The sequence below is a fragment of the Thalassobaculum litoreum DSM 18839 genome, from assembly GCF_900102465.1.
Lineage (GTDB): Bacteria > Pseudomonadota > Alphaproteobacteria > Thalassobaculales > Thalassobaculaceae > Thalassobaculum > Thalassobaculum litoreum.
This window is the reverse complement of the sequence record NZ_FNBW01000004.1, coordinates 1-343555: the sequence shown is the minus strand read 5'-3', so window position 1 is coordinate 343555 and position 343555 is coordinate 1. Positions and strand designations below refer to the sequence as shown.

The following is a 343555-nucleotide window of genomic DNA, read 5'->3' as shown; positions in this document are numbered from 1 at the left end:
AGCGACAACGGAACGGAGCTCACCTCGAACGCCATTCTGGCTTGGCAGGAGGAGCGGGGCGTCGAGTGGCATTACATCGCGCCCGGCAAGCCGATGCAGAACGGCCTGGTCGAGAGCTTCAACGGACGGCTCCGCGACGAGTGCCTGAACGAGCACCTGTTCACCAGCCTGCGCCATGCCCGCCAGTTGATCGGTGCTTGGCGTGACGACTACAACCACCACCGCCCCCACACGAGCCTCAGTGGGCTCACACCGTGGGAATACCGCAACCGGTCAACACAGGACCAGAACCGGAACAGAACTAACTTCTGAACGCGGACATCACGGGGAGCACGTCGCAGGCTGGGTGTTTAGAGATCTATGGACGTGCTGATGGCTGGGCGCAGGCTGCCGTTCAAGCCTTAGTCGCTGGGTCCAACGTGCCCTTCGGAGGATCCAAGGCCCATTGAAGGCAGTCCATATATGTACTATGGTATGTACGAATGCATATATGGAGCAAACTAATGGCATTGTCTCCACAACCCGCATCAGCCCGCAGCCGCAGGGAACTATCTGGCCCGGCGCTGCGGACGTTCTTCCGGATCGCCGACCTGTGGAAACTGTCGGTCGAGGAGCAGATGACGCTTCTTGGTGCCAGTGCGCGCTCGACCTTCTTCAAGTGGAAGCGGGATCCGAACACGACGCTGCCCAAAGACACCCTGGAACGCATCTCCTACATCGTTGGCATCTACAAGGCACTACAGATCCTGCTGCCGAACGAGCAGGCGGCCAATGAGTGGATCCGGCACCCCAACACAGCCACCCTGTTCGGTGGCGCGCCTGCGCTGTCCCGGATGCTCTCAGGCCAAGTCGCCGACCTGTTCGTCGTGCGTCAGTATCTCGATGCACAGCGAGGCGGCTGGGCGTGACCCTGCCGGTATCCCGCATCGAGTGGAAGCCATCCTGGCGCATCATCCCGAGCCGCTTCCCGCCCATCCAGCTGTTCGAACGCGTCACCGAACCTGATGACCTCGAGGCCATCTTCGAACTGGAGGCGATGACCAATCCGCGCCTGCGGGAGGAGGTGGGCAACATCAGCATGGTGCCTCCGGAAGACCGTATCAGTGGCCCGGGCACGAGCATCATCATGGCGGCCTTCACCCACCTGAACCCTGATGGGAGCAGGTTCACCGACGGCAGCTATGGCGTCTTTTATGCCGCGGGTGATCTCGACACCGCGATTGCCGAGACCCGATATCACCGAGAGCGCTTCATGCGGGCCACGGCACAGCTGCGCATGGAACTCGATATGCGGGTGTACTTGGTCGACCTGACGGGCGACCTGCATGACCTGAGGGGCCAGCAGGACGCCTATTCACTGGTCTACCACGCGACCAACTACGCGGCCGCCCAGCATCTATCCAGAGAGCTTAAGAAAAGCGGTTCCAACGGCATCGCCTATGACAGCGTGAGGCGGTCAGGTGGCGAATGTGTTGCGGTGTTCCGGCCGCCCTTGCTGTCGAACGCCAGGCAGGAACGACACCTCTGCTATGTGTGGGACGGCGACGCTATTTCGTCGGTCTATGAGAAGCGGGCGATCGGGTGATCGCGGGCAGAACTGCCGATCGTGCGAACCAGAAGCCCTGTGTCACGGAAGGAGGAATTGGTCCTGCGGTCGCGTCGAAATTGTCTAAAAGCAGGCCGTTGGGGCGTCAGAAAATCGAAACTAAGGGGTCATTCGCCCGCAGCCCGCGAATCTGCTCCGGCATTTGATTTTATTAGCTTATTCACGCTGCGAAGTCAGTAATCGTGGCAAACCGGTACAGCTAACTTGGCAAATGACCATGTTACGCGGCAACCGACAACAACAGTGATCCAAGCTTGAGCGAAGGTATAGCCGCTTTTATAAATCCTGTAAAGAGTTTTTTCTTATTACTGGTTTTTTCTTATCATCCGCAGCCAACAATACCCGGATCCGGTCATGGCCGCGGGCGACGATCTTGCGCAGCGTCACATGGCTGCGGCCGTCCATATCCTCCAGCCGGCGCCAGGAGATCCCCATGGCCCGGGCCCAGACCAGCCGTCGCGCCTCCTCGTCGCAGGCAAGCAACCAGCCAAGCGTGCGGTCCATCCGGTCGATCGCCTGGGGCGAGGGCGGCGACGGGCGGCGTGCGGCATCCTGCGACGACGCGAAGAGGGAGGCGCTGTCCCGCACCACCTCGGGCCAGCTCGACAGGCGCGGCCTGGCCAGCCCCCGAGGCAGCCGGCGCAACGTGTCGGCCGCCTCGCGCAGCAACAGGGGCGCCGGGTCTGGCGTCGCTTCCGACGCCGGTTTTCCGGGAATGGCGGATGCGGTCTGAGCCATAGGGAATCGCCTCCAGTCGCTATCATTTGCACACAATAGGAACAGATCAACCTATGGCATCACATTGAGGCATACAATAGGAAAATTATTCTATACACCTGCGTATAATCGGAATATGATCGAACTCATGAAACTCGATCCAACGCGACGCCGCGTCCTCGAGCTGATCGCGCACCGCGATCCGCCCACGGACCTGAAGAAGGCGTCGATCGCCTGTGGCAAGAACCACGCCTATCTGCACCAGTTCGTGCACCGGGGAACGCCCCGGAAGCTGCCGGAGGACGTGCGCCATCTGCTGGCAGGCCATCTCGGCGTGGACGAGAGCGAGCTGCGCGACGGCGCCCCGCCCAAGGTGGTGTCCTCCGGCGCGCGCCAGGCCACCGAGATGACCACCCGGCGGGCGGTCACCTATGCAAGGGCGCTGACGATCGACAACGATCCGGCCGTGGCCGCCGTGCCCGAGGTCCACATCATCGCCTCGGCCGGCGGCGGCTCGCTGATGGATCAGGAGCAGCGCGGCGAGAACTGGTACTTCCCGGTCTCCTGGCTGCACCACGAGTTGCATGCCGACGCCGACAACCTGCGCATCATCTCCATCGACGGCGACAGCATGGAGCCGATCCTGGAGGCGGGCGACAAGATCCTGGTCGATACCTCCCGCAAGGCCCCCTCTCCGCCCGGTATCTTCGTACTGTTCGACGGCATGGGGCTGGTCGCCAAGCAGCTCGAGCCGGTGCCCAATACCGAGCCGGCGCGGGTGCTGATCCGCTCGGCCAATGCCCGCTATCAGGACTACGAGCGCACGGTCGACGAGGTGTCGATCATCGGCCGCGTGGTCTGGTTCGCCCGCCGGGTGTGACCGCTCTCAAAATCCTCAACTCGACTCTTCCGGCCTCCGCCACAATTCGTTAGCATACGAACAAGTTTCTCGTAGGGAGGTCGATCGCGGTGAGCGGCAACGGCACACGCCCCATGGCGCGCATCGTCGGCGTCGATGTCGGCGGGACCTTCACGGATCTCGTCTATCTGGATGCCGCCCTGCCCGGCGGGCTGGCACTGGCTAAGGTGCCCACGAGCCTCGACAACCAGGCCGGCGGCGTCATGGCGGCGCTCGAAGCGGCCGGCGTCGACACCGCCACCCTCGACCAGATCGTCCACGGGACGACGACCACCACCAACGCCCTGCTGGAACGTAAGGTCGCCCGCACCGGACTGATCACCACCAAGGGCTTCCGCGACGTGCTGGAACTGGGGCGGCGCACCCGCCCGACCTCCTACGGCCTGACCGGCCATTTCGAGCCGCTGATCCCGCGCGAGCTGCGCCTGGAGGTGGCCGAGCGCATGGACGCCGACGGCGAGGTCCTGACCCCGCTGGACGAGGCCGGGGTCGCCGCCGCCGCCGACGCCCTGAAGGATGCCGGCTGCGAGGCGGTGGTGATCCACTTCCTGCACAGCTACGCCAATCCCGACCACGAGCGCCGGGCGGAGGAGATCGTGCGCGCCCGCTGGCCGCAGGCCGAGGTCACCGCCGGCTCCGCGATCCTGTCGGAGTTCCGGGAGTACGAGCGCGGCACCACCGCCGCCGTGAACGCCACGGTCCAGCCGGTCCTGCGCCGCTACCTGAAGCGCCTGACCGACCGGCTGAGCGACGGCGGCTACGCCCGCACCCTGCTGGTCATGCAGGGTAACGGCGGCACCATCTCCGCCGAGCGCGCCGCCGATCAGGCGGTGAACACGGTGATGTCCGGCCCCGCCTCCGGCGTGATGGCGGCGGCCTATACCGCCCGGGCCGCCGGTTTCGCCAACGTGCTGACCTACGACATGGGCGGCACCAGCTCCGATGTCGGGTTGATCATCGACGGCATCCCCAGCATCCACAGCGAGCTCGACCTGGAATACGGCATGCCGATCCACGTCCCGATGGTCGACGTGCACACGATCGGCGCCGGCGGCGGCTCCATCGCCTCGGTCGACGCGTCGGGCCTGCTCAAGGTCGGCCCGGAGAGTGCGGGGGCCGTGCCCGGGCCGATCTGCTACGCACGCGGCGGCACCCGGCCGACCATCACCGACGCCAATCTGGTGCTCGGCCGGCTCGACCCGGCGCGGCTGCTGTCGGTGGACAACCCGGTCTCGCTCGACGACGTCCGCGCCCGCATCGTGGAGGCCGTCGGTGCCCCGCTGGGTCTGTCGGCGGACGCGGCGGCGGCGGCGATCCTGCGGGTGGCGAACGACCGGATGGCCGGCGCGATCCGCATGGTGTCGCTGTCGAAGGGCCACGACCCGCGCGACTTCGTGCTGTTCGCCTTCGGCGGGGCCGGACCGCTGCACGCGACCGCCCTTGCCCGCGAGCTGGCGGTGCCCACTGTCGTCGTGCCCGCCCGCCCCGGCATCACCAACGCCATCGGCTGCGCCGTCGCCGACCTGCGCCACGACTTCGTCAACACGTTGAACACCCCGCTGGAGGCGCTCGACATCGCCGGCGTCCACGCGCTGTTCGCCGAGCAGGAAGCGGAGGGCCGCGCCCTTCTCGACGCCGAGGGTGTGGCGCTGGCCAGCGTGGAGATCCGCCGCAGCGTCGACATGCAGTTCCTCGGGCAGTCGCACATCCTTCAGGTGCCGCTCGATACAGCCACGCCCAGCCTGGACGACCTCGCCCGGCTGTTCGCCGCCGCCTATTGGGAGCGCTTCGCCGTCGACCTGCCGGAGATCCGCCCGGTGCTGGTGAATCTGCACACCGCCGTGCTCGGCCATCGCCCGGCCGTGCCGCTGGCCCAGCTCGCCGCCTCGAACGACCGCGCCGCCACGGTGGCGGATGCGCAGGAGACCACCCGCGATGTCTGGTTCGAGGACGGCGGCTGGCAGGTCACCCCGATCTACCGGCGCGAGCGCCTGCCCGAGGGTGCCGCCTTCGACGGCCCCGCCATCGTCGCCCAGTTCGACTCCACCACCGTCATCGAGCCCGGCCAGTCGGCGCGGCTCGACGATTTCGGCAATCTTCTGGTCTCCGTCGCGTTGTTGCAGTGACCATCTCCACCATGTGAGGCTGCCGTCATGACATCGCCCCTTCTCTCCCGATCCCTATCCTCCCGTGCCCGGGATCGGGTTTCGGTCCCCGACCGCTTCCCGACCCTGCTCGTCGCCGGCCTGGTCGGCTTCGCCCTGATCTGCATGGCCCTTGGCAGCGCCGGCGCCCGCGCCGCCGCCGAGACCCCGCAGGAAGAGGTCTACCTGAACTACCAGATCGGCCTGCAGGCCGTCGCCAAGTGCCGCGACGTCACGCTCAGCCACGAGCAGCAGCAGCGCATCGGCGAGCGGATCGACCGGCTGACCGGCACCGCCGTCGGCGCCGGCCGCCGCCTGTTCCTCATCGAGGAAGCCAAGGAGATCATCAACGCCAAGGGCTGCGACGATCCGGTGGTGACCTCCGGCCTGGCCGCCTACGACGCCAACCTCGCGTCGGCGGCCCAGTAACGACCATGGAGTGCCGATGACCGGACCAGCCGCCCTCTCCCGCGATCCGCATCCCGCGATCGACCCGATCACGCTGACGGTCATCCAGAACGGTCTCCAGCAGGTCTGCAACGAGATGGACCTGGCCTTCTCGCGCGCCGCCTTCTCGCCGGTGATCAGCGAGACCCACGACCGCTCCGACGGCATCTACCACCGCGACGACGGCGCCCTCATCGCTCAGGGAGAGGATGGGCTGCCGGTCTTCGTCGGGACCATGCAGGACTGCTGCGCCACGGTGATCGAGCGCGCCCGCAACCTGCAGCCCGGCGACGTCTACATCGTCAACGATCCGTATCTGGGCGGCACCCACCTGATGGACGTGAAGTTCGTCAAGCCGTTCTTCTATAAAGGCGAGCTGTTCTGCTGGCTGGCCAATACCGGCCACTGGCCGGATACCGGCGGGGCCGTGCCCGGCGGGTTTTCCGCCAGCGCCACCGAGGTCGAGCAGGAAGGCCTGCGCCTGCCGCCGGTGAAGCTCTACAAGGCCGGCGCGATCGACGAAGAGATCCTGTCGATCATCAACTCCAACATCCGCATCGCCGACCAGCGCATCGGCGACATCAAGGCCCAGGCCGCCGCCCTGACCGTGGGCGAGCGTCGGCTGACCCTGCTGCTCGACCGCTACGGTGCCGACACCGTCGATCGCGCCATCGCCGAGATGCGGGTCCGCGCCGCCCAGCAGATGCGCGCCAAGATCGCCGCCGTGCCCGACGGGGTCTACGAAAGCACCGCCATCGTCGACAGCGACGGGGTGGTGAACGAACCGCTGACCATCGCCCTCGCCCTGACGATCAGGGGGGAGGAGGCGCATTTCGACTTGTCCCGCTCCTCCCCGCCCTGCCAGGGGCCGATGAACAGCGTGATCGCCACCACGCGGTCCTCGGTCTACCTGGCGATGAAGCACATCTATCCCGACGTCGCGATCAACGCCGGCACCTTCGAGCCGCTGCGCATCGCCGACCCGGACGGGACCTTCCTCTACGCGAAGTATCCGCGCCCAGTCTCCGGCTGTGCGGCGGAGGTGAGCCAGCGCATCGCCGAGGCGGTGTTCGCAGCCATGACCAGGGCGGTCCCCGACCACCTCTTCGCCGCCCCGGCCGGCACCAGCGGCAACTTTTCGCTCGGCGGCACCGACCCGAAGACCGGCCGCGGCTATGTCTGCTACCTGATCTCCGGCGGCGGCTATGGCGGGCACGCGGGGGGCGACGGCATCTCCAACGGCTGCTCCACCATCGGCATCTCCAAGACCACGCCGATCGAGGTGGTCGAGCAGCGCTATCCGATCCTCTACGAGGAATACGCCCTGCGCGAAGGCTCCGGCGGCGCCGGGGAGCATCGCGGCGGCTTCGGCGTGCGCTACAAGGTGCGGTTGCGCCGGGGCAACGCGCGGGCCAGCTTCGTCATGGACCACGGCCGCGTCGGCCCCCAGGGCGCGCTCGGCGGGGCCGACGGCGCGCCGAACACGGTGCTGGTGGAGCGCGGCGGCGAGAGCTACACGCCGCTGCACCTGTCGAAGGAACAGGGGATTTCGATCACCGAGGGCGACGCCATCACCGTGCAGACCCCCGGCGGCGGCGGCTACGGCGACCCGGCGAAGCGGGATCCCGCCCTGATCGAGCGGGACCGGGTACGGGAGTACTACCCCTAGCTCGGACGCACGCCTTAGTCGGTGAAGGTGTACTCGCCGAGCTCGCACAGATCGAGGGCCAGGTCCTCGACCACATCGCCGTCCTGGAACACCCCGCGGATGTCGTAGATGCAGGTGCTCAGCCCATCGGCGATGACCACGGTGACCTCGTAGTTGCTGGCCAGGATGCTGCCCTCCAGCAGGTTCTCCTCCCAATGCTCTGAACTGGCCGCCGAGACGTAGAAGCCCGTCAGGGCGCTGCTGGAATTGTTGACGAGCAGAAACTCAAGGTCTTCCGCCACCACCGGGGTGGCAAACGCACAGATCAGAACGGCCGCGACGGCCAGATACTTGCGCATGGGCATTCCCTCTGAACGACACCGCCTGATGCGGGCCTCTCCGGCGCGACGGTATGCGAAGTTCGGGCAGCGCGGTAGCGGATTTCGCAGCCCGGATCGCGCGCTTCAGGCGTGGGATCGCGATATGACAGGGTGCCTTCGAATCTGCTGTACTACGGACCTCCCAGCCTCACCGAGCGGAGCGTGTCATGCAGAAACCCAGCCCTCCGCCCGCCGGCTCTCAGCCCGAGCGCCAGGTCACCCAGGAGACGCTGAACCGGCTGCTATCGCTGGTGATCCCGCACCTGACGCCGGGCGAACCGATCCTGGTCTACGTGCTGGCCCAGTGGCGGCGGTTCGGGCATCTGGTGATCGAGCCACAGATGCTCGCCACCCTCTACGGCGACACGTACCGCCGGATCGTGATCGTCACCGGCAATCTCGACATGCCAGGCTCCAACCGGGCGCTGACCGAATGCCTGGACGACCGCTTCGTGGTGGTGGAGACCGATTTCCGCGACGTGCTGTCGCTCGGCACCACCGATGGCGGGCTGATCGACATGAAGCACCTGCATTGGCTCGCCATGTCGGCGCGTACGCTGATCGTGGAATGCTGGCGCGCCATGTCGACGGGCACCGAACCGTTTCTCTACACCCTGCCCGACAACCTGCGGGAGCGCGGCGAGGCCCGACTGTCCGAACACGGGATCGATCCGGCCGCCCCCCTCGCCCTGTTTCATACCCGCACCATGGCCTATCTGCCGGAGGAGGTGCATCACGGCCACCGAACCGCCGCCATCGGCAGCTATGACGGCTCGATACGCCGTATCCTCAACGCGGGCTATCAGGTCGTGCGGATCGGCGAGCCCGGGCTGGAGATCTGGGACACCGCGCCCGAGGGCTATCTGAGCCTTCCCGACGCCTTTCCGGACGAGCGGTGGATCGATCTCTATGTCTGTGCCGCCTGCCGGTTCATGACGGCGCAGAATTCCGGGCCGATCTGGGTGGCGGCGGCCTTCGGCAACACCTCGCTGCGCACCAACACGCCGTTCGAGCACCTGAACCTGCCGTACAACGAGGACCTGTCCCTGTTCAAACGCTACCGGCGGATCGGCGAGGACCGGTTCCTCACCTACCGCGAGATCCTCGATGCCCGGCTGCCCGGCACCTTCCGGGACGTTGAGTTCGAGGCGATGGGCATCGAACTGGTGGAGAACACGCCCGAGGAGATCGACGCCGCCACGGCCGAGTTTCTCGACAAGCTCAACGGCAAGTGGGCGCCGGACATGGCGAAGCACGCGCGGTTCCGCGCCCTGGGGGCGGCCTACGAGGCGGCGATCAAGCAGGACCCCCGCTTCGTCGACGAGACCCTGGATTTCTACGGCTACGGCCACCCGTTCGGCTGGGTGGCACGCGGCACGCTGGAACTGCCGGAGTTCTTGGTGTGACGGGCGAGGCTCAGCCGGCAGGGAAACGCTAAGACGACCCCGTGCCCACCTTGGCCAGGTAGGCGGAGCGGCTGAGGACGTGCATCGCCGCGTTCCGGTCGATCGACGCGAGCGCCGAGCGCCGGATCGTCAGGTTGATCCGGATCGTCTCGTCCCGGCCGTCAGGCGCGCGCACCGGAACCGGCATGCCGTCGGAGAAGTCCGGATCGGCCATGACCGTGTCGATGGATGATACCCACGTAGTAGACCATCGTCGTCACCTCAACCTCAGGCCTGACTGCCTCTCGATACTCCGAAGCGTGCCGACCGGCAGATCGCGCTTCGGATGCGGGACGGTCACAAGGCCGGGCTTCGTCGGATGTTTGCAGTGGTGACGGCTACCGCTCACGCGGACCTGCCGCAATCCATCCGCTCCGACTGGGCCGCGCCGTGGTCGCCCCAAGCGAGATTACGCCCGCTTCAGCCGGTCCTCGACGAGTTGCGCCCAGAAGCTCGCGCCGTGGGGCAGGGCTTCGTCGTTGAAGTCGTAATCCGGGTGGTGCACGCCGGCGGTGTCGCCGTTTCCGGCCCAGATATACGCGCCGGGCCGCTGGTTCAGCATGTAGGAGAAGTCCTCCGCCCCCATCATCGGGGTCGGCGCGCGGTCCACCCGGTCGGCCCCGGCCACCCGGTCGGCGATCCCGGCGGCGACCTCCGCCTGCTCCGGGTCGTTGATCGTCGCCGGATAGCCCCGGATATAGTTCAGCTCGGCCGTGGCGCCGAAGGTGGCGCAGACCCCGTCCATGATCTTCGTGATCCGCTCCGGCAGGCTGTTCTGGACATCGGGATCGAACACCCGGCAGGTGCCGCGCAGCACCATGTCGTCCGGCACCACGTTGAAGGCATGGCCGGCGTGGAACTGGGTCACAGAGAGCACCAGCGCCTTCTGCGGGTCCAGGTTGCGCGAGGTGATCGACTGCAGCGCCATCACCATGTGGGCGCCGACCAGCACCGGGTCGACGCCGTGATGCGGCATCGCACCGTGGGAACCACGGCCCTTGATCGTGATCTCGAAATTGTCGCGCGCCGCCATCATCGGCCCCTCGGACACGGCGAAGCTGCCGACCGGGATGCCGGGGATGTTGTGCATGCCGAACACGGTCTCGCAGGGGAAGTGGTCGAACAGGCCCTCCTGGACCATCTTGTCGCCGCCGCCCTTGCCCTCTTCGGCCGGCTGGAAGATGAAGTGGACGGTGCCGTCGAAGTTCTTCGTCTCCGCCAGATACTTCGCCGCGCCCAGCAGCATGGTGGTGTGGCCGTCATGGCCGCAGGCATGCATCACGCCGGCATTGACCGAGCGGTGCGGGCGGTCGTCCTCGCCGCGCTCCAGGATCGGCAGGGCGTCCATGTCGGCACGCAGGCCGATGGTGCGCCCGGAGCTGCCGGATTTCAGCACCCCGACCAAGCCGGTGCCGGCGATGCCGCGATGCACCTCGATGCCGAAGGACTCGAGCTTGGCCGCGACCACGTCGCTGGTGCGGTGCTCCTCGAATCCGAGTTCCGGGTGGGTGTGGAGGTCGTGCCGCCACGCGGTCATCTCGTCGTGGAATTCGGCGATGCGGTTGACGATGGGCATGGGTTTTCCTCCGCTCAGGCCTTGGCGAGCCGCTGTTCGACCAGGGTCGACCAATAGCTGGCGCCGTGGGTGAGCGCCTCGTCGTTGAAATCGTATTCCGGATGATGGACCGAGGCGCCCGGCCCGTTGCCCATCAGGATGTAGGAGCCGGGGACCGCCACCATCATGGCGGCGAAGTCCTCCGAGCCCATCAGCGGGGTCATCTCGTCGCGGACCCGGCCGTCGCCGGCCACCGCGCGGGCGGCGCCGAGCGCGTGCTGGGTGGCGTCCTCGGCATTCACCGTCACCGGGAAGATCGCCTTGTAGTCGACCGTGGCCGACGCGCCGTGGGCGGCGCAGATGCCGTCGACCACCCGGCGGAACCGCTCTTCCAGAGTGCCGTGGATCTCCATGTTCAGGGTCCGGCAGGTGCCCCGCATAACGACCGTGTCCGGAATCACGTTGAACGCCTCGCCGGCATGGAACTCGGTCACCGAGACCACCAGGGCGTCCTGGGCGCTGACCGTGCGGCTGACGAGCGTCTGCAGGGCGATGATCAGGTTGGAGCCGACCACCACCGGATCGACGCCCTGATGCGGCATCGCGGCATGGGAGCCGCGGCCCTGGATGGTGATCTCGAACGTGTCGCCGGCCGCCATGATCGGGCCGGTGCGGATCGCGAACTCGCCGACCGGGATGTTCGGCATGTTGTGCATGCCGTAGACCCGCTCGCAGGGAAACCGCTCGAACAGCCCGTCGTCGAGCATCTCGAAGGCGCCGCCGAGGCCTTCCTCGGCCGGCTGGAAGATGAAGTGCACGGTGCCGTCGAAGTTCTTCGTCTCCGCCAGGTACTTCGCCGCGCCCAGCAGCATGGTGGTGTGGCCGTCATGGCCGCAGGCGTGCATCACGCCGTCGGTGCCCGACGCGTAGTCCTTGCCGGTGCGCTCGGTGATCGGCAGGGCGTCCATGTCGGCGCGCAGGCCGATGCGCCGGTCGCCGTTCCCGGCCCTGAGCACGCCCACCACGCCGGTCCTGCCGATTCCCTTGTGCACCTCGATGCCCCATTCGGCCAGCTTCGCGGCGACGATCTCGCTGGTCCTCTGTTCCTGGAAGCCGAGTTCGGGATTGGCGTGGAAGTCGCGGCGCCACTCGGTCATCTCGCCATGGAAATCCGCGATGCGGTTGATGATCGCCATTTCTGGAGGGTGCTCCGGTTGATCGGGAAAGGGTTCGCGAGTATCGAGCCCCATCCACAAGCATGCAAGAGAGGTCGCCCCGATGGCTGCCACCCCGGATCTGACGGCCGACGTGCCGGTCATCGAGACCGAGCGTCTGCGTCTGCGCGGCTTCACCCCCGAGGACAAGCCGGCCTATGCCGCCCTGCGCGCCGACCCGGACGTGGTGCGATATCTGGTCGGCGGCGAGGCCCTGATTCCTTTCGCCGAGCAGATCGCCGAAAGCCGGATCGCCACCTTCCGAGAGGCATGGGCCTCCGGTTTCGGAGTCTGGGCGGTGGAGGAAAGGGACAGCGGCCGCTTCCTCGGCCAGTCCGGCCTCGCCCAGCTGGACCGGTCGTCGGAGGTGGAGGTACTCTACGCCTTCGCCCGGCACGCCTGGGGCAAGGGCTATGCCCGCGAAGCCGCCCGCGCGGCCCTGGCCTATGCCTTCGAGACCGCCGGTCTTACGCGGGTCGTGGCCTTCGTCGTGCCGCAGAACACCGCCTCCGCCCGGGTGCTGGAGGCGGTGGGCCTCACCGCCCTGGGCGAAACCACCTACAACGACTTTCCCGTGCTGGGCTACGCCATCACCGCCGAAGAATGGAGCGCCGAAGAATGGGCGGCGCGGTCGGGCTGAGCGTCCGCCGACGGAGTCACCCGAGCAGATGTTTCATCTGATCGCGATTTGTCTCTAGTGGGTCAGCGCGAACTTGTCGGCATGGCCGAGCACGCCGGTGACCAGGATCTCCACCCCGATGGCGATCAGGAGCAGACCGAAGAGCCGCTCGATGACCAGGATGCCGCTCTTGCCCAGGAACCGGACCAGCAATCCGGCCCCACCAGGATCAGCCAACTCAGGCCTAGCACAATGGCCAGGATGGCAATGACGCTGATCTCGTGACTGAGATCCATGGTCTCATGGCCTTCGAGCAGCATCTTGGTGATCGCGCCGGCGCCGCCGAACATCGGAATACCCATCGGCGATATGCCGACCCGCACCGCCGAGCCGCCGGAATCCGTCTCGATGTCCTCCGTACTCGGAACGTGCTTGTCCGACATCATCGACAGGCCGGTCAGGGCGATGATCAGGCCACCGGCGATCTGAAAGGACGGCAGGGAGGTGCCCATGGTCTGCATGATCGCCTCGCCGAAGAAATACGCCAGGCTCAGCACGACAAAGGCCGTCAGACAGGCGACGGTGGCGCAGAGAACCCGGCCACGCGAGGTCATGCCAGTGGTAAGCGAGATGAAGATCGGCGCACCGACAATAGGCGCGATGAGAGCAAAGAGACTTACGCCGAACTGGATGTGCGACGGCCAATCAAATGCATTCATAGGAAAACGATCCCTTTTCAGGCACTACACGAGAGTTTCATCCATACAGCCTGGAAGGCCTTCGCCTTTTCCGCAACCTCGCTGGCCGTATCGCCGGGTTTGTACAGCGCCGATCCCAGACCGAATCCGGTGGCGCCGGCCTGCAGATAGCCTTCCATCGACTCCGGCATGATGCCACCGACCGGCAGCACGGGGACCTGCTTCGGCAGCACCGCGCGCATCGCCTTCAGCACCGGCGGCGGCGCCGCCTCGGCGGGGAACAGTTTCAGAGCATCGGCACCCGCCCGCAACATGGCGAAGGCCTCGCCCGGCGTGGCGAAACCCGGCACCGCCACCGCGCCGAGGCTCTTCGCCCGTTCAACCACGGCGGCATCGGCATGGGGCATGACGATCAGCCGGCCGCCGGCGGCGAGGACATCGTCGACGCTGTCCGGCTCGATCACGGTGCCGGCCCCCACCAGCAGCCGATCCCCGACCGCGGCGGCCAGACGGGCGATGCTGTCGAGCGGCCGCGGCGAGTTCAGCGGCACCTCGACGATAGCGAAACCCTGCTCCTCAAGCGCCAGCGCCACATCGACCACCTCGTCGGGCGTCACACCGCGCAGGATCGCCACCAGAGGGCAGCGCGCGAGATAGGATTCGAAACCGGTCATCGGCCGGCCTCGCGGGCGAGGCTGTCGGCGATCAGGAACAGCCCGCAAGCCGCGGCATGTGCCGCCACCGCCTCCCCCCTATGGCCGAGCGTCTCCAGGGCCCCGCGATACAGGCGGACCAGCTCCTCCTCGCCCACCAGATAGACGGTGCCGGTCGGTTCGGCCGCCCTTATCTCGTGACCGATGACGAGGCCGGACAGGAAGGCGCCCGCCGCTTCCGGCGCCAGATCCCCGAACAGGCCGGCGGCGCGCACCCCGAACAGGTGATGCAGCAACCCGCCGGCGGCTCCCGACCGGGCCACGCCCTTCCGAAACGCCGCGTCGTCCCAGGCCGCGTGCTCGATGCCGCGTCCCAGAATGCTGTGCCGGCGCAGCACATCGAAGACCTCGCCGGTCATGTGGGTCGAGAACGACGTCACCCGCCGGTTCTCCACGACGGCCCATTTCGAATGGGTGCCGGGCAGACAGACCGTGGCGGAGGTGGCGCCGAGCAGGTCGACGGCGCCGAGAATCTGTACCTCCTCGCCGCGCATCACGTCCGGGACCCCGTCGCCGGCGCGCACGGACAGACCCGGCGCCAGATGGATGACCCGGCCGCGTGCCAGGGTCAGCGGGACGAGCGCGCCGGAGATGTCGTCGACCGCCGCCGGACAGGAGAGATACGGCGTCTCCAGCCACCCCTGCCGGCTGCCGATCATCCCCGACAGCACCACCGGGACGGTCGGGACGGCGTCCAGCCAGTCGCCGATCAGTTCCTCGAACGCGTCCTCGAACTCCCCGGCATCGATCGCCAGGATTCCGGCCTGGGCCCGACGCCCTTCCAGCATCTCGCCCTCGGCACCGAAGCGGAAGGCGCGGAAGCTCGTCGTTCCCCAATCGACGCCGATGGCGACGGTTCCGGCGGTCATCATGCGTCCTTCGCGAACGGCTTCAGGCAGGCCCGGCGCCAGGCGAGATCCCGCGCCTCGTACCAGGCGGCCATGTCGGCGGGCAGTTCCGGCATCGCGCTGGGGTCGGCAAGCTCGATCCACAGCAGGTAGCCATAGACCACCGCATCGGCAAATCCCGGCTCGCGGCCGGAGAAGAACGGCGAGCGTTCGAGCTTGGCGGCGACCCGTCCAACCGAGAAGGCCAGGTCCAGCTCCGACGCCGACCGGTGGGCCACCAGCTCGGCGAAGGTCATGCCGTAACGCTCTTCCCGGCTGCGCCGATAGTAGTCCCGATCTTCCGGGCACAGCCGCTCGATGAACCACGGGGCGATCACCCGCCCGGCCCGCGCGCCGAGCTCTCGCTCGATCGCCGCCAGATCGAAATACCGGTCCTCGTCGCGATAGACCGGCCGTCCGGACTGCACCGCGTCGAGATAGCGTACGATGGCCTCGGAATTCGTGAGGCGGGAGGCCCCGTCGACCATGGCGGGGCATGTCCGTGCCCCGGTCTCCGCCTCCAGCCTGTCCACATCGGCGAACCGCATCGGCACCCGCGCGCAGTCCATGCCCTTGAGCGCCAGCGCGATCCGGACCCGGTAGCCGATCGGACTGGGACACAGGTTGTTCGCGCCGAGGCGCTCGTACAGCTTCATGGATCGGCCCCCACCCGTACCAGCGCCTTGCCCGTGTTCTGACCGTTGAGCAGGCGGATCAACGCGTCGGCCGCGTTGTCGAGGCCGATGGTCACGTCCTCACGGTACTTGAGATGCCCATCGCGATACCAGCCGGCGAGCCGCCCGACGATCTCGTTGAAGCGGTCGTAGTGGTCGAGGATAAGAAACCCCTCCATCCGCGCCCGCTTGACCAGCAACTGCCGGTTCGGCCGCGGGCCCATGGGCAGGGGGAAGGAGGGCATGCCGATGGTGCCGCAGATGGCAATCCGCGCGCCGACATTGATGCGGTCCAGCACCGCGTCGAACTGATCGGCGCCGACGCTGTCGAAGAAGCAGTCGATCCCGTCCGGCGCCGCCGCGTCCAGGCCGGGGCCAATATCGTCGGCCGCCTTGTAGTCGACCGCCGCGTCGAAGCCGAATTCCTCCAAACAGGCGCGGACCTTGTCGGGGCCGCCGGTGACGCCGACCGCCCGCGCGCCCATCACCTTGGCGATCTGGCCGACCACCGAGCCCACCGAGCCGGCCGCCGTGGTCACCACCACCGTGTCGCCTGCCTTCACCCGGCAGACATCGACCAGCCCGACATAGGCCGTCGCCCCGTTCATGCCCAGCACGTGCAGGGCGGTGGAGATCGGCGCCAGGGACGGGTCGACCACCCGGTCGATGTCGCTGCCGTCGGACACGGCGAAGCGGCGCCAGCCCTGGCGGCCCTGCACGATGGTTCCGACCGGATAGCCCGGGTGCCGGGAGTCGACCACCTCGCCCACGGTGAAGCCGGTCATCGGCGCGCCGATCGGCACCGGTTCGCTGTAGTTCGGGGCGTCGGCGATCCAGCCGCGCATGGCCGGCTCCAGCGACAGCCAGATCACCCGGATCAGCATCTGCCCGTCGGCGATCCGCGGCATGTCCGTCTCGACGGGCTCGAACAGATCGGCGCGTACCGACGGGTCCGGCCGGCCGCGCAGCACCACATGCTGATTCTCGTCACTCAACGCCGTTCCCCCCAGCTTGACACTCTCCGGACCGCTTGCGACGCTCGCGCTCCACAATTCGATCGCTGCCGGCTCGCAGGCCGAAGCCCTCGATTCAACCACATCGTGAACTCACGGGAAACACCAGGGGGAAACCACCATGAAGCTGCTGCGCTACGGCCCGAGCGGCCAGGAAAAGCCGGGCGTGCTCGATGCCGCCGGCGGCATCCGCGATCTGTCCGGGATCGTTGACGATCTGTCCTCGGCCACCCTCGCGGCGGGCGCCCTCGACAAGCTCAAGGGCACCGATATCGAGAGCCTGCCGACCGTCTCCGGCAACCCGCGCATCGGCGCCTGCGTCGGCGCGCCGGGCAAGGTCGTCTGCATCGGCCTCAACTATTCCGACCATGCCGCCGAAACCGGCGCCGAACCGCCGAAGGAGCCGATCGTCTTCATGAAGGCGACCAGCGCCGTGCAGGGCCCGAACGACACGGTCCGCATGCCGCGCAACTCCAAGAAGTCCGACTGGGAAGTCGAACTCGGCGTGATCATCGGCAAGCACGCCAAGTACGTCAGCGAGGCGGATGCCCTGTCCCACGTCGCCGGCTACTGCGTCGCCAACGACGTGTCCGAGCGCGAGTTCCAGGCGGAGCGCGGCGGCCAATGGACCAAGGGCAAGTCCTGCGACACCTTCGGCCCGATCGGCCCGTGGCTGGTCACCGCCGACGAGGTCGCCGACCCGCAGGATCTGGACATGTTCCTCGACGTGAACGGCAAGCGGTTCCAGACCGGCAACACCAAGACCATGATCTTCTCGGTGGCGCACATCATCCACTACTGCAGCCAGATGTTCTCGCTGATGCCGGGCGACGTGATCATGACCGGTACCCCGCCGGGCGTCGGCCTGGGCGTGAAGCCGAACCCGGTATTCCTGAAGGACGGCGACGAGATGTATCTGGGCATCGCCGGCCTCGGCGAGCAGCGCCAGAAAGTGGTGGCGGACTGACCATGCCGAACCTCGACCTCACGGTCGACGCCGTGCTGCCCCGGGACCGCGATGCCGCGGTCCTGGTCGGCCGCGTCTGGCGTCCCGATGTCGCCCATGGCGCGGGGGGACCGGCGCTGGTCGTCCTGCGCGGCGACAACGTCATCGACATCACCGCCACGGTTCCGACCTGCTCGGAGCTGATGAACAGCACCAACCCGCTCTCCATCGCCAAGACGACCGCCGGCGAGAAGGTCGGCACGGTCGGCGAGATCCTGGCCAACACGCCGGTCGACGGCCGCGACGCGGGCAAGCCCTGGTTCCTGAGCCCGATCGACCTGCAGGCGGTGAAGGCCTGCGGCGTCACCTTCGCCGAGAGCATGATCGAGCGGGTGATCGAGGAGAAGGCCAAGGGCGACGCCTCGGCCGCCGACACCATCCGCCAGGAGATCGCCGACAGTATCGGTAGCGATCTGTCCAAGATCACCCCGGGCTCAGACGAGGCCGAGGCGCTGAAGGCCGCGCTGATCGAGCGGGGCATGTGGTCCCAGTATCTCGAAGTCGGCATCGGCCCCTATGCCGAGGTCTTCACCAAGGCGCCGCCGATGTCCTCGGTCGGGGTCGGGGCCGATGTCGGCCTGCACCCGATCTCCACCTGGAACAACCCGGAGCCGGAGATCACCCTGGTGGTCAGCGCCGCCGGCACGATCGTCGGCGCCATGCTCGGCAACGACGTGAACCTGCGCGACGTCGAGGGCCGCAGCGCCCTGCTGCTCGGCAAGGCCAAGGACAATAACGGCTCGGCCGCGGTCGGCCCGTTCGTGCGGCTGTTCGACGATGCCTTCACCCTGGACGACGTCCGCGCCGCCGAGTTGGACCTGCGGGTCGAGGGGGAGGACCAGTTCGTCCTGAACGGCCATTCCTCCATGCGCAAGATCAGCCGCGACGTGGCCGACCTGGTGTCCCAGACCATCGGGGCGACCCACCAGTATCCCGACGGGGTGGTGCTGATGACCGGCACGCTGTTCGCCCCGACCCAGGACCGGGGCGCAAAGGGCCAGGGCTTCACCCATGCCGACGGCGACATCGTGACGATCTCCACGCCCAGGCTCGGCGCCCTGGTCAATCGCGTGGGGCGGTCGGACAAGATCGCGCCCTGGACCTTCGGGGCCGGCGCGCTGATGCGCAACCTCGCCAAGCGCGGACTGATCTGAGGAGGGCGTCCATGGTCAGCTACGACTTCACCGGCCAGAGCGCCATCGTCACCGGCGGCGCGCGGGGTATCGGCCTCGCCGTCGCCAAGCGGCTGTCCGATGCCGGCGCCTCGGTCAGCCTGTGGGACGCCGACGCCGCCAAGCTGGCGGAGGTGGCCGGGTTCTTTCCCGAGGACCGGATCCACACCGCCACCATCGACGTCACCGACGATGCCGCCATCGACCGGGCGGCGGCGGAGGTCGAGCGCGAGTTCGGGCGGATCGACGTCCTGGTCGCCTCGGCCGGGATCACCGGGCCGAACACGTCCACCTGGGAGTATCCGGTCAGCGACTGGCGTCGGGTGATCGACATCAACCTGACCGGCGTCTTCCTGTGCGACCGGGCGGTGGTGCCCTACATGCGGGCGAAGGACAGGGGGCGGATCATCAACATCGCCTCCATCGCCGGCAAGGAGGGCAATCCCAACGCCCCGGCCTATTCCGCGTCGAAGGCCGGCGTGATCGGCCTGACCAAGTCGCTGGGCAAGGAGCTGGCGGCCACGCCGATCACGGTGAACTGCATCACCCCGGCCGCGGTGAAGACCGACATCTTCGACCAGATGACCCCGGAATTCATCGAGTTCATGCTGTCGAAGATCCCCATGGGTCGCTTCGGTCTGGTCGAGGAGATCGCCAATCTGGTCGCCTGGCTGGCCAGCGAGGATGCGTCCTTCTCCACCGGCGCCGTGTTCGACTGCTCCGGTGGGCGCGCCACCTACTGACGACGCGGAGCGGCGATGCGCGAGACGATGTATGCCGACCTCGCCGGACGGACCGTGTTCGTCACCGGCGGGGCCTCGGGCATCGGCTCGGCCATCGTCACCCGGTTCTGCGCCCAGGGCGCCAATGTCGGCTTCATCGACATCGCCGAGCGCGAGGCCCAGGGTCTGATCGAGACGATCCGGGCCCAGGGTAACCCGCCGCCCGTCTTCGTCGAGGGCGACGTGCGCGACCTGGACGAGCTGAAGAAGGCGATCTCGCGGGTCCGCCGCAAATTCGGGATGATCAGCGTCCTGGTCAACAACGCCGCCAAGGACGACCGCCACACCCTGGAGCACGTGACCCCGGACTACTGGGACGACCGGTTCAGCCTGCTGGTCCGGCCGATGTTCTTCGCCGCCCAGGCGGTGGCTGCCGACATGCGCTCGCGGGCCGGGGGATCGATCGTCAATCTGGGGGCGGCCGACCGCCCTCTGAACAGCAGCCGCAGCGCCTACGACGCGGCCAAGGGCGCCGTGCATGGACTGACCAAGTCGCTCGCCCACGAGCTCGGCCGCGATGCGATCCGGGTGAACACCGTCTCGCCCGGCTGGGTGCTGACCGACCGCCAGCGCGAGCTGTGGCTGACCGAGAACGCGGCGGCGGAGCTGAAGACCCGCCAGTCGATGCGCCGGGACATCACCGCCATCGACGTCGCCAACGTGGTGGTGTTCCTCGCCTCCCTGGACGCAGAGATGATCACCGGCCAGGAGATCGTGGTCGACGGCGGGTACCGGTAGGGGACCCGATCTTCCACTCCCCGGAATGCGGGGAAAGAGGTTCCCCCCTTCCTCCCGATCGTCCTCCCGGCCTTGCGCCGGGATCGAGCGTGGTGCTCGCTGGAGCGGTTCAGATCGATGTCCGGCGCTCCAACAGGCCGACGGCTGGGTCCCGGCGCGAGGCCGGGAAGACGGGGGAGAGGCGGGGTGGCGCTTATCCTCACACTCCCCGGACTTGTTCCGGGCAAGACTCGGGTCGCCGGACCGTCACCGGTCGGGCTCCGTCACGCGGACCCCTTGCCCCGGAACAAGTCCGGGGAGTGTGTTAACGGTGGGAGCCCTACTCCGCCGGCTGCGTGAGCGGCTTGCGGCGCCCGAAGCCCAGGGTCCAGTCGACCTCGTTGCCGATATCCGGTGCCGACGGGACCAGCCGCGCCAGGACCAGGCTCACGCCCGCCATCGCCGCCCCTACCAGGAACACCGCCGCCGGCGAGACCAGCCAGAGCAGGCCGAAGGTCACCGGGATGAACACCGCGGCGATGTGGTTGATGGTGAACGACACCCCGGCGGTCGGCGCGATCTCCGCCGGATCGGCGATCTTCTGGAAATAGGTCTTCATGGCGATCGCGATGGCGAAGAACGCATGGTCGATCACGTACAGCGCCCCGGCCAGCCAGACATTGGTGACGAAGGCATAGGTCGTGAACACGCCGATCAGGCCGACATATTCGAAGGTCAGGGCGCGACGCTCGCCGAAGCGCACGATCAGCTGACCGATCTTCGGGGCGAGCGTCATGTTGATCGCACCGTTGATGAAGAACAGCGCCGCCACCTCGTGCACCTCGTAGCCGAAGCGCTCGACCATCAGGAAGCCGGCGAACACCGTGAAGATCTGCCGCCGCGCCCCGCCCATGAAGGTCAGCGCGTAGTACAGCCAGTAGCGCTTGCGCAGGATCAGATTCTTGTGCTGCGGCACGCCTTCGCGGAACGACGGGTAGGCCACGAACAGGAAGGCCAGAACCACCAGGGTCAGGCAGCCGGCGATCAGGAACACCGTGGTGAAGGACAGGTTGAAGCTGTCCCAGCCGATGAAGATCAGCCCATAGGCCACGAGCTGGGCGAAGGCGCCGACCGCGATGATCTTGCCCATGCTGGCCGCCGCCGTCGCCTTGGGCAGCCACTGCAGCGACAGGGACTGGGCCGCGGTCTCGTAGTAGTGGAAGCCGACCGACATCACGAAGGTGGTCAGGTAGAAGCCCCAGATCGTCGGGAAGTACCCGGTCGCCGCCACCCCGATGCCGAGGCACAGCAGCGACAGGTAGGCCAGCGTCTGCTCGCGCATGAACAGCAGGAAATACACCGCCAGGAACGACAGGAACCCCGGGATCTCGCGGATCGACTGCTGGATGCCGATCTCCCTGCCGGTGAAGTCGAGCTCATGAACCGCGAAGTTGTTCATCAGGTTCCACCAGGCCGCGAAGGACAGCTGCATGGCGGCGGCCATGATCATCAGCATCACGGCGGGCGAGCGCCATCCGGTGGCGGCCTTGGGGTCGGCGGTGGAGGACAGGTAAGACATCGCGGCACTCGGAACGGGTAAGGAAGGCGGTGGATTTCCTACTACTCCCGGGCGGGCCGTACGTGTTAGCGGTATATCGTCAATGAATGTGGACGACTCGCCAAATGATCCATCCCTCGGTCTATGCTTCCGCCGCCGCCCAGGACGACCACGCCGCCCCGGTCATCGCCTATGCGGCCGAAGCGGAAAAGCACACCCGGGGCGAGCCCCACAGCCATGCCCGCCACCAGCTGTTCCATCTGGTCTCCGGATCGGTGACGGTGGAGACGGCGCTGGGCAGCTTCGTGGTGCCGCCGGAGCGCGCCCTGTGGATGCCGTCGGGCATGGTCCACGCCACGACCTATCTGCAGCCTAGTTCCCTGCGCTTCCTTTACTTCCGTCCGGAGGCGGTGCGCGACGCGCCGGCCACGCCCTCGGTGATCCGCATCTCGCCGCTGCTGCGCGAGCTGATCCTGGCCTATATGGCCTTTCCGCGGGATCCGGTGGTGGCCGACGGTCCCGCCGGCCGAATCGCCGCCGTCATCATCGACCAGATCGCCACCGAGCCGGTCTCGCCGCTGCACCTGCCGATGCCCACCTCCGAGCGGCTGCGCCGGGCGGTGGCCGATCTCGCCGCCGATCCGGCCAGCGCGATCAGCCTGCAGGACGTGGCCCGGCGCGCCGCCCTCTCCCAGCGCTCCTTCGAGCGGCACTTCCGGGCGGAGACGGGGCTCAGCTACCGGGCGTGGCTGCGCCAGGCGCGGCTGATGAAGGCGGTGGAGTGGCTGTCCTTCGGCGAGGCGGTCGGCGACATCGCCCACCGGCTCGGCTACGAGGGGGCGAGCGCCTTCGTCGCCAGCTTCCGCAAGGCCTTCGGCGTGACCCCGGGCCGCTACTTCGCCGATGCCGCGTGATCACCGCGCCGGCATCTGGCATGGGCCGGCCCGCATGCTATAACCACAACCGGGAGGCGACCGGGTCCGAGCCGGTCAAAACGAGGGGACGGGAAGCGCGATGAGCCAGGAAGCCGCGGTGCTGTTCGCCAACGAGGCGTTCTATCTGGCCTTTTCCATGCGCGACCTGAAGAGCATGGAGGAGCTCTGGTCGCGCGACGCGCCGATTGCCTGCGTGCATCCCGGGTGGCGGCCGCTGATGGGCCGCGAGGAGGTGATGGAGAGCTGGGTGACGATCCTCGGCAATCCCGGTTCGCCCACCGTCGAGTTTCGCAGCGCCCGGGCCTTCCTCTACGGCGACGTCGCCTGCGTGCTCGGCTACGAGGTGCTGCAGGAGGGCGTGCTCGCCGCCACCAATACCTTCGTGAAGGAAGGTGTGGGCTGGAAGCTGGTGCATCACCATGCCTCGCCGGTCGCCGACAGCCCCGAGTTCCGCGAGACGCCGCCGTCGCGCGGCCCGCTGATGTAGCCGTCAGCTAAGGGCGGCCGCCAAAAGCAAAGAGGCGGACAGTTTCCCGTCCGCCTCCCTGATTTCACGATCGGCCGGATCGGCCGGACCGGAACCGCTTACTTGCGGATCTCGATCTTGACCCGGCGGTTCTTCGCTTCCTTCACGCCGTCCGGCGTGACGACCTTGTTGTTCTTCTCACCGAAGGCCTCGGTCATCATCGACGGCGCACCGGAACCGAGAAGGCTGCGCATCTCGTTGGCCACGGCATTCGCCCGGCGCTCCGACAGGGCCATGTTGTATTCCTCGGAACCCGAGCGGTCGGCATAGCCGGACACGGTGATCGAGGAGGCCCCCATCTCGTCGGAAGCGTCGGCGGCATCGATCAGCGTCGACAGGGTCTGCGGCGTGATCGTGCTGCTGTCGAAGTCGAAGTACACGGTGAAGTTCGCGAAGGTCACCGGCGGAGCGGCAGCGACCGGCTGCTCGCCGACGGCGGCTTCCATCGCTTCGATGGCGACCTTGAAGCGGTCACGGCACCAGGCGATATCGGCCGGCTGGAAATTCTCTTCGGCTTCCTGCATCCAGCAGTCGAACATGGCCTGGCCGCGGGCCGAAGCCTCCGGCACCTTGGTGGCGGCGCCGGCGGCGAGCGCGTCGGTCAGCCGGCGATGCGCCTCGGACAGCGCACCCTTGTGCTCGGCCGGGATGACCCGGGAGTCGAGCGCCTCGGGGTCCGTCGGCGTGCCGTTCGCGGCAGCGATGGCGGCGGACGCGAAAACGTCGGAGTCCTCGTAGTCGCCCTCGGCGAACTCCATCTCGGAGAGCGTGAGATACTCCTGGTACAGCGCCTTGCTGAAGGCGTCGCCAGTCGGGGTCAGGCCGCGCGCGTTGTCCAATTGGAAGCCCGCACAGGCCGCCAGGCTCATCATCGCCGCAGCGGCGAAGAACGGCTTGGCTCCCCCCAGAATTTTATGAAGCATATCCATCTCCTTATCGTGTTCCGTCGCCTCGTCTCAAGGCACTGTCGGTAGGGACGCCCCGCCCCCGGACCGCTGTGCAGACGCGCTTGTGGAACCGAGCTTTGCGGTTCCAACTGCTGGCATTTCAACACGTTCTGAGTGGAACGCAAGGAAAACCGGGTCGCAGGCCGGGGCCCGGGCAAGAGTCACACCGCTCGATCCGACAAACGCACATCAACGTCTATTGGGGTCGGCGCGCACCCTGCCCGGGTCTTATTTCGGTAACCTTCGGCGGTCAGGCGAAGCCCGTCGCCATGACGAACATGGACACGAAAATCGCCGCCGCGAAGGCAAAGCCGGCGATCGTCGGCCACAGCCCGAAGGCCTTGCTGTCGTCTTCAGTATCGGGAGCCATTTCACATTCTCCTTGTCGATGCCGCTCAGCTCAGCGCTTGCGGAAGCCAGAGGGCGATCTCGGGGAACACCATCACCAGGATCAGACCGATGATCTGCAGACCGATGAACGGGATGACGGCGGCGAAGATCTCCTGAAGCTCGATATCCGGCGGGGCCACCGACTTCAGCCAGAAGCAGGCCGGTCCGAAGGGCGGCGACAGGAAGTAGATCTGCATGTTCATGACGAACAGCACACCGAACCACACCGCGGCCCATTCCGGATCGAGTCCCAGTTCCGGCGCCATGTCGACGACCACCGGGGCGAAGATCGGCACCGTGATGAACACGATCGCGATCCACTCCATGAAGGTGCCGAGCACCACCAGGATCGCCATCATCACCAGGATGATGCCGATGGCCGGCAGGTCCAGCCCGGAGAACAGGCTGCGCATGAACTCGCCGCCGCCGACCAGGTTGTAGATGCCGACGAAGCTTACCGCGCCGAGGATCAGCCAGATGATCGTGCCCACGGTGGCCATCGTCTGGGTCAGGGCCTCCTGCAGCATCGACCAGTTGAAGCGCATGCGCACCGCGGCGACCACGATCGAGCCGAACACGCCGACGCCGGCGGCCTCGGTCACGCTGGCGATGCCGCCGTAGATCGACCCCATGACGCAGGCGATGAGCAGGATACACAGGCCGACCGCGACCGAGCGGTTGGACGACAGCTTATGCTCGACGTCGTCGCGCGCCGCCACTTCGGACGCGGTCGGGGCGAGGCTCGGATTCAGATAGCAGCGGACCAGCACGAAGATGATGTAGAACGAGGCCAGCAGCAGGCCCGGCAGGGCGCCGGCCATGAACAGGTCGCCGATCGAGACCTGGGCCGACAGGCCGTAGACGATCATGATGATCGACGGCGGGATCAGCGTGGCGAGCGAGCCGCCGGCGCAGATCGTGCCGATCGACAGCTTGCGGTCGTAGCCCAGGCGCAGCATCTGCGGCAGGGCCACCAGGCCCAGCATGACGATCTCGCCGCCCATGATGCCGGACATGGCCGCCATGATGACGGCCACCACCACGGTCTGTACCGCCACGCCGCCGCGCAGGTTGCCGGCGAAGATCGACATGGCGTCGAACAGGTCCTCGGCGATGCCCGCCTTCTCCAGAATCGAGGCCATCAGCACGAACAGCGGCACCGCGATCAGCGGATAGGATTCCAGCAGACCGAAGGCGTTGGTCGAGACCAGATACAGACCCTTCGGTCCGAAGAAGAGCAACGCACAGACGATGGAGATGATCAGGGTCACCACGCCGAGCGGCATGCCGGTCATCATCAGCAGCAGCAGCGTGATGACGATGCCGATGCTGACGGTGCCGATGTCATAGGCGCGGATGTTGATGAGCTGACGCAGGTCGAGGCCCTCGGCGACCGAGGCTGTCGCGGAATCGGCCCATTCCGCCAGAATGAAGCCTTCCCAATAGTGACCGATCAGCAGAAGGACCAGCCGGCCGATCAGGATCGTGGAGACGACCACGATCGCCAGCCGCGCGGCCGGACTGCTCACATGACGGTAGAAGTTCGCCAGCAGCTGCAGCAGATAGATCGTCGCGCCGAGGAACAGCGCGGTCTTGAGCATCAGCGGCTCAGGCGAGTTGAAGGCGGTACCGGCGCGCTCGACATTGCTGATCGCATCCAGGGCGCGCCCCATCGAGTCGTTGGTCAACAGGAACAGCGCGATCACGCCGACGATCAGCGCGAACAGATCCAGCCGCCATTTCGCCCGGTCACTGGCCATCAGATAGAAGACGGTGATGCCAATGTGCCGGTTCTTCAGCGTCACGTAGCCGGCCGAGAGCATCCAGGCGGTGGCGCAGAACACCATCACCATCTCGAACGCCCACTGGGTCGGCGCATGGAAGGCGTAGCGCGAGATCACTTCGTAGAGCGTGATCACCCCGCACAGGAAATACAGCTGCGCGACCGCAAGGCCGGTGAACTGGCTGAACTTATTGATGGCTGAATTCATCGAACCGCTTTCAGGGACACGCAGCACATGCGCATGAAAATATGCAGGCGAGCGCGCGCCGCCGCCTGAACGTGAAGCGATCCGGGAGCCGCGCGGACTCCCGGATCGTCAGCGTGTCGGATCAGTCGAGCAGACCGATCCGCTTCATGTAGGCCAGATGCGTATCCAGCGCCTCGCGGGCCAGATCCGACTTCGCGGCCGCGTTCTCCCACGCCTCGACGGCGATCTCACGGAACTTCTGCCGGTCTTCCTTCGACCAGTCGATGATCGTGATGTCGCCCTTCGCCTTGTGCTCGGCGACCAGGTCGCGGTCCTGCAGGTCGGCCTGACGCAGCATGGTGATGTAGGCGGCGTTGTACCAGACCTCGAGGATGGTCTGCTGGGCTTCGCTCAGCCCGTCCCAGACGTCCTTGTTCACGATGAACTGTAGGACGGCCATGGAGTGGATACCCGGATAGATCGGGAACTTGGCGACCTTGTGCATACCCGAGGCTTCGTTGTTCACGAAGGCCGAGGCGTCGGCGGCGTCGACGATGCCCTTATCCAGCGAGGTGTAGACCTCGGAGAACGGGATCGACACCGGCGAGGCGCCGGCCAGGCGGAACACGTCGGCGGCCAGGCCTTCCGGCGACCGGATCTTGATGCCCTTGAGGTCCTCGACACCCTTGATCGGCACGGTCGAGACCAGTGCTTCCTTGGTGTACGGGCCGCAGCCGATCACGTGGATCGCATCCGGCCAGTGGGTGTCATAGATCTTCTGCAGCATCTCCTTGCCACCGCCCTCGTGGCAGAAGTCGCGGACCTGGTGCGGCGTGTCGTAGCCGGCGATCAGGTCGCCGATGATGCCGAAGGCCGGGTCGCGGCCGGCGAAGTAGGAAACGGCGTTCATGTCGCCGTCCAGGATGCCGTTGGCCACGGCGTCCACGGTCTCGCGGTGCGGCACGACGGCCTTGGTCGCCAGGACCTCGACCTCGATCTCGCCGCCGGTCATGATTCCGACCTTCTGCTGCCAGCCTTCGGTCATGAAGCGGTGCGCCCAGTCACCCGGGCTCGAACTCGCCTGGAACTTCAGGGTGCGGGCGTCGACGTCGCCTGCGGCGAACGCACTGACAGTAAGCGCCGCGAGCGCGGCGACCAGTGATTTCCGCATCGTTTCCTCCCTATGCGGTATGAGATTTCCCTGTGTTCAGGGCTTGGTAGTCTTCTGATTGAGGCGCGAGTGTCACAACCCGGCGCCCGGAATGTCAACAATGCAAGATGCAGGCATCCGCTGCACAGGCCTTTATTTTTTCTCTTGAGTGGCCGATCTCGGCTGGATCTGACGCACCGCGAATCCGCCGCCCGGCGTCGGCACCAGCGCCTTGATCGCCTTGCCGCCGAAGGTCTGGTCGACCAGCTCGTTCAGCGCCGCGTCACCGCCGCCATAGGGGGCCACGAGGTCGATCAGCCAGGGGATGGAGCCGCCGTCCCATTCGTTCGGGCGCAGGCGGTTCTGACCCTGCAGCAGGCGCTTCTCCACCTCTTCGGTCACCATCGCCCAGGAGGCATAGACCATCGGCGCGACGCCGCGTTCGGTGCGGCGCCGCCAGATCCGTACCTGCCGCTTGGTCAGCGGCGGCAGGACCAGCCATTCCAAGTCGGAGATGAAGATGTGGCGGTGCGCCGGCGACTGTCCCATCAGCGAGACGATCTGGCCAAGCAGCCGGGTCATATCGTCGCGCGGCGCGTCCGCCGCCGGCGCCGCCGCGGTCGCCGGAGCCTCACGCTCGGGCCCCGGTTCCGCGCCGGAACCGTCGGTGCCGAATACCGTTTGGTCGCTCATCGTCCCCCCTTTGAGCCTAATTGGAGCCGGGCCTCCCCGGCCCGGCCCGTTTCCCCCGGTCAGTGCGCGAAAATCACCGGCATCGTCGCGTCGGCGATGATGTCGCTGGTCGCCCCGCCGAAGATCATCTGACGCAGCCGGCTCTGGGTGTAGGCCCCCTTCACCAGAAGGTCCACGCCTTCCGCCTCGGCGACTTCGAGCACGTCCATGCCCGGGCCGCGCATCGAGCGCTTGCCGGTCGCCACCTTGGCGTCGACGCCGTGCAGCTTTAGGTAGTCGGCCAGCGCCGCCCCGTCCGGGCCGGGCACCGACCAGCCTTCGATCTCGATGACGATGGCCTTGTCCGCCGACTTGATCGCCGGCAGCGCCTGGCCGATCAGCCGCGCGGTCTCGGTGCTGCGGTTCCAGGCGATGGCGACCGTGCGGCCGCATTCGCGGGTCCAGCCGACCGGCACCAGGGTCACGGTGCGCCCGCCTTCGAACAGCGCGGTCTCGAACACCGCGCGCCAGTCGGTCTCCTCGCTCTTGCCGACGACGGTGGTGTCGAACAGCCGAGCCGCTTCGCCGATGCCGAACCGGGCCCGCAGCGGCTCATCGCTCAGGTCGACGAGAGCGCCGTCGGGACCGAGCGCGTCGATTCGCGCGCGCATCGCGGCCAGCGCCTCCTCGGCCTCGCGGGCCAGATCCGGTCCCTTGTCGGCGTAGTCGATGATGCCGACGCCCATGGGATCGACCAGCGGACTCTCGACCGGGCGCGGATAGAACGTGGCCCGCACGCGGCCGCTCGACCGCTTGGCGAACAAGACGGCGGCCTCCAGCGGGGCACGATCGACCCCGTCGCGGCCGAACGGCAGAAAAAAGGACTTCATCTGCATTCTCCCTCGGTGTGGCCGAGCTTGTCGCCGGCGGTCCCGATGTCATGATAGCCGAAACCTTCCCGTCAAGGCACCGGATTGGATCAATGGCCGATATTCGCATCGACAACGCCCTTGTCGTGACCATGGACGGCGACCGGCGCGTGTTGGAGGGTGCCAGCGTCGCAATTTCCGGCACCCGCATCGCCGCCATCGGCCCGCGCGCGGAAATCGCCCGCGACCATCCGGCAGAGACGGTGATCGACGCCAGCCGCAAGGCCTTGATGCCCGGATTCGTCGACGTGCACGCCCATGCCGGCCACGGATTGATCAAGACCCTGGGCCTCGCCGGCGACGGCGAGTGGGAACGCACCTGCCACACCGCCTATACCGTGGCGTCCGATACCGCCTTCTGGGCCGCCGAGGCGGCGCTGTCCGCCGTGGAGCGGATCCGCTGCGGCACCACCACCGGGGTGTCCTATCTCGGCGGCGGCGACGACGTGATGCGCACCGACGAGACGATCTACGCCGACGCCCACTGCCGCGAGATCGAGCGGCTCGGCACCCGCTCGGTGGTCGCGGTCGGCATCAACCGGCCGCCCTTCCCCAAGACCTACGCCAATATCGAGGCAGGGTCGTATCGGGAGCGCGCCGTCTCCTTCGACACCCAGCTTTCGGTCTGCGAGGCGGTGGCGAAAGCCTGGGACGGGGCGGCCGGCGGGCGGGTGAAGATCGCCGTCAGCTTTCCGGTCCATCACCGCGGCTCCGAGCAGGACGCGATGCTCGACACCGTGCGCGACCAGGCCGCCGCCACCCGCGACCTGACCCGGCGCCTGGGCCTGATCTTCACCCAGGACGGCCACCGCCAGGGCAGCATCCGCCTCGCCCACGAGGTGTTCGGCCTGCTCGGTCCGGACGCGCTGATGAGCCACTCGGTCGATCTGGACGGCGAGGAGATCCGGCTGGTCGCCGAGACCGGCACGAAGATCGCCCACAACCCGTCGGCCAACCGTTCGATCACCGGCCGCTGCCCGGTGCCGGAGCTGATCGAGGCCGGGGCGGTGGTCGGCCTCGGCTCCGACGGGACCGCGCCGGATCGCGGCTACGACATGTTCCGCCACATGTTCCAGGCGATGCACTACCACCGCCGCCACTTCCGCGATCCGGCCGTCCTGCCACCGGGCAAGATGCTGGAGATGGCGACCATCGACGGGGCCACGGCGCTGGGCATGCAGGATCAGATCGGCTCGGTGGAAGTGGGCAAGCAGGCGGACCTGATCCTGGTCGACCTGTTCAAGCCGCACATGGTGCCGATGACCATGCCGCTCTACCGCCTGGCGTGCTTCGCCAACGGCGCCGACGTGGACACCACCATCGTCGCCGGACGCATCCTCATGCGCGAGCGCCGGCTGGTCGGGATCGACGAGGCGGGGGTCCTGGAGGCGGCCGACCGGCAGGCGGCCCTGATGGTCGAGAGGGCCGGTCTGAAGGACCTGGAGCGACTACCCGACCGGTTCTGGGGCGTGGCCCGGGGGTAGGCACCTCAAGAGTACTTGTGGCAAATGCCGATTCTGTTCGGGCAGCGGATAGTTAACGTTACCTTAGAACTCCGGCACTATGCTGGTTGGCGTTGCAGCATGGATTCTTCTCCCCTCGCCCAGCGAACACGCTATATGATGGCCGAGAGGGATATTCCGGAGACAATTGGGATGTTCGGGAAAGCAAAAGCGAAGCCGGGTTCAGCCGGTGGCAAGACGGCCGTCAGATCCGATGTGAAGCTCGGTTCCGCCATTTTCGGCGAGGAAGAGCTCGAGGTTCGCGAGCTGCATATCAAGGGCATCCGCATCCCGAACCCGGGCGAAGGCAACATCATCGCCGGCCAGAAGTTCCACTTCCTGCTCAAGCTGGGCGACGGGGAGTCCGCCCCGGTGATCAAGGTCGAGGCCCATGCGCTGGCAGCCTCGGACAAGGAAGTGATCGGCAAGTTCTCCGAGATGGGCGACGACGAGAAGCGGCTGATCGCCCTGCACATGAAGGCCCTGCGCCAGGCCGGCGCCATCGCCTGATTCTTCGGGCTCAGAAGTCCGTCTTCGTACCGCCTTCCGCGATCCGCCGGTCGACGAAAGCGTCCAGCGCCTCGCGGATAGCCGGGTCCATCGGCGGCTCCTCGTACTCCGCCAGCAGGCGTTTCACCAGGCCGTTGGCCCGGGTCAGGGCGTCGGGCGCCCCCGCCTCCTCCCAGGTCTCGAAATTCCGCCAGTCCGACACCATCGGCGCGAAGAACGCCGTGCGGTAGCGCTCCTGGGTATGGGCGGTGCCGAAGAAATGCCCGCCCGGTCCGACCTCCCGCACCGCGTCCAGGGCCAGCGAGGCATCGTCCACCGTCAGCGGGTCGAGGAAGCCGGCGACCATGGCGATCATGTCGGCATCCATCACCATCTTCTCGAAGGAGGCGGTCAGCCCGCCCTCCATCCAGCCGCAGCCGTGCATCAGCAGGTTCACCCCGCCGGTGAAGGTGCCCCACAGCGAGAAGGCGCTCTCCCAGGCCGCCTGGGCGTCGGGCACATTGGCCGCGTTCACGTTGGAGGACCGGTAGGGCAGGTCGTAGCGCCGGGCGAGCTGCCCGCCGGCGACCGCCGCCTGCATGTATTCAGGCGTGCCGAAGGCCGGCGCCCCAGACTTCATGTCGACATTGGAAGTGAAGCCGCCATAGACAACCGGCGCACCCGGCCGCACGACCTGGGAGAAGGCGATCCCGGCCAGCGCCTCGGCGTTCTGCTGGGCCAGCGCCCCGGCGATCGTCACCGGCGCCATGGCTCCCGCCAGGGTGAACGGGGTGATGACGGTCACCTGCCCGGATTCCGCCAGCGCGATCACCCCTTCCAGCATCGGCGTGTCGTAGCGCAGGGGCGAACTGGCGTTGATCACCGAGAACAGGCTCGGCTCCCGCTCCAGGGTCGCCCGGTCCACCCCGCGGCTCAGCCGTACGATCTCGATCCCGTCCTCGATCCGGTCTCGGCCGAGCGAATAGGCGTGCGGGATGCGGTCGGTCAGGGTGACCATGTCCCGCAGCCCTTCCAGGTGTCGCACCGAGGCATGGATATCCACCGGCTCCACCGGATAGCCGCCCAGGGCATGCATCGCGTTGAGCGACTGCGCCAGTTTCAGCAGGTTGCGGTAGTCCTCCCGGTTGCCGACCCGGCGGCCCCCGTCGAGATCGCTGACATTCGGCGCGCTGGCGACCGAACAGATGACGATCTCGTCGCCGCCGAACCGCACCGAGCGCTCGGGCGTGCGGGAATGCACGTCGAAGGCCGACGGCGCCTTGGCCACCAGGTCCATGACCAGGGTGCGGTCGAACCGGACCCGCTCGCCCTGCACCGTCGCCCCGGCCGCCGCCAGCCGGTCGCGCGCATCGGGCAGCAGGAAATCGATCCCGATCTCCTCCAGGATCGTCAGCGAGGCCTCGTGGATCGACTCCAGCGCGTCGTCCGACAGGATCCGGGCTGGCGGTCCCCGGTGGCGGAGCCGCCGCCAGGCCGGCTGGTCCAGCTTCGCCGGGGCCGACCGTCGCCCGCCGCCGCGTCCCCTGCGCCCGCGCTCCACCTCCGGCTCCGCTGCCGCACCTTCGCCTGTCGTCTCCGCCATGCGACCTCCACCGCCTATGGGCGAAACATTGCCCGCACCGATCGCTCCGGTCGAGGAGAAAGCGACGCGGCGATAGGCTCTTGACTTCCACCCCGGCGGACGCCCGAGTCAGGTGGCACGAACAGGAGCCTTCCATGCCGTCCAACGCCTCGAGTCCGTCCCCGGAGATCGCCGCCCTCGCCGCCGACCTGCAGGCCGCCGGTGTCCAGATCGACGCGGCCGGACTGGCCGAAACCCTGGCCCGGATCGCCGCCGGTCCCCGAACCTATCCGGCGCGCGCCTGGCAGGCGCTGATCGCCGCCGACCTGCCGCCGGAACTGGCCGACCGCCTGGACGCCGCTGCGGAGGCGCTGCGGCCGGCCGAGCCGACCGCCGACCCGTCGCGTCTGGACCGGCTGCGCGAGGCCCTGGCGACGGTCGGGGTGGACGGCTTCATCCTGCCGCGCGCCGACGAGCATATGGGCGAGTACATCCCGGCCCCGGCCGAGCGGCTGTCCTGGCTGACCGGCTTCACCGGGTCCGCCGGCGTGGTCCTGGTGCTCCCCGACGTGGCGGTGATCTTCGTCGACGGCCGCTACACCCTGCAGGTGGCGCAGCAGGTCGACACCGGCCGCTGGACCGTGGAGCACGTGGTCCGCACGCCGCCGGCGGAGTATGTGCGCACGCATCTCGTCGGCCGGCGCCTGGGCTTCGATCCCAGGCTGCATTCGATCAACGCCGCCAAGCGCCTGGCCGACGCGGCGGAAGAGGCAGGCGGATCGCTGGTGGCGCTGCAGGACAACCCGATCGACGCCCTGTGGGCCGACCGGCCCGCCGCCCCTCTGGGCCCGGTGGAGGTTCTGCCGACCTCTCTGACCGGCCTGGACGCGGCCGCCAAGCGCGCGCGGATCGCCGCCGAACTGGCCACCCGCGACATCGACGCCACGGTGCTGAACCAGCCGGAATCCATCGCCTGGTTGCTGAACCTGCGCGGCGCCGACGTACCCTACACGCCCCTGCCCTTGGCCTATGCCACGGTCGACCGGACCGGGCTGGTGGAGTTGTTTCTGGACGAGGAGAAGTGCACCGCGTCCGTGCGCGCGGCCCTGGGCAACGGCGTGACCCTGCGTCCGTTCGAGGCGGTCGGCGACGCCATGGACGCGCTGGGGGCGGCGGGCAGGTCGGTCGCCATCGATCCGGATGCCGCCACCGAATGGATGCGCGGCCGGCTCGATGCCGCCGGCGCCACGGTGACCCTGGCCGCCGATCCGTGCATCCTGCCGCGCGCCCGCAAGAACGCGGTCGAGCTGGCCGGCACCCGCGCCGCCCATACCCGCGATGCCGCCGCCATGGCCCGCTTCCTGAAATGGATCGACGACACCGGAACGCAGACCACCGAGCTGGGCGCCAGCGATGCGCTCGAAGGCTTCCGGGGCGCGGTCGCCGACTGGCGCGGCCCCAGCTTCCCGTCGATCTCCGGCGCCGGTTCGCATGGGGCGATCGTGCATTACCGGGTCACGCCCGAGACCGACCGTCCGCTGGAGGACGGCAGCCTCTACCTGATCGACAGCGGCGCCCAGTACCTCGACGGCACCACCGACATCACCCGCACGGTCGCCATCGGCCGGCCGTCCCAGGAGATGCGCGAACGCTTCACCCTGGTGCTGAAGGGCCATTTCGCCATCGCCACCGCCCGTTTCCCGGCCGGCACCACCGGCGGCCAGATCGACGCCCTGGCCCGGCAGTTCCTGTGGAAGGCCGGGCTCGACTTCGACCACGGCACCGGCCACGGGGTCGGCGTCTTCCTTGGCGTGCACGAGGGGCCGCAGCGGATCTCCAGCGCCAGCCGGGTGTCGATCGAGGCGGGCATGATCCTGTCCAACGAACCCGGCTACTACAAGCCGGACGCCTACGGCATCCGGATCGAGAACCTGCTGATCGCCGTCGAGGCGCCGGCGCAGGAGGATAACGGCCGGGCGATGCTCTGCTTCGAGACCATCACTTTCGCGCCGATCGACCGGCGCCTGGTCGAACCGTCGCTGATGACCGCCGAGGAGATTGCCTGGCTCGACGCCTATCACGCCGACGTCCGCAGCCGGGTCGCGTCGGCGCTCGGAGCTGACGACCGCGCCTGGCTGGAGGCGGCGACCGCACCCCTGGCCGGCGAGAACAGATCGTGCGGTGACGGGATCACTCCGTGATCGCGTCAACGTGCGTGAATATGCTCTATCTCATTGTTTTAGAGATAAATTCACCGACCATATTGAATCATGAAATGATTCAATATGGTCGGATTTGGCTCTAGGACAGACCGCGATCCGTTGAAGGCATAAGACCCCGCTCGGCGGCGCTCAGTCCCGGCGGCGGTTGGGCCGGCGGCCGATGGGCACGTCCTGACGGCGCCGGTCCGGTCCGACATAGGTCTGGTTCAAGATGAATTCCCGGCGCTCGTTCAGCACCACCTCGATGCGCCGGCGCAGGGCCTCCAGGGTGATCGGCTTGGCCATCAGCAGGTTCACACCGGCGTCGCGGGCGGCCCGCACGGCGGCCCGGTCGGCCTGAGCCGTCACCAGGATGATCGGGACATAGGGGTTTGACGACTGGGCGTCGGTGCGCACGCGGCGCACGAAGGTCACACCGTCCATCGGCTCCATCATCATGTCGCAGATGATCACATCGGCCGGGTAGGCGCGCAGCACCCGCAGCGCCGACTCGCCGTCCGCCGCCTCCTTGATCTGCCCGATGCCGAGCTGCTCGAGAAAGGCCGCCGTGAGCATCCGGCTCGCCCGGTCGTCCTCGACGATCAGCACCCGCAGCTCGCCGTATTCCTGCGCCAGGGACATACCCGTCTCCATTCTCAGTCTTTCTCCGCCGCGTCGAACTCGGCGATGACCTCCGGCAGCTGTTCGCGGGTCGCCGACACGGCGCGGCGCAGGTCCGCCATGTTTTCGGACAGCCTGGCCATCCCCTGGTCGTCCTCCTGGATCCGGCCGGCCGCGTGTTCCATCAGAACGGCCCCGAAATTCGCCGCCAACCCCTTCATCGAGTGCGCGAGCTGCCTGATCAGGTCGGTGTCGCCGGCCTCGAACGCCTTCTCCACCAGGGCGAGCTGGCGCGTCGCCTCCTGAGGCACCAGGGCGATCATCTCCACGGCCCGCGCCGGCGGCAGCGAGCCCACCGCGGCCCGTACCCGGGCCCGGTCAAACGCAGGCACTGCAAGCATCCCCTCCCCGGTCTCCATGCTGTTGCCGATCGCAACATGATCACGTCGCCGGCGCGAAGCCCAGAGGATCGTCCGGTTCAGCGCGTCCCAGTCCACAGGTTTGAGCAGGACGTCGTCCAGCCCCGCGGCGAGATAGGCGTTTCGGTGTTCCGGTATGGCGTCCGCCGTCAGGGCGACGATGGGCATGTCCGCCCGCTCGCCCCCCATGGCGCGGATCTCCATCGTCGCCTGCGGGCCGTCCATGACCGGCATCTGCATGTCCATGAGCACCAGGTCGTAAACCCGCCGGCGCACCGCCTGGACGGCCTGCGCGCCGTCTTCCGCCTCGTCGACCCGGTGACCGGCCCTGGCGAGCATGCGCGAGACCAGCATGCGGTTCACCTCATTGTCCTCCGCCAGCAGGATCCGGATCGGGTCGGCATCCTCGGACGGCACAGTCTCTTCCTCCGCCACCTCCGGCTTTTCCGTCGGCTGCATGAGCACGCCGAACGCGAAGGTCGACCCCTCGCCCGGCGTGCTGTCGAGCGAGATCCAACCGTCCATGCCCTCGACCAGACGCCGGCAGATCGACAGGCCGAGGCCGGTGCCGCCGAACCGGCGCGAGGTGTTGGCGGCCCCCTGCTCGAAAGCGGCGAAGAGCTGGCCCTGGATCTCCGGAGGAATGCCGATTCCGGTATCGATCACGGCGCCGAGAATCTCGACCCGCGCGCCCCGGGCCTTGCCGAGGGTCAGCGCCACCGTAACGGACCCTTCATTGGTGAACTTCAGCCCGTTGGACACCAGGTTGGAGAGAATCTGCTTCAGGCGCAGCGGATCTCCCAGCAGCCAGGGCGGGACCCGCTCGTCGATCCTGCTCTCGATCCGGATGCCCTTGGAACTCGCCGAAATCTGAAACAGGCGGACGACATCGTCGAGGATCTTGGACGGCGAGAACGGGATCTCCTCGAGCTGAACCTTGCCCGCCTCGAGCTTTGAGTAGTCGAGAATGTCGTTCAGCAGCGCCAGCAGGGTGTCGGCCGAGTTCCGCATGATGTCGATGAAGCCGGTCTGGTCGCTGTCGAGCCGGGTGCGCGACAGCAGCTCGATCATCCCCAACAGCCCGGTCATCGGCGTGCGCAGTTCGTGACTCATCATCGCCAGGAACCGGGATTTCGCCGCGTCCGCGTCCTCCGCCCGCCGCCGCGCCTCGTCGAGTTCGTTCGCCAGTTGCCGCAGCGAGCGGGTCTGCTCGGCCAGCGCGTCGCGCGCGGTGCGCAGCTCGGTCTCCGCCTCGATCCGGTCGGTGATGTCGGAGCGCATGCCGACGATCCCGCCCTCGCGGGTCTTGTTCTCGCTGACCAGGATGGTCCGACCGTCGGACAGCGGCTGCAGGAAGGTCGCCTTGGGCGGATCGAGGTGCTGGCGGAGACGTTCGGCCATCCATTCGTCCTCCCGGCCCCTGGCTTCCGGGTACTGGCCGCGGTCGAGGGTGTAGCGGACCAGCTGTTCGAAGGTCCAGGCCTCGTCGATGGCCTCCTGCGGCAGGTCGTAGAGATCCTTGTACTGCGCATTGGACAGCACCAGGCGATCGTCGCGGTCGAACAGCACGAAGCCTTCCGGCATGGTCTCGATCGCATCGAGCAGCCGCGCCTGGGTGGTGGTCGCCAGGGCCTGGGCGCGGCGTTCCAGCGTCACGTCCCGCCACATGGAGAGATAGCCGCCGTCCGGCATGGGCCGGCCGGAGACGTAATAGGTGTCGGCCCCCTCGCGCTGCCACTCGAACTCCACGGCGCTGCGCTTGCCGATCGCCCGGAACATACGCTTGATGCCGATCTCGGTGGAGGGCAGCCGGCGGATCGCGTCCTTGGCCACGCCGACCAGGGAGCGACCGACGGTCAACTCCTCGCTGGAGAGATGGACCAGCAACGCGAATGCCCGGTTCCAGGCGATCAGGTGGTTGTTCCGGTCGAAGGCCACCAGCGGGTTCGGCATGGTGTCGAGAATCACCTGGAGCACGGCCGAGGTCGCCGCCAGGGTCATCTCGGCCTGCTTGCGCCGCGTGATGTCCAGCCGGGTGGTGACGGTCAGGCCGTTCGGGCTGTAGTTCTCCTTGACCAGATACCAGGTCCCGTCGGGCACCTGGCGTTCCGGGATGGGCGACCGGTCACGCCGCGCATCGAGCCGGCGCTGGACATAGGCCTCGCGCTCGGCTTCGGTCATGGAGGGGTCGCGGGCCAGACTGAAACGCAGCAGGTCCTCGAAGTCGTGACCGACGATGTCGCCGCGATCCCGCAGGAACGGATACATCCCGAAGAAGCGCTCGTTGCCGAAGACGAAACGGTCGTCGCCGTCATAGATCGACAGCGCGTCGTCCATCGTGTTGAGGGCGTCGCGCATGACCTGCAGCTCTCGCCGTGTCTCCTCGGCCTCCCGTTCCGCCGGGGACGGGACGATCCAGTGGGCGCCGATCACCGTCCCCGCATCGTCGCGCGTCGGCAGGCAGTGCGCCCGCGTCCCTGAACTGTCGATGACGACCGTACCGTGCTCTCCGCGCAGGGCCGCCTCGAAGGCCGACCGGGCCGAAGCCCCGTCGGCGGCAAGACCGTCGACCAGCACCGGAACGCCGCCCGGCCGAGATGCGAGCCCCTCGAACAGTGTCTCGGCCGGCGGGTTCCAAGCGATCGCCGTTCCGGACCGGTCAAAAGCGACGACCGCCTGGTTCACCCCCCGGACAATGCCGGACAAATGTTCAGAAGCACCCACCATGTCTTAGCGCAAGATATCCCCTTACTTTTTGAATACGTATTGCCCCGTTCGGATAGTCTAGAGCATTTTTGATCGGCGCGGAGGCCCCAGCGCGGCATGGACCCGCAAGATCCGTCGCGTCATGCGGGGCCGGTGCTTGTGAAGCTCGGGAAACACCGCCGCGCTCCCTCGGAGACTACAGGCTCCAATAGCGCAGTCCCGGCGGCAGATCCGCCGGGATCAGCACCGATTTGATGTCGACCAGAAGCCCGCCCGGCCGCAGCCGCGCGCCGAGGCCGGACGCCCCGCTGTCCAGAAACGCCCGGTGCGGGCTGGCCAGGATCAGCACGTCGAGATCGGTCAGGGTCTCGGGCGTCACCAGCTCGATCCCGAGCACCCGGCGCGCCACCGCCGGACCCACCAGGGGATCGGCGACATACACCTGGGCGCCCAGGGCCGACAGCCCGGCCACGATCGGCGGCACCTGGCTGTTGCGCGCGTCGGAGACGTTCTCCTTGAACGCCACGCCCATGACCCCGACACGGGCGCCGGCGATGGCGGTCCCGCCGGTGCCGAGCAGCATGACGGTCTTCTCAACGATCCGCTCCGACATGGTGTCGTTCAGGCGGCGGGCCGAGCGGATCAGCTCCGGGTAGTAGCCGTGCGCCTCGGCCTTGGCGATCAGGTAGTAGGGATCGACGCCGATGCAGTGGCCGCCGACCAGACCGGGCGTGTAGGGCGCGAAATTCCACTTGGTGCGAGCGGCGGCCAACACGTCCTCGGTGCGCAGGCCGAGCCGGTCGTAGACCTGGGCCAGCTCGTTCATCAGGGCGATGTTCACGTCGCGCTGAATGTTCTCGGTGATCTTCGACGCCTCTGCCACCTTGATCGACGGGGCGGCGTGCAGGCCGGCGGGCACGACGGGTTCGTACAGCGCCACCACCCGGGCCAGGGTCTCGGCATCCTGGCCGGAGACCACCTTCACCACGTTGCCGAGACCGTGGGTGGTATCGCCCGGGTTGATGCGCTCCGGCGAATAGCCGAGCTTGAACGCCGTCCCGGCCGCCAGGCCCGAGACCTCGGCGACGATGTGCCCAACCACTTCCTCGGTAGCGCCCGGATGGACGGTGGATTCCACGATCACCAGCCCGCCCGGCCGGATCGCACCGCCGACCGCCCGCGCCGCCTCGGCCAGGGGTCCCAGATCCGGGCGCCGGGAGCTGTCGATCGGGGTCGGCACGGCGAGGATGAAGACCTCCGCCCCCGCCAGCTCCGCGGCCTCGGCGGTGAAGCGCAGCTCCGGCGGCACGGCGATGGCGCCGCCTTCCGGGTCGTTGCGATCGACGCCGCAGGCGAGCTCCGCCGTGCGGCCCGCATCGATGTCGTAGCCGATGACCGTGCGTCCGTTCTCGGCGAAGGCGAGCGCCAGGGGCAGGCCGACATAACCGAGGCCGAGGATGGCAACCGTCGCGTCGCCGCTCATCGGGTCTCCCCCTTGGCGAAATCCTTCAGCACTGCCGCCGTGCTGCGCGGAGCGAAGCCGAGGGCGGCGGCCGGACCGATATCGATGATGAAGGATGCTCTCGGGGCGGGCTCCTCCTCGATCGTCGCACTCAGCCCCGCCCCGTCGGCGAGGCAGGTCACCGCCTGGCGCACGGTGACGGGATCGCGGCTGGCGATCGGCACGGCGACGAAGCGGTCCGGCGGGGCGGTCAGCGCCTGGCCGACGAGGGCCGCGACGTCCTGCACCTCGACCACGTTGTTGAAGGCGGCGTCGCCGTTGAAGATGCGCACGGTCTCTCTGCGTCTCAGTCTCGCCAGCACCTGGACCGGCCAGTTCCGGGCCGCCCCCGGGCCGACCACCGCCGGCAGCCGGATCGCCAGGCCCGGTCCGGCCCGCTCGGCCAGCAATCGCTCGCCCAGCAGCTTCGACATACCATAGGCGTCGGGGTTCACCACCGCCGTGTCGGGCGTCACCACCGGATCGGCGATCGTGCCGTGCACCGACAGGCTGGAGAGGTAGACGAACACCCCAACATCCGCCGCCGCCAGCCGGGCGGTCGCCTGAGCGTTGTCGCGGATCAGCACCGACGCCGGCACCGTGCCGGCGGCGCCGGTCGAAGGCGAACTGGCCGCGGCGTGCACGATGGCATCCAGCCGCACGGGCAGGGGCGCGTCGCCGGCCAGGTCGGCCTGCCAGGTCTCGCCCTCGATCAGGTCGTCGGGCAGCGGCGACGTCCGCCAATGCGCGATCACCTCGTGACCCAAGGCGGCAAGCCATCTGGCGATCGCCCGGCCGGTAAAGCCGGCCGCCCCGGTGACCAGGACCCGCATCGGATCAGCCCCGCACGGTGGCGAGGATCCGCTCGACCGACAGGCCGTGGGCCGCCAGGATGTCCTCATGGCTGCCGTAGCAGTGCACGAATTCGTCTTTCAGGGTGAAGGTGTGCAGGTCGCACTCGGCCCGGATGTCCCAGGCGATCTGCTTGGTCTGCGGTGCCAGGCCGCCCTGAGGCGCGTGCTCCTCGACCACGATCACCCGCTTGTGCCGGCGCAGCAGATCGGCGATGCCGGCGGTGTCCAGCGGCTTCAGGGTGTGGCAGACCGCCAGCGAGACGGAGTTGCCGTCCGCGGTCAGCGCGTCGGCGACCTCGGCCGCCATCTTCGTGATGACGCCGTAGGACAGCACGGCCACGTCCTCGCCCCGGCGCAGATAGCGCAGCTTGCCGAATTCCCACCGGTCGCTGTCCGGGCCGGTGAGGGTCGGCTCGCCGGCCTTGCCGAAGCGGAAATAGACCGGCCCGCCGCCCTCGCGCGCGACCAGCCACCGGGTGGCCTCGGTCGCCTCCACCGGATCGCAGGGCGCGATGATCGACATGTTGGGGATGGCGCCGGCGACGGCAATGTCCTCCTGAGCATAGTGGGTGCCGCCCAGCGTGGAGTAGATCACCCCGCCGCCGATGCCGACCACCGTCACCGGCAGGTTCTGATAGCCGAGATCGTCGCGTACCATCTCGAACGGCCGGTACAGGGCGAACGTGGCGATGGTGTAGGCGAAGGGCCGCATCCCCTTCAGCGCCAGCCCGGCGCAGATGCCGATCATCGCCTGCTCGGCCACGCCCACATTGATGAAGCGCTCGGGGAACTCCTCGCGGAACTTGCCCATGGAGCCGGCCGGCGAGATGTCGGCGACCACTATGTGGATGCGCGGGTCGTCCTTGGCGAGCTCGTAGAGGACTTCGGCGAAGGTGTTCCTCACGACGCGATCTCCTTCAGCTCGGCCAGCGCCTGGGCATATTCCTCAGGGTTCGGGGAGCGATAATGCCAGATCGGCACGTTCTCCATGTAGGACACGCCCTTGCCCTTGGTGGTGCGGCCGATCAGACAGAACGGCTTGCCGCCCTTGCGCGCGGCGACGGCGTCGTAAACCGCCTTGGCGTCATGCCCGTTGACGATGGCGGTCTCCCAGCCGAAGGCCTCCAGCTTCTCGTCCAGCGGATAGAAGCTCGGATGGGTCTCCGAGGTGCGGCCGAGCGACTGGAAGTCGTTGTTGTCGATCAGCGCCACCAGGTTGGTCAGCCCCAGGGTGGAGGCCATCATGAAGGCCTCCCAGGTGGAGCCCTCCTGCACCTCGCCGTCGGACAGCACGCAGTAGATGGCGCCCGCGTCCGCCGACCCGCCGGCCTTGTTGCGCTCGGCGATCGCCATGCCGACCGCCATGGCCATGCCGTGGCCGAGCGAGCCGGTCGACGCCTCGATCCCCGGGTTGCCGTAATCCGGATGGGCGCCGAGGATGCCGTGGGCCGTGCAGTAATCGTCCAGGTGCTTGCGGTCGAGCACGCCCCGGTCCTCCAGGATCACGTACTGCGCCATGCAGCCATGGCCCTTGGACATCAGGAAGGTGTCCTGCCCGTCCGGCCGCATCAGCCCGTGGTAGCAGGTGTCCGTCAGTTCCATGCAGGAGAAGGCGCCGGCGGCGTGCAGGGCGCTGACATGCTGGGAGATGTCGAGGATCCGCCGGCGGTACTGCATGCAGCGCTTGCGCGAGGCGGCGGGGTCGAAACTGTTGTGTCCGGGCGTGGCGGTCATGGCGCCGTGTCTCCGACTGTCAGGGCCCGGTCGAGGAAGAGCATGCGCGCCATGGGTCAGCCTCCGGTAACGTGACGGTGGACCTTGGCCAGGCCCTCGGCCAGAGGGGTATAGCGGAAATCCGGGAAGGCATAAAACGTCGCCGACGGGTTGAACGACCGGTAGCCGTTATGCGGCATGCCGCCCACCCGCTCCGTTCCCTTGATCATGATCCGCATGCGGACGCGCGCGGCGATCATCTCCGCCACCTCGCGGAAGGAATGCACCTCGCCGGTGGCGGCGTTCAGCACACCGGCCGAGCGGTGCATGACCATGCGCCGGATCAGTTCGCCCACATCCTCGACCAGGATATGATCGCGCCGTTCCTCGCCGTCGCCGACCAGGGTGATGTCCTTGCCGTCCAGCGCCAGCCGGCGGAATCGGTTCGGGCCGTAGCCGTTATGCGGGTCCTTCGCGCCGTAGACCAGGGTCGGCCGCAGGATGCCGACCGGCAGGCCGCTCTCGTCCAGCAGCATGCGCTCGCGCGCCAGATGCATGACCCCCTGCAGCGATCCGGGTTCGGCACAGTCGGTCTCGGTCAGCGGCTCGGCCTTGTCCCTGTAGACCGCGTCCGACGACACGTAGATCACATGGGCCACAGGCTGGCGCTTCAGGGCGGCAACGACGGTGTTCATCATCGCGATGTTGCGGGCCAGCATCCGGCCGTCCTTGCACGGCGCCTCGGCGGAGGCCACGACCAGCACGTCGTCGGGGCGAAGCTGCTCGGCCAGGACATCGAAGGCGCCATCGGCCAGCAGGTCGACCTGGGCGCGGCCGATCCTCTCGACCCGGCCCCCGGCCGCCTCGATGGCGTCGGCGGCGGCGCCCCCGAGGAAACCGGCACCGAGCACGACGGTGCAGGGCGGCAGGGCAGGCTTGGCGAGACGATGGTCCAGCATGACGATCCTCCTAGCTCCTGCCCTTTTCCCGGCCGTCACCGAGATAGTCGAACCAGGTCTTGGTGGCCTGCGCAATGCTGTCCGGCGTCCACAGGGGCGCCTCGCGCCAGTAGTCGAGCTGGGCCAGCATCCGGCCGACCCCCTCCTCGAATGAGACCTCCTGCCTCCAGCCCAGATCGCGGGTGATCTTGGCGATGTCGGCGAAGGTGCAGTCCGGCTCGCCCGGCCGCTTGGGGATGTTGACGTGCGCGCTCTCCAGCAGCTCGACCAGGCGGTTCACCGGCTGCGGATCGCCGGCGCCCAGGTTCCAGATCTCGCCCACCTTGTCGGTCTCCGCCGCCGCCAGGAAGCCGCGGGCGACATCGGTGACGAACAGGAAGTCGCGGCTCTGGGTGCCGTCGCCGACGACCGTCAGCGGCTGACCGGCGATCTTCTGGCGCAGGAACACGCCGAACACCGCCCCGTAGGCGCCCGAGGTACGCGACCGGGTGCCGTAGGCGTTGAAGATCCGCACCGAATTGACCGGCAGGCCGTATACCTTGTGCCAATGGAGCGCCGCCTGCTCCCCCTGGTATTTCGACAGGGCATAGGGATGTTCCGGCGCGATCGGGTGGTCCTCGCTGGTCGGCACGTCGGCCAGTCCGTAACAGGAGGAGGACGCGGCGTAGACGAAGCGCTTCACCCCCGCCGTACGCGCCGCGTCAAGCACGCAGGCGGTGCCCTGGACGTTCACCGACATGTACTCCAGCGGCCGCTCGATCGACGGCACGATATCGCCGATGCCGGCGAAATGGATCACGACCGACGCCCCGGCGAAGGCCGCATCGTCCGGCTGGATCTCCCGGATATCGCGGAAGTCGCGGATCAGGTCCGGCGTCTCGCCGTGATGGGCGAGGTTGAGCGCGCGCCCGCCGGTCAGGTTGTCGATCGCCCGCACCCGGTAGCCCCGCTCGAGCAGCAGATCGACCATGTGGGAGCCGATGAAACCGGCGCCGCCGGTGACGATGGCATAGGGCTTGTCAGCCAGCGTGTCTGCCAAGGGGAATGTCCTTTCCGCGGGCGGCGAGATCGGCTCCGGCGTCGCTCAGGCGGCGGTCAGCTTCTGCATGGTCTTGACGTTGAAATACCGGTCGTCGGTCATCGAGTTCGGCAGCTTGCCGTCGCGGAACGCCTGGACCAGACCGCGCACCGCATCCTCCACCGAGAGCTGCGGCACGAAACCGAGGGCCTTGCGGATCTTGTCGGAATTGACGTGATACGAACGGATGTCGTCGGTCGGCGTGGTGACGATGTCGATCGGCGCCCGCTCCGGCATCTCCTCCTCGACCACCGTCTTCACGGCCTCGGCGATCTCCGAGATCGCCATGTTCTGGTAGCCGGCGTTGAAGGTCTCGCCGTTGATCTTGGCGGCGTCGTGGCTCAGCAGGTCCACATAGAGCCGGCACACGTCCTCGATATGGATGTTGGGGCGCAGCTGGCTGCCGCCGAACACGGTGATCTTGCCGTTGTTGACCGCGTGGTTGGTCAGGATGTTCACCGACAGGTCGAGGCGCATCCGCGGGGCGTAGCCGCAGACCGTCGCCGGGCGGATGGTGACGGCGACGAAGTCGTCGTCATTGTGCTTCCACAGCAGCGGCTCGCACATGCCCTTGAACTTGTTGTAGTCGGTCAGGGGCACCAGCGGATGATCCTCGGTGACGTCCGGCGCGTCGGACACGCCGTAGACCGAACTGGTGGACGCGTAGACGAAACGCTTCACGCCCGCCTGCTTGGCGGCGACGACCATCGGCTCGAAACAGTCGTAGTTGATCGACTTCGACAGGGTCGGGTCGAGCACGAAGGACGGGTCGTTGGAGATACAGGCGAGGTGGATCACCGCATCGCACCCGGCCACCGCCTTGGCGAAGGCCGCCGTGTCGCGCAGATCGCCCTTGATCGATGTGAGCTTCGCGTTGGAGAGCGGCAGCCTGTCGTCGCCGAAATACTGGATGTCGAAGACGACAACCTCGTAGCCCGCGTCGAGCAGTTTGGGGGTGAGCAAAGAGCCCACATAGCCGGCGCCGCCGGTCACGAGGACGCGCTTCAGGGGGTGGTCGTTCTGCACCGTAGACCCATCCTTTTGGATAGCCGCAGCCGCCCTTCGGCTGCTGTCACCCCATTTATCGCACAACCACTTAACAAACAGGAAATCAATATTATCAAGTCACAGCGGTCGGAATCGAACCACCCCCTCGAGCGGCCGGGCAGCCCGACTCAAGTAAACGTGTCGATCCCGTTGAGCGGCGGAAGACTCTCCCGGTCGATCTGCTGCGGCGCCAGGTCCAGGGCGTCGTTGAGGCGGTACAGGTCCTCCAGTTCGGCGACCCCCGCCTCGTCCTCCACCACCAGGGTTTCGAACACGCAGTGCATCTCCCCACCGGCGGCTAGCAGCATGTCGAAGATCTCCCGGCGCTTCTTCGGGTTCTGCGGCAGCATGAACAGGCTGCACAGGATGATCCCGTCCATCTGGTCGAGGTCGCGCAGCATGGCGTACAGCTGCACGAAGCATCCGTCGAAGTAGTACTCGCCGCGGGACAGGCGGAACGTTTTGTCCCGGTTGCGGGCGTACTCGCGCATCACGAGGTTCTGCACGTTCGCCGGGATCCGCAGGCCCTTGAAGCTCTGATGGGTCACATAGCCCTGGAGCAGGCCGGTCTTCGCTTGGGTCATGGTCCGATCACCCGTCGAAGCCGGTGGGCGCCTTAAAATTCATGCCAATCCGGCTCATGATCTTCACCGTGGCCGGCCAGTAGAAACGGCCGAGGCACTTCTCGTTGCTGGTGTAAGGGGTGAACAGGCCGGTGAGGCGGGTGTTCAGGGACCACCGGGTCTCCGGCACCTCGTTCATCACGTTGCCGTGCAGCAGCAGGGGCGAGAACACCAGGACCTGGCCGTAGGCCACCGACACCCAGCGGAACTTGTCCTCGTACATCTTGAACAGGTCGAGGGACTTGCCGCCATCGGGCAGGTCGCTCATCGCCGCGCGGACCGTGCGGTTATGCTCCGGCGGCAGGATGAACATGGCCTTGGTGTCGTAGACATCCACCAGCGGCAGCCATTCCACCACCTCGTAGGGCGTTTCGGCGGACCAAGGATCGGCATGCACGGGCAGAACCGACGTCACGTCGTTCGGCATCTGGATCGACACGTTGACCTTGTTCTGCATGGCCAGCTCGTTGCCCACGATGCGGTCCACCGCGGAACGCGCCAGGGACAGATAGCTCGGCCGCGCCCAGGCGGTCCGGTTCAGCTGCTCGAAGACGAACAGGCGCAGCGCGTTGACGTCGACGACCGCGACGCGCTCGTGGATGCTGTCGAGGAAAGCGGTCTCGTCCGCCGGCAGGTCGCAGTCCAGATGGCGGCAGACCAGCTTGACGATCTCGTGGCGATAGGCATCGAGGCGCGGCCGGTCGTCGACATCGATGATGACGTAGCCGTCGGCCATGAACGCCTCGGCAAGCTCGGCCTCCCGCGGGTCGTCGAAGCTCTCAATCAGGACCAAGACATTGCTCCCGTCCGCATGGGTCACGCATCAGGTGTCAACGACTGTAGCCGGGCGAAGCACGGACCGGACAGTCGCAACGAAAGGGCACATTATTTTATCCATGTTACCAGAGACTTGGCCCGATCCAAGGCCTTTCCAGCAAAAGCGTGCCAACCTCGTACGGCAGCGGCCTCGACCATTGACGGCGAAAACGGATCGTCTATTAATTTCCGTGTTCGAAATCCACCCCTGTTTCTGCGGGAAACCTGAGCCTGTCGGCCAAATGGCCGGAATGGCCAACATATAAAGCCGCCGGTCCCTTTTTGCAGGGATAAGGCTGCAGAACTCGGAATACAATGGATCATCCCCCACGCGACCTCCTATCGGCCATCGCGCGAGACGTTATCGCCGGATTTGATCCGAGAAAGAGCATCACACGGCACGGTTCTGACTTCCCCAACACCTCAAAATTGCTCGAAGAGCTGCGCGCCCATGTCGAGAGGGAAGCGACGCCCGAAGCGCGGCGAAAAATCGCAGAAAGCCTAGCAAAATCTTTCCCAAACACCTTTGTCGCACTCGATTTTTACTGTGAAACATTTAAGCGAGAATTGAAGAAATCCAGCCTGATCCGGTTACGGAGCCGTGCTGCCAGCCTGCAGCCAAAAAGCAAGATTGCCACGGTCCGTCTGGCGGAAGCGCTGGAATCGGACGGCCAAACGCTGGCTGCACTGGAGTTGATGCGCGCCGCGATCCGCAGTGGTCTCAGCGACGAAATTCTGAGCTTCAAGGCGGGATACTACGCGAATCTGAGCGGCGATCTTTCGCAGGCTCTGGAGTTCTACAAGAAGGCGTTGAAAGCAGAGGTGCACCACCGAACCCTGCTCAATATGGCATCCGCCGCCAGACATATTGGCGACTTTGAACTGAGCGAAGCGAGTTCCAAACGCGCGATCCTGCTCCGTCCTGACATCTGGGATGCCTATTACAACCGCGGCAATCTGCGGCGGGAAACCGGATACGTGCGGGACGCGGTGCGTCAGAGTGCACGCGCGGAAAAGCTCAAACCAGAGAGCGCCAGCGTCAAGTGGAACCTCTCTCACGCCCTGATGGCCAGCGGCGATTTTGCAAAGGGCTTCAAAGTCTACAGAGACAGATGGTTCTTCGACGGATTTCCCACGCGCATTCGATATCCGGGCATCACGAATGTAGACTCCGTGAAGGGCCTGACCGGTAGCCTCTTCGTCTACTGTGAACAGGGGGTGGGGGATAATCTGCTGTTCGCCCGCTTCATCCCGAAGCTGCTCGAACAGTTGCCCAAGGGCGTCACGGCGACCTTTGAGTGCTACCAGAGCGTTCTGGATCTCCTCCAGAACAGCTTCCCGCAAGCGAAAATTGTACCTTTTGACAAAACCTTACGAGAAGGGCACGACTTCTATCTGCCGTTGTTTGACGTCCCGGCCCTACTGGGAATCGCCGATATGAGCGGACAGGCCTTTCCGTATATCGTCCCCTCGCCACGGCCTGAACTCCCCACCATTTCCAGCAGCCGCCCAAAAGTCGGAATCGTGTGGGCCGGCAATCCGAAATTCACGCACGACCAGCAGCGCTCGGCAAAGATCGATGACATCGACGGCCTGTTCGAGGGCCTCAACGCGGATTTCTACTGCTTTCAAAAAGGCCGCGACGAGGGAGTGATTTCGGAACGCCACCCTGACGTGGTCGACTTGGCGCCGCATCTGACCGACTTCGAGGCAACTGCCGTTCTGATGCAGCAGATGGATGTCGTCGTATCCACCTGCACCTCGACGGCCAATCTCGCGGGCGCCCTCGGCAAGAAAGGCATTGTGCTTACCGGACCGGCGCGCGACTGGCGCTGGATGACGGGCCGTACCTCTGACTGGTTTCCATCACTGACAATCCTGCAGCGCTCGAGAACCCAAAGCTGGGAATCGTTCTTCGTCGACGCGCGACATGAGCTGGCCAGAATTCTGGAGCACATCTAATGCCTTGTATTTTCTTTATTCATCAGAATATGCCAGGTCAATTCAAGAATCTGTGCCAAAGTCTAGCAAAAAACAAAAAAAGCAGTATTTATTTCATCACAAAACGAGATGATATTGGAATTGAAAATGTAAAACGAGTCAAATACAGCCTAGCTCGCGAACCTAACCGTGACGGACATCATTACATAAAATTTCTTGATGAGCAGATCCTCTATGCACAAGCCGTGGTGCGTGTCCTTTTAACCCTAAAAGAACGCGGAGTTAACCCAGACATCATATTCGCCCACTCCGGCTGGGGCGAAGCGTTGTTTGTGAAAGAGGTATTCCCGAACGCAAAGCTCATCATTTTTTCCGAGTATTATTATACTTCTCGGGAATCAGACACGGCGTTCATCAATAAAGACAATGTGTCCATCGAAGAAGCGTGCCGACTTGTCAGCAAGAACCTGCACCTCACCCAATCGATGATGGGCGCAGATCTCATCATTACCCCCACCGTCTGGCAGAAATATCAGCACCCACCGATCATGTGGGACAAGATCTTCACCTATCACGAAGGCGTTTCGGTTCCCCAGATCCGAGAGGGACGCGCGTCCGAGGTCTTTCTTCCAAACGGCTGGCACCTGAAGAAGGGCGACAAGATCGTGACCTATGTGTCACGAAACCTGGAACCGTATCGTGGTTTCGATATCCTGTTCGAGGCCATCAAGATCCTGCGGCGGCGTGCTCCCGACATCCGTTTCGTCCTCATCGGCGGCGACGACATCAGCTACGGCAAGCGCGCACCAAACGGCATGTCCTGGCGCGAATATTTCCTGAACGAAGAACCCGAGGCCATCGAGAATGTCGCCTTTGTCGGGAAGTTGCCCTATTCGATGTTTCTGGACCTGTTCAACATCACCCAGGTTCACCTGTATCTGACCGTACCGTTCGTGTTGTCGTGGTCGATGTTGGAGGCGATGGCGCTAGAGGCCTGCGTCCTTGGATCGCGCGTGCATCCGGTCCAGGAGGTCGTTTCCGATCGGCAAAACGGACTACTATGCGACCTGACCCCGTCCGGCGTGGCCGACGGGATCGAACGCGCCTTCAGCTTATCTCAGGCGGAGCGCGACAGGCTGGGGCTTTTTGCTCGGTTGACGGTCGAACAGAACTACGATTTCGAGACCGTATCCCTGCCGACGATCCTTGCCGAGATCCGCCAGAGATTCGGCTTAGACGTGAGCGCTTGACCAGACGCGGCCGGCGAGACTATCGCCAGCGCTAAGTTGTCATGCGAACCGTCGGCTTCGATAAATTGGAAGCTTGGCTCTGCGCGGCAGATGGCGCCTCAAACTGGTTATTGGACGACGCAATTCACAAGGTCATTATCGGTTTTGATCCGAACGAAACGATCACGTTCCACGCTCTGAACCTTAGCATCCAGTCCCGCGCCTCCGCTCCAGTGGCAGTCATCCCGATCATGCTATCGCAACTCAATAGCGTGTTCAAATTGGAGTGCGCCCGAACCTGCCCCCAGCCGTGGCTAGAGTTTTGGAGCCTCTGTCAGCATCACAGGCTGGTTACGTGAGCTGATTTCATGAGCGCTACCGGGACCTTGTTCCCGATTGCGCTGTGTGGCCGCTGTTCGTTGTAGTCTCTACGCCAAGCCTCCAACTTTTCCGCCGCATCGGCAAGGCTCAGGAACCAGTGGGTGTTCAGGCGTTCCACCCGCAGACGGCCGTTGAACGCCTCGATAAACGCGTTCTCCGTGGGTTTGCCAGGGCGTGAGAAATCGAGTGTGATGCCTCGCCGGTCGGCCCATAGGTCCATGTCGCGGGAGATGAACTCCGAGCCCTGGTCGGCCCGGATCGTCTTCGGATAGCCGATCTGTCCGCAGACCCGCTCCAAGGTCGCCACCACGTTCTCGCCCTGCTTGATGATGAAAGCCTACTGCGCGTCCGTGAACTTCGATGCCTTCATCGTCTTCCGCTCTTCTCCCAGCCAAGGAATCAGACCCGGAAAACTCTAACCAAATTCGAGGGCGTTTAGCGGAGGCACATCACCATAGTCGAAGCTATTCGGATCATATCGGTCTTCAACGGCGGACTTCTCGACGCTTCGCCATCTAGAGCCGATCGCAGACAGCGAAATCTGCACGCACGTTCAAACTGGTCTTTATTGCCGCAGGCCCGTCAAAGCATCACTGATTCACGATCGTCACAATGAGGTGTGCTCCCCCCGTTACACAGAAAACTGGTAACACGTTACAGCAGTTGTGTAACACATTATGGTAATTTGGAATTCGGAATCGTGTAACACTTTTAAGCACTTGTGTAACACATTATGGCAGTTCGGAATCACCTTTCTGGCACTTGGGACTACGTTCTGGACCCTCTTTCGAAGCCCGCCCCGGATTGGTCCTGACCCCAAGTTTGGTCCAGCCGCTATGCGACTTTTCGGGCTGGTGGTCCTGACCCCAAGTTTGGTCCAGCCACTATGCGACTTTTCGGGCTGGTTTGATTTGGGCCGCAAAGGCGCTGGGGGTCAAGTTTCCCAGGCTGGAATGCGGCCGGTTCAGATTGTAATCCTCCCTCCAGGCTTCGATCCTGTCCCTGGCGTCGGGCAGGCTGAGGAACCATGAGGCGTTCAAGCATTCCTGTCTGAGCCGGCTGTTGAACGCCTCGATATGCGCGTTGTCAGTGGGATTTCCGGGCCGCGAGAAGTCCAACTCGACCTTGTTCAGATAGGCCCACTGATCGAGCATCCGTCCCGCAAACTCAGTTCCGTTGTCGACCCGGATCCGTTGCGGCTTGCCGCGGACCCGGCAGAGCCGATCCAGCTCCTCGACGACCTGGTAGGCCCGGAACCCGGTCCTCGCAGAACATGCGAGAGCCTCTCTCGTATGGCAGTCGATAATCGTCAGGATCCGGAACGGCCGCTCGTCGAACAGCCGATCGGACATAAAGTCCATCGCCCAGCAGTCGTTGACGCCGGCGGCGTCGGGGCGGCCGGTCCGGTATCGGCAGGACCGACGGCGCTTCGGGCTTCTGGTGCGGATAGACAGGCCCTCTTCGTTGTAGAGCCGGTAGATCCGCTTATCGTTCACCCGCCAGCCTTCGCGGCGCAGCAGGATGCTCAGACGACGGTAGCCATAGCGCACCCGGGATTCCGCCAAGTCCTTCAGCCGGATCCTTAGCTCGACCTGAGGGTCACGCCGCGACGTGTAACGGTGGGAGGCCCGTCCGAACCCGGCAGCGCCGCAGGCTTTCCTCTCGGAGATGCCATAGGCCACCTGGAGGTGTCGGACCAGCTCGCGACGACGAACGGGCCTCACCACTTTTTCCGCAGCACATCCTGCAACATGGTCTTATCCAAGCTCAGGTCAGCTACCAGCCGCTTCAGCTTCGCGTTCTCTTCCTCAAGCTGCTTCAGTCGCCGGATCTCCGCCACACCCATCCCGGCATAGGCCTTCCACCACCGGTAATAGGTCGCCTCGGTCACCCCCATCTTCCGGCAGATCTCTCCAACCGGCGTTCCCGCCTCCGCCTGCCGCAGGGCAAACGCGATCTGCTCATCCGTGTACCGCTTCTTCGGCATCTGGCACTCCTCTCTCGCTTCCGAGATCGTGCCCGATTTTTCGCACTCGGTTTGGACCAGGTTCTGGGGTCAGGACCAAACACCCCATTCGGAATCACGGTCGCGCCAGCTACTCAACACTTTCGAGACGGCTCTCAGGCCGAATAATTCACAATCCCGACCTGGGGTTTCCCTGGCCGCGCGCCGCGCCCTGCCGCGCATGGCAGCCCGAACCGGCAATGATATTGCGCCTTCGAGGGTCTCGAGGACGGAACCGCACACGAGTGCCGGGTCTTCGCAGCTGCCGCCGCAGACACACGGGTACCGCGGGGCCGGCCCTTCCGGTTGCCATCCCCGGCGGTTTCGGACCATGGTGTGCGGCGAAAGCCGGGCGGCCCAAGGCGGCCGATCCCTTCCTCAGCCCCAAGAGCGGTACCCCGTCTCAGAAAGAGGTGTTCCCACGATGAAGCGCGCACTCATCATCGGTGGCGGTTTCGCCGGCTGCGCGGCAGCCCATCAGCTCTCCCTGATCGGGGGATGGAACATCGACTTGGTGGAGCGCGCGCCGTTCCTGGGCGGCGGGGTGAAGACCCACTGGCGCGGCGGCCACCCCTTCACCTTCGGACCGCGCCATTTCCTGACGCCGTCCGACGCGCTGTTCGACTACCTGAACGCCATCGTGCCGATGCGGAAGCTCGACCACGAATTCATCACCTATGTGGAGAAGGACAGGAACTTCTATTCCTTCCCCATCCACGAGGACGACCTGCCGCGCATGCCGGAGCGCGACGACATCCACCGGGAGATCGCCGAGGCACAGGAGATCCGCGGCTGGAAGGACGCCCGCAACTTCGAGGAATACTGGCGCGCCTCGGTCGGCGACACGCTGTACCACAAGATGGTCGACGGCTATTCCTGCAAGATGTGGCAGGTCGACAGCAATGCCGAGCTCGACGATTTCGGCTGGTCGCCCAAGGGGGTGCCGATCAAGAGCGGCTCGCGGGAGGGCTGGGACACCGCGATCAGCGCCTATCCGCTGGCCGCTGACGGCTATGACCGCTACTTCCAGGTGGCGACCGCCGAGGTCAACGTGAAGACCGGCACCGAGATCGAGCGCTTCGACATCCCGAACAAGCGCGTGCAGATCGCCGGCGACTGGCACAGCTACGACCTGATCGTCAGCACCATCTCGCCGGATACGCTGATGAACAACGCGTTCGGCGAGCTACCGTTCGTCGGCCGGGATTTCATCACCATCGTCCTGCCGGTTGAGTTCGCCTTTCCCGACAAGACCTACTTTGTCTACTACGCCGGCGCGGAGCCCTATACCCGGATCGTCGAGTACAAGAAGTTCACCCAGCACAAGGCGCCGTCCACCCTGCTGGGCATCGAGATCCCCAGCTTCTCCAACCGGCTCTATCCGCTGCCGATCAAGAAGCACATCGCCCGCGCCTACCAGTATTTCGACGCCATGCCGGAGGGCGTGGTCTCGATGGGCCGGGCCGGCAGCTACAAGTATATCGACATCGACGACCTGATCTTGCAGGCCATGACCTTCGCCAAGGAGCTCGATGCCGGCGGTCTGTCGCATCCGGTGCCCGTCTACGGCGCCGACCAGTCGGCGCCGAGCCTCCTGACCAAGACCATGGTGGACGAAGGCGTCGTGCCGGACGGCCGATCCGACTGAGGCTTACTGCAACCTGCTGCCTGTCGGCTCAGCCAGTCCGGCCGAGCCTGTCCGAGATCGGCACGCGGCGCAGATCGACCCAGCCGCCGGTTTCCATGCTGGCGTACAGCGCGTGCATCAGCCGCAGGGACATCATCGCCGAGTCGACATCGACCGGCGGCGGGCCGCCCGCCTCGATCGCATCCAGTACGTCGCGCATCAGCGGCCCGTGCCCCAGGCCGTAGCTGCTCGGCACCTCCTGGCTGTGGCGGAGCTCGACGTCGGTCTCCAGCGGGTCCTGCTCGACGCAGAACCAGTCCTCCAACCGGTTCAGGGCGGAGCCACCGACCTTGACCCGGGCCTTCTCGCCGACGAGCTGGACCGAGGCCTCGAAGTCGCGGTCGCGGGCCGCCGTCGTGGCCACAATCGTGCCGACCGCGCCGGACTCGAACTCGACCACCGCGGCGGCGGTGTCCTCGGCCTCCAGCCGGTTCACCAGGGCCTTGCCGACGGCGCAGACCCGCGCGATCGGGCCGCCCAGCCATTGCAGCGCGTCCAGGTGATGGATCGCCTGCTGGGCCAGCACCCCGCCATCCATCCGCCAGGTGCCGTGCCAGCCGTCCTCGTAATAGTCCTGATAGCGGCACCAGTGGACCCGGACCTCGGCGGCGATCAGCCGGCCGAAGCTGCCGGACTCGACCTTCTGCCGCACGAAGCGCATGGCCGGATTGTAGCGGTTCTGCTTCACCACCGCCGCCGTGAGACCGGCCGCCGTGGCGGTATCGCGAATCCTTTCGGCGTCGTCGAGCCGGAGCGCCACCGGCTTTTCGATCAGCACATGGCAGCCGCGCTCCAGCAGGGCGAGCGCGTCGCGGGCGTGGTTGCCCGACTCGGTCAGGATGCAGACCAGATCGGGCCGGAGCGCGACGAGCGCCTCCAGATCGTCCACCGCCTCGCCGCCGGTGACCGCCACGAAGCCTTCGGCGCGATCGCGCAGCCGGTCGCAGGCGCCGACCACGTCGACGCGGTCGGCCAGTTCCTGCGACAGAACCTCGTGGTACCGGTTCGACACGCGGCCGCAGCCCAGCACCGCCAGCTTGAAACGCCTGCTCATGGATCTCGCCTCCCTTGCCCGTCGGTTGTCTCCCGGACCCCCGCAAGATTCGGTGATTCGGCCACGCTGTCGACGCCGCTGCTAGGGCGACAGGGACACCGCGCCGAACTTCGCCAGCCAGATCACCGTGCGTAGCAGTCGGGCGCGGTCGTTGGCCGGAACGGCCGCGGTCAGATCGGACAGCCTGGACGCCCCGGCGGCGATCCGGTCGTTCAGGGCGGCGCAGCCCTGGGCGTCCAGGACCAGGCCGGGAGTGAAATTGGTCATGCCGTTGGCCAGCAGCCGGCCGATCGCTTCGGGATCCCGGATGGCCGTCACCAGGGTGTCGCCGTCGAACCGCTGGGAGGCGAAGCCGGCGAAGACCGTCGTCGGGTCCTCCAGCACCGGGGCCGGCCCACTCGGAACCGGAGGCGCGTCTCCGGCGACCGCCCGGATCTCCGCCAGCTCCGTCCACAGCTCCTGGTACCGGGGCACCACCGCCGACCAGTCATAGACCGTGTGGGCGCGCGCCCGGCCGGCCGCGCCCATCCTCCGGCGCATGTCCGGGCTGGTGGCCAGGCGCCAGATCGCCTGCGCCGCGGCATCGACATCCACCTGGGTCATCAGACAGACCGTCCCGATGAACCGGTCGTAGGTCGTCGCCCCGTCCGCATAGCTCTTCGCCAGGCCGGCGCCGAAGCCGCCGGGGATCATGCGGGTGGGGACCCGGAAGCCGACCTCCCGGTCGGGCACCGTGTCCTTGTATCCGTCCCAGTCGCTGACCACGCAGGGCAGCCCGGCGGCCATCGCCTCGATCGGCGTGATGCCGAAGCTCTCCTGGATGTTGTCGGACAGGGACAGGAAGACATCGGCCGCCGCCCAGCTCGCCCAGGATTCCGGTCCCGGGGTACCGTCGAGAAAATGCACCGGCACATCCGGGCAGGCCTCGCGTGCGGAGTCTCGGAAGGTGGGACCCACATGCTTGTTTGCGAACTGGCCGGTCATCAGGAAGTGCAGCTGGCGGCCGTCCTGCTTCAGCCGCTCCTGGGCCCGCTGCATGGCCACGTACATCGGATAGGGATGGGCCTTGGCGTGGAAGGCGAGGCGGCCGAGGAACAGGACGAGAATATCGTCCTCCGCCACTCCCAGCCTGGACCGCAGGGTCGCCCTGGCCTCTGCATCGGCGCCGTGGCGGGCGTAGAACGCCGCGTCCAGGCCCAGCGGGATCGTTTCCAGGCGGGCCTGCTGCTTGGGCCGGGCGCCCTGCACGGCCGCCAGCCGCTCGGCATAGCGCTGGTGCAGACCCTCGACCACATCGCGCACCGCGCGCGACGTGCAGATCAGCGCATCCCAGGGCTGCAGCGGCATGGTGAGGTAGGAGGCCAGCCCGGCCTGTACTTCCTTGCTGGAGATCGTGTGGGTGATGCCGCACAGGGAATAGCTCCGGTGTCCGGCCTCCGACCGCCGCCGGGCGAAGCGCTCCAGCATGGGGTCGGCGCAGAACAGGGTGCCGATCTGACCGAGACGCGCATGATCGCCGGTCGGGATCACATCGGCCCGCGGCGCCGGACCGCCGGTCCGGCCGGCGCCATACTCCGTCACGGACGCGACGAACGGTTCTCGGAACGACAGATCGGGGACCGCTCCGATAATCTCCTCGCTGCCGCCATGGCGCACGTAGCCATCGAGGAAGCTGGCGCTGGCGACATGCCGCCCCTTCAGCTCGTTGCGCTTAATCTGAAAGGAGTCCGGATGGTACAGCAGCGCCGCGTTGGTCCTGGTCACGTCTAAGTCCTTATTGTTGTGCGGCGATATATGCGGCGGCGGCGTCGAAGGCGTCCATGATGTTGTCCAGCGTGTCGGGCTTCCATACGAACCGGCGGGCCGGCGTAGCCCCGGGGAAACTCTCGTAGGGAGCCACGCCCAGCAGCTCCGCCATCCGGTCCAGACCGCCCCCCTGCAGGGTCACCGCCTCGGGCAGCTTCTCCACCGGCAGGAAACAGACGGCGCTGCTCGCGGCCATGAAGTAGTTGATAAAGGCTGGCCCCCCGTTATCCGCCAGATTGACCAGACAGCGGCGGTAGAGCGCGGCGCGGAGTTCCAGATCGATCGCCCCCATCGGGTAGCACGGAATGTCGCCGAAGGCGCCGATATCCTGACCCGCCGTCACCAGCTCGGTATCCGGCAGGATGATCGGGTCGAAGCCTCGATCCCGGATCCGGGCGGCGGCTTCCAGCCAGGCCGGCATGTTCGAATTGCGTTGAGGCTCGATGGTCGAGCTCCGCAGGGTAAGGGAGACCGGGCGCCCCCGCGGCGCATGCCGGTCGAGCCAGGCCTGGGTCTTGCGCAACGCGGCCGCGTCGGGTGCGAAGACATCGAGCTCGTCCGGCGTGGGGTTCTGGGCAAACAGATCCACCAGCATGAACGGGATGCGCGGGTCGCTCTGGGTGTAGCCGGGGGGAAAGAGCTGGGTGGGATGGATCGCCCGCAGCATCTGCCCGAAATCCTCGCGCCGATCGTAGGTGGACACCCCGAGGCACCGTTTGGCGATATGGGCATGGGAGACCATGATATGGCGCAGGCGCCAGGTCTTCTCGGCCGGGTCCAGGCTCTTGTCCTTGGGCGTCAGGTCCCGGAACCGCCCACCCGGGCCGGCAACGAAGATCACGTTGTATCCGGCCGCCCCGGCCCGCATCGACCACATGTTGGCAAAGATGAAGAAGTTCATGACGTCGAAGGTCACCGGGCTGACCGCTAGGTCGTAGATCGCGAACAGCGCCGGCGTGAAGACGGCTGCCCCGCCCTTGCCCGGCTGGGCGGCGGTATCGGCCGGCGGTGCGCTCATCCCGGGTTCATCCAGTCGCTCTCGAACACGTCGTTGCGCTCCAGCATCGGCACGGCGAAGAAACGCAGGTAATCCGCCCGCGCCCGCTCGTACAGGTCGCCGGACACCGACCGCGCCCGCAGCGCGGACAGGGTGAACAGCTTGCGCAGGTACCGCCGCAGCGCCGGCTCCTGCGCCGGCCAGGGACCGGCCTCGGCCAGATGCTCCAGGCAGCTCACGGCGTAGTCCGCCATCCCGTTGCGCAAGGCGAAGACGGCGAGCTTCGTCAGACCGGCGACCGCCGCCTCGCCGCCCCAGGCGGCCACGGTGTCGGGCCGGCGCGCGAAGACGCCGTCGCACCCGGTCAGGATGCCGTAGCTGTCCTCGCCCACCAGATAGCTCACCGGCTGGCCGCGGCCGGCATAGTCGAACCGCATCAGCCGGAAGCGGTGACCGTCGATCAGGTGCTGCAGGATCTCCGACGCGGTCTGCCGCTCGAAGGACTCGTCGAACTGGATCTCCACACGCAGGGCCAGCACCCGGTCCAGGGTCCGTGCCGCGCCCTGCAGGACCGCCAGCTCCGCGCCCTCGACATCCACCTTCAGGAAGTCGGCCCGTCGGTCCTGATCGGCATACTCGCTGTCCAGCGTGGTGCTCGGCACCTCCACCGCGCCTTCGACCGAGCCCTCGTCGGGGCGGACCTGGCCGAACCAGACGCTGTCGGGGTTCGGCTTCTGCGCGCCGACATAGCCGCGATGGGCGGTGATCCAGAGGGTCGTCGTGGTGTCGGGCACCGCCCCCAGGGCGCAGGGCCGCACCGCGATCTCGTCCCGGGCGGCGTATTTGGCGGCCAGCCGGGCGGCCTCCTCCGGCTCGGGCTCGTACAGGGTATACGCCAGCGGCGCCTCGAACCCGCGCCAGGACGGATGGATGCCGTAGCGGCCGCCGGCATCGGCGACGACGGTGGTCCAGGGGTCGACCTGCTGCACGCCGCGCGCCGGGCTCACGACAGACGCTCGATCGTCGGGCGCCGGGGATCGACCGACCACAGCCGTCCCCGGTAGCCGTCGTCGGTCAGCTTCTCCACGATCGCGGCCTCGTGGTGGTAGGCGCCGATGAAGATGTCGTCGAGCCCCGCCAGCAGGGCCCGGTGGCGCGGCTGGATCTTGACCGGCCCGCCCCGTCCGTAGGCGTAGCGGCCGATATTGTCCGGATTGTCGTCGATGAAGGCGCGCGGGGCGCGCTCCGGCGGGAACAGGGCATAGAACGTCACCCCTTGAGAGGTCGCCGCATAGACCCCGGTGCGTTCGGGATCGAAGGGCAGCGCCTCCAGCCGGGCGCGATGGGTGTCCCGCCGCGCCGGCACCCGGTCGATGCGGGTATGGGACGCGCCGGCGCTCGGTCTCGGGCCGGCGGCGTCCGGGACGGCCAGCACACCGATATCGTGGCCGTCCATGATCCGGTGGGTGGCGACCACCGTCAGCCCGGCATCCGCCAGCAGCCGCTCCCGGGCGGCGGCGTCCAGGTAGTGCAGATGCTGGACATGGATATCCATATAGGCTCCGGCCTCCGCGATGTATTCCAGGGTCGGCACTTCCACATAGACGAAGCCGCCCGGCTTCACCGCCGCACCGAGGGCGCGCACGAAGGGCCGGATATCGGCGATATGCTCGACCACCTGGCGACAGATCACCCCGTCGAAGGTCTCGTCCAGGGTGTCCGGCCCGAAGAAGGCGTTGATCAGCCGGATCTCTCCCCCGGCGTCGGTCGGGACCTCGGCCAGGAGTTCGGGCAGGGCCTCGTTCGGCTCCACCACCGTCACGTCGCTGCCGAGCCCGGCCAGCAGCAGGGCCAGGGACCCGGTACCGCCGCCCACCTCGAGGATGCGCCGGCCGACCAGCCGCTCGCGGCCGAGCAGATCGACGAGCGTGTCGTAGCGCCTGGACATGGCGGCCGAAACCGGCCGGTTGGTCAGGGCCTGGCGGCGGTAGATCTCGGCGATGGTCGCCGCCGGCAGGTCGCTGTGGAACACGTGGCCGCAGTCCCGGCACTGGCGCAGGTCGATATCGGCGAACCGGTCCGCCATCGCCGGGTCGGCCACGACCCAGAACAGCTGCGCCTCGCAGGAATAGACCCGCGGCGCGCCTTCCGCCTCGCAAATCGGGCAAATATCCGCCATCCTGGCGCCTCTCCAACGGGACCCACGCGTCAATGCTGTAAGATTATCAGTGTGATCGAACAAGGACGCGATGACCAAGAAGATTGAAGCGGCACAGTTCGAAGGGGGCGTCGCCGTCACCGGCGCCGCGGGCTTTCTCGGCGGCGTGATCGTGCGTCTGCTGGCGGCCTCTGGCGTCCGCGTGCACAGCATCGCCCGCCACCCGGTTCCCGCCGCGGCCGGCGTCACCTCCCATGGCTGGGACCCCACCCGCGACACCGGCGCTCCCGTTCCGGGGCTGGAGATCGACGCGGTGATCGACTGTGCCGCCGCCCTGCCGTCGCGGGTGGCCGACCCGGTGGCTCTCAAGCAGATCAACGCCAGACTCGTCGGCGGGGCGCTCGACCTCGCCGGGCGGCGCGGCGGCCGGCTGATCTTCATGTCCTCCCAGTCGGTATACGGGCGACCGACGGGAGACCGGATCGGCACGGACACGCCGCTGGCGCCGATCATTCCCTATGGCGAGGCGAAGCGGGACGCCGAGGCGGCCGTGACCGAGGCCGTCGCCGCGGGCCGTCTTGCCGGCGCGGCCGTGCTGCGCCTGCCCGCGGTGGTCGGCCCGGGTGCCCATGACAACTTCCCCGCCGGCACCGCGGGCAAGCTGCAGCGCGGCGAGCCGGTCACCGTGTTCAATCCCGACAGCCCCTATAACGCGGTGGTCGCCGTCGAGGATCTGGCGCACTTCGCGGCGCATCTGGCCGGCACGGTGGAGGGCCTCGCCGTGGCGTCGCCGGCAAGCGATCCGCCGACCACAGTGCGCGCGGCGGTGGAGGCGATCGCCGCCGGCCTCGGCTGCGCGGCCTCCTTGAACTTCGAGGAGGCGCCCTACGGCTCCCCTCTGATCGATTCGGGTCCGGCCTTCGCCCTCGGCCTGGCCGCCCGATCGTCGGAAAGCGTGCTGTTCGGCTTCGGCCAATCCCTGTCCGATAGCCAGGCCCGCGCCAATAAGGCATGTCCCGGAGCAGGCAAAACCTCCATGCTTGCCGACAAAGAATAGCGTTAATCAGTGAGGAAGCGGCCATGACCGGCTCCAATCAGGGCGTCGACAACAAGTTCCCCGGCAAGGATCTCAGCCGGGACGACATCGAGAACAAGATCCCGCTGGTCGCCAAGAAGAGCCCGGATCACCGCACCCGGTTCACCGTCGGCGGTGTGGAGTTCGGCGGCGCGCTGGTGCCGGTGCTGGCCGGACCGAACACGGTGGAGAACGAGGAGCTGATCGTGAAGACCGCGATCGGCGTGAAGCAAGCGGGCGCACACATGCTGCGTGGCGGCGCGTTCAAGCCGCTGACCTTTCCCTACCGCTCGCCCAAATTCTTCGAGCCGCGCGAGGACGGGCTGCGCTGGCTGCAGATCGCCAAACAGGAGACCGGCCTGCCGATCGTCACCGAGGTCATGGAGATCTCCAAGATCGAGGTGGTCGCCGCCAATTGCGACATGCTGCAGATCGGCACCCGCAACATGCAGAACTATCCGCTGCTGACCGAGGTCGGGAAGACCGGCATGCCGGTGATGCTGAAGCGCGGCTACGGTTCCAGCCTGCGCGACTGGCTGATGGCGGCGGAGTATATCGCGCTGGAGCACGACCGGCTGGGCCAGGACGCCAAGATCGTGCTGTGCGAGCGCGGCGTGGTCGCCAACCACACCCACCGGGACACCTCGCGCTTCCTGCTCGACCTTCAGGTCATTCCGGCAGCGCAGGAGGTCACCCACCTGCCGATCATGAGCGACCCGTCCCACGCCACCTTCTGGCAGCCCTGGGTGAAGTCGATGATGCTCGCCTCCATCGCCGCCGGTGCCGACGCCCTGATGCTGGAGGTCCATCCCGACCCGAAGAACGCCGCCGTCGACCCGCTGCAATGCTCCAGCCTGGAGCAGTTCGACGACATCATGAAGGCCTGCCGCCCGGTGGCGCAGGCCATCGGCCGCACGGTCGACGCCTAGGATCCCGCCATGCGTTTCGCCGCCCCGATCGACAACCCGATCGAGATCACCACCGCGCAGTATGCCGCGATCCTCGGCGCCACGCCGTCGAAGGGCGCGCGCTCGCCCCTGCTGTGGAACGCGGCGTTCAAGGCGGCGGGGATCGACGCGGTGATGCATCCGATGGACACCCGGCCGGAAGCGCTGGGCGCCGTCGTCGCCGCGCTGAAGGCCGACCCGCGCTATGTCGGCGGGGCCGTCGCCGTGCCGCACAAGCAGGCGGTCGGCGCCTTCCTCGACCGGCAGGAGCCCGAGGCGGCGCGGATCGGCGCGGTCAACGCGATCTACCGCGACGGCGACGCCCTGGTGGGCGCCAATACCGACGGCGCCGGCGCCCTGTCGCAGATCGAGGCCCTGGTCGGTGGCGCGGATGCGCTGAGGACCAGGCGGGCGACGCTGATCGGCCTCGGCGGGGCCGGGCTTGCGGTCGCCGCCTATCTCGCCGGACGCACCGCCTCCCTCACCCTGGCCAACCGGACCCGGGCGACCGCCGACGCGGCGTCGCAGAAACTGGGCGCCATCGCCGTCGATTATCCGCTGTCGCCGGAGGTGCTGGAGGCGACCAACCTGCTGGTCAACGCCACCACGATCGGCCATCCCGACGGACCCGAAGGCGCGCCCGTGGCGGAGAACCTGCTGTCCACCCTGCCGGAGGATGCCGCCGTCTACGACGTGATCTACCAGCCGCGCCCGACGCCGCTGCTGGCGGCGGCGCAGGCCCTGGGCCTCGCCACCCTGGACGGCCTGGGAATGAACCTCGACCAGGCGGTCATCGCCTTCGACAAGGCCGTGCCCGGGGCCCTCTCCGCCGAGCGGATCCGCGAGGCCATGCGGGCGGTGTGAGCGGAACGGCCAAGATGACGCGGATCCTTCTCAATGCCGACGCGCCGGACCTGACGCTGGAGACGGTCGACGAGATCAGCGCCGAACCGATGGAGACCGTCGCCGCCCGCTACCACGCCGTCATTCCGGCCGACCATCCGGGACCGCTGCCGGTCCTGGCCGACGGGCTGCGGGTCGCTTTCCTGACCACCGACCTCGCCGGTTTCGAGCGGCTGCGGCGCCTCGCCCTACCCGGCGACCTGCTGTTCAGGCCGTCGGCGGTGGCACGGCTGGACCTGCTGCGCGCCGGCCGCAGGACCCTGGTCACCACCCGCGCGATCAGGGCCGGCGAGCGGCTGACCACGGCCGATGTCGCCGAGACGGTGGGCGGCGACGGCGTGGGTGCGGCGATGCTCGACCAGATGATCGGCCGCACCGCCCTCTACGACATGGCCGAAGGTGCCGCGGTGGATTTCGGCCATCTGTCCGAAGATGTCGGCGGCGCCGAACGCACGGGAGAAGTGCTGTGATCAGTGTCGTGCTGCGGGCCAAGAACGAACGCCATTGGATCGGCCGCTGCCTGACCGCGCTGCGACGCCAGCGGCTGCCGGATCTCGACGTCATCCTGGTGGACAACCAGTCGACCGACGGCACGGTGGAATGCGCGGAGGCCCATGGCTGCACCCTGCGGACCATCACAAGCGAGGAATTCTCTTACGGCCGCGCGCTGAACATCGGCATTGAGGCGGCGAAACACGAAACCGTCTGTCTGCTCTCCTCCCACTGCGTGCCGGTGGACGAGCTCTGGGCCGACTACGCCTATGCCCATCTCGGACCGGAGGGGAACCCGGATACCTGCGGAATCTACGGCCGCCAGGAGCCGCTGCCCGAGACCAGCGCCATCGACCGGCGCGACCTGTGGACCACCTTCCGCGACGAGCGGGTGATCCAGCGGGTCGACTACTTCTTCCACAACGCCAACTCGGCGATCCGCCGCTCGATCTGGACCGACGAACCGTTCGACGAGAAGATCCGAGGCGTCGAGGACAGGGAATGGGGCAAGCGGATGATCGCCGCCGGCCACGACATCGTCTACGAGCCGGGCATGCGCGCCTATCACCATCACGGCATCCACCAGGGACGCGACGAGGGCCGGGCGAAGCGGGTCGCCGAGGTCATCGAGGTGATCCGCACCGGGAAGCCGTTCCCATGAGCGCTGGCCCCATGAGCACCGGCCCCATGAGCGCCGTCCCCAAAGGCGGCCCGCTGGTCGTCATCCCGGTGCTGTCGGCCGCCAAGAGCACGCCGCGCCTGCTGACGCCGATCCATGGCCGCTCCAGCCTGTGGCGCACCCTGGACAGCGCGGTGGCCGACCTGCCGGACTCCGCCATCGTGGTCACCACCGACGACGCGGCTATCCGCCGCTCGGTCGAGGCCTATGGCGCGCCGGTGACCGCCCATGTCCGGACTGCGACCGGCTATACGGCCGCGGTGGCGGATGTCGCCCAGGCCCTTGGGGCGGAGATCGTCGTCATCCTGGAGCCGACCCATCCGTTCCGGCCGCGCGGCCTGATCCGGCGCACGGCCGACAACCTCGTCGCCCGCGACCACCTGGACAGCGTGGTCTGCGTGCGCCGCTTCACCGCCAACCTGTGGCGCCGCACCCCCGACGGGGAGATCCTGGCCCTGACCGACGGCCGGGACGGCCAGGACGCGGAGTATTTCCAGGAAATGGTCGGGCTGGCGTTGGCCACCCGCGCCAGGTTGATCCGTCGGGGCCGGCGCCTCGGCGACGCGGTGGGCTTCGAGGTGCTGGAGCATACCTGGGCCCTGGCCGACGTGCGCGACGACGTGAGCTTCGCCGCCGCCGAAGCCCTGGCCGACACCCTGATCCGGATGGAGGAGATTTCGGAATGACCACCGCCCAGGGGACGAACCAGGGGGCCGATGCGGGCACCCTGCCCGACGCGACCGGCGACAACGACCGGGTCATCGCCCTGATCCCGGCCCGCGGCGGATCCAAGGGCCTGCCGAGCAAGAACATCAAACCGCTCATCGGCAGGCCGCTGATCGCCCACTCGGTCCGGCATGCGATCGAGAGCGGGGTCTGCGACCGGGTCCTGGTGACCACGGACGACGAGGCGATCCGGGCCGCGGCCGAAGCGGCCGGAGCCTGGACGCCGTTTCTGCGCGACCCTTCCCTGGCCGAGGACCTGACGCCGACCGAGCCGGTGCTGACCGACGCCCTGACCCGGGCCGAGGCGCTGGACGGGCCGTTCGGCATCGTGGTGTTCCTGCAGCCGACCGACATCTTCCGCAAGCCGGAATGGATCGCCCGGGCGGTGGAGACCCTGAAGCGCAACCGGGCGCTGGATTCCTGCTTCGTCGCCAACAAGACCCACAAGAACTTCTGGACCCAGTCGCCGGAAGGGTCCTGGCAGCGGGTCTACGAGTGGATGGGGGTCTACGGTCCGCGCCAGACCCGCACGCCGCTGTACCGCGAGGACACCGGCCTCGCCTCGGCCCTGCGCGCGGCGCTGATCCGCGCCGGCCGGCGCACCGGCGACCACGCGGAGATCATCCCGATCGACAGCACCGCCGCCGGCATCGACATCCACGATTCGTTCGACTTCTACTTGGCGGAAAAAGCGCTGGAGTGGTTCGAGGCCCACGGTAGGGAGTGAGGCGTACCCGCCGGCCTCAGGCCTCGGCCTGCGCCAGCCCCTCCTCGGAGACCGCGTAGCCCAGCGACGCCATCATCCTGCCGGCCTTCAGCTCGGCAAGACGGACCTCCTCGTCCGTCAGCTCGTCGCGCCAGCCTTCGACCTCGCCGCGGCGGAAGTGGGAGGCCGCGTCCACCTCGCCCTGGCGGCGGCCGCCGGACAGGCGCTCGAAGCTGGCGGCGTCGGTCGCCGCAGCGACATCGGCCGGCGCATCGGACACCCCGATGAAGCGGAAGAGATCCGCCGCCCGTCCCAGCGTGTCCGCGTGCAGGTCCTCGTAGCGGATCTCCCGATAGGGCCGGCCCTGCGCCACCCCACGCACCGTCTGGAGGCGCGACGCCCAGTCCTTGGCATAAGCCTCCACGTATTGCGGCCGGGTCAGATCCTCGGGCAGACGCGCGCGAAACCTGGCGAAACCTGAGACCGCGCCGTCCCGGGGATCGCGGATAATGTGGATGATCCGCGCCTCGGGGAACACCCGCCAGACCCGCTCGGCGTGATACAGGTTGTCCGGGTTCTTCTCGCCGATCGCCCGCAGCCGGCTCAGATCCGTATCGCCGAGATTGGCCGCCGCCAGGGAAGCGAACGCCATCCGCAGGACCGGCAGCATGTGCTCTGTCTGAGGCCCGACCACGCCCGGTGCCCAGGTCCGCTCGGGATTCGAGCGCGACTTGGTGAATTTCCAGAGCACGTTGTACAGGCCCGGCACCATGTCGTTCACGAAATGCGACTCGCCGAGGCAGAGCAGTTCGGGATGGGCGTTCAGCATCTGCTGCAGCCAGGTCGTCCCGGAGCGCGGCAGCCCGGCCACGAAGAAGGTCGGAAGCCCGTAGAGGCGCTGAATGATTGCCTCGACCCCGTCAGCCATTCCTAAGGACCCCTGTCGCCCGAACCAGATCCTGTCCCTAGCACAGGGCCCGGAGCGCGCCTACTGCCCCGCTCCCTTGCCAGCGCCCCGGCATCGGGCCACAGTCAGTATCGGGGCGGAACACTGAGCCGGATGTAGGTTGGTGATGACCGTAAGAATCCTGCTGCTGCTCGCGGCCGTACTGGCGGTCGCGCCCGCGGGACCCGGGCCGGCCATCGCCCGGGATGGGCGGGTGACGGTGGCGCCCGACGCCCATCCCTGGGCGTCGATCGGCCGGCTGAACGTGGCCGGATACCGGATCCGTCGGCACTGCACCGCCACCCTGGTCTCGCCGGATCTGGTGCTGACCGCCCATCACTGCCTGGACCCGATCGGCCAGGGCGAATGGGCCGATCCCAGCAAGGTGCATTTCCTCGCCGGTTACGCCCGCGGCGCGTTCAAGGCGCATCGCACCGCCTCGGGCTACATCCCCCTGGGCCCGGACTCGGCCCTGGTGCGGCTGTCGGCACCGATCGACCTGCCGGCGATCCCGATCTATGACGGCCCGCTGCCGGCCTCCGGCGCCGCCCTGGCCCAGGCCGGATACAGCGGCGACCGGGGCCATGTGCTGACCGTCGATCCGGCCTGCTCCTTCCTCGGGACCCGCTCCGGCGGCCAGTGGCGGCACAACTGCGAGGCCGTATCCGGGGATTCCGGCTCGCCCCTGCTGATCGACCGGCCCGAGGGGCTCAGCATCGCCGCCATCCATGTCGGCCGGATCGACGGAACCGGCGACGCGGAGCCGGTCAGCGCCGCCCGGATCGCCGCCGCCCGATAGGGCACGATCGGGTCGGAGCGAAGCGATCTGAGCCGTCACCCGTCCTCTACGTCATAGACGGTAGAGCACGGCCGCGCGACCGGATGCCGCCCTGCGATCGTGGTTTTCTCGACCGCGCCGTCGGCCCGTCACCGATCGCGTCAGCCTCTTGATCTCGCCCGATCGCACGACCATGTTCATATGCAACCGATGCCGCAAGGATCGGTGCCCCTGGATCGCGCGACAGCGGGTCCAAGGGTTCCAGCCGGGCCTGTCGCCCGGACCGGATGTCTCGCTCGCTTGAGGGGATTGCCGATGGCACGCATATCCATGTTCAACTCTCCGCTCCTGCTCGGGTTCGATCATTTCGAGCGGGCGCTGGACCGGGTCCAGAAGGCCCAGTCGGACGGCTACCCACCGTACAACATCGAACAGACCTCGGAATCCGGCCTGCGCATCACGCTCGCGGTCGCCGGCTTCACGATGGACGACCTCGAGATCCATCTGGAGAACAACCAGCTCGTCGTCCGCGGCCGCCAGGCCGAGGAGGACGGCAAGGTGTACCTGCACCGCGGCATCGCCGCCAGGCAGTTCCAGCGCACCTTCGTTCTCGCCGAGGGGATTCTGGTCGACTCGGCCGAACTGGACAACGGCCTGCTGCATATCGACCTGCAGCGCCCGCTGCCCGAAACCACGGTGAAGACCATTCCGATCAAGGGAGCCCGCCGCAAAGCCGACACCATCGATGTCGAAGCGGAGCCGGCGGAGGCAGGAGAATAGGCATGTCAGACAGCAATCATCAGCCCGACCGCCAGCATCTGGCGGCGATGACGCCCCAGGCCCTGGGAGCGCTCGGCCTGAATCAGGTCGCCTTCATCAAGCCGGTGCAGGAGGAGGGTGCGGAACATTATGTGGTCCATGCCGCCGACGGCATGGCCGTGCGCCTGTTTCCGACCCGGGAGATGGCCGAGTTGGCGATCCGTCAGAGCGACCTGCAGGCGGTCAGCCTGCACTGATCCTTACTCAGTGATCCTTATCCACCGATCCCCACCGCCTGATGCCGCGTGACGGTCTCGGTCGTATCGAGCGTCAGGCGGCGTGGCTGGCGGCGGAGGCGCTGAACAGGGCGTAGATCGCGTCGGTGCTCTCGCAGCCCCGCAGCTTGGTGCACACGGTGCGGTCGCGCAGCAGGCGGGAGACGCGGGCGAGCGCCTTGAGATGGTCGGCGCCCGCCGCTTCCGGTGCCAGAAGCAGGACGACGAGATCCACCGGCTCGTCGTCGATCGAGTCGAAATCCACCGGCTTGTCGAGCCGGGCGAACACGGCATAGAGCCTGTCCAGCTTGGGCAGCTTGCCGTGGGGGATGGCGATACCGTGGCCGACCCCCGTCGTACCGAGCCGCTCGCGCTCCAACAGCACGTCGAAGATCTCCCGGGCCTCGACCCCGGTCAGCGTGGCCGCCTTGCGGGCCAGCTCCTGGAGGAGCTGTTTCTTGCTGGTGACCCGCAGGTTCGGAAGGATGCCGTCCGTCGAGATCAGGTCCGTGATATCCATGCTCGTGCTCGCTCTTTTGGCCGTCCAGCGTGTCAGGTGGACGAAGTCGGAATCGTGCTCGAATTGACCTGCTTCGGACGCGTCCGTCTGTAGGAACGCGTCTAGTCCGCGCCGGTTGCCCCGGCAGGATCCACCCACCCGACATTCCCGTCGGAGCGGCGGTAGATCATGTTGATACCCCCGTGCCCGCGATTGCGGAACATGAGCGCCGGTGCCCCGGACAGATCGAGACGCATCACCGCCTCACCCACCGTCAGGGTGTCCACCGCCGTTTCCATCTCCGCCACCACGACCGGATTCCAGCCGTCAGGCTCCTGGACCTCGTCCCCCTCGGACTCGGATTCCGCCGCCAGGATATACTGTTGCGCGGAAATTGCATCCTGCGCGTGCCCACGGTGGTGGTCGCGCAATCGACGCTTGTAGCGCCGCAGCCGCTTGCCCATGCGCTCTGCCGCCGCATCGAATGCCGCATGCGCGTCGGAGGCCTTGCCTTCGCTCTGGACCGTTATCCCCTTGCCCACATGGACGACGATATCGGCCACGAACTGGCTGGCCGCCTTCGTCATGGTCACCGTGGACTCAATCGGATCGGAAAAGTACTTGGTCGCGATCTCCGTGATCTCGGTCTCGATCCGCTCGCGCAGCGCGTCACCGACGTCGAGTTGCTTGCCCTGGACAGAAATCTGCATGGTCATATCCAATCTTGCGTCCGCCCTTCGCATCAGGTGGGTACGGACACTGGGTTTCGCACGAGCTAAAGCTGCTCCGCAGCGCGTTTTTCCCGCCGCGCCGGCGCCACCCAATCCGGTCCCATCTGAGCGAAGCGCCGGAACCTAAGTGTAGCGCGTTTCAAGGTCAACAATCGAGTCATGCCGCGTTTTACCCGGCTATCTGCGGCCCGCCATGACCGCCTGTCCCGCCTTCTCCCGGCGGCGTTGCACGCTTGAAGGAATGCGCATTGCCTCCCGATACTTAGCAACCGTTCTGCGGGCGATATCCACGCCGTCTGCCCGTAAAAGTTCGACGATCCGATCGTCGGACAGGATCGCGGTGGCCGGCTCCCCGTCGATCAGACCCTTGATCCGGTGCCGTACCGCTTCGGCCGAATGGGCCTCGCCGCCGGCCGCCGAGGCGATGGACGAGGTGAAGAAATACTTCAGCTCGAAGATGCCCCGAGGCGTTGCCGCGAACTTGTTGCTGGTCACCCGGCTGACCGTGCTCTCATGCATCCCGATGGCATCGGCGATGTCGCGCAGGACCAGCGGACGCAGATACTGGATGCCGTGCTCGAAGAACCCGTCCTGCTGCCGCACGATCTCGGTGGACACCTTGAGGATCGTCGTCGCCCGCTGGTGCAGCGAGCGGGTCAGCCAGTTGGCCGACTGCAGGCACTCCGACAGGTACTCCTTGGCCTTGCGATCCTTGGCCGCGACCTTGGACACCTCGGCGTAATAGGCGTTGTTCACCAGGACCCGGGGCAGGGTGTCGCTGTTCAGCTCGACCACCCATTTGCCGTCCGCCCCACGGCGGATCAGCACGTCGGGCACCACCGGCTGGTCCAGCGGCCGGTCGAACGCCTCGCCCGGCTTCGGGTTCAGCGCCCGGATCTCGCCGATCATGTCGGTGAGGTCCTCGTCGTCGACGCCGCAGACCTTCTTCAGGGCGGCGACCTCCCGGCGGGCCAGCATGTCGAGATTGTCGAGCAGCGCCTGCATGCAGGGATCGAGGCGATTCTTGTCGGCGAGCTGCAGCGCCAGGCATTCCTTCAGGTCGCGCGCCAGCACGCCGGCCGGATCGAGCCCCTGCACCCGCTTGAGTACCCGCTCCACCTCGTCCGCGTCGGTGCCGAGCTGCTGCGCCAGGGTATCGATATCGCCGGAGAGGTAGCCGGCGGCATCCACCATGTCGATCAGATGAGCGGCGATCAGCCGGTCGCGCGGCGCGTCGAACTCCATCGACATCTGGTCGAGCAGGTGGTCGCGCAGGGTCTTGGACTCCGCCACCATCTGCTCCAGGCCGAAATCGTCGTCGCCGACGATCCCGCCGCCGCCACCGCCGGCGGAACTCCAGCTCGACAGGTCGCCGGAGCCGATCGCCGCCACGCCCTCGGTCTCCTCGATCCCGGCGCTGCCCCAGTTGTTGTCGTAGTCGATGTCGTTGGGATCGTCGCCCGTGGCGGGGATGGCATCGGTGGTGGTGCGGTCGAGCGTGTCGCGACCGCCGTCGTCGATGGCGTCGCCGAACCCGTCGCCGTCCTGCTGCGGAGCCGCCGGGGCCTCGCCGTCATGGCGCAGCAGGTTGTCGCCCGCCACCGCTTCCAGCGCGGCCGGGCCCTCGCCGTCGTCGCGGTCCAGCAGCGGGTTCTGCGCCAGCTCGCCCTCGACATATTCCGCCAATTCCATGTTGTTCAGCTGCAGCAGCTTGATCGCCTGCTGGAGCTGGGGCGTCAGGACAAGAGATTGTCCCTGGCGGAGATCAAGGCGTTGCGACAGGGCCATGGTCGGACAGCGTCAGAGACTGAAACGTTCCCCGAGGTAGAAGCGCCGGACATCGCGGTTTCCGACGATGTCGTCCGGCGATCCTTCCATCAGGACCATGCCATCATGGAGAATATAGGCGCGATCGACGATCTCCAACGTCTCGCGGACGTTGTGGTCGGTGATCAGCACGCCCAGGCCGCGATCGGTCAGATGCGAGATCAGGTCGCGGATCTCGCCGACGGCGATCGGGTCGATGCCGGCCAGCGGCTCGTCCAGCAGGATGAACTGCGGACTGGAGGCCAGCGCCCGCGCGATCTCCACCCGTCGGCGCTCGCCGCCCGACAGGGCCAGCGCCGGCGTGCGGCGCAGATGGCTGATGGAGAACTCGGCCAGCAGATCCTCCAGCATCGCCTCGCGGCGGCTCGGATTGGACTCCACCACCTCGAGCACGGCGGCGATGTTCTGCTCGACGCTGAGACCGCGGAAAATGGAGGCTTCCTGCGGCAGGTAGCCGATGCCGAGGCGTGCGCGGCGGTACATCGGCAGGTCGGTGATGTCCTGGCCGTCCAGGGTCACGGTGCCGGCGTCGGTCGCGATCAGGCCGGTGATGATGTAGAAGCAGGTGGTCTTGCCGGCGCCGTTCGGACCCAACAGCCCGACCGCTTCGCCCGGCCGCACATTCACCGAGACATCCCGCAGAACCGGCCGCTTCTTGAACCGCTTGCCGACGTTGCGGGCGGCCAGCCCCCGGCGCGTGGTGTTCTCGTGCACGAGACGCGGCGAGGCCTCGTCAGTGCGTGTCGGTCGAACCCCGTCGATCGGTGCCATCCGTTCTCTCGTCCCCTGTCGGCACGGTTGGCCGACCTTCAGTTACGTCCCCACCGCGAAGTCTAGCACGGTGGCGGCACGAGCGGCGGTTTTCCGCACCGCGTCAGTTGTTCTCCCGCTCCGGCGTGAACAGGCCCTTCACCCGCCCGCCGGCTTTCGACCCGGGCAGCATACGGCTGACCCCGGTCTTCAGGTTCACGACCGCGCGTTCGCCGTTCAGCTGGTTCTCGCCGCGGGTCACCCGCACGTCGCCTTCTAGGGTGGCGACTTCGCGGAGCACATCGTAGACGCCTTCGTCGCCGTGCACGACCTCTTCGGGCGTGGTGATGACGACATTGCCCAGGGCGTCCACCTGCTCGATCCGGTTCTCGCCGTTCGGCCCCTCGCCGAAATGGGCGGTCAGGACATCGGCGTCGATCCGCTGGCCCTCGCGCCGGGCCGTGGCCTCGCCCCGGGCCACGGCCAGTTGCCGGGTCTCCCAGTATTCCAGGCTGTCGCGCGCGGTGATGGTGTCGATGCCGCTCTTGAAGCTCAGACCCTCGCCGGTCAGGACGATGACCTGCTGGTCGATGTCGTAGACCGCACGATCACCCACGGCCCGGTCCTCGGCGGAGACGATCACCACATTGCCCAGCGCCTCCAGCCGGTAGACCTCGCTGCCGCCGGTATCCTTCGCCCGATAGGCCGCCGTCAGGGTATCGGCGCTGACCGTCAGGGTGCCGCGCACCGCCTTGGCGTTGCCGCGCGCGATATACAGTTTGTCGTCGCGGACCCATTCGATGCCGTCATCGGCCTCGATGGTCACCGGGTCGTCGCCCTCCTGCTGCAGAAGCTGGGCACGGGCGGGGCTCGCGCCGCCGCCGAGGCCGAGGCCGAGAACCAGAATCGTCACGAGTATCGCGGCCAGGCGAGCCATCATCGGGGTACCATCATTCAACTGTCGTCACTCGCTGGCGCCGGTGCTGTACAGGACCGCCCGCGCCTTACCGGTGAAGATGATTCGCGCGCCGCGGTCCAGGCTCTGCATGCCCTCGCCCCGGATCGTGCCGCCCGGGCTCTGGCCCTGGGTCGGCACCTCGCTGAACACATTGCCGGGCCCCATGTCGATCATCGCCTCCTCGGTCACGAGCTGATGGCCCGCGTCGTGGAACAGCGCGACGCCGCCGGTCAGGTTGACTACGGAAGCGTCCTTGAACCACACCCCCTCCTCGGCGTTCAGGGAGACCCAGGTGCCGTCCTTGTTCACCATATCCGCCTGGGGATGGTCGAGTTCCACCGCCTGGCCGGTATCGCCGATTTGGGTGGCGGCGCGGGCGACGATCTCAAACGGCTGGTCGTTCTCGTCCTGGCCGACGAACCGCGGATTCGCCATGCGCAGGGTATCCACGTCCTCCAGTGTCACCGGCGCCTGATCGACCGGAATGTCGGCGGTGTTGCGGCTGATTTGCGGCCAGATCAGAACCAGGGCCACCAGCGTTATGGCCAGGGCCGGCAGCAGCATCTTCATCGCCGCGACCAGGCGGCTGGCGCGGACCACCGGACGGTGGCGCCCCCTCGCCGAAGACTGCTGTGGCGGAACGTGCTGGCTCAAGTGTTGAGTGACTGCCACTACTGGTCCTGTCCCGCGACTCTTCTTCTCTCAGGTTTATACCGCGCAGACGGAACGAGGCATAGGCAAAGGCACCGAAGACGAAGGTCCCGAAGACCAGGGCTCCGGGCGGCCGCGCTCGCAAACGCGTTCGGCAACGCTGCGGATCAGTGGGCGAAGATGTCCTCGTCGCCGTACCCGATGAGGTCGAGATAGGCACGGGTGGCCAGGAAGTCAAAGGCGGCCTGCGCCATCTCCGTGCGGCCCTCGCGCGCCAGCATCGCGTCGAGCCGGTCCTTCAGCTGGTGCAGATGCAGCACGTCGGAGGCGGCATAGGCCACCTGCTCCGGCGTCAGCTCGACTGCGCCCCAGTCGGAGGACTGCTGCTGCTTGGAGACCTCCACCCCGAGCAGCTCGCGGCAGAGATCCTTCAGGCCGTGCCGGTCGGTATAGGTGCGGACCAGCTTGGAGGCGATCTTGGTGCAGTAGACCGGGGTGGTCACCACGCCGAGATAGGCCTGCATCACCGCCACGTCGAACCGGGCGTAGTGGAACAGCTTGAGGACGGTGGGGTCGGTCAGCAGCCGGCACAGGTTCGGCGCGTGGTAGATGCCCTTGGCGAACTGCACCAGATGGGCGTCGCCGTCGCCGCTGGAGAGCTGGACGACGCAGAGCCGGTCGCGCTCCGGGCGCAGGCCCATGGTCTCGCTGTCGATGGCGACGACCTTGCCGAGATCCAGTCCGTCGGGGAGATCGCCCTGGTGCACGGTCGCGGTCATGATGTTGGTCCCGGATCGGCAGCTTGGACGAGAAGAGGTGGTGCCCAGGAGAAGACTCGAACTTCCACGACCTTACGGCCACTAGCACCTGAAGCTAGCGCGTCTACCAATTCCGCCACCTGGGCAAGGTGCGGACGGTCCCTTGCAGGACCGTTCGGAGGGCCGTGTTATAAGCGCCGCGCCGACAATGTCAAACGGGTTTTCGCACCCATTCTGCGATGGGCTGCGCGATCTGTCGCAGGGCATTCGTTCTCCCCTCCCGGAGCCTGCTGTACTATAAGAACCCGGTAATTCCCGAGTGCAGGAGTGGAACGGCCATGCAAGGCAAGCTCGTCACCGTTTTCGGCGCCTCCGGCTTCATCGGCCGCAACATCGTGCGCGAACTGGCCCAGCGCGGGGCGCGGGTCAACGCGGTCTGCCGCGATGTGGAGAAGGCGAAGTTCCTGAAGCCCATGGGCGTGGTCGGTCAGGTCACCCCGATGCGCGCGGACGTCACCGACGCCGCCGCCATCGCCCGGGCGGTCAACGGCGCCTCCATGGTCGTCAACCTGGTCGGCATTCTGCATCCGTCGGGCCGCAACACCTTCGACGCGGTCCAGGCCACGGCCCCGGGCGTGATCGCCAAGGCGGCGAAGGACGTCGGTGCGGAGGCCATGGTGCATGTCTCGGCCATCGGCGCCGATGCCGACTCCTCGTCGAAATACGCCCGCAGCAAGGCCGAGGGCGAGCAGGCCGTGCGCGCCGCCTTCCCCGAGGCGACGATCCTGCGCCCGTCGGTGGTGTTCGGCGCCAATGACAGCTTCTTCAACAAGTTCGCGTCGCTGGCGCTGCTCTCGCCGGTGCTGCCGCTGATCGGCGGCGGGACCACCAGGTTCCAGCCGGTCTATGTGGACAACGTGGCCGACGCGGTCATGGCCGCGCTGGAGACCCCGGCCGCCAAGGGGCAGACCTACGAGCTGGGCGGGCCGGAGATCTACAGCTTCCGGGAGCTGATGGAGATGGTCCTGAAGGAGACCAACCGGAAGGCCAAGCTGGTCAACCTGCCGTTCTGGGCCGCCTCGATCCAGGCGACCTTCCTGGAACTGCTGCCGAGCCCGATGCTGACCCGCGATCAGGTGGAGTTGCTGAAGTCGGACAACGTGGTGGCGGCGGACGCCAAGACCCTGGCCGATCTCGGCGTGAAGGCGACGCCGGTGGAAGTGATCGTGCCGACCTATCTCGACAAGTTCCGCCCCGGCGGCCGCTACAGCACGGGCCGCCAGCCGGCCTGAGGGTTTATTTGCTCCCCCTCGTCATCCCGAACTCGTTTCGGGATGACGCTGAAAGGTGAGTGGTAAGCTGGCAGCCGCTTACGCGACCACCAGTTCCCTCCAGTCCTCCGCCAGGGTGAGCGGCGGCTCGGTCATCGTCTGGAGCTGCTCCAGGGTCAGGCCCGGCACCATCTCGCGCACCACAAGGCCGCCCTCGGTCACGTCGATCACCGCGATGTCGGTGAAGATCCGCTTCACCACCCCCGGTGCCGTCAGCGGCAGGGAGCAGGCGTTCACGATCTTCGGTTCGCCCTTCTTAGTGACGTGATCGGTCAGCACCCAGATGCCCTTGGCCCCGGCGGCGAGGTCCATCGCTCCGCCCACGCCCGGCGGGAAGCGCCGGTCGCCGGTGGTCCAATTCGCCAGGTCGCCGTTGCCCGCCACCTGGAACGCGCCGAGCAGCGCCAGGTCGAGATGGCCGCCACGGATCATGGCGAAGGCGTCGCTGTGCACGAAGAACGAGCCGCCCGGCCGCAGGGTCACGTACTCCTTGGACGCGTTGATCAGGTCGCGGTCGCGATCCGCCTCGGCCGGGCCGGGACCGACGCCGAGGATGCCGTTCTCGCTGTGGAGCACGATCTCCTTGCCCTCGGGCATGACGTTGGCCGCCAGCGTCGGAATACCGATGCCGAGATTGACGAAACTGCCGTCGGGGATCATCTCCGCCGCGCGGCGGGCGATCTGCAGGCGGGTGAGCTTGGTGAAACCGGCGCCCGACTCCGTGGCGGTACCGGCGCTCGAAACGGCGCTGCTCATATGTCCCACTCCCGGTCGTTGTCGATATGGACCACCCGGTCGACGAAGATGCTGGGGGTGACGATGGCCTCGGGGTCCATCTCGCCCAGCGGCACGATCTCGCGCACCTGCACCACGGTCAGGTCCGCCGCCATGGCCATGACCGGACCGAAATTCCGCGCCGCCTTGCGGTAGATCAGGTTGCCCCAGCGGTCCGCCTTGTAGGCCTGAACCAGCGCCAGATCGGCGCGCAGCGGCAGCTCCAGCACATAATCGCGGCCGTCGAAGTTGCGCACCTCCTTGCCCTCGGCGAGGTCGGTGCCCACACCGGTCGGGGTGTAGAACCCGGCCACGCCGGCGCCGGCGGCGCGCATCCGCTCCGACAGGGTGCCCTGGGGCACCAGTTCCAGATCGATCTCACCGGCGGCATAGCGCGCGTCGAACAGGTCGGAGCCCTTGGAGCGCGGGTAGCTGCAGATGATCCGGGTCACCCGGCCGCTGCCGATCAGCGCCGCGAGGCCTTCGGTCCCGGTGCCGGCATTGTTGGAGATGACCGTGAGGTCCTTGGCGCCGCTGTCGAGCACGCCGTGGATCAGGTCGTTCGGCACGCCGGCGAAGCCGAAGCCGGAAATCATGATGGTGTCGCCGTCCTTCACGCCGGCCACGGCCGCGGCGACGTCAGGGACGATCTTGTCTATGGGCATGGGTCTGGGCGCTCCCCGGATCGGCTGATTCTTGTTCCGCAATAGGTAAGCCGAGGAGCCGGGCGGGTCCAGCCTCAACCGGGCCCAGGAACATCGCACCCATTCACCCTCGGTCGATGACCGGCACGGCGGGGGCGGCCTCGCCCTCCTCGCCGTCGAACAGGAACTCCGGCAACTGGAAACCGGTCAGGTTCTCCCAGTGATCCGCCACATCCTCGTGGAACAGGTCGCGGGCGATACCGGCGGCCATGCGCGGGACGGCGAACTTCATGGCGTTGATGGAGGCGCCCGACGGCCCGAAGCTCATGGTGGCGCCGAAGGTGAACAGGCGGATGTGCTTGAGCCACGGCGCCGCGCCCGGCTCGCGCTCCAGCAGTTCGTAGGCAGGGCCGAGATAGGGGTAGCGGCCGAGGCGCGGATTTTCCTCGCCCGCCGGCGGGACGTAGCGGTCGGACCAGCGCGCCACGTGCTCGGCCACCCCGTCCAACTCGGGCCGCAGGGCCATGTCCATGTCGAAGCCGGTGCCGACGATGAGGTAATCGGCCTCCAGCGCACCCGACGGCGTCGTGATCCGGACGGCATCGCCCGCCGGCTCGATCCGCTCCCAGGCCGCCTGGGTGCGCAACTGGAAGGTCCCGTGCCGGGCGACCCGTTGCCAGGTCTCGCGCGGGAAGGCCTCGCGCATGGACAGCAGGTAGTTCATGAAGCGCCAGCGCCAGGCATCGTCCAGCGTGTGGAAATGCCCCAGGAAGCCCGGGAAGCTGAGCCAGCGGAACGGCTGGACGCGCTGCAGCTCCGGCCGGCGCACGCAGAGCGTCACCGACGCCGCCCCCGCCTCCAGGGCGGTCGCCGCGTTGTCGAAGGCCGAGGCGCCGGCGCCGAGCACCGCCACCCGCCGTCCGGCCAGGGCGGCGAAGTCGATCTCCTCGCAGGTATGCGCCCAGAACCGCTTGTCCACCGGCTCCATGACCCGCGGGGTCCACCAGCGTCCCGAGGATTCGATGCCGGTCGCCAGCACGATCTTGCGGGCGGTGACCCGCTCCTCCGCGCCCGTGGCGAGGTTGCGGACGGTCGCCACCAGATAAGGGGCAGCCGGCTCGATACGCTCGACCCGCTTGCCGTTCTCCACATTCAGGTCCAGCACCCGGCGCAGCCAGAGCAGGTAGGCCACCCAGTCGCCCTTGTCGATCTTGTTCAGTTCCTCCCAGGCGGCCACGCCGTGCTGGGCCTCGAACCAGGCCTGGAAGGTCAGCGACGGGATATCGAGATCCGGGCCGGTCACCGCCTTGGGCGAGCGCAGGGTCGCCATGCGGGCATAGGTGTTCCACGGCCCTTCCAGGCCCGGTTCGGACTGGTCGACAATGCGGAAATTCACGATCCGCTGACGGGTCAGGGCATGGGCGATGGCGGTGCCGCCCTGGCCGCCGCCGACGATCAGCACGTCGAGGATGCGGGTTCCATCGGCGGTGTGGTGCGGGGGGACCCAGCGGCCGGAGGGATAGGCGATCTTCGGCAGATCCTCGGCCACCCGCTGTTCCAGCGCCTGCAGCCCCATACCGGCCGTGTCGGTAACAGTCATCCGCCGCCCTCCTCCGCCTGACTGCGGAATCTCACTCCGCCCGGTCGACCGCCGACGAGATGGCACGTCGCCGCATCCAGATCACCGCGATGACGGCCAGGGCGGCCACGCAGCCGAAGATCACCGGCGGCTCCAGGCCGACCACGTCGCCCGCCGCCCCCATGGCCAGCGCGCCGATGGCGGGGCCGCCGCGGAAGATGATGCCGTGCAGGCTGAGCACCCGACCGACCTTGTCCGACGGCACCGCAAGCTGGACGATGGTCTGCGTCCCGACGCCGGCGGCCACCATGGAGGCACCGTAGACCGCGAGCGCCGGCAGGGCGATCCACAGGCTGCCCGACAGCGCCACCGCGAGAACCGACAAGGCGACGACGATGGAGGCGACCAGCACGATCGGCACCAGACCGCCCTCCTGACGCCGTCCGGCCAGCATCCAGCCGCCGATGATCGCGCCCACGCCGGTCACCGACGTCATCATGGCCAGGGTGTCGGCGCCACCGCCGAAGACATGGTCGGCGAACCCCGGCAGTAGTTCGGTCACCGCGCGCACGGAGATCGCGGTCACCAGGTGCAGCAGCAGGATCGGTCCGAGACCAGGATCGCTGGCCCCGTAGCGCATGCCCTCGGCGATGTCGCCGATCAGCCCGCGCCTTGCCCTCGGCACGCCGCCCTCCCGGCCGATGGAGGGGTTTCGGGTGCGGATCACGACCAGGGACGCCAGCAGACAGAGATAGCTCAGGGCGTTGACGATGAAGGCCCAGCCGAGATCGGCCCAGACGATCACCAGCCCCGCCACCGCCGGGCCGATGAAGCGGGCGGTGTTGAACACCATGGAATTGATCGCCACCGCCGTGGTGATCCGCTCGCGCGGCACCAGCCGGGGGACCAGGGCGAGGCGGGAGGGCTGGTTGAACCCGATGACCATGCCGTTCAGGAAGGTCATCAGCACCACCACCTCCACCGAGATGTTGCCGGACAGGGTCAGGATGCCGAGCAGCACGGCCAGGGCCATGGACAGGGACTGACAGGCGAAGATCACCAGGGTGCGGTCGAGCCGGTCCGCCGCCACACCGCCGACCAGCCCGATCAGCACCGAGGGGAACAGGTCGGCGAAGGCCACCGCCCCGAGCCAGGTCGCCGAATGGGTCAGTTCCCAGGTCAGCCAGCCCAGCGCCACCCGCTGCACCCACATGCCGATCAGCGACACGCCGTTACCCAGCGTGTAGAGGCCGTACTCGCGATGCGCCAGGGTGCGCAGGATGGGGTGGTCGGTCATGACGAAGCCCGGTCTCGCCGCCCGAATGGGTGCGGCTTTGGCGTCGGAAGGGATGGCACGGGATCTTAGCGCAGATTGGAACCGCTCCAGCACCGGCGCGTTCGGTCGCAGGGTGCCGACCGTTATTGTGGAGTCTCACCCGCAGGTAGAGATCGCGTTTTATCTTACCGATTGAAACGTCAATCAGCATGATCTATATTATTATTGAAAGTGAAATCCGCCTTTTGATTACAGAGAAGGCAAATCGGGGATGGCCGCCGTGACGGACATGCTGATGGAAGATAAGGGACCTGCTCCGATCGTTCGCGTGCCAGCTGCCCGTAAGCCACAGCCGGTTGCGCAGCCTTCGCTCGGTCAGATCGTCGATGTTCCCTACACACTCTGGCTGGTGACCGTCGCGACCGCGCTTATGGCGGCGCTGTCGCTGATCCTGACCCTGACCATCTACATGCTGGACAACGTGCTGAGCCTGTCGGGGGGCGCGCCGATCTTCACGCCCGGCGACTACCGCAGCGTCCTCGAGCTGTCGGTGATCTTCGCCCTGCTGTCGATCGCAGCCCATTTCCTGCGCCTGCGCCTGGAGGCCTCGCGCAACGCGGCGGTCATCATTCCCCTGCCGTTCCGGATCGCCATCGAGCCGCCGATGGGCGACCTGACCTCCCGGTTCGAGGCGTCCTGCAACGTGGCGATCGCCTTCGACCGGGAAGAGCCGATCCGGGTGCTGACCAGCCAGCCGGACGTGCTGAAGCGGGCGCTGGAGAACGCCTTCATCATCGCCGTGACCGACCCGGTGATCCGCTTCTCCAAGCAGAAGATGGAGCAGACGCTGAAGATGGCGGCGGTCGGCGTGCTCGGTCAGGGCGTGGCTTTCCTCGACATGAGCGAAGTGCGCCAGCGGCGCCTGCCGCCACGCCCGCCCTCGGTCGATGCCACCGGCAAGGATACGGTGCGGCCGTCGCCGACCTGCTGATCCCCGCCTACCGAACCCCGGCCTGCTGATTTCCGGCCCGCTGATTTCCGTCAGGCGGCCGACCGGACGTGCCGGTCGAGCGCCGCGAACAGGGCGTCCACCTCCTCCAGCCGCGTGAACAGATACGGCGCCACCCGCACCCGACCGCTGCGCAGGCTCACATGGACATTCTCCGCCGCCAGGCGGTCCGCCAGGTCGGAAGCCGGCGGCTCGGGCAGGGTCAGGCCGATGAAATGCGGCGAGCGGTGAGCCTTCGGCGGCACGCCCCACCCCCGCGCGGCTGCCTGCTCGGCGATACGGTCGACCACCGGTCGGATACCGCCGGCGACAGCCTCGATGCCCCACTGCGCGATCTGCTCCATCGCCGCCACCGCCATCGGCATGTGAATCATGGAATCGGCCGCCCCCTGGTCGAACTTCCTGCCCCCGGGCTGGAAGGTCCGGCCGTAGCCGGGCGACAGGGTCATCGGCGCATCGCCGACCCGGGCGGCGTGGTTATGCTCCACCGGCTCGCCGTGCTGGCGGCGCGGCGCCACATAGAGATAGCCGCACTGGTCCGGCGACAGCAGCCACTTGTAGGCGGAGCAGGCGACGTAGTCCGGGTCGATCCGGGCGACATCCAGCGGCAGCACGCCGATGGACTGGGTCGCGTCGATGAAGATCGCCGCCCCCAGGGAATGGGCGACGTCGGCGATAGGCCCGAGATCGAGAGTGCCGCCATCCACCCAATGGACGTTCGGCAGCGCGACCAGGCCGGTCTCCGGTCCCAGACGGTCGAGCACGGCACTGGTCCAGTCGCCGTCCGACGGCCAGGGCACCACCGTCATCGTGGCGCCGCTGCGTTCGGCCAGAAGCTGCCAGGCGTAGAGGTTCGAGGGGAACTGGGACTCCAGGACGACCACGCTCTGCCCCGGCTCCAGGGTGATGGAGCGGGCGGCGACGGCGACGGCATAGCTGGTGGCGGTGCTCAGCGCGATATCCGCTCCCGAGGCACCGATGAACCCGGCGAAGAGGTCGCGGGCCCGGTCCATCTCCTGCGGCAGGGCGTTGCGCGCCGACTCCCACGGTCGGGCCTTGCGATCGACCGCAAGGCGTCCGGCCTCGGCCGCCGCCTTGGGGGCCGGGCCCTGGGCCGCACAGTTCATGTAGACGACGTCGTCGCCGAGGTCGAACAACGGGCGGATGGTCTCTGGGGTCACGGTGTCGCTCTCCTCGGGCAAGGAACAGCGACAGACTACGCCCGTCGGCACACCGCGTTAAGGGTGCACCGGCGCCAGGGCCGTCAAACGCTTCGGGATGGTGGCGCGCCTACTGGTCGGAGCGCAGTTTCTTCGGCGGCACGCCCTCTAGGCGCGCCTCGTCCAGCTTCACGCCGTCCAGCACCGCCCCGGTCAGATTGGCGCCGTTCAGGCGGGTCTCCTGCTTGCGGCCGACATTCTCGCCATGGCTCGACAGCAGCGGCGCCGCGGTCAGGATGGCGTCGGTCAGATCCGCCCGGGACAGGTTGGCGCCGGACAGAATCGCACCGGAAAGGTTGCAGCGGGCCAAAGACGCGAGCGACAGGTCGGCCCCCGACAGATCCGCCAGCACCAGCAGGGCGTCGGTCAGCAGGGCCCGGTGCATGATCACGCCGCGCAGGTCCGCGCCGGACAGGTTCAGGCCCCGCAGGTCGGCATCGGTCAGATCCACCCCGTCGAGCGAGGCGCGCGACCCGCGCTTGCCGTCGCTGCGCACCCAGCGGTCATGTTCCACCAGGGTGCGCTGGACTTCCGCCGCGACGATATCGGCCGGCGGCGCCAAGCGGGCGTTGGAGGTGTCGACCTTGCTCAGATCGACGTCGCGCAGACGGGCGCCGATCAGGTTGGCCCGGTCCATCGTCGCCCCGTCGAGCTGGGCGCCCGACAGGTCGGCACCGGTCGCCAGCGAGTCGCTGAGATCGGCGTCGCTCAGATCGGCCGAAACGAGGTTCGCGTTGCGCAGGATCACGCCGGACATGGAGGCGCGGCGCAGGTTCGCCCGTTCCAGGTTGGCGCCGGTCAGGTCGGTCTGCGCCATGCGGGCCTGATCGAGCTTGGCACCCTTGAGGTTGGCGCGGTGCATGCGCGCGCCGGCGAAGTTCACCGAGGTCCCGGCGAAGGCGGCCTGGCTGTCGTTCTTCGACGGCAGACCGCTGGCGCCGCGCAGGGAGACGCCACGCAGATCGGCGCCCTCGAACACCGTGCCGACGAGTTGGGTGCCCGTCAGATCCGCTTCCTCCAGAGTGGCGCCGCGGAACGAGGCGCCGCAGAGATCCGCCCCGGCGAAGATCGCCCGGGTCAGGTTGCAGCCGATGAAGCGCACCCCCTGCAGGTCGGCGCCGCCGAAATCGACTTCGCGCAGATCCTGGCCGGAGAAGTCCGATCCGAACAGATTCGTATGGGCAAAGGACGCGGGCTGCCCTTCGGCCGCCCCCTCCAACCAAAGCCGGTGGCTCGCGAGTTTGCGCTCAACGGCGTCGTGCGCTATGTGACCCTGGATGCTCATCCGCCCACAGTCGCAGTTTCGAACTTAATTCTTGGTTAATTCCCCAGCTTCCGCAGGGAAGAAAATTCGGCTTCTGCCTGTGATAACGACTTTTCCAGCCGGTCGGTTATTTCATCGAGTTCCCGGTCGCTGGTAACCAACGGCGGAGACACCATCACCCAGTCTCCGTCCCGGCCGGCGTTCGTCCCGCGGGTGTACAGTATCAAACCGTTCTGCATTGCGATACGGGAGACCGCTGCCGGCACTGCCGCCTCTATGGGGAACGGCCGCTTGGTCGCCGGATCCGCCACGAACTCCACCGCCATCAGCAGACCCTTGCCGCGCACGTCGCCGATGATCGGGTAGCGGTTCGCCATGTCCCACAGCCGCGTCTTCAGTTCGGCCCCGAGCACCGCGGAGCGCTCGACCAGCCCGCGCTCCAGGGTTTCCTCCAGCACCGCCAGCCCCACCGCGCAGGACAGCGGGTTGCCGAGCGCTGTGTGGCCGTGCAGGAAGCCGCCTCCGCTGGCCACCGTCTCCACCAGATCGCGCGGCGCCAGCACCAGACCGAGCGGCAGATAGCCGGCCCCGATGCCCTTGGCCATAACGATCAGGTCGGCCCGGCAGTCCGGCCAGTGATCGTGGGACAGGAAGGCGCCGGTCCGGCCGCCGCCGCTCATGACTTCGTCGTGAATCAGCAGGATGCCGTACTTGTCGCAGATCTCGCGCACCCGGGTCATGTAGGCCGCCGGGGTCACCAGCGCGCCGGTGGACACCCCGCCCACCGGCTCCTGGATGAAGGCCAGCACGCTTTCCGGCCCCTCGGCGACGACCCTGTCCTCCAGATCCTGGGCGCATTTCAACGCCCAGTTCTCCTCGTCCAGGCCGGCGGGGATGCGATAGGTCACCGGTGCGGGGACCTTCGGCATCTCCTGCAGCATCGGGCCGAACATGGCATGGGCCGACGGGTCGCCGGTGATGGCGAGCGCCCCCAGCGTGCCGCCGTGATAGGAGGGCTGGCGCGAGATCACCTTCCAGCGTGAAGCCTCGCCCCGGGACAGGGCGATCTGCCGGGCCAGTTTCAGCGCCGCCTCGTTCGCCTCCGAGCCGCCCGAGACGACGAACACCCGCTCGTAGCCGGGACCGGCCGCCTCGGCCAGCCGCTCGGCGAAGTCGCGGTTCGCCTTGCTTTCGAAATGGGAGACGTTGGCGAAGGCCGCCGCCTCCGCCTGGGAGGTCAGGGCGTCGAGCACCCGGCGGTTGCCATAGCCAAGGTTGCAGGCGACCGGACCCGAGCTGGCGTCCAGATAGCGGTTGCCGGCGGTATCCCACATCTCGATGCCCATGGCGCGGGCGATCTGCGGTTTGGCGGGCGTTCCCGGCGGTGCCGCGAAGACCTGGATCGGTTCGCCCCGCGCCAGGGTTCCGAGCGGCGGCAACACGTCGAGATCGTTTCGAAGCAAGCTGGACATGGACGCCCCCAGGGAGAAAGAGGGACCCATAGTGGCCCGCCGCCACCCGCGCGCCAAGACCTCACCGACCCCGTCGACACGCGGCCCCCTCTATCTTCCCCCCCCCCCCCCCCCCCTCCCCCCCCCCCCCCCCCCCCCCCCCCCCCCCCCCCCCCCCCCCCCCCCCCCCCCCCCCCCCACCCCCCCCCCCCCCCCCCCCCCCCCCCCCCCCCCCCCCCCCCCCCCCCCCCCCCCCCCCCCCCCCCCCCCCCCCCCCCCCCGCGTGTTCCCGGCCTCGCGCTGGGATCGCGACGTCGGCGTGTTGGAGCGTCTCGGCAAAGGCTCCATACCGCGGCCTCGCCGCCCCCCCGGCGCAAGGCCGGGCAAACCGCAAGGGTCAAGGAGACACAATCGACCCGATCCACACGGGAAAATCGAATATATATTGTGTTCTGAATGAAAATCTGACACTATATGTATCGAATCGAGACAGGCTTGCGCTGCGATCATTTCGAAGGAGCGGATCGCCCGGCGCGCAGAGTTCCATCGCTTCCCCGGCGATGGAAGCGGGAGAGGACAGGCCTCGTTTCGCCCTCTCCCACCACCCTGTGAAGCTCCTAAGGACGGTTCTCCGTCCAGCCTAGCGGGTGCGCCCGCCTGAGACTTGGCGCACCCGGCTTTTTTCCGACCGCCCGCGCTTCCCTGTCGCGCGGCCCGGCCTGCCGCGACCCGACCGGACCGGCCATCATCCCCTGGATCGTTCTCTGGCGTGAGGCGTCATGCCCGGCTAGGCTCCGTTGGCAACCAACTCAAGAATCCCTACGTCCAAGGAGAAGCAGCCATGGCTGGCACCATTGAGGCCCGTTTGGCCGAGCTCGGCATCGAGATCCCCACCCCGGCCACGCCCGCCGCCAATTACGTGCCGTTCGTGCGCAGCGGCAACCTGCTGTTCGTGTCCGGCCAGATCCCGATGGCCGACGGCAAGATCCAGGGCATCGGCGTGGTCGGCAAGGACCTGACCACCGACGACGCCCGCAAGATCGCCGAGATCTGCGCCAAGAACCTGATCGCCCAGGCCAAGGCCGCCTGCGACGGCGACCTGGACAAGGTTGCGCGCGTGGTGAAGCTCGGCGGCTTCGTGCGCTGCACCCCCGACTTCACCGAGCAGCCCGAGGTGGTCAACGGCGCCTCCGACCTGATGGTCGCGGTGTTCGGCGACAAGGGCCGGCATTCGCGCTTCGCGGTCGGCACCAACGCCCTGCCGCGCGGCGTCGCGGTCGAGGTCGAAGCGGTGTTCGAGCTCGCCTGACGCGCCTGCCCCTCAGGGGGCCCGACAGCCGATCCGGGGCGGCCTTGCTTCGCGGCAGGACCGCCCCACCTGGATTCCGTGGACGACCACAGCGGATCCCGCCCATGCCCGACGGCACCGATATCCAGATGGAACTCGCCGAAGAAGTCTCCGTCCTGCCCGCGATCTCCGCGGTTGCGGCGCAGGAATGGGATGCCTGCGCCGGCGCGGACAACCCGTTCCTGTCGCACGACTTCCTCAACGCGCTGGAGGAGAGCGGGTCGGTGCGGGCGCAGACCGGCTGGCTGCCGCGCCACCTCGCCGTCAACGACCGCGCCGGTCGGCTGGCCGCCGCCATGCCGCTCTACCTGAAGGGCCATTCCCAGGGCGAGTACATCTTCGACTGGGGCTGGGCCGACGCCTATGAGCGGGCGGGAGGGCGCTATTACCCCAAGCTGCTGTCGGCGGTTCCGTTCACCCCGGTGACCGGCCCGCGCATGCTGGTCCGCCCGGATATCGACCCGGCCCGGGCGCAGGAGATCCTGGCGGGCGGGGTCGTCGCGCTGATGAACCAGCTCAACGTCACCACCGCCCATGTGAACTTCGTGCCGAAGCCGGAATGGAACCGACTGGGCGAATTCGGATTCCTGCAGCGCATGGGCCTGCAGTACCACTGGCACAACGACGGCTATGCCAGCTTCGACGCCTTCCTCGAGGCGCTCTCCTCACGCAAGCGCAAGGCGATCCGCAAGGAGCGCCGCCAGGTCGCCGAGACCGACCTGGTGATCCGCCGGCTGGTGGGCAAGGACATCGAGGAACGGCACTGGGACGCGTTCTTCGCCTTCTACATGGACACCTCGGACCGCAAATGGGGCTCGCCCTACCTGAACCGCACCTTCTTCTCGCTGCTCGGCGAGCGCATGGCGGAAAGGGTGCTGCTGGTCGTCGCCGAGCGCGACGGAGAGCCGGTCGCCGGCGCGCTGAACCTGATCGGCAGTGACACCCTGTTCGGCCGCAACTGGGGCTGCACCGAGGAATACAGATTCCTGCATTTCGAGGCCTGCTACTACCAGGCCATCGACTTCGCCATCGAGCGCGGCATGGCCAAGGTCGAGGCCGGCGCCCAGGGCCAGCACAAGATCCAGCGCGGCTACCTGCCGGTGGAGACCTACAGCAACCACCTGATCCTGGACGACGGCTTCCGCGATGCCGTGGAGGACTTCCTGGCCCGCGAGCGCCGCCAGATGGTCCATGAGAAGGAGCTGCTGCTGGAGGAATCGCCGTTCCGCAAGGACGGTTAACCTTTTCTTCGTCATTTGTTGCTGCAATGCCACAGGGAACACCATTCGCAAGATTTTCGTCACGAAACCCTTGCGGGAGGGGCAGCCCGACATAAAGTGCATATCAACACCCTGTGAGGCGCTCCTGAGACATTGTCTCGAAGCATCGTCCTCACCGCGGGCTGATAATGACCCAATGACGAATATCACCATGGAGGTCGCACGATGCGCGATACCTACGTGCTCACGCCGCTTGAGGCCGCTGAGCAGACCGGCCTGGATCTCGACAAGATCCTGAGCCTGGCCGCCACCACCGATTCGGTCGCCGAGACCGACGGCGAGACCCTGCGGATCGACCCGTGGGCCCTGGCCGCTGCCGCCGGCGAGATGAAGCTGGCCGCCTGATCCTTTCGGATCATCTCAATCTTGATCGCAGGCCCCGCTTCGGCGGGGCTTTCGATTTTCCGGCACCGGCGATATCCGGACCGCATCCTGCCCCGGAACGCACCTTGAGACGGCCGGAAAGCCGCCTTCAAACGCGGCACCCCCACTTCCCCTTCCCTCCATCCCCCCGCCGCCTTACATTGCGCTCATCCGCGCAACCGGACGTGTCCCGCTGATGTCGCCGCTCAGAACTTTCATCCCGCGCCTTGCCGCGATCGCCCTGGTCGCCGCCCTCGCTGCGTGCAGCTCCACCGACGACGATCCGGAATACGTCGAGCGTCCGGTCGAGGAGTTGTACAACGACGCCTACAACGCCGCGCTGGCCGGCGAGTTCAAGGAAGCCGCCCCGCTGTTCGACGAGGTCGAACGCCAGCATCCCTATTCGGTCTGGGCGACCCAGGCCCAGCTGATGTCGGCCTATGCACTGTACCAGTCGAACGACTACGACGACGCGGTGGCCGCGCTCGACCGGTTCATCCAGCTGAACCCGGGCAATCCGAACGTCGACTACGCCTATTATCTGAAGGGCCTGTGCTACTACGAGCGGATCGTCGATGTCGGGCGCGACCAGAAGCTGACCCGCGAGGCGCTGTCGTCCTTCGAGGAAGTGGTGCAGCGCTTCCCCAATTCGAAATACGCCCGCGACGCCCGCCTGAAGATCGACCTCGCCCGCAACCACCTCGCCGGTAAGGAGATGAGCATCGGGCGCTGGTACATGCGCCAGGGCCAGTATCTCGCCGCCATCAACCGCTTCCAGCGCGTCACCACCGAATTCGACACCACCGAACAGGTGCCCGAGGCCCTGCTGCGGATGACGGAATGCTATGTCGCCCTCGGCCTCGACGAGGAGGCGAAGCGCACCGCCTCCGTGCTCGGCTACAACTACCCGGGCACCGACTGGTACGAGGACGCCTATTCGCTGGCGACCAAGGGCCGGGCGCGGACCACGGCGGAGTCCGGCGACGACGGGTGGTTCGGCTGGGGCGTCGGTCCGTTCTAAGCCCATGCTGGCGTCGCTCTCGATCCGGGACGTGGTGCTGATCGACCGCCTGGACCTCGCCTACGAGCCGGGCCTGTCGGTCCTGACCGGCGAGACCGGTGCCGGTAAGTCGATCCTGCTGGACGCCCTGGGCCTGGCCCTGGGAGAGCGCGCCGATTCCGGACTGGTGCGCCACGGCGCCGACCAGGCCACCGTCATCGCCGCCTTCGAACTGTCCGACCCGTCGGCCGTCGACGCCGTGCTGGGCGACGCCGACCTGGCCCCGTCCGATGGCGCGCTGATCCTGCGCCGCGTCGTCACCGCCGACGGCCGCTCGCGTGCCTATGTGAACGACCAGCCCACCAGCGTCGGCCTGATGCGCCGGCTGGGCGACGTGCTGGTCGAGATCCAGGGCCAGTTCGACCAGCGCGGCCTGATGGACCCGTCCACCCACCGCGACACCCTGGACGCCTTCGCCGGCCTGGGACGGCAGGCGGAGGCCGTTGCCACGGCCTGGAGCGCCTGGCGCACCGCCCTGGTGGCGCTGGAGACCGCCCGCGCCGACCTGGAGAAGGCCCGGTCCGACGAGGACTATCTGCGCCACGCCGTCGCCGAGCTCGACCAGCTCGCGCCGGAGGTCGGCGAGGAGGCCCGGCTGGCCGAGACCCGGTCGATGCTGATGAACGCCGAGGCCGTGGTCGAGGCGCTGAACACCGCCAGTGCGGCGATCGCCGAGGATGGTGGCGCCGACAACGCCGTCGCCCGGGCCCAGCGCGCGCTGGAACGGGTCGCGGACCGGGCCGGCGGGCGCCTGGACACCGCGCTTGCCGCCCTGGACCGGGCCGCCGCCGAACTGCAGGACGCCGGCGCCGAGATCGCTGCCGCCGCCGCCGATATCGAGGCCGATGGCGGCACGCTCACCGAGATCGACGACCGGCTGCACGCCCTGCGCGACCTCGCCCGCAAGCATGGGGTCGAGGTCGACCGCCTGCCGGAGGTGCATCGCCGCTTCGCCGACCATCTGGCGGCCCTCGACGGCAAGGGTGGGGAGATCGGCGCCCTGACCGCCGCCGAGGACAAGGCGCGGCGCGCCTATGCCGAGGCCGGCGAGATCCTGTCCAAGGCCCGCGCCGCCGCCGCCGCGAAGCTGGATTCGGCAATCTCCAAGGAGCTGCCGCCGCTGAAGCTGGACAAGGCCCGGTTCGAGACCATGGTGAGCCGCCAGGACGAGGGCCGCTGGGGGCCGGCCGGGCTCGACGCCGTCGCCTTCCAGGTCGCGACCAACCCGGGCATGCCGGCGGGGCCGCTGTCGAAGATCGCGTCCGGCGGCGAGCTGTCGCGCTTCCTGCTGGCCCTCAAGGTCGTGCTGGCCGAGGCGAGCCCGGTGCCGACCCTGGTGTTCGACGAGGTGGATTCCGGCGTCGGCGGAGCCGTGGCCGCCGCGGTCGGCGACCGGCTGGCGCGGCTGGCGACCCGGCTGCAGGTGCTGGTCGTCACCCACTCGCCCCAGGTCGCCGCCCAGGGCGCCCATCACTGGCACGTGGCCAAGCGGGTGCAGAACCAGATGACCGCCACGGACGTTGTCCGCCTGAGCACCGAGCAGCGCCGCGAGGAGATCGCCCGCATGCTGTCCGGCGCCGCCGTCACCAGCGAGGCCCGCGCGGCGGCCGACAGCCTGCTGTCCCAATCCCAGCGTTAAGTCCAGAGCACCGACCCGCATGAGCGACATCGAGACCAAGGCCGTCGAAGAGCTGAGCGAGGCCGAAGCCAAGGCCGAGCTGGCCCGCCTGTCCGACGCCATCGCCGAGGCGGACCGGCTCTACCATCAGGAGGACGCGCCGGACCTGACCGACGCGGAATACGACCAGCTCCGCCTGCGCAACCAGGCGATCGAGGAGCGCTTCCCCGACCTGAAGCGCGAGGACAGCCCGAGCGAGCGCGTCGCCCCCGGCCCGGCCGAGGGGTTCGCCAAGGTCCGCCACTCCCGGCCCATGCTGTCCCTGGCCAACGCCTTCGACGAGGAGGACGTGCGCGAGTTCGAGCGCCGGGTCCGCCGCTTTCTTAATCTCGGCGAGGATGAAACCGTCGCCCTGATGGCCGAGCCGAAGATCGACGGGCTGTCGGCCGCCCTGCGCTACGAGAAGGGCAAGCTGGTCCAGGGGGCCACCCGCGGCGACGGCACCGAGGGCGAGAACATCACCCGCAACCTGGAAACCGTCGACGACATCCCCAAGACCCTGCCGGACGGCGTGCCCGACGTGCTGGAGGTGCGCGGCGAGGTCTACATGACCAAGGACGATTTCGTCGCCCTGAACGAGCGGCAGGCCGAGGCCGGCGCGAAGATCTTCGCCAACCCGCGCAACGCCGCCGCCGGCTCCCTGCGCCAGCTCGACCCGGAGATCACCCGGTCCCGGCCGCTGCGGTTCTTCGCCTATTCCTGGGGCGAGATCAGCGAGGACTTCGCCGACAGCCACCACGAATTCCTGGAGAAGCTGGGGAGCTGGGGCTTCACCACCAACCCGCTCTCCGAGCTGTGCGAAACCGCCGACGCGGCGCTGGCGGTCTATGCCAGAATCGGCGACGGGCGCCACGACCTGACCTATGACATCGACGGCGTGGTCTACAAGGTCGATCGGCTGGACTGGCAGCAGCGGCTCGGCATGGTCAGCCGCTCGCCGCGCTGGGCCATCGCCCACAAGTTCAAGGCCGAACAGGCCGAAACGGTGCTGCGCGAGATCGACATCCAGGTCGGCCGCACCGGCGCGCTCACCCCCGTCGCCCGGCTGGAACCGGTGAAGGTCGGCGGCGTCACCGTCACCAACGCGACGCTGCACAACGAGGACGAGATCCGCCGCAAGGACATCCGGGTCGGCGACACGGTCGTGATCCAGCGCGCCGGAGACGTGATCCCGCAGGTCGTCCGCGTCATCACCGAGAAACGGCCGGCGGACTCAAAGGAGTACGTCTTCCCGGACCATTGCCCGCGTTGCGATTCCGAGGCGCCGCGCCCGGAAGGCGAAGCGGTACGCCGCTGCACCGGCGGTCTGATCTGTCCGGCTCAGGCCGTGGAGCGGCTGAAGCATTTCGTCAGCCGCGATGCCTTCGACATCGAAGGCCTCGGGGCGAAGCAGATCCAGGCCTATTATGAGGACGGGCTGATCGACAGCCCGGCCAGCATCTTCCGGCTGAAGGAGCACCGCCGCAAACTGATCGGCCGCGAGGGCACGAAGATCACCTCGACCAACAAGCTGCTGGCGGCGATCGAGGACCGGCGCACCATCGGCCTCGATCGGTTCGTCTACGCGCTCGGCATCCGCCAGGTGGGCCAGGCCACCGCCCGGCTGCTGGCGACCCATTACGGCACCCTGAACGCCCTGCGCCAGGCGATGACGGCCGCCGCCGATCCGGAGAGCGAGGCCTATGCCGACCTGATCAATATCGATCAGATCGGCAGTGCCGTGGCCAAGGATTTGATAGACTTCTTCTCCGAAGCCCATAACGGCGCGGTGTTGGACGACCTCGACGGCGAGCTGACCATCGAGGCGTTTGCCGCGCCGACCGCCGCCGACAGCCCGGTCGCCGGCAAGACGGTGGTGTTCACCGGCACCCTGCAGACCGTCGGCCGCAGCGAGGCCAAGGCCAGGGCGGAAGCTCTCGGGGCCAAGGTCGCGGGCTCGGTGTCGAAGAAGACCGACTATGTGGTCGTCGGCGCCGATGCCGGCTCCAAGGCGGCCAAGGCCGAAGCCCTGGGTGTGGCCACGCTCAGCGAAGAGGACTGGCTGAAACTGATCGGCGGGTGAACGGCGCGGCTCAGCCGCCGTGCTCGGCCAGCGATTTCAGCGTCTCCAGGTCCCGGCGCACCCAGTCCAGGTCGCGGGCGAAAATCTCGTCGCCCATGTCGGGATATTGGAACAGCGTCAGCGTGACCGTGCTGCCTGTGCCATTGGCGACGATGCGCATCGGGACATAGACCACCCGCCCATCGCCCAGATCGACCCAGTGATCCATCACACCGAAGGGATTGTGGTCGCAGAAGCGGATGGTGATCGGACCTTCCGGCCCGTCGGCCTTCCACCCGTCCTCGCCCGGTCGCAGTGCCGCCTGGCTCAGCCCCGAGGCCCAGGACGGGAACCGCTCCGGCCGCCAGAAGGCCTCGTACAGGGCGGCAGCATCCCGCTCCACCGCGACGGAGACAGTTTCTGATCGATACATGACGTCCCTGGATCCAAGTCGGCTCGCCGCAGCCGCCATCGTATCAGATTCGGTCCGATGCGCGCCGCCGCATGGCTGGCTGCCATTTCACGCATATCTGACCCCCATAGCCATGCGTCAAATGCAATGCTGCAGCGCAAAAATCCAAGTGGTGCCCGGAGCGATTCTGACCAGATTAGGGGCAGTAACAGCCGGGCAGCAGCCCGGTCTGATGTTCCAAGGAGAAACCCGATGTCCACCCAGAACGATATCCTGCGCGTGCCTTCGGCTCTGCCGGAGAACCCGTCCGCGCTGGTCGCTCGGGCACGGGCCATGCAGAGCGCCTACATTCGTGACCTGATCGGCCGTGCCTTCCGCAGCCTCAGCGCCCGCCTCGCCCATCGTCGCACGATGGCCGCGGTCGAGGACCTGAGCCCGCGCATGCTCGCCGATATCGGCCTCGACCTGTCCGCCCTGCGGGCCGGTGTCGTCCGCCGCGTCGACGTCGAAGTCGTCGGCACCCCGAGCGAGACCTACGCTTCCGCCACGGCGCCGAAGACCGCCAACCCGGTCGAGCCGCACCTGCGCGCCGCCGCCTTCGGCACGGCCGCGAACACCGACGTGCGTCACGCCGCCTGACCCCCTCCCCCTTATCGGGCGGTTTGATGCAAAACGGCCGGCACATCATGTGCCGGCCGTTGCTTTTTGTGCGGTGCGGTAAAGAGGCTCACCCCCGCGCGAAGACCAGCGCGCTCCAGCCGTCGCGCCGGTAGCGCCGGATCAGCCGCAGGCCCTGCGCCCGATGCACGGCGATCACCCAACGCTCCTGCTGGTTCAGCAGGCCCGACAGGATGGCGATGCCGCCCGGTGCCAATCCACGCTTCAGGGACGGCGCCATCTCGGCCAGCGGTCCCGCCAGAATATTCGCCACCACCAGATCGAACGGCGCCTTGGCCCGCACCACCGGCGAACGCCAGCCGTTGGAGACCTGGGTGTCGATCCGGCGGGCGACCCGGTTCATCCGCGCGTTCTCCCGTGCCGTCGCCACCGACACCGGATCGAGATCGACCGCCAGGGTGCACGCCGACGGCACCAGCTTGGCCAGCGCCATCGCCAGGATGCCCGAGCCGCAACCCAGGTCGAGCACGTTGCGCGGGGTACGCCGCTTCGCCAGGTCCTGGATCGCCCGCAGGCACAGGGCGGTCGTCGGATGGCTGCCGGAGCCGAAGGCGCGGGCGGCGTCGATCAGCAGCTCAATGCTGGAGGCCGGTGCCGCGTCCGCCACATGGGAGCCGCGGATCCACACCCGGCCCTCGCGGATCGGTGGGAAGGACTGCCGGTTCAGGGCGAGCCAGTCCACGTCCGGCAGCGGCTCGATCACCGTGTCCGGCGGCGGCGTGCCGACCGTGGCGGCGGCCAGCGCCAGCGCGGCGGTGATCGCCGGCCGTGCCGGTTCGTCCTCGGAAATCCCTTCGACCGTCCAGGTGCCGCCGGGGGAATCCTCCAGCGCGGTCACGGCGGACACGAAGGGCGACAGGGCGTCGGCCACGACTTCTGAAGCCTTGGCCGGCACGGTAAGGGCGATGCGCCAAAGAGAGCTCATGGCCGCCGGATTTACGGCTTGGAGACGAAGGTGTCGACCACGTTCTTGTGCCCGGCGTGGTCGAACTCGACTTCCAGCTTGTCACCATCGACCTTGGTCACGGTGCCCATGCCGAATTTCTGGTGGAACACCCGCTCGTCCACGGCGTATTTGGCCGGCTTGGAGCGGTTGACCGTATAGCCTTCGCCGTCGATCACCGGCGCGCGGGTGCGGATGGACCCGCCGCCGCGCCGCATGTAGCCGGGGCCGCGGCCCGCGACCTTACCGGCGGACCGTCCGGCGCTGTCCCAGGCCGGCAGCTTGGCCTCGTCGTCATCGTAGCTGACGCCGTCGCGCCGGCCATAACCGCCCCGGCCGCCACCATAGCTGCTACTGCCGTAGCCGCCGCTGCCCGACCCGTAGAGCCCGGCCTCGCTGATCATCTCCACATGCTCGCTCGGCAGCTCGGAGACGAAGCGCGAGGGGATCGCGCTCTGCCACAGGCCGTGGACCCGGCGATTGGCGGCGAAGACGATCTCGACCTTCTTGCGCGCCCGTGTCAGGCCGACATAGGCGAGCCGCCGCTCCTCCTCCAGGCCGGCGGCACCGTTCTCGTCCAGCGCGCGCTGGTTCGGGAACATGCCCTCCTCCCAGCCCGGCAGGAAAACCACGTCGAACTCCAGGCCCTTGGCGGCGTGCAGGGTCATCAGGCTGACCTGCTCGCCGTCGGCGGCCTCGGCGTTCTCCATGACCAGGGAGATGTGCTCCAGGAACCCGCCCAGGGATTCGAACTCCTCCAGGGCGGTGACCAGCTCCTTGAGGTTCTCCAGGCGGCCCGGCGCTTCCGGCGACTTGTCCTTCTGCAGGGCGGCGGTATAGCCGCTCTCGTCCAGTACCATGCGGGCGAGGTCGGAGGGATCCTCGCTCTGCGACGCCTCGCGCCAGCGCGCGAAATCGCCCATCAGGCTGCCGACCGCCCGGCGCGCCGCCGGCTTCAGCTCGTCGCTCTGCACCAACTGCTCGGCCGCCAGGGTCAATGGCACGTTGGACGACCGGGCATGCTGAAACAGCACCTGCTCGGTGGTCTTGCCGATGCCGCGGGCCGGGGTGTTGATGATCCGCTCGAAGGCGAGGTCGTCGTCCGGCTGGGCGATCACCCGCAGATAGGCGATGGCGTCGCGGATCTCCTTGCGCTCGTAGAACCGCGCACCGCCGACCACCCGATAGGGCACGCCGAGCGTGATCAGACGTTCCTCGAACTCGCGGGTCTGGAAGCCGGCGCGGACCAGCACCGCCATCTCGCGCAGCGGCACCTTGGCGCGCTGGTGGTCCTCGATCCGGTCGCCGACGACCCGGGCCTCCTCCTCGCCGTCCCACACGCCGCGCACGGTCAGGTGGTCGCCGTCCGCACCCTCGGTCCACAGGGTCTTGCCGAGCCGCCCCTCGTTATGGGCGATCAGGTCGGAGGCGGCGGCCAGGATGCGCGAGGTGGAGCGGTAGTTCTGCTCCAGCCGCACGACCTTGGCGCCGGGGAAGTCCTTCTCGAACTTCAGGATGTTGCCGATCTCCGCGCCGCGCCAGCCGTAGATCGACTGGTCGTCGTCACCGACGCAGCAGATGTTCTTGTGGCTCTGGGCCAGCAGCCGCAGCCAGAGATACTGGGCGACGTTGGTGTCCTGATACTCGTCCACCAGGATGTAGCGGAACTGGGTCTGGTACTGCTGCAGCACCTCGGGCCGGGTCTGGAACAGGGTCAGGCAGTGCAGCAGCAGGTCGCCGAAATCGGCCGCGTTCAGGGTGGTCAGCCGGTCCTGATACTGTTTGTAGATCGCCTGCAGCTTGCCGCCGGCCATGTCGCCGGCCTCGGCCACACCGATCTTGTCGGGGGTCAGGCCCCGGTCCTTCCAGCGCTGCAGCACGCCCATGACCACTCGGGCCGGCCAGCGCTTGTCGTCCACGTTCTCGGCCTGGAGTACCTGCTTCAACAGCCGGACCTGATCGTCGGCGTCGAGAATCGTGAAGTTCGACTTGAGACCGACCAGCTCCGCATGCCGGCGCAGGATGCGGGCGCAGAGCGCGTGGAAGGTACCGAGCCAGACCTGTTCGGCGGCCGGGCCGACGATCTTGGCCACACGCTCCTTCATCTCCCGCGCGGCCTTGTTGGTGAAAGTCACCGCCAGCACGTTCCAGGGCTTGGCCTTGCCCATCGCCATCAGGTGCGACAGCCGGGTGGTCAGCACCCGTGTCTTGCCGGTGCCGGCGCCGGCCAGCACCAGCACCGGGCCGTCCAACGCCTCCACCGCCGCCCGTTGGCCCTCGTTCAGGCCGTCGAGATACCCACCGCGCGCGCCGATCGCCGCCGGCGCATGTCCGGGGCCGGGATAGGCCGGCGCCGGGCCGGACGGACGCCGATACCCGGTCGGGTCGATCCCGCCCTTATCATCATTCGAGAACAGATCAGCCATGACCCGACCATATAACATCCCGCCGGAACATCGGCAGACCTAACTCGCCTGTCATGGGGGTCCGGGCCCGCCAATCCGGACATATCGATCCGCGGCCGGCTCGTGCCATTCATCATCGTTGAGAAATTAATAGAATTTAACGTTTTATTATAACGTTTATCTTAGAAGTCCGTTCTGAGATCCGCCTCGTAGGGAGAGGAAGCCCGGTCGGCGCCGTGCCGAAGGGCCGGACGCAAGGATCCCCCGGATCGCTCGGTGCAGTCTTGAGCCGGTCCCATGTGCCTGCGGTTCACGGGGAAACGGGGGGTGCTTCGGCACCCCCCGTACTTGCATCGCCCTCAAGCCATCAGATCGTTTCGCCGTGTTCCTCGGCCTGCTGGGTGATGAGCGCCTGGTTGTAGGCCCGCATCACGTCGCGCTCGTGCAGGCAGCCGATCAGGCGCATCCGCGCCGCCGAATCGACCACCGCCAGCAGCCCCTCCTCCGCCTCGGAGAAGCGCCGGATCGCCTTCTCCACGTCGTCGCCGAGTTCCAGGAAGGGCGGATGCTTGCGGGCCAGATCGATCGCCGTGTACTCGCGGTCGTGGGACAGGTCGAACGCCACCTCGCCCAGATCGGCCAGGGTGATGGTGCCGACCAGCTTCTCGTCCGAATCGATCACGAACAGCTCGTTCATCGGCGCCAGACGCAGCCGGTTGCGCAGGCTGTCGAGGCCGGCATCCATCTTCACGGAAACGTGATCCTGCTGCATCAGGTCGTGGACCTTCAGGTTGCGCAGGGCGGTGACGTCGTGGCCGCCATGGATATGCACCCCGCGTCGGCGGAGCTGGTCGGTGAAGAAGGACGGGCTGTGCCACACCCGGGTGATGACCGAGGCGATGACCACGGCGATCATCACGCCGACGGTCAGCTTGTAGTCGCCGGTCATCTCGAAAATCATCAGGATCGTGGAGATCGGCGCCCCCAGGGTCGCCGCCGCCACCGCCCCCATGGCGATCAGCGTGTAGGCGCCGTGCCCGGAGGCCAGATCCGGGAAGGGAATGGCGGCGACGATGCCATAGGCGCCGCCGATCATCGCCCCGATGAACAGCGAGGGCGAGAACACCCCGCCGCCGAACCCGGCGCCGAGGCACAGGGCGGTCATCAGGATCTTCAGCACCGCCAGGGTGAGCATCAGCTCAAGGCCGTAGCCCTCGGCCTCGTTCAGCGCCCCGTCCATCGCCTCGTAGCCGACGCCCAGGATCTCGGGAAACTCCAGCGCCACCACGCCGACCACCAGCCCGGCCAGGGCCGGGTGCAGCCAGCGCGGCAGCGGCAGGCGCTGTCCCTGCACCTCGACGAAGGCGGCGACCCGCATCAGCGCGATAGCCGCCACGGCACAGACGCCGCCGAGGATGACGAAGGCAGGGAACTCCAGGAACGAGGTGATCTGGTGACCCGGCACCTCGAAGGCGGGAAAGTCGCCGAACCAGATCCGCGACAGAATCGTCCCGAAGACCGAGGCGATGACGATCGGGGCGAAGGCCGACAGCGCGTAATGGCCGATCACCACCTCAAGGGCGAAGAACACCCCGGCGATCGGCGCGTTGAACGAGGCGGCCACCGCGCTCGCCACGCCGCAGCCGAGCAGGGTGCGGGCCTGGCTGCGGGTCAGGTTGAGCTGGCGGCCGAGGAAACTGGCGAGCGAGGCGCCGAGATGCACCGCCGGCCCCTCGCGGCCGACCGAGGCGCCGCAGCCGATCGAGGTGGCACTGATCACCGCCGCGCCGAGCCCCTGCCGCATGGACATCCGCCCGACCCGCAACGCGCTGGATTCAATGACGTTGGCGACGCCCTGGGGCCGGCCGCCGGGCATGACGTATTTGCAGAACAGCCCGACGAGCAGACCGCCGATCACCGGCGCCAGGATCAGCCGCCACCACTCCATCTCCGCCGCGAAGGTCGCCACCCGGTCGGAGCGGAAGCCCAGGAACAGCAGCTGCAGGAAGTCGATGGCCTCGCGGAACAGGATGGCGCCGCCGGCCGCGGCACCGCCGACCACCACCGCGACGGCGGCCATGACCACCTGGTCGTTGCCGACCAGCCGCTTCAAGTCCTGAATGTACCGGTTCGCCATGAATGCGGGGACCCGCCGGGAAACGTAACAGAGACGGCAGCTTAGCGACGATCGACGATCCGTCAAAGACCTGACGGCACGGAAAGGAAAGCGGTTGGCGTCCCAGGTGTTGCGGGAATAGCATCATCGCCATGGACATCACGATCAGACCCGCCCGGTTCCGGGCCCCCGAGGAGACCGGCGAGGACGACGCCGAAGCCGTCCGCCGTCTGGTGCGCGCCCTGGCCCAGGTGCAGGAGGCCGCCGACTACGTCACCGGCAGCGTCGACGACCTGCGCCGCGACGGCAGCGGCGAGCGCCCCTATTTCCGGGCGATGATCGCCGAGCGGGCCGACGGCACGGCGGTCGGCCTGGCGGTCTATTACTTCGTCTATTCGACCTGGGCCGGACGGCCGAAGCTCTACGTCGAGGACCTGTATGTCGACGGCGACCTGCGCGGCACCGGCCTCGGCCGTCGGCTGATGGCCTCGCTCGCCCGGGTCGCGATCGACCATGGCTGCGTCAAGCTCGACCTCTCGGTGAAGACCGACAACAAGGCCCGCGACTTCTATTCCCGCCTCGGCCTGACCCGCAGCGGCACCTGGCTGCCCTATACGGTGGGTGGCAGCGACCTCGAATCCCTGGCGTCCAGCGGCTGACCGCCGCAATGACAACCGCGCCGACCGCCTGATCCGCATTGCCCCGGCCCGCAGGCCGCGCTAACTGTTTCGCCATGACAGACAAGCTCATCATCACCCTGGCCCAGCTAAACCCGCGCGTCGGCGATATCGAGGGGAACTTCGCCAAGCTGCGACGCGTGCGCGCCCAGGCGGCGGCCGAGGGTGCCGATGTGATCCTGACGCCGGAACTCTACGCCTGCGGCTATCCGCCGGAGGATCTGGTGCTGAAGCCGATGTTCGTGTCCGAGGTGCGCGACGCGGTGGAAGCGCTGGCAGCCGAAACCGCCGATGGCGGGCCGGCGATCCTGCTCGGCGCCCCCTGGGCCGAGGACGACAAGCTGTACAACGCCCTGGTGCTGCTCGACGGCGGCAAGGTGCAGGGCGCCCGCTACAAGGTCGACCTGCCGAATTACGGCGTGTTCGACGAGAAACGGGTGTTCGATGTCGGCCCGATGCCGGGCCCGATGGACGTGCGCGGGGTGCGCATCGGCGTGCCGATCTGCGAGGACATCTGGACGCCGGACGTGGTCGAATGCGTGAGCGAGACCGGCGGCGAACTGCTGCTGGTTCCCAACGGCTCGCCCTTCGACAGCCAGAAGCTGGACAACCGCCTGCAGCACGCCACTTCCCGCGTGGTCGAGAGCGGGCTGCCGATGGTCTATCTGAACCAGGTCGGCGGCCAGGACGAGCTGGTGTTCGACGGCGCCTCCTTCGTGCTGAACGCCGACCGCACGGTCGCCGCCCATCTGCCGGCCTGGGAGGAGGCGGTGGTCACCACCACCTGGACCCGCGGCCCGGACGGCTGGTCCTGCGCGACGACCGAGACGGTGGAGCCGAAGACCGGGCTGGAGGCGACCTACCGCGCTATGGTCGTCGGCCTGCGCGACTACGTGACCAAGAACGGCTTTCCCGGCGTCATCCTCGGCATGTCCGGCGGCATCGACAGCGCGCTGTCGGCCGCCGTGGCGGTCGACGCGCTCGGCCCGGACAAGGTGCGCTGCGTGATGATGCCGTCGCCCTATACCAGCGACCACAGCCTGGAGGATGCGGCCGCCGCCGCGAAGCTGCTGGGGGTCGACTACACGACCGTGAACATCGGCCCGGCGATGCAGGCCTTCGAGACCATGCTGGCCGATCAGTTCGCCGGTACGGAGCCCGACATCACCGAGGAGAACGTCCAGGCCCGCTCGCGCGGCATCACCCTGATGGCCCTGTCCAACAAGTTCGGCCACATGGTGCTGTCGACCGGCAACAAGTCTGAGATGTCGGTCGGCTACGCCACGCTCTATGGCGACATGTGCGGCGGCTATTCGGTGCTGAAGGACGTCTACAAGACCACGGTGTTCGCGCTCTGCCACTGGCGGAACGCCACCAAACCGGCCGACTGCCTCGGCCCCGATGGGCCGGTGATGCCGGAGCGAATCATTACCAAGCCGCCCTCGGCCGAGCTGCGCCCGGATCAGAAGGACGAGGACAGCTTGCCGCCCTATCCGGTGCTGGACGGCATCCTGACCGAGCTGATCGAGAACGAGACGCCGGTGGCCGACATCGTCGCCAAGGGCTATGACAGCGAGACCGTGCTGAAGGTCTGGCGCCTGCTGGACCGGGCGGAATACAAGCGCCGCCAGGCCCCGCCGGGGGTGAAGCTGACCAGCCGCTCCTTCGGCAAGGAACGGCGTTACCCGATCACCAACGCGTTCGTCGGTGTCTATCGCCCGAAGAAGACGCAGCAGGCGGCCGAATAGCTCGGCAAACCGACCCAACGGGGACATCATGACCGTACGCGTCCGTTTCGCGCCGAGCCCGACGGGGCTTCTGCATGTGGGAAATACCCGCCAGGCGCTGATCAACTGGCTGTTCGCCCGCGCCCAGGGCGGCGAGTTCATGCTGCGCTCCGACGACACCGACACCGAGCGCAGCACCGCCGAGTTCGCCAAGAAAATCGAGCGCGACCTGAACTGGCTCGGCCTCGCCTGGGACCTGTTCGCCCGCCAGTCCGACCGGCTCGACCGCTACGCCGCCGAGGCCGAACGGCTGCGGGAGATGGGTCGGCTCTATCCCTGCTACGAGAGTGCCGAGGAGCTGGCGCTGAAACGCAAGCAGCAGCTCTCCGCCGGCAAGCCCCCCGTCTACGATCGCGCCGCCCTGTCCCTGAGCGACGCGGAGAAGGCCGCCAAGGAAGCATCCGGCATCCGGCCGCACTGGCGCTTCAAGCTCGACCATGAGGTGGTCGCCTGGGACGACCTGGTGCGCGGCGAGAGCCGGCAGGACATGGCGTCGCAGTCCGACCCGGTGCTGATCCGCGCGGACGGATCGCCGGTCTATTCGATGGCCTCGGTGGTCGACGATATCGAGTTCGGCGTCACCCACATCATCCGGGGCGAGGACCACGTCACCAACTCCGCCACCCAGATCCAACTGTTCCGCGCGCTGGGTGCGGAGCCGCCGGTGCTGGGCCACACCTCGCTGATCGTCGGCGCCGACGGCGCCGGCCTGTCCAAGCGCCTCGGCAGCCTGAGCCTGCAGGACCTGCGCGAGACCGACGGTCTGGAGGCGATGGCGATCAACTCCCTGCTCGCCGGGCTCGGCACCAATGAGGTGGTGGCCGCCACGGCGCTGGATCAGCTCGTCGACGGTTTCGACATCACCCGCTACGGCCGCGCCACCCCGCGTTTCGACCCGGCCGAGCTGGCGCAGATGAACGCCAAGATCCTGCACGAGACGGCCTATGGCGATGTCGCCAGCCGCCTCGCCGATCTCGGCGTGGAAGGTGGGGAGGCGTTCTGGACCGCGATCCGCGGCAACATCGCCAAGCTGGCCGAGGCCGGCGAGTGGTGGGTGGTCGTCGGCGCCCCGATCGTGCCGGTGATCGCCGAGGAGGACGCCGAGTTCTGCGCGACGGCCGCCGACCTGCTGCCGCAGGGCGAGCCGACCGCCGAGACCTGGGGGGCCTGGACCGGCACGCTGAAGGCGGAGACCGGCCGCAAGGGCAAGGGCCTGTTCATGCCGCTGCGCAAGGCGCTCACGGCACGAGAACGTGGACCGGAACTCGGCGATCTGTTACCTCTCATGGGCCGCGCGCGGATCGTCTCCAGGCTGCGCGGCGAAACCGCTTAACCGAGAGGAATCCATGTTCGCGCGCCGCCCGCTCACGTCGATCGGCACAGCGTTCTACACGACGGCCGAGGTCTGTCGCTGATCGCGCCTGCGCTTTCGCGCCCGCCGACAGCCTGAACCAGACCCACCGGAGTCCGAGACATGGATCTCAAGATCACCAACACGCTCCTGCGCGAGAAGCAGGTCTTCACCCCGATCGACCCGTCGAACGTGCGCGTCTATGTCTGCGGCCCGACGGTCTACGACTACGCCCATGTGGGCAACGCCCGCCCCGCCGTGGTGTTCGACGTGCTGATCCGCGTGCTGCGCGACCTCTACGGTGCCGAGCATGTGACCCACGTCGCCAACATCACCGATATCGACGACAAGATCATGACCCGTGCCAAGGAGCGCGGCGTGGCGATCGAGGCGCTGACGCACGAGACGACGGAGATCTACAACGCCGACATGGCCGCCATCGGCGTGAACAGGCCGGACGTGCAGCCCCGCGCCACCGGGCATGTGGGCCAGATGATCGCCCTGGCCGAGCGGCTGATCGAGCGCGGCCACGCCTATGCGGCGGACGGCCACGTGCTGTTCAACGTGCCGTCGATGACGGATTACGGTCAGCTCTCGCGCCGCGACCGGGACGAGATGATCGCCGGCGCCCGGGTCGACGTCGCCCCGTACAAGCGCGACCCGGCCGATTTTGTGCTGTGGAAGCCGAGCGCCGACGACCAGCCCGGATGGGACAGCCCCTGGGGCCGCGGCCGGCCGGGCTGGCACATCGAATGCTCGGCCATGGCGGCGGAGCATCTGGGCGAGGTGTTCGACATCCATGGCGGCGGGCTCGACCTGATCTTCCCGCACCATGAGAACGAGATCGCCCAGACCCGCTGCGCCTTCGGCCACGCGACCATGGCGAATTACTGGATGCATAACGGCTTCGTGACGGTCGAAGGCGAGAAGATGTCGAAGTCGCTGGGCAACTTCTACACCGTCCACGACATGCTCCAGGAATGGCCGGGCGAGGCGGTCCGGCTGCTGCTGCTCTCGGCCCATTACCGCCAGCCGCTGGACTTCTCCAAGGCCGGGTTGAAGGAAGCAAAGACCCAGCTCGACAAACTGTACGGCGCCCTGCACCGGGCGGCCAATGACGGGCACTATCCGGACTGGAACCTCGACCGCAACGACAACCCGGTGCTGGCCGCCCTGTGCGACGACCTGAACACGCCGCTGGCCATCGGCGCGCTGCACCAGGTGGCACGGGAGCTGAACATCGCGCTCGATCATCATCGCAGCCGGCAGATCCCGGAGCTGATGGGCAAGCTGCTGGTCTGGGGCGAGCTCCTCGGCCTGCTCCAGGGCGACACCGACGCCTGGTTCAAGGGCGAGGCCGGCGACGACGTGGAAGAGATAGAGGCCCTGATCGCCGCCCGCATCGAGGCCCGCAAGGACAAGAACTTCGCCGAGGCGGACCGCATCCGCGACGACCTGAAGGCCCGCGGCATCGAACTGGAAGACGGCGCCGGTGGAACCACGTGGAAGCGGGCCGGGTAGCAGTCGTTTGATCGGGATCTTCGGTCGCCGATCGCCGGCCCTTCGACACGTCCCCCGAACCTAAGTCCAAGGTGCTGCTCTAGAGACCTCACCCTGAGCAGCCCGGCGATGAGCCGGGGCGTGTCGAAGGACCGGACGACACAGTCTCTTTGGACAGATCATGTCTGACCGAATCGTCTTCCCGGCCTTGCGCCGGGATCCGGGAGCGGGGCGACTGGATCTCCCGGGAGGGTTCCGAAGCGTTCCGGCAAGCGTCACCCTGGGCCCCGGCACGAGGCCGGGGAGACGGGTTGAGTGGAGAGAAGCGGCGAGGTCCCCTACACCCCCAGCTCGGTCGCATCGGCCACCGTGTGGATCACCATCGCCTGATCCCGTCCCCGCACCTCGATCTCATGGGTCGGATAGCTGCCAAAGGCCACGCCCGACGCCCGCGCCAGCGCCGCCGACACGATGAGCTGGGCGCCGAAATCCTTGGTCAGGGCCTCCAGCCGGCTGGCCGTGTTCACCGTGTCGCCGACCGCCGTCACCCCACGCACCCGCCCGTAGCCCATCTCGCCGACAATGGCCGTGCCGAGATGCAGGCCGATGCCGATGCGCAGCGGCGTTTCCAGGTCTCCGGCCAGGGATTCGTTCAGATCGACCAGCCGCCGGGCCATGTCGCGCGCCGCCGCCACCGCCTGGCGCGCGCCCTCCTCCGGGTCGCCGTTCACCCCGAACAGCGCCATGATCCCGTCGCCGATGAACTTGTCGATCCGGCCGCCGGCGCCCTCGATCGCCGCCCCCATCTCGGCGAAGTACCGGTTCAGGATGAACACCACGTCATAGGGCAACCGCTCCTCCGACAGGGTGGTGAAGCCACGGATATCGGCGAACAGCACCGCGATCTCCAGCTCTCGGCCCTGCAGGTAGCTCGGCCCGCCCCTCGTCTCCGCCAGCCCCGTATTATGCGGCGGCAGCAGCGGCGTGATCTCCAGGTCGTCGACCACCCGGGCCTGGCAGGCGAGCCGCACATTCGGCGGGGCGGAGATCCGGTGCAGCACCTTCGCTTCCGCATCGTCGGGCGCCGGCATGTTCTCCAGCCCGCGCGAGATCCGCACCCGGCAGGTCGAGCAGCGCCCGCGCCCGCCGCAGACCGACGCATGCGGGATGCCGTGCATGCGGCTGACATCGAGCAGGGTCATGCCGCGAATCGCCTGCACCGACCGGCCGGCGCCGTAACCGACCCGCACCCCCTGGCTGCGCCGGTGCAGCGCCAGGCGCACCCAACGCGCGGCGAAGGCGAACATCACCACGCTCGCATAGCCCGCCTTGATCTGATCGAACCGCAGCAGCCAGGCGGCGATGGTCGCGTTGTCCGGCAGATTGGCGGAGCCGACGGCGAGCGGCAGCCAGCCCGGGGTCGCCGCCAGGTCCACCACCGTCATTCCGGCGGCGACGAATCCGGCCAGCGACAGGGCAGGCAGCAACACCGCCGCCGACAGCAGCCAGGACTTCGCCCGGTCGTACCAGGCGGCAAAGCGCAGCCAGAGATGCAGGCCGACGCAACCATGGGCCCAGGCGACCAGCACCGCCGCCGACTGGTTTACCGCCCCCACCGGATCGAAGACCCACAGGTTCAGCAGCACCCAGGTATGGTCGTCGCTGAGGCCGTAGAGCTCGTGCATCAGCCGGTTGCTCAGGACGTGGCGCAGCACCAGCAGCGGGATGGTCAGGCCGAGGGCGAGCTGCACCACCTCCGGCACCGCCATGGCCTTCAGCGAGTCGCGGTAGTAGATCGCCCGCAGCGCGATCAGCATGTGCAGCAGGACGCTGCCATAGAGCAGGATTGAGACGGCCTGGGTGCGGACGACGGACGCGATCAGCGCGAGCCCGGCATCCAGGGCGGCGAGCGACCACAATCCCGCCACATGATTCGCCAAGTGTGCGCTCACGTATGTGAACAGTACGAGGCCCGTGTAGAGCCGGATTCGGGAGATGATGGGGGACCAGGAAATGCGCCGCTCCGGACGACCGCTCCGCCGCTGCATGTCGATTGCCGTCATCCGTCTGCTCCCGCCACCCGGCGACAATAGCCTAATGTCTTGAATTTCGCTGTAATTTCGATAAATGACGGACCCAACCATCGGTTACGTCACGCACATCAGATGAGCGTCCCATGACGACAGCGTTGTCCGTGCGCGGACTGCATAAGAGCTTCGGCCCGGCGAATGCCCGCAAGACCGCGGTCGACGGCCTCAGTTTCGAGTTGGAGCAGGGCGAGGTCCTGGGCTTTCTCGGCCCCAACGGCGCCGGCAAGTCGACCACGATGAAGATGATCTGCGGCTTCCTGGCGCCCGATGCCGGCACCGCCATCGTCTGCGGCCACAACGTGCTGAGCCATCCGATCGCCGCGAAGAGCGCCATCGGCTACCTGCCGGAAGGCGCGCCGGCCTATCCCGACATGACGGTCCTGGCCTTCCTGGACTTCATCGGCGCCATCCGCGGCTTCGACGGGGCCGAGCGGGGGGAGCGGGTGGCCGACGCCATGGCCAAGACCCAGCTCAAGGAAGTGGCGCACCAGCCGATAGAGACCCTGTCCAAGGGCTTCAAGCGCCGGGTCGGCCTGGCCCAGGCGCTGCTGCACAATCCGCCGGTGCTGATTCTGGACGAGCCGACCGACGGCCTGGATCCGAACCAGAAGTTCGAGGTCCGCAAGCTGATCAAGGAGATGGCCGCGACCAAGGCGATCGTGATCTCCACCCACATCCTGGAGGAGGTCGACGCGGTCTGCACCCGCGCGGTGATCATCGCCCGCGGCCGGATCGTCGCCGACGGCACCCCGGCCGAGCTGCGCGGCCGCTCGACCAGCGGCAATCTGGACGACGTATTCCGGGAGGTGACGGCCAATGTCTAGGACCGGACGCAACGTCTGGCTGGTGACGGCGCGCGAGCTGAAGGCGTATTTCGCCACGCCGCTGGCCTATATCTTCATCGTCATCTTCCTGATCCTGGCCGGGGCGATGACGTTCTTCGTCGGCGGCTGGATGGACCGGGGGCAGGCCGACCTGCAGCCGTTCTTCACCTTCCATCCCTGGCTCTACCTGTTCCTAGTGCCGGCACTCTCCATGCGCCTGTGGGCGGAGGAGCGGCGGACCGGCACGATCGAGCTGTTCCTGACCCTGCCGGTGACCATGGTCGAGGCGGTGGTCGGCAAGTATCTGGCCGCCTGGATCTTCACCGGCATCGCGCTGGCGCTCACCTTCCCGCTGTGGATCACGGTGAACCAGCTCGGCAATCCGGATAACGGGGTGATCGCCGCCTCCTATATCGGCAGCCTGCTGATGGCCGGCGCCTTTCTGGCGGTCGGCTCGATGATCTCGGCCACCACCAAGAACCAGGTCATCGCCTTCGTGGTGACGACGGCGGTGCTGTTCGTGTTCACCCTGGCCGGCTCCAACGTGGTGCTCGACGCGATCCGGTCGTTCCTGCCGGCTACCGTGGTCGACATCGTGTCCGGCTTCGGCTTCCTGACCCACTTCCAGTCGATCGCCCGCGGCGTCATCGACCTGCGCGACGCGATCTTCTTCGCCTCCGTGATCGTGCTGGCGCTGGCCGCCAATGCGCTGATCGTCGACCTGAAGAAGGCGGAATGACCATGGCTACCGTCGACGCCCCCGCCGCCGGCACCAAGGCCAAGAAGGCCCGACCCGCACCGCAGAACCGGCTGACGGCGATCGCGCTGTTCCTGCTGGCCGCCCTGTTCGTGTCGATCAACGTGCTGGCCGCCTTCTCGCTGACCAGCTACCGGGTCGATCTGACGGAGGATCAGCTGTTCTCCCTGTCGCCCGCCACCGAGCGGGTGCTGAGCCAGCTCGAGGAGCCGATCACCCTGCAGTTCTATTACTCCAAGCGGCTGGGCAGCCAGTACCCGACCTACGGCGTTTACGCCGAGCGGGTGCGCGACATGCTGCAGGAATACGCCGACCGCTCGCGCGGCAAGATCGTGCTGGAGATCTACGACCCCGAGCCCTTCACCCCGGTGGAGGACCGCGCGGTCTCCTACGGCCTGCAGTCGGTCGCCCTGGAAGGGGTCGACGGCAACGTGTTCTTCGGCCTGGTCGGCACCAACACCACCGACGACGTGGAGCAGGTGGCGTTCTTCCAGCCGGACCGCGAAGCCTTCCTCGAATACGACATCACCAAGATGATCTACGCCCTGTCGACGGGCACGACCGGCAAGGTCGGCATCCTCGGCAACAAGAAGATCACCATGGACGTGCGCATGGGCCAGGGCGGCCGGCCGGAGCAGCTTCCGCCGGCCCTGGTGACCACCCGGATCGAGGAGGTCCTGGAGGTCGAGGAACTGGACGAGGAGGTCGAGGTCATCCCCGACGACATCTCGATCCTGATGGTGATCCATCCCAAGACCCTGCCCGAGCGCACCCGCTTCGCCATCGACCAGTACATCCTGGGCGGCGGCAAGGCGGTGATCTTCGTCGACCCCTATTCCGAGGCGGACGGCTGGCAGGCCGCGAACGGGCCGGTCAACGGCGCCGCCAGCTCGCTCGACGAGATGTTCGAGGCCTGGGGTCTGGAGATGCCGACCGACAAGGTCGTCGCCGACCGCTTCGCCGGCCGACGGGTCGGCAATGCGACCGGCACCGGCTACGTCACCTACGTGCCGTGGCTGCTGCTGCGCGGACCGAACCTCGACGGCGACTCGCCGATCACCGCCCAGGTGGACAGCGTGGCCGTGGCCAGTGCGGGCTACCTGAAGCTCAAGGAAGGCTCGCCGCTCACGCTGGAGCCGCTGCTGACCTCCAGCCCCGGCTCCACCCTGTTCGACGTGAAGCAGGTGGCGACCCAGCGCCCCAACCCGCAGGCGCTGCTCAACCAGTACCGGGCCGGGCCGGAGCGCTTCGTCATCGCCGGGACGCTGACCGGCGAGGTGCCGACGGCGTTTCCCGACGGCCAGCCGGAAGCGGTGGAGGGCGGCAATCCCGAGCTGCGCCACGATTTCGACGTGGTCCGCGAGGCGTCGGCCGGCCCGATCGACGTGATGGTGATCGCCGATACCGACCTGCTGGACGACCGGTTCTGGGTCAACTACCAGAACTTCCAGGGTCAGCGGGTCGCGGTCCCGGGGGCCGGCAACGGCGACTTCGTCGCCAACGCGCTGGACGCCATGACCGGCTCGTCGGCCCTGCTGGACCTGCGGGGCCAGGGCAGCACCTACCGTCCCTTCGAGGTGATGGAGACGCTCAAGCGCGACGCCGACCGCACCTACCAGGCGAAGGAGCAGGAGCTGCGCAACACCCTGGAGGAGACCCAGAAGAAGCTGCGCGGCCTGCGCGAGCGTGACGGGTCGACCGGCGGTCCGGTGGCGCTCAGCGAGGAGGAGCAGGCGACCATGCGCCAGCTCCAGGGCGACGTGCTGCGGATCCGCAGCGAGCTGCGGGGCGTCCAGGCTTCCCTGCGCTCCGACGTGGAGCGGCTGGAGCGCGAGCTGCAGTTCATCAACATCGCGCTGATGCCGATCCTGGTGGCGCTGTTCGCCCTTGCCCTGTCCGTGATCCGTGCAAGACGGCGCCGGCGGCGGATCGAAACCGCCGACGCCGGCGCGTGAGGAGGCTGCGATGATCACCCGACGCACCGTCACCCTGCTCGGATCCCTGACCCTGCTGACCGCGATCGGCGCGGCGGTGGCGATGGTCGACCGGCTGTCGGAGGTCCGCACCGAGGTCCAGGCGGAAACGCTGTATCCGGAGTTCGACCGCCGCGCGTCCGAGGTCCACCAGATCGAGGTGATCCGGGCCGAGGACAACGAGGACGGCACCATCTCCATCGTGCGCACCGGCGACGGCTGGATCCTGCAGCAGCGCGACGGTTACCCGGCCCGCACCGATACCATGCGCAAGCTGCTGTTCGATATCGGCCAGCTCGAGCTGATCGAGCGCAAGACCGCCGATCCGGGACGGTTCGACCGGCTCGAGCTGCGCGACGTCGCCCAGGAGGGCTCGAAGGCCTCGCGGCTGGTGATCACCACCGCCGACGGCGAGACCCTGGTGGACCTCCATGTGGGCAAACGCCGGGAAAGCCTCTCCGGCGGCGATCCCATGGTCTATGTGCGCCGCACCGACGAGACCCAGACCTACCTGGCCGAGGGCTCCCTGGAGATCAAGGGCAAGGCGCCGCTCTGGCTGTTCCGCGAGGTGGTCGACGTGCCTCAGGCCTCGATCCGCCGGGCGCTGCTGGTCACCGATACGGGCGTGCGCACCGAGCTGGAGCGGGTGTCGGCCGACGGCCGCGACTTCCGGATCGTCGACCTGCCCGACGGCCGGACGGTCGACTCCCAGTATGCTGTCAACAACGCCGCGACCGTCCTCGACAAGCTGATGTTCGACGACGTGCGCACCGCCGACGGGCTGACCTTCGATCCGGCCCTGGGGCATGCCGAGTTCACCACCCGGGACGGCATCCTCTACACCGCCGAGTTCGCCGAAGCCCCATCGGCGGACGGCGCCGAGGCGCCGACCCGCTGGATGCGGGTGCGCATCACGGTGCCGTCGGGTGCTCCGGAGGAGGCGCGCGCCCTGGCCGAGAAGCACCGCGAGCAGACCGAGACCTGGGCCTTCCGGATCTCCGACTGGGAGATGGAACGGCTGACCGCGACGGCGGAGAGCCTGACCAAGCCCGCCGAGGCGAGCTGAAGCGCATTCCCCTGGGCGATTGAGCCCAGGCCCCCCGCGCTCTACGATTGCCGGAACCGCGAGGGAGGATGCAACGTGCCACGCTATACGCCCGGTCCCTGGAAGATGCGCCCGAACGGCGAGCTCTGGTCCTATCGGCGGGGCGCCAACCCCTCGCAGATCGGCACCATGTCCTGGACCGGTGCGGCGGATGAACGCGACGGCAACGCCCGGATCATCGCCGGCTCGGTCGATCTCAGCGAAAGCATGGAGGAACTGATGCTGATCGTCTGCCAGCCGGAGGTCGTCGCCGCCATCCAGGGCTGCGACCGCATCTCGGCAAAATCGCGGATGATCATCGAGAACGCCCGCACCACCCTGGAGGAGGTCACCGGCCGCAAGCTGCCGGAATGGCCCAAGCGGGATCCGCACGACACCCGGCTCGAAACCACCTGACACCGACGGGCGCATCGGCGACATGCAGATCCGGGAACTCCTGGCGACGATCGCTTCCAGCAAGGTGGCCGACTGGCAGACCATCTTCCGGCCGACCCTGCGCCACCGCTTCACCGAGATCCTCGACGAGACCGGCAAGCGCGAGCAGCTTCTCGTCGACGAGCATCTGGTCTCATTCACCTATGCGCCGGACGTCGCCATCACCATGGCTTACGGACTGGTCGACCAGGCCGCCTTCGAGCTGCCGCCGGGCCACCCATTCGCCCGGGAGAACGCCCGGACGCTGTATCTGGATATCTTCTACGAAGGTCGGCTGGTACATCGCGAGACGATCGTCAGCGTCGACCGCCATCGCTGCCTGTTGCCGCTGCCGGTCTCCTGGGACCCGCCGATCAACGTGCCGACGGCGCAGTTCAGCCTGGTCCGGCTGATCCACGCCCTGGCCGGACCGCCGACGGACTACGATTCGTACTTTCAGGAAAGCGGGATGGTGCGCACCGACAAGGTCGCGTGGCCCTGAACGGGGCGGGGCTCAGAAGCCCTTGGAGAACAACGCCCCCGCCTTGTTGATCAGGAACAGCACGCCAAGGCCGCCGATGACGATGGCCACCAGCCAGCCGGTCGCCTTCAGCGCCACCGACACGTCCTGATTCTTCGGCTTCTTCTTCGCCCGCGGGGCGGCGGCTGCCGGGGCCGCGGCGGCCGCCTCTGCCGACTTGGCGGCGGCGGGCGGCGGCGGTGCCGACCGTTCCTTCGGGGCCTTGGAGGTGTCGAAGACGACCAGCTCCTTGCCCTGGCCGGTCTTGGGATCGAAGGTGTCCTTGATGACCTTGATGCCTTCGAAGCGCTTTTCGCCATGCAGCTGCTTGGCGACCTCGATCGAGGTGTCCTTGTCAGGGTACGTCGAATCGATGACCCACTGGCCACCCTTCAGCGTGTGTACCTCATACAGTGACTGCGCCATTGCTCCCCTCTCGGCAGGTCTTGCTGAGCACGCGGGATACTAAGCGATGGCCCCCGGGAAGTCAGCCGAATGCTGCCACCCTAACACGGCGGATCTTAACCAAAACCAAACGGCCCCGCCGAAATCGACGAGGCCGTTCATTCTTACCTGATCGCTCCGACCAGGCTACCTGGCCGGGCTGCGGCCGAGGCCGCCGCGAGGACTACTCGCGATTGCCGAACAGCTGCAGCAGGAACATGAACAGGTTGATGAAGTCGAGATACAGGGTCAGCGCGCCCATGATCGCCTTCTTGCCGGCGACGTCGGAGGCGTCGATCTCGTTGTACATCTCCTTGATCCGCTGGGTGTCGTAGGCGGTCAGGATCGAGAACACCAGCACACCGGCGACCGAGATGATGAACTGCAGCGCCGTGGACTGCAGGAAGATGTTCACGATGCTGGCGATCAGCACGCCGAACACGCCCATCACCGCGAAGGTGCCGAGACCCGACAGGTCTTTCTTCGTGGTGTAGCCGTAGAGGCTCAGACCGGCGAAGGCGGCGGCGGTGATGAAGAACACCCGTGCGATGCTCTCACCGGTGAAGACGAGGAACACCGACGAGAGCGACAGCCCCATCAGCGCGGCGAAGACATAGAACGAGATCCGGGCGGCGGAGAGCGACATGCTCGAGACCCGCGCGGAAATCAGGAAGACCATGCCGATCGGGGCCAGCATGACCACCCACTTCAGCGGCGACGCGTAGATCGCCTGCCCGAAGGAGGTCAGCATGCCGTCCTGAACGGCAAGCATCGTGGTGCCGAACGCGATCAGCCCTGTAAAGACCAGCGCGGCGACCATGTGATTGTAAACGCCGAGCATGTACTGGCGCAGACCGACGTCGTATTGGGCGACATCGGCTTGTGACCGCGACATCGTCTGACGATCGAAACTCATGAGGAACCTCTCCATCTGCCCCGGCCCAAGCCGGCATACCAGCATAAAGTAAGGACGACGGGGCCTTGCTTCAACTGCCATGACTCCGAATCTCTCGGTTTCTCATGCTTTTCCACAAGTACTTTTAACCAGTCCAAAACGGTTGTACCCGGACATCGGAATCTGTATCGCGAGGTCCCGATGCCCGCCACCGAGCACGAGAGAGCCAGATCATGGATGAGGAACGCCTGCTGGACGGCCTGATCAGCGGCCCCGACGACGCCGAATACCAACTGGATCTGGGCGGCCTCGACGTGCCCCATGCCACGGAATCCGTGCGCCAGATGCTGGAACGCAACCGCTTCCGGGCGCCGCGTACGATCCTGGTAACTCTGGGCGATCCGTTCCCCGGCGGCCCGCAGAACCTGTTCCAGCCGATCGGTCGCCAGCTTCTGGAGGCCCGGCGCGGCGGCATCGTCGACGCCATGAAGCCGATCACCACCGACTACGGCCCCGGCTACTGGATCCGGACGGTGGGCAAGGAAGACGCCGAAGTGGACTCCGCGGAGAGCTGACTTATTCCGCCGCCTCGGCCCGCAATTCGCGCCGGGTCTGCTTGCGGCTCTCGCTCTTGAGCTGGCCGCAGGCGGCGAGGATGTCGCGGCCGCGCGGCGTGCGCACCGGAGACGGATAGCCGGCCTTCAGCACCACCTGGGCAAAGCGCTCGATCTGCTCGTCGCTGGAGCAGACATAGTTCGAGCCGGGCCAGGGGTTGAACGGGATCAGGTTGATCTTCGCCGGAATGCCGCGGATCAGCGAGACCAGCCGCTTGGCGTCCTCGACGCTGTCGTTGATCCCCTCCAGCATCACGTATTCGAAGGTGATGCGCCGGGCGTTGTTCACGCCGGGATAGGTGCGGCAGGCGTCCAGCAGTTGCTGCAGCGGCCACTTCTTGTTGATCGGCACCAGGATGTCGCGGGTGTCGTCGGTGGTCGCGTGCAGGGAGATCGCCAGGTTGACGCCGATCTCATCGCCGCAGCGCTCCATCATCGGCACCACGCCGGACGTGGACAGGGTGATGCGCCGGCGCGACAGGGCCACGCCCTCGTTGTCCATGATCACGCGCAGGGCGGTGGCCACGTTCTCGAAATTGTACAGCGGCTCGCCCATGCCCATGAGCACGATGTTGGTCAGCCGGCGGTCGGTCCCGGCGGTCGGGAAGCCGTCCAGCTCGTCCAGCGCCAGCATCACCTGGCCGACGATCTCCCCCGCCGTCAGGTTGCGCACCAGACGCTGGGTGCCGGTATGGCAGAACGAGCAGGTCAGCGTGCAGCCGACCTGGGAGGAGATGCACAGCGTGCCGCGCTCCGTCTCCGGGATGAACACCATCTCCGCCTCGTTGCCGTCGGCGAAGCGCATCAGCCACTTGATGGTGCCGTCGACGCTGTCCTGGCGGGTCGCCACGGCCGGCCGCGAGATCCGGAACCGCTCGGCCAGCTGCTGGCGCAGCGGCTTGGCCAGGTTGGTCATGCCGTCGAAGCTGGTCGCGCCCTTGTGATAGATCCACTGCCAGACCTGGTTCGCGCGGAACTTCGGCAGGCCGGCCTCGGCGAACAGCGCGGTCAGGGCAGCGCGGTCCAGCCCGATCAGGTCGGCGCGCCCATCAGCCGGCATCGGCCCGCGCGCGGCGAAGGCGCGCAGGTCCGCGGCGGCCCGTTCGGCCGAGACGGTCGTGATGTCGGCTTGTGTCATGCGGCGCAAAATGGCGCCGAGACCGGCGCAACGCAAGTGTCCTGTGAGAAGCCTGCCCCGGCGAGCCTTACGGGCAGGCCTTGTCGATCAGCGCCTTGGTCGCGGTGAACCCGCTCAGCGAGTAGGTGTCGGTGGTCAGCGTGCCCCGCGAGGAGACGCCCTTCACCACCATGTCGACGCCCCGCACCATCGCCTGGACCAGCGGTCCGTCCTCTTCCGGCCCCTGGGTCCAGGCCCGGTCGCCGCTGGTGAACATCTCGAAGGTGGCGCCGCCGATCTGGACGGTGACCTCGCTGTCCTTGCGGTAGGTGTAGCCGGTCACGATGCTGACCTCGCCCCGGATGTCGGCGCCCGGATCGTTGGTGACGAGCGCGAAGACCTCGCCGCGTTGGCTGTAGTCGCCTTCGGCCTTGGTCGGCGAAGAGGCCATGTAACAGACCTTGCCGCCGCCCCGAGGCAGGGTGAAGGCGGTCCAGTCGCCGTTCCGTCCGATCCGCTCCGGCTCAGCGGCGGTCGCCGGCTGTGCCGCCAGCGCCCCGGTCACCAGCCCAATCATCACCAGGGCCATCTTCATCGCTCGGGTGTTCCAGCTCATTGCTCATTTCCCTCCGCGCCCGCTCCCGACCCGATCCGGCGCCTCTGGCGAAGCGGATCGGGCGCTGAGCCCGTCTTCGATGCCATCACAGCCCGACGATTTCAATTGCCGAGCACCTGACCGGATCCAAATCCATGGATGTGGCAGATAAATGGCGGCGATATATGACGACCTCTGCAGCCCAGGTGATCCGCATTCCGGACCGCCGCGTATATCGGACATGGAAGCACGATGCTGGTTCGAGGGCGAATCGACACAGGCGGGCGGGGGCGCCCCCGCCGCGGCGGTTGCGTTGCGCCGACGGCTCCCGTTACATGGATGTATGACGTCCGCCCCCGATATCGACGCAGATCCGGTGTCCTACGAAACCCTGATCGAGGCGGTCGCCACCCAGCGCAGCAAGGCGGCCTTCGGCGAGCTGTTCGAACACTTCGCGCCACGGCTGAAGTCCTATCTCATGCGGCTCGGCACCGAAAGCTCGGCCGCCGAGGAGGTGGTGCAGGAGGCCATGGTCATGGTCTGGCGCAAGGCGGAGAGCTTCGACCGCCGGCAGGCCAGCGCCAGCACTTGGATCTTCACAATCGCGCGCAACAAGCGCATCGACCGCCTGCGCCGCGAGCGCCGACCGGAACTGGATCCCAACGATCCGGCCCTGGTGCCCGACGCCGAACCCCAGGCGGACCGGTCGGTTGAGGCGCGCCAATCGCGGGTCCGCATCCTGACCGCGATAAAAAATCTTCCGGAGGAGCAGTCCGAACTGATCCGCATGGCGTATTTCGATGACAAGTCCCACGCGGAGATCGCCGTGGAGAAGGACTTGCCCTTAGGTACCGTGAAATCCCGCATTCGCCTGGCGCTCGGCCGTATGAGGCGAGAGGTTGAAGATCTTGGCTGACATCGGCCCCCTCCATCATCCCGAAGCGGAACTGCTGCTGGACTACGCGGCGGGAAAGGCTTCCCAGGCGGCGTCCGTGCTGGTCGCCACCCACCTCGCCCTGTGTCCGGAGTGCCGGCGCCAGGTCCGGGAATACGAGGCCATCGGCGGCGCGTTGATCGAGTCGACCCCGCCCGTGGCGCTGTCGCAGGATGCCCTTTCCTCGGTGATGGCCCAACTCGACGAGGCCTGGGAGGAGGCGCCGACGCCGGTGCCCGCGGTCGATGCGGAAACCATGCAGACCGTGCCCGAGCCCCTGCGCGGTTATCTCAGCGCCGGGATCGAGGGCCTACCCTGGAAGACCCGTGGCCTGGGCGTGCGCGAAGCCGTGCTCGATCTGGGCGACCATTCCGTGCGCAGCTCGCTGATCCGGATCGCGCCGGGCAAGCGGATCCTGTCCCACACCCATGGCGAGGTCGAGCGCACCATGGTGCTGAAGGGTGCCTATACCGACAGCACCGGCCGTTATGGGCGCGGCGATGTCGCGGTGGGAACGCCGGACCTTGACCACACGCCGGTGGCCGAGATGGGCGAGGAATGCCTCTGCCTGATCGTGGTCGAGGGCGGCCTGCAGTTCACCGGCCGGTTCTCCCGCCTTCTCAACCCGCTGATGCCGCGCTGACGCGCGGTTCAGCGTTCGCCCCGATCCGTTTTCGCGTCCTTCAGCATGGCTTCGGCCGCCTTGCGGTCGCGTCGGCGCTGCTTGCGCACCCAGAGCGGCGGGCCGAAGGCCGGCACCGGTGCCGGTTCGGTCGGTGCGCCCGGGCGGTGCGGCCGCGGCGCGAACAGGCCCAGACACAGCATCCGGTCGTACATCACGATGCCGCCGGCCAGGCTGACATTCACCGAGAACCGGGTCGGGATCTTGATCACGTGCTCGCAGCGCTCGACCAGCTCCGGGTCGAGATTCCCGCGCTCGGGTCCCATGATGTAGGCGGCGTTCTTCGGATGGTGAAAACTCGGCAGCTCGATCGCGTCGTCGGTGATCTCCACCCCGACCAGCGCGCAGCCCTGGGGCAGCAGCATCTCGTCTGGCGAGCCGAAGCGGTAATAGGGCAGGTTGCCGGTCGTCCCGGAGGTGTCGGCGTGCCGCAGCTCGCGGCTGTTGTAGGTCTCGCCCACGGTGAAGACGAAGCTGGCCCCGAAGGCATGGGCGGTGCGCATCAGCGCGCCCATGTTCTGCGCCTTGTTGATCCGGTCGGCACCGACGCCGAAATACCCTCGCATACCGATCCCCGGTCTGGTCACTCCTGACGGCGGCGGACCTTGCCCCAGGCCGGGTGTGGAGGCAAGCTGCGTCGCCCCGACCCCGAGGCAGTCACGCCGGAGACCTGAGATGAACGACGTCACCCCCATCGCCCTGTCGGACGACCGCATCCTGCGCGTCCATGCCGGCCATGCCGCCGCCCCGATCGTGGTCGAGGTCACCCGCGGGTCCATGGTCGAGAGCGTCCACCGGGTGATCGCCGCCGTCACCGACGCGTCCGGCGCGCCGGTGGTATCCTGGGGCGACATCGACCGACTGGTCTACGGCCGCTCGGCGATCAAACCGATCCAGGCCCTGCCGGTGCTGGAGAGCGGTGCCGCCGACGCCTTCGACCTGGGCGAGGACGAGGTGACCCTGTGCTGCGCCAGCCATTCCGGCGAGGCGATGCATGTGGACCGGGTCAACGCCTGGCTCGGCCGGCTGGGTCTTTCCGCCGAGGACCTGGAATGCGGCCCGCAGATCCCCGGCCACGAGCCGTCCGCCCATGCCATGCTGCGCGCCGGCGAGACGCCGACCCGCGCCCATAACAACTGCTCGGGCAAGCATTCCGGCATGCTGACCACCGCCGTCCATCTCGGCGAGCCGACCAAGGGCTATATCCGCGACGAGCATCCGGTGCAGAAACGCCTGCGCGCCACCATGCAGGAGATGAGCGGCTGCGACCTCTCCGGCGTGCCGACCGGCTACGACGGCTGCGGCATCCCCGTCTACGGCGTGCCGCTGAAGGGCATGGCGACGGCCATGGCGCAATTCGCCGACCCGTCGCGCCTGTCCCCCGCCCGCGCCGCCGCCGCCCGCCGGATCGTCGCCGCCTGCGCCAAGCATCCGCTGCTGATCGCCGGCACCGGCCGGTTCAACAGCGCCATCCTGTCGGAGACCGGCGAGACCTGCCTGCTGAAGAGCGGCGCCGAGGGCGTGTTCGCCGGTGCCGTTCCGGGCAAGGGCTACGGCATCTGCCTGAAGGCCGATGACGGCAACGGCCGTGCGGCCAGCACCGCCATGGGCGCGATCCTGCGCCATCTCGGCGTGATCGACGACGCCATGGCCCAGCGCCTCACCGACAAGCTTGTGCAACCGGTGCACAACTGGGAGGGCCGTCTGGTCGGCCATATCCGCCCGGCCCCCGACCTGGCGTTCTGAGGGCCGCGTGAGCGACACCGACGCCCGCGTGCATGCCCAGTACGAGGCCTACCCCTACCCGGCCCGCGATCCGCGCGACGAGGCGAAGCGGCTGATCACCGGCTCGCCCAGCCATCTGGACGAGATCCGGCACTACGTCTTCGCCGGCCGGCTCGACCTGTCGAAGCCGTTCCGCGCTCTGGTGGCCGGCGGCGGCACGGGGGACGCGGCGATCATGCTGGCCCAGCAGCTCGCCGACGCGGGTGCGGCCGACGCGGAGGTCGTGCATCTCGACATCTCCTCGGCCTCACACGGCATCGCCATGAAGCGGGCCGAGGCGCGGGGGCTCACCAACCTGCGCTTCGCCGACGGGCCGATCGAGCGGGTGGCCGAGATCGCCCCCGGCTCCTACGACTACATCGACTGCTGCGGCGTGCTGCACCACCTGGACAGTCCGGAGGCCGGGCTGAAGGCCCTGGCCGGCGTGCTGAAGCCCGAGGGCGGCATGGGCCTGATGGTCTACGGCACGCTGGGGCGCACCGGCGTCTATCCGGTGCAGGAGGCGCTGGCCCAGCTCAGTGACCATCTTGGGGAGAAGGAGCGGGTCGCGCTGGCCAAGCGGCTGGTCGCCGGCCTGTCCAAGACCCATTGGCTGAAGCGCAATCCCTTCGTCGGCGATCACCTGACCGGCGGCGATGCCGGGCTCTACGACCTGCTGCTGCATCCGCGCGACAGGGCCTACCGGGTCGATGAATTCGCAGGTTTCGTCGCCTCGGGCGGGTTGGCGATCCGGAGCTGGATCGAGCCGGCGCGCTACGACCCGGACACCTATCTGAGCGATCCCGGTTTGCGGAAGGCGGCGTCCGGCCTCGACCCGGTTGCCCGTGCCGCCCTGGCGGAACGGCTGTCCGGCGCGATGGCCAAGCATATCGTCTATGCCCTGCCCGCCGGTCGTGCCGATCTGCCCGTGCCCGACCCGGGAGCGGACGGGGCCGTTCTGGTGCTCCGCGATCTGGATCCGGTCGCGGTGGCCAAGGGTCTGTCCGGCGGCGTGCTGAAGGCGGATCTCGGCGGCGCGCCGTGGCAGGCACCGCTGCCGGCGATCGCCCCGGCAATCGTCGCGCGGCTCGACGGCCGGCGCATGGTGGCCGACATCCGCGACCAGTTGAAGCCCGGCGACCCGACCCGCTTCGCCGACCACGTCCGCGCCACCTTCGCGGCGTTCCACGCGATCAACCGGATGCTGGTGCGCGCCGTGCACTGACCGCAACCGTCATCCTGATGCAAATCAGGATCAACGCTCCAGCGCCGGTGCGCCACAGATCCTGAAGCGCGTTCAGGATGACGGCGGTGGTTTTGGGTGCGCGTGCCTAAACCGCCGCGAAGGACCGGCGGTTCGCCTCCCAGGCCGTCGTGTATTCCAGGATCCGCGCCGTCTCCGCCGCCGCCTCCGCGCCGCATTCCCGGGCGATCAGGTGCAGGGTCATGTCCATGCCCAGCGACACCCCGCCGCCGGTCAGCACGTCGCCCTCGTCGACCAGCCGGGCCTCCACCGTCTCCACGGCCCCGTGACGCTCGGCCAGCAGACCGAGCGGCCGGGCCTCGCCGGCGACGATCTCGCGCTTGGTCGTCGCCCGCCGGCCGTCGAGCAGGCCGGTCGCCGCCAGGATCATCCCGCCGGTGCAGACCGCCGCCACGGTACCGCCGCCGGCGTGGAACGCCCGGATATGGTCGAGCAGCGCCCGGTCCTCCGTCGCTTGGCTCCACCCCGGCCCGCCGAGCACCATCAGGATGTCGGCCGCCGGAGCTTCGTCGAACCCGTGATCGGCGATCAGCCGCAGCCCGTTGGCCATGACGATCTCGCCGCCTGCCCTCGACACCACATGGAACGACAGATCCGGCACGATCCGCTTCGCCATGGACAGCACGCCGTAGGTGGCGCCGATGTCGATCGGCTCGATACCGTCATAGGCCAGGATCGCGAACCGGGTCACGGTCAGTACAGCCCGCGTTCGGCCATGACCGCACCCTGGCGTTCGGATTCCGCCTCGGTCAGGCCCTCCACATGGTCGATCAGCATCTGCGAGTAGGAGGCGAGCTGCTTGCGGTCGATATGCTTGTCCGGGTTCCACAGGTCGGAGCGGACGAGCGCCTTGGAGCAGTGCACGAAGGCCTCCTCCACCGTGATCAGCACGCCGATCTTCGGCGCCCGATCGCGGATCGCGCAGGGCTCCAGCAGGCGCGGGTCGTCGGTGATCCGGGCGGTGCCGTTGATCCGCAGGGTCTCCCCCATCCCCGGCACCAGAACCAGCAGGGCGATGCGCGGGTTGGCGAGCAGGTTGGCGTAGTTGTCGAGCCGGTTGTTGCCGACCCGGTCGGGCAGCAGGATATGGCTGTCGTCCAGAACCCGCAGGAAGCCCGGCGGGTCGCCGCGCGGCGAGGCGTCCGCCCCGTTCGGCCCCTGGGTGGCGATCACGCAGAACGGTGCCAGCGCCAGGATGTCCCGGCAGTGCTTGTCCAGCCGGCGGATGACCTTGTCGCTGGAGCGGCTCATCATCTTGTGATGCATCGCCCGCAGCGCGGCCTCGTCGGTCACGTAGGAGATGTCGTCCGGCAGCATGGTCCCTCCCTTCGGGCGCTTGGTTATTTGGCCACTACGCATCCTCGCGGATCATCGCAGCCCCCTTCTCGGCGATCATGATGGTCGGCGCGTTGGTGTTGCCGGTGGTGATCTCCGGCATCACCGAGGCGTCGATCACCCGCAGCCCCTCCATCCCGTGCACCCGAAGACGGCTGTCCACCACCGCGCCCGGATCCTCGCCCATGCGGCAGGTGCCGACCGGGTGGTAGATCGTGGTGCCGTGGTTGCGGGCGAACTCGCGCACCGCATCGCGGTCCAGCGCGCCGCCGTCTCCCGGCACCTTCTCGCCCATGCTGATCTCCGCCAGCGACGGCGAGGCGTAGATCGCCCGGGTCTGGCGGATCCCGGCCTCGAGCACGCGCACGTCGTCGTCATCCTCCAGGTAGTTCGGCCGGATCGCCGGCTTGGCGAAGGGATCGGCCGAAGTCGCCAGGACCGTGCCGCGCGAGCGCGGGCGCACCGGACAGACGGCGACCGCCATACCGGGGTCCTTGTCGAGGAAGCCGACCTTGTCGACGGAATAGCTCGCCGGGGTGAACAGCAGTTGGATGTCGGGTGCTGCCAGCCCCTCGCGGCTGTGGCTGAACACCTGGGCGCTGGTGATGCCGAAGGTCAGCGCCCCGTCGCCGGCGGTGGCGTAGCGCAGCATCTCGCGGGCCAGCCGCCAGCCCCGGGCGAGCTGGTTGATCGAGGTCTCGTTGCGGATCCGGTGGGCGACGCGGACCACGTAGTGGTCGTGCAGGTTGCGCCCGACGCCGGCCAGCTCGTGGGCCACCTCGACGCCGATGGACTTCAGATGCTCCGGCGTACCGATGCCGGAGATCTGCAGGAGCTGGGGCGAGTTCACCGCCCCGCCGCAGACGATCACCTCGCGCCGGGCGGAGATCGCGCGATCGACCCCGCCCTGGCGGAACCGCACGCCGGTGCAGCGCTTGCCGTCGAGGATCAGGCCGGTGGCGGTGGCATCGGTCTCCACCCGCAGGTTCCTACGGTGCCGGGCTTCGGCCAGATAGGTCTGCGCGGTCGAGCCGCGCCGCCGGCCGATCCGGGTCATCTGGGAATAGCCGACCCCCTCCTGCTTGGCGCCGTTGAGGTCCGGACTGAACGGATGACCGGCCTCCTGGGCGGCCCTCACGAAGCGGTGGGTCAGCGGCAGCACGGTATCGTAGTCGCGGACCTGCAGCGGTCCGCCGGAGCCACGGTACTCGGGGTCGCCGCCGTTGGCGTAGGTCTCCGATCCCTTGAAATAGGGCAGCACCTCGGCGAACGACCAGCCGCGGCAGCCGCGCTGGGCCCAGCCGTCGAAATCGGCGGGCTGACCGCGCACGTACAGCATGCCGTTGATCGAGGATGTGCCGCCCAGCACCTTGCCGCGCGGCCAGTTGATCGGCCGCCCGGCGGTCCCGGTCTCGCCCTCGCTGGCGTAGCCCCAGTTCACCCAGCCGTTGCGCATGATGTAGAGCACGCCGGCCGGGATGTGGATGAACGGGTTCCAGTCCTTCGGTCCCGCCTCGAGCAGGACGACGCTGGCTCCGCTCTCACTCAGGCGCGCGGCGACGACGCATCCGGCCGACCCCGCGCCCACGACGACGTAGTCCGCCGCCGGGATGTTTTGTGTTTCCTCCATGCCCGCATTCGACAGCAGCCACCGGGGCCTGCCAAGAGGGAGAGTTCGGGGATCGCATGGTCCCCCCCTCTCCCTCACCGTCTTCCCGGCCCTGCGCCGGGACCCAGGGCGCCCTCATCCGGAAACGCTCCAGCGCGCGGATGTCTCGGTCCCGGCGCAGGGCCGGGAAGACGGTGAGAGGGGAGTGAATGAGGGGAGGTGGAAGGAAAAGAAGCGCCCCTTACCGCACCGTCACCGCGCGCAGGATCCAGCTTCTGAACGCCTGGAAGGACGGCTCGGTCTCGCGGCCCGGACGCACCAGCAGGTACCAGCTCTGGCCCTTGGGCACCGACTGCTTGAACGGCGCCACCAGCCGGCCGGCGGCGAGGTCGTCGTCGATATACGGCCGGATGCCCATCGCCACGCCGGACCCGTCCGCCGCCGCCTGCAGGGCCTGGCCGTAATAGGCAAGCGTCAGGCCGCTGGCCGGGGGGGCGGCGATCCCGACCGCCTGCAGCCAGCGCGACCAGTCCTCAGCGGCGTGGCCCACATGCAGCAGCCGCACGCCGGCCAGGTCGCGCGGATGCAGCAGGTTGCGGGCGAGCTGCGGGGCGCAGACCGGGGTCAGTTCCGCCCGGATCATCTCCTCGGCCTTCACATCCGGCCAGCGTCCGTTGCCCAGGGAAATGCCGCAGCTCCAGTCGGCCCCGAAGGACGCGGTCGCCCCACCGGTGGTCAGCCGCACCTCCACGTCGGGGGCGACGGCGGAGAAATCGGCCAGCCGGGGGATCAGCCAGCGGATCGCGAAGGTCGGACCGACGCCGACCGTCAGCACCTTGGGCCGGCCGGCCGCCGTCACCTGTTCGGTCGCCGTCGCGATCTGGTCGAGAGCCGGGGTCAGCCCCGCGCGGTAGCTCTGCCCGGCGCCGGTGAGGGTCAGTCGATTCGGGGTGCGCTCGAACAGCGCCACCCCAAGGCTCTCCTCCAGCAGACGGACAAGCCGGCTCACCGCCGCCGGCGTGACATTCAATTCTTCGGCGGCCTTGGCGAAACTCTCGAATCGTGCCGCCGATTCAAAGGCTTTTACGCCATTTAATGATGGCAATTGACGCAAATTAGCCTCAATAAATCTATCGCTAGCATAAGATAACCCAGTTTGCCCGTTTCGCGCAATGCGCGCAGATTGGCGGAACCATCCGGAGACCCCGCCCATGAGCCCCGTCCTGATTGCCGTCATCGCCCTCGTCATGGTCGGCACCTCGTTCCTGTCGGGGATTTTCGGCATGGCGGGCGGGATGGTTCTGGTCGGCGTGCTGCTGGCGATCCTGCCGGTGCCGACGGCCATGGCCCTGCACGCGATCACCCAGATGGCGTCGAACGGCTGGCGGGCGCTGATCTGGCGGGCGCATGTGCGCTGGCGGATCGTCGGTGCCTATGTGATCGGCTGCGCCCTCGCGGTGGGGGTGTGGAGCCTGTGGCTCTATGTGCCGAGCAAGGCGCTGGCGCTGATCGGCCTCGGCGCCCTGCCGCTGGCCACCCGATTCGTGCCGGCCCATCTGCGCGCCCGGCCGGAGCATTTCGGCCACGGGATCGGTCAGGGGGCGGTGTCGATGATGCTCATGCTGCTGACCGGCGTGGCGGGACCGCAACTCGACCAGTTCTTTCTCGGCGGGGCACTGGACCGCCGGCAGATCATCGCCACCAAGGGGATCTGCCAGCTCTTCGGCCATAGCTTCAAGCTGGTCTATTTCAGCGCCCTGATCGACAACGCGGCCAGCGTCGACCCGATGCTGGCCGCGGTCGCGGTCACCGCGTCGATGATCGGCACCGGCCTGTCGAAGAAGGTGCTGGAGGCGATGAGCGACGCCCAGTACCGGCGCTGGGCCGACCGCATCATCCTGGGTATTTCGGTGTATTATGTCGCCTACGGCGGCTACCTGCTGGCCGCACCCATGGTGCCCGCCGGCGCATGACGAAGGATCGTGCGATGTCGCAACAGACCGCCGAACAGACCGAGTTCACCGTCGAGCGTCTGCTGCTCGACCTGGTTGCCTGGATCGCCGAGCGTCCCCGGCCCTACACCGACGTGCTCGACGCCTGGCGCACCTCCTGCCCGCGCCTGCCGGTGTGGGAGGAGGCGGTGGACCGCGGCTATGTCCGCCGGATCACCGACGGCGCGCAAGGAGCGACGATCCATGCGACCACGGCGGGTTCCGACTTCCTCGCCCGGCACGGCCGCATGGTCCGTAAACGGGGGGCGGCCTGACAGACAACCGCGCAAAAAAGAAAACGGCCTGACTCGCGTCAGGCCGCTGACTTGCCACAGGCGCTTCGGGAGGGGGGAGCAGAAGCGGCCCGGGCAGGGAACGGAACCGGAGCCTGGGTGGGTTCTCCGGTCCCGGTTATGTCGGGTCGCCTCAGGCAGCCCAGAACGGCTTGTTCGCCTCGTGCGCGGCCTCGTCGCTGGTCACGCCGATATCGGCGAGCAGGCGCGGGTCCATGTCGGCGAGCGTCTCGCGGTCCTTCAGACGTGAGCTCCAAAGCGTCAGGGTGCCAAAGACGGAGGCGAAAACGCGATCCGCCATCGAGGTCTGGGCTCCGCGCGCAGCGGAGGCCCCGAACATCGGGCGAGCGGTCTGGGTCAGGGTCCGGCTCATAGGAACCTCCTTCACAAAGTGTTAATATTTCGGATCACGAACGAGAGTGGGTGGCCCTCTTAACTCGTTGTCTGGGAGTGTATTTACGGATTGAATCGACCGCTCACAAACGATACTTTCTCATCCAATCTATTAGATAATCTTATCTGTAAAGGGGCTGTTAATGCGTCGCCTTCCGCCGCTGAATGCCCTGCGCGCCTTCGAGGCCGCGGCACGGCATCTGAGTTTCACCAAGGCCGCGGGTGAGCTCAACGTCACCCAGGCGGCGATCAGCCACCAGATCCGCGCACTGGAGGACTGGCTCGGCATGCCGCTGTTCCGGCGGCAGAACCGCGCCCTGCTCCTGACCGATGCGGGACAGGCCTATCTGCCGGCCATGCGGGACGCCTTCGACCTCATGCATCAGGCGACGGCCAAGCTGCACCAGCGCGACCGCAGCGGGGCGCTGAACGTCTCCACCTTCACCAGCTTCGCCGCCAAATGGCTGATGCCGCGGCTCGGCCGCTTCACCTCCGCCAATCCGGCGATCGAGATCCGCCTGGGTATCAACGACACCCTGCTCGACTTCGGCAGCGACGAGGTCGATGTGGGCGTGCGCTACGGCCGCGGCGACTGGAAGGGCCTGCATATCGAGCTGCTGATGACCGAGGAGGTCTTCGTGGTCTGCAGCCCGAAGCTGCTGGAGGGCGAGCATCCGCTGCGCGAGCCGGCGGACCTGCGGCACCACACGCTGCTGCATGACGACCTGCCGGAGGACTGGAGCACCTGGCTGGACGCCGCCGGGGTGGACGACTCGGTCAAGGTCCGCGCCCGGGGCGACCTCGTGTTCAACCACTCGGAAATGGTGCTGCAGGGGGCGGCCGACGGGCTCGGCGTCGCGCTCGGCCGCAGTGCGCTGGTGGCCGACGACCTGGCGGCCGGACGGCTGGTGAAGCCCTTCGACCTGCAACTGCCGACCCAGTCGGCCTATTACGTGGTGCATTCGGAGAACGCCGGCGACCGGCCGAAGATCAAGGCCTTTACCGACTGGCTGCACGAGGAAGCCGCGCGCGACCACCGCACGCCCGCCAGCGAGCCGGCCCCACCGGTCTGATCCGGAGCGGGATCAGTCCTTCGGGGTGAGGCCCATGGGTTCGGCGCCGAACACCTTCCGGAAGGCCTCGTTCAGCTTCAGGATGTCGTCGCTGTTGAGCTGCACGCCTTTCTCGATGAAGTCCTCGCCTTGGCGCATGTTGCGGCCGCAGGCGTCGATATAAACGTCCATGAGTTCGCGGAAGGCCGTGAACGATTGGTTCCCGACGGTACTGGAGCGCACCTCGAACACAGAGACGATCGCCCCCATCCGGCGGACCATGCCGTCGAGCTCCTTCAAGCGCATCGCATCGAACATTACCGCATACTCCAACACCGAGGGGCATACGCCCCGTTGCTCTCCACCGTGAGATCTAGACGCAAACCGCTTCGTCTCAAAGGGGTTATCGATTCCGCGGCTCAGCCGCCGCCGGCATTCGGCGCCGGCTTTTCCGCCCGCCAGACCACCACCCGGTTCCGCCCCTCCTGCTTGGCGGTGTAGAGGGCCTTGTCCGCCCGCTCGACCAGTTCGGGGATCGGCCGACGGGGATTCAGCATGGTGAGGCCGAAGGAAACCGTGAGCTCGACCGTGCGGCCGTCATCGGCGCCGAACTCCTCCTTGGCGATCCGGGCGCGGACCCGGTCGAGCACCCGCCGCGCCTCCTCCGGTCCGGTATCCGGCAGGCAGATCAGAAACTCCTCCCCGCCATAGCGGTAGACGCTGTCATAGGGCCGCAGGTTGTCGATCAGCGCGGTGGAGACCGACGCCAGCACCCGATCGCCGACGCCGTGGCCGTAGGTGTCGTTGATCGCCTTGAAGTGATCGATATCGGCGAGCGCGATGCAGGCCGGTGAGCCGGAACGGCGGGCGCGGACGATCTCGCGCTTCAGGTCGCGCTGCATGACCTGGCGGGTCTGCGCCCCGGTCAGCGGATCGATGTCGCTGATCGCCGCCTGGAACGCCTTGGCCAGCCGCTGGGCGTGGTCGTGGAAGGCCGACACCTTCTCCAGCAGGGCGTCGTATTCCTCCACCGGTACCTTGTCGGACTTCCAGGCCCGCTCGGCCAGCAGCGCCAGGTGGTTCAGCAGCGCCTCGTGCAGCGCCACCAGGGTCTCGAAGGCCGGCTGGTCGAGCGGCGGGTTCCGGCGCCGCTCCTCGTACCAGGCCCCGAACTCCGAGGCGCCATGGGAGCCCATCTGCAGCAGGTCGCCGTCCGGCTTCACCTTGGACACGGCGGAGCGGTGGAACCGCTGCAGCCGGTCGTCCACTCCCCGCACGGCCTTCTCGATGGCGTTGACGATCGCCTCGTGACGGCTGCGGTGGGAGGCGGCGTCCGGGATGACCATCGCGCCGTGCGCCCCCTACTCCGCCAGCTCGGCGCGGTCGCGGTACTCGTCGAGCGCCTCGGGATTGGCCAGGGCCTCCACGTTTTTCACCGGCCGGCCATGGACCACGTTGCGGACCGCCAGTTCGACGATCTTGCCGGACTTGGTGCGCGGGATGTCGGAGACCGCCAGCACCTTGGCCGGGACGTGGCGCGGGGTGCAGCCGGTACGGATCTTGGTCTTGATCGCCTTGATCAGGTCGTCGTCCAGGCTGACGCCCTCGGCGAGCCGGACGAACAGGACCACGCGCACGTCGTTGTCCCAGTCCTGGCCGATGACCAGCGCCTCCATCACCTGCGGCATCTGCTCGACCTGGCGGTAGATCTCCGCCGTGCCGATGCGCACGCCGCCCGGGTTCAGCACCGCGTCGGAGCGGCCGTAGATGATCATGCCGCCATGCTCGGTCAGCTCGACATAGTCGCCGTGACACCACACGCCCGGCCAGGCCTCGAAATAGGCGGCCCTGAACTTTTCGCCTTCGGGATCGTTCCAGAAATAGATCGGCATGCAGGGGAACGGCTTGGTGCAGACCAGTTCGCCCTTCTCGCCGACCACCGGCTTGCCGTCGTCGTTCCAGACCTCCACCGCCATGCCCAGGCCGCGCTTCTGGATCTCGCCGCGCCACACCGGGCTGATCGGGCTGCCCAGCACGAAGCAGGACACGATGTCGGTGCCGCCGGAGATCGAGGCGAGTTGGATGTCCTGCTTGATCTCGGCATAGACGTAGTCGAAGCCCTCGGGCACCAGCGGCGAGCCGGTCGAGGTCATCGCCCGCACACTGTCCAGCTTGTGGGTGGTCTTCGGGCTGCGCTCGATCTTCTTCAGGTGATCGATGTACTTGGCCGAGGTGCCGAACAGGGTCATTCCCTCGGCATCGGCGTAGTCGAACAGGATGTCGGGGTGCGGATGGAACGGCGAGCCGTCATAGAGCAGCAGCGCCGCTTCGGCCGCCAGTCCGGAGACCAGCCAGTTCCACATCATCCAGCCGCAGGTGGTGAAGTAGAATACCCGGTCGCCCGGCCGCACGTCGCTCTGCAGCTTATGCTCCTTCAGGTGCTGCAGCAGCGTGCCGCCGATGCCGTGCACGATGCATTTCGGCACGCCGGTCGTGCCGGACGAGAACATGATGTAGAGCGGGTCGTTGAATGGCATCCGGGTGAAGGTCAGCTCGGGTGCTGCCCCCTCGCCGAGATAGGCGTCCCACAGCACCGCGTGCCGGATGCCGGAGAGATCCGGGTCGGCATCGGTATAGGGGACGACCAGCACGCGCTTGAGCGTCGGAAGCTGCTCGGCGACGGCGGCGACCTTGTCGCGGATGTCATGGGTCTTGGTGGCGTAGAAATACCCCTCCACCGCGACCAGCACCGTCGGCTCGATCTGGCCGAACCGGTCGAGCACGCCCTGCACGCCGAAATCGGGCGAGCAGGAGGACCAAACCGCCCCCAGCGAGGTGGCGGCCAGCATGGCGATGATCGTCTGCGGCATGTTCGGCATGAAGGCGGCGACCCGGTCGCCCGGCCCGACCCCCTCGGCCTTGAACGCCGCGGCCAGCCTGGCGACCTGCTCGCGGAGCTGGTCCCACGAATAGCGCAGCTTCACCTGGTCCTCGCCCCAGAACACCAGGGCGTCGCCGTCCCCGCTGCGCCGCAGCAGGTTCTCGGCGAAGTTAACCTTGCCCTGGGGGAAGAACTTCGCACCCGGCATGGCCGTCGGGTCGGAGAGGATGACCGCGCCCTTCTCGCCGACGACCCCGCCGAAATCCCACAGGGCGGACCAGAACACTTCCGGATTGTCGACCGACCACTGCCACAGGCTGTCGTAATCGCTGGCCCCGGCGCCGCTGTCGGCATTCACCTTCTGCATGAAGGCGGTGATCTGCGCCGCGGCGGCGCGGTCAGGCGAAGGTTCCCACAGCTTGGTGACCGCGTCGGTCATCGTTCCCTCCGGTAAGTGCCTCTCCCGGCCGTCCCCGCCGGAATGTCCGGTCCATTCGTATCGTCAGCACCGGACACGCGCAACGCTGCCATGTAGGCGAGCGCCTGTTATCGCAGTTGTTATCGCAGTGCAGCAGACTATTGTGACGGCAGCCATGCCAGACCCTGCCGACGCGCCGACATCCCGCCCCGATCCCACCCTGAAGCCGCCGGCGGAACCTGCGTGGCGCCGGGGATGGCTGGACTGGTGGCTCGCCCTGCCCGGCAACGTGCGCGGCGCGTTCTGGATCCTGGCCGCCTCCATCCTGTTCTCGATCATGTCGGCGGCGGTGAAGACGGTCGGCGCGCGGCTCGACATCTTCCAGATCGCGTTCTTCCGCTGCCTGGTCGGCCTGCTGGTGATCCTGCCCTTCATGGTCCGGGCCGGGCCGCATGTGTTCAGAACCCGGCGGCCGGTGCTGCATGTCGTGCGCTCGCTGACCGGGCTGGTGGCGATGTTCTGCGGCTTCTACGCGATCACCCACCTGCCGCTGGCCGACGCGACGGCGATCACCTTCGCCAAGCCGCTGTTCATGATCATCCTGGCGGTGCTGTTCCTGGGGGAGGTGGTGCGCTGGCGCCGCTGGTCGGCGACGATCATCGGCTTCCTCGGCGTGCTGATCATGATCAACCCGGGGGAGAACGGCCTGGACCCGGCCATGGCGGCGGCGCTGGCCGGCACGCTCTGCGTCGCGGTGGTGGTGGTTCTGGTGAAGCGGCTGTCGGCGACCGAGGCGCCGCTGACCATCCTGTTCACCTTCGGCATCGTCTCCACACTGGCTTCGACGGTGCCGGCGGCCCTGGTGTGGCAGGCTCCGACCTGGGCCGAGTTCGGACTCATGGTGCTGATCGGCTCGCTGGGCGCCTCGGGCCAGTTCTGCATGATCCGGGGCTTCCGGGTCGGCGAGGCGACGGCGGTGGTGCCGTTCGAATACTCCCAACTGCTGTTCGCCGGGATCTTCGGCTATGTGCTGTTCGGCAACATTCCGACGCTGAACACGCTCGCCAGCGCGGTGCTGATCGTCGCCAGCACGCTCTACATCGCCCTGCGCGAGGCGAAGCTGGGGAAGAAGCCGGCGGCCAAGGCCTCGGTCCAGGCGCCGGCACCGGTGGCGGTGGATACCGGCAATGGGCAGCCGCCGAGCGCGTGATCCGCGCGACGGCCGGAGCGCTGATCCTGATTTGCATCAGGATCAGCGCTCCCCTAACCACCGCGCCAAAAGGAAAAGGGGACCCGAAGGCCCCCTTCCCCTTCCTGAATCGGAGGACGGATTACTCCGCCGCCGCGGCCACCGTGCCGCCGACCGCGTCCAGTGCCTGGCCCAGATCGGCGAGGATGTCGTCGATATGCTCGATGCCGACCGACAGGCGCACATAGCCGTCGCTGACACCCGTGGCGATCTGGTCCTCCGGGCTGAGCTGGCTGTGGGTCGTGCTCGCCGGGTGGATCGCGAGCGAGCGGGCGTCGCCGATATTGGCCACGTGGTAGAACAGCTTCAGCTTGTCGATGAAGGCGCGGCCCGCCTCCTTGCCGCCCTTGATCTCGAAGCCGACCAGCCCGCCATAGCCGCCCTTCAGGTAGGTGTCGGCGCGCTTGCGCGCCTCGCCGTCCTGCTGGCTCGGATGGATCACCGTCTCCACCGCCGCGTGGCCCTTCAGGAAGTCGGCCACCTTGGCGGCATTCTCCGTATGGGCGCGGATGCGCAGCGGCAGGGTCTCCAGGCCCTGGATGATCTGGAAGGCGTTGAACGGGCTCAGGGCCGCTCCCAGGTCGCGCAGCAGGGTGGTGCGCGCCTTGATGATATAGGCGACCGGGCCGAGCGGGGCCGTCGCCTCGGTCCAAACCGCCCCGTGGTAGCTCGGGTCCGGCGTGTTCAGGGCCGGCTGGCGTTCGGCATGGTCGGCCCAGGGGAAGTTGCCGCCATCGACGATCAGGCCGCCGATGGAGGTGCCGTGGCCGCCGATATACTTGGTGGTCGAATACACGATGACCGCGGCGCCGTGATCGAACGGCCGGCACAGGATCGGGGCGGCGGTGTTGTCGATGATCAGCGGGATGCCGAAACCCCGGCCGATATCGGCGACCTCCTTGATCGGGAAGACCTGCAGCTTCGGGTTCGGCAGGGTCTCGGCGTAATAGGCGCGGGTGCGCTTGTCGGTGGCGCGGGCGAAGTTCTCCGGATCGGACGGATCGACGAAGCGGACCTCGATGCCCTGGTCCTTCAGGGTGTTGGCGAACAGGTTCCAGGTTCCGCCATACAGGTCGGTGGAGCTGACGATGTTGTCGCCGGCCTTGGCCAGGTTCTGCACCGCGAAGGCGCTGGCCGCCTGACCCGACGCAACCGCAAGGGCCGCCACACCGCCCTCCAGGGCCGCCACCCGCTGCTCCAGCACGTCGCAGGTCGGGTTCATGATCCGGGTGTAGATGTTGCCGAGTTCCTTCAGCGCGAACAGGTTCGCCGCATGCTCGGTGTCCCGGAACTGGTAGGAGGTGGTCTGGTAGATCGGCACGGCCACGGCCCCGGTGGTCGGGTCGGCGCGGTAGCCGGCATGCAGGGCCAGGGTCTGCGGATTGGTGGTGTTGAGTGACATCGGTCGTCTCCGTTTAGCAGTCGGCGAGCGAAAGCCCGCCTTGGTCAAAGGGACCAAATGCAGCCGGGACGGAGGTGCGGGACGGACCGGTTCGCTTGGGCGGAAAAAGAAAAAACCCGCCAAGCGAGCCAGCGGGTCCGTTACGACCGCCGCTTTAGCTGCATTTGTAACGCGCCCGCAAGCTGGAGGCTCAAATCGGCGCAGTGGGGATTCGGTACGCCGAAATCGGTAGGCTGTCAACGCGCCTGTAGAAGCGCCCGGGCGTTGCTCTCTGCGTTACCCCTGGGTAGACATGGAGTGCCCTCATGACGGATCAACTCGAAACCCTCCTGGCCACCATCCGCGCCTGCCGGTTGTGCGCGGAGCACCTGCCTCTCGGCCCCCGGCCCGTGCTGGTGGTCGAGCCGAGCGCTCGGATCCTCATCGTCGGCCAGGCGCCGGGGACCAGGGTGCACGAGACCGGCATTCCCTGGAACGACCGCTCCGGCGACACCCTGCGCGGCTGGATGGCGGTCGATAGGGAGACGTTCTACGACCCGACGCGGGTCGCCATCGTGCCCATGGGGTTCTGCTACCCGGGCGTGCTGCCCTCGAAGAACGGCAAGAGCGGCGGCGACGCCCCGCCGCGCCCGGAATGCGCGCCGACCTGGCACGCCCCGGTGCTGGAGCACCTGCCCAATGTCGAGCTGATCATTCTGGCCGGCCAGTACGCCCAGGCGCACTACCTGGAGGCCGCCCGGCACAGGACCCTGACCGAGACGGTGAAGCACTGGCGCGACTACGGCCCGCGGTTCTTCCCGGTGCCGCACCCGTCCTGGCGCTCGGGCAACATCATCCGCAAGAATCCGTGGTTCGAGGCCGAGCTCCTGCCCGACCTGCGGGCCCGGGTGGCGGCGCTGGTCTGAGCCCTACTCTTCCGGTTCGCCCTACTCTTCCGGCTCCGTGGTGAAGCGCAGCGGAAACCCCGCCTGGCGGGCCATGTCGTTGGCCCGGTCGGCCTTGGTCTCGGCGATGTCTCGGGCATAGACGGCGACGACGCAGACACCCTTGCGATGGGCCGTCAGCATCACTGCATAGGCCCGGTCCTCGCCCATGCCGAACTCGGCCTTCAACACCTTCACGACGAACTCGCGCGGGGTGTAGTCGTCGTTCAGCAGGATGACCTTGTACATCTTCGGCCGCTCGACCTTGGGCTTCACCCGGGTCTTGGAGCGGGTATCGGTGTCGCTCATCGCGGCGTCCTCGCCTGACGGTCCTGACCGGCTTTCCGCGCCCGACAGGGTATCACGTCCCGGCACAATCGCATCGCGGCGCGCGCTGCACCGCACCCAGGACGTCGACAGGCGCATACCGCCCGACTACTCTCATGTCTTCCGCCGACCCTGCATCGAAGCCCCTGCACCGAAGACCCTCGCTACAAGGAATATCCATGCCCGCCGTCCTTTTCCGCACCGACAACGACAATCCCGACCAGTGGCGCGAGGCGTTGGCCAAGCGCATTCCGGACCTCGACTTCCGGGTCTGGCCGGATGTCGGCAACAAGGAGGACATCGAGTTCGCCCTGGTCTGGAAGGTCCCGGCCGGCGCCTATGACGGCATGACCAACCTGAAGGCGATCTGCTCGCTGGGCCAGGGGGTGGACCACATCTTCGCCGAGCCGAACCTGCCCGAGGGCGCGCAGATCCTGCGCATCGTCGATCCCTGGATGGCCCAGGCCATGGCGGAGTGGGTGCTGCTGCAGGTCCTGCGCTTCCACCGCCAGGGCATGGAATACGAGCAGTTCCAGCGCGAGGGCCGCTGGGTGAAGCTGCCCGCGCCGGAGACCGCCACGAAGCGCGTCGGCATTCTCGGCATGGGCGCGCTCGGAGCGCAGGCGGCGACCACCATCGCCGCACTCGGCTTCGACGTGGCCGGCTGGTCGCGCACCCGCAAGGAGATCGCCGGCGTGACGAGCTTCGCGGGAGAGGCGGAGTTCGACGCGTTCCTGGCACGTACCGACATCCTGTGCTGCCTGCTGCCGCTGACCCCGGAGACCACGGACATCATCGACGCCGAGACTCTGGCCAAGCTGCCAAAGGGCGCCTTCGTGGTGAATTCCGGCCGCGGCGCCCAACTGGTCGAAGAGGATCTGCTGGCGGCACTGGACAGCGGCCATATCGCCGGCGCGTCCCTCGACGTGTTCCGCACCGAGCCGCTGCCCGAGGGTCATCCGTTCTGGACCCACCCGAAGGTGCAGGTCTGGCCGCATGTCTCGGCCCAGACCAATGCCGAGAGCGGCGCCGACCAGGTGGCCGAGAACATCCGCCGGATCTTCGCCGGCGAGACGCCGAACAACGTGGTCAGCCGCGAGCGCAAGTACTGATGACGGCCATCGTGAACCCCATCGTCGCCGTCCACAGCACCGGCGACGGCCCGTCCGCCTGGATCGCCGCACTGAAGGACGAGATGCCCGGCGTGGACGCCCGGCCGGCCCTGGACATCGCCGGCGACGACCTCGCCCGGGTCGACGTCTCGATCTCCTGGCGCCTGCCGCATGGGGTCATGGCGCGCTTCTCGAACCTGAAGCTGGCCCAGTCGATCGGCGCCGGCGTCGACCATATCCTGGAGGATCCGGAGCGCCCGCTGCACGTGCCCATCGCCCGGCTGATCGACCCGTTCATGGCCGGCTCGATGACCCATCACATCGTGCTGCAGATCCTGCGCTGGCACCGCAAGGCGGACAAGTTCGAGCGGTTCGCGGCCGAGCACGTCTGGCCGATGAGCGAGGCCTTCGACCACCGCAAGCTGCATGTCGCCATCCTCGGCCTCGGCACCCTGGGCGAGCATCTGAGCCGGTCGCTGACCGCCCTGGAGATCGCCAATACCGGCTGGACCCGCTCGCCGCGCTCGGCCGCCGGCGTGGCGTCGGTGTCGGGAGCGGCGGAACTGGACGCCCTGCTGGCCCGCTCCAACGTGGTGGTCTGCCTGCTGCCGCTGACGGAGCAGACCGAGGGCGTGCTCTGCGCCGAGCTGTTCGCCAAGCTGCCCAAGGGCGCGCTGCTGGTGAATGTCGGTCGCGGCGGCCATCTGGTCGAGGAGGACCTGATCCCGGCGCTGGATTCCGGCCAGCTCTCGGCGGCCGCCCTGGACGTGTTCCGCCAGGAACCGCTGCCGGCCGACCACCCGTTCTGGAGCGACGCGCGGATCTACATCACGCCGCACATCGCCGCCGAGGTGAACCCGCCGACCGCCTCGATCGCGTTCGCCAAGAACATCGCCCTGATCCGCGCCGGCGAGACGCCGACGGGGCTGGTCGACCTGGATCGGGGCTACTGACCCTGATATTTGTACAGATACTCGGTTTGCCCGTGTTCATCGTATAGTATCTCAACCAGTACGGCGAACGAGGCGTCCGCGTGAGTCACATCGTCCAGACCGCCTGGAGCAATCCCGGCGGCTTCTCCCGGCGGTTGGCGGAGCTGCCATCGGAGCCGCACGCCCTGGCAACGGCGCTGGAGAATATCCTGATCCATGTTGGCATCGCCCATGCGGAAGGCTCGGGCGTGCCGGAGCGGGCCAGGAACGACGCCAGCGCCCGCACCCTGTTCCGGCTGCTGGAGACCGCCGTGGCGCGCGACCCGCGGCCGTTGACCGAACGGCGTGCGTCCACCGATCTGCTCTACGGGACGTGTCGCGACTTCGCGCTGTTCGCCGCCGGCACCCTGCGGTCGGCCGGGGTGGAGGCGCGGATCCGCGTCGGCTTCGCCGACTATTTCTCGCCGGGATTCTGGGACGATCACTGGGTCTGCGAGTACCGGCGCGGCGGCGACTGGAAACTGTTCGATCCCGAACTCGGCCCCCGGATGCGCAACCGCTTCGGCGTGACCTTCAACATCGCCGACCTGCCCCGCCGCCGGTTCATGACCGGAGCCCGGGCCTGGCAGGCGGTTCGCGCCGGCACCCTCGACCCGTCGACCCTCGGGGTATCGGCGATCGGGATCTCCGGCGCCTGGTTCGCCGCCGGCAGCCTGCTGCGCGATGCCGCGGCCCTGGCCGGGATCGAGCTGCTGCCCTGGGATTCCTGGGGGCCGGCGGCCGAGGCGGTGCGCCGGCGCACCGTGGCCGAGACGGATCTCGCCTGGTTCGACAGCGTTGCCGGCGCCTTCGCCCATCCGCCCTCGACACGGGCGGCCGCCTACGCCCTGCTGTCCGGGTTCCCGGGCGCGCTGCCCGGCCGGACGGTGCTCAGCGTGGTCGACGACAAACTGGCCGAGCAGCCGGTGATTTAGCGGGCGTCGGCCGACCGGCTGCGCCAGACCTTCATCACCAGCGGCATGAACCAGACCGACAGGGTGATCACGCCGAGAACCGCGGCGATCGGTCGCTCGAAGAAGGCGAGCAGCTCGCCGTCGGCCTTGATCATCGCGGTCATGAAGTTGCCTTCCAGCATCGGCCCGAGCACCAGCCCGAGGATCGCCGGCGCGACCGGGAAGCCGTTCTCCTCCATGACGAAGGCGAGGATTCCCATGACCAGCATGATCACGACGCCGAACAGGCTGTTGTCGATGGCATAGGCGCCGACGGTGGAGAACAGCAGCACGATCGGCCAGATGATCCCGCGCGGAATGCGCAGGATGTGCCGGGCCAGACCGATGGCGGCGAAGCCGAACGGAATCAGCACGACATTGGCCAGGAAGAAGGTGATGAAGACGCCGTAGATCAGCTCCGGCGAATGGATGAACACGGTCGGCCCGGGGTTCATGCCTTTCACGTAGAGCACGCCGATCACAATGGCGGTGATCGAGTCGCCCGGGATGCCGAAGACCAGGGCCGGAACCCAGGCGCCGCTGAGCGCGGCGTTGTTGGCGGAGCCGGCGTCGACGATGCCCTCCACATGGCCGGTGCCGAACTTTTCCGGCTCCTTCGACAGCTTCTTGCTCAGCGCGTAGGCGACCCAGGCGGCGATGTCGCCGCCGGCGCCGGGCAGGATGCCCACGGCCGTGCCGAGCACGCTGCCCCGCACCACGCCCCTCCAGTAGCGCCGGAACACCCCGCCGAGACCGCTGAACAACTGCATCAGCCGGCTCAGCTTCGGTGGCGCCTCGCTGGGGGCGGCGACCATGTTGCGCAGGATCTCGGCGATCGCGAACATGCCGATCATCGCCGGGATGAAGGCGACCCCGCCCAGCAGGTCCGGGATGCCGAGGGTGTAGCGCGGATAGCCGGCGGTGATGTCGATGCCGACGGTGGCGATGAACAGGCCGATGATCAGCGAGATCGCGCCCTTCAGCGGGCTCGCCGTGGACACGAAGACGGCGCAGGTCAGGCCCAGGCAGGCGAGCCAGAAATACTCGAACTGGGTGAACTGCAGCGCCACCTCGGCGAGCTGCGGCGCGGACAGGACCAGCACCACCGTGCCGAACATGCCGCCGATGGCCGAGCCTACCAGGCTGGTGCCGAGCGCCCGTTCCGCCAGCCCCTTGCGGGTCATGGCGAAGGCCTCACTGGCGTAGGCGGCCGAGGCGGGCGTGCCGGGGACGCGCAGCAGCGCTCCGGGGATGTCGCCGGCGAAGATCGCCATGGCCGTGGCGGTCACCATCGAGGCGATGGCCGGCACCGGGTCCATGAAGAAGGTCAGCGGCACCAGCAGCGCCGTCGCCATGGTCGCCGTCAGGCCCGGGACCGAGCCGACGACCAGGCCGAAGATCGCGGCGATCGCCATGGTGCCGAGGACTTCGAGATTGAAGACCAGCGGCAGGGCTTGCAGGAAGGGGTCCATCGAAACCTCAGTAGACCACGGACTCGAGCACGCCCCAGGGCAGCGGCACGAGCAGCAGGCCGTAGAAGATCTGGTGAATTGCGAGGGTCACCGCCGCGGCGATCACGGCGGAGCTGATCCACCGGCCGCGCAACCGGAGCATCAGCGTGAACACCACCAGGAAGGCGGTGGGGATGAAGCCGAGCCAGTCGGAAACCAGGATGTAGAACAGGATGCCGCCGACCGCGAGCGCCAGGGTCAACAGGTGAGCCGGCGAGCGGGCCCAGTCGTCGGTGTCCAGCAGCGGCTGGGTCGCCCGGTTGCGCCAGCCCGACAGGATCAGCATCAGGCCGCCGATGGCGAACCCCGCGCACAGCAGCCGGGGGAAGAGTGCCGAGCCATAGTCCTGGCCCGGCACCCGTGGGAAATCCAGGGTGCCGGCCGCGGCAAGCGCCGCGAACCCGATCAGGACGATCCCGAGGATCGCGTCGTTGAACCGCATGTCGCCACCCGGATGAGGTGTTTGGAGAGGTGGGGTCCGGCCTTACTTGGCCAGACCGACCGCCTTCAGAACCTTGCCGTAATCGGCATCCGAGGTCTCATAGTGCTTGGCCAGATCGTCCGGGCCGCCCCAGATCATGCCGAAGCCGCGGTTCGCCATGAAGTCCTTGAACTCCTGGCTGTTGTAGACCTTCTCCACCGTGGCGGCGAGCTTCGCCTGGATGTCCGCCGGCAGGCCCTTGGGGCCGGCGACGGTACGCCACGCGGCGGTCGTCCAGTCCGGGCCGCCGGCCTCGGTCAGGGTCGGGATGTCCGGGAAGGCGTCCAGGCGCGTGTCGTTCATGACGGCGAGCACCTTGACCTTGCCGGCCTCCATCAGCGCACGGGCCTCGACCACCGAGGCGGTGACCGCGTCGATGCCGCCGGCGGCGAGATCGGCGAAGGCCGGCGCCGCGCCCTGGGAGGGCACCCAGCCGATGGCATTGGACTCCATGCCGGCCTCGACCAGCATGCCGGCCAGCGCCAGATGCCAGATGCCGCCCTGACCGGTGCCCGAGGCCTTCATGTCGCCCGGGTTGGCCTTGGCGTCAGCCAGCAGAGCGCCGACGTCGTTGTACTTGGAGTCGATGTTGACGGACACGCCGGCCGGATCGGCGTTGTACAGCGCGATCGGGGTGTAGTCCTTGTAGCTGAGCTCGGTCAGGCCGATCCAATGCATCATCGCGATCTCGACCGTGACGATGCCGATCGTGTAGCCGTCCGGCTTGGCCGAGGCGATGGCCTGGTGGCCGACAACGCCGCCGCCGCCCGTCCGGTTCACGACGTTCACCGGCACGCCGAGCTCGTCCTGCATGATCTTGGCGATCATCCGGCCGGTGGCGTCGGTGCCGCCGCCGGCGGACCAGGGCACGATCACCTGGATCGGGCGTTCGGGATACTCGGCGCGGGCGGGGCCGTTGACCAAGGCAACCGTGGCCATGGCAACGATTGCCCAGGCAACCATGAAGCTGCGTTTCATCTGCTGTTTCCTCCGGTATTGGGTTTTTTGATTAGTTTTTGGTCTTGGTTTCGCCAACGGTAGCACCGGCGGCATGCGCGTCTAGGGGGAAATTTGCCCAATCCCGCTTTCCGATCGCGCGCTTAGTCCGGACCGCCGGACGGCGCCAGATTCGCGCAGGCACGCGGTACGCTTGCCCCAGCGGATCGTCCAGCGGGACGAGACGGCGCGACAATCTGTCCTAGCATGCGCCGTGGGGGCGGCCAGTCGGGGGCGGCCAGTCGGGGCCGGTCAGTCGGGCCGGTCGAGCCCGACGGCGGCCAGGGCGGCGTCCTGGCGGGCGGTCAGGGTGTCCACGTCGAACTCGCCGATCAGGTCGTGGAACAGGCGGTACCAGTTCACCTCCGCCTTCAGGTGCATGAAGACCGAGCCGAGACCCAGGGCCGCGCGGTCCATCAGCACGAACTCGCGCGGCGGGCGCACACCGCTCAGCCGCTTCAGCTCGCCATGCACCTTCTCGGCGATCTCGCGGCCGTACAGGCCGCTGCCGCTCTCCTGGATCTTGCGGGTGCGGTCCTCCATCAGCGGCCCGTAGAGGAAGCGCGCCCAGACGTTCAGCACGTCGATGGTCTCGCGGTCGAGATCGGTGAAGCCCCAGCTCGCGTAGGCCTGGACGGCCAGCTCCTCGTCGTCGTCGCGGAGCGCCCGGTAGAGGTCGATCACCCCCTTCACGAAGGCTGGCGGGAAGACCCGGATGCAGCCGAAATCCAGCAGGTTGATCGAGCCGTCGTCGCGGATCGTGTAGTTGCCCAGATGCGGATCGCCGTGGATCACGCCGTAGAAATAGAACGGCACGTACCAGGTCCGGAACATGTTGTGGGCGACCCGGTTGCGGGTCTCGATATCGGGGTTCTCCTCCAGGAACTTCATGAACGGCGTGCCATCCAGCCAGGTCATAGTGATCAGCCGGTTGGTCGAAAGCTCGTCCACCACCTCCGGAATGTGCACCGCCGGCTCGTCGGCCAGCATGTGGCGGTACAGCGCCATGTGCCGGGCCTCGCGGCCGTAATCCAGCTCCTCGCGCAGCCGGGCCGAGAGCTCGGTGTGGATCAGCGACGGGTCAATCGCGGTGTCGTAGCGCCGATATAGCTTGAACACCCAGTCGAGCTGGCGCAGGTCGGCCTCCACGGCCGAGGACATGTCCGGATACTGCAGCTTGATCGCCACCTTGCGGCCGTCGTGCAGCACCCCGCGATGGACCTGCCCGAGGGAGGCGGCCGAGGCGGCCTCGCGCTCGAACTCGGCGAATTTCTTCTGCCAGCCGGGTCCGAGCTCGGTGGTCATGCGCCGCTTGACGAAGGGCCAGCCCATGGCCGGCGCGTTCGACTGCAGATGGCTCAGCTCGTCGACATACTCCTTGGGCAGCGCGTCCGGCACGGTGGACAGGATCTGCGCCACCTTCATCAGCGGGCCCTTCAGCCCGCCCAGCGCCGCCTTGAGGTCGGCCGCGTGCTCCGCCTTGTCGACGTTGAAGCCGAGATAGCGCTCGCCGGCCAGCCGGGCGGCAAGCCCGCCCACAGCGGTGCCGACCCGGGCATAGCGGCGCACGCGCCCACCCAACGAATTGCGTTCGGAATCGATGTCGCTCATGGAGGGATAGATAAGCTGTCGGCGGCGAAAGGAAAGGCGAATTCAGCGTGGTGGCGCTGCGTCAGGATGTCGGGGGAAGCGGCAAACCACGCCCACGACCGCTTCCGTCTTCCCGGCCTCGCGCCGGGATCCAGGATTCATCGTTCTGCGGCCTTCTAGCACCTGCCGCGCGCGCTCCTGCACGCGGCGCTCTCGGTCCCGGCGCCAGGCCGGGAAGACGCTTGGTGGAGCTAGCAAGTCGGAGGCGAGACCGCCCGTCACGCCCGCCAGGGCGAGGTCTCGCGATCGTAGTCGCGCGACACCTCGGCCACTCGGATGCGGTAGCGGGCGAACAGGCTGTCCCGGCCGGCCGACTGCGCGGCGTAATGGGCCGAGCGCTCGCGCCAGCGCCGGATCGCCGCCTCGTCCTCCCAGGTGGACAGGGACAGGATCTTGCCCGGCGTGACCAGGCTCTCGAACCGCTCGACCGAGATGAACCCTTCCACTGTCTCCAGCTCCGCGCGAAGGGCGGCGGCCATCTCGAAATAGCTGTCGCGGCAGCCGTCCTTCGGCTCGACCTCGAAGATCACCACATGCATGTCAGGCTCCCGGGTCAGGCGTCGTCGCGCAGCCAGGGGATGGTCCCGACCTCGATCCCCTCGTCGGCCAGCGCCTCGCGCTCCTGCGGAGTGGTGTCGCCGTAGATCCCGCGGGCGTCGCTGTCGCCGTAATGGATCTTGCGCGCCTCGTCGGCGAAGCGGTCGCCGACATTGTCGAAATTCTCCTCGATCTTGCGGCGCAGGCCGAGGAGCTGCTGCTTGAGGGCGAGCGCCTGGGTGGCGACCTGCTTCTGCTCCCCGCTCGGCGCGTCTGCCGGCGTCGGCACCATCTCCCGGCGGGTGCCCTGCAGCGCCGGCGCCATCAGGGCGCGCGAGACCTCGGACGAGCCGCAGTCCGGACAGGACAGAAGACCCGATTCGGCCTGTTTCTCGAAGGCCGAACTGTTCTGGAACCACGCCTCGAACTCATGCTCGGCGTTACAGCGCAGGCGGTAGTGGATCATCGGTCAACCAATCATGGACATGACTGTAATATAGCGGTCACGGCTGGCCGTTCCAGCATCGAAGGAACACCGCCACAGCAGACAGAGGCCCATGATGCCCGCGACCCCGTCCGATCTGGCACGCCTCGACCGCGACCACCACCTGCACCCGTTCACCGATCCCAAGGTGCTGCAGGAGGACGCGCCGATCGTCATGGCCGGCGGCAAGGACAGCACCCTGTGGGACGAGGATGGCAAGCTGTACCTCGACGCGCTGGCCGGCCTGTGGTGCGTCAATGTCGGCTACGGCCGCACCGAACTGGCCGAGGTCGCCGCCGCGCAGATGGAGCGGCTGGCCTATTACAACACCTTCTTCAAGACCACGACGGCGCCGACCGCGGCCCTGGCGGCGAAGCTGGCCGAGCTGATGCCGGACGGGCTGGACCATGTGGTCTTCGCCAATTCCGGGTCGGAGGCGCTGGACACCATCGTGCGGTTCTGCCGGCTGTTCTGGGAGCTGAAGGGACAGCCGGACAAGAAGGTCATGATCGGCCGCGAGGAGGGCTATCACGGCTCCACCCTGGCGACGATCAGCCTGGGCGGCACCCTCGCCATGCAGGCCCAGGGCGGGCTGCCGCTGGCCGGGTTCGCGCATGTGGACACCGCCTACCAGTTCCGCCACGGCGCGCCCGGCGAAAGCGCGGAGGCCTTCGCCGAGCGGGCGGCCGGCTGGATCGAGGAGAAGATCCTGGAGCTGGGTGCCGACACCGTCGCCGGCGTGGTGGTGGAGCCGGTGCAGGGGGCCGGCGGGGTGATCATCCCGCCGCCGGGCTATCTGGCGCGGGTGCAGGAGATCTGCCGGCGGCACGACGTGCTGTTCGCCCTGGACGAGGTGGTCAGCGCCTTCGGCCGTCTCGGCGCGTGGTCGGCGGCGGAGAGGTTCGGCCTCGCCCCCGATTTCATGGCTTTGGCGAAAGGTCTGTCCTCCGGCTATCAGCCGATCTCCGCCGTCATGATCGGCAGCCGGGTGGCCGAGACCCTGATCGAGAAGAGCGGCGGCCTCGCCCACGGCTTCACCTATGCCGGCCATCCGGTGGCCGCCGCCGTCGCCCTGGCCAACCTGCAGATCATCGAGCGCGAGAACCTGATCGGCCGCGTACGCGACGACCTGTCCGACCATTTCGCCGCGGCGCTGTCCCGGCTCGCCGACCAACCGATGGTGGGCGAGGTGCGCAGCCTCGGCCTGATCGGCGCGGTGGAGTTGGTGCAGCAGCGCGATCCGAAGATCCTGTACGACCCGGAGGGCCTGGTCGGCGCCGTGGTGCGCGACCAGATGCAGAGCCGCGGCGTGATCGTCCGCGCCGTGCGCGACGCCCTGGTGATCGCCCCGCCGCTGGTCGTCACCCATCGCGAGATCGACCGCATCGCCGACACATTGCGCCTCGTGCTCGACGACATCCTGGAGCAGATCGGCGTGGTCGGCGACGACCGGGCGCTGGCCGAGATCACCGCCGGCGGCAACGCGCTGAAGGGGCTGACCTGCCTCGTCACCGGCGCGTCGCGCGGCATCGGTGCGGCCGTCGCCGAGCGCTATGCGGCCGAGGGCGCCCGCGTCGTGCTCGCCGCCCGCTCCCAGGCCGATCTGGAAAAAGTCGCCGCGCGCATCCGCAAGGCCGGCGGGCAGGTGGCGACCCTGGCGCTCGACCTGTCCGAGCCGGCCGCCATAGAGGGACTGGCCAAGCGGATCGGCGAGAAGCTGGGCCGGCTCGACGTGGTGGTGGCCAACCACGGCGTGCTGGGCGAGATCGCCCCCCTGGCCGAGGTCTCCGACGCCGTGTTCGATCAGGCGATTTCGGTGAACCTCAACGCCACCTTCCGGCTGCTGCGCGAGCTCGACCCGCTGCTGCGCGCCTCCCCCAACGGACGGGCCCTGCTGGTGACCTCCGGGGCGGCCCAGGGTGCGATGCCGGACTGGGGCGCCTATGCAGCCTCCAAGGCCGGGCTGGAGGCGCTGGCGCGCGCATACGCGGCGGAGACGCGGTCGAGCCGGGTGCGGGTCAATCTGGTCGATCCGGGCGAGGTGCGCACCGGCATGCGCGCCGCCGCCTTTCCCGAGGAGGATCCGGACCGTCTGCCGACGCCGCAGGAGATCACCGGCGTCTTCGTGCGCCTCGCCAGCCCCGCCTGCGGCTTCTCGGGCGCGCGGGTTCCGGCCAGCGTGGAGGTCTAGCGATGACGGCCGATCCCGAACCGGGCCGCGAGACCGCCACCCAGGAACCCTCGGCCTGGGTCGCGCGCTTCGCCCCCATGATTCCCGAAGGCGGCACCGTTCTCGACGTGGCCTGTGGCAGCGGCCGCCACGCCCGCATGTTCCGCGACCGTGGCCACCCGGTCGTCGTCCTCGACCGCGACGTGGTCGGGGTCAGCGACATGGCGGTCGATCCGGAGGTGGAGATCGTCGCCCGCGATCTGGAGAGCGGCCGCCCCTGGCCGCTGGAGGGCCGGAGCTTCGCCGGGGTGGTGGTGGTCAACTATCTGCACCGGCCCCTGTTCCCGGCCCTGGTGCGTTCCGTGGCGCCGGGCGGGGTGCTGATCTACGAGACCTTCGCCGCCGGCAACGAGCGCTTCGGCAAGCCGAGCAACCCGAACTTCCTGCTGCACCGCGAGGAACTTCTCATCGCGGTGCGCCCGGAGCTGCAGGTGGTGGCGTATGAGGATCTGGAGGAGCAGGCGCCCCGCCACGCGGTGAAGCAGCGCGTGGTGGCGGTACGGCCGGAAAAGCCGCCCGCCTACTCGCCGGCCTGGCGCAGCTCGCTGCCGTAGACCACGGGATCGCCCAGGACCCGGTCGTGGGTCAGCGACGGCACCTTGCCGCGGGCCTCGGCGACACGGGCGAGGTCGATCTCCGCGGTGATGACGCCGACCTCCTCGCCGGCATCGGCCAGGACCTCGCCCCACGGCCCGACGATCACCGAATGGCCGTAGGTCTTGCGCCCTTCCGCATGCTCGCCGGTCTGGGCGGCGGAGACCACGTAGCAGCCGGTCTCGATCGCCCGGGCGCGCTGCAGCACGTGCCAGTGCGCCTCGCCGGTCACCTTGGTGAAGGCGGCTGGGGCGAAGATCACCTCGGCACCGGCCTGGGCCAGCTTGCGGTACAGGTAGGGGAAGCGGATGTCGTAGCAGATGGTCATGCCCATCTTGCCCCAGGGCGTGTCGGCGATCACCGCCTCGTCCCCGGCGCGATAGGTGTTGCTCTCCCGGTAGGTCTGGCCGTCGCCGACCTGCACGTCGAACATGTGGATCTTGGAATAGCGGGCGACGATCTGGCCGCGGTCGTCCAGCAGAAAGCTGCGGTTGGCCATCTTGTCGTCGGAGAGCTTGATCGAGATCGACCCGACCAGCAGCCACACGCCCAGCTCGGCGGCGAGACCGCGGAAGGCGGCGAGGACCTCGTGGGTCTCCTCCGGTTTCGCCTTGGCCAGCGCCTGATCGCGCTTGGGCTCCAGCATGCCGACAATTTCCGGCGTGGTGATGAGCTGCGCCCCGCGCTGCTTGGCTTCCCGGATCAGGGGGCTGACCCGCTCGATATTCTCGAGCGGATCGCGGGTGGTGTTGGTCTGCACGCAGGCGACGGTCAGTCGGGTCATCCAGGACCTCCGGGCGTCAAATTCGAGCGCTCGGACCGGGGAGGCGGGTGCCTCAGACCAGGGAAACGCCGAGCAGGTGATCCAGCTTACCGGTCCGCTCGAGTTCCGCAAGTTCGTCCGATCCGCCGATGCCTTCGCCGGCGATGAAGATCTGCGGCACGGTGTGCCGGCCGTCGGCCCGCTCGCTCATCTTGCTCCGGGCGTCGCTCGAGCCCCCGACGTCGTATTCGACGTAATCCACGCCCTTATTCGCCAGCAGCGACTTCGCGCGATAGCAATATGGACAGAACATGGTCGTGTAAATTTCAACCCTGGCCGCTTTGGCCATCTCGGTCCCCTCCTGTGAAGCACACGTCGCTGGGAAGTAGATAAGAAAAGTCCGGTCTTTTTGCAAAGCGCTCTCATCTGTGTGAGTTATGTCACCCGGGCCAGAGTCAGCACATCGACCGCCACTGCACCCGACCTTCTGAGCACGCGTGTACACGCGGAAACCGTGGCTCCCGTTGTAAAAACGTCGTCGACAAGCACTATCCGACGCCCCTCGATCACTTCCGCCGCCCCATCGCAGTTATTCCGTAGCGCGAATGCTCCACGCACGTTTAGCGTTCGTTGCGCGGCCGACTTTCGACCCTGACTGGGGGTTTGACGGGTGCGAAGCAGTAAACTGTCGACAACATTCACCCCGGTGGCACGCCCCAGGGCATGCGCAAGCACCGCCGCCTGGTTGTAGCGGCGCGACAATAACCGCCATCGGTGGAGCGGAACCGGAACGATCACGTCGGCCTGCTCCATCAGACCGGCGCCGGCCCGGACCATCCAGGCGGCGAAGAGCGGGGCCAGGGTAAGCCGGTCGCCGTGCTTGAAGGCGAGGACCAGGGACCGGGTCGCATCGTCGTAGACCACCGCCGCCCGCGCCCGGTCGAACACCGGCGGTTCCGCCAGACAGGCGCCGCAGACGGCACTGCCAAACGGTCTGATCTCGAAGGGAAGGCCGCAGACCTCGCAGAGCGGCTCGGTGACGAAGGTGACCGCGCTCCAGCAGGTCAGGCACAGGGTCGCGTCGGCCGGCACGTCCACGCCGCAGCGTCCGCAGCGCGGCGGCAGCAGAAGGTCCAGCAGACGCCGCGCCAGCGGCGCAACGGATGAGAGCGCGGCCATGGTTCCGCCATGGCAGGCCCAGGCCGGTTTTCCCTTTCCCTGCCCCCGCGCCTGCGCCATATGGCGGGCATGACCGATGCGATGCGCGTATTCGACCGCTCCCTCCTGCGCCGCCGCCGCGAGCGCGCCCGGGCCCGCTATGGGGAGTTCGCCTTCCTGGAGGAGGAGGTCGCCGACCGCCTGGCCGAGCGGCTGGAGGACATCCGGCGCCGCTTCCCGCTGGCGCTGGAGCTCGGTGCCCGGTCCGGCGCGCTGGGCCGCGCCCTGCGGGCCAGCGGCAAGGTCGACACCCTGATCCAGAGCGACCTCGCCCCGTCCTGGGCGGCCGAGCGGGCGGCGGACGGCCCCGCCCTGACCCTGGACGAGGAGTTCCTGCCGATCGCCGACGGCTCGCTCGACGCGGTGTTCGGGGCGCTGTCGCTGCATTGGGTGAACGACCTGCCGGGCGCCCTGTCGCAGATTCGCCGGGCCCTGAAGCCGGACGGGCTGCTGCTCGTGGCGCTTCTCGGCGGCGAGACCCTGGTGGAGCTGCGCGACGCCTTCGCCGAGGCCGAGGTGGCGGTGACCGGCGGACTCAGCCCCCGGGTGTCGCCCTTCGCCGATCTGCGCGACGCGGGCGGCCTGCTGCAGCGCGCCGGCTTCGCCCTGCCCGTGGTGGACGCCGACACGATCACCGTGACCTACGACACCGCCCTGCACCTGATGCGGGACCTGCGGGGCATGGGCGAGACCAACCTGGTGCTGGAGCGTCATCGCGCGCCGATGACCCGCGCCCTGCTGGGCGGGGTGGCCCAGGCGTATGCCGAGCGCTTCGCCGATGCGGACGGCCGGATCCCGGCCCGCTTCCAGATCCTCTACCTCACCGGCTGGGCTCCGGCGGCGAGCCAGCCCAAGCCGCTACGTCCCGGCTCGGCCACCAGCCGTCTGGCATCGGCCCTGGGCGGCACGGAGACCGGCACCGGCGAGACTCCGGGCTGAAATCAGTCTCCGTCCCGGTCGGAGGCCTGCCAGTCCTGCCAGGTCTCCTCGCCGATCTGTTCCAGGATGAACTCCCGGAAGGCGGCGATATGCGGCTCGTCGGCACGCGCCTTGTCGTACACGAACCAATAGCCCGCATCCTCGTCCAGATAGGCGTCGTGCAGCGGCAGGAGCAGGCCGGCGCTCATGGCCTCGCGCGCCAGGGCGAACCGTCCCAGCACCGCCCCGTGGCCGGCCAGGGCCAGATCGAGGATCGAGCCGGCGTCGTACAGTACGGCCCCTGAGGAGACGTCCGCCTCGGGCATGCCGTTATTCTCAAACCAGCGGCGCCACCACAGCCGCGTCTCCTCGTGGTGCAGCGGCAGCGACGCGATCGTCTCGACCGGCAGCGGCAGGTCCGCCGCCGACAGGCCGTACTTGGCCAGCAGGCCCGGCGAGGCGATCGGCCGGGCATGGCCGCTGATCAGCCAGTGCTGCTCCAACCCCTCCCAGCCGCCCCGCCCATAGCGCAGCCCGACATCGATCGCCCGCTCCCGCCGCAGATCGACCATCCTCGTGGAATGCTCGATGCGCACATCGATCTCGGGATGGCGCGCGCTGAAGGCCGGCAGACGCGGCACGATCCAGCGATAGGCCACCGAAGGGGCGGCGGTGATGGTCAGCATGCGCCGGCCGCCGGTGGCGCTGATATCCGCCAGCCGGGCGTCGATCGAGTCGAAGGCCTGGCCCAGCACCGGCAGCAGGTCGGCCCCCGCCTCGGTCAGGCGGATACGGCGGTGCTCGCGCCGGAACAGGGGCTGACCGATCCATTCCTCCAGCGCCTTCACCTGATGGCTGACCGCGGCATGGGTGACCGACAGCTCGTCCGCCGCCCGGCTCATGCTCTCCAGACGGGCGGCGGCCTCGAAGGCGCGCAGGGCGTTCAGCGGCGGCAGACGGCGCGCGGACATTGGATAGTTTTTCTAACACGTGAAGTGAGAAAGCATCGTTTGAGATAACCCGGGATCCGGCCCAATTTCAAGTCATCGAATGGGGCCGAAGTCCTCGGTGTCCTGAAAGGAGAGATAAAATGAACGGCAATCATCTTCTGCTGCTCGCCCATGCCGCCACCGGTGGTGCGGGAGACCAGATCGAGCGTCTGATCAGGCAGCATCACGACGTCAACCGGCGCCATCCGGAGCCGCAGACCCATCCGGCCGACGGTCGGCGCAACAGCCGCCGCCGCATCCTGGGCCTGTTCTGATCGCTTCCCACCCCAGAGGGAGAAGGATCAGCCGAGAATGTCCTGGATCATCGCCACCAACGGGGCGTCGGCCGGCGGCATCGGGTAGTCCCGAAGCCGCACCGGCCGCACCCAGGCGAGGTCGGCGTGCTCGTGCCGGGTCACCTCGCCCTTCCACCGCCGGCACACGTAGAGCGGCATCAGCAGGTGGAAATCGTCATAGGCATGGCTGGCGAAGGTGAGCGGGGCGAGGCAGCTCTCATGGGTGTCGATGCCCAGCTCCTCGCGCAGCTCGCGGATCAGCGCCGCCTCCGGCGTCTCGCCGGGATCGACCTTGCCGCCGGGGAACTCCCACAGTCCCGCCAGCTTCTTGCCTTCCGGCCGCTTGGCGATCAGCACGCGCCCGTCGGCATCGACCAGCGCCACCGCCACGACCAGAACGATCGGAAGGCTGTTCTTGGCCATGGGCGCGTCTAGCTGCGGTAGTCGGCGTTGATGTCGATATAGCCGTGGGTCAGGTCGCAGGTCCACACGGTCGCCCGGCCCCGGCCGACGCCGACATCGACCTCGATATCGATCTCCCGGCCCTTCATGTGGGCGGTAACGGGGGCCTCGTCGTAGCCTTCCACGCGCACGCCGTCGCGCGCCACCTCGACGCCGCCGATGGAGATCGCCAGCCGGTCCCGGTCCGCCTTCTGGCCCGACTTGCCGACCGCCATGACGATGCGACCCCAGTTGGCGTCCTCGCCGGCGATCGCCGTCTTCACCAGGGGCGAGTCGGCGATGACCATCGCGATCCTCTTGGCCGCCCGCTCCGAAGCCGCCCCGGTGACGGCGATGCGGACCAGCTTGCTCGCCCCCTCGCCGTCGCGCACCACCTGCATCGCCAGATCGTGCAGCAGGTCCTCGAGCTTGGTGCGGAAATCGCGCAGCGCCGGATCGCCCGGACCGTCCACCGTCACATGGGTCTCGCCCTTGCCGGTGGCGAACAGCAGGACCGTGTCGCTGGTCGACTGGTCGCTGTCGACGGTGACCGCGTTGAAGCTGCGGTTCACGCCCCGGGTCAGGAGCGCCTTCAGCACCGGTGCGGGCAGGGCCGCGTCGGTCACGACGAAGGACAGCATGGTCGCCATGTCGGGCGCGATCATGCCGGAGCCCTTGGCGATGCCGTTGATGGTCACCGGCACGCCGCGGATGTTCGCAGTGCGCGACGCCGTCTTGGCGAAGGTGTCGGTGGTCATGATGGTGGCCGCCGCGGTTTCCCAGGCGTCCTCCGTCAGCTCGGCCTTGGCCGCCGGCAGATGCTCGACGATCCGCTCGTAGCGCATCGGCTCGCCGATCACCCCGGTGGAGGCCAGCAGGATCTCCGACGGATCGCAGCCCAGCGCCGCCGCCGCCGCCTTCGCCGTCTCCGCACAGGCCATCGCCCCGTGGGCGCCGGTGAAGACGTTGGCGTTGCCGGCGTTCACCACCAGCCCGCGGGCGGTGCCGGCGGGCAGGTGCGCGCGGCACCAGTCGATCGGCGCGCCCGGCATCTGGTTGCGGGTCAGCACACCGGCGACCGTGGTCCCCGGGTCGAACGCCATCAGAAGAACGTCGCGGCGGCCCTTGTACCGCACCCCGGCCTCCCGTGCCGCCATGCGGCATCCGGCGATCGGCGGCAGGGTCTGTTTCCTGGTCGGCGCCAGGGGGGAAACCGGCAGCGGCTTCATGGTCGTTCTTCCGTCAGCTTAAGCGGGGTGCAGAGGCGGGATCAGCGGGTCACTCGGCCGGGACCAGCGGCTTGCCGGTCGGCCCGAAGCGCTCGATCTTGGTGTCGCCGCGCAGCTTCTCCAGGCGGGCCTGGATCAGCTCGCGGGTCATCTCGGCGGTCAACTGGTCGTGCATATCCTCGAAGCTCGGGGCATCGGCGGTGCGCTTCTCCTCCAGCAGGATGACGTGCCAGCCGAACTGGCTCTTCACCGGCTCCTTGGTATAGGTGCCCGGCTCCAGCGCGAAGGCGGCGGCGGAGAATTCCGGCACCATCTGGCCGGCCTGGAACCAGCCGAGATCACCGCCCTGGGCGGCCGACGGGCCGGTCGACTTCTCGGCGGCAAGCTTGGTGAACTCCGCACCGTCGTTCAGTTCGGCGATCACCGCCTGGGCATCCTCCTCGCTGTCCAGCAGGATATGGCGGGCCTTGGCCTCTTCCTCGCCCGTCTGGCCGGCGACGGCCTCCTCATAGCGCTTGCGCAGGGCGTCCTCGGTCACCTCCGAGGCGATCGTCTGGGTCAGATACGCCTCGGCGATGACCTGATCGGCCGCCTCCTCGATCTTCGCCTTCACCTCGTCCTGGTCGGCGATGCCGCTGGCGCGCGCCGCACGGGTGATCAGGATCTGATCGACCGCCCGGTTCAGCATCGGCTCGTAGATCGCCTCCAGCGGAACCTGCTGATACTGAGCCGGCAGCTGGCTGCGCATCACCATCAGTTCGCCCAGCGTCACTTCCTTGTCACCGACGCGGGCGACCACGGTGGACGGGTCGACGTCGGAGGCGGCTCCGGCGGGAGCCGGCGTCTGCGCGACCACCGGTCCGCAGAATACGAGGCTGAGCGCCACCGAAGCGGCGGCGGTCGCGTGGCGCAGGGAGAGCATGGAACGTCCTTTCGAAACTTTCTTTACGGGTCTGTGTGCCCGTCTCGGATCAGCCTGGCTCGGTACGACGGACCGAGGCCCGTCGTCGATGGCCGGCAGGCGTATCAGATCGCCCGGTGGGCCACAAGAAAGCGCTGGTACACCGCGAGCCATGACACAACGATGGGACGATTGCCGGCCGCGGCAACCTGTCCCCGCCGCCCATCACCCGCTCCAGGTCGGGTCGAAGGGGACATGCACGTCCAGGTCCATGACCCAGCCGCCGTCGCGCGCCGGGTCGAAATCGCTGCCTTCGGCCCGGATCAGCACGCAGACCCCCTCTGTATCCTTGCTGATACCGAAGCGCGGCAGGTCGCGGCGGGCCTTGTCGACGATGGCGTTGGCGGTGGTGGCCTGGCCTTCGGTCTCGCCGGAATCCACGAAGAACCCGGGGGTGGGATCCTGCACGGCGCCCGAGGCCCGGATGTCGAAGACCACGCCCTTGGTGCGGAAGGTGAAGGCCCGGCGGAAATGCACGCCGCCGACCTCGATGGCCAACCCGCCATGGCCGGCATCGACCGTGAGCCGCACATCCTCGAACGAGATGCCGACCGGCAGGCCTTCGTGATCGGCCGCATAGGTACGGTACTGGGCGATTGCGACGCGCACCCACTCCAGGGCTTCGGACGCGAAGGCATCCGCGAGGCCGGCGGTGCGCTCCGGCGGCACGCCCAGCAGGGTCTCCGCCATCTGGCGCAGCGCCTGACCGGCCCGGCGCAGGATCGCCTCAAGGTCGCCGCCGCCCAGGATCGCCGCCGCCCGGGACATGACCACCTCCGGCTGGCCGACCGCCGCGCCGGCGCCGCCATAGGCACGGTTGGCCCGGCGCATCGCCGCCCGGCTGGCGGCGGACGCCCGGCCGGTCCCGCCGTCGGTCGCGCCGCTGTCGGCGTTGTCGGCGGTGTCGGCGGTGTCGTCGCCGTCGTCATCGACCCGCCGGGACGGATCCTCCGGCCGCTCGCCTCGATGGCGCACGCGCACGCCTCCGGCCCCCGCTGCGTTTTGCACCGCAACGGGACGTGTGGGCGTCGTAGGGGTGATCGCGTCGACCATGATAGGTTAAGAATGGGTTAACCTTGACCTAAAGGCAATAAATCCGCCCGCTTCCGGCGAACTTTCCCCGGACCCCGCTTGCGTTGACAGGGCAGGTCTCGCCCCCTAAATCTGCTGCTCGAACCGCCGCGTCGGCTGGCGCGCGCACTTTTCGGGGACCATCCATGTTCGGCGGCATTGCCAGAGCCCTCTTCGGCTCGCAAAACGATCGTATTCTCAAAGGCTTGCGAAAGCACATCGAGACCATCAACGGTCTCGAGGGCGAAATGGCCGCGCTCTCCGACGAGGCGCTCCAGGCCAAAACCGCGGCCTTCCGGGAGCGTCTGGCCGCCGGAGAAACGGTCGACGACCTGATGGAGGAGGCCTTCGCGGTGGTCCGCGAGGCCGCCAAGCGGGTCCTCGGGCAGCGACATTTCGACGTACAGCTGCTCGGCGGCATCGTCCTGCACCAGGGCAAGATCTCCGAAATGAAGACCGGTGAAGGCAAGACCCTGGTCGCCACCCTGCCGGTCTATCTGAACGCCCTGCCCGCCAAGGGCGTGCATGTGGTCACCGTGAACGACTACCTGGCCCAGCGCGATGCCGCCTGGATGGGCCGGATCTACAGTTTCCTCGGCCTGACCGTGGGCTGCATCGTGCACGGCCTGGACGACAGCCAGCGCAAGGCGGCCTATGCCTGCGATGTGACCTACGGCACGAACAACGAGTTCGGTTTCGACTATCTGCGCGACAACATGAAGTTCCGGCTGGAGGACATGGCCCAGCGGGAATTCCATTACGCCATCGTCGACGAGGTGGACTCGATCCTGATCGACGAGGCGCGCACGCCACTGATCATCTCCGGCCCGGCGGACGACAGCTCCGATCTGTACCGCAAGATCGACGCGCTGATCCCGAGCCTGAAGGAAGAGCATTACGAGAAGGACGAGAAGCAGCGCACCGTCGCCCTCACCGACGAGGGCACCGAAGAGATCGAGCGTCTGCTGACCGAGGCCGGCATCCTGCAGACCGGCGCGCTCTACGACGTGAACAATGTCAGCCTGGTGCACCATGCCAACCAGGCCCTGCGCGCCCACAAGCTGTTCTCGCGCGACACCGACTACATGCTGAAAGACGACAAGGTCGTCATCATCGACGAGTTCACCGGCCGCGCGATGGAGGGCCGGCGCTATTCCGACGGCCTGCACCAGGCGCTGGAGGCCAAGGAGCGGGTCACCGTCCAGAACGAGAACCAGACGCTGGCCTCGATCACCTTCCAGAACTATTTCCGCCTTTATCCGAAGCTCGCCGGCATGACCGGCACGGCGCTGACCGAGGCGGCCGAGTTCCAGGAAATCTACGAGCTGGAAGTCGTCGAGATCCCGACCAACGTCCCGGTCGCCCGCCTGGACGAGGACGACGAGGTCTACCGCTCCGCGCGGGAGAAGTACGACGCGGTCGTCGAGATGATCGAGGAATGCCGCCTGCGCGGGCAGCCGGTCCTGGTCGGCACGGTTTCGATCGAGAAGTCGGAGGCCGTCGCCGAGGTCCTCAAGCAGCGAAAGATCCCGCACGAGGTCCTGAACGCCCGCTTCCACGAGCAGGAGGCCCGCATCATCGCCCAGGCCGGCCGGCCCGGCTCGGTGACCATCGCCACCAACATGGCGGGTCGCGGGACCGACATCCAGCTCGGCGGCAATATCGAGATGCGCCTCTCCCAGGCGCTCGACGGCGTCGAGGACGAGGCCAAGCGCGCGCAGATCACCGCCGAGATCACCGCCGACGTCGAGTCCGGCAAGAAGAAGGCGCTGGAAGAGGGCGGCCTGTGCGTGATCGCCACCGAGCGTCACGAGAGCCGGCGCATCGACAACCAGCTGCGCGGCCGTTCCGGCCGTCAGGGCGATCCGGGCCGCTCGAAGTTCTTCCTGTCCCTGGAAGACGATCTGATGCGCATCTTCGGGTCCGACCGCATGGACGGCATGCTGAAGAAGCTGGGCCTGCAGGACGGCGAGGCGATCGTACATCCCTGGATCAACAAGGCGCTGGAGAAGGCGCAGCAGAAGGTCGAGGCGCGCAACTTCGAGATCCGCAAGCAGCTCCTGAAGTTCGACGACGTCATGAACGACCAGCGCAAGGTCGTCTACGAGCAGCGCCGCGAGATCATGCGCCAGCCGGACGTCCACGAGATGGTCACCGACATGCGCCACGAGGTGATCGAGGACATCGTCGCCCGGGCGATCCCGGAAGGCACCTACTCCGAACAGTGGGACCTGGACGGGCTGCATGCCGAGGTGCTGCGCCTGCTCGGCCTCAACCTGCCGGTGCAGGACTGGGGCAAGGAAGAGGGCATCGCCGAGCGCGAGATCCTGGAGCGCATCCGCGACACCTCCAACCGGCGCATGGCGGAGAAGACCGTCAATTTCGGCCGCGACCTGATGCGCATGGCCGAGAAGCAGCTCCTGCTCCAACTGCTGGACCAGCAGTGGAAGGACCACCTGCTCTCGCTCGACCACCTGCGCCAGGGCATCAACCTGCGCGCCTATGCCCAGAAGGACCCGCTGAACGAGTACAAGCGCGAGGCCTTCTCCCTGTTCGAGGCGATGCTGGCCGATCTGCGCGGCCAGGTGACGTCCATGCTGTCGCATCTGGAGATCCGCACCCAGTCTCCGGAGGAGATCGAGGCGCGGATGGCCGCCGAGCGGCTGGCCCACGAGATGCACGAGACCCGGGCCGATCCGGCCCTGGCCAGCGACGTGATCGGCACCGTGGAGGACGATCAGGAGCTGCGGGCCACCGGCACCGACGGTGTGCCCCCGCCCCAGCGTTCCGCCTCCTCCCGGGTCAGCGCCGATCCGAAGGATCCCTCCACCTGGGGCAAGGTCCAGCGCAACGCGCCCTGCCCCTGCGGCTCCGGCAAGAAGTACAAGCACTGCCACGGCGCCCTGAACTGACCGGCCGCTGAGCCCCCCGTTTCCCGCCGACCGACTCCTACCGGCGGAGCCTGCGCCCGCTTCCCGTGCCACCACCGCTCCCCGCGTGGCCGGGTAGCGGACGCGGGCTTGTTCCCGCGCTCCGGCCGCCGCATGATCGCCGAAACAAACAAGATCATACCCGGAGGAAGCAGATGAACGTCGACGCGCCGTCGTCCGTTCCGGCCAAGGCCATTGCCGAGGCGATCAGCCAGATCAAGCAGGTTCTCGGCGACAAGGGGTGGCTCGAGGAGCCCACCGACACTCTGAAATACCGCACCGACTGGCGCGGCGGCACGGTCGGCGAGGCCCTGCTGGTCGCCCGCCCGGACAGCACCGAGCAGGTCTCCCGGGTCGTCCGCCTCTGCCACGGCGCCGGCATCGCCGTGACGGCCCAGGGCGGCAATACCGGCCTGGTCCTGGGCTCGATCCCGACCGAACCGCAGCCGTCGATCGTGGTCTCCCTCGACCGCATGATGAAGATCCGGGCGCTGGACGCCGACAATTTCGCGTTGGTGGCCGAGGCCGGCTGCGTGATCCAGACCCTGCAGCAGGCCGCCGCCGAGGTCGGGCGCCTGTATCCGCTGTCGCTCGCCTCCGAAGGTTCGTCCACCGTCGGCGGGACGCTCTCGACCAATGCCGGCGGCAACAACACGATCAAGTTCGGCAATGCCCGCGAGCAGGTGCTGGGGCTGGAAGTGGTGCTGCCCGACGGCACCGTATTCGAAGGGCTGAACACCCTGCGCAAGAACAACACCGGCTACGACCTCAAGCAGCTGTTCATCGGCGCCGAGGGCACGCTCGGCATCATCACCGCCGCCGCCATGCGGCTGATGCCGGCCCCGAAGCTGCGCGAGACGGCGATGCTGTCGGTGCCCACTCCGGAAGCCGCCCAGACCCTGCTGTCGCGCGCCCGCGAGCTGTCCGGCGACACCGTCATCGCCTTCGAGCTGATGCCCCGGCGCTGCATCGATCTGGCGATGAAGCACATCGAGGGCATCGTCGATCCCATCGACACGCCCTCACCCTGGTACGTGCTGATCGAGATGGCGACGTCGTCGGAGATCGACGACCTGCGCGGCAAGCTGGAGGCAATCTTCGGCGAGGCGATGGAGAACGGCCTGGTCACCGACGGCGTGATCGCCGAGAGCGAGACCCAGCGCGCCCAGATCTGGCGCATCCGCGAGGAACAGGCCGAGGCCGGCCGGCGCGAGGGCGGGTCGATCTCCTGCGACGTGTCGGTCCCGGTGAGCCGGGTGGCGGAATTCCTGGCCCAGGCCAGGGAGATGTGCGAGCGCGAGCTGGAGGGCGTGCAACTCAACACCTTCGGCCATATGGGCGACGGCAACATCCACTACGGCATCCGCAAGCCGGAGAGCATGAGCGACGCGGCCTGGGGCCAGCGCAAGGGCGATATGTCGGACCGGATCAGCGCGCTCTGCGCCGAGTTCGGCGGCAGTTTCTCCGCCGAGCACGGCATCGGCGGCCTCAAGCGCGAGGACTTCCGCCGCTACACCCCGCCGAGCCGGGTCGCCCTGATGCAGGCCATCAAGGCCGCCATCGACCCCGACGGCGTCATGAACCCGGGGAAGATCTTCTAGAACAAATCACGATCAGATGGAAACATCTGCTCGTGTGAGCTTGCTCTATCTTATTGTTTTAGAGGCAAATTCACTGACCATATTGAATCATGAAATGATTCAATATGGTCAGATTTGGCTCTAGGGGGACCAAACTACCCCCATCGTCTTCCCGGCCTTGAGCCGGGATCCAGGACAGGAGCGGCTGGAGCGTTCGAGGTCTTCCCTGAAACGCTCCAGCAAGCGTCGCCCTCGGTCCCGACGCAGGTCCGGGAAGACGGCAAACGGGTTGGTGCTTCCCCTCACTCCCCCGGCTGCGGCGCCGCGAGCGGGCGGGTGCGGGGCAGGAAGATCACCGCCACCGTGATCACCGCCGCGCACCCGGCGCAGATGAGAAACAGCGTCGAGAACCCAGCCCCGAAGGCGTGCAGCCCCGAGATCGCCGGCACCGCCGTCGCCGCGATGGCAAAGGACAGCACGTACTTGATCGCATAGACCCGCCCGCGCCAGTGCTCAGGCGTGTTGCGGGCGATCAGGGTGTCGGTGATCGGGATCTGACCGAAGACCAGCATCATCATCGCCAGCGACACCGCCAGCATCACCGAGCCGGTCGCCTGGGCCGCGACCAGGAACACCGCCACGTCGCCGAGCGCGAGCAGCAGGAACACCAGCTTGGTCGAATACCGGTCGATCAGATGGCCGACCGCGATCTGGGTGAAGGCCGCGACCGCGTAGACCAGGGCGATCAGCGAGCCGGCCTCCGTCCCGCTCACCGCCAGCGACGCCACCTGCTTGTCGTCGAACACCTTGGGCAGCGAGATCGTGGTCGCGTTGAAGATGAAGCCGCCGAACGCCGTGGCGACGAAGACCACCGCCAGCACCGTCTTCCAGTCGGCGGCGGGCTGCGCCCCCGTCTTGCGCGCCACGGTGCCCGCATGGGTCGCCGCCTGCCCCGCCGCCGAGCGGCAATGCAGCATCCACAGCACGCCGATCGCCACCGCGAGGCAGCCCGGCACGACGAAGGCGAAGCGCCAGCCCGCCAGATCGGCGAGCGCCCCGGCGACCAGGGCCGAGGCGGCCACACCCATGTTGCCCCAGACCCCGTTCACCCCGAGCCGCTTTCCGACCTTGCCGCCTGCCGCCGCGGCACCCTGGCTGACCATGGCGATGCCGACCGGATGATAGATCGCCGCGAACATGCCGATCAGGAACAGGCAGACCGCGATCTGCCAGCGCTCCTGGGCCAGGCCGGTCAACGCCGTGGTGGCGCCGATGCCGACGAAGAACACCGCCAGCATGGTCTCCCGGCTCCAGCGATCCGCCAGCCAACCCGCCGGCAGAGAGAACGCCCCGAACGCGATGAAGCCGCCGGTGGAGAGCACCAGGATCTCGGCGTAGCTCGCCCCCATCTCCGCCGCCATGATCACCGCCACGGCGGGGAACAGCAGCATCATCAGATGGTCGACCGCGTGGCCGATGTTGAGAAACAGGAACCGGGTGTCGAGACGCATGCAATCCTCCCGCGAGCGATGACGCCCCATCCTCCATCTTGTCCGCCTTGCCGTCCTTCGACAGACTGTCAATCGATGTTGCAAACAGGACAAGACAACCGGAACCGGGTCAGCCCCGGCGGCGGCAGCCCGGACGTCCGCGACCGCCAGCACTGGCCGAAGGCGATCGTCGGCTATGCGGTCGACTACGTGCCCGGCCATTCCACCGGCTGGCACCAGCACGATCGCGACCAGCTGGTCCATGGCGAGCGCGGGGTGATGACGGTGCGCACCGACGACGGCGCCTGGATCGTGCCGCCGGGCTACGCGGTCTGGGTGCCCGCCGGGGTGGTGCACGAAGTCCGCGCCGCCTCTGCCGTGGCCATGCGCACGCTCTACCTGCGCCGCGACGCCGGCGTGCCGATCGGGCCGCGCTGCCGGGTGGTGTCGGTCCCGACATTGGTGCGGGCGCTGATCTCCCGGGTGGTGGCGCTGCCCCGGGACTATCCGGAGACCGGCGCCGAGGCCCGGCTGGTGGCGGTGCTGGCCGACGAGCTGGCGGACCTGCCCTCGGCCCCGCTCGACTTGCCGCTGCCGCGCGACCGCCGGGCGCTGGCCGTGGCCGACGCGCTGATCGCCGATCCGGCGGACGGGCGCGACCTGGCCGACTGGGGCAAACGGGCGGGGGCCAGCACCCGCACCCTGGCCCGGCTGTTCCAGGGGGAGACGGGGATGTCCTTCGGCCGCTGGCGCCAGCGCCGCCGCCTGCTCGCCGCCCTGGAGCGGCTAGCCGCCGGCGAGCCGGTGACGGCCGTCGCCCTCGACCTCGGCTATGCCAGCCCGAGCGCCTTCATCGCCATGTTCCGCCGCACCCTCGGCGCCCCGCCGACGCGATACCTGAAGACCCCGCCCCACCGCCAAGGATCCGCCGGATGACCGAGACCCGCTTCCGCAACGCCCGCCTGCCCGATCGCGGGACCGTCGACATCACGATCCGCGACGGCCTATTCGCCGCCTTCGACGCGCACGGCGGGACCGACGACGAGGATCTGGGCGGCAAGCTGGTGCTGCCGGGGCTGATCGACGGGCATATCCACCTGGACAAGACCTTCCTCGGCCTGCCCTGGCGACCGCACCGGGCCGGGCCGACCGTGCCCCACCGGATCGCGGCGGAGAAGGACGGGCGGTCAGACCTCGCCCTGTCGGTGGAGCAGCGGGCGAGGAACTTCCTGGCCCGCGAGGCGGCGAACGGCACGGTCGCCCTGCGAAGCCACGTGGATATCGACCCCGAGAGCAAGCTGGACCACCTGCACCAGGTATTGGCGGCGCGCGAAGCCTTTGCCGGCATCGTCGACGTGCAGCTCGTCGCCTTCCCGCAGTCCGGCGTCCTGATCGCGCCCGGCGTCGCCGAGCTGCTGGACGCCGCCCTGTCGGAGGGGGCGGAGCTGATCGGCGGCATCGATCCGGTCGGGATCGAGGGCGACATGGAGGGGCATCTGGACGTGATCTTCGGCCTCGCCGAGAAGCACGGGGTCGGGGTGGACATCCACCTGCACGACCCGGGGCATCGCGGCGCGCTGGAGCTGCGCGCCGTCGCCGAGCGGACCGCGGCCCTGGGGATGCAGGGCAAGGTCACGGTCAGCCATGCCTTCGCGCTGGCCACCGTGGACGACCGCACGCTCGACCTCACCATCGCCGACCTGCGCGATGCCGACGTGGCGATCCTGACCAGCGCCCCCGGGACCGGATACCTGATCCCGGTGGTGAAGCTGCGCGAGGCGGGGGTGCGGGTCTTCGCCGGGTCGGACAACGTCCGCGACGCCTGGTCGCCCTTCGGCAACGGCGACATGCTGGAGCGGGCGATGCTGGTGGCCTATCGGGCGGGCCTGCGCACCGACGAGGGCATCGCGCTCGCCTTCGACCTGTGCGCCGGTGCGGCGGCCCAGGCGATCGGGTACGGACCCTACGGGCTGGAGATCGGCGCGCGGGCGGATTTCGTGGCGGTCGCGGCCGAGACCCTGGCCGAGGCGGTGGTCGACCGGCCGATGCGCGCACTCGTGGTCAAGGGCGGCCGGGTGACGGCGCGGGACGGGGCCGTGGTTTAAGACTTCCCGATCGTCATCCTGGGGCCGCCCGGACTTGATCCGGGAGGCGCCCGGGACCCAGGCCCCGTCACTCGAACCGGGTCCCGGCCGAGCTCCGGGTCAAGCCCGGAGCTCGGCCGGGATGACGATGAGGCGTAAAGCCGCTCAGCGCTTGTACGGATAGAAGCTCACGTCGTTGAACAGGCTGTTCTCCTGCTTCTCCAGGGCGCCCAGCTTGGCGCTCTCCTGGGTATAGGCGATCCAGTCCGGATCCTTCCACATGGCGGCGCGCTTGGCCTCACGGTCGCCCGCGCTCTCATAGGCCCAGATGTGGATGTAGCAGTTCGGGTCGCCGGTCTCGCATTTGGCGTAGAGCACCGGGTCGCCCAGATGCTTGGCCTGGGGTGCCTTGCCCAGGCGCTCGTAGAGCTCGAGATGTTTGCCGATGGTGCCGGGACGGCAGGTGTATTTGCGCACGTCGAACAGCATGATGATTTCCTCCTGGATCGCGTTCTTGGCGAGTGCCGCGGCGAGAGTAGCGCAGGCAGGCCGCCACGAAAGCCCCCCGGATTGCCCCGCTGATCGCCCCACTGATCGCCCCGCTGATTTCCCACCGAATACCCCGGCGATTGTGCAGTAGCGAAAAGCGGGTTGCGCCGCGCGGGCGCCATGCCGTCAACTGCGCCCACTGCAACCGGCCCCAGGATCGCCCATGACCTCCACCGCTTCCTCGCGTCAGCGTGTCGCCGTCATCGGCCTCGGGGGCATCGGCGGTGCGGCCGCCGGCGCGCTGACCCATGCCGGCCGGCACGACGTGATCGCCTGCGGCCGCCGCCCGCTGGAGCGGATGCGGGTCGACCTGCCCGACGAGAGCGTCGAGGTGGCGATGACCGTGCTGACCGATCCGGCGGACGCCTCCCCGGTCGACTGGGTGCTGCTGACCACCAAGGCCCAGGACACCGACGGCGCCGGCGCTTGGCTGCGCGCGCTGTGCGGACCGGATACCACCGTCGCCGTCATGCAGAACGGCATCGACCACGCCGAGCGGATCGCCTCCTATGCCGGCGGTGCGGAGGCCCTGCCGGTGATCGTCTACTACAACGGCGAGCGGATCGCCGACGACCATGTGCGCATGCGCCATATCAGCGACGCCGACATCGCCCTGCCGGACACCGACACCGCCCAGGCCTTCATCGACCTGCTCGAAGGCACGCCGATCCAGGCGGTGCGCGCGCCCGATTTCACCGCCCGGCAGTGGCAGAAGCTGCTGATCAACATCGTGGTCAACCCGGTCACCGCCCTGACCCGTCAGCGCCAGGGGGTGCTGCAGCGCGAGGACATCCAGACCCTCACCACGGCGCTGCTGGAGGAAGCGGCCGCCGTCGCCGAGGCGGAAGGAGCCGGCCTGCCGGCCAGTGTCGCCGCCGATACCCAGCGCCTGGTCCTCACCTTCCCGCACGATGCCGGCTCGTCGATGTATTTCGACGCGCTGGCCGGCCGCCGCCTGGAGGCCGAAGCGCTGACCGGCGCCGTGGTCCGCGCCGGCGCGCGGCACGGCATCCCCACCCCGATGAACGGCGCGATGCTGGCGCTGCTGCGGGCGCTGAGCGACGGGATGGGGACGTGACGGACCGGCGGTAATTGTACCCGTCGTCCCTACAAATCAGGACCTTGCCAAGCTCTGTCCACCCCTCTCCGTCGTCCTGACGAAAGTCAGGACCCTGCGCCGAAGGCCGGTCACAGGTACCAACGGGCGGCGGTCGGAGCAGGCTGCGACGTCAGGGGCTTGATCCTGATTTGCATCGGGATGGCGGCGCGGGAGCGGAAGCCTGATCCTGAATCGCACCAGGAGGACGGCTGATGTCGGGCGGGTGCCTCACATCAGCCCGATCGCCTTCGCCTCCGCCGCCAGCGAGTCCCGGAAATCCGGGTGCGCGATGGCGATCAGCGACCGGGCGCGCTCGCTCAGCGACCGGCCCTTCATATCCGCCATGCCGAATTCGGTGACGATGAACTGGGTGTCCACCCGCGGATCGGTGACGGTGGTGTTGGCGAGCTGCGGCACGATCCGACTGACCGAGCCGCCCTTGGCGGTCGAATGCAGGGCGATGAACGACTTGCCGTGGGGGGCCAGATAGGCGCCTCGCACGAAGTCGAGCTGGCCACCGGTGCCGCTGAACTGGTGGCCGTTCAGCGCCTCGGAATTCACCTGTCCGGTCAGGTCGACCTGCAGGGCGGCGTTCACCGAAATCATGTGGCGGTTCTTGCGGATCACCGCCGGGTTGTTCACCCAGGTCGCCGGATAGCCGACGATGGACGGGTTGTCGTCCATGAAGTCGTACATGTCGGCATCGCCCAGGGCCAAGGTGAAGACGTGCTTGTAGCGCATGATCGTCTTGGCCTCGCCGGTCAGGACCCCGCGGCGCATGAGCTCGATCATCGGCGGCGACAGCAGTTCGGAATGCAGGCCGAGCCGCTTGTGCCCGCGCAGCTCCGCCAGCACCGCCTCCGGCACCCCGCCGACCCCCATCTGCAGCGTCGCCTCGTTCGGGATCAGGGCGGCGATCGACTTGCCGATGAGAAGATCCTCCGCCCCCGGCGCGTGCGAGGGCAGCTCCATCAGCGGCGCGTCATGCTCGATCACCGCGTCGACCTGGCTGATATGCAGCAGGTTCTCGCCGAAGGTGCGCGGCATGTTGCGGTTGACCTCGACGATCACCCGCCGCGCCTTGCGCACCAGCTCCGCGGCATAGTCCGGGTTGGTGCCCAGGCTGAAATGCCCCGAGCGGTCCATCGGCGAGACGGTGGTCACGAAGGTGTCGGGCCGGATCTGCTCGGTCAACAGGCGGCCGACCTGGTGGAACATGGAGGGCACGAAATGCACCCAGACTTCGCCCCGCTTCAGTCCCTCCTCGGCGAAGGCCCGGTCGTGGCCGCTCATGAACAGGACGTTGAGCTTGAGCACGTCCATCAGCTCCGGCTTCAGGATCGTCTCGGTCGCCGCCCTGCTGCCGTGCATGTAGTAGAGGTTCAATCGGCTCAGCCCCCGGCGCTCCCGCGCCCGCTCGGCCAGGGCCGCCATGAACGCCGGCGGCATCGCCACGCCCATGCCCAGCACGAGGGTGCTGGCGTCGTCCAGACTGTCGGCGGCATCCGGTGCGCTGACGGTCTTGGCGGCAAGATCGGTATCGTAAGCCATCGTGCGCTCCCTCTGTTCCAACACCGGGGGCTCAGCCCACCACGTTGTAGCCGTTATCCACATAGACCACGTTGCCGGTCATCCCGGCCGCGGCCTCCGATGCGAGGAAGGCGGCAACGTCGCCGACCTGTTCGATGGTGACCAGCGCGTGGTTCGGCGCCCGGGCCGCCGCCTGGTCCATCAGCTCGTCGAACCGGTCGATCCCCGACGCCGCCCGGGTCTTCAGCGGGCCGGGCGACACCGCATAGACCCGGATGTTCTTGGGCCCCAGTTCCACCGCCAGGTAGCGCACGCTCGCCTCCAGCGCCGCCTTCACCGGTCCCATCAGGTTGTAGCGGTCGACGACCTTCTCGGCGCCGTAATAGCTCATGGTCATCAGCGCACCGCCGTCTTTCATCAGCGGCTCGGCGTGCCGGGCCATGCGGATGAAGGAATGGCAGGACACGTTCATCGCCATGTCGAACCCCTCGCGCGAGCAGTCGGTGACCCGTCCGTGCAGGTCCTCGCGCGGCGCGAAGGCGATGGAGTGCAGCAGGAATTCCAGCTTTCCCCAGCGCTCTGCCAGCGCCGCGAACAGCGCCTCCACCTGTCCCTCCTCGCGCACGTCGCAGGGCAGAAACAGCTCCGCCCCCAGGGCCGCGCTCAGCGGCTCCGTATAGGGCCGGGCCTTGTCGTTCAGATAGGTGACCGCCAGCTCGGCACCGGCCTCGCGAAAGGCCTGGGCGCAACCGAAGGCGATGGACCGGTCGTTGGCGATGCCGACGACGAGCCCCTTCTTACCATGGAGCGAGAGTTTCATGAGCTGGTCCCGTGTCTGTGAAGGGCGCGGCCGCGAACCGCCCCCGATTGACCCCTGTCATTGTGCAACGCAGCAGAGCTGCCGCAACCGTACAGTGATCCAGATCAACACGTCTCAGACTTCAAGAAAGCTTCACAATCGGCCCGGCGGCGTGTTCATTTATGCCCATGATCTCCATATCCCACGGCGAATGGCTCGAAACACCCAAGCCCGCCGCCTCAGACCACCTGATCTGCGCCATCGGCGACGTTCACGGGCGCGCCGATCTTCTCGAACCGCTGCTGGAAGCCCTATCGGAGGACGTGTCCGGCCCGGGGGTGGAGCGGGTGACCAACATCTTTCTCGGCGACCTGATCGACCGCGGCCCGTATGTGAAGGACACGCTGGGTCTCGCCGCCGGCGGGCTGGCCATGTTCTGCGACGAACGGGTGCCGGTGGAGGACGTCCTGCTGCTCGGCAACCACGACGTCTGGCTGAAGGCGGCGCTGGAGGAGACCCTCCACGTGGACGAGCTCCATGTCTGGCAGTCCAACGGGGCGGTGGAGACCTGGCACGATTTCGCCGTCGCCGCCTCAGACCGGCCGGACCGGATCGTCGACACCCTGCGCCGGAACATGCCGGAGATCGTCGCCGAGGCGGTGGCCCGCATGGTGCCGATGCACCGGATCGGCGACTGGGTCTTCGTCCATGCCGGGCTCGATCCGCGCCGGCCGCTGGAGGACCAGCCCGAGGAGATCGTCACCTGGATCCGCGACGCCTTCCTGGAACCGGAGGACGGTTGGCCGTTCGAGGTGGTGGTGGTGCACGGCCACACCCCGGAGGAGCCCTTCGAGGAGCCGACGATCCGGCGCCACCGCATCAACCTGGACACCGGCGCGGTGTTCACCGGCGTGCTGACCGCCATCCAGATCCGCAACGACCGCATGCGCTTCGTGCAGGCGAGCGGGTAGCGCGGCGGCAGTGGAGCACGATCGTCCCCCGTCCCAGTCTTCCTGATTTGCATCAGGATGACGGGAAGGGAGGAGAGGGCTACTCCCCCGAGCGCTGCTCCTTGGGGACGAGGTCGTGCAGGGCCAGGGCCAGTTCGGCGATCGGCTGGGTCTGAATGATCACCGTGCCGGGGCCGCTGATATGGGTGACGAACAGGCCCTCGCCGCCGAACACCAGGTTCTTGACGCCGCGCTGGAACGCGATGTCGTAGTCGCAGGTCGACGAGAAGCCGACCAGGCAGCCGGTATCCACCGTCAGGGTCTCTCCCGCCGCGAGCTGGCGCTCGATCAGGGTGCCGCCGGCGCCGAGAAAGGCCCAGCCGTCGCCCTCCAGCCTCTGCAGGATCAGCCCCTCGCCGCCGAACAGGCCGGAGGTCAGCCGCTTGGTCAGCGCAACGGTGATCTCGATGCCGCGCGCCGAGGCCAGATAGGCCCGGCGCTGGCAGTAGAAGGCGCCGCCCTGCTTGGCCAGATCCAGGGGCCGGATCTGCCCCGGCATCGGCGAGGCGAAGGACACCCGGCGGCGCTGACGGCCCTCGTTGGCGAAGAAGGTCATGAAGAAGGTCTCGCCGGAGACCTTGCGCAGGATGCTGCCGAAGAAGCCGCCGGGCATCTCGGTCGACATGGTGATGTCCGGCTCCATCATCACCATGGCGCCGGCCTCGGCCTGGACCGCCTCGCCCGGATCGAGCGTGATGGTCAGCATCGGCGAGAAGTCGCCCTCGATCTCGTAGTCGATTTCGTCGGCCATCGGCCCGGCTCCCTGCGGTCAGGTTGGGGGGAGCGGCAGGCTACACCACCAGCCGGATCAGGGCGACCGCGGCCAATGCGCCGAACAGCGCGAAGATCGCGGTGATCCCGGCCCGCAGAATCGCGACGGCTACGGCGATCGCGACCGCCGCCGCCCAGCCGCCGTCGATCACGATCGGCGCCAGGATCGAGACCACCAGCGCGCCCGGCAGGTGGTTGAGCGCGCGGCGCACGAAGCCACCCTCCGGCACCAGGCCCATGAGCCAGAAGCCGGAAATCCGAGTCACCCAGGTCGCCACCGCCATGGCCAGGATCGACAGCCAGACCAGCGCGTCCTCACTCACGGCTCAGCCCTCCGACCGCCGCCCCGACGAGACCGCCGGCGACCACGTGCCAGGTCCCGTGCGGCAGGAGCGCGTGGACCACGACCGCCACCGCCGCCGCGACGACCCAGGGATGCAGGTGGCGCACGCCCGGCCAGAGCGAGGGCAGGGTGAGGGCGAAAAAGGCCGGCACGATCATGTCCACGCCGAAGGTCTTGGGATCGGCGATCAGGTTGCCCGCCGCCTGCCCCACGCCGGTGCCGGACACCCAGCCGAGCCACATGACCAGGCCGCTACCGACCAGGATGGCGGCGTCCAGCTCGCCCTTGCGCCGGACCGCCATGGCCTGGGCCCAGTTGGCGTCGGTCATCATCAGCAGGGCGGCGTGGGAGCGCAGCAGCGGCAAGCCCCTCAGCCAGGGCCGCAGGGCGGCGCCCATCACCACGTGGCGGATGTTGATGGCGAAGGCGGCGATGGCGAGGCCGAGCACGGCCGGCGGGAAGGTCCAGACATCCATCGCCACCATCTGCGAGGCACCAGCGAAGACCAGCGCGCTCATGCCCATCGCCTGGGCGAGGCTGAGCCCGGTGTCGCCGGCCAGAATCCCGAAGCCGAGACCACCGAAGAACGACGCGAAGGCCAGCGGCATGCACATCCGCGCACCGCGCCTGACGCCGTCCCAGGTGAAGATCACGGATGGGGTGTCGGATTTCATGGACAACCCTCTAACCGGTTATATAGTCATAGGCAACATGAAGCTGATGAAGCGCTCCGACAATCCGCTGCTGGCCGGGTATTACACCGGCGGCGGGCTCCTGTGTCTGGATTTCGTCAACACGGTGGACTGGCGGACGTCTGCCAACCCGGCCGAGTTTCTGACCGGCGGCGAGGCGGTGGATGCTTGGCTCGCCCTGGCGCTCGACCGGCCGCCGATGCATCTGACCGACGCGGCCGTTGCCGTGCTGCGAGACCTGCGCGAGGCCCTGTACCGGCTGATCACCGGCAGTCCCCGCAGCGGCGATCTGGCGGTCCTGAACCGGGCGCTGGGCCAGGGCGGCGACCGCCGGAGCCTGACCGAAGGACCCGACGGCTATCGCTGGGCGCCGCCGGAGGAGGCGACCGGTCTCGCCGTGCTGAAGGCCGCGCTGGCCCGAGACACCGCCGACCTGCTGGTCGACCCTGAGCGACTGGCCAAAGTGAAGGAGTGCCAGGGCAAGGGCTGCGGCTGGCTGTTCCTGGACGAGAGCCGCGGCGGCAACCGGCGCTGGTGCTCGATGCAGAGTTGCGGCAACCGGGCCAAGGCCCGTGCCCACTACCACCGATCGAAGGCCCCCAGCCCCTGAGACCTTGTACGGTCCGGCGCACGCAATATATCAAGGCAGAACTTGTTTTAAGGAGACTGCCATGACCGTCCCCCGCAAGGCGCGCGCCGTCGGCTTCAATCACGTGGCCCTGGAGGTCGGCAATATCGACGAGGCCCTGGAATTCTACGGAAAAATCTTTGATTTCAAGCTCCGCAGCAAGAGCGAGACCTCCGCCTTCATCGATCTGGGCGACCAGTTCCTGGCGCTGCAGCAGGGCCGCCGGCAGTCGCCGGACGACGGCCGGCATTTCGGGCTGGTGGTCGACGACCGCGACGCGGTGCGCGAGGCCCTGACCCGCGAGGGCGTCCAGGTCCTGCCCGGACGCTTCCTCGATTTCCTCGACCCGTGGGGCAACCGGATCGAGATCGTGCCCTACGACAACATCCAGTTCTCCAAGACCGACGCCGTGCTGCGCGGCATGGGCATGACGGATCTGGAGAAGAACGAGAGCGCGAGGAAGGAACTCGCCGAGAAGGGCATGGGTCCCGCCTGAGGCGGCTTACGCCACCTTGCCGCCGAGCTCGTCCTCGATGAAAGCGCGGATGATGCTCTGCATGTCGGTGTCGCGCTTGAAGCCCATGGCCTCGGCCCGCTTGGTCTCCAGCCGGGCCGGCCATCCGTAGACGATCTTCTCGATCGCCGGATCCTTCTGCCATTTCACCCGCGCCGCGACATCGGGGCCGGCGACCTCCGCCAGCGCGTCGACCATGCCCTTCACCGTGGCGGTGAATCCGGGCAGCGGCACCGTGCGCCACGGCCCGAAGGCCGCACCGTCCAGGTCATGGGCGTGGCGCGTGTTGGCGACGATGGTGCGCGGGCTGGCCAGCCACATCTCGGTCTCCGGCGCGACCGGACAGATCGCCTCGTCGCCCTGCAACGGCTCGCGGATGATCGAGCTGGCGAAGGTGGAGGCCGCCTTGTTCGGCTTGCCCGGCCGCACCACCACCGTCGGGTAGCGCAGGCTGCGGCCGTCCACATAGCCCTTGCGCGCGTAGTCGTTGACCAGCAGCTCGCCGATCGCCTTCTGCACGCCGTAGGAGTTCTGCGGGGTGATCTGCTGGTTGTCGGTCACCACGTCCGGCAGGTCGCCGCCATACACCGCGCAGGAGCTGGAGAACACCATCCTCGGTTTGTTGCCGTGCTTGCGGGCCAGTTCCAGGATTGTGCGGGTGGCGTCCAGGTTCACCGCCATGCCCAGATCGAAATCCGCTTCCGCCCCGGCGCTGACGACGGCGGCGAGGTGGAACACGCTGTCGGTATCGCCGCGGATCGCGTCGGCCAGCAGGTCCGGGTCGGTGACGTCGCCGACCACCGAGCGCACGCGGCCGTCTTCGGTCAGCTCGTCCGGAGCGGCGACCATGTCGGCCAGCACCACCTCCTCGACCCCGAGTTCGTTGTCGTCGAGCAGGGCGCGGGCGAGCTTCTTGCCGAGGAATCCGGCGCCGCCGGTGATCGCGATCTTCATGGTATCCGTCCCCTCATCAGGTCTTTTTCTGTTTCGGCGGTCAGCGGGTCAGCGCCTTGAACCAGCCCAGGCCTTCCACCGTCCCCGCCTTGGGGCGGTACTCGCAGCCGACCCAGCCGTCATAGCCAAGCCTGTCCATGGTCTCGAACAGGTAGGGATAGTTGACCTCGCCGATATTCGGCTCGTGCCGGTCGGGCACGCCGGCAATCTGCACGTGGCGGATGATGTCCAGGTGCTTCTCGAAGGTCTTGGCGGTGTCGCCCTGCATGATCTGGCAGTGGTAGAAATCGAACTGCAGCCCGACATTCTCCGCCCCCACCGCCTCGATGATGGTGCGCGCCTGCTCCTGGTAGTTCAGGAAATAGCCCGGAATGTCGCGGGTGTTGATCGGCTCGATGATCAGGGTCTTACCCGCCGCCGCCGCCTTGGGTGCGGCGCGCTTCAGGTTCGACACCAGCGTGTCGGTGCAGGCTTCCGGCGTCATGCCGTCGGTCATGATGCCGCTCATCACGTGCAGCAACTCGTTGCCGATCACCTCGGCATAGGCGAGCGCGGTGTCGATGGCGGCGTCGAACTCCTCCTCGCGGCCCGGCATGGCGCCCAGCCCGCGCTCACCTTTGGTCCAGTCGCCCGGCGGCAGGTTGAACAGCGCCTGGGTCAGGCCGGCGGCCTCCAGCTTGGCGCGGATCTCCACCGCCTCGTGCTCGTAGGGGAACAGGAATTCCACCCCGTCGAAGCCGGCCATCTGGGCGGCGTCGAAGCGGTCGAGGAAATCCACCTCGTTGAACATCATCGACAGATTGGCGGCGAATTTCACCATGGCGTCCCGATCCCGTGTCCTTATGATTTGCGCCAACGATACGCGGGCGACCGGGCGCGGCCAAGGCCCCGGAGGCGTCCATCACAAAAGCGACGATCGGGAGGACCGAATGGCACCAATCCTGGGCTGCGTGGCCGACGACTTCACCGGGGCGACCGACCTTGCCAACAATCTGGTGCGCGGCGGCATGCGGACGGTGCAGCTCATCGGCGTGCCGGGGCCGGACACCGACGTGCCCGACGTGGACGCCATCGTCGTCGCGCTGAAATCCCGCACCAACCCGGCGGCCGAGGCGGTGCAGATGTCCGTCGCTGCGCTGGACTGGCTGAAGACCGCTGGATGCCAACGCTTCCTGTTCAAATACTGCTCGACCTTCGATTCGACCGACGAGGGCAATATCGGCCCGGTGGCCGACGCCCTGCTCGACCGGCTGGGCGCCGATTTCACCATCGCCTGCCCGGCCTTTCCGGAGACCGGGCGGACGATCTTCAAGGGCCATCTGTTCGTCGGCGACCAGCTCCTCTCCGACACCCATATGCGGCACCACCCGCTGACCCCGATGACCGACAGCAACCTGGTGCAGGTGCTCGGCCGCCAGACGGAGCGCAAGGTCGGCCTGATCCAGCACCAGGACATCCAGCGCGGGGTGGAGGCCATCCGCGCCAAGGCCGCGGATCTGCGACGGGACGACTACGGCTATGCCATCCTCGATTCGGTGGATGACGACCAGCTCCACACCGCCGGCGAGGCGCTGGCCGATCTCGACCTGATCACCGGCGGCTCCGGCATCGCCATCGGTCTGCCCGAGGCTTATCGCAAGCGTGGCCTGCTCAAGGCGTCCGCCGGCGCGAACGAGGTGCCCGCGATCGCCGGCAAGGCGGCGGTGGTCGCCGGGTCCTGCTCGGCGGCGACCCTCGGCCAGATCGCGGAGTGGGAGAAGGCCCACCCCGCCTTCAACATAGACCCGCTCATGCTCGCCGACGGCGCCGACGTGGTGGGAGAGGCCCTCGCCTTCGCCCGCGCGCGGGTCGCCGACGGGCCGGTGCTGATCTACGCCTCGGCCCCGCCGGAAACGGTGAAGGCGATCCAGGAACGGCTCGGCCGCGCGGAGGCCGGCGAGATGGTCGAGGGCGCGGTGGCGCAGATCGCCAAAGCCCTGGTGGACGAGGACGGGGTGCGCCGTCTCGTGGTCGCCGGCGGGGAGACGTCGGGCGCCGTGGTCTCGGCCCTGGGCGTCACCGGCCTGCATATCGGCGCGCAGATCGACCCTGGTGTGCCGGGGACGGTGACCCTGGGCACGGCCGAGCCGATCGCCCTGGCGCTCAAGTCCGGGAATTTCGGCGCGCCGGACTTCTTCGAGAAGGCACTTCGGGTGATGCCGTAGCGGATTACCCGTCATCCCGGCGAGGCTCGGGCTCGACCCGGGCGTCGGCCGGGACCCCGCGTTCCCGGCAAGGTCCCGGCCCGCCTCCGGATCAAGTCCGGAGTCGTCCGGGATGACGAAATGGAGCGAAGCTAGTCTACAAACTGCTTCCCTTGATCTTCCCGCGCTTGATGCCGCGCACCCGCTCGCGGTGGATGATGTAGAGGCCGGACGCGGCGATCAGCCCGGCGCCGACGAAGACGTTCCAGCCGGGGATCGTGCCGAAGACGAGGAAGCCGAAGGCCATGGCCCAGATCATCGCGGTGTAGTCGAACGGCGCCACCACCGAGGGCGGCGCAAGACGGAACGCCTCGGTCATGAAGATCTGCGCCACGCCGCCGAGCAGGCCGATGCCCATGAGGATGGCGAGATCCTCGGCGGTCGGCGTGACCCACTGACCCGGCATGGCGAGCAGACACAGGCTGACCACCCCGCTGCCGACCGTGAAATAGAAAACCGTCGCCGCCGACTTGTCGGTGGCTCCCAGCTTGCGCATGGAGATCATCGCCACGCCGTAGCCCAGCGCCGATCCGACCGCCAGCAGGGCGACCGGATCGAGCGTCCCCGTGAGCGGCCCCAGGGTGACGACCGCGCCGGCGAAGCCGACGGCGACGGCGCCGAGCCGCCACACGCCCACCCGCTCGCCCAGCAGCGGGATCGACAGCAGCGTGCCGAACAGCGGCGCGGTGAAGGAGATCGCCACGTAATCGGCCAGCGCCATCTGCGACAGCGCGTAGAAGCCGACGAACATGGAGACCAGCCCCGAGGCCGTCCGCACGAAGTGCCAGCCCGGACGCCGGGTCTTCAGCGCCGAAAACCCGCCCTGCATCGGCAGATAGAACAGCAGCGGGATCAGCGCCGGCCAGCAGCGGAACAGGATGACCTCGGAGGTCGGATAGCGGCCCTCCAGCAGCTTGATCATCATGCCCATCGCCGAGAACCCGGCGACGGCGACGATCTGCAGGACAATCCCTCGCACCGCGGCGGCATCGACCGTCACGGGGGGACCGGGAGGTGTATTGGAGGCGTCAGACGGCATCGGCTCGGTCCGGCAAGGCTGCCGCGACCGGGTGACGCGACTATTCCTGAAAGATGCGCCCGATCAGTCGGTTAGAAAAGCACCAATCATGGGACCGAGCCATGCGACGGGTGCGCAGCTGTCGCCGTCCGCCCCCGCCGCCCGGGTCGGCTCAGTCCATCTGCTCCAGCTCGTCGATCATTCCCTCGATCACCGTCAGCCCCTTGCTCCAGAAGGCCGGGTCGGAGGCGTCGAGGCCGAACGGGGCCAGCAGTTCCTTGTGCCGCATCGTGCCGCCGGCCTTCAGCATGTCGAGATACTTCTTGGCGAAGCCCTGCTCGGCGTCCTGGTAGACCGCGTAGAGCGAGTTCACCAGACAGTCGCCGAAGGCATAGGCGTAGACGTAGAACGGCGAATGGATGAAGTGCGGAATGTAGGACCAGAAGACCCGGTAGCTGTCCTCGAAGTTGAACGCCGGACCCAGGCTCTCGCGCTGCACCTCCATCCAGATGTCGCCAAGCTGGGTCGGGGTCAGTTCGCCCTCGGCCCGGGCGTCGTGCACCCGCTCCTCGAAGGTGTGGAAGGCGATCTGGCGGACCACCGTGTTCAGCATGTCCTCCACCTTGCCGGCCAGCATCACCTTGCGCTGGGCCGGGTCGGTGCGCTGGGCGAGCAGCGAGCGGAAGGTCAGCATCTCGCCGAACACGCTGGCGGTCTCGGCCAGGGTTAGCGGGGTGTCGGACATCAGGTGCCCCTGCGGGCCGGCCAGCACCTGATGCACGCCATGGCCCAGCTCGTGGGCCAGGGTCATCACGTCCCGGGTCTTGCCCTGGTAGTTCAGCAGCAGATACGGGTGGGCCGCCGGCACCGTGGGATGAGCGAAGGCGCCGGATGCCTTGCCCGGCCGGGCCGGCGCGTCGATCCACGGGTTGTCGAAGAACCTCCTGCCAACCGCCGCGAGATCCGGCGAGAAGGCCGCATAGGCGTCCAGCACCGTGTCGCGCGCCGTTTCCCAGGAAATGGACGCGTCGTCGTCGTTCGGCAGCGGCGCGTTGCGGTCCCAGTAGTCGAGCTTGTCGCGGCCGAACCACTTCGCCTTGATGGCGTAGTAGCGGTGCGACAGTTTCGGATAGGCGTCGCGCACGGCCTCGACCAGGGCGTCGACGACCTCGTCCTCGACCGCGTTGGACAGGTTGCGGCCGGAGATCGGGCGCTTGTAGTGGCGCCACTTGTCGTCGATCGCCTTGTCCTTGGCGAGCGTGTTGGTGATCAGCGCGAACAGGCCGACATTCTCGCCCAGCACCTGGGACAGGCTCTCGGCCGCCTTCTTGCGGACCGCGCCATCGCGGTGGCTCAGCTTGTCGAGGATTTCCGACGTGGTCAGGGTCTCGCCGTCGAACGGAAAGCGCAGGCGGGCCATAGTCTCGTCGAACAGCCGGGTCCAGGCGGCGCGGCCGGCGACGTACTTCTCGTGCAGCATCTGCTCCAGCTCGTCGGAGAGCTGGTGGTCGCGGAACGCCCGCACCTCGCGCAGCCACGGCGCGTAATGCGCCAGGGCGGGGTCGTCCATCTTGGCGGCCAGATCGGCCTCGGCGATGCGGTTGATCTCCAGGGTGAAGAACAGCAGCTCGGTGCTGATCGCGTTCACCTTCTCCTGCATCGACTGATAGAACTTGCCGATCTCCGGATCCGACATGTCGCCGGCATAGCGCAGATGGGCGTAGGACATGATCCGGCCCAGCACTTCCTCGATCGCCTCGTACTCGGCGATGGCGGCGGCGAGATCGGCGCCGCTCAGCCCGGCCACCTTGCCTTCCAACGAGGCGCGGAAGGATTTCGCCTTGTCGGCGGAGCGCTCAAGATCGCCGGCGAGTTCCGGCCCGTCCGGGCTCGGATAGAGGTCGGCGAGGTCCCATTGCGGCAGGGGACCGAGGGTCGAGGCGTCCGGCATCGGGCGAGTCCTTCGGGTGGTTTCCGAAACGTAAGGTCAACGGCGACTTGGCATCACCGCCCCTTAACGCGATATAGAGGTTCGGACCGGCGGCGCCAACCGTCGGGCCGAACAGGGATGTGCATTCTCGACCAAGAGCCGTGGCAAACGTCACAGAACGGCCGTTAAGTCTGCAAAGAATGCGGCAACGAAGGCCGAACGGGGGAAACCGCATGGATTACGCCGCCATCACCAACCTGCCGACGATGTTCTTCGGCCAGGCCGAGGCCCTCAGCGGGAAGCCGTTCCTGTGGGCCAAGATCGACGGGCAGTGGACCTCCTGGAGCTACGGCGAGACCCGCGACCAGGTGATCCGCCTCGCCCGGGGGCTGATCAAGATCGGCATCGAGCCCGGCGACCGGGTGGTCGTGGTGTCCGACAACCGGCCGGACTGGGCGGTGGTCGACCTGGCGGTGATGTCGATCGGCGCGATCACGGTCCCCGCCTATACGACCAATACCACCGACGACCACCTCTACATTCTCGACCATTCAGGGGCCAAGGCCGCGATCGTGAGCACCTCGCGTCTGGCCCGCCGGGTGATACCCGCCGCCCGCAGCTCCGAGAATTGCGGCATCGTGATCACCATCGAGGAACCGGCCGACACCACCGCCGGCGGCGTCGACCTGCATGGCTGGCACGAGGTGATGGCGCTCGGCGACGGAGACGGCACCGACATCCCGGCCCTGGCCGCCGGCCTCGCCAAGGACGACACCGCCTGCTTCATCTACACCTCGGGCACCGGCGGCCGGCCGAAGGGCGTGATGCTGACCCACCGCTCGCTCCTGGCGAACTGCGACGGCGCCTATCACCTGCTCAAGGAATACGACCTGGGCGACGAGATCTTCCTGTCGCTGCTGCCGCTGTCGCATTCCTACGAACACACCTGCGGCCTGTTCTTCCCGATCTCCATCGGCGCGCAGATCTACTACTGCGAGGGGCCGGACCAGCTCGCCGCCAACCTGCAGGAGGTGCGGCCGACCATCATGACCGCCGTGCCACGACTCTACGAGGTGCTGCACGACCGCATCCTGCGCGGCGTCGAGCGCCAGGGCGGCAAGTCGGCCAAGCTGTTCCACGAGGCCGTCCGCCTGGGCCGCAAGCGCTACGAGGATCCCGACAGCCTCTCCCTGTGGGAGCGGGTCTACGACTGGATCCTGTCCAAGCTGGTCCGCAAGAAGGTGTCCCAGCGCTTCGGCGGCCGGCTCAAGGCCTTCGTCTCCGGCGGCGGGCCGCTGAACCCCGATATCGGAAAGTTCTTTCTCGCCCTCAACGTGAACCTGCTGCAGGGCTACGGCCAGACCGAGGCGTCGCCCGTGGTCTCGGCCAACCCGCCGGGTCGGATCAAGATCCACACGGTGGGTCCGCCGCTGAAGGGCGTGCAGGTGAAGATCGCCGAGGACGGGGAGATCCTGGTCGCCGGCGACCTGCTGATGAAGGGCTACTGGCACGACCCGGACACCACCGCCGCCACCATAAAGGACGGCTGGCTGTACACCGGGGATGTCGGCCATATCGACGAGGACGGCTATATCGTCATCACCGACCGCAAGAAGGACATCATCGTCAATTCCGGCGGCGACAACATCTCGCCGGCCCGCATCGAGGGCAAGCTGACCCTGCAGCCGGAGATCCTTCAGGCCATGGTCTACGGCGACAAGCGCCCCTACCTGGTCGCCCTGGTGGTGCCGGAGGAAAGCTTCGTGGAGGAGTGGGCCTCGGCCAACGGCAAGACCGCCAACCTCTCGGTGCTGGCCGAGGACGAGGGATTCCGCAAGGCGCTGTCGGCGGCCATCGACCGGGTGAACACGGACCTCGCCCAGATCGAGAAGGTGCGGCGGTTCCAGGTGGCCACCGAACCGTTCACCACCGAGAACGGCATGATGACCCCGACCCTGAAGATCCGCCGCCACAAGATCCGCGAGAACTACTACGAGCGGCTCGACCGGCTGTACGGGAAGGGCTGACGGCGGGCTCCCGTCAGGGCGCGGCCATCAGGTGATTGTCGAAGGCGGCGACCTCGGGCGCGCGGGTCCAGCGCACCGCGACGCCGTTCGGACCCGCCGAGACATGGCCGATCCGGGCGATGCCGGTGGAGATCACGAAGCCGCCGGCCTCCCGGCCCTTGGCGATGGCGCAGCCGTCCGGCGCCTCCACGGAGCCCAGGAAGCGACCGTCCTCCGCCGCCCAGAAGGCGAAGAAGCCGCCGCGCGGCAGACCGGCGCCGACCACCGACCCTGAAGGGTCGAAGGCCACGTCGCCGGTATACTGGCGCGAGCGCAGGGCCAGGACCTCCGGCAGGTCGAGCAGGCGCGGCGCCGTGCCCTGCGTCGCGGTGCCCTGCGTCGTGGTGCCCTGCGTCGAGGTGAGCGCGATCAGCGGAACGATGTCGCCTTCCGGCCCCTCGTACTGCATGGCGACGGCCACCGACTCCCGGTGGGTGGCGACGTGGCGCATGCTCAGCTTATGCAGCTCCTCGGGCAGCACCAGAACCCGCTCGGCCGCGGTGCCGTCGGGCGCCACCCGGGCCAGGGTCGGCTGCATGGTCGGCAGGTTCAGCTTGATCCGGCCGCTGTCCGGATGCGTGAGGATGCCGCCATTGGCGACCCAGAGCGATCCGTCATCGGCGGCGCGGCGAACCTCGTGCGGGCCGATGCCGGCGCTGTCGATCTCTCCCACCCGGGCATAGCCGGCGGCGGCATCCCAGACGCCAAGCACGCCGCGGTCCTCATCGAAGGCGTTCTCGGTGGTGTAGAGCAGCCGGCCGTCGGCGGAATAGGCGGCATGGCCGTAATAGTGCCGGGTGTCCGGCAGGTCGAGTTCGGCCCGGACCGCCCCGGTGTCGCCGGCGACCACATAGCCGAAGCGGCCGGGGCGGCGGGCGACCACGGCGACGTCGTCGCCGCCGGGGCGCGGCACCACGCCGTGCCCCCGGTCGGGCAGCGGTTCGACGAAGCTCGCCTGCCCGTCGGCGTCGATGCCGACAATGCCGAAACCGCCGGCGGCCAGTTTCGCGGTGGTGACCACCACCGGCCGGGCAGCGGCGACCGCCGGAAAGGCGCCCAGAGCCGGCAGGCTGGCCAGGGCGGCCAGAATCCCGCGGCGCGACAGCAGAGCGTCGCCCATGGTCAGTCCCCGTCCATGGCGTTGAACCCGCCGGCGATGCCGATCGCCGGGCCGACCTTCTGGACGATCAGCGCCTTCAGGGCGGAGACCTGGGTGACCAGCTCGTCGAGGACCGGCTGCATTGCCGGGTCGACCACCGCCGCGCTGAGCGGCCGGTCGACCTTGTCCGCCGTCTCCCGGGTGATGCGGAACGCCTTGGTCATCAGGTCGGCAAGCTCGGTCTCACCGCTCCGGCGCAGGGCCGCGTCCAGCCCCCGGGACTCCTCCGGGGCCTCGGCGCCGCCGTGATAGAAATCGGCCACCGCGGCGAGGTCGGCGCGGACCAGATCCATGGAGAGCTCGCTGCGCCAGGCCTCGGCCCGGTTCGGCCGGGCATGGCCGCTCTCCTCGCCCAGCGGCCGCTTCAGGCGCAACCGCAGGATGCCCTCGAGCGAGGCCGTCGCACCGGTCATCAGCGCGGTCAGGGATTCCGAATAGGTGAAGTACACCCCGGCCCCGCTGCCCGGCGCCACGAGCGCCTTGCGGAACGGGCTGTCGCCCTCGGTCCATTCGGTCAGGATCTCGCCCGCCATGGTGTGCAGGTTCGCGGCGATCGGTCGGGCGATGAAACAGTCGTCCACCCCCTTGCCCTCGTAGATCAGCCGCTCCAGCGCGGGAAAGCCCTGGACCCCGACGGCGGCGGAGGCGATGTCCGGCGTGCCGCCCACGCTGCGCAGATCGATCAGCGCCCGCTCGATCCGGTTGCGGCTGTCCGGCCAGAACTGGATGCGGAACTGCCGATCGAAAAAGGTGACGGGTCCCTTCACCACGTGCCGCGCGCCGGCCCAGGCGAGCCAGGCCTCGGCGAAGGCCGCCTTGACCGCGTCGGTCGCCAGCGCACCGCCGGCGCAGGCGGTCGTCACCGCATCGGCCAGGGCGCCGGTCTTGGCCTCGAACGCGCGGTAGGCCGGGATCACGTTGCCGTCGACCAGATCCTCCACCAGCTCCTTCGGCACGTCGGCGCGCACGCCCTGCGCCGGCAGAAGCCAGAAGACGGTGAACAGAACGGCGAGGAACCGCATCGCGGCCTCCTAGAGCGAGTTGATATAGGCGATCAGGGCGTCCCGGTCGGCGGGGTCGAGGCCGACCACATGGTCCCGCGCCGCCTGTGCCTCGCCACCATGCCACAGGATCGCCTCCAGCACCGACCGCGCCCGGCCGTCGTGCAGGAAGTTGGTGTGCCCGTTGACGGTCTGCGTCAGGCCGATGCCCCAGAGCGGCGGCGTGCGCCACTCGGACTGCGTCGCATCGCCTTCCGGCAACCCGTCGGCCAGGTCCGGGCCCATGTCGTGCAGCAGCATGTCGGTGAAGGCGTAGATCGTGTGGCCCGCCAGCGCCGGGTCCGCCGCATCCGCCGCCGTGGTCAGGCTGGGGCGGTGGCAGCTTGCGCAGCCCGCCTCGGCGAAGACCGACTGGCCGCGGGCGACGGCGGGATCGGTGAGGTCGCGCCGGGCCGGCACCGCGAGGTGGCGGGAGTAGAAGACCACCAGCTTCAGCATGGTCTCGCTCACCTCCAGGCCGGTCGCCTGGCTGCCGCCGTCCGGCGCGTCGCGGCAGAGCGGCTGGCGATCGGTGCAGTCGCCATGGCCGAAGGGGAACGCCGTCGTCGACAGGCCCATATCGCCGAGGAAGGCCGCCTGGGTCTGCTGCCGCAGGGTCGGCTGCGAGGCCTTCCAGCCGAAGCGGCCGAGCATCAAGTCGCCGGTCTCCGCGTTGGTCACTTCGGCCGCGCGGCCGGAGATGCCGTCGCCGTCCGAATCCTCCGGATCGGCATAGGCGGCGATCTGCTCGGCCGGCACCGCCTCCAGCAGACCGAGGCCGATCATCGGCGGCGCCATGCGGACCGAAATCCGGGTCTCCGGGTCCATCGGGCCGTACCCGAAATCCGCGACGGTCCAGTCCGGACGGCGCAGGGACACCTCGGTGCCGTCGGCGAGGGCGACCAGTTCCTCGGTCCAGGCGACATGCGGGCGCCCCTCGATGGGGAGGCCGGCGACGGCGAAGTCCTGAAGCTGACCGCCATAGACCGGGTCCGGCCTGGTATCGCGCGGCCCGATCGGGATGCCGAGACGGATCAGCATCGAGACCGCGTTGTCCTCGGGGAAGTTGGCCGACGGCGGATGGCCGCGCCCGTCCTTCAGATGGCAGCGCTGGCAGGCCCGCGCGTTATAGAGCGGCCCCAACCCGTCGGAGGATTTGGTAGAGGCGGGGGCGGTGACCCAGAGCTTCTTGAAGATGCCGTTGCCGACCTTGAAGTCGAGCTCCTTCTCGAAGGGCAGCGTCGCCGAGGAGTGGGAAAACGCGTTTGCGTCGGGGGCATGCGCAGAGGTGGCGTCGCCCGCCGGCAGGCTGCCGGCCGGATCCGCGGTCGTCTCGCAGACGGTCGCCAGCAGCATCGAAGCGGCGAGGCCGGTGAGAAGTACGGCGGTGAACGCGCCCGTCACCTGAATGCGTCGCATGACCCTAAACACCTGGTCGGTTTCGGCGAAAAGGGGCGGTCCGTTGCCGGACCGCCCAAGTTGCCATGCTTCGACTAGAGAGTGATCGCGTCAATCCCGGTCACTGAAAAACAGCGGCGGGATTGTCCAAACTGTCCGATCCCTCGATCGAGAGATTGTCCAGCCCGAGCGCCGCGACCGCGCGCTCGATCTCACGTGTCTGAACCAGAAGGGCGGTGATGGCGGCATCGACCCGGGCGTTGCCGGCCTCGTTGCCTTCGCCGATCTGCTGGTCGTATGCCTCGCCCGCCTCGGCGGCATCGGCCATGTCGGTCATCTTCGCCATGGTGTCGTTCAGGGCAGCCGACAGAGCCTTATCCAGCTCCGCATCGGTCGCGGCCACCAGGTCGGAGACGCTCGGCCCCTCGACCACGCTGCCGTCGACACGCTCATAGCGGCCCTCGTAGACGTTCTTCACGCCCTGGGCATCGTAGTAATGCGACCAGTGGGTGTTGTCGGAGAAGCAGTCATGCTCTTCCTCCGGATCGTGCAGCAGCAGGCCGAGCTTCATGCGCTCGCCGGCCAGCTCGCCGTAGGACAGGCTGCCCATGCCGGTCAGGATCATGGCCAGACCGCCCTTGTCGCCTGCCTCCATGAGCTGGGCGCGGGCGGCACCGCCCTCGGCCCAGTTGGCCACCATCTCTTCCAGGTCGGCGATCAGCAGATCGGTCGCGACCTTCAGATAGTCGGCGCGACGCTCGCAGTTGCCGTGGGTGCAGTTCTGCGGGTCGAAATCGGTATAGGGCCGCGCGCCGGCGCCCGGGCCGGTGCCGTTGAGGTCCTGCCCCCAGAGCAGAAATTCGATGGCGTGGTAGCCGGTGGTGACGTTCGCCTCGACGGCATCCAGTTCATGCAGTTCCTGGATGACCGCCATGGTGATCTTCGGCGTCTCCAGGGTGCTGCCGCCGAGCTTCAACGAGGGATTGGCGATGACGTTGGCGGTGTAATACGGGTTGTCGTCGCTCGACGCGCCGTACTTGCCCGGATCGACATAGTCGATCAGCCCCTCGTCCAGCGGCCAGGCATTCACCTTGCCTTCCCACTCGTCGACGATCGGGTTGCCGAACCGATAGGCCTCGGTCTGCTGATACGGCACGCGCGCGGCCTTCCAGGCCTGCTTCGCGTCCGTGAGGGTCGCTTCGGAGGGCGAGGCGATCAGGGCGTCCACCGCGGTCTCCAGCCGCTTCGCCGTGATCAGCGAATCCTCGTAGGCGGCGTGGGCGATGTCGGAATAGGTCTTCAGAACCGCATCCGCCGATGGGGCCGCGGCCTGGGCCGAGATCGGTGCCAGGGCCAGAAGCCCCGCCATCATCCAGCGTCTCATTGAACTTTCCCCTCTGTCGGTCAGATCGCCGGCGGACGCGCCGCCGGTTCGTTGGCTTGCCTTGGACCTCCGTGGACGTCCCGGTAGTTTGTTATTGCAAGCCATTCGCAATTGCAATAACAAAATGCGAATGATTCGCATTAATCCGTACCGGACCAACAATTTGTAGGAGACCGATGGCCGAAGCAGCGAAAAACCCAACAGGTCAAACGGACGACACATCCATACATCAAGCACCCATCAGGCCCGCTCAGCGCGGCGTCTGCACCGGGGGGCGGGGCCGTCGGCTGCGCATCCATATCGGGGTGGAGTCCCAAATTGCAATGTTATAACATTGCTATTATAGAGACAGAGACACTGACCTAAAGTCAGAGTACATTTTGCCGTTGCAACTCATTTGCAACGGCGTCCGCAACCCGCGATCTGTTCGCATCAGTTTGTTGACCCTCTGGAGGGGGGAACCATGAACCAACCATTTGGCTTGGTACGGTGGCGGCCGGTCGGCATCGCCGCATCGGTGCTCGCAACATTTGCCCTGGCACCGTCCGCCGGCGCGGCGGAAAAGCTCTCCGTCGAGATCGGCGGCGAGTACACCCAGTATTTCGGCTATGTCGATAACGACACGAACAGCGGCGACTTCACCGGGTTCGACGTAAAGACCGACGGCACTATCGTCTTCGGCGGCGAGATCACCCTCGACAACGGCCTGTCCTTCGGCATGGAAGTCGGCCTCGACGCCATGTCCTCGGGCGGCGACCAGATCGACGGCTCGATTCTCTATGTCGAGAGCAGCGCCGGTCGGCTCGAGATCGGCCAGACCGACACGGTCGCGGCCCTGATGCACTATTCGGCCCCGGACGTGGGCTACGGCATCAACGACAGCGACATCTCCGACTGGGTGGTCAACCTGTCCGGCGGCGATGCGGATTCCGCCTTCCAGTCCACCTATCTGTATTTGGGCGAAGACCAGGCCTCTAAGATCAACTACTTCACGCCGCGCTTCTCCGGCTTCCAGTTCGGTGTGTCCTACATTCCCGAATTCGAGCGCGACAACAACGTGCAGCCGGCCGGCGACCTCTACAGCGACGGCATCGCGTTCGGCGCCAACTTCGTCGAGGAATTCGGTGGAGTCGAAGTGGCCGTGGCCGCCGGGTACCTGTTCGCCGACAAGCCGGACAGCGTGGGCGCCGCCGGCAACGACGCCGAGGGCTACAGCTTCGGCGCCAACCTGACCTATGCCGGCTTCACCGTCGGCGGGTCCTACGCCAACACCCAGGGCAACCCGGGCGGCGGGACCGATACCGCGACGTCGTTCGACGGCGACGGCTTCGACATCGGCGTGGCCTATGCTTTCGGCGATGCCTCGGTGTCCCTGTCCTACTACCAGGGTTCGGTCGAGGACAGCGTCGCCACCGCCGGCGACAGCGATCACAACACGATCATGCTGTCCGGCGCCTACGACCTCGGCCCGGGCGTGACCGTGCTGGGCTCGATCTTCCGCAGCGAGTTCGAGGCAGACAGCGGCGCCGACAACGAGGGCTGGGCCGTCGTCACCGGCATCACGCTGGAATTCTGAGACCGACCGAGGCGGCCGGCCGCGATCGGCCGCCTCTTCTCCGCACGGCTACAGCAGGCCGCGGACTTCCTTCGCGCGTGCCCGCGCCCCGGCCATCAGGAACGCCAGATCGCTTCCGGCTAGGACCATGAGCACCCCCATCTCCACATAGCGCTGCATGACCGGCGGATCGTAGATCCCGCCCATGCCCGCGAACTTCCCGTGGGTCCGGCAGGCGTCGAGCATCGTCTCGTAGGCCCGGATCACGTCCGGATGCTCCGGCTGTCCGGGGATGCCCATCTCCATGGTCAGGTCGCTGGTGCCGATCAGCAGGGCGTCGACCCCGGGCACGGCAGCGATCTCATGGGCGTTGGCGATCGCCGTCGGCGTCTCCAGCATCACCACCAGCAGGGTCTCGCGGTTCACCGCCTCGGCGGTGTCAGCCACCGGATGGCCCTCGAAATCGAGCTGCGGCAAGGCGCCGGTGACCGAACGGTGGCCCAGCGGCGGATAGCGCATGTTGGACACCATCTGAGCCGCCGTCTCCGCGTCGTCCACATGGGGCACGACGATGCCCTGGGCACCGCCGTCGAGCACCCGGGTGGCGTGGAAATGCTGGAAGCCAGGCACCCGGACGATCGGTGTGATGCCGGCGTCCTGGGCCGCGACACAGATCTGCACCGCAGTGTCCACGTCCATGGAGTTGTGCTCCATGTCGATGAACAGCCAGTCGAACCCGGCCGTCTTCATCGCCTTGCCGATATCGACGGTGCGCGCCTGGCGCAGGCCGACGCCGAGCGACAGCTCGCCGGCGCGCAGTTTGTCCAGGGCGTGGTTCTTCAACTCGAGCATGGCCGTTCCCCTCCGTGAGCGCCCGGGTCGGGCGCCCCTCGAAAGGTCAGGAGGCCGCCGCCAGGGCTTGCGCCAGATCCTCGGTCAGGTCGTCGGGGTGTTCAAGACCGACAGACAGCCGGATCGACCCGTCGGTGATGCCGCAGTCCAGCTTCTCCTCGACCGGGACCTTGGCATGGGTCGTGGTCGACGGATGGCAGGCCAGCGACTTGGCGTCGCCGAGATTGTTCGACAGGTCGATGACCTTCAGGCTGTCCAGCACCTTGAAGGCCGCCGTCTTGCCACCCGCGACCTCCATCGCCACAAGGCTGCCGAAGCCGCGCATCTGCCGCTTGGCCAGGTCGTGCTGCGGATGGTCGCTGCGGCCGGGATAGCGTACCTGCAGCACTTGGCTCTGCCCGGCGAGCCAGTCGGCGACCTTGGCCGCCGTGGCGCTCATCCGCTCCACGCGCAGTTCCAGGGTCTCCAGCGACTTGGCCATGACCCAGGCGTTGAACGGGCTCATGGACGGGCCGGTATTGCGGTAGAACGGAATGAAATGCTCGTTCATCCAGGCCGCCGAGCCCAGCACAGCACCACCGAGGCAGCGGCCATGGCCGTCGATATGCTTGGTGGCCGAATAGACGACGATGTCGGCGCCGAGGTCCAGCGGGCTCTGGAACAGCGGGGTGGCGAAGACATTGTCGACGATCACCTTCGCCCCGGCGGCGTGGGCCAGCTCGGAAACGGCGGCGATATCCACCAGGTCGAGCATCGGGTTCGACGGGCTTTCCAGCAGCACGGCATTGGCCGGCGTCGACAGGGCGGCCTTCCAGGCCTCCAGGTCGGTGCCCTTCACGAACTGCGTTTCCACGCCCCATTTCGGGAGGATCTTGGCAACGATGTGGTGGCAGGCGCCGAACAGCTCGCGGGCGGCGACGACCCGGTCGCCGCTCTTGAGCTGACAGGCCAGGGCCGAGAAGATCGCCGCCATGCCGGTCGCCGTCGCCCGGCACATCTCCGCCCCTTCCAGGGCCGCGAGGCGCTCCTCGAAGGTGGTGACCGTCGGGTTGCCGTAGCGCGAGTACATGTAGACGTCGTTCTCGCCCTTGAACGCCGCCTCGGCCTCGGCGGCCGAATTGAAGACGAAGCCGGAGTTCAGGTAGAGCGCCTCGGCGGTCTCGTTGTTCGGGCTGCGCGCCAAGCCGGTGCGCACCAGACGGGTCGCTTGGCGCCAGCCGTTCGTGTCGGAAGTCACGCGGGCGTCTCCTTGGGAAGAGGCGGCAGGTATTCCGGCAGCACGACCGCCTGGGAGACGATCACGCCGTCGGGTCCGTGGGTGATGCCGGGCGAGCCGTAGAGGACGTAGCCCTCCTTCAGCGCGTCGCCGACCCGCACGCAGAATGCGGCGTCGTCGGCCCCGGTGAGCAGTCGATAGATCTTGCGGTCGGCCATGGTGCCTCCCTCTCAGCCCTGCTGCCAGGGCAGGCCGTTGGCCCGCCAGCCCGCCACGGTGTTGCGGTGGCCGTCCTCGTCCTTTGGTCCTTCGAAACCGTCGGAGATGTTGCGGCAGTCGCCGTAGCCGGCCTCGGTCAGCGCGATGGCGGCACTCTTGGAGCGCTGGCCCGACCGGCACATCACCAGAACCGGCACGTCCTTCGCCTGGATCGACCGGCGGACCGCCTCGACGAAGCCGCCGTTCGGCGCCATGCCCGGGAAGGTCTGCCAGGAGATCAGCACCGGCTCCCGGCCGAGGCTGCTCAGATCCGGACGGCCGACAAACGTCCACTCTGCGTCGGTCCGCACGTCCAGCAGCACCGCGCCGGCGGTGTTTCTCAGAATCTCCATCGCCTCGACGCTGGTTACGTCGCCGGCATACCCGTCGCCCGTCATGGTCCGATCCTCCCGTGACTGTCGCGTGCTGCAGGGCCACTCCCATAGCCCCTGGGGTCCCGCAGGACAACGATTCTGAGCCGTCCCGTCCGTATTCGGTATCTTGCCGTCCGGTTCGCGCAGCCCCTACGCTTCGCGCATCATAAAGCACACCGACCGGTCGCCAAACCCGCCGCGAACAGGCGGGCCAAAAACAAGACCGGCGGAACCCGAGGGAGGCTGCCGTGACTGTTGCGATCACGAAATCCGTCGACCGCCGCGATCTACCCAGGCCGACGACGGACCTGGATCGGGCGCGCGCCGATATCGACCGTTTCGGATACTGCCTGCTGCAGGACGCGGTGCCGGAGCCGCTGCTTGGCCGGGTGCGCGCCCGCACTCAGGCCCAGGCGGACGCGGAGAAACAGCTCGACCATGCCTTCGAGGATGGCGGCGCCGACCAGCAATGGGGCGCTTTCCGCGACGCGCAGGGCCGGATCCGCGCCGACGCGTTCAAGGCCCGCAACGGCGGTGTGAACCAGCGGGTCTGGATGCTGGCCAACAAGGGCGCGGTCTATCACGAGGTGCTGGAGCGCGAACCGGTCCTGGATCTCGTCGGCCATGTGCTCGGCGATGCGTTCCAGCTCTCCGCCTTCAACGCCAACATCGCGCGGCCGGGCAGCGTGCCGATGAACCTGCACACCGACCAGTGGTGGGCACCGATCCCGCATCGACCCGACCGCCGGCCGCTGCCGATCGGCTCGACCAACCGGACCACCTTCGACCGCGACCCGAATCTGGCCCCCGACGACGTGCCGCCGATGATCGCGCCGGCCGCCTGCGCCCAGGTGATCGTCATGCTGAACGACTTCACCGAGACCAACGGCGGCACCCGGATCGTGCCGGGCAGCCACCTCTGGGGCCGCCATCCGGATCCGGAGCTGGACGGCGATATCGAGACGATCGCCGCCGAGGGACCGGCCGGCACCGCCGTCATCACCGACGGACGGATCTGGCACGGCACCGGCGCCAATTCCGGCAACACCGACCGCTGGGGCCTGCTGGTCACCTTCTGCGGGCCGCAGTTCCGACCGCAGGAGAACTACACCGTGGGGCTCAGCGACGCGATGTACGAGGCGGCCTCCGACCGGGTGCGCGCCCTGCTCGGCTTCGGGGTCTGGTGGGCCTATGGCCGCACCGGCGATCCCACGGTGGAACAGATCGCCCGCCGCCCCGCGCTTGGAGAACTCGGCTGACATGGACGCCGCCGTCTACCGAACGCCGGAACGCGCCGCCCTGCGCTGGGTCGAGGATTTCAACGTCGCCCTCGCCACCGGCACCGCCGAGGCGGTGGCGGACCTGTTCGAGGCCGACAGCCACTGGCGCGACACGCTGGCCCTGACCTGGACGCTGAAGACCACAAGCGGACGAGACACGCTCGCCGCCGACCTGACCGCGTTGGCGGCGCAGCGGGGCCTGCGCGATGTGGCGATCGACCCGGAGCGCTGTCCGCCCCGCACGGTCCGACGTGCCGGTGCCGAGGTGGTGGAGGCGTTTCTCAGCTTCCAGACCGATATCGGACGCTGCGCCGGCCTGCTGCGCATGGCGGTCGGCGCGCAGAAGGCCTGGACCCTGCTCACCACCCTGGAGGCGATCCGCGGCCACGAGGAGGAGACCCTGCGCGCCGCCCGGGACGAGCCGGCGGTGTCCCGCGCCTTCCACGGCCCGAACTGGGCCGACAAGCGGCGGGAGAGCGCCGCCTATGCCGACCGCGACCCGGCGGTGCTGGTGATCGGCGGCGGCCATGGCGGGATCACCGCGGCGGCCCGGCTCGGCCAGCTCGGCATCGACACCCTGATCGTGGATAGGATGGCGCGGATCGGCGACAACTGGCGCCTGCGCTATCACGGGCTGAAACTGCACAACACGCTGCACAGCAATCATCTGCCCTACCTGCCGTTCCCGGAGACCTTTCCCTCCTACATCCCCAAGGACCTGATCGCCGACTGGCTCGAATTCTATGTCGGCGTGATGGCGATCAACTTCTGGACCCGCACCAGCTTCGACGGGGCAGCATGGGACGAGGCGGCGCAATGCTGGACCGCCCGGCTGACCCTGGCCGACGGCAGCACCCGCGAGATGCGCCCGCGCCACATCATCATGGCGACCAGCATCAGCGGTACGCCCAGCATCCCTGACATCCCGACCCTGGAGAACTTCCAGGGGACGGTGCTGCATTCCAGCCGGTTCGGCGACGGGGCGCAGTGGCGCGACCGGCCGGTGATGGTCTTCGGCACCGGCACCAGCGCCCATGACATCGCCCAGGACCTGCAGGGCAACGGGGCGCAGGTCACCATGGTCCAGCGCAGCCCCACGCTGGTGGTCAACATCGAGCCGAGCGCCCAGCTCTATGACGGCGTGTTCCTCGGCCCCGGCCCGTCGCGCGACGACCGCGACCTGATCACCCTGTCGGTCCCGCTCGCCCTGATGAAGGCGGCGCATAAGGAGATCACCGACCGGGTGAAGGAGCTGGACAAACCGCTTCTCGACGGGCTGGAGAAGGCCGGGTTCCGGCTCGATTTCGGCGAGGACGGGACCGGCTGGCCGCTGAAGTACCGCACCCGGGGCGGCGGGTATTACTTCAACGTCGGCTGCTCGGAGCTGATCGCGGCGGGGAAGATAGATCTGATCCAGTACGCCGATATCGACCGCTTCACCCCCGGCGGGGTGGCGATGAGATCGGGCGGGGAACGACCGGCCGAGCTGGTGGTGCTGGCGACCGGCTACAAGAACCAGGACCACATGGTGCGCCTGCTGTTCGGCGAGGAGATCGCCGAGCGGGCCGGGCCGGTCTGGAACTTCGACCCGGACACCCAGGAGCTGCGTAACATGTGGATGGCGACGGGCCAGCCGGGACTCTGGTTCACCGGCGGGGCGTTCTCCCAGTGCCGGGTGTATTCGAAATACTTGGCGCTGCAGATCCAGGCGCGGGAGTTGGGGATGGTGGGATAGTTCCCACCTCTCCCCGTCTTCCCGGCCTTGCGCCGGGATCCAGAAAAGGGATGGCTGGAGCGCTCGGGAATTATCCGCCGACGCTCCAGCAAGCGTCGCCCTAGGCCCCGGCACAAGGCCGGGGAGACGGGAGAGAAAGAGGCTTATTTCCCCCAGCGCGCCGCGATCAGGTCCAGATCGTTCGCCATGGTCAGCAGCGCCTCGCGCGTCGGCGCCGGGAGCGGCTCCAGCGGGTGGCGGACCGCGTCCGACTTGATCACCCCGCCCGCCTGCATCACCGTCTTGCAGGCTCGCAGCCCGCACTGGCGGTTCTCGAAATTGATCAGCGGCAGCATGCGATTGTACTGCGCCTCGGCCTTGGCGCGGTCGCCGGCCAGGAAATCCATCACGATCGGCCGGATCTGCTCGCAGGCGAGGCCACTGGTCATGGTTCCGGTCGCCCCGGCATCGAGATCGGCCATCAGGGTGATGCCCTCCTCGCCGTCGAACGGTCCGTCGATGTGATCGCCCGCCGCCTCGATCAGGGCGCGCAGCTTGCCCGCCGTGCCCGGCATCTCGATCTTGAAGTAGCTGACATTGCCCAGCTCCTTGGCGATCCGCCCCAGCAGCGGCACCGACAGGTTGGTGCCGCTCAGCGGCGCGTCCTGGATCATGATCGGGATGTCGATCGCCTGTGACAGCGCGGCGAAATGCTCGAACACCCCCTGGTCGCCGGCCTTCAGCAATGCACCGTGATAGGGCGGCATCATCATCACCATCGCCGCGCCCTGCTCCTGCGCCCGCTTGCAGCGCGCCGCCGCCACCTGGGTGGAGAAATGGCTGCAGGTGGCGATCACCGGCACGCGCCCCGCCACATGCTCCATGCACAGGGTCTGCAGGGTCTCGCGCTCGGCATCGGAGAGCAGGAACTGCTCGGAATAGTTCGCCAGGATGCACAGCCCGTCGACGTCCTGGTCGATCATGCAGTCGAGTACCCGCTTCTGCCCGTCGAGATCGAGCGACCCGTCGTCATGGAACGGCGTGGGAACGATGGGGAAGATACCGGTATAGGGCGTTTCCTGGGGCATTCGGGAGCCTCTTGGGGTTGGTCGATCAGGGAGGGCAGACTAACGGCCGGCGCGTCAGGACGCGAGCATCCACACGCCGCCGCCTACCATCAAGCCACCGAATGCCCAGGCGATCCGATGCCCGCCCGGCACCACCTTCTCCAGCAGCACCAGGATCGCCAGCGCGGCGATCCACAGCAGGTTCATCACGCCGAATACGAACAGCAACACCATCGCCACCAAGCAGCAGCCCAGGCAGTACAGCCCGTGCTCCACCCCCATGCGCAACGCCCCCGCCGCCCCGTCGCGCCATCGGTTCAGCACGAAGTCGAAGGGCGAGCGGCAATGGCGCAGGCAGGCATGCTTGAGCGGCGTGACCTGATAGAGCCCGGCGGCGATCAGCAGCAGCCCGCCGAAGACCGGGCTGGTGGACACCATCATCGGCGACAGCAGGGCGGCCTGCTCCAGCCCCCATTGCGCGGCGGTGGCGGCGACGCTGAATCCGCCCCAGGCGATCAGATAGCCGGCGACGAACACCGCGGTCGCGACATGCGGCTGACCGCGTGCCCGGCGGCGACGGCCGATGGTCGCAACGGTCAGGATCATCGGCATGGCGCTGGGAAGCATCATGCCGGCCATCATCACCACCCACATCACCAGCATCATCGCGGCATAGCCGGAGGTCCAGGCCGCCGGTCCCATCGGCATGGCCATGCCGGCGTTCATGCCGCCCCCCATGTCCCGGGCCATCGACACCAGATAGGCCCAGCTCAGCGCCGTCAGGACGACGATCGCCGCCATAACCAGCCGCCGGTCGCGGGCGACGGCTGCCTCCAGGCTGGTCGGCACCGACATGGCCGGTCAGTTGCTCCAGGCGAAGGGGGCGAAATGGCCGTTATTGCCGATGCCGGACAGGTCCAGATCGAGCCCGAACCCATGCAGGTGCATCTCGCGGGTCCGCGCCAGGGCAAGCCGGGAGTTCGCCGGGTGGGACACGTTGTCGATGGAGATCACTTCGCCGTTGCCGGTGCGCGAGGCCACGCCGCTGATGGCGAAGGAGAACAGCCCCGCATCGGTCGACCGGCCGAGCCCGTCCATCTCGAAGGAGATCGGCGCGAAGGCGATGCCGCGGAACTCGCCCACGAGATTGTCGTGGATCATCGCCGGTCGGCCGCCGGCCCGGCCGGACAGGATCTCGGTCAGGGCGGCGCGTTGGTTGTCGTCGGCGCCCTCGTCGGCCACGCAGGCGAAGATCCAGTCGCCGTCGGCCATCACCTTGTTGGAATGGATCACCAGGGCGAATTTCAGTCCCGCCAGGGAGACGTCGCCGTAACTCCCCGTGTCGATCCGGTAGACCATCAGGGCGATGCAGTGATCGTGCGTCACCTCGCCCTGAGGATTGGTGTAGATGCAGGGGCAGAGATAGTCGCAGTTGCAGCTCTCCATATACTCGCCGCCGATCGACCAGGACGCCGTCATCTTCCCCTCCTCTGCACGCTCAGTGCGCGTAGTCCGGCTGCTCGGCGTCGACCCAGCGCTTGAAGCCCTCCCAATGGCCGAGGCCCTGACCCTTACGCGCCAGGTTGCCCATCTCGGCGCAGACATCCTCCGGGATCAGCGCCATCTCGCCGCCGCCCGCCGTCGCCAGGAGCTGGTACATGCAGGCGCGCTCGAGCTGATAGACGTCGAGATAGGCCTTGGCCACACTGTCGGTGGCGATCAGGGCGCCGTGGTTGCGCAGCATCAGCAGACGCTTATCGCCCAGCGTGTCGGCCATGCGCTTGCCCTCGTCCTCGTCGGCCAGCACGCCGTCATAGACCTCGTAATAGACAACGTCGTCGTGGAACCGCGCCGCCTGCTGCGAGGAGCGCGGCTCGAAGCGCATGTCCTGGCGGATCGACATGGCGGTGATGTAGGGCGCGTGGACATGGATCACGCATTTCGCGTCGGGCCGGGCCTTGTGCACCGGGTAGTGGATGATCCAGCCGGCCCGGATCGGCGCCGGCCCCCCGGCCATCAGCTCGCCCTTGCCGTTCATCAGCGCCAGGTTGCTGGCGGTCACCTGGGACCAGTGCATGTGGCCGGGCGAGATCAGCATGGCGTCGGAATCGTCCGGCGAGATCAGGCTGATATGGTTCCACACGCCCTCATTCAATCCGTGCAGCACGGCGAGGCGGTGGGCGGCGGCGACGTCGCGGCGGGCATCCAATTCGGCACTGTTCATCTTCATGACCGACCTCCCTGGTTTCGCGGACAGTGTAGGAGCCGCGTCGAAGCGACGGAAGCCACGGCCTTGCGTCCGATCCTGGACGGGCCAAGTATTTGCCATCACCGAGCTCAAGGAGCATGGCATGGCCGAAGCGGCCCCACAGCACGCGACCGGGGATCAGGCCGGTTTCCCCTTCGACAATACCTACGCCCGCCTGCCGGAGCGGTTCTTCACCAAGCTGGACCCCACACCGGTCCAGGCGCCGCGCCTGTTGCTGTTGAACGAGGAGTTGGCCCGCGAGCTGAACCTGGATCCGGCCTTCCTGCGTAGCGAGGCGGGCGCCCAGGTGCTCGGCGGCAATACCATTCCGGAAGGCGCCGAGCCGCTGGCCATGGCCTATGCCGGCCACCAGTTCGGCGGCTGGGTGCCGCAGCTCGGCGACGGGCGGGCGATTTTGCTGGGCGAGGTGGTCGACCGCGACGGCGGGCGCCGCGACATCCAGCTCAAGGGCTCCGGCCCGACGCCGTACTCGCGCATGGGCGACGGGCGTGCCGCGCTCGGTCCGGTGCTGCGAGAGTATATCGTCAGCGAGGCGATGGCCGCCTTCGGCATTCCGACGACGCGCTCGCTCGCCGTGGTCACCACCGGCGAGGCGGTGTTCCGCGAGCGCGCCCTGCCCGGCGGCATCCTGACCCGCGTCGCCCGCAGCCATATCCGCGTGGGCACATTCCAGTTCTTCGCCGCCCGGCGCGACACCGACGCGCTGAGGCTGCTGGCCGACCACGTGATCGAGCGCCATTACCCGGAGCTGCGCCAGGCGGAGAACCCGTACAGCGCCCTGCTCGACGCGGTGGTCGGGCGGCAGGCGGCGCTGATCGCTGCCTGGATGTCGGTCGGCTTCATCCACGGGGTGATGAACACCGACAACATGTCGGTCGCCGGCGACACCATCGATTACGGCCCCTGCGCCTTCATGGACACCTATCATCCGGGCACGGTGTACAGCTCGATCGACCATGGCGGGCGGTATGCCTATGGCAACCAGCCTGGCATCGCCCACTGGAACCTCGCCTGCCTCGCCCAGTGCCTGCTGCCGCTGATCGACGACAGCGAGGAGAAGGCGCTGGCCATCGCTCAGGAGGTCATCAACACCTTCCCCGACCGCTACCGCGCGGCCCATACCGAACGCTTCGCCGCCAAGATCGGGTTGGAGACCGTGCGCGAGGGCGATGTCGACCTGATCGACGGCCTGCTGACGGCGATGGAAGAGGGCAAGGCGGACTTCACGCTCACCTTCCGCCGGCTGTCCGACCTGACCCGCCGGAGAGGCGAGGACGCGGCAGTGCGGGCCCTGTTCGAGGAGCCAGGGGCGTTCGATGCCTGGGCGGCGACATGGCGGGCGCGCCTCGCCGAGGAGAAACGGGACGATGCGGCGCGGCAGGCGGCCATGCGGTCTGTGAACCCGGCCTATATCCCGCGCAATCACCAGGTCGAGGCGGCCCTGAACGCGGCCGTGGAGAGCGGCGATGTGGCGCCGCTGCACGACCTGCGCGCGGTGCTGCAGACCCCCTTTGTCACGCAGCCGGGCCAGGAGCGCTACGAGGCGCCGCCGATGCCGGAGGAAGAGGTCAAGGCGACGTTCTGCGGCACGTGATCGGGAAACTCCCTCTTTCCCCGAGTTCAACGAGCACTCGCCGGCCATGTGCCGGGGCGCTCCCCGCCGAGCCTTGGGCCTGCGGGAAACTTCCTCATGTCCGTCCACGCGTCTCCCGCTTGCCCCGGCACAAGGCCGGGGAGTGTGTTAGGGAGGGAAGGTGAACCCGGGTACGAGAGAGGGTGGGGCCTCCCGCCCGCTCCCTCTCTCACCCGGACGCACGAATACGCCGCGTGCCCCGGCCCGTTTCGAACCTCGGGACACACGCCACCCGTCGGCGAGCCGCGAAGGCCCGCCGCCGTCGTCTTCGATTGACGCCCCGTTAGTGGGCCGTCGCCAATTCCAGCTTGATGCCGGTCGGCTGCGGCTCGATCGGCTGGAGGGACTGCTTGTCCTCTCCGGCCCACACGGCCACGAGCATGAACTCCACCGAGCCGTCTTCGGCGGCTTCCGGCGCAGTCTCCTCAGGCGTGGTCTCGGGAACCACCAAGCCCTGCTCGGCGACGTAGAACGTGTGCTCGCCGAAGATCTCCTGGAGCTGGCCCATGGTCGGATTGTCTTCCGGCAACGGGTCGGCACCGGTCTGCCGCTGGACGGCAGCCGTCTGATCTGTGGTCAACTTCATATGGAATTTCCCCTTCCAGTAGGGGGTTCGGACCAGGCATCGAGCTTACGCGTCGGTTCGGTCCATGGTTTCGGCTCTCGTCGACACCTGCCGACAGGGTGACAGAGATGGCCGCGGATTTCAAATTGTGCGCCGCGAAAAATCGGCGGGCGCCCCTCACCCGTCATCAAGAAACGACCGTCATCCCGACTACCCCTGGGCGCGACCCGGGGGTCGGCCGGGACCGGGTTGCCGGCGTTCAGAGTTGGTTCCTGCTCGCCCCCGGATCAGGCCCAGGGCCGTCCGGGATGACGACTATGAGAGACTGTAATCCTCACTTCCCCCGAAGCCGTGCCTCGTGGTCGGCGAGCACCTGGCCCGCCCCCCAGCCGGTGCCGCGCAGGGCCTTCAGGATCGCCACCAGATTGTCGTCGCGGATCTTCTCCAGGTCGCGCGGCGTGCGGCCGTCGGCCTGGGTCACGGACTGCTCGGCAATGCGGTCGACCAGCTCCGGGGTCATCTCCGGCACGTCCATCAGCTTGGTCCAGGGCCAGGCCAGCGCCGGGCCGAACTGCTCCATGAAATGCCGCATCCCCGCCTCCCCGCCGGCGATGTGGAAGGTCTGGAACGTCCCCATCTGCGCCCAGCGCAACCCGCAGCCGTAGCGGATGGCGTCGTCGATCTCCTGCGTCGTCGCCACCCCGTCCTTCACCAGCCACAGGGCCTCGCGCCACAGCGCCTCCATCAGCCGGTCGGCGACGAAGGCGTCGATCTCCACCTTCAGGTGGAGCGGCTTCATGCCGAGTTCGGTGTAGAGCGCCATCGCCCGATCGATCACCGCCTTGTCCGTCGCCGCCCCGCCGACGATCTCGACCAGCGGCAGCAGATAGACCGGGTTGAACGGGTGGGCGACGATCAGCCGCTCCGGACGGGCCATGCCCTCCTGCAGCACGGACGGGCGGAAGCCGCTGGTCGACGAGGCGATGATGCCGTCGGTATTCGCCGCCTCGATCTCCCGGTAGGTCGCGTGCTTGACGTCGAGCCGCTCGGGCACCGCCTCGACGATCAGGTCGGCACCGGCCACCGCCTCGGCGATCGAGCCGACCAGCGACCAGGCCCCCTTCGCCGGCCGCGGGGCATCGATCAGGGCCGCCGCCGCCCGCTCGGCGTTGTCGAGCACCGGGGCGATCTTCGCCTCGGCGTTGGGCGCGGGATCGAACACGGAACAGGCCACGCCGCTGTCGATCAGCCGGGCCAGCCAGCCGGAGCCGATGACCCCGGCGCCGAGAATGGCCGCCTTCCTGGGAAGGTCGCTCACGATCCGGGCGCCCGCTTGGTGAGGCCGAGCTTGGCGCGGACCGCGTCGGGGCCGACGATCTTCGCCCCCATGTTCTCCACCACCGTGACCGCTTTCTCCACGAGCTGGGCATTGGTCGCCAGCACGCCGCGCTCCAGATACAGGTTGTCCTCCAGCCCGACGCGGACATGGCCCCCGGCCAGCACCGAGGCGGCGGCATAGGGCATCTGATCGCGGCCGAGCGAGAAGGCGGAGAAGCTCCAGCCCTCGGGGATGGCGTTGACCATGGCCAGGAAGGTGTGCAGGTCGTTCGGCGCCCCCCAGGGCACGCCCATGCAGAGCTGCACCAGGGCCGGACCCGTGATCACACCCTCGGCGACGAGCTGCTTGGCCAGCCAGAGATGGCCGGTGTCGAAGGCCTCGATCTCCGGCTTCACGCCGAGCTCGGTCATCATGGAGCCCATGGCCCGGAGCATGCCGGGAGAGTTCATCATGACGTAGTCGGCCTCGGCGAAGTTCATGGTGCCGCAGTCGATGGTGCAGAGCTCCGGCAGGCATTCGCGGATATGGGCCATGCGCTCCGACGCGCCGACGAGATCCGTGCCGGTCTCGTTCAGCGGCAGCGGGCTCTCCACCGGTCCGTGGGTCAGGTCGCCGCCCATGCCGGTGGTCAGGTTCAGCACCACGTCGACCTCGGCATCGCGGATCCGGTCGGTCAGCTCGCGGTACAACGCCAGATTCCGGCTCGGCGCGCCGGTCTCCGGATCGCGCACATGGCAATGGACGACCGCGGCACCGGCCTTTGCGGCGTCGATCGCGCTCTCGGCGATCTGCTGCGGCGAGCGGGGCACATGCGGACTCTTGTCCTGGGTGCCACCGGACCCGGTCACGGCACAGGTGATGAACACCTCGCGATTCATGGCAAGCGACATGATGATCCTTTCCGTTGTCTGCTAGAGCGGATCGTGCGCTGACGGGATCACTTCGTGATCGCGTCAGCGTGCGTGACTCTGCTCTATCTTATTGTCTTAGAGCGCGGGCCGGTCGCGCGTGAGCCGTCAGCCCAGCTCGAACGTCGTCACGCCATAGATTTTGGCGATGTCTAGCGCGGGTGCCGGGCCGGTGTACATGCGTGCGGTCTCGAATCCCGGCGTCAGCCCGAGCGCTTCGGCCAGGGCGGTCGCCTCCGGGTTCGGCTCCGGCGTGTCGAGATAGACCTCCGCCCCCATGCCGATCGCCGGCAGCAGATCCGCCAGCAGCGTCTCCGCCATCGCGCGGTCGTCGGCCAGCAACGGCCCGATCTTCCAGCCGGAGCGGCAGGGCCGCGCCACCGCGACTCCGGCCAGGGACCCGTCGCGGTAGGCCGCGCGGGCCAGATGCCCCGGCGCGGAGAACCAGTCCTCCAGGAACGACGATCGGTCGGCCGGGAAGACCGTGCGGTCCAGGGCGGCGATCTGCGGCCCGGCCTCGGTCACCGTACGGATGTCGATGCCCGGCGCGGCATCCGGAACCGTCGTGACCGTGCCGCCGTAGCGGATGTTGCGGTAGGCCAGGACGAAGCCGGAGCGCTTGTAGTTCTCCTGCTCGGCCACCACCCCGTCCAGGCCCACCAGCCGGTCGCCGGCATACCGAATGCCGGCCTGCCAGAGCGCGTAGCCGTAGCCCTGCCCCCGGTGATCGGGGTGGGCGATGTAGAAGCCGAGAAAGGCGAAGGCCGGGTCGTAGTTCACCACCGAGATCGACGTGATCAGCCGGCCGTCCAGATAGCCGCCGAGGAACCCGTCCGGGTCTACGGCCCGGAAGCACGCGGCATCCGCCTTGCCCGGATTCCAGCCTTCCGCGGCGGCCCAGTCGACCGCCGTCGCCACATCGGCCTCGCTCATCACGCCGATCCTGTAGTCTCCCGCCATCAGGCGCCTCCCGGTTTGTGGTTGTCGTGCCAGTGCCGGGCGATCTCGTCGCGCCGGCAGATCCATACCCGATCGTGCTTCTCCACGTGGTCGAGGAAGCGTTGCAGGGCGGCAAAACGGCCCGGCCGGCCGACCAGACGGCAGTGCAGGCCGACCGACATCATCTTCGGCTGGTCCGCCCCCTCTGCGTAGAGCACGTCGAAGCTGTCCCGCAGATAGGCGAAGAACTGGTCGCCGGAATTGAAGCCCTGACTGACCGCGAAGCGCATGTCGTTGGCGTCCAGGGTATAGGGGACGATCAGGTGCGGAGCGCCGAACTCGTGCGTCCAGTACGGCAGCTCGTCGGCATAGCTGTCGCTGTCGTAGAGGAAACCGCCATGCTCGACGACGAGCCGGCGGGTATTGGCGCTGCCGCGGCCGGTGTACCAGCCGACGGGGCGCTGGCCGGTGGACCGCTCGATGGCGGCGATCGCCAGCCTCACGTGTTCGCGCTCGGTCTCCTCCGGCACGTTCAGGTAGTCGATCCAGCGGTAGCCGTGGCTCGCCACCTCCCAGCCCGCCTCGACCATGGCCGGGCCGACCTCCGCGTTGCGCTCCATCGCCATGCCGACGGCGTAGACCGTCAGCGGCAGCTTGCGCCGGGTGAACTCCCGGTGGATCCGCCAGAACCCGGCGCGCGACCCGAACTCGTAGACCGATTCCATGTTCAGGTTGCGCTGCCCCGGCCAGGGTGCGGCGCCGATCATCTCGGACAGGAAGGCTTCCGAGGCCGGATCGCCGTGCAGGATGGCGTTCTCCCCGCCCTCCTCGTAGTTCATCACGATCTGCAGCGCGACGCGGGCGCCGCCCGGCCATTTCGGATCGATGGGCGCACGGCCGTAGCCCACCATGTCGCGGGGATAGGGTGTGGTCATGCCGTCACCTCCTGCCGGTCCGGTTCCCGTTCGCCCGAGACTATAGACGGATGCCTCGGCGCGTCGCCATGGCGGTCCGGCCGGTGCTGCGCCGCTAACGCTCTTTAAAGACATTCTAAGGGACTTATGTCTCTTGGCTCACGAAGGGTGGGAGCGACCGAACGGTCATGGGTTCAATGCCGCATGCGACGGACACCGGTACTGCAGCGAAGCAGGGCGGCACGTTCAGCTTCGTGTCCTCCTATCTGAGGCAGCGCGACGCCGTGTTCGTCCGCAGCGCCGACCGGCAGCCGGTGCTGCGCTTCGATTTCGGCGGCAACCGGGCGACCGTTCCGCTCGCCACGATTCCCGCCGCCGCGGAGCTGCCCGACGGACATCCCGACCTTGCCCTGCTGCAGCGCGTCGAGCCGGCGCTGCTGTACCGCGAGACCGTGGCGACGGGCGACCCCATCCCCACCGAGATCGTCGATGGCCGGCCGTCCTGGACCGTGCATGCCCGCACGGCGAAACGTGTCGAGCGCCGCATTCTGGAAGCCCTCTGCGCCCAGAGCGCGGGCCACGGCGCCCAGGCCGACGGCGACCCGGCCGAGACGATCGCCCGCCAGCTCATCGGCGTCGATACGCGCCGCAACCCCCGGATCGTCCAGATTCTGCGGGACCATCTGGACGCGGCAACCTATTCCATGCAGCTCAGCGACGACGTGACCGCCTGCCAGCGCATGGTCGGCGAGATGGCGACCCTGGCGACCCAGCGGGAAGCCTTCGCCGAACAGGACCGGATCCGGGACTCCGCGCTGAAGCTCCGCCATGTCATCGTCTGGGCGACCAAGCGGACGATGGCCCTGGACATGCTCGCGAACGACATCAAGGGCGCCCTGGCCGATCGCGACCAGCTCGCCCGCGAGACGTGGCCGGCGATCAACGAGCTGCGGGCCTGGACGCTGGATCTCGCTCCGGCGCTGCGGAGCTGGAACGAGATGGGCAAAGCCGCCGCCGATCTGAGAATAGGCGATATCGAGAACCTGCACCGACTGATCACCATCCGGTTCGGCGCGTTCGATCCTGCGATCTATCGCCAGCGCACGGCGGTCCGGCCGCCGGACACCGATGCGAAGAAGGGGGTCCGCCGGGATGACGATCACGCAGAATAACCAGCGCAGCGAGGACGATGCAGTGAGCGAGGCGGAGACCGGGCAGCCGGTGCAGACCGGGACCGACACGCCCCGAAGCGGCCAGGAAGAGCTGGACATGGACGGTATCGGGGACTTCCCGATGCTCGCGGCCTGCCTGGCGGCCTGGAAGGCGGCGCGGCAGGGGGACGACCTGCCGGCCTCACTCGATGTCGCCGAACTGCCCGAAGCGGTCCTCGACTACACGATGCTCTTGGACTACCTGCCGGCGCAACGGGACGCCGCCGTCCGGATGGTCGGCACCTATATCGGCGAAAAGGCCGCCTTCAAGGCACACGGCATGACCGTCCGCGCGTTCTTTGAGGAACGCGACGCCGAGGTCGTCACCGACTCGCTGCGGCGCATCGCGGAGAGTCGCATGCCCAGCCTCGCCCGCAGGACATTCGTGCCGATCGCCGGCGCACCGATGCGCTATGTCCGGCTGATCCTGCCGCTTTCGGCGAACGGACAGAGCGTCACCGGGTTCTTCAAGACGATCGAGCCGTCCTCGCTGACCAGCGAGACCGATGCACCTGCCTGACCCTGGGTCCCGTGCGAGAGCAGATCGTGCGGTGACGGGATCACGTCGTGATCGCGTCAGCGTGCGTGAATCTGCTCTATCTTATTGTTTTAGAGACAAATTCACCGACCATATTGAATCATAAAAAGATTCAATATGGTCGGATTTGGCTCTAGGATGGGAGCTCGTCAACCGACAGGATGCCAATGTCACCGCCCCCTGCGATCGCGCGCCGTACCGACCCGTCCGAGGCGCTGGAGCCGCTGGTCCGCGACGGCGCAGTCTCGCTGGACGGTCTGATCGATGACCGCATGGTCGAGACCCTGCGGCGGGGGCTGGGCAGGGCCGTCGACCTCTCCGCCGCCACGATGCGGGCCAAGGGGATGGCAACCTCCGGCTCCGGGATCGCCCATCACGTGCTCGGCGCCGACTCCGGTTTCGAGGACTTCCTTGAAGCGCTGCCGGCCGCCGGGCTGATCGAGACCTTCCTGGGCGGCAGCTTCATCCTGAATTCCTTCGGCGGGCTGATGAACCGGCCGACCGCCGGCGGCGAATACCTGCACCGCTGGCACCGCGACCTGCGCGCCTTCTCCCCTGGCGACGATCTGCGGCTGATGATCAACATGCTGATCACCCTCGACCCCTTCACCGCGGAGAATGGCGGCACCCTGCTCGATCTCGGCTCGCACCGGGTGGTCGACCGGGTGGCGGGCGAGCAGCGGGTGGCGACCTACGAGGCGCCGGTCGGCAGCCTCCTGCTGTTCGATTCGCGGCTGCTGCATGCCGCCGGCGCCAACCGGTCGGACAGCATCCGGCGGGCGCTCACCCTGACCTTCACCCCGCCCTTCTTCAAGCCGCAGATCGACCACGTGAAGCAGCTCGGCACGGCCCGGGTGGCGGCGGCGAGCGAGGTGTTGAAGCGCCGGCTGGGCTGGTACGCCCGCGTCCCCGAATCCCTCGACGACTGGTACAATCCACCCGAGCACCGGTTCTACCGGGAAGACCGCTGAGGAGCCGAGATGACCGACGCCGGCCAGAAGGATATCGAGTTCGCCTACGTCAACGACCTTGTCGGGGATTATGACGAGTCCGAGTTCGACGTGCGGATGCGGGGCTGGATGATACGGGCGATGGAGCCGTGGATGCCCGCCACCGGGACCTGCCTGCAGATGGGCTGCTACAAGGGCGATCTGACGGTGCTGCTGGAGGAACGGTTCGGCCGGGTGGACGTGGTGGACGCCGCCGAGCGGTTCCTCCAGGTCACCAGATCCCGGCTGAAGAACCCGGGCACCTTTCACCAGACCCTGTTCGAGGATTTCGTCACCGACAAGCGCTACGACGCGGTGTTCCTGGTGCATGTGCTGGAGCATGTGGTCGACCCGGTCGAGACGCTGGCCGGCATCGGCCGGCTGCTGAGCCCCGGCGGCCGGGCCTTCGTCGTCGTGCCGAACGGCCATGCCGCCTCGCGCCGGATCGCGGTGGCCATGGGCCTGATCGACCATTGCACCGCCCTGACGCCGAGCGACGTGAAGCACGGCCACCGGCGCACATATGTCCTCGACACCCTGGAAAGCGATGCTCGCAAGGCCGGGCTGACGGTCGCCCATCGCGGCGGGATCTTCTTCAAGCCGCTGGCCAATTTCCAGTTCGACACGCTGTTCGGCAGCGAGGTGATGAGCGACGCCTATCTGGAAGGCTGCTTTCAGCTCGGTTTCACCTATCCGGACCTGACCGCCTCCGTCTTCGTGGTGCTCGAGCGGCGATGACCGTCCGTCTGCGGCCGCTGCAGGAGGAGGATCTCAGGCGCATCTACGACTGGCAGCGCGACCCTGCTCTCTACGACCACCTCGTCGGCGACCGCCGGGACGTGGCCTGGGAGGAGGCGCGGGACTGGATGGTCCGGCATTGGCTGCCCCAGGCGCCCCATCGCCGATACGCCCTGTGCGCCGCCGACGGCGCGATGGTCGGCTGCGTCTATCTGCTCGCGGTGGAGGGCGCGCCGGAGGTCCTGGAGTTTCATGTCTTCATCGCGGACGCCGCACGGCGCGGCCAGGGTCTTGGCCGGCGGGCGCTGGCCGAGGCGCTGAGGGTCGCGTTCGGGGATCTGCGGGCGGAGGCGGTCCGGCTCGAGGTGCTGGCGACCAATACGGCGGCACGCCGGATCTATGACGATGCCGGTTTCGTGGAGACCGGGCGGCGTCAGGTGGAGAAACGGGCCGGACCGGTGACCGCCATCGCCATGACCCTTCCCCGGAGCGCCTATCGCCCGCGATAGGCCGGGAAGTACCCGCTCGACGGGTCGACGCCCGAGACCGCGACCGCGGCGTCGTATCCTGCGCGGTCGAGAATGAATCCGCTCAGCCAGGTCGCCCGTTCCGCGTTCGCGAAGCCCCGCTTGAACCGGGCGAGACCATGGCTCGGATCGTCGGCCAGCCCCGGCGCCCCGCCCAGATCCAGCACCCGGCATCCGGACAACGCCTCGATCGCGGCGGCATAGAGCGCGTAGCCGGCGCCGGCGGCATACCCGGCCTCGCTGGAGGCGCCGAGATGGTTATGCGCCACCTCGCCGTCGCTCAGCCAGATCGACACGGCGGCGATCTCGCCCGCCACACGGGCCGCGAGCACCAGGGCCTGCGGGTCGGTCGCCAGGGCGGCGAAATGCGGGGTACCGAGGCGCGCCCCGGCCTGGATGCGATGCCGGACGACCAGCTGCCCGTAGAGTTCCTCCCACCGGGCCATGACCTGCGGCAGGGCGACCCGGTCCACCGTGACCTGTCGCTGGGCGCGGCGGATCTCGTAGCGGTGATGCCGGGACGGCGCGAAGGGGCCGGCGGCGCGATCGACCACGTAATGCGTCTTGAGCCGGCGATGCAGGTCCGCGTGCGCGGCCAGCCAGGCCGCGTCGGGCGCGTTCAGGGGGTCGGCTACGACGGATAGGGCGACCGCACCGGCCGCGCGCAGCGTCTCCCGGCCCTCGGCGGGGTCCACCGTCGCGTCGAACCCGCCCATGGGATAGGCGCTGGCCGCGTCGATTCCGCCCCCGGCGGGCAGCGGACGCAGCAGCACATGCCCACCCCACAGCGGCGCCACCCGGCATCCGTCCCGGGTCAGGCTCTCAACATAGGATCGTCGGCCGTAGGGTCCGCTCATGACAGCGCCCGCAGCACGGCACCGGCCAGCCGCTCCATGTCCGCTGCCCCGTAGCGGTGATCGACCGGCAGGGTCAGCATCCCGTCGCGCAGTCGCGACGCCACCGGATCGGTCGGGTCGGTCGTGCCGGCCTCTCCAAGCTCGCGCCAGTGGACCGCGCAGAACAGACCGTCGGCGGCGAGCCGGGCGGCCACGGCATCCCGTTCCCGCGCCAGCAGCAGGGGATAGCCGAACGGCGCGGCCGTACCGCGTAGCCGCGCGACGACCGGTGCGGCCCGATCCGACAGCCGCCGGTCAAGGGCCGCGAAATTCTCGCGACGCCGCGCCGCCATGTCCTCCACCGCCGAGGCAGCGAGGATGTCGCGCGTCCGGTCGGACAGGGCGGCGTCGGTCACCGCGTGGGCCCGTTCCATGTCCACATAAAGCCGATACGCCGCTTCCACCTGCTCCCGCGTGACCGCAGCCGCCCTGGCCTCCGCGGCCCCGGCGTGGCTGGCCGGCGGCGGCGCCAGGCGGGGCGCGGGCAGGTCGGAGACCGGCCCCACCAGCAGCCCGCCATCGGCGACCCCCAGCAGCTTGCGGGGGCTGTACAGCCGCCACGCGCCCGGCATCCCGGCGCCCATATCGAGTGCCTGGGCGCGGTCCTCCAGCCAGACCACGTCGGCGCGGCGAGCCGCGATCTCGCGCAACCGATTGCAGACCGGGGCGCCGAAATAGGCCACCGCCGCCACCAGGTCGCCCGGCGCCAGCGCCGCCTCGAAGGCCGCATCGTCCAGCGCCAGAGCCATGTCGACGCCGTAGCGCCGCACGCTGGATCCGGTGGCCGCGTCCATGTCGGCGCAGAGATAGCGCGGCAGCCAGACCGTTCCCGGTGCCAGGCCGCGCACCAGATGGGCGAAGGCGCTGCGGGCGTTGTGAAAGCCGCTCCACCCGCCCGCGGACGTCCAGCGCGCGAGCACACTGTCGCCGGCAGGCGGATCGCCCGACGGCTCCAGTCCGAAGAACCCGCCGATGGTGGAGGCCGCTTTCATCAGGCTGTCATGGGGCGGTCAGCGGCCGCGCAGAGTGTCGCCGACGATGGCGGCGATCTCCAGGATCTCGTCGCGCTCCAGCCCCGGATAGCAGGGCAGGCCGATGCAGCGCTGGGCCAGCCAGTCGGTCACCGGCAGCAGGTCGGAGCTGAAGCGGCGATAGGCCACCTGCTTGGCGATCCCGCCGCCCCACCAGCGCCGGGTCCCGACCCCCCGTGCCGCCAGCGCCTCGTCGAAGCCGGGCGGCAACGGGTCCTCCCGGGTGATCATGATGGTCGAGGACGCATAGTCGTCGCCGGTGCCCGGCAGCAGGCGGATCCGGTTGTCGGCGGCGAACCCCTCGCGATAGGCGGCGGCGATGTCGTCGAAGATCCGACGGGTCTGCGGCCAGGCATCGAGTGCCGCCAGGGTCACGGCCGCATGGTACTCGCTCATCTTGCCGTTGATCGCCCGGCTCTGCGCCACCCGGTCGCCGAAGAAGCCGAAATTGATGCATTTGCGGATCTCGTTGATCAGATCCACGTCTGTGGACACGGCGAACCCGCCTTCTCCCGCCGCCAGGACCTTGGTGGCGTGCAGGCTGAAGACCGCCGGGCTGAGCCCGACGTCGCCCTTGTCGAAGGCGGCGGCCGAATCCATCACCACCGCCAGCCCGGTACGGCGGGAGAAATCGTCCCAGGACGCCATGTCGTAGGGACGGCCGAACGGGGACACCGGCACCACGGCCACAGGTTCGCCGGGAATGCGCGACAGGGCGTTTTCCACCGCTTGCGGCGTCAGCGACCAGGAATCCTCGTCCACATCCAGGAGATAGGGTTCCAGCCCGGCCGCCAGCACCGCATGCAGGGTGGCGACGAAGGTCCAGGCGGGCAGCAGGCAGTAGGCGGCCCCGTCATTGACGTTGCGCTTCCGGGCCCGGGCCTCGGCCTGCAGGGCAGCGGTCAGACCGGCGGTGGCGTTGGACACCGTCGTCACGCAGGCCGCGTCGATCCCATAGCGCTCCGCAAGCCGCGCTTCGACCGCGCCGGCCAGCGGTCCGAAATTCGAGTAGTACTGGTTCTCGTCGATCTGCCGCAGGTACGGGAGAATGGCATCGGCAGTTGGCAGCCGGGGACGTGCGACGGGAAAACGCAACATCATCATCGTTCTCTTGGAACTTTGTGTCATGGTAGACACGGTGATCACGCTGATCGACACGGAATAATCTAGCCGCTTTCGTATCGGGCCGCCTCATGAAGGATCTCTGCTTGAAGGAAGTTGTCTGGTGAGTGGAACCGCCCTGCCCATCGCCAGTGTCGCCAAACGGCTGCAAAGCCGCCTGAATGAAGGCCGTCTGCTCGAGGCGACCGGTGACCTGCGCCGGCTCGGGCTGGCCATGCCCGACTCCGTCGGACCGCTGCAACTTCTGGCCGCCATCGAGGGGCGAATCGAACTCCACGACCAGGCCGCACGCCATTTCCGTCAGGTCTTCGCGCTCGACCCCCACAATATGGAGCACGTGCTCCAGGCCATGGCGCTGCCGCCGGAGGCCGGCGTCCCGGCGGACCGCATCCGACGCGTGTTGATCGAGCAGCCCGGCCTGGCACGGGGCTACGCCCTGCTCGCGGCGACGCCGAACCGACCGGCCGGCGACAACGGACTTCGCGCCGCCATCCTGACCCCGACGGATCCGGCCTATCTGATCCTCGCCGCGGTCCGCCGTCTGGCCGTCAGCGAGATGGAGCGCGCCGAGAAACTTGCTCAACGCGCCTCGGTGATCAACCCGACGGCCCACGAGGCGACGCTGGTCCTGGCGGAGGGGCGCCGCTCCCTTGGCCATGGCGACCGGGCGCTGACGCTGGCCCGCCGCGCGCTTGCGACCGCGCCCGCCGATCCTAAGGTTTGGGTCACCGGCGCGCTCTGCGCCCACCGCCTGTCGCGATTCGACGAAGCTCGACAGATGGCCGACGTGGCGGCGGTCATGCGTCCGCGCGACGCCGGTCACGCCGCCCGGGCGGCGACGCTGCTGCCCCATGTCATCATGTCCGAAGACGAGATGTGGGATATCCGGGCCCGGATCCGGGCGCTCTGCGCGCAGGAGGGCTTCGCGCCGATCCAGGATCCGATTCACGAGGTGGGCACGGTCCCGTTCGCGCTCGGCTATCACGGCATCAACGACCGGGCGCTGCTCGAAGACCTGTGCGCCTTCTATCGGCGTATTTGCCCGATGCTGACCATGACCGCGCCCCATATCGGCCGCAAGCGGCGGCCCGGAAAGCGCCGGGTCGCTTTCGTGTCTGAGTTCTTCCGCGACCACTCGATCTACAACATGACCGAGGGTCACCTGCGATTCATCGACCGGGACGAAATCGAGGTGACGGTGGTGCAGATCGGCACGCTGCCTTCGCCGATGCACGGCCAGATCGCGCGCATGGCGGACCGGGTGGTCGCCCTGCAGCCGGATCTGCAGTCCGTGCGCACCCGGCTTGCCGAGATGGAACTGGACGCCATCGTCTTCGCCGATATCGGCATGACGGCAATGAGCTATTTCCTGCCCTTCGCCCGGCTGGCGCCCCTGCAGATCGTGCTGCCGGGCCATCCGGTCACCACGGGCATCGACACGGTGGACCAGTTCTTCACCTCGGCCTGGATGGAGCCGGAGAACTGTCGCGATCACTATTCCGAGACGCCCATCCTGGTGGAGGGCCTGGCCATCGCCTACGCCGAGGAGCGGACCCGCCATACGCCGGTCTCCCGGAGCGAGGTCGGCCTGCCGGAGACCGGCGCCATCTATCTGTGCGGCCAGACGCCGGTGAAGATGCACCCGGCCTACGACCGGATGCTGGGCGATATCCTGGAACAGGACCCCACCGGGACGGTCGTGCTGTTCGACGCACCGGGCATCTACAGCAACATGTCCAAGGGACTTCTGGAGAGACTGAGGCGGGCCAACGCGGATCGCCCGCAGATCATGGACCAGCTGCGGCTGCTGCCGCGCATGCCGCTGGAACGCTATCTCGGGGTCATGCGGCAGGCCGACGTGGTACTCGACACCATTCATTTCAACGGCGGCAACACGACGATGCAGAGTCTGGCTCTCGGCCAACCGCTGGTGACCTACCCGACCGACATGATGCGGGGGCGCGTCACCCTCTCCCCGCTGATCGCGATGGGCATGCGCGAGGAGCTCGAAGCCACCTCGCCGGAAGACTATGTGAACCGTGTCCTGACGCTTGGCAGCGACCGGGACCGGGCCGACGACCTGCGCCGCCGGCTGCTCGATGCGGCGCCGGCCCTGATCGATTCCCGTACCGCCCCGCGCGCGCTTTGCGACCTCATTCTCGGGGCGGCTCCGTAAGCCGGCTCGGTGCCGGACACCGACCATGAGCGTTTGGCACTGATTGTTCGACTGATCCGGGAATTGTATTGCCCGCCATCGGGGCTCCGCGCATACTTGTAAAAAGCGTCTGATCGTTTCGGCAGTGGATCCGATCGGATGCGCGAACAGCCAGGAATGCGAGGGGAATGATGCGGCGATCACTTTCTGTTTCCGGCCTGGCGGTCGTGGCGCTGTTGAGCGTTGCGCGGCCGGCCTCCGCCGATACCACGACCACTCTGGCGCAGACCTTTGCGCTGACACTGGCCGGCACGATCATCGGTGCCTACGGACTGCCCTATGTGCTGCCGGCCGTGGCGCCGACCGTCGGGTCGGCCTATGCGGCCACCGCCGGGGCGGTGAACGGTGCGCTGACGCCGATCTTCTCCGCGCCGGCGACGGTTGCGGCCGGATACACGGCGACGGCCGGTGCCATCGACGGCGCGCTGAGCACCGCCGGCGCCTACACGGTGATGCAGCCGCGGCTCGTCGGTGCCGTCAGCGGCATGGCGATCGGCCTGATCAGCGGCCTGTATATTTTCTCCGAGCCGGCGGTCGAGGACGTGGCGACGGGACCGTTGGACACGACCAACACCGTGGTGATGCTCCAGCAGTAACCAACAGCCCATCGGATCCAGTCTTCGATGGGCTTTTCTGTGGCCGCATATACAATCTTATGGGGTGTTACACATGGTCCGCATACCCCTAAACGCTGTGCTGCGGCACGGGCGCGCGCTTCTCCTTACCGCCCTTTCCCTCACGCTCTGGACGACCGCCGCCCCGGCGCTGGAGGTCGGCGAGACCCTGACGAGCTACGCGGAGCTGCGCGGCCGGCAGGTTCCCCTGCCGGACGGCGACTGGACGGTGGCGGGCCTCGGCAACAACACCATCGTCTCCGGCGTGGCCGGTGCCTACGGGACCATCGAGAACGCCGTCCTGCTGCAACTGAACGGCGACAAGGTCCGCGGCATCGTCGAGATCAACACCAACGTGATTTCGGTCACCGAGGGATGGGGCACGACGGATGCCTGCCTGCGCGACGGCGTGCTGGCCAAGCTCAATCTGTACCGAACGGCGGTGGACGGGTTCTGCTACTTCGTGACCGAGACCACGCGTCCGGTCAGCGGCGGGACCGATGCCTGGAAAGCCGCCAAGGCATTCGCCGCGGAGCGCGGCTACGCCATGCCGCAGGAGTGGCTGACCGTCGGGTTCCGCCTCTCCAACCGCCACGACATCCTCGACGCGCGCTATCACTTCGACGGTCTGGAACTCGGCACCCTGGCCCCGTCGGTTACGGTCTGGACGCCGGAGACGGTGGTGGAGGACGCGAACAAATACGCCGTGGTGAACGATCTCAACGCCTGGGCCGGTCTGACCTCGGAGCTGTTCGAGAGCGGATTGCGCGGCCGGTTGGACGACAAGCTGCACGGCCTGGCGGTCCCCCAGCCCCTGGCGGTGGTCGATGACGGCAGCGTCGATCCCAGCGCCATCGGCCGAGCCAGCAAGGCTGCCCGCAAACGGGCGCTGGAGGATCTCGCCGCCGACGGGGTGATCCGCCAGGACGACCTCGCCGTCTATTTCGCCGCGGTCGACAACACGGCCCCGCCGCCGACGCTGGAGAGCTACTATCAGACCCTGGTCGCCAAGATGATCTCCTTCAATCTGTTCCGGGTCTCGGTCGACTATCTGCTCGCCTACATCGTGACGGTTAGCGCCGCGGTTTCCGGCTACATCACGGCGTCGATCGTGGTGACCCACTCGATGGCGCAGATCGCCAACGACCTCGCCTGGGATTCCTATATCGCCGGGCAGCGTAAGGACGGCTCGGAACTGGTCGAGTTCGACTATATCGAGCAGGCGGCGGAGAAGCGGTCATGACCATGCGGATCGTCCCCCTTCTGGCGGGCCTGTGCCTGGGGGCCGCGGCCCTGTTTCCCGCCCCCGCCTCGGCCATCGCCGTCGGCGACACGGTCAGCGACGTGCTGCGGGTCTCCGGCAAGGACATCCCCCTGCCCGCCGGCCCCCACACGGTGGTCGAGGTCGGCTTCGCCCAGATCGCACAGCCGGAATACGGCGCCCAGGTCAATCCGGAGGATTACGGCCCGATCCGACGCATCACCCTGGTCCGCGCCGATGACGGCCTGATCGCCGACGCGGTCGAGATCGTGGTCAACACCCTGCCGCATCCCGACGGCTGGGGCATCGCCAGCGACTGCGCGCGCGACGACATCTACGCCACCCTGACCCGCTACAAGAGCGGCTGGGACGTCTCGTGCATGTGGGTGCTGCCGGCGGCCTCGACCGCGCTTGGCGAGGCGGTGCGGCCGGTCGACGACGCGGTCACGACCTATGCTGTCGGCCAGGAGCTGGTGGTCCCGCCGCTGTTCCTGGAGGCCGGGTTCCGCGTGGCCAACCGGTATGACGCGGTGAACGTGCGCTACCAGTTCGCCGCCATGGATCAGGGCGCACCGGCCGCCGGTACCGCCCTGGAGGCCTGGCTGCCCGCCAACATCGCCGAGGCCTCAGGACCGCTGGCCAAGGTGCAGTCGGTCGCGGCCTGGGCCAGTTCGATCTACCCGGCCGTCGAGCAGGGGCTGCGCATGCCCCTGGCCCAGGGGGCCAGCTTCGCCAATCCGTTCGACGACGTCACCTTCACCGGCAAGGTGACCGACCGGGCCCAGCGCCTCGCCCAACTGGAGGTGCTGCGGGAATCCGGCACGGTCAGCCCCGAGGAATATGCCCGCCAGAAGGCGATCATCGAGGCCGAGATCGAGCCGAAGGCGGAGAACGCGTGGACCTACGCGACGGTCGCCGGATACAAGGCCTTCACCTATCGGGTGGTGGTGACGACGATCAACGCGGGCATCGACTATGTGTTCATCGGCCAGCCCTTCGCCGCCGGCGTGCTGGTGATCCTGCAGGTGGTGGTGAACACCACGAAGTTCTTCTTCCACGAGGTGATGTGGCAGGAACTGTTCGGCGTCGGGCCGCTCCAGCGCGAGAACCCCCGGGTGATGGATTTCGTGCCGCCCCGAGCGGCGTGAGTGGGGCATGCGCCTGGGATGGCATGGGCGGAGGCAATCTCATTCGGCCGCCTTGGCACGCTTTTCCGTAGGCCCCGGCACAAGGCCGGGGAATGAATAGAGAGAAAGATCGGGGGAGTTCACCCCACCCCGAACGCCAGCACCCGGCTGATATGCGACAGCGGCCGGCCGGACTCCGCCGCCCAGGCGTTGAACGCCGCCTGAACCGCCGCCATGTCCTTGCGCGCGGTCGGCTCCTTGTCGACCACGCCCTCGCGGATCAGCGCCTTGACCACATCCTCGGAGAGCAGGTAGCCGTCGCGGCCCATGAAGCGCATGGCGATGGCGCCCACCCGACCGCCCAGTCGCGAACCGCGCTTCTTCAGCATCTCCAGCAGCCCGGCATAATCCTCCGCCGGCCACGCGGCGAAGCACTTGGCCGCCGAGCCATACTCGCCGGCGAGATCCTGCAGGAACGCGGCGTTCTCCCGCACCGAGCGGATCTTCGCTCCGTTGCGCACGATGCGGGTATCGGACACCAGGGCGTCCAGATCCTCATCGCTCATCAACGCGCAGCGGCCGACATCGAAGCCCCAGAAGGCGGCCTCGAAGCCGTCCCACTTGCCGTCGACGACCTTCCAGTTGAAGCCGGACTGGAAGATCCGCCGGGTCATGTCGGACAGCCAGCGGTCGTCCGGGATCGCCGCCAGCTCGGCGGCGGTCTTCGGAGAGGTCAGCAATGCCTCCAGCGCCGCATCGCCGCCCTTGCGGGCGGCGGCACGGGCGTAAAGGTCGACGAAGGATGCGGCCATCGCGCCCGCCTCCCTAGAGCAAATCACGATCAGATGGTCACATCCGATCGTGTGACTTTGCTCCAACTCTAATGGGTTAGAGGACGATTCACGGGTCAGATCGAGTCGATCTGAACCGATCGTGCTCTAGTCGCGGCGTCAGGTTGCCGTGAAGTTGGGGGTCCGCTTCTCCATGAAGGCGGTGCGGCCTTCCTTGTAGTCGTTGCTGCCGAAGCACTTGCGCACCGCCTCGTCCGGCTGGGACAGGTCCCAATCGCCCTGCGGCTTGGCCAGTTCGATCAGCGAGGCCTTGACCGCCTGGACCGACAGCGGCGCGTTGCCGGCGATCCGGTCGGCCAGCGGCCACAGCACGTCGTCGAGTTCGGCCTTCGGCACCACCCGGTTGACCAGGCCCATGATGCGGGCCTCCTCGGCGTCGAACTGCCGGGCGGTGTAGAAGATCTCGGCGACGAATTGCGGGCCGACGATGTCGTACAGCCGGCGCACACCCTCGAAGGCGTAGCCGATGCCGAGCTTGGCGGCCGGCACGGCGAAGCGGGAATCATCGGAGCAGATGCGGATGTCGGCATCCAGCGCGATGGCCAGGCCGCCGCCGATGCAGTAGCCGTTGATCCGCGCGATGGTCGGCTTGCGCAGGTTCTGGACGGTGTCGTGGAAATCGGCGACCGCCTCGTTGTAGACCTCGATATGCTCGACCGAGGAGCGTTCGTTCTCGAACTTGGAGATGTCGGCGCCGGCCACGAAGGCCTTGTCGCCCGCGCCGGTCAGCACGACGCAGCGGATCTCGTCATCCTCGGCGAAGGTGGCGACCGCCTCGCGGCCCTCGCGCCACATGTCGAGCGACATGGCGTTGTGCTTCGCCGGGTTGTTGAACGTCACCACGCCGACGCGCCCGCGGCGCTCGACGAGAAGGCGGTTTTCGGAAGCTTCGGCTGTGGCCATTGTCTTGCTGGCTCCTGAGTTCTGTCTGTTCGAGTAAGATTAGATGACGCTGCGGCCGCGCAAGTCTGCGATCTCCGCCTCGCTGTAGCCGTGCTCGGCCAGGATCTCGTCGGTCTGCTCGCCTGGGTCCGGCGGATAGACGACGATCTCGCTCGGCGTGCGCGACATCTTGATCGGCTGGCCGACCAGATCGATCCGGCGACCGACATTCGGCGAATCCACGCCGCGCTGCATGCCGAGATGCTGGATCTGCGGGTCCTGGAACACCTTGTCGATGGTGTTGATCGGCCCGGCCGGCACGCCGGCCTCGTTGAACAGGTCGACCCACTCCTCCGAGGATTTGGTGCGGGTGATCTCGTCGATGATCGCGTTCAGGGCATGCCGATTGGCGGATCGCAGTTCGCCGGTGGAATAGTCCGGATGATCCGCCAGGTCGTCGCGGCCGATCGATGTGCAGAACCGCTTCCAGATCGCCTGGCCGGCCACCGCGATGTTGATATGGCCGTCGGTCGTGGTGAACACGCCGGTCGGGATCGAGGTCGGGTGGTCGTTGCCCGCCTGCTTGGGCACGGTGCCGTCCATGGTCCAGCGTGCGGCCTGGAAGTCGAGCATGAAGGTCATGGCCTGCAGCAGCGAGGTCTGCACCCACTGGCCCTTGCCGCTCTCGCCGCGCTCCAGCAGGGCGACGAAGATGCCGATGGAGGCGAACAGCCCCGCGGTCAGATCGGCGACCGGGATGCCGGCCCGCACGGGACCCTGGCCGACCAAACCGGTGATGCTCATCAGCCCGCCCATGCCCTGGGCGATCTGGTCGAAGCCCGGGCGCTTCTCGTACGGGCCGTCCTGGCCGAAGCCGGAGATCGACGCATAGACGATCCGCGGATTGATCGCCGACAGCGCGTCGTAGTCGACGCCGAGCCGGGTCTTCACATCGGGGCGGAAGTTCTCCACTACCACATCGGCGCTCTCGACCAGCTTCTTCAGGACCGCCACGCCGTCGGGGTCCTTCAGGTTCAGCGACATCGCCCGCTTGTTGCGGTGCAGGTTCTGGAAATCGGAGCCGTGGCGCTTGCCGCCGAGCTGGTTGCCGCCCTCGAGCGCCTCGGGCAGCTCGACCTTGATGACGTTGGCGCCCCAATCGGCGAGCTGACGGACGCAGGTCGGCCCGGACCGGACCCGGGTAAGGTCCAACACCTTGATATGCTTCAGGGCGTCGGAGGCTGGCGTGAACGGCATTTATGATCCTCCCATTGAGCGCGGGCAGACTAGACGACCCCGGCAAGTGCGCCAATCCTCGCAATAAAAGGCATGCGGCGGAGTGTCGCATCGGGCATAGCCCCTCGAAAGGGGACCCAGGGGTTCCTATATCAGTTACAAGGCCAGTCAAAGAGCCATGATCTCGTCGGGAGATTACTCCCGGACTGCCTCGGAAGCGGCATCGCACCCTCCCCTCCCCCCGCAGATGCGGTGCCGCTTCCACCAGTTTCTCTTTCCTCTCGAAATCGTGTAATCGGCACCGTTCCGCGTTATAGAGGGCCGATGACCGAGCTTTCCCCCGCACCCGGCCGCCTGACCGCGACGGATATCGCCGTGGCCCGCGGCGGGCGTCCGGTATTCGCCGGTCTCTCCCTGTCCCTGGGACCCGGCGAGGCCCTGCGGCTGGCCGGCCCCAATGGCGGCGGCAAGAGCACCGTCCTGCGGGTGATCGCGGACCTGCTGACGCCGCTCAAGGGCGCGGTGCGCTGGAACGGAACGGCGACCTCCGAGGATCCCTCGGCCCACAGCCGGCGGATCGCCTATCTCGGCCATGCCGACGCGCTGAAATCGGCGCTGACCGCCCGCGAGAATGCCGAAACCATGCTGTCCGTCGCCGGCCGCAACAACGGTGCGGCCCTGGACCGCGCGTTCGACCTGCTGGACCTGCAGCGGCTGTCCGACCTTCCGGCCGGATGGCTGTCGGCCGGGCAGCGCCGCCGGGTGGCCCTGGCGCGGGTCGTCGCGTCGGGCGCTCCGCTGTGGCTGCTGGACGAACCGACGGTCGGCCTCGACGCCGCGTCGGTTTCCGCCCTGGAACGGGCCATCGCCGGGCATCGCGCCGCCGGCGGGATGGTCATCGCCGCCACCCATATCGCATTGGACCTCGGCCCGGGTGACGCCACCCTCGATCCGGGTGCCTTCTCCTGGACGACAGACGTCTTCGGCGAGGCGCTGGTGTGAGCCCGTTTCTCGCCGTCATCGCCCGCGACCTGCGGCTCGCCCGACGCCAGGGCACGGACATCGCCATGACCTTGGCGTTCTTCGTGGTCGTGGTCGCGCTGTTCCCCCTCGGCCTGGGCCCGACGCCGGAGCTGCTGGCCCGGATCGCGCCGGCCGTGCTCTGGGTCACCGCGCTGCTCGCCGCCATGCTGTCCTTCGACCGGCTGTTCCAGCAGGATTCCGAGGATGGCGGGCTGGAGCAGCTCGCCCTGTCCGGCCTGCCCCTGTCGCTGCTGGCCCTGGCCAAGGCCGTCGCCCATTGGCTGACCACCGGCCTGCCGATGCTGGTGCTGGCGCCATTGCTGGCGGTCAGCCTGAACCTGGCTTCCGACGCCTATTGGACCCTGGTCGCCACCCTGGCGCTGGGCACGCCGGTGGTCAGCCTGTTCGGCACGGTGGGTGCGGCCCTGGTGGTCGGTGCCCGGCGCGCCGGGGTGCTGGTGGCGCTAATCGTCCTGCCGCTGCTGATCCCGGTGCTGATCTTCGCGGTCTCGGCCATCGAGGCAGCGTCCGCCGGCCTGACGATCCGGGTTCATCTGCTGTTTCTCGGCGCGATCCTGGCCGCATCGATCCCGCTGGCACCGCTCGCCGCCGGTGCCGCCTTGCGCCAAGCCCTCGACTGAGCGATATCCACTGCATGCACCGTTTCGCCAATCCGACCCGGTTCTTCCGCATCGCCAACGCCGTCCTGCCGGTGCTGGCGGTGGTGTCGGCAGGCCTATTCGCCGCCGGCCTGTACTACGCGCTGTTCGACAGCCCCGCCGACTATCAGCAGGGCGAGACGGTGCGGATCATGTACGTGCACGTGCCGGCCGCCTGGGCGGCGCTGGCCTGTTACGCCACCATGGCCCTGGCCGGCGCGTCCTTCCTGATCTGGAAACATGTGCTGGCGGATCTCGCCGCCCGTGCCGCCGCCCCGATCGGCGCCGGCTTCACCCTGATCTCGCTCGCCACCGGGTCGCTCTGGGGCCAGCCCATGTGGGGCACCTGGTGGGTCTGGGATGCGCGGCTGACCTCCGTGCTGATCCTGTTCTTCCTGTATCTGGGCTACATCGCGCTGGTGAACGCCTTCGACGACCCGGACCGGGGCGGACGGGCCGGTGCCGTGCTGGCCCTGGTCGGGGCGGTCAACGTGCCGATCATCAAGTTCTCCGTCGACTGGTGGAACACCCTGCACCAGCCGGCCAGCGTGCTGCGCATGGACGGCCCGTCGATCGCGCCGGAGATGCTGCTGCCGCTGTTGCTGATGGCCGGCGCTTACTTCACGCTGTTCGGGGTCATGATGATCCTGCGGCTGCGCGGGCTGTACGCCGGTCGTCGCCTGCGCCAGATGAGACTTGCCGCGGCGTCCCGCTAGCCCACATCCCTGTCGGTCCGTGATGCGATTAGCCGCATGGAGCGGGCTGCCGTCGCGCTTGGCGTTGCGGGTCGGACGCCTTAGGTTTGGCGGGCAAGGGTGCGTAGGTACCCGTGGGTTACAGACCGGGGAGAACCGGGCGTGGACTATTTCTCGATGGGTGGATACGCGGCGTATGTGTGGCCGTCCTACGGCATCGCGGCGCTCGTCCTGATCGGACTTCTGATTCATTCCTGGACCGATGCCCGCCGCCTCGAGGCAGAAGTGGCGCGGCTGCGTGAGCTCGGCTCCGACATCCGCCGTCCTGCCGACATGCGGGGGGACGCCCCATGACCCGGAAGAACCAGCGCATCGCCCTGATCGTCGGCGGCCTCGCCTTCCTCGGCATCGCCGCCGGACTGGTGCTGACCGCGTTCGAGGACAGCGTCGTCTTCTTCTTCAGCCCGACCGACCTGCGGGCGGAGCCGGTGGATCCCGAACGCCGCATCCGCGTCGGCGGGCTGGTGGAGAGCGGGTCGGTGGAGCGCGGCCCGGCCGACGCGGAGATCCGCTTCAACGTCACCGACGGCAATTCGACGCTGACCGTCCGCTATGTCGGCATCCTGCCGGACCTGTTCCGCGAGGGGCAGGGCATCGTCGCCCAGGGCCGCCTGCAGAACGCCGTGTTCCAGGCGGACGAGGTCCTGGCCAAGCACGACGAGACCTACATGCCCAAGGAAGTGGCCGACGCTCTGAAGAAGCAGGGTCACTGGAAGGACGGGGAATCCCCGTACCCTGACGCCCAGGAGACCGGCGCACAACAGACCGGAGGTGGCTCTTGATCGCCGAGCTCGGCCATCTGGCACTCGCCGCCGCGCTGGTCGTCGCGGTGTTCCAGACCGTGGTGCCGCTCTACGGCGCGGCGCGCGGAGATTCCACGCTCATGGCCATGGCGCAACCGGCGGCCCTGGTCCAGTTCGCCGCGCTGATCCTTTCCTTCGGCGCGCTGACCCACGCCTTCGTGACCTCGGACTTCTCGGTCTCCAACGTGGCCGCGAACTCCCATTCCCTGAAGCCGATGATCTACAAGGTGTCGGGGGTGTGGGGGAACCACGAGGGCTCGATGCTGCTGTGGGTGCTGATCCTGTCGCTGTTCGGCGCGGCGGTGGCGGCGTTCGGCGGCAATCTGCCGGAGAGCCTGCGGGCGCGGACCATCGCGATCCAGGGGATGATCGGCATCGGCTTCCTCGCCTTCATCCTGTTCACCTCGAACCCGTTCGAACGAGTCGTGCCGCCGCCGATCGACGGCCGTGGGCTGAACCCGCTGCTGCAGGATATCGGCCTCGCCCTGCATCCGCCGATGCTCTATCTCGGCTATGTCGGGCTCTCCACCACCTTCTCCTTCGCCGTCGCCGCCCTGCTGGAGGGCCGGGTCGATCCATCCTGGGCCCGCTGGGTGCGGCCCTGGACCCTGGCCGCCTGGGTGGCGCTGACCGCCGGCATCATACTCGGCTCGGGCTGGGCCTATTACGAGCTCGGCTGGGGCGGCTGGTGGTTCTGGGATCCGGTGGAGAACGCCAGCTTCATGCCCTGGCTGGCGGCGACCGCCCTGCTGCATTCCGCCATCGTGGTGGAGAAGCGCGACGCCCTGAAGAGCTGGACCATCCTGCTGGCGCTGATCGCCTTCGCCCTGTCCCTGCTCGGCACCTTCCTGGTGCGCTCCGGCGTGCTGACCAGCGTGCATGCCTTCGCCGTCGATCCGGAGCGCGGCATGTTCATTCTCGTCCTGCTGGCGATCGCCATCGGCGGCTCCTTCGCGCTCTATGCCTGGCGTGCGCCGACGATGGAGGGCGGCGGTGTGTTCCGGCCGATCAGCCGCGAGGGCGGGCTGGTGCTGAACAACCTGCTGACCGCGACCGCGGCGGCCACCGTGCTGATCGGCACCCTGTATCCGCTGGCGCTGGAAACGGTGACCGGCGAGAAGGTCTCCGTCGGCCCGCCGTTCTTCGAGGCGACCTTCGTGCCGCTGATGGTGCCGCTGGTCATCGCGGTCGGCATCGGTCCGCTGCTGGCCTGGAAGCGCGGCGACCTGGCCGGCGCCCTGCATAACCTCTGGGCCGCCGCCATCATCGCCATTTCGCTCGGCTTGGCGCTGGCCTGGCTGCAGGGCGCGCCGGTCGGCGCGGCCCTGGGCATGGCGCTCGCCGCCTGGCTGGGGGTCGCCGTGCTGACCGAACTGGCCGACCGGATCCGCCTGTTCCGGGTGCCGCTGTCCAGCTCCCTGTCCCGCGCCGCCGGCCTGCCGCGCGCCGCCTACGGCATGACGCTCGCCCATCTCGGGCTGGCGGTGTTCATCGTCGGCGCGGTCGGCGAAACCTTCTTCAGCGCCGAGGTCGTGCGTTACGCTTCCCGGGGCGACAAGGTGGAGATCGCCGGCCACACCCTGACCTTCGAGGGAGTGACCGAGCGGGCGGGGCCCAACTTCAACGCCCAGGTCGGCACCTTCGTCCTGGAGAACGGCCAGCGCCTGGAATCCGAGCGCCGCTTCTTCCCGGCCGAGGGCCAGCAGACCACCGAGGCGGCGATCCGGGTGCGCCCGGCCGGCGATCTCTATGCCGTGCTGGGCGAGCCGGCCGACGGCGACCGCTGGACCGTCCGCGTCTATCACAAGGCCCTGGTGATGTGGATCTGGGTCGGCGGGTTTCTGATGTCCCTGGGCGGGCTGGTCTCGCTCGCCGACCGGCGCCTGCGCGTCGGCGCACCGGCCCCGCGCCGCGAGCGTACGGCGCTCGCCGCCGCCGGCGGAGACGACTGAGCCCGTGCGCCGCCTGTTCGCCCTGATTCCGCTCGCCGCCGCCGTCGCCCTGGTGGCAGCCCTGGCCTGGCCGATCCTGGACGGGCGCAATCCGCAGGAACTGCCGTCGGTCCTGCTGGACAAGCCGGTGCCGGCCTTCGACCTGCCGGGCCTGGAGCCGGGCGCGCCCGGCCTCGCCTCCGCCGACCTCGCCGGCAAGCCGGTGCTGGTCAACGTCTTCGCCTCCTGGTGCGCCCCCTGCCGGGCCGAGATCCCCCGGCTGCAGGCCCTGGCCGGGGACGGCGTCACGGTCTACGGCCTGGCCTACAAGGACGACCCGGTGGCCACCCGCCGGTTCCTGTCCGATCTCGGCAATCCGTACGCGCGGATCGGGGTCGACCGCGACGGCCGCACCGGAATCGAGTTCGGCGTCTACGGCGTGCCCGAGACCTATGTGATCGACGGCAGCGGCGTGATCCGCCACCGCCATGTGGGCGAGGTGACCGACCGGGTGGCGGAGGCGACCCTGGTGCCGCTGCTGAAGGAGCTGGAGCAATGATCCGACCGGCGATCCGTGCCCTGCTCCTCGCCCTCCTGCTGCTGGCCGCCGGGCCGGCGCTGGCCGTGCAGCCCGACGAGGTGCTGGATGATGCGGCGCTGGAGGCCCGCGCCCGCACGCTCAGCGCCGAGGTGCGCTGCCTGGTCTGCCAGAACCAGTCGATCGACGACAGCAACGCCGAGTTGGCCCGCGACCTGCGTCTGCTGGTGCGCGAGCGCCTGATCGCCGGCGACAGCGACCAGGAGGTGCTCGATTTCCTGGTGGCCCGCTACGGCCCCTTCGTGCTGCTGGAGCCGCCGAAGACCGAGAGCACGCTGATCCTCTGGTACGGCCCCGCCGCCCTGCTCGGACTGGGCGCCATCGTGGTGATCGTCACCCTGGCGCGCCGGCGCAAGGCCGCCACGCCCACACCGCTCACACCGGAGGAGCGGATGCGCCTGGACGCGCTGCTGGACGAGGAAGACGACACCGGGAGGCCGGCATGATGTTCTGGGCCGTCGCCGGCGTCCTGGTGCTTGCCGCCGTGCTCGCCCTGATCGCGCCGCTGGTCCGCCGGCGCCAGGCCACGGCGCCGCGCGCGGAACACGGTCTGGCGGTGCTGAAGGACCAGCTTGCGGAGATCGAGCGCGACCGGGCCGCCGGGCGGCTGGCCGATGCGGAGGCGGATGCCGCCCGGATCGAGGTGGAGCGCCGCATCCTGGCCGAGGCGGATCGCGACGAGGCCCCGACCGCGACCGATCCCGCCTCCACCCGCTGGCGCCGCTTCACCGTCGCCGCGCTGATCATCGTCGGCGTGCCGGCCGCCACCGCGGCCGTCTACCTGCATGCGGGCAGCCCCGGCATGCCCGACCTTCCGCTGTCCGCCCGCGCCGACGAGCGCACCCGCATGGCCGAGCTGGCGCAGCGTCAGCGCGGTATCATGGAGATGGTGCAGAACCTGGAGCAGCGGCTGGGTAGCCAGCCGGACGATCTGGAAGGCTGGATGCTGCTCGGCCGATCCCGGCTGGCCCTCGGGGATTTCGAGCAGGCCGCCGTCGCCTTCCGGCGCTCGGCCGGGCTGGGCGGCGGTGCCGAAGCGCTCGGCGAGATGGCCGAGGCCCTGGTCCGACGCGACCGCGGCATCGTGACGCCGGACGCCCGCCAGGCCTTCCGGGACGTGCTGGAGATCGCACCGGCGGATCCCCGCGCCCGCTATTACCTGGCCCTGGGCGCTCTGCAGGCGGGAGACGCGGAATCCGCGCTGCGGCAGTGGCTGGCCCTGGCCGCCGACACGCCGCCCGATGCGCCTTGGCGGGCCGGGCTGATGCAGCGGATGGAGGATGTGGCCGCCGAGAACGGCATCGACCTGGCGGCCCTGGGCCAGGAGGTGGTCGGCGAGCGGCCGACGGCGTCGGGGCCGCGCGGTCCCAGCCAAGAGGACGTGGCCGCCGCCCAGTCCATGTCGTCGGAGGATCGCCTGGCGATGATCCGTGGCATGGTCGACGGGCTGCAGGCCCGGCTGGAGGCCGATCCGAGCGATATCGACGGCTGGCTGCGGCTGGGCCGGTCCTGGCAGGTGCTGGGCGAGCCGGAGAAGTCCGTGGCCGCCTACAAGGAGGCGGCGGAGCGGGCGCCGGACCGGGCCGACGTCCAGCTCGACTACGCCCGCGCCCTGTTCCCGCCGGGCACCGCCAACCGGGCGATGCCCCAGGCGTTCATCGACACGGTCGCTCGGGTGCGGGAGATCGAGCCGGAGAATCCGGAAGGGCTATTCTTCGGCGGCATGATCGCCGCGCGCAAGGGCGACACGGAGGCCGCCCGGGATCTCTGGACCCGGCTGCTGGAGCGGCTGCCCGAGGACTCGCCGATCCGCGCCGCGATCCAGCAGCGGCTGGCTATCCTCGGCGAGGGCTGAGCCGCCGGTTCACGTGTCCCATCTTGCGACCGGGCCGGGCTTCCGCCTTGCCGTAGAGATGCACATGGGCGTCCGGATCGCGCAGATAGCCCGACACCTTGTCCACATCGTCGCCGATCAGGTTCAGCATCTCGCTCTCGTACAGGATGTCGGTCGGCCCGAGCGGCAGGCCGGCGACCGCGCGGACGAATTGCTCGAACTGCGAGGTGGCGCAGCCGTTCTGGGTCCAGTGGCCGGAATTGTGCGGCCGGGGCGCGACCTCGTTGATCAGCACTTCGGCGTCCTCGGTCACGAACATCTCCACGGCCAGAAGGCCGACGATGTCCAGGCCGTCGATCAGGGTCTCCGCCGCCTTGCGGGCCGCCGCGGCGACCGCGTCGGATACCCGGGCAGGCACCACCGAGCGGCGCAGGATGCCGTCCTCGTGGCTGTTCTCGGTCACCGGGAAGCAGGCGATCTCGCCGTCGGCACCGCGCGCGGCGATCACCGAGACCTCGGTGACGAACGGCACCATGCGTTCCAGAATGGCGTCGTCGCTGCCGAGTTCCTCCCACACGGTGGCGAGGCTGGACTCCATGTCGACCCGGATCTGCCCCTTGCCGTCATAGCCGAGCCGGCAGGTCTTCAGGATCGCCGGCACGCCGACGGCGGACAGCCCGTCGATCAGCTCGTCCAGGGTGGTCACCCCCCAGAACTGCGCGGTCTCCAGGCCCTGGTCCCGCGCGAAACTCTTCTCGGTCACCCGGTGCTGGGCGACCTCCAGGGCCATCGGCCCGGGGCGCACGGCCACGCGCTTCATCAGGTACTCGACCGTCGCGACGGGCACGTTCTCGAATTCGTAGGTCACGACATCGACCGCCTCGGCGAAGGCGTCCAGCGCCGCCCAGTCGTCCCAGGCCGCCGAGGTCGCCGCGAACGAGACCTGCGCGGCCGGCCCGCCGTCGGCGTCGGGATCGTAGATATGGCAGCGGTACCCGAGCGGGGCGGCGGCAAGGGCCGTCATCCGGCCGAGCTGGCCGCCGCCGAGGATTCCGATGACGGCGTTCGCGGGGAGAGGCTGGAGCGCCATGGATCAGCCCTCGTCCGTGGGGACGTCGGCGACCGACTCGGTACGCGCCTGACGCCAGGCCACCAGGGCGGCATCCGCCTCCGGGTCGGACAGCGCGACAATGGAGGCGGCCATCAGCCCGGCATTGGTCGCCCCGGCCTTGCCGATGGCCAGGGTTCCGACCGGAACGCCGCCCGGCATCTGCACGATCGACAGCAGGCTGTCCCAACCGGACAGGGCCTTGCTTTCGACCGGCACGCCCAGCACCGGCAGGGTGGTCATGGAGGCGACCATGCCCGGAAGATGGGCGGCACCGCCGGCGCCGGCCACGATCACCTGCAGGCCCCGGCCCTTGGCGGCCTCGGCATACTCAACCATCCGCTTCGGCGTGCGGTGGGCCGACACGATCCGCGCCTCATACGCGATCCCGAGGTCTTCCAATACGTCGCAGACGTGTTTCATGGTTGACCAGTCGGACTGGCTGCCCATGATCACGCCGACCTTGGGTGAGGGCATATTCGCCTCCAAGTTGTCGATTGTGCCCGCGACCACCTGAAGCCGCGAAGCCGCGGACTATACGAACCGGACCCGCCGCATTCAAGAACAGCCAGCCTTGCTGACAGCCAGGGTTGCGAAGGTTAGAATAAACTCTTGTGATAAAAGGCGTTGCTGATGTCGATGAAGACGTATGCATTGGAGGCGATCTCGGTCCTCGTGGTCGAGGACAACCGATTCATGCGGTCTATATTGGTTAACGTCATCAAAGGACTCGGGGTCACCCACGTCGTCGAGGCACGCGACGGGCAGGAGGCCCTGGAGGAACTTCGCAACACCGCGGCCGACATCATCGTGATGGACTGGGAGTTGGAAGGGATGGCCGGATCCAAACTTCTGCAGACCGTGCGCAGCGGCAAGCGTGGGCTGAACCCGCTCACCCCGGTCATCGTCGTCTCGGCCAACACCATCGCCCGCAACGTGTTGCAGGCCCGCGACACCGGCATGACCGAGTTCCTGGCCAAGCCGGTCTCCGCCGCCGCGATCTATGCCCGGATCGTCTCGATCATCGAGCACCCGCGCCGATTCGTGCGCACCGGGTCCTATTTCGGTCCGGACCGACGCCGCCGCTTCGAGCCGGGGTATCTCGGACCCAAGCGGCGCGCCGACGACCGCTCGATGGACGACGCGACCGATATCGACGTGAAGAAACAGGCGTGACGTCCCGGCGACGTTTCAGGGGATCCTGATGACCGACAAGCACAAGGTCGAATTCATCGACAATCCGAACCCGATCCGCAAGAAGGTCCGGGTCGAACAGGGCGCGGATCCGGCCAACCTGATCCGCCGGGCCGACAAGCAGGTGCAGAAACTGTCCGGCGAGTTCGAGGAGATCTTCGCCGCCACCATCCCCGCCCTCGGCGAAGCGATGGAGGCGGTGCGCAAGAGCGACGGTGCGGACAAGGACGCCCTGGGCCAGGTACGGCGCATGCTGCACGACCTGCGCGGCCAGGCCGGGACCTTCGGCTATCCGCTGGTCAGCCAGGTGGGCGACAGCGCCTGCAAATTCATCGACCTGTCCGACCAGATCGGCGCGCCGGAAACCGAGGTGCTGGGCATGCATATCGACGCGCTGAAGGCCATCAGCCAGGCCAAGATCAAGGGCGACGGCGGCCCGGTCGGCGCCGAACTGCGCGGCGGCCTGCGCAAGGTGATCCTGAAATACAACGACCGGAAGACGGCTTAGTTTTGCTCTATCTTTAATGGGTTAGCGCGCGGTCGGTTCAGGCGATGATGTCGGGCAGGATCTGGCTTTCGAGCCGGCTCATCTGATCCTTCAGCGACAGCTTGCGCTTCTTCAGCCGCTGCAACTGGATCTGGTCGAAGGGCGCGCGCTCGATCAGGCGAGCGATCACGTCGTCCAGGTCGCGGTGCTCGGTCTTCAGTTCGGCGAGCCGGCGTTTCAATTCTTCCAGATCTTCCACGGAGCCCTCGGTCGCGATGCGCACGGCGTCAGTCTTGTAACGTTCCTCAAATGGCGCCGGGGTTCAAGCTTTCCAAACCGCTTTCGCCGCGGTCAGCACCATGACCTGACCGGAGGGGAAGCGGTGGCGGCCGCGCTCGCGGTACCCGGCCTTCTGAAAGGCGATGATCGCCCCCCAATGGTCCGGATGCGGATCGGCCACGACCCGCTCGCAGCCCGCCTCGGCGAACAGCTTTGCGGTCAGGGCGCGGATCGCGGCGCGGCCGTGCTTGCGGTTCACCACGTCCTCCTCGCCGATCAGCAGGTCGATGCCCCGGGTGCCCGGCCCGACCCCGTCGACCTGCAGCCAGACATCGCCGTCCTTCAGCGCGTCATAGTCCTGGGCATAGCCGATCGGCCGGCCGTCCAGGTCGATCCGCCACGGCCGCAGCCAGTCCGGCACCGGGGTCCCGGCGTGGAACGCCTCCACCACCGGCGCGGTCCAGTGCGGCTTCCACCAGCGCTTCACATGCGGGGCGGCGAGCCAGGTCTCCAGCCGCGCCACCTCGTCGGCCGGATAGGGGACCAGTTCAATGGGCATTGGCGACGTCCTGGTCCGGCAGGGTCCGGCCGGTCTTGGCCTCGCGCAGATCCGGCGACAGCCGGTATTCCAGCCACATCACCCCCCGCGTCGCCACGAAGTTGATCACCAGATAGAACGCCGCAGCGATGAACAGCGGCTCGATGCTGAACGTGGCCGAGGTCTCCTTGCGGGCGATCAGGGTCATGTCCAGGATGGTGATGGTGCTGGCCAGCGAGGTCGACTTGATCATCAGCACGATCTCGTTGCCGTAGCCCGGCAGGGCCTGGCGGATCGCCTGGGGGAAGATCACCCGTCGGAACCGCAGCCAGGTGCTCATACCGCAGGCCTTGGCCGCCTCCACCTGCCCCCAGGGCACGGCGAGCAGCCCGCCGCGGATGATCTCCGCGGTATAGGCGGTGGTGTTCAGGGTCAGCGCCAGGATGGCGCACCAGTGCGCCTCGCGCAGGAGCGGCCACAGGAAGCTCTGCTGCACCGCCTCGAACTGGCCGAGTCCGTAATAGATCAGGAAGATCTGCACCAGCAGCGGAGTGGAGCGGAACAGATAGACATAGGCATAGGCCAGCGCCTGCAGCGGCCGATACGGCGACAGCCGCACCAGGGCCAGGCCGATCGCCAGGAAAAACCCGAGCGCCAGGGACGAGCCGGCGAGCGTCAGGGTCCAGGGCAGACCGTTGGCGATGAGCTCCCAGGTGTTGTCCGGCTGGTCGAACAGCTTGATCATCGCTCAGGCTCTCCGCACGCCGCGGTTGGCGAAGGCTTCCGCCCGGCCGAACACCTTGTTGGAGAGCGAGGTCAGCGCCAGGTAGAGCACGGCCGCCGACATGAAGAAGACGATCGGCTGCTTGGTCGAACCGGAGGCGACGAAGGCCTGACGCATGATCTCGGTCAGGCCGACGACGGAGATCAGCGAGGTGTCCTTCAGGGTGAGCTGCCAGACATTGCCCAGTCCCGGCAGGGCGTAGCGCGCCACCTGGGGCACCAGGATGCGGCGGAACATCACCCAGCGGCTCATGCCGCAGGCCTTGGCCGCCTCGATCTGCCCCTTGGGCACCGCCAGCACGGCGCCGCGGATCACCTCGGTGGAATAGGCGCCGGAGATGAATCCCAGCGCCAGAACGCCGGTGGTCAGCGCGTTGAACTCGATATAGCCGTTGTAGCCGAACAGCTTGGCGACGGCCATCACCGCCTGCCCGCCGCCGAAGAAGATGATGTAGATGGTGATCAGGTCGGGAATGCCGCGCACCAGGGTGGTGTAGACGTCGCCCAGCAGCGGCACCAGCGGCACCCGGGACAGCTTCACCGCCGCCCCGCCGGTGCCGAGCACGATGCCCAGCGCGAAGGCGATCACCGCCACCAGCAGCGTCCAGCCCGCACCCCGCACCATCTCGTCGCCCCAGCCCGAGTCGCCCCAGGCCAGCAGGCTCATCCACTCCGGCATGCGCCCGTCATCCCCCTGCTACCGAAATGCGGACGGGGACGGCGCGTCGGCCGTCCCCGCCCCGATGGATCACCCGGCGAAGGTCATTCCTTGGCCGAGGCGTCGAAGCCGAAATGCTCGATGGCGAGCTTGCTCAGGGTGCCGTCGGCGATGGCCTCGCCGATCGCCTTGGAGAACATGTCGGCCAGCGCCTGGTCCTCCTTGCGGATGCCGGCACCGACGCCATTACCGAACGGACCGCCGGTGAAGCCCGGGCCGACGATCTTCAGGCCCTTGCCCTCGTCCTTCTCCAGCAGCGGCTTCCAGTACGACATGGCGGCCAGGGCAGCGTCCACGCGGCCGGCCTGCAGGTCCAGATCCAGGTTCTCCTGGGTGTCGTAGGTCTTCACCGTCACGTCGCCGGCGATGAACTCGTTCAGGAAGTTCTCGTGGGTGGTGGCGATCTGCACGCCGATGGTCTTGCCGGCGAAAGCCTCCTTCACGGTGGCGATGGCGGCCTTCTCGGCGTCATCCAGCTCGGACATCGTCACCGCGTCCACGTCGGTCTTAAGGTCGGCGAACGGACCGTCGGACTTGACGACGAAAACACCCGGGGTGGCGGCGTAGGAGCGCGAGAAGGTGATGACCTCCATGCGCTTCTCGGTGATCGACATGCCGGCCATGATCGCGTCGTACTTGCCGGCCTGCAGCGCCGGGATGATGCCTTCCCAGGCCTGCTGCTGCAGGGTGCACTCGAGCTCCAGGCGGGCGCAGAGATCCTTGTAGAGATCGACCTCGAAGCCCACGAGGTTGCCCGAGGAATCGGTGTAGTTCCACGGCGCGTAGGCGCCCTCGGTGGCGATCCGCACCGATGAGCCCTTGCCCCAGTCTGCGGCCGAGGCGGCGGTGGCGACGCCGGTGGCGAGTGCCGCGACCGCCAGCAGCGTGGTCAGCTTTTTCATGTGAAGTCCTCCTGGTTGAACACGTCCCCATCCGGATTTTACCGGTTCTTGGGGGTCTACTGCCCCACGCCCATCCCTTCGGTGGTCGCGAGGAATTGGCGGCAACGCTCCGAGTCGGGGTTGCCGAAGACCTGCGCTGGCGGACCCTGCTCCTCGATCCGGCCCTGGTGCAGGAAAACAACCTCGTCCGAGACCTCGCGGGCGAAGCGCATCTCGTGGGTGACGATGATCATCGTGCGCCCTTCCTCGGCGAGCTGGCGCATGACCCGCAGCACCTCGCCCACCAGTTCCGGGTCGAGGGCGGAGGTCGGCTCGTCGAACAGCATGACCCGCGGCTCCATGGCGAGCGCGCGGGCGATCGCGCAGCGCTGCTGCTGGCCGCCGGAGAGATGGGCCGGATACTGGTCCCGCTTGTCGGCGATGCCGACCTTGTCCAGCAGCGCCATCGCCTGGTCGGTCGCCTCGCGCTTCGGCACGCCGAGCACGTGGACCGGCGCCTCGATCACGTTCTCCAGGACGGTCATGTGGGTCCACAGGTTGAAGCTCTGGAACACCATGGCGAGACGCGAGCGGATTCGGTCGACCTGCTTGACGTCGGCCGGCTTCAAGCCGCCATCGCGGCCGGGGACCATCCGGATCAGCTCGCCATCGACCCGAACCTCGCCGGCATTGGGGATCTCGAGCAAGTTGATGCAGCGCAGGAAGGTGGACTTGCCGGACCCCGACGCGCCGATCATCGAGATGACGTTGCTGTTGGCGGTCGAGAGCGAGACGCCCTTGAGGACTTCCAGCGAACCGAAGCGCTTGTGAAGGTCGGTGACCTCCAGCATCGGCGGAGAGGCGGTCGAAATGCCCGGTGTGCGGGCCTCGGCGGCGACTGGCAAAAAACCCACCTTTGCGCTGCAACAAAGATATAATCTCGCAGCATAACCGGCTGGTATGCGTCGGCAAGCGCAATCGGTGAAATTCCGGAGGTTTCCGCCCCGGTTCGGATGTCAGACCGACGAGCCGCGGGCCGCCCGCCAGGCGCGGGAGAACCGGCGCGGATTGGGCAGATACTCGCCCAGGGATTTCAGCCGGGCGGTGACCTTCGGCACCTTCATCACGTCGCCGATCCGGCGGTCGAGGAAGGCCCAGGTCTCGCCATGGCCTTCGGAGGTGTCGTCGAGCCAGTACAGCAGCGTGGAACTGAACACCGCCGCCAGCAGGCCGCGCTTGGAGTAGAAATTGTAGTCGGTCGAGGTGTCGCCGCAGGTCCACCAGATCGTGTCGACCGTACGGTACAGGCTGCGCGCGGCCATGCCGGTATTGCCGGGCAGCGCCAGGAACGACAGGGCGCGGCGCACCGCCTCCTTGTGCGGCTCCACCGCCTCCAGCCGCAGGCGCACGCCCAGGGCGACCTTCTCGCGGATCTTCAGCCCGTCCAGACCGTGGGCCTCCATGTCGGCGGCCATTCGCGTATCGGCCCGGGCCAGCCAGTAGCCGACCGCGTCGCGCACGCCGGCCGGAAAGGCGATGTCGACGTCCTCGGCCACCAGCCCGGCGGATCGCGCTCCGTCGGTCAGGCTGCGGCGGGTCCAGCCGTCGAACAGGACGTTGGGCAGGGCCGCGTCCAGAATGCGGTCGCGCAGGGTGTCCATCGGGTTGACTTGGGACGTGGTGCGATCGGTGCTCATGTCGCCGACTCCTCTGTTGGATCGGGTGCTGCAGCGTCGCGCCCGGGCGATGGCGGCGGCACGTCGCGCATATCCGCCTCGATCAGCTCCTCGACATAGCCGAAACGGGTGAAATCGGTCATCCGGTCGAGATACAGAATGCCGTCCAGGTGATCGACCTCATGCTGCAGCACCCGGGCGCGCATGCCGGTCATCACGGTATCGACGCTCTCGCCCTCCGGCGTGACCGCCGTCAGCCGCACCCGGGTCCAGCGCGGAACCTCGCCGCGCAGGCCGGGGATCGACAGACAGCCTTCCATGCCCAGCGCCCGCTCGTCGTCGATCGGCGTCAGCGCCGGATTGACCAGGGCGGTCAGCGGCAGCGGGCCGTCTTCCGGGTCGTCGGTCCGTCGGGCGGCGGGCACGGAGACCAGGATCACCCGCTCGGACACGCCGATCTGCGGCGCGGCGAGGCCGATGCCTCCGGCCTCGGCCAGGCAGGCCTCCATCTCGCGGATCAGCTCCGCGACTTCCGGGGCACGGGGATCGGCCACCGGGGCCGCGATACGGCGCAGGACCGGGTCGCCAGCACGGACTATGGACTTCGCACTCATGATGAGGCATATAGCGCGCCCATCGGGGCCGGTCCAGCGGACGCGGCCCTGGAACGGCACGGCGTTTTGAGGTATACTCACCGTAAGTGCTGGCCGATTGATCCGATATCGGGTCCGTCGTGCTGGCGTTTATTTGTGCCGAGGCAATGAGGAAAGGAGTGCGAAACCCGTGCAAGTATCCGTTCGCGACAACAACGTCGACCAGGCCCTGCGCGCGCTGAAGAAGAAGATGCAGCGCGAGGGTGTCTTCCGCGAGATGAAGCTGCGCCGCAACTACGAAAAGCCGTCTGAGAAGAAGGCCCGCGAGCGCGCCGAGGCGGTGCGTCGCTATCGCAAGCTCATGCGCAAGCGCATGGAGCGCGAGGGCTACTAGTCTCCGGCCGGGCGGTTTCAGCAACCGCCCCGACATTGCCGACGCTGAGCCGCCCGGATCGGGCGGCTTTTTGCGTTTGTCCGACGTGTTCAGTCGGCTTCACGTCGGCGGGCCACGTCGGAGTAACGGTCCCGGTCTTGCCCCGGATCAAGCCCAGGACAAACCGGGATGATGGGGAAGATAACAAAGAAAATATAAAAAATGGCCGGGTACTTATAAAATCGGTCGTCATCCCGGACGACCCCGGACCCGATCCGGGGGCGGGCCGGGACCCGGCGGCCTGACGCCTGACGCGGCCGCTGCACCACCCCCGAGCCGCACCAAGCTCCCCGTTTCCTCCCCGGGCGATCTGATCTACCCTCCTGCGAAACGCCTGGGAGGATGGCATGAGCGGCCACGATCACCACCATCATCACGATCACGATCATCACCACGACCATGACCATGACCACGAGCACCCGCGGCTGAGCGAGCTTCAGCTTCGCGTGAAGGCGCTCGAGTCCCTGCTGGTGGAGAAGGGGCTGGTCGATCCCGCCGCCCTCGACGTGTTCGTCGACACCTACGAGACCAAGGTCGGCCCGCGCAACGGTGCGGCAGTCGTGGCCAAGGCCTGGACCGATCCGGCCTTCAAGAAGCAGCTGCTGGAGGATCCCTCCACCACCATCAAGTCCTTCGGCTTCGAGGGCCGCCAGGGCGAGCACATGGTGGTCGTGGAGAACACCGACACGGTCCACAACCTCGTCGTCTGCACCCTGTGCTCCTGCTATCCCTGGCCGGTGCTGGGCCTGCCGCCGGTCTGGTACAAGTCGGCGCCCTACCGCTCGCGCGCGGTGAACGATCCGCGCGGCGTGCTGGCCGATTTCGGCACCGCCCTGCCCGACGATGTCGAGATCCGCGTGTGGGACTCCACCGCCGAGATGCGCTACCTCGTCCTGCCCCAGCGCCCCGCCGGGACGGAAGACCTGAGCGAGGAGGAACTGGCCGACCTCGTGACCCGCAATTCCATGATCGGTGTGGAGACCGTCCAGTACCCGGCCCGCCAGGAGGCGGCAGAATGAACGGCGCGCACGACATGGGCGGGATGCACGGCTTCGGTCCGGTCGAGGACGAGCCGGTCCATCCCATCTTCCACGGCGACTGGGAGAAGAAGGCCTTCGCCCTGACGCTCGCCTGCGGCGGCCTCGGCCAGTGGTCCATCGACGAGGCGCGCTACGCCCGCGAACGCCAGCCCCCGGCGCAGTATCTCGACAACACCTACTACGAGCAGTGGCTGCACGGCGTGGAGACCATGCTGGTGGAAAAGGGTCTGGTCACACCGGAGGAGCTGGAGACCGGAAAGGCCGCCGGACCGGGCACGGTTCCGGCCCTGCCGGCCGACCGGGTGTTCAAGGCGTTGCAGCAGGGCTCGCCCTATATCCGCGAGGTGCCGAACGCCCCGCTCTTCGCGGTGGGCAGCACGGTGCGGGTGAGAACCTTCCATCCGAGCGGACACACCCGCGCGCCGCGCTACCTGCGCGGCCATGTCGGCACGGTGGTGATGCATCACGGCGCCCATGTCTTCGCCGACACCAGCGCCACCGGCGACCACAAGACCGCCCACCACCTCTACAACGTGTCCTTCGCGGCCGACGAGCTGTGGGGACCGCAGAGCCAGGGCGGCGCCGTGCATGCCGATCTCTGGGAACCCTATCTGGAACCGGCATGACCACGACCGCCATGACCACGACCGCCATGACCGCCGCCGTGAACCTGGAGAGCCTGCCCCGCATCCCCGTCGACCATGACGGGCCGGTGTTCCGCGAGCCATGGGAGGCGCAGGCCTTCGCCATCGCGGTGAAGCTGCACGAAACCGGGCTCTACACCTGGAACGAATGGGCCACCGCCCTGTCGAACGAGATCAAGGCGGCCCAGGAAGAGGGCGACCCGGATCTGGGCGACACCTACTATCAGCACTGGCTGAGAGCGCTGGAAGGCCTGGTCCTGGCCAAGACCGACCTGACGGTGGAACAGCTTCTCAAGCGCAAGAACGCCTGGGACCGCGCCGCCCAGCGCGCGCCCCACGGCGAGCCGATCCTGCTGCCCGAGGACGAGGAATAAGACTAAACCGTCAGCACCCGCGTCGCCCCCCAGATCGGGCCGTGCTCGGCGCCCTGCACCAGGATCGCGATCCCGCCCTCAACCTCGGTCCAGGGCTTGGCCGGCACGCTGAGGCTGCGGCCCGGACCGTGGAACTCGCCGATCTTGCGGATCGCGCGGACCACGTTGAAGTTCTCCAGGCTCAGCCCGGTATTCTCGCCCCGGCGGATCTGCGTCTTGTGATGGGCGTCATAGGCGACCGCCAGCACGTCGGCCGGGCCGGGCATGCCGGTGTCGTGGATCTCGGCCCGCAGCTCGCCGTGTGAGAGGGATGCTTCCACCCGCACCACGGGCCGGTCGTCGGACCCCGCCGCGAGCCGCTCGCGGATGATGCCGTCCACCGCCCGGCTGTCGGACCCCACCGCGTCCACCGCACCGTCGATCACCATCTGCGGCGTGTAGAGCGTCCGGTTGCCCAGCGCGTGCTGGTAGGCCCGCTGGCGCGCGGTATGGGCCGCATCGGCGAAGGGATCGGGCCAGCCGATATAGTCCCAGTAGTCGATATGGTAGGCCAGCGCGATCACGTCGTCGCGCGCCGCCAGCCGGCCGAGATAGGCGTCGGCGGGGGGACAGGAGCTGCAGCCCTGGCTGGTGAAGAGTTCCACGACCACCGGTCGCGGGGACAGGCCCACGGCGGCGCCTGAGCGCGGCAGTGAAGCGGCGGCGAGGCCGGCGGCGGCGATCGCGGAGAAGGACCGTCTGGTGATCATGCGGCCAAGACTAGCCGCTATCGGTAGTTCACCGGAATTGAAGAGGACGTGATCGTCGGCGTGCCGGGCGCCGCGGAATCGATCGGCCGGACGATGTCCCAGAAGTATTCGTTGCCGTAGAACACCGCGACATCGGTGACGAAGACGGTCCCCGCGAGCAGGGCCGCGGCCGGCGCGGTCGCGCCCAGACCGTAGCCGAGCAGGAAAATCCGGCCGCTGTTCACCGACTGGAACAGCAGGGACTTCTTGACCAGCGTCACCTCATCGGTCTCCGCCAGAGTCGGCCCCTCCTGCTGCCACAGGTATTCGAAGCCGTAATAGAGCCCGGCCGCCGTCGCGGCATTGGCCACGACGAAGCCGCCCAGCACGAGGGCATGTCCGCCGATCAGGGCGTCGAACAGCAGCAGGTCGGTCGCATTGGCCACCGCCTGGAAGGTGATGGTCTTGTACAGCGTCCGTTGCCAGGGGGGCAGGTCGCCGCGCAGGTTGGGCAGCACGGCTACCGCCCCGTCGGTCCCTGGCGCCGTCGGTGCCGCCTGCGCCTGGACATGGCCCGGATTCTCGCGCCACTGGGCCGAGGCCGGTGCCGCGGCCAACAGCAGGACGGCGACGAGAACAAGCCTGACCGCGGGACGGTGCAGCAGACTGGTCATGAGCGACTCCCTCCCGGATCCTTCCCGATGCGGCGTATGCGGGGAATTACAATAGCACCTCGCCCGGCCCCGGCCCACCTCAACCCGTCGGGCCGCGGGCCGACGCGTCGCCGATCACGGTGGCGTCGCCGATCTCGAATTCGGGCATCGCCTCCTCGATCCCGGGCAGCCTGCCCATCGCCTCCTCCGGGCGGCGCAGGCGGTTGTTCACCGCCAGGGAGGCATAGCCGTGGACGTAGCTCCACACCATGGTCTCGACCACCGCCGGGGCAACCGGCACGCCGTTGATCCGCGGGACGATCGGGGCGCAGACGCGGCGGAGGATCGCGTAGGATTCGTCTGCCGCCCCCCGCCGTTCCGCATCGAACACCTCGGGCCGCGGCAGCGAGAACATCAGGCGGAACAGGTCGGGATGGTCCAGGGCGAACGCCAGATAGCCCTTGGCCGCGGCCACCAGCTGGGCGCGGGGGGACGGCTCGGCGTCGGCCATCTTGCCGAGCATCGCGACGCTCAGCCGGCGATGGCCCTCGGCGCCGATCGCGGCAATCAGGCGGTCGAGGTTGTGAAAATGGTTCTTCGGGGCCGAATGGGACACGCCGACCCGTGCCGCGCAGCCGCGTAGGGTGAGAGCCGAGATCCCCTCCTCGGCCAGGATGTCCAGTCCGGCCTGGACCAGGGCCTGCCGCAGATTGCCGTGATGATACGCCATTCCGCAGCCTATCTACGGAATATTTGCGCTGTCAATTTTGACGTTGACGCCTGCGCCGCAAGAGAATATTGACGACGTAAATATCGCTTTGAGAGAGGCTTCTATGGGTAAGACGCGGATGGCGTCCGGATATTTCGTCGCGGTGGCGCTCGGGCTCGCCCTTGCTCCGTCGGCGGTCCGGGCGGACGACAAACCTCAAGATTCCGGTCCGGAGTCACCGTGGCGGGTCACCCTCGGCGCGGGCGGGATCTATCACCCGGACTATCTGGGGTCCGACGAGTACGAAATCCAGCCCTTCCCCGTGCTCAAGGTCGAGTACGACAACCTGTATGTCGAGACCGACGGGCCCGGCGTGAAGGCGAACGTGCTGCCCCACGGCCTGTTCGAATTCGGCCCGATCGTCAAATACGGCGAAGGCCGCGACGATGTGGAGGACGACGTTGTCGACCGGCTGCCGGAGATCGACGACGAGCTCTGGGTGGGCCTGTTCGCCGGCTACACCGAGAAAGGAATCTTCGGCGACCGCGATTCCCTCGGCGTCGAGATCGAGGCCATGTGGGCGGCGACCGACGACAACGGCTCGACCGCGACCCTCGGCGTGACCTACGGGCTGCAGGCCACCCAGCGGCTGCAGCTGTCCATCGGCACCTCGGCGACCTATGCCGACAACGACTACGCCAGCACCTACTACTCGATCGACGCCGCCGACGCCTCGGCCAGCGGGCTGTCGCAGTTTTCGGCCGGCGACGGGTTGCGCGATGTGGGGCTCAGGGTCTCGGCCCGCTATGCCATCACCCGGGCGATCGGCATCGGCGCGATGGCCGGCGTGTCGCGCCTGATGGACGACTTCGCAGACAGTCCGATCGTCGACGAGCGCGGCAGCGCCACCCAGGTCTTCGGCGGGATGTTCCTGACCTACAGCTTCTGACGACAACCACCGACGCAAAAGCGAACGGGCGCTCCCTTCGGAGCGCCCGTTCCTGTTTAGACCCTGCCGGACCCGCTTACGCGGCCTTGGTGAGGGTGCGCAGCACGTAGTGCAGGATGCCGCCGTGGTTGTAGTACTCGACCTCGTTGGCGGTATCGATCCGGCACAGCAGCTCGACCGTCTTGGTCGTGCCGTCCTTGTAGGTGATCGTCATCGGCACCGGCATCCGCGGCGTGATGCCCTCGGAGATCCCGGTGATGTCGAACGTCTCCTCGCCGGTCAGGCCCAGCGACTTGCGGTCGGTGCCTTCCGGGAACTGCAGCGGCAGCACGCCCATGCCGACCAGGTTCGAGCGGTGAATGCGCTCGAAGCTCTCGACGATGACCGCCTTCACGCCCAGCAGGCGGGTGCCCTTGGCCGCCCAGTCGCGGGACGAGCCCGTGCCGTACTCCTTGCCGCCGATCACGACCAGCGGGGTGCCGGCCTTGGCGTACTTCATGGCGGCGTCGTAGATCGGCATCTGCTCGCCGCTCGTCACCAGCTTGGTCATGCCGCCGGAGACGCCCGGGGTCATCTCGTTCTGGAGACGGATATTGGCGAAGGTGCCGCGCATCATGACTTCGTGGTTGCCGCGACGCGCGCCGTAGGAGTTGAAGTCCAGCGGGCGGATCTGCCGCTCCAGGAGATACTCGCCCCCCGGGCTGTCCTTCTTGATCGAGCCGGCCGGAGAGATGTGGTCGGTGGTGATCGAGTCGCCCAGCATCGCCAGCGCGCGGGCGCCCTTGATGTCGGTGATCTCGCCCGGCTCCTTGGACATGCCGACGAAGTAGGGCGGGTTCTGCACGTAGGTCGACCCGTCGTTCCAGTCGTAGGTCAGGCCGCCGGACACCGAGACGTTCTGCCACTCCTTGCCGCCGTGGAACACGTTGGCGTAGCGCGAGCGGTACATCTCGGGGGTCAGCTTGGCCTGGATGGTCGAGGCGATCTCGTGGTTCGACGGCCAGATGTCGCGCAGATAAACCGGGTTGCCGTCCTTGTCCTCGCCAAGCGAGTCGTTGTTGATGTCGACGAACATCGACCCGGCCAGGGCATAGGCGACGACCAGCGGCGGCGAGGCCAGATAGTTGGCCTTCACATGGGGGTTCACGCGGCCCTCGAAGTTACGGTTGCCCGACAACACCGAGCAGACCGCCAGGTCGCCGGCCTCCACCGCCGCGGCGATCGGATCACTGAGCGGACCGGAGTTGCCGATGCAGGTGGTGCAGCCGTAGCCGACCAGGTTGAAGCCGAGCTTGTCGAGCGGGTCCTGCAGGCCGGCGGCCTCCAGATAGTCGGTGACGACCTGGGAGCCCGGCGCGAGCGAGGTCTTCACCCACGGCTTCACGGTCAGGCCCTTCTCGACCGCCTTCTGGGCGATCAGGCCGGCGGCGATCAGCACGCTCGGGTTCGAGGTGTTGGTGCAGCTCGTGATCGCGGCGATCACCACGTCGCCGTCGCTCAGCTCGTAGTTCGCGTCCTCGACCGGCGCCGAGCGCTTGGTGCCGGAGCCGTCGCCGAGGGTGGACTTCAGAGCCGACTGGAAGTTGCCGGCGGCCTCGGTCAGCAGCACACGGTCCTGCGGCCGCTTCGGGCCGGCCAGGGACGGCACCACCGTCGACATGTCGAGTTCCAGCGTGTCGGTGAACTCGGGATCCGGCGTGTCGTTCTCGCGCCACATGCCCTGGGCCCTGGCATAGGCCTCCACCAGCTTCACCCGGTCCTCGTCGCGGCCGGTGAAGCGCAGGTAGTTGATGGTCTCCTTGTCGATCGGGAAGAAGCCGCAGGTGGCGCCGTATTCCGGCGCCATGTTGGCGATGGTCGCCCGGTCGGCCAGCGGCAGGTCGGCGAGACCCGGGCCGTAGAATTCGACGAACTTGCCGACCACGCCCTTGGCGCGGAGCATCTGGGTGACGGTCAGCACCAGGTCGGTGGCGGTGGCGCCCTCCGGCATCTTGCCGGTCAGCTTGAAGCCGATGACCTCGGGCACCAGCATGGAGATCGGCTGGCCCAGCATGGAGGACTCGGCCTCGATGCCGCCCACGCCCCAGCCGAGCACGGCCAGGCCGTTGACCATGGTGGTGTGGCTGTCGGTGCCGACCAGGGTGTCCGGATAGGCGAGGGTCTCGCCGTTCTCGTCCTTGGTCCACACGGTCTGCGCCAGGTACTCCAGGTTCACCTGGTGGCAGATGCCGGTTCCCGGCGGCACGACGCGGAAGTTGGAGAACGCCTCCTGCCCCCACTTCAGGAACTCGTACCGCTCCTTATTGCGCTCGAACTCCAGTTCGACGTTCTTCTTGAAGCTCTCGGGGTTGCCGAAATCGTCCACCATCACCGAGTGGTCGATGACCAGGTCGACCGGGGAGAGCGGGTTGATCTTGGTGGCGTCGCCGCCGAGCCCTTCCATCGCGTCGCGCATGGCGGCGAGGTCGACCACGGCCGGCACGCCGGTGAAGTCCTGCATCAGCACGCGCGCCGGGCGATAGGCGATCTCGCGGGCCGACTTGCGGGTCTTCGCCCAGTCGGCCATCGCGGTGATGTCTTCCTGGGTGACGGTGACCCCGTCCTCGTAGCGCAGCAGGTTCTCCAGCAGAACCTTCAGCGAATACGGCAGGCGCGCGATCTCGGGATGCGCGGCCTCCAGGGAGGTCAGGTCGTAATAGGTGAAGGTTTTCCCGGCGACGTCGAGGGTCGCCTTGGTTTTGAAGCTGTCCAGGCCTGCGGTCATTGTATGTTCTCTCCTCGATTTCTATGGCAGCAGCCAGTGGCGGCGAAGTCTCGCGACTGAAAAAGTCTCTCGACTGCGCGGCCGTCCGAGGTGCGCCTCGGCCCGGTCGGCTTGATGCGGGCAGGCGCCCGTCTTTGTTTGGCGCCGTTATATCGTCGCCATCGGCCGACGCAAAGGGATTCAAACGTCGCGCGACATCCGGCATCAGCCGCAGGCGGTACGGATCGGGGATTGCCTGGGCGCCCGGACGCACCCATTCTCCGCGCCATGGAGACGATCTGGGGGAATGTGGTGTCGATCGATGGCCGCGGCGTGTTGCTCCGCGGGCCGTCGGGCATTGGCAAGTCGGACCTGGCCCTGCGGCTGATCGATGCCGGCGCCTCGCTGGTCGCCGATGATCGGGTCGAGATCGCCCGGGAGGGCGACAGCCTGATCGCCCTCGCGCCGGAAGCCCTGTCGGGCCGCATGGAGGTGCGCGGGATCGGCATCGTCTCGGTCCAGGCGGTGCAGCGGGTCTCGCTGGTCCTGGTCATCGACCTCGTGCCCCTGGAGCAGGTGCCCCGCATGCCCGATCCCGGTCGCTGGACCCATCTGGGCATCTCCATGCCGGTGATCTCGCTCTATGCCCTGGAGGCCTCCGCCGCGGCGAAGGTCCGGCTCGCCGTGCGCCAGGTGAGCACGCAATGACCGCCCCCCTGTCCGTCGTCCTGGTCACCGGGCTGAGCGGGGCCGGGCGCACCTCGACGCTGAAAGTGCTGGAGGACCTCGGGTACGAGGCGGTGGACAACGTGCCCCTCGGACTGATGCCGGCGCTGCTCGCCCCCCGCAACGCGGCGGGACGGATTGCCGTCGGCGTCGATCCGCGGACGCGGGGTTTCGCCACCGACGCCCTCGCCGACACGATCTCGCAGCTGGAGGCCCGGGCCGACGTCGATCTGCGCGTGGTCTTCCTCGACTGCGACGACGACGTGCTGATCCGCCGCTTCACCGAGACCCGCCGGCGCCATCCGCTGGCCACCGACCGGCCGATCGCCGACGGCATCGCCATCGAGCGGCGGATGCTCGGGCCGGTGCGCGAGCTGGCGACCGCGGTGCTCGACACCAGCTCGTCCAACCTCGCGGAGTTCCGGGAGAACCTGATCTCGTCCCTGTCGCTGGATGCGGGACGGGCGATGACGGTGACCGTCGTGTCCTTCGCCTTCCGCAGCGGGTTGCCGCGCGAGGCCGACCTGGTCTTCGACGTCCGGTTCCTGGCCAATCCCCACTACGTGCCGGAGCTGCGCCCGCGCGACGGCCGCGACCCGGAAGTCGGCGCCTTCGTCGCCGGGGATCCGGGCTTCGCGCCGTTCTTCGACTCCCTCACCGGGCTGATCGGCCCCCTGCTGCCGCGCTACGCGCGCGAGGGCAAGAGCTACCTGACGGTCGCCATCGGCTGCACCGGTGGCAAGCACCGCTCGGTGCATGTGGCCGAGCGGCTGGCCGAGTGGTTGAAGAGCGCGGGAACTCCTGTCACGCTCCGCCATCGCGATTTGCCTCGCGAGGGGGGCGGCGCCCCGGCAATATGAGCAAAACAGCACGGACGACATCGTGATCGGCATTGTTCTGGTGACCCACGGGCGCCTCGCGGACGAACTCAAAGCGGTGATGGAGCACGTCGTCGGCCCGCAGACCGGTATGGCGACCGTCTGCATCGGTCCCGACGACGACATGGAGCAGCGCCGCAGCGAAATCATGGACCGGGCGAAGGAGATGGATGCCGGCGACGGCGTCATCGTCCTGACCGACATGTTCGGCGGCACGCCGTCCAACCTGGCGATCTCGATCATCGACCGTCCCGGGGTGGAGGTGATCGCCGGCGTCAACCTGCCGATGCTGATCAAGCTGGCGAGCGTGCGCTCGACCGCCTCCCTGGGCGAGGCGAGCGTCGCCGCGCGGGATGCCGGGCGAAAGTACATATCCATCGCCTCCGAAGTACTGGGGGCGACCGGTTCGTGATCGGCCGGGCGGTGTCGATGGAGCAACGCAAGCTGCTGATCACCAACAAACGCGGACTGCACGCCAGGGCTGCAGCCAAGTTCGTGAAGTGTGCCGGCGATTTCGAGGCGGATATCGAAGTGGAAAAGGACGGACAATCCGTTTCCGGACGGTCCATCATGGGACTGATGATGCTTGCTGCGGCACCGGGCTGTTCGATCCTGGTACGCGCGACGGGCTCGGATGCGGAGAAGGCGATGGACGCCATCGCCCATCTGGTGGAGTCCAAATTCGATGAAGACCACTAACCGAAAGGCACGGGCGCGCCAGGACAAGGGAGGCAAGCGCGGACTGTTGGAGGGGATCGGGGTTTCCGCCGGAATCGCCATCGGCCCCGCGCATGTGCTCGACGCCGGCGTGGTGCAGGTCCCCGAATACCAAGTCGCCTCCAGCCAGCTCGTCATGGAGGTCGAGCGCTTCGAAGCCGCTCTCGCCCGCGCCGACAAGCAGGTGCGCAAGCTGCGCCGCAAGGCGGAGGCGCTGCCGGCCGGGGTGCTCGACGAACTGGGGCCCCTGCTGGAGGCCCATGCGGCGATGCTCGGCTCCTCCCGTCTCGCCGGTGGGGTTTCGACCACGATCCGGGACCGGCGCATCAACGCCGAGGCGGCGGTGCAGTCGGTGGTCGGCGAGATGGTCCGCAGCCTGTCGGCGGTGAACGACGCCTATCTGGCCGCCCGCGCCCAGGACGTGCGCGAGGTCGGCGACCGCATCCTGCGCCAGCTCACCGAGACGCCCTACCACGCCTTCGCCCATGTGCCCGAGGGCGCGATCATCATCGCCGAGGAACTGAGCCCGGCCGACACCGCCCTGCTCGACCCGGCGAAGATCGGCGGCTTCGTCACCGCCCTGGGCGGCACCGACAGCCACACCGCCATCATGGCCCGCTCCATGGGCCTGCCGGCGGTGCTGGGCGCCACCGTGGCGCCGAAGGCCATCCGCTCCGGCGAGACCATCATCGTCGACGGCGATACCGGCCGCATCGTGCTGGACCCGGACGAGGACTCGCTGGCCGAGTACCGGCGCCGGGCGGCGGCGCGGGAGCGCCTGGAACGGGAGCTGACCCGCCTGCGCTCGCTGCCGGCGATCACCCTGGACGGGGTGACGATCTCGCTGCTGGCCAATCTGGAGCTGCCGCGCGACCTGGATATCGCCACCGACCGGGGGGCGGAAGGGGTCGGCCTGTTCCGCACCGAGTTCATGTTCATGAACCGCGACGTGCTGCCCGACGAGGACGAGCAGTACGCCGCCCTGCGCCAGGTGGTGGAGGGGATGGCCGGCAAGCCGGTGACCATCCGCACCCTCGATGTCGGCGGCGAGAAGCTGGCGACGGCCCTGGGCGACCGCATCGCCCACAGCGCCAACCCGGCGCTGGGCCTGCGCGCCATCCGGCTCTCCCTGCGCGAGCCGAAGCTGCTGGAGACCCAGCTCTCCGCCATCCTGCGGGCCGGCGCCCATGGGCCGGTGCGCATCCTGCTGCCGATGATCTCCTCCACCGCCCAGGTGCGGGCGGTGCGCGCGATCCTGACCAAGGTCGTGCGCCGCCTGAAGCGCCGCAAGGTGCGGATCGCCGACCCGACCCCGCCGCTCGGCGCGATGATCGAGGTGCCGGCCGCCGCCCTGTCCGCCGACGCGCTGGCCATGGAATGCGATTTCCTGGCGCTCGGGACCAACGACCTGACCATGTACACGCTCGCCATCGACCGCGGCGACGAGCAGGTGGCCGACCTGTACAACCCGCTGCATCCGGCGGTCCTCAAGCTGATCCAGTTCTCCATCGATGCCGCCAACCGCCACGGGCTGCCGGTCAGCATCTGCGGCGAGATCGCCGGCGACCCGCGCTACGCGCCGCTGCTGATCGGCATGGGGGTGAAGGAGCTGTCCATGTCCGCCACCGCCCTGCCCCGGGTGAAGCAGCGCATCCGCCGCCTGTCCCTGGCCCCCGCGACCCAACGCGCCCGGGCGATCATGGACCAGCTCGACGAGGGACGGATCGCCGTCCTGCTCGACGACTTCAACGACGGACTCTGAGCGCCATGACCGAGATCGATCCGGCCTATCCGTTCGATCTCGGAACCTGGACGCGCCCGATAACGACCGGCTCGCCGGACGCGCAGCTCTGGTTCGACCGCGGGCTCAACTGGCTGTTCGCCTATAACCACGAGGAAGCGGTGGCCTGTTTCAACCGGGCGCTGGCGGCCGATCCCGGCTGCGCCATGGCCTGGTGGGGCGTGGCCTATGCCAGCGGGCCGTTCTACAACCGGGCCTGGATCCGCTTCTCCGACGCCGAGATCGCCGCCACCCTGCCGGTCTGCCACGCCGCGGCCCTGGAGGCGGGCGCACACGCCGGATCGGCAAGCCCGGCGGAGAAGGGGCTGATCGACGCCGTCGCCCTGCGCTACCAGTCGCCGTCGGAGCGGGACCGTGCCGTCCTGAACCGCTGGCACCGGGAGTTCACCGACGCGATGCGCGGGGTTCACGCGGCCCATCCCGACGACCTCGACATCACCGCCCTGTTCGCCGAGGCCGCCGTCACCTGTACGCCGCGCATGCTGTTCGACCTGCGCACCGGCACGCCCAATCCGGCGAGCCTGACGCTGGAGGCGCTGGAGGTGCTGGAAACCGCGCTGGCCCGCTGCGCCCGCGACGGCATCGAGCATCCGGGTGTGTTGCACATGCATGTCCACGCCCTGGAAATGTCTGCCGAGCCGGAACGCGCGCTGGCCAGCGCCGACACCCTGCGCGGCATGGCGCCGGATGCCGGCCATCTGGAGCACATGCCGGCCCATATCTACGTGCTCTGCGGCGGCTACAGCGAGGCGGTGGAGCAGAGCCGGCGGGCGGTGGCGGCCGACGACAAGTACCTGGCCTTCGGCGGCGACACGAACTTCTACACGACCGCGCGCTGCCATGACCTGCACCTGTACATCTACGCCGCCATGCTGCTGGGCCAGTACCGCACGGCACTGCACGCCGCCGAGCGGATCCGGGCGATCGCCCACCGCGACCTGCTGGCCGCCAGCGCGCCGTTCATGCGTTCGATCCTCGACGGCTATTCCGGCATGCGCAGCCATGTGCAGGTGCGTTTCGGCAAGTGGCGGGAGCTGACGCTGGAGGCGCCGCCGGCCGATCCCAACCTGGCGCCGATCCGCGCGGCCATGTTCCACTACGCCAAGGGCGTGGCCCATGCCGCCCTGGGCGAGCTGGACGCCGCCGACCGCGAGACCGAGGCCTTCCACACCGCCCGCGACGGTTTCTCCGAGGACGCGATCTTCCTCAGCAACACCGTGCGCGACACCCTGGGCGTCGGTGCGGCCATGCTGACCGGCGAGATCGCCTATCGCCGCGGTGCGTTCGACGCGGCGTTCGACGCCCTGCGCCAGGCGGTCGAGCGCAACGACGCGCTGAACTACACCGAGCCCTGGGCCTGGATGCACCCGCCGCGCCATGCGCTCGGCGCGCTGCTGGCCGAACAGGGGCACCATGCCGAGGCGGAGGCGGTCTACCGCGCCGATCTCGGCCTCGATCCCGCGGTGCCGCGCCCCTGCCGGCACCCGGACAATGTCTGGGCGCTGCACGGGCTGCTGGAATGCGTCGAACGACGCGGCGGGAATGCCGAGGCGGAGATCCTGCGCCAGCGTCTGACCCTCGCCCAGGCGCGTACCGACTTCCCCGTCACTGCCGCCTGCTGCTGCCGGGGCAAGCCGATCGCCGCCGCCTGAGGCCGAACCGCAGCCGCCCTCTTCGACAGAGGCATCCGCCGTGCTAAGGGATCGGGATCGCTGATCTGGACGCCCTGCCATGACCTTCACCGTCAATCCCGACGTCGTCTCCGTCGTCGAGCCGCCGATCGCCGAAGCCCGCGCCTGGGTCGACGGCCGCCCGCCGATCCCCGGCAAGCCGCTGCTCGACTGCTGCCAGGCGGTGCCGAGCTATCCGCCGGACGAGGCCCTGCGCGCGCATCTGGCCGAGCGCGCCCGGACCTTCGAGGCGGCGCAATACGCCCCGATCACCGGCACCCCGGCGCTGAAATCGGCGCTGGCGGAACATATGAGCGGATTCTACGGTGGCGAGGTCGCCCCGGCGAACGTGCAGATCACCGCCGGCTGCAACCAGGCCTACTGCCTTGCCATCATGGCCCTGGCCCGGCGCGGCGACGAGGTGATCCTGCCGCTGCCCTACTACTTCAATCACCAGATGTGGCTCGACTCCCTGGGCGTCACCGGCGTGCACCTGCCGTTCCGGGCCGACCGCGGCGGCGTGCCGGACCCGGAGGAGGCCGCTGCCCTGATCACCGAGCGCACCCGCGCCCTGGTGCTGGTCAGCCCGAACAACCCGACCGGCGCCGTCGTGCCGCCGGCGGTCATCGCCCGGTTCCGCGACCTCTGCGCCGCGCGCGGCATCGCCCTGGTGCTGGACGAGACCTACAAGGATTTCCTCGACCCCTCCGAGCCGCGCCACACCCTGTTCAGCGACCCGGAATGGGGCGATACGGTCGTCCAGCTCTACAGCTTCTCCAAGGTCTTCAGCCTGACCGGCTACAGGGTCGGGTCGATCATCGCCGGCCCGCAGTTCATCGAACAGGTAGCCAAGCTGATGGACACCATGTCGATCTGCGCCGCCCGGATCGGCCAGGACGGCGCCCTATATGCCCTGAAACACCTGTGGGACTGGGCCGGGGAGAAGCGGGAGATGATGGCCGGCCGACGCCAGGCGCTGCTGGACGTCTTCAACTCCGGCAACCTCGCCTTCGACCTCGTCTCCACCGGCGCCTATTTCGCCTATGTGCGCCATCCCTTCGACGGCGAGACCGCCCATGCGGTCGCCAGGCGCCTGGCCCAGGAGCACGGCGTGCTGGCCCTGCCGGGCACAGTGTTCGGCCCGGGTCAGGACCCGTATCTGCGGCTCGCCTTCGCCAATCTGGAGGCCGAGCGCATGGGCGAGCTGGGCGACCGGCTGCGCGGGGCCGTCTAAACGCCAAGGTCGCGGAGAGGGCCGGGGGGACCCGCATAAGAATTTACTCAATATCGCCCTCCCGCGATTGACACCCGGCGAGAGAACTGATGCCATTATTCTCTAAATAAGGGAGGAATGGCGAATGATCGGCAAACTAAAATTGTTAGCGGCGCTCGCTGCCCTCACCCTCACATCCGGGATGCTCTCGAGCACCCCGAAGGCCGATCCGGCGCCGCTTTCCGCCCTGCCGAGCACAATGCCGCTGCAGGACTACGAGGTGGAGGTTCTCTATCCCTGGCTCGTCGACCGGCGCTATGTCGGCCTGCCCGGCTGGAAGATCGACACGAAGGTCCGCGACACCGGACCGTTCATCCGGGGCGACTATTACGGCACCCACCCGGCGGTGCGCATCCACTATTCGCCCGAGGCGGTGACCTGGATCGACGGCGGTCGCGAGGGACCGGTGCCCCAGGGCGCGATCCTCATCAAGGAGATGTTCAACCCGCCGGCCGCGCTCTACGCCACCCTGGCCGAGACGCCCTACCTGAAGGCCTATCCCGGGATCCACGAGGCGCTGCTGGCCGATCTCCTGGTCGGCTGGACGGTCATGATCCAGGACAGTGGCGGAAACTCGAAGGATGGCTGGTTCTGGTCCGGCCCGTTCAAGGGGGCCTCCTTCGACAAGCCGGGCGGCGCGTCGAACGTGGACAATGGCGAGATGGTCCCGGTATCCGGCTTCGGCGTCGGCACCTGCATCCGCTGCCATGCCTCCGCCGCGAACGGCAATACCTTCGCCTCGGCGAAGAACTTCGAACCGGGAAAGATCCCGCTGCAGTTCAAGGTCGACAATTCCTGGCGGTCGAAGGACTACCTGACCAAGCACGCGACCGTCGGCGCGGTGGAGGACGGCGGCGCCTCGAAGACCGTCTGGGAGATCGTCGACGCCCATCTGGCCGACGCGCCCGAGGCCGAGCGGAAGGCCCTGTTCGCCAAGCTCGACCTGCCGCCGCAGCAGCGTCCGTTCTTCACACCCGAGGAGGCCGCCCAGGCTCCGGTCAGGAACGAGCACAGGCCGGACACCGACCGTCTGCTCGGTTCCCCCCACGACAAGCCCCTGCCCAAGCCGAACACAGCGTTTCTGGAGGCGTTTCTCGATCTGTCGCTGCTGAAGCCCGATCCGGGGGCGACCGAGATCGCGCGCTTCTCTCTGCCGTCGGAGTATTCCGACAACGTCCATCCGAGCACGGATCCGCAGCACTACCTCACCTCGTCGAACTGCATGGGCTGCCATGGCGGATTAGGCGGCGCGCCGTCCGGTGTGTCGATGTTCGTCTCGACCGGGCAGGCCTATGGCGACGGCTACAACGTCTCGCCCTATGGCGAATGGCGCTGGTCGCCGATGGGGCTCGCCGGCCGCGACCCGATCTTCCACGCCCAGCTCGAGAGCGAGATGATCATCCTGCTCGAGGAGAACGGCGCGCTGGACGGCGGCAAGCCCGGCCCGGAACCCGTTCAGCAGACCCAGCAGGCCTTGGTGGATACCTGCCTGCGGTGCCACGGGGCGATGGGCCTGCGCCAGATGGGCCTGGACGAGAACGCCAAACGCATCGCCGACGGCAAGCAGAGCCTGCCCCATGGCGGTATTCTCGACCCGAACTTCAATCCGGAGATCTTCTACCTGACCGAGCCGCTGACGAAAGCACAGCAGGAGAACCCACCCTTCACGCCGATCCCCGACCAGCCGATCCCGCCCACCGCGTTCCATCCGATCGCCGACGCGGAATACGGCGAGCTGGCCCGCGAGGGGATCAGCTGCACGGTCTGTCACCACATCGCCCCTGCCTCGAAGCAGCAGGTGGCGAGCTGGACCGAGAAGGTCGAAAAGGAGACACCGTCCTGGCTCGGCAGCCGGACCGACAATCTGTGGTCCGACGCCTTCCTCTACTTCACGGCCAACAACAACACCGGCCTGTACGAGCGCTCCGAGGCGGACGAGCTCCTGGGTCCGCTGGCGGACGTCGTGCCCAAGCCGATGCTCCACGCCATGGGCATCACGCCGAAGGTCGCGCCGCCCATGACCGAGGGCAAGCCGCCCTTCACCAAGGATTCGGCGATGTGCGGCACCTGCCACACCATCAACCTGCCGAATATCGGGGCGACGGTGGACGAGTACCCGATTCTGACCGCGCTGGAGCCCAACAAGCACTTCCAGGGCATCCCCCACAGCATCGAGCAGGCGACCTATCTGGAATGGGTCAATTCCAAGTTCGGGCCCGGCAAGTTCAACAAGCAGGGGCCGGACTTCGCGAGCTGCCAGGACTGTCACATGCCCAACCGGTTCGTCACCGTGGACGCGGACGACAAGCTGACCGACGCGATCGACCCGCTGGTGAGCCAGATCGCCACGATCCAGGATTCCGACTACGCCGCCGCAGACCATCAACTGCCGGCGCAGGACATCAGCGTGCCGCACCGGGCCGACTACAGCCGCCATGAACTGGTCGGCCTGAACGGCTTCATGGTGGAGATGGTCAAGCAGTTCCCGGCGGTCCTGGGCGTCGACAGCTCGGACTACGAGACCGGGGCGGAAACCGGCGCCGACCTCGCCGTCAACGCCATGGCCGCCTCGATCCGCGAGGGTCGCGTCGGCTCCGTCGCGGTCCGCTCCGCCACCACCGACGCGGCCGGCGATCTCGTGGTCGACGTGACGGTGGCGAACACCACGGGACACCGCCTGCCGAGCGGCGTCGCCTTCCGCCGCGCCTGGGTCTCGCTGGAGGTCCGGGGCGAGGACGGCGCGCTGCTCTGGGCCTCGGGCCGGCCGAACAAGGGCGGGCTGATCACCGATACCGGGGGCACCGTGCTGGCCACGGAGCTGCTGCGCGGCACCGCCTACCAGCCGCATTACGAGGAGATCACCGAGGACGATCAGGTGCAGATCTACGAGGAGCTGGTGCAGAACGCCGACGGCGACTTCACCACGTCCTTCGTGCATCGGGTGAAACACATCAAGGACAACCGCCTGATGCCGGCGGGCTGGGTGACGGCGGCCGATTTCGCCGGTAAGAGCGAGACCTCCGGCATCGCCGACCAGGGCGACCTGCTGTACGAGTTCATGCAGGCCACCGAGCCCACGGGCACCGGCGACGATCCGGATTTCGCGGCCAGCCCGAACAGCGGCACAGACAGCTTGCGCTACCGCATCGCCAGCGGGAAACTGGGCGGCAGGAAGGCGGCGTCGGTGACGGCCCGCTTCTACTACCAGTCGTTCCAGCCGTCCTGGTTCTACCAGCGCTTCGAGCTTGCCAACAAAGCCAAGCAGATGGGCTACAACACGCCGGAGACCGACCGGCTGTTCTATCTGGCCTCGCACCTGGATCTGGAAGGCACGATGATGGAGGGCTGGAAGATCGAGATCGGCGCGGACGAGAAGCCGCTGCGGGGGCAATAGGGACCGGCATGACGATACGGGTGGCGGCGGCCGCGCCGCAGGACCTTGCCGCCGCGGCCGCGGTCATCCACCGCGCCTTCTCCACCCTGGTCGGCCGGATCGACCCGCCCTCCGCTGCCCTGACCGAGACCCCGGACAGCCTCGCCGCCCGGTTCGGGCGGGGCGGCGCCGTCTTCGTCGCGCGTCTGGATGGGAATATCGTGGGTGCCGTCTGTGCCGATCCGAGGCCGGACGGATCGATCTATCTCGACCGGCTGGCGGTCGATCCGGCGATGGCCGGGCACGGCATCGCCCGTGCGCTGGTGGCTGCAGTGGAAGATTTCGCCCGACGCGAGGGACACGACCGGGTCACCCTCGGCGTTCGCCTGCTGCTGACCGACAACATCGCGATGTTCCGGCATCTCGGGTATCTCGAGACCGGCCGCAAGGCGCATCCGGGCTATACCGAACCGACCTCGATGAATCTGGCGAAGGCGCTGCGCCAGGCGGCGTCATAACCGCGAGACGGGGCGCGGCGGGCTCGGCCGGCTGCCTTGCCGATCTCGCCGGGGCTTGTTATACGCAGCGCCGAGGCCGACATCGATGTGAGCGTGACGCTCGGGCGCGGGCACCAAAGCCGCCTGAGCACGCTCCAATAGACAGGAGACGAGGACATTCATGGCCGAGTTCACCGACTATAAGGTCGCCGACATTTCCCTGGCCAACTGGGGCCGGCGCGAGATCGCGATCGCCGAAACCGAAATGCCGGGCCTGATGGCGATCCGCGAGGAGTACGGCCCGTCGAAGCCGCTCAAGGGCGCGCGGATCACCGGCTGCCTGCACATGACCATTCAGACCGCCGTGCTGATCGAGACGCTGATCGCGCTCGGCGCGGAGATCCGCTGGTCGTCGTGCAACATCTTCTCGACCCAGGACCAGGCCGCCGCGGCCATCGCCGCCGCCGGCATCCCGGTCTTCGCCTGGAAGGGCGAGACGGAAGAGGAGTACGAGTGGTGCATCCGCCAGACCATCGAGGGTCCGGACGGCTGGCGCCCGAACATGCTGCTGGATGACGGCGGCGACCTCACGATCATGATGCACGAGGACTATCCCGAGCTCATGAAGGACGTGAAGGGCGTGTCGGAGGAGACCACCACCGGCGTGCACCGTCTCTACGAGATGGCCAAGAAGGGCAAGCTCCTGGTTCCGGCCATCAACGTGAACGACAGCGTCACCAAGTCGAAGTTCGACAACCTGTACGGCTGCCGCGAGAGCCTGGCCGACGGCATCCGCCGGGCCACCGACGTGATGTTCTCCGGCAAGATTGCCTGCGTCGCCGGTTACGGCGATGTCGGCAAGGGCTCGGCCCAGTCGCTGCGCAATGCCGGCGCCCGCGTCATCGTCACCGAAGTCGACCCGATCTGCGCGCTGCAGGCGGCGATGGAGGGCTACGAGGTCGTGACCATGGAGGAGGCCGCTCCGCGCGCCGACATCTTCGTCACCGCCACGGGCAACAAGGACATCATCACCGTCGACCACATGCGGGCGATGAAGGACCGGGCGATCGTCTGCAACATCGGTCACTTCGACAACGAGATCCAGGTCGACGGCCTGAAGAATCTCAAGTGGGAGAACGTGAAGCCGCAGGTCGACGAGATCGTGTTCCCGGACGACAAGCGCATCATCCTGCTGGCCGAGGGCCGGCTGGTGAACCTGGGCTGCGCCACCGGCCACCCCAGCTTCGTGATGAGCGCCTCGTTCTCGAACCAGACCCTGGCGCAGATCGAGCTCTGGAAGAACCACAGCAAGTACGACAAGCAGGTCTACGTCCTGCCGAAGAAGCTGGACGAGCGCGTGGCCGAGCTTCACCTGAAGAAGATCAACGCCAACCTGTCCACGCTGTCGGAAGATCAGGCCGCCTATATCGGCGTGACCACCAACGGCCCGTTCAAGCCGGAGGCGTACCGCTACTAAGCGGACCCGTCTTACCGAACAGTCAGAAAACCGGGTCGGCGACGGCCCGGTTTTTTTCTTTGGAACCCCGGTCCCGGCGCAGACCGGAAATGGTTAACGCCGAAATGTGAGTTTCTTCACATTGACGACTCTTCCGGTAGCGCTCTCAATAGGTTGCACTTGTGCTGTTCATTGCTCGAATTTTCGGGCTTTTTTAACCAATTGAAAAGGAGTTGCTGAGTATCCTTGGTTCACGCGTCCCTCCGTTGTTCGGAGACGGGAGAGATCCATGGTCGCACGGTCCTCTGAGTTGATTGCCGGTTTCGGTACGCCATCGGCCTGCAAACGCGGCCAATCTTTTCGCGCCCACCACCTCACCGACGGGTTGAAGCCTGCGGGCACCGGCCCACGGTGGACTCTATGATCGTCGCCCATTCAATTCTGCAGAATTTCGGGCTGCTCTGCCTCGGCGCCCTCATGATGCTGCTGCTGACCCGTCATGTGGATATCCTGGTTACGGGACAGCTGCGCAACCTCGTGTTCGGACTCATCCTCGGGGTGATCTCGGTCGTCGTCGTCGCCTCGCCGATCTTCGGACCGCACGGCTCCACCTTCGACACCCGCGCAGCCCCTCTCGCCCTGGCCGGGTATTTCGCCGGGCCCGTGGGCGGGGTGGTGGCAGCGAGCCTGGCTGCGATCGCTCGATACGAGGTCGGCGGCCCGTATATGATCAGCGGCATCCTCAGCGTCTTCATCTATGCCGCGGCCGGGGCCGTCTTCGCCGCGATCAGCCGGCGCAGGAACCGACGCCGTCAGGGTTTCCTGGGGTTCGTCGTCCTCGCGGTGGTTTCGACCCTGGCCTCACTGCCGGCCTTCTTCGTCAACCAGCCGTTCCAAGACGGCCTCGCGATCCTGTCGGATTTCTGGCCGATCATTCTCGTGAGCAACGTCGGCGGAATCCCGCTGCTCGGCCTGACCATAGAGTTCCTGCTTGAGATCTCCGACGAGCGCGACCGCTACCAGATCGGCCTGCAGACCTCCGCACTTGCCCGCCAGTCGGCGCGGATCGGCGTGTGGACCCACGATCTGTCCAGCGGGCGGGTCACCTGGGACAGTGTGCAGCACGAGGTGATGGGGCTGCCGCCGGGCAGCTTCGAGGGCACCCACGAAGCCTTCATCAGCCGGATCGTTCCGGCCGACCGGCCCCGGGTCGAGGAGGAGCTGCGCGCGGCCGAGGCAGCGTCGGCCCCCTTCCAGCTCCAGTTTCAGATCATGACGCCCGACGGCGAACTCAGGCATATCCGCGGCCACGGCCATTTCGTCGGAACCGACGGATCGACCGCGCCGGCGCGGATGATCGGCGTGAACTTCGATGTCACCCGCGAGCACGAACTGCAGGCCCAGGTCGAACTGAACAGCGCCGCCCTCGATTCCGCCGTCTGCGGCGTCATCATCGCCGAAGCCAAGGACGACCATCCGATCGTCTATGTGAACAGCGCCTTCACCGCGATCACCGGGTACACGTCCCGCGAGACCCTGGGCCGGAACTGCCGCTTCCTCAACAAGGGGCTCGGAGACCAGCCGGAACTCGAGGTGATCCGGCGGTCCCTCGCCCGGGGCATGCCCTGCACCGTCACCCTGTCGAACCGGCGCAAGGACGGGGCGACCTTCTGGAACACCCTCAATCTGTCGCCGATCCGGAACCGAAACGGGCATATCAGCCATTTCATCGGCGTCCAGGACGATGTCTCGGAACAGGTCACCGCCCGCCAGGTGATCGCCGAGGGCCGAGACCAGCTGGAGGCGATTCTCGCAGCCACGCCCGACGCCATCCTGACGGTCGATTCCCGTCAGCGGATCACCAGCTTCAACGACGCGGCGGTCCGTCTGTTCGGCTGGCGACGAGACGAAATCATCGGCCGTTCGATCCACGAACTCGTGCCGGTCGGCGCGCGCAAGACCCATGTGGATCTGGTCCGCAACTACATCGCCGATCCGCACTCCGTACCCGGCCCCATGTCGGCGCTGCGGATCGTGCAGGCGCGCCGCAAGAACGGCAGCAGCTTCCCGGCCCTGATCTCGCTCGCACGCTACCAGGTCGGCGGGGAGCCGATGGTCACCGCGACCGCCCACGACATGTCGGAGATCGTCCAGGCGAACGAGGAACTCCAGCGCCTGTCGGACCGGCTGCGCGATCAGCTCGAGGAAGCCTATCGGGCGAACGAGGCCAAGGACCACTTCCTCGCCCATATGAGCCACGAGCTGCGCACACCGCTGAACGCCATCATCGGCTTCTCGGAACTGATCACCTCGCTGGGCATGGAAAAGCTCGGTCCTGCTCGTGCCGACGAGTATGTCGGCGATATCAAGCGCAGCGGCGAGCATCTGCTGAGCCTGATCAACGAGATCCTGGATCTGTCCCGCCTCAAGGCCGGCCAGGTGGAGGCGACGATTGCCCCCGTCGAGGCCCAGGCGCTTCTGGAGGAGGCGCTGACCACCATCGCTCCGACGCTGGTGAAGAAGAGCATCGGCGCCATGACCGACGTGCGGGAGTCCGGCCCGATCCTGTGCGATCGCCGGCTCACGTTGCAGTGCCTGCTGAACCTGCTGTCCAACGCGGCGAAGTTCTCGCCGGAAGGCAGCCGGGTCACGGCCCGGGTCTTCCACCAGGACAACGGCACGTGCATCGCCATCGAGGATCAGGGATCCGGCGTCCCGGACGACATTCTGGAGCGCGTGGGCGAACCGTTCCTGCGGCACGACGATCCGCTGACCTCCAACGGCGAAGGCTCGGGCCTCGGCCTGGCCATCACCAAGAGCCTGGTCGAAACACAGAACGGCCGGCTGCGGATCGCCAACGGCGCCAGTGGCGGCACGGTGGCCACGATCTGGCTGCCGTCGCGCGACCGGGTGCGGAACGGCGAGAACAATTCCCTGGAGGTCTGCTGAGGCGTCGCGTCGGTTCCGCTGCCCGGTCAGACCGGCAGGGCGGTGGTCTGCTTGATCGTCTCCATCGAGAACCGCGACGTCACCTCGGTCAGCGGCGTGGTGTCGACCAGCCGCTTGTAGAAGGCGTCGAACGCCTTCATGTCGGCGACCACCACCTTCAGCATGTAGTCGATCTCGCCGGCCATGCGATGGAACTCCTGCACCTCGGGCATGGCGCTGACGAATTCGGCGAAGTTGCGCAGCCATTCGCCGGAATGCTCGCCCGTGCTGATCGACATGAAGACCGTCAGCCCGTAGCCGAGCGCCTCCGGCTCCAGCACCGCTACCTGCTCGCGGATCACCCCCGACTCCTGAAGACGGTTGATCCGCTTCCAGCAGGGCGAGGCGGACAGCCCTACCTGACGGGCGACTTCCGAAACCGGCGCGCTGCAGTCGGCCTGAAGGATCCGAAGGATCCGGCGGTCTGTATCATCCATTCCGGTCTCCACCGTGTTTGGGAACGGTTTTTCTCATATCAGAACTCATTGAGACCGTCCCGTTCTATTTGGTATCCATCATCTATCCAATCAGGAACGATCTTTTTATCTTCGCGCTGAAGGGGCCGATCCGGCACCAGCCCAGGAGCATTCGTCGTTCCGGGCCGCGGCGATTTGAAGGGCAGCTTGCGACCGCGTCACCAACCGCTAAAGCGCCACGGGTGATCGCCCGTGGGCCCAGGCTGGACCGAATGGAGATCGTCCGTGAGATATTTCCCCCTGTTTGCCGATCTTGAAGGCCGGCGCTGCGTCGTGATCGGCGGCGGCGGGGAGGCGGCGCGCAAGATCCGCCTGCTGCGCAAGACCGGCGCCCGGCTTCTGGTCGTCGCCCCCCGCGCCGAGACCGAGATCGTCGAGGCCGCCGCATCCGGCGCCCTGACTCTGGTCAACCGCCCCTTCGACCCGGAAGATCTGGACGGCGCCGCCCTGCTGGTGGTGTCGGATGACGGCAGCCAGGAGCTCGACCCGATCCTCTCGGCCGCCCGCGCCACCGGCATTCCGATCAACGTCATCGACAATCCGTCCCGGTCCACCGTGATCGTCCCCGGCATCGTCGACCGCGACCCCATCCTGGTGGCCATCGGCAGCGCCGGGGCCGCGCCCGTCCTGGTGCGCCGGCTGCGCGAGAAGATCGAGGCCCTGCTGCCGTCGCGGCTCGGCGCCCTGGCGCGGTTCGCCGGGCGATTCCGCGGCGCTGTCTCCGCCTCGATCACCGAAGGCGAGGGCCGCCGTCTGTTCTGGGAGAGCGTCTTCGACGGCCCGATCGCCGGGCGGGTTCTGGCCGGCGACGAGACCGGCGCCAGCGAGGCGATGCTGCGGGCGATCAACGACGACCGCCGTGCCGAGCGGGTCGGTTCCGTCGCCCTGATCGGTGCCGGGCCGGGCGATCCGGACCTGCTGACGGTCAAGGCGCTGCGCATGATGCAGGACGCCGACGTGGTGGTGCATGACGCGCTGCTGGGCGAGGGCATCCTCGACTGCGTGCGCCGCGACGCCGACCGCATCGATGTGGGCAAGCGCAAGGGCAAGCACAGCGTCAAACAGGACGAGATCAACGAGATTCTTCTGACCCACGCCCGCGCCGGCAAGCGGGTAGTCCGGCTCAAAGGCGGCGATCCGTTCGTCTTCGGGCGCGGCGGCGAGGAGCTCGCCCATCTGCGGCGCCACGGCATCGCCGTGGAGATCGTGCCCGGCGTCACCGCCGCCCTGGGGGCCGCGGCGAGCTGCGCGATCCCGCTGACCGACCGACGCCACGCCTCGTCGGTGACCTTCATCACCGGCCACGGCAAGGACGGCGCCCTGGACATCGAGCCCGCACTGCTGGCCGAGGGGCGCAACACGATCGTGGTCTATATGGGCGTGTCGGTCGCCGGCGGCATCGCCGCACGGGCCATCGCCGCCGGCCGCGCCGCGTCGACCCCGGTCGCCGTCATCGAGCGCGCCACCCAGCCCGATCAGCGCGTGCTGCGCGGCACGCTGGCCGGCCTCGGCGCCCTGGTCGAGGAGCAGGCGGTGCGCGGCCCGGCCCTGCTGGTGATCGGCGAGGTGACCGCCGCCGCCAATGCCCTTCCCTTCCCGCTTCCCCGCACGGCGCCGGCCCCGGTGCCCGAGCGGCTCGCCGTCTGAGATCGGAGCCACCGATGGCCACTGCCAGCCCCCCGAAAGTGATGACCGCCAACCGCCTGAGCGACGGGGCGGTGGTCTACCTGACCCTCGCCCATACCTGGTCCGACCGCTTCGCCGACGCCCATGCCAGCGCCGAGCCGGCGGAACTCGCCGGGTTCGAGGCGACGGCCCTGGAGGCCGTGCGCTCTCGGGTCGTGGTCGGCACCTACCTGTTCCCGGTGTCGGTCGAGGCGGACGGCAGCCTCGTGCCGCTGGGTCAGCGCGAACGCATCCGCTCCGCCGGGCCGACCGTCGGCACCGATCTTCCCGCTTCCGTCAAGGTGGCCTGAGCCATGTACCAGTACAACAATTTCGACCACGCCTTCGTGCGGGCCCGCTCGGCCGAGTTCCGCGAGCAGGTCGCCCGGCGCCTCGCCGGCGAGCTGACCGAGGACGAGTTCAAGCCGCTGCGGCTGATGAACGGGCTGTACCTGCAGCTCCACGCCTACATGCTGCGGGTCGCCATCCCCTACGGCACCCTGTCGTCACGGCAGATGCGCAAGCTGGCGGAGATCGCCCGGCGCTGGGACCGAGGCTACGGCCATTTCACCACCCGCCAGAACATCCAGTACAACTGGCCCAAGCTGGAGGACGTGCCCGACATCCTCGACTCGCTGGCCGAGGTCGAGATGCACGCGATCCAGACCTCCGGCAACTGCATCCGCAACGTCACCGCCGACCAGTTCGCCGGGGCGGCCGCCGACGAGATCGAGGATTCCCGCATCTGGGCCGAGATCATGCGGCAGTGGTCGACCCTGCACCCGGAATTCTCGTTCCTGCCGCGCAAGTTCAAGATCGCCATCACCGGGGCGGAGACCGACCGGGCGGCGGTGAAGTTCCACGACATCGGCCTGCGCATGCGGCGCAACGCCGAGGGCGCGGTCGGCTTCGAAGTGATCGTCGGCGGCGGCCAGGGCCGCACCCCGATCGTCGGCGAGACGATCCGGGAGTTCCTGCCCAAGGAGCACCTGCTGTCCTATCTGGAAGCCATCCTGCGGACCTATAACCTGCTGGGCCGGCGCGATAATCTCTACAAGGCGCGGATCAAGATCCTGCTGGCGCAGACTGGAGTCGAGGAGTTCACCCGGCTGGTCGAGGAGGAGTGGGAGCGCATCCGCGACGGCGCGCTGACCCTGACCGATGCCGAAATCCGACGGATCGAGCGGCACTTCGCGCCGCCGGCCCTGAAGCCGGCCAAGCCGGATGCCGGCTTCGCCGCCGCCAAGCTGGAGCACCGCGATTTCGCCCGCTGGTGCCGCACCAACCTGTTCCCGCACAAGGTGCCGGGCCACGTGCTGGTGACGGTGTCGCTGAAGCCGGCCGGCGGCATCCCGGGCGACGCCACGGCGGAGCAGATGGACGCCATCGCCGACCTGGCCGAGCGCTATTCGCTCGGAGACATCCGGGTCGCCCATGAGCAGAACCTGGTCCTGCCCCATGTCCGCGAGGCCGACCTGTTCGAGCTGTGGACCCTGTTGAAGGGCGACGGCCTGGCCGAAGGCAATATCGGGCTGATCACCGACATCATCGCCTGCCCCGGCCTGGACTACTGCAACCTGGCCAACGCAAGGGCGATCCCGGTGGCCCAGGCGCTGAGCCGGCGCTTCGCCGACAGCGAGCTGGCCAACGAGATCGGCCCGCTGACCCTGAACATCTCGGGCTGCATCAACGCCTGCGGCCATCACCATGTCGGCAATATCGGCATCCTCGGCGTCGATAAGAAGGGCGAGGAATTCTATCAGATCACCCTCGGCGGCTCCGCCGGCGACGACGCGGCGGTCGGCTCCATCGTCGGCCCGGCCGTCCCGTTCGAGCGGGTGACCGAGACCGTCGAGCGCATCATCGAAACCTACCGGAGCGTCCGCGAGACGGGCGAGCCCTTCGTCGCCACCGTGCGGCGCACCGGTCTGACCCCGTTCAAGGAGGCTCTCTATGCCGATCGTCAAGCATGACTGCGTGATCGAGGATGTCTGGCGCCCGCTGAACGGCCGCGACCTGACGGAGATCTGCCCGAACGAGAGCGTGCTGCTCAGCCTCGAGGAATGGCGGTCGATCGGCCGCGCGGCCGCCGCCCGGTTCGAGCGGATCGGCATCGCGCTTGCACCGGACGAGGCGGTGGAGGACATCGTCGACGCCCTGCCGGAGCTGGATCTGGTCGCCCTGAGCTTCCCGAAGTTCAACGACGGGCGCGCCTTCTCCCAGGCCCGTCTGCTGCGCGAGCGGCTCGGCTTCATCGGCGAGATCCGGGCGACCGGCCACGTCATCCGCGACCTGTTCCTGTTCATGCAGCGCAGCGGCTTCGATGCCGTCGCCGTGGAGGACACGCGGGCGCTGACCCCCTGGCTCGCCGCCCGCCGACGTTTCACCGGCTTTTACCAGCCGGCGCTGGACCACGAGGACGAGCCGGACGAAGCACCGGCTCCCGCCACCGCCGGATCCGGATCCGGCACGGTCGGCCAGGTCGCGTGTGGCACGGACAGCGTCGCCGCCCTCTGGGCCTACTGACGGTCGCAGCGCGTCTCCAAGGAAAACGAACGGAGAAGAATAATCCCCTTCTCCGCTCAACCATTCATTCCTGTTTAGCTGGAAACCGACTTTCCCCGGGTTGCCGCATGCTGCGGTGCCCACTAACCTCCCTCGTCTGTCGCTGCCCGGCGGCAAACCAATCACTTCAGTGACCAGGGGGTTATTCATGTCCATTCTGACCAGAAGAACGCTTCTTCAGGGGATTGGCGGCGCGGCCGGTGCGGCGGCGATGACGCCGCTTCTCGGCGGCGGTGCGCAGGCGGCCGGCAAGATCTACCAGTGGGGCTCCTCGAGCCTGGGGTCGACCGGCTATCAGATCATCACCGTGCTGTCGGCCGCGGCCTCGAAATTCTCCGACGACCGCCACGCGTCCCTGTCGACGGCGGGCGGCGCCGAGAACATGGCGCTGATCGGCGAAGGCATCCTCGATTTCGGCCAGTCCACCACCACCGACTGGTACCCGGCGATCAACGGCCTCGGCCGCTACGAGGGCAATCCGGTCAACGCCGTGCAGATGTTCTCCTACACCGTGTGGCAGTGCACCCCGATGGTACGCGCCGATTCCGGCATCGAGACGCTGGAGGATCTGGCGGGCAAGCGGGTCATGCCGGCGGCGGCCGGCGGTGCCACGACCGGCCTTTGGAACACCCTGTTCGAGGCCGCCGGCATCAAGGACAAGGTCGAGTGGACCTACGGCTCCTGGAGCGAGAGCTACGATGCCCTGGCCTCCGGCGCGGTGGACTGCATCCCGTCGCTGCTGACCGCCGGCAATCCGGCGGGCGTCATGCAGCGCCTGGAGACCACCCACGAGCTCAAGATCCTGCCGATCAGCCAGGAACTGATCGACAAGGCGGCGGAGATGAACCCTGGCGTGAAGAGCGCCATGGTCTCGCCGGACACCTGGGCCAGCCTGAAGGAGCCGACCCGCATGGTGTCCTTCGGCGGCGTGCTGGCCGCCAGCCCGAACATCTCCGAGGAGGTCGGCTACAACGTGACCAAGGCGGTCTACGAGAACGCCGAGTTCGTGCGCCAGCGCGGCGGGGTGAAGCTCAAGGACATCAACCCCGAGTTCGCCATGGAGTTCCTGATGCCCGCCTATCCGGTCAATGCCGGTGCCGCGAAGTATTTCAAGGAACAGGGCGTGTGGCGTGACGACCTGAAGATCCACGGCTGACACCTGCTCTGACGGGGACGCTTTGACACAAACGGACCAGACGCACCGGCGCCTCGAAGAGGTCGCCGGTGCCGCCGACACGCGGTCGCGCACGGCCACGGGCCTCCTGCTCGTGGCCGCGCTCGTCATGCTCGGCATTCACTTCATGCAGATGGCGACCTTCACGCTGCCGTCGGGCCAGTTCCGGAACTTCCACCTCGGCTTCGCCATCATCATCGGCTTCCTGGCGCTGATCGAGCAGAGCGGTGCGGAGCAGAAGCTGCGCCGGGCGATGTTCTGGGGACTGACGGCCCTGACCGTCGTCCTGATGGCCTATATCCACGTCGAATACGAAGCGCTGACCCAGGTCCGCAGCTTCCTGCCGAACGCGCAGGACATGGCGGTCGCGGTGCTGCTGCTGGCGGCCGCGCTGATCCTGTCCGGCTTCCAGTGGGGCTGGACGATCCCGGCGCTGGCGCTGATCGGCATCGCCTACGGCCTGTGGGGCTACCTGATGCCCGGGGAGATCTTCTTCCACGGCGGCATCGCCCTGAAACGCCTGCTCGGCTACACGTCCATTCCGTATTTCCAGGGTCTGCTCGGCGGCCTGACCAGCCTGTCCGCCGGCACGATCTTCATGTTCATGCTGTTCGGCGGCGCGCTGAAGGCGACCGGTGCGGTCGATTTCATCGTCCAGCTCGGCTTCACGGTCGGGCGCAAGTCACGGGCCGGGCCGGCCCTGGTCGCAGTGATCTCCAGCGGCCTGATGGGCACGGTCTCCGGCTCCACGGTCGCCAACGTCGCGTCCACCGGCGCGCTCACCATCCCGCTGATGAAGCGCTACGGCTTCAAGGGCGAGTTCGCCGGCGCGGTCGAAGCCGTCGCGTCGACCGGCGGCCAGCTCATGCCGCCGGTGATGGGCCTCGCCGCCTTCCTGATCGTCGGCATGACCGGCCTGCCCTACAACTCGATCATGATCGCCGCCATCGCGCCGGCGCTGATCTTCTACGCCTACCTGATGTTCTCGGTGCAGCTCCGCGCCATCAGCCTCGACCTCGACGCCCGCGAATCCGACGTGCTGGAGGGCGGCCCGACCCTGGCCGAGGCCGCCAAGCGCCAGTGGCACCTGGCGGTGTCGGTCTTCGTGCTGGTCTGGCTGCTGGTCGGCGGCATGCCGGCCGGAACGGCGGCGCTGATCTCGGTGCTGCTGCTGCTCGGCCTCGACTTCCTGATGACCGTCTTCCTCGGCCGCGTCAGCCTCGGTGCATTCCGCGAGGCGCTGGGGCGGGTGGTCAACGGGCTGGTCGAGGGTGCCCGCGCCGGTGCCGCCGTCGCCACCGTGATCGCGGTGATCGGCGTGCTGATCGAGCTGCTGACCGTGACCGGCTTCGCCCAGAAGCTGTCCTTCGCCATGCTCGACCTGTCGGACGGCTCGCTGTTCACCCTGTCGATCATCGTGGCGGTGTCCTGCCTGGTCTTCGGCCTCGGCCTGCCGACCTCGGCGTCGTATTTCATCGTCGCCCTGTTCGGCGCGCCGGCGCTGGTGGAGACCGGGGTGCCGCTGCTGGCCGCCCACATGTTCGTGTTCTATTTCGCCAACCTCTCGGCGGTCACGCCACCGGTCGCGGTCGCAGCATTGGTCGGCGCCAACATCGCCAAGGCGAAGTTCTGGGGCACGGCCTTCAACGCCGTCCGCCTCGCCCTGCCCGGATTCCTGATGCCGTTCCTGTTCCTGTTCGAGCCCGAGATCCTCGGGATCGGCAGCGGCTTCGGCGCGCAGATCATGGCCGTCGCCCAGGCGCTCATCGCCACGGGTGCGCTGAACTGCGCCCTGGAGGGCCGGATCTTCCAGCGGATCTCGGTGGTCGAGCGGATCGTCCTCGCGGTCGCCGCGATCGGCCTGCTTTACTGGAACGTCCAGATCGAGCTCGTGTCGCTGGCCGTGGTGATCCTCCTCGCCGCCTGGAGCTGGTGGCGCAGCCGTGCTGCGCGAGCCGCCGCATAACCTGAACCGACCCTTCGGAGCCCCCCATGGCCAAGCTCGCCTTCACCACCCGCCCGGAACTGCAGGGCAAGTTCGGCATGGTGACCACCACCCACTGGCTTGCCTCGGCGGCCGGGATGGCGATGCTGGAGAAGGGCGGCAACGCCTTCGACGCGGCGATCGCCGCCGGCTTCGCCCTGCAGGTGGCCGAGCCGCACCTGAACGGTCCGGGCGGCGAGCTGCCGGCGGTGTTCTTCGCCAACAAGGACGGAAAGCCGCGCGTGCTCTGCGCCCAGGGCTCCGCTCCCGCCGGCGCAACCATCGACGCCTTCCAGAAGCTCGGTCTCGACCTGATCCCGGGTTCGGGTCTGCTGCCGGCGGTGGTTCCGGGCGCCTTCGACGGCTGGCTGAAGCTGCTGGCAGACTACGGCACCCTGAGCCTGCGTGAGGTGTTGGCCTACGCCATCGACTACGCCGAGCAGGGCGTGCCGGTGCTGCCGAAGATCGCCGAGTTCGCCAGCCGGGTCGCCCCGCTGTTCCGCGAGCACTGGCCGAGTTCGGCCGAGGTGTACCTGAAGGGCGGCAATCCGCCGGCCGTCGGCGAGTGGATGACCAACCGCACCCTGGCCGCCACCTACCGCCGCATCCTGGACGAGGCCGAGGCATCGTCGGGCGACCGGCTGCGGCAGATCGAGACGGCGCGCGACATCTGGTACAAGGGCTGGGTCGCCGACGCGATCGACCGGTTCTACCGCAACGAGACCCTGCTCGATTCCTCCGGCCGCGCCCATAGCGGGCTAATGACCGGCGACGACCTCGCCGCCTGGAGTGCCCGCTACGAGGATCCGGTCACCCTCGACTACGGCCGCTACACCGTGTGCAAATGCGGGTTCTGGAGCCAGGGCCCGGTCCTGCTGCAGCAGCTCGCCCTGTTGCGCGACATGGGCCTTTCCGACATGGACGCCGCCGGCCCGGAATTCGTCCATACCGTGGTGGAAGCCGCCAAGCTCGCCTTCGCCGACCGCGAGGCCTGGTACGGCGACCCCGACTTCACCGACGTGCCGGCCGATGTGCTGCTGTCCGACGCCTATGCCAGGGAGCGGCGCGCGCTCATGGGCGATACCGCGTCGCTCGACCTGCGGCCGGGCAGCCCGCTGGGCCGCAACCCGAACATCGCCGCCGCCCTGGCCGCCGACGGTGATCCGGGCGCGATCGGCCACTACTGGAGCCTGGGCGAGCCGACGGTCACCCCGATGGGCGAGGCGCGCGGCGACACGGTGCATATCGACGTGATCGACCGCGACGGCAACATGATCTCCTGCACCCCGTCCGGCGGCTGGCTGCAGAGCGCGCCGGTGGTCCCGGAGCTGGGCTTCTGCATGAGCGTGCGCGGCCAGATGTTCTGGCTCGACGGCGACGCCGCCACCTCGCTGGAGCCGGGCAAGCGTCCGCGCACCACCCTGTCCCCGTCGCTGGCGATGCGCGACGGCGAGCCTTACATGGTCTGGGGCACGCCCGGCGGCGACCAGCAGGACCAGTGGTCGCTGCTGCTGTTCCTGCACCATGTCGAGCACGGCATGAACCTGCAGGAGGCGATCGACACCCCCGCCTTCCATTCCGAGCACTTCCCCGGCTCGTTCTGGCCGCGCGCCCGACATCCCGGAAAGCTCGCCGTTGAAGGTCGGTTCGGCGCCCGCACCATCGACACCCTGAAGGCCCAGGGCCATAAGGTTCAGGTCGGCGGCGACTGGAGCGAGGGGCGGCTGACCGCGGCGGCGAAGGATGGCGACGTGCTCAAGGCCGCCGCCAACGCCCGCGGCATGCAGGGCTACGCCGCCGGCCGGTAAGGCTCCCGGTCAGGGCATTGTCCCTGTCCAGGGATTGGGGATGGAGACCTTCACCTCGGTGCCCTCGCCGAGCTTGCTGTCGATCGACAGCGTCCCGCCGTGGAGTTCGACCAGCATCTTCACGATGGACAGCCCCAGACCGACCCCGCCCTCCGCCAGATAGGGGTTCGTGGCCGATGTGGCGAAGGCGTCGGTCAGGCGCGGCAGCCAATCCGGCGCGATGCCCTCGCCGGTGTCGCGCACGTACAGAATGTGGAGATCGCCGACGATGCTGACCTCCACGGTGATCGAGCCGCCGCTGGGGGTGTGTCTGATGGCGTTGGACACCAGGTTCAGCACGATCTGACGCATGGCCCGGGGATCGGCCTCCAGCGGCGGGGCGTCGTTGTCGCCGATCACCACCAGCTTCAGGCTCTTCTCGCGCACCGACTGGCTGGCGACCCGGGCGCTTTCCCGGGCGATGGCCTTCAGATCGACCAGCGACTTGCTCAGGTTGTAGCCGCCCGACTCGATGGTGGAGATGTTCAGGATCTCGTTCACCAGATCCAGCAGGTGGGTGCTGCTGCGGTAGATCTCGCCGGCGTAGTCGTCGTATTTCGCCGACCCCAGATCGCCGAAGTATTTCTTCGTCATCATCTCGGAGAATCCGATGATGGCGTTCAGCGGCGTGCGCAGCTCGTGGCTCATGGAGGCGAGGAAGCGGGATTTGGTGGCATTCGCCTGCTCCGCCTCCGCCTTGGCGGCGGAGAGCCGCTCCAGCACCAGGTTGTACTGCCGGGCGATGTCGCCGACCTCGGAATCCGCCTCCACCTCGATGGGCCGGGTGAAGTCGCCGGTGCGCCGATGGCGGTCCATCCGGCGCAGCAGGTCGAGCTGATCGGTGGATTCGCCATGTTCGGAGACGTTGAGGCCGATGCGCTCCCACGCCTCCGGCACCCGCAAATGCACCACTCTGTCGGCCAGCCGCAATAGGACGTAACCCAGCCCGAAGGCCCAGACGATCGCGGCGGTCACGCCGACACACTGGACGCCGAACTGCTCCAGCCGGCCGAGCCCGGTGCCGATCAGCTCCAGATCGCCGAAGATCGCCACGCACAGGGTGCCCCAGACGCCGGACACGCCGTGCACCGGGAAGGCGTTGACCGCGTCGTCGATCCCCATCTTCCGGATCGCCTCGCAGGCGAACAGGCAAAGGATGCCGCCGATGAAGCTCAGCAGGGCGGCACTGGCCAGACCGACGCAATGGGCCGTCGGCGTGATCGCCACCAGGCCGGCGAGGCAGCCGTTGATCAGGTCCGCCACCTCGACCCGCCCGCCGCGCCAGTAGCCGACGACGATCGCGCCGAGACCGCCCATGGAGCCGGCCACCATGGTGTTCAGGATGATCAGCGGCACCCGTTCGTCGGCGGTCAGCAGGCTGCCGCCGTTGAAGCCGATCCATCCGAACCAGATCAGGAACATGCCCAGCGTCGCCATCGGCAGACTGTGGCTGCGGAACGCGACCCGGTTCGGCCCCATGCGACCGATCCGGGGGCCGATGATGATGACGGCCGCGAGGCTGACCCAGCCGGCCACGGAATGGACCACGGTGCCGCCGGCGAAATCGACGAAGCCGATCTCGGCGAGCCACCCCTGCCCCTCGGCGATCACCCCGGCCCAGGCCCAATGGCCGAAGATCGGATAGATGATCAGCGACACCAGGGCGGAGACCAGGAGATAGGCCTTGAACGGCATGCGCTCGGCGACCGCGCCGGAGATGATGGTCGCCGCCGTCCCGCAGAACATGAGCTGGAACATGAAGAACGCCACGAGATCGGCGCTCTGGGCGTTGAAGAACAGAAGGCTTCCGCCGAACAGCCCGTACTGGCTGTCGCCGAACATCAGGCCGAAGCCGATCACCAGATAGAAGAACGTGCAGACGATGAAGTCGGCCACGTTCTTGGTGGCGACGTTGATGCTGTTCTTGGATCGGGCCAGACCGCTTTCCAGACAGGCGAAGCCGGGCTGCATGACGAAGACCAGCCCCGCGCAGAACACCAGCCAGATGACGTCTACGCTCATCCCCATCCCCGCCAAAGCCGCGCCAGACAGCTGCGTTGAACCGCTAAGGACCGGGACCTGCACCGCGATTCCGATCTGTCGCACCGCAACATTTCCAATGACCTTATTGTTATTCCGGGTTCATCGAAATCGTTTTTGAGGTCCGGGCGACCGGCGGACCGGCCGTGGACGGCGCAGCCTGCACATTTCGGCTTTTTTTCGGATGCCCATCAGGACGCCCGGCGCGGGCTCGAGCAGAGTGACCGGGTCAGGCACGGGCCCGACGCGAGGGACATCGAGGAAGAGGGCGCGACATGTCTTTATCGGATTTCTCCATGACCACGGGCCTGTCCGCCGCCCTGCCGGTCATGCTCCACAATGTCTTCACCGCCAATCTCGTCGCGCGCACCGCAGAATGGCCACACAACTACGGACTCTGTGCCTATTCGGGAACCGTCATCGGCGGACCGACCCGCTGGTTCTTCCTGCAGTATCAGGAGAATTACTTCAAGATCACGAACCAGAAGGCCAACACCTGCGTCATCGCCAATTCCGGAGGCGAGGTCCGCGCCCATGACGGCGGCGACTATCCGGACCAGTACTGGAGCCTCGAGCCGGTCGCCGGCGCCTCGAACGTCGTCCGGATCCTGAACCGGATGTACGGCGTGTATCTCTACGACCCCAACCCACCCGGCACGACGGGCACGCTGTCCTGCGGGCCGGTGAAGACAGCCAACGAGACGAGGTGGAACTGGAAACTCCTCGGCTAGACGACTGGCGGCGCCCGATCCCTAGGCGCCTGCCCGTCGACCGGGGGAGGGGGCATATCCCCACGCCGTCCCCTCCCCCGCGTTGACCATGGCTGTCTCCCGACGACAGATCGCGTGCAGTCCGGCGCTCCATGCAGGGCCGCGCTCGGAACACCCGCTGATGAAGAAAAGAAGACCGCCGGTTTGTCGGCTTGCGGGTCTTTGAGATTCGGCTGTACCTTTTTTCGTAGGTTCTCCTAGGAAATTGGGTTGCCGCCATGGGCAGACGGTCGTTCTGGATCGCGATGAGCGTTGCCGTGGTTGCGGCAGGTGCCGGTACGTACTGGCTCGTCGAAACCGGTCGGATCGACTTCGAGCCCGCCCCCGCCGCCAGGGCGCAGACCGCGACTCCCGAGCGGGCAACGACCGTGGAGGCCGCACCGGTCATCATCGATACGGTCGTCGATTCCATCCATGCGGTCGGTACCCTGCGCGCCAACGAGGCGGTCGTCGTCTCGCCGGAGATCGCCGGCCGGATCGACAGCTTCGCCTTCAGCGAAGGTGACCGGGTCAGCCAGGGCGACGTCCTGGTCGAGCTGGATTCCGAAATCCTGCGCGCCGAGATGGCCAAGGCCGAGTCCGACCTGACCCTGGCCGAGGCCAATCGGGAGCGGGCGATGACCCTGGCCAAGCAGGGGACCGGCACCCTGCGCGCCCGCGACGAGGCGGTGGCCGCCTTCAGGGTCGCCCAGGCGGACCGCGAACTGGCCCGCGCCCGCCTCGGCAAGGCGACGATCGCGGCCCCCTTCTCCGGAATCCTCGGCTTCCGCACCGTCAGTGTCGGCGCCTATGTGACGCCGGGGGACACGCTGGTGGGACTGGCCGATATCGACCCGATCAAGGTCGACTTCCGGGTGCCGGAACTGGTGCTGTCCGAGATCCGCCGCGGTCAGTCGATCCGCGTGCTGGTCGACGCGGTCCCCGGTGCCGCCTTCGACGGCACCGTCTATGCCATCGACCCGGTGGTCGACGAGAACGGCCGCGCGATCCGCATGCGCGCCGAAGTCCCCAACCCGGACGGCATCCTGTTTCCCGGCCTGTTCGCCCGGGTCCAGATCCTGGCCGCCCGGCGCGAGAACGCCGTGCTGGTTCCGGAATCCTCGGTCTTCGCGCGCGGCGGCGGCCAGTATGTCTTCCGCGTGGTCGACGGCAAGGCCGCCCTGACCCAGGTGAAGCTCGGCCAACGCCGGCCGGGCGAGGTCGAGATCGTCGAGGGGCTCTCCGCCGGCGACGTCGTGATCACCGCCGGCCACGAGAAGGTCCGCGACAAGGGCGCCGTCGACGTCCTGACCACCGGGGGCACGAGCTGACATGGGCGCCTTCGAGTTCTTCATCCGCCGCCCGGTCTTCGCTACGGTCGTCAGCCTGATCGTCACCCTGGTCGGGTTGGTGTCCTACAACCAGCTCACCGTCCGTGAATATCCCAACATCGACGAACCCGTGGTCTCCGTGCGCACCGACTATCCGGGGGCGAGCGCGCAGATCATCGAGACCCAGGTCTCCCAGGTGCTGGAAGGCTCGATCGCCGGCATCGAGGGCATCGAGATCCTGACCTCGACCAGCAAGCCGGAGCAGAGCCAGATCACCGTCCGCTTCCGCCTCGGCGTCGATCCGGACGTGGCCGCCAGCGACGTGCGCGACCGGGTCTCCCGGGTGCGCGGACGGCTGCCCGACGAGGTGGAAGAGCCGGTCATCGCCAAGGTCGAGGCCGATGCCCAGGCGATCATCTATCTCGCCTTCACCAGCGACCGGCACTCGCCGATCCGGATCTCCGACTATGCCGACCGCTATGTGCGCGACCGGCTGCAGAACCTGCCCGGCGTGGCCGAGGTGCGGATCTTCGGCGAGCGGCGCTACGCCATGCGGATCTGGGTCGACCGCGAGCGGCTGGCCGCCTACCGGCTGACCACCCAGGACATCGAGGACGCCCTGCGCCAGCAGAACGTGGAGGTGCCCGCCGGCCGGATCGAAAGCATCGACCGGGAATTCACCGTCCTGTCCGAGACCGGGCTGGTCACCCCGGAGCAGTTCGAGCGGATCGTGATCAAGGACGTGGACGGCTTCCCCGTGCGTATGCGCGACCTCGCCCGGGTCGAGCTCGGCCCGCAGGACGAGCGGCGGGTGACCCGGTTCAGCGGCGACAACGCCGTCATCCTCGGCATTGTCAAACAGGCGACGGCCAATCCGCTCGACGTGTCGAACGCCATGGCCGAGGTGATGCCCGCGCTGACCGACAGCCTGCCCCAGGGCATGGCGGTCAAGGTGGCCTACGACAAGTCGGTGTTCATCGACCGCTCCATCGACGCGGTCTACGAGACCATCATCGAGGCCATCGGCCTGGTGGTCATCGTGATCTTCTTCTTCCTGAGGTCCTTCCGCGCCACCCTGATCCCGCTGGTGACCATCCCGGTGTCGCTGATCGGCGCCTTCACGCTGATGAGCATCCTGGGCTTCTCGATCAACACCCTGACCCTGCTGGCCATGGTGCTGGCCATCGGCCTGGTGGTGGACGACGCCATCGTGGTGCTGGAGAACATCCACCGCCATGTGGAGAACGGCCTGAAGCCGGTGCGGGCCGCCATCGTCGGCATCAAGGAGATTTCCGGCGCGGTGGTGGCGATGACGCTGACGCTCGCCGCCGTCTATGTCCCGGTCGCCTTCACGCCCGGCCGCACCGGCACGCTGTTCGCCGAATTCGCCCTGACCCTGGCCGGCGCGGTGCTGGTGTCGGGCTTCGTCGCCCTGACGCTGAGCCCGATGATGTGCTCGCGGCTGCTGAAGAACCACGAGAAGCACGGCACCCTCTACAACGTGCTGGAACGCGGGCTGAACGGCTTGAACGAGGGCTATCGCCGGCTGCTGACCCTGACCCTGAAGGCACGGCCGCTGGTGATCCTGCTGGCTCTGGGCGTGGCGGGCTGCAGCTACGTGCTGCTGACCGGGCTGAAATCCGAGCTGGCGCCGATCGAGGACCGCGGCGTGCTGTTCACCGCCGGCAACGCGCCGGAAGGCTCCACCGTCACCTTCACCAGCCGCTACGCCGAGCAGTTCGAGGAGATGCTCAACGAGATCCCCGAGGTAGAGCATTACTTCGTCATCGTCGGCTCGCGGGCGGTCACCGAGCTGATCTCCTTCTCCCAGCTCACTCCCTGGGAGGAGCGCGAGCGCACCCAGATGGAGATCGTGCGCGACGTCCAGCCCGACCTGCGCAAGATCGCCGGCGTCCGCGCCTTCGCCAACAACCCCGGCTCGTTCGGCCAGAGCGCGCGCAGCAAGCCGATCGAGTTCGTGATCCAGACCTCCGACAGCTACGAGCAGCTCGACGAGTATGTCGGCGAGGTCATCGCCGAGGCGGAGAAATTCCCCGGCCTGATCAACCTGGACAGCGACCTGCGGCTGAACAAGCCCCAGCTTTCGGTCGAGCTGGACCGCGAGCGGGTGGCCGATACCGGCGCCGGCGTGCTGACCGTCGGCCGCACCCTGGAGACCCTGCTGGGCGGACGGCTGGTCACCCGCTTCAACCAGAACGGCGAGCAGTACGACGTCATCGTCCAGATGGCCCCGGACGACCGGCGCACGGTCAGCGACCTCAACGACATCTACGTCCACGGCCGCGGCGGCGCCGACATCCAGCTCTCCAACCTGGTCACCGTGCGCGAGACCGTGGCGCCGAAGGAGCTGAACCGCTTCAACCAGTTCCGCTCGGCCACCATCACCGGCAACCTGGCCCCCGGCTATTCGCTCGGCGAGGGGCTGGAGGTGCTGGAGGAGGCGGCGAAGAATGTGCTGCCGACCACCGTGCGCTACGACTTCGCCGGCGAGTCCCGCGAGTTCAAGCAGACCGGCAGCAACCTGGTCTTCGTCTTCATCCTGGCGCTGTGCTTCATCTTCCTGGTGCTGGCCGCCCAGTTCGAGAGCTTCGTCGACCCGATCATCATCATGGTCACCGTGCCGCTGTCGATGACCGGCGCCCTGCTGGCCCTGGAGCTCAGCGGCGGCACACTGAACATCTACAGCCAGGTCGGGCTGGTCACGCTGATCGGGCTGATCAGCAAGCACGGCATTCTCATCGTCCAGTTCGCCAACCAGCTGCAGGACGAGGGCAGGCCCATGCACGAGGCGGTGGTCGAGGCCGCCGTCCTGCGGCTGCGGCCGATCCTGATGACCACGGGCGCCATGGTCTCCGGCGCGATCCCCCTGGCCCTGGCGCACGGCGCCGGCGCCGAAAGCCGCCAGGAGATCGGCTGGGTGATCGTCGGCGGCATGAGCCTGGGCACGATCCTGACCCTGTTCGTGGTGCCGGCGGTCTACACCCTGATGTCGCGCCGCCGGGTGGCCCGGCACGATGAGGCGCCCGCCAAGTCCGACAGCACGGCCGCCGCCCCGGCCGAATAGCCGATCGGCCGACACGGCCCGGCGATATCTCTGATTGGCTCTTGCGCCCGCGCGATGATCTGCGCAGATTTTCGGTATGACTGTCGGACAAAAAAACGAAGCCTCTTCCATCGCTGAAGAGTGGCCCTTCGCGCCCGAGCCCCTGGCGGCGTTCCTGGCGCGGGCGGGTCGGACGCTGGACCACGAGGTCCCGGCAACCCGCTTCTCCGGCGGGCTGGCCAACCTGAACTACCGGATCTCGGTCGACGGCCGACCGGCGGTGCTGCGCCGGGCGCCGTCGGGACCGCTGCCGCCGGGCGCGCACGACATGGCGCGCGAGCATCGGGTGCTCTCCGCCCTGTCGCCGGCCTTCCCGCTGGCGCCGGACAGCCTCGCCCTGTGCGAAGATCCCGAGGTCCTGGGCGCGCCGTTCCAGATCCTGGAATACCGCGAAGGCCGCACGGTGCGCGGCGACGACCTCGGCGTTCTGCGCGAGGACGAGGATCTGCCCGGCGCCCTGTGCGACCTGCTCGCCCGGCCGCTCGCCGAGCTGCACGCGGTCGACCCGGACGCCTGCGGCCTTGGCGATCTCGGCCGGCCGGAAGGGTTCGTGGCGCGCAACGCGGCGCGCTGGTCGGCTCGGGGCGCGGAGCTGGCCGAAGGTCGGCCGGAAGCGAGGCTCGCCGCCGACATCTCGGCCTGGCTGGACAGGAAGCTCGCCAGGTGGGACCGCGCCGAGGTCTCGCTGCTGCATTGCGATTTCAAATTAGACAACCTGATCCTGGCCCCCGACCGGCTGGCGCCGGTGGGGATCGTCGACTGGGACATGGCGACGCGGGGGGAGCCGCTGTTCGACCTCGCCACCCTGCTGAGCTACTGGTCGCAGCCGGACGATCCGGAGTGCCTGCGCGAACTCGGCCAGATGCCCACCGCCCTGCCCGGCTTCCCGTCGCGCCGGGACATGGCGCAGGCCTACGCAAAGGCCAGCGGCCGCAGCCTGGACGGGCTGGACGACCTCTACGTGCTCTGCCTGTTCAAGCTCTCCGCGATCTTCCTGCAGCTTCACGCCCGCTGGAAATCGGGCGCGATCGGGGACGACCGCTACGCCCGGTTCGAACGGCTGGGCTTCGATCTGATGACGCACACCTGGGATGTCGCGCGCGGCGCGGCGAAGTGATGCGGCCGCAAAGGCCGGCGCAGTAAGGGATGGAAACCGATGGACTTCTCGACACCCGACCACATCCAGGACCTGGTCAAACGGACCCGGACCTTCATCGCCGATGAGATCATCCCGTACGAAAAGGACCCGCGCTGGGGCGAGCACGGACCGAGCGAGGACCTGCGCGCCGAGATGAACGCCAAGGCCAAGGCGGCCGGGCTGTTCGCGCCGCACGCGCCGAAAGAATTCGGCGGCCTGGGCCTGTCGCATCTGGAGCGCTCCTGGGTGTTCGAGGAGGCCGGCTATTCCCTGCTCGGCCCGTCGGCCATGCATTGCGGCGCGCCGGACGAGGGCAACATCCACCTGCTCAACGAGGTCGCCAGCCCCGAACAGCGCGAGAAATACCTGAAGCCGCTGTGCCAAGGCGCGCGGTCCTGCTTCGCCATGACCGAGCCGGACGGCGCCGGCGCCGACCCGACGATGCTCGCCGCCACCGCCAAGGTCGACGGCAACGGCTACGTGATCAACGGCAGGAAGTGGTTCATCACAGGGGCCAAGGACAGCACCTTCGTCATCATCATGGCGAAGATCGAGGGCGGCCCCCATGACGGCGAGGCGACCATGTTCCTCGCCCCGATGGACGACCCGGCGATCGTGCTGGAGAGCCAGATGGACACGCTGGACACCAGCTTCGCCGGCGGCCATTGGAACATGCGGTTCGACGACCTGCGGGTCGATGCCGACGCGGTGCTCGGCGCGCCGGGGGCCGGGTTCCGCTACGCCCAGGTCCGGCTCGCCCCGGCCCGGCTGACCCACTGCATGCGCTGGCTGGGCTCCGCACGGCGCGCCCACGACACCGCCTGCGACTACGCCAATACCCGCATGGCCTTCGGCCAGATCCTCGGCAAGCACGAGGGGGTGGGCTTCATGCTGGCCGACAACGAGATGGACATGCGCACCGCCCGCCTCTCCCTGCAGCAGGCCTCCTGGCTGCTCGACCAGGGCGACCGGGCCGCGGAGGAAAGCTCCATGGCCAAGGTCCAGTGCTCGGAAGCGATCTGGCGGATCGTCGACAACTCCGTGCAGGTGCTCGGCGGTGCCGGGACCAGCGCCCATCTGCCGGTGGAACGGATCTTCCGCGAGGTGCGCGGATTCCGGATCTATGACGGCCCGTCCGAGGTGCACCGCTGGTCGCTGGCCCGCAAGGCGCTGAAGCGGGCAGCGGCGCGCAACGGATGAGGCGCCGCTAGACAGCCGAGAACCGCCGACCAAGGCGGCACGGCATACCGGGGCGCAGAGGAGGAAACCGATGGCACAGGCAGAGCAGGCCGATCAGGCACCCGACGGGTTCGACTGGGCGATCCCGGAAACCTTCAATTTCGCCACCGACGTGGTCGACCACTGGGCGACCGACGGCGACCCGCTGGCCCTGATCTGGCAGAACGCCGCCGGCGACGAGCGCCGGTTCCAGTTCTCCGACATCTCCCACCTGACCAAGCGGGTCGCCCATGCGATGCGCGAAGCCGGCATCGCCAAGGGCGACCGCGTGCTGATCGTCATGCCGCGGATTCCCGAGTGGCAGATCTCCCTGGTCGCCGCCATGCGTATCGGCGCGGTGCCGATCCCCTGCATCGAGATGCTGACCGCCCGCGAGATCGCCTATCGGGCCGAGCATTCCGGAGCCGTCGCCGTGGTCTGCCGCGCCGGCCATGCGGAGAGGATCGAGCCGGGTCTGGACGCGGTCGCAATCCGCTTCAGCGTTGGCCCGCGCGCCGGCTGGCGGGACATGACCGAGGCCTATGACCGATCGGAGGAGGCCGAGGCCGCCACCGTCGCCGCCGAGGACCCGGCGATGATGTATTACACCTCGGGCTCCACCGGGTATCCCAAGGGGGTGGTTCACGCCGCCCGCGCCGTCTTCGGCTGGCGCTACGCCGCGCGCTACTGGCTCGACCTGCGGCCGGGCGAGCGGATCTGGTGCGGCGCCGATACCGGCTGGTCGAAGGCCGGCACCAGCGTGCTGATCGGCCCCTGGTCGGAGGGGGCGGCCAGCTTCCATTACGACGGACCGTTCGACCCGGCGGAGCGCCTGCGGCTGCTGGCCCGGCACCGAATCACGGTCTACTGCGCGCCCGCGACCGAGCTGTACCGCGTCGTGCAGGAGGATATCGCCGCACACGACCTCTCGGCCCTGCGCCGCACCGTCTCGGCGGGCGAGGCGATGAACCCGGTGGTCGCCGACCAATGGACCAGGGCGACCGGCGTGCCGGTGGCCGAAGCCTATGGCCAGACCGAAACCCTGATGACGGCGCTGACCACCACCGAGGTGACGCCGAAGCTCGGCTCCATGGGCATGGCCGCTCCCGGATGCACCCTGGCGGTGATCGGCGACGACGGGCATCGGCTGCCCGATGGAGAGGTCGGCCATGTCGCCCTGCTCACCCCGTGTCCGACCATGATGCTCGGCTATTGGAACGATCCGGAGCGCACCGAACAGAGCCATGTGTCGGGGCCGGACGGCCGCTGGTTCCTCACCGGCGATCTCGCCTCGCGGGATGCCGACGGGTACTTCTGGTACGAGGGCCGTTCCGACGACGTGATCAATTCCGCCGGCTACCGTATCGGCCCGATCGAGGTGGAGAACGCCGTGCTGGAGCACGAGGCGGTCCAGGAATGCGCCGTCGTCGGCGCCCCGGACGATGAGCGCGGCGAGGTGGTGAAGGCCTATATCGTGCTGAAGCGTGGCGTCACGCCCGACGACGCCCTGGTCGCCGACATCCAGAACCACGTCAAGCGGGTCGCCTCGCCGTACAAGTATCCGCGCCGGATCGAGTTCCGCGACGACCTGCCGAAGGGCCATACCGGCAAGGTACTGCGCCGCGCCCTGCGCGATGAGGCCCGCACCCAGGCCCAGGCTGGGCGCGAATGACGTCCACCTTCTCCCTCGACCCGATCCAGACCGAGCCGGCCTACCGGGTCGCCGCCCGCGCCCTGCGCGAGAAGATCGTCAGCGGCGAGATCGAAGTCGGCAGCGTCCTGCCCTCGGAAATGGCCATGGCGGCGCTGCTCAGCGTCAACCGCTCCACCGTGCGCGAGGCGATCCGCTCGCTTGAGGAGACCGGCGTGGTGGCGCGTCGGCCGGGCGGCAAGAAGCTGTTCGTCACTGCCCCGCCGCCGGAAACCCTGAGCGACCGCATGACCACCGCCATGGTGCTGCACAAGGTGACGGTGGAGGAGCTGTGGCGCGCCATGCTGGTGCTGGAACCGGGCACGGCCGCCCTGGCGGCACGGCACGCCACGGAGGCGCAGCTTGCGGCCCTGGAGGCCAACCTGGCGGCAACCCGCAGCCAAGGAGCCGACGCGGCGGCGATCGCGGCACTCGATCTCGCGTTCCACGACCTGATCGCCGAGGCCAGCGGCAACCGGGCGATCCAGCTCGCCCGCCAGCCGCTCGGCGCGCTGTTCTATCCGGCCTTCGAGCGGATCTTCCAGCACCTGGATGCCGGTTCCCGGATGTATGACGCCCACCGGGCCATCGTCGATGCGCTGAAGGCCCGCGACCCGGACACCGCGGAGGAGTGGATGCGCAAGCATATCGTCGACTTCCGCCGCGGCTGGAAACTGGCCGGCCTGGACCTGGCCGCACCGGTGACCGCGACCACCTGACCCTTGGACGGCACAATCGGATGCAGTAGGTTCCGGCCATGATCGGACGGACCCGAAAGCCCGGCCGCCGCCTATTGGCGAAGCGGCGATACGGATGGCGCGACATCGCCGCCGTCCTCGGCGTCTATGCGCTCGTCCTCCAGCTCGGTCTCGGCATCGTCGCGGGGCTGGCCGGCGAGTCGATCGCCCGCGAGCAGCAGGCCGCCGGCGACGAGACCAGCGCGCTGGCGCTGCAGATCTGTTCCCCGGCCGGCCTGATCCTGCTGGCCAGCGACGACGACGGCGACCACGACGCCCGTCGTGGCGCCCCGGTCTGTCCGGGCTGCCTGTTCGCCCATGCCGGACCGATCCCGCCGCAGACCACCGTCGCCGACCTGCCGGAACCGGCCCTCCTGGCCCCGATGCCGCCGGTATCGTGCGGCGATATCCCAGCACCACTGGAGCGCATCACGGACCTCAATCCGCGCGCGCCACCCCTGCTTTCCGCCTGACACCCCCGATCGCGCGCGGCACCCCCCATGCGCAAGGTTTCAGCGGCCCGCGACCACGCGCGCCGAATGACGGAAAGCGACCGACATGACCATCAAGACCACGATTGCCTCCCTCGCCCTGCTGGGTGCGGCCTTCTCCACCGCGCCGGCCTCGGCCCATTCCTCGCTGGAGACCGGGCAGGCCACCGCCGACAGCATGTACAAGGCGGTAATGCGCGTGCCGCATGGCTGCGACGGCAAACCGACCATCGCGCTGACCATCGACATTCCCGAAGGCGTCATCGCGACCAAGCCGATGCCGAAGCCCGGCTGGAAGCTCGAGACGGTGTGGGGTGCCTACGGCAAGACCTACGATTATTACGGCACGCCGATGAGCGAGGGCGTGACGCAGATCCGCTGGTCGGGCGGCGCGCTGCCGGACGATTTCTACGACGAGTTCGTGTTCCGCGCCCGGATCACCGGCGACCTTGCCGGCACCACGATCGCGTTCCCGACCACCCAGTTCTGCCCCGACGGTGCGCAGGTGGCCTGGACCGAGACCGCGGCCCCGGGGCAGGACCCGCATGACCTGCCGCACCCGGCTCCGAACCTGATGGTCGTCGCCCCCGCCGAAAAGAGCGGTCATGGCCACGGCCATGGCGGCATGCAGACGGCGATGGCCGACGGTGTCGCCGTGGAGGCGCCCTTCGCCCGCGCCACCGCCGGTCCGGCCCGGAACGGTGCGGCGTTCCTGACCGTCAGGAACGCCGGGGCGGAAGCCGACCGTCTGATCGGCGCGAAGACTCCGGTCGCCGAGCGTGCCGAGCTGCACACGCACCTGCACGAGAACGGCGTGATGAAGATGCGCCCGGTCGAGGCGATCGCGGTGCCGGCCGGCGGCGTGGCCACTCTGGAGCCGGGCGGCGACCACATCATGATGATGGGTCTGAAAGCCCCGCTGAAGGAAGGCGAGAGCTTCCCGCTGACCCTGATCTTCGAGAAGGCCGGCGAGGTAACCGTCGATGTCCCCATCGGCGGCGTCGGCGCCATGCAGGGCAGCGGCGACAGCAGCCATCACGGCACCCATGACATGAAGATGAAGAGCAACTGAGCGCTCCTCCCACCCCCGGCTTCCCGGAATCGTTCCGGGAAGCCGGTTTCATTCAGCCGCCGAACACCGCCAGCATCGCCTCCAGATCGGCCCAGAGATCCTCGGGATCCTCCAGGCCGATATTGATGCGGATCAGGCCGCTCTCGTACGGCCAGGGCACCGCTACCCGGTCGACCTTCACGTCGGCCGGGGCGATCAGGCTGCGGGTGCCGCCCCAGGACGCGCCGATGGCGAAGACCTTCAGCGCCGACAGCGCCGCCTCCATCCGCCCCTCCAGCCCCGGCTTCAGCACGATGCTGAACACGCTGGCCGAGCCGGCGAAGTCCCGTTTCCAAAACTCATGCCCCGGGCAGGACGGCAGCGCCGGGTGCAGCACGGTCTCCACCGCCGGGTGACCGGCCAGGCGACGGGCGAACTCCTCCGACACCCGGCCCATATGGGCGAGGCGCACGGCCATGGTCTCCAGCCCGCGCAGGGCCAGCGACGCCTCGTCCGGCGACACGCCGATGCCGAGATCGCGCATCACCAGCTTGATCCGGTCGCGCAGCGCCACGTCGGCCACCGTGATCGAGCCCATGAGCAGGTCGGAATGGCCGCCCACATATTTGGTCAGCGCCTCCACCGCCACATCCACCCCATGGGCCAGCGGCTTGAACAGCAGCGGCGTGGCCCAGGTATTGTCGCAGCCGACCGGCACGCCCCTGGCCTTCGCCGCGGCGGCGATGGCGGGGACGTCCTGCACCTCCATGGTGCCGGAGCCGGGGGATTCCACCCAGATCAGCCTGGTCTGCGGCCGGATCAGCGCGTCGATGCCGCCGCCGATCATCGGGTCGTAGATCGTGTGCTCGACCCCTCGCGGCGCCAGGTAATTGCGGCACAGGCTGCGCACCGGGCCATAAGCGTGGTCGGGGATCAGCACGTGATCACCCGGCTGCAGCAGGGTCAGCATCACCAGGCTGATCGCCGCCTGGCCCGAGGGCACGAGGATCGTGCGCGCGCCGCCATGCAAGGCGGTGAGCTGCGCCTCCAGCACCCGCGTGGTCGGCGTGCCGTGCATGCCGTAGGTGTAGTCGTCGAAACCCCTCGAATTGCGGGTCAGAAAGGACTGACCGTCCGGATAGACGATGGTGGACGCCCGATAGGTCGGCACGGCGAGGCTGGCGAAGCCGTCGAGCGTGGCGGGCGGGTGCTGGACGCAGCGGGTCTGGTCGCGCATGGGGATCTCCTCAATGGGTCCCCCGTGCTAGCGCGCCCGCGCCGTCCCGTACACTGACGCCGGCGCATGACTTCATGCGTGAAGCTGATGGTCCGGCCGCTACCGCGCCGCCATCAAAGCGTCGATGAAGTCGCGCACGATCTCCGATTTCGGCCGGTCGGAGGGCAGGATGAGCAGGCTGCGGATCGGCACCGCCGGCGCAAAGGGCCGCAGCACCACCCGTGAACCGTCCAGCCCCTCGGCCGCCGCAGCGCTGATCAGGCCGACGCCCACCCCTTGCGCCACCAGGGCATGGAGGGTGGAGGCGTAGATCGTCTCCACCACGATCTCCGGCACCACATTCTCCGCCGCCAGCAGCGAGTCGAGCCGCTGGCGGCTGCGGTCCTCCGGCACATAGGCGACGAAGGGCATACCGTGCAGGTCGGCCGACGTGACCACCGCGCGATCCGCCAGCGGATGGCCGACCGGAACGGCGCAGAGCGCGTCACGGGTGAGAAACGCCTGGTGGGTGACGCCGGTCACGTCGATCTCGTCGGCGGCGAGGCCGACATCGAACTGGCCGGAGGCGACCAGGTCGCGCACCTCCCGCGAGGACAGCACCAGCAGGGTCACCCGCACCGCCGGATGGGCCTTGCGGAACGCGGCGATGGCGCGCGGCACCAGCGAGCCGCCAAGCGCCGAGAGCGAGGCGACCCGCAGCTCCCCGGACCCCTGGTCGCGGATTCGCGCGGCCGAGGCGCGGATCGTGTCGATGCCCTGGAACGCCGCCTCCACATCCTGATACAGCAGCCGCGCCTCCGGTGTCGGCACCAGCCGGTTGCGGATGCGGGCGAACAGGGCGAAGCCGACCGATCGCTCCAACTCAGCCAGGGTGCGGCTGACGGCCGGCTGGGTCACTCCCAGGGTCTCGGCTGCCCGCGAGGCGGTGCCACAGCGCATCACGGCGGCGAAGGTCTCTATCTGGCGCAGGTTCATGGCCTCTATATCCCGCCTCGCGGCACCGCCGTCGAGAGCGGTTTGCAAGGCCGCGCGGATTGCTTACTCTGCCCACAACGATGACCTGCGCCGGGACCGCACCCCGCGCACCGAGGGGAAGAGGCGACGATGAGCATGACGGATGTGGCCGCGCGCGGTCTGACGAAGTCCCGGATGATGCCGGCCCTGGTCGTCGCGTTGCTCGGCCTGTCGGTGCTGTTCGTCGCCGGCCATGCGCAGACCCAGACCCTGCACACCGCCGCCCACGACAGCCGCCACGCCAACGGCTTCCCCTGCCACTGATCTTTCCCTGCCACTGATCGTCTTCGGGCCATGTTCCAGCGTCTTCTGACCTGCGCCCTGCTGGCCGGCGCGGGGGCCGGGCTCGTTGCCGCCATCCTGCAGCTCTGGTTCGTGCAGCCAGTGCTGCTGCATGCCGAACTGTACGAGCAGGGCACCCTCACCCATTTCGGCCCGGACGCCGTGTCCGCCCATCCGGAACTGGGACGGCTCGACCCGGTGCGCGACGGTCTCAGCGTGTTCTTCTCCATGCTGACCTATACCGGCTTCGCCCTGCTGCTGGTCGCGGCGATGGCGCTGGCGGAGGAGCGCGGGGCAGCCATCGACGGCCGCAAGGGTCTGGTCTGGGGCCTCGCCGGTTTCGCGGTCCTGCACCTGGCGCCGGCCTTTTCCCTGGCACCGGAAGTGCCGGGCGCGGCCGCGGCCGATGTCACGCAACGGCAGATCTGGTGGTTCGCCACGGTCTCCGCCGCCGCCGTCGCGGCCGGACTGATCGCCTTCGGGAAGCACTGGATCGCCTGGGTGGCGGCCGTCATCCTCATCCTCGCCCCGCATGCGATCGGCGCACCCGAGCCGGACCACTTCGCCGGCCCCACCCCGCCGGAACTGTCGGCCCTGTTCGCCGCCCGCAGCCTCGGCGTGGCGCTGGCCGGATGGCTGGTCCTGGGGCTTCTGGCGGGGCATGTCTGGTCCCGCGACGCAGCCGACGCGCCGGAGTGACCCGCCGATGACCCGCGCCATCGCCCTGTTTCTCATCGGCCTGGTCTTCGGCGGCGGCGCCGGCTTTCTCCTGGCCGCCTCCCAAGGCGTGACCCTGGACGGCCACGACCATGGCGACCCGGCCCAGCATTCGGACGCCACGCATCAGCATGGCACGAGCCTGGAGGTCGCCTCGGCGGCTCTGAGCATCGACCTGCGCGCCGACCCGATGGGCGGTTGGACCTTGCACATCCAGCCGACCGGCTTCCGCTTCGCGCCGGAGCATGCCAGCGGCCCGCATGTGCCGGGCGAGGGCCATGCCCATGTCTATGCGAACGGCGAGAAGATCGCCCGGGCCTACGGTCCCTGGCTGCACATCGCCAGCCTGCCGCCGGGCCGGGTGGCGGTCTCCGTCTCGCTGAACACCAACGACCACCGGCCGATCGCGGTCGACGGCGAGCCGCTGGAAGCCAAAGTCATCGTCCAGAACTAAGGGGTCGCACCGATCAGATAGGCGAGAAACGCCTCCGCCGAGGCGGACAGGGCGGACCGCTCCCGGACGCCGAGCAGGAACGGCCGGCGCGACCAGTCCTCCGACAGGGGGATGACGGCGATCCCGTCCACCGCCGCATAGGGGGCGGCCACCGCCTGGGGCAGGATGCCGACACCGAGCCCGGCCGCCGCCATCCGCCGCACCGCTTCGAAGCTGCGCACCCGGAAGGCCACGGTCAGCGGCCGGCCCGCCTCCTCCGCCCGCTGGCAGACCTGGGCGAACAGGGAACTCCCGTCCTCCAGCCCGATATGCGGCTCCTCCAGCAGGTCGCGCAGGGTGAGAGCGCCGGCCCCCGCCAGCCGGTGCCCGGCGGGCACCACGACGCAGAGCAAGTCGGCGCGGAACGGGAAGGCCTGCACCCCCTCATGGGGCACCGAGGCGGCGAAGATGCCGATATCCACATGGCCCTCCAGCACCTCGCGCACGATGTCGCCCGATACGCCCTCGCGCACCTCGAAGCGGATCTCCGGCGCAGCCTCCCGGAAGCGGGAGAACAGGTCTGGCAGGAACTGGTTCACGGCGGAAGGATTGGCTGCGACCCGCACCAGTCCGCGTGCGCCGTCGGAGAACTGCGCCATGTCCTCGCTCACCCGCTCGGCCAGGCGCAGCAGGTTGCGGGCATGGATGACCAGTATCTGGCCGGCGGGGGTAGGCTCGACCCCGCGCACGTCGCGGTGGAGCAGGCGGGTGCCGAACTGCTGCTCCAGATCAGCGATCCGCCGACTGACGGCGGAGATCGCGATATTGGCCTCGGCCGAAGCGGCGGAGAGCGAGCCGAGCCGGACCGCCGCCTCGAACAGCCGCAGGGAGGTCAGACCGAGATCGGCCCGCGCTTTCACCGCCACATCACCGCAGGGAGGTCACGCAGCCCGCAGGGCGCGGCGGCGTGGCACCGTGCGCAGGTGGCCGCCGGTCTCCGCGCCCGGTACCTCGGCCACGACTTCCGCCGCGTCCAGCAGCCGGTCGAGGTCGATGCCGGTGGCGATGCCCATGTTCTCGAAGGTGAAAACCAGGTCCTCGGTCGCCGTGTTGCCGGTGGCACCCGGCGCGAAGGGGCAGCCGCCCAGACCGGCCGCCGCACTGTCGAACACCCCGATGCCCGCCTGATAGGCGTAGAGCGCATTGGCCACGCCCAGACCGAAGGTGTCGTGGCCGTGATAGGCCCAGCCGATGCCGTCGCCGGAGAAGCGCTTCAGGACGGTGGCGCAGACCTCCGCCACCTGATCCGGGATCGCCCGGCCGGTGGTGTCGCACAGGCCGAACTCCACCGGCGCGCCGAAGCCCAGCACCGTCTCGATGGCGGCATAGACCGCGTCCGGGTCGGTGGTTCCCTCGAACGGGCAGTCGAACACGGTCGCCAAGTTGGCGCGCAGGCGGAAGCCCGGCACGTCGCGGCCCCGGGCGATCACCTCGCCGAGCTGGCCGATGGAAGCCTCCACCGGGCGACGGACATTGGCGTTGTTGTGGCTCTCGGAGATCGAGAACACGTAGACGATATCGGGAATGCCGGCGGCGAAGGCGTCCTGGGCGCCGCGCAGGTTCGGCACCAGGGTGGACAGCCGGACGTCGGATCCGACCTTGGCAAGCCGGTGAACTTCGGCGGTGTCGGCCATCTGCGGCACATGCACCGGGCTGACGAAGGCGCCGGTCTCGATGCGCGTCAGCCCCGCCTGGGCCAGCAGCTCGACCACCTTGACCTTGGTCTCGGTCGGGATCGGCTCCTTGATCACCTGGAAGCCGTCGCGCGGGGCGACGTCGCAAATTTCGACCGGGCAAACCTCAACGGGGTCGCTCACAGCACACCCTCCTTCTTCAACGCGTCGATCTCGTCCGGCGCCATGCCGAGCAGCTCGGCCAGCACCTCGTCGGTATGGGCGCCGACATCCGGCCCGGCCCAGCGCACGCCGCCGGCCGGCCCGCCGGTCATCGCCGGCACCACGCCGGGATGCAGCACCTCGCCCAGGCGCGGGTCGGCGACCCGGCGCACCATGCCCCGGTCCAGGAACTGGGGATCGGCGGCGATATCGGCAATGTCGTAGATCCGCGAACAGGGCACGTCGGCCGCCTCCACCTGCGCCGCCACCTCGTCCAGGGTCAGGCCGGTGGTCCAGTGGGAGATCGCCGCGTCCAGCTCGGCCGCGTGCTTCACCCGGCTGGGATTATCGGCGTAGCGCGGGTCGTCGGCCAGCTCCGGCCGGCCCATGGCGCCGCAGAGCCGGCGGAACAGGGCGTTGGAATTGGCCGCGATCAGAAACCAGCGTCCATCCGCCGTCGGATAGGCGTTGGACGGCGCGTTGGTCGGCAGGGTCGAGCCGGTCGGCTGACGGACCGCGCCGGTCGCGCCGTATTCCGGCAGGCAGCCCTCCAGCAGGCTGAGGATGCTCTCGGTCAGGGCCACGTCGATCCGGCGGCCTGGCGTCCCCCGTCCCTTACCCTTCTCGAACAGGGCGGCGAGCAGGCCGATCGCGCCGTACAGCCCGGCCACGCTGTCGCCGATCGAGATGCCGGTGCGCACCGGCGGCAGCTCGCTGACCTCGGGCGGATAGCCCGTCAGGTGGCGCAGGCCGCCGACCGCCTCGCCGATCACCCCGAAGGCGGCCCGGTTATGGCCGGGGCCGGTCTGGCCGTAGCCGGAGACCTGCACCACGATCACGTCGGGATTGACCGCCGTCATGTCCCGCGGGCCCAGGCCCCAGGAGGCGAGCTGGCCCGGCTTGAAGTTCTCGACCACGGCGTCGACCTCGGCGATCAGCCGCTTCACCAGGGCGATGCCTTCCGGCTTCTTCAGGTCGGCAGTGATCGAGCGCTTGTTGCGGCCATGCACGGACCACCACACGGACGCCGTCTCGCCCTCGGGGATGATGCCCCAGGAGCGCACCGGATCGCCCCTGCCGGGCGGTTCGACCTTGATCACATCGGCGCCGAGATCCGCCAGCACGCGGGTGCAGAAGGGGGCGGCGATGAAATGGCCGAGTTCGAGAATGCGCAGACCGCTCAACGGCCCGCCCTGATCGTCAAGTGGTGTGTTCATGGCGTCCTCCATCTCGCGGAGGATACCCAGGTCAGCGATTTGCCAAAATGAGCAATATTCGAAAGATGCCTTCTGGTTTGGCGCAACCCCTCCGGCCCTCTTCGGGGCCTATGCCGCCGACCGTCAGTGCGAGACGAAGACCGGATATTTCGACAGGGTCAACATCCCAAGGGCATGCGATCCGAACCGCGTCATCGTCAGGAACTGGTGGTAGGACGACCCGACAATGAACAGCTCGGCCCCCACGCTGTGGCCATGATCCAACAGCGCCCGCACACGTTTGTCCGCCTTCGGCAGCGCGGCCGTCGTGACCTCATAGCCATGAAGCCTTGCGTAGTCCGCCGCACCGCGCAGCAGGTCGGCCGGTGCTTCGCCGGATTTCGGATCGCCCACGGTCACGATATGCAACGGAATGTCGCCGAACGGCCGCATCTGAACGAAGTGCTTGAACGATTTCGCACTGTCGAGCGACCCGGACAGACCGACCATGGCCTTGGCGGGCGTTCCCTCAAAGCCCTGGGGGACGACGAGCAAGGGACGCAGCCCCATGGCAACGAAGTGCAGGAGGATTTCGGCATCGGCCGGCTCGTTCGAGCCCGGTTCCCAGACGTGGTCCGACAGCACGGTGAGGTCCTGAAACCGCCAGGCCTGCGCCAGGCTTTGGTCGCGGTCGCCCGTCGTCTCCTCGGCAAGGAAGGGGACATCGTTCGCTTCGCAGATCTTGCGGAGTCCGGCGACCGCCTCCTTGGCCGTGCTAAGGCCTCGGGCCACCCGATTCTTGATCATTTCGTAGCGGTAATGAAATCCGCCTAGAGGAGCCGGACCGATGTTGGACAGTTGATCCTTATCGACCGCAACGAACCCGGTTATCGAGGCCCCGTTGCGGCGGGCGATATCCAGTGCCACGCGCACATGGCTTGAGGTCTTCGGGTCTTCCGAGGCGACCAGGAGGATCTTTCGAATCATAGCGCTCTCACCTCTCGCAACAACACCGACGGCATGATAGCCGGCGACCTCGGGCCAGAAAATGACATTCGGCGCACTCAAAGCTGCAGTCTCGCAGCATGGTTCAGGTCGATCCCGCCGCCTCTTCCCGCCGCACCCGCTCGACCGCCAGACGCAGCCGCTCGACCAGCATGTCGGTTTCGGAGGAGGTCTCCAGGATACCCTGGTCCAGGAGCAGGGCCAGGGCCTCCACATGGGTGCGCACCGCGCGCACCCGGCGACCGCCGGCCAGCGAGAGCACCGCCGGCGTCTTCAGCACCGGGCGCAGCAGGCGCTCCAGGCTGGCGCCGACGGCGGCGGCCGCCGTGTGGCCGAAGCTCGGCGCCTGACCGGAAATATCGTGGGCGATGCGAAAGATCCTGCGCCAGGGCTCCTCGGACGCAGGCGCTGTGGTCTCGACCTCCCCCAGCAGCGCGCGCAGCGTCACCACCTCGCCCTGCAGGATCTCGGAATAGTCCGGCAGGCCCTCGGTGGCCTGGCTGATCGCGTCCTCCTCGTCGTCACCCTCCCAGGGCAGGTCGGCCATCCGGTCCGCCAGCCGCCGCCGCGGGCCGGTATAGGTCTGCTCCCGGGGCCGGCGCCGGTCGGGACCGGAATAGCCGGCGGTCTGGATCAGGCTGCGCGGCCGCGACAGGGCGGCGACCAGGCGCTGCTCGAGCTTCTGAGCCGAGATCGGCTTCACCAGGTACTCGGTCACGCCCTGGCCCCGCATCGCCAGCACCCGGGCCTTGTTGGCGACCGAGGTGACCATGATCACCGGCAGGCCGCAGCAGGCCGGGTCTCGGTGCCGGCGCAGGGCGCACACGAACTCCAGCCCGTCGGTCGGCTCCATCATCCAGTCGCAGATGGCCACGTCGTAGCGGTGGCGTTCGACCTGACGCAGGGCGGCCGATCCGTCCGCCGCCTCGTCGACCGCCGCGAAGCCGAACTGGCGCAGCAAAGAGCGCACGAGCTGGCGCATCAGCGGACTGTCGTCGATGACGAGGGCGGAAAGGCCCTGGAACAGGGCATCGTTGGCGCCGGAAGTGCTCATTGCCGGTCGTTCCTCAATCGTCGTCCAGTTGCGCAACCAGGCCCAGCACCGCGGAGCGCTGGCGCTCCGTCAGTGACGCCGCGGCGCGGTGCTCGGTCGCCGGGGACAGCTTGTCGGGTTCGGACTGCATCGTCACGTCGCGCCCCAGCGCGGTGGCGATCACCCGGACCAGTTCGGCCTCGGCGATCGGCTTGGTGACGCAGCCGGCCATGCCGGCCACGGTGAAGGCGTCCACGTCCTCCGGCATCGCGCTGGCGGTCAGCGCGATCACCGGCGGCCGGTCAGCGCCGAGCACTCGGCCGATCTCCTGGAATGCGGTCATCCCGTCCATTTCCGGCATGTTGATATCCATCAGGATGGCATCGCAGCTCTCTTCGGCAGCCCGGGCCACCGCTTCGGCCCCATCGACGGCGAAGACGCAGGAGGCGCCCAGGCGCTCCAGCAGGCGCCGGATGACCTGACGGTTGGTGCCGTTGTCCTCGGCCACGAGCAGATGCAGGCCGGTCAGCGGCCGGACCGCCACCGGATCGGCGGCGGGGGCGTCCTCATGGACGCCGGCCTCCACCGGAACCTCGAACCAGAAGATGCTGCCCTGGCCCGGTGTGCTGGTCATCGCCATGCGGCCGCCGAGACGCTCGACGATGTCGCGGCTGATCGACAGGCCGAGGCCGATTCCTTCGCTCTCCGACTGCCCCGCCTGGTAGAAGCGCTGGAAGATCCGCTCCTGCTGGTCCTCGGCGATGCCGACGCCGGTGTCGCAGACGCTGACCCGCAGGCGCATCTGGCCTCGACCGACGAAGGCGATACGGGCGTGCACGTCGACCGAGCCGTCCCGGGTGAACTTCACGGCGTTGCCGATCAGGTTGACCAGCACCTGCTTGACCCGGGCGCGGTCGGCGCGAACCAGCCGGTCGCCGGTATCCGCCAGGTCGAGGGTCAGGAGGTTGTTGCGGTCGCGGGCGCGCTCGGCGAGCAGGTCGACCGCCTCGCGCAGCAGCGCGCCGACCTGGAACGAGGTCGGATTGACGCGGAACTTGCCGACCTCGACCCGGGCAGCGTCGATCACGTCGTCCACCAGTCCGCACAGCATGGCGGCCGAGGTCTGCGCCACCTCGACCATGCGGGCGATCTCCGGGTTGCGGGTCAGGTGGCCGATCTCGCGCAGCAGGCCGGAGACCGCATTCAGCGGCGTGCGCATCTCGTGGCTCATGCTGGCGACGAAGCGACTCTTGGCCTGGCTCGACCGCTCGGCCATCTCCAGCGCCTCGGTCAGCCGGCGGCGGCTGCCCGCCAGTTCGGCGATCTGCTTGATCGTCACCCCACCGAGCAGACCGCTGACCAGCAGCAACACCGCGAGGGAGACGATCAGATACAGCATCTCGTCGTGCATCCGGTCCCGCGCGGCGGAACGCACGGCGGCAGTGTAGGACACCACGTTGAGGGCGGCAGACTGCAGCGGGTCGGCGTAGGAGCCCAATCCCCGCTCGATCGATCGGGCCAGCGAGGCGACCCGGGGGTCCTCGCGGGCGATCAGGGCGTCGAGGGCGTCGACCTCCTCCGCGAGACGCGGCAGCAGGGCCTGCAGCGCCGGACTCTCGCGCAGCCCGGCATAGGCGTCGCCCTGCTGCACCGTCAGGATGCGGCTGACGAAAATCTCGTAACGCTCGCTCAGCATCTCATAGTCGGCCTCACCGGCCACCGCTTCGCGCGCCGCCTTCATCAGCTTCAGATGCTCGGCCTGAAGTTGGTAGACCGCCCATTGCCAGTTCTCGGTCGGCCGCTGGATCTGCCGTTCCAGCGAGACGTAGATCGACACCGCCAGCACCGCCGCCCCGATGGCCGTGACGATGGCCAGCAGGGCGAGCAGGCTGAGCTGGGTGGGTCTGAAGCGCGGCGCGCGGTGGGGCATCTCACTCGATCTCGAGCGACTTCAGCTGCCAGATCGACCAGTTCAGGAAATCGTCGCCGGTCAGGCGCGGGTCGCTGTCATAGGGAAAGATGATCCACAGCGGACCGCGCTCGCGGATCTTCATCAGGGCGCCGTTCTGGCGGATCGCGACGAAGGCGCCGGACTCCACCAGGTCCGCGATCGGCATGGTGACCGCGTAGTCGTTGATCGCCGTCGCGCGCACCGTGTCGCCCTTGGCGCCGACCAGATCGAACAGTGCCGCGATCGGGAAGCCGTCGAAGCGCTGTACGCCTTCGGTCCAGGGCGTTCTGGTCTCCAGTACCTGCGGCGCCAGCGCTTCGAGCTGGGCCCGGTCGAATTCCGCGGTCGCGCCGGCATTGGTGTTCTCGATCGCGCCGGCGACCACCAGAATGGGCCGGCCGGCCGGCGCGGCGAGGGTGTCGGCCACGCTGTTCAGCGGACCGGTCAGCAGCACCGTCGCCATCGCGGCGACGGCGATCAGCCCATGGCTGAAAAGTTTCATGGGTCTCTCCGGGAATTTATCTGAAATTCCAAATATCCAGGCGTTCCGAGCCTCGACGGGCGGACCATGGCTTCCTTGAATTGAAATTTCGTTAACCGCTAACCAGAAGCTTTAAGCACGACCCTCTCCAAATGGGGACGGCGCCCGGCCGGCCGAGCGCGCATATCAGCGCCACGAACCTCGTCCAAGGACGGCACCCAGAACGGAGGCGCAGAAAATGGAAATCGCACGTGAGACCCGCACGATCGGCCTGGTCGGATCTTCCGGCACGGCGGACCGCCTTGCGGACGCCCTGGCCGCCACCGGCGTCGGCATCACCCGCTTCCCGACCGCCAGCTTTCCCGGCCGCCCGACGCAGAACTGCGGGCCCGACGCGCTGATCGTCGTCAGCGACGATATCGCAGACTGCGTCGCCACCCGCCGGCGCTGGAAAGCGGCCCCGATCATCGTCGTCAGCGACGATCGCCCGACCAAGGCCCGCGCCCTCTGCCTGTGCGCCGACGACGCGGTCGCCTGTGACGTGGAGATCGGGGAGATTGCGCTCCGCATCACCGTCGCCATCCGCCGCGCCCAGCGGACCGATCCGTATGCGGAGTCGGCGCCGGCGACGCTTGGCGGCTTTCGGCTCGACGAGGACGGCAACGCGCTCTTCGTGCGAGACCAGCGCATCCGCCTGACCCCGCGTCAGGTCAGCATCATGTCGGTGCTGCGCAGCCACGTGGAGCACAACCCGATCCCGCTGAGCCGGATCTACCAGGCGGTCTGCTCGTCGGGCGACCGGCAACCGAACCACGAGACGATCCGCGTCCATATCAGCATGCTGAACAAGAAGCTGGCGAGCGTCGCCGGCGCCGGTGTCCGCATCCGCTGCGGTCAGGACGGCTACTACGTTCAGGCGGCGGCCTGACCCTGGAAGCCGCCCCGGCGCATTCGCCGCCGCTCCGCCTGCCCCCACCGAATTCGGCCGACCCACCCGAGTATGACGGAGCCCGATCAGGGCGGCGCGCCCTCCCGGGCCACGGCGGTCCAGGCCGACACCGGCCACCGGACCTCCAGGGGCGACATGTCCTCTCCCAACATCAGCCGGCCGGCCAGCGCCACGATCTGGCCGGCGGTGGCAAGCGATCCGCACTGTCCGGTAGCCTGGTCGGCCACCCCGCCGGTCAGTGAGTCCGGCAGGCCCCAGGTCCCCAGCAGATAGGCGCCCACCAACGCGTGGTCGACGCCGAAGGCCGCGCGCTCGAGTCTGGCCAAGCCCTCCATCTGCAGCACACCGTCGACGATCCGGGGCTCGAATGTCTCCGGGAAGTTGTCGATCAGCACCAGCAGGCCGACATCCGACAGCAGGCCGACGGTCGCCACCAGTTCGCGCTCGGCCCGATCCCAGCCAAGGTCGCGGGCGATCCGCGCGGACAGGGCCGATTTCAGCAGCATGGTCTCGACGATCTGCTGGGCGACGGGCGCGCCGCCGATCCGGTCGTGCACCACCTGGCTGAGCACGCCGTAGGTGAGGACCAGCGACTTCAGCGTCTCCATCCCGAGGAACTGCACCGCGCCGCGCACCGTGGCGATCCGCTTGGGCGCGCCGAAATAGCTCGAATTCGCGACCTGAATCAGCCGGGTGGCGATGCCCGGGTCGCGGGCGACGATCTCGGCGATCGCCTCGGTATCCAGCGTGTCGCGGCGCAGCTGCTCGGTCAGCTCGCGATAGGAGCCGGGCAGGGCCGGGATCGCCGTCAGGCTGGCGACCAGGGCGACCACCGCCTTGCCGCCGAGCCGCTCGCGCAGATCGAGGGCGTTCTCGATCGCCGCGATCAGGGTCGGCCCGTCGGTCGGCTTCGACAGGAACTGATGGGCGATCCCCGCCGCCCGCAGCCCCGCCTCCGCCTCGCTCTGGCCGGAGAGCACGAATCGGATGGTCTGCGGGAACCGGTCGCGCAGCGCGTCCAGCAACGTCACCCCGTCCATCCCCGGCATCCGCAGATCGCAGACCACCACCGTCGCCGGCTCGGCCCCGCAGGCCACCAGGGCGCGGCGGGCATCCTCGAAGAACATCAGATCCCACGCCTCTCGGCGGCTGCGGAGCATGCGCCGCAAGCCATTGAGAACATGCGGTTCGTCATCGACGAAAAAGATGCGCGGTCGATCCATGTCACCCCCTGAGCACAGAATACATCCGAGAAACCCGGACGACCTTCCTAAATGGGGATACGAGCCGTCCGTCGGGTTGGGCAGTTTCCCAACGCACGCCGAAAGACGTGCCGTGAAGAACCGGAACCCCAGACAGAAGGATGGACTCCGATGGCGACAACAGCCTGCATCGCCCTCGTCGATGGCGATACCCGTTCCCGAGATACCCTGGCCGCCCAGCTCCGCGACAACCACTTCGCGGTCGATGCGGTCGCCTCCATGGGCGATTTGGACTCCCTGGCCGACGGCAACCGGCCCGACTGCGTGATCGTTGCCCTGTCCTCCGCCGGCCAGAGCGGCTTCGAGGACATTCGCACGTTCCGCAGCCGCGACGACCGTCCGATGATCGCGCTCACTGCGGCCAACCAGTCGGTCGATCGCATCATCGCCCTGGAACTCGGCGCCGACGACGTTGTCGAGCGCGACACCTCGCCGCGTGAAGTGTCGGCCCGAGTTCGCGCGATCATGCGCCGGATCCGCAGCATCGACAGCGGCAACGGCACCCCGCAGACGCTCACCGTCATGCGCTTCGGTCGCTGGTCGCTGGACGTGGTGCGCCGCCGCGTGTTCAACGAGACCGAGGGCGAGGTCGACATGACCAGCGGCGAGTTCGACATCCTGCGCTGCTTCGTCCAGAACCCGCTGCGGCCGCTGACCCGCCAGCAGATCCTGGACGAGACCCGCGGCGGTCGCTGCGAGGGATACGAACGGTCGATCGACGTGTTGATCGGTCGTATCCGGCGCAAGATCGAAGAGGATCAGTCCAACCCGCGCCTCATCCAGACCGTGCGCGGCATCGGGTATGTTTTCGCCGCCGCCGTCAACGCACAGTAATCAATTTCTTAAACCGCGCAGGATTTAAATTCTGCGCGGTTTTTATTTTACTAATTTTGTAAATGACAATTGATATACTAAAGTATCATTGTTTTTTGTTCATGTTTGTTGTGTTTTTTATTTAGTAGCGACGAAGTACATCTCTCTCATCGCCAGTGAGAACACTGGTCCACACGAGGAGAACCACGATGCTTTCGATCAACACCAACTCCAGCGCCATGGCCGCTGTCCAGATGTACAACTCCGCCTCCAACGACCTGTCCCAGGTCCAGAAGCGGATTTCCACGGGCCTCAAGGTCGCCGACGGCTTCGACGACGCGTCGACCTTCGCCGTCGCCCAGCGCCTGCGTTCGGACATCAAGGCCTTCGACAAGATCGACCAGTCGATGAACGGCGTTAAGGGCTCGGTCGAGGTCGCCATGGCCGGCGCCACCGCGGTGAGCGATCTGACCGGCTCGATCCGCGAGAAGGTGACCCAACTCGCCGACGACAGCATCAGTGCCGAGACCCGCGCGAGCTACACCGAAGACCTGACCTCGATGCTGGCCCAGGTGGACTCGTTCATCGCCAATTCGAACTTCGACGGCTCGAACCTGCTGCAGACCGCCTCGACCGACCTCAGCTTCGTCGCGGCCGCCGACGGCACGACCATGACGGTCTCCGCCGCGGACATCGAGACCGCGAAGACGACCCTCGACGGTGCCGTCGACGTTTCCGATGCGGCCAACGCCCGCACCACCCTGGCCGCGCTCGACACGTTCGAGACCGCCGTGAACAGCGCGATCAGCTCGCTGGGCAGCGACGGCAAGGCGCTGGACATGCACAGCGACTTCATCGGCAAGCTGAGCGATGCCACCGAGAAGGGTCTGGGCAACATGGTCGACGCCGACCTGGCCCAGGAAGCCGCCAACCAGAGCGCGCTGCAGGTCAAGCAGCAGCTCGCGGTGCAGGCCCTGAGCTCCGCGGCCAGCGCCCCGATGAACATCCTGTCGCTGTTCCGCTGACCCCTACCGAGAGGGCTGCGCCGGATCCTCCCGGCGCGGCCCCTCCTGCCTTGCCCATCCTGTGAGGGAGTGCCTGTAAAATGCATGCGCACTACAACGCCTACCGCAAAACGCTGAACCACACCGGCGCCTCGCGCCACCGCGACGCCAGCGAGCTGGCCCGGGTGACCGTGGCGCTCCGGCATGCCGAGACCGGTCACGACCGGGCCCAGGCGATCGAGGAGACCCGGCAGATCTGGACCCGTTGCGGCGTCAATGCCTGTCACGACGAGACCGCCATGCCGGACGAGATCCGCCGGTCCATGCGCGACCTTGCCAGCGACATGATCCTGGCCTGCGCCAAGGCCGCGGCCGGCGATGTCGGATCGCTGCGCGCGCTGATCGAGGTCAACCAGAGCGTCGTGTCGGGCCTGAACCCGGCGATGCCCCGCAGTTTCCACGGCGACGCCTTCCACCCTCGCGTGCGCCAGGTGGCGTGACCGAAAACTCCGGAAAACGGGTGCGCGCTTGCTTGGATGCTATTGTGGCCGTATTGAGCGTGTATCGGGTCAATTTTTCGATGTGCGCATGTCCTCCGTCACACGCCCGCTCATCGCCTTCGTCGACGACGAACCGATGGTCCTCGACGCCCTGAAGCGCTCATTGCGGTCCCGGGCCAAGGACTGGGATATGATCTTCTTCCCCTCGGCCGAGGCATTCTGGGACGTGCGCAGCGACGACTGGCCCGACGTGGCGGTCCTCGACCTGACGATGCCCGGCTGGTCCGGCCTCGACCTCGCCACCCGGATGCGCGAGGCGGGGGCGCAGACCCGCTGCATCATGCTCACCGGCAATGCCAGCCTGAAGGACGCGATGGGCTTCATCAACGAGGCCTCGGTATTCCGCTACTACATGAAACCCTGCGCGCCCGAGGTGCTGGGTGCCGCGGTCGACGCCGCCCTGGCCGATGCCCGCGAACGCAGCGCGACGCCCGCCACGGACGGCCCGGCCAGGACCGACGCGGAATCCCTGCTGGCCGACCGGCTGTCGATCGGCACGGTGGTGCTCGACGCCGACCAGGGGGTGTCCTTCGTTAACAAGATCGGCCTGAAGATCCTCGGCGGCAGCGGCGCCCTGTCCCAGGACGGCGCCCGGCGGCTGCGCGCCGGCAGCCCGGACAGCGCCCGCGCCCTGGACGCCGCGATCCGGGCGGCGGCGGAGACCGGAGAGACCGGCTTCGTCGCCCTGCCCGACACCGCCGGCGGCAGCACCCTGCACGTGACGGTCTGCGGCGATCCGCAGAGCCTCGGCACCGCCGGCGTCACCCTGTTCATCAGCGACCCGGACCTGACCCGCTACCCGACGGCCGACACCCTGTCCCGACTGTTCGCGCTGACCGGCTCGGAAAGCCGGCTGGTGGAGCAGCTGGTGCGTGGCCTCAGCCTGGAAGAGGCGGCCGAGGCGAACGCGCTGAAGATCAGCTCGGCGCGCACCTACCTGAAGGCGATCTTCCAGAAGATGGGTGTGGTGCGCCAGGCCGAGCTGGTGCAGAAGGCCCTGACCACCTCGGCCTCGGTGGTGCGCGCCGACCAGGACTGACGAACCCTCCCCAGGACCGTGCCGGCCGGCGGGGTCGCCGCGCCAAGCGTGGGATCAGGGGCCTCGACCCATAGGGGAAGCGACACCATGCAGAGCCACCGACTATGCACCGCCGCCGCCGACGGGGATTGGGAAAACGGGCGCGCGATCGCCCTGACCCCGGTGGAGACCGGTATCAGCCTGACCGGCGAGGCCCCGTGTCCTTCCGGCTGAAGACCATCCTGGGTGTGGCGCTGATCCAGGCCCTGCTGCTGGCCGCCATGGTGGTCAGCAGCCTCTACTATCTGCGCGCCTCCAACCAGACGCAGCTCGACGAACGGGCCCGCACCACCGCCAAGCTGATCGCCACGATGACCCGCGACAGCGTGGTCGCCACCGATCTCGCCACCCTCGACGCCCTGGTCGAGCAGGTGCTGACCAATCCGGATATCGACTACCTGCGGGTGCGCGGCGTCGGCGGCGAGGTTCTCGCCCAAGGTGGCGATCCCGACGCCCTGGGCGCTCCGTTCCAGGCCGACGATAGCCCTTGGGCCGTCCATGCGGACGGACGGATCGACATCGCCCAGCCGATCGACGTGGCCGGCCGCCGCTTCGGCATGATCGAACTCGGTCTGTCGATCACCGCCCTGCAGAACGTGCTCGACGACGCGGTGCCCTGGATGGGCGCGATGGTTCTGATCGAGCTTGCGCTGGTCGGCCTGCTCGGCCTTGTGCTGGGTCAGTATCTGATGCGGCAGCTCGGCTCGCTGCGCGACGGCGCGGGGCGGGTGGCCAGCGGCGATTTCGGCTACCAGATCGCCATCGGCGGCACCGACGAGCTGGCCCAGACCGCCCGCAGTTTCAACGCCATGTCCCAGGCGCTGGCCGGTTTCGCGGCCGAGCAGCGCGCCGCGCGCGACGCCGCCGAACGCAAATCCTACGAGGCCGAGGCGATCCTGACCGACGCGGTGGCCAGCATGGCGGAAGCGATCCTGATCGCCGACGACCACGGCCGGGTCCTGCGGGTGAACGATGCCTTCCGCCGGTTCTACCCCGCCGTCACCGACCAGATCCTCGCCGGCGGCTCGCTCCGCCAGATCCTCTCCGTGGCCGAGGAGCTGTACGGCCACCCGCTGAACGAACGGATCAAGGAGCTGGAGACCCGGGCGGCGACGGCCCGGCAGGTGTCGCTGTCCGACGGCCGCAGACTGCTGGTCGATCACCGGCCGACCGGCCTCGGTGGGGTCGTCATCGTTGCCAAGGACGTCACCGAACTCGCGCAGGCCCAGGAACGGACCCGCAGCCTCCAGCTCGAGCTGATGCAGAGCCAGAAGCTGGAGAGCCTGGGCACGCTCGCCGCCGGCATCGCCCACGAGATCAACACGCCGATGCAGTTCATCGGCGACAACCTGCGCTTCCTGGAGGAGGTGGTGGACGAGGTCCTGGCGCTGCGGACACCGATCGAGGCCCTGCCGGAGGATTTCGTGGACGAGGTGCCGTCGGCGATCCGCGACAGCCTGGCCGGCGTTGCCCGGGTCGGCCAGATCGTCGGCTCCATGCGCAGCTTCGCGCACCCCGATCCCCTGGCGCCGGAGCCCAACGACCTGAACGAGTGCGTGCGGGTGACCACCAACGTGTCGCGCAATCTGTGGAAGCAGGTGGCCAAGGTGGAACTGGAGCTGGACGAGGCGCTTCCGCGGGTGCCGTGCAAGCCGGGTGAGATCAACCAGGTGGTGCTGAACCTGATCTCCAACGCGGTCGATGCCATAGACGAGGCGCGCGCGCCGGGCACGGTCGGCACCATCACCATCCGCACCCTGGTCGACGGCGACATGGCCGAGATCCAGGTCCAGGACGACGGCCCCGGCATGCCGCCGGAGGTGCGTGCGCGGATCTTCGACATGTTCTACACGACCAAGCCGACGGGCAAGGGCACCGGCCAGGGCCTGGCCATCGTCGCCGCCATCCTGGCCGGCCACAAGGGCCGCATCCTGGTCGACAGCACGCCCGGCGAGGGCACGACGTTCCGGGTGCGCCTGCCGCTCAAACCGAACCGGGACGCGGGATAGGCATTTCCCGCTCCTTCACGCCCCGGAATAAATCCGGGGAGTGAGGACGGTGGGAGCGATCACCCGTCCAGCTTCGTCGCGCGCAGCCGCAGGGCGTTGCCGATCACCGAGACCGAGGACAGGCTCATCGCCGCCGCCGCGAAGATCGGCGACAGCAGCACCCCCAGCATCGGATACAGCACCCCCGCCGCGATCGGTACGCCGGCGGCGTTGTAGACGAAGGCGAAGAACAGGTTCTGGCGGATGTTCGCCATGGTCGCCTGGGCCAAAGTGCGGGCGCGCACGATGCCTGTCAGGTCGCCCTTCACCAGGGTGATCCCGGCACTCTCCACCGCCACGTCGGCGCCGGTACCCATGGCGATGCCGACATCGGCGGCGGCCAGGGCCGGGGCGTCGTTCACCCCGTCGCCGGCCATCGCCACCTTGAGCCCCTGGGCCCGCAGCTCTTCCACCAGCGCGCCCTTGTCCTCAGGGCTGACATCGGCGCGGACCTCGTCGATGCCGAGGTCGCGGGCCACCGCCTCGGCCGTGCGGCGGCTGTCGCCCGTCGCCATGACGATGCGCAGTCCGGCCTCATGCAGCGCGCGGATCGCCGCCGGGGTGGTCTCCTTCACCCGGTCGGCCACCGCGACCAGCCCCGCCGCCTTGCCGTCCACCGCCACGAACATGGCGGTGCGCCCCTCGCCCTGCAGCTTTTCGGCGGTCACGGCCAGACCCCCGGGATCGATCCCGAGATCCGACATCATCGCCCGGTTGCCCAGCGCCACCCGGCGCCCCTGCACGGTGCCGGACACGCCCTTGCCGGTGACCGCCTCGAAATCCATCGCCTCGGACAGGGAGGCACCGCGGTCTTCGGCACCGGCAACGATCGCCTCGGCCAGCGGATGCTCCGAGCCGCGCTCCAGGGAGGCGACCAGGGAGAGCAGCTCGGTCTCGTCCATGCCTTCGGACGCGATGATGTCGGTCAGGGTCGGCTTACCCTCGGTCAGAGTGCCGGTCTTGTCGACGATCAGCACGTCGACCTTGGCGAAGCGCTCCAGCGCTTCGGCGTCGCGGATCAGCACGCCCGCCTGGGCGCCGCGTCCGGTCGCCACCATGATCGACATCGGCGTGGCAAGGCCGAGCGCGCAGGGGCAGGCGATGATCAGCACGCTGACGGCGGCCACGACGGCATAGGACAGCGCCGGGCTCGGCCCGAAGACCAGCCAGGCGGCGAACGCGACCAGCGCCGCGGCCACCACCGCCGGTACGAAGTATCCGGCCACCCGGTCGGCCAGCGCCTGGATCGGCGCACGGCTGCGCTGGGCCTTGGCGACCATGTCGACGATGCGCGACAGCACCGTGTCGGCGCCGACATTCTCCGCCGTCATAACGAAGCTGCCGGTCTTGTTCAGGGTGCCGCCGGTGACCGTATCGCCGCCCGTCTTCTCCACCGGCACCGGCTCGCCGGTGATCATGCTCTCGTCCACCGAGGAGCGGCCCTCGGCCACCGCGCCGTCCACCGGCACGCTCTCGCCCGGCCGCACCCGCAAGCGGTCGCCCGCCCGGACCTCCTCCAGCGGCACGTCAGCCTCACCCTGGTCGGTGATCCGCCGGGCGGTCTTGGGCGCGAGGTTGAGCAGGGCGCGGATCGCGTCGCCGGTGCGCTCACGGGCCGACAGCTCCATCACCTGGCCGACCAGGACCAGGATCAGGATCACCGCCGCCGCCTCGAAATAGACCGGGGCCTGGCCGTGCTGGTCCAGCATCGACGGCGGGAAGACGCCGGGCGCCAGCAGACCGACCAGACTGAACAGGTAGGCCGCCCCCGTCCCGAGCGCGATCAGCGTCCACATATTCGGACTGCGGTTCACGATGGAGGACCAGCCGCGCTTGAAGAACGGCTGGGCCAGCCAGACCACCACCGGGGTGGCCAGCAGGAACTGCAGCCAGACATGCAGGGTCGGGCCGAGCCAGTCGTGGAACGGGATGCCGATATGGCTGCCCATCTCGAGCACGAAGACCCCGGCGGCCAGCGGCGCGCCGATCCACAGGCGGCGGCGGAAATCGACCAGCTCCGGGTTCGGCCCGGCATCGGCACTCGGCGTCATCGGCTCCAGCGCCATGCCGCAGATCGGACAGTCGCCGGGCTCGTCGCGGACGATCTCCGGATCCATCGGGCAGGTGTACTGGGTGCCGGCCGGCATCGGCTCCGGCGCGGGACGGTCGCCGAGATAGCTGTCGGGCGCGGCCTCGAACTTTTCCTGGCAGCGCGACGAGCAGAAGTAGAACCGCTCGCCCGCATGCTTGGCCATGTGCGCGGCGGTCGCCCGGTTCACCGTCATGCCGCAGACCGGGTCCTTCGCCTCGATATAGGCGTCCGGCTCGGCGGCGAACCTGTCGCGGCAGCGCGCGGCGCAGAAGTGATAGGTGTGGCCCGCGTGCTCGTGGGTCGGCTTGCCGGCATTCGGATCGACCGTCATCCCACAGACCGGGTCGCGGATGATCTCGGCACCTGCGTGACTCTGCGCGTTCATCTCTGCCTCGCATTTCTGGAGGCTGAGAGATGGGGCTTCCCGTCACTGGAAGGTCAAGGGCCGGTCTTTCAGACGGGCTACCTTACAGCAGGATCGCCTTGGCCCCCATCCACAGGCCCATGGCGATCATCATCAGGTTCTCGGTCAGCGACACGAAACCCAGCGGCACCGAACTGTCGCCGCCGACGCAGGCACATTTCAGCGCGCGCTTGTCGACATAGACCGCCTTGAACACGCTGACCGCGCCGACCAGACCGATGAACAGCGCCACCGGCGCGGAGATCCAGGTCAGCACGCCCGCCAGCATCAGCACGCCGGCCCCGGCCTCGGCGAAGGGATAGATATAGCCGTACGGGACCCAGCGCTGGGCCAGCAGGTCGTAGTTGAGGAACATGGTGGAGAAGCCCTCCACGTCCTTCAGCTTCTGCAGACCGAGCAGGATCATCGAGATCGCCACGAACCACTCCACCGTGCGCGGGATCAGCACCGTGCCGCTCAACAGCCAGGTCAACGCCAGGGCCATCAGCGCCGCAACGGCGAACAGGGCGATAATCGGCTGGTAGGTGGTGTCGTCGTCCGGGTCGTCGAGGCCGAAATGGACCCGAAGTTCGTCGTATCCGCCGATCCGGTCGCCGCCGATGAAGGTCTGCGGCGTGGTCTCCACCCCGTGTTCGGCCATGAAGGCGTCGACCTCGTCGCGGGTGGTGAGATGGTGGTCTTCCACGTCGTAGCCCTTGCGCTCCAGCAGGAATTTCGACTTCCGGCCGAACGGGCAGAGGTGCTCCGGCATGACCATCCGGTAGAGGCGGGCGGTTTGCGCAGTCATGGGGCTCTCCGTCGGTTGAGGGGTGCCTGTCCTGGTCAACGGATCGGCGGCGGGTCGGGTTCCGAGATCGGCCGCGCCGCTTGACCTTCCAGTAATGGGAAGGCCTACCTATCTGTTCCGACACCTTGCTGAAGGATGACGGCCATGAACATCGGAGAGGTTGCCGAGCAGAGCGGCCTGCCGGCCAAGACGATCCGCTATTACGAGGAGATCGGCCTGGTCCGGCCCGCGCGGGGGGAGAACGGCTACCGCGCGTTCGCGGCGGTGGACGTGCACAAGCTGGTCTTCCTGGCCCGCGCCCGGTCGCTCGGCTTCACGATCGAGGATTGCCGCGCCCTGCTGGCACTGTACGAGGACCGCGGCCGGGCGAGCGCCGACGTCAAGCGGGTGGCGCAGGAACATCTCGGCAGCATCGAACGCAAGGTCGCCGAGCTGCAGGCGATGCACGCGACCCTGTCGGACCTGGTGACCCGCTGCCACGGCGACGACCGCCCGGACTGCCCGATCCTTGAGGACCTGGCCGGGCGGGGATGAGAGGCCCGAAATATCCTACTCAAACACTCCCCGGATTTATTCCGGGGGCCACGGGAAGGCCGCCTTGAGGAAGGCCGCCTTGAGAGTGAGAGAACTATTGCCAACACTGAAACACGGGGAACCGTGGGCCCCGGAATAAATCCGGGGAGTGTGTAAAAAGGATTGTGAAGAAGAAAGATATTCCAGATCCCCAATCCGTCTTCCCGGCCTTGCGCCGGGATCCAGGAGAGGGACCGCTGGAGCGCCTCCGACTAATCGGAAACGCTCCAGCAGGCATCACCCCGGGCCCCGGCGCGGGGCCGGGGAAGAGGGAGTTGGTGGCGGGGAAGCCCCTCTCAGCTCGTGGTGGTCCAGCCGGAGACGGCCTTCACTTCCAGGAACTCGGTCAGGCCGTACTGGCCGCCCTCGCGGCCGTTGCCGGACTGCTTGTAGCCGCCGAACGGGCTGCCCGGGGCGCGCGGGGCGCCGTTGGCCACCACCATGCCGGCGCGGAGCTGGCGGGCGACGCGCTGGGTGCGCGCGCTGTCACCGCTCTGCACGTAGTCGGTCAGGCCGTAGCTGGTGTCGTTGGAGATCTTCACCGCCTCGTCCTCGCTCTCGAACGGGATCATCGACAGCACCGGGCCGAAGATCTCCTCCCGCGCGATCCGCATGTCGTTGTTCACGTCGGCGAACACCGTCGGCCGCACGAAGTAGCCGCGGTTGAAGCCTTCCGGACGGCCGGTGCCGCCGGCAACCAGACGCGCACCCTCGTCGATGCCGGCCTGGATCAGGTCCTGCACCTTGGTGAACTGCAGCTCGGAGACCAGCGGGCCAATATGGTTGCCGTCCTCGCTCGGCAGACCGACCGCGGTGCTCTCGGCGGTCGCGCAGGCGACTTCCACCGCCTCGTCATAGACCGAGCGCTCGACCAGCATGCGGGTCGGGGCGTTGCAGGACTGGCCGGTGTTGTTGAAGCAGTGGATCGCGCCGCGCTTCACCGCCTTGGCGACGTCGGCATCGGCGAAGACGATGTTCGCCCCCTTGCCGCCAAGCTCCAGGGCCACGCGCTTGACCGTCTCGGCCGAGGCCTGGGTGACGGCGATGCCGGCGCGGGTCGAGCCGGTGAAGCTCATCATGTCGATGTCGGGGTGGCGGCTCATCGCCTCGCCGACGGTCGGGCCGTCGCCGTTGACCAGGTTGAACACGCCCTTGGGGAAGCCGGCCTCGTCCATGAACTCGGCGAAGAGCAGCGAGGACATCGGCGCGATCTCCGACGGCTTCAGCACCACCGTGCAGCCGACGCCGACCGCCGGCACGACCTTCAGGGTCACCTGGTTCATCGGCCAGTTCCACGGGGTGATCAGGCCGCAGACGCCGATCGCCTCGTGGATGATGAACTCGTCCGGCGTGTCATCGCGCAGCTTGTGCTCGAACTTGAAGTCCTTCAGCGCGCGGATGAACGCCTTGATATGCCCGAGACCGGCGGCGGCCTGGGCCGTGGTCGCCAGCTTCATCGGCGCGCCCATCTCGGTGGAGATCGCCTCGGCCATCTCGCCGGCGCGGCGCTCGTAGACCTCGGCCAGCTTCTCGACCTTGGCGATGCGGTCGGCGAGCGGGGTCTTGCTCCAGCCGTCGAACGCGGCGCGCGCGGCGGCGACCGCCTTGTCCACATCGGCCTTGGAGCCCAGCGAGATCACCCCGAAGGCGGTCTCGTCGGCCGGATTGATGACGTCGAAATCCTTGGACGTGGTGGGCGGAACCCAGGCGCCGTCGATGTAGAAATCGGTCTTGCGGAGCATTGTTTTTTTTCCTTTGGCGAGAAGTCGCGGGCGGGGCGGGCAGAGGGCCCGTGAACCGGATATGTGGGGTGGGCGACGCCGCAGTTAAACGAGCCTGCGGCAAAGCGTCAATGCGAATGATTCGCAATAAGAGATCGAATTTGGTTCAGGCCCCGGCCCGGATCTCCGCCCAGGTCTCGCGCATCCAGCCGACGCAGGCGATGGCCTGCTCGAACAGCGAGTATGTGCAGCCGCCGCCGTAATCCGGATTGGGGATGAACTCGGTGGAGATCTGGCCGAGCTTGGCCTTGCGGTCGCTTGCGTGGTGGCGCATCAGGATGCGGATGCCCTCCTTCCAGGGCTCCAGCAGGGTCTCGTCCCACTCGGCATGGTATTCGCCGGGTTTCGGCCGCTTGAACGGATACTGGATGCCGCGCCCGACGGAGCCGTCGGGGTGATGCGCCAGCGTGTTCTTCGGGTTGTTGGGGATCGCCGCCCGGGCATGGCAGTGCTTCACCCAGCCCGACGTCACCCATTCCTCGATCACGTTGCCCGGCCTGAACGGGTTCAGCACCAGCTCGCCGGAAGCCACCTTGGCGTCGGTGCCGAAGATCTTCTGTTCGTGCGGGTTGTCGATCTTGAAGATCACGTGGCTGTGGTCGAGGGTCATGTTGAATTCGACCCCGCGCGCCTCCACCATCCGGGCGACCGTGGCGACCCGGGGGAAGTCCTCCGACCACATGTTCACATGCACCTCGAAGCAAGGCACGCAGCCGTACCGGTCGCCCAGCTCGGCGGCGTCGAGATAGGCCGCCATCACCTCGTCGTCGGTGACCACATGGCCGTCGGCGTGACGCAGCTTGATCTGAGTGTTGTGGACCAGGGAGCCGAGCTCGGCGCCGAGCTTCACGTTGCGCTCCAGCAGCCCCTCGTCCCCGCCGAGCTCGTAGAACCAGCCGCCGGCACGGATCGGCAGGCCAGTCTCCGCCGAGCCGGCCTTGAAATCTTCCACCTGGTCGGGATCCGGGGTCTTGTCGACATAGTCGAACACCCCCGCCTCCTTCACCATGCGGAAGCGGGTGCGCACGTCCGGCATGGGGTCGGCATCGGCATGCTTGATGCCGTTGGTCTGGATGCCGAACAGCAGATCGTTGGCCATAAGTCCCTCCGAGGCCGCCGCTCCCCGCCCGGCGCGTTGCGGCCAGACTGTCGGGGTGGCGTTCCCGCCATCCTAGGGAACCTTACGGCAGGGGTGGAGCCTCATTCGGCAGGTCGGCGCCGCCGGTGCCGTCGGCTTCCACGAACCAGTCGCCCATCACCGAGGAGGTGACGAACACCGTGTCGTCGCGGGCCAGCAGCAGGTCCAGGGACCGCTCGAAGTGATGTGCCACATGGGGCACGCCGATCAGATGCGGGTGCAGGGCCAGCGTGACGACCCGCGGGTTCTGCGCCAGCTCCGGCTCCAGGGTGGCGACCGTCGCCTCCACCCGCTTGTAGAACTCGTCGGTGGACCCGTTCTGCACCGCGTAGATCGGCACGTCGTTCAGCTCCATCGTGTAGGGCAGGCCGACCATGGGGCCGTGGATCGTGCGCATCCACACAGGCAGATCGTCGACCACCCAGTCGTGCAGGAACTCGATGCCCTCTTCCTTCAGGATATCGACCGTGTCGAAGCTCTCGCCGATGCCGGGGCCGAGCCAGGCGCGCACCTTTTTGCCGCTGACCGCCTTCAGCCGGTCGAGGCTCTTGCGGATCACCGCCCGCTCGTCGTCGGCCTGCTTCAGCGATTGCTGGAACCAGCCATGACCGACCAGTTCCCACCCGGCCTCGACCACCGCGTCCATCAGGGCCGGATAGGCGTCGGCGACCTGGGCGTTGATCAGGGCGGAGGCGGGCAGGCCGCGCTCACGAAGCATCCGCATGATCCGCGGCATGCCTACCCGCAGCCCGTACTCGACCCAGGAGAAATTGGGCACGTCCGGCGGGGCGATCTGGGCGCCGTGCGGCGGCGGGATGATCCCGCGCGGCATCGGCCGGTCGATCGGCCAGTACTCGATGTTCATCGCCACGTGAACCATCAGCGGCTTGCCGTTCAGCGGCGCCAGCGTCCGGCGCTTGTCGGCCAGCTCGAAGGGAATGCGCGGATTGGGCCACATGGCGGCGGTCCTCCTGTCGGCGGTCAGTTGACGTGCAGGCGCAACGCACCCGGCTTCCACTGTACCCGGATCGCGGTGCCGGGGGCGGGATCGGGCGCGTCGGACTCGCCGACCACCCTCGACACGATCTCCGTGCCGTCGGCCAGGGCTGCCCGGTGCGACAGGGTGAGACCGAGATAGACGCTCTCGGCATAGGTCCCGGACAGCGAGCAGCCGTCGGCCGCCGCTGTGCCGTCGGCCGACACCATCTCCACCAGTTCCGAGCGGATCGACAGGGCGACCGTCTCGCCGGCGCGCACCGGCAGGTCGCGCCGGTCGACCGCCAGGGGCTGACCGCATACCTCGACCGTCACCGTATCGCCCTCCACCGCCGTGACGTTACCGGACAGCAGGTTGTTCTCGCCCACGAAGCTGGCGGTGAAGCGGCGCTGCGGCGTGCGGTAGATGTCGCGGGCCGCCCCCTGCTCCACCAGCTCGCCGTCGGCGATCAGGGCGATACGGTCGGCCACCGTCATCGCCTCTTCCTGATTGTGGGTGACGTGGATGAAGGTGATGCCGACCTTCTCCTGCAGGTGCTTCAGCTCCAGGCACATGTCCTTGCGGAGCTGGGCGTCCAGGGCGGCCAGCGGCTCGTCCAGCAGCAGAATGTTGCGGCCCAGCACCAGAGCGCGGGCAAGCTGCACCCGCTGCTGCTGGCCGCCGGAGAGCTCGTGCGGACGCCGATTCTCGTAGCCGGACAACCCGACCATCTCCAGCATGGCCATGCTCTTGTCGCGCACCTCGGCCTTGGGCAGTTTGGCGAGGCTGAGGCCGTAGCCGACATTGCCCAGCACCGTCATGTGCGGAAACAGGGCATAGGCCTGGAACACCATGGAGGTCGGCCGCTTGTCCGGCGGCAGGTGCGAGACCTCCTGGCCGTTCAGCCAGACCTGGCCGCTGGACGGCTTGTGGAAGCCGCCGATGGTGCGCAGCAGGGTGGTCTTGCCGCCGCCCGACGGGCCGAGCAGCACGAAATACTCGCCGGCCGCGATCGACAGGTCGACGCCTTTCAGCGCCTGCACGCTGCCGTAATTCTTACAGAGCTGCCGGACCTGAACCGCGGGGGTGGTGGTGTTCATGTGCATTCTCTCATCACGCAGGCACAGTGTTGGGTTCGGCGACCGGCTGCGCCCGGCGGGCGGCGGCTTCCGAGCGCAGCAGGGTGAAGACGATGATCCCGCCGATCAGCGCGATGGCGACGAAGCTGACGAAGCTCGACATGGCGTAGGACTGCTCCGACATGCCCTCGTTCAGCATCTGGCTGACCAGCACGGTGGTGAAGGTGTCGAACCCGCCCTTCAGCAGGCTGGTGCGGGTGTATTCGTTGAAGCAGAGAATCATCGTGAAGGCCGAGGCGCTGAACACGCCGGCGCGAATCTGCGGGAACTCGATATCCCAGAACGCCCGCCAGCCGGTCGCCCCGCAGGCGCGGGCGGCCTCCGTCTGCTCCTTGTTGTAGCGCCCCATGGTGATCAGGATCACCACGAAGGCGTAGGGGATCGTGTAGATGATCAGCCCGATCACCGTGGTGGTGAAGCCGAGCCGGAACCAGGCATCCATGAACGACACGCCGGCCAGGTCGCCGAGCCCCTGGAAGGATAGGTTGACGTTCTTGAAGAACACCAGCAGCGCCGCGCTCAGGATGTCGGGTGCGACAAAGAGCGGCGCCAGCAGCAGGAACACCACCGCCACCTTGGCCCGGGTCGCCTTGTAGAACTTGGCCGCCAGGAGCCCCATGGGAATGGTCAGCACCGTCGTGGTCACCGCCAGGCCCAGGGTCCAGCGCAGGGCGTCCATGAGCTGCCCGTCGGAGAAGATCAGCCCGTACCATCTGGTGGTGAAGACGTATTGGGCGGCGCCGAACCCGTTCTCATTGAACGAGATGTACATGACGTAGAAGACCGGGCTCATCAGAGTCGCCACGATCAGCAGCAGATAGGCCCATTTGGCGCGGTGCAGCCAGATATTCGCGTAATCGTCCATGATCCCGCCCCTCAGTTCATCGGTGCCAGGATCTTGGTCAGGTCGAACAGCTTGTGGCCGACATAGAGCAGCCCCATCAGCGTCGCCATCATGATCGCGCTCACCGCCATCGCCAGCGGGAAGTCGAGGGCTGTGATCGCCTGGGTGGCGATCAGGCCGGCATTCACCGCGCCCGGCCCGCCCATGATGTTGGGGATCAGGGCGACGCCGAGACCGTTGACGAAGATGAAAACCGCACCGGCGAAGATGCCCGGGGCCGCCAACGGCAGGATCACGTCCACAAACCGCCGCACCGGTCCCGCCCCCAGATCGTCGCAGACCTCGAAGATGTATTTGGGCACCGCCTCCATGGCCAGAAAGCCGGAGAACACGATGAACGGCATGAAGGACAGCACCTCGCCGATGATCACGCCGGTATGGGTATAGAGCAGGGCGGTGATCGGCTCGTCGATCAGGCCGAGATTGAGCAGCGTCTCGTTCACCAGCCCGTTGCGCTGGAGCACCGGCCGCAGGGCGAAGATGCGGATGATCTCCGACACCATGAACGGCAGGATGAACAGCAGCACGACCCGGTGCTGGGCCGCCTGCGGCACCGACTTGCGCACGAACACCGCGATCGGAAAGCCGAGGCAGAACGACACCGCGACCGAGATCAGGGAATAGCCCATGGAGGCGAGGAAATTCTCCAGCCGGGCGGAGAAGAAGAAATTCTCGTAGGCCAGCAGGCTGAAGCCCGGCTCCATCCAGAACATGGTGCGCTCGAACACACTGAACACCACGGTCAGCGCCATCGGCAGGGCGAAGAACAGCACCATGAAGACGATCGGGATATAGAACGCCCAGCCCGACATCCGCTCACGCAAAGTCGGCCGGAAAGGCTCGACGGGGGGAAGCCCGCCGAGCCCGGTATCGGTCGCGTCGGTCATCGGGTGTCAGGCAGCCTGAACCCGGGACCACCAGTCCTGATAGGCACGCATGTTGGTCGGGAACACGTTCTGCCAGGAGTTGCCCGCGATCGCGATCCGGTCCTTCTTGCGGGCCAGACGGTCGTTGATCAGCGCCTTGGTTTCGGCGTCGAAGGTATCCGGATTGGCGTCCACGTATTCCAGCACGCCGGTCATCTGCGGCGTGAAGCCGAGGCCGGCGAGCGTGCGGGCGCCGAACCAGGGCGACAGGTACAGGTTCGCCAGCTTGTAGAACGTCTCGTCCATACCGCGCTCGCGGCCGCCGCGGGTCAGCATGACGATGTTGTTCCAGGTCTGGTGCCCCTCCTTCATCGTGCCGTAGCGGATGTCCTTGCCGGCCTTCTTGGCGGCGACGATCTGCACCGGCTCCCAGCAGGAGGCGACCAGCACCTCTTCCGAGGCCAGCAGGTCGACGCCGTTCTGGAATCCGTCCCAGAAGGTGCGGAACTGACCGGCCTTCTTCTTGTCGATCAGGAACTGGCAGACCCCCTTCACCTCGTCCTCGGTCATGTCGGACGGGTTGTCGATGTCCTGCTTGCCCGACTGCTTGAGGTAGATCGCGGTGTTGGTCAGGGTCGGCCCGAAATCGTTCTGCAGAGCGGCCCGACCCTTGAACTGCTCGTCGAACAGCACCTCCCAGGAGGTCAGCTCCTCACCAATGACGTCGTAGTTGAAGGCCAGCGCATCGGCGTTGGAGATGTAGGGGATGGCGTAGACCTTGCCCTCGTAGCGGATGGTGTCCGCCGCGTCGCCGCCGTCGAGATAGCGCTTCTCGATGATCGACCAGTTCGGGATCTTCGCGGTGTCGAGTTCGGCGATGGCGTTCTGGCTCGCCAGCGCGTCCTCCATGCCGCCGCCATTGTCGGTCATGGCGTCGTAGAGCGCGTTGCCGTCGCCGACCACCATCTTCTGGATCGACTCGTCGGCCCGCGCGCTCTTGGCGACGTTGACCAGCTTGATGCCGGCCTCCTTCTCCATCGAGCTCCAATCCTTCTCGCCGACCCGGGCGATGCCCGGCGCCCAGAACTTCAGGCCCTCATCCGCGCTGGCGACGCTCGGCAGCATCGCCGCAGTCGCGGCCGTTCCCATCAGCGCCATCATGTGGCGGCGGGTGAATTCAAACTGGTTCATGATCTTCGAAGCCCCCTAAAAGCTCGTCCCAGACTGCGGTGGCGCCACGCCTCCCATTTATCTGTCGGCCAGTGTTTCCCTGGCCTCGTTCGTAGCTATGACGCCGGTTGGGAGGTAGCTTGATCGGGCTCCGGTTCAATTGGCAAGACGTGAAAACTGAAAACTGTCGACAGATTTTGGCCGGGTGCCGTTCCGCCGGGGTCAGTCGATCGCGAACAGGTCGGCGCGGATCGCCGTCTCGTCCGACAACCGACCCTGGGCGGGGCTGTCATAGACCACCATCAGTTCGCGACCGCCGTCGCTGCGCTCGGTCAGGGCGATCCCCTCGGCATGGTCGGTGCCGTAGCCGTAGGGAAGATCGATGACCCGCTCCAGCTTCTGGTAGGGGATCACCGCCTGCTTCAGCGCCGACGTTGTCCACGCACCGGGCCAGCGGATCAGCGCCACCGGACCGTCCAGGTCCATTGTCGGCCCGGCCAGGATCAGGAGGTCGTCGCCGTCGGCCTGCAGATCGCGGATCCCCAGGCCCTCCAGGTCGATGAAATATTTGCGGTACCGCTCCCCGTCCGGCCCGATCCGGCGTGGCTTCAGGTGGCCGGATTTGGTCATCTTCATCCGCAGTTCCAGGATCACCGCCCAGCCGCGCAGGACGGGGCCGCGAAGGCCGAGCAGTACCCGGTCGCCCCGGGCGGCGATGCCCTCGATGTCGAAGCCGTTCTCCTTGCAGGGAATGTCCATGAACCGGCCGAGATGGATGTCCTTGGCCAGGCTCTTGGTGAAGGCCGTCCTGCCCTTGCGCAGGCGCACGCTGGACGGCCGCCTCCCGTCCTCGGTCTCGGTCAGGGACGGCATCCAGGTCCCGTTGCCGGCATCCACCAGCGGCAGTCGGCCGATTACCCGGCGGGCCACGTTGCTCTTCACCTCGGTCAGCCGGTTCATGGCCACCGCTGGGTCGGTCTCGTGCCATTTCGGCTTCTTGCGGGTCAGGCCGTGGGAGCCGGTGATCCACAGCCACCCGTCGTCGATCGCCAGCCCCTCGATGTCGATCTCGTCGCCCTCGTCGCCATGAAGGTCGAAGGCCTCGTGCAGATTGTGGGTCTGGTGATCGGACCACCGGGCGCCGCCGGTGCGGGTGAGCTGCTCGATGGTCGTGGTTTCGTCGCAGGCCAGCCACATGCTGCGATCCAGGACCGCCAGCGCCGACAGATCCTGACGCACCGGGTCGAACACGGCATCGACGTCGGCATGGTGCTGGAAGTCGAGCCGGACCCGGCGCCGGGGCGTGGCGACCGTCGGCCATGGGGCGTCCGGATTGGCGGCGTCATTGGCGGCGTCTGCGGTCATTCGGGGCTCCTGCTGCCGGGGATGCATTTTAGCAAAACGACTGCCGGGCAGGCCCGGTTCCCCGAATTCACAGGGGCCTGTGAAACTCCGGCAAAACCGCCCCTTTTCTTCAGAAAACGGGTTGCGGAATCCGCAGAACCCCACACCTCGTTTTGTCGACGTGAGAGAAGGAGAAACATCCCATGGCACATAGCGTGGCCGTCCTGAGCACCGAGAACGTCACCCACAACGTGGTCCGCCTGACGGTGGAGAAGCCGGACGGGTACGACTACAAGCCCGGCCAGGCGACCGACGTCGCCCTCGACCGCGACGACTGGCGCGACGAGCAGCGGCCCTTCACCTTCACCTCCCTGACCGACGCCGACCATCTGGAATTCACCATCAAGGTCTATCCGGACCATGACGGGGTCACCGAGCAGATCGGCAAGCTGAAGAAGGGCGACCGTCTGCTGATCGACGAGCCCTGGGGCGCGATCCAGTACAAGGGGCCGGGCGTCTTCGTCGCCGGCGGCGCCGGGGTCACCCCGTTCATCGCCATCCTGCGCGACCTGCAGCGCAAGGGCGCGTTGTCGGGTCAGACGCTGATCTTCTCCAACAGCACCGAGCGGGACATCATCCTGCGCGACGAGTTCGAGGCGATGGACGGGCTCGACTGCCTGTTCACCGTCACCGACCAGGACGACAGCCCGTTGGCCCGCGGCCTGGTCGACCGTGAGTTCCTGAAGACGCACGTCGCCGATTTCAGCCAGGACTTCTACGTCTGCGGCCCGCCGAAGATGATCGACGCCGTGACCGAAGACCTCAAGGCGCTGGGGGCCGACCCGGACTCCGTGGTGCTTGAGGACTGACCATTTTCGAAAGCTCTGGCGAATAAACCGACGGGAACCCCGGTCTGACTCGTTCGTTACCCAGCGATACGAAAAAAAAGGAGGCCCCGACATGCGCCCCGATATCATGCGTCCCGATAGACGAAAGCGATACACGGCTCTCGCCCTTGCCGGCGCCCTGGCCGTGCAGCCCCTGGCCGCAGCACCGGCGTTTGCTCAGGACAGCAACAGCACCCTGGGCGTGTCCAACAAGAACATCGGCCGGGTTCTGGGCGGCATCGGCGGCGCGCTGCTCGGCTCGCAGATCGGTGGCGGCAGCGGAAAGTTGGTTGCCGTGGCCGCCGGTGCGATCGGCGGCCTGTTCCTGGGTGGCGAGGTGGCCGAATACCTCACCAAACGCGACCAGCAGGGCATCGCCGACACCTCCCAGCAGGCGCTGAACACCGGCCAGACCCAGACCTGGACCAACCCGGATACCGGCACCACGACCACCGCCCAGGTGCAGGAGGTGACCTACCGTCCGGCCCCGACCACCACCGCGACGCAGGACAGCAGCAAGCTGGCCTGGCGCGTGCCCACCATGCATCTCGTCGGCGCCGACTACGCGGCGACCACCAAAACCAACGTGCGCGGCGGCCCCAGCACCGACTACGCGGTGATGGACCAGCTCGAAGCGGGCGAGACCGTGCGGGTGGTCGGCAAGGTCGCCAACGAGAACTGGTACATGATCTCGCGTAACGGCATCGGCAAAGGCTTCGTCTTCGGCGACCTGCTGCGCCGGGTCGATACCGGCACCTATACCGCCGAGCGCCCGCAGTCGGGTGCCACCCAGGTGAACGCCCGCGAATGCTCGATCATCACCCAGCGGGTCGAGACCGCGAACGGCCGCACCGACACCCGCGAGGCGCAGGCCTGCCAGCGGGCCGACGGAACCTGGGAGCTGGTCTGATGCGCGCGACCTCCAAGAACATGATCCGCGCGGCCGGCCTCTCCCTGCTGATGGTGCCCGCCGCATTCGCCACCGCCACGGCCGCCGAACGGCTGGTGGTGCAGGAGCCGGACCTGCTGGTCGTGGTGGACCGTGAGGTCGGCTGCGGCGAGATCACCGAGTTGACCATGCGCTCTTCCGACCGCGACCTGTTCCGCAAGGACAGCCCGCGCATGCAGCGGGTGGTCGACGGCACCCGGGCGATCCTCGGCTTCGAATGCGCCCGGACCCCGGCCTTCAACATCACCGGCGAGGACAATCGCACCGGCGAGGTCGTGTTCCGCGGCACCGCCGGCGACCCGACCCAGTGGCTTGTCCGGTCGAGCGAGGCCCTCGCCGCCGCACCGTCGGGGACGGGCTCGACCGTCGGCAGCGGTTCGACCGCCGCGCCGACCTCCAACTCGGTCTCGCTCGGCAGCGATGCCGTCGGCGGGGTGCGCACCGGCATGACGGTGGCCGAGGCGTCCAACGCCGCCGGCGGCGACTTCCCGGGCAAGCCTGTCTATCGCCGCGACCTGCAGGCCCTGGTCGCCGGCGACGAGGATTGCGTCGGCCGTCTGCAGAGCAATACCCGCCTGATCGCCGGTCAGCGCTGCCTGGTCGGCCAGACCGTGGAAAGCGACCCGCCGCGGGTCTACCAGACCATCCTGCATCAGGCGGTGGACCAGGATCAGCGCGCGCAGATCGTCGCCCAGCTCGAGGAACGCTTCGGCCGCCCGGCCAAGCGCGAGCGCGGCGAACTGCCGGGGTCGAGCTCGAACAATGCCGGGAACAAGTACACCCTGCTGTCCTGGCGCGCACCGCTTGAGCGACCGATCGAGGCCTCGGCCCGGCCGAACGGCATCGACCCGGTGAGCCACGAGTTGGAGGCCCTGGTGGTCAGCTACGGCCAGACCACCGAGGTCACTCTGTGGTCGACCGACACCGCCCTGCTCGCCAGCAATCCGCAGATCAAGGCGAAGTTCTGAGCCGACGCTCCATAACGAACCTGCCGTCAGCCCCGGACGTGATCTGGGGCTGATCGCGTTTCCCGGAAGGGCTCCCTATCCCAGGTCCAGATCCTTGTGTTCCCCCACCGCCGGGACCGGGCCGTAGCTGCGGGTACGGCCGTCGACGATGGCCGCCGGCGCCGGGTAGGAGACCGGGCCGTTCGGCGTCTCCACCGTCACCCGGCGCACATGCGGATGGGCCGCCAACGCATCCATGTCATTGACCCGGGCGAAGGCGACATCCGCCTTGTCCAGCATCGCCTCCAGCGCGTCGGCGGTGTGCCGGGAGAAGACCTCGGCGACCAGACCGTCGGTCTGCGGCCGGTTGCGGACCCGCAGCACGTTGGTCTTGTACAGCTCGTGCACGGTCAGGCCCTCGTCCCCCAGCACATGGCGGGCGAGACTGGCCCATTCCCGCTCGCTCTGGATCGAGATCAGGATGAGGATGCCGTCCGACGAGGCGAAGGCGCCGTAAGGGGAGATGGACGGGTGGGCGAGGCCGATCCGCTTGGGCGACTTGCCGCCCTCGTGGTTCAGCAGCGGCACCGTCTCCCAGTCGGCCATGACGTCGAACATGGAGATCCGGATATCGGCGCCGTCGCCATGAATACCCCGGCCGATCAGCGCCTCCAGGATGGCGGCATGCGCGGTCGATCCGGTGGCGATATCGACCACGGAGATGCCGACCCGGGCCGGCCCGTCCGAGCCGCCGGTGATCGAGCACAGGCCGGACTCGGCCTGGATCAGCAGGTCGTAGGCCTTGCGCTTGGCCAGCGGGCCGCTGTCGCCGTAGCCGCTGATCGAACACAGGATCAGCTTCGGATGGTCCCTGCGGATCTGCTCCAGCGGGAAGCCGAGACGACCGATGGCGCCCGGTTTCAGGTTCTGCACCAGCACGTCGGCCTCGGCGATCAGCGTGCCGAGGGTCTGCTTGCCCGCGTCGCTCGCCAGGTCGAGCACCAGGGATTCCTTGCCCCGGTTGAGCCAGACGAAATAGCTGCTCTGCCCCTGGGCCACGTCGTCGTAGCCGCGGGCGAAATCGCCCTCCGGCCGCTCGATCTTGATCACCCGCGCGCCGGCATCGGCCAGCCGCGAGGTGCAGAACGGAGCCGCCACCGCCTGTTCCAGGGCGAGGACGGTCAGTCCCTCCAGGGGACGCATCTTGTCCGCCATCAGAATGACCGGGGCAGGCCGAGAACGTGCTCGGCCACGTAGCTGAGGATCAGGTTGGTGGAGATCGGCGCCACCTGATAGAGCCGGGTCTCGCGGAACTTGCGCTCCACGTCGTACTCGGTGGCGAAGCCGAAGCCGCCATGGAACTGGATGCAGGCATTCGCCGCCTCCCAGGACGCCTTGGCGGCTAGGTACTTGGCCATGTTGGCCTGGGCGCCGCAGGGCTGGTTGGCGTCGAACAGCCGGCAGGCCTCGAACCGCATCAGGCTGGCGGCCTCGATCTCGATATGGCTCTCGGCGATCGGGAACTGCACGCCCTGGTTCTGGCCGATCGGCCGACCGAACACCACGCGCTCCTTGGCATAGGCGGTCACCTTGTCGATGAACCAGTGGCCGTCGCCGATGCACTCGGCGGCGATCAGGGCGCGCTCGGCGTTCAGCCCGTCGAGGATGTATTTGAAGCCCATCCCCTCCTCGCCGATCAGGTTCTCGGCCGGGATCTCCAGATTGTCGAAGAACAGCTCGTTGGTCTCGTGGTTGACCATGTTCTGGATCGGCTTGACCTCCATGCCGTTGCCGATCGCGTCCTTCAGATCGACGATGAAGATCGACATGCCGCGCGACTTCTTCTCGACCTCCTCCAGCGGCGTGGTGCGGGCCAGCAGGATCATCAGGTCGGAATGCTGGATCCGCGAGATCCAGACCTTCTGGCCGTTGATGACGTAGCGGTCGCCCTTGCGCTCGGCCTTGGTCTTGATCTTGGTCGTGTCGGTGCCGGTGGTCGGCTCGGTCACGCCCATGGACTGCAGCCGCAACTCTCCCGACGCGATCTTCGGCAGATAATACTTTTTCTGTTCGTCCGAGCCGTGCCGCAGCAGCGTGCCCATGTTGTACATCTGGCCGTGGCAGGCGCCGGAATTGCCGCCGGAGCGGTTGATCTCCTCCATGATCACGGAGGCTTCGGTGAGGCCGAGGCCGGACCCGCCGAATTCCTCCGGGATCAGGGCGGCGAGCCAGCCGGCCTTGGTGAGCGCATCGACGAACTCCGCCGGATAGCCGCGCTTCTCGTCCACGCCCCTGTGATATTCGGGCGGGAACTCGGCGCAGAGCGCGCGCACGGCGTCACGAATGTCGGTGTAGTCGTCAGCAGGCGTCACCTGTTCCTCCGAAGCTGTCTGGTCTTTTTTACGGCTGCGGTCAGATTGTCGGATGACCGAGCGCGTTACGGAAGCGGTTCTTTACATAGACCCCGTCGCGCGGAGGCAAGACGCGATCGACCTCGCCGACATCGATCTTCACCGTGGCGAAGCTGGTCCCGGCGCGGGCATGGATGCGGTCGCGCAGCTCGGCGACGCCGTCCATGTCGTCGACCACCTTGGCCCAGGGGAAGTTCGCCGCCGCCGCCATGCGCGACAGCTCGAGGCCCCGGCCGGCATGGCTCTGCTGCATGCCGGTCTCGCCGTAATGCCCGTTGTCCAGCACGGCGAAGGTCAGGTTCGGCGGCAGCACCTGGCCGATGGTCGCCAACGCGCCGAGACCCATCAGCATCTCGCCGTCGCCGGTCAGCACCAGCACGGACCGGCTGCGCTGGCTCATCGCCAGGCCGAAGCCGACGGTGGCGGCACTGCCCATGGCGGCCCAGAGGTAGTAGTTGTGGTCGTGGTCGCCGGCGGCCATGGCGTCGTAGCTGGGCGAGCCCAGGCCGGTGACGACCAGCAGGTCGCCGCGATCCTTCAGGAGTTCCGCCGTCACCGCGCGGCGGTCGAGCAATCCGGTCATCTCACTTCACCCACTTCTTCTCGCCGATCAGCCGCTGGCCCAGCAGGACCGCGCAGCTCTCGTCGCCATTGAACGCCATGGTCGCGGCCCCCTGGATCAGCGGCGCCACCTCGTCGGGATGGTCTGCGCGCCAGGTCCGCACGCCCATGAGCTGGAGTGCGGCCTCGGTCGCCTGGCCCATCGGGTTCTGCCACGGATTGAACTCCGCCCAGTCGCCGCGCATGGTCACCAGCATCAGCAGCGGAAACCGCGTCATCGCCTGCAGCGCCAGCGTGTTCAGGCAGTTGCCGACCCCGCTGGACTGCATCAGCAGCGCCCCACGCTCGCCACCGAGCCAGGCACCCGCGAGGTAGCCGATGCCCTCCTCCTCGGTGGTCAGGGCCAGGGAGGTGATCTCGTTGTCGGCCTCGGCCCCGCGGATCGCGGCGGCATGGCCGGCGTCGGGCACGTAGACCACGTGTCGGACGTCGAAGCTTCGCAGGATCGGCAGCACCTGATCCTGCCAGGTCTCTTGGCCCTTTAAGGCCGGCATTGCGGTCATCTCGCCTCCAGAATGCGCGTATCAGCGGCGCATACCGGGGTACCGGGGCCTGAAGCAGAATACGAGAAGCATATTTCTCAATCAGATATGCCGTGGTTAAATACCTGATGGATCTGAGGCAGCTGAAGACCTTCCTGCATGTGGCCGAACTGGGCAGCCTGAGCCGCGCGGCGGACCGGCTAAACACGGCCCAGCCGGCGCTCGGCCGGCAGATCCGGCTGCTGGAGGAGGAACTGGGCGGGGCGCTGTTCTCGCGCCACGGACGCGGCATGGTGCTGACCGACACCGGGTCGCTGCTGGTGGAGCGGGCGACGGCGATCCTGCGCATGGTGGAGGATACCCGCGAGGAACTGACCGCCTCCCTGGGTGCCGTCAGCGGGGCGGTCAGCCTAGGGGTGCCGCCGACGGCGGGTGAGGTGATCTCCGGCCGGCTGGTGGAGCGGTTCCTGCGCGACTATCCGCAGGTGACCGTCCGCATCGTGCCGGCCTTCAGCGGCTATCTGTCGGAGATGCTGCAGCGAGGCGAGATCGACCTGGCGGTGATGTACCAGACCTCGGCGATCCGGCACATTCCCGCCGAGCCACTGATTCAGGAGACGCTGTTTCTCGTCGGCGCCGCCGGATCCGAGCTGGATCTGGAGATCCCGCGCGACTTCGCCTCCCTGGCCGATCTGCCGCTGGTGCTGCCCGGACCGCGCCACGGGCTGCGGATCCTGCTGGAGAACGCCGCCCGGCAGGCCGGCATCGCCCTGCGGGTGACAGTGGAGGCGGACGCGCTGCAGACCCTGAAGGAACTCGCCGCCCGGGGCCTCGCCCACACGGTGCTGCCGCTGCCGGCGATCCACCCCGATCTGCGGGCAGGCACGTTGCGGGCAGCCCCGATCGCCAACCCGACCCTGGATCGCCGGCTGGTGCTGGCCCGCTCCATCGTGCGCCCGGCGTCCCGCGCGGTGCGGGTCTTCGCCGATACCCTGCGGGCGGAAACCGCCGATATGGTGCGCGACGGCATCTGGCAGGGCGAGTTGCTGCTCGACCGGGCGCCCCGATCCGGGTAGCGATGAGGCGCAGGAGCCCTGGGAGGGACCGTCCATGACCAGCGACACACCCTCGGTTTACCGCGACGGCATCGCCAGCCGGCTGTTCCGCGACGTGCTGAAGATCCGCCACCTGCGGATCCTGGCCGCCCTCGACCAGATGCGGCAGATCACCAAGGTCGCCCGCGCCTTCAACGTCACCCAGCCGGCGATCTCCAAGCAGATCGCCGAGCTGGAACGCGAACTGGGCACCCCGATCATCGTGCGCCAGGGCAATTCGGTGGCCTTCACGCCGGCGGGCACGCTGCTGGTGCGCCACGCCAAGGACGTGCTGTCGCGGATCCAGCGCACCGAGTTCGATATCGAGGCGCTGCGCAAGGGGCTTGGCGGCAACGTGCGGATCGGGGTCGCGTCCAGCCTGATGCCGACCATCGTACCGGAAGCCATCCGGCTGATGATCCAGGCGGCCCCCTCCTGCGTCGTCACCGTGTCGGAAGGACATTTCGGTCAGATGCTGCCGCAGCTCTATGCCGGCGACCTTGACCTCCTGGTCATGCGGATCTGGAAACCCTTCACCGTCGAGGGGATAGAGCAACTCTCGCTGGGCCGCGAGCCGCTGGTGGTGGTCGCCGGCACCGACCACCCGCTCGCCCGGCAGAAGGACATTAGCTGGGAGACCGTCCTGGAATGGCCGTGGCTCAAGGCCGCGTCCGGGTCCCTGGCGGCGGACGGCATGAGCGAGTTCCTGGCGGAGAAGGGCCTCGGCCCGTTGCCGGGTCAGATCGAAGCCACCTCCATCGTGCTCAGTCTCAGCATGATGCGATTGATACCCTGCCTCGCCTTGTTCCCCGAACGGCTGGCCCGCTACCATTCGGCCCGCGGTGAGCTGGCGATCCTGTCGATCAGCACCGGCGGCTATCTGTCGGAGTCAAATTGCTTCTGGCTGACCAGCCAGACCGACGAAACGGTCAGCCTGCTGCGCGAATGCCTGGTTCAGGCGGCCCGGGATCTGTTCGAGAATTGACTTTCAAATATTACCGTTCTGTTATGTTGCACGCGCGAAATGTAATTTGTTGCGGTTGGAAGCGGCTGTTAGCGTTTCACCCGAGGGGAGAATTCGGGTCGCATCCACGCCGCGCCTAGCCGGCCTCAAGAGCCGGGTCGACACCACCATTTTCGCGGATGGAGAATGATCGCTTCTCCCAATTCGGGGGCGGTACCTGTCCGGCACGAGCGCCGGTGCGGGGATCGAAAATCACCCGCCGCATTCAATGGCGGGCCATGAGCAAACACGGAGGTAGACCACCATGACACCAAGGACGTCGCGACGCGTCGGCTTGAGGGGAGCGGCCGTACTGGCCGCTCTGACCGCGGCCGCATGGCTGCCGACCCCGGCCGAGGCCGGCAAGGCGAACGACACGCTGAACATCGCCTGGGACCGCGAGCTCCCGAATGCCGACTACTATTTCAACAACTCGCGCGAAGGCATCGTCGTCAACCGGATGATCTGGGACAACCTGATCTACCGCGACCCGAACACCGGCGAGTTCAAGGGCCTGCTGGCCGAGAGCTTCGAGATCGTCGACGACACGACCTTCGAGTTCAAGCTGCGCAAGGGCGTGACGTTCCACAACGGTGAGGAGTTCGATGCCGGCGATGTCGTCGCGACGATCAATTTCCTCCTGAAGCCGGATACCGGCAAGCTCGCCCAGCAGGGCGTTGACTGGATCAAGGGCGCCGAGGCAATCGACGATTACACGGTGCGGATCTACGCGATCGAACCGAACCCGCTGGCGCTGCTGTATCTGGCCGGCGACGTGCCGATCTATCCGGAGAAGTACTACGCCGAGGTCGGCCCGAGCGGGATGGGTCAGGCGCCGGTCGGCACCGGTCCCTACAAGGTCGAGAAGCTGGTCCCCGGCAAGGAGATCGTGTTCAAGGCCAATGAGAACTACTACGCAGGGAGCCCGAAGGGTCAGCCGGCGATCGGGACGATCCATCAGCGCACCATTCCCGACGTGAACACCCAGATCGTCGAGCTGACTTCCGGTAAGCTGGACTGGATCTGGAAGGTTCCGCCGGATCAGGCCGAGAAGCTCGCCACCCTGCCGAGCCTTAACGTCGTCTCGGCCGGCACCATGCGCGTCGGCTACCTGACGTTCGATGTCACTGGCAAGTCCGGCGATAACCCGTTCCAGGACGTCCGCGTCCGTAAGGCGGTGTCCCATGCCATCGACCGCAAGGCGATCGTGGACAACATCGTGCGCGGCGCCTCCGAGGTGATTCACTCGGCCTGCTTCCCGGAGCAGTTCGGCTGCACCCAGGACGTGACCCAGTATGAGTACGACCCGGAGAAGGCGAAGGCCCTGCTGGCCGAAGCCGGCTATCCGGACGGCTTCCGCACGGAGTTCTACGCCTATCGCAACCGCGACTATCTCGAGCCGATGCTGGGCTTCCTGCAGCAGGTCGGTATCGAGACCGACCTGCGGTTCGGCAAGTACGCCGCGACCCGCGACGCGATCCGCTCCGGCAACGTGCCGCTGGCGTTCATGACCTGGGGCTCCGGCTCGGTGCCCGATGTCGACGCGATCGCCCCGGTGTTCTTCGGCGGCGGTCCGGACGATCTGGCCCAGGACCCCGAGGTTCATGAGGCCCTCAAGAAGGGCGGCGGGACCGTCGATCGGGACGTCCGCCTGGCGGCCTACGACAAGGCGCTGAACAAGATCGCGGCGGAGGCCTATTGGCTGCCCCTGTGGACGTTCAACACCAACTACGCGATGAGCCAGGACGTGGACTGGACGCCGACGGCGGACGAGATCCCGCGCTTCTTCCTCGCCGATTGGAAGTAAGCTAGCCCATCCCGCGACCGCCCCCGGTTCCGTCGCCCCAGAGGTGACGACGGCCGGGGGCGGCCGCACTTCCCATTCCTCCAGCTGATGGCGCTGCGATGCTTGTCTACACCGCAAAACGCTTGCTCCTGGCCATCCTTGTGAGCCTCACGGTCTCGGCCCTGGTGTTCAGCCTGCTGTACCTCAGCGGCGATCCCGCGACGGCGCTGGCCGGCGAGCGCGCCAACGAGGCGGACATCCAGGCGATCAAGGCGGCCTACGGCTTCGACCAGCCGGTCTATGTCCAGTACTTCAAATGGCTGGGCGGCGCGGTTCAGGGCGAGTTCGGCCAGTCGGTCTATTTCCGCATGCCGGTGATCGACCTGATCGTGGAACGCCTGCCGGTGACCATGATGCTCGGGGTCAGTGCGATGATCTTCGCCCTGGTGCTGGCAATCCCCCTCGGCGTGCTGGCGGCGATGTATCAGAACAGCCTGATCGACCGCGCCGCGCTGCTGCTGGCCGTCGTCGGCCAGGCGATGCCCAGCTTCTGGTTCGCGCTGATGTTGATCGTCGTCTTCGCCTACTGGGTTCCCATACTGCCGGCCAGCGGGTCGGATTCCTGGGAGCATTTCGTGCTGCCGACCATCGTTCTCGGCTATTACGCGACCCCGGCCTTCATGCGCCTGACCCGCACCGGCCTGCTCGACGTGCTGTCGTCGGACTATGTCCGCACCGCCCGCGCCAAGGGCCTGAGCCCGGCCATGGTGCTGTTCAAGCACGCCCTGCGCAACGCCATCATCCCGGTGGTCAGCCTGGCCGCGGTGCAGTTCGGCTTCATGCTCACCGGCTCGATCATCATCGAGACGGTCTTCGCCCTGCACGGCGCCGGCTTCCTTGCCTGGGAGTCGATCTCGCGCTCGGACTTCCCCACGGTGCAGGCGGTACTGCTGCTGTTCTCGTGGTTCTACATCATCCTCACCTTCCTGGCGGATCTGCTGAACGCCTGGCTCAACCCCAGAATCCGGGTGGCTTGAGATGTCGATCATGACCCCCACCGCCCCCACCGCCGAGGTCATCCTGGCGCCGACCCCGGGCCAGATCCTGCGCCGCAGGATCTTCGGCCACCGGGGCATCGTCATCGGCGGCGGGATCTTCTTCGTCATCGTCCTGATGGCCCTGTTCGCGCCGCTGATCGCGCCCTACGATCCGTATCATCAGGACCTGATCGCCCGCATGGCGCCGCCGGTCTGGCAGGACAGGGGCACCTGGGAGCACATCCTGGGCACCGACCAGGTCGGCCGCGACTATCTCAGCCGGCTGATCTACGGCGCGCGGATCTCCCTGCTGATCGGCATCATGGCGGCGCTGATCTCCGGCATCATCGGCACCGTCATGGGCGTGGCCGCCGGCTATTTCGGCGGCAAGGTCGACCTCGTCGTCACCTTCCTGATCACCTGCCGGCTGTCCCTGCCGGTGATCCTGGTCAGCCTCGCGGTGGTCGCCATCGTTGGCGGCTCGCTGGAGATGGTGATTCTGGTGCTCGGCCTGCTGCTGTGGGACCGCTACGCCGTGGTGATGCGCTCCAGCACCCAGCAGATCCGCTCGCTTGACTATGTTGCCGCGGCCCAGGCCGCCGGCTGCTCGACGTGGTACATCCTGGCGCGCGAGATCCTGCCGAACGTGATGAACCAGCTCATCGTCGTGGCGACGCTGGAATTCGCCCACGCGGTGCTGCTGGAGGCGGCGCTCAGCTTCCTCGGCCTCGGCGTCCAGCCGCCGCTGCCGTCCTGGGGTCTGATGATCTCGGAGGGCCGCAACTACATCCTGTTCGACCCCTGGCTGATCGCCATTCCCGGCTCCGCACTGTTCCTGCTGCTGCTGGCCGTCAACCTGCTGGGCGACGGCGTGCGCGACGTCACCGTTCCCGAGAACCGGGCCTAGGAGACGCACGATGACGACAACCCTCAGCGTGGAGAATCTGCGCGTCTCCATCCCGCTCTCCGCCGGCGTGCTCCACGCGGTGCGGGGCATCAGCTTCGAGGTCGCCCGCGGCGAGACCCTGTGCCTGGTCGGCGAATCCGGCTGCGGCAAGTCGCTCACCTCGCTCGCCCTGATGAACCTGCTGCCGTCCCGCGCCAAGCGCGAGGCGGACCGGATCTCGTTCGACGGCGCCGACCTGCTGAAGCTGGGCGAGCGCGGCATGGCCAAGGTGCGCGGCAACACCATGGCGATGATCTTCCAGGAGCCGATGACGTCGCTGAACCCGGCCTACACCATCGGCAACCAGCTCGAGGAAGGCATTCGCCTGCACAAGAACGTGTCGGCGAAGGAGGCCCGGGAGCGGGCGATCTACCTGCTGGAGAAGGTCGGCATCACCGCCGCGGCCAGCCGGCTCGGCCAGTATCCGCACCAGCTCTCCGGCGGCCTGCGCCAGCGCGTGATGATCGCCATGGCGCTGATGTGCGGCCCCGATCTGCTGATCTGCGACGAGCCGACCACCGCGCTCGACGTGACGATCCAGGCGCAGATCCTGCACCTGATCAAGGACCTGCAACGCGAGTTCGACATGGCGGTGATCCTGATCACCCACGACCTCGGCGTGGTCGCCCGCGTCGCCGACCGGGTGGCGGTGATGTATGCCGGCGAGATCATCGAGAGCGGGGTGGTCGGCGAGATCTTCAGCCGGCCGACCCATCCCTATACCCAGGGCCTGATGAACTGCATCCCGGTGCCGGGCAAGACCCGGCAGGGCGAGCGGCTCGGCACCATTCCGGGCATCGTGCCGTCGATGATCGGCGAGATGACCGGCTGCGCCTTCGCCAACCGCTGCGCCTATGCCCAGGACATCTGCCTGCAGCCGCTGACCACCCACGACATCGTGCCCGGCCACGCCGTGCGCTGCGCCCGCGCCGAGGAGGTTCTGGCGCTGACGGCGGGGAGTAATCAGGCGGGCACCATTCAGTCGGGGAGCCCGGCATGACCACCACACCGATCCTCGAGGCCCGCGATCTGTTCTGCACCTTCCAGGTCCGCCAGGGCATGTTCCAGCCCAAGCGGCCGCTGCACGCGGTCAACGGCGTCTCCCTCAGCATCGAGAAGGGCGGCGTGCTCGGCCTGGTCGGCGAGTCCGGCTGCGGCAAGAGCACCGTGGCCCGCATGCTGCTCGGCCTGCAGGAGCCCACATCCGGCACCCTGGCGATCGACGGCCAGCCGCTGGAGGAGATCGGCCGCAAGCAGCTCGCCAAGCGGGTCCAGCCGATCTTCCAGGACCCCTATTCGTCCCTGAACCCGCGCAAGACCATCGGCAACATCATCACCCTGCCGCTCTACATCCACAGCATCGGCGACAAGGCCGACTGGCGGCGCAAGGTCGAGGACATCATGGACCTCTGCGGCCTGCCGAAGCGGGCCTACGACATGTATCCCAGCCAGCTCTCCGGCGGCCAGCGCCAGCGCGTCGCCATCGCCCGCGCCCTGGTGATGCGCCCGGAGATCGTGATCTGCGACGAGCCGACATCGGCCCTGGACGTCTCGGTCCAGGCGCAGATCCTGAACCTGCTGCTCGACCTGCAGAAGGAACTCGGGCTGACCTACGTGCTGATCAGCCACAACCTCGCCGTGGTCGAGCTGATCGCCACCAAGGTCGCCGTCATGTATCTCGGCCGCATCGTCGAGGAGGCCGAGGGCCAGGCGTTCTTCGCCAAGCAGCGTCACCCCTATTCCGAAGCGCTGCTCGCCTCGGTGCTGACGCCGCAGGCCGGGCTCGGCGTGCCGGACGCGCAGCTCGGCACCACCTTCCCGAACCCGATCGACCCGCCGCCGGGATGTGTGTTCCACCCGCGCTGCGTCCATGCCGGCGCGGTGTGCAAGACCACCGCGCCGAAGACCATTCGGGACGGCCGGGGCCTGGTGGAGTGCCATCTCTACGACGACGCCGTAACCGTCTGACCGATCCCGACCACCCGTATATGTGCAGCAAGGAGACCGACCGTGACTGAGCCGTGTGACCTCTCGGCCGTGGAGGCGCGTCGACTGATCGGCGCCAAGCAGCTCTCGCCGGTCGACCTCCTGGCCTCCTGCCGGGCGCGGATCGAGGCGGTCAACCCGACCCTGAACGCCATTCCGACCACCTGCTGGGACCGGGCCGAGGACGAGGCGAAGGCGGCCGAGGACGCGGTGATGCGCGGCGACGACCTGCCGACCCTGCACGGCCTGCCCCTGGGCGTGAAGGAGACCATGGTCAGCGGCGGGGTGCGCACCACCTTCGGCTCGCCGATCTTCGCCGACAACGTGCCGGAGAAGGACGAACGGCTGGTCGCCGCCGCCCGCAAGGCCGGCGCCGTCGCCGTGGGCAAGACCAACGTCCCGGAATTCGGGCTGGGCGCCAACTCCAACAACCCGGTCTTCGGGCCGACCGGCAACCCGTTCGACCCGACGCGGATCTGCGGCGGCTCGTCGGGCGGCTCGGCCGTGGCGCTGGCGACCAACATGGTCCCGATGGCGCTCGGCTCCGACACCGGCGGCTCGCTGCGCACGCCGGCCGCCTATTGCGGCGTGGTCGGCTACCGGCCGACCCCCGGCCTGGTGCCCATGTCCGGCCGGGCCACCGGCTGGAGCTGCCTCTCGGTGCAGGGGCCGATGGGGCGCGACGTGGCCGACACCGCCATGCTGCTGTCGGTGCTTGCCGGCTCCGACCCGGTCGATCCCCTGGCCTACCCGGTCGATCCGGCCAGCTTCCTGGATCTGCCGAAGGTCGACCTGTCCAGCCTGCGCGTCGCGGTATCGGAGGATCTGGGCTTCGCACCGGTGGACAACGGCATCCGCGAGACCTTCCGCGCGGCGATCGGGGACATCCGGGGTGCCTTCGGCGAGGTTGTCGAGATCGACCCGCCGCTGAAGGACTCCGACGAGGTCTTCGCCATCCTGCGCTCGCTGCAGTTCATCGACCGGTTCCGGCCGCACTACGAGAACAAGCGCCACCTGCTCGGCCCGAACGCCATCGCCAATTACGAGGAGGCGCTCGGCTACACCTTCGCCGACGCCGCCTGGGCGCAGAACCAGCAGACCACGAACTACCGGAACTTCGTCGCCTTCATGGAGGATTACGACATCCTCCTGTCGCCGATGGCGGCGGTGCCGCCCTATCCGGTGGACCAGCTCTACCCGACCCATATCAACGGCGAGGAGCTGCGCAGCTACTTCCACTGGCTGGGCCTGTCCTACGGCATCACCAACACCGCTCATCCGGCGATCACCCTGCCCTGCGGGCTGGACCCGACCGGCACGCCCTTCGGCCTTCAGGTCAGCGGCAAGCGCTACGGCGACCATGCGCTGCTCGGCATCTCGGCGGCGCTGGAGGCCTATATGGCGACCATCCCGGCCCGCGCGCGGCCGCTGCCGGACATCGCGTCCCTGTCGGCCTGAGCCCCGGCGAACCGAGGCCCCGCCGGCGGCGACGCGCGCCAGTCGGCGGCTTTACCGCCCCCGGGGCCGCCGATAGCATGACCCGATAACAAGCACATCATCGGGTAGGAACATGCCGCAGGAATTCGACACGTCGGCCGCGTGGCGCGCCGAGGATCTTGACCGCGACCGCCGCTGGACCTTCCCGCTGGCCGATGCCGACCGGGCGCGGATGGCCGACGCCGTCAAGGCCGCCCATGACCCGGACCGCCCGCTCCTGGACTATCGCCGCGAGGAGTTCGATCTCGGCCCCGGGCTGGAGACGGTCAAGGCCGCCGCCCGCGAGGCCCATTTCGGCCTCGGCCTCGCCCTGGTGAAGGGCCTGCCGCGCGCCGGCATGAGCCCGGAGGAGTTCCGGCTGCTGAGCTGGGCCATCGGCCTGCATCTCGGCGTCGCCCGCCCCCAGGGAAAGGCCACCCACTACCTGTCCGAGGTCAAATCCGCCGGCATGGACTACCGTTCCGCCGGCGGACGTGGATACAATTCCAACGCCAAGCTCGACTTCCACGTCGACAGCTGCGACCTGGTCACGCTCGCCTGCTACAACAAGGCCAAGGCCGGCGGCCAGAGCATGGTCACCAGCAGCGTCTCCGCCTGGCAGACCCTGAGCGCCGAGCGCCCGGACCTGGCGGAGGTGGCGCGCCAGCCGTTCCATTTCAGCCGCAACCAGGAGGAGGCGCCGGACGAGGCGCCGTTCTACGGTCAGCCGCTGTTCGACGTCGCCGGCGGCCGGCTGTTCTGCAAATGGAACCGCAATCGGGTGCGCACCGCCCAGGAACTGGAGGGCGTACCGCCGATGAGCGCGGCCCAGCACGAGACGGCCGACTACCTGGACGCCATCCTGCGCCGCCCCGATCTGATGTTCACCATGTGGCTGGAGCCCGGCGACCTGCAGATCATGAACAACCACGTGGCCCTGCACTCGCGCACCGAGTTCGAGGATTTCGAGGCGCCGGAGGAGAAGCGGCTGCTGCACCGGCTGTGGCTCGCCCCACCGGATTCCGTGCAGCTTCCCGAGAGCTGGCGGGTCTATTTCCGCGCCGTCGAGCCCGGCACCGTGCGCGGCGGCTTCCGCGGCCACTGCTACGACGAGACCCGGCATGCCTTCGAGCAGCGCCAGGCGGCCAGCCTCGGCATGCCCACCGCGATCGCCTGACACGGCACCGCAGGGGCGCTGCCGATCGTACGCAGCGCCCCGCCCCTATTCGCCAACGCTCCGGGCGGATCCGCCACCGGCGCGGCGGGCATCACGGACCGGTTTCAGAATTGTGCACAATTACGCGCCTTATGCCTATTCGACTCGCCCATTTTGTAATCACCTCCGTCCAGCACTCACTTCGCTCGATTTCAATCGGACGATTCAATGCATTGAAAACTCGAGTATTTTTAGCGATGCTTAGTTTCGGTGCAGATTTTCGGGAAAACCGTATTGGACGTATTTACCTCCGTCGGAGCCGGCCTTAACGTTCGCTTGTGCACAATGTGCAGTCGCCGCCGGGGGATGGATACAAATGACCGGAACGCCGTCGCTGAACGTCGTTAATCTGAAGACGCATTTCTTCATCCGCGAAGGGGTCGTGCGCGCGGTCGACGGGGTCAGCTTCAGTGTCGATCAGGGCGAGGTTCTCGGAATCGTCGGGGAATCCGGCTGCGGCAAAAGCATCACCGCACGCTCGATCCTGCGCCTGGTGCCCAATCCGCCGGGCCGCACCGTGGACGGGCGGATCGAGTTCGAGGGCAAGGACCTGCTCGAGCTGTCCGAAAGCGAGATGCGCAAGGTCCGCGGCAACCGGATCTCCATGATCTTCCAGGACCCGATGACCTACCTGAACCCGACGATGAAGGTCGGCGACCAGATCACCGAGGTCCTGCGCCTGCACCTGGACATGAACGAGACCCAGGCACGCGCCCGGACCCTGGAACTGTTCCGCGACGTCAACATCCCGGAGCCGGAAGGCCGGCTCGACAACTATCCGCACGAATTCAGCGGCGGCATGCGCCAGCGGGTGATGATCGCCATGGCGCTGGCCTGCGAGCCGGGCCTGCTGATCGCCGACGAGCCGACCACCGCGCTCGACGTGACCGTGCAGGCGCAGATCCTCGACCTGCTGCGCCGCATCCGCGACGACCTGAACAGCGCCATCATCCTGATCACCCACGACCTCGGCGTGGTCGCCGAGATCTGCGACAAGGTCGTGGTCATGTATGCCGGCCAGGTGGTCGAGCAGGCGAATGTGTACGACCTGTTCGACGAGCCGAAGCATCCCTATACCCGCGGGCTGCTCGACTCCCTGCCCACACCCGAGCACCGGGTCGATCAGCTCAAGCCGATCCCCGGTCAGCCGCCGGATCTTCTGCGCATCCCGAAAGGCTGCAACTTCGCGCCGCGCTGCGCCTACTGCATGCAGAAATGCATCGACGAGGAGCCCCCGTTCCGGGAGGTGGCGCCCGGCCACATGAGCCGGTGCTGGCTCGACAGTGTCACCCAGACGGCGGTCGCCGCCGCCGAGTGACCGACAGGGGATGGGTCGGCGCCGCGTGCCGGGGCCGGCGGACTGACCGCATAACGAAGGGGACCATTCTTGGAGAAGTTGCTGGAAGTCGCGGGGCTCAAGAAATACTTCCCCATCCGCAAGGGGTCCCTGTTCTCCCGCGAGACCAAGTATGTCCGCGCCGTCGACGACGTGAGCTTCGACATCCACAAGGGCGAGGTCCTCGGGCTTGTCGGAGAGAGCGGCTCCGGCAAGACCACCACCGGCCGTCTGCTGGTCCGGCTGCTCAAGGCCACCGAAGGCGACATCGTCTTCGAGGGCAAGGACACCCAGGCGATGACCGACGCGCAGTTCCGGCCGCTGCGCCGCGACATGCAGTTCATCTTCCAGGATCCGTATTCGTCCCTGAACCCCCGCCTGACCGTGGCCCACGCCATCGCCGAGCCGATCCGGCTGCACGGGGTGGCGACCGGCAAGGAGGTCGAGGAGCGGGTCGGCGACCTGATGAACACCGTGGGCCTGAACCCGCGCATGGCCAGCCGCTACCCGCACGAATTCTCCGGCGGCCAGCGCCAGCGCATCGGCATCGCCCGCGCGCTCGCCCTGAACCCCAAGCTGATCATCGCCGACGAGCCGGTCTCCGCCCTGGACGTGTCGATCCAGGCCCAGGTGCTGAACCTGCTGCACAGGCTGCGCGACGAGTTCGGCCTGTCCTACCTGTTCATCGCCCACGACCTGAACGTGGTGCAGCACCTGTGCGAGCGCATCGCGGTCATGTATCTCGGCAAGCTGGTCGAGGTCGCCGACCGAGAGAGCCTCTACGCCGAGCCGCTGCACCCCTACACCCAGGCGCTGACCTCCGCGATTCCGGTCCCGAACCCGCGCGCCAAGCGCGACCGGGTGCTGCTGAAGGGCGAGATCCCGAGTCCGGTCAACCCGCCCTCGGGCTGCCATTTCCATCCCCGCTGCCAGTTCGCGACGGAACAGTGTCGCCAGGTGGTGCCCACGCTGAAGAAGGTGAACGCGACCCGCTCGGTCGCGTGCCACCTGTACTGAGAACTCGCGCACAACAGAAGACGCGGGAAATACCGGAGGTAACCAGGGTCAGATTCACAGGAAAAGAACGGGAGACTTCACCATGAAGCGTAGGGACTTTCTGAAGATTGCCGGCGCGGGCGCCGGTGCCTTCATCGCGAGCGATCTGCTCACGTCCAAGATTGCCCATGCGGCCGGCGGTCGGCTGACGGTCGCCATCAGCTCCGACGCCTGGAGCCTGGACGTACGGACGTCGAGCGACGTGACCAGCCTCAACGTCGACAAGCAGATCTACAACGGCCTCATGAACTATGACGCCGACTCGAACATGTTCCCCGATCTGGCCGTCGCCGCGCCGGAGCAGCCGGACGACCTGACCTACGTCTTCAAGCTCAAGGAAGGCGTGCAGTTCCACAAGGGCTACGGCGAGATGACCGCCGAGGACGTGGTCTACACCTACGACACCATCCGCGGCGCGATCGAGACCGGCCAGAACTTCTTCCTGTCGCTCTGGCTGAAGCCGCTGGCGAAGGTCGAGGCAGTCGACAAGTACACCGTCAAGTTCACCATGGCCGAGCCGTACCCGGACTTCCTCGACACATCCACCATGTGCAAGATCGTCAGCAAGAAGGCGGCCGAGGAGTTCGGCAAGGACTTCGCCCGCAACCCGATCGGCACCGGCCCGTTCGAGTTCGTCGAGTGGGTCAAGGACGACCACATCCTGCTGAAGAAGAACGAGGCCTACTTCACCGCCGGCGTGCCGAAGCTGGACGAGGTCTACTTCCAGATCATCCCCGACGACACGGTGAAGGTGACGAACCTGATCACCGGCCAGGTTGACATGATGAAGGAGATCCCGCCGCGCAACCTGGAACAGCTGAAGAGCGCGCCGGGCGTGGTGGTCGGCCAGGTGCCGGGCACCCAGACCGAGCAGCTGTATTTCAACACCAAGGCCGGACCGTTCCAGGACGTGAACCTGCGCCGGGCCGTGGCCTTCGGTATTAACCGCAAGGCGATCGCCGACAAGGTGTTCTACGGCATGGCCAAGATCGCCTACGCGCCGACGCCGGGCTGGCAGCTTCCGGCCGGCGACTATCCGGCCGACATGACGAAGATCGACTACGATCCGGACATGGCCAAGAAGTTCCTCAAGGAGAGCTCGAAGCCGGACAATTTCGAGTTCACCTGCATGACCACCGCCCAGGGCTGGTTCGTCGAGCAGCTCACGGTGATCCAGGCCAACCTCGCCGATATCGGCATCAAGATGAACATCGAACCGCTCGAGAAGAGCGTCATGTTCGGCAAGATGCGGGTCTGGGACTACGAGGCGTCCTACGAGGATCTGAACGCCGGATATTTCGGCTACAGCCCCGCCACCGCGCCGCTGTTCTATACCCCGCCGTCGCGCCAACTCGGCTGGGAGGACGAACACGGCCTGAAGGCGTACGACCTGCTGAACAAGTTCCTGGTCACGGTGAACAAGGAAGAGCGCCAGCTCGTGTACGGCGACTTCCTCAAGATCCTGCACGACCAGGTGCCTTACACCCAGGTGGTCTATGTCGACAGCACCGACGCCTGGTCGGAGAGCGTCGCCAACTACAAGGTCGGCACGCCGAACGACAGCATGTTCTGGGAAACCGACCTCTCCTGAGCGGTCGCCAATCGGATATCCGGACGGGCACCGGCCGCGACGCCGGTGCCCGTCTCCCCCGCGCGGAGCACGGTAGATGAACTTCTGGGCCTATCTCGCGAAACGGTTTCTGCACGCCATCCCGGTCTATATCGGGATTTCCATCGTCATCTTCTCCCTGATCCACCTGATCCCGGGCGACCCGGCCCAGGCGGTGCTGGGAGACGCGGCGACCCCGGAGGCGATCCAGGCGCTGCGCGAACAGTGGAACCTGAACGAACCCCTGTGGGAGCAGTTCCTGATCTGGTTCTTCAACGTGCTGCAGGGCGATTTCGGCCGCTCGCTGCACACCAACCAGCCGGTCTCCGAGATCATCGCCTCGCGGCTGCCGGTGACCCTCACCCTGACGGTTTCCGCCCTGGTCTTCTCCCTGCTCATCGCCCTGCCGGTCGGCATCATCTCGGCGATCAAGCGCAACACCCTCACCGATCACGTCTCGCGGGTGATCGCGCTGCTGGGCATCAGCATCCCGAACTTCTGGCTCGGCCTGGTCTTCATCATCGTCTTCGGCGTCTATCTGCGCTGGCTGCCGCCGGGCGGGTTCCACTTCAACAAGGGCTTCGTGCCCGGGGTGATGAGCCTGATCCTGCCGGCGGTGTCGCTCGGCGCATTCTTCGCGGCGATCTCCATGCGCATGGTGCGCTCCTCCATGCTGGAGGTGATGCGCAAGGAATACATCGAGACCGCCCGCGCCAAGGGCCTGGCGGAGCGGTGGGTGATCCGGAGCCACGCGATCAAGAACGCCTTCATCCCGGTGATCACGGTGATCGGGCTGCAGACCGGCACCCTCCTGGCCGGCGCGGTCCTGACCGAGACGATCTTCTTCATGCCGGGCATCGGGCGCGAGCTGATCACCGCCATGGCCAAGCGCGACTTCCCGATCATCCAGGGACTGATCCTGTTCTTCGCCACGGTTTATGTCGGGATCAACATCCTGGTCGACCTGAGCTACGCCTTCCTCAATCCCAAGATCGAATACAGCTGAGCCGCACGCAGGCACTGACCGCGTGACCGGAATGGCGGGAGGACATTGATGACTACCCAGGACCACGCAATCGCGGTCGTCGCGGCCGACACCCAGGAGCCGCCCCCGCCACGCGGCCAGCTCCGGCTGTTCGTCGACGCCTTCGCGTCCAACAAGCTGGCGGTGGCGGGCCTGGTGGTCTTCGTGCTGGCGATCCTGGTGGCGCTGACCGCCGATGTGATCTCGCCCTACGATCCCAACGCCCAGGATCTGGCCGTGCGCCTGATGGGACCGTCCGCCGAACATTGGCTGGGCACCGATCAGTACGGCCGCGATCTGCTGAGCCGGGTGATCCACGGCACACAGATCTCCCTTATGGTCGGCATCGTCTCCATCACCATCGCCACCCTGTGCGGCGTGACGGCCGGCGCGCTGTCGGGCTATCTCGGCGGCTTCGTCGACGACATCATCATGCGTTGCATGGACGTCCTGCTGGCCTTCCCGGCCCTGATCCTGGCCATCGGCATCCTGGCGGTGCTCGGCCCGAGCATCCTCAACGTCGTGATCGTCATCGCCGTGGTCTCCACCCCGCAGATCGCCCGCATCACCCGCAGCGCGGTGCTGACCCAGAAGGAGGAGGAATATGTCCAGGCGGCGATCGTCATCGGCCTGCCGATGCATGTCCGCCTGTTCAAGCACGTGCTGCTGAACTGCCTGGCGCCGATCACCGTCCAGGCCACCCTGCTGGTCGCCAACGCGATCATCGTGGAGACCTCCCTCAGCTTCCTCGGCCTGGGTGTGCGACCGCCGACCCCGACCTGGGGTACCATCCTGTTCGAGGGCAAGGATTACATCCTGCTCGGCATGTGGTGGATGAGTGTGTTCCCCGGAATCGCTATCATCCTCGCGATGCTCGGCCTGAACCTTCTGGGCGACGGCCTGCGCGATGCACTCGACCCGAGGATCCGCGGCGCCGACGCCTGATCGGCCCGCGCCTCACCGCCTGACCGCCCCGGTGCGCCCGCGCCGGGGAGCCCGCCGACCGACCAAGCTTGCAGAGGGACCGCCATGCTTCCGATCACCGGCTATCCGGACCGCATGTCCGCCACCCCCGGGGGCCGTATCGCGTTCAAGGTGTCGTCCACCTTCGAGGACGACTACACGATGGACGTGGTCCGCATCCGCCACGGCGATCCCAACCCGGCCGGTCCCGGCATCAAGCTGATCGACGTCCCGATGGCATCGGGCACCTATCCGTCGCGCCTGCAGCCGGTGCATCTCGGCTCGTACGTCAGGATCGACAGCCACCCGCCGGCCGGCGCCATCGCCGGCTCCGTCACGATCGGCGCCACGGTCTGGCCGACCCTGCCGGCCAAGGGGGGTGTGCAGACCGTCATCTCGACCCTGGACGCGGTGGCGGGCGAAGGCTTCGCCCTCGACATGACCCCTGACGGCGCCACCCTGCGCATCGGCACCGGCAGCGGCACGGTGGAGACCCTGGCGCTCGGCAAGCGGCCGCGCGCCCGCTGCTGGTACCGGGTCTTCGCCAGTTTCGACGGCACCACCGGCGTCCTGTCGGTCACCCAGACCCCGATGACCCCGCAGGTGATGTCCGACGATAGCGGCACCGCCACCCTGCAGGTCTCGGGCACGCCGGTCCTGTCCAGCAGGAAACCATTGCTGATCGCCGCCGAACCGGGCCGCGTCGTCTGCAACCATTTCAACGGCAAGATCGAGGCTCCCTTCGTCGCCGCCCGGGTGCTGAGCGCCGAGGAGGTGACATCCGCCCTCGCCGGCACCGACGTCGCCGGACTGGTCGCCGCCTGGGATTTCGGCCAGGAGATCTCCGGCCAGAGCATCCGCGACACCGGCCCGCACGGGCTGCACGGCGCGACCGTCAACATGCCGACCCGGGCCATGAAGGGCTCCACCTGGAGCGGCGAGGAGATGTCCTGGCGCCATGCGCCGGACCAGTACGCCGCCATCCATTTCCACGAGGACGACCTCTACGACTGCGGCTGGGAGACCGATTTCGTCATCGACATCCCGGCCGACGCCAAGAGCGGCCTGTACGGCGCGCGCCTGCGCTGCGGCGAGGCCGAAGACATCATCCCGTTCTACGTCCGCCCGAAGACCGGTACCAGGCAGGCCGATATCTGCTTCCTGGCCTCGACCTTCACCTATCAGGTCTACGGCAACCACGCGCGCGGCAACCTGGACCACGCGTTCCGCACCCGGATGCAGAACTGGGGTGCGTATCCCCATAACGCCGACGACGTGCCGGACTACGCCCATTCGACCTACAACTACCACCCGGACAGCAGCGGGGTGTGCTTCTCCTCCCGCCTGCGGCCGCTGGTGACGATGCGGCCGGGCTACCTGACCTTCAACGACGCCCGCGGCTCCGGCCTGCGCCACTTCCCGGCCGACACCCATCTGATCGACTGGCTGGAGGAGATGGGCCACGACTTCGACATCGTCACCGACGAGGACCTGGACGACGAGGGCGTGGACATCCTGAAGCCCTACAAGCTGGTGATCACCGGCTCGCACCCGGAATACCACACGCCGGGCACCCTGGACGGGCTGCAGGCCTTCGTCGATGGCGGCGGGCGGTTCATGTACATGGGCGGCAACGGCTTCTACTGGCGGGTCGCCCGCCACCCGGACATTCCGGGCATGATCGAGATCCGCCGGGCCGAGGGCGGCATCCGCGCCTGGGCGGCCGAGCCGGGCGAATACTTCAACCAGCTCGACGGCGGATATGGCGGGCTGTGGCGGCGCAACGACCGGCCGCCGCAAAAGCTGGCCGGCGTCGGCTTCTCCAGCCAGGGCGCCTTCGAGAGCTCCTACTTCAAACGCAAGCCCGGCAGCGACAATCCCCGGGCCGCCTGGATCTTCGAAGGCGTGGACGACGCGGTGCTGGGGAACTTCGGGCTGTCCGGCGGCGGGGCGGCCGGGTTCGAGCTGGACCGCGCCGATATCCGCCTCGGCACCCCGGAGCACGCCATCGTGGTCGCGTCCTCGGAGAACCACCAGGAGAGCTTCATTCCGGTGCTGGAGGACCAGCTCTCCCAGCGGAACACGGCGACCGGCGTGACCCATGCCTCGCTGATCCGCGCCGACATGACCTATTTCGAGGCGCCGAACGGTGGGGCAGTCTTCTCGACCGGCTCCATCACCTTCTGCGGCAGCCTGTCCCACAACGGCTACCGCAACAACATCTCCAAGATCATCGACAACGTGGTGAAGCGCTTCACGGCGTAACCCTCCCGGCACAGAAAAAGACGGAAAAACCGACATGGCAGACGTGACCTATATCGCGGGGCGCTCCCCGGTTCGCGGGGTAAGCGGCATGGTGGCCGCGGCCCACCCCTCGGCGGCGGCGGCCGGCGCCCAGGTGCTGCGCGAGGGCGGCAACGCGTTCGATGCCATCGTCGCCACCGCGGCGGCACTGAACGTCTGCGAGCCCTTCATGTCGGGCCTCGCCGGCAACGGACTCGCCACCATGTACATCGCCAAGGAGAAGCGGGTCCGCTCGCTCGACTTCACGCCGCCGGTGCCGCTCAAGTTCGACCCGAGTTCCACGACCAAGGACGAGATCGCCGCCGGGCCGAAGGCCCCGGGCGTGCCGGGCAACCTCGCCGGCTGGAACACGATCAACAAGACCTACGGCACCCGGCCGCTGGGCGAGCTGTTCAAGGAGGCCGTCCGCCTCGCCCGGGTCGGCGTGCCGGCCTCCGCCTTCTATGCCCGGCTGATGGATTTCTGCCTAGACCGCAACTACCCGGACCTCTGGCGCGAGACCTATCTCGATCCGCTCGGCAAGAAGGCCGCCGGGCAGGTGCTGCGCCAGCCGCTGCTGGCCGACACCCTGGAGGCGATCGGGTCGGAGGGGGCCGGCTATCTTTATGGCGGGCCGCTCGGCAGGACGATGACCGAGCACCTGCAGTCCATCGGCGGCGTGATCTCCCTGGAGGATCTGGAGCGGGTCGTTCCGCAGTTCATGGAGCCGATGCAGGTCGATTATCGCGGCATGACGATCCACACCGTGCCGCCGCCTGCTGAATCCTTCCAGATGCTGCTGTCTCTGGCGATGCTGTCGGAGACCGATATCGGCGCGATGGACCATCTGGGCCCGGACCATCTGGACACCGTGTTCCGCTCGATCCGCATCGCCTCGGAGATGCGCCTGACCTACAACAAGCGGCCGCGCGCCGAGGTCGAGGCCCTGTTCGAGCCGGCCGTCATGGACCGGCTGCGCACCCGTCTGACCGACGGCAAGCCGGTGATCGGCCGCACCGAGCAGTGGGGTGCGGGCCCGATGAGCGAGACCGACTGGACCAGGCAGCACACCACCTCGTTCTCCGCCGCCGATGCCGAGGGCAACCTGATCTGCATCACCCAGACCCTGGGCGGCATCTTCGGCTCCGGCGTGGTGATCCCGGGCACCGGCGTGTGCATGTCCAACTACCTGAACTGGGGCGACCTGGAGCCGGACTCGCCGAACTACCTGGCGCCGGGCAAGGCCTGGGCCTCGGTGGTGGCGCCTAGCATCGGCACGGTCGACGGCACCGGCGTGCTGGCGCTCGGCACCCCGGGCAGCTACGGCATCATGCAGACCCAGACCCAGGCCTATGTGCATTACCTCGACTACGGCCTCGACCTGCAGGCGGCCATCGAGGCGCCGCGGGCGCGGCTGTGGGACGGTGCCCGGGTCGAGCTGGAGAGCCGGGTGCCGGAAGCGACGGTGGCGGAACTGAAGAAGCGCGGCCATGCGGTCGAGATGGCGGCCCCGCTGACCATGAACTGCGGCGGCATGCAGGCGGTGTCCTTCACGCCGGAGACCGGTGCGATGGTCGGCGCGGCGGATCCGAGACGAGACGGGTCCGCAGTGCCGGCATAGGGGGGCGCCACCGGGAGGACCGCACCTGCCGGAAACCGCAAAGACAGTGACCAGCGGCTTTCTGAACAGCGACAGGTTTGTGTGGGCTGGCGTCAGGACAACAAAAAGCCCGCTATCCGGTTGGACTAGCGGGCATTTCTTGGTTGCGGGGGCTCGATACCACCTTTACCGAACTCATTTCAAAACCAATTCACCCGCCTGCCCTGCCACCTTTTAGTCAGCCTCGAATTTAGGCCAAAACTAATCCAATGGGTGGGCCACTTCGCAGGGAGCACTCCATTGAACGAACGCTTTGCCGCACAAGGTCCGAAGGGTGCTGCGAGAGCACTGTCACATCAACGGAAATGCGGATCACCTTTGCGAAATTAAGTAACGATAAATCATTGAAATTTCGCAAAGGACGTTTTCTGTGAGACTGAGTTTTACCCGGATATCTCGTTGATATGACAGTGCTGGAGCAGGTACTTGTAGGTTCGATGCGCCGGCTCCGCCTCGCTCGTCCTCGGCTTCTGGTAGATTGCCGTCAGGCACATCTTCGCCATCAGGCGCCGAACGCGCTTGCGGCCGACGACATAGCCACGGCGACACAAGTGCCGCGCCATCTGGCGGGCACCATAGAAGGCCGCCTCCAGGAGCTGCTCGTCGATCAGTCGCATCAGCGCCAGTTTCAGTGGCGTCTCGCCGGTCGGCTCGTAGTAGAACTCCGATCGGCTGATCGAGACCAACCCGCATTGTCGTACGATCGACAAATGCGGATGCGCCGGGTAGATCATCAGGCGCCTCCGGTCGACGCTCATCGACCGAAGGCCTTCGATAAAAAATCCTTCTCGATCACCAGTTGGCCGATCTTGGCGTGCAGCTTCGTCGGCTCCGCCTCTCTCGTTGCCTGCGCAGCCTCGGCCTTGCTCGAGAACGTCCCAGCCATGCCCTCGATCGCCTGCTTCTTCCAGGCCGCGATCATCGTCTGGTGGATGCCGTGCTTCGCCGACAACTCAGCCACCGTCAACTCGCCCCGGATCGCATCCAGGGCCACCTTCGCCTTGAACTCAGCCGCGTAGCGCCTGCGTGTGATCTTGCTCATCGAATCCCGTCCTTATCATCGACGGGAACAGCTTAACCACCTGTCCGGATTTCAGGGACCACCTCTCTTTCCTGTGACCAAAAAACTCGGACTCAATCAGTTCTGAAGGGATCGCACCGCAATTGACGACCTGAAAAGGCCCACCGTGTAGCGAGCATTGGATCGCAATTAACCGCCAAAACCGACAAAGCGCGGGATCGATCGGAGATGCTCCTGCCAATTAGACGAGCGGTGGCTCAACAGAATTGACTATCCTTGGGTGACAAAAGGCACGCAACCCAGACGAATTTTCAGTTTTTAGAGGGAAAGAGCAAGCGCTGGATTGGGCGTCAAACCAACATGGCGCTGTTGCATGGATCGTCGATTTTCCAATGATTGGCGGTCGCCACTTAGGACACTGGCGTATGCGGCAGATCCAGACCCATTTCTTGTAAGAAACGTGAAGGCTTTTTCGCCCACCCGCGATATCGATCAGCATATGAGAGGCAGAGCCTTTCTCGCGCTCTTGTAATGGCAACGAAGCAGTTTCGGCGTTCTTCCTCCATTTCCGGACTTTGCTCTCCGGCTTTAACGCTTTGAAAACTGGGCAGAACGTCTTCAGCAAGCCCTATTACATAGACGTGATCGAACTCTTTACCTTTTGCGGAGTGGATGGTCATCAAAGTAACCGTATTCGGGACCACGGGCGGCTCCTTCGATCGCAGCGCCAACTCTTGAAGGAATTGCTCAAGTTGAGCATCACGACCAATTGATTGCCCGATACTGCGTACCAAAGCGGTCCAGGCCGCTCGGTCTTCTTCAAGATCCGAAGAGTCTTCGGCACTTTCCTGCAAAAACTGCTCTAGAGAATTGGTGATTGCGTCGCGAAACGTGGACGGATGACTGCTCAATCTCATAGCGATGGATGCCAGAGCTTCGACACGCTCTCCACCGACCGAGGAAACGGATGCCGCCCATTCACTGAGAAGCGACCGGGAACTAATTTCGGCGGCAGAGGCTACATCATCAGACAAAATTGCAGTATCAAACCAACGGTTAAACGCCCCCGTCAACGCATCCAGCGCTCTTCGGTCAAGAGGTCGCGCGGCCAAGCGAAGAGCAGAAGACAACCATAAGAACTGCGGCGAACGAAAATTATCGCGACGCTGTGCGATCGCAGCTGGAACATCTGCGTCGGCTAAGCCTTTCAACATCCGTTCAAGCAGTGCACGCGTTCGTGCTAGGACAGAAACCTCGCCTAGCTGACTCGTTTCAATTTTCGAAATTTCGGTTGCAACACCGATTGTCTCCTCTTCCTCAGAAGAATAGCGCGTCAAGCGTATATGCTGTCCATCCGGATATAACAGTGTGGTCTTGCCAGCCTCGAGCGGCTTCTTCGACATCGTACGTTGCGTATTGTTAACCACCAACTGATTGGCCGCCGCGACGATGCTGGGCGGGCAACGATAGTTGGTGGGGAGTTGAATTTCGGTTGGCTGAAAGTCGGCTCGAAACCGTTGAATTTGCTGAAAACTAGCGCCGTTCCATTGGTATATGATCTGGTCGTCATCAGCGACGGCGACGATATTGCGAAAGCTGTCTCCAGCTAACGCCTTAATCAGGCGATATTGGCCGTCGGTCGTGTCCTGAAACTCGTCAAACATCCAATAGGCATAGGTACGTCGATAGTGAACCGCAACGCCGGGATATGTTGAAATAAGCCTATATGCCTGGGCGATTAGCGATCCGAAATCGAGCGCGTTAGCACGGCTAAGAGCCGCCTCATATGCGCGGAATACCTGCTCAATACGCTCGCCCGAGGCACTGTCTCGAAAACGCTTCGCAGAACCTTCAGGCTGAATTAATCGCGCCTTAAGCTTGTCAATCGCACTAAGGAAACGGTCGTCATCGCTATTGAGACCACTTTCGCGGATCGCATCACGAAGGAGATCAACGCGATCAGATTGAAGTGAATAAATCGCGAAATCTGGATTGATGCCAATGTGCGAACCATGCTGCTGCAGCATCTGCATGCAAAAAGAATGAAAAGTCCCAACTTTGGCACGATGTTGCTGCTCGGGAACGAACGCTTCGATTCTGGTGGCCATTTCGTCGGCCGCCTTGTTTGTGAACGTCAACGCCATGACGCGAAAAGACTTCTCTGGCGATTTAGCGAGTAATTTTGCAACACGTGTAGTGAGAACGCGAGTTTTTCCAGAGCCAGGCCCTGCAAGGACAAACAGCGGTCCATCGACCCAATTCACCGCAGCAGTTTGTGCCTCGGTGAGTTCAGAAATTGCACTCGAAAGCTCGCTCATGGTAGGGCCTTCAAAACGGTTATTACATCACGAAGCTGGCTCGGCATACGTTTAGTGAGCGCATTGTCTGCAGCGCATTGCGCGCCAAGCTCAGCAGCATAGCTACACTTGTCATCCTTCAATGCGGCAATGAGGTCCGTATCGTTCATGGTGCCAGCACCAGAAACACTTTGGCCGACAAGGATGGCCTTTAACTCAGGCTGAAGCCCATCTGCCACTAATTGGTTCTCCAACGCTCCAGCTGAAAGCTGTCTAGTTCTCTCTGCCATGCAAGTGCTATCAAAATTTCGGCTAGCGACAGAACTGAGAAATTTTGTCCCCTGCGGATCACCATCAACCAACATCGTCCAAGAATAACCAAGCGCTCTTCCTAGAGCTGCAAAGCATTCTGGGTTTCCATTATTTTGAAAATCAATCACAGCAATACCATTTTCATCCAGATCATATCCAATAGACTTCGCCATTCCGTGAAGAATATGGTATTCTGATTGCCCTTCGACCAATATCCATTTATTGGCAAAAAAAATCTCGCCGCGTATACGCCGTGCGAAAGTTTCAAGCTTGGCTAATTCTGTGTCCGGAATAAATTCAAGCGACGCGTTTTTCGACGCGCGAAGTCTAGCATGAAAATCATCTGTCTCAGGTTGACCATGGTAAGCTAGCAATAAATCCCTAAAACATGGATCCGGCATTTCGCCCTTTATCACGAGCTCGGAGGAACCTCTATCATACTCTAGCAAGCGAGGAGCTTTGGCGATTATGGGGTCAATGCTGGGAAGATGCGGCACTCTACATCGGTACTCGCGTGGCAGCGATCTAATTTCCGTACCGTCCGCGCTAGCGCGCACCACACGCAAGTCGCGGAATGGAATGTGTTGGAGAAAATAGGGCGAATGCGTCGAGACAATCTTCTGCCCCTCTAGCTCCTGGACATGCCGAAACAGACTGCGAGCTGCCTGGGGGTGAAGGTGGGTTTCAGGCTCTTCAAGAGCGAGAACAGCAGTGCTATCCGGGCGGTACAATTCTCCTAACAATAAATCGACGAACGATCGGAACAGGAACATCACAGACAGGCTCTGCACCCCCTGTCCATGACGCACAAGTGGGAGCCACGGCTTAGCGCCATCTGTCTGATAGATGACCTCAGCCTTGGACAGCAGGTCCCAAGTGTTGAGAGGAAGTACGCGCAAATTCGCCTGCCCTGGAGACCCAGTAGTCGCGACCTGACTGATGTCGGACAAAGAGGTGGCCAAATTTCCGAGAAGTGGATCTGCCGCCAGCAACTTCGCATTCAACAAGTTGAAAATCCGAACCGATTTCTGCTCCAGAGCATCTGGGATCTGAACCGTCCGAAGCAACCGGCCCCAAAACTGGCTCCGAGCAGAAAACTCATCTCCAGCATCGCGGATTGCATCTAAATAAAAAACAGGAAGGAACGAGAAGAATTCTTGAAAATTAGTAGATCTTGCTCCGCTTCCAGTGAGTGGATTTCGGTCTAGATTGAGGAACTCCCATTTGGGAACATAGCTTTCTTCGCCTTCATCCCATGCACAACTAACGCGCATGATTATCGAAGACTGCCCAGACATTGGGTCGAGCTGAATGATATCGGCAAGAGTCTCGGTAACTTCTTCCGGCCATTCAGCAGCGGCCCCTTCATGCATCTCGATCTCGATGACCACTGGGTCGCCAACCCTTGGGTCAGTTCGCGTCCCGGAGAGATGTACGTCATATTCTGTAAACCCCGTTCCACGCTGCCCCCAACGTCGTGTAAGGGCAATCCTTATCGCCTCCAATATTGCAGTCTTTCCTGCATTGTTGGGGCCAATTAGAACAGTTGTCTTATTGAGTTCGATCTCCGCATGACGGATCGAGCGAAAATTTGAAATTTTAACTCGTTTGATTTGCATAAAACAGTCCGCCTGATATCTAAATGATGAAATACAGTAACATTTCCCGACGCAAAAAGCCTGTAATCCCGAATGATCTTCTCGACCAGCTTTTGGCTGGCGGTGCAGCGAGCGCCGCGTTTGAACCCGGAGGCTTGCTTGAGTCCCTGAAGAAGGCGCTGACCGAACGGGCGCTGAACGCGGAGATGGATCATGACGTGCTCCCCGTGATGTCCGCGTTCAGAAGTTAGTTCTGTTCCGGTTCTGGTCCTGTGTTGACCGGTTGCGGTATTCCCACGGTGTGAGCCCACCGAGGCTCGTGTGGGGGCGGTGGTGGTTGTAGTCGTCACGCCAAGCACCGATCAACTGGCGGGCATGGCGCAGGCTGGTGAACAGGTGCTCGTTCAGGCACTCGTCGCGGAGCCGTCCGTTGAAGCTCTCGACCAGGCCGTTCTGCATCGGCTTGCCGGGCGCGATGTAATGCCACTCGACGCCCCGCTCCTCCTGCCAAGCCAGAATGGCGTTCGAGGTGAGCTCCGTTCCGTTGTCGCTGACCACCA

At 67.7% G+C, this 343555-nt stretch carries 325 protein-coding genes, 1 tRNA gene, 3 pseudogenes and 1 riboswitch; of the genes and pseudogenes, 163 read left to right on the top strand and 166 right to left on the bottom strand.

Going from position 1 to position 343555, the window contains the following annotated elements; translation table 11 throughout:
• The 3 genes from BLS34_RS08845 to BLS34_RS08835 form a co-directional block, all read left to right on the top strand.
• The coding region (locus tag BLS34_RS08845; protein WP_139189175.1) for an integrase core domain-containing protein at nt 1-312 on the top strand (312 nt) is incomplete at its 5' end.
• 191 nt (nt 313-503) lie between these two features.
• Nucleotides 504-908 (top strand): MbcA/ParS/Xre antitoxin family protein, encoded by a 405-nt coding sequence (locus BLS34_RS08840; protein WP_175474162.1) that lies wholly within the window; start codon nt 504-506, stop codon nt 906-908.
• The gene (locus BLS34_RS08835) at nt 905-1585 is read left to right on the top strand and encodes an RES family NAD+ phosphorylase (RefSeq protein WP_093149676.1); all 681 of its coding nucleotides are present in this window, start codon (nt 905-907) and stop codon (nt 1583-1585) included. Before BLS34_RS08840 ends, BLS34_RS08835 begins: the two co-directional genes overlap by 4 nt.
• Nucleotides 1586-1882: 297 nt before the next feature.
• On the opposite strand, the gene BLS34_RS08830 is transcribed toward BLS34_RS08835, so the two are convergent.
• Nucleotides 1883-2344, bottom strand: a complete 462-nt coding sequence (locus tag BLS34_RS08830; protein ID WP_093149673.1) for a DUF6362 family protein — start codon at nt 2342-2344, stop codon at nt 1883-1885.
• A 127-nt stretch (nt 2345-2471) separates the two neighbouring features.
• Between BLS34_RS08830 and BLS34_RS08825 the strand changes: the two genes are divergently transcribed.
• The 4 genes from BLS34_RS08825 to BLS34_RS08810 all read left to right on the top strand — a co-directional run bounded on the left by BLS34_RS08825 (nt 2472) and on the right by BLS34_RS08810 (nt 7502).
• Nucleotides 2472-3203, top strand: a complete 732-nt coding sequence (locus BLS34_RS08825) for a S24 family peptidase (RefSeq protein WP_028793464.1) — start codon at nt 2472-2474, stop codon at nt 3201-3203.
• Between the two features lie 89 nt (nt 3204-3292).
• Nucleotides 3293-5368 carry a hydantoinase/oxoprolinase family protein gene (locus tag BLS34_RS08820; protein ID WP_245701942.1) on the top strand — a complete coding sequence of 692 codons (2076 nt, stop codon included), beginning with the start codon at nt 3293-3295 and terminating at the stop codon, nt 5366-5368.
• A gap of 27 nt (nt 5369-5395) precedes the next feature.
• Nucleotides 5396-5815: a hypothetical protein gene (locus tag BLS34_RS08815; protein WP_093149670.1), complete on the top strand. Its 420-nt coding sequence runs from the start codon at nt 5396-5398 to the stop codon at nt 5813-5815.
• A gap of 16 nt (nt 5816-5831) precedes the next feature.
• Nucleotides 5832-7502, top strand: coding sequence for a hydantoinase B/oxoprolinase family protein (locus tag BLS34_RS08810; protein ID WP_093149668.1), 1671 nt, complete (start codon nt 5832-5834; stop codon nt 7500-7502).
• A gap of 14 nt (nt 7503-7516) precedes the next feature.
• Here the strand turns inward: BLS34_RS08810 and BLS34_RS08805 are convergent, their stop codons facing one another.
• Complete coding sequence (locus BLS34_RS08805; RefSeq protein ID WP_038014425.1) at nt 7517-7840, bottom strand: hypothetical protein; 324 nt, start codon at nt 7838-7840, stop codon at nt 7517-7519.
• Between the two features lie 188 nt (nt 7841-8028).
• Between BLS34_RS08805 and BLS34_RS08800 the strand changes: the two genes are divergently transcribed.
• Nucleotides 8029-9267: a TIGR04372 family glycosyltransferase gene (locus BLS34_RS08800; RefSeq protein WP_093149666.1), complete on the top strand. Its 1239-nt coding sequence runs from the start codon at nt 8029-8031 to the stop codon at nt 9265-9267.
• A gap of 28 nt (nt 9268-9295) precedes the next feature.
• Here BLS34_RS08800 and BLS34_RS08795 read toward each other — a convergent pair whose 3' ends face one another.
• The 4 genes from BLS34_RS08795 to BLS34_RS08780 are packed head-to-tail and all read right to left on the bottom strand — an operon-like array spanning nt 9296 to nt 12057.
• Nucleotides 9296-9493 carry a type II toxin-antitoxin system HicB family antitoxin gene (locus BLS34_RS08795; RefSeq protein WP_281241205.1) on the bottom strand — a complete coding sequence of 66 codons (198 nt, stop codon included), beginning with the start codon at nt 9491-9493 and terminating at the stop codon, nt 9296-9298.
• A gap of 30 nt (nt 9494-9523) precedes the next feature.
• Nucleotides 9524-9670, bottom strand: coding sequence for a type II toxin-antitoxin system HicA family toxin (locus tag BLS34_RS08790; protein ID WP_281241203.1), 147 nt, complete (start codon nt 9668-9670; stop codon nt 9524-9526).
• 45 nt (nt 9671-9715) lie between these two features.
• Nucleotides 9716-10882, bottom strand: a complete 1167-nt coding sequence (locus BLS34_RS08785) for a M20 aminoacylase family protein (protein WP_093149659.1) — start codon at nt 10880-10882, stop codon at nt 9716-9718.
• A gap of 14 nt (nt 10883-10896) precedes the next feature.
• The gene (locus BLS34_RS08780; protein WP_093149658.1) at nt 10897-12057 is read right to left on the bottom strand and encodes a M20 aminoacylase family protein; all 1161 of its coding nucleotides are present in this window, start codon (nt 12055-12057) and stop codon (nt 10897-10899) included.
• A gap of 82 nt (nt 12058-12139) precedes the next feature.
• Here BLS34_RS08780 and BLS34_RS08775 point away from each other — a divergent pair, with 82 nt between their 5' ends.
• Complete coding sequence (locus BLS34_RS08775) at nt 12140-12715, top strand: GNAT family N-acetyltransferase (RefSeq protein ID WP_093149655.1); 576 nt, start codon at nt 12140-12142, stop codon at nt 12713-12715.
• 54 nt (nt 12716-12769) lie between these two features.
• Here BLS34_RS08775 and BLS34_RS26650 read toward each other — a convergent pair whose 3' ends face one another.
• The 6 genes from BLS34_RS26650 to BLS34_RS08745 are packed head-to-tail and all read right to left on the bottom strand — an operon-like array spanning nt 12770 to nt 16661.
• Nucleotides 12770-12904, bottom strand: coding sequence for a MarC family protein (locus tag BLS34_RS26650; RefSeq protein WP_281241204.1), 135 nt, complete (start codon nt 12902-12904; stop codon nt 12770-12772).
• A complete protein-coding gene (locus BLS34_RS08765; protein WP_093149652.1) occupies nt 12841-13413 on the bottom strand; it encodes a MarC family protein in 573 nt (190 codons plus the stop codon). Before BLS34_RS08765 ends, BLS34_RS26650 begins: the two co-directional genes overlap by 64 nt.
• Before the next feature lie 17 nt (nt 13414-13430).
• The gene (locus tag BLS34_RS08760) at nt 13431-14066 is read right to left on the bottom strand and encodes a 2-dehydro-3-deoxy-6-phosphogalactonate aldolase (RefSeq protein ID WP_093149650.1); all 636 of its coding nucleotides are present in this window, start codon (nt 14064-14066) and stop codon (nt 13431-13433) included.
• A complete protein-coding gene (locus BLS34_RS08755) occupies nt 14063-14974 on the bottom strand; it encodes a 2-dehydro-3-deoxygalactonokinase (protein ID WP_093149702.1) in 912 nt (303 codons plus the stop codon). Before BLS34_RS08755 ends, BLS34_RS08760 begins: the two co-directional genes overlap by 4 nt.
• Nucleotides 14974-15648, bottom strand: coding sequence for a glutathione S-transferase family protein (locus BLS34_RS08750; RefSeq protein ID WP_093149647.1), 675 nt, complete (start codon nt 15646-15648; stop codon nt 14974-14976). Before BLS34_RS08750 ends, BLS34_RS08755 begins: the two co-directional genes overlap by 1 nt.
• On the bottom strand, nt 15645-16661 hold the full coding sequence (locus BLS34_RS08745; protein ID WP_093149646.1) for an NADP-dependent oxidoreductase: 1017 nt from the start codon (nt 16659-16661) through the stop codon (nt 15645-15647). The genes BLS34_RS08750 and BLS34_RS08745 overlap by 4 nt, the downstream gene beginning before the upstream one ends.
• A 139-nt stretch (nt 16662-16800) precedes the next feature.
• Here BLS34_RS08745 and BLS34_RS08740 point away from each other — a divergent pair, with 139 nt between their 5' ends.
• Genes BLS34_RS08740 through BLS34_RS08725 form a run of 4 tightly spaced genes read left to right on the top strand, consistent with a single transcriptional unit; the run spans nt 16801 to nt 20377 of the window.
• The gene (locus tag BLS34_RS08740) at nt 16801-17646 is read left to right on the top strand and encodes a fumarylacetoacetate hydrolase family protein (protein WP_028793452.1); all 846 of its coding nucleotides are present in this window, start codon (nt 16801-16803) and stop codon (nt 17644-17646) included.
• 2 nt (nt 17647-17648) lie between these two features.
• Nucleotides 17649-18839, top strand: a complete 1191-nt coding sequence (locus tag BLS34_RS08735) for a fumarylacetoacetate hydrolase family protein (protein WP_028793451.1) — start codon at nt 17649-17651, stop codon at nt 18837-18839.
• Nucleotides 18840-18850: 11 nt separating this feature from the next.
• The gene (locus tag BLS34_RS08730; RefSeq protein WP_028793450.1) at nt 18851-19600 is read left to right on the top strand and encodes an SDR family NAD(P)-dependent oxidoreductase; all 750 of its coding nucleotides are present in this window, start codon (nt 18851-18853) and stop codon (nt 19598-19600) included.
• 15 nt (nt 19601-19615) lie between these two features.
• On the top strand, nt 19616-20377 hold the full coding sequence (locus BLS34_RS08725; protein WP_028793449.1) for an SDR family NAD(P)-dependent oxidoreductase: 762 nt from the start codon (nt 19616-19618) through the stop codon (nt 20375-20377).
• Nucleotides 20378-20696: 319 nt separating this feature from the next.
• Here BLS34_RS08725 and BLS34_RS08720 read toward each other — a convergent pair whose 3' ends face one another.
• Nucleotides 20697-21935 carry an MFS transporter gene (locus BLS34_RS08720; RefSeq protein ID WP_093149645.1) on the bottom strand — a complete coding sequence of 413 codons (1239 nt, stop codon included), beginning with the start codon at nt 21933-21935 and terminating at the stop codon, nt 20697-20699.
• Between the two features lie 104 nt (nt 21936-22039).
• Between BLS34_RS08720 and BLS34_RS08715 the strand changes: the two genes are divergently transcribed.
• Nucleotides 22040-22828 carry an AraC family transcriptional regulator gene (locus BLS34_RS08715; RefSeq protein ID WP_038013707.1) on the top strand — a complete coding sequence of 263 codons (789 nt, stop codon included), beginning with the start codon at nt 22040-22042 and terminating at the stop codon, nt 22826-22828.
• 100 nt (nt 22829-22928) lie between these two features.
• Nucleotides 22929-23336, top strand: coding sequence for a nuclear transport factor 2 family protein (locus BLS34_RS08710; protein ID WP_028793447.1), 408 nt, complete (start codon nt 22929-22931; stop codon nt 23334-23336).
• A 98-nt stretch (nt 23337-23434) separates the two neighbouring features.
• On the opposite strand, the gene BLS34_RS08705 is transcribed toward BLS34_RS08710, so the two are convergent.
• The 5 genes from BLS34_RS08705 to BLS34_RS08685 form a co-directional block, all read right to left on the bottom strand.
• Complete coding sequence (locus tag BLS34_RS08705; RefSeq protein WP_175474160.1) at nt 23435-24298, bottom strand: OmpA family protein; 864 nt, start codon at nt 24296-24298, stop codon at nt 23435-23437.
• 419 nt (nt 24299-24717) lie between these two features.
• On the bottom strand, nt 24718-26703 hold the full coding sequence (locus tag BLS34_RS08700; protein ID WP_093149641.1) for a TRAP transporter large permease subunit: 1986 nt from the start codon (nt 26701-26703) through the stop codon (nt 24718-24720).
• 121 nt (nt 26704-26824) lie between these two features.
• Nucleotides 26825-27853: a TRAP transporter substrate-binding protein gene (locus tag BLS34_RS08695; RefSeq protein WP_093149639.1), complete on the bottom strand. Its 1029-nt coding sequence runs from the start codon at nt 27851-27853 to the stop codon at nt 26825-26827.
• Between the two features lie 132 nt (nt 27854-27985).
• Complete coding sequence (locus tag BLS34_RS08690; RefSeq protein WP_028793443.1) at nt 27986-28525, bottom strand: toxin-activating lysine-acyltransferase; 540 nt, start codon at nt 28523-28525, stop codon at nt 27986-27988.
• Nucleotides 28526-28584: 59 nt separating this feature from the next.
• Nucleotides 28585-29394 (bottom strand): universal stress protein, encoded by an 810-nt coding sequence (locus BLS34_RS08685; protein ID WP_028793442.1) that lies wholly within the window; start codon nt 29392-29394, stop codon nt 28585-28587.
• 92 nt (nt 29395-29486) lie between these two features.
• On the opposite strand from BLS34_RS08685, the gene BLS34_RS08680 reads away from it, so the two are divergent.
• Both BLS34_RS08680 and BLS34_RS08675 read left to right on the top strand, forming a co-directional pair.
• Nucleotides 29487-30917 carry an amidohydrolase family protein gene (locus BLS34_RS08680; RefSeq protein WP_093149637.1) on the top strand — a complete coding sequence of 477 codons (1431 nt, stop codon included), beginning with the start codon at nt 29487-29489 and terminating at the stop codon, nt 30915-30917.
• Nucleotides 30918-31151: 234 nt separating this feature from the next.
• Entirely contained in the window at nt 31152-31445 is a 294-nt protein-coding gene (locus BLS34_RS08675; RefSeq protein ID WP_139189173.1) for a hypothetical protein, read from the top strand.
• Between the two features lie 10 nt (nt 31446-31455).
• On the opposite strand, the gene BLS34_RS08670 is transcribed toward BLS34_RS08675, so the two are convergent.
• Nucleotides 31456-33027 (bottom strand): trimethylamine methyltransferase family protein, encoded by a 1572-nt coding sequence (locus tag BLS34_RS08670; RefSeq protein ID WP_093149635.1) that lies wholly within the window; start codon nt 33025-33027, stop codon nt 31456-31458.
• A 134-nt stretch (nt 33028-33161) separates the two neighbouring features.
• On the opposite strand from BLS34_RS08670, the gene BLS34_RS08665 reads away from it, so the two are divergent.
• Entirely contained in the window at nt 33162-35207 is a 2046-nt protein-coding gene (locus tag BLS34_RS08665) for an aminopeptidase P family protein (protein WP_093149633.1), read from the top strand.
• Nucleotides 35208-35357: 150 nt separating this feature from the next.
• Here the strand turns inward: BLS34_RS08665 and BLS34_RS08660 are convergent, their stop codons facing one another.
• From BLS34_RS08660 to BLS34_RS08610, 11 genes are all read right to left on the bottom strand, one after another.
• On the bottom strand, nt 35358-35849 hold the full coding sequence (locus BLS34_RS08660) for a response regulator (protein WP_175474159.1): 492 nt from the start codon (nt 35847-35849) through the stop codon (nt 35358-35360).
• Between the two features lie 14 nt (nt 35850-35863).
• Entirely contained in the window at nt 35864-38974 is a 3111-nt protein-coding gene (locus BLS34_RS08655; RefSeq protein ID WP_093149629.1) for a PAS-domain containing protein, read from the bottom strand.
• A gap of 175 nt (nt 38975-39149) precedes the next feature.
• Nucleotides 39150-40436: a nucleotide sugar dehydrogenase gene (locus BLS34_RS08650; protein WP_093149627.1), complete on the bottom strand. Its 1287-nt coding sequence runs from the start codon at nt 40434-40436 to the stop codon at nt 39150-39152.
• The gene (locus tag BLS34_RS08645) at nt 40433-41287 is read right to left on the bottom strand and encodes an NAD-dependent epimerase/dehydratase family protein (protein ID WP_175474158.1); all 855 of its coding nucleotides are present in this window, start codon (nt 41285-41287) and stop codon (nt 40433-40435) included. Before BLS34_RS08645 ends, BLS34_RS08650 begins: the two co-directional genes overlap by 4 nt.
• A gap of 4 nt (nt 41288-41291) precedes the next feature.
• The gene (locus BLS34_RS08640; protein WP_093149623.1) at nt 41292-42212 is read right to left on the bottom strand and encodes a transketolase family protein; all 921 of its coding nucleotides are present in this window, start codon (nt 42210-42212) and stop codon (nt 41292-41294) included.
• Nucleotides 42209-43042 carry a transketolase gene (locus BLS34_RS08635; protein ID WP_028793433.1) on the bottom strand — a complete coding sequence of 278 codons (834 nt, stop codon included), beginning with the start codon at nt 43040-43042 and terminating at the stop codon, nt 42209-42211. The genes BLS34_RS08640 and BLS34_RS08635 overlap by 4 nt, the downstream gene beginning before the upstream one ends.
• Before the next feature lie 56 nt (nt 43043-43098).
• On the bottom strand, nt 43099-43980 hold the full coding sequence (locus BLS34_RS08630; RefSeq protein WP_093149621.1) for an NAD-dependent epimerase/dehydratase family protein: 882 nt from the start codon (nt 43978-43980) through the stop codon (nt 43099-43101).
• A gap of 10 nt (nt 43981-43990) precedes the next feature.
• Nucleotides 43991-45019 carry an NAD-dependent epimerase/dehydratase family protein gene (locus tag BLS34_RS08625; RefSeq protein WP_245701940.1) on the bottom strand — a complete coding sequence of 343 codons (1029 nt, stop codon included), beginning with the start codon at nt 45017-45019 and terminating at the stop codon, nt 43991-43993.
• A gap of 45 nt (nt 45020-45064) precedes the next feature.
• Nucleotides 45065-46084, bottom strand: coding sequence for an NAD-dependent epimerase/dehydratase family protein (locus BLS34_RS08620; protein ID WP_028793430.1), 1020 nt, complete (start codon nt 46082-46084; stop codon nt 45065-45067).
• A 149-nt stretch (nt 46085-46233) separates the two neighbouring features.
• Nucleotides 46234-46689, bottom strand: coding sequence for an LIC12192 family sporadic carbohydrate cluster protein (locus BLS34_RS08615; RefSeq protein ID WP_093149619.1), 456 nt, complete (start codon nt 46687-46689; stop codon nt 46234-46236).
• A 7-nt stretch (nt 46690-46696) separates the two neighbouring features.
• Nucleotides 46697-47521 (bottom strand): sporadic carbohydrate cluster 2OG-Fe(II) oxygenase, encoded by an 825-nt coding sequence (locus BLS34_RS08610; protein ID WP_093149617.1) that lies wholly within the window; start codon nt 47519-47521, stop codon nt 46697-46699.
• Nucleotides 47522-47859: 338 nt separating this feature from the next.
• Between BLS34_RS08610 and BLS34_RS08605 the strand changes: the two genes are divergently transcribed.
• Both BLS34_RS08605 and BLS34_RS08600 read left to right on the top strand, forming a co-directional pair.
• Entirely contained in the window at nt 47860-49506 is a 1647-nt protein-coding gene (locus tag BLS34_RS08605) for a tetratricopeptide repeat protein (RefSeq protein WP_139189171.1), read from the top strand.
• Nucleotides 49506-50735 (top strand): glycosyltransferase, encoded by a 1230-nt coding sequence (locus BLS34_RS08600; protein ID WP_093149612.1) that lies wholly within the window; start codon nt 49506-49508, stop codon nt 50733-50735. Before BLS34_RS08605 ends, BLS34_RS08600 begins: the two co-directional genes overlap by 1 nt.
• 319 nt (nt 50736-51054) lie before the next feature.
• On the opposite strand, the pseudogene BLS34_RS08595 reads toward BLS34_RS08600, so the two are convergent.
• A pseudogene (locus BLS34_RS08595) lies at nt 51055-51417 on the bottom strand (integrase core domain-containing protein); the annotation flags it as partial.
• Between the two features lie 562 nt (nt 51418-51979).
• Nucleotides 51980-53082, bottom strand: a protein-coding gene (locus BLS34_RS08590) for an IS3 family transposase (RefSeq protein ID WP_093149611.1) whose coding sequence is annotated in 2 segments (ribosomal slippage) — nt 51980-52827 and nt 52827-53082 — 1104 coding nt in all. Because the reading frame shifts where the segments join, the coding sequence is not laid out codon by codon here.
• Nucleotides 53083-53524: 442 nt separating this feature from the next.
• On the opposite strand from BLS34_RS08590, the gene BLS34_RS08585 reads away from it, so the two are divergent.
• Entirely contained in the window at nt 53525-54748 is a 1224-nt protein-coding gene (locus tag BLS34_RS08585) for a UDP-galactopyranose mutase (RefSeq protein WP_093149610.1), read from the top strand.
• 28 nt (nt 54749-54776) lie between these two features.
• Here the strand turns inward: BLS34_RS08585 and BLS34_RS08580 are convergent, their stop codons facing one another.
• The 5 genes from BLS34_RS08580 to BLS34_RS08560 form a co-directional block, all read right to left on the bottom strand.
• Nucleotides 54777-55841 (bottom strand): Gfo/Idh/MocA family protein, encoded by a 1065-nt coding sequence (locus BLS34_RS08580; protein WP_093149608.1) that lies wholly within the window; start codon nt 55839-55841, stop codon nt 54777-54779.
• Between the two features lie 81 nt (nt 55842-55922).
• Nucleotides 55923-57605 (bottom strand): glycosyltransferase family 4 protein, encoded by a 1683-nt coding sequence (locus BLS34_RS08575; RefSeq protein ID WP_093149606.1) that lies wholly within the window; start codon nt 57603-57605, stop codon nt 55923-55925.
• A 10-nt stretch (nt 57606-57615) separates the two neighbouring features.
• Nucleotides 57616-58665 carry a hypothetical protein gene (locus BLS34_RS08570; protein WP_093149605.1) on the bottom strand — a complete coding sequence of 350 codons (1050 nt, stop codon included), beginning with the start codon at nt 58663-58665 and terminating at the stop codon, nt 57616-57618.
• Nucleotides 58662-59651 carry an FkbM family methyltransferase gene (locus tag BLS34_RS25835; RefSeq protein ID WP_175474157.1) on the bottom strand — a complete coding sequence of 330 codons (990 nt, stop codon included), beginning with the start codon at nt 59649-59651 and terminating at the stop codon, nt 58662-58664. The genes BLS34_RS08570 and BLS34_RS25835 overlap by 4 nt, the downstream gene beginning before the upstream one ends.
• A complete protein-coding gene (locus tag BLS34_RS08560) occupies nt 59648-60823 on the bottom strand; it encodes a class I SAM-dependent methyltransferase (RefSeq protein ID WP_175474156.1) in 1176 nt (391 codons plus the stop codon). The genes BLS34_RS25835 and BLS34_RS08560 overlap by 4 nt, the downstream gene beginning before the upstream one ends.
• 70 nt (nt 60824-60893) lie before the next feature.
• Here BLS34_RS08560 and BLS34_RS08555 point away from each other — a divergent pair, with 70 nt between their 5' ends.
• Genes BLS34_RS08555 through BLS34_RS08525 form a run of 7 tightly spaced genes read left to right on the top strand, consistent with a single transcriptional unit; the run spans nt 60894 to nt 66351 of the window.
• Entirely contained in the window at nt 60894-61859 is a 966-nt protein-coding gene (locus BLS34_RS08555; protein WP_051244093.1) for an NAD-dependent epimerase/dehydratase family protein, read from the top strand.
• A gap of 23 nt (nt 61860-61882) precedes the next feature.
• On the top strand, nt 61883-62806 hold the full coding sequence (locus BLS34_RS08550) for a 3-deoxy-7-phosphoheptulonate synthase (RefSeq protein WP_028793406.1): 924 nt from the start codon (nt 61883-61885) through the stop codon (nt 62804-62806).
• A gap of 9 nt (nt 62807-62815) precedes the next feature.
• Complete coding sequence (locus tag BLS34_RS08545; RefSeq protein WP_093149600.1) at nt 62816-63688, top strand: shikimate dehydrogenase family protein; 873 nt, start codon at nt 62816-62818, stop codon at nt 63686-63688.
• Between the two features lie 14 nt (nt 63689-63702).
• Complete coding sequence (locus BLS34_RS08540) at nt 63703-64197, top strand: SAF domain-containing protein (protein ID WP_028793405.1); 495 nt, start codon at nt 63703-63705, stop codon at nt 64195-64197.
• Complete coding sequence (locus tag BLS34_RS08535; protein WP_051244088.1) at nt 64194-64880, top strand: glycosyltransferase family 2 protein; 687 nt, start codon at nt 64194-64196, stop codon at nt 64878-64880. The genes BLS34_RS08540 and BLS34_RS08535 overlap by 4 nt, the downstream gene beginning before the upstream one ends.
• Nucleotides 64877-65584, top strand: coding sequence for an NTP transferase domain-containing protein (locus BLS34_RS08530; RefSeq protein WP_175474155.1), 708 nt, complete (start codon nt 64877-64879; stop codon nt 65582-65584). The genes BLS34_RS08535 and BLS34_RS08530 overlap by 4 nt, the downstream gene beginning before the upstream one ends.
• A complete protein-coding gene (locus BLS34_RS08525; RefSeq protein WP_093149595.1) occupies nt 65581-66351 on the top strand; it encodes an acylneuraminate cytidylyltransferase family protein in 771 nt (256 codons plus the stop codon). Before BLS34_RS08530 ends, BLS34_RS08525 begins: the two co-directional genes overlap by 4 nt.
• A gap of 16 nt (nt 66352-66367) precedes the next feature.
• Here the strand turns inward: BLS34_RS08525 and BLS34_RS08520 are convergent, their stop codons facing one another.
• Nucleotides 66368-67258, bottom strand: coding sequence for a sulfotransferase family protein (locus tag BLS34_RS08520; RefSeq protein WP_093149593.1), 891 nt, complete (start codon nt 67256-67258; stop codon nt 66368-66370).
• Nucleotides 67259-67403: 145 nt separating this feature from the next.
• On the opposite strand from BLS34_RS08520, the gene BLS34_RS08515 reads away from it, so the two are divergent.
• The 3 genes from BLS34_RS08515 to BLS34_RS08505 all read left to right on the top strand — a co-directional run bounded on the left by BLS34_RS08515 (nt 67404) and on the right by BLS34_RS08505 (nt 69070).
• Nucleotides 67404-68075 carry a trypsin-like serine peptidase gene (locus BLS34_RS08515; RefSeq protein ID WP_093149590.1) on the top strand — a complete coding sequence of 224 codons (672 nt, stop codon included), beginning with the start codon at nt 67404-67406 and terminating at the stop codon, nt 68073-68075.
• Between the two features lie 294 nt (nt 68076-68369).
• Nucleotides 68370-68834 (top strand): Hsp20 family protein, encoded by a 465-nt coding sequence (locus tag BLS34_RS08510; protein WP_038013691.1) that lies wholly within the window; start codon nt 68370-68372, stop codon nt 68832-68834.
• Between the two features lie 2 nt (nt 68835-68836).
• Complete coding sequence (locus BLS34_RS08505; RefSeq protein ID WP_028793401.1) at nt 68837-69070, top strand: DUF1150 family protein; 234 nt, start codon at nt 68837-68839, stop codon at nt 69068-69070.
• Nucleotides 69071-69143: 73 nt separating this feature from the next.
• Here the strand turns inward: BLS34_RS08505 and ptsN are convergent, their stop codons facing one another.
• The 8 genes from ptsN to BLS34_RS08465 all read right to left on the bottom strand — a co-directional run bounded on the left by ptsN (nt 69144) and on the right by BLS34_RS08465 (nt 75408).
• The gene (gene ptsN, locus BLS34_RS08500) at nt 69144-69608 is read right to left on the bottom strand and encodes a PTS IIA-like nitrogen regulatory protein PtsN (RefSeq protein ID WP_028793400.1); all 465 of its coding nucleotides are present in this window, start codon (nt 69606-69608) and stop codon (nt 69144-69146) included.
• 101 nt (nt 69609-69709) lie between these two features.
• Nucleotides 69710-70297, bottom strand: coding sequence for a ribosome hibernation-promoting factor, HPF/YfiA family (gene hpf / locus BLS34_RS08495; protein WP_028793399.1), 588 nt, complete (start codon nt 70295-70297; stop codon nt 69710-69712).
• A 198-nt stretch (nt 70298-70495) separates the two neighbouring features.
• Complete coding sequence (gene rpoN, locus BLS34_RS08490; protein WP_093149589.1) at nt 70496-72106, bottom strand: RNA polymerase factor sigma-54; 1611 nt, start codon at nt 72104-72106, stop codon at nt 70496-70498.
• Nucleotides 72107-72118: 12 nt separating this feature from the next.
• On the bottom strand, nt 72119-72916 hold the full coding sequence (lptB, locus tag BLS34_RS08485; RefSeq protein ID WP_051244079.1) for an LPS export ABC transporter ATP-binding protein: 798 nt from the start codon (nt 72914-72916) through the stop codon (nt 72119-72121).
• A 103-nt stretch (nt 72917-73019) separates the two neighbouring features.
• On the bottom strand, nt 73020-73835 hold the full coding sequence (locus BLS34_RS08480; protein WP_093149586.1) for an LptA/OstA family protein: 816 nt from the start codon (nt 73833-73835) through the stop codon (nt 73020-73022).
• A 24-nt stretch (nt 73836-73859) separates the two neighbouring features.
• A complete protein-coding gene (gene lptC / locus BLS34_RS08475; RefSeq protein WP_093149585.1) occupies nt 73860-74453 on the bottom strand; it encodes an LPS export ABC transporter periplasmic protein LptC in 594 nt (197 codons plus the stop codon).
• 218 nt (nt 74454-74671) lie between these two features.
• Nucleotides 74672-75283 (bottom strand): ribonuclease D, encoded by a 612-nt coding sequence (locus BLS34_RS08470; protein WP_093149583.1) that lies wholly within the window; start codon nt 75281-75283, stop codon nt 74672-74674.
• Between the two features lie 38 nt (nt 75284-75321).
• Nucleotides 75322-75408: transfer RNA gene (locus BLS34_RS08465), tRNA-Leu, on the bottom strand.
• A 192-nt stretch (nt 75409-75600) separates the two neighbouring features.
• Between BLS34_RS08465 and BLS34_RS08460 the strand changes: the two genes are divergently transcribed.
• Nucleotides 75601-76554, top strand: coding sequence for a complex I NDUFA9 subunit family protein (locus BLS34_RS08460; RefSeq protein ID WP_093149581.1), 954 nt, complete (start codon nt 75601-75603; stop codon nt 76552-76554).
• A gap of 78 nt (nt 76555-76632) precedes the next feature.
• Here BLS34_RS08460 and BLS34_RS08455 read toward each other — a convergent pair whose 3' ends face one another.
• The 4 genes from BLS34_RS08455 to BLS34_RS08440 form a co-directional block, all read right to left on the bottom strand.
• The gene (locus BLS34_RS08455) at nt 76633-77349 is read right to left on the bottom strand and encodes a 3-oxoacid CoA-transferase subunit B (protein WP_093149579.1); all 717 of its coding nucleotides are present in this window, start codon (nt 77347-77349) and stop codon (nt 76633-76635) included.
• The gene (locus BLS34_RS08450; RefSeq protein ID WP_028793391.1) at nt 77346-78032 is read right to left on the bottom strand and encodes a 3-oxoacid CoA-transferase subunit A; all 687 of its coding nucleotides are present in this window, start codon (nt 78030-78032) and stop codon (nt 77346-77348) included. The genes BLS34_RS08455 and BLS34_RS08450 overlap by 4 nt, the downstream gene beginning before the upstream one ends.
• A 103-nt stretch (nt 78033-78135) precedes the next feature.
• The gene (locus tag BLS34_RS08445; protein ID WP_093149577.1) at nt 78136-79611 is read right to left on the bottom strand and encodes an NAD(P)-binding domain-containing protein; all 1476 of its coding nucleotides are present in this window, start codon (nt 79609-79611) and stop codon (nt 78136-78138) included.
• Between the two features lie 31 nt (nt 79612-79642).
• A complete protein-coding gene (locus BLS34_RS08440; RefSeq protein ID WP_093149575.1) occupies nt 79643-80887 on the bottom strand; it encodes an MFS transporter in 1245 nt (414 codons plus the stop codon).
• 307 nt (nt 80888-81194) lie between these two features.
• Here BLS34_RS08440 and BLS34_RS08435 point away from each other — a divergent pair, with 307 nt between their 5' ends.
• A complete protein-coding gene (locus BLS34_RS08435; protein ID WP_215906067.1) occupies nt 81195-81857 on the top strand; it encodes a hypothetical protein in 663 nt (220 codons plus the stop codon).
• 50 nt (nt 81858-81907) lie between these two features.
• Here BLS34_RS08435 and BLS34_RS08430 read toward each other — a convergent pair whose 3' ends face one another.
• The 3 genes from BLS34_RS08430 to BLS34_RS08420 all read right to left on the bottom strand — a co-directional run bounded on the left by BLS34_RS08430 (nt 81908) and on the right by BLS34_RS08420 (nt 85831).
• Nucleotides 81908-83056, bottom strand: coding sequence for an aminotransferase class V-fold PLP-dependent enzyme (locus BLS34_RS08430; RefSeq protein ID WP_028793388.1), 1149 nt, complete (start codon nt 83054-83056; stop codon nt 81908-81910).
• Between the two features lie 109 nt (nt 83057-83165).
• Entirely contained in the window at nt 83166-84380 is a 1215-nt protein-coding gene (locus BLS34_RS08425; RefSeq protein ID WP_084618708.1) for a pentapeptide repeat-containing protein, read from the bottom strand.
• A 35-nt stretch (nt 84381-84415) separates the two neighbouring features.
• Nucleotides 84416-85831, bottom strand: a complete 1416-nt coding sequence (locus BLS34_RS08420; protein ID WP_175474154.1) for an aminotransferase family protein — start codon at nt 85829-85831, stop codon at nt 84416-84418.
• Between the two features lie 820 nt (nt 85832-86651).
• On the opposite strand from BLS34_RS08420, the gene BLS34_RS08410 reads away from it, so the two are divergent.
• The 6 genes from BLS34_RS08410 (at nt 86652) to ligA (ending at nt 93601) form a co-directional block, all read left to right on the top strand.
• Nucleotides 86652-87119 (top strand): RidA family protein, encoded by a 468-nt coding sequence (locus BLS34_RS08410; RefSeq protein ID WP_028793387.1) that lies wholly within the window; start codon nt 86652-86654, stop codon nt 87117-87119.
• 104 nt (nt 87120-87223) lie between these two features.
• Nucleotides 87224-88399, top strand: coding sequence for a GNAT family N-acetyltransferase (locus BLS34_RS08405; RefSeq protein WP_028793386.1), 1176 nt, complete (start codon nt 87224-87226; stop codon nt 88397-88399).
• A 204-nt stretch (nt 88400-88603) separates the two neighbouring features.
• On the top strand, nt 88604-88783 hold the full coding sequence (locus BLS34_RS08400; protein WP_028793385.1) for a hypothetical protein: 180 nt from the start codon (nt 88604-88606) through the stop codon (nt 88781-88783).
• Nucleotides 88784-88997: 214 nt separating this feature from the next.
• Nucleotides 88998-89822, top strand: a complete 825-nt coding sequence (locus BLS34_RS08395; protein WP_051244069.1) for an outer membrane protein assembly factor BamD — start codon at nt 88998-89000, stop codon at nt 89820-89822.
• Nucleotides 89823-89826: 4 nt separating this feature from the next.
• Nucleotides 89827-91500, top strand: a complete 1674-nt coding sequence (gene recN, locus BLS34_RS08390) for a DNA repair protein RecN (protein ID WP_093149571.1) — start codon at nt 89827-89829, stop codon at nt 91498-91500.
• Nucleotides 91501-91519: 19 nt separating this feature from the next.
• A complete protein-coding gene (gene ligA / locus BLS34_RS08385) occupies nt 91520-93601 on the top strand; it encodes an NAD-dependent DNA ligase LigA (protein WP_093149569.1) in 2082 nt (693 codons plus the stop codon).
• A 10-nt stretch (nt 93602-93611) separates the two neighbouring features.
• On the opposite strand, the gene BLS34_RS08380 is transcribed toward ligA, so the two are convergent.
• Complete coding sequence (locus BLS34_RS08380; protein ID WP_093149566.1) at nt 93612-94013, bottom strand: SRPBCC family protein; 402 nt, start codon at nt 94011-94013, stop codon at nt 93612-93614.
• 231 nt (nt 94014-94244) lie between these two features.
• Here BLS34_RS08380 and BLS34_RS08375 point away from each other — a divergent pair, with 231 nt between their 5' ends.
• Nucleotides 94245-94631: a YjiS-like domain-containing protein gene (locus tag BLS34_RS08375; protein WP_093149564.1), complete on the top strand. Its 387-nt coding sequence runs from the start codon at nt 94245-94247 to the stop codon at nt 94629-94631.
• Nucleotides 94632-94719: 88 nt separating this feature from the next.
• Here BLS34_RS08375 and BLS34_RS08370 read toward each other — a convergent pair whose 3' ends face one another.
• The 3 genes from BLS34_RS08370 to BLS34_RS08360 all read right to left on the bottom strand — a co-directional run bounded on the left by BLS34_RS08370 (nt 94720) and on the right by BLS34_RS08360 (nt 100155).
• Nucleotides 94720-95595 carry a 50S ribosomal protein L11 methyltransferase gene (locus BLS34_RS08370; RefSeq protein ID WP_093149562.1) on the bottom strand — a complete coding sequence of 292 codons (876 nt, stop codon included), beginning with the start codon at nt 95593-95595 and terminating at the stop codon, nt 94720-94722.
• An 11-nt stretch (nt 95596-95606) separates the two neighbouring features.
• Nucleotides 95607-98039 (bottom strand): ATP-dependent helicase, encoded by a 2433-nt coding sequence (locus BLS34_RS08365; RefSeq protein ID WP_093149560.1) that lies wholly within the window; start codon nt 98037-98039, stop codon nt 95607-95609.
• 346 nt (nt 98040-98385) lie between these two features.
• The gene (locus tag BLS34_RS08360) at nt 98386-100155 is read right to left on the bottom strand and encodes a chloride channel protein (RefSeq protein WP_028793378.1); all 1770 of its coding nucleotides are present in this window, start codon (nt 100153-100155) and stop codon (nt 98386-98388) included.
• Nucleotides 100156-100286: 131 nt separating this feature from the next.
• Between BLS34_RS08360 and BLS34_RS08355 the strand changes: the two genes are divergently transcribed.
• The 4 genes from BLS34_RS08355 (at nt 100287) to cysS (ending at nt 105470) form a co-directional block, all read left to right on the top strand.
• On the top strand, nt 100287-100793 hold the full coding sequence (locus BLS34_RS08355; RefSeq protein ID WP_028793377.1) for a GNAT family N-acetyltransferase: 507 nt from the start codon (nt 100287-100289) through the stop codon (nt 100791-100793).
• Nucleotides 100794-100867: 74 nt separating this feature from the next.
• Nucleotides 100868-102559, top strand: coding sequence for an NAD+ synthase (locus tag BLS34_RS08350; RefSeq protein WP_093149558.1), 1692 nt, complete (start codon nt 100868-100870; stop codon nt 102557-102559).
• Between the two features lie 28 nt (nt 102560-102587).
• A complete protein-coding gene (gene gltX, locus BLS34_RS08345) occupies nt 102588-103931 on the top strand; it encodes a glutamate--tRNA ligase (protein WP_093149556.1) in 1344 nt (447 codons plus the stop codon).
• Nucleotides 103932-104072: 141 nt separating this feature from the next.
• The gene (gene cysS, locus BLS34_RS08340) at nt 104073-105470 is read left to right on the top strand and encodes a cysteine--tRNA ligase (RefSeq protein WP_093149554.1); all 1398 of its coding nucleotides are present in this window, start codon (nt 104073-104075) and stop codon (nt 105468-105470) included.
• Nucleotides 105471-105787: 317 nt separating this feature from the next.
• Here the strand turns inward: cysS and BLS34_RS08335 are convergent, their stop codons facing one another.
• Nucleotides 105788-107389 (bottom strand): adenylate/guanylate cyclase domain-containing protein, encoded by a 1602-nt coding sequence (locus tag BLS34_RS08335; protein ID WP_139189162.1) that lies wholly within the window; start codon nt 107387-107389, stop codon nt 105788-105790.
• A gap of 236 nt (nt 107390-107625) precedes the next feature.
• Between BLS34_RS08335 and BLS34_RS08330 the strand changes: the two genes are divergently transcribed.
• The 6 genes from BLS34_RS08330 to BLS34_RS08305 all read left to right on the top strand — a co-directional run bounded on the left by BLS34_RS08330 (nt 107626) and on the right by BLS34_RS08305 (nt 113114).
• Entirely contained in the window at nt 107626-108363 is a 738-nt protein-coding gene (locus BLS34_RS08330; RefSeq protein WP_028793372.1) for an ABC transporter ATP-binding protein, read from the top strand.
• A complete protein-coding gene (locus BLS34_RS08325) occupies nt 108356-109102 on the top strand; it encodes an ABC transporter permease subunit (protein ID WP_038013678.1) in 747 nt (248 codons plus the stop codon). Before BLS34_RS08330 ends, BLS34_RS08325 begins: the two co-directional genes overlap by 8 nt.
• Nucleotides 109099-111075, top strand: a complete 1977-nt coding sequence (locus tag BLS34_RS08320; RefSeq protein WP_093149550.1) for a GldG family protein — start codon at nt 109099-109101, stop codon at nt 111073-111075. The genes BLS34_RS08325 and BLS34_RS08320 overlap by 4 nt, the downstream gene beginning before the upstream one ends.
• Before the next feature lie 10 nt (nt 111076-111085).
• A complete protein-coding gene (locus tag BLS34_RS08315; protein WP_093149548.1) occupies nt 111086-112159 on the top strand; it encodes a DUF4340 domain-containing protein in 1074 nt (357 codons plus the stop codon).
• Between the two features lie 75 nt (nt 112160-112234).
• Nucleotides 112235-112594 (top strand): hypothetical protein, encoded by a 360-nt coding sequence (locus tag BLS34_RS08310; protein WP_028793368.1) that lies wholly within the window; start codon nt 112235-112237, stop codon nt 112592-112594.
• A gap of 22 nt (nt 112595-112616) precedes the next feature.
• Complete coding sequence (locus tag BLS34_RS08305; protein WP_028793367.1) at nt 112617-113114, top strand: hypothetical protein; 498 nt, start codon at nt 112617-112619, stop codon at nt 113112-113114.
• Between the two features lie 12 nt (nt 113115-113126).
• Here the strand turns inward: BLS34_RS08305 and BLS34_RS25830 are convergent, their stop codons facing one another.
• Both BLS34_RS25830 and BLS34_RS08295 read right to left on the bottom strand, forming a co-directional pair.
• On the bottom strand, nt 113127-113558 hold the full coding sequence (locus BLS34_RS25830; protein WP_028793366.1) for a hypothetical protein: 432 nt from the start codon (nt 113556-113558) through the stop codon (nt 113127-113129).
• Nucleotides 113559-113760: 202 nt separating this feature from the next.
• Nucleotides 113761-114492, bottom strand: coding sequence for a Bax inhibitor-1/YccA family protein (locus BLS34_RS08295; protein WP_093149545.1), 732 nt, complete (start codon nt 114490-114492; stop codon nt 113761-113763).
• A 212-nt stretch (nt 114493-114704) separates the two neighbouring features.
• Here BLS34_RS08295 and BLS34_RS08290 point away from each other — a divergent pair, with 212 nt between their 5' ends.
• On the top strand, nt 114705-115046 hold the full coding sequence (locus BLS34_RS08290) for a hypothetical protein (protein ID WP_051244062.1): 342 nt from the start codon (nt 114705-114707) through the stop codon (nt 115044-115046).
• A 1-nt stretch (nt 115047) separates the two neighbouring features.
• Here the strand turns inward: BLS34_RS08290 and rlmN are convergent, their stop codons facing one another.
• Nucleotides 115048-116223, bottom strand: a complete 1176-nt coding sequence (rlmN, locus tag BLS34_RS08285; RefSeq protein WP_028793363.1) for a dual-specificity RNA methyltransferase RlmN — start codon at nt 116221-116223, stop codon at nt 115048-115050.
• Nucleotides 116224-116290: 67 nt separating this feature from the next.
• Entirely contained in the window at nt 116291-116818 is a 528-nt protein-coding gene (locus BLS34_RS08280; RefSeq protein WP_093149543.1) for an invasion associated locus B family protein, read from the bottom strand.
• Nucleotides 116819-117140: 322 nt separating this feature from the next.
• Between BLS34_RS08280 and BLS34_RS08275 the strand changes: the two genes are divergently transcribed.
• Entirely contained in the window at nt 117141-117713 is a 573-nt protein-coding gene (locus BLS34_RS08275; protein ID WP_093149541.1) for a sigma-70 family RNA polymerase sigma factor, read from the top strand.
• A complete protein-coding gene (locus BLS34_RS08270) occupies nt 117706-118374 on the top strand; it encodes a ChrR family anti-sigma-E factor (protein WP_175474153.1) in 669 nt (222 codons plus the stop codon). Before BLS34_RS08275 ends, BLS34_RS08270 begins: the two co-directional genes overlap by 8 nt.
• Before the next feature lie 8 nt (nt 118375-118382).
• Here BLS34_RS08270 and BLS34_RS08265 read toward each other — a convergent pair whose 3' ends face one another.
• Nucleotides 118383-118979 carry an RNA methyltransferase gene (locus BLS34_RS08265; RefSeq protein WP_028793359.1) on the bottom strand — a complete coding sequence of 199 codons (597 nt, stop codon included), beginning with the start codon at nt 118977-118979 and terminating at the stop codon, nt 118383-118385.
• 109 nt (nt 118980-119088) lie between these two features.
• On the opposite strand from BLS34_RS08265, the gene BLS34_RS08260 reads away from it, so the two are divergent.
• Together BLS34_RS08260 and BLS34_RS08255 are read left to right on the top strand one after the other, a co-directional pair.
• Nucleotides 119089-120159 (top strand): asparaginase, encoded by a 1071-nt coding sequence (locus BLS34_RS08260; protein ID WP_093149537.1) that lies wholly within the window; start codon nt 119089-119091, stop codon nt 120157-120159.
• Nucleotides 120160-120166: 7 nt separating this feature from the next.
• A complete protein-coding gene (locus BLS34_RS08255; protein ID WP_093149534.1) occupies nt 120167-121402 on the top strand; it encodes a methyltransferase in 1236 nt (411 codons plus the stop codon).
• A 106-nt stretch (nt 121403-121508) separates the two neighbouring features.
• Here BLS34_RS08255 and BLS34_RS08250 read toward each other — a convergent pair whose 3' ends face one another.
• The 4 genes from BLS34_RS08250 to gcvA form a co-directional block, all read right to left on the bottom strand.
• Nucleotides 121509-122132 (bottom strand): DJ-1/PfpI family protein, encoded by a 624-nt coding sequence (locus BLS34_RS08250; RefSeq protein WP_215906066.1) that lies wholly within the window; start codon nt 122130-122132, stop codon nt 121509-121511.
• A 2-nt stretch (nt 122133-122134) separates the two neighbouring features.
• Nucleotides 122135-122758, bottom strand: coding sequence for an MSMEG_1061 family FMN-dependent PPOX-type flavoprotein (locus tag BLS34_RS08245; protein ID WP_093149532.1), 624 nt, complete (start codon nt 122756-122758; stop codon nt 122135-122137).
• Between the two features lie 34 nt (nt 122759-122792).
• Nucleotides 122793-124406, bottom strand: coding sequence for a GMC family oxidoreductase (locus BLS34_RS08240; protein WP_093149530.1), 1614 nt, complete (start codon nt 124404-124406; stop codon nt 122793-122795).
• A 220-nt stretch (nt 124407-124626) separates the two neighbouring features.
• Nucleotides 124627-125490: a transcriptional regulator GcvA gene (gcvA, locus tag BLS34_RS08235; RefSeq protein WP_245701945.1), complete on the bottom strand. Its 864-nt coding sequence runs from the start codon at nt 125488-125490 to the stop codon at nt 124627-124629.
• A 106-nt stretch (nt 125491-125596) separates the two neighbouring features.
• On the opposite strand from gcvA, the gene BLS34_RS08230 reads away from it, so the two are divergent.
• Nucleotides 125597-126358: a sulfite exporter TauE/SafE family protein gene (locus BLS34_RS08230; RefSeq protein WP_093149527.1), complete on the top strand. Its 762-nt coding sequence runs from the start codon at nt 125597-125599 to the stop codon at nt 126356-126358.
• 14 nt (nt 126359-126372) lie between these two features.
• Entirely contained in the window at nt 126373-126651 is a 279-nt protein-coding gene (locus tag BLS34_RS08225; RefSeq protein ID WP_093149524.1) for a hypothetical protein, read from the top strand.
• Nucleotides 126652-126802: 151 nt separating this feature from the next.
• Here the strand turns inward: BLS34_RS08225 and BLS34_RS08220 are convergent, their stop codons facing one another.
• Nucleotides 126803-127042 carry a DUF1127 domain-containing protein gene (locus BLS34_RS08220; protein ID WP_051244043.1) on the bottom strand — a complete coding sequence of 80 codons (240 nt, stop codon included), beginning with the start codon at nt 127040-127042 and terminating at the stop codon, nt 126803-126805.
• Between the two features lie 163 nt (nt 127043-127205).
• On the opposite strand from BLS34_RS08220, the gene BLS34_RS08215 reads away from it, so the two are divergent.
• Nucleotides 127206-128135: a transcriptional regulator GcvA gene (locus BLS34_RS08215; RefSeq protein WP_028793351.1), complete on the top strand. Its 930-nt coding sequence runs from the start codon at nt 127206-127208 to the stop codon at nt 128133-128135.
• A gap of 12 nt (nt 128136-128147) precedes the next feature.
• Here the strand turns inward: BLS34_RS08215 and BLS34_RS08210 are convergent, their stop codons facing one another.
• The 3 genes from BLS34_RS08210 to BLS34_RS08200 form a co-directional block, all read right to left on the bottom strand.
• Nucleotides 128148-128432: a hypothetical protein gene (locus tag BLS34_RS08210; RefSeq protein WP_028793350.1), complete on the bottom strand. Its 285-nt coding sequence runs from the start codon at nt 128430-128432 to the stop codon at nt 128148-128150.
• Nucleotides 128433-128533: 101 nt separating this feature from the next.
• Nucleotides 128534-129460 (bottom strand): diguanylate cyclase, encoded by a 927-nt coding sequence (locus BLS34_RS08205; protein WP_093149522.1) that lies wholly within the window; start codon nt 129458-129460, stop codon nt 128534-128536.
• Between the two features lie 15 nt (nt 129461-129475).
• Entirely contained in the window at nt 129476-131434 is a 1959-nt protein-coding gene (locus tag BLS34_RS08200) for an acetoacetate--CoA ligase (RefSeq protein WP_093149521.1), read from the bottom strand.
• Nucleotides 131435-131588: 154 nt separating this feature from the next.
• Here BLS34_RS08200 and BLS34_RS25315 point away from each other — a divergent pair, with 154 nt between their 5' ends.
• Nucleotides 131589-132623 carry a DMT family transporter gene (locus BLS34_RS25315; RefSeq protein WP_175474152.1) on the top strand — a complete coding sequence of 345 codons (1035 nt, stop codon included), beginning with the start codon at nt 131589-131591 and terminating at the stop codon, nt 132621-132623.
• 121 nt (nt 132624-132744) lie between these two features.
• Here BLS34_RS25315 and BLS34_RS08185 read toward each other — a convergent pair whose 3' ends face one another.
• Entirely contained in the window at nt 132745-134064 is a 1320-nt protein-coding gene (locus BLS34_RS08185; protein ID WP_028793348.1) for an O-acetylhomoserine aminocarboxypropyltransferase/cysteine synthase family protein, read from the bottom strand.
• A 133-nt stretch (nt 134065-134197) separates the two neighbouring features.
• Nucleotides 134198-134276: riboswitch (SAM riboswitch) on the bottom strand.
• Between the two features lie 93 nt (nt 134277-134369).
• Here BLS34_RS08185 and BLS34_RS08180 point away from each other — a divergent pair.
• On the top strand, nt 134370-134969 hold the full coding sequence (locus tag BLS34_RS08180) for a uracil-DNA glycosylase family protein (protein ID WP_093149517.1): 600 nt from the start codon (nt 134370-134372) through the stop codon (nt 134967-134969).
• A gap of 21 nt (nt 134970-134990) precedes the next feature.
• Here BLS34_RS08180 and clpS read toward each other — a convergent pair whose 3' ends face one another.
• The gene (clpS, locus tag BLS34_RS08175) at nt 134991-135296 is read right to left on the bottom strand and encodes an ATP-dependent Clp protease adapter ClpS (protein WP_028793346.1); all 306 of its coding nucleotides are present in this window, start codon (nt 135294-135296) and stop codon (nt 134991-134993) included.
• A 197-nt stretch (nt 135297-135493) separates the two neighbouring features.
• Between clpS and BLS34_RS08170 the strand changes: the two genes are divergently transcribed.
• The 3 genes from BLS34_RS08170 (at nt 135494) to BLS34_RS08160 (ending at nt 138332) form a co-directional block, all read left to right on the top strand.
• Entirely contained in the window at nt 135494-136426 is a 933-nt protein-coding gene (locus BLS34_RS08170) for a 2-hydroxyacid dehydrogenase (RefSeq protein ID WP_093149515.1), read from the top strand.
• The gene (locus tag BLS34_RS08165; RefSeq protein ID WP_051244037.1) at nt 136426-137379 is read left to right on the top strand and encodes a 2-hydroxyacid dehydrogenase; all 954 of its coding nucleotides are present in this window, start codon (nt 136426-136428) and stop codon (nt 137377-137379) included. Before BLS34_RS08170 ends, BLS34_RS08165 begins: the two co-directional genes overlap by 1 nt.
• Before the next feature lie 80 nt (nt 137380-137459).
• On the top strand, nt 137460-138332 hold the full coding sequence (locus BLS34_RS08160) for a transglutaminase-like domain-containing protein (RefSeq protein ID WP_093149513.1): 873 nt from the start codon (nt 137460-137462) through the stop codon (nt 138330-138332).
• Here BLS34_RS08160 and BLS34_RS08155 read toward each other — a convergent pair.
• From BLS34_RS08155 to BLS34_RS08130, 6 genes are all read right to left on the bottom strand, one after another.
• Nucleotides 138329-139822, bottom strand: coding sequence for a tripartite tricarboxylate transporter permease (locus tag BLS34_RS08155; RefSeq protein ID WP_093149512.1), 1494 nt, complete (start codon nt 139820-139822; stop codon nt 138329-138331). The two genes, BLS34_RS08160 and BLS34_RS08155, sit on opposite strands and share 4 nt — an antisense overlap.
• Nucleotides 139823-139829: 7 nt before the next feature.
• Complete coding sequence (locus tag BLS34_RS08150) at nt 139830-140303, bottom strand: tripartite tricarboxylate transporter TctB family protein (protein WP_093149510.1); 474 nt, start codon at nt 140301-140303, stop codon at nt 139830-139832.
• 42 nt (nt 140304-140345) lie between these two features.
• A complete protein-coding gene (locus BLS34_RS08145; protein ID WP_028793341.1) occupies nt 140346-141320 on the bottom strand; it encodes a tripartite tricarboxylate transporter substrate binding protein in 975 nt (324 codons plus the stop codon).
• 270 nt (nt 141321-141590) lie between these two features.
• On the bottom strand, nt 141591-142949 hold the full coding sequence (locus BLS34_RS08140) for an ABC1 kinase family protein (protein ID WP_028793340.1): 1359 nt from the start codon (nt 142947-142949) through the stop codon (nt 141591-141593).
• A gap of 257 nt (nt 142950-143206) precedes the next feature.
• The gene (locus tag BLS34_RS08135) at nt 143207-143527 is read right to left on the bottom strand and encodes an antibiotic biosynthesis monooxygenase family protein (RefSeq protein WP_028793339.1); all 321 of its coding nucleotides are present in this window, start codon (nt 143525-143527) and stop codon (nt 143207-143209) included.
• A 14-nt stretch (nt 143528-143541) separates the two neighbouring features.
• Entirely contained in the window at nt 143542-143991 is a 450-nt protein-coding gene (locus BLS34_RS08130) for a DUF1178 family protein (RefSeq protein WP_028793338.1), read from the bottom strand.
• Between the two features lie 94 nt (nt 143992-144085).
• Between BLS34_RS08130 and BLS34_RS26195 the strand changes: the two genes are divergently transcribed.
• Nucleotides 144086-146200: an aminotransferase gene (locus BLS34_RS26195; RefSeq protein ID WP_245701939.1), complete on the top strand. Its 2115-nt coding sequence runs from the start codon at nt 144086-144088 to the stop codon at nt 146198-146200.
• A gap of 2 nt (nt 146201-146202) precedes the next feature.
• Entirely contained in the window at nt 146203-146793 is a 591-nt protein-coding gene (locus tag BLS34_RS08120) for a class I SAM-dependent methyltransferase (protein ID WP_093149507.1), read from the top strand.
• Here the strand turns inward: BLS34_RS08120 and BLS34_RS08115 are convergent.
• The 3 genes from BLS34_RS08115 to BLS34_RS08105 form a co-directional block, all read right to left on the bottom strand.
• A complete protein-coding gene (locus BLS34_RS08115) occupies nt 146760-147617 on the bottom strand; it encodes a carbon-nitrogen hydrolase family protein (RefSeq protein WP_093149505.1) in 858 nt (285 codons plus the stop codon). The two genes, BLS34_RS08120 and BLS34_RS08115, sit on opposite strands and share 34 nt — an antisense overlap.
• A gap of 52 nt (nt 147618-147669) precedes the next feature.
• Nucleotides 147670-147945, bottom strand: a complete 276-nt coding sequence (gene grxC, locus BLS34_RS08110; RefSeq protein ID WP_028793336.1) for a glutaredoxin 3 — start codon at nt 147943-147945, stop codon at nt 147670-147672.
• A gap of 86 nt (nt 147946-148031) precedes the next feature.
• Nucleotides 148032-148775: a ComFC family protein gene (locus tag BLS34_RS08105; RefSeq protein WP_093149503.1), complete on the bottom strand. Its 744-nt coding sequence runs from the start codon at nt 148773-148775 to the stop codon at nt 148032-148034.
• A 69-nt stretch (nt 148776-148844) separates the two neighbouring features.
• Here BLS34_RS08105 and BLS34_RS08100 point away from each other — a divergent pair, with 69 nt between their 5' ends.
• Entirely contained in the window at nt 148845-149753 is a 909-nt protein-coding gene (locus tag BLS34_RS08100; RefSeq protein WP_093149693.1) for a methyltransferase domain-containing protein, read from the top strand.
• A 2-nt stretch (nt 149754-149755) separates the two neighbouring features.
• Here BLS34_RS08100 and BLS34_RS08095 read toward each other — a convergent pair whose 3' ends face one another.
• Entirely contained in the window at nt 149756-150703 is a 948-nt protein-coding gene (locus BLS34_RS08095; protein ID WP_093149502.1) for a LysR substrate-binding domain-containing protein, read from the bottom strand.
• Between the two features lie 119 nt (nt 150704-150822).
• Between BLS34_RS08095 and BLS34_RS25815 the strand changes: the two genes are divergently transcribed.
• Nucleotides 150823-150996: a hypothetical protein gene (locus tag BLS34_RS25815; RefSeq protein ID WP_175474151.1), complete on the top strand. Its 174-nt coding sequence runs from the start codon at nt 150823-150825 to the stop codon at nt 150994-150996.
• A 27-nt stretch (nt 150997-151023) separates the two neighbouring features.
• On the opposite strand, the gene BLS34_RS08090 is transcribed toward BLS34_RS25815, so the two are convergent.
• The 4 genes from BLS34_RS08090 to BLS34_RS08075 form a co-directional block, all read right to left on the bottom strand.
• Complete coding sequence (locus tag BLS34_RS08090) at nt 151024-151440, bottom strand: (deoxy)nucleoside triphosphate pyrophosphohydrolase (protein WP_028793333.1); 417 nt, start codon at nt 151438-151440, stop codon at nt 151024-151026.
• Between the two features lie 8 nt (nt 151441-151448).
• Nucleotides 151449-152687, bottom strand: coding sequence for a bifunctional glutamate N-acetyltransferase/amino-acid acetyltransferase ArgJ (gene argJ / locus BLS34_RS08085; protein WP_093149499.1), 1239 nt, complete (start codon nt 152685-152687; stop codon nt 151449-151451).
• Nucleotides 152688-152736: 49 nt separating this feature from the next.
• Nucleotides 152737-153609 (bottom strand): peptidylprolyl isomerase, encoded by an 873-nt coding sequence (locus BLS34_RS08080; RefSeq protein WP_175474150.1) that lies wholly within the window; start codon nt 153607-153609, stop codon nt 152737-152739.
• Nucleotides 153610-153813: 204 nt separating this feature from the next.
• Nucleotides 153814-154623, bottom strand: coding sequence for a hypothetical protein (locus BLS34_RS08075; protein ID WP_028793331.1), 810 nt, complete (start codon nt 154621-154623; stop codon nt 153814-153816).
• A gap of 242 nt (nt 154624-154865) precedes the next feature.
• Here BLS34_RS08075 and secA point away from each other — a divergent pair, with 242 nt between their 5' ends.
• Both secA and BLS34_RS08065 read left to right on the top strand, forming a co-directional pair.
• Nucleotides 154866-157631 carry a preprotein translocase subunit SecA gene (gene secA / locus BLS34_RS08070; RefSeq protein WP_028793330.1) on the top strand — a complete coding sequence of 922 codons (2766 nt, stop codon included), beginning with the start codon at nt 154866-154868 and terminating at the stop codon, nt 157629-157631.
• Nucleotides 157632-157804: 173 nt separating this feature from the next.
• Complete coding sequence (locus tag BLS34_RS08065; protein ID WP_093149495.1) at nt 157805-159250, top strand: FAD-binding oxidoreductase; 1446 nt, start codon at nt 157805-157807, stop codon at nt 159248-159250.
• A 281-nt stretch (nt 159251-159531) separates the two neighbouring features.
• Here BLS34_RS08065 and BLS34_RS08060 read toward each other — a convergent pair whose 3' ends face one another.
• Nucleotides 159532-160740, bottom strand: a complete 1209-nt coding sequence (locus BLS34_RS08060) for an MFS transporter (RefSeq protein WP_028793328.1) — start codon at nt 160738-160740, stop codon at nt 159532-159534.
• 75 nt (nt 160741-160815) lie between these two features.
• Here BLS34_RS08060 and BLS34_RS08055 point away from each other — a divergent pair, with 75 nt between their 5' ends.
• Both BLS34_RS08055 and BLS34_RS08050 read left to right on the top strand, forming a co-directional pair.
• A complete protein-coding gene (locus tag BLS34_RS08055) occupies nt 160816-161655 on the top strand; it encodes an AraC family transcriptional regulator (protein ID WP_093149692.1) in 840 nt (279 codons plus the stop codon).
• Nucleotides 161652-162824 (top strand): amidohydrolase family protein, encoded by a 1173-nt coding sequence (locus tag BLS34_RS08050; protein WP_093149489.1) that lies wholly within the window; start codon nt 161652-161654, stop codon nt 162822-162824. The genes BLS34_RS08055 and BLS34_RS08050 overlap by 4 nt, the downstream gene beginning before the upstream one ends.
• A 144-nt stretch (nt 162825-162968) precedes the next feature.
• Here BLS34_RS08050 and BLS34_RS08045 read toward each other — a convergent pair whose 3' ends face one another.
• Complete coding sequence (locus BLS34_RS08045) at nt 162969-163292, bottom strand: NIPSNAP family protein (protein ID WP_028793326.1); 324 nt, start codon at nt 163290-163292, stop codon at nt 162969-162971.
• Between the two features lie 223 nt (nt 163293-163515).
• Between BLS34_RS08045 and BLS34_RS08040 the strand changes: the two genes are divergently transcribed.
• Nucleotides 163516-164430: a 2-dehydropantoate 2-reductase gene (locus BLS34_RS08040; RefSeq protein ID WP_028793325.1), complete on the top strand. Its 915-nt coding sequence runs from the start codon at nt 163516-163518 to the stop codon at nt 164428-164430.
• 249 nt (nt 164431-164679) lie between these two features.
• On the opposite strand, the gene BLS34_RS08035 is transcribed toward BLS34_RS08040, so the two are convergent.
• A complete protein-coding gene (locus BLS34_RS08035; protein ID WP_093149487.1) occupies nt 164680-166002 on the bottom strand; it encodes an acetyl-CoA hydrolase/transferase family protein in 1323 nt (440 codons plus the stop codon).
• Between the two features lie 31 nt (nt 166003-166033).
• Nucleotides 166034-166801, bottom strand: a complete 768-nt coding sequence (gene fabI / locus BLS34_RS08030; RefSeq protein ID WP_093149484.1) for an enoyl-ACP reductase FabI — start codon at nt 166799-166801, stop codon at nt 166034-166036.
• Between the two features lie 167 nt (nt 166802-166968).
• On the opposite strand from fabI, the gene BLS34_RS08025 reads away from it, so the two are divergent.
• Entirely contained in the window at nt 166969-167751 is a 783-nt protein-coding gene (locus tag BLS34_RS08025; protein ID WP_169400823.1) for a metallophosphoesterase, read from the top strand.
• 79 nt (nt 167752-167830) lie between these two features.
• Here BLS34_RS08025 and BLS34_RS08020 read toward each other — a convergent pair whose 3' ends face one another.
• Genes BLS34_RS08020 through BLS34_RS08010 form a run of 3 tightly spaced genes read right to left on the bottom strand, consistent with a single transcriptional unit; the run spans nt 167831 to nt 169578 of the window.
• A complete protein-coding gene (locus tag BLS34_RS08020) occupies nt 167831-168541 on the bottom strand; it encodes a TIGR00266 family protein (protein ID WP_093149483.1) in 711 nt (236 codons plus the stop codon).
• 40 nt (nt 168542-168581) lie between these two features.
• Nucleotides 168582-168884: an AzlD family protein gene (locus BLS34_RS08015; protein WP_038013651.1), complete on the bottom strand. Its 303-nt coding sequence runs from the start codon at nt 168882-168884 to the stop codon at nt 168582-168584.
• On the bottom strand, nt 168877-169578 hold the full coding sequence (locus BLS34_RS08010) for an AzlC family ABC transporter permease (RefSeq protein ID WP_093149481.1): 702 nt from the start codon (nt 169576-169578) through the stop codon (nt 168877-168879). The genes BLS34_RS08015 and BLS34_RS08010 overlap by 8 nt, the downstream gene beginning before the upstream one ends.
• 37 nt (nt 169579-169615) lie before the next feature.
• Between BLS34_RS08010 and BLS34_RS08005 the strand changes: the two genes are divergently transcribed.
• Entirely contained in the window at nt 169616-170206 is a 591-nt protein-coding gene (locus BLS34_RS08005; protein ID WP_175474149.1) for a CGNR zinc finger domain-containing protein, read from the top strand.
• Nucleotides 170207-170267: 61 nt separating this feature from the next.
• Entirely contained in the window at nt 170268-170720 is a 453-nt protein-coding gene (locus BLS34_RS08000) for a VOC family protein (protein WP_093149476.1), read from the top strand.
• A 6-nt stretch (nt 170721-170726) separates the two neighbouring features.
• Here BLS34_RS08000 and denD read toward each other — a convergent pair whose 3' ends face one another.
• Nucleotides 170727-171692, bottom strand: coding sequence for a D-erythronate dehydrogenase (denD, locus tag BLS34_RS07995; RefSeq protein ID WP_028793319.1), 966 nt, complete (start codon nt 171690-171692; stop codon nt 170727-170729).
• A gap of 40 nt (nt 171693-171732) precedes the next feature.
• Complete coding sequence (otnI, locus tag BLS34_RS07990; RefSeq protein WP_093149475.1) at nt 171733-172512, bottom strand: 2-oxo-tetronate isomerase; 780 nt, start codon at nt 172510-172512, stop codon at nt 171733-171735.
• A gap of 109 nt (nt 172513-172621) precedes the next feature.
• Between otnI and otnK the strand changes: the two genes are divergently transcribed.
• Complete coding sequence (otnK, locus tag BLS34_RS07985) at nt 172622-173896, top strand: 3-oxo-tetronate kinase (protein ID WP_093149473.1); 1275 nt, start codon at nt 172622-172624, stop codon at nt 173894-173896.
• A gap of 136 nt (nt 173897-174032) precedes the next feature.
• Here otnK and BLS34_RS07980 read toward each other — a convergent pair whose 3' ends face one another.
• Nucleotides 174033-174935: a DMT family transporter gene (locus BLS34_RS07980; protein WP_051244014.1), complete on the bottom strand. Its 903-nt coding sequence runs from the start codon at nt 174933-174935 to the stop codon at nt 174033-174035.
• Between the two features lie 190 nt (nt 174936-175125).
• Entirely contained in the window at nt 175126-176904 is a 1779-nt protein-coding gene (locus tag BLS34_RS07975) for a M3 family oligoendopeptidase (protein ID WP_093149471.1), read from the bottom strand.
• A gap of 212 nt (nt 176905-177116) precedes the next feature.
• On the opposite strand from BLS34_RS07975, the gene BLS34_RS07970 reads away from it, so the two are divergent.
• Nucleotides 177117-178910, top strand: coding sequence for an AMP-dependent synthetase/ligase (locus BLS34_RS07970; protein ID WP_093149469.1), 1794 nt, complete (start codon nt 177117-177119; stop codon nt 178908-178910).
• 13 nt (nt 178911-178923) lie between these two features.
• On the opposite strand, the gene BLS34_RS07965 is transcribed toward BLS34_RS07970, so the two are convergent.
• The 4 genes from BLS34_RS07965 to BLS34_RS07950 all read right to left on the bottom strand — a co-directional run bounded on the left by BLS34_RS07965 (nt 178924) and on the right by BLS34_RS07950 (nt 183930).
• Entirely contained in the window at nt 178924-180069 is a 1146-nt protein-coding gene (locus BLS34_RS07965) for a DUF1513 domain-containing protein (protein WP_093149467.1), read from the bottom strand.
• Nucleotides 180070-180071: 2 nt separating this feature from the next.
• Nucleotides 180072-181130 (bottom strand): imelysin family protein, encoded by a 1059-nt coding sequence (locus tag BLS34_RS07960; protein ID WP_093149465.1) that lies wholly within the window; start codon nt 181128-181130, stop codon nt 180072-180074.
• A gap of 9 nt (nt 181131-181139) precedes the next feature.
• On the bottom strand, nt 181140-182567 hold the full coding sequence (locus tag BLS34_RS07955; protein ID WP_215906065.1) for a di-heme oxidoreductase family protein: 1428 nt from the start codon (nt 182565-182567) through the stop codon (nt 181140-181142).
• A 100-nt stretch (nt 182568-182667) separates the two neighbouring features.
• Entirely contained in the window at nt 182668-183930 is a 1263-nt protein-coding gene (locus BLS34_RS07950) for an imelysin family protein (RefSeq protein ID WP_093149464.1), read from the bottom strand.
• A gap of 463 nt (nt 183931-184393) precedes the next feature.
• Here BLS34_RS07950 and BLS34_RS07945 point away from each other — a divergent pair, with 463 nt between their 5' ends.
• Nucleotides 184394-185506 (top strand): porin, encoded by a 1113-nt coding sequence (locus BLS34_RS07945; protein ID WP_093149462.1) that lies wholly within the window; start codon nt 184394-184396, stop codon nt 185504-185506.
• A gap of 48 nt (nt 185507-185554) precedes the next feature.
• On the opposite strand, the gene BLS34_RS07940 is transcribed toward BLS34_RS07945, so the two are convergent.
• From BLS34_RS07940 to BLS34_RS07925, 4 genes are read right to left on the bottom strand one after another with little or no spacing between them, the layout of a single operon-like run.
• Nucleotides 185555-186337, bottom strand: a complete 783-nt coding sequence (locus tag BLS34_RS07940) for an HpcH/HpaI aldolase family protein (RefSeq protein ID WP_093149460.1) — start codon at nt 186335-186337, stop codon at nt 185555-185557.
• Between the two features lie 46 nt (nt 186338-186383).
• Nucleotides 186384-187574, bottom strand: a complete 1191-nt coding sequence (gene metZ / locus BLS34_RS07935) for an O-succinylhomoserine sulfhydrylase (protein ID WP_093149459.1) — start codon at nt 187572-187574, stop codon at nt 186384-186386.
• Complete coding sequence (locus tag BLS34_RS07930) at nt 187571-187771, bottom strand: DUF1737 domain-containing protein (RefSeq protein WP_038013644.1); 201 nt, start codon at nt 187769-187771, stop codon at nt 187571-187573. Before BLS34_RS07930 ends, metZ begins: the two co-directional genes overlap by 4 nt.
• 12 nt (nt 187772-187783) lie before the next feature.
• Nucleotides 187784-188209 carry a rhodanese-like domain-containing protein gene (locus tag BLS34_RS07925; RefSeq protein ID WP_028793309.1) on the bottom strand — a complete coding sequence of 142 codons (426 nt, stop codon included), beginning with the start codon at nt 188207-188209 and terminating at the stop codon, nt 187784-187786.
• Between the two features lie 224 nt (nt 188210-188433).
• Here BLS34_RS07925 and BLS34_RS07920 point away from each other — a divergent pair, with 224 nt between their 5' ends.
• Both BLS34_RS07920 and BLS34_RS07915 read left to right on the top strand, forming a co-directional pair.
• Entirely contained in the window at nt 188434-189444 is a 1011-nt protein-coding gene (locus BLS34_RS07920) for a phytanoyl-CoA dioxygenase family protein (protein ID WP_215906064.1), read from the top strand.
• Between the two features lies 1 nt (nt 189445).
• Nucleotides 189446-191200: a flavin-containing monooxygenase gene (locus BLS34_RS07915; RefSeq protein ID WP_093149457.1), complete on the top strand. Its 1755-nt coding sequence runs from the start codon at nt 189446-189448 to the stop codon at nt 191198-191200.
• Between the two features lie 143 nt (nt 191201-191343).
• Here BLS34_RS07915 and BLS34_RS07910 read toward each other — a convergent pair whose 3' ends face one another.
• The 4 genes from BLS34_RS07910 to BLS34_RS07895 are packed head-to-tail and all read right to left on the bottom strand — an operon-like array spanning nt 191344 to nt 194476.
• On the bottom strand, nt 191344-192267 hold the full coding sequence (locus BLS34_RS07910; RefSeq protein WP_093149456.1) for a dihydrodipicolinate synthase family protein: 924 nt from the start codon (nt 192265-192267) through the stop codon (nt 191344-191346).
• 54 nt (nt 192268-192321) lie between these two features.
• Nucleotides 192322-193101: a DUF2182 domain-containing protein gene (locus BLS34_RS07905; protein WP_093149454.1), complete on the bottom strand. Its 780-nt coding sequence runs from the start codon at nt 193099-193101 to the stop codon at nt 192322-192324.
• Nucleotides 193102-193107: 6 nt separating this feature from the next.
• Nucleotides 193108-193725 carry a DUF1326 domain-containing protein gene (locus tag BLS34_RS07900; protein ID WP_175474148.1) on the bottom strand — a complete coding sequence of 206 codons (618 nt, stop codon included), beginning with the start codon at nt 193723-193725 and terminating at the stop codon, nt 193108-193110.
• A 19-nt stretch (nt 193726-193744) separates the two neighbouring features.
• Nucleotides 193745-194476 (bottom strand): class II aldolase/adducin family protein, encoded by a 732-nt coding sequence (locus BLS34_RS07895; protein WP_028793303.1) that lies wholly within the window; start codon nt 194474-194476, stop codon nt 193745-193747.
• Nucleotides 194477-194597: 121 nt separating this feature from the next.
• On the opposite strand from BLS34_RS07895, the gene BLS34_RS07890 reads away from it, so the two are divergent.
• Nucleotides 194598-196109: a protein adenylyltransferase SelO gene (locus tag BLS34_RS07890; RefSeq protein ID WP_093149448.1), complete on the top strand. Its 1512-nt coding sequence runs from the start codon at nt 194598-194600 to the stop codon at nt 196107-196109.
• A gap of 322 nt (nt 196110-196431) precedes the next feature.
• Here BLS34_RS07890 and BLS34_RS07885 read toward each other — a convergent pair whose 3' ends face one another.
• From BLS34_RS07885 to puuE, 5 genes are all read right to left on the bottom strand, one after another.
• Nucleotides 196432-196734, bottom strand: coding sequence for a hypothetical protein (locus tag BLS34_RS07885; RefSeq protein ID WP_028793302.1), 303 nt, complete (start codon nt 196732-196734; stop codon nt 196432-196434).
• A gap of 313 nt (nt 196735-197047) precedes the next feature.
• Complete coding sequence (locus tag BLS34_RS07880; RefSeq protein WP_093149446.1) at nt 197048-198031, bottom strand: 3-hydroxyacyl-CoA dehydrogenase NAD-binding domain-containing protein; 984 nt, start codon at nt 198029-198031, stop codon at nt 197048-197050.
• Complete coding sequence (gene bcoG, locus BLS34_RS07875) at nt 198028-198942, bottom strand: 3-dehydrocarnitine:acetyl-CoA trimethylamine transferase BcoG (RefSeq protein ID WP_093149444.1); 915 nt, start codon at nt 198940-198942, stop codon at nt 198028-198030. The genes BLS34_RS07880 and bcoG overlap by 4 nt, the downstream gene beginning before the upstream one ends.
• Before the next feature lie 126 nt (nt 198943-199068).
• Nucleotides 199069-199920, bottom strand: coding sequence for a GNAT family N-acetyltransferase (locus BLS34_RS07870; protein ID WP_215906063.1), 852 nt, complete (start codon nt 199918-199920; stop codon nt 199069-199071).
• The gene (gene puuE, locus BLS34_RS07865; protein WP_093149442.1) at nt 199920-200834 is read right to left on the bottom strand and encodes an allantoinase PuuE; all 915 of its coding nucleotides are present in this window, start codon (nt 200832-200834) and stop codon (nt 199920-199922) included. Before puuE ends, BLS34_RS07870 begins: the two co-directional genes overlap by 1 nt.
• A 167-nt stretch (nt 200835-201001) precedes the next feature.
• Between puuE and BLS34_RS07860 the strand changes: the two genes are divergently transcribed.
• The 5 genes from BLS34_RS07860 to BLS34_RS07840 all read left to right on the top strand — a co-directional run bounded on the left by BLS34_RS07860 (nt 201002) and on the right by BLS34_RS07840 (nt 204798).
• Nucleotides 201002-201985, top strand: coding sequence for a hypothetical protein (locus tag BLS34_RS07860; RefSeq protein ID WP_139189158.1), 984 nt, complete (start codon nt 201002-201004; stop codon nt 201983-201985).
• Nucleotides 201966-202544: a PAS domain-containing protein gene (locus BLS34_RS07855; protein ID WP_028793297.1), complete on the top strand. Its 579-nt coding sequence runs from the start codon at nt 201966-201968 to the stop codon at nt 202542-202544. The genes BLS34_RS07860 and BLS34_RS07855 overlap by 20 nt, the downstream gene beginning before the upstream one ends.
• A 185-nt stretch (nt 202545-202729) precedes the next feature.
• On the top strand, nt 202730-203533 hold the full coding sequence (locus tag BLS34_RS07850) for a phytanoyl-CoA dioxygenase family protein (RefSeq protein ID WP_175474147.1): 804 nt from the start codon (nt 202730-202732) through the stop codon (nt 203531-203533).
• Between the two features lie 9 nt (nt 203534-203542).
• The gene (locus BLS34_RS07845; RefSeq protein WP_093149436.1) at nt 203543-204289 is read left to right on the top strand and encodes a class I SAM-dependent methyltransferase; all 747 of its coding nucleotides are present in this window, start codon (nt 203543-203545) and stop codon (nt 204287-204289) included.
• On the top strand, nt 204286-204798 hold the full coding sequence (locus BLS34_RS07840) for a GNAT family N-acetyltransferase (protein ID WP_093149434.1): 513 nt from the start codon (nt 204286-204288) through the stop codon (nt 204796-204798). Before BLS34_RS07845 ends, BLS34_RS07840 begins: the two co-directional genes overlap by 4 nt.
• On the opposite strand, the gene BLS34_RS07835 is transcribed toward BLS34_RS07840, so the two are convergent.
• From BLS34_RS07835 to BLS34_RS07825, 3 genes are read right to left on the bottom strand one after another with little or no spacing between them, the layout of a single operon-like run.
• Nucleotides 204783-205673: a GNAT family N-acetyltransferase gene (locus tag BLS34_RS07835; protein ID WP_093149431.1), complete on the bottom strand. Its 891-nt coding sequence runs from the start codon at nt 205671-205673 to the stop codon at nt 204783-204785. The genes BLS34_RS07840 and BLS34_RS07835 overlap by 16 nt on opposite strands.
• Nucleotides 205670-206704, bottom strand: a complete 1035-nt coding sequence (locus BLS34_RS07830) for an aspartate aminotransferase family protein (protein WP_093149429.1) — start codon at nt 206702-206704, stop codon at nt 205670-205672. The genes BLS34_RS07835 and BLS34_RS07830 overlap by 4 nt, the downstream gene beginning before the upstream one ends.
• An 18-nt stretch (nt 206705-206722) precedes the next feature.
• Nucleotides 206723-207841, bottom strand: a complete 1119-nt coding sequence (locus BLS34_RS07825; RefSeq protein WP_175474146.1) for a DegT/DnrJ/EryC1/StrS family aminotransferase — start codon at nt 207839-207841, stop codon at nt 206723-206725.
• A 127-nt stretch (nt 207842-207968) separates the two neighbouring features.
• On the opposite strand from BLS34_RS07825, the gene BLS34_RS07820 reads away from it, so the two are divergent.
• From BLS34_RS07820 to BLS34_RS07805, 4 genes are all read left to right on the top strand, one after another.
• On the top strand, nt 207969-210041 hold the full coding sequence (locus tag BLS34_RS07820; protein ID WP_093149425.1) for an O-linked N-acetylglucosamine transferase family protein: 2073 nt from the start codon (nt 207969-207971) through the stop codon (nt 210039-210041).
• A 170-nt stretch (nt 210042-210211) separates the two neighbouring features.
• Nucleotides 210212-210676, top strand: a complete 465-nt coding sequence (locus tag BLS34_RS07815) for a hypothetical protein (RefSeq protein WP_139189154.1) — start codon at nt 210212-210214, stop codon at nt 210674-210676.
• Nucleotides 210677-210749: 73 nt separating this feature from the next.
• Complete coding sequence (locus tag BLS34_RS07810; protein WP_139189152.1) at nt 210750-211937, top strand: hypothetical protein; 1188 nt, start codon at nt 210750-210752, stop codon at nt 211935-211937.
• A complete protein-coding gene (locus BLS34_RS07805) occupies nt 211934-213103 on the top strand; it encodes a DUF2061 domain-containing protein (RefSeq protein ID WP_093149422.1) in 1170 nt (389 codons plus the stop codon). Before BLS34_RS07810 ends, BLS34_RS07805 begins: the two co-directional genes overlap by 4 nt.
• A gap of 119 nt (nt 213104-213222) precedes the next feature.
• Here the strand turns inward: BLS34_RS07805 and BLS34_RS07800 are convergent, their stop codons facing one another.
• The 3 genes from BLS34_RS07800 to BLS34_RS07790 form a co-directional block, all read right to left on the bottom strand.
• The gene (locus tag BLS34_RS07800; RefSeq protein ID WP_093149420.1) at nt 213223-213894 is read right to left on the bottom strand and encodes a DNA-3-methyladenine glycosylase I; all 672 of its coding nucleotides are present in this window, start codon (nt 213892-213894) and stop codon (nt 213223-213225) included.
• Nucleotides 213895-214032: 138 nt separating this feature from the next.
• Nucleotides 214033-214836: an enoyl-CoA hydratase gene (locus tag BLS34_RS07795; protein ID WP_028793289.1), complete on the bottom strand. Its 804-nt coding sequence runs from the start codon at nt 214834-214836 to the stop codon at nt 214033-214035.
• A gap of 39 nt (nt 214837-214875) precedes the next feature.
• Nucleotides 214876-216072 carry a CaiB/BaiF CoA transferase family protein gene (locus tag BLS34_RS07790; RefSeq protein WP_093149419.1) on the bottom strand — a complete coding sequence of 399 codons (1197 nt, stop codon included), beginning with the start codon at nt 216070-216072 and terminating at the stop codon, nt 214876-214878.
• 303 nt (nt 216073-216375) lie between these two features.
• Between BLS34_RS07790 and ccmA the strand changes: the two genes are divergently transcribed.
• The 9 genes from ccmA (at nt 216376) to ccmI (ending at nt 223675) form a co-directional block, all read left to right on the top strand.
• A complete protein-coding gene (ccmA, locus tag BLS34_RS07785; RefSeq protein ID WP_093149416.1) occupies nt 216376-217053 on the top strand; it encodes a heme ABC exporter ATP-binding protein CcmA in 678 nt (225 codons plus the stop codon).
• Nucleotides 217050-217715 carry a heme exporter protein CcmB gene (ccmB, locus tag BLS34_RS07780; RefSeq protein ID WP_028793287.1) on the top strand — a complete coding sequence of 222 codons (666 nt, stop codon included), beginning with the start codon at nt 217050-217052 and terminating at the stop codon, nt 217713-217715. Before ccmA ends, ccmB begins: the two co-directional genes overlap by 4 nt.
• Nucleotides 217716-217729: 14 nt before the next feature.
• The gene (locus tag BLS34_RS07775; RefSeq protein WP_093149411.1) at nt 217730-218449 is read left to right on the top strand and encodes a heme ABC transporter permease; all 720 of its coding nucleotides are present in this window, start codon (nt 217730-217732) and stop codon (nt 218447-218449) included.
• A gap of 141 nt (nt 218450-218590) precedes the next feature.
• The gene (gene ccmD, locus BLS34_RS07770) at nt 218591-218782 is read left to right on the top strand and encodes a heme exporter protein CcmD (RefSeq protein ID WP_028793285.1); all 192 of its coding nucleotides are present in this window, start codon (nt 218591-218593) and stop codon (nt 218780-218782) included.
• Nucleotides 218779-219270: a cytochrome c maturation protein CcmE gene (ccmE, locus tag BLS34_RS07765; RefSeq protein WP_028793284.1), complete on the top strand. Its 492-nt coding sequence runs from the start codon at nt 218779-218781 to the stop codon at nt 219268-219270. Before ccmD ends, ccmE begins: the two co-directional genes overlap by 4 nt.
• A complete protein-coding gene (locus BLS34_RS07760; protein WP_028793283.1) occupies nt 219267-221243 on the top strand; it encodes a heme lyase CcmF/NrfE family subunit in 1977 nt (658 codons plus the stop codon). The genes ccmE and BLS34_RS07760 overlap by 4 nt, the downstream gene beginning before the upstream one ends.
• Before the next feature lie 4 nt (nt 221244-221247).
• Nucleotides 221248-221781, top strand: coding sequence for a DsbE family thiol:disulfide interchange protein (locus BLS34_RS07755; RefSeq protein ID WP_093149409.1), 534 nt, complete (start codon nt 221248-221250; stop codon nt 221779-221781).
• Nucleotides 221778-222266, top strand: a complete 489-nt coding sequence (locus BLS34_RS07750) for a cytochrome c-type biogenesis protein (protein WP_028793281.1) — start codon at nt 221778-221780, stop codon at nt 222264-222266. The genes BLS34_RS07755 and BLS34_RS07750 overlap by 4 nt, the downstream gene beginning before the upstream one ends.
• Entirely contained in the window at nt 222263-223675 is a 1413-nt protein-coding gene (gene ccmI, locus BLS34_RS07745; RefSeq protein WP_093149407.1) for a c-type cytochrome biogenesis protein CcmI, read from the top strand. The genes BLS34_RS07750 and ccmI overlap by 4 nt, the downstream gene beginning before the upstream one ends.
• Here the strand turns inward: ccmI and BLS34_RS07740 are convergent.
• Nucleotides 223656-224744, bottom strand: coding sequence for a 5-(carboxyamino)imidazole ribonucleotide synthase (locus tag BLS34_RS07740; RefSeq protein ID WP_093149406.1), 1089 nt, complete (start codon nt 224742-224744; stop codon nt 223656-223658). The genes ccmI and BLS34_RS07740 overlap by 20 nt on opposite strands.
• 3 nt (nt 224745-224747) lie before the next feature.
• Nucleotides 224748-225239 (bottom strand): 5-(carboxyamino)imidazole ribonucleotide mutase, encoded by a 492-nt coding sequence (gene purE / locus BLS34_RS07735; RefSeq protein ID WP_028793279.1) that lies wholly within the window; start codon nt 225237-225239, stop codon nt 224748-224750.
• A gap of 156 nt (nt 225240-225395) precedes the next feature.
• Here purE and BLS34_RS07730 point away from each other — a divergent pair, with 156 nt between their 5' ends.
• Both BLS34_RS07730 and BLS34_RS07725 read left to right on the top strand, forming a co-directional pair.
• Nucleotides 225396-225938 (top strand): response regulator, encoded by a 543-nt coding sequence (locus tag BLS34_RS07730; protein WP_051244830.1) that lies wholly within the window; start codon nt 225396-225398, stop codon nt 225936-225938.
• 28 nt (nt 225939-225966) lie between these two features.
• Nucleotides 225967-226464 carry an Hpt domain-containing protein gene (locus tag BLS34_RS07725; protein ID WP_028793277.1) on the top strand — a complete coding sequence of 166 codons (498 nt, stop codon included), beginning with the start codon at nt 225967-225969 and terminating at the stop codon, nt 226462-226464.
• A gap of 37 nt (nt 226465-226501) precedes the next feature.
• Here the strand turns inward: BLS34_RS07725 and BLS34_RS07720 are convergent, their stop codons facing one another.
• The 8 genes from BLS34_RS07720 to def all read right to left on the bottom strand — a co-directional run bounded on the left by BLS34_RS07720 (nt 226502) and on the right by def (nt 231932).
• Nucleotides 226502-226726 carry a YdcH family protein gene (locus BLS34_RS07720; RefSeq protein WP_425425872.1) on the bottom strand — a complete coding sequence of 75 codons (225 nt, stop codon included), beginning with the start codon at nt 226724-226726 and terminating at the stop codon, nt 226502-226504.
• Nucleotides 226727-226765: 39 nt separating this feature from the next.
• Nucleotides 226766-227281, bottom strand: a complete 516-nt coding sequence (locus BLS34_RS07715; RefSeq protein WP_051243990.1) for a GNAT family N-acetyltransferase — start codon at nt 227279-227281, stop codon at nt 226766-226768.
• Nucleotides 227271-228005 (bottom strand): ABC transporter permease, encoded by a 735-nt coding sequence (locus tag BLS34_RS07710; protein WP_093149404.1) that lies wholly within the window; start codon nt 228003-228005, stop codon nt 227271-227273. Before BLS34_RS07710 ends, BLS34_RS07715 begins: the two co-directional genes overlap by 11 nt.
• 3 nt (nt 228006-228008) lie before the next feature.
• Nucleotides 228009-228722 carry an ABC transporter permease gene (locus tag BLS34_RS07705; RefSeq protein ID WP_093149402.1) on the bottom strand — a complete coding sequence of 238 codons (714 nt, stop codon included), beginning with the start codon at nt 228720-228722 and terminating at the stop codon, nt 228009-228011.
• 83 nt (nt 228723-228805) lie between these two features.
• Complete coding sequence (locus BLS34_RS07700; RefSeq protein ID WP_093149400.1) at nt 228806-229663, bottom strand: transporter substrate-binding domain-containing protein; 858 nt, start codon at nt 229661-229663, stop codon at nt 228806-228808.
• A 56-nt stretch (nt 229664-229719) separates the two neighbouring features.
• Nucleotides 229720-230493 (bottom strand): ABC transporter ATP-binding protein, encoded by a 774-nt coding sequence (locus BLS34_RS07695; protein ID WP_093149399.1) that lies wholly within the window; start codon nt 230491-230493, stop codon nt 229720-229722.
• A gap of 165 nt (nt 230494-230658) precedes the next feature.
• On the bottom strand, nt 230659-231339 hold the full coding sequence (locus tag BLS34_RS07690; protein WP_051243984.1) for a COQ9 family protein: 681 nt from the start codon (nt 231337-231339) through the stop codon (nt 230659-230661).
• Nucleotides 231336-231932 (bottom strand): peptide deformylase, encoded by a 597-nt coding sequence (gene def, locus BLS34_RS07685; protein ID WP_093149396.1) that lies wholly within the window; start codon nt 231930-231932, stop codon nt 231336-231338. The genes BLS34_RS07690 and def overlap by 4 nt, the downstream gene beginning before the upstream one ends.
• Before the next feature lie 169 nt (nt 231933-232101).
• Here def and rpsU point away from each other — a divergent pair, with 169 nt between their 5' ends.
• From rpsU to BLS34_RS07665, 4 genes are all read left to right on the top strand, one after another.
• Nucleotides 232102-232305: a 30S ribosomal protein S21 gene (rpsU, locus tag BLS34_RS07680; protein WP_028793271.1), complete on the top strand. Its 204-nt coding sequence runs from the start codon at nt 232102-232104 to the stop codon at nt 232303-232305.
• A gap of 386 nt (nt 232306-232691) precedes the next feature.
• Nucleotides 232692-233363, top strand: coding sequence for a nitrile hydratase subunit alpha (gene nthA, locus BLS34_RS07675; RefSeq protein WP_093149395.1), 672 nt, complete (start codon nt 232692-232694; stop codon nt 233361-233363).
• On the top strand, nt 233360-234010 hold the full coding sequence (nthB, locus tag BLS34_RS07670; RefSeq protein ID WP_028793269.1) for a nitrile hydratase subunit beta: 651 nt from the start codon (nt 233360-233362) through the stop codon (nt 234008-234010). Before nthA ends, nthB begins: the two co-directional genes overlap by 4 nt.
• Entirely contained in the window at nt 234007-234402 is a 396-nt protein-coding gene (locus BLS34_RS07665; protein ID WP_245701938.1) for a nitrile hydratase accessory protein, read from the top strand. The genes nthB and BLS34_RS07665 overlap by 4 nt, the downstream gene beginning before the upstream one ends.
• A gap of 2 nt (nt 234403-234404) precedes the next feature.
• Here the strand turns inward: BLS34_RS07665 and BLS34_RS07660 are convergent, their stop codons facing one another.
• From BLS34_RS07660 to BLS34_RS07650, 3 genes are all read right to left on the bottom strand, one after another.
• Nucleotides 234405-235151 (bottom strand): DUF1223 domain-containing protein, encoded by a 747-nt coding sequence (locus BLS34_RS07660; protein ID WP_093149393.1) that lies wholly within the window; start codon nt 235149-235151, stop codon nt 234405-234407.
• Nucleotides 235152-235168: 17 nt separating this feature from the next.
• Complete coding sequence (locus BLS34_RS07655; RefSeq protein WP_093149389.1) at nt 235169-235804, bottom strand: hypothetical protein; 636 nt, start codon at nt 235802-235804, stop codon at nt 235169-235171.
• 79 nt (nt 235805-235883) lie between these two features.
• Nucleotides 235884-236513, bottom strand: coding sequence for a TetR/AcrR family transcriptional regulator (locus BLS34_RS07650; RefSeq protein WP_051243981.1), 630 nt, complete (start codon nt 236511-236513; stop codon nt 235884-235886).
• A gap of 103 nt (nt 236514-236616) precedes the next feature.
• Between BLS34_RS07650 and BLS34_RS07645 the strand changes: the two genes are divergently transcribed.
• A complete protein-coding gene (locus BLS34_RS07645; RefSeq protein ID WP_093149387.1) occupies nt 236617-237441 on the top strand; it encodes a MipA/OmpV family protein in 825 nt (274 codons plus the stop codon).
• 76 nt (nt 237442-237517) lie between these two features.
• Here the strand turns inward: BLS34_RS07645 and acnA are convergent, their stop codons facing one another.
• The gene (gene acnA / locus BLS34_RS07640; RefSeq protein ID WP_093149384.1) at nt 237518-240205 is read right to left on the bottom strand and encodes an aconitate hydratase AcnA; all 2688 of its coding nucleotides are present in this window, start codon (nt 240203-240205) and stop codon (nt 237518-237520) included.
• Between the two features lie 267 nt (nt 240206-240472).
• On the opposite strand from acnA, the gene BLS34_RS07635 reads away from it, so the two are divergent.
• The 11 genes from BLS34_RS07635 (at nt 240473) to BLS34_RS07585 (ending at nt 255524) form a co-directional block, all read left to right on the top strand.
• A complete protein-coding gene (locus tag BLS34_RS07635; RefSeq protein ID WP_175474163.1) occupies nt 240473-240892 on the top strand; it encodes an HPr kinase/phosphorylase in 420 nt (139 codons plus the stop codon).
• Entirely contained in the window at nt 240889-241770 is an 882-nt protein-coding gene (rapZ, locus tag BLS34_RS07630) for an RNase adapter RapZ (protein WP_093149382.1), read from the top strand. The genes BLS34_RS07635 and rapZ overlap by 4 nt, the downstream gene beginning before the upstream one ends.
• Before the next feature lie 22 nt (nt 241771-241792).
• Nucleotides 241793-242200, top strand: a complete 408-nt coding sequence (locus tag BLS34_RS07625) for a PTS sugar transporter subunit IIA (RefSeq protein ID WP_028793263.1) — start codon at nt 241793-241795, stop codon at nt 242198-242200.
• A gap of 17 nt (nt 242201-242217) precedes the next feature.
• Nucleotides 242218-242487 carry an HPr family phosphocarrier protein gene (locus BLS34_RS07620; protein ID WP_028793262.1) on the top strand — a complete coding sequence of 90 codons (270 nt, stop codon included), beginning with the start codon at nt 242218-242220 and terminating at the stop codon, nt 242485-242487.
• Nucleotides 242474-244267 carry a phosphoenolpyruvate--protein phosphotransferase gene (ptsP, locus tag BLS34_RS07615; protein WP_028793261.1) on the top strand — a complete coding sequence of 598 codons (1794 nt, stop codon included), beginning with the start codon at nt 242474-242476 and terminating at the stop codon, nt 244265-244267. The genes BLS34_RS07620 and ptsP overlap by 14 nt, the downstream gene beginning before the upstream one ends.
• Nucleotides 244268-244272: 5 nt before the next feature.
• Nucleotides 244273-245958 carry a tetratricopeptide repeat protein gene (locus BLS34_RS07610; RefSeq protein WP_093149379.1) on the top strand — a complete coding sequence of 562 codons (1686 nt, stop codon included), beginning with the start codon at nt 244273-244275 and terminating at the stop codon, nt 245956-245958.
• Nucleotides 245959-246037: 79 nt separating this feature from the next.
• Nucleotides 246038-247210, top strand: coding sequence for an aminotransferase (locus BLS34_RS07605; RefSeq protein WP_093149377.1), 1173 nt, complete (start codon nt 246038-246040; stop codon nt 247208-247210).
• 124 nt (nt 247211-247334) lie between these two features.
• Nucleotides 247335-250643, top strand: a complete 3309-nt coding sequence (locus BLS34_RS07600) for a hypothetical protein (protein WP_139189150.1) — start codon at nt 247335-247337, stop codon at nt 250641-250643.
• A gap of 8 nt (nt 250644-250651) precedes the next feature.
• Nucleotides 250652-251140, top strand: coding sequence for a GNAT family N-acetyltransferase (locus tag BLS34_RS07595; RefSeq protein ID WP_093149372.1), 489 nt, complete (start codon nt 250652-250654; stop codon nt 251138-251140).
• A gap of 160 nt (nt 251141-251300) precedes the next feature.
• On the top strand, nt 251301-252596 hold the full coding sequence (gene ahcY, locus BLS34_RS07590) for an adenosylhomocysteinase (RefSeq protein ID WP_028793258.1): 1296 nt from the start codon (nt 251301-251303) through the stop codon (nt 252594-252596).
• A gap of 399 nt (nt 252597-252995) precedes the next feature.
• Nucleotides 252996-255524, top strand: coding sequence for a PAS domain S-box protein (locus tag BLS34_RS07585; RefSeq protein ID WP_093149369.1), 2529 nt, complete (start codon nt 252996-252998; stop codon nt 255522-255524).
• A gap of 26 nt (nt 255525-255550) precedes the next feature.
• Here the strand turns inward: BLS34_RS07585 and BLS34_RS07580 are convergent, their stop codons facing one another.
• A complete protein-coding gene (locus BLS34_RS07580; protein ID WP_028793256.1) occupies nt 255551-256000 on the bottom strand; it encodes an Lrp/AsnC family transcriptional regulator in 450 nt (149 codons plus the stop codon).
• A gap of 264 nt (nt 256001-256264) precedes the next feature.
• On the opposite strand from BLS34_RS07580, the gene cysG reads away from it, so the two are divergent.
• From cysG to BLS34_RS07545, 7 genes are all read left to right on the top strand, one after another.
• A complete protein-coding gene (gene cysG, locus BLS34_RS07575; RefSeq protein WP_093149368.1) occupies nt 256265-257686 on the top strand; it encodes a siroheme synthase CysG in 1422 nt (473 codons plus the stop codon).
• Nucleotides 257687-257700: 14 nt separating this feature from the next.
• Nucleotides 257701-258015: a DUF2849 domain-containing protein gene (locus tag BLS34_RS26440; protein WP_028793255.1), complete on the top strand. Its 315-nt coding sequence runs from the start codon at nt 257701-257703 to the stop codon at nt 258013-258015.
• A 3-nt stretch (nt 258016-258018) separates the two neighbouring features.
• A complete protein-coding gene (locus BLS34_RS07565; RefSeq protein ID WP_028793254.1) occupies nt 258019-259677 on the top strand; it encodes a nitrite/sulfite reductase in 1659 nt (552 codons plus the stop codon).
• On the top strand, nt 259658-260230 hold the full coding sequence (locus BLS34_RS07560) for a DUF934 domain-containing protein (RefSeq protein WP_093149366.1): 573 nt from the start codon (nt 259658-259660) through the stop codon (nt 260228-260230). The genes BLS34_RS07565 and BLS34_RS07560 overlap by 20 nt, the downstream gene beginning before the upstream one ends.
• Nucleotides 260231-260417: 187 nt before the next feature.
• Nucleotides 260418-261425, top strand: coding sequence for a TAXI family TRAP transporter solute-binding subunit (locus BLS34_RS07555; RefSeq protein WP_093149365.1), 1008 nt, complete (start codon nt 260418-260420; stop codon nt 261423-261425).
• A gap of 22 nt (nt 261426-261447) precedes the next feature.
• Nucleotides 261448-263409, top strand: coding sequence for a TRAP transporter permease (locus BLS34_RS07550; protein ID WP_093149363.1), 1962 nt, complete (start codon nt 261448-261450; stop codon nt 263407-263409).
• Between the two features lie 26 nt (nt 263410-263435).
• A complete protein-coding gene (locus BLS34_RS07545; RefSeq protein ID WP_093149361.1) occupies nt 263436-265235 on the top strand; it encodes a gamma-glutamyltransferase family protein in 1800 nt (599 codons plus the stop codon).
• Between the two features lie 9 nt (nt 265236-265244).
• Here the strand turns inward: BLS34_RS07545 and amt are convergent, their stop codons facing one another.
• On the bottom strand, nt 265245-267296 hold the full coding sequence (gene amt / locus BLS34_RS07540) for an ammonium transporter (protein WP_175474145.1): 2052 nt from the start codon (nt 267294-267296) through the stop codon (nt 265245-265247).
• Nucleotides 267297-267610: 314 nt separating this feature from the next.
• Here amt and BLS34_RS07535 point away from each other — a divergent pair, with 314 nt between their 5' ends.
• The 9 genes from BLS34_RS07535 (at nt 267611) to BLS34_RS26435 (ending at nt 278864) form a co-directional block, all read left to right on the top strand.
• Nucleotides 267611-268045 (top strand): RICIN domain-containing protein, encoded by a 435-nt coding sequence (locus tag BLS34_RS07535; protein WP_028793250.1) that lies wholly within the window; start codon nt 267611-267613, stop codon nt 268043-268045.
• A gap of 257 nt (nt 268046-268302) precedes the next feature.
• Complete coding sequence (locus BLS34_RS07530) at nt 268303-269394, top strand: efflux RND transporter periplasmic adaptor subunit (protein ID WP_093149357.1); 1092 nt, start codon at nt 268303-268305, stop codon at nt 269392-269394.
• Nucleotide 269395: 1 nt separating this feature from the next.
• Nucleotides 269396-272479 (top strand): efflux RND transporter permease subunit, encoded by a 3084-nt coding sequence (locus BLS34_RS07525; RefSeq protein ID WP_093149355.1) that lies wholly within the window; start codon nt 269396-269398, stop codon nt 272477-272479.
• Nucleotides 272480-272555: 76 nt separating this feature from the next.
• Complete coding sequence (locus BLS34_RS07520; protein ID WP_093149353.1) at nt 272556-273635, top strand: phosphotransferase family protein; 1080 nt, start codon at nt 272556-272558, stop codon at nt 273633-273635.
• A gap of 39 nt (nt 273636-273674) precedes the next feature.
• The gene (locus tag BLS34_RS07515) at nt 273675-274856 is read left to right on the top strand and encodes an acyl-CoA dehydrogenase family protein (RefSeq protein WP_093149350.1); all 1182 of its coding nucleotides are present in this window, start codon (nt 273675-273677) and stop codon (nt 274854-274856) included.
• 70 nt (nt 274857-274926) lie between these two features.
• The gene (locus BLS34_RS07510) at nt 274927-276546 is read left to right on the top strand and encodes an acetate--CoA ligase (protein ID WP_093149348.1); all 1620 of its coding nucleotides are present in this window, start codon (nt 274927-274929) and stop codon (nt 276544-276546) included.
• Nucleotides 276543-277283: a FadR/GntR family transcriptional regulator gene (locus tag BLS34_RS07505; RefSeq protein ID WP_028793245.1), complete on the top strand. Its 741-nt coding sequence runs from the start codon at nt 276543-276545 to the stop codon at nt 277281-277283. Before BLS34_RS07510 ends, BLS34_RS07505 begins: the two co-directional genes overlap by 4 nt.
• Before the next feature lie 38 nt (nt 277284-277321).
• Nucleotides 277322-277774, top strand: coding sequence for a DUF2946 family protein (locus BLS34_RS07500; RefSeq protein ID WP_093149345.1), 453 nt, complete (start codon nt 277322-277324; stop codon nt 277772-277774).
• 85 nt (nt 277775-277859) lie between these two features.
• Nucleotides 277860-278864: a copper chaperone PCu(A)C domain-containing protein gene (locus tag BLS34_RS26435; protein WP_093149342.1), complete on the top strand. Its 1005-nt coding sequence runs from the start codon at nt 277860-277862 to the stop codon at nt 278862-278864.
• Nucleotides 278865-278916: 52 nt separating this feature from the next.
• Here BLS34_RS26435 and metC read toward each other — a convergent pair whose 3' ends face one another.
• A complete protein-coding gene (metC, locus tag BLS34_RS07490) occupies nt 278917-280080 on the bottom strand; it encodes a cystathionine beta-lyase (RefSeq protein ID WP_093149340.1) in 1164 nt (387 codons plus the stop codon).
• A 99-nt stretch (nt 280081-280179) separates the two neighbouring features.
• Nucleotides 280180-281055 (bottom strand): LysR substrate-binding domain-containing protein, encoded by an 876-nt coding sequence (locus BLS34_RS07485; protein ID WP_093149338.1) that lies wholly within the window; start codon nt 281053-281055, stop codon nt 280180-280182.
• Between the two features lie 129 nt (nt 281056-281184).
• Here BLS34_RS07485 and BLS34_RS07480 point away from each other — a divergent pair, with 129 nt between their 5' ends.
• From BLS34_RS07480 to BLS34_RS07470, 3 genes are read left to right on the top strand one after another with little or no spacing between them, the layout of a single operon-like run.
• Nucleotides 281185-281358 (top strand): CbtB domain-containing protein, encoded by a 174-nt coding sequence (locus tag BLS34_RS07480; RefSeq protein ID WP_084618688.1) that lies wholly within the window; start codon nt 281185-281187, stop codon nt 281356-281358.
• A gap of 30 nt (nt 281359-281388) precedes the next feature.
• Nucleotides 281389-282075: a CbtA family protein gene (locus tag BLS34_RS07475; protein ID WP_093149336.1), complete on the top strand. Its 687-nt coding sequence runs from the start codon at nt 281389-281391 to the stop codon at nt 282073-282075.
• Nucleotides 282076-282082: 7 nt separating this feature from the next.
• Nucleotides 282083-282547, top strand: coding sequence for a hypothetical protein (locus tag BLS34_RS07470; RefSeq protein ID WP_028793239.1), 465 nt, complete (start codon nt 282083-282085; stop codon nt 282545-282547).
• Here the strand turns inward: BLS34_RS07470 and BLS34_RS07465 are convergent.
• The 7 genes from BLS34_RS07465 to BLS34_RS07435 all read right to left on the bottom strand — a co-directional run bounded on the left by BLS34_RS07465 (nt 282544) and on the right by BLS34_RS07435 (nt 290108).
• Entirely contained in the window at nt 282544-283446 is a 903-nt protein-coding gene (locus BLS34_RS07465) for a LysR family transcriptional regulator (protein ID WP_175474143.1), read from the bottom strand. The two genes, BLS34_RS07470 and BLS34_RS07465, sit on opposite strands and share 4 nt — an antisense overlap.
• 21 nt (nt 283447-283467) lie before the next feature.
• Nucleotides 283468-284403, bottom strand: a complete 936-nt coding sequence (locus BLS34_RS07460; protein WP_093149331.1) for a hydroxymethylglutaryl-CoA lyase — start codon at nt 284401-284403, stop codon at nt 283468-283470.
• Complete coding sequence (locus BLS34_RS07455) at nt 284400-285638, bottom strand: CaiB/BaiF CoA transferase family protein (protein WP_093149329.1); 1239 nt, start codon at nt 285636-285638, stop codon at nt 284400-284402. Before BLS34_RS07455 ends, BLS34_RS07460 begins: the two co-directional genes overlap by 4 nt.
• Before the next feature lie 123 nt (nt 285639-285761).
• Nucleotides 285762-286604, bottom strand: a complete 843-nt coding sequence (locus tag BLS34_RS07450; RefSeq protein ID WP_093149325.1) for a universal stress protein — start codon at nt 286602-286604, stop codon at nt 285762-285764.
• 103 nt (nt 286605-286707) lie between these two features.
• Nucleotides 286708-287676: a response regulator gene (locus tag BLS34_RS07445; protein WP_093149323.1), complete on the bottom strand. Its 969-nt coding sequence runs from the start codon at nt 287674-287676 to the stop codon at nt 286708-286710.
• A 13-nt stretch (nt 287677-287689) separates the two neighbouring features.
• Nucleotides 287690-289585, bottom strand: a complete 1896-nt coding sequence (locus BLS34_RS07440; protein ID WP_093149321.1) for an ATP-binding protein — start codon at nt 289583-289585, stop codon at nt 287690-287692.
• A gap of 1 nt (nt 289586) precedes the next feature.
• Nucleotides 289587-290108, bottom strand: coding sequence for a putative pterin-binding protein (locus BLS34_RS07435; RefSeq protein WP_093149319.1), 522 nt, complete (start codon nt 290106-290108; stop codon nt 289587-289589).
• A 217-nt stretch (nt 290109-290325) separates the two neighbouring features.
• Here BLS34_RS07435 and BLS34_RS07430 point away from each other — a divergent pair, with 217 nt between their 5' ends.
• Nucleotides 290326-291015 (top strand): response regulator transcription factor, encoded by a 690-nt coding sequence (locus BLS34_RS07430; RefSeq protein ID WP_093149317.1) that lies wholly within the window; start codon nt 290326-290328, stop codon nt 291013-291015.
• 86 nt (nt 291016-291101) lie between these two features.
• Here BLS34_RS07430 and BLS34_RS07425 read toward each other — a convergent pair whose 3' ends face one another.
• Nucleotides 291102-292259, bottom strand: a complete 1158-nt coding sequence (locus tag BLS34_RS07425) for an HDOD domain-containing protein (RefSeq protein WP_093149315.1) — start codon at nt 292257-292259, stop codon at nt 291102-291104.
• Nucleotides 292260-292409: 150 nt separating this feature from the next.
• On the opposite strand from BLS34_RS07425, the gene BLS34_RS07420 reads away from it, so the two are divergent.
• The 5 genes from BLS34_RS07420 (at nt 292410) to BLS34_RS07400 (ending at nt 297762) form a co-directional block, all read left to right on the top strand.
• Complete coding sequence (locus BLS34_RS07420) at nt 292410-293132, top strand: winged helix-turn-helix domain-containing protein (protein ID WP_175474142.1); 723 nt, start codon at nt 292410-292412, stop codon at nt 293130-293132.
• A gap of 188 nt (nt 293133-293320) precedes the next feature.
• Nucleotides 293321-294136 (top strand): flagellin, encoded by an 816-nt coding sequence (locus BLS34_RS07415; RefSeq protein ID WP_028793230.1) that lies wholly within the window; start codon nt 293321-293323, stop codon nt 294134-294136.
• An 80-nt stretch (nt 294137-294216) separates the two neighbouring features.
• Nucleotides 294217-294615: a flagellar biosynthesis regulator FlaF gene (locus BLS34_RS07410; RefSeq protein ID WP_028793229.1), complete on the top strand. Its 399-nt coding sequence runs from the start codon at nt 294217-294219 to the stop codon at nt 294613-294615.
• Nucleotides 294616-294703: 88 nt separating this feature from the next.
• Nucleotides 294704-295714 (top strand): DNA-binding response regulator, encoded by a 1011-nt coding sequence (locus BLS34_RS07405; protein ID WP_093149310.1) that lies wholly within the window; start codon nt 294704-294706, stop codon nt 295712-295714.
• Nucleotides 295715-295911: 197 nt separating this feature from the next.
• Nucleotides 295912-297762: a HAMP domain-containing sensor histidine kinase gene (locus tag BLS34_RS07400; RefSeq protein WP_093149309.1), complete on the top strand. Its 1851-nt coding sequence runs from the start codon at nt 295912-295914 to the stop codon at nt 297760-297762.
• A gap of 59 nt (nt 297763-297821) precedes the next feature.
• Here the strand turns inward: BLS34_RS07400 and BLS34_RS07395 are convergent, their stop codons facing one another.
• Together BLS34_RS07395 and BLS34_RS07390 are read right to left on the bottom strand one after the other, a co-directional pair.
• Nucleotides 297822-300278: a heavy metal translocating P-type ATPase gene (locus BLS34_RS07395; protein WP_093149308.1), complete on the bottom strand. Its 2457-nt coding sequence runs from the start codon at nt 300276-300278 to the stop codon at nt 297822-297824.
• Nucleotides 300279-300360: 82 nt separating this feature from the next.
• Complete coding sequence (locus BLS34_RS07390; RefSeq protein WP_215906061.1) at nt 300361-301104, bottom strand: MauE/DoxX family redox-associated membrane protein; 744 nt, start codon at nt 301102-301104, stop codon at nt 300361-300363.
• A 144-nt stretch (nt 301105-301248) separates the two neighbouring features.
• Here BLS34_RS07390 and cueR point away from each other — a divergent pair, with 144 nt between their 5' ends.
• Complete coding sequence (gene cueR / locus BLS34_RS07385) at nt 301249-301638, top strand: Cu(I)-responsive transcriptional regulator (RefSeq protein WP_028793225.1); 390 nt, start codon at nt 301249-301251, stop codon at nt 301636-301638.
• A gap of 335 nt (nt 301639-301973) precedes the next feature.
• On the opposite strand, the gene BLS34_RS07380 is transcribed toward cueR, so the two are convergent.
• The 8 genes from BLS34_RS07380 to BLS34_RS07345 form a co-directional block, all read right to left on the bottom strand.
• Entirely contained in the window at nt 301974-303419 is a 1446-nt protein-coding gene (locus tag BLS34_RS07380) for an aldehyde dehydrogenase family protein (protein WP_093149306.1), read from the bottom strand.
• Between the two features lie 145 nt (nt 303420-303564).
• Entirely contained in the window at nt 303565-304557 is a 993-nt protein-coding gene (locus BLS34_RS07375; protein ID WP_093149303.1) for an apurinic/apyrimidinic endonuclease family protein, read from the bottom strand.
• A gap of 82 nt (nt 304558-304639) precedes the next feature.
• On the bottom strand, nt 304640-305554 hold the full coding sequence (locus BLS34_RS07370) for a polysaccharide deacetylase family protein (RefSeq protein ID WP_038013625.1): 915 nt from the start codon (nt 305552-305554) through the stop codon (nt 304640-304642).
• A gap of 23 nt (nt 305555-305577) precedes the next feature.
• The gene (locus BLS34_RS07365) at nt 305578-306672 is read right to left on the bottom strand and encodes an ABC transporter ATP-binding protein (protein ID WP_093149679.1); all 1095 of its coding nucleotides are present in this window, start codon (nt 306670-306672) and stop codon (nt 305578-305580) included.
• A 13-nt stretch (nt 306673-306685) separates the two neighbouring features.
• The gene (locus BLS34_RS07360; protein WP_093149301.1) at nt 306686-307576 is read right to left on the bottom strand and encodes an ABC transporter permease; all 891 of its coding nucleotides are present in this window, start codon (nt 307574-307576) and stop codon (nt 306686-306688) included.
• Between the two features lie 11 nt (nt 307577-307587).
• Entirely contained in the window at nt 307588-308502 is a 915-nt protein-coding gene (locus BLS34_RS07355) for an ABC transporter permease (protein WP_093149299.1), read from the bottom strand.
• A 6-nt stretch (nt 308503-308508) separates the two neighbouring features.
• Nucleotides 308509-309672: an ABC transporter substrate-binding protein gene (locus BLS34_RS07350; RefSeq protein ID WP_093149297.1), complete on the bottom strand. Its 1164-nt coding sequence runs from the start codon at nt 309670-309672 to the stop codon at nt 308509-308511.
• 201 nt (nt 309673-309873) lie between these two features.
• Nucleotides 309874-311016: a DUF3616 domain-containing protein gene (locus BLS34_RS07345; RefSeq protein ID WP_175474141.1), complete on the bottom strand. Its 1143-nt coding sequence runs from the start codon at nt 311014-311016 to the stop codon at nt 309874-309876.
• 182 nt (nt 311017-311198) lie between these two features.
• On the opposite strand from BLS34_RS07345, the gene BLS34_RS07340 reads away from it, so the two are divergent.
• The 3 genes from BLS34_RS07340 to BLS34_RS07330 all read left to right on the top strand — a co-directional run bounded on the left by BLS34_RS07340 (nt 311199) and on the right by BLS34_RS07330 (nt 313799).
• Nucleotides 311199-311864, top strand: coding sequence for an FAD-binding oxidoreductase (locus tag BLS34_RS07340; RefSeq protein WP_093149293.1), 666 nt, complete (start codon nt 311199-311201; stop codon nt 311862-311864).
• Nucleotides 311865-311955: 91 nt separating this feature from the next.
• A complete protein-coding gene (locus tag BLS34_RS26645; RefSeq protein ID WP_093149291.1) occupies nt 311956-312792 on the top strand; it encodes an SH3 domain-containing protein in 837 nt (278 codons plus the stop codon).
• Nucleotides 312792-313799, top strand: coding sequence for a hypothetical protein (locus BLS34_RS07330; protein ID WP_093149289.1), 1008 nt, complete (start codon nt 312792-312794; stop codon nt 313797-313799). Before BLS34_RS26645 ends, BLS34_RS07330 begins: the two co-directional genes overlap by 1 nt.
• A 75-nt stretch (nt 313800-313874) precedes the next feature.
• Here the strand turns inward: BLS34_RS07330 and BLS34_RS07325 are convergent, their stop codons facing one another.
• The 4 genes from BLS34_RS07325 to BLS34_RS07310 are packed head-to-tail and all read right to left on the bottom strand — an operon-like array spanning nt 313875 to nt 317313.
• Complete coding sequence (locus BLS34_RS07325) at nt 313875-314993, bottom strand: CaiB/BaiF CoA transferase family protein (RefSeq protein ID WP_245565559.1); 1119 nt, start codon at nt 314991-314993, stop codon at nt 313875-313877.
• Complete coding sequence (locus BLS34_RS07320) at nt 314993-316150, bottom strand: acyl-CoA dehydrogenase family protein (RefSeq protein WP_028793214.1); 1158 nt, start codon at nt 316148-316150, stop codon at nt 314993-314995. Before BLS34_RS07320 ends, BLS34_RS07325 begins: the two co-directional genes overlap by 1 nt.
• Nucleotides 316151-316190: 40 nt before the next feature.
• Nucleotides 316191-316772 carry a thiamine pyrophosphate-dependent enzyme gene (locus tag BLS34_RS07315; RefSeq protein WP_093149288.1) on the bottom strand — a complete coding sequence of 194 codons (582 nt, stop codon included), beginning with the start codon at nt 316770-316772 and terminating at the stop codon, nt 316191-316193.
• 1 nt (nt 316773) lies between these two features.
• A complete protein-coding gene (locus BLS34_RS07310) occupies nt 316774-317313 on the bottom strand; it encodes a thiamine pyrophosphate-binding protein (RefSeq protein ID WP_093149286.1) in 540 nt (179 codons plus the stop codon).
• A 107-nt stretch (nt 317314-317420) separates the two neighbouring features.
• Between BLS34_RS07310 and BLS34_RS07305 the strand changes: the two genes are divergently transcribed.
• The 16 genes from BLS34_RS07305 to BLS34_RS07230 all read left to right on the top strand — a co-directional run bounded on the left by BLS34_RS07305 (nt 317421) and on the right by BLS34_RS07230 (nt 337728).
• The gene (locus tag BLS34_RS07305) at nt 317421-318368 is read left to right on the top strand and encodes a LysR family transcriptional regulator (RefSeq protein ID WP_139189147.1); all 948 of its coding nucleotides are present in this window, start codon (nt 317421-317423) and stop codon (nt 318366-318368) included.
• Nucleotides 318369-318402: 34 nt separating this feature from the next.
• Nucleotides 318403-319371, top strand: a complete 969-nt coding sequence (locus BLS34_RS07300) for a LysR family transcriptional regulator (protein ID WP_093149282.1) — start codon at nt 318403-318405, stop codon at nt 319369-319371.
• A gap of 283 nt (nt 319372-319654) precedes the next feature.
• On the top strand, nt 319655-321196 hold the full coding sequence (locus BLS34_RS07295) for an ABC transporter substrate-binding protein (protein ID WP_051243931.1): 1542 nt from the start codon (nt 319655-319657) through the stop codon (nt 321194-321196).
• Nucleotides 321197-321294: 98 nt separating this feature from the next.
• Entirely contained in the window at nt 321295-322212 is a 918-nt protein-coding gene (locus BLS34_RS07290) for an ABC transporter permease (RefSeq protein WP_028793208.1), read from the top strand.
• A 10-nt stretch (nt 322213-322222) separates the two neighbouring features.
• Nucleotides 322223-323119: an ABC transporter permease subunit gene (locus BLS34_RS07285; protein ID WP_038014257.1), complete on the top strand. Its 897-nt coding sequence runs from the start codon at nt 322223-322225 to the stop codon at nt 323117-323119.
• A 10-nt stretch (nt 323120-323129) separates the two neighbouring features.
• The gene (locus tag BLS34_RS07280) at nt 323130-324158 is read left to right on the top strand and encodes an ABC transporter ATP-binding protein (protein WP_093149280.1); all 1029 of its coding nucleotides are present in this window, start codon (nt 323130-323132) and stop codon (nt 324156-324158) included.
• A complete protein-coding gene (locus BLS34_RS07275; protein ID WP_051243924.1) occupies nt 324155-325126 on the top strand; it encodes an ABC transporter ATP-binding protein in 972 nt (323 codons plus the stop codon). The genes BLS34_RS07280 and BLS34_RS07275 overlap by 4 nt, the downstream gene beginning before the upstream one ends.
• 42 nt (nt 325127-325168) lie before the next feature.
• Nucleotides 325169-326602: an amidase gene (locus tag BLS34_RS07270; protein WP_051243921.1), complete on the top strand. Its 1434-nt coding sequence runs from the start codon at nt 325169-325171 to the stop codon at nt 326600-326602.
• Between the two features lie 112 nt (nt 326603-326714).
• A complete protein-coding gene (locus BLS34_RS07265) occupies nt 326715-327797 on the top strand; it encodes a TauD/TfdA family dioxygenase (RefSeq protein WP_093149278.1) in 1083 nt (360 codons plus the stop codon).
• A gap of 355 nt (nt 327798-328152) precedes the next feature.
• Nucleotides 328153-329154 carry an ABC transporter ATP-binding protein gene (locus tag BLS34_RS07260; protein WP_093149276.1) on the top strand — a complete coding sequence of 334 codons (1002 nt, stop codon included), beginning with the start codon at nt 328153-328155 and terminating at the stop codon, nt 329152-329154.
• A gap of 69 nt (nt 329155-329223) precedes the next feature.
• On the top strand, nt 329224-330189 hold the full coding sequence (locus tag BLS34_RS07255; protein ID WP_093149274.1) for an ABC transporter ATP-binding protein: 966 nt from the start codon (nt 329224-329226) through the stop codon (nt 330187-330189).
• Between the two features lie 82 nt (nt 330190-330271).
• Entirely contained in the window at nt 330272-331819 is a 1548-nt protein-coding gene (locus BLS34_RS07250; RefSeq protein WP_028793203.1) for an ABC transporter substrate-binding protein, read from the top strand.
• Nucleotides 331820-331895: 76 nt separating this feature from the next.
• Nucleotides 331896-332843, top strand: a complete 948-nt coding sequence (locus BLS34_RS07245) for an ABC transporter permease (RefSeq protein ID WP_093149272.1) — start codon at nt 331896-331898, stop codon at nt 332841-332843.
• Between the two features lie 48 nt (nt 332844-332891).
• Nucleotides 332892-333806 carry an ABC transporter permease gene (locus BLS34_RS07240; RefSeq protein ID WP_084618685.1) on the top strand — a complete coding sequence of 305 codons (915 nt, stop codon included), beginning with the start codon at nt 332892-332894 and terminating at the stop codon, nt 333804-333806.
• Between the two features lie 84 nt (nt 333807-333890).
• Complete coding sequence (locus BLS34_RS07235) at nt 333891-336089, top strand: N,N-dimethylformamidase beta subunit family domain-containing protein (RefSeq protein WP_093149270.1); 2199 nt, start codon at nt 333891-333893, stop codon at nt 336087-336089.
• A gap of 34 nt (nt 336090-336123) precedes the next feature.
• A complete protein-coding gene (locus BLS34_RS07230; RefSeq protein WP_093149268.1) occupies nt 336124-337728 on the top strand; it encodes a gamma-glutamyltransferase family protein in 1605 nt (534 codons plus the stop codon).
• A 437-nt stretch (nt 337729-338165) separates the two neighbouring features.
• Here the strand turns inward: BLS34_RS07230 and BLS34_RS26425 are convergent.
• From BLS34_RS26425 to BLS34_RS07205, 4 genes and pseudogenes are all read right to left on the bottom strand, one after another.
• Nucleotides 338166-338809 (bottom strand): annotated as a pseudogene (locus BLS34_RS26425) (IS3 family transposase); the annotation flags it as partial.
• Nucleotides 338775-339029: a sigma 54-interacting transcriptional regulator gene (locus BLS34_RS26640; RefSeq protein ID WP_093149262.1), complete on the bottom strand. Its 255-nt coding sequence runs from the start codon at nt 339027-339029 to the stop codon at nt 338775-338777. The gene BLS34_RS26640 and the pseudogene BLS34_RS26425, both read right to left, overlap by 35 nt.
• Nucleotides 339030-339198: 169 nt before the next feature.
• A complete protein-coding gene (locus BLS34_RS07210) occupies nt 339199-341106 on the bottom strand; it encodes an ATP-dependent helicase (RefSeq protein WP_093149261.1) in 1908 nt (635 codons plus the stop codon).
• A complete protein-coding gene (locus BLS34_RS07205; protein ID WP_093149259.1) occupies nt 341103-343016 on the bottom strand; it encodes an ATP-dependent nuclease in 1914 nt (637 codons plus the stop codon). Before BLS34_RS07205 ends, BLS34_RS07210 begins: the two co-directional genes overlap by 4 nt.
• Before the next feature lie 41 nt (nt 343017-343057).
• Here BLS34_RS07205 and BLS34_RS07200 point away from each other — a divergent pair.
• Nucleotides 343058-343210: pseudogene (locus tag BLS34_RS07200) on the top strand (IS256 family transposase); the annotation flags it as partial.
• A 25-nt stretch (nt 343211-343235) separates the two neighbouring features.
• On the opposite strand, the gene BLS34_RS07195 reads toward BLS34_RS07200, so the two are convergent.
• Nucleotides 343236-343555, bottom strand: a 320-nt coding sequence (locus tag BLS34_RS07195) for an integrase core domain-containing protein (protein WP_139189144.1), incomplete at its 5' end; no start/stop codon positions are given.

What these genes read in the sequence shown, in the direction of transcription:
- BLS34_RS08840 (WP_175474162.1), top strand. Translation starts at nt 504, where the DNA reads ATGGCATTGTCTCCACAACCCGCATCAGCCCGCAGCCGCAGGGAACTA.
- BLS34_RS08830 (WP_093149673.1), bottom strand. Translation starts at nt 2,344, where the DNA reads ATGGCTCAGACCGCATCCGCCATTCCCGGAAAACCGGCGTCGGAAGCG.
- BLS34_RS08825 (WP_028793464.1), top strand. Translation starts at nt 2,472, where the DNA reads ATGAAACTCGATCCAACGCGACGCCGCGTCCTCGAGCTGATCGCGCAC.
- BLS34_RS08815 (WP_093149670.1), top strand. Translation starts at nt 5,396, where the DNA reads ATGACATCGCCCCTTCTCTCCCGATCCCTATCCTCCCGTGCCCGGGAT.
- BLS34_RS08810 (WP_093149668.1), top strand. Translation starts at nt 5,832, where the DNA reads ATGACCGGACCAGCCGCCCTCTCCCGCGATCCGCATCCCGCGATCGAC.
- BLS34_RS08805 (WP_038014425.1), bottom strand. Translation starts at nt 7,840, where the DNA reads ATGCGCAAGTATCTGGCCGTCGCGGCCGTTCTGATCTGTGCGTTTGCC.
- BLS34_RS08800 (WP_093149666.1), top strand. Translation starts at nt 8,029, where the DNA reads ATGCAGAAACCCAGCCCTCCGCCCGCCGGCTCTCAGCCCGAGCGCCAG.
- BLS34_RS08785 (WP_093149659.1), bottom strand. Translation starts at nt 10,882, where the DNA reads ATGCCCATCGTCAACCGCATCGCCGAATTCCACGACGAGATGACCGCG.
- BLS34_RS08780 (WP_093149658.1), bottom strand. Translation starts at nt 12,057, where the DNA reads ATGGCGATCATCAACCGCATCGCGGATTTCCATGGCGAGATGACCGAG.
- BLS34_RS08775 (WP_093149655.1), top strand. Translation starts at nt 12,140, where the DNA reads ATGGCTGCCACCCCGGATCTGACGGCCGACGTGCCGGTCATCGAGACC.
- BLS34_RS08765 (WP_093149652.1), bottom strand. Translation starts at nt 13,413, where the DNA reads ATGAATGCATTTGATTGGCCGTCGCACATCCAGTTCGGCGTAAGTCTC.
- BLS34_RS08760 (WP_093149650.1), bottom strand. Translation starts at nt 14,066, where the DNA reads ATGACCGGTTTCGAATCCTATCTCGCGCGCTGCCCTCTGGTGGCGATC.
- BLS34_RS08755 (WP_093149702.1), bottom strand. Translation starts at nt 14,974, where the DNA reads ATGACCGCCGGAACCGTCGCCATCGGCGTCGATTGGGGAACGACGAGC.
- BLS34_RS08750 (WP_093149647.1), bottom strand. Translation starts at nt 15,648, where the DNA reads ATGAAGCTGTACGAGCGCCTCGGCGCGAACAACCTGTGTCCCAGTCCG.
- BLS34_RS08740 (WP_028793452.1), top strand. Translation starts at nt 16,801, where the DNA reads ATGAAGCTGCTGCGCTACGGCCCGAGCGGCCAGGAAAAGCCGGGCGTG.
- BLS34_RS08735 (WP_028793451.1), top strand. Translation starts at nt 17,649, where the DNA reads ATGCCGAACCTCGACCTCACGGTCGACGCCGTGCTGCCCCGGGACCGC.
- BLS34_RS08730 (WP_028793450.1), top strand. Translation starts at nt 18,851, where the DNA reads ATGGTCAGCTACGACTTCACCGGCCAGAGCGCCATCGTCACCGGCGGC.
- BLS34_RS08725 (WP_028793449.1), top strand. Translation starts at nt 19,616, where the DNA reads ATGCGCGAGACGATGTATGCCGACCTCGCCGGACGGACCGTGTTCGTC.
- BLS34_RS08720 (WP_093149645.1), bottom strand. Translation starts at nt 21,935, where the DNA reads ATGTCTTACCTGTCCTCCACCGCCGACCCCAAGGCCGCCACCGGATGG.
- BLS34_RS08715 (WP_038013707.1), top strand. Translation starts at nt 22,040, where the DNA reads ATGATCCATCCCTCGGTCTATGCTTCCGCCGCCGCCCAGGACGACCAC.
- BLS34_RS08710 (WP_028793447.1), top strand. Translation starts at nt 22,929, where the DNA reads ATGAGCCAGGAAGCCGCGGTGCTGTTCGCCAACGAGGCGTTCTATCTG.
- BLS34_RS08705 (WP_175474160.1), bottom strand. Translation starts at nt 24,298, where the DNA reads ATGCTTCATAAAATTCTGGGGGGAGCCAAGCCGTTCTTCGCCGCTGCG.
- BLS34_RS08700 (WP_093149641.1), bottom strand. Translation starts at nt 26,703, where the DNA reads ATGAATTCAGCCATCAATAAGTTCAGCCAGTTCACCGGCCTTGCGGTC.
- BLS34_RS08695 (WP_093149639.1), bottom strand. Translation starts at nt 27,853, where the DNA reads ATGCGGAAATCACTGGTCGCCGCGCTCGCGGCGCTTACTGTCAGTGCG.
- BLS34_RS08690 (WP_028793443.1), bottom strand. Translation starts at nt 28,525, where the DNA reads ATGAGCGACCAAACGGTATTCGGCACCGACGGTTCCGGCGCGGAACCG.
- BLS34_RS08685 (WP_028793442.1), bottom strand. Translation starts at nt 29,394, where the DNA reads ATGAAGTCCTTTTTTCTGCCGTTCGGCCGCGACGGGGTCGATCGTGCC.
- BLS34_RS08680 (WP_093149637.1), top strand. Translation starts at nt 29,487, where the DNA reads ATGGCCGATATTCGCATCGACAACGCCCTTGTCGTGACCATGGACGGC.
- BLS34_RS08670 (WP_093149635.1), bottom strand. Translation starts at nt 33,027, where the DNA reads ATGGCGGAGACGACAGGCGAAGGTGCGGCAGCGGAGCCGGAGGTGGAG.
- BLS34_RS08665 (WP_093149633.1), top strand. Translation starts at nt 33,162, where the DNA reads ATGCCGTCCAACGCCTCGAGTCCGTCCCCGGAGATCGCCGCCCTCGCC.
- BLS34_RS08660 (WP_175474159.1), bottom strand. Translation starts at nt 35,849, where the DNA reads ATGTCCCTGGCGCAGGAATACGGCGAGCTGCGGGTGCTGATCGTCGAG.
- BLS34_RS08655 (WP_093149629.1), bottom strand. Translation starts at nt 38,974, where the DNA reads ATGGTGGGTGCTTCTGAACATTTGTCCGGCATTGTCCGGGGGGTGAAC.
- BLS34_RS08650 (WP_093149627.1), bottom strand. Translation starts at nt 40,436, where the DNA reads ATGAGCGGCGACGCGACGGTTGCCATCCTCGGCCTCGGTTATGTCGGC.
- BLS34_RS08645 (WP_175474158.1), bottom strand. Translation starts at nt 41,287, where the DNA reads ATGCGGGTCCTGGTCACCGGGGCGGCCGGCTTTACCGGCCGGGCGATC.
- BLS34_RS08635 (WP_028793433.1), bottom strand. Translation starts at nt 43,042, where the DNA reads ATGACCGCCACGCCCGGACACAACAGTTTCGACCCCGCCGCCTCGCGC.
- BLS34_RS08630 (WP_093149621.1), bottom strand. Translation starts at nt 43,980, where the DNA reads ATGCTGGACCATCGTCTCGCCAAGCCTGCCCTGCCGCCCTGCACCGTC.
- BLS34_RS08615 (WP_093149619.1), bottom strand. Translation starts at nt 46,689, where the DNA reads ATGACCCAAGCGAAGACCGGCCTGCTCCAGGGCTATGTGACCCATCAG.
- BLS34_RS08605 (WP_139189171.1), top strand. Translation starts at nt 47,860, where the DNA reads ATGGATCATCCCCCACGCGACCTCCTATCGGCCATCGCGCGAGACGTT.
- BLS34_RS08600 (WP_093149612.1), top strand. Translation starts at nt 49,506, where the DNA reads ATGCCTTGTATTTTCTTTATTCATCAGAATATGCCAGGTCAATTCAAG.
- BLS34_RS08585 (WP_093149610.1), top strand. Translation starts at nt 53,525, where the DNA reads ATGAAGCGCGCACTCATCATCGGTGGCGGTTTCGCCGGCTGCGCGGCA.
- BLS34_RS08580 (WP_093149608.1), bottom strand. Translation starts at nt 55,841, where the DNA reads ATGAGCAGGCGTTTCAAGCTGGCGGTGCTGGGCTGCGGCCGCGTGTCG.
- BLS34_RS08570 (WP_093149605.1), bottom strand. Translation starts at nt 58,665, where the DNA reads ATGAGCGCACCGCCGGCCGATACCGCCGCCCAGCCGGGCAAGGGCGGG.
- BLS34_RS08560 (WP_175474156.1), bottom strand. Translation starts at nt 60,823, where the DNA reads ATGGCGGATATTTGCCCGATTTGCGAGGCGGAAGGCGCGCCGCGGGTC.
- BLS34_RS08555 (WP_051244093.1), top strand. Translation starts at nt 60,894, where the DNA reads ATGACCAAGAAGATTGAAGCGGCACAGTTCGAAGGGGGCGTCGCCGTC.
- BLS34_RS08550 (WP_028793406.1), top strand. Translation starts at nt 61,883, where the DNA reads ATGACCGGCTCCAATCAGGGCGTCGACAACAAGTTCCCCGGCAAGGAT.
- BLS34_RS08545 (WP_093149600.1), top strand. Translation starts at nt 62,816, where the DNA reads ATGCGTTTCGCCGCCCCGATCGACAACCCGATCGAGATCACCACCGCG.
- BLS34_RS08540 (WP_028793405.1), top strand. Translation starts at nt 63,703, where the DNA reads ATGACGCGGATCCTTCTCAATGCCGACGCGCCGGACCTGACGCTGGAG.
- BLS34_RS08530 (WP_175474155.1), top strand. Translation starts at nt 64,877, where the DNA reads ATGAGCGCTGGCCCCATGAGCACCGGCCCCATGAGCGCCGTCCCCAAA.
- BLS34_RS08525 (WP_093149595.1), top strand. Translation starts at nt 65,581, where the DNA reads ATGACCACCGCCCAGGGGACGAACCAGGGGGCCGATGCGGGCACCCTG.
- BLS34_RS08520 (WP_093149593.1), bottom strand. Translation starts at nt 67,258, where the DNA reads ATGGCTGACGGGGTCGAGGCAATCATTCAGCGCCTCTACGGGCTTCCG.
- BLS34_RS08515 (WP_093149590.1), top strand. Translation starts at nt 67,404, where the DNA reads ATGACCGTAAGAATCCTGCTGCTGCTCGCGGCCGTACTGGCGGTCGCG.
- BLS34_RS08510 (WP_038013691.1), top strand. Translation starts at nt 68,370, where the DNA reads ATGGCACGCATATCCATGTTCAACTCTCCGCTCCTGCTCGGGTTCGAT.
- BLS34_RS08505 (WP_028793401.1), top strand. Translation starts at nt 68,837, where the DNA reads ATGTCAGACAGCAATCATCAGCCCGACCGCCAGCATCTGGCGGCGATG.
- ptsN (WP_028793400.1), bottom strand. Translation starts at nt 69,608, where the DNA reads ATGGATATCACGGACCTGATCTCGACGGACGGCATCCTTCCGAACCTG.
- hpf (WP_028793399.1), bottom strand. Translation starts at nt 70,297, where the DNA reads ATGCAGATTTCTGTCCAGGGCAAGCAACTCGACGTCGGTGACGCGCTG.
- rpoN (WP_093149589.1), bottom strand. Translation starts at nt 72,106, where the DNA reads ATGGCCCTGTCGCAACGCCTTGATCTCCGCCAGGGACAATCTCTTGTC.
- lptB (WP_051244079.1), bottom strand. Translation starts at nt 72,916, where the DNA reads ATGGCACCGATCGACGGGGTTCGACCGACACGCACTGACGAGGCCTCG.
- BLS34_RS08480 (WP_093149586.1), bottom strand. Translation starts at nt 73,835, where the DNA reads ATGATGGCTCGCCTGGCCGCGATACTCGTGACGATTCTGGTTCTCGGC.
- BLS34_RS08470 (WP_093149583.1), bottom strand. Translation starts at nt 75,283, where the DNA reads ATGACCGCGACCGTGCACCAGGGCGATCTCCCCGACGGACTGGATCTC.
- BLS34_RS08460 (WP_093149581.1), top strand. Translation starts at nt 75,601, where the DNA reads ATGCAAGGCAAGCTCGTCACCGTTTTCGGCGCCTCCGGCTTCATCGGC.
- BLS34_RS08455 (WP_093149579.1), bottom strand. Translation starts at nt 77,349, where the DNA reads ATGAGCAGCGCCGTTTCGAGCGCCGGTACCGCCACGGAGTCGGGCGCC.
- BLS34_RS08450 (WP_028793391.1), bottom strand. Translation starts at nt 78,032, where the DNA reads ATGCCCATAGACAAGATCGTCCCTGACGTCGCCGCGGCCGTGGCCGGC.
- BLS34_RS08445 (WP_093149577.1), bottom strand. Translation starts at nt 79,611, where the DNA reads ATGACTGTTACCGACACGGCCGGTATGGGGCTGCAGGCGCTGGAACAG.
- BLS34_RS08440 (WP_093149575.1), bottom strand. Translation starts at nt 80,887, where the DNA reads ATGACCGACCACCCCATCCTGCGCACCCTGGCGCATCGCGAGTACGGC.
- BLS34_RS08425 (WP_084618708.1), bottom strand. Translation starts at nt 84,380, where the DNA reads ATGAGCATCCAGGGTCACATAGCGCACGACGCCGTTGAGCGCAAACTC.
- BLS34_RS08420 (WP_175474154.1), bottom strand. Translation starts at nt 85,831, where the DNA reads ATGTCCAGCTTGCTTCGAAACGATCTCGACGTGTTGCCGCCGCTCGGA.
- BLS34_RS08410 (WP_028793387.1), top strand. Translation starts at nt 86,652, where the DNA reads ATGGCTGGCACCATTGAGGCCCGTTTGGCCGAGCTCGGCATCGAGATC.
- BLS34_RS08405 (WP_028793386.1), top strand. Translation starts at nt 87,224, where the DNA reads ATGCCCGACGGCACCGATATCCAGATGGAACTCGCCGAAGAAGTCTCC.
- BLS34_RS08400 (WP_028793385.1), top strand. Translation starts at nt 88,604, where the DNA reads ATGCGCGATACCTACGTGCTCACGCCGCTTGAGGCCGCTGAGCAGACC.
- BLS34_RS08395 (WP_051244069.1), top strand. Translation starts at nt 88,998, where the DNA reads ATGTCGCCGCTCAGAACTTTCATCCCGCGCCTTGCCGCGATCGCCCTG.
- recN (WP_093149571.1), top strand. Translation starts at nt 89,827, where the DNA reads ATGCTGGCGTCGCTCTCGATCCGGGACGTGGTGCTGATCGACCGCCTG.
- ligA (WP_093149569.1), top strand. Translation starts at nt 91,520, where the DNA reads ATGAGCGACATCGAGACCAAGGCCGTCGAAGAGCTGAGCGAGGCCGAA.
- BLS34_RS08380 (WP_093149566.1), bottom strand. Translation starts at nt 94,013, where the DNA reads ATGTATCGATCAGAAACTGTCTCCGTCGCGGTGGAGCGGGATGCTGCC.
- BLS34_RS08375 (WP_093149564.1), top strand. Translation starts at nt 94,245, where the DNA reads ATGTCCACCCAGAACGATATCCTGCGCGTGCCTTCGGCTCTGCCGGAG.
- BLS34_RS08370 (WP_093149562.1), bottom strand. Translation starts at nt 95,595, where the DNA reads ATGAGCTCTCTTTGGCGCATCGCCCTTACCGTGCCGGCCAAGGCTTCA.
- BLS34_RS08365 (WP_093149560.1), bottom strand. Translation starts at nt 98,039, where the DNA reads ATGGCTGATCTGTTCTCGAATGATGATAAGGGCGGGATCGACCCGACC.
- BLS34_RS08360 (WP_028793378.1), bottom strand. Translation starts at nt 100,155, where the DNA reads ATGGCGAACCGGTACATTCAGGACTTGAAGCGGCTGGTCGGCAACGAC.
- BLS34_RS08355 (WP_028793377.1), top strand. Translation starts at nt 100,287, where the DNA reads ATGGACATCACGATCAGACCCGCCCGGTTCCGGGCCCCCGAGGAGACC.
- BLS34_RS08350 (WP_093149558.1), top strand. Translation starts at nt 100,868, where the DNA reads ATGACAGACAAGCTCATCATCACCCTGGCCCAGCTAAACCCGCGCGTC.
- gltX (WP_093149556.1), top strand. Translation starts at nt 102,588, where the DNA reads ATGACCGTACGCGTCCGTTTCGCGCCGAGCCCGACGGGGCTTCTGCAT.
- cysS (WP_093149554.1), top strand. Translation starts at nt 104,073, where the DNA reads ATGGATCTCAAGATCACCAACACGCTCCTGCGCGAGAAGCAGGTCTTC.
- BLS34_RS08330 (WP_028793372.1), top strand. Translation starts at nt 107,626, where the DNA reads ATGACGACAGCGTTGTCCGTGCGCGGACTGCATAAGAGCTTCGGCCCG.
- BLS34_RS08325 (WP_038013678.1), top strand. Translation starts at nt 108,356, where the DNA reads ATGTCTAGGACCGGACGCAACGTCTGGCTGGTGACGGCGCGCGAGCTG.
- BLS34_RS08320 (WP_093149550.1), top strand. Translation starts at nt 109,099, where the DNA reads ATGACCATGGCTACCGTCGACGCCCCCGCCGCCGGCACCAAGGCCAAG.
- BLS34_RS08315 (WP_093149548.1), top strand. Translation starts at nt 111,086, where the DNA reads ATGATCACCCGACGCACCGTCACCCTGCTCGGATCCCTGACCCTGCTG.
- BLS34_RS08305 (WP_028793367.1), top strand. Translation starts at nt 112,617, where the DNA reads ATGCAGATCCGGGAACTCCTGGCGACGATCGCTTCCAGCAAGGTGGCC.
- BLS34_RS25830 (WP_028793366.1), bottom strand. Translation starts at nt 113,558, where the DNA reads ATGGCGCAGTCACTGTATGAGGTACACACGCTGAAGGGTGGCCAGTGG.
- BLS34_RS08295 (WP_093149545.1), bottom strand. Translation starts at nt 114,492, where the DNA reads ATGAGTTTCGATCGTCAGACGATGTCGCGGTCACAAGCCGATGTCGCC.
- BLS34_RS08290 (WP_051244062.1), top strand. Translation starts at nt 114,705, where the DNA reads ATGGATGAGGAACGCCTGCTGGACGGCCTGATCAGCGGCCCCGACGAC.
- rlmN (WP_028793363.1), bottom strand. Translation starts at nt 116,223, where the DNA reads ATGACACAAGCCGACATCACGACCGTCTCGGCCGAACGGGCCGCCGCG.
- BLS34_RS08280 (WP_093149543.1), bottom strand. Translation starts at nt 116,818, where the DNA reads ATGAGCTGGAACACCCGAGCGATGAAGATGGCCCTGGTGATGATTGGG.
- BLS34_RS08275 (WP_093149541.1), top strand. Translation starts at nt 117,141, where the DNA reads ATGACGTCCGCCCCCGATATCGACGCAGATCCGGTGTCCTACGAAACC.
- BLS34_RS08265 (WP_028793359.1), bottom strand. Translation starts at nt 118,979, where the DNA reads ATGCGAGGGTATTTCGGCGTCGGTGCCGACCGGATCAACAAGGCGCAG.
- BLS34_RS08260 (WP_093149537.1), top strand. Translation starts at nt 119,089, where the DNA reads ATGAACGACGTCACCCCCATCGCCCTGTCGGACGACCGCATCCTGCGC.
- BLS34_RS08245 (WP_093149532.1), bottom strand. Translation starts at nt 122,758, where the DNA reads ATGCTGCCGGACGACATCTCCTACGTGACCGACGAGGCCGCGCTGCGG.
- BLS34_RS08240 (WP_093149530.1), bottom strand. Translation starts at nt 124,406, where the DNA reads ATGGAGGAAACACAAAACATCCCGGCGGCGGACTACGTCGTCGTGGGC.
- BLS34_RS08230 (WP_093149527.1), top strand. Translation starts at nt 125,597, where the DNA reads ATGAGCCCCGTCCTGATTGCCGTCATCGCCCTCGTCATGGTCGGCACC.
- BLS34_RS08225 (WP_093149524.1), top strand. Translation starts at nt 126,373, where the DNA reads ATGTCGCAACAGACCGCCGAACAGACCGAGTTCACCGTCGAGCGTCTG.
- BLS34_RS08220 (WP_051244043.1), bottom strand. Translation starts at nt 127,042, where the DNA reads ATGAGCCGGACCCTGACCCAGACCGCTCGCCCGATGTTCGGGGCCTCC.
- BLS34_RS08215 (WP_028793351.1), top strand. Translation starts at nt 127,206, where the DNA reads ATGCGTCGCCTTCCGCCGCTGAATGCCCTGCGCGCCTTCGAGGCCGCG.
- BLS34_RS08210 (WP_028793350.1), bottom strand. Translation starts at nt 128,432, where the DNA reads ATGTTCGATGCGATGCGCTTGAAGGAGCTCGACGGCATGGTCCGCCGG.
- BLS34_RS08205 (WP_093149522.1), bottom strand. Translation starts at nt 129,460, where the DNA reads ATGGTCATCCCGGACGCCGCCTCCCACCGCAGCCGTCACGAGGCGATC.
- BLS34_RS08200 (WP_093149521.1), bottom strand. Translation starts at nt 131,434, where the DNA reads ATGACCGACGCGGTCACCAAGCTGTGGGAACCTTCGCCTGACCGCGCC.
- BLS34_RS25315 (WP_175474152.1), top strand. Translation starts at nt 131,589, where the DNA reads ATGCCAGACCCTGCCGACGCGCCGACATCCCGCCCCGATCCCACCCTG.
- BLS34_RS08185 (WP_028793348.1), bottom strand. Translation starts at nt 134,064, where the DNA reads ATGTCACTCAACACCACCAATCCGCAGACCCTGGCCCTGCATGCCGGC.
- BLS34_RS08180 (WP_093149517.1), top strand. Translation starts at nt 134,370, where the DNA reads ATGACGGATCAACTCGAAACCCTCCTGGCCACCATCCGCGCCTGCCGG.
- clpS (WP_028793346.1), bottom strand. Translation starts at nt 135,296, where the DNA reads ATGAGCGACACCGATACCCGCTCCAAGACCCGGGTGAAGCCCAAGGTC.
- BLS34_RS08170 (WP_093149515.1), top strand. Translation starts at nt 135,494, where the DNA reads ATGCCCGCCGTCCTTTTCCGCACCGACAACGACAATCCCGACCAGTGG.
- BLS34_RS08165 (WP_051244037.1), top strand. Translation starts at nt 136,426, where the DNA reads ATGACGGCCATCGTGAACCCCATCGTCGCCGTCCACAGCACCGGCGAC.
- BLS34_RS08155 (WP_093149512.1), bottom strand. Translation starts at nt 139,822, where the DNA reads ATGGACCCCTTCCTGCAAGCCCTGCCGCTGGTCTTCAATCTCGAAGTC.
- BLS34_RS08150 (WP_093149510.1), bottom strand. Translation starts at nt 140,303, where the DNA reads ATGCGGTTCAACGACGCGATCCTCGGGATCGTCCTGATCGGGTTCGCG.
- BLS34_RS08145 (WP_028793341.1), bottom strand. Translation starts at nt 141,320, where the DNA reads ATGAAACGCAGCTTCATGGTTGCCTGGGCAATCGTTGCCATGGCCACG.
- BLS34_RS08140 (WP_028793340.1), bottom strand. Translation starts at nt 142,949, where the DNA reads ATGAGCGACATCGATTCCGAACGCAATTCGTTGGGTGGGCGCGTGCGC.
- BLS34_RS08135 (WP_028793339.1), bottom strand. Translation starts at nt 143,527, where the DNA reads ATGCATGTGGTGATCTTCGAGGTCGAGCCGAAGGACGGCTGCCGCGAC.
- BLS34_RS08130 (WP_028793338.1), bottom strand. Translation starts at nt 143,991, where the DNA reads ATGATCCACTACCGCCTGCGCTGTAACGCCGAGCATGAGTTCGAGGCG.
- BLS34_RS26195 (WP_245701939.1), top strand. Translation starts at nt 144,086, where the DNA reads ATGCCCGCGACCCCGTCCGATCTGGCACGCCTCGACCGCGACCACCAC.
- BLS34_RS08120 (WP_093149507.1), top strand. Translation starts at nt 146,203, where the DNA reads ATGACGGCCGATCCCGAACCGGGCCGCGAGACCGCCACCCAGGAACCC.
- BLS34_RS08115 (WP_093149505.1), bottom strand. Translation starts at nt 147,617, where the DNA reads ATGACCCGACTGACCGTCGCCTGCGTGCAGACCAACACCACCCGCGAT.
- grxC (WP_028793336.1), bottom strand. Translation starts at nt 147,945, where the DNA reads ATGGCCAAAGCGGCCAGGGTTGAAATTTACACGACCATGTTCTGTCCA.
- BLS34_RS08105 (WP_093149503.1), bottom strand. Translation starts at nt 148,775, where the DNA reads ATGGCCGCGCTCTCATCCGTTGCGCCGCTGGCGCGGCGTCTGCTGGAC.
- BLS34_RS08100 (WP_093149693.1), top strand. Translation starts at nt 148,845, where the DNA reads ATGACCGATGCGATGCGCGTATTCGACCGCTCCCTCCTGCGCCGCCGC.
- BLS34_RS08095 (WP_093149502.1), bottom strand. Translation starts at nt 150,703, where the DNA reads ATGTCCGCGCGCCGTCTGCCGCCGCTGAACGCCCTGCGCGCCTTCGAG.
- BLS34_RS25815 (WP_175474151.1), top strand. Translation starts at nt 150,823, where the DNA reads ATGAACGGCAATCATCTTCTGCTGCTCGCCCATGCCGCCACCGGTGGT.
- BLS34_RS08090 (WP_028793333.1), bottom strand. Translation starts at nt 151,440, where the DNA reads ATGGCCAAGAACAGCCTTCCGATCGTTCTGGTCGTGGCGGTGGCGCTG.
- argJ (WP_093149499.1), bottom strand. Translation starts at nt 152,687, where the DNA reads ATGAAGCCGCTGCCGGTTTCCCCCCTGGCGCCGACCAGGAAACAGACC.
- BLS34_RS08080 (WP_175474150.1), bottom strand. Translation starts at nt 153,609, where the DNA reads ATGCTCTCCCTGCGCCACGCGACCGCCGCCGCTTCGGTGGCGCTCAGC.
- secA (WP_028793330.1), top strand. Translation starts at nt 154,866, where the DNA reads ATGTTCGGCGGCATTGCCAGAGCCCTCTTCGGCTCGCAAAACGATCGT.
- BLS34_RS08065 (WP_093149495.1), top strand. Translation starts at nt 157,805, where the DNA reads ATGAACGTCGACGCGCCGTCGTCCGTTCCGGCCAAGGCCATTGCCGAG.
- BLS34_RS08060 (WP_028793328.1), bottom strand. Translation starts at nt 160,740, where the DNA reads ATGCGTCTCGACACCCGGTTCCTGTTTCTCAACATCGGCCACGCGGTC.
- BLS34_RS08055 (WP_093149692.1), top strand. Translation starts at nt 160,816, where the DNA reads ATGTTGCAAACAGGACAAGACAACCGGAACCGGGTCAGCCCCGGCGGC.
- BLS34_RS08050 (WP_093149489.1), top strand. Translation starts at nt 161,652, where the DNA reads ATGACCGAGACCCGCTTCCGCAACGCCCGCCTGCCCGATCGCGGGACC.
- BLS34_RS08045 (WP_028793326.1), bottom strand. Translation starts at nt 163,292, where the DNA reads ATGCTGTTCGACGTGCGCAAATACACCTGCCGTCCCGGCACCATCGGC.
- BLS34_RS08040 (WP_028793325.1), top strand. Translation starts at nt 163,516, where the DNA reads ATGACCTCCACCGCTTCCTCGCGTCAGCGTGTCGCCGTCATCGGCCTC.
- BLS34_RS08035 (WP_093149487.1), bottom strand. Translation starts at nt 166,002, where the DNA reads ATGGCTTACGATACCGATCTTGCCGCCAAGACCGTCAGCGCACCGGAT.
- fabI (WP_093149484.1), bottom strand. Translation starts at nt 166,801, where the DNA reads ATGAAACTCTCGCTCCATGGTAAGAAGGGGCTCGTCGTCGGCATCGCC.
- BLS34_RS08025 (WP_169400823.1), top strand. Translation starts at nt 166,969, where the DNA reads ATGATCTCCATATCCCACGGCGAATGGCTCGAAACACCCAAGCCCGCC.
- BLS34_RS08020 (WP_093149483.1), bottom strand. Translation starts at nt 168,541, where the DNA reads ATGGCCGACGAAATCGACTACGAGATCGAGGGCGACTTCTCGCCGATG.
- BLS34_RS08010 (WP_093149481.1), bottom strand. Translation starts at nt 169,578, where the DNA reads ATGAAATCCGACACCCCATCCGTGATCTTCACCTGGGACGGCGTCAGG.
- BLS34_RS08005 (WP_175474149.1), top strand. Translation starts at nt 169,616, where the DNA reads ATGAAGCTGATGAAGCGCTCCGACAATCCGCTGCTGGCCGGGTATTAC.
- BLS34_RS08000 (WP_093149476.1), top strand. Translation starts at nt 170,268, where the DNA reads ATGACCGTCCCCCGCAAGGCGCGCGCCGTCGGCTTCAATCACGTGGCC.
- denD (WP_028793319.1), bottom strand. Translation starts at nt 171,692, where the DNA reads ATGAAGATCGCGATCACCGGCGGCGCCGGATTCCTCGGCAAGAAGCTC.
- otnI (WP_093149475.1), bottom strand. Translation starts at nt 172,512, where the DNA reads ATGGTGAAATTCGCCGCCAATCTGTCGATGATGTTCAACGAGGTGGAT.
- otnK (WP_093149473.1), top strand. Translation starts at nt 172,622, where the DNA reads ATGGCACCAATCCTGGGCTGCGTGGCCGACGACTTCACCGGGGCGACC.
- BLS34_RS07975 (WP_093149471.1), bottom strand. Translation starts at nt 176,904, where the DNA reads ATGCCGGACGCCTCGACCCTCGGTCCCCTGCCGCAATGGGACCTCGCC.
- BLS34_RS07970 (WP_093149469.1), top strand. Translation starts at nt 177,117, where the DNA reads ATGGATTACGCCGCCATCACCAACCTGCCGACGATGTTCTTCGGCCAG.
- BLS34_RS07965 (WP_093149467.1), bottom strand. Translation starts at nt 180,069, where the DNA reads ATGGGCGACGCTCTGCTGTCGCGCCGCGGGATTCTGGCCGCCCTGGCC.
- BLS34_RS07960 (WP_093149465.1), bottom strand. Translation starts at nt 181,130, where the DNA reads ATGCGGTTCCTCGCCGTTCTGTTCACCGTCTTCTGGCTTCTGCCGGCG.
- BLS34_RS07955 (WP_215906065.1), bottom strand. Translation starts at nt 182,567, where the DNA reads ATGCGACGCATTCAGGTGACGGGCGCGTTCACCGCCGTACTTCTCACC.
- BLS34_RS07950 (WP_093149464.1), bottom strand. Translation starts at nt 183,930, where the DNA reads ATGAGACGCTGGATGATGGCGGGGCTTCTGGCCCTGGCACCGATCTCG.
- BLS34_RS07945 (WP_093149462.1), top strand. Translation starts at nt 184,394, where the DNA reads ATGAACCAACCATTTGGCTTGGTACGGTGGCGGCCGGTCGGCATCGCC.
- BLS34_RS07940 (WP_093149460.1), bottom strand. Translation starts at nt 186,337, where the DNA reads ATGCTCGAGTTGAAGAACCACGCCCTGGACAAACTGCGCGCCGGCGAG.
- BLS34_RS07930 (WP_038013644.1), bottom strand. Translation starts at nt 187,771, where the DNA reads ATGGCCGACCGCAAGATCTATCGACTGCTCACCGGGGCCGACGACGCC.
- BLS34_RS07925 (WP_028793309.1), bottom strand. Translation starts at nt 188,209, where the DNA reads ATGACGGGCGACGGGTATGCCGGCGACGTAACCAGCGTCGAGGCGATG.
- BLS34_RS07915 (WP_093149457.1), top strand. Translation starts at nt 189,446, where the DNA reads ATGGACGCCGCCGTCTACCGAACGCCGGAACGCGCCGCCCTGCGCTGG.
- BLS34_RS07910 (WP_093149456.1), bottom strand. Translation starts at nt 192,267, where the DNA reads ATGCCCCAGGAAACGCCCTATACCGGTATCTTCCCCATCGTTCCCACG.
- BLS34_RS07905 (WP_093149454.1), bottom strand. Translation starts at nt 193,101, where the DNA reads ATGTCGGTGCCGACCAGCCTGGAGGCAGCCGTCGCCCGCGACCGGCGG.
- BLS34_RS07900 (WP_175474148.1), bottom strand. Translation starts at nt 193,725, where the DNA reads ATGACGGCGTCCTGGTCGATCGGCGGCGAGTATATGGAGAGCTGCAAC.
- BLS34_RS07895 (WP_028793303.1), bottom strand. Translation starts at nt 194,476, where the DNA reads ATGAAGATGAACAGTGCCGAATTGGATGCCCGCCGCGACGTCGCCGCC.
- BLS34_RS07890 (WP_093149448.1), top strand. Translation starts at nt 194,598, where the DNA reads ATGGCCGAAGCGGCCCCACAGCACGCGACCGGGGATCAGGCCGGTTTC.
- BLS34_RS07885 (WP_028793302.1), bottom strand. Translation starts at nt 196,734, where the DNA reads ATGAAGTTGACCACAGATCAGACGGCTGCCGTCCAGCGGCAGACCGGT.
- bcoG (WP_093149444.1), bottom strand. Translation starts at nt 198,942, where the DNA reads ATGTCGCTTGCCATGAATCGCGAGGTGTTCATCACCTGTGCCGTGACC.
- BLS34_RS07870 (WP_215906063.1), bottom strand. Translation starts at nt 199,920, where the DNA reads ATGGCGGGAGACTACAGGATCGGCGTGATGAGCGAGGCCGATGTGGCG.
- puuE (WP_093149442.1), bottom strand. Translation starts at nt 200,834, where the DNA reads ATGACCACACCCTATCCCCGCGACATGGTGGGCTACGGCCGTGCGCCC.
- BLS34_RS07860 (WP_139189158.1), top strand. Translation starts at nt 201,002, where the DNA reads ATGGGTTCAATGCCGCATGCGACGGACACCGGTACTGCAGCGAAGCAG.
- BLS34_RS07855 (WP_028793297.1), top strand. Translation starts at nt 201,966, where the DNA reads ATGACGATCACGCAGAATAACCAGCGCAGCGAGGACGATGCAGTGAGC.
- BLS34_RS07850 (WP_175474147.1), top strand. Translation starts at nt 202,730, where the DNA reads ATGTCACCGCCCCCTGCGATCGCGCGCCGTACCGACCCGTCCGAGGCG.
- BLS34_RS07845 (WP_093149436.1), top strand. Translation starts at nt 203,543, where the DNA reads ATGACCGACGCCGGCCAGAAGGATATCGAGTTCGCCTACGTCAACGAC.
- BLS34_RS07840 (WP_093149434.1), top strand. Translation starts at nt 204,286, where the DNA reads ATGACCGTCCGTCTGCGGCCGCTGCAGGAGGAGGATCTCAGGCGCATC.
- BLS34_RS07835 (WP_093149431.1), bottom strand. Translation starts at nt 205,673, where the DNA reads ATGAGCGGACCCTACGGCCGACGATCCTATGTTGAGAGCCTGACCCGG.
- BLS34_RS07830 (WP_093149429.1), bottom strand. Translation starts at nt 206,704, where the DNA reads ATGAAAGCGGCCTCCACCATCGGCGGGTTCTTCGGACTGGAGCCGTCG.
- BLS34_RS07825 (WP_175474146.1), bottom strand. Translation starts at nt 207,841, where the DNA reads ATGTTGCGTTTTCCCGTCGCACGTCCCCGGCTGCCAACTGCCGATGCC.
- BLS34_RS07815 (WP_139189154.1), top strand. Translation starts at nt 210,212, where the DNA reads ATGCGGCGATCACTTTCTGTTTCCGGCCTGGCGGTCGTGGCGCTGTTG.
- BLS34_RS07810 (WP_139189152.1), top strand. Translation starts at nt 210,750, where the DNA reads ATGGTCCGCATACCCCTAAACGCTGTGCTGCGGCACGGGCGCGCGCTT.
- BLS34_RS07805 (WP_093149422.1), top strand. Translation starts at nt 211,934, where the DNA reads ATGACCATGCGGATCGTCCCCCTTCTGGCGGGCCTGTGCCTGGGGGCC.
- BLS34_RS07800 (WP_093149420.1), bottom strand. Translation starts at nt 213,894, where the DNA reads ATGGCCGCATCCTTCGTCGACCTTTACGCCCGTGCCGCCGCCCGCAAG.
- BLS34_RS07795 (WP_028793289.1), bottom strand. Translation starts at nt 214,836, where the DNA reads ATGGCCACAGCCGAAGCTTCCGAAAACCGCCTTCTCGTCGAGCGCCGC.
- BLS34_RS07790 (WP_093149419.1), bottom strand. Translation starts at nt 216,072, where the DNA reads ATGCCGTTCACGCCAGCCTCCGACGCCCTGAAGCATATCAAGGTGTTG.
- ccmA (WP_093149416.1), top strand. Translation starts at nt 216,376, where the DNA reads ATGACCGAGCTTTCCCCCGCACCCGGCCGCCTGACCGCGACGGATATC.
- BLS34_RS07775 (WP_093149411.1), top strand. Translation starts at nt 217,730, where the DNA reads ATGCACCGTTTCGCCAATCCGACCCGGTTCTTCCGCATCGCCAACGCC.
- ccmE (WP_028793284.1), top strand. Translation starts at nt 218,779, where the DNA reads ATGACCCGGAAGAACCAGCGCATCGCCCTGATCGTCGGCGGCCTCGCC.
- BLS34_RS07750 (WP_028793281.1), top strand. Translation starts at nt 221,778, where the DNA reads ATGATCCGACCGGCGATCCGTGCCCTGCTCCTCGCCCTCCTGCTGCTG.
- ccmI (WP_093149407.1), top strand. Translation starts at nt 222,263, where the DNA reads ATGATGTTCTGGGCCGTCGCCGGCGTCCTGGTGCTTGCCGCCGTGCTC.
- BLS34_RS07740 (WP_093149406.1), bottom strand. Translation starts at nt 224,744, where the DNA reads ATGGCGCTCCAGCCTCTCCCCGCGAACGCCGTCATCGGAATCCTCGGC.
- purE (WP_028793279.1), bottom strand. Translation starts at nt 225,239, where the DNA reads ATGCCCTCACCCAAGGTCGGCGTGATCATGGGCAGCCAGTCCGACTGG.
- BLS34_RS07730 (WP_051244830.1), top strand. Translation starts at nt 225,396, where the DNA reads ATGTCGATGAAGACGTATGCATTGGAGGCGATCTCGGTCCTCGTGGTC.
- BLS34_RS07725 (WP_028793277.1), top strand. Translation starts at nt 225,967, where the DNA reads ATGACCGACAAGCACAAGGTCGAATTCATCGACAATCCGAACCCGATC.
- BLS34_RS07715 (WP_051243990.1), bottom strand. Translation starts at nt 227,281, where the DNA reads ATGCCCATTGAACTGGTCCCCTATCCGGCCGACGAGGTGGCGCGGCTG.
- BLS34_RS07710 (WP_093149404.1), bottom strand. Translation starts at nt 228,005, where the DNA reads ATGATCAAGCTGTTCGACCAGCCGGACAACACCTGGGAGCTCATCGCC.
- BLS34_RS07705 (WP_093149402.1), bottom strand. Translation starts at nt 228,722, where the DNA reads ATGCCGGAGTGGATGAGCCTGCTGGCCTGGGGCGACTCGGGCTGGGGC.
- BLS34_RS07700 (WP_093149400.1), bottom strand. Translation starts at nt 229,663, where the DNA reads ATGAAAAAGCTGACCACGCTGCTGGCGGTCGCGGCACTCGCCACCGGC.
- BLS34_RS07695 (WP_093149399.1), bottom strand. Translation starts at nt 230,493, where the DNA reads ATGCTGGAGGTCACCGACCTTCACAAGCGCTTCGGTTCGCTGGAAGTC.
- BLS34_RS07690 (WP_051243984.1), bottom strand. Translation starts at nt 231,339, where the DNA reads ATGAGCACCGATCGCACCACGTCCCAAGTCAACCCGATGGACACCCTG.
- def (WP_093149396.1), bottom strand. Translation starts at nt 231,932, where the DNA reads ATGAGTGCGAAGTCCATAGTCCGTGCTGGCGACCCGGTCCTGCGCCGT.
- nthA (WP_093149395.1), top strand. Translation starts at nt 232,692, where the DNA reads ATGAGCGGCCACGATCACCACCATCATCACGATCACGATCATCACCAC.
- nthB (WP_028793269.1), top strand. Translation starts at nt 233,360, where the DNA reads ATGAACGGCGCGCACGACATGGGCGGGATGCACGGCTTCGGTCCGGTC.
- BLS34_RS07665 (WP_245701938.1), top strand. Translation starts at nt 234,007, where the DNA reads ATGACCACGACCGCCATGACCACGACCGCCATGACCGCCGCCGTGAAC.
- BLS34_RS07660 (WP_093149393.1), bottom strand. Translation starts at nt 235,151, where the DNA reads ATGATCACCAGACGGTCCTTCTCCGCGATCGCCGCCGCCGGCCTCGCC.
- BLS34_RS07655 (WP_093149389.1), bottom strand. Translation starts at nt 235,804, where the DNA reads ATGACCAGTCTGCTGCACCGTCCCGCGGTCAGGCTTGTTCTCGTCGCC.
- BLS34_RS07650 (WP_051243981.1), bottom strand. Translation starts at nt 236,513, where the DNA reads ATGGCGTATCATCACGGCAATCTGCGGCAGGCCCTGGTCCAGGCCGGA.
- BLS34_RS07645 (WP_093149387.1), top strand. Translation starts at nt 236,617, where the DNA reads ATGGGTAAGACGCGGATGGCGTCCGGATATTTCGTCGCGGTGGCGCTC.
- acnA (WP_093149384.1), bottom strand. Translation starts at nt 240,205, where the DNA reads ATGACCGCAGGCCTGGACAGCTTCAAAACCAAGGCGACCCTCGACGTC.
- BLS34_RS07635 (WP_175474163.1), top strand. Translation starts at nt 240,473, where the DNA reads ATGGAGACGATCTGGGGGAATGTGGTGTCGATCGATGGCCGCGGCGTG.
- rapZ (WP_093149382.1), top strand. Translation starts at nt 240,889, where the DNA reads ATGACCGCCCCCCTGTCCGTCGTCCTGGTCACCGGGCTGAGCGGGGCC.
- BLS34_RS07620 (WP_028793262.1), top strand. Translation starts at nt 242,218, where the DNA reads ATGGAGCAACGCAAGCTGCTGATCACCAACAAACGCGGACTGCACGCC.
- ptsP (WP_028793261.1), top strand. Translation starts at nt 242,474, where the DNA reads ATGAAGACCACTAACCGAAAGGCACGGGCGCGCCAGGACAAGGGAGGC.
- BLS34_RS07610 (WP_093149379.1), top strand. Translation starts at nt 244,273, where the DNA reads ATGACCGAGATCGATCCGGCCTATCCGTTCGATCTCGGAACCTGGACG.
- BLS34_RS07605 (WP_093149377.1), top strand. Translation starts at nt 246,038, where the DNA reads ATGACCTTCACCGTCAATCCCGACGTCGTCTCCGTCGTCGAGCCGCCG.
- BLS34_RS07600 (WP_139189150.1), top strand. Translation starts at nt 247,335, where the DNA reads ATGATCGGCAAACTAAAATTGTTAGCGGCGCTCGCTGCCCTCACCCTC.
- BLS34_RS07595 (WP_093149372.1), top strand. Translation starts at nt 250,652, where the DNA reads ATGACGATACGGGTGGCGGCGGCCGCGCCGCAGGACCTTGCCGCCGCG.
- ahcY (WP_028793258.1), top strand. Translation starts at nt 251,301, where the DNA reads ATGGCCGAGTTCACCGACTATAAGGTCGCCGACATTTCCCTGGCCAAC.
- BLS34_RS07585 (WP_093149369.1), top strand. Translation starts at nt 252,996, where the DNA reads ATGATCGTCGCCCATTCAATTCTGCAGAATTTCGGGCTGCTCTGCCTC.
- BLS34_RS07580 (WP_028793256.1), bottom strand. Translation starts at nt 256,000, where the DNA reads ATGGATGATACAGACCGCCGGATCCTTCGGATCCTTCAGGCCGACTGC.
- BLS34_RS26440 (WP_028793255.1), top strand. Translation starts at nt 257,701, where the DNA reads ATGGCCACTGCCAGCCCCCCGAAAGTGATGACCGCCAACCGCCTGAGC.
- BLS34_RS07565 (WP_028793254.1), top strand. Translation starts at nt 258,019, where the DNA reads ATGTACCAGTACAACAATTTCGACCACGCCTTCGTGCGGGCCCGCTCG.
- BLS34_RS07560 (WP_093149366.1), top strand. Translation starts at nt 259,658, where the DNA reads ATGCCGATCGTCAAGCATGACTGCGTGATCGAGGATGTCTGGCGCCCG.
- BLS34_RS07555 (WP_093149365.1), top strand. Translation starts at nt 260,418, where the DNA reads ATGTCCATTCTGACCAGAAGAACGCTTCTTCAGGGGATTGGCGGCGCG.
- BLS34_RS07545 (WP_093149361.1), top strand. Translation starts at nt 263,436, where the DNA reads ATGGCCAAGCTCGCCTTCACCACCCGCCCGGAACTGCAGGGCAAGTTC.
- amt (WP_175474145.1), bottom strand. Translation starts at nt 267,296, where the DNA reads ATGAGCGTAGACGTCATCTGGCTGGTGTTCTGCGCGGGGCTGGTCTTC.
- BLS34_RS07535 (WP_028793250.1), top strand. Translation starts at nt 267,611, where the DNA reads ATGACCACGGGCCTGTCCGCCGCCCTGCCGGTCATGCTCCACAATGTC.
- BLS34_RS07530 (WP_093149357.1), top strand. Translation starts at nt 268,303, where the DNA reads ATGGGCAGACGGTCGTTCTGGATCGCGATGAGCGTTGCCGTGGTTGCG.
- BLS34_RS07525 (WP_093149355.1), top strand. Translation starts at nt 269,396, where the DNA reads ATGGGCGCCTTCGAGTTCTTCATCCGCCGCCCGGTCTTCGCTACGGTC.
- BLS34_RS07520 (WP_093149353.1), top strand. Translation starts at nt 272,556, where the DNA reads ATGACTGTCGGACAAAAAAACGAAGCCTCTTCCATCGCTGAAGAGTGG.
- BLS34_RS07515 (WP_093149350.1), top strand. Translation starts at nt 273,675, where the DNA reads ATGGACTTCTCGACACCCGACCACATCCAGGACCTGGTCAAACGGACC.
- BLS34_RS07510 (WP_093149348.1), top strand. Translation starts at nt 274,927, where the DNA reads ATGGCACAGGCAGAGCAGGCCGATCAGGCACCCGACGGGTTCGACTGG.
- BLS34_RS07505 (WP_028793245.1), top strand. Translation starts at nt 276,543, where the DNA reads ATGACGTCCACCTTCTCCCTCGACCCGATCCAGACCGAGCCGGCCTAC.
- BLS34_RS07500 (WP_093149345.1), top strand. Translation starts at nt 277,322, where the DNA reads ATGATCGGACGGACCCGAAAGCCCGGCCGCCGCCTATTGGCGAAGCGG.
- BLS34_RS26435 (WP_093149342.1), top strand. Translation starts at nt 277,860, where the DNA reads ATGACCATCAAGACCACGATTGCCTCCCTCGCCCTGCTGGGTGCGGCC.
- metC (WP_093149340.1), bottom strand. Translation starts at nt 280,080, where the DNA reads ATGCGCGACCAGACCCGCTGCGTCCAGCACCCGCCCGCCACGCTCGAC.
- BLS34_RS07485 (WP_093149338.1), bottom strand. Translation starts at nt 281,055, where the DNA reads ATGAACCTGCGCCAGATAGAGACCTTCGCCGCCGTGATGCGCTGTGGC.
- BLS34_RS07480 (WP_084618688.1), top strand. Translation starts at nt 281,185, where the DNA reads ATGAGCATGACGGATGTGGCCGCGCGCGGTCTGACGAAGTCCCGGATG.
- BLS34_RS07475 (WP_093149336.1), top strand. Translation starts at nt 281,389, where the DNA reads ATGTTCCAGCGTCTTCTGACCTGCGCCCTGCTGGCCGGCGCGGGGGCC.
- BLS34_RS07470 (WP_028793239.1), top strand. Translation starts at nt 282,083, where the DNA reads ATGACCCGCGCCATCGCCCTGTTTCTCATCGGCCTGGTCTTCGGCGGC.
- BLS34_RS07455 (WP_093149329.1), bottom strand. Translation starts at nt 285,638, where the DNA reads ATGAACACACCACTTGACGATCAGGGCGGGCCGTTGAGCGGTCTGCGC.
- BLS34_RS07450 (WP_093149325.1), bottom strand. Translation starts at nt 286,604, where the DNA reads ATGATTCGAAAGATCCTCCTGGTCGCCTCGGAAGACCCGAAGACCTCA.
- BLS34_RS07445 (WP_093149323.1), bottom strand. Translation starts at nt 287,676, where the DNA reads ATGAGCACTTCCGGCGCCAACGATGCCCTGTTCCAGGGCCTTTCCGCC.
- BLS34_RS07440 (WP_093149321.1), bottom strand. Translation starts at nt 289,585, where the DNA reads ATGCCCCACCGCGCGCCGCGCTTCAGACCCACCCAGCTCAGCCTGCTC.
- BLS34_RS07435 (WP_093149319.1), bottom strand. Translation starts at nt 290,108, where the DNA reads ATGAAACTTTTCAGCCATGGGCTGATCGCCGTCGCCGCGATGGCGACG.
- BLS34_RS07430 (WP_093149317.1), top strand. Translation starts at nt 290,326, where the DNA reads ATGGAAATCGCACGTGAGACCCGCACGATCGGCCTGGTCGGATCTTCC.
- BLS34_RS07425 (WP_093149315.1), bottom strand. Translation starts at nt 292,259, where the DNA reads ATGGATCGACCGCGCATCTTTTTCGTCGATGACGAACCGCATGTTCTC.
- BLS34_RS07420 (WP_175474142.1), top strand. Translation starts at nt 292,410, where the DNA reads ATGGCGACAACAGCCTGCATCGCCCTCGTCGATGGCGATACCCGTTCC.
- BLS34_RS07415 (WP_028793230.1), top strand. Translation starts at nt 293,321, where the DNA reads ATGCTTTCGATCAACACCAACTCCAGCGCCATGGCCGCTGTCCAGATG.
- BLS34_RS07410 (WP_028793229.1), top strand. Translation starts at nt 294,217, where the DNA reads ATGCATGCGCACTACAACGCCTACCGCAAAACGCTGAACCACACCGGC.
- BLS34_RS07405 (WP_093149310.1), top strand. Translation starts at nt 294,704, where the DNA reads ATGTCCTCCGTCACACGCCCGCTCATCGCCTTCGTCGACGACGAACCG.
- BLS34_RS07395 (WP_093149308.1), bottom strand. Translation starts at nt 300,278, where the DNA reads ATGAACGCGCAGAGTCACGCAGGTGCCGAGATCATCCGCGACCCGGTC.
- BLS34_RS07390 (WP_215906061.1), bottom strand. Translation starts at nt 301,104, where the DNA reads ATGACTGCGCAAACCGCCCGCCTCTACCGGATGGTCATGCCGGAGCAC.
- cueR (WP_028793225.1), top strand. Translation starts at nt 301,249, where the DNA reads ATGAACATCGGAGAGGTTGCCGAGCAGAGCGGCCTGCCGGCCAAGACG.
- BLS34_RS07380 (WP_093149306.1), bottom strand. Translation starts at nt 303,419, where the DNA reads ATGCTCCGCAAGACCGATTTCTACATCGACGGCGCCTGGGTTCCGCCC.
- BLS34_RS07375 (WP_093149303.1), bottom strand. Translation starts at nt 304,557, where the DNA reads ATGGCCAACGATCTGCTGTTCGGCATCCAGACCAACGGCATCAAGCAT.
- BLS34_RS07370 (WP_038013625.1), bottom strand. Translation starts at nt 305,554, where the DNA reads ATGTGGCCCAATCCGCGCATTCCCTTCGAGCTGGCCGACAAGCGCCGG.
- BLS34_RS07365 (WP_093149679.1), bottom strand. Translation starts at nt 306,672, where the DNA reads ATGAACACCACCACCCCCGCGGTTCAGGTCCGGCAGCTCTGTAAGAAT.
- BLS34_RS07360 (WP_093149301.1), bottom strand. Translation starts at nt 307,576, where the DNA reads ATGGACGATTACGCGAATATCTGGCTGCACCGCGCCAAATGGGCCTAT.
- BLS34_RS07355 (WP_093149299.1), bottom strand. Translation starts at nt 308,502, where the DNA reads ATGACCGACGCGACCGATACCGGGCTCGGCGGGCTTCCCCCCGTCGAG.
- BLS34_RS07350 (WP_093149297.1), bottom strand. Translation starts at nt 309,672, where the DNA reads ATGAACCAGTTTGAATTCACCCGCCGCCACATGATGGCGCTGATGGGA.
- BLS34_RS07345 (WP_175474141.1), bottom strand. Translation starts at nt 311,016, where the DNA reads ATGACCGCAGACGCCGCCAATGACGCCGCCAATCCGGACGCCCCATGG.
- BLS34_RS07340 (WP_093149293.1), top strand. Translation starts at nt 311,199, where the DNA reads ATGGCACATAGCGTGGCCGTCCTGAGCACCGAGAACGTCACCCACAAC.
- BLS34_RS26645 (WP_093149291.1), top strand. Translation starts at nt 311,956, where the DNA reads ATGCGCCCCGATATCATGCGTCCCGATAGACGAAAGCGATACACGGCT.
- BLS34_RS07330 (WP_093149289.1), top strand. Translation starts at nt 312,792, where the DNA reads ATGCGCGCGACCTCCAAGAACATGATCCGCGCGGCCGGCCTCTCCCTG.
- BLS34_RS07325 (WP_245565559.1), bottom strand. Translation starts at nt 314,993, where the DNA reads ATGGCGGACAAGATGCGTCCCCTGGAGGGACTGACCGTCCTCGCCCTG.
- BLS34_RS07315 (WP_093149288.1), bottom strand. Translation starts at nt 316,772, where the DNA reads ATGACCGGATTGCTCGACCGCCGCGCGGTGACGGCGGAACTCCTGAAG.
- BLS34_RS07310 (WP_093149286.1), bottom strand. Translation starts at nt 317,313, where the DNA reads ATGACCGCAATGCCGGCCTTAAAGGGCCAAGAGACCTGGCAGGATCAG.
- BLS34_RS07305 (WP_139189147.1), top strand. Translation starts at nt 317,421, where the DNA reads ATGGATCTGAGGCAGCTGAAGACCTTCCTGCATGTGGCCGAACTGGGC.
- BLS34_RS07300 (WP_093149282.1), top strand. Translation starts at nt 318,403, where the DNA reads ATGACCAGCGACACACCCTCGGTTTACCGCGACGGCATCGCCAGCCGG.
- BLS34_RS07295 (WP_051243931.1), top strand. Translation starts at nt 319,655, where the DNA reads ATGACACCAAGGACGTCGCGACGCGTCGGCTTGAGGGGAGCGGCCGTA.
- BLS34_RS07290 (WP_028793208.1), top strand. Translation starts at nt 321,295, where the DNA reads ATGCTTGTCTACACCGCAAAACGCTTGCTCCTGGCCATCCTTGTGAGC.
- BLS34_RS07285 (WP_038014257.1), top strand. Translation starts at nt 322,223, where the DNA reads ATGACCCCCACCGCCCCCACCGCCGAGGTCATCCTGGCGCCGACCCCG.
- BLS34_RS07280 (WP_093149280.1), top strand. Translation starts at nt 323,130, where the DNA reads ATGACGACAACCCTCAGCGTGGAGAATCTGCGCGTCTCCATCCCGCTC.
- BLS34_RS07275 (WP_051243924.1), top strand. Translation starts at nt 324,155, where the DNA reads ATGACCACCACACCGATCCTCGAGGCCCGCGATCTGTTCTGCACCTTC.
- BLS34_RS07265 (WP_093149278.1), top strand. Translation starts at nt 326,715, where the DNA reads ATGCCGCAGGAATTCGACACGTCGGCCGCGTGGCGCGCCGAGGATCTT.
- BLS34_RS07260 (WP_093149276.1), top strand. Translation starts at nt 328,153, where the DNA reads ATGACCGGAACGCCGTCGCTGAACGTCGTTAATCTGAAGACGCATTTC.
- BLS34_RS07250 (WP_028793203.1), top strand. Translation starts at nt 330,272, where the DNA reads ATGAAGCGTAGGGACTTTCTGAAGATTGCCGGCGCGGGCGCCGGTGCC.
- BLS34_RS07245 (WP_093149272.1), top strand. Translation starts at nt 331,896, where the DNA reads ATGAACTTCTGGGCCTATCTCGCGAAACGGTTTCTGCACGCCATCCCG.
- BLS34_RS07240 (WP_084618685.1), top strand. Translation starts at nt 332,892, where the DNA reads ATGACTACCCAGGACCACGCAATCGCGGTCGTCGCGGCCGACACCCAG.
- BLS34_RS07235 (WP_093149270.1), top strand. Translation starts at nt 333,891, where the DNA reads ATGCTTCCGATCACCGGCTATCCGGACCGCATGTCCGCCACCCCCGGG.
- BLS34_RS07230 (WP_093149268.1), top strand. Translation starts at nt 336,124, where the DNA reads ATGGCAGACGTGACCTATATCGCGGGGCGCTCCCCGGTTCGCGGGGTA.
- BLS34_RS07210 (WP_093149261.1), bottom strand. Translation starts at nt 341,106, where the DNA reads ATGAGCGAGCTTTCGAGTGCAATTTCTGAACTCACCGAGGCACAAACT.
- BLS34_RS07205 (WP_093149259.1), bottom strand. Translation starts at nt 343,016, where the DNA reads ATGCAAATCAAACGAGTTAAAATTTCAAATTTTCGCTCGATCCGTCAT.